The sequence below is a fragment of the Bacteroides togonis genome (assembly GCF_900130135.1).
Lineage (GTDB): Bacteria > Bacteroidota > Bacteroidia > Bacteroidales > Bacteroidaceae > Bacteroides > Bacteroides pullorum.
Map to the genome: position 1 here is coordinate 1385050 of NZ_LT670820.1, position 461373 is coordinate 1846422.

Sequence of the window (461373 nt, forward strand, 5' to 3'; positions counted from 1 at the left end):
TACCGAACAAAACGGCATGCACTTCTGGGAAGATTGTTATCTCGTCGAAATCATCAATCCTGAGACAGGAGAACCCGTACCAGACGGTGAAATCGGTGAGCTGGTATTAACTACGCTCGACCGTGAAATGATGCCGTTAATACGCTATCGCACACGGGACCTCACACGCATCTTACCCGGAGAATGCCCTTGCGAACGAACTCACCTGCGAATAGACCGTATCAAAGGACGTAGCGACGATATGTTCATCATTAAAGGTGTCAATATCTTCCCCATGCAGGTTGAAAAAGTATTGGTTCAGTTCCCCCAACTTGGCAGCAACTACCTCATTACTTTGGATACGATAGACAATCAAGACGAGATGATTGTCGAAGTAGAACTCAGCGACCTCTCGACAGATAGTTACATCGAATTGGAGAAAGTACGAAAAGAGATAACCCGGCAACTCAAAGATGAGATATTGGTAACTCCCAAAGTAAAACTCGTAAAGAAAGGAACTCTTCCTCAAAGCGAAGGAAAAGCTGTCCGAGTAAAAGATTTGCGTAACAATAAATAAAAAGGAATAGATTCCCTCTTTTTTATCCGAACTTTTATTTTAGAATGCACGAATAACATGAATTAACACCCAAAGATCCCTTCCTTCATAGGTGAATTCTTGTTATTCGTGCCTAATAATATCTTTCACACTAAAATATTTAAAAACAACACTTTAGAGATTGGTGAAAGCATGAAAGCATATTTAAAGACGAAACAGTTATTAGAAATGTGTTCTCCCTAAACATCTACTTGAGAACGCTAAACATCTACTTGAGGAACGTAAAGTGGCACTTTAGAAACTCTAATTCCCCTTTACTACTTTTGAGAAAACAAGAAAAAGGAATGGCAACTAAATTACCATTCCTTTTTTTATAGAAAGCCGCACCGATGATGTGATGAAACTCCGATAGACATGATTTGAGTGCTCGTCCTCTTTGTAATCCACCGACTCAAAGGTTACCCCGAAGGGCGTGGCCCGCCATTGAGAATCGAAGCTTGTCTCGGTATTTCGTAAAATTTGATGAGTTTCCCGATCCAATCAATGCGGCTATTTTTTCTATAACAAAGGTAAGAAGTTTCTATGAAAGAAACAAGAAAAACATAAAAAAAGTGCTGGAAACTTCATAGGCTTCCAGCACTTCTATTAAGTTTTCAGTCTTTAATAGCTCATGCTGCCTTAACTTTAGCAACAATAGCCTTAAATGCTTCCGGATGATTAACAGCCAAATCGGCCAAAACCTTGCGGTTAATTTCGATTCCAGCTTTGTGCAAAGCACCCATCAGTTTAGAATAAGACATACCTTCCAAACGAGCTGCAGCATTGATTCGCTGAATCCACAAAGCACGGAAGTTTCTCTTCTTATTCTTGCGGTCACGGAACGCATAAGTTAAACCTTTCTCCCAAGTATTCTTGGCAACGGTCCAAACGTTCTTTCTTGCACCAAAGTAACCTCTGGTTAACTTCAAAATTTTCTTTCTTCTTGCTCTAGAAGCAACGTGATTTACTGATCTTGGCATAGTTTTTACTTGTTTTTGAATGTTAGCGCCATTGCTTCACGCAACAGTCTTCAAGCTAATGCATTCGGTTAATAACTTTAATTTCTTTAGCAGCTTTCTGATTACTTCATAGCCAAAAGCTCCTTAACCTGGCTTACGTTGGTGATATCAACCAATGCAGCGTGGCATAAGTTTCTTTTCTGCTTTTTCGTTTTCTTAGTCAAAATGTGACTGTGAAAAGCATGCTTTCTTTTGATTTTACCCGTTCCGGTAAGAGTAAATCTCTTTTTTGAACCGGAGTTAGTCTTGATCTTTGGCATCTTACTTATATTTAAATTATTAAAACTAGATGGCAACGCACTATACCGACGGCGTTACTCATTTTTTTCATTCTTCCGTTGTGTCAGAAGCAACCGACGGTTTAGGAGCAGCAGGCTTCTTTGCACCAGTCGCTTTCTTCGGCGAGAGCTGAATCGTCATACGCTTTCCTTCAAGAACAGGCATCTGATCTACTTTAGCATAGTCTTCCAAATCATTTGCAAAACGAAGCAATAAAACTTCACCTTGTTCTTTGAACAAAATGGAACGACCTTTGAAGAAAACATATGCCTTCACCTTATCACCATCTTCCAAAAAACCTTTGGCATGTTTCAACTTGAAGTTATAGTCATGGTCATCTGTCTGAGGACCAAAACGGATTTCCTTCACATTGACCTTAACCTGTTTGGCTTTCTGTTCCTTCTGACGTTTCTTCAGTTGGTAAAGGAATTTAGAGTAATCGATAATACGACAAACAGGGGGTTGTGCGTTGGGAGAAATCTCTACAAGGTCCGCTTCGTGTTCTTCGGCCAATTTCAAAGCCTGCGCTATCGGATACACTTTGCTTTCTACTTCATCGCCTACTATGCGGACTTCTTTGGCACGGATTTGCTCATTAATCCGATGTTGCCCTTTTAAGCTGTCATTCTTCATTAAATAACGTTTACTTCCTATTCGTTTTTTATTTGTTACTACTAAATTGGCCGCAAATTTACCACTTATTTATCATATTCTGAACTTCTTCACTGATTTTTTTAGCAAATTCTTCCACTTTCATCGTACCTTGGTCACCTTCACCTTGCTTACGTACAGAAACTTCGCCATTTTCAGCCTCTTTTTCGCCAACAACAAGCATATAAGGAATGCGTTTCATCTCGTTGTCACGAATCTTACGGCCGATCTTCTCGTTACGTTCATCCACAAGAGCACGGATATCATACTTCTTCAGTGCCAGACGCACTTCATTGGCGTAATCATTGAACTTCTCACTAATAGGCAGAATAGCAACCTGATCGGGAGTCAACCATAATGGGAATTTACCAGCTGTATGCTCAATAAGCACAGCGACGAAGCGTTCCATTGAACCAAAAGGTGCACGGTGAATCATCACAGGACGATGTTTCTGGTTGTCAGCACCCGTATATTCCAACTGGAAACGTTCAGGCAAGTTATAGTCTACCTGAATAGTACCCAACTGCCAACGGCGTCCAATGGCATCTTTTACCATAAAGTCAAGCTTCGGACCATAGAAAGCAGCTTCACCATATTCGATCTTCGCCTTCAAACCTTTTTCTTCACAGGCTTCGATAATAGCACGTTCTGCTTTCTCCCAGTTTTCATCGCTACCGATATATTTTTCACGATTTTCCTTGTCACGCAAAGAAATCTGTGCTTCGAAATTCTCAAAATTCATAGACTTGAACACAATGGAAATAATATCCATCACGCGCAAGAATTCATCCTTTACCTGATCAGGACGGCAGAACAAGTGCGCGTCATCCTGCGTAAAGCTACGTACACGAGTCAATCCATGCAGCTCACCACTTTGCTCATAACGACAAACCGTACCGAATTCAGCCAAACGCAAAGGCAGATCCTTGTACGAACGAGGTGAGTTCTTGTAAATCATACAGTGATGAGGACAGTTCATCGGCTTCAAGAAGTATTCTTCGCCTTCTTCAGGTGTATGGATAGGCTGGAAAGAGTCTTTTCCATACTTGGCATAGTGGCCAGAAGTAATATACAGAAGTTTGTTTCCGATAGGCGGACACATCACTTCCTGATAGTCATAACGAGCCTGGATACGACGCAAGAAATCCTGCAAACGGATACGCAAGGCTGTTCCTTTCGGCAACCACATCGGAAGACCTTTTCCTACAGTATCAGAGAACATGAACAAATCCATTTCTTTACCAATCTTACGATGGTCACGTTTCTTGGCTTCTTCCATCATCACCAAGTATTCGTCCAGCATCTTTTTCTTTGGGAAAGTGATACCATAAATACGTGTCATCATCTTACGATCTTCCTGCCCACGCCAATAAGCACCTGCTACAGAGGTCAGCTTGATGGCCTTAATAGGAGCCGTCGTCATCAAGTGCGGGCCACGACACAAATCTGTAAAGGAACCTTGTGTATAAGTTGTAATGTGACCATCTTCCAACTCAGAAATCAGTTCACACTTGTAGGTTTCACCACGATCACCAAATTTTTTCAAGGCATCTTCCTTCGAAATATCCTGGCGAACAACAGCCTCTTTCTTGGCGGCCAGTTCAGCCATTTTGCTTTCAATCGCAGGCAGATCAGCCTCTTTAATGGGTGTTTCACCCGGATCAACATCATAATAGAATCCGTTTTCGATTGCCGGACCTATACCAAACTGAATGCCGGGATAGAGTTCCTGCAAAGCTTCGGCCAGCAAGTGAGCACTGGTGTGCCAGAAGGCATGCTTACCTTGTTCATCTTCCCACTTATAGAGAACGAACTCGGCATCATTCTGAATGGGACGCCCCAAATCATAGATTTCACCGTTTACACCACAAGCCAAGACTTCTTGAGCTAGTCTTGAACTGATACTTTCTGCTATTTGCAAGCCGGTTACTCCTTCGTTGTATTCACGAACAGAGCCATCTGGGAATGTTATTTTTATCATAATGGTATGTATTTCAAATTCTGAACGCAAAAATAAAGATTTATTTTTTTAAAATCATCTATTTCACAAAAAATGTTATTCGCGGGTATTATCCGTAAAGCGTTTGATAATATTATAGGCAGAAACTACCCCCAGCTCACCAGCCTTACTCAAATCCAAAATACCCTGCTTGTTGTTGCCCAAAAAGATCTGAGTTAATCCACGATTGAAATAGGCCTCCGCGAATTCAGGATCCAGCTCAATAGCCTTATTATAATCTTCCAAAGCTGAACGATAATCCTTCAAGGCAGAAGAAACATTACCACGATTGTAGTATCCATAGACAAAGTCTGGAGCCAACTCTACGACCTTATCCAAGTCTTTCTTGACAACTTCATAATCAACAGCCGTTACCCCAGAATTCTGCTTGTCGGCAGTAGTCGACTGGATATTTCCTTCTGCCATAGCTTCAGCCTTCTTATAGTCAAGCTGTTTGTAGCGAACCAAAGCACGCATGAAATAAGCTGGAAAGAATTTTCCATCCAACAAAATGCTTTGCGTAAAATCGTCAATCGAGCTGTCAAAATCTTGTACCAGATAGAAATCGATACCACGTCCAAAACGTTTCATCGCATTCTGAGGCTCAGCTACAATATCGGATGTATGAGAATCGATCAACGCAAAATGATATTTAATCTGCTCCTCTGTCAACGGAGCTTCCATATTAGTGATGCGCAAAGGCTTCGGCAATTGCTTGGACAGATTCAACGCATCTATGAATTTATGGTAATGGACAGCTTTCTTTACTTCACTGATCTTTTCATAGTAGGTCAAAGCATACATTGGCTCCAACTTGACTACGACATTACGATCTTGTACACGTCCACGATAATCGCTTGTATATCGCTGAGTCATTTCAGAATCATCCGCAATCACTATCTTCCGATAGTTTTCCATATTCTTATCAGACTTTTTGCGCGTCTTTTCCTTGTCGGCATTATCAGCATCCGAAGTAGCATCGGCTACATCCTTTCCGTTATTCTTCTTTCCATTCAAACGATCCAGCTGAGCTTTCATAAGCTTGAATTCATCTTGCTCAGCTCCCTTGATATCGCCCACCTTACGACGTGCTTCAGCCCGATAATGATATCCAGTCAAGAAGTTTGGATACTCTTCAATCACTTTCGAATAGTCGCTGATAGCCCCCCGATAGTCGCCTGTCTGTGCACGCAACAAACCTCGGTTGAAAGCAGCCATCATGTTGTCTGGCTCCATTTCCAACACAAAATCGAAATCTTCAATGGCTCGGTTGTCGTCTCCGACTTGGGCACGTAGCAAACCTCGGTTGTAATGCCCGATAAAGTTATTGGGATCTATATCCAACGCCACATCATAATCCTGCATGGCTCCCCTCAAATTGTTCTGATGGAAACGAGCCAAAGCACGGTTGATGTAATTTCCTGCATTCTTGACACTCAGACGAATAGCCTGATCCAAATCGTTTTCAGCCTCTTTGTATTGTTTTTGCTGTAGTTTCACCAAAGCACGTGCACTCCAACCGTCAGCATCGTAACGATCCAGCTCTATGGCTTTGTCGAAATCCTTCAAGGCATTGATTGTATCATTTTGCCTCAGATTCACTTCACCACGCATCAGGTAAGCCCTCGTGTAACGAGGAGACACCGCCAACAATTTTTCCAAATCGTCCTTTGCTGAAGTATAATCTTCCTTCTGCATGTGACAAAGCGTCAAATTATGCCATAAGACGACATTTTCAGGCTCATATTTCAAAGCCATTCGATAATCTTCTATCGCTCCGTCAAAATTGTTCTGACGAATACGGGCAAGCCCTCTTATCTGATAAGCTCCCACGACAAAAGGATTTCGCCGAATTGCTTCATCACAATCGGCCTCAGCTCCCTGATAGTCTTCCAAATTTATCTTGGCCAAACCACGAAAGAAATACGGTTCGAACAAGTAGGGTTTGGCGCTGATTACCTGATTAAAATACTGAATAGAAAGTACATAATCCTCAAAATACAGCGCATTGCGAGCAATCATCATTACTCGCTCCGTATTAATTTGGGCATATAGCAATGCCGGGAAAAGCAAGATGGCTATCAGGAGTCGCTTCACCATTACAAAATTACAATTACAGTTATTTCACGGTCTTCACCTTATACGTGCAATGCGCCTTACCCTTAAGCAGGGAATTCAGCTTGCCTTTGATCATCTGCTTGCGCAAAGTAGACAAATGGTCAATGAACATCTTGCCTTCCAAGTGGTCGAACTCATGTTGCATGACACGGGCCAAATAGCCTTCAACGTCCTCTTCGTGTGCTTCCCAATTCTCGTCCATGTACTTCACACGAATCTTATCGCCTCGCTTCACGCTCTCATGAATGCCAGGCAAGCTCAGGCAACCTTCCTCCATCGAGACTTCTTCTCCCGACACTTCCAAAATATGAGGATTGATATAAGCCTTGCGGAAGCCTTTGAACTCTGGCAGATCATCGGACAAAACATCCAGATTGATGACAACCACACGAATAGGAAGTCCTACCTGAGGTGCAGCCAAACCAACCCCTTCGGCACGATCCATTGTCTCAAACATATTCGTAATAAGCTCCTTCAGATTGGGATAATCGGGAGTAATATCTTCAGCCACTTTTCTCAATACAGGCTGTCCATACGTATAAATAGGTAAAATCATGTTCTATTCTTTATTTAATAATCTGTCAAATGATGTTCTTCTGTTCTCCATATAACTCTGCAAAATGATGGTAGCACTGATTTCGTCGACCAGTGCCTTGTTCTGCCGGTCTTTCTTTTTCAAGCCGGCATCCAACATTGCCCGATGGGCCAAAACGGAAGTAAAACGCTCGTCCACGTACTCCACAGGTACATCAGGAAGTTTCTTTTGCAGAGAACGGACAAATGGCTCGATACGCTTCATGTTTTCCGAAGCCTCGTTGTTCATCTGTTTGGGAAGACCGACCAGAATACGTTCGACCGGTTCCTTGGACACATAGTCAAGGATGAAAGCAAGCAGTTCATGAGTCGGTACCGTTGTCAATCCGTTCGCTATCAGCTGCAGGGTATCAGTCACCGCTATCCCCGTACGCTTCTTTCCATAATCTATCGCAAGCAATCTTCCCATATCGGCCACAAAAATACAACTTTAATTGTTTCTGCCAAACAATCAATAGACGAGTTTAACATTGTCTATCCAAAGCGAATTGCCTGGCGAACCGATATAAGCACCGCCATGACTGGACGTGAACTGAAGTACCATATGGGTAGGTACGTCGTCTTCCGTCCCCCATGCCACCTCGTGGATAGGTACGCTCTCCCCCTTGCTATTCATGGCATAACGTTCTTCTACCTGCAGGCGCATCATGTGAGCCTTATAGTTAGGATTGCCTGTAATGTCGCCATACATGATGTCGTAAGTAACATTATTTTTCCAATCGGGTGTCGTCGTATAGTAGCGCACTACCATTGTACCTACACGCTTGGCGTAGATGTTGCCGTCCTTATCTTCCCAACGCTTCTGTAACAAAAGAATAGCAGCTGGAAAATCTTTTCCTTCGACATCGGTTATACGGCTAAAGCCTGTAGCGCGAATACGCTTCTCGCGGTCGGACATCTTGACTTTATAGTCAAATTGGATGGCTACTGGCTTTTTAGTGAAAGGAATGCCCGAATTCAACATTTTCTGTGGGTTTTGCGTTCCTTTGATCGGCTCGTGCACATCGCCCAAAAATATGGAGCCGGCGGCAAGCACCGTTATATTCACCAATCCGAAAACCTTGACGCTCTCCATACGTGTATCAAGACGGGCACAGTAGCCGTCGCCTCTCTTCTCAGGAAATACAGAAGTGTTGGTTTTGGTGATACCTGCCACCTTGGCCATGACATTGGAAGTAGCCCAAGGCGAACCTCCCATATTAGTGTATGGTTCGTCACCTACTATGGTCTTTGTAGGGCCGATGGCATAGACATGCTTGGTAGCCCCACCGATAATACCTGATTCCTTAATCTGACGGTCCACCCATTGATCCATGTCACCAAAAGAAATGGGTTCTACATGAGGTTGGGCTACAGCTCTCCCACTCCACAAGGAGGCAACGCAGATCACTATATACAACAAACATTTTCTACACATCATCTTTTTACCTTTTCCTATTTTATAACTCGTACTCCCACTGCTCCAATGCAAAGCCCCAGTTCTCCTGAACCAAATGCACCGTGCGGTCATCGTACTTGTATTTGTTCTTCTTGTACCCCTTCTTGCCTCCCACATATTTCTCGATGTCGGCGCGAGCTTCCGTAAAGCCAGGGATGGACAATGCCTGATAGATATGCTCCGTCATGCCCATAGCGTCGGCCTCGAAGTCCTCGAACTTCACCTCAATCAGGTTGCCGGCAGGGATGCAACCCTTGTCCGCCTCGTACTTGTGATACAACTTGGCATAGATGGAAAGGATGTTCTTTTCCAACTCTTCGTTGCTGATATCCTGAAGCTTCAAGGGTTGGATGGTATTGGTGAAGAAGCTGCGCGTACTCTCGAACACTGTATAGGGATTGCGCATCAGGTAGATGAACTTGGCGTTGGGGAACATCTTGACCAGCTCTTTCACGCGGCCCGTATGGGGAGGATTCTTGCTCAAGAACTGGGTGCCGTGCGTATTCCACAAGGATATCTTGATGAGTTTCACAAAGACTTCCTCGAACACCTTCAGCTCTTCATCCGTAATGTCGTCGAAGAGGAGGTACTTGTCGGCATACTCCTGCATGTGCTTGGGCAGGAACCAGAAGTTGTAATAGGTGTAGGGCATCATGTTGGCCAGCGCGAACTCCTCTTCCTGAGGCAGGTCGACGGCCAGTTCCATGTTGTCGGTCGGACGCTTGTCGGGCATCAGCCAACTCATGTTCTTCTTGAAGAAGGGCTGCCCCCACATCATCAGGTGTGGGAAAACGGTCTGATAGGTGGTGTTGTAGCCGAAGTGCTTGTCGCACGAAAAGACGTTGTGCACAAACGTCGTACCGCTCCGCCAATGCCCCAAGATGAACACAGGATCGTGCTCCAGCGGCTTGTCGGCCAATAGTTTTTGGTACTTTCGGTCCTGCAACGACACCAGCGTGGAAAGCAGGCGGCACACGGCCTTCGTCAGACGATACTTTCCTTTGTAGGAAGCGTCGATGGTACGGCCGGCGGTTATCTGGTTGAAGGTCTTCCAATCGGCTCCCACCAGCGTATTGATGGGAAGCTTGTTAAATTCTAATAAACCCATATCTTTTTCTCAAATATTCACTCATTATTTCACTTCCGATGCCATGCCTTGAAGAAAGCAATGTTTTCTCCACAAGAAAACAGCCTTTTCTCCAAGGGAAAGCATCCTTTTATTTTGTGCTACTCAGAGGAGCGTTTTCCTCATTTCACCACTTTCACGCCCAATCCCTGGCGTTCGAGTTCCTTCACGGCCTTCTCTATCGCCTCGTAATGTTCGGGAGCGATGCCCAGCTTCACAAGGTCGAGCACGGGCAGTTCTTCGCCCTGATGCATATCCTTGCTCTCCACGCGGTCGATAATCATGCCGACGGCGCTGGTATTGTTGGTGATAGGGTCAATCAGGATGAACGCCCCCGTCGCCTTGTTCTGCTTGTAAGGATCGAAGAACAGCTCCTTGGCCGTGGTGAATACTACGCGAGCTATCTGATTGAGCTGCATGGGGAGTGTTTCCCGCGTCAGCTTGCCATTCTCCAAAGAGAGGTGCTCCATGGTGTTGACGTCCACCTTGTACTTGATGGTGTCGATGTGCGTACGGCTCAGGTTGGTAGTTTGCTTGATGAAGAAGGACTTGTTGGCGTCCATCGGCTCCTCGTCCATCCACACGAGCATGGCCTCGAAGTTGCGGTCTTCCATCGGCAGGTTGTCCGGATGTACCAGCATCTCGCCTCTGGATACATCAATCTCGTCTTCCAAAGTCAGCGTCACCGACTGGGGCGGGAAGGCATAATCCAGCTCGCCGTCATAGGTCACGATGCTCTTGATGCGCGACTTCTTGCGCGAAGGCAATGCCATCACCTCGTCGCCCTTGCGGATGACACCCGAAGCTACCTTGCCACAGAAACCACGGAAGTCGAGGTTGGGGCGAAGTACGTATTGGACGGGGAAGCGGAAGTCGTTGAAATTGTGGTCGTTGTCGATGTGGACGGTCTCCAGAAAGTCGAGCAGCGACGTGCCTTTATACCAAGGCGTACGCTCCGACTTGGTCACCACGTTGTCGCCGTCGAGTGCAGACAAGGGGATGCAAGTCACATCGGGGATGCCCAACGGAGCGACAAACTCCTTGTAAACGGATACAATCTCGTTGAAACGCTCCTCGGAGAAATCTACCAAGTCCATCTTGTTCACGGCCAAAACGACGTGCTTAATGCCCAGCAGAGACACCAGGAAGGTGTGTCTACGCGTCTGGGTGATGACACCCGTACGTGCATCCACAAGGATAATGGCAAGATTGGCCGTCGAGCCGCCCGTAATCATGTTGCGCGTATATTGCTCGTGCCCCGGCGTGTCGGCAATGATGAACTTGCGGTTGTTGGTCGAGAAGTAGCGGTAGGCCACGTCGATGGTGATACCCTGTTCACGCTCGGCTTTCAATCCGTCCAGCAGAAGGGCGTAGTCGATGTGATCGCCAGCGTTACCCATACGCTTGCTGTCGCGCTCCAAGGCGTCCAGCTGGTCTTCGTACAATTTCTTGCTATCGAACAACAAGCGTCCTATCAGGGTGGACTTACCGTCGTCCACCGACCCTGCCGTCAGAAAGCGAAGCAAGTCTTTCTGTTCATCCTTGTCCAGAAAGGCCTTTATATCCAATTTATTGTTGTCCATTGTCTTCAAAATCCTTAATCATTCGTTTAAAAATATCCTTCACGCTTCTTCTGCTCCATGCTGGCTTCCTGGTCGAAGTCGATGACACGCGTGGTACGTTCGCTCTTGGTAGTGGTCATCATCTCCTCCACAATCTTTTCGATGGTGTCGGCTTCGCTCTCCACGGCGCCTGTCAACGGCCAGCAACCCAAGGTGCGGAAACGCACCATACGCATCTGTATCTTGTCACGATACTGCTCGGGCAGGCGGTCGTCGTCGGCCATAATCAGGTTACCGTCTATCTCTACGCAAGGTCTTTCCTTAGCAAAGTAGAGCGGCACAATGGGGATATTCTCCAGGCGGATGTATTGCCAGATGTCCAGCTCCGTCCAGTTGCTCAAAGGGAATACGCGGATGCTCTCGCCCTTGTGGACACGTGCGTTGTAGATGTCCCACAATTCAGGACGCTGGTTCTTGGGGTCCCACTGGTGGAAACGGTCGCGAAAAGAGAAGATACGTTCCTTGGCACGCGACTTTTCCTCATCACGACGGGCGCCACCAAAGGCGGCATCAAACTTATACTTATCGAGTGCGTGAAGCAGAGCCTGCGTCTTCATCAGGTCAGTATGCACCTTGCTACCATGCGTAAAGGGGCCTACCCCCGCCTTGAAGGCTTCCATATTGCTCTCTACAATCAGGTTCCATCCGTATTTCTTGGCATATTCGTCGCGGAACTGAATCATTTCCTTGAACTTCCACTTGGAGTCGATGTGCATCAAGGGGAAGGGCACCTTGCCCGGATAGAAGGCCTTCTCGGCCAGACGCACCATCACGGACGAATCCTTGCCGATGCTATAGAGCATCACAGGATTCTCGAACTCGGCCGCCACCTCACGAATGATATGAATGGACTCGGCTTCGAGTTCCTTCAAATGACTAAGTTTGTACTCTTCTTTCATCTTTCTATCTTATTTCTTCTGAATTCTGGGTAATATGAGTTCTAACAGTTTGTGAACGGATTCTTCCAAGGAAAGCACCGACGTGTCGAGCGTCAACGCAGGATGTTCAGGCGCTTCGAAAGGAGCGGAAATACCCGTAAAGTTCTTGATTTCGCCCCGACGCGCCTTGGCATAAAGGCCTTTCACGTCGCGACGTTCGCATTCCTCAATGGGAGTGCTGACATATACTTCCACAAAATCGTCCCTGCCGATGATATCGGCCGCCATCTCGCGGATGTCGTTGCTGGGGCTGATGAAGGCGGCAATGGTGATAATGCCTGTATCAACAAAGAGTTTGGACACTTCGGCTATGCGACGGATATTCTCCACACGGTCGGCTTCGGAAAAACCCAAGTTGTTATTGATGCCGCTACGGATGTTGTCTCCGTCCAAGATGCGGCACAGAAGTCCACGCTGATGCAGCTCGCGCTCCAAAGCAATGGCAATGGTACTCTTGCCCGAACCGCTCAGGCCGGTGAACCAGATCATCAGGCCCCGCTGGCCCAGCAGTTTCTCCTTGTCTGCCCGCGCCAGCATCTTATCAAATATCGGATAAATATGTTCCATATATTATATAATAGGTGTAAACGGCCAAATCAACGGAATCAGTCCCACGGAAATAATCATCACTATCAAATCCATCGGAAGGCCCACTTTCACAAAGTCCGTAAACTTATAGTTGCCCGCGCCCTGCACAATCAGGTTCGTCTGATAGCCAATGGGCGTGGCAAATCCGGCAGAAGCGGCAATACAGATAGCTATGAAGAACGGCATGGGGTCTACCCCAAACTTAGCTGCCGTCTCCAGCGCCAACGGGAAGGCCAAGGCGGCCGCGGCATTGTTCGTTATCAGTTCCGTAATGAGCAGCGTCACCAGGTACAGCAGTCCCAAAGCGCCCCAAGCCCCCAAAGAGCCGGACACACTCTTGATGAAGTCGGCAATCAGCGCTGCCAGCCCGGATTCTTCCATCGCCGCACTGATGGCAAAGGCACAGGCAATGGTAATCAGGATGTCCCAACTGATATATTTGGTATATTTCTTGGGCGGAAACATCTTCAGCCAAGCCATCACCACGGCCGTGACGGCAGCAAAGAAGAACATGTCCATCTTTACATTAGGAAAATGTTCCTGGAAATAAGGCAGTTCTCCAATGGTTGCCCCCACAATCATGATAATAAGCAGGGCAAACGCTGTCCACTTCTTCCACGACGGCACCGGATTGGTTGGAATCTCCTGCCCGTTGGTCATCATCAGGAAGACGGACGAATCGCCCCAAGTCTTCGTAAAGGCATCGTCAGCCAGAAGTACCAGCGTATCCCCTTCCTGCAAGCGCACCTCGCCCAGATTGTCGGTAATCACCTGTCCGTTCTGGCGGATTTCCTTCACCTCCGCACCATAGCGGCGCTTGAAGTCAAACGTCTTCAGCTTGCGTTTCAAGCCCGGGAAGCGGGAAGCCAAGACTACTTCCACCACATGACGCCCCGTGTCTTCTGCCGTCTCGCTCTCTTCCTCCTCAAAATTGTCCGGACGCTCGGCCGGAAGCAGTTTCTTGGAAGTCAAAATGATAAAGGCCAAGCCCGCCACCGTGATGGGGATGCCGATATAGGCCAGATCAAACATCTTCAACCCCTCCATCCCCTTGTCAATCATCATGCCGTGCACCACGAGGTTGGTAGACGTGCCTATCAGCGTGCACAGGCCACCCAGTATCGTGGCGTAGGACAGCGGTATCAGGAACTTTGTGCAGGACAAGCCTACCCGCTTCGACCAGTTCTTCAAGATGGGAGCAAAGATGACCACCACCGGCGTATTGTTGAGGAAGGCAGAAAAAGCACTTACGATGGGCAGAATGCGCAACTGCGCTTTGGTGACGGAAGTGCCCTTCTCCGGCAAGAGCTTTTTGACCACGGCACTCAATGCCCCGCTCTGCCGGATGCCCTCGCTGACCAGGAACAACAAAGCCACGGTGATCATGCCCCGGTTGCTGAATCCGGCCACCATCTGCTTGGGCGTGATGATGCCCGCCACCATGAACAACACTACCAAGCTCAGCAACACGATGCCCGGACGCATCTTGTCGAGTATCAAGGCGGCTACCATGCCTACCAATCCTAATAATACAAGTACAATCTCAAAAGTCATCATCCAGTCTTCATTTATGTCCGACATGCTTCGGCTCTACAATGAACCATGGATTCAGCAAGTCTTCCTTATTATAACTCAATGGTATATCCATTCCTGCCCGATAGACCTCCATACCAGCTGCACGCGCAATGGCATGTCCTGCAGCCGTGTCCCACTCCATTGTTGGGGCAAAACGCGGATAAACATCTGCTACACCTTCGGCCACCAGGCATATCTTGATGGAACTTCCACTCGAAATCAGTTCTATATTCGGATGAATAGCTCTAGCTTCTTCAACAAACTTTTCCGTTTCGGGCGTAGAATGCGAACGTGAAGCGACAATCACATATTTATCATGTTCCGCTTCAATCGGCAAACGAACAGCCTTTGCAATCAATTCCTTCAATGAAGCATCTCCACGCGATGTCACATCCGTCAATTTATAAGCGCCCAATCCTTCCATGGCAAAATAAAGAATATGCTTCACCGGCAAGTAAATAACTCCCATGCGAGGAATGGAATCCTGAACAAAAGCGATATTAACAGTAAATTCACCATTACGTTTAATAAATTCCTTTGTACCGTCCAACGGATCAACAATCCATAACTCTTTCCACGACTTACGTTCCTCATAGGACTTCGATTTACCCTCTTCGCTCAAGACAGGGAACGGAGTATCGGCCAACAACCGACAAATGACCTCATGAGCCGCGCGGTCGGCAATAGTCAACGGCGAATTATCCGCTTTCTTTTCTACCTGAAAATCAGAATTCGGATCATTATAAATGGAAAGAATTTTCTCACCTGCCGCCAAAGCAGCATCAATAGCCTTTAATATATATTGTTGATCCATACCATTTTTATTAAAGATACAATATAAGGTTACAAAGGTAGAAACTTTTCTACTCGAAAAAGTTTTCCATTCTACTTTATAACTTCTTTTAAACCAAATTTACGTTCACAAGAATAAAAAAGGCAGCCGCCCTATAGCGTGCCGCCTTTATATTCACATGAAACAAAACAATCGTTCATTTCTAATCCAGCCATCAATTGATGCGATAAAGCAACCAAGCACCTTGAAAATCGTTACGATTAGGATACTTTGCTTTGAAGGCATCACGAGCGGCAGCTGCAGAATCTCTGTCGTGATATGTAGCCACAATCACACGATACATAGAATTATCTGCATTGAAAGCAACAGAAGCACTATATCCTTCTTTATCCAAGAAAGCTTTCAAATTTTCTGCATTGGCTTTCACTGAAAAACTACCTGCTACGACATTGTAATCTTTCAAGCCTGTACCAGACACAACCGTCACCTTTTCCTGACGTACACCAACTTGAGTACTTTCAACTACCTTTGGAGCTTCAACAGGTGCACTAACGACAGGACTCTCTTCAACTGTAGCTGTTTCTGTCGGTTGCGGAGCTTCTGCCAACTCTTGTTTCTTCGCATTTTCATATGCCTTTTTGTAAGCACTTTCGTTCGACTTACAAGAAGAGAATGCCAGTGCTACACAGACACCCATTCCTAATACTGCTAATTTTTTCATTTTCTTTATCATTTAAGTTTTTAAATAAGTTCGTTCAATAATTACGAAAAACGTATATCGTATCGTTATAGTTCAAACGTATCTTCTTGGAGGTCAATTCATCCACTTTAAATGTACGGACACCGCCTTCCCATCCAAACCATTTCTTGTAGGTAGGATCGTCAACAGCAGGTTCCCATAAAGTAATAGTAATCTTATCATCCTCCTCCTTATAATAACCATACATAGAACGATAATTACCATCTTCGCCCATATAATAACTCAGGAAAGAGCCTTTCTGAAAGCCATAAAAGACACTGTCAACCTTTTCAACACTTCCATCAGGATACTGATATTCACGCAATTGCCATTTCCCTACCCAAGGAGAATCTCCACCATTCATGCAAGAAAGGCAACAGACCATCATGACAATCAATAGCAAGACGTTCATGCCTCTAACCAAAGCTCTCATATCTACACCTTAAAATTTAGGAGACAAAAGTACACCTAAGCAATTATCTGACGCCACACAAGACCGTTAAATTTCCCTAAATCGGAGAATATAAGTAGAAATCCTGAAAAAAACATCACCGAAAGAGATGGATATTAGAAGATATTGGCTAGTTTTGCAAGTAAACCATAAAAAATAAATATTATGAAAGGATTAAATGTATTAGCCGCTTTTTTAGGTGGAGCCGCTGTCGGCGCAACCTTAGGTATTCTTTTTGCCCCTGAAAAAGGAGAAGATACTCGTGCAAAAATCGCAGACATCCTGCGCAAGAAAGGCATTCGACTCAGCCGAAACGAAATGGAAAATTTGGTAGACGAAATCGCTGCAGAAATCAAAAATGAAGCAGACGAATAAACAGCCAAAGTAAAAACCGTATAAAACAGAGCTACCATGTTCCCCAATGATAAAAGCATAGAAACATTACAACAGCTTTTCATTGAAGTCAAAAAATATCTAGCACTTCAGAAAAGATATACCCAACTAGAGATAGCAGAAAAACTAACAATTCTGCTATCTACTTTAATTTTGGTGCTGATTATCATTATCCTTAGCATGGTAGCCCTGTTTTATCTATCTTTCACACTAGCCTATCTGCTAGCCCATCTAGTTGGAAGTATCGTAACAAGTTTTGCTCTAATTACATGCGTCATCCTCATTCTGATAGCAGCTGTTTACCTTTTGCGCAAAAAACTCATCATCAACCCAATGGCCAAATTTATCGCAAACTTGTTTATTGAAGGCCCTGTAAAAAAAGACGAGCAATATGGACAATAACAAACTACAAATAACCACATTGGATGACATCCGGGTCCTGAGGAAACAAGCTTTAGTAGATGTACAGCAACAAAAGAAAGCCCTTGGTACCACTGCCCGAAAACTGATTGCCCCTCTTGCACCTACAGTAAACAAAGGGAACTCTATCATGAAAGCTTTCAATACAGGAATGGCCCTATTCGATGGCTTCATGTTGGGCATAAAATTAATTCGAAAATTTCACAGAGCCATTAGAAAATAAAAAAACAGCGCTACATTCATTGAAATGCAGCGCTATCTTCATCACAAAACAGTGTTTTATCAAACGTAAGCTTCTAATAGCTTCACCTTTCCTTCAGGAATGATATTGACCGATTGGGTTGTAGCAGGGAACAATACCGTTTCACCCGCACGTAAAGTGATCTCATTTTGAGCATCGTCCACCATACGGCACTCTCCTTCAATGCAGACAAATATTACAAAAGAATCCAACTCTGAATAGTCACATGTAATATCCTCCGTCATATCGTATAAAGAAACAGAGAAATAGGGGGTAGTCAATATTTCTACAGGTTCATTAGGCACAGCCTCATACTCCGTTCTAAAATCATCTTGTACATCTGAGAAATTGATGGCATCCATCGCTTGGCCGATATGCAACTCACGAAGCTTTCCATCCTTATCTCTACGATTATAATCGTAAATACGATATGTCACATCAGACGACTGCTGCACTTCTACCACAAAGGCACCTGCCCCAATACCATGTACACGGCCAGCAGGTACATAGAACACATCACCCGGCCGAATAACACATGTCTGAAGTACCTCGTCAAATGTACCATTATGTACACGTTCTTTATATTCTTTTGGAGTGATCTGCTTGGAGAAACCCGATATCAAAGTGGCTCCTTCATCGGCAGAAACCACATACCACATTTCATTTTTACCAAAACTGTTATGACGTTTTTTGGCCAACTCATCGCCTGGATGAACTTGAATAGACAATTTTTGCCGCGCATCAATAAACTTAACCAGCAGAGGGAATTGATTGCCAAAACGTGCATAATTCGACTCACCAACCAATTCTTCCCGATACTTACGTACCATTTCGGGCAACGTTAGCCCTTTGTCTGCGCCATTAGCCACAACAGATTCGCTGCCTTCTACAGCTGATACTTCCCAACTTTCACCCACATTGGGCAAGTTTTCATTCAAATGTTTAAAAGGGATAATCTTATCGCCTCCCCAAAGCGTCTGCTTCAAGACAGGCTCAAATTTCAGAGGGTACATCAAATGTTCTATTAAATATTTTTCAAAATAGTATAAATTGTTTTTCTTCTTTAGTATCAATTTCCCTGCCAAGCCAGCAAGTTCTTCTACATCTTCTTCAAGACTTCAACTCACAAATTGTCTTGACCAAAGCTTGAATATGGCGACAAACATACAAAAAATTATTTGTTATTGCTTGGGAGAACAAAAGAAAATCTGTTTATTTGCAAGAAATTTAATGAATACCATGATATGACAGCATCTAATATTTATGAAAGTAACCGTTCCTGTTTGGACAGGAAAAACTTTCAAAAAGAAATAGGCGGCAAAAAGACCGACCTTTACATTCTGAGAAACAGCCAAGGAATGGAAGTAACAGTGACGAACTACGGATGTGCAATCCTTTCCATTATGGTGCCCGACAAGGCTGGAGAGTATGCCAACGTAATCCTAGGGCATGATAGCATAGACCACGTCATTAACAGCCCCGAACCATTTCTTAATACGACAATCGGACGATATGGCAATCGAATAGCCAAAGGACATTTCACCCTCTACGGTGAAGAGCATCAGCTTGCTATCAACAACGGCCCTAATTCTTTGCACGGCGGACCGACTGGTTTCCATACCAAAGTATGGGATGCCGTACAACCCAATCCGACAACCGTGATTTTCAACTACACATCAGCCGATGGAGAAGAAGGTTTCCCCGGCAATTTGGAGGTTGAAATGACCTATCGCCTTGAAGAAGACATTAACGCGCTGGTGATCGAATATCGCGCAACAACCGATAAAGCGACTGTTGTCAACCTGACGAACCATGGTTTTTTCAACCTGTCAGGAATTGCTTCACCAACTCCTACCGTGCTAAATCATTCTATCAGTATCAATGCAAATTTCTACGTTCCTATTGATGAAGTCTCTATCCCAACTGGAGAAATACTGAAAGTGGAAGGCACTCCTATGGATTTCCGTACGCCACACACCATTGGTGAACGAATAGATGAACCATTCCAACAACTGATCAACGGAGCCGGATACGACCATTGCTATGTACTGAATAAGACAGAAGCAGGAGAATTGAGCCAAGCTGCTACATACACCGACCCAGCCAGTGGACGCATGATGGAAGTATTTACTACAGAAAACGGCATCCAACTATACACTGGTAACTGGCTTAACGGATTTACAGGAGCACATGGCGCTACCTATCCAGCCAGAAGTGCTGTATGCTTCGAAGCCCAATGTTTTCCTGACACTCCTAACAAACCTCACTTTCCGTCGGCAGTCCTACTTCCAGGCGATGAGTACCAGCAAGTAACTATCTACAAATTTAGCGTTACAGAACAATAATTAACACAATTAATAATCTCTTTTATAAAAAGAAAAAACCATGACACAACAAAAGAATGGTAACATTATCGCCATCATAACCATGATTTTCCTTTTTGGTATGATTGCATTCGTTACGAATCTCGCTGCCCCAATGGGGATTGTATTGAAAAATCAATTTTCAGTTTCCAACGCACTTGGTATGTTAGGGAACTTGGGAAACTTCATTGCTTATGCCGTAATGGGTATTCCCAGTGGTATTTTATTAACCAAAGTCGGATACAAAAAGACAGCCCTTATCGCTGTAGCCATTGGATTCATTGGTGTAGGAGTACAGTATCTTTCAGGCCACGCCAGTCCTTCATCAGCTTTTGCTGTATATCTGTGCGGTGCTTTTATCTCAGGTTTTTCCATGTGTCTGCTCAATACTGTGGTCAACCCAATGTTGAACAAGCTAGGTGGTGAAGGCAACAAAGGTAACCAGCTGATCCAAGTAGGTGGTTCGTTTAACTCCGTAATGGCTACCATTACCCCGATGTTTGTAGGTATCCTTATTGCAGGCTCTGTTGAGAAAGCTACCATTTCACAAATTTTCCCTGTGATGTATACTGCCATGGCCGTATTTGCCTTTGCTTTTTTCGTGCTTTTGTTTGTCAACATCCCCGAACCCAGCCAAACCAAATCATCAGAATCTATCGGTACATTAATGAAGGGTGCATTGAAATTCCGCCACTTTGTATTGGGTGCCATTGCAATCTTTGTTTATGTAGGTGTTGAAGTAGGCGTACCAGGAACATTGAACCTCTTCCTGACCGACCCTATCGAGAAGGGTGGTGCAGGAATTTCGTCCACGATTTCTGGTTTTGTAGTAGGAACATATTGGTTGCTGATGCTGGTAGGCCGTCTGGCTGGTGCATCATTAGGAGCCAGAATCTCAAGCCGTACAATGATGATTTTCACCTCCGGTTTAGGCCTAATTCTAGTATTACTGGCCATTTTCTCTTCGACCAGCACATTGGTCAATCTGCCCGTATTGCAACAGAGTGCTACAGGAGGCTTGTCTTTCGGAATGGCTGAAGTGCCCGTCAACGCCATGTATCTGGTATTAGTAGGTATCTGTACTTCTATCATGTGGGGTGGCATCTTCAATTTGGCCGTTGAAGGCTTAGGCAAATACTTGGCAGCGGCCTCTGGCTTATTTATGGTATTGGTATGCGGCGGTGGCATTCTTCCTGTTATTCAGGGATGGTTGGCCGACGTTGCCGGATTTATGAACAGCTACTGGGTCATCATTATCGCACTGGCCTATCTGCTCTATTATGGTCTTGTAGGTTGCAAAAACGTCAACAAGGATATCCCTGTTGATTAAGCAGACATTAAAAAGGAAAAGATTACAGGTAATTTTTATTATTCACCTAATAAATTATAAGTATCATGGATATAGAACACGTAAGAAGTCGTTTCATCAAACATTTTGACGGAACAACAGGAGCTGTATATGCATCTCCGGGTCGTATCAACCTTATTGGTGAACACACCGACTATAACGGTGGATTTGTATTCCCCGGAGCCATTGACAAAGGCATGATAGCCGAAATCAAACCAAACGGAACCAACATTGTAAAGGCCTATTCCATCGACCTGAAGGACTATGTAGAATTCGGCCTTAATGAAGAAGATGCTCCTCGCGCCAGCTGGGCTCGTTATATCTTCGGTGTATGCCGCGAAATGATCAAACGTGGTGTAGAAGTAAAGGGATTCAATACAGCTTTCGCAGGCGATGTTCCCCTTGGTGCCGGAATGTCTTCTTCTGCAGCTTTAGAAAGTACGTATGCATATGCACTGAACGATCTTTTCGGCGATAACAAGATTGATAAATTCGAACTCGCTAAGGTTGGCCAAGCTACTGAACATAATTATTGCGGCGTAAACTGCGGCATCATGGACCAGTTTGCTTCCGTATTCGGCAAGAAAGGAAGCCTCATCCGTTTGGATTGCCGTTCGCTGGAATACCAGTATTTCCCATTCGACCCGAAAGGATATCGCCTCGTATTGGTTGACTCCGTTGTAAAACACGAATTGGCATCCTCGGCTTACAACAAACGCCGCCAAAGCTGCGAAGCTGTTGTAGCAGCTGTACAGAAGAATCATCCACACGTAGAGTACCTGCGCGACTGCAACATGGAAATGCTGAACGAAGTGAAAGCTGACGTAACAGAAGAAGACTACAAACGTGCAGAATATGTCATCGAAGAAATCCAACGCGTACTTGATGTTTGCGATGCTTTGGAGAAAGGCGACTATGAAACTGTAGGTCAGAAGATGTACGAAACGCATCACGGCATGAGCAAGCTGTACGAAGTGAGCTGCGAAGAATTGGACTTCCTAAACGATCTTGCTTTCGATTGCGGTGTGACAGGTTCACGCGTAATGGGCGGCGGTTTCGGTGGATGTACTATCAATCTGGTGAAGGACGAACTGTACAGCACTTTTATTGAAAAAGCAAAAGAAGAATTTAAGAACAAGTTCGGCAGAAGCCCCAAGATCTATGATGTAGTCATCAGCGACGGCGCACGCCGATTGGAATAACCAGATTTCATCACGCATAAGTATCTGATCCCCTTCCCCACGCTAATGTCTGGAGAAGGGGATTTTCCATATTTACATCCCACATAGTAAAAAAGACAGGCAGGAACGATGGATATTCACACATAAAAGCCTATCTTTGTCCGTACGAAAAAGATAATCCTTTAAACTGTTTAAACATGAACGACAACAAGCTAATGAACCGCGCGGCAGACAATATCCGCATCCTTGCCGCCTCGATGGTTGAGAAAGCCAAGTCCGGACATCCCGGCGGCGCAATGGGCGGTGCCGACTTTGTGAACGTATTGTTTTCCGAATTTCTGATATACGATCCCGAAAAACCCGCATGGGAAGGACGCGACCGCTTCTTCCTCGATCCAGGGCATATGTCGCCCATGCTCTACTCGCAACTGGCCTTGACGGGCAAGTTTACAATCGACGAACTGAAAGAATTCCGCCAATGGGGAAGCCCTACACCGGGACACCCTGAACGCGACGTTATGCGCGGCATCGAAAACACATCAGGCCCGCTGGGACAGGGACACACGTTTGCCGTAGGAGCTGCCATCGCAGCCAAATTCCTGAAAGCACGCTTCGGCGAGGTAATGAATCAGACAATTTATGCCTACATCTCCGACGGTGGTGTACAGGAAGAAATCTCGCAGGGTAGCGGACGCATCGCCGGAACGCTGGGACTGGACAACCTCATTATGTTCTACGACGCCAATGACATCCAGCTGTCTACCACAACTAAAGAAGTAACCACGGAAGATACTGCCAAAAAATACGAAGCCTGGGGATGGAAAGTCATCTGCATTGACGGAAACAACCCTGACGAAATCCGCAAGGCACTAATTGAAGCAAAAGCTGAGAACGAACGCCCCACCCTCATCATCGGGCACACCGTCATGGGCAAAGGAGCCCGCAAGGCCGACGGAAGCAGCTACGAAGCTAACTGTGCTACCCACGGCGCTCCCCTCGGCGGCGATGCTTACGTAAACACCATCAAGAACCTGGGCGGTGATCCTGAAAATCCATTTGTCATCTTTCCCGAAGTAGCCGAGCTCTATGCACGCCGCACCGAAGAGCTACGTAAGATCGTAGCCGAGCGCCACGCAGCCCAAGCCGAATGGGCCAAAGCTAATCCCGAGCTGGCCGCCAAACTGGAGCAATTCTTCGCAGGCAAAGCGCCGCAAGTAGACTGGGCCGCCATCACCCAAAAGCCTGACGCTGCCACGCGCGCTGCATCGGCTACCGTGCTGAGTGCACTGGCCACACAGGTAGAAAACATGGTTGTAGCTTCCGCCGACCTCTCCAACTCCGACAAGACCGACGGCTTCCTGAAGAAAACCCACGCCTTCCAAAAAGGCGACTTCAGCGGCGCCTTCTTCCAAGCAGGTGTATCCGAACTGACGATGGCCTGCTGCTGCATCGGCATGGCCCTGCACGGCGGCGTCATCCCCGCATGCGGTACGTTCTTCGTCTTCTCCGACTATATGAAACCTGCCGTGCGCATGGCTGCCCTGATGGAAGTGCCCATCAAATTCATTTGGACACACGACGCCTTCCGCGTAGGTGAAGACGGGCCGACGCACGAACCCGTAGAACAGGAAGCTCAGATCCGCCTGATGGAAAAACTGAAAAACCACAAGGGACACAACTCCATGCTGGTGCTCCGTCCCGCTGATGTCGAAGAGACCACCGAGGCCTGGCGACTGGCCATGGAGAATACCGCCACGCCGACGGCACTCATCCTCTCGCGCCAGAACATCGCGAACCTGCCCGCCGGAAACGACTACACGCAGACGGCACGCGGCGCCTACATCGTGGCCGGCTCCGACGCCGACGCCGACGTGGTGCTCGTAGCCTCCGGTTCCGAAGTCTCCACCCTCGTGGCCGGTGCCGAGCTGCTCCGCCGCGACGGCGTGAAGGTGCGCATCGTCTCCGCACCCTCCGAAGGTCTCTTCCGCAGCCAGGACAAAGAATATCAGGAGAACATCATCCCCGCCGGAGCCAAAGTCTTCGGTCTGACAGCCGGCCTGCCCGTCACCCTAGAAGGCCTCGTGGGAGCCAACGGAAAAGTCTGGGGCCTGCCCTCGTTCGGCTACTCCGCCCCCTACAAAGTGCTCGACGAGAAACTGGGCTTCACCGCCGACAACGTTTACAAACAAGTGAAAGAAATGATCTGAAACGACATGAAGACAATAGGTTTAGCATCCGACCACGCAGGCTTCGAGCTGAAGCAGTACGTCAAGCAATGGCTCGACGCACGCGGCTGGTCCTACAAGGACTTCGGCACCTACACCGCCGAAAGCTGCGACTATCCCGACTTTGCCCACCCCCTGGCCCTGGCCGTCGAGGCGGGCGAATGCTACCCCGGCATCGCCATCTGCGGCAGCGGCGAAGGCATCGGCATCACCCTGAACAAGCATCAGGGCATCCGGGCCGCCCTTTGCTGGATACCCGAGATTGCCCATCTGGCACGCCAGCACAACGACGCCAACGTGCTCGTCATGCCCGGCCGCTTCATCACCTGCGAGGAAGCCGACCGTATCATGACCGAGTTCTTCGCCACCGACTTCGAAGGCGGACGCCATCAGCGGCGGATTGACAAAATCCCGGTAAAAGGCTGACGGAAGATTTCCGAATTCAGATTTCTGATTTCAAACAAGACCTGCGCGGACCGACGCACGGAGAAAACCGATGTTCCCCACCGGTGCTCCCGCGTCCGTCCGCGCTTCTTTTTCGTCCGACGGAAACGCCCCGCCGCAAAACGGGAAAACGCCCTGCACGCTGCAGGAAGCTTTCGCTGTTCGCGATTCCGTCCTGCACGCTGCGGGAAGCTTTCGCAGTTCGCGATTCCGCCCTGCACGCTGCGGGAAGCTTTCGCAGTTCGCGATTCCGTCCTGCACGCTGCAGGAAGCTTTCGCAGTTCGCGATTCCGTCCTGCACGCTGCAGGAAGCTTTCGCAGTTCGCGATTCCGCCCTGCACGCTGCAGGAAGCTTTCGCAGTTCGCGATTCCGCCCTGCACGCTGCGGGAAGCTTTCCAGCTCCGGGAAAAGCACCGCGGCAAACGGTTTGTCAAAAACTGCACCCTTTCCGTCAAAAAATCGCCCTGCGCATCGGCCGCGGATGCCTATCTTTGCACAGAAACAAACCGTAACATCCGAAAGACCATGAAAAGAAACCTACTCTGCGCCGGCCTGCTGCTCTGCTCCGCCCTTGCAGCCGCCGGACCGGTCGACTTCGACAAAGCCTTCGAAGCCTGCACCGAAATCGAGAAACAAATCGAACGTCCCACCTTCGCCGACCGAAGCTACCTCATCACCGACTTCGGCGCTCGTCCCGGCACGCCCGATGCCCCTTGCCACGAAGCCATCAACCGTGCCATCACGACGTGCAGCCTGGAAGGCGGCGGCACGGTGGTCGTCCCCGCCGACACATTCTACACCGGCCCGCTGACGCTGAAGAGCAACGTCCGCCTGCACGTGTCCGAGGGTGCCGTTCTGCGCTTCTCCACCGACCAAAGCCTCTACTTCCCCGCCGTCCTGACACGCTGGGAAGGCATCGACTGCTACAACGCCCATCCCCTCATCTACGCCTACGGCGAGACGAACATCGCCATCACCGGCAAGGGCGTCATCGACGGCCAGGGATCGATGGACGCGTGGTGGCCCATGTGCGGCGCAGCCAAGTACGGCTGGCAGGAAGCCCATGTGCGGCGCAGCCAAGTACGGCTGGCAGGAAGGCATGACGGCCCAGCGCAACGGCGGCCGCGACCGCCTGCTGATGTACGGCGAGACGTCGGCCCCTGTCTACCGGCGCGTCATGACGCCCGACGACGGTCTGCGCCCGCAGCTCATCAATCTCTACGCCTGCCGCCGGGTGCTCATCGAAGACGTCACGCTGCTCAACTCTCCCTTTTGGGTCATCCATCCCCTGTTCTGCGAAAGCCTGACGGTGAAAGGCGTCCACGTCTACAACCGCGGTCCCAATGGCGACGGCTGCGACCCCGAGTCGTGCAAGAATGTGCTCATCGAAGACTGCACCTTCGACACGGGCGACGACTGCATCGCCATCAAGTCCGGCCGCAATCAGGACGGACGTCGCTGGAACATCCCCAGCGAGAACATCATCGTGCGCAACTGCCTGATGAAGAACGGCCACGGAGGCGTGGTGATAGGCAGCGAAATCTCCGGCGGCTACCGCAACCTCTACGTCGAGAACTGCCGCATGGACAGCCCTGATCTGGATCGCGTCATCCGCATCAAGACCAGCACCTGCCGCGGCGGGGTGATTGAAAACATCTTCGTGCGCAACATCACCGTCGGCCAGTGCCGCGAAGCCGTGCTGCGCATCAACCTGCAATACGAAAACCGCGAACGTTGCCAGCGAGGCTACGACCCCGTCGTACGCAACGTCCACCTGAAAAACGTCACCTGCCAAAAAAGCGAACTGGGCGTACTCATCATCGGCTTGGACGACGACAGCCACGTCAGCAACGTCAGCGTGGAAGACTGCCGCTTCGACAACGTCAGCCGCGGCGGTAACGATATCCGCGGCGCCCATGACGTAACGTTCCGAAATCTCTACATCAACGGACAACTTGTCAAGTAAACATCACCGTTATAGACAGGCTACGCCCGAAGCTCCGACAGAATGACAACATCGTCGGACTTCGGGCGTCTTTTTTTCCATCAGTTTTTTACATTTTTATGTCCGAAGATGCAACATGTCCGAGATAAAAAGCTATCTTTGTACGTCCAAAAGCGATTGAATATGGAGAAACTAGATACCATAAAAGAACTCATCAGCCGGGGAGAAACGGAACTAGCCATCAAAGAACTGGACCTCTTCCTTCAGACCTCTGCTGAACACCGGGACCAAGCCTACTACCTCTGCGGAAATGCCTGGCGCAAACAGGGAAACTGGCAGCAGGCGCTGAACAACTACCGTCGCGCGATGGACATCAATCCCGACAGTCCCGCCAAAAACGCCTACGCGATGGTGATGGACATCCTGAACTTCTACAACAAAGACATGTATAATCAATAATAAAACCAAGAGGAACGTATATTATGGCAAAAATCAAAGGAGCAATCGTAGTGGACACCGAGCGCTGCAAAGGATGCAACCTCTGTGTCGTGGCCTGTCCCCTCCACGTGATAGCCCTCACCAAGGAGGTGAATATCAAAGGATATAATTACGCACACCAGATACTGGAGGATACCTGCAACGGCTGCGCATCCTGCGCCACCGTCTGCCCCGACGGCTGTATCTCGGTCTATAAAGTCAAAGTCGAATAAGAAAACAAGTAAGCAATATGGCAGAAGAAGTAGTATTAATGAAAGGTAACGAAGCCATCGCCCACGCCGCCATCCGCTGCGGAGCCGACGGATACTTCGGTTACCCGATTACTCCCCAATCGGAAGTATTGGAAACTCTGGCCGAGCTGAAGCCTTGGGAAACCACCGGCATGGTGGTGCTGCAGGCCGAAAGCGAAGTGGCCGCAATCAATATGGTGTACGGCGGTGCCGGAAGCGGAAAGATGGTGATGACCTCTTCGTCCAGCCCCGGTGTCAGCCTGAAACAGGAAGGCATCTCCTATCTGGCCGGTGCTGAACTGCCCTGCCTCATCGTGAACGTCATGCGCGGAGGTCCCGGCTTGGGAACCATCCAACCCAGCCAGGCCGACTATTTCCAAACCGTAAAAGGTGGCGGACACGGTGACTACCGCCTCATCGCCTTGGCTCCGGCCTCTGTACAGGAAATGGCCGACTTCGTTGGCCTTGCCTTCGAACTGGCCTTCAAATACCGCAATCCGGCCATCATCCTGGCCGACGGCGTCATCGGACAGATGATGGAGAAAGTGGTGCTCCCGCCCGCCAAACCGCGCCGCACCGACGCAGAAGTCATCGCCCAATGCCCTTGGGCCACTACCGGCAAGGCAAAAGGACGCAAGCCCAACATCATCACCTCGCTCGAACTGAAGCCCGAAGAAATGGAGAAGAACAACATCCGCTTCCAAGCAAAATACCGCCAGATAGAGGAGAACGAAGTTCGTTTCGAAGAAATCAACTGCAAAGACGCCGACTATCTCATCGTAGCCTTCGGCTCCATGGCCCGTATCGGACAGAAAGCAATGGAACTGGCCCGCGAAGAAGGCATCAAGGTCGGCATCCTGCGTCCTATCACCCTTTGGCCCTTCCCAACCAAAGCTATTGCTGCATACGCAGAAAAAGTGAAAGGTATGCTGGTGACTGAATTGAACGCTGGACAGATGATCGAAGATGTCCGTCTGGCCGTCAACGGCAAGGTACGTGTCGAACACTTCGGCCGTCTAGGAGGTATCGTCCCCGATCCCGACGAAATCGTGGCTGCCCTGAAAGAAAAGATTATCATCAATGAATAATGTATTCGACTGATGGAAACGGATAAAATAAGAAACGTACTGAACATCATCTTCCTCGTGCTGGCCGTAGCCGCCGTCGCCACCTATTTTCTAGTGGACGACTTCATGACCTTTGTCTACGTCTGTGCGGCCGCCATCTTCTTCAAGGTGATGGAGTTCTTCATACGATTTAGCAACAGATAAGGAGGAGCAATTATGACAAAAGAAGATATCATCAAACCCGAAAACCTGGTTTACAAAAAACCGACGCTGATGAACGACAACCCGATGCACTACTGTCCGGGATGCAGCCACGGCGTGGTACACAAGCTCATTGCCGAAGTCATCGAAGAAATGGGCATGGAAGACAAAGCTATCGGCATCTCGCCCGTAGGCTGCGCCGTCTTCATCTACAACTATCTGGACATCGATTGGCAGGAAGCCGCCCACGGACGTGCACCCGCTTTGGCTACCGCCATCAAGCGCCTTTGGCCGGACCGCCTTGTCTTCACCTATCAGGGCGACGGTGACTTGGCCTGCATCGGTACGGCGGAAACCATCCATGCTTTGAACCGTGGTGAAAATATCACTATTATTTTCATCAACAATGCCATTTATGGAATGACCGGCGGACAAATGGCCCCCACCACACTGGTAGGCATGAAGACCGCCACTTGTCCTTACGGCCGCGATGTACATTTGCATGGTTACCCATTAAAGATGGCCGACATTGCTGCACAACTAGAAGGTACTGCCTATGTCACCCGGCAAAGCGTACAATCTGTTCCTGCCATCCGCAAGGCCAAGAAAGCCATCCGTAAAGCCTTCGAGAACTCTATGGCAGGCAAAGGCAGCAATCTGGTAGAAATTGTTTCCACTTGTAATTCAGGCTGGAAAATGACACCCGCTGCAGCCAACAAATGGATGGAAGAAAACATGTTCCCCTTCTATCCCCTTGGCGATTTAAAAGATAAATAACCTCTAAGCACATTTATTCTTATGAAAGAAGAAATCATTATAGCAGGCTTCGGCGGACAAGGCGTACTGTCCATGGGAAAGATTCTGGCCTATTCCGGACTGATGGAGGGCAAGGAAGTCACTTGGATGCCCGCCTATGGTCCCGAACAACGAGGCGGTACGGCCAATGTGACTGTCATCGTCAGCGATGAAAAAATATCATCTCCTATCCTCAGTAAGTACGATGCTGCCATCATTCTCAACCAGCCTTCGCTGGAGAAATTTGAAAGCAAAGTAAAACCTGGTGGCGTACTCATCTATGACGGTTATGGTATCATCAATCCACCCACACGTAAAGACATTCACGTCTATCGTATCGATGCCATGGATGCAGCTAACGAGATGAACAATGCTAAGGCATTCAACATGATCGTATTGGGCGGCCTCCTCAAAATCAAACCCATGGTTACATTGGAGAATGTTATCAAAGGACTGAAAAAAACACTGCCAGAACGCCATCATCACTTGATTCCGATGAATGAGGAAGCTATCAAGAGGGGAATGGAACTGATTAAAGAAGTCTAAGATTACCAAGCACGGACGGTACAGAATTGAAAGACATCCCAATTCTGTCACCGTCCGTACCTGTTTATCCACCAGCTATGCCTATTCTCTCCTACTCTATTTCCGAAACAACTCCCTATATCAACTGGATCTACTTTTTTCATGCCTGGGGATTCCAACCAAAGTTCGCCACGATTGCAGATATACATGGTTGCGATTCCTGCCGTGCTCTGTGGCTGGCCCGTTTTCCTGAAACAGATCGAGCCAAAGCTGCTGAAGCCATGCAACTTTTTAAAGAGGCGCAACGCATGCTCGTCCGGCTGGAAAACGAACTTACTTGCAAATGTATCTATCGCCTATGCTGTGCCAACGCCGATGGAGACAATCTGCTTCTAGATGGAATGCTCTTCCCTTTACTACGGCAACAATCCACAACAGCCAATAAAGAATTCTATCTCTGTCTAAGTGACTTCGTACGCCCTCTTTCATCAGGAAAGACCGATACAGTAGGCGTATTTGCAGCCACAGTAACAGGAAACACAGACTCTCTCTACACCGACGATCCTTATCAACACTTGCTAGTACAGACACTTGCCGACCGCCTGGCCGAAGCCGCAACAGAAAAAATGCACGAATATATACGCAAAAACGTCTGGGGCTATGCTCCTAACGAAACTCTGTCCATAGCCGAACTCCTACAAGAAAAGTTTCAAGGTATACGCCCCGCCGTTGGTTATCCCTCGCTGCCTGACCAGTCTGTCAACTTCCTCATCGACCAGTTGCTCAACCTAGAACAAATCGGCATCACGCTCACCACAAATGGTGCCATGCATCCCCATGCTTCTGTCAGCGGACTGATGCTGGCTCATCCAGCAGCCCGCTACTTCTCCGTAGGCCATATCGACCAAGAGCAGCTAGAAGATTATGCACGTCGACGAGGAATGCCAATAGAACAGATGAGAAAATTTTTATCGTCCAATCTGGAATGATGTGATTTTCTATCCCAGCAGACGACCAATATCATAAAAAGCCACCCCACAAGAGTTATGGATAAAACAGAACAAGAGTTTGTTGCTCTGATCAAAGAATATGAACGCGTCATCTATAAAGTGTGCTATTTATATGCCACTCCCAACGCGCCACTCAACGATCTGTATCAAGAGGTGGTACTGAACTTATGGAAAGCTTTTCCTAAGTTCCGTCGTGAATGCAAACTATCCACATGGATCTACCGTATCTCGCTAAACACGTGCATCAGCTTTATGCGAAAAGAGAAAAACATTCCCGAAATCGTGTCGCTGACACCTGCCGAAGCAGACCGCAGTGAAGAATGGGACGAGACGCAGGCTATGTTGCGACAACTGTATCGCATGATCAATCGGCTGGGACAATTGGAGAAATCCATTATCCTACTTTATCTTGAAGAAAAGAGTTACGAAGAAATCAGTGAGATTACCGGACTGACCGTAACGAACGTAGCTACAAAACTGAATCGCATCAAGGAGAAACTGAGAAAAATGAAGAAGGAGGAATGATATGGAACTGGAGGAATTGAAGAAATCATGGCAGACGTTGGACAAGCATCTGCAAAACCAGGATATTACCACTGAAGAACGAGTGACAGAACTCATTGCCTGCTACAAACATAAAGCAGAACGAAAGCTGGGCAATCTCATGAGTCTGCAACGAATTTCGCTCTGTATCGGTCTGTTCATCCTGATAGCTATTGGAACCATCTGCCTGCTGCTTCCTTCGTTAATTGACAATACAGACACACGTACCAAACTACAAGTCGTGCTTATTTTTCTAGCTGTGACACTAATAGCAGGTGGTAGCTGGGACTGGCGCACCTACCGCTATATGCAACAGACGCGTGTCGATCTGCTGCCTATTGCTGAAGTGAGCCGACGTATCGTCAAGTTGCGTCTGTGGACACGCCAGGAAGTAGCTGCCATCAGCCTTTGGGTACTGCTCTTCGGAGGTATCTATTATTGGGCCATGGAGTTCTATCACCTGCCGACCCTCATACAAGCAGTCATCATCGGCGTCTTCATACTGTTTGAAGCCACTGTCATTTGGCTGCTCTACCAGCACCTCATCTACAAGAACTTGAACCAAATCAAAAAAGACATTGAAGACTTGAAAGACATATGCATCGAATCACATTAATCTTACTTCTTGCTTTACTTCTACCGGATCTATACATCTATCTAGTGTACATTGTACGGCGAACGAAAAACTTCGCACGGCGTGCTGCCTATTGGTTACCCTCCGCCATCCTGGTTCTGCTATACCTGTATCTTATCTACCTGACAGGCGACAATGCTCTGGCTCATCATCCACAAGCCATCGGCCGCCTGGCTATTGCCGTCATGGCCCTGGCCGTACCCAAAATACTGTTCATGCTTTGCTCACTGCTCGGCATACTATGTCGCGGTGTGGGACGCTGTTTTTCAGCTGTCGTACTACACACAACGTTTCGCAGTCCTCGGGCTCCCTTTATTGTTCACCGTGCACCGTTCACCATTCTAGGCTTGGTACTTGGCATTGTAAGTTTCGTCAATGTGATTTATGGTGCCACAGCAGGCATCACGCGTTTCGAAGTAAAGGAAGTAACCTATGAATCGGACCGCCTGCCCGAAGGCTTCGACGGCTATCGCATCGCCCAGTTGTCGGACATCCATATCGGCAGTTGGCAGGGTCACCCCACAGCCATAGAGAAACTGGTGGAATTAACCAACAGCCAGCAAGCCGACCTCATTGTCTTTACAGGAGACTTGGTGAATCAACAGAGCCACGAGCTGGACGCTTTCCGTCCAATCCTATCGCGCCTGAAAGCCTCTGACGGTGTTTACTCTGTTCTGGGCAATCACGACTACGGCACCTACTACCACTGGAAGAACAGCCGCGAGGAGGCCGACAACCTGCAATACCTGCGGAATGAGCAGCAGGCTATGGGCTGGCAACTGCTGGACAATAGCCACGTCATCCTGCACCACCGCGGTGACAGCATCGCCCTCGTCGGCGTGGAGAACGACGGCGAACCGCCCTTCCCCCAACATGCCGACCTAGCGCAGGCCACCCGCGGCACGAAAGACATGTTCAGCATCCTACTGAGTCATAATCCCACACATTGGCGACGCGAAGTACTGCCAGAATCGGACATCGACCTGATGCTGGCCGGGCATACACACGCCATGCAGATGACCTTCTTCGGTCGTTCGCTTTCGTCACTGAAATACCCGGAATGGTCGGGCATGTACTACGAAGGGGCACGAGCACTCTACGTTAACGTGGGTATCGGCTACGTCGGACTCCCATTCCGCTTCGGTGCCTGGCCTGAGATTACCGTCATCACGCTGAAGAAGAAAAAAGGGTAAAGAGAAACGGGAAAGCTGTAAAAATTATTATCTTTGTCCCGAAAAATAGCCAGTATTATGAAGTTTCTCTACTACATCTATCAGATTTGCATTGCAGTCCCCCTATTCCTAGTATTGACCATCCTGACAGCTTTGGTTACCATCATCGGTTCACTACTGGGTGGAGCACACATCTGGGGTTACTATCCCGGTAAGATATGGTCACAGCTAACATGTTACCTCTTACTGATTCCTGTTCATGTAGTGGGACGCGAGAAGCTACATAAGCATACTTCCTATGTCTTCGTCCCCAACCACCAGGGGGCTTTCGACATCTTCCTCATCTACGGTTTCCTGGGCCGCAACTTCAAGTGGATGATGAAGAAAAGCCTGCGTAAAATTCCCTTTGTGGGCAAAGCCTGCGAAAGTGCAGGCCACATCTTCGTGGAGCGAGGCAATCCGAAGAAGATGGTCGCCATGATGCGCAAGGCAGAAGCATCTCTGACGGACGGTGTGTCACTCGTCGTTTTCCCCGAAGGGGCACGTACGTTCACAGGACACATGGGCTACTTCAAACGCGGTGCTTTCCAGCTGGCCGACGACCTACAACTAGCCGTAGTGCCTGTCACGATCGACGGTTCCTTTGAAATCCTGCCCCGCACAGGCAAGTGGATACACCGCCACAGCCTCACACTGACCATCCACGAACCCATTCCACCCAAGTGTAAGGGACCGGAAAACGTGAAAGCAACCATGACCGAAGCCTATGCTGCCGTAGAAAGCGCCCTACCCGAAAAGTACAAAGGCATGGTGCAAAACGACGATCAGGACCGATAGTCTATTAATCGAAGCCAACACGAAAATTTCCTACCATTTCAACACAGTGCTTTATAACCTTATAACACAGTGCTTCATCAGGGTCTCATGCAGTGCTTCGTCAACCTCTCATACAGTGCTTCGTCAGAGGGTCATAAAGCACTGTATTAAAGTGAGAGGCCACAACAGATTAAGAAGACATAGATATACAGAAAGAGAGTGAATTCTAACTCGTCTGAGCCTTAGAATTCACTCTCTTTCTTAAGTATACGGACTTGCTGCGCTCAAGGCTGCGTGGAGGCAACGTTCTGACGCAAACGTTTTTGCTCTTCAAGCAGTTTCATGTTCTCTTTGGCCTTGGATATGAAATCCTTCACCAACACATGCTCCTTGAACGAAAGAGGAGCCTCCTTCATAATCTCTTCAACAGCTGGAGTCATCACCGGATAGGGTAAAGTACTGCACATCATCATAAAGACACTGGGACCCAGAACATTCTCGAAATTATCCACAATAAAACCTTTCACGTAAGTATCCATCACGCGTATCAGCGAATCGGCTTCTTGCTCCAACTGTCCATGTATGTCGTCCAGAGCCACACCGTCAAGAACCATACGTGCTTCTTTACGCTCTACTTCCTCGACAGCCAACTCCATTGAATTACGCTTATCAATAAATTCATAAAGCCTGTCATTCAAAGGAGTACCACTCGCCTCCATCTGCGTATTTGCAATGCTAACGCGAATATGTCCATTTTCAAGAACCAGCGGCATCAAACCTTCATCACCCATATAGAGAGTTACCATCCTGACACTGTCGGCAGGCCCCTTCATCTTAAACAGACCATGGATTACTTCTGCCGAATCAACTGTCACCCAATCACCCTCCTGCAAAGACTTCAAATATAGCATTTTGCCATCCAAACTCGTTACAGAAGATTTTCCTTCTATCTTATAGCGCTTGCTACAAGAAGTAAAAAGCACAAGCAACAGCATCAAAGGGATAGTGCAATTAACACACATCTTGTTCATGTCCATGTAAGAAATGTATTTAGGATTTTCACGCCGCAAAGGTATTAATAATCCTTATAAAGGAAGAGGCAAAAAACGTATTTTCATTTGCTTTACGTATTTTTGCACATAAATTAATCAAAAGCTACAAGATACAGACATGTCTACCTACGCACCCTTTGCCAAACCGCTCTACGTGATGCTAAAGCCTGTAGGAGCCGTATGCAACCTTGCATGCGACTATTGCTACTACCTGGAGAAGGCCAAGCTGTACAAAGAAAATCCCAAGCACGTGATGAGCGAGGAATTGCTGGAGAAGTTCATCGAAGAATACATCAACTCACAGACCATGCCGCAGGTGCTCTTCACCTGGCACGGTGGAGAAACGTTGATGCGCCCTCTGTCTTTTTATAAACGGGCCATGGAGCTTCAGAAAAAATATGCCAACGGACGTACCATCGACAATTGCATACAGACCAACGGTACACTACTCACCGACGAGTGGTGCCAGTTTTTCAAGGAGAACAACTGGCTGGTGGGGGTTTCCATCGACGGCCCGCAGGAATTCCACGACGAATACCGCAAGAACAAGCAGGGACGCCCCTCATTCCACAAAGTGATGCAAGGCATCAATCTGCTGAAGAAGCACGGCGTGGAATGGAACGGCATGGCAGTGGTGAACGAATACAACGCCGACTATCCCGAGGAGTTTTACCGCTTCTTCAAGGATCTGGGATGCCATTACATCCAGTTCGCTCCCATTGTAGAACGTATCCTGCCCCACGGTGACGGACGCCACCTGGCTTCGCTGGCCGATGGCGATAACGCGCCACTGGCCGACTTCTCTGTCAGCCCCGAACAATGGGGTAACTTCCTCTGCCGCCTGTTCGATCTGTGGGTCAAAGAAGATGTGGGCACGTACTACATCCAGATCTTCGACTCCACACTGGCCAATTGGGTAGGCGAACAGCCCGGCGTATGCTCCATGGCACGGACATGTGGCCATGCCGGCGTAATGGAATTCAACGGCGACGTCTATGCATGCGACCATTTTGTCTTCCCCGAATACAAGCTGGGCAACATCTACCAGCAGACACTGGTGGAGATGATGTACAGTGAACGCCAACAACGATTTGGACAAAACAAATACGACTCCCTGCCCCGCCAGTGCAAAGAGTGTGAATGGCTCTTCACCTGCAACGGCGACTGTCCCAAGAACCGTTTTGCCCGCACGACTGACGGCGAACCAGGCCTCAACTACCTCTGTGCCGGCTACCGACAGTTCTTCAATCATGTGGCTCCCTACATGGACTTCATGAAAAAGGAGTACCTGGCCCAGCGCGCGCCTGCCAACGTGATGGATGCCATCCGCGAAGGCAAGTTGCCCATGCCTCAGTAAAGACTTTATAAAGAAACAACAACAAATAAATCATTACTAATTTAAGTGACATACATGAAAATCAAGAAGTACCTTGTTGCGGCTCTCGCCGCAGCATTCACCTTCTCGGCGCAGGCCGACGAAGGCATGTGGCTGCTTCAGCTGATGAAGCAGCAGAATTCCATCGATATGATGAAGAAACAGGGTCTGAAGCTGGAAGCCGACGACCTCTATAACCCCAATGGCGTGTCGCTGAAGGATGCCGTCGGCATCTTCGGCGGAGGATGTACCGGTGAAATCATCTCTCCCGAAGGCCTCATCCTGACCAACCACCACTGCGGATATGCCTCCATCCAGCAGCACTCCAGCGTGGAGCACGACTACCTGACCGACGGCTTCTGGGCCAAAAGCCGTGCCGAAGAACTGCCCACACCGGGACTGAAGTTCCGCTTTGTGCATCGTATCGTAGACATCACCGACCTGGTGAACGCCAAAGTAAAGGCCGGTGAAGTGGACGAATACGAAGCCATGACCAACAAGTTCCTCGGCAAGCTGGCCAAGGAAGAACTGGAGAAGAGCGACCTCAAGGGCAAACCCGGCATCGAAGTACGCGCTCTGCCTTTCTACGCCGGAAACAAGTATTACCTTTTCTATTATAAGGTCTATAGCGACGTGCGCATGGTGGCTGCTCCGCCCTCGAGCGTAGGCAAATTCGGCGGCGAGACGGACAACTGGATGTGGCCCCGTCATACAGGCGATTTCTCTATGTTCCGCATCTATGCTGACAAGAACGGAGAGCCTGCCGAATACAGCGCTGACAATGTACCCTTGAAGACCCCGAAGTACCTTTCTATCTCGCTGAAGGGACTCAACGAAGGTGACTATGCCATGATCATGGGCTTCCCCGGTTCTACCGAACGTTACCTCACACAAAGCGAAGTACGCCAACGTATGACCGCCGTCAACCAGGCCATGATCGACATGCGTACCGTTTACCTCGACGTACTGAAGAAGTACATGCGCCAGAGTGACAAGACCCGTATCCAGTATGCCAACAAGTTCGCTGGTAGCAGCAACTACTGGAAAAACTCCATTGGCATGAACAAGGCTATCGTGGACAACGACGTGCTCACCACCAAGGCTGAACAAGAGAAGCGCTTCGCCTCCTTCGCCCAAGGCAAGCCCGAATACGAAGGCGTGGTAGAAAAGATAGACGCCCTCGTGGAGAAGATGTCTCCCTCACTGCGCCGCCTGGAGTACACTAGTGAGGCTCTGAGCGGAGCCATCGAGTTCGGCTGCCCGCCTGCGCTGATGGACAAGATGAAGGAAGCCATCGAGACAAAGAACGACTCCCTGCTCCAAGCCACCAAGAAGCAGCTGGAAGAAGTGTACGAAAGAATCCACAACAAGGATTACGACCAGCAGGTGGATCGCGCCGTTGCCAAAGCCATTTTGCCCGCACTTGCCAAGGCTCTGACACCCGAAGAACTACCCGCCTTCTACCAGACCATTGAGAAGGAATATAAGGGCGACTATAACGCCTACGTAGACGACCTCTTCGATACCTCTATCATGGGCAGCCGCGCCAACTTGGACAAGTTCCTGAAGAAGCCTAGCGTAAAGGCCATCGACCGTGACCTGGCCACCAACTTCAGCCGCACCAAGCTGGACAAGCTGAAAGAAGCCGCTGCCGAATACAACCAGTACGCACAAGAAATCGAGCTGCTACATAAGGCTTACATCCGCGGACTGGGCGAGATGAAACAGCCCGTGCCTTCCTATCCCGACGCTAACTTCACCATCCGCCTGACTTATGGCAACGTGAAGTCCTACAATCCGAAAGACGGCGTACACTACAAGTATTTTACCACTACCGACGGTATCCTCGAGAAAGAAGATCCCGAGAACCCCGAGTTCGTGGTTCCGGCCAAGCTGAAGGAACTCATCCAGAAGAAGGACTTCGGACGCTATGCCATGGCCGACGGCACCATGCCCGTATGCTTCCTGACGACAAACGACATAACCGGCGGTAACTCCGGCTCGCCCGTCATCGACGGTGAAGGACGCCTCATCGGCTGTGCTTTCGACGGCAACTGGGAATCGCTGAGCGGTGACATCAACTTCGACAACAACCTGCAGCGTTGTATCGCACTCGACATCCGCTACATGCTCTTCATCCTCGACAAGCTGGGCGGCTGCGGGCACCTCATTGACGAGATGACCATCGTGGAATAATAAAATAACAAAGCACGGATTACACGGATTATCACGGAGAGAAATCAAAACGGCCGTGAAACTTCCGCGAAATCCGTGCCTATTTTTTCACTTTAACCCCCATCTATATATATGAAAAGACTGTTATTTGCGGCAGCTCTGACTGCCCTGACACTCCCCGCCCCGGCCGACGAAGGCATGTGGATGCTGACCGACTTGAAACGGCAAAACGAGGCAGCCATGCAGGAACTGGGCCTGCTGCTGCCAGCCGACTCCATTTACAACCCCGAAGGTATTGCCCTGAAGGACGCCGTCGTTCACTTCGGCGGAGGCTGCACGGGCGAGGTCATCTCGGCCGAAGGCCTGGTGCTGACCAACCACCACTGTGGCTACAGCGCTATCCAGCAGCACTCCAGCGTAGAGCACGACTACCTGACGGACGGCTTCTGGGCCATGAGCCGGCAGGAGGAGCTACCCTGCAAGGGACTCACCGTGACCTTCATCGACCGCATCCTCGACGTGACGGACTACGTACGGCAGCAGCTGGCCAAGGACGCCGACCCGCAGGGCACCAACTACCTCTCGCCCAAATACCTTGCCCAGGTGTGCGAACGCTTCCTGAAAGAACAAAACATCGCCCTCGGCACAGGCGGCAAAGCCGAACTGAAAGCCTTCTACGGCGGCAACCGCTACTACCTCTTCGTGAAGACCGAGTACAGCGACATCCGCATGGTGGGCGCGCCGCCGTCGAGCATCGGCAAGTTCGGTGCCGACACGGACAACTGGATGTGGCCCCGCCACACGGGCGACTTCTCCCTGTTCCGCATCTACGCCGACAAGGACGGACGCCCCGCCGCCTACAGCCCGGACAACGTCCCCCTGCGCGTGAAGAAGCACCTCAACATCAGCCTCCGCGGCTACAAGGAGGGCGACTTTGCCTTCGTCATGGGCTTCCCCGGCCGCAACTGGCGCTACATGATAGCCGACGAGGTGGAGGAGCGGATGCAGACCACCAACTTCATGCGCCACCACGTGCGCGACGCCCGCCAGCGCGTCCTCATGGAACAGATGCTGCGGGATGATGCCGTGCGCATCCACTACGCCAGCAAGTACGCCTCCAGCGCCAACTACTGGAAGAACGCCATCGGCATGAACGAAGGCCTCGTGCGCCTCCACGTGCTCGACACCAAGCGTGCCCAGCAGGAAGCCCTGCTGCAACGCGGACGCGAGCTGGGCGACACGACCTATCAGGCCGCCTTCGACCGTATCCGCGCCATCGTGCAGAAGCGCCGCCCCGCCCTCTACCACCAGCAGGCCATCCAGGAGGCACTGGTCACGGCACTCGACTTCATGCGCATCCCCAGCACCACCGCCCTCGTCACCGCCCTCAAGAGCAAGGACAAGGCAGCCATCCAGGCGGCCACGGACAGTCTGCGCCAGGCAGCCGACAAGTATTTCGCCTCCGTCCCCTATCCCGAAGTGGAGAAACTCGTGGGCAAGGAGATGCTGCGCACGTATGCCCAGTACATCCCCGCCGACCAGCGCATCGGCATCTTCCAGGTCATCGACAAGCGCTTCAAGGGTGATACGGACGCCTTCATCGACGCCTGCTTCGGGTACTCCATCTTCGGTAGCCGCGAGAACTTCGACAAGTTCATCCGCAAGCCCAAGCTCTACAAAGTGACCAGCGACTGGATGGTGCTCTTCAAGTACTCCATCACCGACGGCCTGCTGCAGACGGCCATCGCCATGATGGACGCCAACCGCGACTACAACGCCGCCCACAAGACGTGGGTCAAGGGCATGATGGACCTGCGCCAGGCCAACGGACAGCCCATCTATCCCGACGCCAACTCCACCCTGCGCCTCACCTACGGCAAGGTGGGCTCCTACGAACCCGCCGACGGAGCCGTCTACGACTACCAGACGACACTGGACGGCGTGATGCAGAAGGAAGACCCGACGAACTGGGAGTTCGTGGTGCCCGACAAGCTGAAGCAGCTCTGGAAGACGAAAGACTTCGGCCGCTATGCCCTCGAGGATGGACGGATGCCCGTGTGCTTCATCGTGGACACGGATAACACCGGCGGAAACTCGGGCAGCCCCGTGTTCAACGCCAAGGGAGAACTCATCGGCACCGCCTTCGACCGCAACTACGAAGGCCTGACGGGCGACATCGCCTTCCGCCCCTCGTCGCAGCGCGCCGCCTGCGTGGACATCCGCTACACGCTCTTCATCATCGAGAAGTATGCCGGTGCCTCGCACCTCATCGACGAACTGAGCATCGTGGATTGAACCAAATCGACACAAAGTTTGTTTGTACATAACATTATCAACCCACTAACAAAATACGATTATGGAAAAATTTGAAGAACTGATCAACAATACCGCAGAGCCCGTGCTGGTGGACTTCTACGCCACGTGGTGCGGCCCCTGCAAGATGATGCACCCCATACTGGAGAACGTCAAGGCCCGCGTGGGCAACAAGGCGCGCATCGTCAAGATAGACGTGGACGAACAGCAGGCACTGGCCATGAAATACCAGATTCAGGCCGTCCCCACGCTGATGCTCTTCAAGGGCGGACAGCAGGTGTGGCGGCAGTCGGGCGTGGTGCAGAGCAATCAGCTGGTCGAACTCATCGAAAGCCAGGCATGAGGTATTAATTATCCATTATCAATTTTCAATTCTCCATTAACATGAGGAAGTTATTGCTTACCCTGGCCCTCGCGGCCACCGCCCTCCTCGGCCACGCTCAGGAGGTGATTGTGATGGACAAGGCCATGTTCATCGACAAGGTGTTCGACTATGAGAACAGCAAGGAATGGAAATACAAGGGAGACAAACCCGCCATCATCGACCTCTACGCCGACTGGTGCGGCCCCTGCCGCAAGGTGGCTCCCATCATGAAGGAACTGGCCAAGGAATATGCCGGAAAAATCACCATCTACAAGGTGAACGTGGACAAGGAGCAGGAGCTCGCCGCCCTGTTCAACGCCACCAGCATTCCCCTCTTTGTACTCATCCCCCTGAAGGAGCAGCCGCAGCTGATGCGCGGCGCCGCCGACAAGGCCACGTACAAGAAGGCTATCGACGAGTTCCTCTTGAAGAAATGATTGATGCCTGGCACTGAAAATGCCACGACATAGCAGCATCGGGCCGACAAGCTGCAATCATCCATCCGTTCCCCTGCCGAGGAAGCATCCGTTTCCTCGCAGGGGAACGGTTGTTTCCTGCCTATGGGAACGAGCGTTTCCGCCTATGGGAACTCCAGTTTCCTAGTAGGGGAACTCCAGTTTCCTAGTAGGGGAACTGGTGTTTCCGCGCAGGGAAACTCCAGTTACTGTGCGGAGAAACAAACGGCACTGCCTGTCTAAAAGGGAATCTCAGTCCACTGCCCGCCCCGAAGCCGCATGACGGACGTGAAGCCTGCACGGCGCAGGGCCCGGTAAGCCTCGGCCATACCGCTGGCGATGCGCTCGGGATAGTGGGCGTCGCTGTTCACCTGTACACGGATACCCAGCTCACGGAGTAACGGAAAGTAGCGTTCGTCGGGATAGAAGGTGCCCAGCTCCGACCAGGCCTTCGTATTGATTTCCACCTGATAGCCACGGCGGGCAATCTCGGCGAAATAGTCGCGCACCAGGCGATCGTACCACGGCTCTTCCAGAATGCCGGGACGGCAATAGGCGGCGTTGTAATGAATCTTGTCGGCATGGCCCACGATGTCGAAGCCGCCCAGCTCCACCATGCGCCGCGAGCGCTCGTAGTAGAGGCGCACCACCCGCTCCACATCGCCCTGAAAATGCTTATCGACCATCTGTCGGAACTTCTCGGCGGAGAGGTCGGCGTCTACCACGCGGCCTTCGTCGTCGTAGAGCAGGTGGACGGAGCCGATGCGGTAGTCCAGCGGCAGGCGGCGGAAACGTTCGATGGCGGGATGGCTCTTCTCGTTCAGGTAATCAATCTCCAGCCCGAGGTATAGTTCGATGCGTCCGGCATACTTCTCCTTGAGACGGCGGAACTCGGCCACATAGTCGTCCATGCGGTCCCACTCCATGGTCCAAGCCGTGGGGAAAGGCAGCGGAGCATGCGAGGAGAAGCCATAAGAAGTGAAGCCGCTACTCAGGGCAAAGCGGACAAAGTCCTCCATGCCGGCACGGCCGTCGCAATAGAGGGAGTGGCTGTGGTAGTTGCTTCTTCCTTCCATACTTATTCCAGCTCGCTCAATTCCAACCATCGCATTGTCTTTTCATCAATCAGGTCCGTCAGCTGCGGCAGGCGCTTCGACTTCTCTGTCAGTTCGTCCACCGAAAGCGTGCCGCTGCACAAGGCTTCCTCGACGGCCTTCTTCTCGGCTTCGAGCTCGGCAATTTCCTTCTCGAGCTGTTCGAACTCGCGGCGTTCCTTGAAACTCATGCGGCGCTTCTCGTCCTGACGGGTGCGCGCGGGCTTGGCGGCAGCTTGCGGTTTGGCGACCGCCTGCTGTTCCTTGTCGTGGCGTGCCTTGACCTCCTTCCATTCGCGGTACTGCGTGTAGTTGCCTGGGAAGTCGCGGATGTCGCCCCCGCCGTTGAACACCAGCAGGTGGTCCACCACCTTGTCCATGAAGTAGCGGTCGTGGCTGACAACGATGACGCATCCCTTGAAGCCTTGCAGATATTCTTCGAGCACCTGCAGAGTAACGATGTCGAGGTCGTTGGTGGGCTCGTCCAGCACGAGGAAGTTGGGGTTGCGCATCAGCACCGTACAGAGGTAGAGGCGGCGGCGTTCGCCTCCGCTCAGCTTGTAGACATAGCTGTGCTGCGTCTCGGGCGTGAAGAGGAAGTGCTGGAGGAACTGCGAGGCGGTGAGCCGACGGCCGTTACCCAGTTCGATAACCTCGGCAATGTCCTGCACCACGTCGATGACCTTCATCTGCTCGTTGAACTGAAGCCCGTCCTGCGAGTAGTAGCCGAAACGGACGGTCTCGCCGATGTCCAGCGTGCCGCTGTCGGGCTTCACCAGCCCCATCAGTATCTTGATGAAGGTTGACTTGCCCGTTCCGTTGTTGCCCACGATGCCCATCTTCTCGTAGCGAGCGAAGATGTAGGAGAAATCGTCCAATATCTTTAGGTCGCCGAAAGCCTTGCACAGGTGGTCGGCCTCGAATATCTTGTTGCCGATGTAGGAAGCCTTGACGTCGAGCTTCACGTTGGCGTCGTGGAAGCGCTGCTTGGCCACCTTCTCCAGTTCGTAGAAGGCCTCCTCGCGGTAGCGGGCCTTATGGCCGCGGGCCTGGGGCATGCGGCGCATCCACTCCAGCTCGGTACGGTACAGGTTGTTGGCACGCTCCACCTCCACCGTCCTGGCGTCGATGCGCTCCTGCCGCTTCTCCAGGTAGTAGCTGTAGTTTCCCTTGTAGGAATAAATCGTGCGGTTGTCTATCTCGATGATTTCGGAGCAGACACGGTCGAGGAAGTAGCGGTCGTGCGTCACCATGAGCAGGGTAAGGTTGGTGCGGCGCAGGTATTCTTCCAGCCACTCGGTCATGTCGAGGTCGAGGTGGTTGGTGGGCTCGTCGAGTATGAGGAGGTCGGGCTCGGTAATGAGGGTGTTGGCCAGCGCCACACGCTTCAGCTGCCCGCCGGAGAGGTGCTTCACCTGTTGGTTGAAGTCACGTATCTTCAGTTGGGAAAGTATCTGCTTGGCCTTCTGCTCGTAGTCCCACGCCTTCTCGTGGTCCATGCGCACGAGCAGCTCGTCCAGGCCGGGATGGCCTTCGGTCTCCATGCAGTGCTCGTAGTCCTTGATGAGGTCCACGGTCGTGTTGCCATGATGGAAACAGGCTTCGAGTACGGTCAGTTCTTCGGGATACGAGGGACTTTGTTCAAGATAGCCCACACGAAGGTCTCGGCGAAAGGATATCTTTCCCTCGTCGTACCCCTCCTTTCCCGAGAGGATGTTGAGCAGGGTGGACTTGCCGCTTCCGTTCTTGGCAATCAGTCCGACACGTTGGCCTTCGGCCAGGCCGAAGGATATGTTTTCAAACAGAACCAGGTCGCCGAACGACTTGGTGAGGTTTTCTACTTGCAGTATGGGAGACATTAATTTAAATGAAGAATGAAGAATTAATAATGAAGAATTAATCAAGCATTGCAATAGGCTTCCGCCAGGTCGACCTTCTCGCCGGCCTTCACCTTGCTCCACGCCAGTTTCATGGGATCTGTCCATTGGCCGGTCGCGGTGTTGAGCAATACGGGGACCTCGCGGTTGCCGTCTATCAGCGTACGCCACTCCAGCCCGTCCACTTCGTTGGCCATGATGACGCAGAGGGTGATGCCCAGTGCCAGCCACTGGTCTTTCTTCTTGGGGCCTATCACGCCGCGGTCCACCACCTGCTGCATGCTTTCCACGTCTTCTTCCACACCCTGGAAGTCCTTCTTCAGCAGGTCTTTCACCGTCTTCTCCACCCATTCGTAGGCTTCGTCTATCTGATAGATTTCGGAGAGACGGACGGGGATGAGCTCGGCAGGATACTTCACGCCCGGCTTACGCACCTGCAGGGAAGCAATCACCCGCTCGGCCTCGGCCACGGATTCACCCTTGCGCACGGTGAACGAGCACTCAAAGGCCACATCGTCCACACCCGCAATCCAGATGTGCGACGTATAGTATTCGCCGCCTTCCTCGAACATTTCCTTACTATAGGCACAATCCAGTGCACCCACACGTACCCGTGCAGCCGAAGCGTTCTCCTCCAGCTCCTGCCGTACGGACTCGCGTCCGTAATCGGCAGTATTGCCCCGATAGGCCGAAATGCGGAAATTACCCGTCCACTCGTCGGGATTGTAGAACAAGAACGAGCCTTCGCAGTCTTCGAATTCGCTCCACACGGCCGGGTATTCCATGGAAAACCACGCACCCGGAGAAATATACTTCTTGAATGATTCCATATCGTTGACTCTGACTTAACTTCGCAAAGGTAATACTCCCGGCGATGATTTGCAAGCGGCAGGTACAAAAACAAGCCTTATTTGCCGATGGGCTGTATCTTCCTGCGCACTTCCTTCGATATTTCCAGAAACATGTAGTTCAGCTTACCCGAGTGGATGCCCTCCTCGTGCTGGCGGTACTTCTTGTTGGCATACTCCTTCGACTTGTCGAACGTGATGCGCGACATCTGGTTCTGCGACTTGCCCACCATCGTGGAGTCCAGCTGCTCGTCGGGGAAGAAATCGTCCAGGTCGACATCGCCTATCATCGTCATCTCGAGAAAGTTCATGTCCTTGTGCTGGCTGTCGGTGTAGTAGCCCACAAACATGTGGCCGGGTATGCGCACCAGTATCGGCTCGATGTTGATGGCACGCAACAGGGAAGCGAACAAGACGCTGCCGTCCACGCAATTAATCTGAGACGACTCCAACGCATCGTCGAAAGTACGTACCCGCTGGGAAAAGACAATGTTGCTCGAAAGACTGGTATTCGATACCGAGCTGTAGCGGAAGTTACGCTTCTGCAATACGTTCCACAAGGCATACACCTGCTTGTCTACCGCCTCCGCCTTCCCGCCCTGATAGCCCAGGAAGCGGTTGACGATGCGCGTGTTGAGCGCCTCGCGGAGCAGACGATCTATCATCGGATTTTCCTCGTTGACGTAGGCGGCAAAGAAAATGCCCGTATCGTGGAACTTGGTCCCGTTGGTAGCGTACCCCAACAGACACTCATTGATGCTTCTCACGGAGAAGGTACGCACCTTCTGCCCCAACGCCTTGCCGTTCACCTCCACCGTAACGGCCACACTGATTGGCTCGGCCTGCTCGTTAGCCTTCAAGGCCTCGTAGTTCCAGATGATATCAGGATAGATAATGTACTCGGTACGCGGACGGGGCAACACAAATTCGGACACCGAACGGGAGAAGAACGGCGTCTCGGCCACCTCGATACGGACACGCGTGTAGCTGCGCCCCGAACGCAGGCGGACCGCAATGCACGACTTTGGGTTTCCCACATACATGGAGTCGGAAGGCACAATGACCTGTGCATCGGTAGTAGCTACCGACAAAATACTCGAAGGGAAAACATTTCCTCCCAAATCATCAACTATTTCAAACCCCGCACGGAAAGGGATACCATTCAACCAAAAAGTTACTACTGCCACCACAATCACGACCCCGAAACATATTCCAAAACGCCAACGGCTCGTAAACAAGCGATGCCAATCTATATAAATAAATTTCTTCATACATTATCTCAACTTAAGAACAAACAAAGATAAAGCTTTCCATGCAAACAAAAGAACACAGATAGCGACAAATTGTTCCTTACGGATCATCGTTTAAGAATTAAAAATTCACTATCAATCTCCAAGAAGGCTTGTAACAACATTGTAACATCTGTTTCATGCTTCCGTAATAAAAATGCCTCAACTTTGCCGCATCAAAAGAATAAAAACATATTTTTGCAAAACCATACCTTACTAAAATTGAAGAAGAGATGAACAACTATCGGATATTGGTCGTCGATGACGAAGAAGACTTGTGCGAGATTTTGAAGTTCAACCTCGAAAACGAAGGTTACGAAGTGGATACGGCAAACTCCGCAGAAGAAGCCCTACAAATGGACATCAGTCACTACAACTTACTCTTGTTGGATGTAATGATGGGTGAAATATCCGGCTTCAAAATGGCACGTATGCTAAAACAAGACAAAAAGACTGCCCAAATCCCCATCATCTTCATCACAGCTAAAGATACGGAAAACGATACAGTCACAGGATTCAATTTAGGAGCCGATGACTACATATCAAAACCCTTCTCACTACGTGAAGTAACAGCACGTGTCAAAGCCGTGTTACGCCGTACTAGTTCACAAGAAACGGAACGTATACCTGAACAGCTAGTATACAAATCACTGGTACTTGACATCGTCAAAAAGAAAGTATGTATTAACGGAGAAGAAGCTCCGTTAACTAAAAAGGAATTTGAAATCTTGCTCTTATTATTACAGAACAAAGGACGCGTATTCTCGCGTGAGGACATACTGAACAAGGTATGGAGCGACGAAGTATACGTGCTGGACCGTACCATCGACGTAAATATCACACGCCTGCGCAAGAAAATAGGTGATTATGGTAAATGTATTGTAACACGCCTGGGATATGGATACTGCTTCGAAGCCGAATAAAAATCGGCATTTTCTGTCATTCAGTCGGAAACTGTTCTTATCCGTCTTCCTGCTGTTCCTGCTATTTGCAGGAAGTGTTACCCTTTACCAATACCAGCGGGAAAAAGAATACAAAATAGAACTGCTCGACCTGCAATTGCAGGATTTCAATGAAGACCTTTACTTTCGACTGACAGAAACCCCTGACAGCCTATGGAATTCTGTGCTTAATAGCTACATACGTCAAAGCACAACCAAAGAATTGCGTGTCACCGTCATTAATCCACAAGGTGTTGTTTTGTATGACAGTTACGAACACAACATCAGTCCCAAAAATCATCAAGATAGGCCAGAAGTACAACAAGCACTGAAGCATAGAAAAGGCCATGACGTGCGACGCACTTCGGAAACTACAGGTGTACCTTATTTTTATTCAGCCACAGATTTCGGATCCTACATCATCCGTTCGGCACTGCCTTACGATATTGACCTAGTCAATCACCTGGCGGCTGATCGCCACTACCTGTGGTTCACATTGGCTGTCACTCTTGTGCTAATATTCATCTACTACCATTTTACCTCACGCTTGGGAACAGCCATCACCAAACTACGCCAGTTTGCCAAACGTGCCGATAAGAACGAGCCAATTGAAACAGACCTCCAATCAGCTTTTCCACATAACGAATTAGGTGAAATATCACAACATATCATTCAGATCTACCGCCGATTGCGTGAAACAAAGGAAGCACTCTACATTGAACGCGAAAAACTTATCACACACCTTCAGACATCCCGCGAAGGTTTAGGTGTATTTACCAAAGACAAAAAAGAAATATTGGTCAACAACTTGTTTATCCAATACAGCAACTTGATATCAGACTCCAACTTGGAAACAACTGAAAAGATCTTCTCTGTATGTGAATTTCAGAAAATTACCGACTTCATAGGTAAAGCTCACCGCAGTCCACTTGGGAAAGAAGAAAAAAGAATATCTCTCACCATTAATAAAAACGGACGCATTTTTATTGTAGAGTGTATCATATTCCAAGACCTAAGTTTCGAGATTTCCATTAATGATATCACACAAGAAGAGGAACAAATACGCTTAAAACGACAACTTACTCAAAACATTGCTCACGAACTAAAAACCCCTGTCAGCAGTATACAAGGCTATTTAGAAACCATCCTTAGCACCCAAGATCTTCCGCAAGAAAAAATGCAGACTTTTTTAGAACGATGCTACACCCAAAGCAACCGACTAACTCGCCTTCTACGAGACATTTCTGTACTGACACGCATGGACGAGGCAGCTAACCTCATCGACATGGAGAAAGTGGATGTCAGTCTACTAGTGGGAAACATCGTCAACGAAGTAGCGCTCGAATTGGAAGAAAAGGATATTACTGTTGTCAACTCTCTGAAGCCACACATCCTGCTCCGCGGCAACTATTCGCTGCTCTACTCCATCTTCCGTAATCTGATGGACAATGCCATCGCATACGCAGGTTCGCATATCCATGTTCACATCAGCTGTTTCCGCGAAGACGAAAACTTCTACTACTTCAGCTTTGCCGACACAGGAGTTGGAGTATCCCCCGAACATCTTAATCGGCTTTTCGAACGGTTCTACCGTGTAGACAAAGGACGTTCACGCAAATTGGGAGGTACTGGCCTTGGACTTGCCATCGTAAAAAATGCCGTACTGATTCATGGAGGAACTATCTCTGCAAAAAACAGTCAAGGTGGAGGCCTGGAATTTGTATTTACTCTAGCCAAAGAAAGATAATTGTAAACTATTCAAATTATTTCTTTAAACGACTATTTGATTCAAAAAAAACTCCTATCTTTGTATTGCATTGGTTCGCCTATTTCCCACTACAAGCAGAAAAGGTGATTAAAAGGGAATCGGGTGCAAATCCCGAACAGTCCCGCTGCTGTGAGTTTCACACAATTGTTATCAGCACGTACCATTTGCCACTGGAATCTTTTCCGGGAAGGCCGCTGATAATAGAAACAAGTCAGAAGACCTGCCATGCATATCTTTTTATCATTGCTTTCGAGGAAAAAGCGGTGAGTCTAATGAACACGGACTTTTCTGTCCTTTCATTTTATTCATCCAAACTGCTTCAAAGAAAGTAAACAAGTAAACTTCTGCCAAAGTTTATGAAATAATGTCCGGGCGAAGCGATTTCGAACGGACATTTGTTTTATATCTGCCAACTACTATCCAAAAACTAACAAATATAAGTTAGAACAAAATCTGCGAACAAACGATAATGTACCGAGAAATGACAACATTCAGCTGTTCGATATTCAACGAGTCCAAATGTCCCTTCAGAACAAACAGTAAACGGACATATATATAAATGCTCACGAAAATCCACACTATCAATATTCAGACATTTATAAACCGCTTCTTTGGCCGACCAATGTAAAAGCATCCCCCAAGTATCAGTACCTTCATAAGCTCCTGGCAACTCATCATCACGAACAAACTTATGAGCCACTTTACGCACACGTTCCCCATATTGTTCTATATCAATACCTACTTCTTTATTTATATCACCTAAAATAACAGCCACATACCCTTTAGTATGAGAAATACTTAAAGAAAACGATTTATCAGCCAAATAAGGTTTCCCACTATCTTGATATCGAATTTCTTTTTCCACTCCAAGTATTGTATAGAGCAAAACACGTACAGCGCACCATTCCAAACGCCGATGGGCAGAAGAAAACTTTTCGACTTCTTGTCTGTATTTTCTACTATCAGGAAGCAAAGAAAGCAATTCTTCCAATGTTTCTTCCAACTTCCATACCGCCCAATGGCAATCCTCCCCCTGATGTTGCAGAAATAATGCCACTACATATCCCCCTTAATTTCTATAGCCACCGGCTCCTTCACAGTAAATTTTACTTTCAGAATACGACGGGTATCTATCTCAAGTACTTCAAATTCATAGTTCTTATAAGAAACATGCTCATGTAAAACAGGGAACTCTCCTTTTAACTCAAGCAATAATCCTGCAACGGTATCAGCATCGCCCGCTACTTCTTCAAACTCAGCTTCGTCAATCTTCGTTATTCTATAAAAATCAGCCAATAAGGTCTTGGCCTCAAATATCCAAGTATGATCATTGAGCACGGTATATGTCCGTTCCTCATCATCATATTCATCATGTATCTCACCCACAATCTCTTCTATGATATCTTCCATCGTCACAATACCTGATGTTCCACCAAATTCATCTACGACAATAGCAATATGTATCTTATTGGCCTGGAAATCACGAAGCAAATCATCAATCATCTTTGTCTCAGGAACAAAATAAGCAGGACGAATAAGGGATTGCCAACGGAAATTATCACCTTTGTTCAGATGGGGTAACAAATCTTTTATGTATAAAATTCCCTTAATGTTGTCACGCGACTCTGCATAAACAGGTATGCGCGAATAAGCATTTTCTATAATGCATTTCAGCACATCCTTAAAAGGGGTCCGGATATCCAAATCTACGACATCCAATCTTGAGGTCATCACTTCTTTAGCAGTTTCTCCTCCAAAGCGAATAATCCCTTCCAAAATGTTACTTTCTTCTGATATTTCAGTTTTATCCGTTAATTCCAACGCATGAGACAATTCATCGACTGATATATTATGATTTTTATGCGAAACATGTTTGTTCAGAAAAGAGGAAGAACGCATCAACAACGATTCCATCGGATAGAACACTGAACGAAACATAGATATACCCGATGCCGCAAACCGACAAAAAGACAATGTCTTCTGAGCCGAATAAATTTTGGGCATGATTTCACCAAAAAGTAAAAGCAAGAAAGTTAATATGACGGTCAAAATCAAGAACTCTGCAATAGGCGAATGAAACTCGAAGACATTCATGAAAAAGAAATTGCAAAGCATGATTATTGTCACGTTCACAAAATTGTTCGTAATTAATATCGTAGCGAGCAGACGTTCGCTATCCGACAATAAATCACTGATTTTAGAATCAGATGGATGTTTGTGTTCAGCAATCGTATTCAAATCGGCTGGAGAGAGCGAAAAGAAAGCAATCTCAGAAGCCGAAGCAAATCCTGATACAAGTAAAAGAAGGCCAGCCAAAACAATGGCTACAATGGATGGCACGGTAGGTGCATGTACTGTTATTCCATTAAAAACATCTGCCAACTGGCATAAATAAGCGTCCGGGTCCAAAGAAGTAATTTTTAGTTAAACACTTAGAACGGCAAATCATCCGCTCCATTATCTTGCGCAGGCGCCACCTGCGATTGTATACTTTGCTGTTGTACATTCGGCTGAACTGTTGCTTGAGGAGCTACCCCAGCAGCCTTAGGAGAAAGCATCTCCATACTGTCCACAAAAATCTCGGTCACATAACGTTTCACGCCAGCCTGATCATCATACGAACGTGTACGGATTTTTCCTTCCAAGTAAAGTTTGTCGCCTTTGTGCACGTATTTCTCAGCCGTTTCAGCCAATCCTCGCCATAAAACGATGTTATGCCATTCTGTCCGTTCAGGAACTTGAGTTCCATTGGCCAAGGTATACGCCCTGTCAGACGTAGCTAAAGGAAAAGTAGCCACAGCTACCCCACTATCCAAGTATCTCACTTCTGGATCTTTCCCTACATTTCCAATCAGAATAACTTTATTGACTGACATAACTTTTTTCTTTTAAATTTGCTTGCCAAAAATAAACAGAATAATGTAACCGTGCAAATATCTGCAAAACTTTTACGCATATTTTTCCAAAAACTGATGGATGAGCTGCGGCACAGCATAGCGTTCCCATTCTCCTTGTTCAATGCGTATATAATCCGAAAAACCTTGAATATCAGCAGGAAAAATCATCTCATAAAAATCTGCATGAATAATCTGATGGGAAAGAACATGCTTAACCCCTATCTGCAACGGACGTACAACAGGTTTCACATTAGCGCCAAGCCCTTCCAGCTCTGGAGCAAGCAACAACTCATCTACAGATAGCTGATGATCAGCTTCTATCAATGGCAGCTCATATAAATTGCGCCAGATATCGTTACCCGTTCTCTTACGAAGAAGCATCTGTCCACCTATACATATATATATATAAGTAAAATAACGGTCGGTTGTTTTTGTCTTATGTTGCTTTACCGGCAAAAGATTGACTTTACCAGTAGCCAATGCTGAGCAACTATCTGCCAACGGACAAAACATGCAGGAAGGCGATTGAGGAGTACACTGTATGGCTCCAAAATCCATAATGGCTTGGTTATAAAGCGCCGCATGTTTTTCATCCAGCATTTCCTGCGCCAATGAAGCAAACAGCGTCTTCCCCTGAGTAGAATCAATCGGAGTTTCCACTCCAAAATAGCGGGAAAGCACCCTGTATACGTTACCATCCACCACCGCATAAGGCATATCGTAAGCAATGGAGCAAATGGCCGCAGCCGTATAGTCTCCTACCCCTTTAAGTGCACGGACACCTTCGTAAGTACGAGGAAAAACTCCATTCATACTACGGGCAGCAGCATGCAAATTTCGCGCACGCGAATAATATCCCAATCCTTGCCAGTATTTCATAACTTCATCTTCATCAGCCTCAGCCAAAGCGACCAGATCAGGGAAACGCTCTACGAATCGCTGAAAGTATTCATAACCTTGAGCTACCCGTGTCTGTTGCAGGATAATCTCTGAAATCCAGATGCGATAGGGATCTTTGGTTTCACGCCAAGGAAGTTCACGCTTGTGCTCAGCATACCAATCTAACAATATCCTTGAAAAAGCATTCATTCTTTCCTCTTAAAACAGTGTTTTCTCCACCGAAAAGCATCCTTTTATGACAACGAAGCCACAGGAAGCAGAAAAGGCGGCCGACAAATGTAGCGCTTTTCCGCCTAACAAAACTTAATCCCAAGACTTTTTTAGAAAAATGTCCGAAATATATTTTTCAGAGACGCGGAAAAGCTATATATTTGCAGTCCAAAAAATTAAGGAAACATTAGTAATAATATTTTTTTTAAGAAAAAAATGACTAAAGCTGATATTGTAAACGAAATCACCAAGAACACCGGGATTGATAAGACGACTGTACTTACAACCGTTGAGGCCTTCATGGATGCTGTCAAAGTATCTTTGGCCAAGGATGAGAATGTCTACCTTCGCGGATTCGGAAGTTTTATAGTGAAGAAAAGAGCACAGAAGACTGCTCGTAACATCTCTAAAAACACCACGATCATCATCCCCGAACACAATATTCCGGCATTTAAGCCTGCCAAGACATTCACACTAGCAGTGAAGAAATAATAAACAATAGTATTAACCCATAAAAATTTGAAGCTATGCCAAGCGGAAAGAAGAAAAAAAGACATAAAATGTCTACGCACAAGCGTAAAAAAAGACTAAGAAAGAACAGACATAAAAGCAAAAAGTAATTTTTAGTCTGAACGACAAAATAAAGAACAAACTTGCGAAACAAATGTCTCGCGAGTTTGTTCTTTGTTTAAATAAACATGAGATCTTACAAAGCACAGGTCAGAATGAGAAACAGCAAACCTTTCCTGCATCCTACCTGAAGTTTTGTATATTGTAAACTTTAAAAGCATTATTATTGTGACAAGCGAACTCGTTGTAGATGTACAGCCCAAAGAAGTGTCTATCGCCCTGCTTGAAGACAAGCAACTGGTAGAACTTCAAAGCGAAGGACGCAACATTTCCTTCTCCGTGGGCAACATGTATTTGGGCCGTGTCAGGAAATTGATGCCTGGCCTGAATGCCTGCTTCGTGGACGTAGGTTACGAGAAAGACGCTTTCCTTCATTATCAGGACCTGGGTCCTCAATTCAATTCTTTAGAGAAATACGTAAAGCAAACTTTAAGCGACCGAAAAAAACTCAACCCCATCACCAAAGCAACCCTACTTCCCGACCTTGAAAAAGAAGGCACCATTGCCAATACACTCAAGGTAGGACAAGAAGTCGTGGTGCAAATCGTCAAGGAGCCCATATCAACCAAAGGTCCGCGACTAACCTCCGAGCTATCCTTTGCCGGACGTTACCTCGTACTGATACCCTTTAACGACAAGGTCTCCGTATCCCAAAAAATAAAGTCAAGCGAAGAACGCGCACGCCTCAAGCAGTTGCTGATGAGCATTAAGCCCAAAAACTTCGGCGTCATCGTACGTACCGTAGCCGAAGGCAAACGCGTTGCCGAGCTGGACGGAGAGCTTAAAGTATTACTGAAACATTGGGAAGAAGCCATCATCAAAGTACAGAAGGCCACCAAATTTCCGACACTGATTTACGAAGAAACCAGTCGTGCCGTAGGCCTGTTGCGCGACTTGTTCAATCCTTCCTTCGAGAGCATCCACGTGAACAACGAGGCTGTCTATCATGAAATCAAGGATTACGTAACCCTTATAGCCCCTGAACGGGCAGGAATCGTGAAACTGTACAAAGGGCAACTCCCCATCTACGACAACTTTGCCATTACAAAACAGATTAAGGCATCCTTTGGTAAAACTGTATCTTATAAAAGCGGTGCATATCTCATCATTGAACATACAGAAGCCCTTCACGTGGTAGATGTAAACAGTGGCAACCGCACCAAAAATGCCAATGGACAAGAAGCTAATGCACTGGAAGTTAACTTAGGTGCAGCCGACGAACTTGCCCGCCAATTACGATTACGAGACATGGGAGGCATTATTGTTGTTGATTTCATAGACATGAACGAAGCCGAGAACCGGCAAAAGCTTTACGAACGCATGTGCCAAAACATGCAAAAGGACCGTGCACGCCACAACATTCTTCCACTCAGCAAATTCGGACTGATGCAGATTACCCGCCAGCGCGTGCGTCCTGCCATGGACGTTGATACGACAGAAACCTGCCCAACTTGTTTCGGCAAAGGCAAAATAAAATCGTCCATCCTATTCACAGATACTCTAGAGAACAAGATTGATTACTTAGCCAACAAATTGAAGGTAAAGAAATTCTCGTTGCACATCCACCCGTATGTAGCCGCTTACGTCAATCAAGGACTTGTATCCATGAAGCGTAAATGGCAAATGAAATACGGATTAGGCATCAAAGTGATCCCCGATCAAAAACTAGCATTTTTACAATATGTTTTCTACGACCCCCATGGTGAGGAGATAGACATGAAGGAAGAATTTGAAATCAAATAAATAGAAAAGGCGGCTGTCTCAATTTGGAGACAGCCGCCTTTTCTTAAAAACATTTTGTCCATAAAAAATGTCATCAATCGATCTGATCCTGTGAAACCAAGCCATCATTACAGCTCCCAAAAGTTCATAGTTATGAAACTCAAGTTAATGTTTAGACGGCTAAAGTTGATAGTTGCAGAGCTTATGTAGACCATGGCGAAAGTAGATTATAACAACTCTTCGTCTATATACTCACGACTAAGGAGTAGGACCTTCCTGTATAATGAATTTGCCATCTTTCTATGCGTTTCTCGGAGATTTATAAATCATGTCAAAAGACATATAATGCTTTTGAAAGCCTTAAGTCGGAATTAAGGAAAGCTAAAAAACGATTGATTTCAAATAATTACAAGAAAACAATGCATAAAACACCTTTTTTTTATTTTTTCTTAGAAAAAACTTGGTGCATCAAAAATAATTTCCGATATTGCAGCACATTAGTTAACCATATAAAAAAAAGTCCTAAGCATGAGAAAAATAACGCCTTAAAAACCCCCTTTACTAGGGAAGTATCTCTTTTTATATTACAAAGAGATTCACATTCAAAATCAATCACTAAAGTTTAACATTAAAATCAACAATGTGCAAATGAATCCATTTTTTTGCAGAAAAGAGCAATGCATAAAATGTATTGCCCTATCATTGCTATTATCTCCAAGTACACTTTTCGCACTTCCGGAAAATGGAATAGGCAGAAGCGAAACAGTCACAACAATTCTGCAACAGCAAAAACAAACAATTACAGGTACCATTCTTACCGGTGACACCAATGAACCCGCCATTGGTGCTACTGTTTATTTAAGAAACAGTACAACAGGAACAGTGACTGACGTCAACGGTAAATACTCTATTACCGTGGAAGGTATAGGTGGAGTATTGGAGTTCTCTTACATCGGCTATAAAAAACAAGAAGTAGCTGTAACAGGACAAAAAACGATTGATATTGTACTACAACCGGACACTGAAGTTCTTGAAGAAGTTGTTGTAGTAGGTTATGGAAGCCAAAAGAAAGAAAGCGTAGTCGGCGCCATCTCGACATTGGACGTTACCAAACTAACCGTTCCTGGTTCGTCCATTTCAAATGCATTAGCCGGTCAGCTATCAGGTATTGTTGCCATGAGCCGTTCTGGTGAACCAGGTAAAAACAGCGCGGCAGATTTCTACATCCGAGGCGTATCCTCCTTCAAAGGTACATCAACTCCTCTAGTACTGGTCGATGGTATCGAACGCGATTTGGATTTGGTAGATACAGACGACATCGCCTCTTTCTCCATTCTGAAAGACGCATCCGCCTCTGCAGTATATGGTGTACGAGGTGCCAACGGTGTAATCCTTATTACGACCAAAAAGGGTTCTGTTGGAAAGCCACAAGTCAATGTACGTACAGAGTTCGGTTTTACTCAGCCAACCAAACGACCACAAATGTTAGGTTCAGCAGAATGGGCCGAATTATACAACGAAGCATATGGTAGCCAATTCTATTCACCTGAAGACATCGAAAAATACAGGACAAACGCAGACCCAGACCTCTATCCTAACGTCGATTGGTTTGATGCCCTATTTGATGATATGGCAGCTAATCAACGTGTCAATTTGAATATCACAGGCGGTAGTGACATTGTCAAGTATTACGTATCCGGTGCTTTTTATAATGAAAGCTCCATTTATAAGAATGCAGGCAACATTTATGGCTACAATCCGTCCATCCGCTACAACAAATTCAATTTTAGAGCCAATGTCGATTTGAACCTTACCAAAAGTACGGTCGTAAACTTCAATTTGGCCAACATTTATGAAAAATCATTTGGCCCTGGATTTGGTGATACAGACGCTGACATCTGGTCCTATACATTCATGGCTTCTCCGAACGCTTTCCCTGTACAATATTCCGATGGAACATTGTCCGGTCCTTCCACAGACTCCGGTTATAATCCATGGAACATGCTGGCACATTCAGGGTATCGTGAACAATTTTGGAACTCCGCCCAATCACTGATTGGTGTAACTCAAGATATCGGAGCACTTTGGGAACCGTTAAAAGGTCTGAGTGCCAACATTAAATTCTCTTGGGACGCATGGAACACGACATTGCAACGCCGTGACAAAATTGAAAGTTTCTATCATGCACGCAGTCGTGCCGAAGATGGAAGTTTGATCTATGATGACAATAATGGTGACGGTATTTGGGATCCAGTACATACAGGAAGTAGTTCTTTAGGATTCCGTATCGGACGTAGTGGTACTATGACCCGTTATCTGGAAGGATCTTTAACCTACAATCGGGTTTTCAATGATATCCACCGTGTTGGAGCCTTATTGTTGTACAACCAAAAAATTCACACCAATACCCAAGCCGGCAGTGGAGATGATGCATTACCCTACAAAAACCAAGGTTTGGCAGGACGTGCAACTTATGCCTTCAAAGACACTTATTTTGCAGAAGTGAACTTGGGATACAATGGTTCTGAGAACTTTGCACGTGGACACCGTTTTGGTTTCTTCCCTGCTGTAGCTATCGGCTGGATGATGTCCAATGAAAAATGGTTCCAGCCAGCAACCAAAGTCATTGACATGCTGAAATTAAAAGCATCCTACGGTAAAGTAGGTAACGATGATATCGGTGGACAAAGAAGATGGGTATATGAATCAACTATCGTAAACAGTGGTAATTGGTATTATGGTAGTACTGGAAATCAAGGTGGAACCGGCATTCGTATTGGAGAAGTCGAGAATCTTAATGCATCATGGGAAGAAGCTCTAAAAATAAATGCAGGTATCGAATTTTCGTTATTCAACAAAATACGAGTACAAGCTGATTATTTCCGTGAAGAACGTAGCGGTATCTTCCTACAACGTGCTGGACTTCCTGCCATTGTCGGTGTTTCTACCATTCCGTACGTAAATATCGGTGAAACTCTAAATCAGGGTTTTGATGCTACGGTAGAATATACCCATCAAGTAAACAAAGACTTAATGTTGACCGCACGAGGCAATTTCACTTTCAATAGAAACGAATTACTAAACAATGATGAACCCGACTGGGAATATAAATATCAAAACAAGATTGGAAAACCCTTCGGTAGCGGTGGCTCTTTGCAACCATTCGGTCTAGTTGCAATTGGTTTATTTGAAAGCCAGGAAGAAATTGATAACAGTCCTGTACAAAATTTTGGCAAATATCGCGTAGGTGACATCAAATATCAAGATATCAACGGTGATGGTCAAATTGACTCACAAGACCAGATAGCAATCGGTTACACCAATCTGCCAGAAATCACCTATGGTTTTGGCGGCACGGCACAATACAAAAATTGGGACTTCAACATCTTCTTCCAAGGAGTAGCACGTACAAGCTTCTTCTTGAACGGCTCATCCATCCGTACACCTTTCTCATCTGGAAATATGGAGCGTGCAGCCATTAACGAAGATATATATGGTAACGTATGGATGTCCACCAACACTCCCGAACAAAATGCCAATGTTACCTATCCACGTCTGAGCATGGGTAGTGGTGGAGCAGGTGCTTCCAACAATAGCCAAGCATCCACATGGTGGCTACGAGACGGTTCATTCCTTCGCTTGAAGAGCGTAGAGATCGGATACTCATTGCCAAAATCTCTGTTGCAAAAGAGCTTTATCAAGAGTCTAAGATTCTATGCTGCTGGCAATAACCTCTTACAATTCAGTCCATTCAAATTATGGGATCCAGAGAAAGGCTCAACAGACGGCTCTGGTTATCCGCTCAATCGAATGTTCTCTATTGGATTTAACGCTAATTTCTAAACCTTGTTAACAAAAAAACTTATGAAGATTAAATTTAAATCATTCTATATGCTATGCTTCGCAGCAAGTACCTTAACATTTACTTCATGCGAAGACTTTCTGGACAGACAAGAAGATGAGAAACTCACCTTCGAAAAAATCTGGGAAAACCGAAATACGACCAAACAGTATTGGTTAAATGCCATGTCATTTCTACCCAATTATAATGGTGGATTTATCGGAGACAATGAACCCTACCTCGGAGCATCAGATGAATGTACCATCGCTTACGACCGACAATACCGATATATCAATTTTGGCTCATGGAACGCATCAACGGTCCCCTATTATGTTATGGACAAATATTATAAGGGAATCCGCGAATGTAATATTTTAATGCAGAATGTTTATACTTGTAGTGACCCGCTGGTTACACAAAGAGACCTTGACCTATATTATTGGCAAGCCCGCTTTGCGCGCGCCTATTACTATTTTCTGATGATGTGCGATTATGGTCCGGTATTCCTGTTAGGAGATGAATTACTTGACTTTTCAGCCTCTACAGAGTCCCTTTACCGTCCACGCAACACATGGGAACAATGTGTAGACTACGTTGTCAGCGAAATGACAGAATGTGCCAATAGCAACGCAATCCAATCTTCCTACGAGGAATTGGAATATGGATTAGCAACCAAAGGAACTTGCCAAGCCGTTATTTCAAGACTGCTATTATACTCAGCACGTGACTTATTCAACGGCAACACACTTTATCGCAACATAAAAAACCCTACAACCAGTGAATTTCCCGACCTGTCTGATGCAGAATTGTTTCCCCAGCAATACGACGCCAGCAAATGGCTGAAAGCTGCAGAAGCTGCCAAAGTATTGTTGGATAATTCACAATACAAGTTGTATCGTGCGGGCAACGGCAATCCTTATGAAGATTACGTCGGCATCACCAATGTAAACTGGAACAGCGAACTCATCTGGACAGATCGCTACAATAACCGCTACAGTTGGGGAGTAGGTACTGTACCAACAGGTGTAGCAGGTACTGCCTATGGTGCAGTAGGCCCGACACAACAACTGGTCGATGCCTATGCCATGAGCAGCGGCCGTTACCCGATTACAGGATACGAAGCCGATGGAACCCCCATCGTGGACGCCCAGTCCGGGTATGACGCCGATACAGAACTGCAACTTAGCACCTGGGAATATCCGGCTGAAGGTTGGAGCAAATTCAAGAACTACGATCTGGAAGCGCCCAACATGTATAAAGACCGGGAGCCGCGCTTCTATGTCACGGTATTCTTTAGCGGTAACTACTGGCTTCATAACACACAATCAACCATGATTTCTTTTGCCAAAGGAGCCAACAGCAACAAGAGCCACGACTATCCGAAATCCGGCTACCTGCTCAACCGTTTCTACGACCATCGTTTGAGTTCGGCCGCAGGCAATTGGGGTAACATTACTTTCCCCGTGTTCCGTTTGGGCGAAATATACTTGAACTTCATCGAATCTGTTTTGGAATGTAAAAAACGAGGTGTTGCCCTTCCTGGAGGATATGAAGAACTTGCAATGGAAAAGTGGGCAGACTTGCGTAACCGTGCCGGCCTGGAACCTATCACGGACGTATACTCCAACGCGACCACAGAAGAGCTGATCGAACTCTGCCGCAAGGAACGCCGCGTCGAACTGGCCTTTGAGCGCCATCGCTACTATGACACTCGTACTTGGATGATTGCCAAAGAAACCGATGGCGGTCCTATGTATGGCATGAATACAGAGTGCCCCATTGGTAGCAATGCGGCGAATGTTACCCCCGCCGATTTCTGGCAACGTACTGTTTTCGAAACACGCGTATTTGAAGACAACCATTATCTGTATCCATTCTCTCAACGCGAAATAGACCGTAACCGACTGTTAAGACAAAACTACGGTTGGTAATATTGATACTAACAATCAAACAACGAATTCATATGAAAAAAAACATATTATTTGCGATTCTTGCCACCAGCTGTTTATTGACACATACTGCATGCGAAGATGGCAAAGACGAATACTTATCGGATTTCAGCACTATTCTTTATTTCAGAAATAGTGGAGAATTACCGTTAACAGTTTATAAAACTGGAGAAAATACAGACTACCAGCTTATTGTTAACAAGTCTGGTTCCACTTTAGGAGCAACAGCATCTATTGATGTCGGAATCATGAGTGATGCAAGCCTTGCTGCATATAATGCTGCAGAAGGCGTAAACTATAAAGCATTACCAGGAACATGTTACACTTTCAGCAATGAAACTATAGAATTTGGAGCAGCAGATTTATATAAAACAGTAAATGTTTCATTGATAGCCGAACAAATTGAACAAAATAGTGGAACAGATGCAACAACCTACGTCATTCCATTTGAACTGTATAATGGCTCTGACTCCATTAATGCAGAAAAACGTTATGCATTTATTATACCCAGCGTTCAAACCCTCACTGTAGGTTTCGAGAACAGTGGCTTCATCTCCACAGACGACATTACAGGCAGTGAAGGGACAACAACGATCACACAATCCATCCTAATGCCCATTGTAAGTCAATGGGATTTGGATTGTCAGGTTACAGTAGATGAAGGAATTCTGGACGAATATAACACTGCAAACAAGAAAAACTTAAAAATGGCTGCAGAAGATTCATATACAATAGAAATAACGCCCTTCCAAAATGGTTCTAACCATGCAACTGTAACGATAACTTTAGATAAGTCCAAATTAATATGGGGACAACAAGCCATACCATTGAAGATTTCTGGAACATCTAATCCCAATTTTGCAGTCGACGAGGCCAAATCGAGTTGCATCGTAGGTATTAACTATACAATTCCAAGAAGTGAATTGACCCAAATACCACTTTCCCTCGATATGCTATCTTCGAATGCTACAGTAAACGGAGATGGAACCGGGTTAGCTGGATTGTTCGATGGTAGAGGAAGCGGTCTCCATTGGCATTCTAACTATAGTGGCTCAGCGATTGATGCCGTATATGGACATTACATTGATTTCAAATTGTCCAACCCAATCAATCATTTTGCATATAATTTCTGGACACGATTTGAGAATGCGAATGGTGCACCCACCAAAACAATAATCTATGCAGGAAATGATGGTAATACTTGGAAAGAAATAGGAGAGGTTGCAAACTCATTTACAACCGGTAATGAGGAATATGATTCAAATGTGTTCTCTTCAAGTGAATCTTTTACTTATATACGTTTTTCTGTAACTGAAAGTAATGCAGGAAATGTATGCACAGGACAATTCTGGAACTGTGGCGAAATGCAGATTTTTGGTAAATAATAATCTTCTAACCTTTGAGGGACAGAAATTGGGACTGTCCCTCACATTTACTCTATATATTTGATTTACTAAAAATGGATGAAGGAGGGAAATTTCATTATCTATTTTTCTCTCCTTCTTTCTGTATAAAAATAGAATATCCCACTTTTTTTATATCTTTGCCACACATCTCAAACATAAGCAACTGCATTTTTATTATCAACCCTTAACCCCATAAAAAAAACTATGAGAGTCCTATCCTTTTTGACCATATGTCTATGTACAGTTTTATGGTTCATTTCATGCAGTGATGAAAAAAACGATTCCCCAAGTACTCCACAATTTTCTATTGAGGAACAGTATCTACAACAAGATTTTGAACAGAGTGCAACCTCTGTAGTCATTCCTGTCAAAACTAATTTAGAAACATCCCAATGGAGTGTCAAATCAGACCAATCATGGTGTCTAGTTGATCAAGAACACTCCTCCTCACAAGCTTCCGGAATTCTGATTAGCATACAAGCCAGTGAAGAACCCGACATTCGAACAGCTACCATAACAGTAAACTCCAGCGTCGAAAATTACAATATTCAAGTACGACAATTAGGTTATGGCCCTGCAATATTATTAAAACAAGAAGCAAAAAATATATCTGCAGAAGGAGGTCCATTAACTATTACCGTCACATCCAACATCGAATATACAACAACCCTTTCCGAAAAATGCGACTGGATACATGATGCGCCGGGAACTCGTGCATTAACAGATAAAGATTACAATTACACAGTGGACGCCAACTCTTTATATGAAGAACGCAGCGCCACTTTCACCTATACAGGGATAAAATATACAGATATAGTAACTACTTGCACTATAACCCAAGAGGCTAAAAGTGCCGGTGTAGATGACGTTGTCGTAGAAGGCGACATTAAAATAATACCTACCAGCGGTAAAGCCAGTGAAAATCAGCCGGGACAAGATATTGAAAACAGTTTCGACGGGAAGTTCAGCCCCCAAGGAGAACCCTACCATTCCATTTGGAACCAACAGGCAGCCTTTCCCGTTACTCTGGAATATTTCTTTGACCAAAAGCCAGACCTTGATTACCTCATCTATTACACAAGAAGCGGAAACGGTAATTTTGGAGAAGTTGATATTTATACGGCTACCGAAAGCGAACCCGAATATAAATTGATGGGAAGTTATGACTTCAAAATGCAAAATGCAGCAAGCCGAGTTGATTTCAAGAATACACTTTCCAAAGTAACTAAAATCAAATTCAGTGTCAAATCCGGTTTAGGAGGATTTGTCAGCTGTGATGAAATGGAATTCTACCAGAAGAACACAGATAAGACTCTCGACAAACAACTGTTGACCGTATTTACCGACATCACCTGTACTGAACTGAAGTCCGATGTAACAGATGAACAAATCAATGCTCTACCTGGATACTTCATCAAACTTGCCACCATGCTGCGCAGCAATACGTATGATCCGTGGGAAAAAGAATTCCGCATCCAGTCTTACCAGCCCTATAGCAATGTAGAGGAATGGGCTAAGACACTGATGACCAAACGCTACAGCAATTTGGACAATCCAACCGGTATTTATGTAGAACCTGGTGACTCATTAATAATTCTTGTTGGCGACACATACGGTAACTCGTTGTCCATCCAAAATATTGGCGAAGAACAAGCCAGCGACGGGACCAATACCTACGTACAAACAGCTGCCAGCGGTGAGACACGTTTCTTACAAGAAGGCGTAAACAAGGTAGGGTTTACTAAGAAAGGCATGCTTTTCCTGATGTATACAGCTAATCTGCTTGACCCCAATGCTAAACCTATCACCGTCCACATCACTCCTGGCAGCGGTAAGGTAAGTGGTTTCTTCGATTTGAAAACTCACAAAACGAATGAAAAATATCAGGAACTGATTGGAAAAGCCAATTACAAATACTTCTGCGTTCGTGGCGAACGTATCATGTTCTACTTCCACCGCGAGCAGATGAAACAGGCTGTGCCGAGTGATATTTTGTCAGCCATCAATTTATGGGACGACATTATTAGTTGGCAACAGGAGCTGATGGGCATCGAGGATGTACGCCCTTCACAGGTCAACAATCATCTGTTTGCTATTTCGCCTGAAGGTAGCTATATGTGGGCTTCAGACTACCGCATCGGTTTTGTCTACACATATCTGAACAACATTTTGCTGAAAGAAAACGTCATGGCAGCCAAGGACAATGCTTGGGGACCAGCACATGAAATCGGCCATATCCACCAAGCTGCCATCAACTGGCCCGGCAGCACCGAGTCGTCCAACAACCTGTTCTCCAACTACATCCTCTACAAGCTGGGTAAATATTGCTCTCGCGGTAGCGAACTGAGCGACCTAGCCGACTCACGCTTCGAGCGTAAACAAGCATGGCACAACATGGGTGACGCTACTCATCAGGGTGAAGATACCGAAATACACATGCGTATGAACTGGCAATTGTGGAACTACTACCACCGTTGCGGCTATAAACCAGATTTCTGGCAAACTCTGTTCAAACTGTTGCGCGAGAACCGTATCGTAGAAAATAACCCGGGCGAAGGACAGCTGAAGTTTGCCATGATGGCCAGCAAAGCGGCTAACGAAAACCTGACCGAATTCTTCGATTTATGGGGATTCTTTGAACCGGTAAATGAAACAATTGAACAGTATGGCACTTGGAACTACGTAGTGACCGAGCAGATGATTCAGGAAGCCAAGGCTTTCATGGCACAATTCCCAGCTCCCAAACACGCTTTCCAATATCTGGAGGATCGCAAACAGGGAGATGAAGGACTGGATATCGTTGCTCCAGACACTGGCTACTATACTCAGTTCCAGGACAACGTAAAGATTACCAAGACTATCAGCTACAGTCGCTCAGGACAGCAAATCAGCATCACCGACGGAGATGAAGCTGTAGCCTTTGAAGTAAGGAAAGACAATAAGCTACTCTACTTCTCTAATGCCTTCCACTTTACTGTACCTTCATCCATATCGTTAGAAGGAGCAGGTATCTATGCGGTACAAGCCGATGGAAAACGAATAGAATGCAAGGCTCAATAAGTCTTCCACAATAACAAAAAAAGTCTGCCAACCTGTCACGATAAGTAAAAGACTATCAGATAGACAGATTGGCAGACTTCTTTTATAAGATATATTCAAGAAGATATTTTATAAACTCCCGATTTTTCTCTGACTGGAGAAAAAATTTTTCCCAGTCAGAGAAAAATAATGCTCCAACTATACTTCATCCGGCCAGGGGCAAGGCTTGCCCGTGCTCTTGAACGTAGGACGCTGGGCATCGACCTTGCGCAGATACTGCCCCAGTTCCTTGGACAAGCGGCGTACGATGTCGGGATGCTCGGCTGCCACGTCGTGCTTCTCGCCGATGTCTTCGGGAATGTTGAACAACTCCTTCTTGCCGGTCTCGTAGTAATATACCAGCTTCCACTCGTCCTTGCGGATGGCACAGTCGAGGTTGATGCCCGGTCCGTCATTGCCCCAGATGTTGGGGAAGTTCCACACCAGCGCACGGCCTTTCGAGGGGTCGCCCGTACCTTTTAGCAGCGGCATGAAGCTGACGCCGTCCAGCGGAGCTACCGTCTTGTAATCTTTCACACCGGCCATCTCGAGCAGCGTCGGATAGAAATCCTCAATCATCAGATACTTGTCGCAACGCGTGTCGGGGTTCACTACACCCGGCCAGCTCACAATCATCGGCTCGCGGATGCCGCCCTCGTAGAGCGAACCCTTGCCGCTGCGCAGAGGCGCATTCTGCGTATGCACTTCGCCGTCGCGCCACTCGGGCTCGGCAGCCAATCCGCCGTTGTCGCTCATGAAGATGACGATGGTGTTGTCGGCCTCACCGTTCTTTTCCAACCAGTCCATCAAGTCACCCAGACTCTTGTCCATACCCTCGATAAGCGAAGCATAGGCAGCCTCCTTATCGCTCATCCCCTTGCGCACATACTTCGGGAAAAAGCGCATGTCCTTGTCGATAGGCACATGGATGGCATAATGAGCCATATACAAGTAGAAAGGCTGGTTGTACTTCTTGGCCTTGTCCAGCGCCTTGATAGCCTCGCGCGTCAAGGCTTCGGTAGCAAAGACACCTGTCCCCCAATAATTCTCCAGTCCGGGAATGGACATTAGCGAGTAAGCCTTACCGTCGCGCGTGTGACCGTAGTTCCGCTCACTCAGATAGGTAGCCAGACCACCGGCCGCATGGCCAGCAATATTCACTTCAAAGCCCCAGTGAGTAGGATTCTCTCCCGGCGTATCGAGAGAGCCCCAATGGGCCTTGCCGCAATGGATGGTGTGATACCCGCTCTGGCGGAGCAGTTCGACGAACGAAGTGCCCACATAGGTATTGTTCGTACCCTCTACCTGACTGACACCATTATAGTTCCAGTCGGGCAGCTCTACCGTCGCGCTCTGGCGGTCGGTCTGCTTGTCGCGCTCCAGCGTCCAGTTGGTCACCCGATGGCGGGCGTTGTTGGCTCCCGTAATGAGGCTGCACCGGGTGGCCGAACTGATGTTGCAGGCATACGCCTGGGTGAACATCATGCCCTGCTTGGCCAGCCGTTCCATATTGGGTGTCTCGTAGGCCTCATTATAAGGAGTCTTCTGTGTCCAAAAAGGCAGCGAGGTATCCTGCCATCCCATGTCGTCCACCATGAACAGGATGATGTTCGGGCGTTTCTGCTCCTCGGCAGACGGTTGCTTCTTCGTCGCTCCCCATCCGTCAGTCATGGGTACCAACGGCGTCAGAGACAATGCGGTAAACAAATATTTATTCATAAATCAGAGAGTTTAGATAATGGGGTTAGTAGAATATGAAAGTTAAAGTCAGAGCAGCTATTCCACATAATAAACACTGAAGTTTCGTATCTGCGGAGTGTCTGTGCATTGCTCCACAACTACACGGAAAGCTGTTGCCTCTACGGGGTCGAAGCGTTCGATGCGCTTGTGTCCCACCGAAGTTCCCTTGGCCACAGTGACCCACTTCCCGCCTGTGCGGGCTTCCACCCGATAGGCACGGATGCGTTCGCCCAGCGTGATATCTTCCTGCAGGATGTAATAGTTGGCTTTCTGTTTGCCTTTCAGGTCCATCGACAGTTTCTTCGCCTTGCCGGAGGTCTGGGCAAGCGGCGTACCGAAACGACGGGCAATCTCGTCACCCCATTCCTTCAGGCGCTTCACGTCACCCTCAGGTATCACTCCGTCCGGGTTGGGCGTCAGGCCTACAATCAGCGTAGCATTGCGTCCCACCGACTTCTCGTACATGTCCATCAGGTTCTCCAGCGGATAGACGGCCTTGTCGTCGTCGCCCGGTTCCCAGAACCATTCGTGGCGGCCGTTGTATCCGCGCAGAGGCGTGTCGGCCATAGCGGGCACCCAGTAGCGGCCGTCAGCATCGCCGTGGGCCAGCAGTTCGTTGTGGTTCCTCACTCCCTCGTTCGCATTGCTGTGACTGTAGGGATAAGGGAAGCTTGACCAGCAGGGATAGCCTACCGTACCGCTCTCCGACCCTCCCCAGCGGAAGTCCGCACGGTTCACGTTGTGATAGAACAGACATTCCGGCTGATATTTGGTCACGATGGGTTCCACATCGGGTCCCAGTCCCTTCGGGTCATCGGCACCACCGTCAAACCAGATCATGAACAGGTCACCGTAGCGGGTACAAAGTTCCGTCACCATCTTCTCGCACAGACGTTTGTACCAGGCTTGGCGGTTGCGTGCAAACTCACCGTCGCCCTCAGCCTTGAAGTTATGAATGCCAAACAAAGAGTTCCAGCGGATACCGATATAGATACCCGGCTGAATACCATACTTGCGGCAGGAATTTACAAAGTCGCGCACCACGTCGCCCTTGCCGTCACGCCATTTCACCGCTTTCAGGCAATAGGGATTCACGTCGCTCTGCCACAAGCCGAAGCCCGTTTCGTGCGTAGCGGTAAGTACGGCAAACTTCGCTCCGGCCGCCTTGGCCGCCTGTATCCACTGGTCCGTGTCGAGCTGCGTGGGGTTGAAGATATTATAATCCTCCACCGGATTGATGCGGTTGTTTCCCTGTCCATATATCTGGCCATCAAACACATGCAGGTCATAGTGGAATACAACACCCATCTCTGCCTTGTGCCACTTCAGCTGATGGGGGGCAGGCACAGGATGACTCTCCTGTGAACATACAGAAAGTGTACTAGTCAAACACAACAATCCGAATAAAAATCTTTTCATCATACTCTGTTCAATTTAATATCATAAAATAAAGAAAGTGTGCCAAAGATACAAAACCCACTTAACCTTTGGCACACTTGGTTCATAATAGCATTAAAAAAGATCTACTATTCCTGAATAGCAAAGCCACCCGGCTCAATGGGCCAACCCGGATTCTGGTAAACTACCGAAGTAGAAACATCGCCACCTTCTTCAGGAGTGGACATACGGAATACATCGTATGACAGCGGAGAAAGATAATTGGCAGTTTCAAAACAGTAGCCATTGTGTTTGTTTACCAGTTCATTCTTACCTTGCGGACGCAGATACTTGCTGACAGAAGCTTCATTGGGAGCCGTATAAGTCAGTTTGCAGACCGTACATGCATTCTCGAATTCAGTATGGAATTCATCCCAATAGTTCATGCCTTCCACCCAATAGTTTTGCATCATGTCCAACGCACGCCAACGATACAGGTCGTCCTTACGCATGCCGTCAGCAATGAACTCGCTACGACGTTCACGACGAATATTATAAAGTGTAGCATCTATTAGATTCGTGCCTGAATAACGAGCCAAATCAATTTCTTTTGTCAGGTCTGTGGCCGCAATAGTCTTTGTATAATCCTCGTCCACACCCGCACGACGGCGCAATTCCCGCCAATACTTATCGCACGTGTCGTCCAGATTGCCATGACGCAGGTAGTAGGCTTCAATATAGTTCAGATAGGCTTCCGCTGCACGGAAGATGGGCAATGCCAGCGGAGAACCCGTATTGAAAACAACGTCGTTGTCCTGCCAACCCTTGCGAGGGATATAACCGGTACTGGTTACATAAATACCGCCGCCGGCAGCCACCAGACCCGGATATTGGAAATAAACGTTACCCATAATCTTGTCACCGGGCTTGGCTACAGACGAAGTCAGACGATTGTCACGATCGGTCATGGCATCTGTGATACTCTTGTCGCCTGCGTAGCCACTACCCTGTGCATAAATGGGCAAGCCGTTATCCATCAGATAACTGTCCACCAAAGAGCGGGTAAAGCCAACTGTACCACCGTGCGAAAACACATAAGTCCCCTTTTCACTTTCTGCGGCAGCATAACCATGCGTAGCTCCCACTACTGGATTCTGCACCTTGGCCTCTGCACTGTACATACGCCACAACAGCACTTCGTTCCTTGCTCCCGAAAGATCATCCGAACTGAACAGGCTGGCGTAGTCCTCTACCAATGAAGAAGCGTCTCCCACTTCTTTGGCGGCGGCAATGGCCTGGTCCAGGAAGAAATTAATTTCGGTCTGTGCATCCGATGTCAACACCGCAGCGTCGCCTGGCCATCCCGGTCCAAAGGGAACACGGGGCGTATCCCCATGATACTTTTCCCACGTAGCTTCATAGAGAGCCACGCGCGACTTGAACAACAACGCCGACTCACGGTTCAGACGATGGTCCGTAAAGCTATTGCTTTTCGGGTACAGCCGTTCGAGGGCACGGTCCAGATCCTCCAGAATGAAACGGGCCACTTCGTTACGCGGCTTTCTACGGTTAGCCTCCACATTGGCCGTATAGTCGCCGTCGGTCAGCACCTCCGTCACGATGGGGAGGTCACCGTATGCCTTCATCATGTTGAAATAAATGGTAGCGCGGAAAAAATACATCTCACCGATATAATGCTTGACGTTATCCGTCTCATCCAGCGTTCCGTTCTCTATGTTCTCCGCCGTGCGCGTCAGGAACAGGTTGCACGAGCGTATGTCGGCAAAGCTGGCATAACTGCCGCTCGCCCCCACCTGGATGCGCTGGGGCAGGAAATTGTCATTCTGCCCTGTGCCTGACATGTCGTCGCTGTTGACGTCCGTATCGAAATAGCCGAAGTCATTCGTACCGGCTCCGTGATCGGGCAAGAGTCCGTACATGGTGTTGCAATAGGGTTCCAAATGGTTCTCGGCTGTAAAGAAGCCCTCGTCCACGTTATCCGAAATAGGCGCTTTATCCAAAAAGTCTGAACAGGCAGTACCCATCAATAAGGTTGCCGAAAATAAGAATATATATTTCAGTTTCATAATCATAGATACTTTATTAAAATTACAATGTTACGTTAATGCCACAAGAAAGTGTACGGCTCAAGGGATAAGTCATACCATTCTGATACAAGGCTTCGGGATCGAAGTTTTTGCTGATAGATGTACCTGTCCACAGATTGTCACCCGAGAAGAATACTCTGACGCGTTCCAATCCAGCCTTGTTGACCCAGGCCTTGGGCAATGTATAACCAATCTGCAGGTTCTTCAGACGGATATAGGCTGCATTTTGCAGATAACGGGTCTGAGTATAGTGGTTTTGGTTATTCGAACGGATAGGACGCGGGAAGTAAGCATTCGTATTAGCGCCCAACGGGTCACCTTCCGGACGGAAGAAATCCCAATGTTCTACATAACCGGTAGAACTCCATTCGTCACCGTTGATACCCCAGAAAATCATACCGTCCAACCAATAATCTCTCTTGGCCACACCTTGAAAGAAGAGGCTAAGGTCAAATCCCTTGAACTCTGCACCCAGGTTCAGGCCGAAGCGGAAACGCGGAGTACTGTTACCAATAACCTTCAAATCTTTGGGATCGTCCACAGAAGTACCCGACAGGATTTCACCGTCGCCGTCCAAATCGGCATACATGATATCACCGGCTTTCCAGCCTGCACTACCACCACCAATCTTACTTTGATCCACTTCTGCAAGATGGGCTGCCATTTCTTCATCGGTCTTGGCCATGCCTTTTGTCACATATCCCCATATTTCACCCAGTTCCTTACCAACCCAATAAGAACCGGAGAAACTCTTGCTGGCATTGGGATATTCAGTAACATGTGTACGTGAGTCGGAAAGGTTGAACGCTACGTTATAGTTGAACTCACCGATACGGTCCTGCCAGTTCAGCCGAAGTTCCCAACCCTTGGTACGCAAAGCGGTATTGTTGCGGCTCGGTGCCGACGCACCAACAATCGGAGAAATTTCCTGTGCCGGTCCTACCATATCCTTGGTATCACGGATGAAGTAGTTGAAGTAACCGCTCAATCGGTTATTGAAGGCTCCAAAGTCAACACCATAGTTATAGCTGTACACGCGTTCCCATGTCAACAATGAGCTGACCAAACCCGGGGCACTTGCGATATTCGATTTACCGTCAGTGGTAATCAGCCAGCGACCGCCTTGGTCCGGCGTACCCACCGTAATGTTCTGGATGGCATACGTAGGATAATAAGAATTGGTATTCTGATTGCCGAGACTGCCGTAGGAAAAGCGTGGTTTCAGAGTATTCACCCAGTTGGTCAATGGTTCCCAAAAAGCTTCACGAGCAATATTCCAACCTACTGAAACAGAAGGGAAAGTAGCCCAGCGCTGGTCGGCACGGAAACGGGACGAACCGTCGCGACGGATGTTGAACTCGAACAGATAGCGTCCGTCAAAATCGTAATTCAGACGGCCGAAGTAACCCAATGACGACCATTCGCCACGGTAACCGCCATTACTCTGTGTTCCTGTAGAAGTATTGATGTCGGGCTTGTTATCATTCATCACATCCGCACGCTTGGCCCATACATTATTATAGCGATAACTTTCGCTATTCATACCCACCATTACCTTCAGATTATGTTTTTCCAAAAAATTAAGGCTATAGTCAGCGTAAGCCGATGAAGTAATCATTGTTTCGCGCTGCTGTTCGCTATAAGCCCAAGTCTTACCGGCTGCCAAGTCGGGATCACCGCCCAGCCACTGTTCGGGTACGGGCTGGTTGTCTCTGTTGTACAAATACACTTTAGCCACGTTGTAGATGTGCTCGTAACTGCCCGTGCGCAAAGCCAGGTCACCATGAATGGTCAGACCTTTCACCGGAGTCAAAATCAAGCTACCTTGTGTAAAGTAAGTGTCATCCTGTGTATTGGAACGGCCACCTGATGTCAGCTGCATCAGTTTCGGGTTACGGGTATAGTGTCCGTTGTTGTCGTAGAGCGGCATGTTGGGATGCAGTTTGGTCGTCTCGGCAAAGAAACGGTCGCCATACAGTTTCAGGAAGGTAGGCATGCCGATGTCTTCACGGATGAAACGGCTGTTGAATTCCAGACGCATCCACTTCGTAATTTCGGCACTGATACGGGCGCTGGCATTGTAACGTTTCTTGTTATCATCTGCATAGTTCATCTGACCGTCCTGGTCGAGGAAAGCACCCGATACATAATATTGCACTTTCTCGTTACCGCCCGACAGGCTCAGATTATGTTCCTGTCCGAAAGCAGTCTTGTCAATAAAGTTACGCGGCCAATTCTGGTTGTCATTCGATCTTTGATTGAACACGAAACAATCGGAAGCCTGGCTCAACGAGGGGTCGGCTGTTGTTGTAATTTCACCGCGCATATATTGTTGGATACGGTCAATCGTTGCGTCATCAAAGAAATGGGCAGCACCTGTCCCCGAATTGTCCATACCACGATTGAAATACTGGGCAAAGGTGTAAGCGTCCATCATGTCGGGGATGTTGGTCGGACGCGACCAGCGCAGGTTGTTAGAATACGAGATACTGGTCTTGCCCTGCTTACCCTTCTTGGTTGTAACCAAAATCACACCAAACGGAGCACGCGAACCGTAGATAGCAGCCGAAGCGGCATCCATCAATACAGAAATGTTGTCAATATCCTGCGGATTCAATTGGTTGATATCACCAGCAACACCGTCAATTAAGACAAGAGGTGAAGCACTAGAACCTGTACCCAAGTTACCTGTACCACGAATGTTAAAAGAAGGATTAGCATCCAGTTTACCACCAGCATCGGGCATACTGATATTAAGACCCGGTACTACACCCTGTAAAGCCTGTCCGACAGAAGTAACAGGGCGGGATTCCAGTTTCTTGTTATCCACTGAAGCAACAGCACCAGTTAGATTCACTTTTTTCTGCGTACCGAAACCTACCACCACCACTTCGTCAAGCATCTGATTGTCTTCTTCCAACGTTACGGAATAAGATTTTTGCGAAGCATTGACCTTTACTTCTACATCTTTATAACCAATGTAAGAAACTGACAAAGTTCCGTCAGACGGAACATCTTTAAGATTGAATACACCGTCCAAATCTGTAATTACACCGTTGGACGTACCTTTGACAAGCACGCTGGCACCAATAATCGGTTCACCCTGTTTGTCTGTGACTTTACCAGTAATGCTGAGATGCTGGGCATACATGAATATACTGCTCCAAAGCATCAAAAAGAAAATAAGGCTTTTTTTCATGTTTTTCCTTTTTAGGGTTAGACAATGAGGTTTTTTTGATGTTGCAAACATAATGTTTCCATATCAAAACGAATATACATGAATATTTCATTCAACATACACGTTTAATACAAGCTGCTGTTTTTCCGCATTTTCTACAAAATTCCAAGCCACAAAAGGAAATCGGGAGAGAAGCAAGATAGCCTTAGCAATGCAAATGCCAAACAATACTGAGAAGGGGGATGACACAGTGCTGCATGACGATGCGACACAGTGCTTTGTTGGGGTGTAACACAGCACTGTGTGAGGTACTGACACAGTGCTGCGTCAGAGGGTCAGGAAGCACTGCGTCATCCCTTGTTTCTACAGACAATGGTCCAACAAAAAACAAATACGTTCCAAACAAGGCTATTAAAGAAACATAGCCCAATATTTTTTCTCATTCCATTTCGATAAATAACATATTTTTCATTTCTTTGTGCTACGATAATTCTATACCAGACATGAACCTTAAAGTCTTTTATATAGCAACTATTTGCCTAAGTTTGTTTACGCAGTTGCCCTGCCAAGCTTTTTTTGAAAAAGATCTTCATCTGCTAACTATGAAAAACGGCCTGGCCGACAACACAATCCACTCCATTTGTAAAGATCGTAACGGATTTATCTGGCTAAGTACGCGCGACGCCCTAAACCGTTACGACGGAAAACAAGTGAAATCTTTCCCTTTCGACAGTACCAGTACCAATATCTCGGTTTTGAAAGAAATAGCTGATGGACTCCTATGCTTCGAAAGTAGAGGTATTCTCTATGGATTCGATTTGCGGAACGAACGTTTTCTCCCTATACAAACAGAAGACGGAAAACCTTTCAGAGCCATTGCTACCGAATCAATAAACGACTCTACCCTGTGGATACTGAACAACGAAGAACTAATATTGGCCCGAAAGACAAACCAGCCACAAGACAAAGCTGTTGTTCTACACATACTGAAACGATATTCGCAATGGAATGAAAAAGGGCATATACTAGCCAAAATGTCACTGACGCCAGACAAACGCCACATCTGTGTAGCAGACACACAAGGGAAAGTAATGATTGCCGAAACAGACCGAATGGAAAACTGCAAAACAATAGATTTAGGATTCGGCTACCCTATACAAATCAACCACATTTTGTACGATGAAGACGACAACATCTGGCTTTCGACTCTCACGTATGGCATCATACGCTACAATGTAAAGACCGGCCAAACCAGCCGCATGACTTACCACAACAAATATACAGCTAACCAGCTATCACATACCGATGCATTCAGCGTGATACGCTTGGAAAAGAATCGTTATTTAGCTGCCACATGGAACGGATACACACTCATCAATCTGAATAAAAAGAATCCAGACGAGATGACCGGACAGGTTTTCAACAACACCACCTCTTATATATTTCGCGACATCGAGACACGAATGATCACAGCCTACTACGACCCTCAAGGTATCCTATGGATAGGGACAGATGGTGGTGGAGCCATCTGGTCAGACCTACGAGAGCAGTTTTACAAACGTTATTATCAAGACAGACATAATGAAATCTGTTCCATCGTAGGAAATGACGAAGGTTACGTATGGCTCACAACCTTCCATCGAAGCATCCTTCGCAGCCGTACCCCCTACCATGCTGATGAAGAATTGGACTTCATACCGATAGGAACCCCTGAAACTCAAAAACGAAACACCGTACTGAGTAGTACCAAAGACAAAGAAGGAAACCTATGGTTTGGCAATGCAGACGGCACATTAACCCGATATGATACACGAAAGAAAACTTTTCAAATCATAGAATTGGCTGACAGTTCAAATTTGCCAAACCAAGCCTCTGTCTGGAGCCTACTGACCGACAGCAATGGGCAAATATGGATTGGAACGCAAAGTGGCTTATTTGTGATCGATCCTATTTCTATTTCAAGCAGAAAAATTACTTTCATTAATAATAAAGGTGAAAAGATTCCTCCTCTCTACATTCGTGCACTAGCTGAGACTCTCGATCATAGTCTATGGTTAGGCACTACTTCCGGACTCTACCGATACAAAGGAGAAGGAAACATTCTTGACGCCGGATATGAAAGCAAAACCGACATGACAGACTATTCAATCCGTTCATTACTGGCTGCCCAAGATAGCATGCTGTACATTGGCTATATGAATAGATTTGCAGTCCTGTCACCATATGAAAATCGCATTATACAAACTTTCACTACTCAAGACGGTCTTTGTAACGACTTCGTGGGTTGTATTACCGAAGACGGGAATGGAAATATTTGGATAGGCTCCAACTCGGGCATCTCACGATATAATAGCCACCAACGATTGTTTCATAACTATTATGCATCGGTAAGTAGCTGATTATCAACAATATTACAATACATTAGTAACTGTCTGAAAGCCACCGTTTTGGTGGCTTTTTTCATTTTAACACTTTCCATTTGAAACTTGTTACAACCAGTTTTTAAGGGTAAATTTGGCTCAAATATCGTTCCTATCCCTAAATTTTGCGACCAAATGGCAATCGGAAAATGACATATATGGCACCTTATGCAAAAACTGCAAAAGTGATAAATGTGCGCCCGTTGACATGTTGGACACCTCGTGAAAATTCCTGCAAATACCTGAAAATTGCTGCAAAGGAAATGGACGATTTTAACATGCCAAAAAGATGAAGATATTAAAGAAATGTTTAACATGTGGAGCAGAGTTTATTGCATCCAAGATGTCAAATAAATACTGCTGTAGAGAGTGCGAACGTGACGCATCTCGCAAACGTGAAGCAAAACGTAAAAAAAGTGTCCGGGAAAGTGAAAAAGAAGCAGCTCTTGATAAAGAAAGAGACGCAGTTGCTTCACGACCATTTTTGACACCCTCAGATGTTGCCTTATTACTTGATATGAGTGTTAGCACTGTTTATAGATGTTTCTATTCCGGAATCATCAAGGCAGTGAGAATACGTAGAAAAACACTTGTCCGTCGTGAGGATCTTGACAAATACTTTGAGGATGCAGGACCTTATAGAAAAAGAAGTTACAAGCGTAAGCAAGAACAAGAATACTATACCCTACAAGAGATTATGGATAAGTATAAAATTGGACGTAAAGCTGTATGGGGGCGTTGTGACAGATTAGGCATCCCTAAAGTTTACGAAGGGCGTAATACTTTCTACAGTAAAAAGCTTATTGATGCAAACTTCTCAGAGCTTCTTGATGCTATTGACATTGACAACTATTACACATTAAATCAAATCATGGAAATGTACAATATGACTCAGGGTGCGGCACTTTGTTTTGTAAAATACCATGCGGTTCCCAGGGTAAAGAGAAATGGCAGGTCTTATTATTCTAAGGTTCATATAGATTGTATAAAACACAAGACCGATGAAATTGATCCTGACTGGTACTCTTATGAAGAAGCTATGCAAAAGTATGGCATAACTAAAGATCAGGTAAGTTATACTCTAAAGACCTATAGCATTAAGACTGAAAAGCGTGGAAAATTCACCATGATTTATCGGACGGATTTTGATAATATCATGCATCAACGTCTTCAAAATTCAACTCCACTAATAAAGTCAAATGGTGAAGAAAAGGTTGTTTTCACGGCAAAGCAACAGGAAAAAATCTGTCCAGCAACTCCTGAAGGATACTATTCTACTGATGAGGTAGCAGAGATGTTTAAAATATCAATAAAGCATGCTGGAGTTATAACAAGAGAGAACAACATACCTAAGATAGCACTGAAAGGATTTAATTTCTATGAGAAGGGATCCATTGACCTGTTATACAACAAAAAGAATAAGTATGCAGAAATCACAGACTGGATAACGCCAGAGGAAATGCGTACAACATTTAAAATGACAGCAGATGGTGTACGCTCTTTTATTCATAGACATAAGATTCCAGCAAAGGTTGAGTATGGTAGTACCTATTATTCCAAACAACACATAGAGGAAATAAAGAATGGATATTTTGTTGGTAGAGACAGGTATTATTCCGTAGAAGAAGCTACAAAGAAATATAATCTTACAAATTCACTTGTCTTCTATTACGTCAATCACTATAAGCTCACCAGAGTAAAGAAGCAGAAATTCATCTTTTTTAGAAAAGAAGAATTTGACCGGTTAATGGAAAAACGGTTCTCAGAAGATGATTTTATAGCAAATATTGATATATAGTGATATTTACTTTCAATTTACCGATGTCAGCAATATATCATTCGAGAATTTTGAGACATAAAACTATAAAAACAAATAATATGCAGTATTGTAAATCAGTAACTCTCCGTATGCGAGATAGACGAAATGGTACTAAATCATTATTTCTGGACTTTTGGCCAGGCTATAGAAATCCTGAAACAATGGAACTGATTCGTCGTCGTTCGCTTGGCATGTATATATATGCCAACCCCATTTCTACACAACAGAAAAAGTATAATGAAGCTATTCTGGCAAAAGCTGAAGCTATTCGGTGTAAGGTATTCATAGAGGTAATTAATGAGAAATATGACTTCTTTAACCAGGACCGTCTAAAGGAGGACTTTCTTGCATACTTCAAGAATATTGTCAACAGAAACTTTGCGAAGTGTGATGCAGCCTATAAACATTTCTGCAGGTTCTGCCACAACAAATGTACATTTGAAATGCTTGATACCGTATTCTGTAACAAGTATAAAGAATATCTCTTAGACACGAAAGTATCAGCAAGAGGCAAAGTCATGGTTAACAAGCCTATATCACGAAATACAGCTTCAGCATATTGGAATATCTTCAAACAAGTTATAACTAAAGCCTATAGGGAAAGAAGACTTGTAGATAACATAGCATCTCTTTTGGATAATATTCCTTGCACAATACCTGTCAAGCAAAGCCTTTCACTGGAGGAAGTCAGAAAACTATATAACTCGGAATGTTCAGTTCCAGTGGTGAGAAAAGCAGCCATATTCTCCTGTTTGAGTGGATTACGTATAAGTGATATACTCAATTTAAAATGGGAAAATATCCAAACATATGCAGATGGCGGACATTATCTTGATTTTAAATGTGTAAAGACTCAGCGTCAGACACAGGTTCCAATCGGTGATGATGCTTATGAACTAATTCAGCCACAAACAACAGATAAATATATTTTTTCAGGATTTAATCGTACTATGACATATAGAGTCATGCAAGATTGGATTAAGGAATGTGGAATAAATAAACATATTACCTTTCACTGTTTCAGGCATACTTACGCATCCTTACAGCTTGAACTTGGAACTGATATTTACACAGTACAACATCTCCTTAACCACAAGAATGTAAGTACCACTCAAATCTATGCTTCACATGCTGATCCGAAAACACGAGAAGCAGCTGATAGAATTAGGTTAACAAATGTAAAAATGGAAATGCAAGAAAATGAAAACATAAAAGTTAATGAAGAAACCAAGAGAAAGAAAGAGAAAGGTAAATCAAAAAAGTGACAATAAATAGCAGCGTAAATCATTGAAACACTGAAATATAAATAATGTTTTCTGGAGATATTTTATTAGTAACAACTAGTATCAATTAGTAAGTTTATCTATAAATTTGCAATAAAGTAATACGATAAATACCAATTGCAATGACAAAAAAGATAAGAGAGATTTTACTGATACTTCTCATTTCAAACATTATTACCATTATTCTGTTTGTGACCGCTCCATATATTATCAGGGTGGTCACAAGCACTAATGCAACAGAAAATAATAACCTAATGTTATCCCCATTGCCGATTTTGTTATACCTCATTTTATTATCTTTATTAGTTTGTATAATAACTGTCCTGTACAGGTTACATACTGAGAAGCGCATAATCATTAATAATAGCATCACTTCCCTACAACCTGCTACTTCAGAAAAGAATAAAGCAGAGATTATGCGTGAGATTTATAAAAATAAACAGGACCATTTGGAGGTTAACAGATATGAGGCAATCAAGGAGTATACATATACTGTTTTTTCACCATACATGACAGATGATTGTCTGGAAACCCTATGCCAGAACATTAAACTTTACGAGATTCCAGAATCGTGTATCAATTCTGTATTAACAAATGGTCAGTTAAACACACTCGACATCAGACATTATGCCTGGAATATAGGAGAACGGCTTGGTTGGAGTGGACAAACCAGAGCTACCTTCATCAAGCTCTGTTTTCCTAAAGAACTTAATGACGTTGAAATTGAAAGCATCAGGCGTACACTCAGACAAAAAGGGAAATGTAAAATAGAAATTGACATTCCTGATAAAGATAGTTACGAGTTTCATTATTAAAAGAATTATATATGCAAGAATACGTAGAAGATAATCCGATAACCTTTAATGACATACCAAGAGTTATGTCAGATATACTTAAAAAATGTGATCTACTTGAACAGTCCATAGAAATACTTCATGAAGAGATTCGTCAATCTAATCAAAAGTCTCCATCTGAACACATTCCAATGGATGTAAAAGAAGCCTGTGAATTTCTCAAAATAAAAAAATCGACAATGTACTGTTATATACAGAACGGACAAATTCCAGTCAACAAGAAAGGTAAGAAATACACATTTTTCAGGGATGATCTCATCAAATGGGTTGAGTCTGGTTGTAAAACTGAAAAGCCAATCAGTACAGCAGAAATCAATCAAATACTCAGCAAAAGATCAAGTCGAAGGAAATAGTAGAGAAATGCGAATTCATAAATAGCCCGCATTAAGGATTATCTAATGTAGGCTATTTTTTTTGCATATATCACTTAAAAGCACTTAGCAAAGTGATCAGTGATAATTACAATATAGTATATAAACAAATGATCATAGAAATAGAATTAAATATTTATACACAAAAAAAATTAATTTATGAGTAAAAAGAATCAACACTCTTTGCTCTCTCTTTTTGTATTTACAATGTAACAATCATTTCACAAACCAAGAGATTGAGCTGTCCAAAGATGAGCTTTGGGACTTATTTAAAGTCAGTTACAAGCATTATCAAACTGAAGTAATTAATGATAGAAAAATTTACAATCGCTATGTAAATGACTTAATCAGTTATCATCTTCCTGTTTTCACATCTGATGAGGAAGCAATACGAAAACATTTCCAAAATCTTTTCTGTGTTTATGAATTACTGACCGACAGAAAAGATCTTGTTGAGAAGTACTTCACTAAATCTACATTCGAAAAGACAGACTTCTCTAAAATGCTTAATGAGTTTAACCATGTGGAAGTTATATTAAAGGACTCCAATGGACTTGCATCCTTTAACAGAAAGCAAATTAAACTTATCACAGATTTTGCCAATAGAAAGAATTTCTTCACTACCCCTGTTGACGAGAATACTATTGAAAAGTTCTTTAACTGTACATTAAAAAAGACTCTTATAGCCACAAACTTGCGCTATATACTTCAGCTGTTATATTCTCTTTCCCAACAAAAAATGATTCCATATAATTGGGTATCACTTGTAGTAAGAAATAAAATGTTAGCCCCACAGAAAAGTATGATACCATCAACTCGTGGAGCAATCAGTTCACGTCTTACAGAACTAAAGAATACTACTGCTACATTTCCTGAAGAAGAATATGTGAATATAGTAAAACAACTGAAAGAAATGTATTGAACCTTAATTCCGCAACACTATTATAAATATAACTTTTTAAGTACCTGAGCAACAAAAAGTTGCCCAGGATTTTGCCGTGTCAGATTTTTCACTTATCTTAGTGTTGCAATTAGAAAACAAGCGAAAATCGTAACAAGGCATGGCAAAGGTACAAATAAAATCTGAGAAACTCACACCTTTTGGAGGAATTTTTTCAATCATGGAGAAATTTGACTCCATGCTTTCACCCGTTATCGACTCAACACTGGGTCAGAGATGCCGCAGTATCATCGGATATCAGTTCAGCGAGATAGTCCGTTCGCTGATGAGCGTTTATTTCTGTGGCGGCTCATGCGTGGAAGACGTAACGTCACAACTGATGCGCCATCTCTCGTATCATCCTACCCTTCGTACATGCAGCTCTGATACCATCCTCAGAGCCATCAAGGAACTGACACAGGAAAACATCTCCTATACTTCCGACCAAGGCAAGACCTATGATTTCAATACTGCAGACAAACTCAACACATTGCTTATAAACGCTTTGGTTTCTACAGGCGAGTTGAAGGAAATTGAGGAATACGATGTTGACTTTGACCATCAGTTTCTTGAAACGGAGAAGTATGATGCAAAACCGACCTACAAAAAGTTCCTCGGCTACAGGCCTGGCGTATATGTTATCGGTGACAAGATAGTCTATATCGAGAACAGCGATGGCAACACGAATGTGCGTTTTCATCAGGCAGACACCCATAAGAGATTCTTCGCTCTTCTGGAATCCCAGAACATCCGTGTAAATCGCTTCAGGGCAGACTGCGGTTCCTGCTCGAAGGAAATCGTCAGTGAGATAGAGAAGCATTGCAAACATTTCTACATCCGTGCCAACCGATGCAGTTCGCTCTACAATGACATCTTTGCTCTGAGAGGATGGAAGACGGAGGAGATTAACGGCATCCAGTTCGAACTCAATTCCATTCTCGTTGAGAAATGGGAAGGCAAGTGCTATCGTCTTGTCATCCAGAGACAAAGACGCAACAGTGGCGACCTTGACCTATGGGAAGGCGAATACACTTACCGTTGTATTCTGACCAACGATTACAAGTCATCGACAAGGGACATTGTTGAATTCTACAATCTGCGTGGCGGCAAGGAACGTATCTTTGACGACATGAACAACGGATTCGGTTGGAGCAGGCTCCCCAAGTCATTCATGGCGGAGAATACTGTCTTTCTTCTGCTTACTGCATTGATACACAATTTCTACAAGACCATCATGAGCAGGCTTGACACCAAGGCTTTTGGGCTCAAGAAAACGAGTCGCATAAAGGCTTTTGTCTTCAGATTCATCTCCGTACCTGCCAAGTGGATCATGACTGCAAGGCAATACGTGCTGAATATCTACACAGAGAACCGCGCTTATGCAAAACCCTTCAAAACAGAATTCGGATAAGAATCCTTTCTTTCCGGTTAGAATCTGCGTATTTCCTCAAGTCGCATCGTGGGGTAAGGGGATGTTGGCTACATATTGATGTTGTGCTGTTGCTTTTTACTGAAAGCTACTACTAACGACTCATAAATCTACCCTTAATCGTGTATTGGATGATAGTTGCGGATTTTAGGTTGAAGTGAAACAATGTAAAGCAATTGAAAGAAAAATCCCTGACACTCTCCCTGACATTTTAAACTGACAGGAGACATTCAAATTGCGAAAATAACAATAGGAGTATATTTAGCCCAGAATCGATTCAGCTTTTGGGGTACTCCCTATTGTATAACATTAAATCATTAGAAAATGGGAACCAGTAACATTGAAATCAGCATCTTAAAAAAGAGATTAGAACTTTTGGAAATGAAAATTGGAGAACTTAATAGTATTAATCCAGAAATACTCAATGAACGTCTTGCTAAGATTGAGGAAAGATTATATGTGGTTAAAGAAATGTTGACCACTGAAGAAGCTTCAAAGTATTTGGGAATATCACAATCCCAGATATATAAACTCACTATGAATATGCAGATTCCACATTTTAAGCCCAAAGGGAAAACCATCTATTTCAATAGACAAGAACTCCTGAGATGGATGCGTAAGAATCATGTAGTGCCAGCAAAACAAAAAAATGATAAATAGAATATTACAATGAAAAGGAAGAAACATAATAAAACGGAGGTTTATACAGATGCTCAACTGACTGCTTTACTAAAAAAGTCAGAAGTTGTCATAAGTTCCTCAAAAAATGATAATAAAAAAGAACTATGTCATGATAAGAAGGAAAAACAGTAATGATAAGGAATGTTCAGTTGAAAGCTCTCTTGAAGTCGGAATGCTCAGCAAGAGTACATTCAACGACCAGGAACTTGACAACTACCTGAGACAAGGAGAAATAAAGGCATGTGAAAAGCCTCCTGTTCCACCACAGATTTTATGGGTTGGAGATTGTACCATAGCAACCTTTGGTAATTTCAGTGCATCTACCGGTAAAGCAAAAAGCAAGAAAACCTTTAATATAACAGCAATGGTTGCAGCAGCTGTAAATAATTCTACAGTACTCAAATACAGGGCCAGTCTTCCTGACGGGAAACGCAAAATTCTTTATTTCGATACAGAACAAAGCAGGTTTCATTGCCACAATGTGATAGAACGCATCTACCGTCTTGCTGGATTAAGCCTGACAAAGGAAGATAAGCGCATCAAGTTCTATGGGTTAAGGGAGTTCACTCCTACTCTACGTATTGCCCTCATAGATTATGCCCTCAGGACATTTGAGGATGTAGGACTGGTCATTATAGACGGCTTGCGAGATCTTATGTATGACATCAACAATGCCAAGGAATCAACAGATGTAATGACTATGCTCATGGCTTGGACAAGTAAGTACAATCTTCACATCCACTGCGTGCTACACCTTAACAAGAATGACAATAACACCAGAGGTCATATTGGTACCGAACTTGAAAACAAGGCTGAAACAGTTCTGATAATCAGCAAAAACAAACAGGATTCCAACATCAGTGAAGTCAGGCCTATGCACATGCGAGACAAGGAGTTTTCTTCATGGGCATTTCACATTGACGACAACTCTCTTCCCGTCTTAGATGATGGTTACCATATTACAGTAGTCAAGCCCAAAGATAAGCCCTTGACATCTTTGCCGGATGACTTACATGCCAAGGTACTTCGCACTGTTTTTGATGGTGATAGTCCGCAGAGGTATCTTGAACTGGTAAAAGCAATCAGTCAAGCTTACGCACAAGAAGGCTACAAGCGTGGAGACAATGCAGTTAAGGATATGCTCAAAATCTTCTGTGAGCGTAAACTGATTACCAAGGACAAAGAAGGTTATCATTATCATCCTGCACTCCTGCCGCTAAAGTAAGTTTATAAGTTTAAGTTTAACAGGGTATATATATATATTAAACTAATATGAATCCCATAATATATTATTGATACGCCATGACTATAGAGGAAATCAAATCAGTCAGTATTGTGCAGTTCCTAGAAACCGAAGGTTATCAGTATGCCTATATCCACCGAGGTAATTACTGGTATCTATCTCCCTTTAGAGCTGAATCATCTCCTTCTTTCAATGTCAGTCCTACAAAAAATCTTTGGAATGACTTTGGAGCCAACTCAGGAGGAAACATTATAAATCTTGTTCAGAAGATGCACCCTTCATGGAATAATCATCAAGTCCTGATTTATCTTGAACAACAGATTAAGAACCATAACCTCAAATATGCTGAAGATTATGAAGCTATTACCAAAGAACAACAAAGAAGAAAAGAATGGAAACAGAGTCAGGTAACAGAAAGAACAAAGGAGAGAAACTGCATTACTTTCGTTGATCGTATTTGCAAACTCTGTCATCCCAATCTGAAAAGTTATATTTTACAAAGACGTGTTGATTTCGAAATTGCTCAGGAATACTGCAAGGAAATACATTATCATATCTATGATAAACATTACTACGCCATCGCCTTTGAGAATATTGAAGGTGGTATGGAGATCAGAAACAAGTATTCCAAGCGGAGTATTGGTAAGAAAACCATATCCATCATAAGAACAAATGGCGAGTCACATCCTGAGTGTTGTATATTTGAAGGGCTATTTGACATGCTCACTTATGCAAGTCTAAAAAAATGGATGATGGACATACAGCTTTACGTTGAGTGTGAGTGCGATTATATTGTTCTTAATTCTATCAGCAATATCAAAACAGCACTTCCATATCTTCAGAATTATAATGTAATCCACTGCTATCTTGATAATGATGCTGCCGGTGCAGCGACCATAAAGAAAATCAAGGATGAATATCAAGACAAAGTAGTAATTGATGAATCCATAAGATACCCAAACTTCAAAGATCTAAACGATGTCATCAATGGAATAGTAAAGGAGTAACAAAAATAATCAGTCTGTTCTATTAGTTTAAGGAGGTTTCCAACAGGAGAGCCTCCTTTTTTTGTCATGTTTTTATTCCAATAGTATGATTTTTATCAGAATATCATACTTCCAAACAAATGTATGTTAATACTGAAGTCTAAATCGGCATATTTTTATCGGAATACCATAAAACTCTTTTTCTTTGTCATATCACAGGAGCAGATTGGTTTCCAATTTTATCTTCTGAGTATGAATCATATTTATAATAACAAATTAAAATCAGATTGAGAAATGCCAGGATTTGTAATATTCGTATTCGTCCTCACCTTTGCGTATGTAGTTTACTTTTCAGTAATGATTACCCTTGATCTTCATAGTAAGAAAGACGAAAAGAAAACGGATGAAGAGACCATTGATGTAAGCAGCATGAGTAATGAAGAAGTACCAGTTTCCGTAGAAGAGCATATTGATGGTCCTGAAGGTGGTGACATAACATATACAGAACAAGTAACAGATGACGGCCTTCGCGTAGTCATTCCTACAGGCAATAAGCAGACCAACAATCCACCTCCTGAAGAGGAAGAATCTAAATCCACAAAACAGACTACTACAAGTGTAGAACTCAATAAGGAAAACGAAGAGAACATGGAAGAGATAGAGCCAGTTTCCCAATACAGTTTCTATCCAGATGAATTCATGCAAAATCTCAACGATAAACACAACAAAAGAAAAATAGAGAAAAGGAATGCTATCGATAAACTGTAAAATCAATCAATTGTTTTTTATTGCCAGCTTCGGCTTCATGCTCCTCCAGCCTCAGTCGGTTTTAGCTAAATGCGGTGGTGTTGACTACAGCTGGGGAGCTGACGCATTGAGCAATGCCCATGATTTTACAGTCACAATGATGCTCTATGTCGTATATCTTCTTTATGCTATTGCATCCATAGTAGCAATTATAGGAGCTTTACAAATCTATATCAAAATGAATACCGGTGAAGGAGATGTGACCAAATCAATAATGATGCTGGTTGGAGCTTGCCTGTTTATGATTGGAGCAACTATCATTTTCCCTGCATTCTTTGGCTATAATATTGTATAAAAGTAAAAAATAAATAACCAAGCAAGTAAGGATAACGTGTCTAATTTTTTAACTGTAAAACAACAAAAAAATGAAGAAAATCAAGAATTTAACCAAAAGGATTTTCAATGCTAAACGTATTGGAACACTGGCCATGTTGCTCTTTTGCGGAGTAGCAGCCACTTATGCTCAGAATGCTGCCGGAGACTACACAGCCGGAACAAATGCTTTGACTACAGTTACGGAAGAAATAGCAAAGTACGTTCCATACGTGGTGAAGCTTTGTTATGCCATAGCCGGTGTTGTTGCCGTTGTCGGTGCCATCAGCGTTTACATTGCAATGAACAATGAAGAGCAGGACGTCAAAAAAAAGATCATGATGGTTGTTGGTGCATGTATCTTCCTTGTAGCTGCTGCACAGGCTTTGCCTTTGTTCTTTGGTATCTAACTATTATCCAAGCGATATGGATTCATCATGACAAAGGAATCGAGCAATCATCAATACGTCAGCTATCCCATGTTTAAGGGACTTCAGAAACCCCTTGAATTTATGGGATTCCAAGGCAGGTATATCACCTGGGCTGCGGCAACTGTAGGTGGAGGTATTCTCAGCTTTATCATAGTATATTGCATCCTCGGATTTATTGCCGGACTCATCGTCCTTGCTGCAACTCTATGCACCGGTGCTGCACTTATCTTTTTCAAACAAAGGAAAGGATTACACACCAAGAAAGAGGAACATGGCGTATTCATCTATGCCAATGCACATAAGATGTAATCGGACAACATGATAAATGAGCAAGAGAGTTGGATTTTGAACAGTGTGTGGTTAGGCTCACCCTCCCGTTAGGATGAGCCTAACATAGTTTATACGACAACTCTCAGATTGTGAACGTAACTGATAAGTAATCGAATAATAAATTCAAAGAACAATGATTCTATACGTCATCTTAACATTTGTGGCAATCCTTATTGGTATGGCTATCTCAGTCATGGCTTTCGGTACTGGAGGGAAACGCAAGAAAATCTTCCAGAATATCTACTTCTCTTTGGAAGAGGTCAACGGTATCGGGGTGCTTTACACCAAGACCGGTGAATACTCGGCCATTCTGAAGATGGAAAACCCGGTACAGAAATATTCGGCAGACATTGACAGTTACTACGAGTTCAATCATCTCTTCACTGCCCTTGCACAGACTTTAGGTGATGGATATGCCATCCACAAACAAGATATATTCATCCGCAAGAAGTTTCATGACGATAGTAATGATAATCATGAATTTCTGTCGGAATCATATTTCAACTATTTCACAGGTCGTACCTATACCGACTGTCAGAGCTACATGATTATTACTCAGGAAAACAAGAAGAGCAATCTTTTTTCATTTGACAGCAAGAAATGGCGTGATTTCATGGTAAAGATACGCAAGGTCAAAGACCAGTTGAGAGACTCCGGTGTGGATGCCCAATTTCTTGATGGCAATAAAGCCCGTGATTACGTAGACCGCTATTTCTCTATGAACTTCACGGACAAAAATTTGTCGATGAACAATTTCAAGGTAGATGACGAAGCTATTACCATGGGTGATAGAAGATGCAAGATATATAGTCTCGTGGATGTGGACTGCATCAACATCCCCTCTCTGGTACGTCCGTTTACGAACATTGAGGTGAACAATGTTTCCATGCCAGTAGACATGGTATCATTGTTAGACAGCATACCGTCAGCTGAGGTGGTCGTGTATAACCAGATGCTCTTCATTCCCAACCAGAAAAAAGAGCTTTCTCAGCTTGAAAAGAAAAAAAACCGCCATGCAAGTATGCCCAATCCAAGCAACCAGATTGCCGTGGAGGACATTAAAAATGTACAGGATGTTATCGCAAGAGAAAACAAACAGTTGGTGTATACCCATTTCAATCTTATCGTTGGAGTACCCATCGATACGGATATTCAGCGATGTACCAATCATCTGGAGAATCTATTCAGCAAGTTGGGAATCCACATCAGTAAACAGTCGTACAATCAGTTGGAGCTTTTTGTCAATTCATTCCCTGGAAATTGTTATTCCACCAATCCTGAATACGACCGTTTTCTGACCCTTAGTGATGCAGCAGCATGTCTTATGTATAAGGAAAGGATTCAGCATAGCGAAGAAACACCGCTGAAAATATACTACACCGACAGACAGGGAGTCCCTGTTGCAATAGACATCAGTGGTAAGGAAGGCAAGAACAAGATTACAGATAACTCGAATTTTTTCTGTCTGGGTCCTTCTGGCAGTGGTAAAAGCTTCCACATGCATGTCATATGGACTAAAACGCATCGAAAAGAACTCCAAACAAAACTTAGAAAAGCGTCATAAAACGCTCATTTTCAATACATATTCATTAACATAACGCTCCAACCGCCTATTGCGAGTTTCATCCGTTTATAGTAATTTTGTACCACGGTTGTACCATGGGCAGAGGGACACACGGTTCTTAATGAGGGTTCTTATTTCCTCTTATTTCCCCTTGTTTCCTCTTAAAAGTTTCCGTCAAGGACCATCCCCCATGAGTCACTTCAAAATTCAAAAATAACGGTAAAAATGAATACTACAACTCGCATTCCGATCGTGCTGATGTCAGTAGAGGAAACAGCACAGGCAGTAAGCATCAGCGTCAAGACAGTACGCAGTCTTATTCGTCAAGGCAGGCTCAGAGCCGTAAATTTAGGTACGCGCATGACAAGGATCTATTTGCAAGACCTTCTTGAAATAGCCAAGGAACAAGGTTTTCAGGTGGTTCTCCCTTCTTCCCTATCGTTAGAAGGGACAACTTCCAAGAATGCACAAAGGTTGAAAGATGCCGAGACAGGGGCAGTCAACAAGTTGGCAAAGTGTCGCAAGACTCCCAGAGCTGGTGAAAGAGCACCTGATGGAGTAACTCACGACACCCATTACACAATGGCAGAGGTGTTGAGCAACTATAATATCAAGTATGGCAGATTCTATGAAGTCCGCAACCGCTACCAACTCCAATCAGTCCATGCATGGGGTACGACATGCTTCAAGAAAGAAGATGTAGAGAGGGTCATCGGGCTTTACAATGAAGAACAGGGAAAGAACATTTCCGATGACTGGTACACCTGCTTCGACATCATGAAGCTTTACGGATTGGGCAAGACACAGGTACGCAGATTTGCAGAAACTCATGGAGTGAGAATCCGAAAGTTCAAAGGCGGAAGAGCCAACTACTATCTGAAAGCAGATTGGGAGGCAGCACGCAAGAAGGCAGAGAAAAGCAGTACTTCGACCAAGGCAAAGCGGAAGTGAGAAACAAACTCATATACGACCCATGCCGTTGCAAATGGTCTAAAACTGCTATCATTGACGGGCGAAACAAACCCCAAACGCAGAGAAACGGATATAAGATAAAATGTGCTACTGAAACCCCATTTAAGTCCGATTTTTAGCGTAAAATCATACTCAAAAGCAAATTCAGGTTAAATTCAGACAGTATTTGAAGCCATCATTACTTTTCTCTTTTCACGGCAATCTAACTTTGCATCGGATTTGAGAGTTAAGACGTTGCAACAAAGGCTATTCGCATCCACAGATACATATCATAAACAATAATAAAATAGTAACAATATGACAAACATTTGTACAAAGGTCACCGTGCGGAGACGACCTATTAAGAACGGACAGACTTCCCTCTATTTGGATTTCTATCCTCCAGTCCGCAACCCGAAGACAGGCAAGCTCTCACGCAGGGAGTACCTTGGTCTTTACATCTACACCAACCCTGTTGAACGCTTCCAGCAGGAGTATAACAAGAGTATGATTCAGAAAGCGGAAATAATCAAGTGCCGCAGGACTGAGTCCATCATCAATGAGGAATATGGCTTCCTCGACCGCAACAAGGGCAAGGAGTGTTTTTTGGAATACTTCAAGAACCTCATGATTGAACGTGGCAGCAGCCAGAACTGGGCAACCGCCTACATGCACTTCCACAACTACACCCATGGTGAGTGTCGTTTCTGTGACCTTACAGTTCCGTACTGCCAGGGGTTTCTTGACTACCTGCTGTCGGATGCCTGTATGCACAATGGCAAACGCATGATGGGTACGACTGCCAACAACAACCTTACCAAGTTGAAGTGCATCCTTGCCATTGCTTACGAAGACGGACTGCTCAAAGAGAACATTGCCAAGAAACTTGTGCGTGCCAAGGCTCATGGCAACAAGCGGCAGTTCCTCACCAAGGAAGAACTGTTGCAGTTGTCTCAGACTCCATGCAAGAGTGATGTCCTTCGCCGTGCTGGTCTCTTCTCCTGCCTCACTGGTCTTCGCCTCTCTGATTGCATCAGACTCCAGTGGGAGAACATCGTCAAGTTGGCTGATGGCGGCTGGGGAATGGACATTATCACAAAGAAGACTTCCACCGCTGCAATCCTGCCTATCAGCGAAGAGGCTCTGCAACTATGTGGTGAGCGAGGCACTGGGCAGGTATTCAAGAACCTCACGAACAGTACAGTGACATTGTACCTCAAACCGTGGATAAAGGCTTCCGGCATCGAGAAGCACATCACATTCCACTGCTTCCGACATACCTTCGCCACTTTACAACTGGCAGAGGGAACAGACATCTACACCGTGAGCAAGCTGCTTACCCATAGCAATCTTGCCACTACTCAGGTGTATGCCGATGTGGTGGACGAACTCAAACGTGATGCGGCAGAACGTATCTCGCTCAAAATACCAACCAAAGCAGAGAGTGACCAGACATAAGTGAATAACATAATCAGGATAACAAATGGAAGATAACAAATCACTATCGTTCGACCAACTGCCCAGCGCAGTTGGCGAACTTCTGACGAAGGTCAATACAATGATGACTCGTCTTGATGACATTGGTCAGAGAATAGGCAATGCTCCGAACGAGGATAACCATGTTCTTATGGACATCAGAGAGGCAAGTGCCTTTGTACGAAAGAAGGTCTCTTCGCTCTATGCTTACACATCCGAGAGGCGCATCCCTTTCTACAAGAGAGGCAACACGCTTTACTTCTTCAAAGACCAGCTGATAAAATGGATTGAGTCAGGTGGCTCTTGGGATAAGCCCTACGAACCGACCCAGGAGGAACAGGCAGACTTCGAGGCTCATCTGGCATTGTTGCAGAAGAGCAAGAAGAACAAGCCTGCCTCCATGAAGAAGGACAAGGAAGCGAGATTACCCAATGGAGAAGAATGACATGATGGATAATAGACTTATGGTATCTACTTTTTTTACGAAAGGGAAAAGAATAACCATTCATTCTCTCTTTGCTGAGTAATCCGTTTCACTTATAACCAGTTTTTCAAGATGAGTAACCAAAGCATAAAATACGGAATCCTGCTGACCAAGGAGCAGCTCGATTTCTTGAAGGATGACAGGCAGGGCTTCCACCGCATGACCGCCTTCGACACTTTTGTATCAATGGCTTCCATCAAGCCGAGTGTTTATCGGAAGACAGGCTTCTCCGCTTCACTCTCCATAGGGCAGTTTGCAATCTCCACGGTTGAATTGTCTGCCCTCTGGAAGTGTGACCGCAAGACAGTGGCAAAGGTGGTGGAACTGTTCAATCAGGTGGGTATTCTCTCAACCGAGAGGAACAACCGCACCTCCATTCATACGATACTCTGCATCGCCTTTTGGTACGTTGACGGCATCAAGGAAGCCGTCAAGAACCCCTTCTATAACCGTCAAGTCGTGACTTCCGCCACCCAAGAGAAACCGGTGTCCGATGTCCCATCCGATACCGCTTACTCTTCGGGAAGCAATCTTTCCAATGGCACAGGGCAGCAGAAAGACAGCAGCGTCAATCCTGCCACTGCTGACATTCAGCAGCCCCATGTTCCAGCCTCTTATAATACTGCTTCCCCTTCCGTTAATTCTCATGTCATCGGGGACGAACTTTCAGATCCTTCTCCGATACCACAAGACTTCAAACGAAGGGAAGAGAAAGGTGATACCTGTTTTGAGTATGAGGTTGGACAGCCGTCAGAAGATGATTACAACCAAGGCGAAGATACTCCATCTGTTGAACTGCTGCCGTCTCCTGTCTATGATGACGAGGGCTGTCTCTTGCAGCCTCCAGCCGATGAAAGTCTCAACGAGGAGAACACGGAGTGGCAAGACGCACACAACACCCCAAGGCACTCATGATGCCATTTCTCCTTTTCCCTTATTTCAACTATTGACAGTCATAACAGACACGCTATCCAGGAGCCGCCACCTCTATTAGCCGTAGTTTTTTCGGAGGTCTAAACAAGAAGTACCAGTGTCAGACGGTTTCGCTTCGCCCACCGCTTCCTACTGGCATTCTTGAATGTTCGCAGGCTCACATTGGCTGTCCTGTTATATCAGAGTATAAACTTTACAAACCCCATTTACAATGGCAAAAGTCAAGAATAACAACACGGAGAAGACCTCAATGAAGAGACCTCCGAAGACCAGACACATTGACGTTCGTTTCACAGAAGAAGAATACGATGAGGTGGTGCATAATGCCCGATTGTCAGGCAGGAGCAAGAGCACCTATCTCCATGACTTAGGCATCGGTCACAAGCCGTCCCTACCCATGACCGAAGGGCAGGAGGAAGCCTTGAAGGGCTTAATCGGGGCAAGGTCTGAACTGGTTTATGTGCGCAATGCGCTTCATGCCCTGCCACAGACCGAGAGATTGAAACTCTTCAAGAGAGCCGACTTCATGGAGCGTTGGCTACAAGGCATCAACACCCTGATAGAGGAACTGAGCCGCATTAGGGACAAATTCCTAAATATGTTATGATAGCTAAAGCATCAGCAATTCAGCATGGTCAGGCAATGACCAATTACGCAACCAAAAACAACCGTGCTGACATCATCAAGACCAACCATCTTAGCGAAGGTCTGCCCCCTATGGGCATGTGGGACGAAATGGTTCTGCATCAGTCCATGTTCAAGCAGAGGTACGCCAAGAAGCCCATTGAACTGACGTCCATCCGCTTTGAGCTTTCACCATCTGAGGAAGAGGCACGGAACTGGTCGATGGAAGACTGGAGGAGATTCCTTGACGAGTTCATCCGTGAGATGGATGGCATCTCCAAGGTGAACCACATAGGGAAGAAGAAGGGCAAGGCTGCAACTTCGGTCAAGCCGACCAACATCGCCAACTCGCAGTATTTTGCCGCCCTTCACCGTGACTCCAGGAGTGGCATTCCCCACCTGCATCTGGTGGTGAACCGCATCGACATGGATGGCAATCTCAATGATGTGAGGTTCATCGGTGAGCGTGCCGTGATGGCTGCGAAAGCCGTCAATCAGCGTCATGGCTGGAAGGATGCCATGGAGATTCGTCAGGAGCGTATTGCAGAGGTGACCAAAGCGTGTATGGATGTGCTGCGCTCAATGCCGTTCTTTGACTGGGATGAATATGCCGACCGATTGAAGGCAAAGGGATATGACATCGAACTAATCCGTGACAAGACTGGTCAAGGCAGGGTGCATGGCTATCGCTTCAAGTTCGGCAGAACGACCATCAAGGCATCAGAACTTGGTGTAGGCAGGAATCTCACCGCATCGAAAATCGGGAATACTTTCCGTAAGCTGCACCCACAGACAACCCCTGTTGCAGTTGGTCAAAGACCTGCTTCTTCTGTTCCAAGCGCTACTACATTGGACAGCCGAAATACGGCATTTTCAAGTGGTCAGTCTCGGACAGTCGTTGATGGCAGACTTGTCCTTCCTGCCAAATTGAGAAAGATTATTGAGGTTGATGGCGAGCGTTTCAACATAGTCATGCAAAGAACCGCATACGATACGATGAACAGTTGTATCGAAGTCCCTGAGAATGGATCTGCAAGCCACACTGACATTCTGAATGTGGCTATGTTGCTCTTCATGAACTATCTCGATGCTGCCACATCAATGTCTGAGTCCTGTGGTGGCGGTGGCAGTCCTGGCAGTGGTTGGGGACGTGATAAGGACGATGATGACCGTGATTGGGCAAGACGCTGCGTAATACAAGCAAACAGACTCTGTAAGCCGATAAAGAGAGGCATGAGACGATAACTTTTCAAACAAGAACGGTATGGGAAGAAACAAGAAGGATGCCACACAGGATGTGCTTAACCTGTATAATCAGATGCAGGAGGACGAGAACACCGAGAGTGGCAAGGAAGAAATCAAAGTGACCCTGGAAGAGATTGAATCAGCCAAGAAAGCACTCTATGAGGCAAAGGAGGAACTGGGCAATGTCTATAGGAGGTTGGAATCAACGAGAATGGCACTTGTGGCTGCCCACAGGAGTACGGACAACATCGTGGATGGAATATGCCATGCCATAGTAAGGGCTGAGCAAAGCAACCTCAAAGTAGGCATCAACGATGAAGGACTTGCCCAATTGGACGAGCGGAACAACACCGCCATTTCAGCTTTCAAGCAAGCCCTTGACGAGCATGAGAAGCGGATAAAGGAGTTGTTCGCTCACCAGCAGAAGGAACTCAAACGAATCCGCAATATCGAGGAGGGTGCATACTTCAACGGTCGCACCTATGCCTGGATGTTCGGCTTGGCTTTTGTAAGTTGGGCAATCATCTTGGTTGAAATAACCATTTGGATATGTATCAAACTTTTTTAGCAAACTCAAAACATCAGAATCATGACAGACAACGAATACAGCAAAACAAGAAAAGCCGCTGCCGATGCCCTTATCTACTGGGCAAAGACAGGCATGAGACAGTTCACCATGCGGGACGCAGTAAACGACTATCTGGAGGCGAGCGGTGCTAACCGCCCCTCCATCGGTGGCGAAGAGACCATCCTCGCACATCGTAAAATTGCCACCAGTCGTCTGACTATCGACTGCATCTATGCGTTGACAAGGTCAGAACTTACAAAAATAGATAGGGAACTTGAAGCAATTGCCAATGATATTCCAAAGGAGAGAAATGGGCTAAAACGCTAAAAGAACGACAACCGACTTATTATAGGATGTCATTTATAATAAGTCGGTTACAGATGAATAACATACCATTATTTCACTATTTATGGTCGCATTTCATATCCTCGTTTAAAACATTAAATTGTACATTTTTCACAAGGTTTGCCCAATCTCTAAATTTCATTTGTGGTAAATCACCATAAAACTGTTGCGTCACCTTTATTGCCTCTAATGTATGAGGTGTATCTGTATTGAGAAGCGGTTTAAGTTTCTGTAGCAACGTCTTATCGGTGATATTGTTTATTTTACCATCAACGATGATGTCTTTTTCATCTTCACTTCCTGTAGGTTTTCCAAAGAATGAATCAATAGACCGGAAGAAGGTTATTATATCTTTCCTTTTGAACAATACAGGTGTATCTCCATTTTTAAGTTCTTTTCTTAAAAATTCGCCAGAAACGACTTCTTCTTGAAAATAACTTCTGGAATAGAAAGACACACTCTTCCTTTCGTTTAATCTTTGTTTGGCTGTGTGGTAATTCCAACAGACAATTACATCATTGACACTGTCATATCCAAGAAAGACAAAAGGAATCGCAGAATGTTTGATTTCTTCAAAATCTTCCCTAACAGGCAACTGAGCTCTTGTAGTATCTGGTCTTGTCTTGAAATATGCAGACGAAAGATTTTTAACATAGATATAGAATTCCCTTCCCCCTATCTCCATTAAAAAAGGCTGGATGCCATTCTTATATACAAAATCTGGGGCAGCCTCAAACACATTGAGCAGGAGTTGAAGCAATGTCTCTGGTAAAATCTTCTCTGTTTTCATTTCACAAGGCTTTAAATAATTCACTTTTGGGATATGCTACAGATGGTACTTCGACAGACTTCACAGAGGATAAATTACAATCATAATGGATGTTATCTATCTCTTCAGGAATACTACAACTATCTATACACGGGATATCGTTTATATCGAAGAGTCGGTAGGAATCACACGCCAACGCATAATCAAAACAACATTCATGCGCTTTGTCAAAATCAGCACCTAACGTTTTTGTTATGACATCTATTAGTTTAAATCGTAAGTCTGGTTCATTCAGCTTAGATTCGATAGATTCCCTCAAATCATGAATGCTTTTCCCCATTCCGGATTGAACTATTTGGATTGAGGCGATAACAACATTTGACCCTTTGTTTGGTGTAAGTTGGTTATGAGAAAAATGATGAATTCTATTGTTTCGAGAAGTACTCTTAACTTCTATTTTGTCAGTTCCATCATTGAAATCAAATGTATCTATGGCTGATGTGTGCCATGATTTAACCAAATATTTAGGGTTGTTTGCTCTTTCAATCACAAACAATTCCGCCCATAATCCTTGAATTGTTTTCAAAGGAGGTGCTGAAAAACGCCTAAATAAGTCTATTATCTTCTGTATTTCTGTCAATAACACCTGCTGTGATGGAGTCTCACCAATCTTTTCCAATACGATACATACTATATCAAGAAAATATCTAACATAGTCAGGCAAGTCGGTCTTTAAGGTTATTACTGTATAATAACTCTCAATGATGTTTTTGGGGGCATTGTTTTTCTTTAGCCTACACAATTCGTTGAATTGTACAGACATCATTTCCAAGTTGATGTTTGGAACTTTATCGGTTATTGTACTTTGTATGAAGAACATAGGTCTTCCCTCCCTATCAATACCAAGTTTATGTGCCTTTATGGGTGGAATGTTAGCTACTGTGTAACAATTCTCAGTTAAAGAATCGTTACACAATAACTTTTTGAATATTTGATGAATCGTATTCTTCATTTTATTCCTCCGTTTCAACATAGTTTATTGCAAAGTCTTCAGGATAGTATATAGCAATCGTATAGGCTTCTCTGCCAGACCAAATCAGAGAATCACATTTTAATTTAACTTTATGTATCTGAATTGTTAGTGAGTCCTCAAACTTAATTGCAGCATCTCCAGGATAAACCGAACTTTCTGTTGTTGAACGTCCAGAGTGCAGGTTAACGAGTCGTTGCGTCTCAACATTGAAAGCACGTAAACGCGCATCACCTTTATAGGCCATGTGTATAATGTAGGCATGACTGAGCGGGGATGAGGTTTTAGTCGTCAGGTACTTTATATAGCGCAAAGTTGCTTGTTTACGAGCAGCATCTGGCATATTTTGGAATTTGAATTCTGTCAAGAACTCAATTAATTCTTGTATCGGAATTTTTACATAAGCATGATTTCTATCAGTCGTTTTATAGTCCTCATACAATTTCCACTCATGTTTTGAAAGGAAATTCTCTATGAATGAAGTGTTTTCTGAAATGGCTTGGAATGCGTTCATTTTACGCCATCCAGACAACTTCGTCGTCACAGTATTTTTTGACAGGATATTTTTTCTTGTCGCATTTAATCTGTTGGAAATCAGGAGAAGACGTTCAACATCTTCAAGGCTCTTATTCTCTAATAGCCAATTTCTCATTTCCTCCTCATGCTCCACATATTCTCTGTATTCAAGAATAGCCTCGAAAGGAAGAAATACTCGACAAGACCATAAATAATTCTTTTTATAGCCAAAGAATCTGCATCTCTGTTGAATAGTGTCGGCAGTCGATTTGCCAACACTATATCGGGGCATATATGTCACAGCAAGGTGTTCCACTGTAAATCCTCTGTTCAGCATATCAGCTCCTACCAATATGTGAGAGCAACTACTAGACCAATCAATTTCTTTATTTTCGCCTTGCCGTTTATTTCGACTAATCACAAGTTCTATGTTAGTATCGAGAATAATATCATGAACATATTCCCATATTTCTTCAAAAGAAGGATAGTCTTCTTCGTGGCTCTTATACAAACGGATAGCTTCTTCATAGTTCGATTGAAACGACAGTTTTAGTTCTTGATAACCTGGATCAAGTTCTCCGTTTGCCAACATATTAGCCCATGCATCTATCAAATTTTTAATCCAACCATAAAATTTCTCACTCGCATCCTGCTCTCTATCTGCATGAACCATCATGGACAAAAAAGATTCTTTCTCCTTAATGTTCACTATAATTGCCACTCCCATTATATGGAGTTGCAGAGCATTAACTAAAGAATCTGGACAGTTAGTCAAATCATTATGTTTGGTATGATAGACTTGTTCTGGTTGTATTGTGATTACAAGTCCAGGATGGTCACAAAAGAAAGTTTTTCCACCCGTGTAACCTTTGCCAGGGGTCAACACTGTATGATGCTTTGGGGAAAGCAAATCCATAATACTTATAAGCAGTGGTCCTTGCGGCGTTGCAGTATATTGTACATATGAATGGTTGTCTAATGCGCCACGCAACTTCAATATGCTACTATATGTTGTGGTATATTCATCGTCTTCCCATTCTTGAGACTTGCTGTTTTTATATGCGTAGCCATTCAAACTTGCCTGGTCTGCCTCGTCATCAATAATGAGCACTCCCGATTTAGCTACGGTATTCTTTATTTGCACATTATCGAACATAGCAGCCAGCTCTGAGATATACTTATGATGTTTTAATACAGTAATTAAAATGGTTGGTTTGGAACTCAGAGAAAGTGCATTACGGATTCTTTGTGAATCGTTCTTTGTGGGATTTTCAAACAATTTGTAATGCTTGGAGTTAACATTCCCATTAATCAAGTCCTTTCTCAATCGTTTAGTCGTTTGAGATAGAAGATTATTCTTCGTACCAGCAAAATATATAATTACCCGAAAACCATTGTCATGTGCAAGTGCAGATAATGTTGTAAAAGACATGGTTTTACCGCTCTGAACGTATCCGACTACAAGATTCGTTACCGACTGGCATTCTCTTTTATTTGGATCAGTACACTTTGAAAGTATATCGACTGTCTCTTTTTTTAGTACGTCAATACCTTCACTATCAACTTTCTCACTTAATCGAGAAAGTAATTCATGTGTCATATCTCCAATTTCGGGAGAAAAGCCTATGTTGCTTTTTTTTACAATTTCTATTTCCATTACAATTGAATAATACTTTGATTAAACAAAATTCTGACATTAGATGCGAATTTAGTTCCTTTGTCTGGAGCCATTATTTCAGCCAAAGTCAGTGCTTTAAATATTGCTATGATTGGCGTGTAATCTTGCCCTTTTTTGAATTGGTCAAACCGAGTGAAGAAAGGATGTGCTAGATTTACCTTGCATACTATTGGAGTCGCCTCAGAAACTGTTACATCTTCACTATTATCCTTCACTACAGAATACAAAGAGTCTGTCTCGGCCTCTGTAACTAATTCCATTTTAAGTATATAACTTTTACCGTTATACTTAAACGTCTCACTACAACTATCCAAGACTTCTGCCTTAATTATTTTTTCTTCATTTTTCTGGAGGTATTGTGAGTTGTTGATTTTGTTTTCAACTTCACTTACCTGTCTGGAAAGTTGCTTGGGCTTTGACTTCTTTTCCAAGTCTTTCTTTATGGCCTTGGAAATCTTCTCAAATTGTTCTTTCCCTCGCTGTCTGTAATTATCTGTTTGGCTGAGAAGACTCGGTTCGTCAGCTTTTAGCTCATCACGGATGCCTTCCATGAGCAGATACAAATCCTCCTCTTCTCTAAATCCATTTTTATTAAAGGACACTTCAAATCCTTCAAGTTCTAATTCACCGAACAATCGTCTATATCTAAAACTACCAGACTGACCGAAAAGAACAGGTGGAAAATATCGTTCATCACCTCCACCCACGATAACTCTGCCACGTCTCATTAGCACCAATCCATTTGCATTGTTTTGGATTTTATCTAAGATGGCAATAAAACCTTTTGCTTTATAGTGGTCAATCTCAAAGTCTATTTCTTTTTTCCATAAAATTTCTTCACCTTCTGGAGTCTTATAAAACGGAGCTTTTAATATGTTATAGTTTGGAGCTTCAAGTATAGTTCCATTCACGGATATTTCGACTTGACCACTACGTAAAAAATGTCTATAAATACTTGACAAATGCCTTTTTATCTTGTCCATTTGCATCACTTTCGGCGCATTAAAAGACAGGTCAGTCAAGACAATCTCTGTGTAATGCTCATAGGCCGGTTTAGGATTTTCCGTTACAACAAGATCTTCTTTCTCTTCTGATGTTACTTTTTCTAAATCAAAAGTCGTGAATCTCTCCACTTCTTCGTCAAGGGCTTTCGTCCGTACACTCCATTTATTGGCCAACCATACAGAGGCTGTCTTCATACCCATGCCGAACTCATTAAGCCCTGTATCATCCAATGGTATATGTGCTGGTTCAAATGCCCTTTCATAGTTTTGAGCATCTATTCCAGCTGCATTATCACGAATATAAATAGCTCTGGTTTCCCAGTCAATAACAATAGAAACACTTAGTTTGTAATCTGGTCCATCTACCTGTAATAGTCTTTCTCTATGATCAAGATAGCTTTGGACAGCATTATCAACATACTCCCCCAACGTGTTTGAGACAGTATTATTGAGATTCCTAAATGTGCTGTACACGTTAGGTTTCAATGCTATTGAGACTCTTTCTATTTGCTTCATGTCAATTTAATCAAATTTTCTGCTATAAGTTTCACGACTTCTACGTTTACTGCATTACCAAATGCCTTGAATGCACTGGCAATCGTATCAGGGTATTCTTTCAGATCCTGCATACACTGTAGTTTTGCACCTTCTTTCCTTGTCATATACCTGCCTTTTTCTCCATTAGGCGTGATAACCCAAGGAATAATAGGAATCTGAGTTGTTGTAAGTACAAGAGCAGGAGAATATGTCGGTTGCTTGACTCTTATACCCGATGGTCGGAACTGTATAATTTTTGTGTAGAGATTAGGATGTTCCTCCATTCCACAGTTCCATTCGAATTTCTGATGACTATTCTCAAATCCGGGTTGACGGATTTCTTCGATCCATGTATCAATCCAAATTTTATTTTTCTGATAGAACTCTCTGTTTTGTTTAATAAAGAGTTTCTTCCAATCTGGGAATTGTCTGTTCCCGCCTTTGGGCTTTCCCTGCGCATACACAGGTAGCTGCTGTAGATAATCGTCTTTTGAGTTTCCTATAATATCTTCGCCAAATTTACCTTTTTTCCCTTGTAATTGAGTTCTTTTTTGAAAATATGGGGCGGCTCCATCATAACTATATGTCGCGCCAAATTCCATTGCCCATATAGGGAAAGTGGGCAGAGAACAATGATTCTCGAATAACAAATCCAAGAATTTTTGCCATGCTGCCATGTGTTTGCGTGTAATAGGTCTTAAAGACATATAATCCGTGTCATCTGGAACAAGAATGTCATTGATGTTGCATTCTGGGCGTTCTATATGTTCTGGGAACCTGAAATCTTTAAGTCCACCTTTTGACTTCAATCTACCAACTATATATATTCTTGTTCTATGTTGGGGAATTCCAAAATAGTGAGGAGAGATTATGTCGTCTTGTATATCATACAACCTTGAAAGTGTCTCATGTATTACTCTATAAGTATTCCCTTCATCGTGAGATTTTAGATTAGGTACGTTTTCAAGAAAAACGAATTCTGGTTTCTTGCATTGCAGTATATCCCAAATTTTATAGAATAGATTTCCTCTATTCTCGTCACCGAACCCCTTTTGTTTGCCTGCTTGAGAAAATGGCTGGCATGGAAATCCCCCACACAAAATATCGTGTTCAGGGATGTCTTTTTCAATATCCACTTCATTTATATCTCCATGGCATATAATCCCATGATTCCTCTCATAAAGGGTTCGTAGTTCTGTTTGAATCTCACTGGCAAAAACGCATTCACAGCCTAACTTTTCTAAAGCCAGGTGAAAGCCGCCTAATCCAGCGAACAAATCTATGAATTTAAGTTTTGCCATTATTGTTTTATACTATTTACGTTAATATTCTGAACAGGTTCTCTAAGTAAATCTTGAATGCCGACATTAAGACATTGGGCTATTTGAATTAGTGTCTTCAAGTCGGGCTGGCTTGTATTGGTTACCCATTTCGACACTGTACCTTGATCTTTGTTGAGTTTCTCAGCAAGCCATTTATTTGTGAGGTTCTTTTCTGCCAGCACCACTTTTATTCTATTTATTAGTTCTCTGTCCATGATGAATCAATATTTTGCTGCAAAAATACACAAAAAAATCCAGAAACATTTGGAATTTCAGCAAAATATACTATTCAAACTCTATTTTTTAGCGTTTATTTCAATTTTTCACTCCGAATCACCATACTAATGTAACGTTTCAACCCAGAAAATAGAATTTGATTGCCGCCGAATTATTAACCTGCATTGTATATCAGCCATATATGCCGACTGAAATACAACCAAGGTACAAGACACCCACTTTTGACCCTTTTTGCAGTCCTCCTGCAAGGCACTCATACCCCTCTTTTTCTTTTTCGACTGTCTCACTCTTTATGGATAATGAGAATGGTACTTTTTACCAAAAATGCGCTCTTTGGATAGCAATCAGTCAAAATCGTCCAAAATATTTTCATAAATAATCTTAAATCTACTTTTTGCCCCTGTCATAGTTTTTTCTCTTTGGTGAGTGCTTTGAATGACTATTTTTCCCTTGTTCAATATTTGTACCGTTTAGATTTTATTGTTTTTATGAAAGTGTTGTGGCTCAGTATGTTATGCTATATATAAAGGCTTCCACATGAACAGCGTTGTACGTCAGATGTGGGAACAGAATACTGATGTGGTTCTGGTTGATACAGGTAATTCATACGAGGGACTTTGCGAGTATGTAGGTGGCAAGTATATCAGCTATACCGAGGAGCATCCTATCACGATGAACCCTTTTGCTATCAAACATGAAGAGCTGAACATCGAGAAAATCGGTTTCTTGAAGAATCTGATTATGCTTATCTGGAAAGGCACCCAGGGAATAGTTACCAAGACGGAAGACCGGCTTATTGAGCAAGTCATCAAAGAATACTTTGACGAGTATTTTGTGAACCGTCGTATTGAGAATCTCTCGTTCAACACCTTCTATGAATACAGTATTGTCCGCATTCCACAAATCATTGAAGAAAATAAACTTTCCGGCATTGACTTGGCGGCCTACAACTATCTGTTAAAGGACTTCTATAAAGGAGGCAGTCATGAGGTGACGCTGAATGAGAATCTGGACACCAAACTGTTTGATGAAACCTTCATCGTGTTTGAAATCGACTCCATTAAGGATGACCCTCTTCTATTCCCTCTTGTTACGCTTATCATCATGGATGTGTTCATCCAGAAGATGAGAATCAAGAAGAACCGTAAGGTACTGGTTATCGAAGAGGCATGGAAGGCTATCGCCTCTCCCATGATGGCCGAATATATCAAGTATCTCTACAAGACTGCCCGAAAGTTCTGGGCTTCTGTCGGTGTTGTAACGCAGGAAATACAGGATATTGTAGGAAGTCCTATTGTCAAGGAAGCTATCATCAATAACTCAGACGTGGTAATGCTGCTCGACCAGAGCAAATTCCGTGAGCGATTTGATGAGATTAAAGCCACGCTCGGTTTGACGGACGTTGATTGTAAGAAGATTTTCACTATCAACCGTCTGGAGAATAAGGAAGGACGAAGTTTCTTCCGTGAGGTCTTTATCCGACGTGGAAGTGTCGGGGCCGTATTTGGAGTTGAAGAGCCACGTGAATGCTACATGACTTACACTACAGAGCGAGCTGAAAAGGAAGCCTTGAAACTCTATAAAAGAGAGTTGAAGTGTGACCATCAGCATGCCATAGAAGCCTATTGCCGGGATTGGAGTCTTTCAGGAATAAGCAAGTCTTTGGCCTTTGCACAAAAGGTGAACCAGGCTCAACATGTTCTTAATCTCAAAACAAAAACAGAAATGTAAGATTTGAAAATGAAACGCTATCTGATAATACAACTTCTATTTCTCTGTGCTATAGTGCCTGCTATGGCACAGTATTACAGTGTAAATTATGATACTCGCACTGTAGCGGAAATGTCGGCGGCTTTCGGTACAGAAGCTGCTACTGAGGCGTATTATGCTCAACAGATAGCCAAGATCAGGGAACATTATCAGGCAGCGGAAGTGGCTGCTGCAGGAATCTTCAGTTCCAAGTTCCTCGATCGCAGAGCTCTCACAAATCTGGGACTTTGGACCAGTGCAACAGAGAACTACTATTACCGCCGTATATACAACATGGTGTCTGCCAAAATTATGCCCAAAATATGGACTGTTGCCGGCATGATGCTTAAAAGTCCTCATAACGCCCTCTATTGGGGTAGCTATCTCTATAAGATCTGTGATGAGGTAAAGACTTTGTGTTATCAGTTTGAGTCTATTGTTACCAATAGTACTTTGTCATTCAAGGACATCGTATTTCTTGAAATCAACCAGGAACTTGCAGCAATTCTGAAATTGTCAGAACTGGGCAATGTGGATTGGAATGTTCTGCTTGAAAGCTTCTCAAATATCGGGACAAACTTCACAAAGGAAAACCTGAAGCAAGACATAGATAACCTCTATGCGATGGGCGTTAGCCTTGCTTCAGCTGGAGCCGGCAATGCTGTAAGTTCCATTCTTGGGAACAGTTCCTTTAACGGTACCATCATGGAGAAGACAAGCAGTGTCATTGAGATAGCCGAGAATGTGTACGACTTATACGGCAATCTTTCCAAGAATGCCGGAAATACCTTATTACAGTTTATCGGTGGTGAGGAAGGCATCGCCAATCTCTTCTCTTTGTCGAATTACAACACAACGGCATGGATTACAGACTATGCCAATGAAGTATTCGGCCAGTACTACACACAAAGGTGGTATATCTACCGTGTAGATGCTGGCACCATTAAACTTTGCGACTATTATCCTCCCGAAGACAATAACTCAATTATCAATGGTGATCACTGGTACAGAATCAGCACTACAGATGAAAACTTTTATCCATCATCTACCCAACGAGAAGCTGCACTGCAGAACTCCGAGAATCATGCAGGATACAGCCGTTCACAGATAGCCAATCTGAACAAAGCCAATGATGGTTATACCTACAGCATCTCATACTACATGCTCGCATATAAGATTACTTCTTCAAAAAAAGGATTATATGCAAAAGCATACGCTTACGAGATTTATGCTACCAAAAGCTGGAATCGTAAGGAAGTAGCCTATGAAGACATATTTGATTCATACACTATGGACCTGAATACCTTTAAGGCCGGGATGAACGCACGTCTGTCTGAACTTAACGATAATGAAGAAGGCTATACCTATTATCTGGGAAGTGACCCAAAGAAATACTACCAGACTACCAATGCCCAGAAAATTTCAGGATGTGAGACAGCAACCATCAGCGTAACCTGTCATGGTGGCGCCAAATTAGGAGAAGGTTCAACACAATACAAATGTTCTGATTGTGGAAGCAGTGTAAACAACCATACCAAGCAATGTTCTATGGCAACAAGTGTTTCCGAAGGAAGTATCAATATATCTGAAATAGACTCCAAAATAACGGAGTTGAAACGAAATATTGTCTCAGTACAATCAGAAATAACAGCACTGGAGGCAGAAAACGCAGAGCTCCTGAAAAAAATCCAGACAGCAAGCGTTGAGGATGCTGCAATATACAGACAGTCCTACAATGAGAACAAGGACAGAATATCAAGCCTAAAAGCTGAGATGAGCTCGTATGAGACAGAACTGTCACAGTATGAACAGGCAAAGCAGGAAGCTATCGACGGTGAGAATGCTGCCACGGATGACTACTACCGCATACCGGCTATCATGCAGGATTGTAAAACAGCCTATAATCTGTCGTGGAACGGTTCAGGTGCATGGGAAGGCAATACATTCGTTCGTACAGCCTCCATGCCCAACATCAACGGTACCATAACCTTTAAGGCAACCATATCCATAGCCCGGAAACCAAAGTATTTCCTTTGGATTAAGATACACCGTGCTATCGTACAAATTTCATGGACGCTTACTACTGAGTACAGTGACACACAGGTTGTTGAAGTTATCAATCTCGATCCGTCCAAATCGGATGCGGAAAAAGCCAACGAGGTCAATTCAAAATTATCAGAAGTGGCCAGAGAATTTCCGGATTGCACTCCTTCTGTGGAATATGCCAAAAGCAGTCCTATAGAAACAGATGATACCGGTGATACCTATCATCTGCTCTGGTCAAGTGACAGACTTGAAATAGCCCGTCAGATTGACACGAGACTAACCAATATCTATGCCGACCTTGTGTCATTGGAAAAGATGATGCACTACAAACATTCCATCATAGATATGCTGAAAAGCGTAGTCCCGTATATCAACGATGACAGTGGCAGAAGATTGACACTCATTGAACAATGTAGAAAACGATGGTTGCGTCAGGCAGCCTCCAGTGCCCACTCAGATACATATAATGGTAAATACGATGAAGATGAAAGCGACCAGGAATAAAATATTGCCGATTATTGTTTGCCTTTTGGTATTGTTCCCGTTCACTGCCAAGGCTCAATATGGTTTTGATGTAGCTTCCATAGAAGCCTATATCAACGACCATAAACAACAACGAAGTCTGCTGCTTGTTCGATCCACACTGGAAGCGAGCAACAAACTTCTGCATGAGTACAGCAGTGATGCCAATATCGGCTTCAGGGACATCAATAAGGAACTTGACAGATACACACGTGCGTTTGACGTTATTGACATTCTGTATCAGTCTCTTAGAACTAGTCTCAATATCTACAACACCTACGAAAACATCAGTGACCGTGTGGGTGATTATAAAAACATGCTTGAAGACTTCAGAAAGAAGTGTCTGGACAGAGGAAACATTGTAAGCACAGATACCTTGATAATCACAGTCAATGCCGGGGCCTTGGCAAAGATTGCCGAAGAAGGAGACAATCTGTATCGTTCGGTCAGTGATTTAATCCTGTATGCTACCGGTGCGGCAGCCTGTTCTACAGCGGATCTCTATCTCATTCTGATGAACATAAACAACTCACTTGACAATATCAGGACGCATCTGAACAGGGCATACTTTGAGACCTGGAGATACATTCAGGTACGCATCGGATATTGGAAAAGACAGGTTTATCGTGCAAAGACCAAGGAAGAGATTATTAATGATGCTTTTGGCCGGTGGAAAGTTGCGGGCTATTTAGGCTATTAAATAACAATTTAAAACTCAACAGATATGGTACATTCTATCAGTTATCGGACAACATTATGTTTATGTGCAATGCTGCTTTGTTTCAAAGCAGTTGCCCAGTCTTATGTGACATACAACCACGATGCTACAAAGATGAATCAGATTACAGTTCAGGAAATAGGTGTTGGCGGACTAACCCCTGCTTTCTACTACACCCTCTTTCATAACAGCTACCAGAAATCGGCAGCAAGTAAAAACAAGCTGAGCTTTAGGACACTGGCTGGTGTAGAATCATACCAACAGGTAGATTTAGCTGACAGCATTCAAGCGTCACTGACTCAGCGGGCAGAAATTGAAGCTCTCAATATTGCCGATAGACAGATTGATATTGCCTGGCTTGCAGAAGGCAGCAAAGTGAATAACAAGCTATCAGACTTTGAAAAGAATATCAACCGCATCATCAGTTCTGGAGGTACGGTAAATGATAAAACGCGATGGAACGAATACTACAATATGTTCAGGACAGTCATTAAAGAAACCCAGGACGCTTATATGCCAAACGCCCAAAGGAAAAGACAATACCTTGCGATATATGCTGATATAGAGCATCAGAATGAAATTCTCATAGCGTATCTGATTCAGTTAAGCAACAGGAACAAGACAGCTTCCTTGTTGGCCGCCCGCTTGAACAGACGAACTGATGTTGCTTCTCATGCAACCGAAGCATTTAGCCGTTGGCGAGAAGCCGGGCAACTAAATTCAGAAGGGCACAATTAACAGAGAATTATAACATAAAAGGAAACTAAAATCATGGCAGATTCAAATATACTCTCAGATTTCGGTATCAATATTCTTGAAGAAGAGATTGATGACGTGATTTTCCAGACGAACGAGTTCCTTACAGATGCCACATTCACAGGTTCACAAGGACCGTTCTGGTGGATTCTCCAAATGTGCATGGCTCTCGCTGCTCTGTTCTCTATTGTAGTGGCAGGAAATATAGCTTATAAGATGATGGTGAAGCACGAGCCTCTGGACGTGATGAAACTGTTCCGGCCATTGGCAATATCCGTTATTCTGTGTTGGTGGTATCCACCTGCAGATACGGGAATAACCAACAGTGGAAGTAGCTGGTGTTTCCTTGACTTTCTTTCTTACATTCCTAACTGTATCGGTTCATATACTCATGACCTTTATCAGGCAGAATCCTTACAGATAGAAGATAAGTTTGAGGAAGTCCAGGAACTCATTTATGTCAGGGACACTCTCTATACATCCTTGCAAGCTCAGGCTGACGTAGCACATTCAGGAACGTCCGATCCAAATCTTATTGAGTCCACGATGGAACAGACCGGTGTTGAAGAAGTGACTAACATGGAAAAGGACGCATCCAGACTATGGTTTACCTCACTCACAGCAGGTGCAGTGGTCGGACTGGATAAAATCATTATGCTCATCGCTCTGATAGTTTATCGCATCGGTTGGTGGGCAACTATCTACTGCCAGCAAATCCTGTTGGGAATGCTGACCATCTTCGGACCGATACAGTGGGCATTCAGTCTTCTGCCCAAATGGGAAGGCGCCTGGGCAAAGTGGCTCATACGTTATCTGACCGTACACTTCTACGGAGCTATGCTGTACTTCGTTGGATTTTATGTTCTACTCCTATTTGATATTGTCCTGTGCATACAGGTGGAGAATCTGACTGCCATTACCGAAAGTGAACAGACTATGGCGGCCTATCTGCAGAACTCGTTCTTCTCAGCCGGTTATCTCATGGCCGCAAGTATTGTGGCACTGAAATGTCTCAACCTTGTACCTGATTTGGCCGCATGGATGATACCGGAAGGTGATACAGCATTCTCAACTCGAAACTTTGGTGAAGGAGTCGCACAGCAAGCCAAAGTATCAACCCAAGGCATGATTAGCAAAGTAATGTAAGCAATAAATCAATATGGAATATTATGGTAATTAAGAATCTTGAAAACAAAATCAAACTGGTGCTGATTATATGTTCCCTTTTCCTTGCAGGCTGCATCATCATCTGCATATCCAGCATTTGGACAGCCAGGACAATGGTCTCGGATGCCCATAAGAAAGTCTATGTTTTGGACGGCAATGTGCCTATTCTTGTTCATCGGAGCACAATGGACGAAACGCTTGACGTAGAAGCTAAGTCTCACATAGAGATGTTCCACCATCTGTTTTTCACCCTGGCTCCAGACGACAAATATATCAAGTACACAATGGACAAAGCCATGTATTTAGTGGACGAAACGGGTCTTGCCCAGTATAATACATTGAAGGAAAAAGGATTCTACTCGAATATTATGGGTACGAGTGCTGTGTTCAGCATATTCTGCGACAGTATAAAATTCGATAAGGAAAAGATGGAGTTCATGTATTATGGCAAACAGCGTATTGAACGACGGACAAGCATTCTTACCAGAGAACTGGTCACTGCAGGTCAGCTGAAACGTGTACCAAGAACTGACAATAACCCTCACGGATTGCTTATCACAAACTGGAGGACACTTATGAATAAGGATATTGAACAAAAGAACAAAATGAACTACTAATATGGGATGGAAAAAGTTATTTGTTGGAGAGAAGATGCCAGATAAGGATGATCCGAAATATAAGCAAAGATACGAAAATGAAGTCAATGCTGGTCGCAAGTTCGCACGTATGATGAAACTTGATGTGCTTGCCGGAACGGTTCAGAATTTTGCCAACAACCACAGGAAGCTGTTTCTTGTCATTGTTTTCGGACTTATCATAATCTGTCTATGTCTGAATATCTACAGAATGGCATTTGTGTTTAACAGGCAACAATCCGTCCAAAGTGCCACAGAAAGGCAAGAGCTGATATTGCGCAAATATTACAACAAGGGCAATCAAAAATCCAACCGTCTTCACGAAGGACTTTCTACCGTCAATGACGAATCTAATAATAACAACGTAAACATAAAGAACGATGGACGCACTGAAGAAAATTAACTGGAAGCAGCCAAAGTACATGATTCCAATAATCATCTACTTTCCCCTGTTGTTTGTCGGTTACTTTGTCATAGATCTGTTTCATACGGAGAAGGCAGAGACTCCTAACGGACTCACTACGACTGATTATCTGAATCCGGAATTGCCTGATGCCAACATGAAAGGCGATGGTATTGGCAATAAGTATGACAATATGCTTAAATCATATGGGAAAATAGATGACTATACTGCTTTAGGAAACATTGACCGTAATGAAGAAGACAACAAAGAAGAGTATGATTCAAAATATTCAGAAGAAGAGCTTAAACAATTGGAATCTCAGAAACAGGAAGCCGAGAAACTCGCTGAGATGCAAAGACAACTACAGGAGAGCGCACAGAGAGGTCAGGAAGTCGCACAAGGCGACGGTACTTCTGAAGAAGACCGCTTAGCCATCAGTAAACAACGTGAGCAAGAAGCCATGGAGGAGCTGAACCGAGCTATTGCCCAAGCCAGATTGCAAGGTCTGCAAGCTACAAATTTGCCGACTGATACGGATACACTTACAAAGATGAATGAAAAGAATCTGGAAGTGTCCGATGAAAAAGAAAAAAACGATGAACCCCAGGAAGTGGTCAAGAAAGTCAGAGTAACGTCCGATTATTTCAATACTATCTGTGAGAATGAAAAAGAACAGAAATTGATTAAAGCCATCATAGATGAAAACATCAAGGCAGTTGACGGCTCAAGAGTTCGTCTCCGATTAATAGATGATGTGGAAATCAATGAAGTTGTTGTACCCAAAGGTTCATACCTATATGCAACTATGAGCGGTTTTGGCTCACAACGTGTTAAAGGCAATGTTACAAGCATCATGGTAGATGGTGAGATTATCAAAGTAAACCTTGCCCTCTATGATACAGACGGATTAGAAGGACTGTATGTTCCAAGCAGCCAGTTCCGTGAAACTACAAAAGACGTGGGTAGCGGTGCGCTAAGCAATACATCAACACTCACCAATACAACCACATCTGGAAACAGTCTGGCATCATGGGGAGCGCAAGCTATTTCCAATGCAGTCCAGAAAAGCAGTAATGCCGTCAGCAAGGCAATCAAAAAAAATAAAGCCAAGCTCAAATATGGCACTTTTGTTTACCTCATTAATTCTCGTTCAAACAACAAAGGAAAATAATTTAAACACATAGATATTATGAAACTGAAGACTTTTAAAAGAATCGGCGCATTGGCGGTATGTGTTTTGGCAACCCTCCCCTCTATGGCTCAGCAGACGTATCAGGAAATCGAACAGCTCACCGTTAATGAGAATGTGACAACTGTTATCACAGCCACAGAACCAGTACGCTTTGTCGACATCTCCACTGATGCCGTTGTTGGAGACCAGCCCATCAACAATACCATCCGTCTTAAACCTAAAGAAGGAGCTAACATACATGCCGATGGAGATATTCTTGCCATTGTGACGATTGTAACAGAACGCTATCGTACACAATATGCACTCATCTATACTACACGTATGCAGGAGGCAGTGTCTGACAAACAAATCCAGCCGGCAGAGAAAATTCCATACCACAACCCGGCAGTCTCAATGAGTACAGAAGAGATGACTAGATATGCCAGAACGATATGGAACTCCCCTGCGAGAATACGTAATGTGAGTACCAGACAGCATCGTATGACTATGCGGTTGAATAACATCTACTCAGTTGGTGAATATTTCTTTCTGGATTTCAGCATAGAGAACCGCACCAACATACGGTTTGACATCGATGAGTTGCGCATCAAGCTAAACGACAAGAAAATATCCAAGGCAACCAACGCACAGATGATAGAGTTGACTCCGGTCTTGGCACTCGAAACGGCCCAAAGTTTCAAGCATGGATACAGAAATGTCATAGTTCTGAAGAAGATGACCTTCCCCAATGACAAAGTCCTGACTATTGAACTTTCTGAGAAACAAATCAGTGGCCGAACCATCAGCCTTGACATCGATTATGAAGATGTGCTGTATGCGGACTCTTTCAACTCATGTCTAATGATGGAGGAATAAGCCATGAAGAAAATCATCTTATCATTGATAATGGTACTCAGTTGTACCATTTCTTCATTTGCACAAAGTCACAGTGACCGTTTATCCTTGGGAGTTGGTGCACTTTATGAACGTGGGCTGGATGCTACCATCGCATGGGAACATGAAACACGTCACCATAACGCTTGGGAGTATTTCATCAACGGCTACATTAAATGGGACGAATGTGCTTCATGTGGTCATATCTGTCCTAATTCATTTTGGAACAACTATCGGACATGGGGAATTGGAATCGCATACAAACCTTGTTTAGTCAGAGGACGTAACCATTACGGGAATCTGCGCATAGGAGCTTCTGGAGGCAGTGACACAGATAAATTCATTGCCGGTATTCATGCCGGTTACGAGCATAATTTATCACTCCGTCATGGCTGGGGACTGTATATTCAGGCCAAATGCGACCTTATCGTCCCTGACCGTAAGGATTTGTTCCGAACTGGTATAGTAATAGGATTTAAAATACCCACATCAAAAAGATAAAGAAGATGAAGATATTTCACACCATTTGTGCCGCTTTCATGGCGGCAACCATAGCATCATGTGATGCACATCAGGACTCTCCGGATACCTCAATGAAGATTGGAGACATCCTGTGTACCGATGGAAAGGTCGTCAGATATGAGGAAATGAAAGCACAGGAAAAGACACCCATAGCCGTGGTTTTCTATGTCAATCAAAAAGAGGATATTGAAGGTACTGGATATGCAGTCTATCTGAAAGATATAGAGCCTTGCGCCTACTCTGATAGTATTGGAATAAAGCATGATACTTCCGCAGACCTGGCAGCCTTCGATGGGAACAGCAATACCCATGCCATGTATTCTACCTATACTTCGCCTGCAGCCGAAGCTGTTTTTGACATGTGGCAATATGGACAGAGCGCCTACATCCCTTCCGTTGCTCAGCTATACCTGTTGTATGAAGTAAGAAATAAGATTAATGAATATATCCGTAAATGTGGTGGAGATGAGATACAGGACAATCCTGATGAATGCTGGTACTGGACATCAACAGAAGTAAAGGAGCAGGAAACCGATAAAGCATGGTTGTTCTCACTTGCCTCTGGAGCCATTCAGGAAACGCCGAAAACACAAGCACATAAAATCAGACCAATCATCACATTATACAATTGATTAAAGAACCGCTTGAATGGAAGAAACTAAAGAACTACAGACCACGTATAAAATATTCCGCTACTTGATTTATCTGTCACTGATAGTGGAATTTTTCGAGTATGCCATTAATCCTGAGCTACTGGATTATTGGGGTGGCATCCTGTGCGATATTCATGACCGTATAAAACGGTGGTATATCTATCAGGACGGCAACCTTATATGGAGTAAAATAGCCACCTTTATACTTATCTGCATCACCTGTATAGGAACACGTAATAAGAAGCATCTGGAATTTGATGCTCGTCATCAGGTATTCTACCCATTATTTGGTGGACTCGTTGTATTGATATTGTCTATTTGGCTTTACGGCCAGAGTATGGGTATGAAATTCTATACGATCAGTTTGAACTACTGGTTGTATATGGTTGCGTCAATCATTGGCACCATATGTATACATGTAGCCCTTGATAATATATCCAAGTTCTTAAAGGAAGGGCTTCTTAAAGACCGTTTTAATTTCGAGAATGAGTCTTTTGAACAATGCCAGGAGTTGCAGGAAAACAAGTACAGTGTCAACATCCCTATGCGCTATTATTATAAGGGAAAATTCCGTAAAGGATGGGTGAACATTGTCAATCCCTTCCGTGGTACGTGGGTTGTCGGTACGCCGGGGTCAGGTAAGACGTTCTCAATTATCGAGCCATTCATACGGCAGCATAGTGCAAAAGGTTTTGCCATGGTTGTGTACGATTATAAGTTTCCGACACTCGCTCAGAAATTATACTATCATTATAAGATAAACCAAAAAGCTGGGAAAGTTCCCAAGGACTGTAAGTTCAATATCATCAACTTTGTGGATGTAGGGTATTCCAGACGTGTCAATCCTATCCAACAGAAGTATATCGGAAACCTTGCTGCTGCCAGCGAAACCGCTGAAACCCTGTTGGAATCACTGCAGAAAGGAAAGAAAGAAGGTGGTGGAGGTAGCGACCAGTTCTTCCAGACTTCTGCCGTGAACTTCCTCGCTGCGTGCATCTATTTCTTTGTCAATTATAAGAAAGTACCTTACGACAAGGACGGCCATCCCCTCGTTGCAGAGATGACCACAGAGCCGAAGACGCACCGCCCCAAGCCTACAGGCCGAGTATTTGACAAGACAGGCAAGGAAGTGGAACCTGAATATTGGTTAGGGAAATACAGCGACATGCCTCATATCCTATCCTTCCTGAACCAAGACTATCAGACCATCTTTGAGGTATTGGAGACTGACCCTGAAGTAGCTCCCCTATTGGGGCCGTTCCAGACAGCCATGAAGAACAAGGCGATGGAACAGTTGGAAGGTATGATTGGTACGCTGCGTGTCTATACATCCCGGCTGGCCACCAAGGAATCCTATTGGATATTTCATAAGGATGGAGATGACTTTGACTTGAAGGTGTCTGATCCGAAGAATCCTAGCTATCTGTTAATAGCCAATGACCCGGAGATGGAAAGCATTATCGGTGCATTGAATGCGCTGATTCTGAACCGTCTCGTAACCCGTGTGAATACCGGTCAAGGTAAGAATATTCCTGTGAGCATCATCGTGGATGAGTTGCCTACACTCTATTTTCACAAAATAGACAGACTGATTGGTACCGCCCGAAGTAACAAGGTCAGTGTTACACTGGGTTTTCAGGAATTGCCGCAGCTCGAATCCGATTATGGGAAAGTGGGTATGCAGAAAGTTATCACAACAGTGGGTAACGTAGTCAGTGGCTCAGCAAGAGCAAAAGAGACTTTGGAGTGGCTTTCTAACGACATCTTCGGTAAGATTGTCCAGCTAAAAAAAGGTGTGACTATTGACCGTGACAAGACCTCCATCAATCTCAATGAGAATATGGACAGCCTTGTTCCGGCAAGTAAAATTTCAGATATGCCCACCGGATGGATTTGTGGCCAGTCTGCCCGTGATTTTATCAAGACCAAGACAGGACGTGGCGATAGCATGAACATTCAGGAGTCTGCCGAATTTCAAACATCCAAGTTTTATTGCAAGACTGATTTCGACATGAAGAAGATTGCCGAAGAGGAAGCTAACTACAAGAATTATCAGATACCAAAGTTCTACACCTTCCCTTCAAAGGATGCCAAGGAACGTATTCTGTACCAGAACTTCGTGAGTGTCAATCTTGATGTCAAGAACATGATTGATGAGATAACAAAATTTAAAGTAAAATGAGTTTCAGGATAATAGCAGCTTTTGTCATATTCATATTTGGTATGAGAGTTAATGGCCAGACGGTAACGCCGTCTGAGCCACTCTCTAAAACCCTAACAATTTTCGACCTTCCACCTTTTGAAAGAGCAGTCTGTTGCATCAGGTTCTATGAGGGACTACATCGAAAAAAAGATTATCCTTACGTTGGATATGGACATCGGCTACGACCCGGAGAAAGGTATTCATCCGAGATGACTGCCTCTGAAGCAGAAGCTCTTCTCCGTAAAGACCTCAAAGAGCTATGTTCCTTGTTTCGTCCCTATGGTAAAGATTCACTTTTGCTCGCAGCGTTAGCTTATAATATTGGAGTTTTCAAGCTTTTAGGATTAGACGGTAAATACCCAAAGAGTATAATCCTTAAAAAACTTGATTCAGGAGACAGAAATATAAAAAATGACTATGTGCAGTATTGCCACTGGCGTGGAAAGAAGATTGCTTCCATAGAGCGACGGCGATATGCTGAATTTTTATTGTTATTCGATTCATGAATATATAATACCACTGGAAAATGCCTCAGTATCTTTCCAGTGGAATTTATATTTAGTACACATGACAGTTAGGTTTATTTCCCATTACTATATTCATGTATAACAGCTTTCTGAGCCTCATTCAAGGCATCCCATTGTGTTCCCCCAGGAGTTAACACCATTCCTATTATCGCCTTTCTGGTTTCTTTCGGCAAAGACTTCCATTGTTCTTTTTCCTTATCAGAGAATGCTCCTGGCACTAACATATTCAAAACATCCAAAGCTGTAAGTTCATTATCAGTTGCTTCTGACAACGACTTCTTCACCTCTCTTTTCGTCGCACAGGTATCAACGGATAAAGCCAAACCGGTAGTGTCATTTGATACTGACACTCCACAAAATCCAAACATCTTAGCAAGCAAGTCTTTGGAGATAGTAAATTGAGCATTTCCCCTTTTGCTTTTGTTTGCCCTGCTTTTGGATAGAGAATTGTGAACCATCGTCTGCGTCTTAGGCAAAGCCATACGAACCTGTGACTGAGCACAAATTCGAGGGATGGCCACAAACATTGCCAATACTGATATGATTAAATACCTACTCATATAAATTCTTTAATTTAATCTACAAATTTACAAAGAATTAGCTTAAATGAATTATATCAGTCACAATAATTCAAGCATTTTCAAACCTTAGTTATGCTCTAAATTGATAAAAAAGCCATTTTCTTGTCTCAAAAGCGATATTTTTTCTAAATCAGAAATGTATTTGCGAGAAAAACATTAGTTTTGTATATTATAATCATAGCATTATGGAGAATAAAGATCTGAATCGTTTAAAAGTGGTGCTTGCGGAGAAGAAACGAACGAATAAGTGGCTTGCAGAACAACTCGGGAAAGACCCTGCTACTGTTTCAAAATGGTGTACAAACTCAGCACAGCCCAACTTGGAGAATCTCATAGAGATTGCAAAATGTTTAGAAGTAGATGTTAATGAACTTCTAAGAATGGACCAACATGGATGAGAAATAATTCATACGAATTCAAAAGAACATAGTACTTTTACTAATTTGAAAAGAAATAACCAATATGGCGGAGGAGATAAAAGATGAGATCGTTCTGAACGATGATGAACTGATCTGTGTCCTAACCGGGAACAAGAAAAAAGCAAGTGCTAAGGAACTGATGCTTCAATCAGTAATCCTTCAAATGAATGAAGAATATGGATTTGAAATGTCTGACATGAAACGTGATTTTACGTTTTCTTTCCAAGACGAAGAAGATAAGCGTAAACGTGTCACTGTTGATCTTGCCATATTTCGTGCAGGTGCTACCAAAGAACCTGAAAATCTTGAACGCATTTGTATTGTTTGCGATACCAAAGTGAAAGCTGCCGATTCCAAGAAAGGTGTTGAAAGCACATTGAATTATGCCCTACGTGCATCTTCCTGTGATTTCGGATTATGGACAAATGGTGATGAGCTTCATTTTAGCCAAAGAACAGAAGATGCGGTCGGCAATGAAAAGATTGTCGATATTACAGACTTTCCTGGTGTTGATGAGTCCATTGAAGACATGGAACGTAGAGGGGATCGTTCCCAACCTCGTAAGCCAGCAAACGATTCATTAATTAGGACATTCAAGCGATGCCATGATTATCTATATGGAAATGAAGGACGAAAGAAGGACGCTTTTTGGGAACTACTAAATCTCATTTTTTGTAAAATCTATGACGAAAAGCGCAGATATCTATGTGCAGAACGCAATGAGTCTTATCATCGTCAATTCTGGGTCGGTGTAAAGGAAAGAAATACCCCAGAAGGTCAAAAAGCAGTAGCAAAGCGTATAAAATCTATCTTTGAGCAGTTGAAAACTGATGCTATATTCAAGGAAGTCTTTGCTGGGAATGAACAAATTTCATTATCAGACAATGGAATAGCATATGTAGCGTCCGAAATTTCAAAATACTCTTTCCTTGATGCAACTGTTGATGTAAAGGGTACTGCATATGAGACTATTGTCAGTAACACGCTAAAACAAGAGGCCGGTCAGTTCTTTACTCCTCGAAACGTAATAAAGTGTATGGTGGAGATTATTAATCCTACCATTAATTCTCGTGTTCTTGATCCAGCATGTGGATCTGGAGGCTTCATCGTTATGGTACTTGATCATGTACGTAAGCAGATAACCAAGAATATGTATCCTGAATTGGAAGGGGTATTACTCGAAACTAAGTCAAATTCTGATGCTGTTAATGAAAAGGTAAGACAGTATGCAGAAAATATGATTTTTGGATTTGATTTCGACCCTGATTTAAAGAAAGCCGCTAAAATGAATATGGTTATGGCTGGAGATGGTCATTCAAACATATACAATATCAACTCTTTGGAATACCCCAATGGTACTTTACCTGATGTAAATAAAGTCAGTGAATCTGTCGCCAATAGCGTAAAACATAAAGGTGATATCGAAGATTGTGACAATTCATATTCTTTGGAAAATGCTTTGGGTAAATTTGACTGTATCTTCACCAATCCTCCTTTCGGCTCAAAAGTAGAGGTCGCTTCTACTATTGCAGAAAACTACGAACTGAAAGCTTTTACTGCACCTGAAGTTCTATTTATTGAGCAATGTTATAATTTTTTGAAGCCAGGAGGGAAAATGGGAATAGTATTACCAGATGGAATACTCGGTAATCCTAATATGGAGTCCGTTCGCAAATGGATATTAGAACACTTCAAACTATTAGCAAGTATAGACCTGCCAGTGGAAACCTTCCTTCCACAAGTTGGAGTACAAGCCTCTTTGCTATTCCTTCAAAAAAAGACTGCAATAGAACGTTTAGTTGACCCTGATAGCGAAATTTATAATGTATTTATGGCTATTGCCGAAAAAGTTGGCAAAGATCGAAGGGGCAATGTAATTTATGAACGAGATGATGACGGAGCAGAAATCCTTTTTGTTGAAAATAAAGAATGGGTAAGTTATAACCATAATGGAGAACTGATCGCACGTCACCGCACTGAACGTGTTAAGCATGTAGATGATGACTTACCAAAAATAAGTGCAGCATATAAAAAATATTTGGAGGGACTATTATGAAATGTGGTACTATTACTTTGCACAAAAATATAGCAGTATCTAATAGGATTGACCCTTCATATCATTTAAGTGACGCTATAAGATTTAGAGGTATACAAGACAAACTTCCTTATGGAAATGTCCTCATTAAAAATGTTGTTGAAAAAGTTTTTATAGGCAATATTTTTTCTCGAATCTTTGTTAAAGATAAAGAACATGGAGTTCCATATCTTTCAGCGTCAGATACAGTTCTTGCTGATTTAGATACAAATCGTTTTTTATCAAACAAACAATCAGAAGAATTGAATTACTTGAAACTTCATAAGAATTGGATATTGATTACTTGTTCTGGAACTATAGGAAATGTAATATTCACAAATTCAGCATTTGAAGGTAGAATAGCGACTCATGATTTGATTCGTATCATTCCTGATGATAGTAAAATGTTGAAAGGGATTGTATTTGCCTATTTATCATCAAAATATGGTTATTGCCAATTAACACAATCAAAATTTGGTGGTGTGGTAAAACATATTAATATAGATCATGTATATAATATAGCTATACCGTCTTTTCCTACACCTTTTCAAGAAGAAGTGAGTAATTTGGTTGAAGAAGCCTCAAAATTAAGAGAAGATGCAACAGTAATGTTAAAAACAGCAAGAAAGTATCTAAAAAACAAGGCTGAGCTAAGAGACTTATCAACTGAGGATTATGATTATTTTGGGCCACAATCTAATGACCGTGAAGTATCATGTTTTATCAGAAGTATTAAAGACATAAATACAACTACAATAAATGCATTTAATCACTCAGAAAGAATAAGGACAAAAGTTCTACCGAGACTCAAAAAGTGTAAAACAATAAGTTTATATGAAGCTCTTGATGCTAACAAGTTGCAATCACCCATAGGTGTATCCGTTAAGGAACTAAAAGAAGGTCACGGAATCATGTTGATTAACCAATCAGATATATTTAATCAACATATTCAAGGTAAATGGGTTGTTAATAGGCCTCAATATAAAAAATATCTACTTCGTAAAGGTGAAATTTTGATAGCAAAAATCGGCACCTTGGGTGAGAATGAAACATTTTGCAGATGTATGTATGTCGGAGATGAACTAAATGGACAACTTGTTTCAAGCGCCTTTTATAGAATGTCTCCTGCAGAAGGCATTCCATCAGGATATTTATATGCATGGCTTAGTAGTGATTATGGATTTCGTCTAATTCGTTCTACACAATATGGGACAAAACAATGTTATCCTAATCCGAAGTTATTATATACATTACCTGTTCCAATTCTTGAAAAAGAAGATATGGATGCTATCCACACTATGGTCTGCGAGGCTTATTCAAAACAATATGAAGCCAATTCTAAAGAAAAAAAAGCGATAAAATTAGTCGAAAATGAAATAGATAGTTGGAGTAAGAATTAAAAGAAAACGTGCGAGACTGATATATGATAAAGTATGATAGTAGTCATATATTAAATGAATGAATTATGTCAGAAGTTAAAAAAGAAACAATAATCTGTCCACATTGCCAAGCTAAAGGCAAAATGGATATTTGGAACTCAGTGAATGTTGATCTTGACCCGAAACTTAGGGAAAAGATCTTCAACGAAGAGCTGTTCCTATACCATTGTCCTAATTGCGGAGAGACAACAGGAGTTCCATATGGCACTCTATATCATGACATGACTCATCATTTCATGTTATTCTTTGATTTTTTCATACCAGATGACTATGAACCTATTGTCATTCATCCTCTTGCGGAAGATTCTGACATTGAGTTCAAGACCGAAGTGGATGATAATTTCCCATGGAAAGGAATAGAAGGAAGGGTATGTGATGGGTGTATCTTCGCTAATACGATCATAGGAAAAGGAGACGGCTGCGAAAAACTGGCGAAAGATGAATTTCGTGAAAATTATATCAAAGGATACTGTCTCCATTATAGAGGTCCGGAAGATAACGAGTCCGAATTTGAACGTAGAGAAAGGGAAAAAGCCGAAGCGGTAAAAGAGAAAGAAGAAAAATCTTCAAACGTATATGCCTTACAGCTCATAAAAGAATTTATAAGCGAAAAACTTAATGGAGACATTGACAAATTGCGAGAATATAATTTGTCAAACTTACGAGATGACAGCAAATACGGTGGCTGTGATATTCCAAGATCCAATATAGTAAAAGCTATTATGTCTGTAGTCTTCTCTGATGTATGGCCAGACCTGAATGTAGAGACCATGGAGCATTATAAGTATTGGTGCAATACGATGAATCAAACTTTGAATCTGTTTGGCTCAAACATTATGGATGAATATTTCAAAGGTATGGAAAAGTTTAATCCTTCAGCTGAACAGACACAAAGGGCTATACACGTTGCACATATTGCATATTCCATTGGAAATATATGGGTACTTCCCAACAAGGCTACGTTTGATGAGCTTAGATCAGGTCCCAAGTACCGTGGATATATGGATAAGTTTCTGCAAGGAATCTACAATGTACTTACCGGTCAAAAGGAACTTGACAAAGCCCTTCAGGGCATACTTTATAGAAACAGGAAGTTAATGGTTGATTACGAAGGAGAAGAGGGATTTAAGAAATTGATAACGAATCTGATGCTAGAGGATTATGTCAACAGCGAAAGTAAACCTAAAGACCTATTCATGTTTATATGGAGTTCAATGAAAGGACTTGAACGCGATGAATATTTCAAAGCTTTTGATATGTTTTGCTCTTTCTGCGAAGAAGCAATCCCCAAAAGGGCAAACCGAATAATAGAGAAACTTAAAGTGTTGATAAATAGATAATAAGTATATATGGCTAAAATTTGTGTACCCAAATTTTCTGGAGGCCCTGTTAATGCAGGAGAAGAAAGACTCCTTAAGTTTTTGGAACTAAAGCTACCTGATAGCTTTTATCTTGTTCCGAATGGAGAATACCCAAGTATGAATGCACAGGGTGCAGTTCAATATTGGGAGTATGATTGCATTGTAATTGCCCCTCATGCTATCTATGCTATAGAGAACAAAGACTATAAGGGACGAATAGAAGCAAATGACACTTCTTGGTTTATAAATGATACAGAGAAGCCAAATCCAATAAAGTCAGCGACTTTTAAGAGTAAATTATTGGCGAGCTATTTGAAGAAGAAGGATCATCGCTTTGGCTTGGCATGGGTTGATGCAATAGTCACTCTTAGCTCTCTTGGGCAAAACAAGTCAGGCTTTGAGAAAGGAGCATATTGCGATAATAAAACATTTCTTTTGAATGACGAACTTGTGAACTATTTGATGGATTATGACCGTCTTCACAAGTCAGCAAACGCAATCAGCCATCTTCAATTGCCAATTATGGAATATCTTGTAGGCAGTAGTGAATCTCAAAAGAAGAAGAAAACAGAGGTCTGTAATTATATTATAGAAGAAATTCTAGAGGCAAACGATGACTATGTAGAATACATGTGTCATAGCAAGTTCTTGCAAGATAAGAAACACAAGGTTCGCGATTATGCTCTCGATAAAGAAGGACTGTCTCCTATACAGCTCGACAGGCACAACAAGTTGGTACATAACGCAGAGATGAGTGAAGAGCTATTACCAGCCTCTCCTCTTATTATCAAAAGCCGTTGCCAGACCAGTGAGGATGGGAATCATTACTATGTTATTACCGATTATCTGGAAGAACATTCATTGCGCAGTGCCATGCAAAGGAATACCTTTACAGATAAAGATAAAATTATGATTATCCTCGACTTGGGTAAGGCTCTTGCGCTGGCTCATGAAAATGGTATTATTCATAGAAATGTGTGTCCGGAGAATGTATATATTCAGGTTGACAGACATGCTGCTTTAGCCAACTTTGGCCTATCATATAATGTGCTGCATGAGCCTGACAAGCAAAATATATCTTTAAGTCTGGATGCGTTCGATCGTGATCCATATACATCAGAGGATGTAATAATTGGAGATTATTCGCCATCTTCAGATGTTTACTCTTTTGGAGTTATTGTCTATGAGCTTATGGTTGGCGAATTACCATTCTCAAATTACTTGCAACTTAAAGCAAAGGGAGGCTCATTGACTGAAGACATGATGCCGAGCAAACGGAACCCGAATGTTGATCCTTGGGTTGACATTGTATGTAGTAGAATTATAGTAGAAGATGCAAGCCATCGATGGTCTAATATTGAGGAAATCTGTGACTATATTTTTGAAGAGGCTATTGAGAAAAAATACGGTCAACAGGAAAAACATCCTGAAGCCAAAGACTGGAGTGAATTAAAAAATGGAGATATGATAACTCCTGAGATATCACTATACAAGGAGTTGGGTGAAGGTGGATTCTCAAAGGTCTTTCAAGCTATTCATACTCTTCAGCCCGGGGCAATGTTTGCTGTCAAAATATTCAAGGAAGGAGTTAGTCCACAATCTACAATAGATGAATTTAACGCACTAAAGGATGTTAGTCATCCGAATATTGTCCGTTTTAAATTTAATGGTATAACCTACGGTGGATTATTCTACACCTTAATGGAGTTTATCAACGGTAAGGATATAAGAGAATACTGCCTTGGAGATAAGTATTTTACTCTTCCAATAATATATAAGTTCATTCATGAGATGGCTTCAGCTCTCGTATATCTTCATGCCAGGAAACTCAGACATCGTGATATCAAACCTGAGAACATTATCTTTGAGAAAAGTGGAAAGTTTGTTCTGATAGACTTCAACATCGCTACAAGTAATGTTCATGATCTTGACAAAGTTGGAACATGGCCGTATTTAGCACCTGATTTAATGAATGGGCAGACCATGCAATGGGAAGATAGTGCAGATACATTTGCGTTGGGTATAACATTATATGAGTTATTGACACACAGCTATCCTTGGCCCGGCAAAAGAATACCTGTCTTAGATAAGATACCAACAGATATTGTGTCGTTAAATTCTTTAATAAGCCCAGACTTTGGAGCATTCGTCATGAAGGCTATCAATACACGACATGAAAATCGTTTCAAGACAGCAAAAGAGATGTTGGAATCTTTAGAGGCCATTGGAGAATCTGGAATAGCTAAGAAAACAGAAGTCGCTGTCCTTGACTATAACGGACAAGAGCTGCAAATAGTTGATTATATCAATAGCCTTTATAGCCAAAGCCAAGGAGGAAATGCTGGAACACGTGCAGGATGGAAAGGCAATAACATATTGGATAAAGAGACATATACAAAGACAAAGTTAGATACCGACCTACTTTCTGCAATTAAGGAAGGAAAATATCGTCTTCTGATTATTACAGGAAATGCCGGTGACGGTAAAACGGCATTCATACGTCAGGTAGAACAATGTAGCGATGAGATTGAGTATTTTGACGATACTCATAATGGAGCCCGTATTCTCTTGAATGGAATTGTATATCAGACTAATTATGATGGTTCTCAGGATGAAAAAAATATGAAGAACAGCGATGTTCTAACTGATTTTTTCAAACCATTTGAAGGATTATATGACAATTTCAATCAAGCATCAGAAGGCCGCATTATTGCTATCAATGAAGGTAGATTAATGGACTTCCTTGAAGGATCTCCCGAACATAAATTCCTCTATGATGCTATTGATGAATACTTTTATAAAGGTGGAATCGCCAAACTTCCTGATGGCGTAATGATTATCAATTTGAATCTACGTTCAGTAACAGCAAAGGACAATAATGGCAACTCATTACTACGTAAACAAATCAAGGCTTTGACGTCTCCTCATCTGTGGAGCAAATGTAGAACTTGTCCATTAGCGAGTAAATGTTTTATTAACTTTAACGTTAGCTCTTTTAATGATTCTGCTGTAGGAAACGAAATTATCACTCGTCTCGAGTGGATTGTAAGAACCATAGTGTATAAACGAGAAGTTCACATTACTATGCGAGACTTGCGCTCCATGATAGCATGGATGCTGACTCGCGATTATACTTGTGACCAAATACCAGCCCTCATTCAAAGAGAAGAAGACATAAAATCCAAACTTGAAGAAGTTTCAGACGCTTCTGCAAAGGCTGTATTACAGCAAGAATACGAACAGATACGCCTTGAAGAGTGGCTTAGGTTATATTTTAATGTTACGGCGCCTGAAAGTGCTTATTTCCATCATTTACGATCTGAGGATAGAATCATTAAATTGTTGCGAGAAACAGATATTGCAAATGTTGCCATTCCAGATAAGGATAGAGATTTGTATTATCGTGACAAAAATGAACTTGATTATTTGGCTTTTGCCTCTCGTTCTACGACATCATTGTTAGATGAATTCAATTCATTGCTAACAATAAAGCCAAGTTATGACATGTCTCCTAAGGAGATAGAGTTCTTAAAGATACGTCATCAAACTTTTATCAGACACCAATACTTTGAGGGGAAAGTCGATTACATGCAACGGATGCCGTATCAATCCATTAAAGATTTTTATACTATTCTAAATAGTAACGATACTAATTGGTTAGCTGAGAAAAAGCGTTTAGCTTATGCAATCTCTTGCAGTGAAGGATGTTGGAATCCGGGAATTTCAACTCAGCACCTGCTCCTATCTTCTTCAAGAGTAAATGATCCAAGTGGAAAGAGCTATCGAAGATTCTCGCTTGAAGACTTTGACTTGATGGTAGATACAAATGAACGCCTTACAGAGTTTCTTGAACATGAACATGATAATTTTATATTCAGGTACAAAAAGAACCATTCTGTTCAACTTACAGTGTCACTTGATTTGTATGAGATGTTGTACTATATCAAGAACGGATTTAGTCCGTCAATAAGCGATCTCAGAGGACGCTTTATTGAGTTACAGGTCTTTAAGAACCTACTTGCAAGCGAAACCTACACTGAGGTCATTGTGACGAACAATGAAAAATCTTATTACAAGATTTCTTTAGATAGAAAAACTATGCAACTGATAGTTGAACCATTAAAAAAAGAGGAGGAATAAGCCATGCAAATGCCTATTATTGACAAAGAAGAAAAAGCCTTCCGCGATCCATATATATTTGCTTCAGATGTAAAAGCTATTACAATTGACAATGTTTTAGTAAATCTATTCATGCTCATGCGTAATAATGGAGCACGTATCAAGCTAATGTTAAAATCTGGAAAATTTCATGACATTAGATCGCTAAAGGAATATTTCATGATTTTAGAAAAGGAGCATTGTGTATCTGGCTATTCTGATAATCAAGAAGCTATTGAAAGTTGGCTTAGAAGTAGCCTTGTGAACATGGTGTATCGTGGCAAGGCGAAAGAAAATGTCGCATCTATGCGCCCACTACATTTGGAAAGCTACAGAATAAGGAACATTAAACACACAAAAGATTATAATTCTGCAGATCAGTTATTTATCATGTTAAGTCAGCGTCCAGAAGTTATGAAAGCTCTCAAAGATTATCTTTCAATCGGTTGGGACAATTCCAGCCGAAAATTGGTGGATAATTCGACTTTAGATGTTGATACTGCTGGTATTCTTCATTTAATTAAACTTATTGATATTGATACAAAAGCATCATCGTCTCAAATAGTTATTAAACCACTATTAGAAAAGCAGTCCAATCTTTTCTGTGATGACATAATGCGTCTTTTGGCATATCAACATAGTATTCCACGTTCAGTATTTATTGACTACCTGCGGATACTGGTTGGATTTCATCTGTCTCTGTATTTCCAAAAGCTCATATACCTGTTGCCTAAAATGGTTAAGGAAGGAATAGTTGATGTTGTGGATGATTGGAGTCAGGTGGTAGATTTGACGGATAAGCTTGAAAGCGGCGTTGCTCCTATAGCATGTGCAGATATGGATAAAACATTTAATGGGTTAATTGATTATATCAAAGCCTCATACTCCATAAAAGTTATGCGACGAATAGTGACTCCTCACGCTTCTGTAGCAACAGCTCTTTCAATGATAAAGAATCCAGCTCTTGAAATCAACGCTGATATAAATGCCAATCTACGTAATATATTCAATAAATATTATGCTAATGTAAAAACGGCAGAAGAACAGCAGGAAGCAGAACAAAATGTAAAGGAACTGCAAGAATATCTTCAATTTGAAGAGACTCCTCTTGATAAATATGTACAATGTTTAATGAAAGTTGGTGCTGCGTATCAATTAAGGTATTCACGAGATTTCATTGATAAAGCTTCTATGAAAAATGAAGCGTCAGCATTCATCATAGATGGAAGAAGCCGTAAACATAGAAGACGTGGAGCTATTGGATCAAAATTATTAGAAGTATTGGTACAATTGCTAGTCATCGACCAAACTCCTTCAGGAGGCTTAGAATCAAGACCACTAAGTATTCGCCAACTTGCAAAAGAAATACGGGACAGATATGGTTTAATAATTGATGGCACAGATGAACCTCGATTTAAGGACGCCGACATTAAGACACATCTGGCATTCAAAGAAAACATGAACGCACTCAAGAACAAATTGCGGCAAATTGGTTTCTACACGGATTTAAGTGATGCTTCTTCTTTACAGAAGATTCGTCCGAGGTATAAGTTCAACCATTAATAAAAGAAACAATGAATATAATAAAAGCATACTACGATCATATCCTTGACATATTCATGGAGGTATATGGCAAAAGCATAGAATCTGCGCAACCAGGTAATTGCATGAAAGTCACAAGTCTGTCTTTAGACATATTACGTGACTTGTATACCCGTTTGTCTCTGCTTAACACCGAAACTCTATTCTATATACTTACAGAAGATCCCGGTATGACGGGAGCAGAGTATATAACGCCTACTAAGTTGATTGAGCTCCGGAATGATTTAACAAAATCCATTTTAGTGCTCATACCTGTTAATAGCTCAACATCGGCTGAGGACTCTTATGGTAATGCTACGTTTAGGGAGCTAAGCATTTCAGACTTTGATGAAATACTATATAAGAAACTTCAAACACAATTATCTGGCAAACAAGCTATAAAAGAGGCATTAAATTACGCAGGAAAAGATCTTGACTGTACACTGCAGGATAAGATTAAATACCTGCTGTATGTTATCTTAAATGGGGGAACAGATGAAGCAATTGGAAACGGGTTATATTTACTAAACCTGCTTCCTGACTCCTCTTTAGTTTCAAAAAAAGAGTATATTCCTCAGTTTCTTGTCAAAAACGATGAGTGTATATCTGTAATGGCTGATTATTCAATGGCTATTGCAGATAGAATTAGTGCAATTCCTGTAAAACCAGGAACAATTCAACAAGAGGCAGCAAAATTTTTGCGTGAGAATAACTCACTAATTAACAGAAAGGACTTATGCGCACAAGTTTTGGAGAACTATCCTCAGTTAAATTTTTCTAATTGGTATAGCTATCTAAAGAACATTACTGAATTAGGTGTACTACATGTAACAAAAGTTGAATTAGGTGGTAAAGTCTTTCACCTTGACGGCGAAGACATAAAACTTAAAATGGAACCGAGTAAAGGAGCCAAAGTCAAGCTACGAATCTACTTCTCCCCCAAGCCCAGTGCTTATACCGAACTAAAGAAAGTAAAGATTGCCATCATGAATGGCGATGGCTTCTATAAAGAGACTGATGTTGTAACAAAAAAAATATCAGAAAACAACAAGGATTATCGTGACATAACTTTTTCACTGAATAACGCCTTTGAGAACGGAACATATTTTTTCCATGTATATGCAGAAAACAATGACGGTACTGAACTGAATGTATCAGACGTGTTCAGGGATGAAGCTATTCAACAAGAATGGGAAAAGGTTAAAACAAGCGGTAATATAAGTAAGGAAGAGTTTCAACAACAGACCAGACGACTGCTGACCTCTGACAGTGACACGTTCTTCTTGCAAGTCGTAAACGCTACGGATGAGCCGGAGGAAACAGGTACTCGTATGAAAATAAACAATGTCCTTCAAGCTTATTTCCGCTATCGTATAGAACTCAATCGAAAAGGACAGGAACTTACTACTCCTCAAAGACAAGCAATAAATGACAAATCAGGGAAAACATCTGACGATGAATATAAAAGTTGGCAGTTTGCAACGCATATAAAAACATTTCAATTACGATATGATACAAACAACAACTATCAGATTCCACTTTCAATCAAGCTTCTTGAATTGGAAGAGACGATTCTAAAAAACAGCAAAAAGCTGGGTTATATAGATGCTATAATATCAGATAACTATACAGATGAGACTCTCAAATCAATAATTCTGAGAGAAATAGATGATTTGCAAATACCTGAATCTCTTATTGAGAAAAGAGTGTCTTTATTTGAAAGTATTCTTAATTCAGCACCAGACAGGACTGGAGTAATTGAGACTTACGAAGTATTTAACCACATCGGCGACATAAAGGAGTATATTCATGAATATCATGCATGGCTAAAATCTCTTGAAGAAAAGAATATAAGTCAGTCATTAGCTGTTCTCATACAAAGTATTGATACGGTTTCTCTTCAAATAGAGATGCCAGATGACAGAATTGCTCATACAAAACTGCTGACACCTCTACATCCTATCAGACTGGGATGGTTAGTCAATATATATGAGCAATATGAAGAATGGGAAACCAAAACTGCAGAAGATTCTCGCTACAGAAAGCCTGATGTTTGGTATAAGAAGTTGGATAACTTGTTCTATGGAGATTTACTTCAGGATGTTGCTCCATTAGTTATGCGCGACATTCATAATGAGGACTATCTCCAATATGTTGGTGAACTATGTTTTGGTTGGGGATTCTATGTTAATCCTCAGCAGTCAGGTGATGATACCTTCTCTACAGGATTTCGCCAGCTAAAAGCATATGTGTCCCAATTACTTAATATTGGTGTTCAGTATCGTATAGATTCTGATGTAAACAAGCAGATGGTTTATCGTCTGATTTGGAAGTATATAACACAGCATCCTTACACAAACAAGCTTATTATCAATATATTCAATGCCGGCGATGCAGCTGTTTTCGCTGACAACCTTGTTATGCTTGAACGTGATACCGCAAATACGCCTTTTGATATTCATTACGAAATCAGAATGTTTTGCGATGATAAGCGCTTTCCACAAGGAGAAGCATTAAGAGACTTATTGAATCCGGATACACAAGTTTCAGAAGAAGCAGAGAATTTTTCTCAGGCAGATGATAACAGGCTATTCCCGAAATTGCGTTTCTCGGTCAATAGCGTGGATGAATTTACCAATGACCCTAATAAATATCCTGCTCATCTTTCTTTCTTGGTAAATCCATTCCCGACAAAAGCATCGCTTAAACGCTCAAACACACGGCAACAGTCATTTTTCTTAAATGGCGTTATCACCCGTCCGATAATTCAAGTAGAAAAAGCGGAAAAGGGTTACATGTGGCATAGATATATCTCTGAAGCACCATTAGCAAATCCTGTGTCAAATTTTTCTAATGAAACTCAGGAACTTTTTTCAACTCTTCAGTGGATAGTTGCAAACTCTATGACTACAGATCATGAAGCATCTGTACCATCACTTACGCTTAGCATCAAAGATAAAAACTCCATCCTACTGTCATATGTGCATGATATTAGTGACTGGGTAATAACTTTTGATAAAAACATGGGACCGGAATTCTATGATATTCCATGCAGAGAAGGTGAAACTCCGTATCTTTTAGATTACCTTCCAAGTGTGGAGTTAAATGGTATTTCATCATTCCTGACTTGCAGACCGACATCAGAAATAGAAGGATTATTAGTGCCTCATTTTAAAAACTTTGGTATAAACTTGAGTGATAAAGAGTCATTTTTTGAACTTTTAGCTGATATTCGTTCTGTTTCAAGTAGTATGATAATGCAACTTGGGAGCACCAGGAACAAGGCTTTTGAAGTGTTGGGTACAACCTTGATGAAACGAATGTTACGAAAAAAAGATCTTCTTTCTGATTCATTTATAATTCCTATAGATCTTCACCAGGAGTTATTCCGAGATATGGATGCAGAATCACACGAGCGTGCAGATAACCTATTAGTTGATTTCCATACAAATAAAAGAGAGATTGTTTTCACAGTAATTGAAATCAAATGTCGTCAAATCTTATCTGATGATGAGCTTTCAGCATTACAGGAAAAAATGCGTCACCAAATAGACAACACTATTTTAGCTCTAAGAAAACGTTTTGACATTGATTTTCAAACTCCAGATCGACTGGACCGGGAGCTGATGACACTTGAATTGCAGTCTCTGCTCATGTTTTATTCAAAACGTGCAGCAAGGTATCAATATCTCAATGAAGAAACAGCAGATGAATATGAGAAGTTTATCCTTTCTTTGATTCAAGGAAATTACACAATCAGATTCAAGAGGCTCGGATTAATATATCAATTCGGTAGTACGGAATATCAACGGAAAGATGACATGAATGAGATATTATACTATATCATGGGGAAGCCTATGATTGAGCGTATTCTCGATAAAGACATGTCCGTCAAGACAATTGATCTGGAAATGATGAATGCTGATTACGATTTCCGCACTGCCTTTGAGACATCAGATCGATTGATGCGCGAAGAATCTTTTAAAATAAGTCATAACGATGAAGAATTACCACCCATAGAGACAGAAAATGTAGAGTCTTCTAAAGAATCACAAGAAGATATTATTGATCCTTCTGAACATGAGGAAGTAAAAGATGAACCTGATTCCGAAGAAGATCCAGTTAATGAAAATTCTTCTGATTCGGAAGAAATAGACTCTGACAGTAACGAAAAAGGACAAGGAAACAATGTAAAGACAACTTCAAAAGAAGGAGAGAAAACTGATTATAAGGCACCAAGCTACGATATTCTTATCGGTAAGACTAGCGGAAGTGAACAATATGGTATTCTTGGTGAAAGTATTAATGGTCACAAGAAAATTGCCATTGATCTGAGTGAGACGAATACGATAAGTCTTTTTGGTGTTCAAGGTGGAGGTAAAAGCTATACAATCGGAACTATCACTGAGATGACCCTAAAGCAGTTCCCCAATATAAACCTCTTGCCGGCACCTATGGCCAGTGTCATCTTCCACTACAGCGAAAGCATGGATTATGCGCCTGAATTTACCTCGATGATTTATCCAAATGACGAAGCTGGTCAGTTGAAGAAGCTTAAGGATATTTATGGAGCAGAGCCTGATAATATTAATGATGTCATTATGCTTTGTCCTATTGACAAATTAGAGGAAAGGCAGGAAGAGTATCCTTCAATAGAAATTCATCCTATTGCATTCCATTCTACAGACTTAAATGTTCAAGATTGGATGTTCCTACTGAAAGCTGTTGGAAATGAGTCCACTTATATAAATCAGCTTCGTGCTATAATGAGAGCTAACCGAAAAAATCTCAACCTTAATAGCTTAAAGCAGAGTGTTGATGCGTCTCCATTACTTTCTGCTTCACAAAAAGCATTAGCACAACAACGTTTATCTTTTGCTGAAGAATATATTGATGATAGTCGAAAACTTGGTTCTTTACTCCGTCCAGGTCGCTTGATTATTGTGGATTTGAGAGATGAGTTTATTGACAAAGATGATGCCCTTGGCCTTTTCGTAATAATGTTGAATATATTCGCTGGTGTTAAGGAATATCAAGGAATAAGATTCAATAAATTCATTGTTTTTGATGAAGCTCATAAATACATGGACAACAAGGACTTGACAAGTACTATTGTCACTGCTATACGAGAAATGAGACATAAAGGAGTGTCAATGATGATAGCAAGTCAGGATCCAATGAGCCTACCAACAGAGATAATTGAACTTTCGTCGATAATGCTGATGCACAAGTTCAATAGCCCTCAATGGGTTAAACATGTACAAAAATCTATAACCCAACTACAAACATTATCATCTTCAGATATGGCTACATTAATGCCTGGAGAAGCTTATTTATGGGCAACTAAATCTACTGACAAAGGAGTAACGAGCCGTCCTATGAAAATAAGTACAAGGCCAAGAGTGACCAAACATGGAGGTGATACAATTAAAGCCGTATAATGAAAGTAATTAAATATAGTAATATAGGATGTCGTGAAATAAATCAAGACTGTCTCGCATCATTGTCGTTCGATCATGATAAAAGTATTCATATTGTAGCAGATGGTATAGGTGGATATGACTGTGGAGAGATAGCTTCAAAGATAGTATGTGAAAGTTATATTCATGGATTAGTCAATAATCTGTCTATAGATGAAGTGACTAAGGAGGTTTCAAGAGATATTCAAACAGAATGCAGGAACTTAGGTGTCTCCAAGATGGGAAGCACTGTTGCTGCTGTATTCCTGAACGGCTTACAAGCTTCAATTTTTTGGGCTGGAGATTCAAGAGTTTATGTCTATAGGGATAAAAATCTTTTATATAAAACAGAAGATCACTCATTATTGAATGATTTAAGCCGTGTAAGAGAACTCACTTTTGACGAAAAAAAACGGTACAAGCATATAATAACACGCTCTATCATGGGTAATGATGATGACAAGGTTGATCATGACAAACTCGATTTATGCTTAGGGGACGAAATTCTAATATGTACGGATGGCATGTATAATGAATGTCCTATTGATTATTTAATGGAATCAATCCGCATGGATAAACTTGACATAGAGAAACAAAATGATAGTTTTACTGATAATCACTCATTTATATACATATTGTTATGAGAATTGAATGTGACAAAGTCATAACCATAGATAATTTTGAGGAAAAGTATTCTATGTGGCAAGGACGAACACTGACCGTCATGGGAGAATACATAAAAGTTAGTCAGCCAGGTATACATTCTCGCTATTTTGACACAATATATTTGTTCGAAAGCACCGGAATTATGACTGGTTTTAAGTATGATGGAGTCTTACCAGAATGTTATATCTCAACCCAAGACGGTTTTGAGTCAGATTGTTATGTCGATGCAGCACCATACTTATTTCAAGATAAAGATAGGATATTCGCAGTCGTAAAACGTAGCTATAGAAATGTCGATCTTCGCAAACAAGTTATTGGATTGACAATAATCGACACAAGCAATTTGATGCCTCTTGATGAACGATACACATGGCCAATGTGGGAAAGTATTGAATCTATACATAATGGTGCAGTGCTTATCAAAAAAGGTGACTACTCTTATGGACTATCAAGCATTGATAAATTCCCCGCATGTAATCTTGTAAGAAACGCCTATTTAATCAAACAAGATATCAATGAAGAAAACGTTTATCTTGTTTATGGTTCAAGTATGGCAGCAGATATGAAACGGATAGATTTTACAAAGAAACTAATTAAAATCAAGTAGATATTATGATTCTAAACAGTCTGATAATTGATGCAATAAAGAAAAAGTCAGGACTATGTTTTGACAAGGCAAAGGACTATGATATCTTATGTGATAAAATATTTTCATCAACAAATAGAACAATAGGCGTTAATACTATTAAGCGGCTAATGGGATATATAGTAGATGACCGAAAAACGAATGAATATACATTGAATACTGTAGCAATGTATATGGGGTTTCAGTGTTGGAATGACATGTATGGAGCTTTTCGTTTAGATAGTGAGTGGAATTATTCTGATGATACATTATATGTTCAAGATTTACATTTAGGCTCTACTATCAAGATTAAGTACTTGAATCGCACGATTATATTTCAAGTTATCACATTTAAAGGGATTCAGGCTCTTAAAGTAATTGAAGCAACCAATAGTAGTTTGAAAGTAGATGACATTCTATTTGTAGAACATTTAAGAAGAGGAGAAATTCTCGAATCAAAAGTTGTCTACAGAGGAGACAAAATAGGTAACTATCGTACTAATGGTGAAATTTTGGAGATGGAAGTTATTAATGAGTAGGTATTATTTCTTGTCAAGTGAGGAAAAGAAAAAAATAACGAGTTATGACAGATGCGTTTAAAAAAACAAGTAGTGGACAAATATAAAGGAAGCATCATCTTTTGCTGTTTCTTAAAGGAAGATGCAAAAATTATGAAAGACTTATAAAATGTTTCATCTTTCACACTTAAAATTATGGTTAAAATCAATTTAGATAATTTTAAAAACTCTGACGGAAGTGTATTCGTTTATCGGCCTAAAGTGTTCTTTGATAATTTGTGTTTTGAATATACCGAAAAGACTGTAGATGAGAAATTAGAAATTCTATCAGAATTAGTTATTAATGGTCTGGATCTTGTTTCTGAAATTGAAAAATATATGGAAAATCGTTCACCTGTCACCATAACATCCTTAAAGGATACATTAGCATACTATTTCTTGTACCTTAGAGGTGAAGATCCATATTCTACTGGATTCCATGGATTAGACGAATTTTCAGAACCCCAATTAGCTGCCATGCTCCAAGAATCATTAGAAGCGCATTACAATGATATATGCTTCAAAAATAGCATTAATATATTGTAAACCAATTACATGTATAATATGATACAAGATAAAGATACTAATTTCGTTTACATATCGAACAAGTTGAGTCTTTGGAAAAACTATAGTACGTTTTGCAATGAATTGATGTCAGTCATGGATGAATTGAAAATTCCTTATGGAAAAATCTATGATGCAAAAGATATTTGGGCAAGAGATTTCATGCCTATTCAGATAGAAGAAAATGTTTTCTTAAAATACCAATATGCACCGGATTACCTAGTCAAAATTGAAAAGAGAAAGTCATACATAACAGATTGTACGGAAGCGTGTCGAAAATTAGGCATACAATATCGAGAGACTGACATAGTAATTGATGGAGGTAATGTTGTACTATGTGGTGATAATGTTATTATGACCGATAAAGTTTTTGCAGAAAACAACAGGGATAAAAATGATGTAGACTTTCTCAAACAATTAGAAAACACTTTCGGGCATAAGGTAATTATTATACCATGGCACGCTACTGGAGCATTAGATGATGAAGAAGCTGATGTTTATGGACATGCAGATGGTTTTATAAAATACTGTGGAGGGAATCGTATTCTCATGGGCAATCATCGTGATTCTGATGAAGAAGAAGCTATTATGATTCGCCAAGTACTTGAAGAAAACGGTTATGTAGTAACTGAGATGTTATTTACAGTACAAGAGCCCAGATACGACTTAAATTGGGCATATATCAATTTCCTTCAAGTCGGTAACAACATTATATTACCGAAGTTTGGCATCAATGAAGATGAACAGGCAAAACGTTTTATACAAACAGCGTTTCCCTATTGTCGAGTACGACAAATAGACTGTAATGCAATTGCGAAAGATGGAGGAGCATTACATTGCATAACATGGAATATCTTCAACCCTGATTCTACTCCTATGAAGTAACAAAATTATATGGTAATGGCTACCGGGCGGGAGAACTATCCCTGCGGCAGCCATTTTATCATTTTGCTTCATTTGTTAGTTCATCAATATTGAATGTAAATGTATAATCATTCTGTACATTCTCAATCATAATCGGCATCATGATTGTCAGTTTCTTGCCAACTAATGCAGGCGCCTCAGAATTAAATGCTTCAGGCGTTTTATAGACACAAGGAACCAGATAACTTTCTCTCCATCCTCCATATTGACCCGAGATATAATATACATTATCTGTAGGTAATAGAATATCACTTATACTTGCTCCTTTAGGTATTGTAGTGGAAGGCTGAGAAGAATTTCTATCAATATACTTTACTCCAGAATGCATTACTCGTCCAACCTGCCCTTTTACATCAACATAGCTGACATCATCCCAATTAATTTTTAAAGTATGTCCGGATTTGTTCTTTAACGTGAAATTAAATTTTTTCAAACCGACGTACCAAATTATATCAATATAATCGTCTTCGTAACGATATTTATTGACGCCCTCTTCATTGAAACTTACTACTTTTGTTTCACCGAATTGCTGCTTTGAATCTGCCGGACTTTCAACTTCAGATAGTCCAATTGAGTAACTGGCCACATAACTCTTAAATGTGCCGCAAGAAGTGAACGGTAATACACCTGCGAGTAGAAATAGCATTCTTAAATTTCTCATGTTCATGATTGTATTATATTATGTTTTGCTGCAATATTGCGACCACAAAAGTATATTGTTTTATTGGAGATGACGAAGAAATTAAAAACATGGACAAAGATGGACGAAACTGACATGATTTACGATTCTGTTGCTAACATAAGAACACAAGACCATCGAATAGACGTTATATAATCCAATAAGAATTGTGGGTCTATATATTCACCATTTTTTTTAAGTGTTATATGAAGATGTTCTCCTGTACTGCGACCAGTACTTCCTGTAATCCCAACAGTATCCCCTGCCTTGACTGTCTGGCCTTGATAAGCAAAAGTGCGTGAAAGGTGGCAGTAGCTTACTGTAAAACTACCGTGCTTGAGTGTTACATATTTACCTGAGACCCTATCCTGTCCGACCTTCACCACTTCACCGGCCAACATTGCAAAAACTCTTGAACTCCTTGCATGAAGATCCAAGCCATTATGGAATTTACGTTTCCCAGAAAAAGGGTCTTTCCGGTAGCCGTATGATGAATTGATTTTTATGTTAGACAACGGATAGCTAACGCTCATAAAACGTGCTTTCAGTTCTATTATAGAATCATTCTTCAAAGAATCATTCAATATCAAACTGTCCACAAGAGAAGGATTTATCTCTTGCGGATTTTTTGTTTTGTTTGCTGGGTGATTATACAAACGTCCAACCGTATTAAACTGAGCTTTTATTGTAGTACCTGACATCAACGACAGAAGCACCATCATGAGTATATTTCTAATATTCATGAGGCAAAATTACATATCTCCATTACCATGAATTAAAACTCATATACTTCAAGTGATTTTTCTAACTTTATTTATGCTAATAGTATGATTTTAATCGATAAATCATACTTCTTTCATAATGATATATAAAACATAAGGTATGATATACCCATTCTTCTGATTCTCTAATCACACCTTTTATTTTTGTTTCTGAATTAACTATTAATAAAGTACTTCATAAGAAAATGAAATACTGTTATAGCAGAAATAATAACGCATTAAAAAAGGTAACAAATGATTTACAACTTTGATGAGAAAGAAATGCCCTACGGCACTCTCGAACGTTTTGGACTGACACAGGAGATGATTGAGGATCTGCCAACGGATATTCTACAGAATATTTTCAATGGCCGACTTTCTCCAGTATTACCAGTCCATATCACTGCAGATGATGGTGAAGAAGTTAAAGCAAGAACACGATTCTGCCTTGTGAGAATGCCAGAAGGCAATGTAGATGTTCTCTTCTTTCCGAAGCTTGACGAGTATGATTTCAAAGTATTCAATGAGCAGCAGAAGCAAAACCTTCTTGCAGGCAAACCCATCATCGGACATTTGGAGAGCAACGAGTCTGGCAACGAACTCGGTACCAAATGTTTCTTTCAGCTTGACCAGGAAAGCAAACAAGTGCTGAGCGTACCAACCCCTGTCATAGGCAGGAACATTCAATATCTTACAGACCGTTATCATCTTACAGGTACTGAGATGCAGAAACTGCAGAACGGAGAAATCCTTTCTATCATTGAAGACGATGATGAGATTTCCATCGGTATCGATCTGAATTCAAATACAGGTATCCGTCTCGCTGCAGGTAATGAACAAATTTGGCACAGAGAAGCCAAACGGGAATGGGACAAATACAACTTCGGTATTTTCGGTTGTTGGACCATGGACGAAAATGGTAATCTTGACTATATCCATGAGGAGGACTACTCTGAAGAAATCTGGAATGAGCAGAAGAAACAAGGTATGCGTATGATGCAGCGATAAACCAAAGTAACAACCATAAATAACAAATTCAATATGGCAAATATCAAATACTATCCAGAAGACGAGCTTGTGCAGAAAGTACAGAGTGGAGAATACGGTTGGCTCGATTACATCAATCACCACTCACCGGAATGGCAAGAAGAGTACACCGAATTCTGTAATGAAAGGAACCTTGTAGTCAATGAAGAATCAGCCGAAGATTTTATCGAATGGAAAGGCGAATTGATTGAAACAGGCGAATAATCAACATTTAAAATCAATCACAATATGTCAATCAGATCCAATGCACTACCAGTAGGTAGAGATTTGTCACCTGAGCTGCGGGATATTCTCCGTCGCAACGGTATGCAAGCACATATCATCCGACAAGGAGAAAACTATCTTCTGGCTGTTCAAGGGCATGACTCACCTCTCCTAACCTATAATATCAGTGCCCTGCAGATGAGGGACTTGGCAGATTGGGGTACAAACTCGGCTAACAAAAAAGCCTATAACACCTTTGCTGATTTAGTGAAGAAAGACTTCTATATGCCGAGAGACTTTGTCCATGCCCGTAATGCCAATGGTCGTGTGGCCATGGGACTTCACGGCTACCGGATTGGTGTTAGTGAATACGGCAGACTACCGTGGGACAGACAACGTGCCTTTATGATGATGGACCCGTTTCATGGACGATTTTTGGGATGGACACCGCGTAATCAGGAAGGCTTCCACATGCGCCGTGTCGGTGGTGCCATGTTCGTCCAGGGAGCCCCTATGGTTCCGGAACGTCCTGATGGCAGAATCAAACCAGGTGAATTACTCAATGGAGGCTATGGCTTCTATTACAAAGGAGAACAGCAAAATATGGCACAGCAGCCCTCACAGGATGTACTCGCAGATTTGGAAGCTGTAATTCCACCTGTTGAAATACCTACACGTCCACAGGAACCGGCAAAACCATACAAGGAACTTATCACCTCAGACGTATACTTCAGTAACGAAAAATGGCAGGAATGCCTGTATTCTCATGGAGTCATTATTGATGCCAACAGTAAGACACTGACCATTCAGTCGGCTACCACCCAGCATGATCTTGTTTACGACCTGACGGATGAAGAACTTACCCAGCTTACGGACAACTCCATCAAGAATGTACCTGTACAGAACCGTCTGGACATCATCAACAATGTCATCAAAAATGACTTCTCAGATAGATTGACGATGGACATGCTCAATTCAAGAGAACAGATAGCCCTGAATCTTACTCCCGAAGTGGAAGCAGAACTGAATGCCAGACAAGAAGTAGTGGCAGAACATGCGTTTCCTCTTACTCAGGGAAATGAATATGTCATTGCGGAGCAGGAAGACCGAAGCGTAGCCCATGTGGATGGCAACAGCCTTTATGACATAAACCAAGATAAAGGTTGGTTTCGGGAAGGAAGAAACGGACGTGAGGTACAGGTGGACGACATCAGAGTTGAGCCTGTACGAAACGAGCAAGGAGAAATCCAGCAAGACGAAAAAGGCAATGCTATGTTCCGTATGACCGCTGTTATCAATGGCGAAAGCATCAGTCACGAGATAAGCCAAAAGCAATATGAAAAGTTCATGGCCGTAGATGACTATCATCGCATGAAACTCTTCTCTAAAATCTTTGACGAAGTAGACATGAAGAATGCGCCGGGACATGGAAGGAATATAGGTGCCATGATTGGAGGTGCTCTACTTGCAGGTCTTACTGTTATGCGAGAACTCGGAAGAGACCATTATCCTCCAGCCGTGTTTGTTGAACATCATCATGCACCAGGGCCACATGTCTATTTCAAAGGAGGTGTGGACTCACCGCAGGATCTTGCTTCAAGAGCATTTGATGCCGGACTCAATGCAGCTGAGCATGGAGTCGGCTTAGGACATGGCAGATAATACTTAATCATCATAGAACACAATGAACGAAGAGCAGAAATTTGAAGACTATCGCAACCGTCTTAATATCAGAGACGTGTTGACGGATGCAGGTTATACGCTTCACAAGCGGGACGGCTTGCGCTATCCTGCCTATGTACGTCTGGATAATGATGGACGCAGAATCAGGGGTGACAAATTTATTGTCATGCCCAATAAGAACTGTTGTTTCCAACCTCCAACGATAAAACTGTATTCTGTCACATCCTTCATTTGGGAACATCCGAACCTCTTTCCTGAATACAATCAAGGAATGAAAGAGTCTGCTCTTGTTCACAAAGTCTGTCAACGGCTATTGAATATTCCTGTGGAGCAACGTAACCAGAATGTGCTTGCTCCTACCCGTGATGCAAAGCCTTTCAATATCAAAGATTATAAGATTGAGCGTTTTCATCCTGATGAAGCTGACTCTCAGAAACCTTTTTACGCTTTCTTCAAGTCAAGAGGAATCGATTTTGCTACACGTTGTGCTTTTCACCGTAACTTCTTTCTTGCTTCCAAGGCCGCAGACAATGGAGCAAGTTATAAGAACCTCTCTTTTCCCATGTATATACCGGGGCATCCGGAGAAATGTGTCGGTTTGGAAGAAAGAGGCTATCCACGTAAGGATGGCTCTGCACGAAAAGGTATGGCAGCCGGTACAAATGCAAGTGAAGGTCTGTGGATGGCAAGTCCGAAAGACATGGAACTGAAAGATGCGAAAGATGTATATGTGTTTGAGAGTGCATACGATGCCATGGCATTCTACCAGTTGAGAATGAAGAAAGACTCCGGACTGGACTACAAAGCAAGACAGGAGCTGAAGTCAGCCGTATTTATCTCCACCGGAGGAAATCCCAGTTACGGGCAGATACAGGGAGTGGTCAAGGCTGCTCCCTGTGCTACTTTCCATCTTGGCTTTGACAATGACCTGGCGGGAAAACAGTTCGTCTTCAACTTTGAATCCATCGTACAAAAGATGAATCCGTTGCACCCTGAATCAGTCTCATCGGACATGAAAGGCTTCATTGAAAGTTTCAAGGAAGGTATCACATCTACCAAAGAACTGCTTGATATTGACGATGACAGATATGCAGAACTCCCTGAAGGACTACAGAAGCTTTACCTCGCTTATGACACAGCAAGAAATGAGGCATGGGAATACCATTATTCTCCCTTTCTGTGCAAGGAAGACAAGCAGGAAGCAGCTGACAGAATGAACAAAACCTATCAGGAGTTTAAAGAGGCCCTGTTTCAAAAGCTCCATGTTCAGGACGGACAAGACCTGAATCCAATAGGAATAGTACGTGAACTGCCGTCTGAAGGCTATAAGGATTTTAATGATGAACTGTTGGAAAAGAAACAATACTCAATGACCGATGTCGTTGAGACAGCCTTTGACGAAAATGGTGTTTCTCTCACTGAAGAGAGAGAAGAAGAAAATGAAGAAACCAAAAAGAGCGGACTAAAACGATAAATGATATGACAGACTCAAACAGACGGTTCAGCATAATCACATTGCACCCTCACTGGGCGCAATACATTATCTCACAAGGCATGGCATTTCTTATCAGTTGTGCCCTGTTCTTGGCAGCCGGTCACGAAAGCATCACCTATAAGATGCCTTTTGTGGTACTCGGGGCAATCATGACGTGCATCATGCTCTACGGTTGTCTTTATCTACACAAACTGAGCTATATCATCACATCCGAACAACTGATTATCCAACATGGTGTACTTATCAGGAAGAGTGACTACATTGAACTCTACAGGGTGGTTGACTTCAGTGAAAACCGTGGTATCGTGGAACAGCTGTTCGGATTGAAGACTGTCTCGATTTTCAGCGGAGACCGTTCCAATCCCAAACTGGACATATTTGGAATCAAGGAGCGCATTGATGTTGTAGGAATTATCCGTGAACGGGTTGAGTATAACAAACAAAGGAAAGGTATCTATGAAATCACGAACAGATAATATATCGTCAGAAACCAAGACTTCCAAAGGCATTGCTTACGACAGCAGATGGATGATTATCTCGGCCATTGCTTTGGCCTTGTTCCTATTCCGTCTTGAAAGTCGTGCCCAATTGGTTTCCAGCAATCCGATGGAATATGTGGCATTAGCTGAAGGTAATGAGCTTATCAACGGTCAAATCAAGAATCAGATTGAAGACCAGCAGAAGACGGCACTACTACAAAATACCATTGCGGCAGAGTTCACTCAGATAAAGCAATGGGAGAGAAAGTACAACAGCTACCTGAAAACCGTGTCTGGCTATGCCTCCACACTTAAAGCATGCAGTCATCTCTATGACGACGGTGTAAGGATATTCATCAGTCTTTGTGATTTGAAGAAAGCCATATCACAAAACCCGCAAGGGATAATGGCCACAATGAGTATGAATAACCTTTATATCGAAACAGCGATTGAACTCATCACTGTATACAGCATCCTGAAAGATGCCGTAGCCAAAGGTGGAGCAAGCAATATGCTTACGGGTGCGGAACGCAGTAAGATTCTTTGGGAGTTGAATGACCGTCTGGCACAATTCAACAAAAGACTTTCACAGCTCTCCATCAGCATCCGTTATTACACAATGGCCGATGTATGGAACAGAGCCACTGCAGGAATGATAGACAGGAACACCGCTGAGATTGCCGGTCAAGCTTTGGACAGGTGGCATAGATGCGCACGAATAGTAACACCATAAAAGATTATCAGGATAACACAATGAAACGCTTATTGCTGTTTTTTGCCATGCTTATTTCTCTCACCCTCCCTTTTGAAGGGCTGGGTGGGAGTTTTCTCCGGGCTCAGGGCAACGACCCTGTTTTGGCCGGAATGATTCTGGCATACACAAATAAGGCAGAAAAAGAACTGAAGCAGCAGGAACAAATGATGCTTCTGGAATCTACAGGTCATCTGTGGATAAAGGAAGAAGTACAAGGAGTGACTGACCTGCAAAAGGAGTTCAACTCTTATTTGGATAACTTTCATAGCATCATCAGTTATGCGGCACAGATATATGGATTCTATCATGAAATAGACCGACTCGTGAAACACCTGGGAACTTTTAATGACCAGCTCCAGCACCAGACAGGAAATACCCTGGCAGTAGCATTGTCTTCAAACAGGAATAAAATCTATAGAGAACTTATCATGAATAGTGTCGATATAGTCAATGACATCCGGCAACTGTGCCTCTCCGATACCAAGATGACAGAGAAGGAACGACTGGAAGTTCTCTTTTCCATCCGTCCGAAACTTAAACTCATGAATCAAAAGCTCAAAAGGCTTACGAGAGCTGTTAAATATACTTCGCTCTCTGACATATGGGCGGAGATAGACTACAATGGCAGAAGTGAGGTGGACAAGCCCAATATTGTACAGAAATGCAAGGAAAGATGGAAGAGGAACGCAAAGCCAAAGTAAGTATTCAGGTATAAAGATAATTCAGGATAACAATTTAACAATCAAACTTTAAGTATGGGTTGGGGAGCATTATTGAAAGCAGCAGTCAGCTTAGGAGGAAGAGCTATAAAAGCTATAGCTAAATCGGCAGGGGGTGCAGTAGTACATCCTCAGCAAACGCTAAAAGGATTAGGAAGCGCCACAAAGTCTGCTGCCATAGGTGGAAGCCTGGGCTACATTGGTTGGGAGAAACTGACTACAGACAAAAGCGTAGTGGGTATTGTCAGCGATGCTGTCATTGGCAAAGAAACGACACAAAAGATTGGAGATACAGTTTCGAATATAGGTGAAGGTATGAAAGAGGTGAAAGACTCTGTAACTGGTCTCACTGAAAATGTCAATGATGCCATCACCAGTGCAGACAGCAAATGGAGCGGTATGAGCAAGTTCCTACAAGGTATTTTCTCTGGGAACGGTGGAAACATGATGGGGAACTTTTTCAGCAATGTAGGCAAAGGGAATGTTTCCGGTCTGAGTCTCATCGGACTTGTAGTGGCCGCACTACTTGTTTTCGGAAGATTCGGATGGATGGGCAAGATAGCTGGAGCTGTGCTTGCCATGATGATGATAGGAAACAATGTAAATATGAACGAGGCACTTGCCAGTGAGAAGAAACGACCTGCTACACAAAGTCAAGACGAAAGTCAACAGTCGGAGGTTGCGCAAGGCACTGGTGGCGGCAGACGAAGATGATAGTAAAATTTATAAACAGATATAATATGCAATATACACAAGAAATGATTCTTCGTTCAGACAGTGGATACTGTATGCCCTACGAAGAAAAAGGCCGTGACGTACAGATGAGTCTTGGCTACGGTAAACAGAAACATCCGCATACAGGGGAACCTTTTTTTCATCATGGTGTGGATTTCAAGGCCAACCATTATCTTCTTTCAGCAGTTGCAACAGGAAAGATCACTGGACTTGGGAATGATGCCGTACATGGTATTTATCAGGTGACACGCTATGGAGACTACGAGGTAAAATACGCACACCTCTCGAACGTTTTTAGCAACTACGGAAGTGAAGTCAAGGCCGGTCAGGTTATTGCCGTAAGTGGGGAAATACTCCACATGGAGGTCAAGTATAAAGGAGAAGAGCTCAATCCTCTGGAGTTCCTGACCATGATATACAGTAACTTGAAAGTCATGGAACAAAATGGGCAACCTGGTGCGGTACCACAATTTGTGACACTGGATATGGATGTCAGAACCATGTATGACAAAGACAGCAAGGAGATAGAGAATCTGATGATGCGTTTTTTTCCGGACTACATGAAAGACATCAGTCTTGGAGCCTACACGTTGCCGGAACATACACAGTTCACTTTGAGAAATATTCTCTCACTGTCGGCTACAAAAAATTACTTCTATGAAACCATCCCCAGTATGGCCAATCCATTAGGTATGGGCGCACGAAGTATACCGATTGCAGAACGGGTACAGAATCTGCTTATCGGTGATTTCCTGAACTATCTTGCCCTGCGTCATCAGATATTCCTTTCCAGTTTAAGTGATCACGAAAAAAAAAAGCACAAGAACTGGCCATAGCAACCAGTGGACTTATTGATCCATTGGCAGAGCTCGATATTGATGTTCAAAGCTTCGATATTCCCCGTATGGTGAGCGTGTATCCGGATAAGTCCGGTATCAGATGGTGGACAAAAGCATGGTTCAATGGTAGTGAGAAAGGAGAAGCTGCGATAGAGATTGAACGTGAGCTGGCTATCAAGTTTATCAATGAAAACATTGAAAAGGATGAATGGCTGGAAGAATATTTCCCGAAACAGATGGAAGTATATCACAATGCCATAGAACAGACACGCGAGCAATTACTCAACCAGATAAATCTATAAAGGGCATATAAATTATCAATCATATAAAACAGCAACTCATGGCAGAGTCAGAACAAGATAGAATATTCAGGAAAAAGGTCATTCCAATCATGAACAAGGTCCGGAATGAACTGCAAGATAAGATGGCAGCAGAGCTTAAAGAGCACACCTCATCATTTGCAGGATTGATGGCCAGTGCCATTGGTCCTGATGGTGGAATGTCTGCCAGACTGACACAGATGCAGTCTTTGCGTTACACAGGTGAATGGAACTCGAAAACGGCTGAAGATTATATTGAAATGGTCAAGAAAGAACTTCAACGCCAGCACATCACCGTTGATTCCGCCATGGAGAAAAAGATGATAGACAAGATGATTCAGGATAAGATTCCACGCTCATCCATTGAATACATCTTAAAGAAGGCAGCAACTAACACCATCTTTTATCTCCCCCAGGAAGTTGCAAAATCACCATTAGAACATCATATGGATACAGAAGCCGAAAAGAGATACAACCCATCTGCGTGGGAAAAGAACACAGGTATAATTCTCGGATCCGTAACTGATCTCGCATGTATGGGTGGAGCCGGTGGCGGTTGGAAAACAGCGGCCACATGGGTCGGCGGTGACTTCCTGTTATCTAAATTCTCTGACAAACAGGAAGACCGTTCAGACATACCTTCAATAGTGCGCCCGGGATGCGAGGAACAATATAGACAAGACCAGGAGAAAATGAAAAAGCAGTCAGAAGAAAAGCCACAGACTAAGACTTCATCAGCAGAGACTGCACCGGAACAAGAAGAAGCGGTCGAAGAGGAACAACCAACAGAAGAACAGACCTCCCCGAAGCCGGAACAGACCAATATGGACGGATGGCAAGGGTTGCTGACCTCTTTCGGACTCAATGGCATTAGCGACATTGGACACAATATCGGATATGTACTGGCCATGCTACCTGACATGCTTGTAGGACTCTTCACGGGAAAAACAAAGTCAATCAATCTGAAGGACAATATGATGCCTATTGCCAGTATCGTTACAGGCATGTTTGTCAAGAATCCAATCCTGAAAATGATACTTATCGGTATGGGAGGACTCAATCTGCTGAACAAGGCCGGGCATGAGACTTTGGATGATTTCAAAGCACATCAGCACCCTGAAGCAGGAAACAGCCCAGTGAATTATCGGGTTTATCCTGATGAACCGCTCAATCCCCGGATTGTCAATCCTCAGATTAGGTCCAACTGTCTGATTGCTACAATAGACAAGGTTCCTTGCAGCATCACTTTGCCGGATAAAGTTGTGGATGCTTATCAGCAGGGAGCTTTACCTCTCAACACACTTGCAAATGCAATACTGGCCAAGAATGACCAGATGCGTAAGATTGTTTCTGAAAACTACGAAGCAAGCGAACGGCAAACAGTAGCAAGACCACTTGCACAAAGATAAAAGGATAACAATATAATAATCAGACTTATGGAAGAGAAGAACCAACAAGAGAAAATGGCAATAGTACGTCAGGTTGAGCTGTTTGAGAATGCTTTCAATAAAGCCAAAGAAAATGGAGGAATGTGGCTTGACAACGATGGTCGCAAAGCACCGAAACTATATCTGAAGCCTTTGCAGATTTCTGCTTTCAATGCTATCATATTGGGAATGCACAGCGACCAGAATGGATACAAAACAAATCAATATACGCTTTTTTCTGAAGCAAAGAAACGCGGTGAATCTGTCCAGACCAAAGAAAAGGGAGTACCTTTTCTCTGGTATAATTGGAATGAGTATGTAAACAAACATAATCCTGAAGAGAAAATCAGTCGCTCAGACTATCAAGCACTGCCAGCTGACAAGCAAGAGGATTATAAAGGAATCAGAAACCGTGAAGTCCGCTCACTTTTCAATATCGAGCAGACCACACTCCCTATGGTTGATAAAACAACATTTGATACAGTAGTAAAAAAGACCGGTCCTCTGAAAGACCGTACAGATATAGAGTCAGCTTCGAATGAAATCCGTCAGGGTGTCGAAAATCTTCTGGAACAGTCACGAAAAAATTTGGTTGATATACGCACTGATACTACAGGTGTAGCGCATTACGACAGCAAGAAGGATATTGTCTTCCTGCCACCTGCTTCATCTTATGAATATTATGAAGACTATGCCCGAGATGCAGTATCCATGCTTATATCTGCAACAGGACACCAACAGAGGCTCGCCCGTGAAGGAATGGTAGTCAAGAACGACAAGATTTCAGAGGATGCCGTGAAGCAGGAAAGGCTGGTTGTGGAAGTAGCTTCAGCTGTTAAGCTGCAGGAGTTGGGTATCTCAGCTAAACTCTCTCCGGACAGCATGAAGATGACCGATTATTGGATCAGAGAGCTGAAAGAAGACCCGCATCTGCCAGATATTCTGGAGAGAGACGTAAACAACGCTATAGATATGGTTCATAAGGCTGAACGTGGTGAGAAAGTAGAACTCAACAACAGAGTCCTACAGAAACAGATAGCAGATATTAAGCACATTCTTCCAAAACACTATTATGTAGCCGATGAAATCAAGACGTTGCCCAATATTGATACTAAAGAGTTCGTGGTTATAAAAGAACCTGAACAGAAAATGGCTGATGTGGTTCTCCCATCTGGAGCTTCATTAGGAGTCGAGAATGAGATTCCTGGAATGAACAAAGGCCGTATCGAACATGCACTTCAAAAAGAGGGATATGAAACGGTTACATTCTACAACGTAGATGGTTCTATGGGGTATCGTCCCGATGACAGTTTCTTTGACGGCAAGGAAGTTTCCGTGAACCGCATGAACAAGTGGAATCTGGAGACCCTTACATTACTTGATGTGTCCGATGCCGTCAAACGCTCCGGTGCCATAGACTTTGAAAAGATACTCATGTTGCGTAATGACGAAGGGAAATGGGCACTTTATCTGAAGCCCGAAAATGAAAAGAGCTTCAGCGTTTACCCCGAGAAGGCAGATCTTAACCTTTTCTTTACCACTGTAAAGCAAGGTGACGAAGAAACTTCAGAAAAAGTACGTCAGGATATGGCCCAAAAATACTATATGGCCGCCCAGAACAGTCCGGACATTAAAGTTGACCTCTTCAAAAGTAATGCGACTACAGAAGAACTCGCAAGGATAGACCGTGTGAACATATTCAAGACCAAAGGTAATGAGAGTACTCCCAGTGTGATATTATGTATGCCCACAGTCAACGGTGAGAAATTGACAGCCCGTGAAGTAAGTCCACAGCAATGGCAACGTATGTGGCTGGCAGAAGATATGCAAGATTACAAGAAACATCTTGCAGCAAGTCTTTTTGCAGATGTGCTCCGTAAGGACCGTACAGATGCTGTTGCAGTAGGTACGGATAAATCAGAACAGGAGGCTCAGTCAAAGAATCCAAATCAGCAAACGGAAGTATATGAGGAACAGACCGAAGAGAAGAGCAGACAGAGTGAATCTCATGGGCCATCCGAATCTAAGGGCAATAAGAGCAAGGATGAAAGTCCTAAGACTGAAACAAAAGTAACCACTGAGCTCTCTCCGATGCTGAAGCAATTCTATGAATTAAAATCGAAGCATCCTGATGCAATTTTGCTCTTCAGATGTGGAGACTTCTATGAAACTTACAGCAACGATGCAGAGAAAGCAGCCAAAATACTTGGAATCACGCTCAGCAAAAGCAATCACACAAAAGATGCTGAAGGAAAACCTCTTATGATAGCAGGGTTTCCTCACCATGCGCTCGATGTTTACCTTCCTAAACTGATCCGTGCCGGTGAGCGAATTGCCATCTGTGACCAATTGGAAACTCCCAGGCAAGAAAAAGACGTTACTGAAAAACAGAAAAATGAACCCGACAATCAGGAAGAGAGCAAGGTTTCAAGAATGCACAGATAACATTTAACCGCAATGTCAAAGAATCAAGAATATATCCAACAATATGCAGAGTATGCCATGGAACAGATGCGCAGATATGGCATACCTGCCTCTGTCACGCTTGCACAGGGTATCTGCGAAAGTGCCAGTGGCCAGAGTGAACTGTCCCGTAAGGGAAACAACCATTTTGGGATCAAAGCCACCTCCAGCTGGATTGAGAATGGAGGCAAATATCTTGTATATACCGATGACCGTCCAAACGAAAAGTTTTGCCAGTATGCGAATGTTGGAGATTCCTATGAGCATCATTCTCAGTTCCTGAAAAGGAACGGAAGATACGCCGAGCTGTTCCAACTCTCTCCTGATGACTACAAAGGATGGACAAACGGATTACAGGATGCAGGATATGCGTCAAGCAAACAATACGCAGCAACCCTTCAGAATATTATCGAGAAGAACGGATTGCAAAAATATGACCAGATGGTAATGCAGGAGATGAAAGCAGAGGGTAAATCCTTTGGAACAACTGATAATCCCCGTCAAGCCACATCAGATGATGTTTCCGTGCAGGATACTGAAGAAAAGAAATATTCCTTCCCGTTAAAAAGAGATGAATTTATACTGGTTACTTCTCCCTTTGGTACAAGAAAGGATCCTTTGGACGCAAGTAAGTCCCAGTTGCATAAAGGGATTGACATTCAGACAAATCATGAGGCAGTCCTTGCAACAGAAGATAAAGGAAAAGTTGTCAACGTGAACAGCAATGCTAATACAAACGGAGGACGGTCTGTTACAGTTGAGTACAACAGAAACGATGGCAGCATATATCAATGTACCTACATGCATCTGGACAGTATATCCGTCAAGGTCGGTGATGAAGTTGCTGCCGGACAGAAGCTTGGCATTTCAGGAAACACTGGGTATCGGACTACTGGTGAACATCTTCATTTTGGAGTTAAATCCATATCCACAGATGGAACAAAAAGAGATATTGACCCGGCTGCATATCTTGCTGAGATTTCACAAAAAGGGAACATCTCACTACAGGTTCTCAGTAACGGAAAAGATCTGACTGCGCAATACAAGAGTGCGAGTAAATCCGATGCCAATGTGCAGCCAGATACAGCCATGAGTCCGGATGAGTGGATGAAGAAAATTCTGTCCTCTGAAGACAGTGGGGTAAATATGCCTATAGCAGATCCTGTAATAGAGATAGCCATGACTATGTTCACCTCACTCATGGCTCTTGCCCTCCAGATAGACAAGTCAAGTGAGGAGGAAAAGATGCAGAAGGCCACTGATGCAGCTGTCAGTAAAAGCATAGACCTTACTCCTATCCTCCCATCCTATAAGACCTGCACCATAAGCCTGCATGATGGTAAACCCAATCTGTATGCAGACAATGGAGTTGTACAACTCAACAGAGAACTGAGTAATGCAGAAATAAACAAGATCCAACAGACACTTGGCAGTACCATGATGAACGATGATGAGAAACGACGTAGCATCGCCTCTGTTATTAACTCTGCCGTGGTCACGCTGCAGATGTCACAAAACTATCAGAACAATCTGGAGAACCAACAAGGCAGACAGGAGTCTGTACAGTTGAAATAATTTGCTTTTTAAGTATAACAATCAATTCGTTTTATTATGATTAAATGTAATGTAACCGTGTGTGGCACCGTTTCCCGCCAGGCACAAATGCGTGCTAACAAAGAAGGTACGCAGTTCGCATCATTCGGTATCAATATAGTTATTCCGGCAAAATCAGGAATTAACAAGACAGTTGAAATCAGTGTGGCCAAGACCTGCAACAGCCTATCTGAGTTACCAACAATTCAAGTTGGGACTCGCATTGAAGTAGCCGGTATTCTAATGTTTCACAAAAAGGGAGAAGCATTATACCTTAACCTGTCTGCAACTGGCATTAACACATTCAATGCAAGCAATAACGACGGCATTAACGGTACAATGGAGTTCAGAGGTACTTTAGGCAAACAAATTGAGGACAAGACAACTAAAAGTGGTAAGTCCTTTACGGTGTTTTCCGCTTATAGTAGCGAAAAGGATGGAGATAATTACACCTATACTTGGGTACGCTTTATGCAATTCGACAAAAGAAAAGAAGCATGGATGCAACCCAAAGCCGGAATCAATGCTAAGGGGGATTTGGAATTAGGTGTGTACAATAACAGACTTGACCTTACATGCCGCATAAGCGAATGCTCTCTTTGGGAGAAAAGCTCTAACTCTTACCAACACTAATGATTATGACAGGTAAAAAGATTTATAATTCAGATGGCCGTAGCAGTGAAGATAAGGCCTTGGATAAATTCGCAGAGATGATGATCGAGAAAATCAAGACCTTGCAGAACGACTGGAAGAAGCCTTGGTTTACAGATAAATCCATCTCCTGGCCAAGAAATCTTTCTGGCCGCGAATACAATGGAATGAACGCACTCTTACTCATGATGCACTGTGAGAAAAAGGGATATAAACTGCCTGTATTCTGTACTTTTGACCGTGTGGCCGGTCTGAACTACACCAAAGACAAACAGGGAGTCCGTCAGCAGATAAAGGATAACAATGGGCAAGAATTGCCAAAGGTCTCCATCCTGAAAGGAGAAAAGAGTTTCCCGGTGTTCATCACGACATTCACTGTTGTCAATAAAGAGACAAAAGAGAAAATTAAATACGATGAGTATAAACAGCTAAGTGAGGAGGAAAAGAAAGGCTACAACGTCTATCCAAAGCTTCAAGTATATAACGTATTTAATGTGCACCAGACCAATCTTCAGGAAGCTCGTCCTGATTTATATAAGAAACTTGCCGATGAAGGAAAACAGATACGTCCACAGTCTGAAGGTGAAGAATTTTCCTTTGCTCCTATCGACAGGATAATAAAGGATAACGAATGGATCTGCCCTATTAAGCCTACTTACGGAGACAGTGCCTACTACAGCATTTCGAAGAATGAGATTGTCGTTCCTGAGAAAAAGCAGTTCAAGGATGGTGAGTCATTCTATACCAACCTGGGGCATGAGATGACCCATTCCACAGGAGCAGAGAATCAGTTGGGAAGACTACAGCCAACGTCCTTTGGTAGTAAGGAGTATGCCCGGGAAGAGCTTGTGGCCGAGCTAAGTGCAGCCCTCGTTGCACAACGCTATGGTATGACCAAGCATCTGAAAGAAGACAGTGCCAGTTACCTCAAAAGCTGGCTTGACAGCTTGAATGAATCTCCGGAATTCATCAAAACTACACTGACAGATGTGAAAAAGGCATCAAGTATGATTACAAAATGTATTGATGCCATGCAACAGAAAATTGACCAGGAACAAAACATAGAAGTAGTCCAAAGTAATAGCCAAGAGCCTGTGTACTATGCTTCTGTAGCCTACCTTCAAATGGGTGAAGACACAGACAGACTTGACAAGCTACAAGAAAAGGGCGATTATGAGGCACTATTGAAGGAAGCCATTGAGTACGATGCCGGTGATGCCATAGACCTGTCCAACACTTACCTGTCTCCTACAAAATACCGTGGAGATGACCTGTTGGTGGAGAACGAACACTATGCCGTGGTATATAACCCGTCTGTTGGAGGAACCTATGATGTGATGCGTAAAGTCACTGCTGAAGAAGTCAGACAGAACATCACCCGTTACGGATTGCCTGATAACGCCACTGCTGATGTCAAGTCCATTGCTGAAAAACAGGAACAGAAAATGGAAACTGTCGCACAAGAAGAGACTCACTTTCATCGAGGAAGATAATGGAATATTCTCTTATCTTTCCCTCTCGTATTTTCAAAAAATCCACTTGTATTAGGCTTCGTTATTCGAAGTTCTAAAACAAGTGGATAAATTTGTATATAGGTGATTTCACCAGCACGTATTCTCTATGGAAACAGGTAGTTCTTTTACTAAATATCACCTTATATGGTAAGAGTTTTTACTTATCCATAATTTCTACAATCGGAACAGTTTTCTCCATTTCACTACGCGAGATGTATTTGTAAGTACCTACTTGCATTACACGTTTGTCTGATGGAACATCTATTTTTTGATTATCATAATATGAAATTTCTTTATCAGCAAGGAATAAAACAATCATTCCTATATTAGAAATATCTTCTACCGTTGCCAATGCACTCCCATCTGGAAGTACTTGCATAATCTCAAAGGAATGGACATTAATTTCTTGCTGTGGCTTTTCAAACATCACGATATTATTGTCAGATGATGTTCCGTTTGTATTTCCTAATGCTACGAAGAAAAAGAATGCAAAAGTAAGAATGATACCCGTTATGATACCACCTAAATAGATTAAAATTGATTTTTTACGTGAGTTCATAAATATTTTAGATTTTAGTTGTTTTGGTTCTTTTTAATTTACCGGAAAATAGGAACAATAAAAGGATTTTCTTTTGGTCATTCATATCAAGATAAGCAAAACGTCGTTGTATTTCGGATACGTGCATCAACTAATTTGCCTTTCTCACGTTTGACAAACCATTTAATGAGTTTAGCTATAGGACGATTGTGCATACAATTACAGCTTACTATTTAACGAATGAAATGCAAAGCAGCAATAATAATGATACCAGCAATAATAATCCAACGATTGATGTTAATTGCTTTCGTCGTAGCTTCAGAAGAAGTCGCTAATTCATTTTGCAAATTCTTAGTCTCGTTAATTATATTATCAGTTGAACTTTTAATGGTATTGCATGAAGTCTGTATACAATTAATTATATTGGTAATTGCATCAACTTTTGTTTCAATAGATTTTATCTTTGGAGAAATATCATCTATTAACTTTTTCAGCTCCTGATTCCATTGATTCAACTTCGTAGTAATGCTATCAGCATGTTCCTTAATATTTGAGGGAAGGTCATCAACATTTTGACTGATTGATGCAATGGCATTATCTTGCCCCTTTTGAGATTCTTTCAAATCTTTGGAAATGTCAAAAAGAAACTTTTTAATGGTTTGAATCTCTTTTGTGGTTGATTTTATCTCTTCACGAAGAGCGCTAAGTTCTTCGACCCTTTCAGATAGCAAGTTATTCTGCTCGGTAAATTCTTGCAAAGAAGCATCGACTGAAGATGTGAAACTAGACGTAATATTCTCGCAAGCAGAGGTCATTTTACCCACTGACTTCTGCACTTCTTCTGAAATTCCAACCTGTGCTCCTTCTAATTGTTTCTCCCACTCTTTGATTTCTTTAACAAGAGAATTGATTGAAGCGACATAACCAGCAACGGCATTTTGCAGTCCTTCACTTGCTTGAACAGTGTTTTCAACTTGTTTTCTTGCAGAATCAAGTTGCTTTAGGTTCTGTTCTAACCTTTCCAAAGTAGCGTTAATATCGTATGTCATTTTGATATAATTATTTTAGGTATTTCTTTGTTATTTCATTTAACTTATCCTCATGGACAAACAGTGTTATCGTTTTCTTACCATCGTCAACCAAGTTCTGCTTGATAAACTTATCATCTTTACGAACTTTGGCTTTTAGATAAGATGTAAAAGTGTCAATGTCACTCCAAACCTGCTTATTATCCCTATTATACAAAGTCATAAAGCCTTCGATATAATTGTTGTAAGCATTATTTTTCAGTGTCTGGTTATTCCCTGCGCCTAAAAAAGTAATGCAATAAGCGAGCAAAAGCTGCAAAGCAGCATTATCAGGATGTGCTCTCAGACAAAGTAAGGTCGCGCCATACAGATGTTTGACATTATCCACTTCACTGCCAGAGTTATCATTAACAGGGTCAATTATTTCAATATACTTCTTAACGACATCGAATCCATCTTTTCCTTCTATATCTGTATCATCCTTCAGGGAATAAGGCTTTCCATTAACTTCATAGCCGGTTCGCGCATACTTAGAGTTGAAGTACAGATGAATAAACTCCTTCAGCCATTCATCGTTACCATTTGCTTGACGTTCTATGATACTGTCCTCACATGCTATACACATGTCCTCGATGGCACGATAACGCTTCTTTTCAAGGTTTTCATACACAAAGGCTGTTAAATAGCCCAGGCAACGGTCTAAATAATTACGCCCTGGCTGTTTGTCAATTTCATCCACCTTCTTCTGAGCTTGCTCCAAAGAATAATACTTACGGAAGAAATCCAACATATACTGTTTGAACTCTTCATCAGTTCGTTTGTGGATTTTAAGTTCGTATGTTTGTGACAGATAATCAATAGTCACATCATCTACAAGCCCTATGCAGCACATTCTGTATATTGCTTTATCTGTATCATCTTTATCTCTTTTCTTACAAAAGCCATTCGTAGCCTTTTATAGATGCTTTTATTTGCATGATTGCGAAGCCATCTAGTATCACCTGAGCATTTGGCTATCTTAGCTATCAACTCATTAAAATCACCAATTTTTTTCAAATCCAACTTTCCGTATCTGTCCTCATTGATATTTTGCCATCCCTGTTCCTCAGATATAGCAAGAATTTCCTTTTTGATTGAAGCTTCAAAACCTTCAGGATCTTGTTGAACATTATTCTCCCAAGAAACAACAACACTTGCATTGCCGTCTTCGTCAGCATGTGCCATTGCCTGATATATACCCTCTGTGATATTGTCTTCTCCCTCCAAAGGGCGCATAAGTGTCTTAGGAGAATAATCTTCATATGATTGGAGTATCTGGATCAAACAATTAGATATATACGAGCATAATGAATATTCAAAACCTAGATAATTATAAGTCGGGCGTAGGCTGTCGAGGAAGATATAACCATATTGTTTGTTATTATCTTCTTCCGAAACGATTTTAACTGCATTTTTTCTTGTATCTATCTTTAAGCACACATCCTCGTTTCCTGCTTCGTCTCTCAACTTTGCCTGAATCTCTGTTAGAAGTGTAGGCTTAGCATTGATTATTCTATCAGTGAGTTCAACAAGAATGACCTTCTCCTTGAATAGACCACGGAACGAGTTATTATGGAACCACAAGTTAATGTCCTTGTCTATGTTCTCCAGAAATCCTTGCTTTCTGATAATATCAAGAATCTTATCTGTCTGTTCTTTGGTACAGTTATTATATTTGCACAATGCAGGAATATCATCTGCAAGAACAAACTTATTTATATATCGTTCAAGCCATGTTGGGTCTTCATCCCCCATCAAATATCGAATATCATTTATTTTATCTATAGTAAATTCAATGAATTCTGTCGGATCATATAAAACATAAGATATGGCATGCTTCTTATCACGACCACAACGACCTGCCTCTTGAACATAACTTTCAATGGATGAAGGGTGATTTATATGAATTGTATATCTGATATTTGGCTTATCTATACCCATACCGAACGCTTTAGTGGCCACCATCAGATTTTGGTCATTTTCATTAAATGACTTCATATCACCAGAAGGCTTGTCACCGCCAACAAACGTACCCATCGACAATTCTGGCTCATGCTCTCGCAATTCAGTGGAGATACCAGTCCTGGTACCCCAAACATTATCTTCTACACCGAAAGTTCCATGTGCATGTGGACAGAATACTATTCCAGCATTTTTATAGTGTTGTTCACTATCTGCCGAATAGAAATCCTCTGCTGAAAAATCCTCTATATGAGCAATCCTTGATTTCTCAGTCTCATGCTGATTGACTTGCACTATATCTGAAGGTATTTCATGCAGTAGCTCATACATCTTATTCTTTTTTGCTGTTGCTACAACATCTTTAAGTTCCCAATCTGATTTTGCTTTAAGCAAGAACTGCTCATTAGGTTCTCTCAATTCATCAAAATTAGAAAAGACCTCAATAATACGATATGTTAGTTCAGGACGTGAATCAGACTCAGGACGTACAATTGTTTCACTGTCAATAGTAAGGTTTCCACCAAGAGTCAATTCACGCTCAACGTCTGCAAGAACATCAAACGATGCTGTAGCCGTCAAACCTATAATAGACAATGGACGACCTGATTTCGTATTCATGAAATTTATCATGTTTCGTCCAAGGTGGAGATAAGAAGTACGGAAATCATGTCCCCATTCAGATACGCAATGAACCTCATCAATAATGCCATAAGAGAAATACACATGATTCTTCTCTGTCATTGTAAGCAAACTTGAACGAAAATTCTCCATCATAAATCTTTCCGGAGAAAGGAGCATGAACAAGACAGAACCATTTTGAAGAAGATTCAGTTTTTTAGCCTTCTCTTTGGCATTCATTCCACTATTAACACATTCACAAGCATCAATTCGTGCTTCGCGCAACCCTCGAACCTGGTCAACCATAAGTGAAACGAGAGGGTCAACAATTATAGAAACGCCAGGTTGTAAAATGCATGATAACTGATATGTCAAAGACTTACCGCCACCAGTAGGAAGTAATCCTATTGTAGTTTTATCAGCTAAAGCATGGCTAAGAATAGGCAACTGCCCAGGACGGAAAGATGGCTTGCGGAAAATATCACGCAAGAAATATGTAAGGACATCTTCCCTTTCCTTTATATTTACATAAGACCCTGTGCCATCTTTTGTAACCAATGGAGGATATTGTATATTGTCTGCAGCGCAGATTGTTCGCTCACGTTTCTTGTAATGAGAAGAACGGATAAGATAGACAGTATCTGCATCGACATTCAAAGGAAGGGCATCAATGTTGTCTCTAAGTAACATTGATATATCCAAGCATAGGTCAAAATGTCCTTCTGGCATTTGAGTAGCGACACGGTTTCCCAAATGCAATGGAGATTTTTTGAATTCTTCTGTTGATATGATCTGAAGCTTTATCTCCGGCAGTCTATCTGATGAAGCTGCTAATTCACAAATATACCTATATTTTTCAGCAAGGTCCTTTATAGCCAATGCAGAACATGGGATATCACGTTCTACAATGGCAATATTCCATACATCGCTATCAAGACTAAGAGCACCGGACATCATTGCCTCCACCAACATTCGTTCTACTCGTGCAATTGCCATTGGTGCAAGAACTATTTGCAAAGTGTCCAACCAATTTCCAGACAGAGCCTTTTTGTAATTAGCCTTTATAATCTGTAAGTAGTCAACTGAAGCAGCGTCACTTTCCCAATTTTGCATGAACGCCATATTATTCAGTTGTTCAATACGATATGTATCCCAGCCTCCATTGAGAGCCATTCGGTCACGTCGCTCATCGCTAATTCTACTGAATATATTAGAATGATAACGCAGACCGTCCATCTCAAGAATGAAGCCGGTTCTTGCATCACCATAAGGAATTTCCAACGCAAAATCTACTCGTTGATCTTTGCTGAATCTTCTATCAGGAATATCTACAATTGATGAAAGATTACGTTGTGGCTCAAAAACTTGAATCAGATATTCACTTTGAGAACCTTCCAAGTATTTTTCAATAAAATCTTTCTCAAAGGAACTGTCAAGCATATCTCCATTATAGAAATCTACATTAAAACGAGGATCTATAATATGCAGGGCTTCATAAATTTCCTGCACCGAAACTTTATGAGTAGATTTATAATCAAGTATCGCTTCTTCTTTTGGCTTGGTTGAAATATGGAATAAATCAGAAAAAGTATTCTCTAATAACAACGGAGCCTTTGTTGGCAAACCTCTTGATATGATATTTGCCAAGACTGCAAGTTTGGAGTCTGTATTTGAATTATAAGCAAGAGGTATATTTGATTTGACATCGAAAGCAGAAAGAGAACGATAAAGTTCTTCAGCATTATCTGCCTTATCAGATTTGCTATATTCCTCTGCGACAGCATCAAGAACAAATCCTGCAAAGAACTGTTCTTTCTTATGCGAATCTTCAATACGTTTACGAATATTCTCAACGGTCTCAATGCGGTCGAAATGTTTGAAGAATATACGCATTGAGATTGTCCAGTCACCCTGCCATGTCCCACGTTCCTTATTCATCGTGGCATACATAATATCAGGTGCTGTGGCAGCTACGAATTCATCAACACGTCTGTTGTTGCTGTAATAAGGACCGATGCACACAAAATAGTTATCACTTCCGAATAGCTGTTGGAACAAGTGAATGAATCGTGCAAGGTCAAAAGCTTCTACATCGAGAATATTACTGAAAAGATGTACTTTCCTAATATTCGATTTCTTGAAATCTTCCGGACTCAAAGAGTCAAAATCCTTAGTAATGGACTTTACGAAATATGCAGAACTAAAACTTTCAATAACCTGTGTTGCTCTTTCGACAGCAGCAGAAGAAGGCTCTACCAAGCAAAAATGCTTGATATTAGGTGATATATTCTTTGAATGTAGAAAATCCAATAAGCATACTGAGGCTGTTCCTTGACCGCAACCCCAATCGTAAATCTCCACTTCTTCTGAGAAGATTTCAGAAATATCAGGAATGCAACCAAAAGCAGCATCAAGCTTCGCTTTATGCATTTTACCGAAGCTATGTAAATACATATTTAGATGGTCTTCGTCATCTAATATGCCTTTACCTCGTTCTAAATCCTGATACAGCTTATTACGACTCGTTCGATCAGCAGGAAGAAGAGTCAATGCTGCATCTCTCATACCGACAAACGAGATATTTCTGTTTCTTCTGAATATATCTATAAAATTTGACATAATTATTTCCCTGTTATTGTATCAGCATTTTTATTCTGCTGATGACGTTTCCAATTCTCTAAAGCTAAATGCTTAGTTGTATTTGCATAGCAGTATTCACACAGATGTGGACAAGTGTTATATTCACCAATATCTTTAGCTGCCATACATCCACACAGGGCTCTTTGTCCTGGATCTTTCTTGTGAGCACTTAGGAAGAATTGATTGTGTGGCAGAATAATTGCACCATCAGGTAATGATGGTGAATCTTCAAACAATGACGGTGCTGGCATCTGCTGAATTTTAACCTTCATAAAATCCATAAGAACCTTATCGTCCCACGCCAAGCGAGTTATTAGATCTCCATCAATACACCTATTATGAGCTATTCCATATCTATCAATATCTATCTGCTCTCCGCAAGTAGCAAGCTGGAAATTCCAGTTTCTTTCGCTATTCATTTTTGATAATTTCATAGCGAACTTCTCCATTTGCGCAGTTTCCCACTCATGATATGGAATGCCATTCTTTTCAAGATTCAATTTAACCTTTTTATAAAGCTTGATGTCAGCATACGAAAACACCAATTTCTTCGTATATCCTTTGAGCTGGTCACCAATCTTCTCAACTTTACTAATAAGGTCATCTATAGTAATATCATCTGTAAGAATCATCGGATCGAAACGCCAAACAACAGCGTCCGCTCCAAGTTTATCAGATAACATTTTGAATGTCTCAATGCGATTTAAAAGTGAAGGTACTTTCTCCAATCCCTCCTTCTCATAATCATTCAATGTGTATTGTATATAGCACCTTATATTTCTTTCTTTGAGATAATCAAGATATGGAAGAAGCGGATGAGGATTCTTTGACCAAAAAACTATAAAGCGAGTTTTATCATACGATACATAAGACTTCACGCCATTAAATGGGTTGGTCCATGCTGAGTAACCTTTCTTTAAGCGGTCAAAAAACCAATCGGCATAGAATGCAGGAATATCCGTACTTCTACTTGCCGACACGATGATAGGAGCCTGCGCTTTCACAGGCTGCCCATCAACGATTATGTCTGTATGTTCCCAAGATGCCATACTTTATTCACTAAACATTATCAAGTAATAGAAATCATCTTCATTAGGAAGATTATTGATTATAAATGCAACAATCTTACCTTTCTGTTGAGTTATTTGAAATAATGAAACATATTCTTTACCACTTGAAGCAGATTCCCAAGAATTTCCGACTTCAGCAGAAGCTGCCTCGAAATCGTTACCTTGTGATTGGTAATCAAATTGTGGAACAAATGTAGGATTCTGCTGAAGTATTCTTTTTGAACGAAGTTCTGCTATATTGCTAATATCAAAAGTAACAGTTCCGTTTGTCTCTTTTCTCACAATTCTAGCATAAGCGGATGAGTCCGTCTCGATAATTTGTGCGTCACCATGATAAGGTTGTTTGACAACCTTAACCTTTGGTAACTTCAAATTAAATGTAAAACCATTGGCTACTGCACTAATTGAGATGTTGTTATTGAAAGGTTTGTCATCTTCTTTCGGCTCTTCCTTTTTAATGATTGACGAATGCAAATACTCCAGGCGTATATTGCGGTCATACATATGAAGCACACACTTTTCCACTTGCCCATTTTTGTAATAAACTACAAAACCATAGTCGCTGTAATCTACTTCTTGCCAACCGAAAGGAGATCGTGCCTCGATAGGGAAACCACGCAATTCTACCATGTCTGCCGTTTTTTTCACAACCTTCATAGGTTTGTCTGACATGTTCGGCTTACCCAGGTCATCATTGTATATCTTTACGATGTAACCAACGCCGGGGGCTAACTTGTAACCAGGGCAACCATCAGTGTTCTTTACCATACTGACAGTACGAATACACTCCTGTAAACCCATAACAGGAGTGTCGTTTTCATAACGCTGATGACAATTGGAACGAAATGTAAAAGGCTGTATTGACTCTTTCTGTTCACGTTCTGCTTTCAGTTTGGCTTGACGTTCAAGTTCTTTACGACGGTTCTCTTCCAACCTACGTTCTCTTTCACGTGCAATACGCTCTTCCTCCAACTTTTGTTGGCTAGCTTGCTCTTCAGCGCGACGGCGTTCTTGTTCTTCCTTTTCACGCTTCTTTTTGAAATAATTAAAAGGCCACATATCGATAATATTTTAATTAATATAGTATTCCACATTGATGTTCAAATAAAGTCTTTCGTTATATTCCATGAAATGAAGCCTTGCCATTCGATAAGGAACACATTACTCTACTGATTATTCTCCCACACAAAGGCACTCAGCAGTTTATCCATTTGCGACATGGCATAGAGTGGGCAGATTTGTACGTGACGTACTGCATTATTATCCTTGACATCTTGATACTCAAAGCTCCCAAAGTTCTCCATTGAGCATCTAAGGGCATTGTGCAAATGCTTTTCGTTCATAAACAGCCAAAGGCTCTTCATTCCGCCTTGCATTCCCGCCTTCACCTCGATGGGAACAACTTGCTGGTTATATGTCACAAGATAATCAATCTCTGCAGAGGAATTTTTTGCCCTTCTAAGCCAGTAAAACAAGTCATGGCGGATGTTCGGAGTTTTGTAGTGCAGCATTTCCAGTCCTGCAACCATTTCTGCCATTGGTCCTTTGTTTGCCAATTCTGAAACATCGGATGTTAGGATTTGGGTTGTCAGCTCACTTACATCACCGGTCGTCATATTCAACAGACGCAACATCAAACCAGTGTCGAGCAAAAGCATCTTACGATAGGAATAATCAGCCTCACTTCCTAAAGGTACGCCATTGGCTGACGTATGCGTGACAGGAATCAGTATGCCTGCAAGAATAAGCATTTCAAGGGCTTTCTTCACTTCTGAAGTACTATAACTGCCGCCGACCTGAGAATAGACAAACTTTTTAGTGGCTTGAACGGCTGCACTACGCATGGTCAGGCGCAAAAGCATAGGATCAACACGTTTCTTATATTTCGGAAAATCGTCTTCATAGGTAACGACAATATCATCCTGCACCTCCTGACAAGCCAGATAGTCGTGGGTCTCCACCCATTTGCTCACGGCTTCAGGCATTCCGCCAACAAGCATGAAAGTACGGAGTAGCCCCACCAACTTTTCATATAGAGGAGCTGGCAGTGGTGCTGATGACGTAGCTTGATTCCGCGCCTCAATAAGCAAATTCTCGCCATTAGCAAGCAGGAACTCATCGAACGTCATCGGAAACATAAACATCGAGTGAATCCTGCCGACACCAAATGTTGGCAGTTCTTCAAGTGCGAACTCTAACAAAGAGCCTGCAGCTATCACATGAAGTTCGGGCATGTCCTCTTTGAAAAATCGGAGTGACATGATGGCTTCGGGACAAGCCTGAATCTCATCAAGAAACAGAAGTGTGCTTCCTGGTTCTATCGGCTTACCGGCAATAGCCGCCATTTGTGGAACAATTCGTTTCACATCAATATCGCCTTGAAATAGCTGCTTATATGAAGGTTGCCGTTCAAAGTTCACCTCCACAAAGCTCTTGAACTTCTGACTCAGATGACGAACTGCTGTTGACTTTCCTACTTGACGCGCACCTCTTAACAGCAAAGGTTTATGTGAAGACCTTTGTGACCATTCCAGCAAATATCCGTCTATCATTCTTGAATAATACATAACTCTAAGATACTTTATAATTTGTCTGTAAAGGTATAAAATTAAAATTATCCAAGGAAATATTTCTCAATAAATTCAAAAACACAAGGTATTATTTAAGTATCATTGAATATTTTCCCATCTAATAAAATCGTCAAAAATCAACTTTTCCAATCATTTTCGATATTCATCTGATTTTGTCTTGAGACATCAATTCCCAACATTTAAGTTGTAGTATGAAAAACATTTCCATGTTAGCCCACATAAAAAAGGTATGCAAGGAAAATCCAAGCATACCTTCTCGACAAATTTTTAAATATGAGATTTAAATTTTAATGAAAGTCTCAAGACTTTTTAGCTTATACAAAAAACAACTTCTATCATTCAGTAAGCATGACTACCGCAAAGCGGTTTGAGTCATTGACCTTATATTTATCTATTCCACCAAAGCTATGTAGATGAATAAGACTTTCGGATACCCCTTTATCCACAAGCATTTGAGCAATATATCTGGCACGACGCTGGGCAAGTTCCTGATTGATGGTCTGTGTACCAGTGGCGCTGTCGGCTGCTCCGAATATGGTCACTTTTAAATTATGCACCTTGGATATTTTTGCAATGTCATCGAGGTTCACGATCTGGGATTCATCTACAAGCCTGTCTGACTTTAGCTGGAAGAAGAAGTACACTGGGATACCCACTGTTATCTTTGAATTACCTGAATTTTCTATTGAGTCTAATTCATTATTATTTGCAGACATAAGATTATCAGATATTTTCTGACCGGCAGACAAAAGCGAATCCAAGTGGCAGTCTCCAATCTGTGCATGCGCATCCACAAGACCGATTTCAGCATCATCAGCCAGCTTTCTGGCTATACTGTCATTCCCAGATTTGCTTTCAGAAGCATCTGACTTCTTCTCCGACAATCGCGCTCTTAGCGAATTAAGCCCACTATAGTTATTCTTGGGATAGACAGCATGTACATCTTTCTCACCTGACAATTTTTTCTGCAATCGTATATTCTCATCCTTCATATAGGAAATGTAATCCTTGAGATAAGCATTCTGCTCGATATAAGGTGTAGCATCAACTACACGCTTCCATCCAGCCTTTCCTAATGTTATGGAAAGACCAGCTGAGACTGTAAGCATATTATCCTTGAATTTTATAGAGCTACCAATGTTGTCAAAGTTCTGGGCTGTTGTCAGTCCGCTTACACCTGCAACAAGTTTTACCCTGTTGCCAATTCTGTAACCTATCTCCAGACCATAGGTAAATGCGAACGGACGGCTGCCATCGGAACCACTGGCACATGAACAAGGATCAGACCAGTCCGCATTATGAACCATACCCACTCCCACATAAGGAACAATATCCCAAAGAGAGAGTCCGTACTCATTCTGACGAAGTCCGGAAGTCAGATTGTACATCAAGTCTGCGTGATAAAACTGATACTTCATAGATTTGAACTCAGCGTTCTTGAACGTCAGTCCCTGAAAACCTACACGTCCACCGATTGCGGGTGTGAACCACTTCCCAACGCCGACCTGCAAGGCTGGTGTTATTCGATCGAACACATCACCGCAACCAATGGGTGATCCGAGAAAAGCTGAAGCCCCGCCCTTAATTTCTATAAACCAATTTCTACCCCAGTTGGCTGCTTCGCTTACATTCTTCAGATATGTAGGATTCATAGGCAAGAGCATCTGCTCCTGACTGAAAGTATTCTGCTTATAAATGCTGTCAGCATTATGATGGGTGTTACTTGCAGAGATTGTCATCGTAGCAAGACATCCCGTTAAAAACATAAGAATATTCTTTCTCATATAGTTTGTACTTTAATTGTTGATACTGTCATAAGCCAAAAGGCTTACCATTACATTCTCTTCTTCCGGTTGACAGATGGCGCACACATCTTGCGTGCCATTACCAGACACCTACGCGCCCACTCACGGTCATCATCTTCGGGACGTCTTCCCCAACCAGTAGAGGGACCACCGCCACCTCCGTGAGTCTGGGCAATAGTCGTAGCATCGTCCACATAACCGCACACAAGGTTCAAGGCAACCATGACAACATGATTCCCCTGTTCTGCCAGTTGACTGAGCAGTGTATCGTCAAACAAGGATTTTGTTTCCTCCGGCAGATGGTGATAGCGGGATGTGAACTCCTGTGACATTGTGTCAAGCATTGTACCGTTCAAGTGATAGCTCATGTTGTGAGCCCATGAAAGTTCAGACTGATTGGCCTTGTCTTCCAGTTCCCTGGCCTGCTGCTCGATGTTAGCCTTATCCTCACGAAGAGCTTCAAGCAACCGGTTAGTCTCATCAAGTTTCTTTTCCTTGTCTGCCAGTTTAGCTTCGACCTGAGCCTTCTGGTATTCGAGATTTTGAATCTTACGTGCTATCTCTGCACTGATACTCTCGCTGTTGGCCTGCATTGCCCGAAGAGGACGAAGTTCATCTTCAAGACGGTCTTTCTCCGTCTTCAGATTATCAATCATGGTCGTAAATGACTTCTGTTTCTTCTGGGCTATTGCCAGTTCCTCGTTCAGTGACTTCAGCAACTTGCTGTTGTTCTCCAACTGGGCTTCAAGTGTCACACAGGCGTTAGCCAGCCATCGTCGGTATTCCTCTGTAGAGCGATGCCTCGCACCAGATTCCACAACCGACACCCCTCTTGTAAGCCCCCATTTCTCATTAACCTTTGCAAGCTCGTCGTGAAGGGCAAGCATATAATTCTTAAACTCCAGACGATTCTGTCCATGGAAAATCTGCTTGAACGCAAACTTGCCGTTCTGGTCTATCGGCAGTAGAGCACAGTGAACATGCGGATTTTTCTCATCACAGTGAACTATAAAGGAAATGATGTTTTCCTCTCCATATTTATCTGCCACGAAGCGATAAATGTCACGAGCCCATTCTTCTATTTCCGGCATACGCCGTACATGTTCGTTACCTCCTTTGCTCTCAAAGTCAACTTTCTGGTTGCCGAAGGCCAGCTCACGCATACGGTCGGTTGAGCCTCCGAATATGAAGTTGACCACAGTCCGGAAACGTGGCTCGGCTAGTCCTTCGTTCGGATCCTTGATGCCACGTGACGCAAGGTTTTCTGCCATGCGTTTTGTCAGCGGACGCTTCTTGTCTATCGGTGTAACAATGCCACCTTTCTGGACCTCAAAATTGAGATGCTCACGGCTGCGGTCATAGTTACCCTCACGCATAGCCTGCTCCCATCCCTTATCCGTCCAGGCACGTAACTCCTCATTGCTCGTCTGTGAGAGCCCTTTGGAAGTCTTTATATCCATGACTTGTTTTGATGTAGTACCCATATTGACAATTCTATTTTTTTGTTATTATGAGCCTTTTATCAGTCTCCTTTGCGGTCATACGCATACTTAGAAAACTGACCCAGCTTGCTGTTTATCTGGTCAGCCCTCCCGACGCTTCATAGCGGTCGGGGTATTAGGCTTCCCGAGACTGTAAAAAAGTGGCACGTGCAAGCACGCTGCCTGTCGTTACCTCCATCCGTTTGCGGGACAAAGACAAAGTGTACAAAAGCGTATGACATGCCGTGCATCGTTAATAAGGCATTTAATCCGCTCCGTGTTCAACAGAGGAAGTGCCCCCAGGTTTATAATTCGTTTTGTTCTCCACGGGGCTTAAATCAGGCCGAGGATGGTCATTGTAATAAAATGATCCCTGGTCAGATACATAGTATTCAAAGATGCTGTCAAGGAGAATAATCTCTGCCTTCGTATAACAGGACACGGTTTCTGCCATATAACTGGGCTTCCTGTTTTCACGTATCGCAACAACCAGAATGCCAAGGATGTCTATTACTTTCTGCCAGTCCCAGACATGGTCTTTACCAAAGAGAAGACCGGTTGAATCCGTCATTTCTTCAGGCATTTCCTTCTCCATTTTCAATATCTGAAATATGGACTTTACCAATGAATCGAATACCAGACTCTGCTGTTTCAGAACATGGCAATCAGGTCTGCCTCCGTCATTTTCCGTTACCGCCAATTCCATTACCTTATTGAAATAACTATTATAGGATTGGGCTACCTGACTGGAAGTATTGCGTCCTTTAAGGAACCGCACAAACTGAAGTGCGTTAAAGTCCAATATATCAGACGGAGTCTCAACAAAGAGAGAAAGACGTTGTTTCTGGCTTACAGAAAACACGTAGCTTTTTGAATACTGCTCCATGTTAAGATAGCCCAGATTGACAAGACCGGTCAGGAACTGACGGACTGTTGCACGTTGCCACTGCCATTTCCGCGCAAGCTCAGATATGGTGGCAACAAACTGGCCGGGGAGTATTTTCAGATTTCCTACCACAACAGATGTGGAGTATGTTCCTGATGTCGCTCTTGTGAGCAGATCACAATAGGCTTCCAATTTACTGTATCGGTCTTCTGATTTAGGCTTCAGATACTCCAACAAAGAGCGGTCTATGCCTTGTGGGTCATTCAATTCAGAAGCATAATTGTTTTTATTGTTAGTCATTTGCGTCATTTTTAGATTACATTAAAAAAGTGGAAAACAAGCAAGCAAAGAATATATATTCCACATGTAAGTGGCATTAATAGTAGTTCTTCATTATCCATTCAACCTGGCTTTTAAAACTGTCGCAGTCTTCAAGTACGCTTTTCTGCTGAAGGACTCTTTCAGACGGATAAAAGACAGCTGCCACACTTAGCAGGAAAAAAAGCTGGAACACGCTGTTCATATAAGGAGTGGCATAACATACCACTGCTATCAGGAGTGTGATAAGCCAAAACCGTTTCCTTTCATGCAGAATATGAAGGGTACTATCGGCAATCCTTCTGTTTAAAAGTGCCAGCGTCAGGATGCTTGACAGTCCAACTGCCAGATTCGGATCTGTCATACAACAGCACCAGTTAATGAAGATGAGTGCAAGCATCATAATACTTACATAAAACTTTCTTGCACTGTCAAATACAACCATCCTCCACATGAAGCTTTTCATGCAGCGGTACTGTTTCTTGTATAAACAGAAGAATGCCAGGAGAAGCAAAAACGGGAACAAAAAACGGATGATGGTTAATGTATGTATCATAGTGAATCCATTTAGTTATTTGTATTCTCAACGTGTTCCTGCTCTTTTCTCTGGATTGACTCCAACCGTTCAGCGATGCGCCTGTTCAACTGGACATTATAGCTGAACGATTTCTGGTCAATAGTGGGGTCTTTTGAAAGTTCCTCATCCGTTTCGATGAGAAGATTCAGATAAGAATCCAAATTGGAATCGTGATTCCTTTTCTCATCTCCTATAGCATAATCATCAGTCAATGAAGTCACCTTTTCCAACGTATCAGGGTCAATATCATCGGCCAGGTCATAGGCCCTTTTAATGCTTCTCATAACCATCAGGCAAGAGAATATGAGGAAACACAGTATTGCCTTGATTATTATATTCAGGTCAAATACCATCATCGCCAGTACAGCCAGCAGGATGACTGTAAAATAAAAAACATAAATTTTCCTGTTAGTATTCATAATCGTCAAGTTCAAGTTTTATTATACCGAAAGAAGCTTTCTCTATAATGTATTCAACATCACGCAAAGTGAGCGCATCATGCTTTATCCGTTCAGAGGCTGAAGGATCTTTTTTACAAAGAGCCAACAATCCCATTCTCAAATCGTATTCATTGATGTTCCAGGTACAGGACCTCTTGAAACAGTAATGTTCCCTATAGCTTTTCAAAGTGATTGCTTTAAACAGTAGCGGCTTCAACATTCCATCCTGAAGTATTCGCATCTCCACCAGTTTCTCTGTGCCGATAACCTTTATCCATGTCCTGTTTTTATGTATGATGTCTGCAATGAGGTAATACGTCTGCCTGTTCATTCAAAGTCCGCAGTTGAAGTCATTCATTATCTGGACATGCTCTCGCTTTTCTATAAATTTTCCACGACGTTCATGTAGTCGCAAATCCTCAAAAATGTCAGCAGACATAACCTCAATGGAATTGTAGATAGTAACATACAACTCATGGATAAGACCATCCGTATGTGTCTTGCAGTTTATCTTGAACATACGTTCCGTCACCGGATAACAGTAGGCGCAGCATTCATGTCCGTATGCGGTAGCGGATGATGGCACTATGTGGTAAAGAATGGCAAGATCCGCATTCATCTCAAACATGTCCAGAACCTTTTCGAGAGGCTGAGGTTCGTGTACTTCATAAGGGAGTACAGCATAATCTTCGTAAGTTTTGATTTCCCCAAGCCAATAATTATCAATAATGGCTGGCAATAATATGGGACCAGATGATCTGAATTTTAAAATAGCTTCCTGTAACATGATATTTATTTGATTAGATGGTTGATATGTATAATCGAATTAGCTGATTCGGAATTTTTGTGGACACATCCCGGTCAATTAAGTGTTTGCTGTCCAATCTGGAAATAATAGCCGGATAATCCTTTGCCATATCAGTCATAAGCCGAATTTGTTCCGGTGTCAGCATTGTTATGGCAAGGGCATCTATCGAGAGATAAGGTTGTAGCATCATCCACAAATAAGCATTGGCATATTGCGAATCCTTTACTATACCACATTTCAGTTTCTCATGACAGACTTTGGCATTCAGAAGCAGACGGCGACCTGTCCTCATGGACATATAGGTAATAGTTTCATCTGCCTTGATTTTACCATTTGATGCTTCCTTATAAATGCTGTCACAAATATTGGCCGTCATATCAGTAATATCCGCCATACCCAAAGCTGAACACTCGTCAATGGAAGCAAGAAAGCTTCGGAAGAAGAAGTCTTCCATACGGATAAATCGAAGAAGCGCATCTTCTGAGTGTACCCCATGTAATTTATATGAAAGCAGAAACTTTGAGTAATCGGCAAGCAAGTCTCTAATATTCCCGGTATATACAGGAATGCTGTCCAATGAGGAAAAGAATACTGTTGCCTGTCGCTTTAATGAGTCAAGTTCCTTATCCTGACCATAGATAGAAGTATGAAGTTTGACGTATGTCACATCACTTAGCGTAAAGTTGTCCGCAAGCTCCATCAGCCTCGTGCGAATGGAATCCGTTATACTGTCAAACCTCATGGTCAGATCGGCATGAGCCGTAAACGAAGGGTCTTTCTGAATGAATTTGTATACTGTGTCTGAACATTCATACCACAGATTGATAAATGAGGCAAGCTGCTCGGCATTACATGTTCCCTGTGCTCTGACAGTCTTATAAAGATTATCGTATTCATTCAAAGCTTCATCAGAGGACTCAAAATCATATTTCTCATGATTATTGCATGAGTAAAACAAGAGTATAGAGCATAAAAAAATCAAGTGAAAGATTAAACTCATTTGAGTATTTTTTCTTTCACTTGATTTACTTTCTTTCACTTGTTTTCCTGAACATGCGTCAGACATACCAATCAAACCGCTATTACAGTGATTCTGACCGATTAAATTTCTACCTTAATTCCGCAACACTATTATAAATATAACTTTTTAAGTACCTGAGCAACAAAAAGTTGCCCAGGATTTTGCCGTGTCAGATTTTTCACTTATCTTAGTGTTGCAATTAGAAAACAAGCGAAAATCGTAACAAGGCATGGCAAAGGTACAAATAAAATCTGAGAAACTCACACCTTTTGGAGGAATTTTTTCAATCATGGAGAAATTTGACTCCATGCTTTCACCCGTTATCGACTCAACACTGGGTCAGAGATGCCGCAGTATCATCGGATATCAGTTCAGCGAGATAGTCCGTTCGCTGATGAGCGTTTATTTCTGTGGCGGCTCATGCGTGGAAGACGTAACGTCACAACTGATGCGCCATCTCTCGTATCATCCTACCCTTCGTACATGCAGCTCTGATACCATCCTCAGAGCCATCAAGGAACTGACACAGGAAAACATCTCCTATACTTCCGACCAAGGCAAGACCTATGATTTCAATACTGCAGACAAACTCAACACATTGCTTATAAACGCTTTGGTTTCTACAGGCGAGTTGAAGGAAATTGAGGAATACGATGTTGACTTTGACCATCAGTTTCTTGAAACGGAGAAGTATGATGCAAAACCGACCTACAAAAAGTTCCTCGGCTACAGGCCTGGCGTATATGTTATCGGTGACAAGATAGTCTATATCGAGAACAGCGATGGCAACACGAATGTGCGTTTTCATCAGGCAGACACCCATAAGAGATTCTTCGCTCTTCTGGAATCCCAGAACATCCGTGTAAATCGCTTCAGGGCAGACTGCGGTTCCTGCTCGAAGGAAATCGTCAGTGAGATAGAGAAGCATTGCAAACATTTCTACATCCGTGCCAACCGATGCAGTTCGCTCTACAATGACATCTTTGCTCTGAGAGGATGGAAGACGGAGGAGATTAACGGCATCCAGTTCGAACTCAATTCCATTCTCGTTGAGAAATGGGAAGGCAAGTGCTATCGTCTTGTCATCCAGAGACAAAGACGCAACAGTGGCGACCTTGACCTATGGGAAGGCGAATACACTTACCGTTGTATTCTGACCAACGATTACAAGTCATCGACAAGGGACATTGTTGAATTCTACAATCTGCGTGGCGGCAAGGAACGTATCTTTGACGACATGAACAACGGATTCGGTTGGAGCAGGCTCCCCAAGTCATTCATGGCGGAGAATACTGTCTTTCTTCTGCTTACTGCATTGATACACAATTTCTACAAGACCATCATGAGCAGGCTTGACACCAAGGCTTTTGGGCTCAAGAAAACGAGTCGCATAAAGGCTTTTGTCTTCAGATTCATCTCCGTACCTGCCAAGTGGATCATGACTGCAAGGCAATACGTGCTGAATATCTACACAGAGAACCGCGCTTATGCAAAACCCTTCAAAACAGAATTCGGATAAGAATCCTTTCTTTCCGGTTAGAATCTGCGTATTTCCTCAAGTCGCATCGTGGGGTAAGGGGATGTTGGCTACATATTGATGTTGTGCTGTTGCTTTTTACTGAAAGCTACTACTAACGACTCATAAATCTACCCTTAATCGTGTATTGGATGATAGTTGCGGATTTTAGGTTCTATATATCATTGGCATATTTTTGTTTATTATGTGGCAAATGTACAGATAAAATTCCACATTGTCGGTATAAAATATCCAGTTTAGACTAATTTATATTTCATACTCATAATAGTATGATTTATAATGTATATCCATTAGTAATAGGAATTTGGGAAAAGAAAAGCCAATCATAAAACTGCCATATCAGTATGATTACTAATATGAATATAATTTATACCTTTGCATCAGAGTAGTGTTCATTATACTCTTGGAGAATTATTATACTATATATTTTTCAAGACAAGATAAGAAAACTGTTTGATTATCAGTCAAAACCTTTATAATATGGCAAAGATAGGTTACATCATGGCAATATCCCAGTATGACAAACTGGAAGAAGACAGGGAGTGGATGAATAACTTCGGATGTATACGCATTATTGAGGAGTGCGATGAGAACGAACGCAACAGACCGCTTTGGAAGCAACTCATGGTTGCCCTGCAAAGGGGAGATGAACTTGTTATCCCCAAATTTTCAAATGCCATCCGTGGCAGTCGAGAACTGGCTACATTCCTGGAATTTTGCCGGGTAAAAGCTATTCGCGTCATAAGCATACACGACCGGATTGATTCCAAGAACCAGCTTTTTCCTGAAACCAAGCCATCGGATGTGCTGGAAATGATGGGTGCCTTACCTGAAGAAGTACTTGCTTTGAGAAAGACTGCCGAGCATGTGGTAAACCTGCAGGCGAAGATGATTGCATCATTACCGAAGGTTTCTTCCACAAAATTACAAAAGCTCGACAGAGAAAAGACAGTCATCAATCTGTATGCAGCCGGTCATCCTATAGATGAGATATGGAGAGCAAGCGGCTTCAAAAGCAGAAGTTCTGTGTTCCGTATTCTGAACAAGCATGGCATCAAACTCAATAGAGGAAACCATTCCGGACCTATCAAAAAGAAAAATGAAGAGGATACATCGAAAGATGTGAATAAAAGCTGACTATAATGAAAAAGATACTTTTCCTTCACGGATTCTTTGCCACAGGAAGTTGTCCGATGGCAGTTGCTCTGAAAGAAGCATTTGAAAATCATGCCTTCGTCTTAACACCCGACCTTCCGCTTCATCCCAAGGAGGCATTAAAACAGGTACGCTCCATCATTGAACAGGAATCGCCCGACCTGCTGCTGGGTAACAGCTGCGGATCTTTTCTTGCGCAGATTCTCGCCCCGATAGTCGGCATCCCGGCATTGCTTGGCAATCCGCACTTTGAGATGACGAAATTCTTAAAAGAAAGAATCGGTGAGCATCAGTACAAAGCTCCACGCAAGGACGGCAATCAGACACTAGTCATTGATGAAGCTTTAATCGAGGAGTTTGCCGAACTCGAAAAGATTCAGTTTGACTGCTGTAATCCGTATTACAGAGACCGTGTCTGGGGACTATTCGGCGAACAGGACGGACTGGCTCACTATGAGCCCATGTTCATGGGACATTACAACAATTCCCATCATTTCCCGGGTGCGCATACTCCTACAGAACAGGAAGTGAAGACCTGGTATGCACCCTTGGCCATGAAGATGCTGATGGAGTTTCCTAAGAAAGAAGAAAGATATTTCCGTCATTTCAAGGGTGGTACCTATAAATATATCCATTCCGCTTTTGACAGTGAAACTCAGGAGCGGATGGTTGTATATCAGGCTCTCTATGGAGAAAAATCCTATTGGGTCAGACCGGAAAAGATGTTTTTTGAGACTATAGAAAGGGATGGAAGAAGCTTTTCAAGGTTTACGGAAATAGACATCTGAGTGTTTAAGGTTTATCCGCATAGCAGCTATAACTACAAGACTGCAACGAGTAAAGGAACAGAAGACCATCCCTGTGGCTCCTGTTCCTTTGTTCTTATCACTCAATTTCCGACGTAATGAAATCAATGTGGCCAGCAAATATATCATCGGCATCAATCTCATGTTCATTGCCCCGGTCGTTTTTCTCATCACCTATGATGGTTATTCTTCCATCATTGTTAATCCTCACTGCAAGGATTACCACATCACAAGGCTCATCATAGTCATACGCTGCTACTATTGGACAATCACCCTCAAAGTGCCATTCATAGCCATCGGCAACTTTCTCACCAAATTGGCGGACTGCAGAAACAAGTTCTTTCTGTTCGCGATACTTTACCTCCTGTACGCTATCATAGATTGAAAAGTTCTTCAACCTGGCATCCCTTTGTTCATGTACCTCCTTGCCATTCTCTTCATCTATGCCATATTCATGAAACTGCACCGGAACATAATCTGCAGGAACTGCCATCCATGAAATGTTATTCAAGGAGTAGTCGTGCTCTACAAGGAAAAGTTCAACGTCCTCTCCAACCATATTCTCCGGAACGTTCAAAACATCTATACGGGCATTTGCGCAATCCATAACAATAATCTTCATAGTTGTTCAAATTTTAAGTTATACATTAGTTTTCATCGTAAAGTCTTGACAAGAAAGACTGCAGTTCTTCGTCCTTTATCCCTTTGAGGGCACAAGGTCTGAAAGTCCTGTCCTGTTCAATCTTCAATAAGCCAAGTCCGTACTTACTCGCATCGTAAGTGACATCGGCCATCTCTGCTGCTGACATATAGCCGTACTCTGTTTCCTGCAAGCCCACCACAATACCATATAGGGTGAAATCATCTCCTTCGGGCTGTCCTTCCATAATATACCAACGGATATTGCCAAGGTGAAACACTGCGATGCAAAGCGCATCCTTTCCTTTTGCGTCCTGTGAATACAGGGGATAATCACTCAGAGCCTCTCTCAGTTCTGCGGTCATCAGACGATTGTTGAATTTTGTTGCTGTCATAATATGTGAATTATTTATTTCCCTTTTGTTACAGCCTTTCAGCTGTGTGTCGGGAAGATTTTTCTGCATCAGAAGTTTGGAGAAGGCAAATAAGGCAAGAATGGCGTGAAGAATACTCTTTAAGTGCCTGTCGCTTAAAGGAAGATTGTTCACCAGACACGTCTTGCAGTTTGACAGATCCAAGATAACTTCGCTGAAAAATTTTCCTCTGACACGACAGCGGATGTGCTTAAAGGCAGACATATAACAGGTGAAAATCAGTCCGGAACTGCATGTAAGAGTGAGATATGGGCTGTATATAACTGATAAGCAATAACAATATTCAAGAATTTTAGAGGATTCTCGTTATCTTTGTATCGTTTTCCGGAAATATAATGAGTACAGAGCCATTACGACAATATATAGCCATAGATCTGAAATCATTCTATGCTTCAGTAGAATGTGTTGAACGGGGATTGGATCCGCTCGACACATGCCTTGTTGTGGCTGATGCTTCACGAACGGAAAAGACCATCTGCCTGGCTGTTTCGCCGGCATTAAAAAAGTATGGTACCGGAGGCCGTCCTCGCTTATTCGAGGTGATTGAGAAAGTACGTGTAGCAAACAGGCAGCGAGGTAACAGTGGAAAATCCTACTCGAAGAAGGAGCTGGACAGCAATAAAAGCCTTGCCATTGACTATGTGGTGGCACCTCCCCGTATGGCTCACTACATAGAATACAGTACAAGAATCTACGACATCTACCTGAAATATATCAGTCCGGATGACATCCACGTCTATTCCATCGACGAGGTCTTCATCGATGCGACCACCTATCTTGCAACATACAGGATGACTGCTCATGAGCTGGCGATGAAGATGATCCGTCATGTCCTTTCGGAAACAGGCATTACAGCTACGGCAGGAATAGGTACCAACATGTATCTGTGCAAGGTAGCCATGGACATTGTGGCCAAGAAGATGCCGCCCGACGAGAACGGTGTACGCATTGCCGAGCTGGATGAAATGTCTTACCGCAGGATGCTTTGGGAGCACACGCCTCTCACTGACTTCTGGCGAGTAGGCAAAGGCATTGCCAACCGCCTGGCTCAGTACAATATCCTGACGATGGGTGATGTGGCAAGATGCTCTATAGAACACGAAGGCTTCCTATACCAGATGTTTGGAGTCAATGCTGAACTGCTTATTGACCATGCCTGGGGATGGGAACCTGTCACCATGGAGTATGTGAAAGCCTATCGTCCTGAAAGCAAATCATTGAGTTCCGGTCAGGTACTCCAGTCGGCTTACACGACGGATAAGGCCCGTAATGTGATACTCGAAATGGTCGACAGTGTGTCGCTCGATCTTGTGGACAAGAGGCTGCTCACCGACCAATTAGTGCTTACCGTGGGGTACGACATTGAATCATTGACCAACCCTTCAATAAGGGAGAAGTACCATGGTAAGATTACAACAGACCATTATGGCAGACAGGTGCCGGTCCATGCTCATGGTACTATAAATATCGAGGAGCCAACTTCGTCAGGCAGTGTCATCTCCGAAAAAGTGGCCGAGCTGTACGACCGCATAGTGAATCCTGTCCTACTCGTGCGCCGTCTTAACCTGTCGGTGAATCACCTCATCCATGAAGAGCTGTATAAGAAGCAACCTAAAATCGTCCAGCTCGATCTTTTTACTGACCCAGAGGAGTCTGAAAAACAGCGGAAGGCTGACGAGGAAAAGGCTGAGAAGGAACGCAGACGTCAGGAAGCTATCCTGAGTATAAAGAAGAAGTTTGGTAAGAATGCCATCCTGAAAGGCATCAACTATGCAGATGGAGCTACCCAGAAAGAACGTAACCAACAGATTGGAGGACACCATGAGTAAATATGACGACATAATCAACCTGCCACACCACGTATCGAAGAACAGGACACCCATGTCCATGGAGAACCGTGCCGCCCAGTTTGCCCCGTTTGCAGCTCTCACCGGTCATGACGAAGCGATAGCAGAAACAGCAAGGCTGACTACCCCCAAGAAACTCCTTTCTGATGATGAGATGGCAAGTCTTACAAGAAAACTCACCTGCGTCATTGAACAGGTGCCGGGACAGGAAGAATACACTTTCGTGCATTACGTACCTGATGCTCAAAAAGAGGGAGGCAAATACGTGTCAATAACAGGTACAGTCAAGAAATACGACGAGATGACAAGAACAATCACGTTATCGGACGAGAAAGTGCTTCTGATTGATAATATTCTGTCTATCAGAAGACATGGTACTCCGGAGTTATAACGAGTTATACCGAAGTTTCGTTCACCAAAATACGCAAAGACCCAGCAAGGATAAAAACTTATCCCTGCAATGAAAGCGTGATTGTCCTGTAGAAGCTGATGGCAAGACCACTCCTACTCACCTGTACTTGACTTATATATCAAGATTGCTATCTGTCTCTTCTGAAATCGTTCCGTTCATCTCCATTCCACCATACTTCCACGATGTAGAAGAAAAGACGGAAGACGAAAAAGACAATAACAGTATCAAAAATTTCATTCATACTCGTTCCATTTAAAATCAATACACATTAATAATCGGGATGCCCCTCGCCCGTGCCTTTTTAACGGTGTAGTATGTTCCACCTTTCTCACGGCCATCATAATAGGCAATGAGATATGAAGCATTCTCAACCATAAACTCGTCTCGGTCAAGGAAGCACCTCGGATAATAGCAGTCACTGAGCACAATTACCTTATCAGCCAGTTCAAGCAACCGTCTATAAACTCTTTTATCATAGATATTATATCTCTCTGCCTGGCCTTCAAATGGTATGGCTGCAGTCAGAGATATTCCGGGCAAATTACATTTCAGCGATTGTACCAACTGTGCTGCCATCAGGTCTATTCCCAAAGCAAATCCGGAAATGAAATTCCTGATGCCATGGTCATAGGCTTCGGATATTGCCGAAGTAAGGCGTTCCTGAATAAATTCCCTTTGGGAAAAGTCATAGAACCGATGTCCTGTAAAAGCAGCTGAGACTGTCCTGTCAAATTTCAAATCATTCATAATTGTCATTTTAGTACGTATTTATAGCTTGTTTTGGCAAGGAAGATGCCGTTGGTCACATGAGCTCCGGCCTGTTCTAATTGGGAGACATAGGCATTAAAGGATGCACCCGTTGTGACTACATCATCCCAAATGCAGACCTCCTTGTTCTTGAAGAAATCAGCATCAATCTCAATGTTGTTCTGCTCATTTATCCGTTTGGCACGCTCTTCCTTTTTTATCTTTGTTCCATGGACTGCAGTACGTTCACCGATGACACTCACATGAGAGAACCCGTCAATGGCTCCGGAAAACTTGCATACAAGCTCGGAAAAATGTCTGTTTCTCATTTCGTTACGTTCCGGACTACTTGCAGGGATGCACGAGAATACCACATTGCATATCTTACGGCCAAACTTCTTTACAAGGAACTTTGCCACGCATTTGGCCACCTCCAGGTGGTTGCGGCCATCCTTGTAGTCATAGACAATCTGACGGTCAAAAACTGCGTCCATTCCTATGTTCTTGATGCGTGAAGGAAAATATCGCAAGAAACTAATCAGTTCCTTGTCTTCCTGACCTTTGATGTAAACATTCACTGTGTTCATACTGCACTCTGATTTTGTTTCCCTTTTGTTAAGTCCTTTCGGACTGTGATCGGGAAGTTTTTTCTGTTTTACAAAGTGCAGACAAACCAATACAGCAAGTCTTCAGTGGACAATACTCTTTTCAAGGAAAAGGAAGATTGTTTACTAAGAACGACTTGCCAATTTGGTGATGGATGCAACAACTTTGCAGAAAAAAGTTCGCTGAATCACAAGTAGGAATGAAGACACAATGGTTAAAATACTAGTATATAGGAACTTTATAACTGAATACAATCATTATAACTGTCGGGTGGGAAATGTCCTGCACCGCCAACAGCAAGTACGGCATCAAGGAGCTCGAGGGTGTGTCGTAATACGCGATTCACCCTCTTTTCTTTATCAACGATAAGAGCGTTGTTAACTTTTTCAAGCAGCGATATTCTGAAGATAATCTCGATATTTTGTTCCCAATAGCTTAAATGAGTGGGTAATAAGGCCGTAAAGGTGTTTAATTGGCCAATTTATCCCCTCTTTATTCATCTTGGTACACATCTTTTTTATATTGAAGGCGATGGCCAGGAAGGAAAAGTCCATAAGGACCTTGTCCTTTCCAAAATGACGGAAGCGCTTGTAGTTCATGTTGAATTTTATCTGTCCAAATACAGCTTCCGGTTCTATACACCTTTGCCCTCTGTGTTTCAGTCCTTCTTCGGAACAGAGAAGTTCCCGGGCTTTCTGTTTGTATATCCTGAGTCGGTGATTCAGTTCTATCGTCCTGTTTCCTTTAGCTTTAAAACACAGACATCTTAACGGACACCCTTCGCATCTGACAGCCCTATACCTGGCATATTCGACTACATATCCGGATTCGGTTTTCGTATGCCTGGTACCTGCCCTCTGCATCTTTTGTCCCATTGGACAGACGCAGTAGTCCTGTTCTTCATTGTAGAAAAAGTTTTCGGCTTTAAAAGGATTCGGTTTAAATCTTGGCCGCTGCTCCATGTGGAAACAATTGTATTTGACGTATGCTTCCATCCCGTTTTCCGACATAAAGTGGTAATTCTCTTCTGATCCGTAACCGGAATCAGCAACCACCGTATGAGCCAAACGGCCGTATCTGTCGGCAAAGGACTTCAGAAAGGGAATCATCGTCAAGGTGTCAGTCGGATTCGGAAAAAGAGAATAATCGATAATGAATTGATTTTCCGTAGCAATCTGAAGATTATATCCTGGTTTTGTCTGACCGTTGTGCATGGCATCCTCCTTCATTCTCATAAAAGTGGCCTCTTTGTCTGTCTTGGAATAAGAGTTGCGGTCCTGAAGATTGTCCAGATGGTTATTGTATTCCTGAAGCTTATCTCTATGTGCTTCCAGTTCTTTCAGCTGCTTGCGTTTCTTTCCCAGCGCAGATTTCTGCTCTTTCGTGGATGGTTCTGAAGTCTGTTCAAGAGCAGTGCGTAATTCTCCCGCCATTTCTGTCAGCATGGAAGGAGTAAACTCAATTTCCTCGTTGTTTTCCGAAGCTTTTTCCTGAGCGATGACGTCATCTATTTGGCTTAACAAAACACTGATTTTCTTCATCAGTCGTTCACGGTTTCGCTCAACGCTCTTCCGCCATACAAAAGTATATTTGTTGGCCTTGGACTCAATCTTTGTTCCGTCAATATATTCCACATTCAGACTGATGAAACCTTTGGATGAAAGCAGAAGTACGGTTTGGGTAAACACTTCGTTGATCTCCTTCTTCACCCGATTACGGAAACGGTTGATAGTAATAAAGTCCGGTTTCTCATAACCGGCTAACCAAATGTAATGGATATCACGACGAAGGAGCTTTTCTATTTTCCGGCAGGAGTATATATTGTTCATATAGGCATACAAGATAACCTTTAGCATCATCTTGGGATGGTAAGGACTACGGCCGCATTCTTTGTATAACTTCCTGAAACCTTCAAGATTCAGGCTTTCAACCAAAGCGTCAACCATGCGTATAGGATCGTTTTCTGCAATATCTTCATCGATTCTTTGCGGAAATAGTACCGTTTGGTTGGGAGTGTAGGGACGAAAATGTATCTTTGCCATATGTATAAATCTTTAGGCTTAAAGATACAAAATCTTTAGGTAATAACAAAGCCCCAGCTTGTGAAAGTCGGGGCTTTGTGCTAAACAAAGAAGGTGTGCTTTTTGACACACCTTCATGCTCCTGACGTACCTTTGACAGAGGGGTGTTCTGGATATAGTCGATTCACTCGACCATGGACAGAATACTTCTATGGCAAACTGTTAGAGGATGCGGACATTGGTGTGGGCGAAGATTACAGAAATGAAAACTCTATGATTACAAAAACCAATGGAAGCGTCAGCTGATAAAGAAGTAAGAGTATAGCATTATAACTGTCGGGTGGGAAATGTCTCGCATCGCCAACAGCAAGTACGGCATCAAGGAGCTCTCCACTATCTTTGATAGCGGAATGCTCTTACCGTACCTTTGACAGAGGGGTGTTCTGGATATAGTCGATTCACTCGACCATGGACAGAATACCTCTATGGCAAACTGTTAGCGAATGCGGACATTGGTGTGGGCGAAGATTACAAGAAAAAGAAAACTCTAAGATTATAAAAGTCAAGGGAAGCGTCAGCTTATAAAGAAGTAAGAGCATAGCATTACAACTGTCGGGTGGGAAATGTCCTGCAACGCCAACAGCAAGTACGGCATGAGAGAGCTCTCCACTATCTTTGATAGCGGAATGCTCCTGCTGTACCTTTGACAGAGGGATGTTCTGGATATAGTCGATCCACTCGACCATGGACAGAATATCTCTATGGCAAACTGTTAGCGGATGCGGACATTGGTGTGGGCGAAGATTAAAGGAAAAAGAAAACTCTAAGATTATAAAGTTTAAGGCAAGCGTTAGCTGGTGGAGTGGTAAGAGCATAGCATTACAACTGTCGGGTGGGAAATGTCCTGCAACGCCAACAGCAAGTACGGCATTAAGGAGCTCTCCACTATCTTTGATAGCGGAATGCTCCTGCCGTACTTTTGACAGAGGGATGTTCTGGCTATAGTCGATCCACTCGACCATGGACAGAATATCTCTATGGCAAACTGTTTGCGAATGCGGACATTGGCGTGGGCGAAGAGTAAAAAAAGTTCTACAAATAACGTTACAGATTCAAACATATATCAGAACTGACTACGTCTTATAAACAGGAATTTTGGCTATGGAATAACAACCAACGACTTTTCAAGGAATATATTCACTACTTTCCAACCTGGAATGTAAGTATTAAAAGAGGTAATCAACCGTCAGCATACTCGATCTTCAAACAGTCCACATCGGGGCTTCCCGATATGGTCTGTTTGAATTATAACTATATCAGTCTATGTCATAACCTATCACACAATCATCATTGATAAGCAGATAATAATAACCGTTACCACAATTTCGGTATTCCTTGCTGAATCCGGCTATCATATCACCATTCTCTTTCGGTTCACACCAAAGTGTCCCGTCATAACCGCAAAAGTCAAACCTATAGCTTGAATACTTCTCTTTCTTTTTGAAGGCTTCCCTGAAGCATGCCATCACCATGTAGCCGCAATACTTCTCGATGGTGCTCAATCTGATACATTTTCCGTCAATACCTGTTCCTGTGGTTATATGGTTCTCGTAAAGGGATTTTGTCAAATCCGCACCTGCAATCCTGCGCAACCAATCATTTGTATGTGTGGCAAGTCTGGCAAGTTTCTGGTATTTGAGAATCATCTTCTTTTCTGCCTCTTCTTCATTTTCAGTGGTCGGATAATAGACTTTCTCAATGCTTGACCAGGCATTGAAAACATAACCTCGTTTGCGTTTACCTTTTGCAATAATGCCAATCACTCCCTCTCCGTCACTGCGGTTAATGAACAACTTTCTACGTTCTCCACTAATTCTGACATACAATGATGTGGGGTTCTTTTCGTTGCGAAGATACTCTTCTGCCGGATGAATCTTTTGTACTTCCATATCTATAAGTATTAAAATTAATCATTTCCCTTTTGTGAAATCATGACAATTTCAAAGGGCTTCAAATTTTCACGCTCCCGATACTGTGAGACATGGAAGATAAGACAAGTAAATGGCTGTAGATTTGTATGGAATACCCAAATCTCTGATTTGCGGAAGGTTGCCATACCAATCTGAGACACATTAGAGAATCGGTACTTGGCGTTCGGACATTCACAGTAATTTTGCGGTGAAAATCTGACAAGCCGTGAATTGTCAGCATACAAAAAGCTTATGAAATATGCTTTAATCAATTACAAGAAGGCGAATTTAGATTCAACTATAAAGGGTTTATTTCATTTGTCTATCAATGATTTAGAGAATTATCTTTCATTCATCCAATGTCCACATGTATTCATGTCCACACGTTTACATGTATACACCTATACAAGTGAAGGTGTGTCAAAAAGCACACCTTCTTTGTTTAGCACAAAGCCCCGACTTTCACAAGCTGGGGCTTTGTTATTACCTAAAGATTTTGTATCTTTAAGCCTAAAGATTTATACATATGGCAAAGATACATTTTCGTCCCTACACTCCCAACCAAACGGTACTATTTCCGCAAAGAATCGATGAAGATATTGCAGAAAACGATCCTATACGCATGGTTGACGCTTTGGTTGAAAGCCTGAATCTTGAAGGTTTCAGGAAGTTATACAAAGAATGCGGCCGTAGTCCTTACCATCCCAAGATGATGCTAAAGGTTATCTTGTATGCCTATATGAACAATATATACTCCTGCCGGAAAATAGAAAAGCTCCTTCGTCGTGATATCCATTACATTTGGTTAGCCGGTTATGAGAAACCGGACTTTATTACTATCAACCGTTTCCGTAATCGGGTGAAGAAGGAGATCAACGAAGTGTTTACCCAAACCGTACTTCTGCTTTCATCCAAAGGTTTCATCAGTCTGAATGTGGAATATATTGACGGAACAAAGATTGAGTCCAAGGCCAACAAATATACTTTTGTATGGCGGAAGAGCGTTGAGCGAAACCGTGAACGACTGATGAAGAAAATCAGTGTTTTGTTAAGCCAAATAGATGACGTCATCGCTCAGGAAAAAGCTTCGGAAAACAACGAGGAAATTGAGTTTACTCCTTCCATGCTGACAGAAATGGCGGGAGAATTACGCACTGCTCTTGAACAGACTTCAGAACCATCCACGAAAGAGCAGAAATCTGCGCTGGGAAAGAAACGCAAGCAGCTGAAAGAACTGGAAGCACATAGAGATAAGCTTCAGGAATACAATAACCATCTGGACAATCTTCAGGACCGCAACTCTTATTCCAAGACAGACAAAGAGGCCACTTTTATGAGAATGAAGGAGGATGCCATGCACAACGGTCAGACAAAACCAGGATATAATCTTCAGATTGCTACGGAAAATCAATTCATTATCGATTATTCTCTTTTTCCGAATCCGACTGACACCTTGACGATGATTCCCTTTCTGAAGTCCTTTGACGACAGATACGGCCGTTTGGCTCATACGGTGGTTGCTGATTCCGGTTACGGATCAGAAGAGAATTACCACTTTATGTCGGAAAACGGGATGGAAGCATACGTCAAATACAATTGTTTCCACATGGAGCAGCGGCCAAGATTTAAACCGAATCCTTTTAAAGCCGAAAACTTTTTCTACAATGAAGAACAGGACTACTGCGTCTGTCCAATGGGACAAAAGATGCAGAGGGCAGGTACCAGGCATACGAAAACCGAATCCGGATATGTAGTCGAATATGCCAGGTATAGGGCTGTCAGATGCGAAGGGTGTCCGTTAAGATGTCTGTGTTTTAAAGCTAAAGGAAACAGGACGATAGAACTGAATCACCGACTCAGGATATACAAACAGAAAGCCCGGGAACTTCTCTGTTCCGAAGAAGGACTGAAACACAGAGGGCAAAGGTGTATAGAACCGGAAGCTGTATTTGGACAGATAAAATTCAACATGAACTACAAGCGCTTCCGTCATTTTGGAAAGGACAAGGTCCTTATGGACTTTTCCTTCCTGGCCATCGCCTTCAATATAAAAAAGATGTGTACCAAGATGAATAAAGAGGGGATAAATTGGCCAATTAAACACCTTTACGGCCTTATTACCACTCATTTAAGCTATTGGGAACAAAATATCGAGATTATCTTCAGAATATCGCTGCTTGAAAAAGTTAACAACGCTCTTATCGTTGATAAAGAAAAGAGGGTGAATCGCGTATTACGACACACCCTCATATGAATACATGTATACAAAAAGCCACCACCAAATCATAAGACTTGATGATGGCTCAAAGCTATATAAGACAATATCAATTGACGTAGGCGTAATTTACGTTGAAATAGGTGTCAGAAACCTTTGCAGTCGTAATGACCATTGACCTGTCTGAGTTCGTGAAACAGTATTCAAGTGTTGCCTCGTTCGCCGGAACAATCAGAGAATAATGTTCCTTCAAATAGTCGATAACCAGACGGCTATTAGCTATCAGCTCTGTATCTATTACCGAATACAATTCCCCATTTGAAGCATAAAAGCTATATAGGATACCCTCATTACCGTTGCCGGTTTTGTAAGTGAGTTGAATAGAACCAGCTATTGTTGCCTCCGATACAAGACCATATCGCTTCATTGAAAACTCCATATAGTTCTTGACCTCGTCTATGGTTGAACTTTCAACATGATAAGGCTCCGTCCATACTTTCAACTCCGGCTGAAGCTCTTCAACATCATCCAAAATGTTGTCTTTGCCACAAGAAGTTAATACCAATGGTACTGCCATTAGGAATACTACAATGGCAAATGAGAAGTATTTATTCATATTCATAATATTTTGATTGTTATTGACTTGAATATATCTGTGTATTCACGTGTACGTGTAAACATGTATATATTGCTACACGTACACATACCTATACGTACACATGGCTACGTGTATACACGTTTACATTACATCATTGATGCTTTTGGACTTGACTTTCCGAGCCTTGCCATGCTTCGCCTCGTATGCCTCGATGCCCTGTTTCATCACATACTCCATAAAGGCACGTATAGTGAAACCCTCCTTGTAAGCTATTGCCTGTACCTTATCTACAAGTTCCCTGGAGCAGATAAAGGAGAAATGCCGCCAGGAATTGTCCAGTTGCTCTTTACGTTCTGCCTTGACTGACCGTTTTTCCTGTTTCGGAATTGGCTTGGTCTCGGGTGTTTGTTCTACTGTTTTATTGTCAGGGCTGATAGCAGCACTGCCCAAAATATTGCCAAGCAGAATGTCCATATTGTTTTTTGTCATAGTTGTTATTGGTTACGTGAAAGAATTTCCTCCGTAAGTGCAAGATAATCCTTTGCACCGTTGGAATTTAAATCATACTCGAATATACTTTTGCCACTACCGGCTGATTCAGCCAAGGCGATATTCTCACGGATGCGGGTATTCATGGTGATACTTTCGTAACGCTCCTTTACAGCCTGTTCCACTACCTTGTTCAGTTTACGATGATTGAATCTGGCGATGAACACACCGCCCAGGCGAAGCGACGGTTTGACACGTTGCAAGGTGGTGACAAATGCGTCAAGCATCCTCATGCCTTTCAAAGGAAGCAGCTCCGGTGTCATCGGTACGATGATCTCATCAGCCGCGATAAAGGCATTGGTAGTGACAATACCAAGAGAAGGCGGACAGTCAATCAGGATATAGTCATAGTCTTTCCTGAGCGGTTCAAGCAGACGGCTGAGCAGTTGCTCTCTTGCCAACAGATTGGTCAGAGCTATTTCCGCACTTGCCATTTCAAGGGAAGAAGGGACAAGGTCAAGATTCTCCCGGATATGTTTTACAGGCAAAGGAACACCGTTTACCAATGAATCAAAAATGCTCGTCTCAATTTCATCCTCATTAGGTATGAAATACAGTGTCAGGTTTGCCTGTCCGTCAAGGTCTATAAGCAGGACTTTCTTGCCTTTCATTGCCATACAAGCCCCGATAGAGGCGGTTGAAGTTGTCTTTGATACGCCACCTTTATGGTTGGCGAAAGTGATGATTTTCTGTGCCATACTATTTGTTTTTATGTTTATATGTTTCAATGTGTTCTTGTATTCCTGTTTACACGTGTACTTGTCCACATGTATCAATGTATACAAAGGTAAATGTATGATATACAAACACCTACCAATGTCTCCTAACAGTTGAAAACAGTCAGGGAAAGTATCAGGGTCATAATAATATGACTTCATCTTTGCTCACTAATCGTTGTGCTCCGCTGATTAACCGTACAAGAAGTTGTTCGTTATACACTGCCACAATTATTCCATGGCTACAGCCCCTGCATGGGGTTATAAGTTCGCAAGATGCTCCAATCAGTTCTGCGCTGTACCTGTCCATATTATCTTGTTTTTATGCAAGGACACGAGACTTGCCTCATGTCCTTGCGGGTATGTTATTCGAATGTAAAAGGGTGGATGTAGAAATAGGTCTCTTCGCTTTCGCATTCATAGCTATTGATAAAATCCACCATTTCTTTTTCACTGCGGTCTCCCTGTCCAATACCGGTCTTTGATGTCCATTCAGCTATGGCATCCTCAATGGTGTCAAAAACATCCTCACATGCATCCTCGAAAGGTTCGCCGTATGAACTCACACAACATTCTTCGGGAAAGAAATCCCCCTCGTCATGGGTATAGAACAAATCACATCCACTTTCGCAACATCTGTATGAAATACTCAGTTCATCATTCAATATCCGGTTTATTTCAAAGAAGAGTTCGTTACAGGCATCCCATGCGGTTTCTGTCTCAAATGAAAGAAGGAAATAATCATTCTCTTCGTCTTCTTCATATTCAGCCCAATAGATATGTCCTCTAACACTGATTTGCTTTTTCTCATAGTCAATGCCGTAATGCTCGGCAAGCTTGAACAGCCTTATATCCTTACTATCCACTTCCATGTCCTGAAAGGTAGTCCACAGGTTATTTACTGCTTCACGTGTCCCAGTGACCTTATAGGTCGTTGTTGCTAAATTTGCCATATCATTGAATTTTAAAAGATTACCACTCCGTATAATAACTCTGGTCGTTGTTCTCGCATTCCTCAGCCCATTCTTCATCGGTGAAGTCACTGTGCAGACATTCATCACTGCAATAGTAGGCTACTCCCATGTCAGCACAATACCCGGCACGCATCAGTCTGCCACACTCTGAACATCTTCTGCAAGCCCTGTCTGTGTCCCACCAGAAGTCAGTGAAAGACTCGGCTATGACATCCTCACTGGTGTTCTCGTCCCACTTGTCAAGGTAGAACTCTGCAAACTTGTTCAACTCCGGCTCTGTGTAGAGCATCTTTTCAGTACCGCCAACAGCCTTGGTCAGTCGGCTCAGGATTGATTGGATTGTCGTCATAATATCATCTGTTTTTTTTCTTCCCTCTCGTAGATCAACTACTTCGGGAACACATATAAATTTTGTTGCACCAAGAAGGTGTCGGGGCTGTCTCTGCAAGGTTTTGCTCCAAAATACTACCCGCAGGTGTGGAGATTTTGCGGCAAAGCGAAGCCCTGACCTTGCTGATGACAAGACCGGACAATTACCTTCGCAACGGAATTTATGCCAGTTCCCCGAAGTCGGTGTATAAGGAACGAATCTCGGCAAAGAGAAGTATAAGCATAAAAAAAGCGACCCGAAGGCCGCTCTATTGGAGAGAAGAAAGGATTTACTTGCCCTTCTTGGAGTTCTTCTCCTGAGCTGCTGGAGTTTCCTCCTTTTCAACAGCTTCATAGAACCTGGTGGCTACAAATGCCACTCTGTTGCGCTTGACACCGTCGGCATCCTGCCACTCCTCCGGCTTGAAATAGCCTTCAACCGTGAGGAGTGCTCCTTTGACAAGGCGGTCAAAGGATGTAGTATTCTCATTCTTGCGCCATGTCTCGACGTTTATGAAAGCGGAAGTGCGGGTTGTTTCCTCGCCTGATTTCTCAGTGCGGCTGATTGCCAAAGGGAAACGTGCAACGCTTGCGGTTGAGAACTGATGGATGCTTGCATCCTTACCTACAAAACCAGAAACTACGAAAGAATTTTCCATTTTCTTCATAACATTGAAATTTTAGAAGTGAAACATTTATTTTTTACGTTGCCATCAAAGTTGGCAAGGATAGCAATCAGGCAAGTAATTACCGAATTATTTCACCGTCAGGCAGGAAAAGTTTTCCGAAAAGCTGCAGCTGGAAAAGTTTTTGAAAAAATTCAGGGAATAAGGTTCTGGTACTTGCAGTATGCGGCTTGCACTAACTTCGCAACAGGAAAAAGTAAGTGTCACGGCTTCGTCCAAAATGAGATGTGAAGGGAATGGCCTGATATTCTTGTGTCTGGTCATGGTAAAGAATGCTGTTCTCATAGTCAGACTCGACAGGTTTCACAGATCCATGGCAAGCAATCCGGACATAGTGAAAGCGATAACTCCCAAACTTCACCATGAACCCGGCATAGCATAGCAAGAGAAATACGAAACTCCGCACTCTGCATAAAAAGGTCTGAACACGGAAGCTATTCAAGAGGATGGAAGCCAGAGGTGAAGCACAACAAGGCTGATGCCACTCATGTGAGTGATGAAAAGGTGCAAAATCAGCAAGGAGAAAAAGAAAGGCAATGCCTATCAGTCAAAGAGCGGACTTCTGTCCTACTCTGGCTTACTGCAAGTTTAAAGTTTAGATTTACCCATGTATATATACATGTATTTTAAACTTTGGTTACAAACCTGAACAGGTTTATAAAAAGACTGACGAACAATTCATTGCGAATAGAAATATCATATGAGAAAGAAAATGGGAACTACATTTTCTCCTTACTGAAGCACCGACAGACAATGCACAACCATGTAAATATTCTCATAAAGTAGTTAACAGCCCGGATAAAAGAATTTGATAATATAAAGTCGGCAATAAATCGGTTTTATTGCCGACTTTATATTATCCTAGCAGAACAATGGAATCATTTTACAAAGAGTAAACGTAAATGGTAAGACAATGTTTTATGGTGTGATTTCAGATTGTTGATCGAGAAATATTTACCTCTTCATATTAGGAAACAGTCAAGCAGATAGGTGTAGTTTCGTTAATAAGAGATTCTACTTAATTTCTTAGTCATTTGCGGGATACTTTTAATACTATGCTTTTACAACACAAGAAAAATACCTCATATATTCCATAATATGATGAATTCATAATGGTGTTACTTAATATAGAAAAACACACTAAAGAATGATTAATTGCTCAGAACTTATATATAAAGTCGGCAATAAAGTTGGTTTGTTGCCGACTTTATATTATATTTGCACTGCAATGAGTATTGACGAGAAATATAGTATTAAACAGAGCATATTGAATTATGCTCGTACTTACGGACGGATTGAAGTGCCTCAATTAGTATCAGTATTGGGGATAAAGACCAATACCGCCCGCCAGTATCTCTGTACCTTAACCAAAGAGAACAAGATAGCCCGTACAGGAAATGGTGAATACATGCTTACAGATAAACAGGTGTTCTCATTTGCTCCAACAGAAACACTGAGAAAACTATATGTCGGATTGAAAGAGAAATTGCCATTCACCGATTTCTGCATCTACGATGGCAGCATCTTCACCACACTACAACATCACGTCTCTGTGAACCATGCTATTTATGTCGAGACCAACCGGGATGCTGTAGATTCTGTTTTTTCTCTGTTGAAGGATTCAGACATGCCCGTTTATAAGCAACCGACAGCAAAGTTCATGTACGACTACGTAAACATGCATGAACCATGCATCATTGTAAAGATATTTGTCACTGAATCTCCAGTAAATAAGGTTGATGGGATGGTTACTCCTACCATCGAAAAGCTACTCGTAGATATACAGAAAGACGAAGACTTTGATTATATGCAGGGCACGGAAATCACTTATATGTATCAGACCGCCTTTGATTTGTACACAGTCAATACTCCCAAAATGCTCCGATATGCAAAACGTAGAGGAGCATACGATAGTACTTATTCATTAATAGAACAATCACAAAAATATGATAAATAAAGAATGCTTTACAGCAAGATGGATTGAAGAAAAATCCAAGGAGCTAAACTATCCGGACAAAAATATCATTGAAAAGGTCATCCATGCCTTTTCATTGCTGGACATGTTGGCGGCTTCAGGTTGCCCATTTCATTTCAAAGGTGGAAGCAGTCTGATGCTTCTTTTAAAAGAACAAAGACACAGGCTGTCTATAGATATTGATATAATATGTCCTCCAGGTACTGAAATAGAAGAGTATCTGCAATCATACAAAGACTATGGCTTTATTGACTATAAGCCGATAGAAAGAATTCAGCGTGGAACAGACATACCAAAATCGCATTCCAAATTCTTTTATCAAGTGGCTTTCCTTGATGGCATAGACCGAAAAGAAACCATCCTACTGGACGTTCTAAATGAAGACTGTCACTACAACGAAGTCGTGACTTTACCTGTAGAAAGCCGTTTTATAAAGACAGAAGGTGAACTGAATTATGTAAAAGTACCATCCATTGGAGATATTCTCGGAGACAAGCTTACGGCGTATGCACCCAATACAACAGGTATTCCATATATCAAAAATGGTAAGGATGCCAGCATGGAGATCATCAAACAGCTATATGATATAGCCAGACTGTTCGAGAAGACAGAGGTCCTTGAAACAACGACAAAATCGTTTGTACAAATTGCAGAAGTTGAACTCTCATACAGGCATTTGCCAAACAATCCAAAACTCATTTTCGATGATATCAGACAGACTTCGCTGTGTCTGGCAACAAGGGGAAGTGAAGGAAACGGACAATTTGATGCACTACAACGTGGTATACAAAGGATCAAATCCTTCATGTTCAATGGCGGTTATTTCATTGACGATGCGATTAGAGACGCAGCACGCGCAGCCTATATCGCCACAATGATAGAGACGGGCAACACAATAATAGAAAAATACGACGGTAATCCTGCCACCATAGGCTCCCTGGATATAGCACCCACACTTCCTTCGCGACTGAATAAGCTGAAAAGGACTTCTCCTGAAGCCTATTACTATTGGGCAAAGACCAGCCATCTATTACAACAGTTGTAACTATAAACAGAAATACAATTTCAGCAAGGAGAAAAAGACCAATATAGCCCTCCATCAACCAGAACAGCATTCTGACTGATGGAGGGCTTTCTACAAGTTTAAAGTTTAGATTTACCCATGTATATATACATGTATCTTAAACTAAACTTACTTGACTGATTCAGCCATACAACAGGATAAGCCATTGAGTTTACAAGTTTAATAGAACTCATATATGTATATATGAATTGATAAACTTATTTATAAACTTCATCCCTAAGCAGAAAGTAAGTTCTTTATTCCTTTGCTGAAAAATCATGTAGCATAAATTTCTACCATATGCAGGATCAACATAACGTACATCTTTCTGAGAATCTGAAAACCTGTATATATGTGAATACCTTTTTCTCCTTGCTGAAATAATTGGCGACTAAATAAACACAGATGAGATATTGAGAAATATTTTCGATACATATTATGCGAAATAATTGATAATTACCTAATTTTGCAAAATATAGATGCATATTAGAGATAAATTCATTCGCATCTGTGTTATTAAATATTAAACTCTAATAAAATCACATCTAAATCAGGAAAGTGATGAAAAAATTGAAACTTATAAGAAAATCAGAACCGTTCATATTTCCAAATGGATAGAAACGTAAAATTTAATGGCTCAAATATGATTCAATTAGCTGTATCAAATTGAGCATCAGACTGTTTATATAACTGTGTGGGTAAGTAGCTGAATAAAGAAGATTCAACCAGCGATTACGCACTCAGATTGTAGGTCTACAATATAAAATACTGATAATCAATTATATAAGTTATTTTAGCTAGTAAGTGGAAGTAATGGCTCAAATACGAGCCAAATAGCCATTAATTATCTGACAATCAACTATATAACAAATGTGTATTGGTAAGTAACTTGTGAAAACAAAAGAAAGCAACATTTATATAGTACATAATAAGCTGATTTACAACTACTTAAACTCCTATTTCCAACAATAAAATCATGGCTCAAATACCATTCCAATACAACCCAACTAACTGACATACAGATTACTAACATCTTTGTATCGGGAAGTAACCGTTCGGCCTTATATTGGAAGAAAACTTTATTTTGGGGTAACAATAAAAACCTGACTTATTTCAAACCAGAGAATAGCGATCGTTTCGAACAATCCAAACGTGTACTGATAACCGGACTGGAAGTCAATAACCAACTAATAAGAATCGACCAAGTTGTCAATGGACAACATATCCTGCCATACGACATCACCTATTTATCAAATATCCGTCTCAATTATAAGAACCGGGACTTCTCCCTTACCTTCAGTAACCTTTCCTATTCTGACGAACGGGAAACATACGCCTATCGACTGTATCCCTACCAACAAGAATGGATCTATACCACAGGAGAAGAAAAGGTGTCCTATACTAACCTGAAACACGGTAACTACACCTTTGAAATCAAAAACTTACATCCGGACAACACAGCGGACCAAACAACTGCCCTGCATATCACCATTGAACCTCACTGGAGTAGCAGTGCCTGGTTTCGTCTCTGTATCTTCATAGCAATAGCACTATGCATACTATTCGTCTTCAGACGAATCCGATTGAGGGCAAAACGGATGGAACACGAAATGCAACTGGAGCACGAAGTATTTACTGCCAAAGTAGAACGTGACAAAGAAAAACAACTGCGCATGGAACGCGAACGGTTCTTCACAGAAATTGCCCATGAACTACGGACACCACTTACCTTAATTCTGGCCCCACTGCAAGAACTACAGCATATCGAAGGACTATCCCCAAAAATACAAAGACAATTGAAAACGGCCTTTGACAATAGTAAGTCGTTACATGCCCTTATGGACCAACTGCTTTTCGTACAAAAAGTAGAAGCCGACATGGTAAAGCTCAAAGTAACAAAAACAGACATCAATCAACTAGTGGACAACCTATGCGAACCATTTAAGTCAATGGCTGAAAAAGGACACTATCAATTTCATATCCATCTTCTGCCCGAACCACTTATGTTATGGATCGATGCAGAAAAAATGGCATCCGCATTACGTAATCTGCTTTCCAATGCCTTTAAATATACCTTACCAGAAGGAACTGTAGAACTGGTTATAGGAAGAACTGTTATAGACGGACATCCTTTCTGCAACGTCACCATCAGCGATACAGGAGCAGGCATACCTCAAGAAGTAAAAGAACACTTATTCGAACCTTTTACGACAGGAGTAAATACCCCCATACACTCTACACAAACTGGAATCGGTATGCGTATTGTGAAAAACATTGTCGATTTACACCACGGATATATCCGAACTGCCGATCGTCCTGGCCACGGCACCATCATCAGCCTTTACATCCCCGAAGGAAACACTCACTTCGACACAACCAACGAGAAAGTAAGCCTCTATAAACCGGCTAAACAACCACAACCTGCCACCACAGGTAGCATATCGGATACAGCCGACCACAATCACGAAACAGGAAAAAGGCTGCTTATCATCGAAGACAATGCTGATATCCGCCAATACATCGGCAGTCTGTTCGAAGGAGAGTTTGCCATTGAAGAAGCAGGCAACGGTGAAGAAGGCATCCGCGCTGCCCACGAACAAACACCAGACCTCATTATCTGCGATATCATGATGCCTGTCAAAGACGGTTTGGATTGCTGTCGCGAACTAAAAGAATCACCACAAACCGCCTCTATCCCCATCTTGATGCTCACCGCCAAGTCTGAGGACTCGGACGTAATACAAGCATTGGGCATCGGAGCAGATGACTATATGATGAAGCCCTTCAATCCAGAGATGCTGAAGTCAAGAGTACGCAACTTGATACGCCAACGTGAAAGGCTAAAACGGTTGTACGCAGGTACTCTGAGACTGAAAACAGAAGAAAAAAAAGATGAAAAAGAAGAAGCAGAAGACTACTTTATCCAGCAGGTAATACAGATAATAGAAGCCAACCTAGCAGACGAGAACTTCAACGTGAAAATGCTGGCTGACCAGCTTCACATGAGTCAACCGACCCTCTATCGAAAAATCAAGCAACGGAGCGAACTGGCGGCCATCGACATGATCCGTAGTGTACGAATGAGCAAAGCGGCTTCGCTCATCTTGGAGAACCGATATAGCATGCAGGAGATAGCTGAGATGGTGGGCTATAATGACACACGCACTTTACGAAAACATTTTGCAGCACAATTCGGCGTATCTCCCTCCAAATACAGCGAACAGAATGCCGAAGAATAAGGAGGGAGTCAGCCGGATCAGCCAATGTAATTGCTATAACGTTGGAAGAAACGACGGAAGGCATTCCATCGCATCAGCCCCTGCTCAAAGACAAAGATACCCAGCAGAGCACAACCGATGCCCAGCGATACGTCGATGATGTAATGATGACCCGAATAGACAGCTGTCCACCAAATACCGACCATAATGAAGGCAAAGAGAGCAATGAGCCAACGACGGCAACGAGCCATGACGGCATAGGCTAGGGCCACAACCATGTAAGCAGCATGGAGCGAAGGAACGGCTGCGAAAACATTGGCATTACGTCCATAGATACCTTCGAAAACGGTAATACCCAAAAGTTCGTCAAATCGGCCAAGGCCAGCGACATTGCCTGGCGTGGAAAGTACTGGTTCAAAACCATAGTTCATGGCATACCAGGGCGGAGCAGCCGGGTGAATATAGTATCCGACAAAACCTATCAGATTGACCAGCAGGAAAACCATTGAGAAACGCAAGTACATGCTGCGCTGCCCCTTGAAATAGAGCCACAGGCCGAAAGCAATAGGGACGGGCACCCAACAGAGATAGAAAATGCCGGCCATAAAATCAGCCACACTACAATGGTGTTGAGCAAAGAACTCACAAGGAATCAGCGTCTGTCCACCCACTGTAATGCCAAAGAGGCTTTTCTCAGCCTCATAAAGTCCCTGCACATCGATGGGGTTTACCTCGTAGTTGGGCCATACTCGCATCCAGTCGTAGGAAACGCCAAACACAATGAAAGGAAGCAAAGCTACCGCCAGCTTGCGGGTATAGCTTCCTGAAAAGAACAGCAACAGAAAAAGCCCCACCATCAGGAAATGTTCAGGACGGATGCCCACAAACATCCCTGTCAACAATAAGAAAAGGGAGGTTATCACAAGAACCGACAAGGTTTCCCTTGCCGGAGGCAGAATTAATGACTTCATCCGATTACTTCTTCAAAAGTTTGCGACAATGGTTGATGCGGACAAATGCCGTCCAGTTGGCCAACACGGCAATAATGGCCAGTGGAGCAATCAGGATGTACACGCTATCGAAAGCGGTGCAATCTTGGAAAACGCCACAGAAGATGGCACCCAAAGCTGTCAGCACCACACGCTCAGGACGTTGCATCAGCCCCACCTTACACTCCAAGTCCAAGCCTTCGGCACGGGCACGTACATAGCTCACCATGAGCGAACCGATGATGGCCACCCCCGTAATGATGCTTCCCCAGAAATAGCCCTGAAGGAGTAGGAAGTAGAGGATGCCGAAAAGGGTGAATAGCTCGCTATAACGGTCGAGCACAGAGTCGTAGAGCGCGCCGAACGTGGAAGACATATTTCCCACACGTGCCACACGCCCGTCCATCATGTCGAACAACCCGGCAAACAATACGATACCACCTGCCCATCCAGCACAGGTCAACGCCTTATCACCACCGGCAAAACTTGCATACACAAATACGACAGCTGCCACGATATTCAACACCAGCCCCGTAGTAGTAATGAAATTGGGGGTAATTCCCACCTTAATCATGCCATGCACAACAGGATTGATAATCTTGTAAATCAACTGTTGCAAATAGTCTCTATAGTTCATATACAGAATAAATAATTAATAATATCCCAAGCATTGCGACGTTCACTTCCCTTTCCGGAAGATACGCCTGAAGTTAAGGTTGCGGTAAACAAATGTCCGCTGCATGCTGTAGTTCCAAAAGAAAGCTACGGTTACAGCAACAAGCATCTTCGACACAATGAACATGTTGTCCGCATAATAAGCAGGCAGTCGCTCCATCCAGCCCATTCCTGTGACCCACTCGGTCAGAGCAAAGGTTCCCCAGGTGTTGAGCATGATGCTCATTCCCCAGACAAACAGGTATTTCACGGCCACGTGGACTTTCTTGCATCCGTCGGCATGAAACACCCAGCCATAATTGATGACGCAGTTCGTGACACCTCCCACCACAGAGCCGATGAAAGTGGCATACAGGTAGAAAAGGCTTCCAAACTTTACCAGCGAGATGGTCACCAAGAAATCGACGACACTTGCCAGCCAAGCCGACAACTGCGCCTTGCAGAACATCCACACTTCTCTGCGCCGATGCCTGCGTCCTCCTCCGTCTACCATCAACCGATTATCCATCTGGCCACAATCAATACGATAAAACCATAGACGCCCGAAAGGATGTCGTCCATCATCACTCCCCACCCTCCTGGCAGCTTCTCCATCCTGCGGATGCCCAAAGGCTTGAGGATATCAAAAAAGCGGAAGAGCATAAAGGCAGCCAAGCCATACCACACGTGCCCGGCAGGAGCGGCCAGCAGGCTGATCCATACGCCCACCATCTCATCGACCACCACCCGCGAAGGGTCTTCGCCCCAAGCAGGTTCCAGGCGGTCGGCTGCCCAAACGCCGGCCAAGGTAAAGACCAGTATCAAGGCCACCGTAAACCACAACAACGCCACTCCTGACAGAAGGAACGACAGAAGGTACCACACCAAAGCAGCCAGTAACGCACCGGCCGTGCCAGGCGCCACGGGCGAAAAGCCTGAGCCGAACCCCGTGCCTATCAGCATCGGAAGGAAAGGAGGTCTGTCCATAGTCTTATCTTCGATTCGTTTCACACAAGAGAGGATGTACTCCTTTGAATTGCCTGTAATCTTCGGCGTACACCCTCTCTCCCTTTTATTATGTTATACAATCATTCTTTACATTGATCCATCTTTTAGTCAAGATAGTCAGGTTCTTTCTCGCCCACCATGCCACGAATGGTCTGCTTCACCATGCGCCATTGCTGGAAGAGGTCGTGCACAGGCTGGTGTTCGAAGTCGTGCATCGGACTCTTGCAGAAGAACGAAAGCCACGTCTGGATGCCACACATGCCTGCACGCAGAGCCAGGTCACTGAAGAGCACCAGGTCGAGCGCGATAGGTGCGGCCAAAATGGAATCGCGGCACAAGAAGTTGACCTTGATTTCCATCGGATAACCCATCCAGCCAAAGATGTCGATGTTGTCCCAAGCCTCCTTGTTATCCTTGCGGGGCGGATAGTAATTGATACGCACCTTGTGATAGACATTGCCATAGAGGTCGGGGAACTTCTCAGGCTCGAAGATGTTGTCGATAACCGACAACTTGCTCACCTCCTTCGTCTTGAAGTTCTCGGGCTGGTCGAGCACCTCGCCATCGCGGTTGCCCAAAATGTTGGTAGAGAACCATCCGCTCACACCCAGCATACGCGTCTTGAACATCGGCGCCAGCACGGTCTTCATCAGCGTCTGTCCGCTCTTGAAGTCCTTGCCTGCGATGGGCACATTCATCTTCTTGGAGAACTCCCACATGGCAGGTGTGTCCACGCAGAGGTTGGGAGCACCCATCACGAAAGGAGCACCCTCGGCAATGGCCGCATAAGCATAGCACATGCTAGGCGAGATCACTTCCGTATTGTTCTCCTTCATAGCCTTCTCCAGCGCCTCCAGCGACATGTGTTCGTCAGAGAGGGGCACGAAGATTTCCGTACTTGCCGCCCACAATACCACGATGCGCTCGCAACCATTGACGGCCTTGAACTCGCGGATGTCCTGACGGAGCTGCTCCACCATGTCCCAGCGAGTGGCTGCCGACTTGATGTGCGTACCGTTCAGGCGTTTAGCAAAGTTATGGTCGAAAGCAGCCGTCATCGGACGGATAGCCTTCAGTTCGTCTTTTACCAAATTCAAGTCTTTTTCCTTCAACACTTCGGCGTACATGGCTGCCTCGTAAGCATCGTCGGCAAAGATGTCCCAACCGCCGAAAACAATGTCATTCAGATCGGTCAGAGGCACGATATCTTTAATCAGATGCTCCTTGCCGTCCTTCATTTTCATTGTGGCCATCTGGGTTATCGAACCGATCGCCTTTGCCAGTCCCTTACGGGCTGCCAATACACCTGTAATCATAGTGGTGGCCACAGCGCCTCCCACTCCAACAACCAGTACGCCAAGACGTCCTGTTGCTGGTTTAATCATTTCTCTCATGCCATTATTTTATTTAGAGTTTAAAAAATTGCTCAAAGTTAGGAGATTTTACTGATTTATAACTATCCAAAATCTCTCTTTTAATGTTCTATTAGCAAGATTTAAGCAAAAAACTGACATAAAGTAAGCTTTTTCGTGTTCTCAAGAAGCTTTTTTCGGTTCATACCTCCTCCATAATCAATCCATAGGAAAGCAATGCTTTAACCAAAGGAAAACGGTGCTTTAACCTGACGAAAGCAATGCTTTACCGATCCCATCAAAATGACTTTCAAGACCCGTTATCGTTTTTGTTCTTCTTTGGAAGAGACCGGCTGCTTCGGCTCAATGCGAGTAGAGTCGGCATACATGCGGAGAACCTCCAATGTACGCGCCCGCCGCTTGCGGGCACGAATGTTCCAAGCCCCCTTGTCGGGCATCAGGCTATAGCCCGAAGGACGGCTGATGGCCTGCCAGCCGAGGACTGACTGATTGGCCATACGCCCCATCACGACATAGCGAAGGCCGGTAGCTTCTATCTGCTCGACCGTCTCGCGAGGGCCGGCATCGAGTGGCGATTTGGCCCAATTGGAGTAAATGGTTCTCGTCTTCAGTTCGTAGAAGGGATCGTTGCGCCAGGTATTCTTGTCGACTTTTATCTTGCGTTGCCTCACAGGGTCCCAGTTGTAGGGCGTGTTGGCTGTATAGGGGAAGAGGGTCAACTTCACCTTGCGTGGACGGATGCCCTGCACGGCAGGCAAGGTTTCGTCCACCTCGAGCCAGGGCTTCGACTCGACGGTCTTAGGACTTCCCCAAGGGGTTTCGTCCACCTCCTTCAGGATGTCCAGATTGAGGATGATCTCCCCGTCGGATTGGAGCAGCTGCTGGAGGCGAAGAGAGTCGGCTTTCGTCCAGTCTTGCGCATAGAGGGGGAGAGCTGCCAGCCAAAGCAGCCCATATAGGTACCAAAAACGTTTCACAATGCAATCGGATAGTTAGTACGTAAATGAGTTTACCACCACATGTAGCCACTACCGCAGAGGGGCTCGTCGTAGCAGGGATCTACCGTCCACATGGTACGCGGATACTTGCGGCTCTCCCACCAGCGACGATATCGGGCGGCGGCGTCGAGCACTTCTTCGTCGGAGAGGAAGTAGATGCCTTCGTAGTTGTCCGCATCGATATGCACCATCTTGCACCCCATCGAGGCGTTATGCCCCAGGCGGATGGTTTCTACCGTCCAAAGGATGCATTCGCCCAACCGAAGCCTGCCAGCTGCTGAATAAGAAGCCGTGGCCAAAGGGAAGGAAGGGATGAGCGTCAGGTCGTCGGCATACTTCAGGAGGCGACCGATGTCCTCGCGTGTAAATTTGGGCACCTTGCCCAAGGCATCATCTCCATCGGGGTGGTATTTGCCCGACCGAAGCTGGTCGACAAAAAGGTCGACATCGGGATTTTCAGCATCGAAAGTTTCAGCATGGCACGCAGTGAATGTCAGTGCCAACGTCAACAGGCAGCCTGCAAGGAGGCTGTATAACAGGGATTTTAAAGTGGTAGTCATAGTCGTTGAGCTTTATCGGTTAATAAGTCATGCGAACGCCGCACAAAAGATTGAAGTTGGCAGGTCGCTCTGTCCGCAGGGTGCGGGTGGAAGAATCCGTATCGAAATGACAGGTCAGCATCGGCTCGGCAAAAAGGGCGAAACGGTCGTTCAATTTATAGCGTACGCCTACCCCTGCCAAAGCAGCCAGTTGCAAGGGCTCGGCTCCGAAGCTGTTGTTTTCGGCCCCAGCCACACATTTTTCTACGCTTCCGCCAGCCATGGCATAAAGGTCGACTTTGTCATTGCCTGCCAGGTTTACGTTCAATCGCACAGGGATGGAGAGCGTATGATAAGTGTGACTGCCTTCTGGCAACGCCACGTCGTGCAGACGATTGTATTGCAACCCTGCTTCCAGCGAAAGACGCTTGCCTAACTGGCGCTCTACGCTGACGCCTGTCGTCAAAGGCATTCTGAAATCGCCATCGGGCAAAGAACTGCCCACGTAAGCCTTCAAAGCCCAGTTGCGCGACTTCAAGACAGACTTGGCTACAGATTTTTCTTCTACCTGGGGTGACGAAGTGCTCTCTTTTGCCGGCATGTCTTCGGCCGACGAGGCAGCATGATAGCCATTACCTCCCATACCTGCATGGTAGCTGCCCGACTTGTTCCGCCCTGCATGGCCATACACCTGCTGGGTGACGCGAATGGAAACACGTACAGACATCGTCTGTTCGCCCTCCTCTTCGGCACCTGAAGCAGCCAACACAGGTTGCATCTGTCCTGCAGAAGGAGTTGTAGGAGTCGCCTCTTTCACACTAGGCAAGATTTCTTCCAAACGGTCGCCGTCCAGACTTGCGCCAGGCACGAGTGCCGCCACTTGCGTAAAGGCTTCTTCCATCTCCTCCTTTGGAGAGAAGAACCAGAAAGCAGCCGACGCCATGCCCAGTACCAACACGACCGACGCGGCGGCGGCTATCCTATAAAAAGAGGGGGACAAGATCCGACGCTTGCTTTCGGCAATGCCTGAAGCGGGCAAATCGCGCTCCAATGCTTCCCAAAAGCCATCGTTGACAGGCATCTCTGACCTGCCCAACTTCTGACGGAACAATCCGACTATTTCTTCATTATTTCCTTTCATGTTCTGTATACTCTTTTATTCTCTTTGCTAACAAACTCTTGGCCCTGTGAAGTTGCGAGGTGGAAGAGTGTTCCTTGATGTGAAGCAGGCGGGCTATCTCCTTATGCGACTTTTCCTCGAACACATACAAGTTGAAGACCGTTCGGCATCCGTCGGGCAATTCGGCCACAAACTGCATCAATATCTCTTCAGACAACTGGCTTCCACTTTCCGCCGCCTCCGCTTCATCCACTACGTCAGGCAAATGATCATCACTAACTATCAACTGATTGAAGCGTTGCTTGCGACGCAAATAGTCGATGGATTGTGTCATCATCACGCGCGTCATCCACGTAGCCAGCGAACATTCGCCACGAAAGGTGAAATTGGAAAAGATCTTGATGAAAGCGTCGTGCAACACATCGTGGGCTTCATCGATATCGCCCACATAACGATAGCACACGGCCAGCATCTGGCGGGAATAAAGGGTGTACAACTCTTTCCGAGCAGCATTATCACCTGCCCGACACCCTTCAACCAGCTCTATTTCACAATCCAATACCAATACCTTACGTTACGGACGCTTCCTCGCGTCTTTTGTCTGTTAGACGCAGCATCTATCCAAATGCTGCAATCCGAAATTTAAAAAGAAGTTAAAAAGAGGAAGATTTACCTCTCTATACACATGAACAGAAAAGAAAAGCCTTTCATAAACCGCCCTGCAATCAGACAATCTATGAAAGGCAAATCCTGTTATCTAAACAATATGGAAAATCAACAAGCCTTGAAACTCATGTCGAGTCCCTTCACAGAGTGAGTCAGGGCACCGACAGAGATGAAGTCCACGCCACACTCGGCATAGTCGCGCAGGGTGTCGAACGTGATGCCACCCGACGATTCCGTCTCGTAGCGACCACCCACCATCTCGACGGCCTTGCGGGTCATCTCAGGCGTAAAGTTGTCGAACATGATACGATCCACGCCGCCCAAGTCGAGCACCTGCTGGAGTTCGTCGAAGTTGCGCACTTCGATTTCTATCTTCAGGTCCTTGCCCTTGGCCTTGCAATATTCCTTGGCACGGGTGATGGCTTTGTCGATGCCGCCTGCAAAATCCACATGATTATCCTTGAGCAGAATCATGTCGAAAAGACCGATGCGATGGTTCACACCTCCACCTATCTTGACGGCCATCTTCTCGAGGATGCGCATACCAGGAGTAGTCTTGCGAGTATCGAGCACGCGGGTGTGCGTACCCTTGAGGCGTTCCTGATACTTGTGGGTCATGGTGGCGATGCCGCTCATGCGTTGCATGATGTTCAGCATCAAGCGCTCCGTCTGGAGGAGCGACTGTACCTTGCCTTCCACAATCATGGCCACGTCGCCAGGTTTCACCTCAGCGCCATCGTTGATGTAGACGGTCACCTTCATCGTAGGGTCGAAGCGGTGGAACACTTCCTTGGCCACTTCGATGCCAGCCAAGATGCCTGCTTCCTTGATCAGCAACTTCGACTTACCCATCGCCGTCTCGGGGATGCACGAAAGGGTGGTATGGTCGCCATCGCCTATGTCTTCTGCAAAAGCCAGGTCGATGAGCCTGTCTATCAGTTCTTGTTCCTTATTCATTTGTCTTATCAATTCTTATTTGGTGTATAATGTAATTGCTATTCACTTTTCTGAGGAAACAGTTCACGCGATACGTTCCTCTGCCCGTCTGCATTGTGCCGACAAGGAAACCTGACTCATTTCGCTTGCCTTGATGCCTGACATCAAAGCGACTTACCTTGTTCTTGGCAAAAAAATCCGTCAGGATATCTGAGGCCATTTCTTTATCGGCATGGGTTGTCTTGTTCAAGATAACCAACTCTACCTTATCGCCCATATAGCGGGTCAGGCCCTTGGGACTTCCTTTTTGAAAGGCTGTCAACACTTCGGCAGGGATTTCCTGCGCCATCAGTGCAGCCACCCCTGTCCATAAGCAGAACAACCAAAAGAGTACCTGTTTCTTCATATCACAAGTGTTTACCCACGCAAAGGTAGAAATTTATTGTAAAAAAACGCAAGAAAAGTCGTACTTTTGTGCACAAAACCAACCCCAAAGACGTATGAAAACCATTCTGCTTGTTGTAGGAAAAACCGTTGAGCCCCATTTCATTACGGCCATTGCCGACTACGTGCAACGCACGAAACGCTACCTGTCGTTCGACATGGAAGTGATTCCTGAGCTGAAGAATACCAAAAGTCTGAGCGAAGAAGTGCAAAAGGAAAAGGAAGGCGAACTGATCTTGAAAGCACTCCAGCCGGGCGATGTCGTAGTGCTCCTTGACGAGGGAGGAAAAGAAATGCGCTCCATGGAGTTTGCCGACTACATGAAGCGCAAGATGAATACGGTAAACAAGCGGCTGGTCTTCATCATCGGAGGGCCGTATGGCTTCGCGCCGAAAGTCTACGAGGCAGCACACGAGAAAATGTCGCTCTCACGCATGACTTTTTCCCATCAGATGGTGCGCCTCATCTTCGTAGAGCAGCTCTATCGCGCCATGTCCATCCTGAACGGAAGCCCTTACCATCATGAATAATTGAGAATTGAAAATTGATAATGGAGAATTATTTCCCAACTGGGTCATTTTCCATTCTCAATTCTCCATTTTCAATTAACTTACGATCTCGATACCTGGAACCCTTTGTCCGACAGAGACATCTCGACGAAGCGGGCGCGCGGATTAGGCGCCTCGCGGGTCAATGTCTCGCGGATACGAAGGGCGGCCTGCGGGTCTTTGGCCACCATGTAGAGGTAGCCTCCCCCACCCGCACCAGGTAACTTACAGCCCAGCGTATAGTCCTTGATCTTATTGATAATCTCTTCTACGGCGGGCGGATTGGTACCACTGTCCAAAGCCTTGTTTTGCGTCCATGTCTTGCCCACCAGCTTGCCGAAGGCCTCGAAGTCGTTGCGCTGGATGGCTTCGGCCATATCGAGCGCATGAACTTTCATCTCGGCCAGCAGGGAAAGATGAGGTCCTGAATTGAGGAACATCGAACGGACAATCTCTGCCAGAATGCCTTTGGCCGTGCGAGTGATACCTGTATAGTAGAGCAGGTGGCAGGCGCGATATTCGGGTTGTACAAACAAGTGGTCGGGCAACCAGCGCACGAGGGGTTGCTGAACGAAGCCAGGCTCCGTCTGCAAGAGCTTGATACCTTGAAGCACACCTCCATACTGATCTTGCCAACCGCCGCCCGTGGTGAGCAGCTGCTCTAGGGCGAGGGTGCGACGGCACACTTCGTTCTTGTCCCACGACAGGCCGCAGAAATCGCTCAGCGACCCCAAGACGGTGGACGCCAAGATGGAGCTAGTGCCCAACCCTGACCCCGCAGGGATGGCCGAGAGCAGGGTGATTTCAATGCCCGTCCCAAAGGCCTGAAGCTGTTCGGCCAATGTCTCGTAAGCTACTTCGGAGAACTTGGGCGAAAAACCAGCCAGCACCAACGCCGCCTTGGGAATGGAAAAGGGTGAACCTATCTTGCAATAGTCATGCAATTCCTCGTACGTGCGGATGACCTCCATTTCACCCATGTCGATGGAGCGGAGGATGATGTGGAAGTCCTTGCAGGGCTTGACATAGACCTGCAGGGGCGGCTGGCCGTTGAGCTCGACGGCAATGTTCACCACATGCCCACCCGCCAGGAGCGAATAGGGAGGCGTGTCGGTCCATCCGCCCGCCATGTCGATGCGCACAGGGCTTCGTCCCCACACAATCTGGTCGCTATAGACGTTGAGCATGGGGCGGCTCTTGTGTTCGTAGAGGTCGGCCAGCAGGCCTTCGTGGAGCAGGCCGAAGGCAGCCTGTTCGTCGGCCTTGTAGTCGGCGCCGCCCAGTTTGTCTACCTGCGCACGAAGCATGCGGTTGTGGATGCGTTGCATCAGCGGGGCATCGTCGGGCAGCGGAGCTGGCTTCGGCAGGTCGAGGCGATGGTATTCGCGCGCGGCGTCGGCCAGGTCGAGCTGGTAGAAGACGCTTTTCTCATAGTTCGTGGCCAGCAGTTCCCAGTTCTTCTTGGCAAAGGCTTCGCGTTGGGTATAGAGGCGGCGCAGGTCGGCACGGGCGGAAATCTCGTCGGCCGAGAGGCGTTCAGACGCCAGCCACTTCTGACGAACCTCCCACGAGGTAGGGTTAGTGGTCATCCAGGCAACCATCTGCCCCATCGTCTCCACATCGTACACCACAGGGAAGAGGGCAGCCGCCTGAAGGTCGTCGTGACGGCCTGGAAAGTCGTCCAAAGTAAGTTCGCGGCACTCCATCCAAAAGTTGAAGGAATTGTTCAGGTAACGGGTATTCTCATCGTCCAAAGCCCCCTTGAAAGCATTGTCGAAGCCATAGGGGCGAACCGCCCATCCTCCACCCTGCAAGGGCACGATGTCAACGCAATAGCCATCGAACAACACCAGCTCCCACTGGTTGCGGGGCACACCCGTGATGATATGTCGCGCGCCAAGCTCCCACGAAGCGGGCACACAACTGTTTTCTATCCACACGTTTTCGTTGGCCTCGGAGAACTTGATGCCCACTTCTGCGTTTTGGGTGAAGATGGAGGCATTGGGTTTCACCTTGCGGTGCATGATCTGACGCTGGTCGGACACCTTGCTTTGCAGGGCAAGGGTGCTCGAAAGCAGCTCGCGGCTGGTGCCGTAGTGATAGAACTCGCCACCAGGCAGGGGCAGGATGGCCACCGACAGGGCGTTCAGCTCGTCGTCGGCAATGCGCGGATGGGCACCCAGCGCCCGACCGAAGTCGGAGTAGAGGTCGTAGTAGCGCAGGTCGGACCAGGGAACGGCAGGATCTGTCGGTCCTTCGGCCTTGAGCGAACGCTTCTTGAGCAACTCGACGGCACGGTCACTCAAGAGCCAGATGCCGATGTCCATCAGGAAGAGATGGGTTTGCGCCAGGTCTTCGAGCTCGGCCAGCGAAGGTTTCTGAAGCATGAAGTCGAGCACTTCGGGCTCCTTGCGGCTGGAGACGAACACGCCGTGATGGGTGGCCAGCACAGGATCTACCCACAGGCCGTAGCACACGACGTCGGCCTCAGGAATGTCCTGCAAGGGCTTCTCGGCACGGATGTAGACGTCGCCGCTGGCTATAAGGGTGCGAAGCGACTCGGGAGCACGCTCCATGATCTTTTCGTACAAGGGCAGCTGTAGGGAGAGCAGGTTCTGCCCCAACCGCTGGCCGCGCGCCCAGCGGAACACGGGCAGGGGCGTCAGTATCTTGCCCGAAGGGGCATAGGACGGCAGGCGTCGGCTTTGTCCGCCGGCATGGAGAAGGATGCGCTTCTCGGCTCGTGCCTCGGCGGAGCGATTCTGCTCCCACTGACGCAGGAGCCAGGTGGTACCACCACCCGAACCCAGCTTCATGCCGACAGGGTCGGACGTACAAAACCATTCGTTCGTGTCTACACGTTCCAGTTCGGAGAAGGCCTCCACCAGGTTGGGGGGCAATGACAACAGCTTTTGCATATCGTTCTTTTTTGTTGTGTCCAATCATTATTGGCTACAAAAATAAACAATTCTGAAGAAAAAACCTTCCCAAAAGGCAAGTTCTTCCTTCAAAACTCATCGCGGGTAACGAAGATGAAGTTGTCTCAGCACCCCTCGCCCACGGCCTCGGCCAGCAAGGGCGGCAAGTCGAAGTGGGCCGCCTTGATGCACCCGATCAGTTCCTTGCCCGCAGGGGTCGGCACGAAGTACATCTGACGCTTGTCTTCGCGCCCCACTTGGCGCACAATCAGTTCCTTGCCCTCGACGGAGCGGATGACTTTCGACGCGTTGGAGGCCGACAAGCCCAAAGTCTCGGCCACCTCGCTGGAGCTCAGCTTGCCCCGCGACAGGAGCGTACAGAGCAGCATGCCTTCGTTGAGCGACAGGCCATAGGCCTGCTCAAACTGGGCCTCGAACTCGGCGATGGCCCGATAAATATCGCGTATCTTACACAAAGTTTCCATATATAAATGAAGAATGAGGAATGAAGAATAAGGAACGAGGAATGAAGAATAAGGGGCAAACTGGCCACACGGAAATTCTTCATTCTTCGTTCTTCATTCTTCATTCCAATTAGATGAACAAGTTCACATTCGCCTGGTCGGCACGATCCATGTAGGTGGCCACGCCGCCCACGGTCACTTCGTCCAGCAGCTCCTCGCGGGCGATGCCCATCATGTCCATCGACATCTGGCAGGCGATGAACTCCACGCCCTGTGCCAGTGCCTGCGCACGGAGGCTCTCCAGCGAATCCACACCCTTGCGCTTCATCAGGTAGCGCATCATGCGGCTGCCCATGCCCAGCATGTTCATCTGCGAGAGCTTCAGCTTCAGCGAACTGGAGGGCAGCATCCAGCCGAACATGCGGCCGAAGATGTCTTTCTGCACGGCGGGTTTATTCACTTTTTTCAACACATTCAAACCCCAGAAGGTAAAGAATATGGACACCTTCTGACCCGTGGCGGCCGCTCCGTTGGCCAAAACAAAAGTCGCAAGCGCCTTGTCCAGGTCGTCACTGAAGAGGATCAGCGTCTTTCCGCGACCGCCATTTCCGCCATTTTCGGCCTCACAAACGCCGTTTCCCTTCTCCAAAAGCACGGTATAGCGGCCTTTCGACTCCGATTTTTCAATCAGTCGGTTGCCCGTCGTGTGGCACCAGGCCGAGGCGTCGCGGGCAAAACCGGCATCGGTAGCCACCACTTCCACGCGCTGGCCGGGCACGGCGGCGTCCATTGCCTCCTTGACCTTCATGATGGGGCCGGGGCATTGCAGGCCGCAGGCATTGATGCGCACCACGGGGCGGTCGCACACGCACGACGCATTTTCAGCCTCTCTGTGCGACGCGGACGGCTCGCAGGTACAGAAACATGCCTCGGTGGGCAAAACGGGCGCTACGGCCGCGGAATAGGTCTTGTAGCCGCCAATCAGGTTGCGCACGTTGGTATAGCCGCGACCCAGCAGGATGCGTTGCGCCAGATAGCCGCGCAAACCCACGGCGCAGAACACCACGACGGGACGGTCCGCCGGCACTTCGGACAGGCGCTGGCGCAGGTTGTCGAGGGGGATATTCACAGCGCCAGGGATGGTGCCGAAGGCAAATTCCTCGGGCGTGCGGGTGTCGATGAGCACGAGGCCGTCTTTCTGCGCCGCCAGCTCGCGCCAGGTGATGGCGGGCATGGCTCCGCTCAGCAGGTTGGAGGCCACATAGCCGGCGATGGCGACGGGGTCCTTGGCCGACGAGAAGGGCGGCGCGTAGGCGTGTTCGGTTTCCACGAGGTCGTACACCGTTCCGCCGTGCTTGATGAGCTGGGCTATCTGGTCGATGCGCTTGTCCACGCCCTCGTAGCCCACGCACTGGGCGCCATAGAGGCGGCCCGTCTTGGGGTCGAAGGTCAGTTTCAGCGTCAGGGGCAGGGCGTCGGGATAGTAGCCGGCGTGCGAGCCGGAGTGGGTCACGGAGCTCAGGTAGTCCATGCCCAGCTGTTTCAGGCGCTTGGCGGCCAGACCGGTGGAGGCCACGGTGAGGTCGAACACCTTGGCGATGGAGGTGCCGATGGCGCCCTCGTAGGCGGTGACGTTGCCCAGGGCCATATTGTCGGCCACGATGCGTCCCTGACGGTTGGCGGGGCCGGCCAGGTAGTTCAGCCAGGGTTTACCCGTCAACGGGTGCGGGAACTCGATGGCGTCGCCCACGGCATAGATGTCGGGGGCAGAGGTTTGCAGGTACTCGTCCACCCAGATGCCGCCCGTCTCGCCCAGCTTCAATCCGGCCTCCTTGGCCAAGGCCGTAGCGGGACGCACGCCGATGGAGAGCAGCACGAGGTCGGCCTGCAGGGGCTTGCCGCTCTTCAGGAAGACGGTGAGGCCCTCGTCAGTGCGGCGGAAGCTGGTGACACCCTCCTCCAGGTAGAGGCCCACGCCCTTCTCCACAAGGTGCTGGTGCACGGGGGCGGCCATGGAGTAGTCGATGGGAGCCATCACCTGATTGCCCATCTCGACCACCGAGACGGCCACACCGGCGTGGTGCAGGTTTTCGGCCATCTCCAGCCCGATGAAGCCCGCGCCCACCACGACGGCACGACGCACGCGCTTCTCCGTGAGATAGGCTTTGATGCGGTCGGTGTCGTCCACATTGCGCAGGGTGAAGATGCCCTCCTCGCCGATGCCCTCGAGGGGCGGACGCACGGGCGTGGCGCCGGGCGAGAGGAGCAGCTTGTCGTAGGTCTCCTCGTAGGTGGTGCCGTCGGCACGGCGCACGGTCACGGCCTTGCGGGCGGGGTCGATGGCCACAGCCTCGTTCTCCACACGCACGTCGATGCGGAAGCGCTGCCCGAACGACTGGGGCGTCTGCACCAGCAGCTTGGCGCGGTCTTCGATGACGCCGCCGATGTAGTACGGCAAGCCGCAGTTGGCGTACGAGATGTATTTTCCCTTCTCCAGCAGGATGATGTCTGCCGCTTCGTCCACTCTTCTCAGTCGGGCGGCGGCGGTTGCTCCGCCTGCCACGCCCCCAATAATCAGGTATTTCATAACGTTTCTTGTTGTTGGGTTTTCGTTGTTGTTTTCGGTTTCACGCCGCAAAGAAAAGCATAATTTCCGAGAAAACATAATTTCCAATGGAAAATTTATCGTAAAAGATATTATTTCTTGAGGAAAGCATTGTTTTGCGGGGAGGAAAGCATTGTTTTGCGGGCTGGGAAGCGATATTTTGCTGAGAGGGGAGCCATATCCCCGCCGGTGCGCGGTGGGCGGCGGCGACGTATCTACCTGCCCAAGGATGTGGCTGTCGGTGCAGGGAAGATGGCTGCATGAAGTCGATGCGAGAGAACCCTGCCTGTCGCCAATTTCAAGGGAACTGTCCAATTACAAATTACGAATTACAGATTACAGTTAGCAAATTTCAATTTTAAAAAGTGCGTACAAAATTTTATATTATATATATAATATATATATTATATATATAATATAACTATATAACTCTCTCTCCCAAATATTCAGTTTCGCTAACTGTAATCTGTAATTCGTAATAGCGATTTCTTAAGCAAGGGCAGGCAATAACAATAAAATAATATTACACAATAACAGAGCCGTTACGCATAAATCATTACAAACAAGAGGAGTCTGTCCATCGTTACCACCCCAGCTTCTCCAGCCCTGCGTCCTGATACCATTTCATAGAATGGTAGGCCGCATCGCGCTGAGTGCTGCTGCCGGGGATGTAGTGGGTGATGCCGTTGGCACCCTCCATGGAGAACATGCCGACAAACTGGGAATAGTTCTTGGGCGTGGTGCTCCAGTAGGCAATGGCGGCGTCGAAGGCCTGCGTCCACGTGGCATACGAGGCATCGTCGAGCACCTGCTCCATGAGTTGCTTCAGGTCGAAGTAACCCACGTAGTCGCGCCCCCAACCGTCGTGGTCGTAGTCGAAGACAGCGGCTTTGAGTGCAGCGATATTCACCACCTCTTCGGGTAGGAGCTGGGCGGTGAGCGCAGCCAGCTGCTCGAGGGCGTCGGTGCGCATCACGCAGATGGACGTACCGCCCGTCCAGTTGGAATTGGAAATGCCGATACCGCCGTTATAGATTTCCTCGTAGGCAGCAAAATAGGCCTTGGACATCTCGACCGCTGCCTGGTCGGCAGCCATCAGGGGAACCAGGCGTTCGTAGGGAGCGCCGGGACCGGGGTTCTCGGTAGGCGAACCGATGTAGTAGTCGGTAAAGCCGCGCAGCTCGTAGGCCACCTCGACAGAGGCCATGAAGCAGGCATCGAACATAAGGAAATCGAGATGGGGCGCCCCTTCAAGGACAGAAACCAACTCGGAGATGTTCATGCGATGGTCGCCGTCGGTCTTGTCCTGCCCCACCCAACGGGTCGAAGCCTGACCGTAGGGGATCCACCCGTCGGCATGCGACCAGTAAATCAAGCCGTAGCCTTCGGCCAGAAAATCGGGATTGGAAAATACGTCGGCAAAGACTTCGCGCGTCTCGTCCACGCCCACGGAGTTGCGGTCGTCGTAGGTGCGCACCACGTCTTCCACCACCTGTCCGTTCTGTTTCTTCAGTTCCACAAGGCGGGGCGAGCTGCCCGTATCGATGTAGACGAGCAAATGGAGCATGCCGTCGGACACCTGAGCCATACCTTCTTTCATTTCCGCCAAATCTTCTTGGGCATAAGAAGCAAGACCATTATTGTCTGCAACAATATAAACTAAAACCGTCCGCCTGTAGGGCGTCGTTTGGGGCTCATCGTCTTTGTGACAGGACGTCAGCAGAAGGGAAAGCAAAAGAAGGGGGAACAGGAACCAATGTTTCATCGCAGGATACTCCATTAATTTATTTCAGAAAATCACATCCGTATACACACGCTCACACTTATTCTTCGGGCTTCTTGAACTGAAACTCCGAAGCCTCGATCGGCCGCAAGGTCTGCTTGCTCTTCAGGTAGCCCGACTTCACTTTCGAAGCCTCTTTCTCGAGCTTCTTCTTGTTGTCGGAGAAATAGATGACGCACGTATAGTTGAGCTTGTTCATGTTATACTCCAGATGGTTCTTCAGCTGGTAGGAATACAAGTCGCGCTGGGGCAGGAAGCCATGCTCGTTAAGGTGAACGCTGTCCAGCAACTGGATGTCGGTGTAATAGACCAGCGTGTCGGTGAACGAAGCTGCCACACCAAAAACATACACGGGTTTCTCCTTGTCTTTTTTCATCGTAAAGGCGGAACATACCAGGAAGGTCAGAGCCACCGCCATAATCAGTCGAATGTATTTCATACGTCTTTCTGTTTTCAAAAATTCCAAATTATCACTTTATAGGGGACAAAGGTAACAAAAAAAACGGCAGAGCTGCACGCCACTGCCGTTTTTTGAATTCTTTTTGTTTGTCGGAAACCGATATTCCCACTCATCCCAAGTAGGACTTGAGCAATTTGCTACGATTACTTTGTCTTAATCTTCTGATAGCTTTTTCCTTGATCTGGCGCACACGTTCACGGGTCAGTCCGAATTTGTCGCCGATTTCTTCCAGGGTCATTTCCTGTTGTCCGATGCCAAAGAACATCTGTATGATCTCCTTTTCGCGCTCGGTCAGCGTAGAAAGCGCTCTATCAATTTCCCTCGCAAGAGACTCGTTCACCAACGAGCGGTCAGCCATAGGCGAATCGTCATTCACCAAAACATCCAGCAGGCTGTTGTCCTCTCCCTCGACAAAAGGCGCGTCGACCGATATGTGGCGGCCGGATACCTTCAGCGTGTCGGAGATTTTGTCAACAGGGATTTCCAGCTCATCGGCCAGCTCTTCGGGCGACGGACGGCGCTCGTTCTCCTGCTCGAACTTGGAGAAGGCTTTGCTGATCTTGTTCAGCGAGCCCACCTGGTTGAGCGGCAGACGCACGATACGCGACTGTTCGGCCAGGGCTTGCAGAATGGACTGGCGTATCCACCACACCGCATAGCTGATGAACTTGAAACCACGTGTCTCATCGAACTTTTCGGCTGCTTTGATCAGACCCAGGTTGCCTTCGTTGATCAAGTCGGGCAAACTCAAGCCTTGGTTCTGATACTGTTTTGCGACAGATACGACGAAACGCAGATTGGCACGTGTCAGTTTCTCCAGTGCAACACGGTCACCCTTGCGGATGCGCTGAGCGAGTTCCACTTCTTCTTCAACAGTAATGAGGTCCTCACGCCCGATTTCCTGCAAGTACTTGTCCAGAGAAGCGCTCTCTCGGTTAGTGATACTTTTGGTAATTTTTAGTTGTCTCATTCTTCTATACACATATTGGGTTGACAAAGTTACGACAAAAAATCGGATTAGCACCAATCTTTTGCCATCTTTTTGTCAGGTTCAACAAAAAAAGTCAGAGGAACGCCTTTCGGGCTCCTTACAAAAGGTAACAAAAAGAGTGCCGACAAGTTCTTTGCCGGCACCACTTACAAGATAAATTAAACATACTTCAACCTTCTTACCTTATCAACTGTCTAACCTATCCTATATCTATATCTAATACCTAATACCTAAATCTTATTCCTGACTCAAGTCTACTGCATAGCTGGCACGCTTGCCCGAGGGGAACATACCCGTGATAAAGAGCACTTGTTCGGGTGTCTGCGTAGCAGCCTTCAGTACGTCCTCCAGATCCTCGACGGTCTTCATCGGCTGGCCGTTGGCCTTCAAGATGATGAAGCCCTTGCGGATACCTGCATCGCCCATCTTGCCACCGCTTACGCCCGTCACTTCAAGACCATAACCCAAGTTGAGCTGGCGGCGCAGGTCGGTGTCGATCGGCTTGAAGGCAGCACCCAAGATTTCCATACCGGCATTCTTGACTACCTTCGTATTGCCCTGAGCATTCTTCAGCGTGATGGTCACTTCCTTTTCCTTCTTGTCGCGAACGATGGTCAGTTGTACCTTGTCGCCCGGACGGTGCTTGGACAGAGCCTCTTGCAAGTCGGTGAACTTGTGCAGCTTCTTGCCGTCCAGCTTGATAATGACATCGTTTTCCTTCAGGATACCGGCAGCCGAACCGCCTTCTATGACTTGAGCCACAAGGATACCTTCCTTCACGCCCAGCTCTTCCATGCGTTTCTCCATCTCCTTCACCACTTCGTCGTTCATCTGCAGGTCGGTCGTAAAGTCACCACCCTTGATGCCCAGCAAAGCACGCTGAACGGTACCATACTGCTTCAGGTCGGAAATGACCTTCGTCATCAGGTTGGTAGGGATGGCAAAGCCATAGCCCGAATAGGCACCCGTAGGCGAATAAAGCATGGCGTTGATACCTACCAGCTCGCCGGCGGCATTCACCAAGGCACCACCACTGTTACCCGAGTTGATGGCAGCATCGGTCTGAATGAACGACTGGATGCTGGCAGCCTGTCCGTTGGCAGCCGTCGTACCGATGGAACGAGCCTTGGCGCTCACGATACCTGCCGTAACGGTAGAATTCAGGTTGAAGGGGTTACCCACGGCCAAAACCCATTCGCCCACCTTCAGGTTGTCCGAATTGCCCACAGGGATGGTGGGGAAATCGTCGCCTTCGATCTTCAGCAGAGCCAGGTCGGTGTCGGGGTCGGTACCGATGACACGTCCTTTCAATTCGCGCTCGTCATTGAGCTTGACAGTGATTTCGTCAGCACCCTCGACTACGTGGTTGTTCGTCACGATATATCCGTCCTTCGAAATGATGACACCCGAGCCGAAGCCCACACGCGGCTGTGTCTGGATCTGACGCTGCTGGCCACGGCCATCGCCAAAGAAGAAGTCAAAAATATCGGGTTGTGTCTGAATGGTACGCGTCTTGCTCAGCTCGGTAGCGCGGATGTGCACTACGGCATGTACTGAACTTTCGGCGGCTTGGGTCAGGTCGACGGGTTGCGCATTGATTGCGCTCAGACCTGCCAACCTTACATTATTTGGATTTTGCTGGAAAAGCTCGCTGAACGTGGCGTTTTCCATCTGCTGCTTGGCCATTAACTTGTAGGCAGTAAATCCACCTATCGCGGAACTCAGAAGTACACCAGCGGTGACTCCCATTACCATTTTTGCTGTCCGTTTCATAAATCTTATCTCTTTAAAATGTTAATATTCGACTTTGTTTTAACTTTATGACGTTAAAATAACGACAAAAACTATTCAGTTATTCACCCTGTCAGTCTTTTTTGTCCTCTTTTAACAAAGCCGTTTTTGAGCTTAACAGCGGTTAACGACAGAGGCTGCCAAATTAGCATTTATGCACGTTTCCTGCCACTTTAACACTTTGAGGCTTAGAGCGTAAAAATATGTTTCCGCTTCTAAAGAGATGCTTCACAGGTCGGAAAAAGGAAACGTCGAACGGAATACGAGGTCAATAGTTCAGGTACTCGATATCCATGTGATAGTCCCACTCAGTGAAGTACAGGTTACCACCTGCCCACTCCACTTCGCCACGCTGGAAGTCCACCGTCTCGCTCCGCGGATATTTCTTTTCGGGCACGAGCGGCATGCCATAGTCTTGGTTCACCACCATGCGCCACGAGTCGATGCCACCCAGATAGAAATAGGGCTTCCCAGCCTTCTCCGCATAGGGAGCCAGGCCGAACGACTGGTCGACAGGCACCCAGCCGATGCCCTCGAAGTAGACTTCTGCCCAGTCGTGCAGGTTCCATGCGCGGGGTTGCATCATGAAGCCGCTCTGGAAGTGGGCAGGGATGCCCGCAATGCGACACAGGGTAACGAAGAGCAACGTCACCTGGCCGCAATCGCCATGGCGGTTGTCGAGCACATATTCAGGGATGTTGTCGATGGTAGAATACTCGCGCGCAGAGGCCCAAGGGAAGTGATCGTTCACCCAGCGGAAGATGCGACAGGCCTTCAAGTAGGGATTGTCCTCGCCTTCTGTCAAATTGTCAGCCAACTGGCGCAGGCGGGGCGAGAAGACAATGTGGCGGTCGCGCTCGGACGTGTAGCGTCGGTAGAGCTCCGTCGTGGTGTCGTAGGGCAGGACGTCGGAGGGACGAATGTCGTGCCACTCGCCATAAGAGGTGTATTCGAACGTTTCCGAGAAGACAGTGGGCTCTCCGCTCACCGCCCGCTTCTCCATGTAGAGGGTGCTGTGCGTCGTGCCTTCAGAGGTCAGCGTGTACGAAGGCTCGCTGGTGGCTATCAGCTTCACATCCCGCTGGCGGGGAATGTCCGTGCGCGGATAGGGCAGCCAACAACGCACTACTTCGCCCGCTGGGACGGCATTGGTGTCGACGGTCAGCGTATAGGTGACGCGCATGCGCTTGGGAGCCGCCAGGCACGAGTCGCCCCGTCCGTCGGTAGCGGCCAAAATTTCGGGCAGGTTCTCAGCATTCGAGCGGTCGCTGGTGCTCACCTGTTCGCCTTCCTTGGCCAGCTTCACCTCACGACACAGGGAGTCGATGCGGAAAAGGTTGGGACCCGCATTGCGGAAGTAGCGCTTCTCGCCATCGAGCATCATGCACTCCAACGCGCCCGACTCCTCCCATTGGCGCATCTGCTCGTCGGTCACGTCGGGCAGGTAACGGCGGATGTAATCTTTCACTTGCGCCTCCGTCAGGCAGAAATCAGTCAAGAGGCGTTGGTGCAGGTCGGCCTCCCACGAGTAGGAAGCATCGGACGCCTTGCGGTTGCAAGCCGAAAAGGCCAGCAGAAACAGGACAAGATAAAGCAGGTTCTTCATACATTTAATGGAAAATGGAGAATTGAAAATGGAAAATGAACACACGCACACGGCTATTCTTCATTTTCAATTCTCAATTATCAATTATCAATTATTAATTATTAATCACTACCCCAATGCCAGGCAGGTCGGGCAAGGTAATCTTCCCCTTGACCACCTCCATGCCTCGGAAGCGGTCGTTGGCTATGAGCAGGTTGCCGTCGAGGTCGGCAAAATCGACCGCGGGCGAGAGTTGGGCAGCCGCCGAGCAGGCACACGAAGTCTCCGTCATGCACCCCACCATCACCTTCATGTCGAGCGCACGCGCCAGGTTGAGCATCTTCCACGCCTCGCGCATGCCCGTACACTTCATCAGCTTGATGTTGATGCCCGTATAGGCTCCCTTCAGCGCAGGTACATCCTTCAGGCGCTGGACGCCCTCGTCGGCAAAGATAGGCAGAGGGCTCTGCTGGGTAATCCAGGCGATGTCGTCTATCCGCGCCTTGGGCATGGGCTGCTCCACCATGACGATGCCCTGCTCCTTGAGCCAGTGTATCTCGTCGAGGGCATGCTGGCGGTCGGTCCATCCCTGGTTGGCGTCCACGGCAATGGGCAGGGACGTGACCGAACGGATGGTCTCGATCATCTCCTTGTCGTTATCGCCTCCGAGCTTCACCTTGAGGATGTTGAAACGGTCGGCACACTCCTTTGTCTTTTCGCGCACCACGTCGGGCGTATCGATGCCGATGGTGAAGGTGGTCGACGGGGCCTTATCCTTGTCCAGCCCCCATATTTTGTACCAGGGCGCCTGCAAGAGTTTGCCCACAAGGTCGTGCAGGGCTATGTCTACGGCCGCCTTAGCCGCCGCGTCGCTCTCCGAAAGGCCGTCGATGTAAGTCAGGATATCCTCCATCTGGAAGGGGTCGGAGAACCGACCGATCGTGTCCTGCACTTTCTTCAGGAAGGCCATCACGCTATCCAGCGTGCCCAACTCCTTCTGCAGGTAGGGCGGCATGGAGGCCTCGCCATAGCCGATGACGCCGTCGTACTCCAACTCCACCTGCACGTCGGGCGTCGTGCTGCGCGAGTAGGTGGCCACGGTAAAGACGTGGCGGAGCTTCAACTCGTAGGGGAAGAAGCGCAACTTCATCTGCGTCCCTGCGCCACTCTTTCTGTTCAGATTGAACCATGCGCCCCGCTTCTTTTCAGCGGCCAGCGCCTCGTTTATCACCATGCCTGAACCCAATGCGGCAAAGGCCGCCGTCTTCAGGAAATCTCTTCTATTTTGCATCGTAATATCTTCTTATTTTATATCGTTTTTAGTCTATTTTCAATACAGCACCGACGTCCTCGAGAAAGCAATGCTTTGCGGAGGAGAAAACGGTGCTTTACGGAGGGGAAAGCAATGCTTTCCTGCTCACCACCGATAGTAGGGGTTCTCGTCCGTCGTGTTCAGCCCCTTCTCCTTATTAATAGATGGAAGCACGCGCGCGGCGAAAAGCAGGCGCCCCAAGTTGTATTCGTCGAACCGTTCGTCCTGCGGGTCGAAGCTGCTGATGCGCACATCGCCCTGCGAGTGGATGAAGCGGCGGTCGCCGATGTAGATACCCACATGCACCACCCGCTCCTTGCGTTCGGCCGTGGCCTTGCGTCCAAAGAACACGAGGTCGCCCGGCTGGAGGTTGGAGAAGTCGGGGGCGATGTCGATATGCTGCCCCACGTAGGCCTGCTGGGAGGCGTCGCGGGGGATGATGATGTCGTGCATGAAGAGCACTGTGCGCACGAAGCCGCTACAATCCACGCCTTTCGACGAGGTGCCTGCCCAAAGATAGGGCACACCCATCAGCGTGTGGGCCGTGCGGATGATGCTGGCGGCATCCTGCTTCAGGCTCTTGCGCCATTCCTTTTCGGGCAGGGCGGCGGACTTCTCCACATAGCCCTGTCGGCCGTCGGGATAGGACACGCGATAGAAGCCTCCCTTCGTGCCTTCCAGCTTCAGGCGGTTGCCAGCCACGATGTCGGACACCGTTTGTGAGCGACGGTCGGGCTGGGAGTAGACGAAGGCGTAGTGCGACGTGACCACGACCTTTTCTGCCCGATTCCAAGCCGTCAGTTCCTCGCGGGTGACGGGCAGGACGCTGACACGATGCGTCCAGGCGATATAGTCGTCGGGCGTCTGAATGCGATACCATCCGTCGCGCTCGAGCACACGCACGGGCATGCCTAGCAGGGCTTGCGTCATCATCTCCGACGAATAGTCGGGCTGTACGCGCAAGCTGGCCACGGAGAGGTTGATAATGCCATAAGTCTTTCCCTCGAGCGCCGCCTCGTCGGGCAGCACCTTCAGGCAGTCCATCACCTCGTAGCCGGCCTTCGACAGGGCTGCCACCAGTTCGGCCTTGGCAGAAGGCGAAGTAGTCTCGCCACGAAGCATCACGCGCTTGCCGTCGAACGTATAGTCTGTCTTGAAAAGGGCTACACGCCCGTCGGGGGCATACTTCTGTTTGAGGCTGTCGGTCAGGGCAACAACCTCGGACGGAATGTCTCCGCTTGCGGCATAGGCCCTTGCGGATGGCAAGGAGCAGAAGAGCAAAAGAGCAAGAATAAGATAGTTTTTGTTCATGAAATGTCTGTTTGTGGGTGATTAATACGAGCAAATCTACGAATTATTTCCATAAATCCTGTGTTTTTGATGCGAAAATCGTACCTTTGCCTCCATAAAGCAGTTGGCCGGTCTGCCGCCTGCACCTTGGGTGTGCATGAGGAAAGTCCGGGCAACACAGAGCGTCCCACTTCCTAACAGAAAGCTGTCCGCGAGGGTAGAGTAACGCAGAAGAAAACAACCGCCCTCCTTCTCTCGGAAGGAGGGTAAGGGTGAGAAGGCGGGGTAAGAGCCCACCAGTCTTGTGGCGACACAAGGGCTGTGCGTCTTGGGAGTTGTAAGGTCATGTAAACCGGCGCAAGGAGAGTTGCTCGCTCGATGCCGGAGGGTGGACCGCTAAAGCGCGTATGGTGACATACGGCTCAGATAAATGGCAGACACCTTGTCCCCCTCGGACAAGGCACAGAACCCGGCTTACAGGCCAACTGCTTTTCTTTTTATTATATATATATCTTTGCCATGAACCAAAAAATCGCAAGACTCTGGAAGTTCCTCACCGATGACATCTGGCGCATCACGGAGGACGAGGTGAACAAGACCACCTTCTCCGTCTATACCGTCATCAAGACTATCTACCTCTGTGTCAACCGATTTACCAAGGACCGACTGGCCAACAAGGCCGCTGCCCTGACCTATAGCACGCTGTTTGCCCTCATTCCCATCTTGGCCGTGGTCTTCGCCATCGCGCGCGGGTTCGGCTTCGACAACGTGATAGAGCACGAAATCGCCACAGGCTTCGGCGGCCTGAACGAGACGAGCAGCGCCATCCTGAACATCGTCAACGCCTACCTGTCGCAAACGAAGAACGGCATCTTCATCGGCGTGGGTCTCATCATGTTGCTCTGGTCGGTGCTCAACCTGATCAACAACATGGAAATCACCTTCAACCGCATCTGGCAGGTGCAGAAGGCACGAAGCGTCTATCGGCGCATCACGGACTATTTCTCCATGCTGCTCCTGATACCTATCCTATTGGTGCTCTCGGGCGGTCTTTCCATCTTCATGAGCACCATGCTGAAGAACATGGAAGACTTCACACTGCTGGCCCCTCTAGGCAAGTTCCTGGTGCGCCTCATCCCCTATGTACTGACGTGGTGCATGTTCACAGGGCTCTACATCTTCATGCCCAACACGAAGGTGAAGTTCAAGCACGCGCTCATATCGGGCATCCTGGCAGGTACCGCCTATCAGGCCTTTCAGTTCCTCTACATCAGCAGCCAGTTGTGGGTGTCGCGCTACAATGCTATCTATGGTAGTTTCGCCGCCCTGCCGTTGCTCCTCCTCTGGCTTCAGATCTCGTGGACCATCTGCCTCTTTGGCGTCCAGCTGACCTATGCAGGGCAGAACATCAACAGCTTCAGCTTCGACAAGGATACGCGCAACATCAGCCGACGCTACCACGACTTCGTGGCCGTGCTGATGATGTCGCTCATCGCCAAGCGCTTTGCCCGCGGCGAAAAGCCCTATACGGCCGAAGAGATTTCGGAGGAATGTCAGATCCCCATCCGCCTGACCCGACGCATCTTTGAAGAGCTTCAGGACGTGAAGCTGGTGCACGAAGTGGCTACCGACGAGAAGAGCGAATCGCTCTCCTACCAGCCCTCGATGGACATCAACCGCCTGAACGTAGCCGTCCTGCTCGACCGCCTCGACTCGCATGGCTCCGAGGACTTCAAGATAGACAAGGAACACGCCTACAACGACCAGTGGACGACACTGATGAAAACACGTGAAGAATATTACAGGAATGCGGGCGAAGTGTTGCTGAAAGATTTATAATCCCGACACGAGAGGTATGGACATAAAAAAAGGGCTCCGCTGAGCCCAACCTTTGTTAACCTTAAATCTAATACTCCTTAATTCCGCAACACTTTGATTTAACTTTATTTATAAGTTCCTGAGCAACAATAAGTTGCCTAGGATTTTGCCGTGTCAGATTTTTCACTTATCTTAGTGTTGCAATTAGAAAACAAGCGAAAATCGTAACAAGGCGCTGCATAGGTACAAATAAAATTCGAAAAACTCACACCTTTTGGAGGAATTTTTTCAATCATGGAGAAATTTGACTCCATGCTTTCACCCGTTATCGACTCAACACTGGGTCAGAGATGCCGCAGTATCATCGGATATCAGTTCAGCGAGATAGTCCGTTCGCTGATGAGCGTTTATTTCTGTGGCGGCTCATGCGTGGAAGATGTAACGTCACAACTGATGCGCCATCTCTCGTATCATCCTACCCTTCGTACATGCAGCTCTGATACCATCCTCAGAGCCATCAAGGAACTGACACAGGAAAACATCTCCTATACTTCCGACCAAGGCAAGACCTATGATTTCAATACTGCAGACAAACTCAACACATTGCTTATAAACGCTTTGGTTTCTACAGGCGAGTTGAAGGAAATTGAGGAATACGATGTTGACTTTGACCATCAGTTTCTTGAAACGGAGAAGTATGATGCAAAACCGACCTACAAAAAGTTCCTCGGCTACAGGCCTGGCGTATATGTTATCGGTGACAAGATAGTCTATATCGAGAACAGCGATGGCAACACGAATGTGCGTTTTCATCAGGCAGACACCCATAAGAGATTCTTCGCTCTTCTGGAATCCCAGAACATCCGTGTAAATCGCTTCAGGGCAGACTGCGGTTCCTGCTCGAAGGAAATCGTCAGTGAGATAGAGAAGCATTGCAAACTTTTCTACATCCGTGCCAACCGATGCAGTTCGCTCTACAATGACATCTTTGCTCTGAGAGGATGGAAGACGGAGGAGATTAACGGCATCCAGTTCGAACTCAATTCCATTCTCGTTGAGAAATGGGAAGGCAAGTGCTATCGTCTTGTCATCCAGAGACAAAGACGCAACAGCGGCGACCTTGACCTGTGGGAAGGCGAATACACTTACCGTTGTATTCTGACCAACGATTACAAGTCATCGACAAGGGACATTGTTGAATTCTACAATCTGCGTGGCGGCAAGGAACGTATCTTTGACGACATGAACAACGGATTCGGTTGGAGCAGGCTCCCCAAGTCATTCATGGCGGAGAATACTGTCTTTCTTCTGCTTACTGCATTGATACACAATTTCTACAAAACCATCATGAGCAGGCTTGACACCAAGGCTTTTGGGCTCAAGAAAACGAGTCGCATAAAGGCTTTTGTCTTCAGATTCATCTCCGTACCTGCCAAGTGGATCATGACTGCAAGGCAATACGTGCTGAATATCTACACAGAGAACCGCGCTTATGCAAAACCCTTCAAAACAGAATTCGGATAAGAATCCTTTCTTTCCGGTTAGAATATGCGTATTGCCTCAAGTCGCATTGTGGGGTAAGGGGAAGGTATGCACAAATCGGACAAAATTCACGCTCATACTATCATGATGCATAGTGTTCAAGCTCTTTACTGCAATTGAGATTGCCATTGAGATTGCTTGCGGATTTTAGGATATATAGGGGCATGTTCTTCAACTCCCGGACAATCCTCTCTACGGTTGCATCATCCACAGTACCACGCATCTGTCCCACGCAGAGGGCAAGCAGCATCAGCACCGTTACCTGTCCTGTAAAAGCCTTGGTAGAAGCCACACCTATCTCAGGTCCTACATGGATGTATGTCCCGGAATCCGTATTTCTTGGGATAGAGGCACCCACGACGTTGCAGATGCCATACACAAAAGCCCCCTTGCTCCGTGCCAACTGTATGGCGGCAACGGTTCCGAGCGGTCATACTTCCTTTGTAACTCCATACACTTCTCAAAGGAGAAGTCGGATGCCTCAAAAAGAGGCTGGATAAGGTGGGCGCATTCGTTCAGCAGTCCCTTGACGATGTGGATGTTCATCTCGTGGCAGTTTCGGCAAATTGCACTGTTGCAGTTGATATACCGATGACTGTTGATGAAGTCATCCACATAGCGGTCATACCGCTTGCCATTCAAAATCACATCCTGAAGATAGAGTTCTCTCGCTTCTAAGAGTAACTCAAACAATTCTTCTGCTACATCCTGTTCGGTAGCGAAGTGGGTCAGGTGTTGCTTCTCTTCAAAAAAAGAGAAGACTTTTTAATTTGTTTTTGCATACTAAATTACTTATTTATAAGTTTATGACGACTGAAATATAAAAATTACACAACATGGTTCAGTATTAGGTTATAATTCTTGTAAAGTTACATTCCTCCTCCCAACGCATGGTAAAGTTTAATTATACTTTGTATGCGTTCAAAACGAGTTTGTAACTGTTGCACTTCCGCTTCGAGAAGAGACTGTTTGGCGGTCAGCACTTCCAGATAGGTGGTATTGGAATAACGCATCAGCGATTCTGTCTTTCGCACAGCGTCGCATAATGTTTCAACCTGCCGAGCATTGATTTCAATTTGCGATTTTGCCGTCTGCCATGCGGTCAGAGCATCGTTCACTTCCTTTCCTGCGTTCAGTAATGATTGCCGGAACAACAGTTTGGCTTCTTCCTGACGGCTTTTGGCTATCTTCAAGTTGGCGATGTTTACGCCCCGGTTGAATAACGGCTGTGTCAGGGAACCGATGGCATTAAGTAACCATTGTCCGGGATTTACGATTACGCCACCGCCGTTATTAGTCCATCCAAGAATTCCCGAGAGGGTAATATTGGGATAGAAGGCGGCACGGGCCGCATTGGTGGCGTAGAATGCTTGCGCCAGTTCCATTTCAGCCTGACGCACGTCGGGACGGTTGGAAAGCAGTTGCAAAGGGACTCCGATCGAGACAGTATCGGGGAAAGCAGCCTCGGCCAGATCACTTCGTCCAATCGAGTGTGACGGCATGGCAAGTATCGCAGACAGGGCGTTTTCTGTTTCGGAAATACTCTTGCGTATGGATAACAGGGATGCTTCGAGTCGCATCACGTTCGCCTTTGCCTGCAATACGCCAGCCTCGTTTGATTTCCCCACTTTTTTCAACGCTTCAAGAGTGCGTACGGTAGTCCGCCAGTTCTCCAAAGTCCGGTTACTTATTGTCATTTGTGCGTCAAGCATGGCAAGGGTGTAGTAACTGTCTGCAATAGTGGCGACAAGCTGTGTCTGTACGGCCTGCCGGTAGGCACGGCTTCCTTGTAATGCGGCGGCTGCGCCACGCTTTGCCGCCGTAAGTTTGCCGAAGATGTCCAGTTCCCAGCTTGCCGACGCTCCCACATTATATGTCTTTGCCGTTGCTCCGTCATGTTTATTGGCATTACCTTCGGCAGTCAGTCCCAGTGATGGAAGATATGATAGTCTGGCAGTCATCAGGACGGCTTCTGCCGCTTCCACGCGTAACCGTGCCACATTGAGGTCTGCGTTCCGTTCAAGTCCGGTTTCAATCAAGGACTGGAGTTTCGGGTCGGTAAACATTTCCCGCCACGACAGGGACGCGATGGTCATTGTATCAATGTCCGCCGGCATGTCCCGATACAGATTCTCCGTTGAGAGGTCAGGGCGATGATACCGGCTGTATGTGCCACAGCCGGCAAGCATCCATCCCGACAATATGATATATATTACTGTCTTCTTCATTTAATTATGCTTAACACGTTCTTGGATATATTGGAATACAATAAACAATGACGGCACAAGGAACAACAGAGCCAAAGTACCTACAATCATTCCACCGATTACACCTGTGGCAAGCGAACGGCTGCCGTTGGCACCCACTCCGTGCGCCATCATCAGCGGGACAAGACCGAACACCATGGACAACACAGTCATCAATATGGGGCGCAGGCGGACTTTTGCCGCACTGTATGCCGCCTGTGCCAGCGTCATGCCTTCCGACCGCCGTTTACCGGCGTATTCGGTAAGCAGGATCGCTGTCTTGGCAAGCAGGCCTATAATCATGATAAGTCCGGTCTGCATGTAGATGTTGTTCTCCAGACCGAAGAGCCACGCAAACAGGAAACTGCCCATCAGTCCGCAAGGCACCGACAACAGAACCGCGAAGGGTATGAACACGCTCTCATACAAGGCGCACAGAATCAGATAGACCAGAACCATGCAGAGCAGGAATATAAGCGTGGCATTGTTGGTCGTCTTGCTTTCCTCACGCGAAATGCCGCCAAACTCGTATGTGTAATTTGACGGAAGCACTTCACGTGCCGTCTCGCCGATGGCTTCGAGCACCTGCCCCGAACTGTAGCCCTGAGCCGGAGACCCGCTAATCGAGATGGCGTTGAACAGGTTGAAACGGGTGAGGTCTGACGGGCCGTTGGTCTTGGTCAGGCGCACGAACCGGCTCAAAGGCGACATGCCGCCATCGGTGGCACGCACATACATGTGGTGCAGGGATTCCGCATTCACACGATATTCCGCCGGAGCCTGCATGGTCACATGGTAGAGCTTGGAGAACCGGTTGAAGTCGGAAACATATTGTCCGGTATAATAGCCCGACAATGTGGAAAGCACATCTGCGGGCGACACACCCGACTGTTCGCATTTGGCGGCATCGATATCCACCCAGTATTGCGGATAATCCGTGGCAAAGGAGGAATAGACTTCGCCGATTTCGGGTCGCTGCGACAAGGCTTCGACAAACTTGTCTGCCTCTTCCTTGAAGGCGGCGATGTTTCCGCCCGCCTTGTCCTGCAAATAAAGCTCGAAACCGTTTCCCATGCCGTACCCGGCAATCATCGGAGGCGACATGGCGAACACCGTGGCATCGGGAATATCCGAAGTGGCGGCATAAATCTTTCCGATGACATCATTGACCGACTGCCCCTCTCCCTTACGCTGCTCCCAGTCTTTGAGTGTCACGAAATACATCGCCTGCGAGGGACCGGAACCGCTGAAAGAGAAACCGGCGACCGCACCGCTGTATTCAATCTCGCCGATGCTGTCGAGACGGCTGTTGATACGCTCCATCACCTTACTTGTCTGAGCCATGGATGTGCCGGGCTTCGTGTTCATGCTCACCATGACCGTCCCGGTGTCCTCTTCGGGAATAAGTCCCGTCTTTGTGACATTGACCAGCAGCACCAGCAACCCGAAAGAAATGCCTATGATGCTCCACAACAGCCATCGGCGATGGATAATGAACATCACTCCACGTACATAGCGTCGGCTCAGACGGTCGAAGACGGCATTGAACGCTTTACGGAAACGGGCTGCAAAATTGTTCTTGGTGTTGCCCTGCTCATCGATATAGGGTTTCAGCAGCAGCGCGCAAAGTGCCGGTGAGAGTGTGAAGGCATTGACTGCCGAGATTCCCACGGCAACAGCCATCGTGATACCGAACTGCGTGTAGAACGCTCCCGAAGTCCCGCCCATCATGGCAACGGGGAAAAACACTGCCATAAAGATGATGGTAGAGGTCAGGATAGCCGACGAAACGCCTTTCATGGCATCATCAGCCGCGAGAACCGCAGACTGATAGCCCTCGTCGAACTTCGCCTGCACCGCTTCCACCACCACAATGGCATCATCGACCACAGTTCCGATGGCAAGCACAAGCGCGAACAGGGTGAGCAGGTTGACGGAGAAGCCGATCATGGACATCACGGCGAACGTACCGATAATGGAGACGAAAATGGATATCGTAGGAATAAGCGTGGACTTAATATCTTGCAAAAATACATATACCACCACGATAACCAGAAGTATCGCTTCAATAAGTGTCCGGATAACAGAATTGATGGAAGCATACAGGAACTTGTTGGTATCGGTAAGCACCACGAATTCCGTCCCTTCGGGCAAGTCCCGGCTGAGGTCGTCAAGCACTTCGTGAATCTCCTTGATGGTGCTTGAAGCATTGGACCCGGCTTTCTGGTTGATGAGCATCATGGCTGCCGGATGCCCGTTCACTTCGGAGGAATAGTTGTAGTATTCATCGCCCAGTTCCACATCGGCAACCTCCTTCAGCCGAAGCACATTGCCGCCCGGCAGTGACTTGATGACCAACTCACCGAACTCTTCCGCGCCGGACAAGCGTCCGCGGTATTTCATCGTGTATTCATTGGCGGTAGGATGATTGGCACCGAAGGAGCCGGTGGCGGCCTCGATGTTCTGTCGTGCGAGTACGGTGGATATGTCATCGGGGATAAGCCCGTATTGCGCCATCTTGTCGGGACGCAGCCAAAGTCGCATGCTGTAGTTGGAACCGAACATCTGTGCCTTTCCCACGCCGCTGATACGTTTCAGCCTCGGCTCGACATTGATTTTCACGTAATTGTTCAGGAAGGTCTGGTCGAAGCGGTCATCGGGCGAATAGAGCGCGAAAGTCATCAGTTCGGCATTCTGCTGCTTTTCAGTGGTGACACCGGTCTTGGTGGCTTCCGCCGGAAGCTGGCTCAGCGCGCCGTTCACGCGGTTCTGCACGTTTACCGCCGCCATGTCCGCGTTGGTTCCCTGCTTGAAATAGATGTCGATGGAAGCATCGCCCGTATTCGATGCCGTGGAAGTCATATAGGTCATGTCTTCCACGCCGTTGATGGCTTCTTCCAGAGGGGTTATCACTGCCTTCTGCACAGTTTCAGCGTTTGCTCCAGGATAAGTTGCGAATACGTTGATGGTCGGAGGTGCGATGTCGGGGTATTGTTCCACCGGCAAGGAAAACATGGAAATCATGCCCAACAGTACAATCACCACCGAGATAACGCCCGAAAACACCGGGCGGTCTATAAAAAATCGCAGGTTCATTTCGTTTCGTTTTTAGGGGTTATGCTCATGCCTTCTCTCACCAGTCCCACGCCTTCGGCGACAATGGTGTCACCGACCGAAAGACCTTCTTTTACGATAAACCGGTTGCCGTCGTTCAGGCGGTCCACCGTGAGATAGGCGGCTTCCGCCTGTCCGTTTTTCAGACGGTAAGCGATAATCTTGTCCTGCAGTTCCACGGTGGCGGTCATGGGAATGGTTACGGCCTCCGTTTTCGGGTTTTGAAGGATGACATTGCCGATGCTGCCACTCAACAGTTCGCGGTCGGGATTGGGGAACAGGGCTTTGATTTGTACCGTTCCGGTAACAGGATCCACCACGCCGCTTACGGTTTCAATACGTCCTTTCGCCTTGTACAGGCTGCCGTCGTTGAGTTGCAGGCCCACTTCCGGCATCCCGGCTATCATGCTGTCAATCGAGCCATAGCGAGCCAAATATCGCCGTAGCATATTCTCCGAAATGGAGAAATAGGCATACATCTCCGCATTGTCGGACACGACCGTGAAAGGCTGTGCCATATTGGGACCGACAAGCGCACCGATGCGATAGGGCAATGTGCCTACTACTCCGTTGCTCGGGCTTTTGATTTCCGTATAGGAGAGATTGTTGCGTGCATCCGATTCTTGTGCCTTTGCCTGTTCGAGTTCAGCACACGCCACTGCCAGTTGGTTCCGGGCGAGAGAAAGCTCGTAGTCGGATATGACCTTCTCGTCAAACAATGCCTGCTTGCCCCGCAGCTCGATTCTTGCCGTTTCCACTTTTGCCTGTGCCGCGCTGACATTGGCCTGCGCCGTGCGTAATGCCGCCCGATAGGGCACTTGGTCAATTACAGCCAATACTTGACCGGTCTTCACCCGTTCACCCTCTTTCACTTTCAGACGGATAATGCGCCCGGATATTTGCGGCAGGATGTCCACATCCTGCCGTCCGCGTATGGCGGCGGAATAGGACTCGGAGATTTCCACCGGACTTGCCGCGACCTTTATGACCCGATAACTCTGCACCGCATCCTGCTTGCCGTCCGCCTGCCTGCATCCGGTCGGCAGGAACAGCATGAGAGCAAATGCGGCGAAATTCGTGATAATGAATTGCTTGTTCATATTTTCTTCTTGTTTTGTATTAATTCATAATAGGTTTGGTGTGTCACCACTGACGGATGGTATTCCACTCTTTTTCGAGAATGGCATAAACACAGGTATCTTCATATTTTGGGGAGCCGTCAGGATTGTTTACGAATGTCACAAACTCTTTGAAACATCCTTCGCGGCGCATACCAAGACGTTCGCATAAGCGTTTGGAGCGGATATTGTCATCTTCCACAAATCCATAGATACGCCGTGCGCCCGCCTCTCGGAAAAGATAATCCAACAATCCGGCTGCCGCTTCACAAGCGAATCCTTTGCCTTCAAAACGTTTGTTGAAATGCCACCCCACATTATAAGTGTCTTCATTCTCACGCAAAGCGAACACGTCACCGATAATAAAGTCATCTTTTTTCAGACTCACCGCATAGCGCAGCATGTCTTTCGGGGAATACTGCATATATGCCCATGCCGCCTCTCTGGAACAAAGGCGGTCTCCGGCAAAGCAATTCACACGCGGATGGGAAAGATACTCCAACAACCCTTCGGCATCCTTCTGTTTGAAATTTCGAATGATAATTCGTTCGGTTTCGATATATATTTCCTTGTAATCCTTGAAACGGCAGAGCATACTGTCCATTGCCATACGCCGTGCATGGTAATGCTCGATATCTTTATCGTTCCATTCCAGTATTGTTTCACCCAATAGAGAAAATTTTATCATTTGAATATTGATATTGTTTATTTCTTTTCGGAGCTCGTCTATTTTTTTATTGCCAAGTTCTAATGCTTCTATCTCCTGCCATTCATAGAGGCTATTATATGCCATACATCCGATAAGAATGGAGATAAGTATATATCCCAACTGTATTGCCTTATAGAAATTTCCTGACCGCTCCATTATTTTGATGACATTGATTTTTGGAACATGAATAAAAGTTTATCTTTTTCGTTCATGCGGATATTATCAGAATAATCGCCTTTTGTTATTTGATACCCGCATGGCTTGACCATAAAAACGCCTAAGCCCTTAGTGTATGAACTTACTTCTGAGGCGTAGTCTTTACTTGTATTTAATGGAACTTTCCCTTTAATATGACACCACTCATTATTGCAACTGATGTCTTCAATCTCAGACATCATTTTTTGCAAATCTGTAATAGCTTTGGAACTTGCCGCTTGGGGTATCTGCAACTCAAAATAGAGCATCGGTTCGAGAATGTCCACACCTGACTGTTGCAAGGCCAGCCTGAAGACATAAGGGGTCAGCTGTCTGAAATCAGCAGGTGTACTTACCGGGCTATAATACTCGGCTTGAGTAAAAGTTACTTTCAGATCAGTCACTTCCCATCCATGTAAACCAGATTGGCAAGACATACGAATCCCTTCAAAAACGGCATTTTGAAAAGAATGGTTCAGATAACCATAGGAGATGTCACTTTCGATTTGCAACCCTGTCCCTAACGGCAAGGGTTCAAGCGTCAGCCCTATTGTGGCCCAGTAAGGGTTGGGTGGCACTTCGATCTGAATAATCTTATTGACCTTTTTTACAGGTCGTTCTTTGTAGATAGTCTTGATCTCATCAAAATGGACCTTTACGGAAAATCGTTCTTCCAGCAATGTCTGTATGATTTCCTTTTGTGTCAAACCATATAACGAGATTTCCAATTCATCACTATATGAGTTTATGGAAAAGGACAAAGACGGGTCTTCAATCCACAATGTATTCAGAGCGGATATCACCTTGCTTCTCTCTTCGGACCTGTCTGGCCGGACGGAGGATTTGAGAGCGGGATGCTGATGAGATAACCCTTGAATCAAACAAGGTTTAGTACCTAAATAATCTCCGATTCGAAAATCTTCCATATCTTCTACAATCGCGATATCATTGGCCCCCACTTCATCAACATTTATCTCTCTGCCCTGATAAATAGTCTTTAGATTTTTAATCTTGATGAATTTTTCCGAATCGTTGATTCTTACAATGTCTCGAAGTCTCAGACTTCCGTCAATTATTTTTAGAAAACTTCTTTTATGTCCTTTGGGGTCATGCTCTATCTTATAGAGATAAGCTGAAAGTCTGTTTGAGACTGATTCTGGAGGAAGTATAAAAGAAGAGATGGCGTCCAACAACTCATTGATACCGATATTGAACATTGCTGATCCATGTAGTACCGGATAGACTTTGGCTTTTGCCACAAGATCGATTATCGTATTCCAATAATCAGCCGGTGAAATTTCGCTATCCGCCAAATATCGTTCTAATATATTGTCGTCATGGTTGCATACAAATTCTTTGTATTCTTCCTTTATATATGTTTGGGAGCAAATCGGATAAACCAATCCATCGACAACAGTTTGCATAAACAGGACATCTTGAGACAGATTTGTTTTTATATCCAGATACAAACGCTCTAAATTCACACCGTCACGGTCAATTTTATTGATAAATATAATTGTCGGGATTTGCAGTTTTTGTAAAGTATTGAACAGCAACTTTGTTTGCGCTTGTATGCCTTCCTTTGCGGATAAGATGAGGACTGCTCCATCAAGCATTTTGAATGTCCGCTCCACTTCCGCAATAAAATCCATGTGTCCCGGAGTGTCAATGATATTGCATTTCACTCCATTCCAGATAATAGATGTCGTAGAAGCCCGAACAGTAATTCCTCTACGTTTCTCTATATCCATAGAGTCTGTTATGGTGTCACCATTATCCACACGGCCGCACTTTTCCGTTGCTCCACTGGCAAACAGCAGATTCTCGGTTACGGAAGTTTTTCCTGCATCAATGTGAGCAAGAATTCCTAAATTTATAATATTCATTTGGATTAAGCAATAATATACTACAATAGATGCATTGTCGAAACGCACCTTTTAATACCTCCTCGTAGCATGTAGAAAACTACAGGATTCTTAACTCGTATTAATATGTATATTATTACTGCCGCATAATTGAACGCAAATTTACGAAAAAAAAGTTCCCTGACAAAAGCACAAAGAACTTTTTTAATCTACCTTAATTCCGCAACACTATAGTTTAACATTATTTATAAGTGCCTGAGCAACAAAAAGTTGCCCAGGATTTTGCCATGTCAGAATTTTCACTTACCTTAGTGTTGCGAAAAGAAGACAAGCAAAACTCTAATATGACATGGCAAAGATACAAATAAAATCTGAGAAACTCACTCCTTTTGGAGGAATTTTTTCTATTATGGAGCAATTTGATGCTCTTTTAGCTCAAACCATAGATTCCACCTTGGGATTGAGATGCACTATGTTTGGTTATCAATATAGCGAAATTCTACGCTCTCTGATGTGCGTATATCTTTGTGGCGGCTCATGTATTGAGGATGTTACAACTCACTTGATGAAACATTTGTCTCTTCATCCAACTCTTCGCACTTGCAGCGCAGACACCATATTGCGTGCTATCGAAGAACTGACTTGTAAGAACATCACCTATAAATCTGCTTCTGGCAACTCCTATGATTTCAATACTGCAGACAAGATGAACTGCTTATTGATCAAAGCCCTGCTTGCTACTGGTCAATTGAAATCCGGTCAAGAGTATGATTTTGACTTTGACCATCAGTTCATTGAAACAGAGAAGCATGATGCAAAACCAACCTACAAGAAGTTCCTGGGCTATAGTCCAGGTGTGGCAGTCATTAACGACATGATTGTCGGTATTGAAAATAGAGACGGCAACACAAACGTGCGCTTCAACCAAAGAGAGACTTTGGAAAGAATCTTCAAGCGACTGGAGGCATCAGAAGTATATATATCCCGTGCCCGCATGGATTGCGGCTCATGCTCGGAGGAAATCGTAGATATGGTAGAGGCTCATTGCAGGCATTTTTATATTCGTGCCAACAGATGCTCTTCCTTCTACGATTCCATGTTTGCCTTGACTGGATGGAAAACTGTTGAAATCAACGGTATTGAATTTGAGCTGAATTCCATCCTTGTTGAGAAATGGAAAGGAAAACCGTATCGTCTTGTCATACAGAGACAAAGGCGAATAGATGGAGACCTTGACATTTGGGAAGGCGAATATACCTACAGATGTATACTGACTAACGATTACAAGTCGAGTGCAAGAGACATCGTGGAATTCTACAATCTTCGTGGTGGCAAGGAACGCATCTTCGATGACATGAACAATGGCTTTGGCTGGAATCGATTGCCAAAATCGTTCATGGCACAGAATACTGTATTCCTGCTTATGACAGCTCTCATCAGAAACTTCTACAAAGCTATTATGCAGAGATTGAAAACCCATGAATTTGGATTGCGTGCCACCAGCAGAATCAAGACCTTTGTTTTCAAGTTCATCTCTGTTCCTGCGAAATGGATTAAGACATCACGTAGGCATGTATTGAATATTTACTCAGACAACAATGCTTATGCCAACCTGTTCAAGACAGACTTTGGTTAAAGACCATGCTTTTCTGGTTAAACCAGCGTATTACCTCAAGTCGCTTTATGGGGTAAGGGGATTTTGTGTCTGCGACATTTCTGTTGTGCAAGAAATATGTACAATAAAATGAATTTTGTCGCTTTGCAAGCAAAATCCCACTAAACCCTATAGGTTGCGGATTTGAGGATACTATGAAAAACACACTGCAAAGGTACGCATTTTTCAGCAACTTGCAAATAATCCAACTAAAAAAGCATGTTTAATAACATGTTTTAGCAAATCTGCGGACTTATTAAACAAAAAAGGGCGTCGCAGGGGTACATTCCACCAGCAGACGTCCTCACACAGTGCTTCATGAAGGCGTGACACAGTGCTTCCTCACCTCCTCACAAAGCACTGCATGAGACCCTCAGGAAGCACTTCCTGAAAGGCTGACGCAGTGCTTCGTCAGAAAGGGTGCAAGTATAGCCTCACACACCACGATTCTTAATAGTGATTATACGATACGACTTTCTCCAGATCCTTGCGCGACTTCTTGCGCTTGGGCTTGGCTGCATAGCCTACGACCACATCGAGCAACAGGCGCTTGCCCGCAGGAATGCCCACCAGCTGCTTCATCTCCTTCTCGTCGAACCAACCCACGATGCACGAGCCAAGGCCTTCGCTCTCGGCGGCAAGCGTGATGTGGGCAGCGGCGATGCCAATGTCTATCAGGGGAAAATACTTGTCCTTGATCTTCGCGCCAAGGAAGGAAGTGAAGTTCATCGACTCCTCGACAATGAGGATATGAACAGGCGCCTCCTTGGCAAACTGGTTCATGCCCAACCCTGCGGCAGCCTTCCCCACCCTTCGCGCGAGTTCGGGGTCGTCCACCACCACAAACTTCCACGGCTGGGCGTTGCAGGCCGAAGGAGCCAAGCAGGCCGCCCGGAGGATGCGCTCCAACTTTTCGCGCTCCACAGGCCGGTGCTCGTAAGCGCGATCACTCTGGCGGCTGGCCGCCAATTGCAGAAAATCCATTGCTATCTCTCCATCTATAAGTTTATGACAATATGTTGAAGACTTAAGAAGGCTGTTTCAAATACGGGCCTCACTTCAGCAATCCGTCCAGATAGGTATAGAATTCAGGATCCTCACCTACAACTACTTTCAGGATAATACCTTCGGGACTGATGACTATCTTCGTCGGATAGCCGCGGACAGCATACAGGACAGAAACATCGGGATCGCCCTCGTTGCGGACATGCAACCAAGGCATGTCATGCTCTTCTACCGCCTTGCGCCATTTCTCCTCTGTATCACGACAGTCGATGCCCACAAACTCGACCTTGGCCTTGTGCTTGGCATAGGCCTTCTTCATATCGGGCACACCCTTGATACACCAGCCACACCAACTGCCCCAAAAATCAAGTACTACATACTTGCCTCGAAGCGACGAAAGAGTAAAGTCATTACCCTTGAGATCCTTCAGCGTAAAATCGGGAGCCGCATTGCCTTCTTTCACCCGTTCGGCAGCAGCACGACGGGCCATTTCCTTGTCATACCCATCCTTTACCTGACGATACAACGGTGCCATCACACCCGTACGTACAGGCTCGGCCACCACATCAAGCATCTCGCCAATCTTCTCAACAGACAAGTCGCGTGACAGAGCATAGACGGCCACAGCCTGGTCGGCATGGCTGCGGATGAAGTCACAACGCAGGTCCTGCATACGGTTCAGAAATTCTCGTGAAGGGGCATAAGCCCGTCGGATGCTGTCGGCAGGAATGCCATCAACCTCCATCTGCATACATACTTTGCTAAGCGAATCGAGCTTCGTGATGCAAGGGCGGAGCTGTTCATTCAGTTCATTGCAGGCTTCGTAAAAAGCATCACCACTCAGACGATAATCATCCAGCGTACCGCTTACCGTAACAGGACGGCCGGGCAAAAGTACCAGTCCCAAAGCTTTCATACTAACAGCACCATTACCCGAGGGCTTGGCATAGATATAGACTTGCTTCAGCACGCTGTCGCCCACATTAAAGGCAAACTGCCCATTCAGCATAGGCACTGTGTCTAGCCGTGCCTCGCCACCGTCTACCGACCGATGGTTGACCAACAACGTATCACTCTCAATGCCATTCAGCGTACCGCTGATTTCCATTTTAGCCGCAGGGCTGCAGGCTGTCAACAGACTTGCTCCTAAGAGCATCCAGCACAGATTCTTCATTTTTTATATGATATGATTTATGACTGATACTGAATCATACGGCTGATGTACTTGCCGATGATGTCAAACTCCAAGTTCACTACCGAGCCCACCTGAATGGCGTGGAAGTTGGTATGCTCAAAGGTATAGGGAATGATGGCTACCTGGAAGGTATCGTCCGTGGGATTGCACACCGTCAGGCTGACTCCGTTGACTGTAACCGAACCCTTGTCCACAGTGATGTAGCCGCGTCGGGCCATTTCCTTGTCGAACGCATAGCGGAAGGTGAAATAATAGCTGCCTTCGGCATCCTTCACGTCGATGCAAGTAGCCGTCTGATCGACATGCCCCTGCACGATGTGTCCGTCCAGACGTCCGTTCATCATCATGCTGCGCTCCACATTCACCTCATCGCCCACCTTCAGCAAGCCCAGGTTGGAGCGGTCGAGCGTCTCCTTCATGGCAGTGACGGTATAAGTATCGTCGGTCAGTGCCACGACGGTCAGGCAGACGCCGTTGTGGGCCACACTTTGGTCAATCTTCAGTTCGCCCACGAAGGAGCAACGGAAAGTAAAATGCACATTCTCCTGTTCTTTTACCACGTTTACCAGCGTGGCACACTCTTCTACAATTCCAGAAAACATAAATCTCTTTCTTTTTAAGGGTTACGACATGGCATCTTTTGACAGAAAGAGGAACCAACAACCGCCCTCTCCGCAGATGCTTCTGCAAAAATAATGAAAGGTGAGCGCAGTACCAAACTAAAAGCCTGCTTTTAAGTGAAGACGCTGTCGAAGTGCATCCTATTTTATCTAAAAACAAAGAGAATTTACAAGAAAAAGGTAAGACTTGGAAGCATAATCTAATCCAGAAGGCTTATCTTTGCCCCTGCTAAATAAAAAACGACATGAAACAAAAAGAAATTCCCATACTGCTGCTCACGGGATACCTGGGCAGTGGCAAAACCACCTTGGTGAACCGCATCCTGGCCAACAAGCGGGGCATCCGCTTCGCTGTCATCGTGAACGACATCGGCGAGGTGAACATCGATGCCGACCTCATCCAGAAAGGCGGCGTAGTGGCCCAGAAAGACGACAGCCTCGTAGCCCTGCAAAACGGCTGCATCTGTTGCACACTGAAGGCCGACCTCATCGAACAAGTCTATGAACTGATGTGTACCGAACGCTTCGACTATATCGTCATCGAAGCCAGCGGTATCTGCGAGCCCGAACCCATCGCACAGACACTCTGTTCCATCCCCCGCCTGGGCGATGCCTATACCCGCCACGGCATTTGCCGCCTGGATTGCCTGGTCAGCGTAGTCGACGCCCTGCGCCTGCAAAGCGAATTTGCCTGCGGCGACAGCCTGACACGCAAGAGACTGGACGAGGAAGACATCGAAAACCTCATCATCCAGCAGATAGAGTTCTGCAACATCATCCTGTTAAACAAAGCAGCCGAAGTGAAGCCCGAAGAGTTGGGACGCATCAAGAAAATCATCCGCACCCTGCAACCTTCAGCCGAAATCATCGAATGCAACTATGCTGACGTGCCATTGGAGAAGCTGCTCGACACACATCTGTTCGACTTCGAACGTGCCGCCACCTCAGCCGGCTGGATCCGCGAAATAGAACGTGCCGCCACGGAGGAAGAGGAGCGCGAAGCACATGCCCACGGCAGCCATCACCACGAGCATGAAGAAGAGCACCACCACGAGGAACACGAGCACGAAGAAGAAGGACATCATCACCACCATCACCACCACGACCACGAAGGCGGAGAGGTGGAAGAATACGGCATCGGCACGTTTGTATACTACCGCCGACCGGCCTTCGACATCCACAAGCTCGACCACTTCATCTCCACCCGCTGGCCCAAGAACATCATCCGCGCCAAAGGCGTGTGCTACTTCAGCCACAACCGCGACATGTCCTACCTCTTCGAGCAGGCTGGCGTACAGAAGCAGCTCACCGAGGCAGGACAGTGGTATGCCACCGCGCCCGAAGAAGACCTCATCGAGCTGATGAAACAAGAGCCTGGCTTGCTTCGCGACTGGGACGAAAAGTACGGCGACCGCATGCAAAAGATTGTCTTCATCGGCCAACACCTTGACAAGGAACAGTTGGCACATGATTTGGATGAGTGTTTGGAGTAAACAACTACAACGGTTGTATGGAAAATAAAGATGCCCTCAACTGCCGGGTAAAGCAGGTTGAGGGCATCTTTCTTGTTAGGAAGGGGTTTATGGTTGGTTAGCAGGCGGATTACAGATATAGTCTGATATGATGGCAGGACTGCCCGAAGCGGTCAAGTCCCATATCTTGGCTGCCTCCCAAACAGACTTGTCGTCTGCTATAAGATTGGGCACATTGGTTATTAATGTTGTGTAGTCTGTATTGCCGGCTTCTACACAATGCTCTGGGGCGGTGTATAAAGTGTATTTGCCAACTAAACTGATGTCTTTTACGTTGTCAGGTAAGATGGCGTAGCATGAAATAATGTGTCCACTGTTATAGCCCGCTATGCTTCCCACGCCCGATTCGCTGCCTTGGGTAGTGCCCATGAGTGACACATGTGTGGAGTAGCATCCATACACTGAGGCTGCTCCGTTGTAGTTATATCCTACTATGCCTCCCATCGCCTCTGATGTCAGATCCTGCCTGCCAATGGTAGAGTAGGCTGCATAGCTGGCCACTACGTCGCCACGCGTGTTATAGCCTACTACACCTCCCAGGCGAGTACTTGCTTCTGATGAATTGTGGGTTACTGTTACTCTGTTGGCTATGCATTGAGCTACGATGCCGAAGCTATTTTCGCCGGCTATGCCTCCAGCCATAGTGCCCGAGATGGTGGCACCATCTACAGCACACTTCAGCAGTCGACCGCTGGTGCTGACGCCGCCTTCTTGGGAAGAGGTTCCTATGATGCCTCCGGCACGAGTGCTTGATCCTGTTGTTGTTATGTGGCTGTTGCCCGATACACTGCAATATTCTGTTTTTCCATAGCTGGCACCTGCGATGCCTCCGGCGGCATGAGTGGCACTGACCTCAACATCAAGTGCATTGCATCCGTTCACCTGCACACTGTTGTTTCCCACGATGGCTCCGGCATAGTGTCCCGCCACTTGGGAGCTACGCACGTTGCAGCTTTCTATCTTACCCATGCTGGATCCGGCTATCACTCCTGCATAGGCAGCTCCGCTGGTGGCAGTTACTTGGGCGTTAGCAAACTTCACATTATGCACCTTGGCTTTTTCAGCCAGTCCACCGAAGAAGCCCACATTGCTTGCGTTGCTTTCTACCACGAGGTTGTAGATAAATTTTCCATTGCCGTCGAAGTCTCCGGCGTAGCCTGTGCCGGTGTTCATGTCGCGACCTACAGGTGTCCAGTCCACGCCTGTCAGGTCTATGTCTTTTTCCAATATGACGTCCTTGTTAAGTACATTTGCATTCGCAATGATTTCTTGTGCCCAAGCCTGCAAGCCTTTAGCGTTGTAGATGTGGTATATACCGTCTATCATTTCATATCCTTGTGTCGGTTCGAACTTGCCGGGGATTATGGGTCCTAAGTTTAGAATATGGCTCGCTTTCAAAGTGGCATTTGTTGTGCTCTGTTTCTTCCATACGTTCCCTTTATCATCATATAGGCTGAGGATCAGTCCTTTGTTTAGTGTGGCTGGTGCGGTTACGAAATAGTAGGTTTTTCCTGCAATTAAGTTTCCTTTTAAGGCAATTTCTATTCCAGCCCATTCGGGGTCAACATTCGCTATCGGATTCTCTTGTGAAGCATCGATAGTCAGTGTCCCTGCCAACGCCTCACCGTTGTTTCCGCACAGTGTTGCCTTGGTTATGGTAGTGGTGATACTTCCGTCAAGCGTAAATTTCACCAAAGCACATACATTTTTGAAATAGAGGTTGTTCGTGGCGTCGGCCGTGGCTACGGACGGATTCAGGCCTTGTGCGAAGCTGCCTGCTCGTGCCATCTGTTCGGCTGGCAGAGTGGTGGTGATGGTGGTGCCTTTTATTTGTGCATTCGCATCATACGGGTAGAGAGCATAATAGGTACCCTCGACAGGAGCTGCCTTGCCGGTAAAGGTGACGCTCGGACCACTTTCGGTAGTATAGAAGCGATTGTTGTCGCCTATGGGATCGAACAGAGAGATGGCGTCGTTCGCTTCCCAATATACGGCATTTCCGGTAGTGAGTTCGGTGCGTGTGGAGGCGTCGGTGTTGGCGTAGAACTCCATTGGCACTTTGCCTGAGGGTTGTGTGTTGTCTGCCAGTTCGTCCTCGGAGCAGGCGGATACCATGGCGGTCAAGACCGCCAGATAGAGTATAGCTTTGATTTGTTTCATGACTGATAAGTTGATTGGTTGGATTTCTGTATGTCAATTACCATCCGTAAGGATAATCATCTTCTTTAAAACCTTGGTGTGTGCCACTAGTGCAGATTACTTCTTGTGCGTCTACCTCGATGACTGTACAAAGGGGGGCTTCATAGATTTCTTTTGTCGTTTCCATACTTAATTCTATTAAAAAATATTTTCCATAGTTCCAGCCATTACAAACCTTGAAGAATAGCCGATAGCTAAGGTGACAATAATAACAATACAAAGAACATTTTTCTCGTTCAAAAACCTATTATTTTTTCACTTTGCTCAAAAAAAGGAAATACATTCCTCAATCAGACAGAAAAATCCTGCTCTTGTGATTTGCCTCTGCTCCCGTCTTTCCGTATCTTTGCCGCTAAAATTCAATAAAGAAACCACAAGATGACACAAAAATACCATCTGCTTGTCCTCGACCTGGACGGCACCCTGACCAACTCGAAGAAAGAGATTTCTCCACGCAACCTGCAAACCCTGCTCCGCCTCCAGCAGAGCGGCGTCCGCCTGGTACTGGCCTCAGGCCGCCCCACGTATGGCATCGCTCCCCTGGCCGACACTCTACGCATGAAAGAATACGGTGGTTTCATCCTCTCCTACAACGGAGGCGAAATTATCGAATGGGGCACAGGCCGTCTGCTCTACAAGAACCTCTTGCCCGACGATGTGCTGCCCATACTCTATACAGCCTCTGTGCGTAACGAACAGGCCATCCTGACCTACGACAACGAATACATCCTGACCGAAAGTCCCGACGACGAATATGTCCGCAAGGAAGCCTTTCTGAACAAAATGCAGATACGTGCCGTAGACGATTTTCTGGCAGCAGCTCCCCTCCCCCTGCCCAAATGCCTCATCGTGGGCGACCCCGACCGACTGATACGAACCGAAGCCGAGCTCTCCCTCCGCCTGCAAGGACAAATCAGCGTCTACCGTTCAGAGCCTTACTTTCTGGAGCTGGTGCCAATGGGCATCGACAAAGCTCAATCCTTGTCCGTGCTATTGGACAAACTGGGCCTCACGCGTGAAGCGATGGTAGCCATGGGCGACGGTTACAATGACCTTAGCATGATTAAATTCGCAGGCATGGGGGTTGCCATGGCCAATGCTCAGGAGCCAGTGAAGCAGGCTGCTGACTACATTACCCTGAGTAATGATGAAGATGGAGTAGCCATGGCGGTAGAGAGACTGTTCGACCTATAACAGCCCCTTCCTAAAATGCCAACCTATTCCGTTTTATAAAACATTGCTTTCTGCATGGTAAAGCATTGCTTTTCGCTCGACAAAACAATGCTTTCCATTCAGCAAAAACATTACTTATTTTTGGGGAGCATAATTAAGGCTAGTAAACGAAGCCGAAAGCTTACTTCTGCATCAGCCGTTCGTACACGCGAGGATGAAGGAAATAGCGTACATCCTTCCCTGCCTCGATAGACTCTCGGATAAAGGTAGAGCTGATTTCGAGTACAGGCGAATCGACCAGACGCACGCGAGGAGGCAGAGAAGACACGTCGACGGGATAGCCTGAACGGGGATAAATCAAAATGGGATTCTCGGCCAGCAGGCGTTCGGACTGATACCAGCGGGAGAAGGAATGCCAGTTGTCCGATCCGATAATCAGGTGAAATGTGTGTTGCGGATAGACTTCCTTCAGGCGGTCGAACGTATGGATGGTATAAGAAGGTTGAGACAAATGGAATTCGAAATCGGAAGCACGAAACTTGGGATATCCCTCTACGGCCAGTTGCACCAACTCCAACCGCAAGGCATCGGGCAGCAGGTCCTGCCCCACCTTGAAAGGATTGCGGGGAGTCACCAGAAACCACAATTCATCCAGCCCGCCAAACTCGCAAAGGTAATTGGCCAGAGCCAGATGGCCGACGTGGATGGGGTTGAACGAACCGCTGAAGATACCAATATCCATAAGCGCATCAGATTTTCTTTCCCTTCAGACGAAGGAAAGCAAGGGTGCCGTTCGCGATGGACACTATGCCAACAAGCCCCATGCCTATAGCTACAGTGTATTCTTCGTGCTGTATATTGGCAATTAGCAACCATACGGCACATACCAGCAAGATGACGTTGACAATCAATAATCCCTTGTTCATCTTGCGCGAGAAGTTCTTGCCGCTATAATCTTTCGTCATGCCTTCAAGAATTGGGTGATTATCTCCAACGCCTCGGCCTTGGCCGTCTCCAAGTCGTCGTTCACAATAATCTTGTCGAACTTCGGGGCAAAAGACATTTCGTAAGTAGCCTTGGCCACACGATCCTCGATGACTTCGGGCGTATCAGTCCCTCGCCCCACCAGGCGCTTGCGCAACTCTTCGACCGAAGGCGGCTGGATAAAAACAGACAGGGCACGGTCGCCATAAAACTTCTTGATATTGCATCCGCCTACGACATCGACGTCGAACACCACATTTTGCCCAGCAGCCAACTGCTTTTCGACCTGCGACTTCAATGTACCATAGAAGCGGTCGTGGTAGACTTCTTCGTACTCCAGAAACTCACCCTCAGCAATACGACGGCGGAATTCTTCGGGCGAAAGGAAGAAATACTCTACGCCATCGCGCTCCGTGCCACGCGGCGGACGGCTGGTGGCCGAAATGGAAAAAGCCAAGTTCAGGTTCTGCGTCAGCAGATAGTTGATGATAGTCGATTTGCCCGAACCTGAAGGGGCGGAAAAGATAATCAGTTTACCCATACTTAAAAATCGATTACATTACATTCAGTACCTGTTCCTTGATCTGCTCCAGCTCATCCTTCATCTGAACCACGATCTTCTGCATCTCCGCATGGTTGGACTTGCTGCCCAAGGTATTGATTTCACGCCCCATCTCCTGTGCGATGAAGCCCAACTTCTTACCCTGTCCGCTACCTGTCTCCAGCGTGCTGATGAAATATTTCAAGTGATTGCTGAGGCGTTGTTTCTCTTCGTTGATATCCAGCTTCTCGATGTAATAGATGAGTTCCTGCTCCAGACGGTTCTTGTCGTAATCCACGCTGATCGTCTTCTCGAGCGCATCGACAATGCGATCCTTTATTTTTCCGACACGTTCCTTTTCGTAAGGCTCCACTGTTTCGAGCAGATGGGCGATGTTGGCTATTTTCTCACGGAACTTTTTCTCAAGTGCAGCACCTTCCTGCTTGCGGAAGTCCACCAGATGGTTCAGTGCCTCTTCGACGGCCGCATGAGCCACCTGCCACTCCTCTTCGCTCAGTTCCTGTGTCTCGGTCTTGGTCATCACATCAGGCAGACGAAGCAGAGTACCAAACCAGTCTTCAGGCTCAGGAATACCTGTAGCAGAAGAGATTTCCTTGATACGATGATAGTAGGCAGCCACCAGTTCCTGATTGATAGGAGTAGCCAGTTGCTCGGCATCCTTTTTCTCCACCCAAAGGCTGAAATCTACCTTGCCACGCTCCAGCACGCGGGCTATTTCGTTGCGGATTTCCATCTCCTTCTCTCTGTAAGCGGGAGCAATTCGTGCCGACAGATCCATCGCCTTGCTGTTAAGCGATTTTATCTCAACATTTATCTTTTTATCGGGCAATTCGACAATAGCCTTGCCATATCCCGTCATCGACTGTATCATAATGCTTCTTAAGTTTTGTGCAAAATTACACGATTATTTTTAATTACTGAAAATAATCACGTAAATTTGTCAGCTGATTAAAAAGATGAATAGTAACTATGTCATGTATCCTGCATATTGAAACATCCACTTCCGCCTGTTCGGTAGCCGTGAGCGAAGACGGGCAGGTAGTGTTCAAAAAGGAAGACTTGAACGGCCCTTCACATGCCGTATCATTGGGAGTTTTTGTAGACGAAGCATTGTCTTTCGCCGATAGCCATGCCATGCCGTTGGATGCGGTGGCCGTGAGTTGCGGGCCGGGGTCCTACACAGGCCTGCGTATCGGAGTATCCATGGCAAAAGGCATCTGCTACGGACGTAATCTGAAACTCATCGGCCTGCCTACGCTGAAAGTACAGTGCGTGCCGGTATTGCTCTATCACGACGAGCTTCCCGACGATGCCCTGCTGTGCCCCATGATAGATGCCCGCCGCATGGAAGTCTATGCTGCCGTCTACGACCGCGCCTTGAAACCCGTACGCGACATTGCTGCCGACATTGTGGACGAAAACTCATACCGCGAATTCCTCGACCAGCACCCTGTCTATTTCTTCGGAGACGGAGCAGCCAAGTGCAAGGAAAAAATTACGCACCCCAACGCTCACTTTATCGACGGCATCCGCCCGCTGGCCAGTATGATGTTTCCCCTGGCCGAGAAAGCCATCGCTGAAGAGAATTTCGAAGACGTAGCCTACTTCGAACCCTTCTACCTGAAGGAATTCGTAGCAGGCAAACCCAAAAATCTGCTGAACGGATAATTAGCCGTTCACTATAAACCGATAATTTACTGAATATATGCAATATAACACCCAACAGAAACGGATGCCCCTGCCTGAATATGGTCGCAGCATCCAGAACATGGTAGACCACGCACTGACCATCGAAGACCGTGCCGAACGCCAACGTTGCGCCAATACCATCATCAACATCATGGGAGGAATGTTTCCTCACCTGCGCGACGTGCCCGACTTTAAACACAAGTTATGGGATCACTTGGCTATCATGTCCGACTTCAAGCTGGACATCGACTATCCGTTTGAGGTAATCCCCAAAAACAACCTCGATGCCAAACCTGAGCCTGTGCCTTATCCCTGCACAAAAATCCGTTACCGCCATTACGGCCGCACACTGGAAGTGCTGATCCAAAAGGCATGCGAATTTCCTGAAGGGGATGAAAAGCAAAATCTGGTAGCCCTCATCTGCAACCACATGAAGAAGGACTACATGACGTGGAACAAAGACACGGTAGACGACCGCAAAATAGCAGACGATTTGTATGAACTGTCGGGCGGGAAATTACAGATGACAGATGAAATTCTGAAGCTGATGGCCGAACGAATTGACTTATACTATCGTCCGACCAAGGCCAATACCCCCAATAACAATAACAACCGAAATAACAAGAAAAAGAAATATTGAATTCTGCCCCATTAGCGGACTTCACAAACAGATCCAACAAACCGACTATCATGGCATCATTCATCATCGAAGGAGGACACAGGCTGGCAGGTGACATCCATCCGCAAGGAGCCAAGAATGAAGTATTGCAAATCATCTGCGCCACCCTGCTCACAGCAGAGAAGGTGACCGTGCACAATGTACCCAACATTCTGGACGTAAACAACCTGATTCAGCTGATGCGCGACATGGGGGTAGAAGTGTCTAAAACAGGAATTGACACCTATACCTTCCAAGCGGCACGGATAGATACTGCCTACCTGGAAAGCGAAGAGTTCCTGAAGAAATGCTCCAGCCTGCGTGGTTCGGTAATGTTGGTAGGCCCCATGGTGGCACGCTTCGGCAAGGCTATCATCTCCAAACCAGGAGGTGACAAGATAGGGCGTCGAAGACTTGACACTCACTTCATCGGCATTCAGAATTTGGGAGCCGACTTCAGATATAATGAAGAGGCCGGCACGTTCGAAATAACTGCTGACCGCCTGAAAGGCACCTACATGCTACTGGACGAAGCATCTGTTACAGGTACGGCCAATATCGTCATGACCGCCGTGCTGGCCGAAGGCAAGACAACCATTTACAACGCGGCCTGCGAACCTTACGTACAACAACTCTGCCGTATGCTGAACCGCATGGGTGCTAAAATAACAGGTATCGCCTCTAACCTGCTTACGATTGAAGGGGTAAAGGAATTGCACGGTACAGAGCACACCATCCTGCCTGACATGATCGAAGTGGGTAGTTTCATCGGCATGGCCGCAATGACAGCCAGCGAACTGACCATCAAGAACGTCTCCTACGAAAACCTGGGTATTATTCCCCAGTGCTTCCGCCGCCTGGGCATCCACTTAGAGCAGCAAGGAGACGACATCTACGTCCCTGCACAAGAGACGTACGAGATAGAGTCGTTCATCGACGGCTCCATCATGACCATTGCCGACGCCCCCTGGCCAGGACTAACCCCCGACCTGCTGAGTGTGATGCTCGTAGTAGCTACTCAAGCTAAGGGAAGTGTACTCATCCACCAGAAGATGTTCGAGAGCCGCCTGTTCTTCGTAGACAAGCTGATAGACATGGGAGCACAGATCATCCTCTGCGACCCGCACCGTGCCGTGGTCATCGGCCATAACCGTGGTTTCCGCCTACACGGCGGCAACATGACCTCACCCGACATTCGTGCCGGTATCGCCCTGCTCATTGCAGCCATGAGCGCCGACGGTATCAGCCGCATCCACAACATCGAACAAATAGACCGCGGTTATCAGGACATTGAAGGGCGTCTGAATGCTATCGGAGCAAGAATCACGAGAATCTGACCATATGATTAAACGAGAAGAAGTATATAAGATAGGTATATTCAACAAGCCACATGGTATCCATGGCGAACTGCAGTTCACTTTCACCGACGACATTTTCGATCGGGTGGAGGCAGAATACATCATTTGTCTGCTGGACGGCATCTTCGTACCTTTCTTTATCGAAGAATACCGCTTCCGCTCAGATTCCACCGCCTTGATGAAACTCGAAGGAGTGGACACTGCAGAGCGTGCCCGTATGTTTACCAACGTCGAAGTCTGGTTTCCTGTAAAACATGCAGAAAGTGCTGACAACGGTGAACTGACATGGAATTATTTCATCGGGTTTCGTATGGAAGAAATCCACCACGGTAACATAGGGGAAGTGACAGATGTAGATACTTCTACCATCAACACCCTGTTTGTCGTTGACCATAACAGCGAAGAACTATTGATTCCTGCTCAAGAAGAATTCATTACCGATATCGACCGAAAGCATAAAGTGATTACTGTCGACCTTCCCGTCGGCCTAATAGACCTTGATAAAGCAGAAGAGGAATAACCTATACACATAAAGAAGACATGCCGACCCCTAAGAAAAGAAGAAAAAGTAAAGCTTTCTGGAACAACATCAAGTTCAAGTACAAACTGACCATCGTCAACGAGAATACGTTGGAAGAGGTGGTAGGCTTGCATGTGTCCAAGCTGAACGGCATCTCTGTACTCCTGTCCGTATTGACTGTTCTATTTCTGATAGCCTCACTGATCGTAGCTTTCACTCCACTGCGTAATTATCTGCCCGGCTATATGAACAGTGAAATCCGCGCACAAGTAGTAGACAATGCTTTGCGTGTAGACTCGCTCCAACAATTGGTAGAACGGCAGAACCTGTACATCATGAATATACAGGACATCTTCCGCGGCGACGTTAAGGCAGATACCATTCAGTCCATCGACTCATTGACAACCCTGCGTCAGGATTCACTCATGGAACGAACCAAACGGGAAGAAGAGTTTCGCAAACAATACGAAGAGAAAGAAAAATACAATCTGACAACCATAACTGCCATGTCGGCAGATGGACTAAATTTCCATTGTCCCACCAGAGGAATCGTATCATCCTCCTTTAATGCTGAACAGAAGCACTACGGTACAGATATCGCCGCTAATCCGGGCGAAAGCGTATTGGCCACTCTGGATGGCACCGTTATTCTGAGTACCTATACCGCTGAAACGGGATATGTGATACAGGTACAACACAGACAAGATTTCGTATCCACCTACAAACACTGCGGATCGCTGCTCAAAAAAGAGGGCGACACGGTAAAAGGTGGAGAAGCGATCGCATTGGTTGGCAATACAGGACAGCTGAGTACTGGCCCACATCTGCATTTTGAGTTGTGGCATCGGGGCCGTGCCATCAACCCTGAAATTTATATTGTATTCTAAATAAACGATATATCATGAAAAAACTGATAGCCATACTTGGTTCCACTGGTTCAATCGGGACACAGGCGTTGCAAGTGATTGAGGAGCATCCCGACAAGTACGAAGCTTATGTACTGACAGCCAACAACCGAGTGGAAGAACTCATCGCTCAGGCACGTAAATTCAAGCCCGAAGCAGTAGTAATAGCCAATGAAGCAAAATACCAACAACTGAAGGATGCCTTGGCCGACCTGCCAGTTAAAGTATATGCCGGCGAGGAAGCACTTTGCCAAATAGTACAGGAGAAACCGATAGACATCGTACTGACAGCAATGGTAGGATATGCAGGACTGCGCCCCACGATAAATGCCATCCGTGCACGCAAGGCTATTGCCTTGGCTAATAAGGAAACGTTAGTGGTAGCAGGAGAACTCATCAATCAACTGGCACGCGTAAACCGCACCCCCATCCTGCCAGTCGACTCGGAACATTCTGCCATCTTCCAATGCCTGGCCGGAGAAGCGGGCAACGCTATTGAAAAAGTAATACTTACGGCTTCCGGAGGTCCTTTCCGCACGTTTAGTCACGAACAACTGAAGACGGTAACCAAAGAACAGGCACTGCGCCACCCCAATTGGGACATGGGAGCCAAAATCACGATCGACTCGGCTTCGATGATGAACAAAGGATTTGAAGTAATAGAGGCCAAGTGGCTTTTCGGCGTACGGCCGGACCAAATAGAAGTAGTAGTCCATCCGCAATCGGTCATACACAGCATGGTACAGTTCGAAGACGGTGCAGTGAAGGCACAGCTTGGCATGCCGGACATGCGCCTGCCCATCCAGTATGCCTTCTCCTACCCCGACCGCTTGCATGCCTCGTTTCCTAGGCTGGACTTCACGAAATGTACAGAGCTCACTTTCGAACAGCCAGATACTATGCGTTTCCGCAACCTAGCACTGGCCTACGAAGCCCTGCACCGTGGAGGAAATATACCCTGCATCGTCAATGCAGCCAACGAAGTCTGTGTGGCTGCTTTCCTACACGACCGCATCTCGTTCCTCGGTATGAGCGACGTAATTGAAAAGACCATGGAGCGCGTAGCTTTCATCCAGCAACCTACCTACGAAGATTATGTTGCAACAGACACCGAAGCGCGCTGTGTAGCAGAAAGCTTGATAAACAAATAATTGAATTTTAATAATCGATAATTTATAGTTAAATAAATAATGGAAACATTTTTAATTCGTACCCTACAGCTTGTCATGAGCCTTTCGTTGCTCGTCGTCATCCACGAAATGGGGCACTTCCTTTTTGCCCGCCTCTTCAAGACACGGGTCGAAAAGTTCTGCCTCTTCTTCGATCCCTGGTTCACACTGTTCAAGTTCAAACCCAAGAACAGCGAAACGGAATATGGAATCGGCTGGCTACCGCTGGGCGGATACGTTAAGATTGCTGGCATGATAGACGAGTCGATGGATACCGAACAGATGAAACAACCCATGCAGCCATGGGAGTTTCGCGCCAAGCCCGCATGGCAACGACTGCTCATCATGGTGGGCGGCGTACTGTTCAATTTCCTGCTCGCCCTGTTCATCTACTCCATGATTCTCTTCGCTTGGGGCGACTCTTACATCCCCGTGCAGAAGGCACCACTTGGCATGGATTTCAATGAAACCATGCATCAGGCAGGATTCCGCGACGGCGACGTGCTGATTTCAGCCGATGGCGTACCTTTCGAGCGCATGGGCAGCGACTTGCTGACGGCCATTGTCGATGCCCGCCAAGTGACGGTGCTGCGCAACGGCCAAGAGGCTTCAGTTTACATTCCCGATAACTTGATGGACCGCCTGCTGGCAGACAGTACTCGCTTTGCCGATTTCCGCTACCCGTTTGTCATCGACAGCATCGTGGATGGACGTCCTGCTGCCTTGGCCGGACTGCAACCGGGCGACAGCATCACGCAGCTGGACGGACGCAACATCGCCTACTTCGACTTCAAGGAAGAGATGCTGAAACGTAAGGCTGACGGACAGGCCTCGCACGACATCTGCCTGACCTACGTGCGAAGCGGCGTGACCGATACCCTGACGCTAACCACCGACTCGCTCTACGAAATAGGCATCACGGCCGACATGCGTACCGCCCACCTGCTACCCGTGGTGAAGAAGGAATACACCTTCTTCTCCTCCTTCCCCGCCGGCGTCATGCTGGGTGTGAACACACTGAAGGGCTACGTGGGACAAATGAAATACCTCTTCTCCAAGGAGGGCGCCAAGCAGCTGGGTGGCTTCGGCACCATCGGCAGCATCTTCCCCGCTACGTGGGACTGGCACCAGTTCTGGTACATGACAGCTTTCCTCTCCATCATTTTGGCCTTCATGAACATTCTGCCTATTCCTGCCCTGGACGGCGGCCACGTGCTGTTCCTCATCTACGAGATTGTGGCACGCCGCAAACCCAGCGACAAGTTCATGGAACGTGCGCAGATGGTGGGCATGTTCCTACTTTTCGCCCTACTTCTTTGGGCGAACCTGAACGATGTACTGAGGTTCATTTTCTGACCTGTTAATAAACAGGCGGATTCCCCCTCCCCCATACGCGGGCGACCCGGACCTGCACGGACTGACTGCATCAGCGTTTCGTGCCTGTCCGAGCCGCCCGTGCTTTTTTTCGCGTTCCAGTTTCAAGAAAACGCCATCTTAGTGAGATAAGGTTATCCAGTTTTGGGAAAGTACTATCTCAGCGAGATGAAGCTTTCCAGCTTCGGGAAAGTGCTATCTCAGTGAGATAAAGCTTTCCAGCTTCGGGAAAGTGCTATCTTGGCAAGATGAAGCTTTCCAGCTTTGGGAAAGTGCTATCTCAGCGAGATGAAGCTTTCCAGCTTTGGGAAAGTGCTATCTCAGCGAGATAAAGTTTTCCAGCATCTGAAAAATATCATCGCAGCGTCAGCAAGCTTTCGCAAACCGCGAAAGCTTGCTTTTTCGAACGGAAAATCTTACCTTAGCACGCCGATACAGCGACAACGAAAAAAAGACAAGCCTGTACCAAACTAAAATCAAACGATATGAGAAAAACAACTGCTACCCTGGCCGCCGCCCTGCTGTGCGGAGCGACGGCTCTCCAGGCTCAGTCGTGGAAGGCCTATGAACGGACGACCTTGCAGGACGAAGCCTACGCCCGACACGATTGTGTCAACCTGCTGGACAGCACCAGTGTCACCGTGCAACCCAGCGGACAAGGTTCGTTCGCCGTGTGCCGCACCGTCAAGGTGCAGACACCTGCCGGCGCCCTGCGCCAGCGCGTACTGAAGTACGACTACGACCCGCTGACGGCTGCCGCCCGCTTCCGTCGGGTCACCGTCCACCATGCCGACGGTACGAAGACCGAAGTGGATGTATCGAAAACCCTGGACTATGCCGCACCCGCCCGAGCCATCTACTGGGGTGCCCGTCAGATTATGATCGAGCTGGGGCAGCTGAAGCCCGGCGACGTCATTGACTACGAAATAGACAAGAAGGGATTCACCTATGCCCTGCTGGCCGACATGCCTCAGGACGGAGACGACTCACGCTTCATCCCGCCCATGCGCGGCCAGTTCTACGACATCGTGCCCTTCTGGAGCAGTGACCCGACGGTGCGCAAAGTCTACCGTGTCAGTCTGCCTGCCGAGAAGGACATGCAGTTTCAGTTCTACCAAGGCAGCTGCGCCTCGTCTCTGCGCTACGAGGACGGACGCAAAGTCTACACCTTTGCCTCGGACGGCCTGATGCCCTTCCGGCGCGAGCCCAACATGGTAGACTTCTACGACGCTGCCCCCAAACTGATGATGTCCACCACTGCCGACTGGCGTGAGAAGTCGCGCTGGTTCCATGGCGTCAACGAAGACTACGGCAGCTTCACCGCCATCCCCGAAGCCCAGCGCAAGGTGGACGAACTGATACGCGGCAAGAAGACCGACCTGGAGAAGATAGCCGTGCTGACCCACTGGGTGGCCGACAACATCCGCTACGCCGGCATCACCATGGGCAAGGGCGAAGGCTTCACCCTGCACAACCTGAAGATGAACTACACCGACCGCTGCGGCGTGTGCAAAGACATTGCCGGTACGCTTATTGCCTTCCTGCGCATGGCGGGCTTCGAAGCCTATCCGGCCATGACGATGGCAGGCAGCCGCGTGGAGACCATCCCTGCCGACCACTTCAACCACTGCGTGGCCGTGGTACGCCTGAAGGACGGCACGCTGATGCCCCTCGACCCCACGTGGGTGCCCTTCTGCCGCGAGCTGTGGAGCAGTGCCGAACAGCAACAGAACTACCTGCCCGGCACGCCCGAAGGCACCGACCTCTGCCTGACACCCGTCTCCGCTCCCGAGAACCACTACGTCCGCATCCACGCCGACAACCGCCTCTCGGCCGACGGTACTCTGCGAGGCAGCTTCACCATTGAAGCAGAAGGACAGAGCGACAGCAACATACGCCGCATCTTCACCACCGGCTTCCAGAGCGAGTGGCAGAACACGATGGAGCGCCAGCTGCTGAACGTTTCGCCCAAGGCACGCCTCCTCAGCGTGGACTACGGACGCAACCCGAAGGACTATCAGAAGGCTCCCATCCGCATCACCTTCCGCTACGAAATACCCGACTATGCCCTGGCGGGCGACGACGGCGGGATGGTCTTCAAGCCTTTCGTGCTGAACAACCTCTATACGCAAGTGATGTCCTACCTGCGCATCGACACCAGTCTGGAGACACGTCAGTATGGTTTCAAAGACGGCTGTTCGCGTCTGGTGGAACTGGACGAAACACTCCGTCTGCCCTCGGGCTACCAACTGGCAGGAGAACCACGTCAGGATAGCCTCAGCGGACAGGCAGCCGACTTCGAAGGTTCCATTGCCCAGGAGGGCAACCGACTGACGGTGAAGACCCGCCTCGCCCTGAAGAAGCGCGTCTATGAGGCAGCCGACTGGAACAGCTTCCGCCAGGCCGTCAACACCGCCAAGAGCTATGGCCAGTATCTCGTCGTAAAGAAATGAACCGATTCGTCGAACACTCAAAACTGAATTGAAGAAAAATGAAAACAATCCATCTATACATAGGTGTGCTTGCCCTGCTCCTGTCCATGACCCTCACCGCACAGGCCGCACCCGAGGCACGTTTTGGCAAACTGTCGAAGACCTACACCCTGCATGCCGACGGCAGTCAGGAACTCCGCGTACAGAAAGAACTGACCCTCTACACCCACGCCGCCATGAACAGCCTCTACGGCGAAACGTTCATCGTCTACGATCCGCAATACCAGCAGCTCGAAATACACGATTCTTATACGCGGCAGAAGGACGGTACCATCGTCCGTACTCCCAACAACGCCTTTGTCGAAGTGTTGCCCTCCGCAGCCGCCAATGCACCTGCCTATAACGGACTGAAGGAAATGGTCGTAGTACACACCGGTCTGGAACTGGGCGCCACCATCTGCCTGGACTACTCCATCAAGATTCGTGCCGGCTACCTGCCCGAACTGGACATCTGTTGTCCTATAAAAGAGCTGTCGCCCATCGACGAATTCACTTTACGCATCGAAGTACCTGAAGGAAAGACGCTGCACTACGAACTGCTGAATGCTTCCGCCCGTCCGGCTGAAACGAACAAGGACGGCATGAAATCCATCACCTGGAAGTTGAAGAACGTGGAACCGCGCCCCTATTCCTATCCCTCGTTACGCAGCAGTCTGGGGCTGGTGCAGCAAGCAGCCTCCGGCATGATGCCCGTCCTTGTGGCCTCTACCTGGGCCAGCTATGCCGACGCACTGAAGTCGCTCGCCCAGCAGTTCGTCCCCGGCGACCGCACTGTCATCGAAGCCAAGTTGACCGAACTAAAGCAAGCCGCCCAAAAAGACAGCAGCGACCTGCGCAGCGCCATCGCCACCTACATGGACGGCCTCTACCGTTCCGCCCAATGCAAAGTGTCGCTCGGAGAAGCGGGCTACCGCCTACGTCCGGCTTCGGAAATCATCCGTAGTGCCTACGGTACACAGGCCGAACTGGTTAATCTGGACGTCGCCCTGCAACAGGCTGCCAGTCTCAAAGCCGAAGTAACCATCTGTGCCCTTCACCCGGCGGAAGTGGACAACCTCGGTTTGGGAAGCATCATATCCCTCGTCGCAAAATCGGATGCCACCCCGAAAGGTGTAGTGCTACAAGGTACGGACGAAGCCAGGTTGCAAGGCTACATGACAGTGACCGACCTACAGGCACAACCTTTGGAATTGAAAGCACCCGAAGTTCAAGACACTCAGAAAGCCGTATTGGAAGTCAAAGCCGACAACTCGCAAACACTGCCCGAAGGATGGCAAGTTGTCAACTTGAAGCCGATATCGGCTGCTCTTCCGCTCTATGCCTATGCTGCCAATACCACCATCCGCGAGAACATCCTGCTTCCGCAGACCGTGGACGTGACCAGCGAAACGCTGATCAAACTGCCCGAAGGTACTACTTGGAGTCCGAAGGCCAATAAGGTAGTGGCCAACAAGTGTGGCAAAGTATCGTTCACTTACCACCCCAGTACAGATGGAATAACCGTCACCCGCAGCCTCAGCATCACGCAACAGTTGCTCACACCTGAAGTCTACCGTGACTTCTACGCCCTGATGGCTGAATGGCGTGATACCAACAACCATACATTGCTGTTAAAACCGGCGAAGTAAGATGAAAATAAAACGAGAAGGTGTGTCAAAAAGCACACCTTCTTTGTTTAGCACAAAGCCCCGACTTTCACAAGCTGGGGCTTTGTTATTACCTAAAGATTTTGTATCTTTAAGCCTAAAGATTTATACATATGGCAAAGATACATTTTCGTCCCTACACTCCCAACCAAACGGTACTATTTCCGCAAAGAATCGATGAAGATATTGCAGAAAACGATCCTATACGCATGGTTGACGCTTTGGTTGAAAGCCTGAATCTTGAAGGTTTCAGGAAGTTATACAAAGAATGCGGCCGTAGTCCTTACCATCCCAAGATGATGCTAAAGGTTATCTTGTATGCCTATATGAACAATATATACTCCTGCCGGAAAATAGAAAAGCTCCTTCGTCGTGATATCCATTACATTTGGTTAGCCGGTTATGAGAAACCGGACTTTATTACTATCAACCGTTTCCGTAATCGGGTGAAGAAGGAGATCAACGAAGTGTTTACCCAAACCGTACTTCTGCTTTCATCCAAAGGTTTCATCAGTCTGAATGTGGAATATATTGACGGAACAAAGATTGAGTCCAAGGCCAACAAATATACTTTTGTATGGCGGAAGAGCGTTGAGCGAAACCGTGAACGACTGATGAAGAAAATCAGTGTTTTGTTAAGCCAAATAGATGACGTCATCGCTCAGGAAAAAGCTTCGGAAAACAACGAGGAAATTGAGTTTACTCCTTCCATGCTGACAGAAATGGCGGGAGAATTACGCACTGCTCTTGAACAGACTTCAGAACCATCCACGAAAGAGCAGAAATCTGCGCTGGGAAAGAAACGCAAGCAGCTGAAAGAACTGGAAGCACATAGAGATAAGCTTCAGGAATACAATAACCATCTGGACAATCTTCAGGACCGCAACTCTTATTCCAAGACAGACAAAGAGGCCACTTTTATGAGAATGAAGGAGGATGCCATGCACAACGGTCAGACAAAACCAGGATATAATCTTCAGATTGCTACGGAAAATCAATTCATTATCGATTATTCTCTTTTTCCGAATCCGACTGACACCTTGACGATGATTCCCTTTCTGAAGTCCTTTGCCGACAGATACGGCCGTTTGGCTCATACGGTGGTTGCTGATTCCGGTTACGGATCAGAAGAGAATTACCACTTTATGTCGGAAAACGGGATGGAAGCATACGTCAAATACAATTGTTTCCACATGGAGCAGCGGCCAAGATTTAAACCGAATCCTTTTAAAGCCGAAAACTTTTTCTACAATGAAGAACAGGACTACTGCGTCTGTCCAATGGGACAAAAGATGCAGAGGGCAGGTACCAGGCATACGAAAACCGAATCCGGATATGTAGTCGAATATGCCAGGTATAGGGCTGTCAGATGCGAAGGGTGTCCGTTAAGATGTCTGTGTTTTAAAGCTAAAGGAAACAGGACGATAGAACTGAATCACCGACTCAGGATATACAAACAGAAAGCCCGGGAACTTCTCTGTTCCGAAGAAGGACTGAAACACAGAGGGCAAAGGTGTATAGAACCGGAAGCTGTATTTGGACAGATAAAATTCAACATGAACTACAAGCGCTTCCGTCATTTTGGAAAGGACAAGGTCCTTATTGACTTTTCCTTCCTGGCCATCGCCTTCAATATAAAAAAGATGTGTACCAAGATGAATAAAGAGGGGATAAATTGGCCAATTAAACACCTTTACGGCCTTATTACCACTCATTTAAGCTATTGGGAACAAAATATCGAGATTATCTTCAGAATATCGCTGCTTGAAAAAGTTAACAACGCTCTTATCGTTGATAAAGAAAAGAGGGTGAATCGCGTATTACGACACACCCTCTCGCCGTTTATTATATATAGGTCAGGGATTATACCAAATGAGAGATCCATTCCTCGCGCTCGCCCGGTAACAGGTCGATAACGGGAATTTCGATCATTGTATAACAGCCCGGCTGCTGACGCATGGCCGCACGTGCCACACAAACCAATACCTGAGCTGTCAGAGCCGGATTGTTAATGCGCATGTTGAACTCAAACAACTGGTTCTGCGTCTTGCCTGAAACACCCTTGCGAGTCAGATTCACACCGTGTCCCATATCAAGCAGTGCATCCACACTGGGCACCAGCTTCACGTGTGTTTCGTCGTTCACGAAGTAAGGATCGGCCTTGATGGCAGCAGCCACCTTGTCGAAGTCATAACCCTCGTTCAGTTCGATGTACACCATACGACGATGAATGCCCGTACCGGTAGGAATCGTCATAGACAAAGCAGCCTTCACACCTTCGATGGCTTTCACGGCTACCGTGTGTCCCATGCTCATGCCCGGACCGAAATTGGTGTACGTGATGCCCTTCGGGGCGATAGCCTCCAGCAGTGTACGCACTACAGAGTCACTTCCCGGATCCCAACCGGCCGAAATGATAGAAACAGTGTTGTGAGCCTTGGCCTCGGCATCCAGCGTACGGCGCAGGTCGGCAATACCCGTATGGATATCGAAGCTGTCCACGGTATGGATGCCCAGTGCCAGAATCTCCTTGGCATACTTCTCCACGCTGCGGGTCGGCGTACAGAGGATGGCTACATCCACACTTTCCAGTTCCTTGATATCTTTTACCACAGGATAGTCATTCAGTTCGGCCGGACGGTTCTCGGCACCTGCACGACGTACTACACCGGCAATTTCAAAATCAGGCGCAGCCTGCAAAGCTTGAAGCACATAGTGCCCGATATTGCCATAACCAACGATGGCAGCTCTTACTTTTTTCATACTTTTATCGAATTTAATTATCAGTTTTCTGTTTTGCGGGTACAAAAGTAGTCATTATTCTTTAAACTTGAACATAAAACAGTTCATTCTTCCATTTCCTTTTTTCTTTATTAAGACTATTTTATAGCCAAGAGATATTTTGTACATTTGCACCAGACATAAAACAAGACAAGTAAAGCATTTGTTCGAGCAGACCACAAAACACTGTTCTGGAACAGCTACAACGAAACTTTTTGATATGATAGAATACATCCGAGGCGAACTGGCCGAACTCACTCCGGCAGCCGCCATCATCGACTGCAATGGTGTGGGCTACCTGGCCAGTATCTCACTCAACACTTATTCGGCCATTCAGGGCAAGAAGTCCTGCAAGCTCTACGTCTACGAAGCCATCCGCGAAGACGCCTACCAGCTTTACGGCTTTGCCGACAAACAGGAGCGCGAACTTTTCCTACTGCTCATCTCAGTGTCGGGCATCGGCGGAAACACCGCCCGCATGATACTCTCGGCTTTGTCACCTGCCGAGCTCATCAACATCATCAGTACGGAGAACGCCAACCTGCTGAAGACGGTGAAAGGCATCGGCCTGAAGACCGCCCAGCGCATCATCGTGGACCTGAAGGACAAGATGAAGACCGGTTCTGTAGCCGCGGCAATGGGTGTCGAGCCGGGACTTCCGCTCGCCACTACTGCCAGCAACGAGGTGATGGACGAAGCCGTAGCCGCCCTTACCATGCTGGGCTTTGCACAGGCTGCTTCGCAGAAGGTGGTACTGGGTATCCTGAAGGAAACGCCTGATGCTCCGGTGGAACAAGTGATCAAACTGGCTTTAAAAAGACTTTAAAACGCTATTTCATCCATGAAAACCACTTCTACTATCTATATGAAACGCTGGTTGGAGGCCAACGGACGTACCCGAACGCTACCCGGAGACTCATGGTATCTGAATTTCACCAACGAAATGCTCCCCCTAATTGCAGCCTCCCCCTTGTTTGCCAACAAGACTGCTGACAAGATAACTAAAACGGTTTTGGACATAACCCTTTACTTTCAGGATGCCATTGCTCAAACCGGAGGCTGGAAAGCATTCACCACCCGTTACGGCACGTTGTACGGACAACCGTTACCGTTCTACCCCTGTACAAGCTATATTGATGACGAAATCAATTGGGATGATGTCTGTTTCCTCCTGTGGAAAAACCTGTCTGATGTTCATCCTTCTTTCTATTTCCAGAATCCTTCCGAAGAGTCATTGCTAACTCTGGCTCGACAACTCTATGACCGGATGGACTCCCTTTTCGAAGAAGCCCCCATCAACGAAATTCCCTCTCCGGAAACATGGGTCATGGACCTCAACCTGCTGGAAATACCTTTCGTTCCCCTGCCCGAAGTCACTCCCGACAGTCGGTTGACCAAGGATGTGGAACGCTGCCTGCAATACAGCCAAGGAAATCCCCTGCTCTATTTTGCAACTTACGAAGAACTACGCGTCTTCCTCATCGGTACACTGGAGTGGGAAGATCATCCCGATGGCATACTGGCTGACCTGAAAGCTGAAAAGGACTTTGTAGTCTATGCCAACACCAAAGGCATGCTACTGGCTCCCGGCGTAGCTGCCTGTTTCCGTGATTCCCACAATCCAGCCTATGATGCACAGACTGCCACAGCCGAAGGTTACGAGTTGTTCTGCCTGCCCGGCCGTTGTCCATTCGATCTGTTGAAGTATGGTATGCAGAACAACCTCTTGTGTGATGTCGCCCTCCCTTTCGACAGAGGTCGGGAAATACTACAGCAGAACTGGGATTTCATTGCCCGTTACTTTCTGGGAGAATATTATGAAGGAAACTAAGAATTATAGAATCCACCACAAATAACTCGAATTAACACAGAAAATAACATTATCACACATGAAAAACATTTCTTCCGCCGCTTTTAACGACACCAAACCCCATTATGAGCTACTCGATGGGCTGAGAGGAGTAGCCGCCCTGCTGGTTGTGTTCTACCACATATTCGAGGGTCTGTCCTTTGCCGCCGGAGGTACCCTCATTACCGTCATCAACCACGGTTATTTGGCCGTAGACTTCTTCTTCATCCTGTCCGGTTTCGTCATCGGCTATGCCTACGACGACCGGTTGGGCAAAAGCATGAGTCTGGGCAACTTCTTCAAGCGTCGACTGATTCGACTCCACCCGATGATTGTAATGGGAGCTGTGCTGGGTGTGGTATTCTATCTGTTGCAAGGCTCGGTGCAATGGGACGGCACCCACATCAGTCTTTCACTGGTAATGCTTGCCCTGCTCTGTGCCATGTTCTTCATTCCCGCCGCCCCGGGAGCCAGCTACGACATACGCGGCAACGGCGAGATGTTTCCGCTGAACGGTCCGAGCTGGTCGCTCTTCTTCGAATACATCGGTAATATCCTCTATGCGCTCTTCATCCATCGCCTGAGCAACAAGATGCTGGCCCTGCTGACCGTCCTGTCGGGAGTAGGTTTGGCTTGGTTCGCTCTGTTCGACGTGGTGGGATACGGCATGATCGGTGTAGGATGGACACTGGACGGTGCCAACTTCCTGGGTGGCCTGCTGCGCATGCTCTTCCCCTTCACACTGGGTATGCTGCTTTCGCGCCACTTCAAGCCCGTCAAAATCAAGGGGGCCTTCTGGATTTGTACAGCCGTGTTGCTCGTACTGTTCTGCGTTCCTTATATAGAAGGAAAAGAGGGCATCTGCCTGAACGGTCTGTACGAAGTGTTCTGCATCTTCCTCGTGTTCCCGCTGCTGGTGTGGCTGGCCGCTTCCGGAAAGACTACAGACAAACATTCCACCCGGATATGCCGGTTTGCAGGCGACATCTCCTATCCGCTCTATGCCGTCCACTACCCCGTGATGTACCTGTTCTACTCCTGGCTGATCGAACACAAATACTATACGTTCGGCGAAGTGTGGCCCACGGCTCTCGCCGTCTATGCAGGCAGCATCCTGCTGGCCTGGCTCTGCCTGAAACTTTATGATAAGCCTGTGCGCCGGTGGTTGAGCAAAAAGTGAGCTTCCACCAACCACTCATCTACCTACTTACCTGATTATGTTCATTTTAGGTAGATGCGTGGCAGGCTATTGGTAAACATTACGCGGACAATTAAATAAATGTACAGAAAGTTTATACAAGCACTTATCACGCATCTACCTAAAACACTCAAAATCAACAGAGTAAGTAAATAGGACATAAATACAAAACTTCGATACCTACAAACCACTCTGACGCAGTACTTTCTCAGAGTGTCATGCAGTGCTTCCTCAGAGTGTAAGGAAGCACTGTATGAGAGGGTAACGAAGCACTGCATCAGCAGCTCACGAAGCACTGCATGACACCCCCAAACAACTGCCCGTCAAAGCTCGATGATTTCTTCGGGAGCGGTAGTCAGCTTCTCCAAGCCTTCGGCCGTCACTACCCAAGAGTTCTCGATACCCAGCGGGCCGATTCCCGGCAATACGATTTTCGGCTCCAACGCAAAGACCATGCCTGGCTCCAATTCCTGCCGGATACGGGGAGCTATCACAGGAGCTTCATTGATTTCCAGTCCTATACCATGCCCGATAAACTTTGCCTTCTGTCCTACTCCCATGAAATAGTCAGCAAAACCAGCTTTTGTCACCATCTCAATGGCCTTGTTGTACAAGTCCTCGCAGATGACTCCCGGCTTGGCCATGGACGATACGGCTTCCTGTATCTCCAGACAGGTCTGATGGGCAGCATAGGCCTGTTCGCTCAATTTGCCGATGGAATATACACGGCTCATGTCACACATATAGCCATAGAAGTTGCCGCCCATATCCACCATGAAACTCTGTCCGGGCTGTATCAGTGTACCGTTGGGGCCACCGGGAAGCGAAGGATCCAGTCCGGCCCCTCCCAATGCAAAATCATAAGGAGAAGGAGTAGCGGCATTGTCGCCCGCCAGCAGGCTGCCCATGAATATCTCCATACTCTGACCGAACACACGGAAAATGCCGAGACAACCTTCCAGACGCATCAGCCGTTCGATCTCTATGGAAAGCTGGAGGTCGGTCATACCAGGCCGGTAGACCGACGGAATCTGTTCGTAGGCTTTGGCATGAGCTACGCCCGAGCGACGGAAAAATTCAATCTCCATCTCGGTCTTTGTAGCACGTGCCTGACGTATCAGCGAAGAGCCGCAAGAAACGACCTCAGTTTCAGGAAAGCAGGCTGCCAAGCGGTTGTATTCCCTGAAAGACAGTTCGTCCCCTTCCAGCATCAATTTCTGAGGTAACGGCAAGCCACACTCCTTAATCAGGTCAGGCAACTGTTCGGGTTTACGGATAGACATCACGTGTTCTCCCTCTATGGTATTGGGACGCTTCACGAACAAACGCGCAAAATCGTTCAACGGCAAGTACAAATAACCGCTGACCACGCGACCATATGTATAAATCAAATTGACATTGCAAGCAATAAGGGCAGCATCGATCCCCTGTTGAGCCATCAAAATGCGTATTTTATCACGTCTTTGTTTCAATTCTGGAAATAACATTTTCTTAGCTGTTTATGGTTTCTGCTTGCAAAGATAGTAATTTTAAGGAATAAGCATCACGCATCAAAAAGTAAGTTAACCTTTCATACGGACAGATAATCCGAAAATACCTACGAATAGGTATATTTCACTTCCTGACTAAAAACACTCTGCCCCGTACCTTCACAGGCACGGGGCAGCATAAACCACAAATACAAATACAACTAAACAAAGTTTCTCTCTTATATTATACCTTGACCCATCATGGCATGAGCAACTTTCATGAAGCCGGCGATATTCGCGCCCTTCACATAGTTGATGTAACCATCAGGTTCTGTTCCGTATTTCACACACTGTTCATGGATGCCGTGCATGATGGCATGCAACTTCTCGTCCACTTCAGCAGCGCTCCAGCTTAAGTGCATGGCATTCTGTGACATTTCCAGTCCGCTGGTAGCCACACCACCTGCATTGACAGCCTTACCCGGTGCATACATCATCTTGTGTTCGATGAAGAGGTCGATAGCCTCAGGCGTACATCCCATATTTGAGATTTCACCTACACAGAGCACATTGTTGTCTATCAGATGACGGGCATCGTCACCGTTCAATTCATTCTGGGTAGCACACGGCAGTGCGATGTCTACCTTCACTTCCCAAGGACGTTTGCCAGCCACGAACGTTGCACCCGGGAACTGTTCAGCATACGGTGCTACGATATCATTGCCCGATGCACGGAGCTCCAACATATAGTCGATCTTTTCACCGCTAATACCGTCGGGATCGTAGATGTAACCGTCCGGACCGGAGATAGTCACCACTTTGGCACCTAATTCAGTAGCTTTGGTAGCGGCACCCCATGCCACGTTTCCGAAGCCAGAAATAGCCACTGTCTTACCCTTGATGTCGATACCCTTGGTTTGCAGCATCTGGTTCACGAAATACAAGCCTCCGAAGCCTGTAGCCTCAGGACGAATCAGCGAACCGCCGAATTCCAATCCTTTACCGGTAAAGGTACCTGTAAATTCACGGGTCAATTTCTTATACATACCGAACATGTAGCCTACCTCACGGCCGCCTACACCGATATCACCGGCAGGCACATCCATATCGGGACCTACATGACGCCATAACTCCAACATAAAGGCCTGGCAGAAACGCATGATTTCAGCGTCGCTCTTGCCACGGGGAGAGAAGTCCGAACCACCCTTACCACCACCCATAGGCAGCGTCGTCAGGGCATTCTTGAACGTTTGCTCAAATCCCAGGAACTTCAGGATAGACAAGTTGACCGAAGCATGGAAACGGATACCGCCTTTGTATGGGCCAATGGCATTGTTAAACTGCACACGATAGCCCAAGTTGGTCTGTACTTCACCTTTGTCGTCTACCCAAGTGACACGGAACGTGAAGATACGATCGGGTTCCACCAGACGTTCAATGATCTTTGCCTTCTCAAATTCAGGATGCTGATTGTAGATATCTTCGATAGAAAGAAGTACTTCCTTTACGGCTTGAAGATACTCAGATTCACCGGGATGCTTTGCCTCCAAAGAGGCCATAATACGTTCAATATTCATAATATTACGTTTTAAAAAGGTTCTATCAATGGTTCACTCGCTGCCAGCTGAGCAAATTGTCAACCAACAACACTGCAAATATAGCTATTCTTTTCAAACATCCTAAATTTTAAGACGAAAAAATAAGCAAATAATAATAAAATGTCATTTAACATCTAATATATAATACGTTTTTCCTCGCACGCTGTTCTTCAGCCCTCCGAAATACCTTTTCGCTTTTTTGCATATCCCAAGAAAAAGCCCGATTTTTGTCCTACTAATTTTGGAAAAACATGCTCAGCAAACTGAAACTCAATCTGCTTTATCTGAAGGATACGCAGTTCGCCAACCTGATGACCCGCCGTATCTTCAACGTACTTCTGATAGCCAACCCCTACGATGCCTTCATGCTCGAAGACGACGGCCGCATCGACGAAAAGATATTCAACGAGTATACCTCGCTGTCTCTGCGCTACCCGCCGCGCTTCACGCAAGTCAGTACCTGCGACGAGGCATTGGCGCAGCTGAAAAACATGACCTACGATCTCATCATCTGCATGCCGGGTACGGGCGACAATGAGGGCTTCGACGTGGCACGCACCATCAAAGCGGCCTGGCCAAGCATTCCGATGGTCATCCTGACCCCTTTCAGCCACGGTATTACCAAGCGCATCGCCAACGAAGACCTCAGCGCTTTCGAATATGTATTCTGCTGGCTGGGCAATACCGACCTGCTCGTGTCCATCATCAAGCTGATCGAAGACAAGATGAACCTCGACCATGATGTCAAGGAGGTAGGCGTACAAGCCATCCTATTGGTAGAAGACAGCATCCGGTTCTATTCCTCCCTGCTGCCCAACCTTTACAAGTTTGTGCTGAAGCAAAGCCAGGAGTTCAGTACCGAAGCATTGAACGCCCACCAACGTACCCTGCGTATGCGTGGACGTCCCAAGATCGTACTGGCCCGAAATTACGAAGAAGCCATTTCCATCTATAATAAATATAAGAATAACATTCTCGGCGTGGTGACTGACGTCCGCTTTCCGCGTACCGAACGTGGCGAAAAAGACGGCATGGCCGGCATACGCCTCTGCGCCGCCATACGCGAGCAGGACCCGTTTGTGCCACTCATCATCCAGTCGTCCGAAACGGAAAACATGACCTACGCCTCCAAGTACGGTGCCGCCTTCATCGACAAGAATTCCAAAAAAATGGACGTCGACCTGCGCCGCATCGTATCCGACAACTTCGGCTTCGGCGACTTCATCTTCCGTAACCCCGATACCATGGAAGAGATCGCCCGTGTAAAGAACCTGAAGGAACTGCAAAACATCCTGTTCGCCGTGCCCTCAGAATCGTTCTTCTATCACATCAGCCGCAACCACATCAGCCGCTGGCTTTACTCGCGTGCCATGTTCCCCATCGCCGAATTCCTGAAACCCATCACCTGGAATACCTTGCAGGACGTGGATGCCCACCGCCAGATCATCTTCGAAGCCATCGTCAAGTACCGCAAGATGAAGAACCAAGGCGTGGTGGCTGTCTTCAAGCGCGACCGCTTCGACCGCTACTCCAACTTTGCCCGTATCGGTGAAGGCTCGCTGGGAGGCAAGGGCCGCGGCCTGGCTTTCATCGACAATCTGGTAAAGCGCCATCCCGAGTTCGAGGAATTCGACAACGCCCGTGTAGCCATTCCCAAGACCGTCGTGCTCTGTACCGACGTGTTCGACGAGTTCATGGAGACCAATAACCTCTACCAAGTAGCCCTGTCGGATGCGGACGACAACACCATCCTGCGCTATTTCCTCAAGGCCAAGCTGCCCGACCGCCTGGTCGAGGACTTCTTCACCTTCTTCGACGTGGTGAAGTCGCCCATCGCCATCCGTTCATCGTCGCTGCTCGAAGACTCGCACTACCAGCCCTTTGCCGGCATTTACAATACGTACATGATTCCCTACCTGGACGACAAGTACGAGATGCTCCGCATGCTGAGCGATGCGATCAAGGGGGTTTACGCCTCGGTCTACTTCCGCGATTCCAAAGCCTACATGCAGGCCACGAGTAACGTCATCGACCAGGAAAAAATGGCCGTCATCCTCCAGGAAGTAGTCGGCAACCAATACGGTCCCCGCTTCTATCCCAGCATGTCGGGCGTGGCACGCTCGCTCAACTACTACCCCCTGGGCGACGAGAAGGCCGAAGAAGGTATCGTCAACCTGGCACTCGGATTGGGTAAGTATATCGTGGACGGCGGCCTGACACTCCGTTTCTCGCCTTATCACCCCACCAAGGTATTGCAGACCAGCGAGATGGAGATAGCTCTTCGCGAGACACAGACCCGCTTCTATGCCCTCGACCTGAGCAACTGTGGCCACGACTTCTCCATCGACGACGGTTTCAACCTGCTGAAGCTTCACGTCAAGGAAGCCGAGAAAGACGGTGCACTCAACTACATCGCCTCGACCTACGACCCCTACGATCAGATTATCCGCGACGGTCTGTATCCGGGCGGACGCAAGGTCATCACTTTTGCCAACATCCTGCAGCACGACGTCTTCCCCCTGCCGCGCCTCCTGCAACTGGCCCTGAAATATGGGCAGGAAGAGATGCGCCGCCCCGTGGAAATCGAGTTTGCCGCCACACTGAGCCGCGAAAAAGACAAGACTGGCACCTTCTACCTGCTTCAGATACGTCCCATCGTGGACAACAACGCCGTGCTCGACGAAGACCTCACCGCTATCCCCGACGGCCGTCTGCTGCTTCGCTCCTACAACTCGCTGGGCCATGGCATCATGAACGACCTCTATGACATCGTCTATGTGAAAACCGACCACTACAGTGCCTCGAACAATCAGAAGATAGCTTGGGAAATCGAGAAACTCAACCAGCAGTTCCTCGACGAAGGACGCAACTACGTACTGGTAGGTCCCGGCCGCTGGGGAAGCAGCGACACGTGGCTGGGCATCCCCGTGAAGTGGCCCCACATCAGTGCAGCCCGCGTCATCGTGGAAGCCGGCCTGACCAACTATCGCGTAGATCCCAGCCAGGGTACACACTTCTTCCAGAACCTGACATCGTTCGGCGTGGGCTATTTCACCATCAATGCCTACATGAACGACGGAATCTACAACCAGGACTTCCTCAACGCCCAGCCCGCCCTGCACGAAACAGAATTCCTGCGTCACGTCCGCTTCGAACGGCCCATGACCGTCAAAATGGACGGCAAGAAGAAACAAGGTGTCGTGCTGATGCCGGAAATCTGAGGCATCTTTCCGGTGAAGTTTCACCGTAAAATCCTAAGAAGCAGCATCTTATTGTGAAATCAAATCCTCGTGAAAGAATATATCTTTCACGAGGGTGAAATTTCCGATTTCACCGGAAGTTCTACATCTACAGCCGATTGTATGCCGTGTGAAGGATTGAAAGCATATTCAGCATCATCGGTTAATTCCAATATCACGCTCTACCGGCAAGCCATTACGAGCAACACACAAACCGTGTTTAACATGACGGAAACAAACATCCACTTAACGGACATAACTATGAACTTGGCGAGCGTAACTATGAACTTGACGGACGTAACTATGGACTTGGCAGTCGCCACTTTCCAAGTACAATCTTAAAAAAGCAACACTAAAAGTCGTTTATACCTTTTTTTTTGTTCCATAATTCTTAAAAAAAGGACCTTTCTTCCTTAAAAATGACCTTGTGAGCCTCACAGATTATCTGTTACTTTGCACCCGAAAAATTGTGAGATTACGAGAGCGAATGCAGCGACATTCCATTTCAGACTCGTATCCTTTTAATATCAATGATACATAAAACAAAGTTAGTATATAAAAACATGAATGCAATGAAAAAATTATTGGGAGGCCTCCTGTCATGCATCCTCGGAGGATGGCTGCTGACGGCCTGTACCTCGGATGACGACCTCCAGCAAATTCCTGAAGGAAAAGGATATGTAAAACTGGCGCTGAACACGAATACCGGGTTCCAGACCAAGGCGGTGGACGAAGAAGAATACAAAGACCTCAACAACTACACAGTACAAATTCTAAAAGGAGGGAAAGTAGTAGAGGGAATGGAATGGAAATACCCCGAAATGCCAACCGAACAAATAGAGCTTACAAACGGAGCATACGAGCTAAAGGCTTTTTACGGTAAAGATGAAGCTGCGTCAAGACAATCCATGTATGTTGAAGGAAAAAAGACTTTCAATATTAACAGTGATAAAGTAACTGCTGAAGTTACTTGTAAACCGGTTTGTGGAAAAGTAACCGTAAAATTCGACAGTAAAATGGCCGATTATTTCAACGACTACTCCATCACCTTTCAAACAAAGGCACTTGGAGATATGAATATTTCGTGGACCAAGAATGATACAGAGCCTATTTACATGAAAGTGGAGGATAAGGAAATGATTTCTGCAACATATAATTTGATAGATAAACAAGGGAAACAAGCCAAGATTGGCAACAAAACCTATGAATTGAGTCCATTAAAACATTTGATTGTAAATGTTGTACCAGCTGTAAGTAATGGTCAGATAGGAATTTCCATTGAAGTAGACGAGTCAACAAATGACCATGAAGTAGATATTACGATCCCCTCAGATTGGATATAATCAACAAAATCAACAAAAGAGTATTAGAATATGAAAATTCAACATACAATAACATTCTTCCTGCTGGTAGCAGCCAGTTTGACTTCATGTGAGATGAAAGATGAAATCTTCGACAAAAATAAGATTTCAGGTGATACAGGCTATCTAAATTTAGCGGTATCAGTCCAAGATAAAGCGACTAGAGCAGCAACTGATGAAGGAACAAATAACAATTCACCAGTTAGTGCAGACAATTTCGAAGTAGAAATAAACAACAGTGAAGGTACCTACGAAAAAAAATTCGATTCCTACGCAGAGCTGCAAGCTGCTGGAAAAATAGAACTACCGGTAGGAAAGTATACCATCAAAGCACATACTCCCGGAACTATTGCTCCTAAAATGGACTATCCTTTTTACAACGGAGAAGAGACTTTGGAAATCACCAAAGATACAGAGAAAGAAACGACTGTTACATGCACTATGCAAAACACGAAAATTCAATTGATTTATGGTGAAACATTTGCCACAATTTTTAAAGAATGGGATATCACCATCTCAGACGGATCAAGCAATATACTAACCTATGATGAGAGCGACCTGAATCCTACAGCCAAATATTGGCTGATTGCAGATAATGTTTCTGAAATTACAGTGCATATTGTAGCATACCTGCAAGACGGAACCAAGATTACCGAAGACCGTTCCATCACCAAACCCGAAGATGCAGACAGTGATTTCTGGGCAGGTAGTGATGCTTTGACCATTACGATGGAACCGGGTGAACCAAGTACTCCAGACAACCCGAATGGAGCCACTATTAATGTTAAAGTGGAAATATCTTTCACTGATGATGAAGTTACTCAAGAGATTCCGGTAGAAGGAGAAGGCAGCGATGAAGGAGAAGGTGGAGATACGACTGATCCGGATGAAGGAGAGGATGGAGGAGAAGAGCCCGTCATTCCTGCAGCTCCAACTATCACAAGCCAATATCTAACTTCGGGCATTAGCTATACTATTACTGCTAACCCGGATGCTAATGAGTCAGATCCTACATCAATCTATATTATGTCGGGTAACCCAGAAAAAGCAGATGTTGCTATCAATGCAGAAGCAGGATTTAAGGAGATATCTGTAAAAATCACCACAAGCAACTCTGGATTTGGAGCTGCAATTAGCACCTTAGGCTTAAATCAATCCGTCAACATTCTTGATGAGAACCTAAATAAAATGCTAGTGCAAGTACTTAACCCACCATCTGTCGGTGAAACAAAATATACACTAAACATAGCCTCTTTCTTTGGTATGATGAACATGTATGGACCAGGAACACATACTTTTGACATCAGTGTTTTAGATGCCAACGATGAAAGGGCATCAGCTTCATTAACTGTAACTATCACACTAAATGAATAACAAAGATAGAAGATGAAAACTATATACAACCTATTATTACTATTTGGGATAATATCCATAATTTCCTGTCAGTCAAACGAAGATATATTTAACAATATGGGGTATTTACGGTTGTCTGTAGGTACGAATAGTTCTGCCAATACCAAAACCGTTCCTAAAGACTATGAGCCAAAACAAATAGCAGTTCAGATAGTTAATGCTCAAGGTGAGGTAGTAGAGGAAACTAATGATAGTGGAACATGGATAGATAAACCAATCGCTCTAGGAACGGGGACCTATACTATTAAAGCTTCCTCAAACGGTTTTGATGGTCAGGATTCTGGTTTTGATATACCTTATTATGTAGGATCAAAAGAAATTACGATTCAAGCCAATAAGGAATTACAGGAGACCATAACCTGCACGTTGGCCAATGTCAAAGTTTCCGTCAAATTCGATCCTGCTTTCCTAGAGAAATTTGAAGGAAGAACCATCAATGTTCAAGTAGGTGATCAAACCAATACCAATAGATTTGCACCATTGAACTTTACCACAACGGAGACTCGTTCAGCCTATTTTCCTGTAGGCAACCTATATGCAACCATTACGATTAATAATCCGGAAAAGCCATTGGAACCTTACACACTAAGACAGGAATTTACGAATGTGCAAGCTAAGGATCATTATATTTTAAACTATAAGGTACAAGAAACTGGAAGTACTAATATTACAGTTACTGTAGATCCAACAACACACGAGTACAGCTATACTTTCACAGTTGCTACCGAAGCCACGAATAAAGCCGAGTTGACTATAGGTACTTGGGGGAATGTTGCTTATTTAAAAGCTGAAAATGTAACAACAAGTTCAGGTGTAAATACTGAAGGGATAACGTTCCAGTATCGCATCAAAACAAATGAACAAACTAAATCCAACGAAGCTGATTGGATTGACATCGAAACAACAGTTGATGAAAATACATATACCGCTATATTGACGGGATTAAGTGCATCTACTTCTTACGAATACCGTTTGGCTACTGCCGAAGGAGAAACAATCGGAAATATAAGTGAATTTACAACTTCAGAAGCTGATAGTAGAGAAACGCTATATAATGGGAACTTTGACCAATGGAATCAAGTTGATAAAACATGGTATCCCAATGAAGCAGGAAAAAGCTTTTGGGATTCAAGTAATCCTGGAACGACACAAGGTGCTGCATCAATTGTAAACAAAAACCCGACAACTGGAGTTAGTTCTCCAGTTCATACAGAAGGAGGACAAGCAGCATGCCTGAAATCAGAATTTATAAGTGTAAATATATGGATTACCAAGATTGAAAAGTTTGCAGCGGCCAGTCTCTATACTGGTGCTTTTGGTGGGCTTGAAGGAACTAATGGTGCAAGAATAAATTTCGGCCAACCTTTCACATCTAGACCAATCGCATTAAAAGGGTATTTCCAATATGCTCCAGTCTCTATAGATCACGTAGGAAATGGGCAACCTGCCAATACTGTAAGCAAAGGAGACATGGATATGTGTTCCATATTTATAATATTATCCAAAGGAACATATGAGGTTAACAATACGGATACAAGCACTCTTTTGACTGAAGAGAAAGTTAAAAACACAGATCAGTTTATTGCATATGGTGAGTTACCGGCAAGTGAATGTGTAAGTACAAATGGCCAGTGGAAAGAGTTTAATATACCCCTGAAATACAAGGAAGAAGCGTTTGGTGAAAAGCCTACCCACTTGATTATCGTATGTACCTCTAGCAAGTATGGCGATTATTTCACTGGAGGTGCCGGTAGCACGATGTACCTCGACGACTTCGAGTTGATTTACGACGGCGAGCCAACAATATGGAAGTAATGGATTAAAATTCCTATCTTTGCAAACTTACCTGAAGGGGTTAGAAGCCCGTTCCACAACAGGAAATGGTTTCTAACCCCTTCAGTGGGAAATAATCAGACTCAAATATTATAGAAGTAATTCTTATAGAAGAATAGATGAAGAAAAAAACAATTCTGCTGGTGTTATTGATGGTTGTGACAGCCACCAGTACATGGGCCCAGCGAGGAAAACGGGCCATCGAACGAATAGACCGTGACGTACAGACACGCGTATTCATCCCCAAAGGTACATGGATGGCAGGAGGAACTGTCTCCTACTCCGAGCACGAACAGGACAACCTGAACTTCCTTGTCATCAAGGACGTCGAAGGAAACGGCTACGACTTCAGCATCAGTCCCTACATTGGCTACTTCTTCCGCAACAACATGGCGGCCGGTATCCGTTTTGCCTACAACCGCGACTACCTCGACCTGGGCAACCTGGACATCGACCTGGGCGACCTGACACTCTCCTTCAACGACCTCTACTACCTGGAGCACAAATACGAAGTGTCCGGGTTCTTCCGTTCCTATATTCCCATTGGACGTAGCAAGGTGTTCGGTCTCTTCAACGAAATGCGACTCACTTACGGCTACGGCGAGGGAAAGAACTCTACCGGTTCGGGCACCGAGTATGACGGAACTTATCAGACGGTACAGAACTTCCAGATCGGCTTTGCGCCGGGACTGACGGCCTTCATCACCAACTGGGCAGCAGCCGAAGTATCGGTCGGCGTGATGGGTTTCGACTTCAAGTGGACCGACCAGAAGACCAACCAGGTGGAAACGGGCAAACGCCGCGTCTCCTCCGGTAACTTCAAGATAAACCTTTTCTCCATCAATCTCGGAATGACTTTCTACCTCTGACGATATGAAACGAATGATTCAACAATACCTGGCCCGCATACTTGGCATGCTGGCACTGACGGCCGGCATCCTCACATCCTGCGCTATCGAAAATGACATTCCCTACCCCATCATAGAGGCCTCCATCGAATCGATGACCGTAGAAGGCCAACGGGGAGCGGATCAGAACACCTTTACTGCCGCCACCATCAACAAGTCGGCACGCACGGTAACCCTCTACGTGAACGACGGTGTGGACCTCTCCCGCCTGCAAATCCTCAGCCTGAAAACGACTACAGGAGCAGAACTTGTGGTGGATGATCCCAATGTATGTGAAGACTACTCGAAATTCCCCACGTCCGGATTTGCTTCGCTGGACAGCATCCCGTTGTCATCCAACACGCGTGTGAACTTCTCACAACCGGTCACCTTCACCCTGCGTACGTACCAAGACTATCAGTGGAAGGTAACGGTAAACCAAATCATCCAACGGGATATCGACGTGGAGAACATGAGAAGCTATGTCATCGATGCCGATACGCGTACCGTCATCATCTACGTAGATCCGACCACAGACCTCACCAATCTGACCGTGAAGAAGCTGAATCTGGGCGGAGAATATGGACGTGTGACACCTGACCCAACCCTTCAGAAAGACTATTCAAAGCCTTCGACCTTCAACGTCAGCTGCTCGTGGGAAGAATATTCTTATGAATGGACTGTCTATGTCTACCCGGACAGCAACGAAAGCGGTAGCGGTTCGGCTGAAGCCTTCGCAATGACCACCCGCGCCACGGTAACAGGCAATGTGCAAAGCGGTAAAACCCCAACGGTGGAATATCGTAAAGAGAGTGAGACATCGTGGAGCACTGTTCCCCCGGCTAATGTCAGCACATCGGGAAACACCTTCAGCGCCACACTGACAGGACTGAGTGCCTCGACTACCTATAAATACCGTATCAGTGTAGACGGCTCGGCTGGCAGCGAACAGACGTTCACCACCGCAGCGGCTACCCCGCTGGAGAACGGTGCAATGGAGGAATGGTCGCAGGACGGCAAACAGTGGAATCCCTGGGCAGCAGGTAATGATGCTTTTTGGGGTACAGGGAATCCCGGAGCAGCTGCCTTCATCGGCAACCTGACCACTCCGACAGACGAAAGCGTGAAGGGACAGGCAGCCCTGTTGGAAACCAAAAACGCCATCATCAAGCTAGGAGCAGGTAATATCTTCACAGGAGACTTCGCCCTGGACGGTCTGAATGGTCTGCTACACTTCGGACGTCCGTTCAGTGCCTTTCCCTCTTCCCTGCGCCTGAACTACAAATACACCTCGGCCACTATCAACATGATAGGCGACAACGTGGGCGACCTGGCCTCCCTGAAAGGACAACCGGATATGTTCCAGATCTATATTGCCCTGTCTGACAGGTCGGAACCCTATGAAATACGCAATGATCCGAAGAACCGCCAACTGTTCGATCCCGAAGACGACGGCATCATCGCTTACGGTGAATATACTTCCAGTGAAACAGTCTCTACTTACAAGCAGCTGGAAATTCCTCTGGAATACCGCGCGACAAACCGCACTCCGAAGTATATCATCGTCGTAGCTTCCTCAAGCAAATACGGCGACTACTACATCGGCGGTGTGGGCAGCAAGCTCTGGCTGGACGAAATGGAACTGGTTTATGAATAATGGAAAGATAAGATACATATGAAAAAGATACTACGACAAATCATGGCATTGGCCACCCTCTGCTGGGTCATGGCAAGCTGCTCCGATGATACTTTTAATCAAGAATACGGAGAGGGCATGGGCTATTTGCACCTGACGTTAGGAAAGGTGGATGTGGAGCTTACCTCGACCACTAAGGCCGATGCAGGTTCGCTCCCCGATGATCTTATACCGACAACCGCGGATTTCATGATCGATATTAAACAAGGCAGCATTTCCGCCGAGGGCTTCCCCAAGAAATACAGCGAACTGCCGGAGGAAGGAATCGAATTGATGGCTGGAGGATATACGGTAACCGCTTATTGCGGAGAGAACAACCCCGTGCAGAATACTCCATATTTTTCCGGTTCTGCTACTGTGCAGATCCGTCCCAATGAGCCTGTTAAAGCGCCGATAAATGCTGCCTTGGCCAATGCGATGCTGACCCCTGCTGTCAGCGAGAGCCTGCAAAACCATTATTCAGCCTGGACTTTGACTGTTAAGTCGGGAGAGTCCTCGATGAAGCTGGCAGATAACGAAAATGCAGACGGTTGCTTGTTTGTACAGGCCGGACAGCCGGTAAATGCCGTATTCGGGGGAACGAATATATTGGGACATGAGAATTCGCATGAGTGGACAATTATCTCCTCGGTTGCTGCAAAGACGAAATATGTGATCCAATGTGATCCGGATATACCTGTGTTTTCTTTTGGACTAAATGCCGTAGCTGAACATACGACTGATGAATCAGGTTATTTAAATGGAACGAAGGTTTCACTTTCCTTTGGCGATTTATCCAATGTCCCTCTCTCTTTGATTTCAAACTGGAAGGCAACATTGGTCAATGCAACAGGCGAAATCGTACGTAGTTATACCACCAATAATTTCACTAGTACGGGAGATATGGCTGTAGAAAACGATTGGTCTTATTTGCCGCAAGGAAATTATACATTGAGATATAGTTATACAATTGACGGAAATGAGGTAAGTGAGGAGGTAACTGCGATTGAAGCAAAAACAGTTACGATGCCTTTGCCTACTTTTGATGCAGCAGTTTCTGCTCAAACCAGTTATTCGGTTTATACATCGCAAGGAGCAACGGCTGCTAATGAAACAGATGGATCCGGCATCTTTGATATAGCCACCACAACAACTATATCTCCAGATATTTTGAACAATGAGAAATACAGGGATTTATTAAGTATCACTTATTCTTTGGACAGTGGTGAAAGTTCAACAGAGGAATCACCAGTATTTCAAAATCTTCAATGGGGTACACGTAAGTTAACTGCTTTTGCCTTGTTTGATGGAGGTAATGCTACTGCGTCGATGGAGTGTGAGGTTACTGGAATACCGTATAAAGGGGATTATACATCAAAATCTCCATTTGATGATTCTGTAAATCCTTGGATTAGTGTTGGCTCTGGAGAATATTGGGGAGATGTTGGATATATTTTGTTTCAGTATAGTGGTGTTATTAGTACAAGTATAAAATATAATTCTTATGTTTTTTCTCCAACCTTTCAAGTGCCTACTATGGTTGATGTGAGTTATTCAACTAAGGTTATATATTTCACAACTGGAGCAACAGGTAATTCAATAGATATCTATACTGGTGTGAGCAAAGAAACAGACAACAATGTTAAAGATAAAACAACATCTATAAGTAGAATTTTTGTTGCTGCTGGACAAAAACCCAAGGATGATCAATTCACAATAATATCAGACAATACACAAATAGGGAATAACTATAGAGTTTGCATATCTCATAATAGTAACGCGAATAGAAATTGGGTAGATAATTGGGTGATATTTAAATCATTAGAAGTTTTATATAGATAATTGAATGATATTTATGCATAAACAAATCCTATACATTCTCTCCCTGATGGGACTGTTCTCGTTTGCTGCTTGTACGAATGAGGAAAGTCCGTTGCTTTCCGAGGGGACGGGTGAGATCCGATTCTCTGTGGTGGATACAACGGAAATAGAGATTGCTACCAGGGCATCGTACTATTTTGATGTGAATAAGTTTAACGTTAGTTTAAGCCGAGGAAGTGAACAGATTTTCTCTAATAAGAAATATGGCGACCTCGTAGGAAAAACATTTACGTATTCTGCGAGTCCGGATTACGTGCTGACAGCAGAAAGCTGTACAGAGGTCGAAGCGGAAAGTGCGAATCAAGGTTGGGGACAAGCACGTGCAAGTGGAAAAGAGTCTTTTGCTATCGTCAAAGATGAGTCAAAGACTGTAACGGTCAATTGTGGTGTGGTGAATTCGTCTGTAAGAGTTAAGTTCAGCGACTACATAACCAGTATGTTCACTACCTATTCTATCGAACTCCATGCGACTGATGCAACTAGCCGCACTTTTACGTTCGATAAGAGTAACTATACTTTTAAGACGGCTTATTTCAATGTTGGTGAATCGGGAAGAAAGGTGGCCTATACGGTAAGCTTACCTTCCTTCAAGAATCCTTATACGGGGACATTGACTTTGGAGCCTTCCAAGAGTTACAACCTTTCGGTAAAAGTAGAAGGAGAAGGTACCAATACAACAGTTACACTTGGTATTACCGTAGATGGTAAGCTGCTTAAGGAAGAAATCCAGACGGAAGGGATCAATCCCTATCAGTAACCCGCTCTCAATATATCCAGACTGTTCATTCAACTTAAAACAACCGTAAATCCATAACAGCCTTATGCGCCCCAACTCCCCCAAAGCCTGGCTTCTGGCCGCACGCCCCAAGACGCTGACGGCCGCCCTCATCCCCGTGATATTGGGCAGTGCACTGGCCTTTGCCGACCGGCAATTCCAGACAGGGGAAGCGGTGCTATGCCTGCTGTTCGCCTGCCTGATGCAGGTGGCAGCCAACTTTATCAACGACCTGTTCGACTTTCGGAAAGGCAGCGACCGCAGTGACCGTCTTGGCCCACAACGGGCTTGTGCTGAGGGATGGATTACACCGCATGCCATGACAATTGGCATCGGTATCGTGTTGGCACTGGCTTGTGTATGCGGACTCGGCGTATTGTACTTCGCCTGGGGAAACCTGCCGCACGGCGGATGGGAACTGGTACTGCTGGGCGTACTGTGCCTGCTGTTTGCGTTTCTCTACACCACGGTGCTCTCCTACAAAGGCTGGGGCGACGTGCTGGTACTGGTGTTCTTCGGCTTCGTGCCCGTAGGCGGAACCTACTACGTACAGGCAGGGCAGGTGAACTGGGACGTATGCCTGCTGTCGCTCGTATCGGGACTGGTCATCGACACATTGCTGATGGTGAACAACTACCGCGACCGCGAACAAGACCGGATCAGCGGGAAACAGACATTGGTCGTGAGGTACGGAGAACGGTTCGGAGCAGGCATGTATCTGGGACTGGGACTGGCAGCTGTCGCCATCTGTGCCGGCCTGGTCTTCACCGGACGGCTCACGTGGCTGGAATTTATCTGGGCACCATGCATCTACCTCTACCTGCACACCCTGACGTGGCGTAAGATGATAGAAATTAAGGAAGGCAAAGAACTGAACCGCATATTGGGCGAAACTTCACGCAACATGCTGTTCATGGGACTGCTGCTCTGCGCGGCACTGGCCTCCTGACTATTCAGCCTAATTTTCCCTCGTCAAATTGTTAATGAAGTCCGCAAAAATGATAAAGCATGTTATAAAACACGTCTTTTTTCTTGCATTATTTGTAGATTTCCAGAAAACCCGTACATTTGCAATGTGTTTTTCATAGTATTAGATTTAAGGTTAACAAAGGTTGGGCTCAGCGGAGCCCTTTTTTTATGCCCATAAGCGGCCACCCCGACAGCCTTAGCCTCTTCCTGAGAAACCGGGAAAGCAGGCAGAGAATTCCCCAGTTGGCAAAACATTTTTCTCCAGTCAGCAAAAAATTTTTTCCCAACTGAAGAAAAATTATCCGGCCAGTTCCACAACTTCCAGATCCTTGAAAACACCGTCCTCGATAACAAAGCGCACCAACGTACGCACTTTGTGGAAACCATACTTGCCTGCCGCACCGGGATTGATGTGGAGCAGATCGAGCGTTTTGTCATACTTCACCTTCAGGATGTGCGAATGTCCGCTGATAAACAGCTTTGGGGGACGCGTCAGAATGCTACCGGCAATCGAAGGATCGTACTTGCCGGGATAGCCGCCAATGTGTTTCATCAGCACTTCGGCTCCTTCTATCCGAAAACGGAGAGTCTGCGGATAGAGCCGGCGGATATCCTGACCGTCAATGTTGCCATACACCGCCCGAAAGGGACGGAAAGCAGCCAAACGTTCGGCCACTTCGAGTGAACCGATGTCGCCCGCATGCCAGATTTCATCGCACGGTTCGAAATATTGCAGGTATTTCTCGTCCCAATAGCCGTGTGTATCGGATAACAAACCTATTTTTATCATCTTTTCATTTGTTTTTGTCTGCAAAGTAAGTACATTTGTGATACATTCGCAAAAGAAGAAAACGTTATTCGACACCGTGCCGACGTTTCTTCCGCGCCCTAAATCTACAAATTATGGAATACCAATTCTTCAAACGAGATATCAGTTGGCTATCCTTCAACTACCGCGTCCTGCTCGAGGCGGACGACGACTCACTGCCGCTGTACGAACGCATTAACTTTATCTCCATCTATTCGTCGAACCTTGAAGAATTCTACAAGATACGTGTAGCCGACCACAAGGCCATCGCTACCGGCAAAACACCCGAAGACGACGAAAGCGTACAATCTGCCATCGAACTGGTGGATGAAATCAACCGGGAAGTGAACCGACAACTGGAAGACCGTATCCGCATCTACGAGACCAAAATACTGCCTGCCCTGCGCAAACATCACATCATCTTCTATCAAAGCCGACAGGTAGAAGATTTTCATCAGGAGTTTGTCAGCCGCTTCTTCCGCGAAGAGATTTTCCCTTATCTGGCTCCCGTACCGGTGACCAAAGACCGGATTATCTCCTTCCTGCGCGACAACCGCCTCTACCTGGCAGTGCGCCTCTACCGAAAAGAAGTGCCGGATGCAAAGCCGGAGTACTTCGTAATGAAGCTGCCCTACAGCAAGGTACCCCGCTTCATCGAACTGCCGAAAAAGGGGAAAGACTACTACCTGATGTTCATCGAAGACATCATCAAAGCCAATCTGACGACTATCTTCCCAGGTTATCGGGTGGACAGCAGCTATTGCATCAAGATTTCGCGCGACGCGGATATCCTGATAGACGATGCCGCAAGCAGCAACGAAATCATCGAACAACTGAAGACGAAAGTCAAAAAACGAAAGACTGGCGCTGTGTGCCGCTTCGTCTACGATCGCGCCATGCCAGCCGATTTCCTGGAATTTCTGGTAGACGCTTACCGGATAGACCGTAACGAACTGGTGCCGGGCGACAAACATCTCAACCTGGAGGACCTCCGCCACTTGCCCAACCCGAACCCGAATCTGAAGCCTATCCAGAAGCCGCAACCCATGAAACTGAATTGCCTGAACGAACGGGAATCGGTATTCGATTACGTCGAACAACGGGACTTATTGCTGCACTACCCCTATCATTCGTTTGAACACTTCATCCACTTCCTCTACGAAGCTGTCCATGAACCTACAGTAAAGGAGATTATGGTGACACAATACCGTGTAGCTGAAAATTCGGCCGTCATCAATACCCTGATTGCAGCGGCGCAAAACGGAAAGAAAGTCACTGTTTTCGTAGAACTGAAAGCCCGTTTTGATGAAGAGAACAATCTGGCTACGGCAGCCATGATGGAAAAGGCGGGTATCCGCATCATCTACAGCATACCTAAACTGAAGGTGCATGCCAAAGTGGCACTCATACTACGCAAAGATCCGGCAGGCCATAAACTCACCAGCTACGCCTATATCAGTACCGGAAACTTCAACGAAAAGACCGCCACACTCTATGCCGACTGCGGGCTATTCACCTGCAATGCGGTCATCGTGAACGACTTGTACAATCTTTTCCGTACCCTGCAAGGCAAGCAGAAAGCCCCAGTCTTCCATCGTCTGCTCGTGGCACGCTTCAACCTCATCCCCGAACTGAACCGACTGATTGACCGGGAAATAGCCTTGGCCAAAGCCGGAAAGGGAGGACGTATTATCCTGAAGATGAATGCCCTACAGGATCCGGTGATGATAAGCCGCCTGTACGAAGCATCGGAAGCCGGCGTAGAGATAGACCTCATCGTGAGAGGCATCTGCTGCCTCATTCCCGGACAAGCATACAGCCGGCACATCCGCGTGACGCGCATTGTAGATACGTTTCTGGAACATGCACGCGTCTGGTACTTCGGTAACGGCAGAAAGCCACAGCTCTTCCTCGGTTCGCCCGACTGGATGCGCCGCAACCTCTACCGACGGATTGAAGCGGTGACACCTGTGCTCGACAAAAGACTGAGACAGGAATTGACCGATATGCTTCATATCCAACTGGCTGATAAGCGCAAAGCATGTTTTGTGGACGAGGAGTTAAAAAACCGATGGAAATCACCTCATCCACAGACCGAAAAGGTACGAGCGCAATATGCTTTTTATGAATACTTGAAATCTCGTTTGTAACACGATTGTAACATATATGACAAGTATGTGTAACAGAAAAAACCGTCCTTTGCATCCGAATAAAAATTCACTATAATTTATATGGAAACTATCTATCTAGGAATTGTAATTTTCCTGTTCGTCCTCGCAATTTTCGATCTTGTGGTGGGCGTAAGCAACGATGCCGTCAACTTCTTGAACTCTGCTATCGGAGCCAAGGCGGCATCTTTCAAGACTATCATCTTCATTGCAGGCGTAGGAGTCTTCATCGGTGCGGCACTCAGCAACGGTATGATGGACATAGCCCGACACGGCATCTATCAACCGCAACACTTCTACTTCGCGGAGATCATGTGTATTCTACTGGCCGTCATGTTGACGGACGTCGTCCTATTAGACGTATTCAACACGATGGGTATGCCAACCTCGACTACCGTTTCAATGGTATTCGAGCTGCTGGGAGGTACTTTTGCATTATCACTTATCAAGGTTTACAGCAGCGAAGGAACTTTGGGATTAGGCGATCTGATCAATACAGATAAAGCCCTTTCCGTCATCATGGCTATCTTCGTCTCTGTAGCCATTGCATTCTTCTTCGGTATGCTGGTACAATGGTTGGCGCGTATCGTATTCTCATTCAACTACCAAAAGAGAATGAAATACAGCATCGGTATCTTCGGAGGTATCGCTGCCACCAGTATCATCTATTTCATGCTGATAAAGGGTCTGAAGGACAGCTCCTTCATGACTGCAGAATACAAAACCTGGATCCATGACAACACCCTGATGCTGGTAGGCGCATTTTTCGTGTTCTTCACCATCCTAATGCAGATACTCCATATCTGTAAAGTCAATGTTTTCAAAGTAATCGTATTGCTGGGTACCTTTGCTCTCGCTCTGGCCTTTGCAGGAAACGACCTTGTAAACTTTATCGGTGTACCTTTGGCAGGATATTCTTCCTTCATGGACTATACAGCCAACGGACAGGCAGCCGGAGCAGACGGTTACCTGATGACATCCCTCCTGGGACCGGCCAAAACGCCGTGGTATTTCCTTTTTGGTTCGGGTGCAGTCATGGTATACGCCTTAGCAACTTCTAAAAAAGCACACAACGTCATCAAAACATCCGTCGACCTGTCCCGCCAGGACGAAGGTGAAGAAAACTTCGGAAGTACACCTATTGCCCGTACCTTGGTACGCTTCAGCCTGACACTGGCTAACGGGATTTCCAAAATTGTACCCGAAAGCACCAAACAATGGATAGACAGCCGTTTCCGTAAGGATGAAGCCATTATAGCCGACGGTGCCGCCTTCGACTTGGTACGTGCTTCGGTCAATCTGGTACTGGCCGGTCTGCTCATTGCACTGGGTACTTCACTGAAACTGCCCCTATCTACTACCTACGTAACCTTTATGGTAGCTATGGGTACTTCACTGGCCGACCGGGCCTGGGGACGTGACTCCGCAGTATTCCGTATCACTGGTGTACTGAGCGTCATCGGCGGTTGGTTCATCACAGCAGGTGCAGCATTTACTCTATGCTTTTTCGTAGCCCTTATCATCTATTATGGAGGTACAACAGCTATCATTCTGCTCATTGCCCTGGCTGTATTCTCGCTTATCAGAAGCCAAGTAATGTACAAGAAACGCAAGGAGAAAGAAAAAGGCAACGAAACACTGAAGCAACTGCTAAGTAGTACAGACAATAACGAAGTATTGAGACTGTTGCAAACGCATACCCGTGAAGAATTAGGTAAAGTATTGGCCTTCACACAAGAGAACTTTGAACGTACCTCAACTTCATTCCTGCATGAAAATCTGCGCGGACTGCGCCGTTCGATGGGCGCCGTCAAATTTGAAAAGCAGCTCATCAAACAGATGAAACGTACTGGTACACTGGCCATGAGCCATCTGGACAACAATACCATCCTGGAAAAAGGACTTTACTACTACCAGGGCAATGATTTTGCCAGCGAACTGGTATACAGCGTAGGCCGCCTCTGCGAACCTTGCTTGGAGCATGTAGACAATAACTTCGTACCACTCGATGCCATTCAGAAGGGCGAATTTGCAGATGTTACAGAAGACATCACTTACCTGCTTCAGGTATGCCGCAACCGCATCGTCAACAACGATTATGATGGTATGGAAACGGATATCCGTAAAGCCAACGACTTGAACGGCCAACTGGCACACCTGAAACGAGAAGAGTTGCAACGCATACAGAGCCATACAGGCAGTATCAAAGTAAGCATGGTTTACCTGACCATGGTACAAGAAGCCCAAAACGTTGTAACTTATGCCAGCAACTTGCTGAAGGTAAGCCGGAAGTTCCAGGCAGAAGAATAAAGGAAACAGTTTCCTTTCCTTAACGAGAGGAAATCTCTAAACAGAGCGGAGGATCCGAATACGCATTGACGTTTCGAGATCCTTCGCTCTGTTTTTATATCCTGGAGAGTTCAGTATTTACCCTGATCATATTCAGACTGTAAAAACATATCAAAGTAAGAGTTAAGCCCTTGCAAGCATAAACTAAGCGAACAAAACAGAAAGACGGAACAAGCTCTAATACCACAACCGTAAACACCTACATTAGCGACGTAAAGTGGCACTTGAGCCGCGTAAAGAGGGACTTTAGCAGTCTAAAGAGCAACTTTAGAAATACAACAAAAACTACCCTAAATATATGATACAAAAAAAGAGCGCACATCAAAGATGTACGCTCTCGCAATTTTTATAGAAAGTTTTATCAAGCTTCTTCTGCAACTACTTCGAAAGGAATTTCTACAGAAACTTCTTTGTGCAGTTTAACAACTGCTTTGTAGTGACCAACTTCCTTCACAGCGTCTTTTACAACGATGATCTTACGATCAATATTGTGACCCAATTTTGCCAACTCATCAGCAATCTGAATGCTTCCTACAGAACCGAAAATAGTACCTGTGGAGCTTACCTTTGTGGCAATAGTCAGAGAAACGCCTTCCAGCTTTGCAGCCAATTCTTCGGCATCTTTTTTAATTTTCTCCAACTTGTGAGCACGCTGCTTCAGTTCTTCCGCCAACATCTTTTTTGCAGACGGAGAAGCGATAACGGCCTTACCGGTAGGGATGAGGTAGTTGCGACCATAACCAGACTTTACAGTCACGATGTCGTTTTTATAACCCAAGTTTATTACGTCTTCTTTCAATATAATTTCCATACTATCTCCTCCTTATTATTTCATCATGTCAGTTACATAAGGCAGCAATGCCAAGTGACGGGCTCTCTTAACAGCTTGAGCCACACGACGCTGATACTTCAAAGAAGTACCTGTAATGCGGCGGGGAAGAATTTTACCCTGTTCGTTCAGGAATTTCTTCAGGAACTCAGGATCTTTGTAATCGATATACTTGATACCGCTCTTTTTGAAACGGCAGTATTTTTTCTTCTTAACGTCTACTGAGGGCGGAGTTAAATATCTGATCTCTGATTGAACTTGTTGTGCCATGATTAATCCTCCTTTTTAGTTGATTTTACACTTCTTCTTTTTACAGCGTATTCGGCAGCATACTTGTCTTGTTTGAAAGTCAAGAAGCGGATTACACGCTCGTCACGACGGAAGTTAACTTCCAGTTTCTCGATTACAGAAGGTTCTGCATCGAACTCAATCAGCTGATAGAAACCTGTAGACTTCTTCTGGATAGGATAAGCCAGTTTCTTCAGTCCCCAGTTCTCTTCATTTACAATCGCAGCACCTTCAGCAGTAAGGATGCCTTTGAATTTCTCTACCGCTTCCTTCATCTGAACGTCAGACAAAACGGGAGTTAAAATGAAAACGGTTTCGTAATGATTCATACTCGTTTGATTAAATAAATTTAGTTGATTTAAAAATTGCGGTGCAAAGGTAGGCATTTTATTTTGAACTACAAACATTTAATATTTTTTTATTCGTCAATGTAGGATTTATCAGGCAAGAAAACTACCTTTGCAAGGTTGTTTAAACAATATTTCATGATAGAACAGTTCAATTTTGACATGAGGCTGATTTTTGCCATCCTGAACGGAAAGGTATCGGCAGCCATCAACCGGAAACTCTCACGTAACTTCCGACAAAACGGAATGGAAATCACACCCGAACAATGGACCGTACTCATCTTTTTGTGGGAAAAAGACGGAGTGACGCAACAGGAACTGTGCAACGCCACCTTTAAGGACAAGCCTAGTATGACCCGACTGATAGACAACATGGAACGACAGCATCTGGTAGTGCGCATATCGGACAAGAAAGATCGCCGCACCAATCAGATACATTTAACCAAAGACGGAAGAGAACTGGAAACCAAAGCGCGTCGCGTAGCCAATCAAACCTTGAAAGAAGCCCTGAAAGGAGTAAAGCTGGAAGAACTGAGCGTAGGACAAGAATTATTAAAAAAGATCTTCTTCAATATCAAAGACTGAAAGGGGCGGTTCACAGCCCTTCAAACATCACAGAAAAGGGGAAAAAACAAATGAAATTGGACCATTAACAGTTTTTTTGCACAAATAATTTCGCTTGTTAAAGAATTATGCTTTTCTTTGTGACTGAATTGCATGAATATAATAATCTATTAAAAATACACACAAATGAAAGGCTTATTGAAAAACTTGGGATTGATATTAATCCTGGTGGGAGCAATCATTCTGGTAGCATGCTCCTTCACTGGTAATGTTAACAACAATTCTATCTTGGGAGGTGCAGCAGCCGTTATCGTTATCGGCTTGATTACCTACATCGCCATCAACAAGAGAATTGCCGATTAATTCAAAATTCAGACAAAAAATATAAAAGGACGATTGCTAAGCAATCGTCCTTTTATATTTTATATCTATTCTGTCGCTTACTCCAAAGGACAAGCGACAGAATAGCAACTCTAAAATAGAGAAGTCAATTTTCCGGTTCAGGAGTAATCAGTTTGTAGCCCTTGCCATGAATATTTATGATTTCAATAGAATCATCTTCTTTCAGATGCTTGCGCAGCTTCGTTATGTACACGTCCATACTGCGGGCATTGAAATAATTGTCATCAATCCAAATCGTCTTCAAAGCAAAGTCGCGCTGAAGGATCTCATTAGCATGTGCACAGAGCAAGCCTAACAGTTCAGACTCCTTCGTCGTCAACTTCGTCTGCTTTTCAGCCGTAGAAAGGATTTGTTTCTGAGTATCGAATGTAAACTTACCGATCTTATAAATGTTACTTTCTTTGTTCTTCTTACCACGTACACGACGCAAAATTGCCTCGATTCTGAAAGTAAGCTCTTCCATACTGAAAGGTTTGGTGATATAGTCGTCGGCACCAATCTTGAAACCTTCCAGAATATCATCCTTCAATGTCTTTGCCGTTAAGAATATAATGGGGATTTCAGCATTGGCCGCACGCACTTCTTGCGCCAATGTAAAACCATCCTTCTTCGGCATCATAACATCGAATACACATAAGTCATATTTATTTTTCAAAAAGGCTTTATACCCGGCCTCTCCATCGGGAAACAGGTCGGCAGCATAGCCCTTGGCCTGCAAGTATTCTCTCAGCAACATACCGAGATTTTCATCATCCTCGCACAATAAAATTCGCAATTTCTCGTCCATATCAATCAGTTTTTAATAAAGGTAATGCAATAATAAATTTAGTTCCTACGTTAAGTTCGCTTTCAGCCCGAATGGTTCCCTTATGGTCCATAATTATTTTTTTCACATAAGCCAACCCCAATCCAAAGCCCTTTACATCGTGCAGATTACCCGTATGCACGCGATAGAACTTCTCGAATATTTTCTTCAAATTCTCCTTCTTGATACCGATACCATTGTCTTGTACCGAAATCATCAGTTTACCGGATTCATTCCATGTCCTTACCATCAAATGCAAGTCTACATCAGGACGTTTGTACTTCACTGCATTATCCATCAAGTTGAAAATCACATTCGTAATATGCATCTCGTCCACAAAGACATGCGCTTCTGCAGCTTCCAGTTCCGTATCAATCTTTCCATTATAACGCTCCACTTTCAGAGCAAAGGTATGAACAACCCCCTTGATCAGCTCGTTAGCATCTACATCTTTAGGCTTCAGCGTTGCCTTTTGTCTGTCGAACATCGACATCTGCAACACCTTTTCTACCTGAAACCTCAACCGCTTCGTCTCATCATTAATCACTCCCGAGATATGCTGGAACATGGCAGGAGACTTACCTACAGCCGGATCGTTCAACATCTGGGCAGCCAACGAAATTGTAGAAATCGGTGTTTTGAACTCATGGGTCATATTATTGATAAAATCGTTCTTCATTTCTGTCAGTTTCTTCTGACGGAATACGATATAAATCGTAAATATGAATGTAATGAGTAGTACAAAAGTAAAAATCATCGAAGGTATCATAAAGCTGACCGAATCGAAGATATAGTCCTTCTTTCCAGGAAAATGAACCTTCACAATACTCATCCGTGCCGGCGGATCGTTCAAGAACAGCGGCTGTGCATAAGAACTCTCACTTCCCTCATCGCTGTAGTCCGAACAACGATACACTTCCCGACCGTCACGATCAATCACTTTAAAATGATAGTCAAAATCTCCAATGCCATTATCAATCAATCCAGACTTAATGTATTGATCCAGATTTTTGAAATTGACTCTTTCCTCTATAGGCTTATCGCTGGCGTGATAAAGCATATTGAAAACCACATCATCTACCAAAGCACGCTGATACAAATAACGGTTCTTAATCATATCAGCCAACGAACGAGACGTCTGAGGAATAGTCTTTGCACCATGTTTGCGCGAAATCATAGCTCGCGGTAACTCGGATGGTTGGTTGGAGAACGTCTTCAACTCGACCGAAGAACGTATTGTTCCGTCAGGAGAAGTCATCATAAACCGATGAGTCTGCACCATTCCATTTCCGTTCGTACCCTGCGCCTGTTCCCAAGCTTTCTTTTCTGCTTCCGAAATGTCCTCCCGTAGCCAACGAGCCACCTCGGCAGATTCAACATCCTTGGAAGCTGCCATCAAAGCACGTTTCACAGATTCGTCAAACTGCTCATTACGCATCTTTACCATTTCCTCAATATAACTGATCTGCAGATACAACAGACTGAGGAAGGAAAGACCCATTACAACACCTAATATCCAAATCGTAGACTTTTTCATAGCCACAAAATTAACAGTCCCTAATTAACACTCCTAACCCATTAACCAGTTTTAACCCGTACGAAATAACAAATTAACCGATTGAAGCTATTTAGGTTCCATTATCGGAACTATAACAAAACAAGGTCCTGCCTTGTTTGCAAAATTAATAAAAAATTAATAATGACAGTCATTTCCATCAAACTTATTAATGAGAAAACAATAAAAAACCGCCTTTCTTTCGTTAAAAAGATTGGCGGTTTTAACAATTATAAAAAACAGATGAAATGAAGTTGCGTTATTCTTCAGCCTGTTTGGCTTCAAATTCCTTAATCAACTTATCCTGAACATCACCCGGAACAAGTTCATAACTTGCAAATTTCATAATAAACGATGCACGGCCTCCCGTCAAAGAACTCAATGCCGTCGAATAAGAAGACATTTCTTTCAAAGGAACCTTGGCAATCAGTTTCTCGTAACCGGCTTCACTGCTCATACCCATAATCATAGCACGGCGTCCTTGCAGGTCACTCATCACATCACCCATCTTATCAGAAGGAACAAAAACTTCTACATCATAAATAGGTTCCAAAATCTTCGGCCCTGCATTCTTAAATGCTTCGCTAAAGGCATTTCGTCCGGCAAGCATAAAGGAAATTTCATTAGAATCTACGGGGTGCATCTTACCGTCATAAACAATAACACGTACATCACGGGCATACGAACCGGTAAGAGGTCCCTGTTCCATACGAGACATTACACCTTTCAAGATAGCAGGCATGAAACGAGCATCAATGGCTCCACCAACCACACAGTTGACAAACACCAGCTTACCGCCCCATTCCAAAGGAATCTCTTCCGTACCCTTTACATTCATTTTAAATTCCTGTCCATTGAATTTATAGGTATCAGGAGCCGGCATCCCTTCGTAATAAGGCTCCACAATCAGATGAACCTCACCAAACTGTCCTGCACCACCCGACTGTTTCTTATGGCGGTAGTCTGCACGGGCAGCCTTGGTAATAGTTTCACGATAAGGAATACGAGGCTCTTCAAACTTAATCTGAAGTTTTTCGTTGTTCTCTAAACGCCATTTCAATGTACGCAAATGGAATTCACCCTGTCCATGAACAATAGTTTGACGCAATTCTTTTGACTGATCGATGATCCATGTTGGATCTTCTTCGTGCATGCGATTCAAGATGGCCATCATCTTTTCCGTATCGGCTTCGTTTACAGGTTTGATGGCACGCGAATATTTTGAATTCGGATATTTTATAAAATTGAAGCGGTTTTCAGCTCCCTTACCATTCAACGTATTACCGGTATGAACATCTTTCAACTTCACAGTACAGCCAATATCACCAGCCACCATTTCTTCTACCTTGATACGGTTGGCTCCCGCACAAGCATAAATCTGAGCAATGCGTTCCTTGGAACCACGATCGGCATTCGCAAAATCATCACCTTCGTGCACTTTGCCACTCATCACCTTAAAGTACTGCACATCACCAATGTGCGGTTCAACAGCAGTCTTAAAGAAATAAAGAGAAGCAGGACCATCTGCATCTGGCTTAACCACTTCACCACGTGTATTATGTACAGGAGGCATTTCATCAACAAAAGGCACAACATTACCTAAAAATTCCATCAGACGACGAACACCCATATCCTTACCTGCACACACACAAAATACCGGGAACATACCACGACACGCCAAACCTTTACGGATACCTTCACGCATTTCGTCTTCGGTCAATGACTCTTGTTCAAAGAATTTCTCCATCAGCCCTTCATCGTGTTCAGCAGCAGCCTCAACCAAAGCCTTATGCCATTCGGTTGCTTTTTCCATCTCTTCAGCAGGAATATCTTCAATAGTAGGCGCACCTCCCTCGGGTCCCCATGAATATTTCTTCATCAGCAGCACATCGATCAATGAATTGAAGTTTGGACCTGTAGCCAACGGATATTGTACCGGAACAACTTTTGAGCCATAAATCGCCTTCAACTGCTCAAGTATCATATCGTAATCGCACTTCTCATTATCAAGCTGATTCACCAGGAAGATAACCGGTTTACCCAATTTTTCAGTATAACGGAAATGATTTTGGGTACCTACTTCAGGACCATATTGCCCATTCAACAACAAGACAGCAGTATCTGTTACATTGAGCGCCGTCATAGCTGCACCTACGAAGTCGTCACTTCCCGGACAGTCGATAATATTCAATTTCTTGCCATTCCACTCTACATGGAAAACGGTGGAAAACACAGAATAGCCATATTCCTGCTCCACCGGAAAGTAATCGCTGACTGTATTCTTGGCGGTAATTCTTCCGCGACGTTTTATAATACCACTCTCATAGAGCAGCGCTTCTGTGAGAGTGGTTTTACCCGAGCCGTCATTGCCAAGAAGAGCAATGTTTTTGATTTCATTCGTCTGATATACTTTCATGATATATAAGATTTAATGTGAATACTCAGCATGCATGTGCACGCCCTTATTTTTTGTGAGGCGCAAATTAGAAATTAATTACAGAAAAAACAACGAAGTTTAGAATGTTACTAAACTATGTTGTGCAGCATACACACTAAAAAAGCCGGATATCAAGTATAAATATCCGGCTTTTTAGTTCTATCAGTAAGTTAAAAAATCATCATTTCATAGAGACGCTGTGGCATATTGGAGTCAGAATGAATGAGAATTCATAATTACCATAAGGTATCTGATACTGTGGCAAAGGCCACGCTCCCCAACTGTTTACACAGCCAAGTCCCATCTGTACCTTGTCAATACACAGATTGGTCAAATCAGCCTTCTCCACTTCAGGTGAATGACGCTGGTCTTTATCCCAACCATCATCCAAAGAGTCAATAGTGTAGTGCAGAGCCGAAGCTGAGAAAGGAGCCTCAGCAACAATCTTCAAGCCACAATTAGCTGCATTCAGCTGTTTCCACCAACGAATGTCGGTTTTTGTACCAGTTTCCTGCGGACGAATATAGGAATAGAACTGATCATCCACGCTCTGACGATACAATCCCAAATCAGTAGAATGGTTACGGTCTATGTAGTTTTCTATCGGACCACGGCCATAATATTCAATCGTTTCAAATGACTTGGGCATCTGCAACTGCATACCGAAACGGAACATCGGAGCCACTTTGGCCTGCGCATCGGCAGTCATTTTCTGAGTAACCTTCACAGCTCCCTTATTATTGATAACATAGGTCAGATTCAGCTTGGCAGAAACATTCTTCATTTCATACTCTGCATTTACAACAACCTGTCCATCATTCATATTCCACTCAAAAGACGTAAGGTTCAGACCTGGATCCTTCCAAACGGCAAACTTCCGCTGTAGACCTGCACCCATATCATTATCGGTCGGTGCACGCCAGAAATTGGGTGTCAGCTGTGTTCCTTCTTTCATCATCTCCGTACCTGCAACCTCGTATCGTGAAAGATAACCTGTATGCTTATTGAACTCCAGACTGAAATTCTCGCCCTCTACAACCAAGTAGTTCCAATCGTTTTCTTTCACTTGGGGAACAACTACGGCGACATTAGCTTCTTCTACATTCTTCAAATTCATATCGGGAACTTTATATGGATTCAGCACCAATTGATCTTTTGCTACCACGTGACCAGCTGGCAACAATCCTTCACGGTTCTTCAAACGATATGAAACATTGAGTACCCATTCCTTACATTCACAAACACGCCCCAGATCCAATTTAACCTTCGCAGTTTGCTGGGGAGCTACATTCAGATTTTCGACTCTTCCACTACGAATAGCTTCGCCATTGGCAAGCACAGTCCATTCCATATAATAAGCAGATAAATCGCGGAAGAAGTTTTCATTGTACACATTCAGTTCGCCTTGAGCTAAATTAGCTGGAGTTGTCCAAATGTTCTGATAGAAATAACCAACTTCGTACATGTGAGGATTGGGAACACGATCCGGACTGATCAGACCGTTATCACAGAAGTTGTTGTCAGAAGCATCATAACGGTTGAAATCACCGCCATAAGCGTAGATGCTAACACCATCCTTACCCGTCCAACGTACAGACTGATCTACAAAATCCCAAATAAAACCGCCCTGTAAAGCTGGATACTTACGAATCAAATCCCAATATTCTTTAAAACCTCCTTGAGAGTTACCCATCGCATGGGCATATTCGCACTGAATCAGCGGTTTCTTGATATCTTTAGTGCGAGCGTATTTCTCCATGTGGTTATAATCGGCATACATAGGACAATATACATCTGTAAACTCATTACCATGAGCTTGCTCATACTGGACAGGACGGCTCGAATCTTCAGCTTTCACCCAATTGTAAGCAGCCTCAAAGTTCGGTCCAAAACCAGCCTCATTACCCAATGACCAGAATATGATACTGGGGTGATTGAATCCACGCTGCACGTTACGCTGGTTACGTTCCAGATGTGCCTTCTTATAATCGGCACGTTTAGCCAAGGTTTCATCACCATAACCCATACCGTGGGATTCTACATTTGCCTCAGCAATAACATAAATACCATACTTATCACACAAATCATACCACAGATTGGCATCTGGATAGTGGCAAGTACGTACAGCATTAATATTAAACTTCTTCATAATCTGGATATCCTGCAACATGCGTTCGGAAGATACAACGTAACCACCGTCCGGATCCAGTTCATGACGGTTAGCTCCCTTAAAGAGTACAGCCTTGCCGTTCACCAATATCTGTCCGTTCTTTTGTTCTATTTTACGGAAACCTACCTTAACAGGTATCACTTCTGTACTGCCCTGCATAGAAGCACGTAAGGTATACAGATAAGGAGATTCCGCACTCCACTTGAACGGATTCTCGACATTCATCACTACAGAACCATTACCTTTAGCCGTAGCTGTAGCCACTTGCTTACCAGCCGCATCCAACAATTCCAGATTAACAGTACCTACACCTTTCAAGGTCAAAGCAATGTTCAATGAGCCATTCTTATAATCAGCATCCAAATCAGGCGTTACGCGGATATCCTCAATACGCTTCTTATCGCGTGCATAAAAGTAACAATCACGACCAACCCCACTGAAACGGAAAAAGTCCTGGTCTTCTAAATAAGTTCCATCACACCAACGGAACACCTGAAAAGCAATAAGATTCTTCTGCCCTGGCTTCAAAAAAGAAGTCAGATTGAACTCAGCTTCCAGCTTACTATCCTCACTGTAACCTACATATTTCCCATTTACCCACAAATACATGTTCGATGTCACCGAACCAAAATGAGCAATGATATCTTTTCCTTTCCACGAAGCCGGAATAACAAACTCCCGACGATAAGAACCAACATGATTATTCTCCGTTGGTACCTGAGGAGGATTATTTTTGAACTGATTACGCCATGCATAACCTGTATTTACATAGATAGGATCACCATATCCATTCAATTCCCATACAGCCGGCACTTGTATATTGTCCCAACCCAAGTCGTTATAACCTACTTTCCAAAAATCAGTAGGACGAGAATCAGCATCCTTCACCCAGAAAAATTTCCAGGAGCCATTCATGGACATGTAATTAGAAGACTGTTCTTTTTTACCCACCGTAGCAGCATCGCCCGACTCATAGGCAAAATAATTAGTGTGCATGGGAGCACGATTAACGGCATTCACTTCCGGATCTTGCCATTCCTTGAAAGACTGTGCGCTCCCACCTATAGCCAAAGCAGCAAACAGCCCTGTAATAAGTTGTTTCTTCATGATACAAATAGTTTTATAAATATAGCGGCATGAAGAGTAACTTTTCCAACATGCCGCTACAAAGATAGGAGAAATGAAAATATAATCAGATGAAATATATTTCAAATATGATACAAAATTAATTCAATTGCAGGCGATATACCCCAAATGAACGTGCAGGAAGTTGTATATTCATCGATTGGCCTTTCACTTGAACTGGACGAACACGAGGAACCAAAATTTCCTGTTCCAGCGAATTTACAGTTTTCCAATCATCATTTTGCAAGTAAATGCAACTGCCCGATACAAGTTGACGTTTTTTCAATCCATTAAAATCAATCTTCACATCAGAAGGTTTTGCACCAACGTTCACCAGTTTCAAAATAATTTCTCCTGTAGGTGCATCTAAGGCAGCCGTTGCATACAAGCTATCCTGTCCGGCTACCGGTTCTCCATCCATCTGCAGGCGAAGCACATCTGTTCCGGCATTCATACCATACATCTGCTGAACATAATAATTAGGAGTACGCATCATACGCAAATTATCATACCAAATCAGATCTGGATTCCATTGCCAAGCATCTACGTGAGCAAACAAAGGAGCATAGGTTGCCAAATGTACGACATCGGCATTACGTTCTAATCCTGTCATGAAAGCAGCCTCAGACAAAGCTGCAAACAAGTTGTTAGCTTTTCCGGTCGGGTGATCATGTGCAGCATATTCACCGGCAAATACTTTTGGTCCTTTACGGTCGTAACTGTCGTAGCGTTTAGCATTCTCCAAAAACCATTTGGGTTCCATGTAATAATGTTCATCCACTAAATCCACTCCTACCCGCTTCATTTCAGGCCATAAATAGTCAAACTTATCCCCTGAAGCGCTAGGTCCGGACGATCCGATCACCTTGATATTCGGATATTTCTCACGAATAGCCTTGGTAAACACTTCCAGACGTTCCACATACACTTTATCCCACTGCTCGTTACCCACAGCAATCATTTTTAAATTAAACGGTTCGGGATGTCCCATTTCTGAACGTACCTTACCCCAAGTCGTATTCACATCACCATTGGCAAATTCTATCAGATCGAGAGCGTCCTGTACATAAGGATCTAGCTCGTCCAAAGGAACGATCTCATTGCTTTCGTACTGGCATGAAAGTCCACAGCTAATCACCGGCAAAGGTTCTGCACCGATATCTTCGCTTAACAAGAAATATTCATAAAAACCTAAACCTAAACTCTGGAAATAGTCAGGAAAGGCTTTATGCTTAAAAGTATAGTTCCAACGATTTTCATTCAAAGGACGATTTTCTACTGGACCAACTGAATTTTTCCACTGATAACGTGTAGCCAAGCTGTTCCCTTCGATAATACAACCTCCTGGGAAACGGAAAACACCGGGATTCAAATCATACAAGGCTTGTGCAAGATCGGCACGCAATCCGTTTTCCCGTCCTTTCCATGTTTTAACAGGGAACAAAGAAATATGATCCATATCCACCGTTCCTTTTGTCAGCAACACGATGCGTAACCGTGCATGGGCATCTGTAAACGGAGACTTCAAAATAACCGTCTGCTTCTTCCATTCATTACCTTTTATCTCGATTTCTTTCTTCAAAGGATTGGAACCGTCTGCACGAACCAACTCGATTGAAAGCTTCATGGAACCAGCATCAAGCGTACGGGTATACACAGAAAAACGATATTCTTCTCCTTGTTTCAAACCAATACCTGTAAATCCTTCATTATCGAGACCCGCACGTAACAAACGTCCGTCATTCACAACACGCACATAATGTGGATTACGATCAAAGCAGGGATTCTCACTTTGGATTGTCACATTACCAAAAGGAACCCATCCTACAAAAGGTTGAGGAAACTCAAACGAACGATTTTTCACCAATTCAGCATATAAGCCACCATCCGCACCAAAATTGATATCTTCAAAGAAAATGCCATACATCGTAGGCTGTATCTTGGCTGTCGGCTTTGCAACATCGACAGTCATCACATGTTGTTGTGCTTGCAGGCCCATCGCAAGAGACAAGGCCAAAATTGTCGTTATTTTCTTCATATATAAATATATTTAATGATTAAAAAATCCATTATCTTCCTGTTCTACCACCTTCTGTAGCTGCGCCGACGAAGCGCCAACTTCAATAGGAAGCCATACTTCCATATCTCCTTCTCCCCGATGTGCCCATGCATAATAAGGAATCAGAGTCAATTTGACATCTTTCACAATCAACCTACCTGCTGCATCATAACTGAGAGCTTGCGCATCGGTGGTAATCTCACAAATACCATACAACAGATCCGGATTGTTTACCACTTGAAAAGAAGGATGCTGATTTAGCAGGATATTATGCACATTAAAATCATTGTCTGGCCATTCTGCACAATACACAATAGGACCACGTTCTACAGCTACTCGTCCACGGTCAGCTGCAACTTTTTCATTGGCTCTAACAACACGAGATTGCATATCAAAATGTACTTCTACCACATCTCCTTTTTTCCATTTGCGTTCAATCTGCAAATAGCCTTTCTGAAGTTCTCCTTCTACAGCTTCTCCATTGACCGTTACCGTATAGCCAAGCTTTTGTTCGTCATCATAACGATATAAATCTCCCGGAAGCACTTCATTGCGTACCCAACCGGGTATACGAAGATTCATCGTAAACGGTAGCGTTCCCTTCACCACCCGGATACGGATATCACCGTTCCAAGGATAAGATGTTTCCTGCTCAAGCACAATCTTCTTGTTATTAACCTTCAATTCACCACGATTGCCCATATAAAGATTAACGTACACGTGATCATCCTTTACGGCATAGACATATCCAGGTAAGGATGGTATGAAACGACTGATATTACTAGGGCAGCAAGCGCATCCAAACCAAGGTTTACGGCTATAACCACCTGCCGAAGCCAACGGATTAGGATAGAAGAACGAACCGCCATCCAAAGAGACCCCAGAAATTAAACCATTGTATAATGTACGCTCCAATACATCGAGATATTTGGCATCACCGTGTAATAAAAACAGGCGGTAATTGACATACACATTACCAATGGCTGCACATGTTTCATTATAGGCCGAAAGATTTGGGAGTTCATAATTATCACCAAAGGCTTCACCGGCATGACGTGAACCAATTCCTCCTGTAATGTAAATTTTCTTATTAACAATGTTTTCCCAAATCTTATCCACAGCTTTAATGTAAGAGGAATCGCCTATAATGGCAGCTACATCCGCCATGCCTGCATACATGTAAGTAGCACGTACTGCATGACCTACAGCCTCATCCTGTTCCAATACAGGCTTATGAGCCTGGCTATAGGCATCCTTACGACTCGTATAGCCACGTGCATCCAAGAAAAACTTTGCTTGGTCAAGATATTTACGGTCGCCAGTCACAAGGTAAAGGCGTACTAAGGCCATTTCGGCTATCTGATGCCCCGGGACTAATTTCTTCTGATCCGGCCCGTTGCCAATAGCCTTACAGACACAGTCGGCATACTTAATGGCAATATCCAAGAAATTACGTTTGCCGGTAGCCTGATAATGAGCTACAGCACCTTCCACCATATGTCCCAAGTTATAGAACTCATGGCTGAGTTCCTCTACCTTTGTCCAACGTTCCGGGCCAGCCCAGTCATGGGGATGTTTCGGATTCATGGTACGGGCAGTATATAGATACCCGTCGGGCTCCTGAGCAGCAGCTACAATCTGTAGAACACTGTCAATATATTTCTCCAGTTTCTTGTCCGGATAGGTTTGCAAGAGGTAGCTAGCACCTTCAATCGTCTTATAAACATCCGTATCATCAAACGAGAAACCTTCTACTTTATATTCATCACTGGGATGGGCCGCTCTTACAAAATTCTCATAACGTCCTGTTTCCTCACATTTACTGAAAGCCAGCGGAATAGTCACTTCGCGACTGGCTTTGAGGCGCTGTCCCCAAAAGCTATCGGTCACTTTAACCGAAGTAAAGGGAACCGGATCAATGGGGTAGCCGGAATGTAAAGTTTCTTTCTGTGCGGCCAGACTGCCCACTAGTAGGACAGCTACAGCCAATAAACATGTTCTTTTCATGGTTAACTATTAATCAGTCGTACAAACATAAAAAATTATCTCATTTATCCATTTTTTGTCCGATACGGATTACAGTAAAAGAATAAGAAGGTAGTGTATAATCAAAACCATGTTCCTGCACTTCAAAATCCTCTGTTATCGGAGTTACATCTTCATCTTTCGGATTTCCAGCCAGAACAATCTTCTGTGCCGTAGGATTCACGAGCGTGACACCTTCCAATTCTATCTTGGAAGAAACCTCAACCGGTAGCATATTCACCAGCTTTACAATGTAGTCACCAGTCATCGGGTCCTTTACGACCGACACACCAACCCGTTTCTTTACCGCATCCAATCCATTATCCAACGTAATCGTAGAAGCAAAATATTCATTGCCAGCATTCTGACCATACATTTGCTGCGTGTAATAGTCGACCGTCGGTTTCACTTCCTTATTATTGAAATAAATCAAGTCAGGACGCCACTGAGTATACCCTTCCTTAGCTAATAACGGTGCGTAAGAAGTCATGGCCACCACATCGGCATTACGTTCCACTGCCGTCAGATATAACGCTTCAGCAAGAGCCGTTTCCAGATTACTGGGACGCCCCGGTAAGTGAGCCGCATATTCGCCCAAATAAACCTTCGATTTACTACGGTCATAGCGGTCGTAATAGTCTTGATTGTGTATAAACCAACCCGGAGCCACATAATAATGCTCGTCCACCATCGGTACATCCAAGCGTGTAGCCAGTTTCCATCCTTCGTCATAATCGGTTCCTTCATAGAAAGGTCCAACCGTACCAATGACCGTCACCTCAGGATATTTTTCGCGAACGGCTTTATAAATCATTGTAAAACGTTCTTCAAATACCTCTGTTATCAAGTCTTCATTGCCGATGCCAATGTATTTCAGATTGAAAGGTTTGGGATGCCCAGCTTCTGCACGTTTCCTGCCCCACTCCGTCTTGCGGGCATCTCCGTTGGCATATTCTATCAAATCGAGCACATCCTGAATATAAGCAGGCATTTCTTCCATCGGAATGCCTCCCTGCTGCCCCTTACAACCAAGCTCATCCTTGGAATGATGGCTACATGTGCTCGAATTCTGGCAAGGCACCCCCGCCGCCAATACTGGTACAGGCTCCGCACCTATATCCTCACAGAACTGGAAATACTCAAAGTAACCCAAGCCCCGTGTCTGGTGATAACCCCACAAATTACGCAACGGTTTTCGGGCTTCCAAAGGACCGATTGATCCTTTCCAGTCATAGATGTTGTCTATGCCATCGCCATGAGCCACACACCCACCAGGGAAACGTACGAAACGCGGATGAAGGTCGGCTAACGTCTGAGCCAAGTCGGCACGCAATCCGTTCTTACGGCCTTTGAATGTGCTTTGCGGAAAGAGCGAAACCAAGTCGAAATGATATGTGCCGGTTCCTGCCGGTTGGAGAGAAAGTTTGGCAGCCTGTACGTCTTCCTGTGCGGTCAGCACTGCTTTGAGTTGCTTCCAATCTTTTGAAGAAACCTTTACCGATGCCTTTGCCACTTCGTTTCCTTCCTGATCGAGCAGACTGATTATGACTTTTCCTCCTTTACTTTCACTGGCAATGCGAGCAAAACAGGCGAAATCATACTTTTCACCTTTCTTCAACGTTATTCCATCATAACCATCGTTCTGCAAGGCCGCCCCTACCTGCCGTACATCCAGTACGGCATAATGGGGATTGTTTTCATGAATCGGACGTTCGGTTGCAATCGTTAAAGTGCCTTGCCCACCTTTCACACTCCAAGCATAGTTGCTGTCCCAACCTTGACGCGAACCGTCTTTCGATGAATATTCAAAATCACGGTTCTGCACCAATTCGGCATACATCCCACCATCGGCCGCATAGTTGATATCCTCAAAAAAGATGCCTATCAGGTGGTCACTGATACTTTTTCCTTGAGAAACATCCACCTGAATGGTCGCCTTCAACGGTTTCAATCCTGCAAAACGTATAGGATCCTCTTCTGTACGTTCGTCATACAATCGCTGGCGATATTTTTTATGATCAGCATAACGAATCAACTGCTCTATCGTTTTATAAGAAACTCGCTGTATCCAACCACTTTCCTGTTGCCCATCCAAAAGGACACTTGTTTCCTCAGTGGGATAAGCTGATTTCAATTCATACTTACTCAGTTCTTCTTCCGTAAAATAACTTTGCGCCCCCCACTTCAGCAAATCAGGCGAAGCAGCATGGGCTAAGACCTTCCCACTACGAGTGGCCGTCCAAATACAATGCCATAAACCATCGGAAGTATTCTGCATCAAGTGAGGAAAGAACATTTTCTTTTCACTTCCCCAAGGGCCAAAATCACATTTTACATAGTCGTAACCGTCTGCCACAGAAAGCCAACGCCTTCCATCGGGACTCCAGGCAAATCTTAATCCACTCTGTCCATCGACACGCGCATATGAGAACAAATAAACAGAATCAGGTTCGTTTGCCACCTTGTTGATTCCGGCCTGTATGGGGAAAACGGCAGCCAACAGCAAGCCGACCGTAATCCCCAATTTCAAAAGTGTTTTCATGATACCTATATATAATATGTTTGTGTGTCAAAAGTTAGTTAGGCTCTCATTTTACCCACACAGCTCCCCCCAAAGGCTGTACGGTCAACTGAAATTCTCCTTTTTCCTTTATCTTTTGTGTTTTCAATTGTGGTTGCATCTTTTTATCGTCCGTATAGGCAGATACCGTAGAACCACTCAGTTCAGGAAACGAGAATTTCAACTTCAAAGGTTCTTCCATTGCGTTGATAGCAGCCAAATACCACTTATCGCCATGACGTCGTGCCAATACGATATACTTACCTGGATAACCTTCTATAAAACGAGTTTCATCCCACGTAGTAGGTATCTGTTTCATGAAGTCCAGACAAATCTGAGGAGCATCCGTCAGATTGTTGGGAGCCAACGCAAAATTCTGAATGGGATTTTGGAAAAGTACTGCCGTAGCCAATTGGAAGACATCCGATGTCTTTCGGATACTGCCACCATCATTTCCTCTGTTCAAACGCTTATTCAGGAAAGTTCCTCCAAACTCCATGCATCCCACCGTATTGCGGATGAACGGATGCAGACAGGCATTGAAGGCCTCGTTGTCACAGAAATGTTGTTGAAAGATCAAGTTTTCAGAAGCCAAGACAGCCTCGCTACCTACATAATTGGGATACATCCGCTCCCAACCACGTGGCAAGGTACAGCCGTGGAAGATAACCATCAGACCATGGTCATCAGCATCGCTCAACACATCTTCGTAAAGACGCATCGTTTCCTGCTTATCGCCTCCCCAGAAATCAACCTTGATACCCTTCACGCCCAACTTCTGCATCCAGCGCATCTCTTGCTTGCGAATGATCGCATTATCCATCTTGTTTGTCGGGCTCTGAGTTATGTCGTTCCAGTAGCCACTGGAACTATACCACAGGAAAACATCTACTTTTTTGCTTTGTGCATAGGCAATGAGCTGTTCCATACGCTCGTAGCCAATATTTTTGTCCCACCAGGCGTCAATCAATACATATTCATAGCCCATTTCAGCAGCCAAATCAATGAAACGTACCTGATCGTCATAGTTGATACTATTGTCCTGCCACAAAATCCAACTCCATGTACTACGACCGAAGCGATAGTCATGTTTCGTTTCATAACGCGGTGTCACAACATCCCAAGCTACAGTTGTCTCCACAATGGGTTTCAACGTAGCGCCTACCGTCAGTGTCCGCCAGGGCGTACTGCCTGGCAGGGAAAAAGCCGGTTCTACCGTTCCGTTGCCATTGTTCTCTTCGGGCATGGGGAAGGCAATCCGATAAAGACCGTTGTCGGCATCACTCAAGTGCGAGCCGCAATAACGGCTGTCCACTCCCGTCTCACTGACCAACACCCAGCCGTCATCGCCCACGCGGAAAAGACAGGGGAATGTATAGCCATGTCCATACTGCGAACGTTCATTCATTGGAGCGTCTGCCTTGTATTCTTCTTCATAACTGGGTTTGGTCCGTTTCCAACCAATCATGGCATCGCTCTGCGGACAAAGGAAAGTTGTAGTCTGCTGGGGGAAGTGAAAACCAGTCGATTCTTCCATTACCCGCACACTACCCGTCTCGCCCTGTCGGGGCAAAGTATAACGAAAAGCAATATCATTGCGACTGATACGGAAAGTAACCGACAGAGACTGTCCTTGCGCGTTTGACAGATGACATACCAATTCATTGGCCTGATAATGTACCTGCGAAGTCTTGATACGTGTCAGTTGATAAGTCGTATCTATCTGCGCCGTTTCGTGTTTCACCAGCTTCAAGCCACTTGAGAAGTCACCGACATTCGTCTTCATGCCCAAGGGGGAAGCGTCGACCATCTGCTTGCCATCGTAAGTTACCGAATAGGACACACCCGTCTCTCCTTCGTTAACCACCTTCAACCGCAATCGTCCGTCAGGACCAGTCATTTCTACATTTTGTGCCATCGAAGCCATTGCCATAACCAACAAGGCTAAAGTCGTTTTCAGTTTCTTTTTCATGGTTCTTTTTTTATATTTAATTCATAAGGTTATCAGAGCTACTGCACAGCAGTTTTCTTCATGTATCTTCCATACAATCTTTGTCATACGACTTATTAAGTGTCAAAAATACACATTTAAAAGTTTACATACAAACATATCCCCTCAAAAAAGACAAATTCCTCACAAAAAAGCAGAACTTCCATCTAATTACCCCCAATATTTCAGCTAGACAAAGAAGAAATGCCAAAACAGTTTCTTACTTTTGCAGCATTGAAAAAGAAAACATACATGGCAGGCATCTATATACACATCCCTTTTTGTAAGACACGATGCATCTATTGTGACTTCTACTCCACCACGCGCAGCGACCTGAAACGGCGCTACATCAATGCCTTGTGCGAGGAACTCACCATGCGTCGCGACTACCTGAAAAACGAAGCTGTCCGTACCATCTATTTTGGCGGCGGCACACCCTCGCAACTCGAAGAAGAAGATTTCCGCCAAGTCTTCGATGCCCTGTCCGCCCTCTACGATCTCAACGCCTGTGAAGAAATTACCCTCGAAGCCAACCCTGACGACCTGACCGAAGACTACGTGGCCATGCTCCGCCGTCTGCCTTTCAACCGCATCAGTATGGGCATCCAGACCTTCGACGACGCCACTCTCCTCCTGCTGAACCGACGGCACAATGCACTCCAAGCCATTGAAGCCGTCGACCGCTGCCGTCGACATGATTTCCACAACATCAGCATCGACCTTATCTACGGCCTGCCTGGCGAGACGGATGAACGTTGGGAACGCGACCTCCGCCAAGCCATTACTCTCAACGTAGAGCATATTTCAGCCTACCACCTGACGTACGAAGAGGGTACCCCCCTCCACCAGATGCTCCAAGCCCATCGGGTCAACGAGGTGGACGAAGATAGCAGCGTACGTTTCTTCACCACGCTGATGGATACCCTCTCGGCCGCAGGGTACGAACACTACGAGATTTCCAATTTCTGCAAGCCCGGCTTTCACTCACGCCATAATACATCCTACTGGCAAGGTATCCCTTACCTGGGCTGTGGTCCGTCTGCCCATTCGTTTGACATGCACAGTAGGGAATGGAATATTCCCTCACTGGAGAAATATATTTCCGCAATTGAAGAAAAAAACAGGCTCTATGAAAAAGAGGAACTTAGCCTGACGACCCGCTACAACGAATACATCATGACCTCCCTGCGTACCCGTCGTGGCATTGACCTGCCGACACTCAAAAAACGTTTCGGCCAGGAGCTTTCCGACTATTGCACCTCCATGGCCGTCCCTTACCTGAAGAGCAACAAGCTAGAGCAGCAGGACAACCATCTACGGCTCACCCGCGAAGGAATCTTTGTATCCGACGGCATTATCAGTGACCTGATGTTTGTGGAAGAGTAAGCGCCATATTAACAGCTAGCAACAAAGCATTGCTTTAAGCTGAATAAAGCAATGCTTTGTCCTGTCTAAAACAATACTTTATCCAGCTCAAACGAATGGCTCAAGAAAAAAGTCAAAGAATTACAAAATGAAATTGAACAGATAGCCGGACAAAATAATAAAGAAGGCCACGGTACCGAAGAAGATACCTATCAGCCGCCAAGTCATCACTTTCTTGAGCAGGGTAGCTTCGGGCAAGGATAACCCCACCACGGCCATCATGAAGGCGATGGCGGTACCCAAAGGAATACCTTTGGCCACAAATACCTCGATGACAGGCACAATACCAGCCGCATTGGCATACATAGGCACGGCAAGAAGAACTGAAAGGGGCACGGCAAACCAATTGTCTTTCGACATGTACTGTTCAAAGAAGCCTTCGGGCACAAAGCCGTGCATGAAGGCACCGATACCGATACCTATCAGAATATAGACAAGCACACCGCTGACTATCCGCCAGGCGTCGCGGATGATGGCAGGAAGCCGTTTGATAAAAGGAATGTGATCTTTCTCCCATGCTTCTGTCTGTGCAGATGACTGGGCCTGAATCTGTTTCACCCAATCGCTAAGATAAGATGCAAGACGCATCCGTCCAAGCACAATGCCTCCAATCACTCCCAGCAGGATGCCGCTGACGACATAAACCACCGTCACTTTCAATCCGAAAGAACCGAGGAACATGGCAACAGCCACTTCGTTGACCAGCGGCGACGTAATCAGAAAAGCAAAGGTCACTCCCAACGGAATGCCTCCCTTCACAAAACCGATAAACAACGGGATGGAAGAACACGAACAGAACGGAGTGATGGCTCCGAAGACAGAAGCCAACAGGTACTGCAGGCCATACATCTTATGGGTAGCCAGATAGGTGCGTAACCGCTCTATTGGAAAATAGGCATTGACAATCCCCATCAGCACACTGATGAAAAACAATAGAATAAGAATCTTGATGGTGTCGTAAAAGAAAAAGTTTACGGCCACTCCCAACGATGTGTCAGCACTCAGGCCGAACAGTCCGTAAACAAGCCAGTCTGCAAAATCTTGTATCATTCTTTTTTAGATTAATTCGTTTAAATACGAACAAACATACTACCATAAAGGCGGCAGGAGCCTTCACACGGTCGTTTCTGCCGCCTATCATCAAATAGCTTCGTGTATCAGATGCCCAAAAGCTGCTTTACGTCGCTTTCGGTAGGAACCTTCCCTTTCATCTTCACCACTTCGTCCACCACTACGGCAGGAGTAGTCATGATGTTATAGTTCATCATTTCCATGATGTCATCCACTTTGGTCAACTTCACATCCAGATCATTCTCCTTGATCACTTTCTCAATAACATTGTAGGTTGTCTTACATTTGGCACAGCCCGGGCCTAATACTTTAATTTCCATATCCGTAATATTTTAAATGTGTTACATATACATCATCCAACTATAATAAATGCCTATACCAATGAACAGCACCCCGACAAACAGGTTCATCCATCGCTGTACTGTGCGCATCCTGCCATAGAAACAGCCCATCTGTTGTACACTGAATGCCAGTATCCAGGCCACTACAAGTACCGGCAGGGCCGTGGCTATGGCGAACACGGCAGGCAGCAGATAACCGGCTGTAGTGGTAGCCGACAGGGGTATCAGCATACCGAAATAGAACACACCGCTCGTGGGGCAGAAAGCCAACGCAAAGAGTACGCCTATCAGCAGGGCTCCCCACCCTCCTTTCCTTGCAAGGCCCTCGGCGTTTCCCTTGAACCCGAATTGGGGAAGGTTCAGCCTGTCACCGAAAAACATAAAGAGGCCGATGACAAATAAAGCAGGCCCCAATACCCGTTCGCCCCACGTACCGATAGTTTTCTGTATGCCGAACATGCTCGAACCTTCCTTCAATATCAGAATCAATACAAATCCGAGCAAGGTATAGGCAAGGATACGCCCCAAGGTATAAAGCAGGCCGTTTCGAAAAACACGTTTTCTATCCTCCATCTCTTTTCCAATAAAACTGATGGCTGCAATATTGGTAGCCAGCGGGCAAGGCGAAAGGGCCGTCAGCAATCCGAGGAGAAAAGCCGTCAGTACGGGTGTGGAACTATTGTCCAGCAATGTCTGCAATCCATCCATAGCCACCGTTGTTTATTCCAGCATTTCACGAACGGTCTTCATCACTCCGGCTTTGAACACTTCCGGCGACTTGCGGGCATTGCCGAAAGCAAATTCCGTCAGGTTCTCTACGGTCTCCACCCCGTCTTTGTGTTTCACGACAAACAGAGACGACCATGTCACTTCATATTTCTCGGCCACGGCTTCGTTCTCTTCACGACTGATGTCTATCGTGCGAAACTTCACTTCTCCTTTCCGGACGGCATCGGCCAAATCTTTCTCCATCACTTCTTGCGTGCCTTTCTCGATGGCTATACAAGTAGCACAACGCTGCTTGCCGTGAAAATAGAGCACTTCCACTCCGTCGCTCACTGCTACTTCCTCCTGCGCATCAGCAACAGAACTCTCTTTCCTGGTATTCCCTCCACAAGCTACCAGCAACAAGCCCAAACACAAACACAAAAAACAAATCCTTTTCATCTTCATTATTTCATTTATTAGTATTTCGTCAAACTACGAACATTCAAGGTAAAAAAAGAGCTTACCCGCAGCAGCTCCCCTTTTTGCAAACAGTCTGACCGAAGAAGTCGGCAAACATTCTCCGGGCCAGTTCCCAGTTTTCCTTATTGATGCAATACCTCACCTTTGGCGCCTCTATTTCTCCCTGAATCAATCCGGCATCCTTCAGTTCCTTCAAGTGCTGGGAGACCGTAGCCTTGGCTATAGGCAACTCTTCATGGATATCGCCAAAATAACAGGACTCCTGTGCCAGCAGGAATTGTAATATGGCCATCCGGGCCGGATGTCCCATGGCTTTGGCAAAGCGGGCCATCCTTTCCTGTTCTTCCGAATATTTCTTGTTCATCGTTTACCTTTTCTATTTGTTATTCGCAAAATAACAAACAATATTCCAAATAAACAAAGAAATCATTTCTTTTTTCAGATTTCTTAATAATATTAGGGCACGAAGTATGCAAGATTTCACAGAAGTTCTCTTTCTGTAATATCTGTATAATCCGTGCCTCAAAGCTCATCAATCTTTTACTCCGAAAAGAATGATCATTCGCAAACAATTCGGAATCCTACTGCAGTCTTTAAATCAACGGAGTCGGGATAGACAATCTCCAATCCATCTGCATTCTGCTTCCAGTCCACCGACTGCTCCGTCCCCATCAGCTCCACAGAACGAATCTTTTTATCGAACAACCCTTTGTTTGTGCCTAACGATGCAATCGTCAGCTTGTCGCCCGCCTTGGGAACCGTCATACACCAAGCATAAAGTGTACCGTCTTTACCCACTGTAAAACGGAAATCGGTATTGTAAAACACGTGGTCAGCCTGCCATTGACCTATACGACCTCCTGGTAAAGTATTCAACTTGCCATCTTTGCCCTCTCCCAACACTTTCCACGCCGAACTGCCATAAATACCGTCTCCATTAACGCGCATCCATTCACCCACTTCATGAAGCATTTCATGGCAGGCCTCATCCATCGAACCGTCGGGACGTAACGGAATACTCAATCCGAACGAACCATCACGGGCCACAATTTCAAGCAGATAGCGTATAACAGCGTCCGAGCTATATACAAAATCCGGCCCGTAGAACCAATCGCCCACAGGTGTCTCGGCAATCCAGGCCTGATCATCCTTGATACCTTCGGGAATATCCGTTTCACAGGTGTTGACCGTACCGTTGGTCGTCTTTCTGAACTTGACGATGCTGAATACATCCACTTCTCCTCTATCAGCCAATGTCCGATTGTAGAAATCGGCTATCACGCGCTGCATGGCATCGCACTTGTATCCGGTACCTGTACCCGATCCACTGAAAGGCTGCTGGTCGGTACCATCGGTATAGATAAAGTCCGGCCGATACTTGTCCACCGCATCCATCATACGCAAGGCCCACCACTTGGCATACCACTTGGCAAATTCCAGATGGCCGCTGAAGATACCCGGCTTCGGAGTAGACCATCGGGAATTAGCGGCCTCAGCCACCGACTCATATTCCCTCAAGTTGATACCATACAGATAGCGCGGATCAAGTCCTTCCCACCATTTGCCTTTTCCGTCCTCCAGTGTCAGATTTCCATCGTAAGGAACGCCGGCCTTATCGCCTTGGGTGTCACTCTGAAAAGCCGTTTGCCACCACCACCAGGAATACTCATGATGGAACGTAATACCGAAACGAATACCGGCTGCCCGCAAAGCTTTTTCCCATTCACCGAGGAAATCGCGTTTAGGGCCGAGACGGGTCGAATTCCATGCCTGATATTTAGAGTCCCACATATCGAACTGATCATGATGTACTCCTTGTATAATCAAGAAACGTGCTCCGGCGTCCTTATAGATATCCACCAAAGCTTTTGGACTGAATTTCGCAGGATTCCAGTCGCGCAACACTTCCTTATAACCAACCTCCGACGGATGACCGTACTTCTTCAAATGGTTTTCATATGCAGAGGTCCCTTCTACATAAAGCTTGCGGGCATACCAGTCGCCACTCTCGCCAGCCGCTTGCGGTCCAAAGTGCACCCAAATACCAAACTTCGAATCACGCAACCAAGCTGGAGTACCCGGATAATTGGCCTCTATCGAATTCCAAGTCGGTTCATACGGTCCCGAAGCGATGGGCAGATCCAACTTCACTTCTTCAAATGTGTCCCCATCCCCCATCGGTACCGAATTTTCGGGTAAAGGGGCATGAACCGACGGCATCGGCTCCAGTTCATAATCAACGCCGAAAACACCGGATTGTTTCTGGGTGCAAGAACAGAAGCATACACTCAGTATAACAGTAGTCATTAATAAATTTCTATTCATGGTTTTATTCTATATAAAAACTGTCTATTCAAACTCATACAAACTTTCAGCCGTAACAAATCTATTTAACAAAACAAAAATAGCCAATAAAACAATATCGACATGTTAAAATGACATAATGATGTAGCAGCTTTAAAGCCGAAGACAATGAACACTGCCGTGAAACTTTATCTTTCAACCTACGTCCCTTTCTTGCAACAGATTACACTACCAATGAAGGATTGGAGGCTGATTTGGACAATCCATTACTCACCACCTATATTGCATTCCTAAACACCTACTTTAGCTCACTAAACATGAACTTGACGGACGTAACTACGGACTTAGGAAATGCAAAGAGAGACTTGAAGGTAATTTTGTCATTCTCCAGATTTGTTCTATCTTTGAGTCCGAAAAAAGGAAACACTTCCACTAACAAACCATTAACAAAGACTTTTATTCAGATGACAAAATTCTCTCGCGCGTTCTGGACAGCCAATGCTTCCGAACTGTTTGAACGTATGGCCTATTATGCCATCTTTATCGTGATCACCCTCTACCTGTCGAACACACTTGGTTTCAACGATTTGGAAGCCAGCCTGATTTCAGGATTATTTTCGGGCGGGCTCTACTTCCTGCCGATGTTTACCGGCGCCTTTGCCGACAAGATAGGTTATCGGAAAGCTATCCTGATTGCTTTCACATTGCTGACCATCGGTTATCTGGGGCTGGGCATGCTTCCCCTGATGCTCGAATCGTCGGGGTTGGTCGTATATGGTGAAAAGACACAATTCACAGGTATTGAGCACAGCAACCTGCGTATGCTCATTGTACCTATCATGATAATCCTCGTTATCGGCGGCTCGTTCATCAAGTCCATCATTTCGGCCTCGGTAGCCCGTGAGACGACATCGGAAACCCGAGCCCGCGGATACTCCATCTTCTACATGATGGTCAACATCGGTGCCTTTACAGGCAAATGTTTCGTCGATCCGCTCCGCTCGGTGGTGGGTGACGAAGCCTATATCTATATCAATTTTCTATCGGCCACACTGTGTTTTGTAGCGCTCATCACGATCTTCCTGTTCTTTCATTCGACCAATACCAGCGGACAAGGGAAAAGCATGGCCGAGGTGTTCAAAGGGTTGGGTAAAGTATTTACCAACGGACGCCTGCTGCTCCTGATTCTGATTGTCACCGGTTTTTGGATGATCCAGCACCAAATGTATGCCACAATGCCCAAATATGTAATCCGCATGGCTGGCGAAACGGCCCGTCCGGGTTGGATTGCCAACGTCAATCCGTTTGTCGTGGTGCTGCTGGTGAACCTCGTCACCCGACTGATGGCTCGCCGAAAAGCATTGACTTCCATGACCGTCGGCATGTTCCTCATTCCCCTCTCGGCACTGATTATGGCCGCAGGCAACCTGTTCAGCGGTGATATTCTGGGCATGCACCCCATCACCGTCATGATGATTGCCGGTATTGCCGTACAGGCTTTAGCCGAATGTTTCATCTCGCCACGCTACATGGAATTCTTCTCCCTACAGGCACCCAAAGGAGAGGAAGGATTGTATCTGGGCTTCAGCCATCTACATTCCTTTCTGGCTTCTATCCTTGGATTCGGTCTGTCGGGCATATTGCTCACGGCCTACTGCCCCGACCCCGCTCTATTCTCCAGTACGGCTGAATGGGAAGCCGCTTCGGCCAACGCACACTACATTTGGTACTGGTTCACTGGTATCGGAGCCATTTCGGCCATTGCGCTTATCTTCTATGCGAAGCTGACACGTAAAGAATGACACGATAGAAGAGTACAGCGTTAAAGAAGGTTGAAAAAAACGAAGGAATTGCTCGTTTCGCCATCAAAATCTATCTTTGCAGCCACATATACATGAAAAAAGCTGCGCAACATGACCGAACAGGAAGTTCGAAGATACCTGCGACAAATGAAGGAAGAAAGCTCCGAAAGGGCTTTCAAGGGCTTCTATGACCTGACCTACGACCGCCTGTTCCGCATCGCCTACTACTACCTGAAGCACGAGGAATGGGCGCAGGAGGTAGTGCTCGACGTGTTCCTCACCCTCTGGAAGCAGCGCGACACGCTAGCCGCCGTGCAGAACATCGAGGACTATTGCTTTATCCTTACCCGCAACGCCTCGCTCAACTACCTGGAAAAAGAAACGCGTCAAAACGATTCCCTTTCCGCCGACCTGACCGAAAGCGACGCTTCCGACCCTTCGCCCGAGGAAAACCTTATCAGCGAAGAGCTCTTTGCCCGCTACGTCAAGGCGCTGGACCGCCTGCCCGAACGCTGCCGAGAAGTCTTCATCCGCATCCGCGAAGAGAAGCAGAGCTATGCCCAAGTGGCCGAAGAACTGGGCATCAGTGTCAAGACCGTAGATGCCCAGCTGCAGAAAGCCGTCTCCCGCCTGAAAGAAATGCTGAAATAATCCAGCCTTCCTCCACCTGTCACAGCCCGTAAAGCCCGTTACCTTACAAGGAAACACCAGTTACCATCGGAGGAAACACTCGTTTCCACATACAGGAAACGCTCGTTTCCTACACGGGGAACAACCGTTTCCAACCCTTGGTAACAGGCGTTTCCAGTACTGGGAACGACCTTCATCGGCTGCGACATGTCTCAAGCTGCCCGTTTTCATGGCCAGAACAACGATTGGAACTTTACACAAAAACGCCACCCACAGAAAAAAATCGTTTCCTGCGTAGGGAGTTTTCCACTTTCCGCTGTCTTAATGGTAAAAGGAACTCCATAAAAATTGATTAAACATGAAAAAAGCTATCCTTACCACAACCAGCCTTATGCTGGTATTGCTGGCTGTAATGAGCCTGACCGCATGCGACAACCACAACGACAAGTATCCTAAAGACTACCTGGGATTTGAAAAGTTTCTGGAAAACTACACCTTTGAGCGAGGAGTGGAAAGTCGTGAAATAACACTGAAGATAATTGCTGCCGAAAAAACAGACACCGAACGTAAAGCCACCATCAGCATCAAGAACCTACCAGGACGACAACCAGCCTACACATTACTGGATAAAGAGGTGACCATTGCTCCGAAAAAGAAGACCGCCCATGTACGCATACGGATATATCCAGCCAAAATCCAGAAATCGGACGAAATCAGACTAACCTGCACGCCAAAAGACAAAAAAGTAAAAGCAACGACCATCACGCTGAAACTGGCAGTAAAATAATAAAACGCTTATGACAGAGAAAGACCCTTTTGAAACCCTGCTCGACCGACTTGTGGCCTCGACCCGCTCGCCTCGCGGCCGGTTCAGCGCCGCCCGTTCCTGGCCGTTGCTTCAGTCGCGGCTGAAAAGAACCAGCTTGCGACGCACCCTCTGGATGCGGGTGGCCGGAGTGGCGGCTGTCGTGCTGCTCTGCGTGGCCGGATGGCAGGCTTACGAACAGTTCCGCCCCGTGGAAATGACGACGGTAACGGCACAGGCGGAGACGCGCACCGTCGTCCTGCCCGACCGCACGGAAGTCATCCTGAACCGCTACTCCACGCTAACCTACCCGAAAGACTTCCGGCGGGAGGCACGACGCGAAGTCTCCCTACAGGGAGGCGCCTACTTCGAAGTGGCAAAGGACCCGTCGCATCCGTTCGTGGTAGAAGCGGGTGAGGTACAGGTAGAGGTACTGGGTACGCATTTCAACGTCGAAGCCTATCCGCGTGACCGCGAGGTACGCACCACGCTGCTCGAAGGTTCCGTAGCCGTCAGCCTCCCCAGCCGGTCGCAACGGCTGGTACTGGTTCCCAACGAACGGGCCGTCTACCACAAAAGCAGCGGTAGCCTGACGCAAGAATCCCTGCCCGATGCCGCCGACGACATCAGCTGGAGCCACGGCCAGTTGAGCTTCCAGAGCCAGCCCTTGCGTGAAATCGTCCGCCAGCTGGCCAACACCTATCAGACGGACATCCGCATCGCCGACCCGACGCTGGCCGAATACCGCCTCACGGCCACCTTCGACATCGGAGAGGGCCTGACACATATCCTCGACCTGCTGCAGGCCGCGGCCGGATTCACCTACCGACAAGACAAGAACCAAAACATCATCCTACAAACTAAACTTAACCACCCATGAACTATTCTGAACCAAGCTGTTCCCACCGCCCCCCCAGGCTCCTGCTCCTGATGGGCGCGGTACTGCTTGGAGTCTGCCTCCAAGCCCAAAACCCGCAGGCCCCCATCACAATGGACATCCGTAACGCCACTCTCCGCGCATTGGTGTCGCGACTGGAGAATGCCACAGGTTACACCTTTGTCTATGGCGACGAAGTCAGACTCATCCGCCGCATCGACCTGAAAGTACAGAAGCTCACCATCGGCCAAGTGCTGGAACAGGCCTTCAGCGACCAGCCGGTAGAGTTCGAAATCTCAGGCAAGCACATCGTGCTGCGCAAGCGCGAGATGCCCCGCAAGCGCGAACGCCGCCGCTTCACCGTGAGCGGGTACGTCACCGACGCCGCCTCGGCCGAAACGCTGATAGGCGCCAACATCCTGGACAGCCGCTATGCCGTGGGGACGGCCTCGAACGCCTACGGCTTCTATACCCTGACCCTGCCCGAGGGTGAGGTGAGCCTCTCGTCCTCCTACCTGGGCTACGCCACACGGACCGATCGCTTCCGCCTGACAGCAGATACCACACTGAACATCGCCCTCAACACACACAATGAGCTGCAGGAAGTAATCGTCACGTCGGAAAAGCGGGAGGCGAGCATCAATGCCACTAACATGGGTGCACACGACATCCCCATGACACAGATACGCCACACTCCCTCCATCCTCGGCGAGGCTGACGTACTGAAAACCATCCAGCTGATGCCGGGCGTACAGGCAGGCATGGAGGGCTTTGCAGGCATGTACGTTCGTGGCGGCACGCCCGACCAGAACCTGGTGATGCTGGACGGCATCCCCGTCTACAACGCCGACCACCTGTTGGGCATCTTCTCGGTGTTCACGCCCGAAGCGGTGAAGAACGTCACCCTCTTTAAGAGCAGTTTTCCCGCCCGCTACGGCGGCCGCTTGTCGTCTGTGGTCGATGTGCGTACCAACGACGGTAACATGAACGGCTATCATGGTACCCTCAGTATCGGCTTGCTTACTGACAAATTTCACATTGAAGGCCCCATTCGAAAGGAACGCACGTCGTTTTCGCTCAGCATGCGCGTCACACCCAGCATCCTGCTGCCTAAAGGTATCAAAACCACAGAGAATGGAAGCAATGGCAAAGACATCGACCGATATAACTATTATTTCTATGATATCAATGCCAAGGTGAACCATAAGTTCGGCGACAGCGACCGCCTGTTCCTAGGCTTCTATCGGGGCAAAGACCACTACCGGTACGACAACGAATTCAGCAGTACGCCCACCCTATCCGACATCACTTATCAGAAAGACATCAGCCAGACCCGCCTGAACTGGGGAAACCTCATCGGTTACACTCGCTGGAATCACATATTTAGCAATCAGCTGTTCAGTAACTTCACTGTTTCCTACAACCAGTACCGCATGAGTCTGAACGAAACGTCGGAAGATCGTACCGATTATCAGGGAAAACTATACGACTACCACCGATATCGCTCGGAGTTCCGTTCGGGCATTCGCGACTGGAGCCTGCGTGCCGACTTCGACTTCACACCTTCCACCCGTCATCACATCCGCTTCGGTAGCGAGTTCATCCATCACCTGTTCACGCCGGGTGTATCAACCTCACACATCGGCAACATAAACGATGGCTCTGCCCGGCAGGACACCACCTATGCCACCAGCAGCAACCTTCCGCAACGGGGCATGGAACTGTCGCTCTACGGAGAAGACAACTGGGAAGCTACCGGCCGGTTCAGCCTGAACCTCGGTATACGAGCCTCGTTGTTCCACACACAAGGCAAGAACTATCTGTCGGTACAACCCCGCATCTCCGCCCGTTACGACTGGGGAAAGGGCATCGCTACCAAAGCCTCCTACTCGTGCATGGCCCAATACGTCCATCTGCTCACCGCCACTCCCTTCTCCATGCCTACCGACCTGTGGGTACCCATCACCCGAAACATACGCCCCATGTATGCCAACCAATACTCCGTCGGCACATACTATACCGACCTGCCCGGCTGGGAATTCTCACTGGAAGGTTACTACAAACAAATGCGACATATTCTGGAGTACCAGGACGGAGTCTCCTTCTTTGGTACCTCCACCTATTGGGAAGAGAAGGTAGAAATGGGCCAAGGCCGCAGCTACGGGCTGGAACTGATGGCTCAGCGCACCATAGGAAACACGACAGGCTGGCTTTCGTACACACTGGCCAAGAGCGAACGCCGCTTCCCGAACGGCAGTATCAACCACGGCCGATGGTTTCCCCACAAATACGACCGGCGGCACAGCCTCAACCTTTGCGTCAACCATCGCTTCAGCGACCGCATCGACGTAGGTGCCTCATGGATCTTCTACACGGGAGGCTGCCTCACCATCCCCGAACGACGGACAGCCATCGTCAAGCCCGACGGTAGCACCGAAGAAACCGACTACATATCGGGACGTAACAACTACCGTCTGCCTGCTACCCATCGCCTGAACCTAGGCGTAAACTTCAACAAGAAGACCAAGCACGGAATGCGTACCTGGAACATCAGCCTCTACAATGCCTACAACGCCATGAACCCCAACCTGGTATATACCCAACGGAAGCAGTTGACCAACAGTTGGGTCAATAACGGTCAAGGAGGCGCCATACAAATAGATTCAAAGTCAAGAACCGTCATCAAAAAAATGACCATCCTGCCATGTATTCCCTCTGTGACCTATACATACAGATTTTAAGAACTACATTTCCTACAAACGAATATGAAACGGAAACATTTATTCTTTATTATATATACAGTAACTCTTTGCGGATTATTGTCATGTGAAAACGAAATTCCCTATAACCCTGAAATGAAACAACCCTGCCTCGTCATGAACGCTCTACTCGAAGCAGGAGAAAGTAAAACAAACGAAGTATATCTATACCTAAGTACAGGCGACAATTTGGACAAAGTAAATGACGATGCCATACTCACCCTTTACGTCAACGGACGACTCACCGAAACTCCCCAAGCTTTCAAACCGGAAGACATCTATCCTTATCCAGGAGAATGGCTCTCTCCGGAAGATTACGAAACGCTATTAAAAAACATACATTACAGAAAATATCGCCTATCAACTCCCCTGCAACCCGGCGACCTCATCCGTCTGGAAGCAACAGCCCAAGGTGGAACCCTTCGGGCTGCGGCAGAAGTACAGGTTCCCCAACCTCCCCAGGATTTCCGTGTGGACACCTGTACCGTCCCGATCAACATAAGCAGCGGCATCGTCACTCCCCATCGTCGTTACCTCTTGACAATGAATGACATAGCCAACGAAAGCAACCATTACCGGCTGGACATCCGTAACCAGTTCCTGGTACGTTACCACATCTACGAATACCTCAGGGACGAACAGGGAAACTTCATCGAAGACGAAAACCATAATCTGATATACACCGAACGCGACAGCCTGACCACCCAAATATACAGCGACCTTGTCAACCGCGAAGACATCATCCTGACCGACGGCAACATAAGTCATTCACAGGAAGATGAAGACAACCTGATGTTTCCCCGCATCGAGAACAAGTACAACATCTTCATCGACAACCGTTTCCGCAACAGTTCGGCCACGCTCAAGGTATACACTCGCCTCTACGATGACTTTACAGCCAATGCTCTCCACGGCATTACCTACGGCAAGACATATTGTACCCAATCCATCCACATCCGCCTGCTCAACCTGACAGCCGACTATTACCGCTACCTGAAGGCCCTGAACTGTCTGGATGATGATGACTACGACACCACCCTGATGGAACCCGTTTCCTTACCCTGCAACGTCAGTGGAGGAATCGGATTTGTAGGAATTGCTACGCCACGCGAGGTGGTGATCACTTTCCCCGAACGGCCATGCAGAAATACTAGTTCCTCATCCCTCTGACACCTTTAATCCCATCTTCTCTGCCCGTTGGAGCATAAACTGACGGGCAGCCTCATATTCGTTAGGAATAACACCGTCAAGAATGGCATCTTTGATGGCACTTTTCAAAGCTCCCACCTGCTGACAGGGAGAAAGGCCGAAGGTACGCATAATCTCGTCACCACTGACAGGAGGCTGAAAGTTGCGGATGCGGTCGCGTTCCTCCAAATCTTTCAATTTCTGACGTACCAACTGGAAATTATCCAAGAAACGCTTCTTACGCTCAGAGTTCTTTGACGTAATATCCGCCTCACACAAAGTCATCAGGTCATCGATGTCGTCACCTGCCTCAAAAAGTAGTCGGCGAACAGCAGAATCCGTAACCTCTTCATCAGCTATCACGATCGGACGCATGTGCAATCCCACAAGTTTCTGTACATATTTCATTTTCTCATTCATAGGCAGCTTCATCTTGCGGAAAATATTGGGTATCATTTTCTCGCCTATAAAATTATGGTTATGAAAGGTCCAACCCGCACGCGGATCCCACCGCTTCGTAGCAGGTTTGGCAATGTCATGCAACAAAGCCGCCCAACGCAACCATAAGTTATCAGTCTTACGACTGATATTGTCAAGCACTTCCAATGTATGATAGAAATTATCCTTATGCGCCCGCCCATTGCGAGTCTCTATTCCTTGCAGAGCCACCAATTCTGGAAAGATCAGTTCAAGAAGTCCACTTCTGTCCAAATCAATAAAACCTTTTGAAGGGATAGGCGACAACATAATCTTATTCAATTCGTCTGCGATACGCTCTTTGGAAATAATTCCGATGCGTTCCCTATTACGACAAAGCGACTCAAATGTCTCATCATCAATATAGAAATTGAGTTGCGTGGCGAAACGGATACAACGCATCATGCGCAACGGATCGTCACTGAACGTAATGTCAGGGTCGAGTGGCGTGCGAATGGTGCGTTCCTTCAGATCATCCATTCCACCGAAAGGATCCACCAATTCACCATAACGCGCACTGTTCAAACAAACAGCCAGGGCATTGATTGTAAAATCGCGCCGGTTCTGGTCATCTTCCAATGTGCCGTCTTCGACGATAGGTTTCCGTGAATCGTGTGTATAAGATTCCTTGCGGGCACCGACAAACTCCACCTCCGTTCCCCGATATTTCAACTGTGCTGTACCGAAGTTCTTGAACACGGATACATAAGCTCCACGTCCCAACCGACGTCCTAATGCTTCAGCCATGGCTATTCCACTACCTACCACAACGACATCAATATCCTTTGACGGACGTTGCAGGAATATGTCACGCACGTATCCACCAACGACGTAACATTCCAATCCAAGTTCATCGGCCGTTTCAGAGATTTGTTTGAATATCTTAGCATCGAAGCGCTGCTTCAGTTCATCAGCTGTCAGTTCAATCATAATTCAGTCTGTTTGCATTTTAATGGTTTCGCGGCGGCAAAGATAGCGATATTATTTCTATTTTTGTCGCGACAAGGACAACCACATTGTAACATCCATAGAAATTCAGATTATATATATGAAAAAAATTATCATTCTGGCATGTCTTTGCAGCACATTGGTTGCATGCGAAAACGTAGAAAAGAAAGCCGCTCTAAAACTGGCCGAAGCACGTACCGCCTTCGAAGCCGGCAACTACAACGAAGCGAAGATGCAAATAGACAGCATCAAAATACTTTATCCAAAAGCCTTCGACACCCGCCGTCAGGGTATCTACCTGATGCAGGAAGTCGAACTGAAAGAGCAACAAAAGACACTTGAATATTTGGACAGCATGCTAGCTGTAAAACAACAAGAATTCGAAGCCATCAAAAGCAAATTTGTCCTGGAGAAAGACACAGCCTATCAACGCATCGGACATTACCTGGTGCCCGCACAAGTCATTGAACGAAATTTACACCGCTCCTTTCTGAGATTTCAAACAGACGAGACAGGTGTAGTTAGCCTGACATCCATTTATTGTGGCAGTTATAACATCCACCACACAGCCGTAAAGGTAACCGCACCCGATGGCAACTTCACGGAAACTTCCGTTTCACGTGACAGTTACGAAACCACCGACTTGGGAGAGCATATCGAAAAAGCAGATTATAAATTAGGAGAAGACGGAGGTGTCATAGCTTTTGTGGCAGCCAACAAAGACAAAAACCTTCGCGTTGACTATAAAGGTGAGCGTTCCTATACAACCCACATGCTACCAGCCGACCGCCAAGCAGCATCCGATATCTACGAACTTGGCAAAACGCTTTCTGCCATCACCGAAATCAAGAAAAATATAGAAGAAGCCAACCTAAAGATACAATTCATACAAAAGAAAATGAGAGAACGAAAAACAGAAACGGAATAAATACTGTTTCTGTTTTCAAAATGAGGATGTATCAAAATGAAGTGAAGCTATTTTGATACATCCTCATTTTTTATAACGACTTTCCTCCCACCAGCCTACCATCTGTTACGAACCGTACGATAGCCATACCATGATATGACGATAAAACAGATAAAGGGAAGAAGGAAAGACAGATTAACTGCCGGAAAACCACCGACAGTCTTCATATCAATTACAAGTGCCTGCAACGGAGGCAACACAGAGCCTCCCAATATAGCCATGATCAGACCAGCCGCACCAAACTTGGCATCTTCGCCAAGCCCTTTCAACGCAATACCATAAATGGTAGGAAACATCAGAGACATACAAGCCGAAATGGCAACCAACGAATACAAGCCATAAATATTCTGCAAGAAGACGGCCCCCAACGTAAACACGCCTCCCAATACAGCCAAAATCATCAGCAAGCGGCCTGCATTCAGATAACGAAGAATAAAGGTACAAACAAAACGACTGATACAGAAGATGACCATCGCCACAATATTATATTTCTGCGAAAGGACTTCTGCCGCCTTTTCTTCCATACCTTGCGACATGAAAAGATGCGTACCATACTGGATAATGAACGTCCAGCACATGATCTGCGCACCTACATAAAAGAATTGCGCAATAACACCTTCCCGATAGCGGGATTGTGTAAAGATACGCTTCAAGGTCGGAACAAAATTTATATCGTGGTTTTCCTCCCCATTTTTAGGCATCTTGACCAAACGGATCAGTATCAGCATCAGCAAGATAACCAGACCAATGGCCAGATAAGGAGCAATCAGCACACTGAGATCACTATCTTTGATCGCCTCAAACTCCTGCTCGCCCAAGAGAGCACGATCGGCCGTATCGAGTGGATGAAGACGCGCCTGAATAAAGTTCATAGCCACATACATTCCTGCCAGCGATCCAATCGGATTGAAAGACTGGGCCAGATTCAGCCTTCGAGTAGCAGTTTCCTCGGTACCCATGGAAAGGATATAGGGATTGCAACTGGTTTCCAAGAAAGAGAGTCCACAGGTCAGAATAAAATATGCAATCAAGAAAGGATAATACTCTCCTGTCATCTTGGCAGGGAAGAAAAGAAAAGCTCCGAAAGCATACATGCCGAGCCCCAACAAGACTCCAGCCTTGTACGAATACCTGCGGATGAACATGGCAGCAGGAAAGGCCATGGCGAAATATCCACCATAAAACGCCACCTGTACCAATGCACCATCGGTAGCACTCATACGGAAAATTTTGGAGAAAGCCTTCACCATCGGATTGGTAATGTCGTTGGCAAATCCCCACAAGGCAAAACAAGAAGTTATCAACACAAAAGGAATCAGGTAACTTACGCCGTCCTTTGAAAGAATGGAAGCTTTATCGGTTTTCATGGTTTCTTATCGGATCTATTATTACTCATACAAATGGAACATCCGTTCCATCAGTTTCCATTTTCCAGCAGAGCTGGCTTGAGGATCAGCCTGCTGAAAGACTGACATATAGGCCTCCCATTCACGTTGTCTGGGCAGTGTGTCCAGCCGGGCCATCGCCGTATCCCAATCGAAATCGAGCGGCGTCTCTACGATCATAAAAAGACGTGTGCCCACTATATATATTTCCATTTCCAGAATACCCACTTCACGAATGCCCGCCAATATTTCCGGCCACACTTCCGCACGGCTATGGCGCTTCCGATATTCGGCTATCAGTTCAGGATTGTCACGCAAGTCAAGTGTCTGGCAATATCTTTTTACAGGTACATGATAGGTCTGTACACGATAACCCTCTTGAGGAGTGTCCATGATGTTCTCGTTTTTTTTAATTTCGATTCATTAATATGATAGAAACAAAGCATTGCTTTCGTACGGACAAAGCATCGTTTTCTACTCAAGAAAGCAATGCTTTCATCCGACAAAAGCAAGACTTCACCCTAACGTGTTATTTTTATTTATACAAAGGTCCATATACATTGCATGCACGATAGTCGGCGCCTTCCTTATCCATGCCGAAAGCATTCCATGCGGCAGGACGGAAGATCTTATCGTCTTCCACATTGTGCATGCAGACGGGAATACGCAACATAGAAGCCAGCGTAATCAGGTCCTGACCAATGTGGCCGTAGCTGATGGCACCATGGTTGGCTCCCCAGTTGTTCATAACCGAATAGACATCCTTGAAGGCAGGTTTGTCACACAGACGAGGAACGAACCAAGTCGTAGGCCAAGTCGGGTCGGTACGCATGTTCAGCTTCTCATGGATTTCGGGATCGATGTCCACCGTCCATCCTTCTGCTATCTGAAGCACAGGGCCAAGGCCTTTGATCAGGTTCAGGCGCATCATCGTGACAGGCATGCCGCCTTTGGACAGGAAGTTGGACGAGAAGCCACCGCCACGGAAGTAGTCACGGTCGGCAGGATACCAGGTCGTAGCCTTCAGGCAGTTGTCCACATCGGCCTGAGTCATGTTCCAAGGCTCCTTCATCACAGGATTGCCTGCTTCGTCCACCGACTGGCCGGAACCGTCCAACGTCGTAGCACCAGAATTGATCAGATGGATGATACCGTTGGATGCCAACCCTGTGAGTTCCTTACCCGTCACACGCTTCACAGCCTCAGGGCTCCAATACGTACGCACGTCGGAGAAGATCTGTGCACGATTGGTCAGCAGATGGCCGAAGAGCATGGCTACGCCGTTGCAGGCATCGTTCTCTGTAGCCACCACAAAGGCTTCGCGGATGCCATTCCAATCGAAGGAAGTGTTGAGCAGTGCCTCTGGATAGTCGCCGTTGGGATAGAAGTCGGTCCACTGGCGCTGGCCTTGGAAACCTGCGGCGATGGCGTTGTGTCCCAATGCCTCTTCCTTGAAGCCCATTTCTTTCAGTTTCGGATTGCCCGTCATCAGGTCGCGCATGATGATCATCATCTTTACGATGAATTCCCAGTCAGCATCTTTCTGCTCACGCGTCTTGCGTTTCTCAGGACGGTTCTTGAAGTCTTCACCTTCGTTCACCTTGCAATATTTCTCTGTCCATGCCATCGCCTTGGCATACTCTTCCTTGTCATAAATGCCTTCCGTCATGCGGCGGATGATTTCGGTCAGGTCAACCGACTCGTTGCGCATGCCCAGATACTCCTGGAAGAAATCTGGATTGACGATAGAGCCTGCGATACCCATAGACACGCTACCCATAGAAAGGTAAGACTTGCCACGCATCGTAGCCACGGCTTGGGCTGCACGTGCAAAACGGAGTATCTTCTCGGCCACATCGGCAGGGATCGTGTTGTCATCCAAATCCTGTACATCATGGCCATAAATGCCGAAGGCAGGAAGACCCTTCTGAGCATGACCAGCCAATACGGCAGCCAGATAAACGGCACCCGGACGCTCCGTTCCGTTGAAGCCCCACACGGCTTTCGGATAATAAGGATTCATGTCCATCGTCTCGGCACCATAGCACCAGCAGGAAGTGACGGTAATGGTAGAGCCTACGCCTTCGCGTTCGAATTTTTCAGCACAAGCGGCACTTTCGGCCACACGACCGATGGTACCGTCGGCAATCACACACTCTACGGGGCTGCCGTCGCCATTCTTCAGGTTACTGCTGATCAACTCGGCCACTGCTTTTGCCAAGCTCATGGTCTTTTCTTCCAAACTCTCGCGAACACCACCCTGACGACCGTCGATGGTCGGGCGGATACCAATTTTAGGATACTTTTTCATAAACTGTTCTATTTAATTCTTACAATATCATCTATATTTATTCATCCATTTTCCTACACTGAACTGTACTGAAAACACTTCAAAAGATCAAAGTGAATTCCGAAGCCGGACTTCCGTAGGCAGATATTTCTGCACCACCGCATTGTCCAGCACAAAGCGAACCACTTCATTCCCCATCTGTTCCCAGTCGATCGTCAAAGCCGTAATTCCCTCGTCGATCACTTCATAAGAAGGAATGTCATTATAAGCCAGCAGACCGAAATCCTTTCCACACTTCAACCCGGCCAGCCTTCCTTGCTTCACCACTTTCACTACGTCCTGTTGCTTAATTGCCAAATAGGCCGTATCTTTCTCCACTTTCAAGTTTTCGACATCTTCCTCTACACTTCCGGAAAGGTTATAATCCTGACAGAAACGAAAGAAATAGTCCTTACTGCTCTGAGGATGCTTCAAAGAAGAAGGAAAAAGAAATACAAACTTCCGATACGAAGAAAAGCGGTCGTCCAAACGTTGCAAGGCACCATAAAAAGATTCATCAAAGTCCTGACAAACATAAGAATACCGTTCTTTTTCAAACTTCCCAAAATCGAGCAACAAAAGACGGGCAGGACTGATTTTATTTAAAGAGGCGCTGAATCTTTCATTATCAAAATTCATCACAACATATTTGTTGTACTTTCCGACAGACTCCCGAACGATTGTACTGAAAAGACGTTCATTATACTGATGGAAAAGCAAATCCACCTTATAATTGACTGGAAGGTGTTTTGCAAAACTATTGTATAACGTTTCCTTGAAAGGAGTATATTGGTCAAGCAACAACAGCACATTGGTGACTTGGCCTGTCACAAAATAACCCTTGCGAGGAGTCGAGTCGATGATACCTCTTTCCCTCAAATCACTGAAAGCTTTGAAAACCGTATCACGCGACACTCCGTACCGCCGGCTCAGTTCGTTGATGGACGGCAAAGAATCCCCTTCAAGAAATTCCCGCATGGAAATTGCCTGGCTGATCAGGTCCGCCAACTGGGTAACCTTACTCGATTGCTGTCCGAACAATTTAGCGTCCATCGCACCTGTTTACTTGAATCCTTTTCTGTACTGAACTATGCTGATACAAAGGAAACAAATATTTCGGAAAGGAACAACCTAAAGGCTATGTTATGCAACATAAGAGTTTTTGTTATTACACCTCGGAAATACAAAAGATGAAAACTGTGTTTCCCTCTTTTGTACTTCACTCGGTTTGCACTATCTTTTCAGAACATAGGCTACACCTCGGAAATACAAAAGATGAAAACTGTGTTTTCCTCTTTTGTACTTCACTCGGTTTGCACTATCTTTGCACCCTCAAACAATGACATTATATATATGATAAGCATAGACGGACTGGCCGTAGAGTTTGGCGGCACCACCCTGTTCAGTGACATATCCTTCGTAATCAACGAAAAAGACCGCATCGCCCTCATGGGCAAGAACGGAGCGGGAAAGAGTACCCTGCTGAAGATTCTGGCCGGCGTACGCCAGCCCACCCGCGGCAAGGTGTCGGCTCCCAAGGACTGTGTCATCGCCTACCTGCCCCAGCACCTGATGACCGAGGACGGACGTACCGTGTTCGAAGAAACGGCACAGGCCTTTGCCCATCTGCACGAAATGGAGGCTGAAATTGACCGCCTGAACAAAGAGCTGGAAACGCGCACCGACTACGAGAGCGACAGCTACATGGAGCTCATCGAACAGGTGTCGGCCCTGAGCGAGAAATACTATGCTATCGACGCCACCAACTACGAGGAGGATGTAGAGAAGACCCTGCTGGGCCTTGGCTTCGAACGGACGGACTTCAACCGCCCCACGAGCGACTTCAGCGGCGGATGGCGCATGCGCATCGAGCTAGCCAAGCTGCTCCTTCAGAAGCCCGACGTGCTGCTCCTCGACGAGCCCACCAACCACCTCGACCTGAAGACCAAGGACATCCTGAAGCAAGCACTGATGGACTTCGACGGTACCCTGATTGTCGTGAGCCATGACCGCGACTTCCTCGACGGCCTGGTAAGCAAAGTCTATGAGTTCGGCCACCAGCGAGTCCGCGAACACCTCTGCGGCGTTTACGAATTCCTGGAAAAGAAAAAAATGGAGTCACTCAACGAGCTGGAAAAGAAATAATCCTTATCTTTGCGCAACTTCACATTGAACGCTATGATGATACGGAAGCCCTACATTACCGCACTGCTGCTCCTGCTCAGCATCCTGATGCTGGCAGTGCCCGTCGTGCCCCATCATCATCATGGCAGTGAGGCCATCTGCCTGAAGAACGACCTGCATACGGGTTGCGGCGAAACGAATCATCACCACCATCCGGCAGGCCATCCCAACTGCTGCCACGACAAGGGCTGCCTCACCCACCAGTTCGTCCAGCGCACGCCGCGGGTGGAGCGCCAGGCTCCCCAGCCGCGCCCTGTCCTGCAACCGGCCGACCTCAGTCTGCTTGTCAGCCTGTTGTCACCCTACACCGTTTTTTATTCAACTACTTTATATTCTCCCTATATCGAATCGCTGCACGGTGTCTACATCACCCGTGCCTCGGGATTAAGGGCTCCTCCCAGCCTTCTTGCATAAGCATTGCCGTGTGCATCTGCACATTGCAACCCGGTTGCAGCTTCTGTACATGTACCTTTGCAACCGGAAACCACATTTATTAATAGCAAGAACTTAATCCACATCTATCAATGAAGAAACTGATATTTCTGGGAGTCCTCGTCGCATGGTCGCTGGGCTCCTGCAACAGCCAGTCCGACCACGGACACGAAGGGCACGACCATGCTACCGAAGCCCACAACCACGAACATGACCATGACCACGAACAGCATGCCCACGAGGAAGCAGGCCACAGCCACGACCATGAAGGAGACGCACATGCTGAAGAAGAGGGACACGCCGAAGGCGCCTCGGACGAAATCGTCATGCCGCCCGCCAAGGCACAGGCCGCAGGCGTAGAGACAGGTACCGTAGAACCGGGCAACTTCACCCAGGTCATCAAGACCAGCGGGCAGGTGTTGGCCGCGCAGGGTGACGAACGGGTAGCCGTAGCCACCGTGGCAGGCGTCGTGTCGTTCAAGGGGAAAGTAACCGAAGGCATGAGCGTGCGCGAAGGCATGCCGCTCGTCCTGCTTTCGTCGGGCAACATCGCCGAGGGCGACCCCGTGCAGAAAGCCCGTGTTGCCTACGAAGTGTCGAAGAAGGAATACGAACGTATGCAGGCACTCGTGGAAAGCCGCATCGTCTCGGAGAAGGACTTCGCGCAGGCCAAGCAAGCGTACGAGAACGCCCGCATCAGCTACGAGGCCGTGGCCAAGAACCACACCGACCGCGGGCAGGCCGTCACCGCCCCCATAGGCGGCTATGTGAAGAGCCTGCTGGTGAAAGAAGGCGACTACGTCACCGTGGGCCAGCCGCTGGTGAGCATCACCCAGAACCGCCGCCTCTTCCTCCGCGCCGACGTGTCGGAGAAGTACTATGCCTCGCTGCCCGCCATCACCTCGGCCAACTTCTGCACGCCCTATAACAGTAAGGTATATGCTCTGCAGGACCTGAACGGCCGTCTGCTGTCCTACGGCAAGGCCTCGGGCGAAGGCAGTTACTACATCCCCGTGACTTTCGAGTTCGACAACCGCGGCGACGTGGTGCCCGGCTCCTTCGTCGAGATTTACCTGCTGGCACGCCCGATGGAGGGTGTCATCAGCGTGCCCCGCTCGGCCTTGACCGAAGAACAGGGCAGCTTCTACGTCTACCTGCAGCTGGACGAGGAGTGCTACCGCAAGCAGCTCGTCACCCTGGGTGCCGACAACGGCCAGCGCGTGCAGGTACTCAGCGGGCTGAAGGCAGGCGACCGCCTCGTGACCCGCGGTGCCTATCAGGTGAAACTGGCCGGAGCGGCGAACGCACTTCCGGCGCATAGTCATGAACACTAATTCAATGGAAAATGAAAAATGGAAGCTGCGCTTCCTAATGAAGAATTTCCATACACAGGAATTCTTCGTTCTTCATTCTTAATTCTTCATTTAACAAGTTATGCTCAACAAAATCATACACTTCTCCCTACAGAACCGCATCCTGGTGCTCGTCGCCTCGGTGCTGTTGCTCGTGGGCGGTACCTACACCGCCATGCACACGGAAGTGGACGTGTTCCCCGACCTCACCGCGCCGACCGTCGTCGTCATGACCGAAGCCAACGGCATGGCAGCCGAGGAGGTGGAACAGCTCGTCACCTTCCCCATCGAAACCGCCGTCAACGGCGCCACACACGTGCGCCGCGTACGCTCTTCGTCCACCCACAGCTTCTCCGTGGTCTGGGTGGAATTCGACTGGGATACGGACATCTACCTGGCCCGACAGATTGTCAGCGAAAAGCTCTCGCTCGTGGCCGAAGAACTGCCTGAAAGCGTGGGCAAGCCGACGCTGGGACCGCAGTCGTCCATCCTGGGCGAGATGATGATCGTGGGCCTCACGGCCGACTCCACCTCCATGCTCGACCTGCGCACGCTGGCCGACTGGACCATCCGCCCGCGCCTGCTCTCCACCGGAGGCGTGGCGCAGGTGGCCGTGCTGGGAGGCGACATCAAGGAATACCAGATACAGCTCGACCCCGAGCGCATGCGCCACTACGGCGTGACGCTGGGCCAGGTGCTCGGTGCCACCCGCGGCATGAACCTCAACGCCAACGGAGGCGTCATCTACGAATACGGCAACGAATACATCGTGCGCGGACTGACAGCTACGACCAACACCGAACTGCTGGGCAAGACCGTGGTGAAGTCAGCTACGGACAGCAACGGCTCGCCCTCCGCTCCCATCTTACTGGAAGACGTGGCCGACGTGCGCATCGGCGCACAGACACCCAAACTGGGACTGGCCTCGGAACGGGGCAAACCCGCCGTGCTGCTCACCGTGACGAAGCAGCCTGCCACCAGCACGCTGGAGCTGACCGGCAAGCTGGAAGCCGCCCTCCAGGACCTGCAGAAGAACCTGCCCCCCGACGTGAAGGTATCGACCGACATCTTCCGCCAGAGTCGCTTCATCGAAAGCTCCATCGGCAACGTGCGCAAGTCGCTCGTCGAAGGCGGCATCTTCGTGGTCATCGTGCTGTTCCTCTTCCTGGCCAACGTGCGGACGACCCTCATCTCGCTCGTCACCCTGCCCCTGTCGCTCGTCGTGTCCGTGCTGGTGCTCCACTACATGGGGCTCACCATCAACACCATGAGTCTGGGCGGTATGGCCATCGCCATCGGTTCGCTGGTCGATGACGCCATCGTCGATGTGGAGAACGTCTGGCGCCGCCTGCACGAAAACCGCCTCCTGCCGCCCGAGCGCCGTCTGCCCGTGCTGCAGGTAGTGTTCAACGCCTCGCGCGAGGTGCGCATGCCCATCCTCAACTCCACGCTCATCATCGTCGTCAGCTTCGTGCCCCTGTTCTTCCTGAGCGGCATGGAGGGGCGCATGCTCGTCCCGCTGGGCATCGCCTTCATCACCGCCCTGGCTGCCTCTACGGTGGTGGCGCTGACGTTGACGCCCGTGCTCTGCTCCTACCTGCTGCGCAGCAAAGAAAATAGCAATGAGGCCAATTCGGGCGACTCCGCCGTGGCCCGCACGCTGAAGAAGGCCTATGGCGCCGTGCTCGAAAAAGCCTTACAACACAAACGTGCCGTGCTGGGCTGCACCGTCGCGCTCTTCGCCGTCGCCCTGGGCCTGTTCTTCACCCTGGGCCGCTCGTTCCTGCCGCCCTTCAACGAAGGGTCGTTCACCATCAACCTCTCCTCGCTGCCGGGTATCTCGCTCGAAGAGAGCGACGCCATCGGCCGACGCGCCGAGGAGCTGCTGCTCACCGTGCCCGAAATCCAGACCGTGGCCCGCAAGACCGGTCGCGCCGAGCTGGACGAACATTCGCGCGGCGTGAACGGGTCGGAAATCGAGGCCCCCTTCGAGCTGACGGACCGTTCGCGTAGCGAGGTGGTGGCCGAAGTGCGCGAGAAGCTCGCCACCCTGTCCGGCGTCAACGTCGAGATAGGCCAGCCCATCAGCCACCGCATCGACGCCATGCTCAGCGGCACAAAGGCCAACATCGCCATCAAGCTCTTCGGCGACGACCTGAACCGCATGTTCAGCCTCGCCAGCCAGATAAGGGACAAGATACAGGACGTCGAGGGCGTGGCTGACCTCACCGTCGAGCAACAGATTGAGCGCCCGCAACTGACGCTAACGCCCCGCCGCGAGATGCTGGCCCGCTACGGCATCACCCTGCCCCAGTTTGCCGAGTACGTCAACGCCTGCCTGGCGGGCGAGGCCGTGTCGCAGGTCTACGAGCAGGGCAAGTCGTTCAACCTCACCGTCCGCCTGCGCGACGACCTGCGCGACCAGGCCTCGAAAATAGGCGACCTGATGATTGATACGGGCGACGGCCGTCAGGTGCCGCTCAGCTATGTGGCCGACATCCGCTCGTCCATGGGTCCCAACAGCATCAGCCGCGAGAACGTGAAGCGCAAGATAGTCATCTCGGCCAACGTGGCCGACCGCGACCTGCGCTCCGTGGTGACCGACATCCAGGCCCGCATCGACGCCGACATCAAGCTGCCCGAAGGCTACCACGTGGAATACGGCGGCCAGTTCGAGAGCGAGCAGGCGGCCAGCCGCACGCTGCTGCTGACATCGCTCATGTCCATCGTCGTCATCTTCCTGCTGCTCTACCATGAGTTCCGCAGCGTCAGGGAGAGCGCCGTCATCCTCATCAACCTGCCGCTGGCCCTCATCGGAGGTGTCTTCGCCCTGCTGCTGACCACCGGCGAGGTGAGCATCCCGGCCATCATCGGCTTCATCTCGCTGTTCGGCATCGCCACGCGCAACGGTATGCTGCTCATCAGCCACTACAACCACCTGCAGCGCGTGGAAGGCTACTCGCTGCACGACAGCATCATCCGCGGCTCGCTCGACCGACTGAACCCCATCCTGATGACGGCCCTCAGCAGTGCGCTGGCCCTCATCCCGCTGGCCCTGGGCGGCGACCTGCCCGGCAACGAGATACAGAGCCCCATGGCGAAGGTCATCCTCGGCGGTCTGCTGACGTCGACCTTCCTCAACGGGTTCATCATCCCCATCGTTTATCTGCTCATACACACCAAGAAGAAATGAAGAAGACAATAATCATCTGTGCATGCCTTGCCCTGGCGGCAGGGGTGCACGCCCAAAGCGGCATCGAAGCCATCCTCCAGCAGGTGGAGGCCAACAACAAGGAACTGCAGGCCAACGCCCGCACCACGGAGGCACAGAAGCTGGAGAACCGCGCCTCGAACAACCTGGCCGACCCCACCCTGTCGTATGCCCACCTGTGGGATTCGCAGGACAAAAACATCACCGTGGGCGAGCTGGTCATTGCCCAGAGCTTCGACTTCCCCTCGCTCTACGTCAGCCGTGCCCGCCTGAACCGCCTCAAGGCCAGCTCACTGGACGCGCAGGCCAACGCCCAACGGCAAGCCATCCTGCTCCAGGCACAGGAAGCCTGCCTCGACATCATCCACCTCAGCCGCCAGCAGCAGCTGCTGGACGAGCGGCTGAAGAATGCCGAGGAGCTGGCCGCCTACTACCGCCGCCGTCTGGAGACGGGCGATGCCAGCACGCTGGAAACCAATAAAATCAACCTCGAACTGCTGAACGTACGCACCGAAGCCCGCATGAACCGCACGGCCCTGGACAGCAAGCTGAAGGAGCTCACGGCCCTGAACGGCAACCTGTCGCTCGTCCCCGGCCGCCCCATGCCCGACGGTCCTGCCGCCGCCACGGCGCAGAACCTGGGTCTGACGGACTATCCCTCCGTCCCCCTGCCTGCCGACTTCGGCCCGCTGTGCGAAGAGTTGCTGGCCTCCGACCCTGCCCTGCTCTCGCTCCGGCAGGAGAGCCAGGCGGCACAGAAGCAGCTGTCCGTCAGCCGTCAGGGCTGGCTGCCCGGACTGGAACTGGGCTACCGCCGCAACACCGAGAGCCGCCATCCGCTGAACGGACTGGTGGTGGGCTTCTCGTTCCCCATCTTCCAGAACCACGGCAAGGTGAAGGCCGCCCGTTCGCAGGCCCTCAGTGCCGACTTCCGCGAAGAGAACGCCCGCCTCAGCGCCAGCACCGCCCTGTGGCAGCTCTACGATGAGGCCTGCAACCTCCATGCCTCCATGCAGGAGTATGCCGAGACCTTCGGCCGCCAGCAGGACCTGAAGCTGCTGCGTCAGGCACTGGACGGCGGCCAAATCAGCATGATCGAGTACTTCGTCGAAGTCTCCGTCATCTACCAGAGCCAGGCCAATCTGCTGCAGCTGGAGAACCAGTATCAGAAAGTGATGGCTAGAATCTATAAGAGCCGGCTATAAGATTCTTATTTCTTCCGGCAGGTAGCCGCTACGGATGCGCCACTCCTGCGGATAGAGGTTGTTGGCCCGGTTGCCGACATTCTTTACAAAGCCAAGAGGAAAATCCCGATAAGTAAGCAATACAAAACCGCGAGGGGCCGCACCTGAAAGGGTGACGGCCTCTTTACGTAGATAAGCAATGGCCGTCGGATAGTCCACCTCTTCGCAGGCGAAAGCTTCACGGCTAAGCAGGCTGCTCATGGCCAGTGCATGGGCAGGAACGCAATCCTTCCCTTTCGTCTCGGCCAGCGTCACGCCGGCCTGCAGCACACGGACATGCTGCTTCAAGGCCGACAACACTGGGAGCCACGACGTAGCGAAAGCAATCAGCGTCTGTCCCTCGGGCATCAGGCTGTATCCTTCCGCCCCGCGCAGCCAGCCTTGTACCGCTGCCAGCTGCTCCTTGCCGAAAGCCGACGAAGAGGCAGCTTTGCCGCCATTCCCTTTCTTCCCCTTCTGTTGTTTACCCGAGGCCAGCTTATCCGCATTCGGCCGCCCCATCTGCGCCGTCCATATGCCATCCGCCTCTTCTTCATCGCCCGCCTTGCGCAGCACGGCCAGGAAGAATCCTTCACCCTGCGTCTTGTGTGGCAGGAAGCGATACACGGGAAAATCTTCCCCCGCCAGCAGATTACCTGTAATGTTCCATTCGGCAGGCACATCGAGCGGCAACACCTCCGCTCCCAGCTCGTCGCGAATCCAGCGTACGTTCTCCTCGTTCTCCTTCGTGTTATAGGTACACGTGCTGTACACCAACAGTCCGCCCGGCTTCAGGCAGGGCCAGATGTCCGTCAGAATGCGCCGCTGGCGTTGCCAGCAGATTTCCACATTCTCCGGGCTCCATTCCTCGATGGCCGCCTCGTCCTTGCGGAACATGCCTTCGCCCGAGCAGGGCACATCGGTCAGGATGCAGTCGAACAGATGTTCCAACGGGGTAAACTCCGCCGGATCGCTGTTTGTCACTACGACATCGGGATGTCCCCACTTCGTCAGGTTTTCCGCCAGCACCTGCACCCGGTTGCGCATCACCTCGTTGGCCACCAGCAGGCTGCCCGCAGGCAACAGGCTGCACAGGTGGGTCGACTTGCCGCCCGGAGCCGCACAGAGATCAAGCACCGCCAGTGCCCGCTCCGTCAGATACCGCTTCATCGCCTGCTCCACAAACATGGACGACGCCTCCTGCACGTAGTAGCCCCCGGCGTGGAACAGGGGGTCGAAGGTAAACGTCAGACGCTGGTCCAGGTAGCAGGCACCGGTAGCCCAGGGGACCTCTTTTAATGAAGAATGAAGAATGAAGAATGAAGAATTATCCCACTTCTGAGGGTTCAGGCGGATGCTGACGGGTTGTTCGTCCTCCAGCAGGGCGGCGGAAAAACGATTGTATTCTGCTTCGCCCAGCAGGGCACGGGTATAGTCTACAAAAGGAACGGGTAGTTGCATGGCATATCTCTTGAAATGTTCGGCTACAAAAGTAAAGAATTTGAAGGGAAGTTCCTCTCCTTAAATCACAGATATTTTTCCCTGACTGGAAAAAAAGATTTCCTTAACTGGAGAAAAAAGATTGTCTGACTGGGAAAAAACAAGCCATACCGCTTTTGACGATATGGCTTGACAAACAAAACAAACAATTGCTTATTGCGATTAATAAGCTATTCCTGTCCCGCTTCTCCAAGCCCGGACAGGCAGACTCGCCTCACGACGATTTCTTTTTGCGATGGCTTCAGCGTTCCTGCAACGCCGCACGTATTTTTTCGTAGGCCGCGTCTTTCAGCAGCACCGTTTTCTTTCCGTCCAGCAGGTAGAGCGACGGCATTGCCTTCAGGTCGTACAGTGCCCCGGTCTTCACCGCCTCGCGGTCGGTACCCACCGTCCAGCCTTCGGGCATGTCAGGCAGGGCTTTTCGCCACGCCTCGTCGTTGCCTTCGGTATAGACGGCCAGCACACTCAGCTTGCCGGTCCGTACGGCTTCAGCCAGTGCCGTATCGGCAGCCATTTGTAGCAATACCTCATGACACGACTCGCACTCCGGGTCGTAGAACATCAGCAGCAGACGGTCGTTCTTCACCGGTGTGGTGGCCAGTGTGCAGCGCATACCGTCGGACTGGTAATAGGTAAAGTCCGTCGCCTTATCCCCCACATTGTTGCGCTTCACTAGCTCCAGCTTGAAGCGGTAAGCGGAGCGCATTGCGTCCGTCTGTGGCAACTTGCTGAGCAACGCCTCCAGATACATTCCGTAGAGCCCCTCGTTGTAGAAAGGCGAGTTGGGATTGAAGAGATACTCGTCCGCCGTCTTAGTCAATACTTTGCGAGCATGTTCTTTCCCTACAAAGCCCGCACACCAGTTCTCCAGGCTTTCGCGTGTCAGTTCCTCCGGCGTAGTGCCGTCCGCCAGCAGGGCAATGAAGTTCACGAAGCCCTGCTCGGTGATGTCGCGGTTGTTCACCAGAGTAGTATCGGCAAAATCAAAACTCTCCCAATAGTGAGTGAGCAGATAGGCTTTGCGGGCTTCCGGTTCCGTTAGGGCGGAGGGAATGATGGGAAAGGGGAATTCCTTTCCTTGCTCTGGCATTTGCAGGAAAGTAGCGTTCGCTTCTAAAGTATGTGCACTGCCTGCCGTCAAGCAGACAGTGCAAAAATAGGCTACCAAGGATAAGAATGTTTTGCACATGCAGTTCATTGATTATTTCTTATGCGCAAAATCATCTTTGTGATAAACCAGACGGGTTCTATGTTTCACGGTTCTATCATCAAGTGTTTTTTCGCCTGTAATCGGATTATAAGAATAGGACTTCGTTCCTTCCATGGTAGATGTCCAATAAGGTACATTACTAATTCCGAATCTGACATCAACTACACCATATTGCATAATCTTTTCCCATTCATTGACTGTTGGCAGACCAATACGCGACATATTGCTAAATTCATAAGAAATGCTACCCCCAGACGAAGTGACAGCATTACCAGCACGGAATATAGCCGTACCCACTGCATTACTTGGACGACCATAGTCCTTTTGGAAAGTAAAAGCATTAGGATTTGTTCCATACAATGCAACCATCACGTCAAAACCATAATCAGGATTATAATTACGCGTAGATCCCCAATACCCTTTGTAATACTGCCATTTGTTCGTTACCAATTGGGAGGCATTCCAATTATTATTAAAATAATCCGGTCCCCATGGAATTTCACGTCCTTCATACACGTCAATACGACTGTAATAGAAAGAGGCATCATTCAGATTATTTGATGATATCGGGGTTCCATTATCATCAACCATCACCGGCATCGGCAACCACTGGCGTACTGTTATGACACTAACATCTTCACTTATAGTAAAATCATACAAATGCAATTCAAGTTGTCTATACCCATTATTTATCCAATTGGTAATCGTACTTATATCTCCTATTGCATCATTTTTCCAACCATCATATTCATCAATCCACGCCTGAGCATATAATTTGAAGTAAAATGCACCAGGTTCTCCACCACATTCTTCTCCAGGGAATTCTGTAACCTTGTTATTTCTATCTGGTCTAGTAGGTATTGAAGACAAATCTGTACCATTAGTATTACCTGCCCAAAGCCAATTTTTATTATTAGTAGCGTATAATCCATATTCATGTCCTTCTTCCTTTACAAACCCTACATACGACAAGAACCCGTTACTTGACATGTTCAATCCATCCGACAAGAACGAACCACCACCGGATATACCAATACTCTCAACTCTCCAGCTGGCACCATCTCCATCACCTATATATGAACCGTCAGGATTTGTTCTACCATCCTCAACCAATCCACCCATACCTTTCAGAGAAAGGGTTACCTGGTAGTGTTTGTTACGGTAAACGTTAAAGTCGTTCAAAATATCTTCTCCGAGATAGAGTCTGTATTTGATAGGACCGGAGATATATTTCTGATTTTCTCCTGTGGCCTGAGGAGTATATAGATAGTCTGCTATCACCTCAATATAGCTGCAGTATTTTGCTTTGTCTGCATCTGGTGCTTTATCAATTTCATTCTCATTAGAAGTATTCATCTTCCCCTGCAAGTTCTCAAACATGAAAAGAGGAACGATGTTCGCATCTGTGCCGTGTCCGCCTACAGTCATACCGTCATTGGCAGAAGTCAGGGGTTCCCATCCTACCTGCTGCACCAAGCCTTCTTCCCAAATTCTATCGTCAGTATTTACACTATTGTCAATGCCGATGTTGCAATTCACCGGTACATTATGCAAACAAATAGAACGCGGAGTAATCTTAACACCGTCTTTCAGCTTTTCACCATTGCTGCCGGAGGTGATAGCAACGGTAATCATTGCCGTAGTACGTTTCAGTTCGCAAGTATAGTTCTGGCCACCGTGGGTATCTGTGCCTGTAGCTTGTACAGCCTCCCCAAACAGTGTAGAAGTCATGATACCCGGCTTGAAAGGAGTACCCTGCTGCAAGGCTTTCAGGTCATCAATCGTTGATTTTCCAACAGTCAGGCAGTTGTTCAGGTCGTTCTTGTCGGGTAGTATTTCTCCTGTATTCCTATCTATCTGCCAATAATTACAAACCACAAATATCTTGCTCTTTCCTGCCCATGACGTGCTACCTACGTGATAGACCAATGTTCCATTATCTATAGGCAGATTGCCTTCTATCAAACCATTATCCTCCATATCTACATCTTGCGAAGTTTCAGTAGGATTCTTCAAATAGATAATCTCTTGAATCACCCCGCTTGCATCCGCCAGCACAATATTCATATCCTCAATGCGACTGCGGTCGGTACGATCTGAAGTGGCACGTGTCAGTTGCTGATTGCCCATTCCGGCTACGGAGATAATCAGATTCACTCCCTCCTTGTCGTTACCCGGCATGACTGCCTCGTCGCGGATGCAACTAGCCAACATTCCTCCCACCAGAAGCAGAGCTGTCATAATTTTCAATCCATATCTGTTCATAACTGTCCTCCGTTTTTAGAATTCCGGTTTAATGTCTTCTATTATCCATTCGGGCACTTCCACCGTTACGCCGATGGAACTGAATCGTATAGAGATAGGCAGCAGGGCTTCCTGTTTGGTCACGTCTATTTTTTCTGCGTTACGCTGAAGGTAATTGTAGACGCTACCACGCACCAGCTCCTCACTCGTGCGTTTGTCCTTCAGCACCAGTATGTGCTCGCAACAGTCTTGTGTCAGTTCGCCTTCATGGTCCATACGGAAGAGGGCGCAGTCATTCGTGCGATAGCATCTCCGCTCTTCGTCGTATACCAGGTCGGGATAGCAGGTTCCCTTTTCTGCCTCGTTGATTTCGTTATTGAAAGAAGTCTGTGCGTTCGAGTTTTCAAAACTCAGTTCGTAGGGGATTTCGTCCGCCCGTGTACCAGCTGGCCTTTCCAGACCGAAAATCTCGACTGCCACATCAATGTGTGCGCTGACCAGGGTCACCGTGTCGCGCAAATGTTGGTTGTTTCCCGGTACATCAATGACTTTCTGTGTCATGTAATTGTCATCGTGTCCGTTCACCTTTTCCGAGGTTCCCCAGTTGGGGTGCTGGATAAATATCTCTCCAAAATCCTGCGATTCGATATTCACCACTTCTGTACGTTCTTTGGCATTGCCCAGTGCCACAATCTTGTAATGTCCGGCCGGTAACCTGAACGAAGGAGTAGCCGAGAAACTGGCCAGCTGTTCGTGGTTGTAGTGCCGCACATCCATGATGCGATTGTTCTCATCGAAAACATACAGATCCACCTGATCCATATATTGATATAACACGTCCTTATCCCCATCTGCCAGATACTGGAAGTAGATAATGACATTGTCGCAATCCGACAAATCGTCTTTTATACAGCCTGTGGGCAATAACAGACCTATAATAGACAAGAATACTAATGTATAATGTTTCATGTTCAAACTGTATGTTTAAGAAGCAAGATCTCCCAACAAGTGGGAGGTCTTGCCTGAAAAAAATAATTATTTATCGTACAACATTAATAAGACCGTATCTTATTATTACATTTGTATTATTTCGCTCCTTTACTACTTGGTATTTGTTGTTTAAATATTCCATCGCTTCAGCGCATAAAGTGTTATGGTCGTTACTTTCTTGGAGTTCAACCAGTTCTTTTACCTCATGATTTCCATCATTTTCAAATAACCAATATAAAACCCAATATTTTCTCATTCCCATAATATAATTAGATTATTCAAATACCGGAGTCAGGGCAACAACTTCCCAGCTTGCAACAGTTACGTTGATTTGAACACACTTCACGTCATCTGGATTCCACGGGCCAACGTTTTCACCTTTGAATTGGTAATCAACCTTGTAGATTTTACCAGCTTCGAATGCTGTTAAGTCCTGTCCGTCTTTCTGGAATTTAGCGGTAACTACGGAATTGAACGGGTTGTTTGTGCCATCAGTCCATACCACATTGTCAAGAACCAACTTAACCTGTGCCATGCTGCCATCAGCAAGTTTATTGGGGATAAACTGGTAAACGAACTTTTTGTTTGTTTCAGGATTCCATGGTGTGGTATCTATGATATTTGTAGCACCTACGATTTTATCCCAAGCCCAACCAGCTTCAGCATCTGCTTCACCAAAGATTACTTTACCTTCTTCTTCTTCTGACCCCGGCTCCAATACATTATCCAGTGTATATTCACCACTTGCTGTGCCAGTCAAAGTAACAGCTGAATTGAAGTCCATCAGACCTATAACAGACAAATCGAACTGCTTAACAGGACCTTCACCTATGTCTGTACATGCGATATTGCCAATTTCAAAACGGGCTACAAGAGGTGCAAGATTAACAGCTGCGGTATATAAAACATTTCCGTGTTCTGTTTCATTAGTTGGTCCCTCTAAACTTATATCTTCACCAAACAAAGTTACATTCGTAAAAGTCTGTTCACCGGCAGCTTTCAATATAGAACTCTTCAAAGCAGTAACGCTAGTTTCTGTAATCGTTTTACCAGTAGAGTTTCCTACAATCTGTACTTGAGTTACTGTAGAAGGCAATTGATGGAAAACATGGCCTGTAGTTGTTAGTTCTCCCCACTCAGTGGTATTAGTGGATAAAGATTCCTTTGCTAAAATATTTGTTCCATCCGTAAAATAAACGGTTAAATTAGACAAGGCGATCTGTCCTGCACTTTGTGCATCTCCCACAGCTCTTGTAGTAGAAGTAGCCAAGCCGTCCAAACGAAGCGCTACACTCTTTGTTCCGTCATTGTTCATTCCCGGAATCTCGTCGTTGTTGCTGCAAGCAGCCATGCTTAAAGCTGCCAGAGCCACTAAAAACATTTTTGCTGTTTTCATACTCATAAAAATTTAAGTTGTTAGCATTATGTTAATTAACTCTATTTTGTTTCTTCCTTTTATTCTTCGGTCAGTTTTTCCGCTTCCCGTATCATTTTCAGGTTGTCTGCGGCGACAGCATAGCCTGTGTCCGTCGCTTTTCGTAAAGCTGTTTTAGCTTCGCCGGGCTGGTTGGTTTTCCAGTAGGCCACGCCCAGTAGGTTGAGGGAAGCTCCGTCCGTTGCATCCTTCAGCAAGGCGATGGCTTCGTCGTAGTGTCCTGTTTCGACAGCAGCCAAGACGGCGTTGTTGCGGGCTGCAAAGTTGTCGGGATAGGTACGCACCGCCACATCCAAGGTCTTACGATAGCCATCGGAGTTGCGTCCGTAGCTGTCGGCCACGCGCTGTATCTCTGCCACACTGAGCAGGTCGGGACGGGTCTTCAGCACTTCTTTGGCTTCTTCGAGCGTGAAGTTGCGCACGTTGTATTCGATGCGGTATTCGTTGCGACGCAACGGGGCATAAAGCTCGTCGATCAGGTAGCGGTAGTCGTCGGACGAAAGCTGCTGGCGGATTTTCCATTCGCAGCCGTCGAGATTGTCATCACACTGGTCGATGGCTTCCTGTACCTTTGCACGGGCCGGCCACCCTTCGGCTTGCTTCACCTGAGCCACAAAGCCGTCCCAATCCTCGCCCTTCCAGGACACGTGCCACAGTTCCTTTTTCAGTTCGGGATTCTGTTTCTGCACGTAAGCGGCAAATGTCTCTGCACGCTGCTGGGAAAGACGCAGGTTGTAGGGCATCGCACCTTCGGGAGACGCATAACCGGTGACGTAGATGCCTGTCACGGTCAGGTTCAGATTCCGCTTCACCGTTTCGAGCGAATGCTGTACACTATCCAGCTCGGCACGGTTCTTACGGAAGTTCGGCAACACGTTGTAACCGTTTACAGGGTATTCCAGACGGGCCATCTTTACCTCTGAACGCCGTTTCACTTCTTCCTCTTCAGGCTGTACAAACGGAGAAACCACGAGCACCGGATCCTGATAGGGCAAGATGCTACCTGCGGCCAGCACCTCATCGCCTTCGGAGCACTCGGCACAGCCCGTGACATAGCCGCGCAGCTCCAGGCGTCCGTTTACCATCCACCGGTTGAAAGGCACCTCGGTAGTATAATCTACCGTCTGCGGCTTTCCATTCTGACGCTTTATACGCACAAGGCCCTCTTCTTCTGAAATAGTGCCTAAAGCGATCTTACGTTCAGTCACCTTATTGCGAACTTTGCCTTCCAGCACCACCGGCTTCAACTCCATCTGCTGACTACCATCGGCCGATACCAAAACCGGCACCAGCCGCAAGGTCTGCTGACGGTTCAGTTCCACAGCGTCCAACCGGATGTCGGCACTCACCCGAACACTACGCCCGACCTTCTCCACCTTACTATTTTCCAGTGTCAGGCTTTCCAGGTAATGCGTCTGCCCCAGAACAGCCATCGGACATGCCGCCAACATCCATGCAAAGAATATCATCATTTTTTTCATATTCTTCCTCCTTCCCTTATTTAATAATGTATATCAGAGAAACGGCAGCCTTGGTGACACCCAAGTAGTTCTTTTTGCCGCTATCTTTCCATTCACCGCATTCAGGGCACTCGTACTTGTCGTAATGAGCGCGTATATAGCCGACGCCGATAGCAGCCTCGATGCTCCAACGTTTACCCAACAGCCACTGGTAACCATAGACCAGACCGGCGCCAGCATACCAACCTTCGTAGCGGTAGTTTTCCAGATTCTTCCAGAGTCCGAACGGCATCTTGATACCGCCCCAGTTGTACTGTCCGCCCAACAGATGAGCACCGACAAAGTGGCCGTTAAAGCGTTCGCACAACCAGTAACGGGCTTCGGGCTGAGCCAGCCAATGCTTCCACTTCTTGTTGTCGTTGAAAGTCCAGCCGTTGTAGTTGGCGGACAGATCCAGCGTCCACTTGGGGGCAAGACCAATTTCCGCACCCAGGTTGACCGTTGCTGTCGCGTCGTAAAGCAGGTTGGTCTTGACAGCCCAGTCCTGAGCCGACAAAGAAATGCTGACAAACAGCATCCATAAGAACAAGATTCGTTTCATATTTTTCATTTTTATAGCACGATTTCTTTCAATATCAACATAAAAGAGACTTTTCTGTTACTTTGTAGGTAACATTGATTTAAATCAATGGTACAAATTTAAAAATGTTGTTTACAAACAAACAAACTGAAACAAGATTTTAACATTTAAAAATTACAATTCAATTATGCAATTCATACTTTTTCTTTCGCTTGCCCGAAAGAAAAAGATATCAAAAAGAAAGGGCCCCGTCTGCACTTCCGGGACTACTCCAGACGACTTCCAGGCTAAAGGACAGGAACTCGCTACGCTCAGACAGCCTGTCCTTCTATACGCCTGAAAACCGCCCTCCGCTTCACGCCCCTACTGTGAGGCCGGACCTGCCTGCGGAAAGGAACCGCCCTCCACAAATATAGATGTTGGCTTGGCTAAAGTGCCTGTTTACGCGGCTAAAGTAGATGTTTATGACGCTAAAGTAGATGTTTACAAGTTCTCTTCCAGATTCTGCCTTCAAGGCTTCACACGAAGCATAAAACACTGAACAGCAACCGAATGAAGTGAAACGAGATGTATTTCACACTGCTTTCACAGTTACAGGAGGGAAAATTACTGGTTTCACTACAAGCTATTGACACACAGCTTCTTGTAGTGAAGTTTCATTGAAAGAACTTTTTCATTCCGTGTGAAAGGAAGAAGAGTCTTGAAAAACGTCTTTCACCGTTACCTACAAAGTAACCGTATCTGCACATCTTTCCCGAAACGTAAAATAATCTCCTTTCACCAAATTACAACCTGATTATACGGTTGTCACCTAATTGGGGGACACTTCCACCCAAAGGCATAAGAAAAGTCCCAAGAGATCAGGCACAAAATACTTGTGAAAGAATCTCCCGGTTCATCTGTCCGATACGTTCGTCTGTATGCCGTTTGAAATAGGTTTCAGTAACCTTTACAGATGAATGGCCCATGGCAAACCTGTTTTGCAGGTAGTTCTGGAAACTTTTCAACCAAAGAGGGGTCACCTCACAAAAAGAAAGAGGGACACCCCCGGTGAAGTCGAGCACACGACGCAGCGTACTGCGATAGACGTGTGCCGTGCCGGGACGTCCCTCTTTCTCCAATTGGAGGATCAGGGCGGCCATACAGGCCGTCAAAGATTCTTTTCCTTTAACCATAACCATATGTGTTTAAAATGTAAAGGCAAAATAAGAAAAAGAACGGGAAATATCTTATTTTTGCAAAAACTATCAAACACCACAGTCATGAAATACCCCATCGGAATCCAGAGCTTTGACCGTATCATTGAAGACGGTTACGTCTATGTAGACAAGACAGAGCTAATCTACAATCTGACACACGAAAGCAGCATCTATTTCCTGAGCCGCCCCCGCCGCTTCGGCAAGAGCCTGCTCGTGTCCACGCTGAAGAACTATTACCTGGGCCGCAGGGAGCTGTTCCGCGGGCTGGCCATGGAGCGACTGGAAACGGAATGGGCCGTGCATCCCGTATTTCATGTGGACTTCAACAGCACGAACTTCACCAATCCCGGTGAACTGGAACAGAAACTGGATTTCTATGTCTCCCGTTGGATGAATCAATACGGTCTTCCGCCTGAAATCAAAGCATTGGGTATCGGCGACCGCTTCGTGGAGGTGCTCCGTGCCGCCCACGAGCGGACGGGACGCCGGGCCGTGGTGCTTATTGACGAATACGACAAACCGATGCTGGACGTGCTCGACGTGGACGCCTCGCTCGAGGACCGGCACCGCAACGTGCTCAAGGCCTTCTACTCCGTGTTCAAGGCAGCGGACGAGCACCTGCAGTTTGTGCTGCTGACGGGCGTGACGAAGTTCTCGCAGGTGAGCGTGTTCAGCGGTTTCAACCAGCCGAAGGACATCAGCATGGACGGGCGTTACGAGACGCTGTGCGGCATCACGCAGGACGAGATAGACCGTTATTTCCCCGAACCCATTGCCGACATGGCCGCGGACTACCGCTGTACGCCGGAGGAAATGAAGCAGCGGCTGAAGCTGCAGTACGACGGCTACCACTTCAGCGACCGGCTGACGGACGTGTACAATCCCTTCAGCCTGCTCAACGCGCTGGACAGCCGGCGGATATACGACTACTGGTTCCGTTCGGGCACACCCACGTACCTCATCCGCCTGCTCGCCCACTTCAACGAGAACATCAACGAGCTGACGGGCAAGTACTACCGCCCCGAAGAGTTCGTGGACTACAAGGCCGACGTGGAGCGTCCGCTGCCCATGATCTTCCAGAGCGGGTACCTGACTATCAAGAACTATAATTTTCAATTCAATACCTTCCTGCTGGACTTCCCCAACAACGAGGTGAAGAACGGCTTCCTGACGATGCTGGCCACGTCGTATCTGAAACCCCAAGAAGAAATGGGCACGTGGATACGCGACATGGTCATGACCCTTCAGGCGGGCGACACCGACCGCCTCCGCACCCTGTTCACCTCCTTCCTGGCCAGCATTCCCTACACCATGCGGCGCAAGGAAAACGAAACCGAACGCGAACGCTACTTCCAGTACACGTTCTACCTCATCATGCGCCTGGTGAGTGTCTACACCGTCTACGTGGAGAAGGCGCAGAGTCAGGGACGCGTGGACTGTGTGGTAGAGACGCCACAGTACGTCTACATATTCGAGTTCAAACTGGACGGCACCGCCGCCGAGGCCCTGCAGCAGATCGAGGACCGCGGCTATGCCCGCGAGTATGCCACCGACACACGTAAGGTATATAGGATTGGCGCAACTTTCTCGTCGGAAACAGGAACCATCGGCGAATGGGAATGCCAATAATCAGTAACTGATCTTCACTCCCGCAAAATAGGAACGGGGCAGGCCGGGACCGTAAATGTAGCCGGAGTCGCGCAGCTTGCCCTGGTCGAAGTCTTTCTGATAGGCATTGAAGAGATTCTGTACGCCGGCATTCACCTGAAGGGTGATATCCTTATAGAGAGTGAAGTCGTAAGCGGCCTTGAGGTTCATTTCCCAGAAACTGGGCGTAGTCTCGGCACGGTCTTTCTCGATGTAGCCGGCACGGTGTTCCACCAGCATACTGCCCGTATAGGTGCCGGACAGGGCAATGCTCAGAGGTTTCACGGGACTGTAGGTCAGGGTCATGTAGCCATAGGTGTCGGGCGTGCGGAAGATGCGCTTCTCCATGGGAACGGTTTCGTCGTCGCTCCACTGGCGGGCCTCCTTATATTCGGCCTTCTGCAGGGTGACGCCCGCCTGAAGCTGGAGCGTGGTGAGCCAGGCCAGCTTGCCTTCGAGCGTCACGCCATAGACACGGGCTCCTTTCTCGTTGTAGCGTTCGTTCTTCAGGATGCCATCTTCGGTGCCGATCTGGCGCAAGGCAAAGGCGTCGGACAGATTGGTGTAGAAACCTTCGACCAACAGATTGCCCTGCAAGGCGCCCCAACGGTGGTACAGGTCGGCCGAAAGACTGACGCTGCGCGACTTCTCTTCACGCAGGTCCTTGGCCAGCTGGATCATGGATACGTTGCCACCCACGTTCTCGACATGCAGGTCCTCGTCGAAGGCCTGCGGGGCACGGAAGCCCACGGAGTAGGCGGCACGCAGGTTGATGTCCTTCGTGGGATTGTAGCGCAAGTTGACACGCGGACTGAAGATGACGTGGTCTATCAGATTGTGCTTGTCCAAACGTCCGCCTACAAGGAAACTCCAGTGGTCGTTCTTCCACTCGTTCTGCAGGAAAGCGCCGGCGATGCGCACCGTCTGGTCGATGTAACGGTTGTAGCCCCACATCTTGTCGTGCATGGCGTCCTGGTTGTACTCCACACCACCCGTCAGATCGGCAGGCAGGAAGAGGCAGCGGTCGAAGTGGTAGACGTACTGCGAACCGACTACCCACGTCAAGTCCGTAGTGGCACCGTAGGCATTGAGCGAATGGTCGCCACCGTAGTAGCTGTCGCGGTCGATGTGCTGCATGGAGGCGTAGACATTGACTTTATGTTTTTCGTTGGGCGAAAAGTAGTCGAACTTTACGCTACCGCTATTAATGCTGTGTTCGGTCTGTTCGGTGATGTCGGTCTCGTGGGGCGGACGGTCGAGCAGGTTACCGCCACGGCGGAACTCCTGCAGATGGTGGTACTCGAAGGTCAGCTTGGAGTAGGTACTGGTCTTGAGGAAGGAACGGAAGCCTACGGTCTGGTTGCGCAGCTTGGGCAGCTCGGTGAAGCCGTCGCCGTCGTAGTCGAAGCCGCTGCGCTGGCGGTTCTGCCCGAAGACATAGATGCCCGCCTTGTGGTTGTCGGTCACCAGCGAGGCGTTCATCGTCGTATTGTTGTCGAACGCAGAGAAGCCTCCTACGCCCATAATCGTATGTCCCAGTTGGGCGGAGTTGCGCAGGGGTTCCTTGGTGATGATGTTGATGGTACCCGCAATGGCCGACGCGCCGAAGAGGGCCGAACCGCCTCCACGCATCACTTCCACACGTTCGATCATGTTGGCCGGTATCTGCTCCAACCCGTACACACCTGCCAAAGCACTGAATACGGGGCGCGAGTCTATAAGAATCTGGGTATAGGGACCGTCGAGGCCGTTGATGCGCACCTGCTGGAAACCGCAGTTCTGGCAGTTGTTCTCCACACGCACGCCGGGCTGAAAGTTCAGTCCCTGAGCCAATGTGGTAGAGTTGGTCTGTTCGAAGAGCTTGAAGTCCATGACGTTGACCAGCGTGGGGGCCAGGCGTCGGGTCGTCTCACTGCGGTTGGCGGTGACCACCACGCCGTCCAGCGCCACGAGGTCTTCCTCCAGTTCGAAATTCTCTTCCAGCGTGACGCCCTTCTTCAGAACGACTTCGCGTGTCAGTGTCTTGTAACCTACGGAGCTGACTTGCAACGTAAAGCGGCCTTCGGGCAGATTCTTCAGAAAATAGTGTCCGGTGGCATCGGTCAGGGTACCGATGGTGGTTCCTTTCAGGGAAACGGTAATATAAGAGAGGTGTTCTTTGGAATGTTTTTCCAATACATGTCCTACGATGTTGGCATCCGAACTCTTCAGTTCTTCGGCCATAAGAGTGGCGGGCAGCAATGCGCACAGCAGAGCCACCACAAGAAAGATATATTTTTTCATGTGTCTTCTATTTTAATAATTTGAATAAAGGAAATGATAGATGCATCTAAACAGATGCTCACCACAGATTACATCAACAAGAGAAGACACAAGCGGGAGGGGCGCGCAGACGGATGCCGTCGTCCGGCCGACGCAGGCAGAGGCACGACGTACGCGCCACAACCAGCAAGCCCAACAGGGCACAGAAGCAGGGAACGGCAACCAACAGCACAGGAACGGAGGAAGCCACATAGTGGTCGAGGAAGAAAATGGTCTCGGCCTGGCTCTCGGTGTGCTGATGACCGGCTTTGAAGGGATGCGAATGCACAATGATAACTCCATTCACCACATGTGAGTGGGTGAACAGCGTAACTCCTCCCCAATACGCTAGGAACAACAGGGGAAGAAAATACTTCATAATGCGGCGCAGTTTCTCCAAAAGCGTTTGTTTATGATTGATTGTGGCGGCAAAGATAATGGAAAAAACAGAAGCTATTCGAAGAAATCTGAAAAAAAAGTCGTCTCTTTGCAACCTGGCGGGATAGATGTTCCGTCTAACAGACAAAGAAAACAAAAATAAGCAACGAATAAAAGACTGACGAATATGAAACGTATCCTTATCCTACTCGGCCTGATGGCCGCCACAAGCCTGGGCATGCAGGCCGAAAACAGAACCGTGACCGACACCGTAGACGGCAAGAAACGCGTCATCGAACTGCAAGACACCGTGATAAACGGGCAACAGACTACCGACACCCTGAGCATCACTACCTACGAAGGCACCGCCTCCAGCGAAGCCGACAGTGACGGCCCCTCCCGCCACCGCCACGACAGTAGCGGCCTGCAATGGGTGGGCTTCAACTTCGGCGACGACGCACCGGAAACAATTGTTGCCCTGACAGCCATCATCTTCGTATTCGGCTTGCCCGCGCTGCTCCTCTTCATCATCTTCTATTTCCGTTACAAGAACCGAAAGGCCAAATATCGCCTGGCCGAACAGGCACTGGCTGCCGGACAGCAGCTTCCACCCGAATTCTTCAAAGAAACCAAGGAAGGAGAAAGCAAAGACCTGCGCAGCCGGGGTATCAAGAATATCTTCCTGGGCATCGGGCTTTTCATCTTTCTCTGGGCTCTTACAGGTGAATTCAGTCTGGGATGCATCGGGCTGCTCATCATGTTCACGGGCTTCGGACAGGTAACCATCTACTATACCCAGCCGGGACAAGGCGACGGCAAGCCCTTCATCCGCATGGAACGCGATGAAAAGACCGGCTACCGCTACATGAAAGTGGGCGGCATCGAACTCCGCGACCAGACAGAAAAGAAAGACACGCCCGACGCTGAAGACACAAACAAACCGAAAGAATGAGCCAACTCAACGACATATCGCTGATTGCACAAGTCGTGATGTTCCACAACAACCGCGCCTTCGACCAGCTGGTCAGGAAATACCAGTCGCCCGTGAGGCGCTTCTTCCTGAACCTGACCTGCGGCGACAGCGAACTGAGCGACGACCTGGCGCAGGACACCTTTATCCGTGCCTACACCAGCCTGGCTTCCTTCAAGAACCTGTCCAGCTTCTCCACCTGGCTCTACCGCATTGCGTACAATCAATATTATGACTATCTTCGCAGCCGGAAGGAGACAGACGACCTGGACACGACACGGGTAGACGCCCAATGCAGCGTGCGCCAGCCGGACACGGGCCTGCAGTCGGACCTGCACCGCGCACTGGCCACGCTGAGAGACATCGAGCGAACCTGCATCACCCTCTTCTACCTGGAGGACCAGAGCATAGACAAGATAGCAAGCATTACCGGATGCCCTACGGGAACCGTAAAAAGCCACCTTTCGAGGGCCAAGGAAAAGATGGCGACGTACTTAAAACAGAATGGATATGACGGAAAATAATGACAAGTTACTGGAAAGCTTCTTCGCCGGACAGCGACAAGAAGTGGCTGACAACGGCTTCACACGCCGCGTAATGCGCAGCCTGCCCTACCGTAGCAACCGCCTGGCACGCTTGTGGACAGCCGGAGGATTTACGCTGGCCACCGTACTGTTTGTTCTGCTGGACGGAGTGCAACTGGTGTGGGACACGCTACGCGAGACATTCACCACCACTCTGGAAAACGGCATGGCGCAGACAGACCCCAAATCGCTGGCACTGGCCGTCGTGGTACTGTTGTTACTTATGTACAAAAAAATAGCTTCTTTGGCTTAAAAACAGCTTTTTTTCCTATACTCAGAACAATATTGTCCATGAGATGTTATATCTTTGCCCCTGCAAAAAACTAAAATGGCAAAGAGAGTTTTTATATATCACTTATTACTGACAACGGCATTATTATTCCTGACTGGACATACCGCTGCCCAGACTCCCCCAAGCGACAGCATCGTTATGCACCGCCTGAAAGACATGGGCGCTCCGCTGACCTACAATAACCGGGTAGAACTGCTGATGAGCGGTGATGAAAAATTCACCGACCTGTTCGAAGCGATCCGTGGCGCACGCCACCATGTCCATCTGGAATACTTCAACTTCCGTAACGACTCCATCGCCGGTGTCCTGTTCCGACTATTGGCCCAAAAGGTAAAGGAAGGCGTAGAAGTGCGTGCCCTGTTTGACGCTTTCGGCAATCTGTCGAACAACAAACCGCTGACCAAGAAACACCTGAAAGCCATCCGCGAGCAGGGCATCGAAATCGTGAAATTCGATCCCTTCACATTCCCTTGGTTCAACCACGCCGCCCATCGCGACCACCGCAAGATCGTGGTCATCGACGGAAAGATTGGCTACACAGGAGGGATGAACGTAGCCGACTACTACATCAAGGGTCTGCCCAAGATCGGCGAATGGCACGACATCCACGCCCGTATCGAGGGTGATGCGGTCCGCTACCTGCAAGGTATCTTCATGACCATGTGGAACCGCGAAACAGGACAACACATCGGCGGACCGGAATACTTTCCCGACACGCCCCAGCTGCCGGACAGCATCGCGGAGGAGATCATGATCGTAGACCGTACACCCCGCGAGACGCCGCGCTCCATCAGCCGTGCGTACACGACTTCCATCCGTGAAGCCGACAGCCTGATACGCATCGTCAACCCCTACTTCGTGCCTACCAAGTCCATCAAGGAAGCCATCAAACATGCATTGAAGAAAGGAACAGAAGTGGAAATCATGGTTCCTTCGGTATCCGACGTACCCTTCACGCCTGAAGCCGCCTTCTACATCCTGCACAAACTGATGAAGAAAGGTGCCAAGGTGTATCTGTTCAACGGCGGCTTCCATCACTCTAAAGTAATGATGGTAGACGGTAGCTTCTGTACCGTGGGGACAGCTAACCTGAACAGCCGCAGCCTGCGCTACGACTATGAAACCAATGCTTTCATCTTCGATCCCGAAACAACGGCCGAACTGACTGAGATGTTCAACAGAGACAAACAGAACAGTACGCTGATGACGCCCGAATATTGGAAAGAACGATCGGCGTGGAAGAAGTTTGTAGGATGGTTTGCCCATCTGTTCACACCGTTCCTCTGAAAAAATCCATCCCGCAGGTTCTTCTTTCTTTGCCTAAAAAGGTTACCTTTGCATCCAAATAAAGAAGTTACGCCATGAAACAATATTTAGACCTGCTCAACCGCATATTGACCGAAGGCGTCGAGAAGAGCGACCGAACCGGCACGGGCACCATCAGTGTGTTCGGCCATCAGATGCGCTTCAATCTGGACGACGGCTTCCCCTGCCTCACTACCAAGAAGCTGCACTTGAAATCCATCATCTACGAACTGCTCTGGTTCCTCAAAGGCGACACCAACGTGAAGTACCTGCAGGAACACGGCGTGCGCATCTGGAACGAATGGGCCGACGCGGACGGTGACTTGGGACATATCTACGGCTACCAGTGGCGCTCGTGGCCCGACTATCAGGGCGGCTTCATCGACCAGATCAGCGAAGCGGTGGAAACCATCAAGCACAACCCCGACTCACGCCGTATCATCGTGAGTGCCTGGAACGTGGGCGACCTGAACAACATGAACCTGCCGCCCTGCCACGCCTTCTTCCAGTTCTACGTGGCCGACGGGCGCCTGAGCCTGCAACTGTACCAACGCAGTGCGGACACTTTTCTGGGCGTACCGTTCAACATCGCCTCGTATGCCCTGCTGCTACAGATGATGGCGCAGGTGACGGGCCTGAAAGCAGGTGATTTCATTCATACGCTGGGCGATGCACACATCTACCTGAACCACCTGGAGCAGGTGAAACTGCAGCTGACGCGCGAACCGCGTCCCCTGCCGCAGATGAAAATCAATCCGGACGTGAAGAGTATCTTCGATTTCCAGTATGAGGACTTCGAGCTGGTGAACTATAATCCGCATCCACATATTGCAGGCAAGGTTTCTGTCTAACCCAAAACAAAAAGAAAACATGATCAGTATCATCGCCGCCGTAGACCGCCACATGGCCATCGGTTACCAAAACAAACTGCTCTTCTGGTTGCCCAACGACCTGAAACGCTTCAAGGCACTGACCACAGGCCATACCATTATCATGGGCCGCAAGACCTTCGAATCGCTACCCAAAGGCGCCCTACCCAACCGACGCAACATCGTACTTTCGTCCAACGCTGCTACCTGCTGCCCGGGCGCGGAAGTTTTCACCAGCCTGGAGGAAGCCCTAAGCCACTGCAATACCGACGAAGAGGTCTATATCCTCGGCGGCGAAAGCGTCTACCGGCAAGCCCTGCCGCTGGCCGACCGGCTCTGTCTGACAGAGATAGACGCGGAAGCTCCGCAAGCGGATGCTTACTTCCCGCAGGTACAGCCTGAGATATGGCACGAAAAAAACAGGGATGTTCATCCTGCCGATGAAAAACATCCCTGTCCGTATGCCTTTGTAGACTATGTCAGGAGCTAATACCTGACATAGTCACTGATTCCACTTCGCTCAATCTTCTTCCTGATCTTCGTCTTCGATCAGAATCGGCATCTGACGCTTAATCACTTCGTGGAAGGAAATCAACGTTTCCGTCCGCGCCATACCCAGCGGCTGCAGTTTTTCCTGAATAATATTCTGCAAGTGACGGTTGTTGCGTGCATAAAGCTTGATGAACATGTCGTACTTGCCGGTAGTGATGTGGCACTCCACAATCTCGGGAATATTCTCCAAAGCCTTGATAACTGCATCTGACGATGAAGGATCTTTCAAATAGATACCGATGTACGCACACGTTTCATAACCGATCTTTTCGGGATCAATAATGTATTCCGATCCTTTCAGTATTCCCAAATTGGTAAGTTTCTGAATGCGTTGATGAATGGCAGCGCCAGATACATTGCAGGCACGAGCCACTTCCAAGAAAGGGATACGGGCATTGTCAGCTATCAGTTTCAAGATCTGCTCGTCCAAAGTATCCAATTGATGATGTCCCATTTTTTTAATTCTTATAATTATAATAATCCAAATTATCAGGCTGCAAAGTTAGCATTTTTTTCAGCAAAAAAGAGCGAGATTGTTACTTTTCTTGTATATATATGATAAAAGCTGTATCTTTGTGTTTCCCATAAAAAGAATAAGTGATGAAAAAATATGCATGCATGCTCATCCTGCTACTAACAGTCGGCACACTGGTTGCGCAGGACTTTTCGCAGTATTTTACGGACAAGACGCTCCGTGTGGATTACTTCTTTACCGGCAATGCCGAACGCCAGGAAATCTGGGTAGACGAGTTGTCGGTACTGCCCGGCTGGAGCGGGCGCAAGCACAATCTGGCCCAGCTGCCACTCACCGGCTATGGACAGATAACGGTTCGTGACCAGGAAAAAGGGACCGTCATCTACCGCACATCTTTCTCTACTCTCTTTCAGGAATGGTTGGAGACAGACGAAGCCCGCAAGATACAAAAAGGCTTCGAAAACACGTTTTTACTGCCCTATCCCAAGCAACCGGTCGAAGTGGAAGTAACCCTCCTCGACAAACGCCTGAAACCGAAAGCCAGCATGAAGCATACGGTAGATCCTGCTGACATCCTGATCCATCCGAAAGGATTCAGCGACGTGACACCCCATAAATATCTGATGCAAAGCGGAAGCGCTGAGCAGTGCATCGACGTAGCCATCCTGGCAGAGGGCTATACGGAAGCCGAAATGGAGACATTCTACCGCGATGCAGCCACAGCTTGTGAAAGTTTGTTCGGACATGAACCGTTCAAGTCGCTGAAAAACCGCTTCAACGTAGTGGCCGTAGCCAGCCCATCGAAAGACAGTGGCGTCAGCATCCCACGCCTGAATGATTGGAAACAAACCGCTTTCAGTTCACATTTCAGCACGTTCTACTCTGATCGCTACCTGACAACATCGCGCGTGAAGTCTATACACGACGCACTGGCCGGCATACCTTACGAACATATCATCATCCTGGCCAACACAGACGAATATGGCGGTGGAGGCATCTACAACGCCTATACACTAACCACTGCCCACCATCCGATGTTCCGCCCCGTAGTGGTACACGAATTCGGACACAGCTTTGCCGGACTGGCCGATGAATACTTTTATGACGACGACGTTATGACGGATACCTACCCGTTGGACGTAGAACCGTGGGAGCCCAACATCAGCACCCGCGTTGACTTTACATCGAAATGGGAGAATATGCTCGGTAAGGAAACACCGATCCCCACCCCGACAGCCGAAAGCGAACGTTATCCGGTAGGCGTCTACGAAGGGGGAGGATATTCAGCGAAAGGTATCTATCGCCCGGCTGACAACTGCCGGATGCGCACCAACGAATATCCAACGTTCTGCCCCGTCTGCCAACGGGCCATCCAACGGCTGGTTGAATTTTATACAGAATAAAGAAAATCATCTTACATCCATAAACAAACCATACATGATTACACTGCAACGCATTACTACCTCTGACCGGGAGCTGTATGCTTTTCTGGAAGAACTGATGACACGTTCGTTCCCAGCAGACGAATATAGAGACCTGAACGAACTGAGAGATTTTACGGATCACCGCACGCACTTCTACAACAATATCGTGCTGAACGACGGATGCCCCATCGGCCTTATCAGCTACTGGGACTTCGACGACTTCTATTATGCCGAACATTTCGCCATAGATCCGGCCCAAAGAAACGGTGGATACGGAAAGGCAGTGCTACAGCACTTGTGTACGATTCTGGGCAAACCGATCGTACTGGAAGTGGAGATGCCCCAAGAGGAAATGGCACAACGACGAATAGGATTCTACCAACGGAACGGCTTCACGCTGTGGGAAAACGAGTACTACCAGCCTCCCTATAAAGCGGGTGACAGTTTCCTGCCCATGCGCCTGATGGTACATGGAGCACTGGACAGCCAGAAAGACTACGAGAAAGTAAAGCAAAGAATCTATCGGGACGTGTACAACGCCCACTGACACAGCGCTTCGTGAGGACTTAACACAGTACTTCATGACAGGGTAACACAGTGCTTCGTGAGCCCCTCATGAAGTGCTGAGTGAGAGCCTCATGCAGTGCTTCGTCAAAGGCACAGGTTATACATTATAAACAAGCTACACGTAACTTGCAGAACAAATATTCCAATAGTTTGGGAAACAAAAAAGGGCATATCCCCAAAAGGATATGCCCTTTTTCAATATCTATCTCAACTATTACTGACGCGGCTGCGCTGAATAGTTAATCTTCAATGCATAAGCTTGACGGAGAGCTTCCTTGATTTCAGTAACAATACCCATCTTGGTGTCTTGGTCAATCTTCAGAGAAACAGTCATGTTCGGCTGATCCTCTTCCTTCATACTGGCACGTTCACCGTTGACATAGTCATATACTTCAGAAACTTCAGCAAAGCTGTCGTTCAATTGGATACGGCTCTCATCACCCAGCTTCTTACGAAACTCGGCAGTCGGTTTACCAACATAGATAAACGTTACCAAAGATTTCTTCTCAAGCTTTTCCAACTCTGTAGCTTGCGGAACCTTAAACTCAACCTTCAATGTTACCTCACGCATTGTTGTTACAATCATAAAGAAGAACAACAAAGAGAAGATAAGGTCAGGCAGAGAAGAAGTGTTCAACGCCGGCATTCCGCGTTTACCTGTTTTACTAAATTTTCCCATTACTTCTTTTCTCCGTACTTTTTAGGTTCTGCCTCAGAGATTACCTGAGGATAAATCTGACGTATAGCCTCCTGCTGCTCTTCATTCAAGTCAGCGTAATTCTTCTGCCACTTGGACTGTGCCAGTTCATTACGCAACTCGTTATAGGCAGCTACCAGTTCATTCTGTACAGCAATATATGCTTTGTAGGACGTACCACGGTCACAACGCAAAGAGATAACGTGGAATTTTGTCACCATCTGGGTTCCAAAGAAAGGAACTTCGACAGCCACTTTTTCCGGCAACTTTTCGTCGTTGTACGGATTGGCAATGAATTCCTTTGCCTTGTCGCGCAGCTGTTCTACGCTGACATAGTCGCTTCCACACATCAACTGGTCGTTAAAGTTCACGAAGACCTGCAAAATGTTGCGCTCCTTAATATCCTTATCTTCCTTCTTCTGGTTTTCCTGCGGAGGTTCGGGCAAACGTCTTGCCAAACCACGGTCGGTATCCATAGAAGTGGTAATCAAGAAGAAAATCAGCAACAAGAAAGCCATGTCCGCCGTTGAACTGGAGTTGATTTCCGGGCAGCCTCTTTTCTTTCTAGCCATGTGTTACTAATTTATTTAAATTTCTTTGTAATTCCAAATCCGAGGATCAACAATACTGTTATACCCATCAGAATATAGATCGTATACAAGAACATATCGCTCAGTTTCAGCCAGAAAGGAACATTTTCAGTTCCATCATAACCCGGCATTACCAAAGCCTGATCGCTACCGATTGCCCATGAGAAAATCATAACAACAATCAGGAATACTACTCCAAGAAGAGACTTGATTGTAGCCTTCGGAGAGTCGATAAAATTGGTAATCAACTGATAGATTGCAGCAACCAAAGTAACTGCTACAGTGATACCGAACAATATGTACATCCAATAGATAAGGAGATCTGTTTGCGCAGGCTCAGACAAAGAGGTATCTGCGACCAAACGTTGCTCCACCGGAGTCTCACCACCCAAGAAGAACATGGCTACCACAACAACTGTGAGGAGCAGCATGATCAACAAGGCAGAGCCCGAAACGTTTTGAATTCTAAATTTCTTCATAATATCGCAGACAGTAGATTATTTCTTATATTTCAAGTCGTATTTGATGATCATATCCAACAGCGTGATAGAAGAATCTTCCATTTCGCTAGTCAGAGCTTCAATCTTAGACAGAATGTAGTTGTAGAATACCTGAAGGATCAAGGCTACGATCAAACCAAAGATAGTAGTAATCAAGGCCACCTTCATACCACCTGCAACGACCGTCGGAGAGATATCACCTACCTGCTGGATCTTATCGAATGCCTGCACCATACCGATTACAGTACCCAAGAATCCCAGAGACGGAGCCATCGCGATGAACAGCGTGATCCAAGAGCAACCTTTTTCCATGTAACCAGCTTGAACGCCACCGTAAGAAACTACAGACTTTTCAACTACATCTACACCCTGATCAAGTCTCATCAGACCCTGATAGTAGATAGAAGCGATAGGACCTCTTGTGTTACGGGCAATGTCTTTGGCACCTTCTACGTCGCCTTTTTCCAAAGCAGCTTCAACAGCACCAACGAACTTCTTTGTGTTAATCTCAGCCAAGCTCAAGTAAATGATACGCTCGATGCAGAATGCAAGACCGATAACCAATGCAATAGCAGGGAAACTCATGAAGAATGCAGAACCTTCGATAAATTTGGTCTTCAATTCTTTGTGAATACCACCTTCTTCTGCTACTACAGGAGCAGCAGCCTCGTCAGCAGCAGCTTCTACGGCAGGAGCAGCCTGTTCTGTTTGTTCCGCTGCAGGAGCATCCTGAGCTTTAGCAAGTTGAGTTGAGCCAAATGTTAAGACTCCCATCACAGCAACAATTGCAAATAACTTTTTCATTGTGTGTCTAATTTTTAAGATTAATTAATTAAATTACTTGTTATTATGTTTATTTATTATTCGCTTTTTATCGTCTGTTGCGGAGAGAGGGGGATTCGAACCCCCGATACCCTTTAGGGGTATACACGCTTTCCAGGCGTGCCTCTTCAACCACTCGAGCATCTCTCCTTATCTATAATTTCCTCAAATCGGCTGCAAATTACAAAAAATTTGCGAACCACCAGCATTTTCAGCTACAAATGTATTCTTTTTTTTGTTCTCGCATCGCATTCTCCGCCTATAATCTTTAATAAAATCCCAAAATTAATAAACTTTAAAATCTTTGCGTCCTTATTTGAGCATTCCAAACACTTTTAACGCGCTTTCAGATGTCTGCTTCGCTACCTCGTCAGGCGTACATCGGCAAGCCTCGGCGACCTTCAGCAAAACGTACTGTACATAGGCACTTTCATTTCGGCGTCCCCGATAGGGAACTGGAGTCAAATAAGGAGAGTCTGTCTCCAACAAAATACGATCCAAAGGAACGGACGACAACAACTCGGGCAGATGGGACTTCTTAAAAGTCACCACGCCATTCACACCTAAATAGAAGCCAGGAAACTCCAAGATACGCTGTGCTTCGTCAGCTGTACCCGTAAAGCTATGAAAGACTCCACGGAAATGGGTAGAGCGGTAATCTTCCATTATCTTATATATAGGCGCAAACGCTTCGCGGCAATGGATCACAACTGGCAAATCATAATCCAAAGCCCAATCCAACTGACGGCGAAGCGCGTCCTCCTGCTCTTTCTGAAAAGTCTGATCCCAATATAAATCCATACCGATCTCGCCAATGGCTACATACTTCCGGCCGGAAGCCAATTCACGAGCAACTACAGCCAGTTCATCTTCATAATCTTCGGCACGGACAGACGTCGGGTGAAGCCCAATCATCGGAAAGCAATACCCTTCATAGCGACGACACACATCCAACATAGGCTGGAGAGTCGTACTGTCAATATTAGGCATAAAAATATGACTGACACCAGCCTGGCGTGCCCGTTCCATCACTTCAGGCAAGTCGTCAGCAAATTCTTCCAAAAAAAGATGGGAATGTGTATCAATCATTGTCATCAGCATCCTCCTTCTATTTTCATTTTCTCACTGGTTCGATAATAATAAATCAATCCATACGAACGGCAGAGTTCGAGACGTTTTTCATTGGGAAGTATCTGTTCAAACTTCGCTTCCACCTGATTCCAGATATCCAAGATCAGTGCATCGGCTTCCTGACGCATGGCCGCCAATGCTTCCAAGGCACGAGCTGTAGCCAACTGGAAGCTTTTCTGCCTTTCGTAGCCCTCCAGAAAGATATCATAATGGACTTTCACCTTGGCAATGGTAGGGTTATAAATAGGAATGCCTCCTTGGGAAATACGACGGTTCTCTCCTTCGATAACCTTGCGTCCCCACTCCACCAAAGCCTGTTCGCTGGACAAATCGGGAAGGGAGTTTTGGGCATCCAAGCCATAATATTCCTTATGGGAGAGACGTATCTCCGAGCGTATCACAGCTAAATTAAGCACCTGTATGAAATGAGAAAGATACAGGCGGGCCATTTTCACATGCGCCTGATGCTTTCTTCCGGCAGCGGCCTGCCTTTCAAAGCATTCCATATAGAAGATGTGAGCCGCCTCAAAGCGAGGCAGAAAATTTCTTGCAGCTCCAAGCACCTTGAAACTGAAAGGAATTCCGTACGGATTGTCATAGGCATCGGCTTTTTCGATCGCAGCTTTCAAAGCTCGAATACGTGCCTGATCCGTATTGGGTAATCTTCTATAGGGCATTCTGTCTTATCAATTTAGACGATTAAATTGCACCAAACTCACGACTCACGATGCGCCAGGCCTTCCAGCAACGCCTGCAACTCATGCTTGCGTTCTTCTGCCACTCCTACCTGCAAAAGGCTTTCTTCTGCCAGGCGGGTGTATTCGCGGATTTTCTGTTCGCACAAATCCTTGATACCAATCTCGTCATAAAGGCGCGTCACAGCTGCTATTTTCTCAGCCGATACAAAATCATCGGCAGCCAACCACCGCTCCAACTCTTTCCGCTGATCGTCAGATGCACGCTCGAGAGCTTGTATCAACATATAGGTTTTCTTATTGCACAAGATGTCGCCACCGATATTTTTGCCAAAGACTTTCGGATCACCATAGACATCCAGCAAATCGTCCTTCAACTGAAAAGCCAAGCCCATATTGACGCCATAGTCATACAGACGGTCAGCATCCTCCTGCAAAGCGCCACCCAACAGGGCACCCAGCTTCAAACTGGCCGCAAGCAGAACAGAAGTCTTGAGCCGGATCATCTCCAAATACTCTACTTCCGACACATCGTTGCGACTCTCAAATTCCATGTCGAACTGCTGTCCTTCACAGATCTCGAGCGCCGTCTGTCCGAACAAATCCATGACCGGTTTCAAGAGGTCGGCAGGACATCCTTCGGCCATATACCGATAAGCCAACACCAACATGGCATCACCCGAAAGAATGGCCGTATTTTCATTCCAAACCTTATGCACCGTCGGCTTGCCACGACGACGGTCCGCCTTGTCCATCAGGTCGTCGTGCAACAAGGTGTAATTGTGATACACCTCGATTCCCGTTGCCTGATTGAAGATTGTTTCTACATCTTCTTTATACAAATTGTAAGCCAACAGCATCAGCACGGGGCGTATGCGTTTTCCACCCAATGAAAGGACATAAGTCACTGGTTCATAAAGTCCTTCAGGACGACGAGTAAACTGAAGGCCGGCAATATGAGCATTGATTTTCTCAAGTAGTTCGGATGATTTAAACATAGCTAATCTCGGAAAGAAAAGAAATGGACAGGAACGAAAAGAGGCTGCACATACGGCAACCTCTTTCCTTATTATCAAACTATAAAATTACTGCAATCTGAACATTACAGGCACTGTGTATTTCACACGTACAGCCTTACCACGCTGCATACCAGGTTTCCACTTCGGCATGGAGTTGATCACGCGGAGAGCTTCCTTATCCAAGTAAGGGTCAACACCACGGATTACCTTGGCATCCACGATACTACCGTCGGCATTTACCACGAACTGCACTGTCACACGACCCTGCGTACCGTTTTCCTGTGCGATAGTCGGATACTTGATGTTCTTGCTCAGGAACTGCATCAAACCAGCCATACCACCATTGGGGAATTCAGGCATTTGTTCAACGGCTTCGAAGATTTCCTGTTCCTCAACCTCTTCTTCTTCTACCGTAGGAGGCACGTAAGCGATTTCTACAGCCTGACCGGTTTCCTCAGAAGAAGCGATCTCAGTCGACTCGATATCCATATCGTCATCCACAATTGTCAAAGTCTCAACAATGGCGGGTGCTTCAGGAGGAGGCGGAGGAGTAGCCATTTCCGGTTGTTCCGTAATAGGAATTTCAATTTCCTCTTCAAACACAAGGTCGGCTACAACCTGGCTCATGTCAATCTTCACATCACGTTTCGTCCATTCGAAAGAAACGAACATGAAAGCGAGCACAATCACATAGCCGATGAGCAGCCAAGTCGATTTCTTGTTCTCCAAGTCTGCTTTAGGCGATTTTTTAACTTCCATAATTTATTATTAATTTTAGTGTTTCTCATTTTGGGCAAATATAGCACTTTTCCCCCGAAACGTCACACACGGATGCCTTTTTTTACACATTCCATGCTGCATTTTCGTTTTTTTAATTGTTCAAAACGCTACTTTCGCTTTTATGCCACAAATGTAACGAGATATTTTAAAAATACCCTTATCTTTGGCATGTTTTTTTGAACAAAAAATGAAATGTTTTCGTTTTATGACGAAGGCCATTCCATTTGAACAGACAACCACCTTATTATATATAGGAAAAATGAGAAAGATAACTATCGCCATTGACGGATTTTCCTCCTGTGGCAAAAGTACCATGGCCAAAGATCTGGCCCGCGAGATCGGCTATATCTACATCGACAGCGGAGCCATGTATCGTGCCGTCACCCTGTACTGCATCGAAAACGGACTCCTGCACGACGGACAGATCGACGTAGAAAAACTTCGGAACGAAATAGACAACCTCCACATCACTTTCCGCCCCAATACGGAAACCAACCGTCCTGACACTTACCTGAACGGCATGAACGTAGAAAGCAAGATACGCACCATGGAAGTATCCTCCCATGTCAGTCCTGTGGCTGCCCTCGATTTCGTACGAGAAGCCATGGTCAAGCAACAGCAGAAAAGGGGACGGCAAAAAGGCATCGTGATGGAGGGCCGCGACATAGGTACTCCCGTCTCCCCCGACGCCGAGCTGAAGATATCCGCCCCCGCCTCGCCCGAGATACGCGCCCAGCGCCGCTACGACGAGCTGAAGGCCAAAGGACAAGCCGTAAACTTCGACGAGATACTGGAGAACGTGAAGCAGCGCGACTACATCGACCAGCATCGCGAAGTGAGTCCCCTGCGCAAGGCCGACGACGCCCTGCTGCTGGACAACAGCCATCTGACCATCGAACAGCAAAAGGAATGGCTGGCCGAACAATTCGCACGCGTGGCCGGCAACTGACCACGCATTTTCCTCTAATCAGGAAAACACCGTTTTCCGAATAGGAAAGCAATGTTTTCCAACTCGTAAAACACCGTTTTATCGTATGGCAAAAGTAGAAATAGACGAAGGATCGGGCTTCTGCTTCGGAGTGGTCAACGCCATCAGCAAAGCCGAAGAAGAGCTGGCCAAAGGCGGCACGCTGTACTGCCTGGGCGACATTGTGCACAACAGCCGTGAAGTGGAGCGTCTGAAGGAAATGGGACTCGTCACGATCAACCACGACGAATTCAACCGCCTGCACGACGCCAAGGTACTGCTTCGTGCCCATGGCGAACCACCCGAGACCTACGAGACGGCCCGCCGAAACCACATCGAAATCATCGACGCCACCTGCCCCGTTGTCCTCCGCCTGCAGAAACGCATCAAGCAGGAATATACCCAAAACACGGAAGAAGACAAGCAAATAGTGATCTATGGCAAGAACGGTCATGCCGAGGTACTGGGGCTCGTCGGGCAGACGGAAGGGAAGGCCATCGTCATCGAAAAACTGGAAGAAGCCAAGTCGCTCGACCTGAGCCGCAGCATTCGCCTCTACTCGCAGACAACCAAGTCGCTCGACGAATTCCAACGCATCGTAGAGTATATCAAAGAGCACATCTCGCCCGACGCAACCTTCGAATACTACGACACCATCTGCCGTCAGGTAGCCAACCGCATTCCTAACATCCGCAAGTTTGCCGCCTCGCACGACCTGATATTCTTCGTCAGCGGCAAGAAGAGCTCCAACGGCAAGATGCTGTTCAGCGAATGCCAGAAGGTGAACTCCAACTCTCACCTGATAGACAGCCCTGAAGAAATAGACACTTCCCTGCTGGCAAAAGCCTCCTCTATCGGCATTTGTGGAGCTACCTCCACCCCTAAATGGCTGATGGAAAAAATCTCTGCAACGATTGAAGAGAAACTTCAAACTTCGGCAAATTAACGAAAATTATTACAGCTACCCTAAGCTTTTTCGTATCTTTGCAACGTCATTTATTAACTAAAAAAGATTGTTATGGGAATAGTTAAGTGCATCGGCATCCTGACCTCCGGAGGAGACGCTCCGGGTATGAACGCTGCCATCCGTGCGGTGACACGCGCAGCCATCTACAACGGACTTCAAGTGAAAGGTATATATAGAGGATACAAAGGTCTGGTGACCGGCGAAATTAAAGAATTCAAGAGCCAGAATGTAAGCAACATCATCCAGCTGGGAGGAACCATCCTGAAAACAGCACGTTGCAAGGAATTCACCACTCCTGAAGGCCGTCAGCAAGCCTACGACAACATGAAAAAGGAAGGCATCGACGCCCTCGTAGTCATCGGCGGTGACGGCTCGCTGACAGGCGCCCGCATCTTCGCACAAGAGTTCGACGTACCCTGCATCGGCCTGCCTGGCACCATTGACAACGACCTCTATGGTACGGATACCACCATCGGATACGATACGGCTCTGAACACCATCCTTGACGCCGTCGACAAGATCCGCGACACGGCCACATCACACGAGCGCCTGTTCTTCGTCGAAGTTATGGGACGCGACGCAGGTTTCCTGGCCTTGAACGGTGCCATTGCATCGGGTGCCGAAGCAGCCATCATCCCCGAATTCAGTACGGAAGTCGACCAGTTGGAAGAGTTCATCAAGAACGGTTTCCGCAAGTCAAAGAACAGCAGTATCGTCCTCGTTGCCGAAAGCGAACTGACGGGAGGTGCCATGCACTATGCTGAACGTGTAAAGAATGAATATCCACAATACGATGTACGCGTTACCATCCTCGGCCACCTGCAACGTGGCGGAAGCCCCACGGCTCACGACCGTATCCTGGCCAGCCGACTGGGTGCCGCTGCTATTGACGCCATTATGGAAGGACAACGCAATGTAATGATCGGTATCGAACATGACGAAGTCGTTTATGTTCCCTTCACCAAGGCTATCAAAAATGACAAGCCCATCAAGAAAGAGCTTGTCAATGTATTGCGGGCACTGTCTATCTAAGAAAAAACAATAGAAAATTTTAAGTGTTTCCAACTAAAAAGCCAGACATTTCAATATGAAATGTCTGGCTTTTTAGTTGATGCGATCTGCATTCTTTTTCCAAAACTAAAGCCATTTCTTTACAAGCAGTTCCGTCCGTTCCCACAACTCTTTAGCCTGCTTGTGATGAGTGAATCGTTCTGAAAGTTGTTTAGGATGACAGCTGACATTCAATGTTCCTGTACGTTCCCCAGCATCCTTATCCAACAAAAGACTGACCGCCGTAGCTGCTCCTTTGCGTGGCGTACGAATAAAAGGACGGAAAAGAATATCCGTCAACGGATCGAACCACATATGCATAGTAATGATATCCGTTGAAACAATACCTGGATCAGCCGCATTAACCACAATCCCCTTGTCCTTCACACGTTCAGCAAGCTCAAGTGTAAACAAGGTCAACGCCAGTTTAGTATTACTATAAATAGGAATACGCCAAAAACTGCCTTTCTTGCCTTTCAAGAAAAATTCTGGAAAATCCAGCCGTCCAATGGCATAAGTACATGAAACCATATTGACCACGCGGGTTCCCTCTCCCATCAGCGGAAGTAATTTCCGCGTCAACAAATAAGGTCCGACATAATTGACACTGACCGTACGCTCCAATCCGTCTACCGTTATGCGGCGTTCCGTTTCCATTGTGCCGGCATTGTTCATCAACAGCGATACACGTTCGCCACGTCCCAACAGATAATCGGCAAAAGCAGCTACCGTGTCCAACGAAGCAAGATCAATTCTTCGCACCTCAATGTCTGTATTACCTGTTTCTTTAATCAGCTTTTGTCTTTTCTCTTCTGCCTTCTGCGGATCGTAGCATGCCATCAGTATACGATAGCCAGCCAAGGCGACAGCACGGGTTATTTCCGTTCCCATACCGCCATCGGCACCTGTTATTATAGCCAATTTCTTTTCCATCGCTATCCTCGACTTTCTATTCGTTCGATTTCTTTTTTCAAACAAAGTGGAAGCTCTTCCTTCAGACGCTGATGACAAGCCATATCGATAGAATACATACGAGCAATGCAATAATTACTATGTTTACAAGAACAGCGTGCATGCTCTTCCTCACGCATGCGATTGACAAAGCCAGGTTCATTGAGCAGAGCGCGTCCCATCTGTACAGCCTCGAAACCATGATCCAACACTTCGTCAATCTTTTGTCGGGCCACCAATCCGCCGACATAGACCAAAGGCATATCGAGCGCAGCCCTGAATTTCAAAGCATCTTCCAGAAAATAAGCTTCTTTGAAAGGAACAGTAGGTATCATCCACTTACCCACCATGCGTACTCCGTACTTCAACCACCAGCAGGTCATGTAGTGAGTCATGGTACGGATAGGCATCTCGCCGCGCATCACATACATCGGTGCCTTGCTGACAAATCCTCCACTCAGCACCAAGGCATGTGCTCCCGATTGTTGTAACCTGTGAGCCACCTGCAAAGATTCATCAATCTCCATTCCTCCACGAAAGCCGTCGCGCATGTTCATCTTCACCAATACAGCCATGTCGTTGCCAGCCGCCTTCATCACTTCGTCCATCACCATATCCATAAAGCGCATACGATTTTCCAACGAACCTCCGAACTCGTCCTTTCGATGATTGGTAGAAGGAGAAAGGAACTGACTGATAAGATAGCCATGCCCCGCATGAATTTCTACCGCATCAAATCCTGCTTCACGAGCCAGATTAACCGAACGACCATAGGCACGCGCCATCTCGGGTAATTCATCTGCCCGAAGACCGCGAACAAATGTAGGAGAATACAAATTGAATCCTGTACTGGCCCCCACGGGCAAGCAACCGCAGATACTCTTATGGGACATGTTGCCACAGTGACCCAACTGGATACTGGCGGCAGCTCCCTCAGCATGGATAGCATCTGTCAAGCGACGAAGTCCAGGGATAATCTCCGGCCGCATCCACAACTGGCGATCGAATGAAAGGCCGCTACGAGTCACAGCCGCATAGGCAACGGTCGTCATGCCTACCCCGCCGGCTGCAACTGAACGATGATAATCGAGCAACTGCTCTGAAGGTTTATTGCCAGGGCACATGCTCTCAAAGGCCGCTGAACGGATCGTACGATTACGTAGCGTCAGCGGTCCCAAGGTTACTGGAGTAAATAATTTCGAACTCATAATCTATCTAATTTTAGAAAAGGATGTTTTAAGAAGACGATCACAGCCTTTTAAGATCAAGAAAAGCATCCTTTTTCTTTTTTTCTAGCCATCAATATATATAAGGTATAATCCGTTTTCTACGCCCCACGGCTTCGTTGCCAAACTCTTCGCGATAATGCTTGTGTATGGCGTCAGCTCGAGGCACTAGATTGGCCGCTGTCCACCAAACAAATACCCACGCTGCAGGTGAAGCGGTCAACAAGGCGAACCCCGTCCACTCTACTAGCTCTCCAAAGTAATTGGCAGACGTGACATAACGGTACATTCCCTTGCCTGGCAGGTAATGCCGATTGTCACCCGGCTTGCGCAGATGACGAATGACATGATCGGAATGCAGATTGATACCCATACCAACGAAGAACAGCACCAAACCTATAATAGAAAGCGGACGCATCAACCAAGTCCATCCTTCGGCATATCCTTCGGGCGCATACCAAAATATTCCACCAGCCTGCATCAATCCGTTCAACACATTGAATACAATGCCCATTGCCATGATAGCTACCGGCATACGGCTACGCCCCTTCATCAAGAGTGGAAAGACAAACGAACGTTGCAAATAATGCAATTCAAACAGAAGCAAAAACAAAAATTGTGGCGCAGAGAATCCAACCCCACTTATCATCCACAATCCCAACATCACGAAAAAGACAGGTGCCTCCATCAGCACCCAAGCCACTTTGTTGGATATAGACCATCCCCACGAAGCGGTACGAAACATGCCGTAACCAGCTTTTACAAAATAGAGGGCTATGAAAACGAGCAAAGCCACACTGCTCATCACCCATAAGAAGAGATGAAATTGATGCAAAGACATAAGTATTCTATATTTAAGACGCACAAATATAGCGAAAAAAATATTGTGACGCCCTCCTTTTATTTTATCTTTGCACTATTAAAACAGCAACTGTTCAATAAACAATTTTATTGATAAAAAACTGTTCCATTTTTAATATTTTCTTATTGAAACAGGCAGACATGACAAGTTATATCCTTCTCGAAAACATCCGCTTTTTTGCTTACCATGGCGTAGCTCCCCAAGAAACGACTGTAGGCAATGAGTTCGTCGTATCGCTACGACTGAAAACAGACATTGCACGTGCAATGGAAAGTGACGACGTGGCCGATACCGTCAACTATGCTGAAATCCACCAAGCCGTAAAAGAAGAAATGGATATTCCTTCCAAACTACTTGAACATGTCGCAGGACGCATTGTCCGCCGTCTGTTCAACGATTTTCCAACGATCGAACGCATTGACCTGAAACTATCCAAACGCAATCCACCCATGGGAGCCGATATTGAAACAGCAGGAGTGGAGGTACATATAGAAAGACAGACTTTACAGGCCTGAAAAACGTTTTTTCCCCTTCAGATAATAACGTATCAGAATACTGTAACGTGTACGCTCGGGTATCACCGATGTGCAGGCCTTCTTTTCGTTCTCCTCGCGCGACAGACGGAACGAGGGACGAAGCCGACAATACTCCCGACGAGCCCGCCAAACGGCACAAGCATTGTCCCACTGACCTTTCAGCAGGAATACAAAAGCTGCCACCTGGTCGAGCAACCAACGAACACGCATCACTTTGCCTAATTCTTCGGCAGGCAGGTTCTTGTAAAGCATCAACAAATTGTTACGGAAATTCAGAAATGTCTTGCGGGGATTTTCTTTCTTCAACGTAGCACCACCCACGTGATAAACCACACTTTGGGGGATACATACCAACTGCCGACCGCGGGCACGAAGACGCCAACATAAATCAATCTCCTCCATGTGAGCGAAGAAGCGACCATCCAATCCACCCGCTTCCCAATAATCCTTCCGACGAATGAACAAAGCAGCCCCTGTAGCCCAAAAGACAGGAACAACCGTATCATATTGTCCCTCGTCCTTTTCAACAACACCCATAATGCGTCCACGACAGAAAGGATAACCATAGCAATCGATGAAACCGCCGGCAGCACCTGCATACTCGAAAGCGCTCTTGTCGTGCCAGCTCAGCAATTTGGGTTGGCAAGCGGCTACTTCCGAGTGAGTATCCATATAGGCCAAAAGCGGCTGCAACCAATGAGCTGTCACCTCCACATCCGAATTGAGCAGCACTACATATTCCGCCGCTACCTGCTTCAAGGCTTCATTATAGCCGTCGGCAAATCCCCAGTTCTTTTCCAGCTGAATAAGACGCACTGAAGGAAATTCTTTCCGAACAAGCTGAACCGAAGCATCTGTAGAACCATTGTCTGCGACATATACGACGGCCCCATCCGCTTCGGAATGGGCCACGACCGAAGGCAAGAAAGAACGAAGCATCTCGCATCCGTTCCAGTTTAATATGACGACTGCTACCTTTTCCATATCTTCTACCGTTCTCTTCTATAGCTTATTCCAAGGGCAAGCCCTTCAAAGCGGTCCCTTCCTCGTTCCATTCGTCCAATCGAAGAGTCACCACACAATTGTCGAGTGCATCGTCATGGGGCACTTCCACCCGTATATAGTTAGGCGTAAAGCCATGCATAGGTGTACCAGGCTTGGATTTTTCCAACAACACAGGCAAAGTCTGTCCGATATGTTTCTCGTAGAAAGCCTTGGTTTTCAGATCAGACAGTTCCAGCAATCGCTGACTGCGACGATGCTTTTCTTCTGGCGACACTACGTGATCTATCTTCAACGCCTGCGTACCCGGCCGTTCGGAATAGCTGAACACATGCAACTGTGTGACATCCAATCCTTCTATAAAGCGATATGCCTCCTCGAAATATTCTTCCGTTTCGCCACGCGTTCCCACAATGACGTCCACACCGATAAAGGCATCGGGCATTACCTCCTTGATTTTATGCACTTTGGAAGCAAACAGAGCTGTATCATACCGACGACGCATCAGCTTCAACACCTCATCCGAACCCGATTGCAACGGGATATGGAAATGAGGCATAAACCGCTTGGAATGTGATACGAAGTCGATAATATCATCGGTCAGCAGATTGGGCTCGATAGACGAAATGCGGTAACGTTCAATACCTTCTACCTCGTCCAGCGCCTTCACCAGGTCGAAGAAAGTTTCACCTGTCGATTTGCCGAAGTCGCCTATATTAACTCCCGTCAATACGATTTCTTTTCCACCTTCGACCGCTGCCTGCCGGGCCTGTTCAACCAACGAAGCAATACTACCGTTACGACTACGACCACGAGCGAAGGGAATGGTACAATAGGAACAGTAGTAATCGCAACCGTCCTGCACTTTCAGGAAGAAGCGCGTGCGGTCGCCACGCGAACACGACGGGGCAAACGAACGGATGTCTTTCAAAGCCGACGTGAAAGCTTCACCTGTTTCATGCTTCTGAAGGTAGCCCAAGTATTGCAGCAAATCTTTTTTCTGCTCAGCACCCAAAACCACATCTACGCCTTCGATATGGGCCACAGTATCCGGCTTCAGCTGTGCATAACATCCCGTCACTACCACAAAGGCACCCGGATGTTGCTTCACCAGCCGATGAATGGCCTGACGGCACTTTTTGTCAGCCACTTCGGTCACCGAACAGGTATTTACCACGCAAATATCAGCCTTTTCTCCCCGTCTGGCCGTACGTACTCCGGCTTCCTTCAACATCTTGCCGATAGTGGACGTTTCCGAAAAGTTCAGCTTGCAGCCCAACGTATAATAGACAGCTGTCTTATTCTGAAATATATTGGTATCAATCATAATTTGCTTACATAACTTTTAATGCGGATGCAAAGTTACACATTATTATTCTATATTCCATTATTTCCTCACAGACATAGGGCATTCAGAGACAGGCTTCGAAAAAAAATATAAAAAAAGTTGGGGTTTCGAGAACAACATATCCAAAAAGTCCCTACCTTTGCGGCGTTTTAATAAAGCAATTGATTGTATTACGTTTTTTAAAGTAAAAAGAAAATGAAAAAATTAGTTTTGATGGCAGCAGCTATCGTAGCAGTATCTTTCGCATCTTGTGGTAACAAAGCAGCTAACGCTGAACAAGCAGCAGCTGATTCTATCCGTATCGCTGACTCTATCGCAGCTGTTGAAGCAGCCGCAGCTGAGGCAGCAGCTCAGGCAGCTGATACTGTAGTAGCTGACAGCGCTGTTGTAGCTGAATAATTTCAGTACAACACACAGAGAGAATTGAAAGTCTGACGTGCGAAAGCACACCAGACTTTTTTTATGCCTTTACAGTTCGTATCCTCCTCTTTATATCAACGCAGATTTCCACACCATACGACATGGGGCCTCCATGAAGTGCAGGATGAGGGTCTAACGAAGTGCTTCCTCATCCTCTCACGAAGCACTGCATGAGAAGGTGAGGAAGCACTGTGTCAGAACCCAACGAAGCACTGTGTCAGGAAGAGCGTTTACAGGCCCTTCACTGTCTGCATCAGCTGTTCGCCCAAGCCGATGGTATAGCCTTGCGAAACGAACACCACGCGGTTGAATGTGTCGGCTATCACAAATACCGGCAGCGTGTCTTTATGCTTTAGCTTCATATTCTCTATAATCTGGGCAGCAATGCCGTGGCTGTCGATACCGTAGACAATGGTAGACGGCAGACCCGGGAAATCTTGCGGACGGAACTTGCCATACTTCTCGGTATCGGGGAAGAGCAGCACCATCTTGCGCCCCCACTTCTCCAATTCTTTGTTCAGTTTGGCAATGTCCTTCAGAGCATGATTGGTAGGCTCCTGCCCTACACCCAAGACGCCAACCACGAAATAACCGCGACCACATGCCGTCAATACGCTAATGGGATCATCGGCCACGACACCGTCAGCGATAGGCGTAAAGAGCGATTCGGAATTGAAGTTACCTATCACCTGTATCTGGTCCTTACTTTCACGCATTGTCAAGGCTGTATTCACCGTTTTGTCCGCCTCTACATTCAAGCCGCTCATGTGCACCAGCACGCCACCGCTGGCCAGACGCGTACCGCTCACCATCACATAGTAGCCGGCCGGCATCTGCAAGGGGGTACGCAGCAAGGTGTTCCATGAAGCACCGCTTTCATCATAGCTTTGCAGGCGAAGTACACCGTTCTCGCAACGTGACAGGGTGAAATGGCTGTAGTATTTAGGATCGTTAATGAACTTAGTGGGTTGGAACGTTGCCACCAGGCTACCCGAAGGCGATACCGTCTGTGTGCCGCCCATATTGAAGTCCACATGATAAAGTTTTCCGTTCTTCAGATTCGGATGATTGGCCAAGTCCAAATAACATACAGCTCCGGTCACTTCGTCAATCCAAGCAGGAATGCCCAAGCTGCGGGCCACGGCCACAAAGAAGATGTCGCGCGAATAGGTGTCGGCCATGCGGGCGTTCCATACGCCTTCGGGCGACATGGGAATACGTTGTGAATTCAAGGTATCGTTCAGAGCGATATTCTCGCGGCACCAGTCCACCAGCTTCTGCGGATGATACAGATAGTCTTCGGCTGTCTGCTCGTCAATGACTTGCTGGAAGAAAGACTTATAGGCTGTCAGTTCTTCTGTCGCAATGCGCGGGTTCAGCAACGCCGACACGCTCTGCTCGCAAGGCACAACCGCCGTATGCAGCAAATGGTCTTTCAGAATGGGTAAACGGGCATCACGCAAGTCTTTGGCAGACACAGCGCCCAGCAGCTCGACAGCCCGGCCGCCCTGTCCCTGCTCCAAAGCAAAGGCAACAAAGGCCTTGATGACAGCATGATTACCACGCGAAGCCACCAGAAAATCGGCCACACGCTGCTGCTCTGCTTCGTTCAGTCCCTTCTGGGAAGAAGCCCAGGCATGCGCTGCCTCGGGCGTCATCATTGTAGCCACATAGGCGTTGCGGATGGAGTCTTCTGCGGCCATGCGACGGTCGTTCTCTGCTCGCTGTTCAGGCGTAACGGCGGGCAGATTGGCCGACTCAACGGGCGGAACGATGTCCAAATCCAATTCGAACGGGTCACCATCGCGACGGTCGAGTTTCACGGTCAGGGCGTCCTGCTTACCAAACGAAAGCTTCTGGAAACCGAAGCGTCCGTTTTTCGACGCCCACACCAGCATGTCGCCCTTGCCGGCCGTGAGCGAGGCCTGCCCCGATACATCGGTCTGCTTGCGAGCCACGGTATAGAACTCGGCGTAGTTATAGAGCTTGAACTCCACCAACGCTCCGCTGACGGGCTGTCCGGCCTCGTCGGTCACGGTCACCGTGGCCTGGGCGGTGGGAGCATAGTTGTCGATAACGTTGATTTCGGTATAGTTGGGTGTGACGGACATCACTTCTTCCGGTCCTTCGTAACGGCCGAAGACCTTGGTGTGCATCAGCATGCCGCGGCTGGCAGGCGCGTTGAACCAGCCCAAGTTAAGCACCGGCTCAGGCTCACAGGCACCGAGGAAGTACCATTTGCCGTCAGCCCAGGCTTCCACCCAGGCATGATTGTCGTCGGTATGTGCCCAACGGGGAGTATAGACCTGGCGCGCGGGAATGCCCACTGAGCGCAGGGCAGCCACCAGGAAGGTAGACTCCTCGCCGCAGCGTCCGTAAGCGGTACGAACTGTGGCCAGCGGCGAACTGGTGCGTGCGTCGCTGGGCTGGTAGACGGCCTTCTCGTGGCACCAATGGTTCACCTCCAGAATGGCATTACGCATGGAGAGGTGTTGCACGCGCGGCTTCAGTTCTTCGTAGAACACCACGCGGGCACTGTCCAGAGGCTCGTTGTTCACCCGCACAGGGAGAACAAAGTGGCGGAACAGTTCTTCGGAAACCATCCGCCCCCAAGGCATCTCTTCGGAAGCACGGTGAGCCGCCTGTACATTCATCAGGTGGAAACCGCCGGAGTAGTCCGTGATGTCGGCTAGCGGCATGTAGGCGTAGAGAAACTCCAGCGCCTCGCGCTCGTAGAGCGTCAGGTCAGTATCGAAGATGGCGAACAGGTTGCCCTTGGACATGACGACCTGCTTCTGCTGGAAGTCCTGCTCCACACGGGCACGATAGGTTGAATCACTGATAAAATGGGCATGTTTGCTACTGCACGAGGCAAACAAGCATGTCAGCCAGACCAGGCTGAAGATGTAGACGATATATTTCATAAATGAGAGGTTGTTATGCTGACAAATGTACAATAAGTTTTCCATTCTACCAACTCGCAATTCCCGAATGTACTGACAAAACGAATCAAAAAATTGCCGATATTCATCAGCTATTTACCGTCTACTTTCACCAGCTTCTGGCGACCTTCTCCTCTCTACCCCTACCCCGTACCGCGCGGGCTTACCGCAGCCGAACAACCATAGTCGTATCATTCTGAAAGCAGAAGCGACACTTTTCGTAGGCCGGAGGACCCATCACCCCTTCGGCATCGTTGCTGAAGGCGTATTTCTCTGTCGGAATGCCGAAAGCCGCCGTATCCAGCTGTCCGTTACCATTCGTGTCCAGGAAGAGTGAAAAGGCGTACTCGCCCGCCGGAAGCCCGCGGCAAGGGATGACGAGCATGGTGTCGGTCACCGCCACGCGGAAGCCCGTCAAGGGTTTCTTCAAGAAATCGGCCTCGGAGGCATAGAAGGCGACGTAGAGTTGCCCCTCCGGCTTCGGGATATCGTTCACACGGAGGGTCAGCGTTTGCGCATGGAGCGCACTGGCAAGGCCTTGGAGGGCCAGCAATACAAGTAAAATCAAGTTTTTCATACGTTTTGTATTTTTAAATTCGTAAATAAAGACAAGTTTCGATCTCTGGCGCCACCTCCGGTAGCGAAGGTCTCGGAAAGGCTGCTGAGGTACCTCAGCGGACTAAAAGTTAGAAACGTCGTAGGCCGCATGGCGCCCCAGCGTCACGAAGACGCCGATATAGAAGAAGCGGTCGGCGGCAGCCAGCACAGGCCGCCCGTCCACGCGCCCGAACTCGTTGCGACGCCCCAGTACGTTGGTGGCCGAGGCGTGGACGATGACCTTCTTCGAGGGCAGGAAGGTCAAGCCCACGTCGAGGCTGTTGTAGGGCTTCACCTCGTCGTTCATCAGACCGGGCCGTTCGGGGTTGTGCCACGGACGCCCGCTACTGAAACGGTCAGTCAAGCTCAGGACAGTGCGCAGGCGGGGAAGCGACCACTTGACAACGACGGAGGCATTGTGGCGCGTGGCATATTTGGGGACGGTCAGCTCAGAATCGCGACCTGTCCGACGGCGAGGCAGGTTGTAGGTATAGGACAGACGGTATTCCAGATTCCTGAACGACGCGCGGTCGGACAGGAAGAAGTCGATGCCCTTGCTGTAGCCGTAGCCACCGGAAGTCAGCAACAACGGCGCCTCTCCACCGCCCGTCCACAGGGGCAGGCGACTGTATTTCTTATAATAGACCTCCACCTTGGCCAGTCGACCACCCCGACCGTACTGTGCGCCCGCGTTATACTGCCAGCATACTTCGGGCTTCAGTCCCGTCTGCTTCAGCAGCAGGCTGTCTGCCGCCGGCTGAGTGTATCGCCCTGCCACGGCTGTCAGCACGACGTCGCCCTGAAACCAGTTCAGTGCCAGTCGTGGCGACACTTCCGTCGCTCCGTTCAGCCCGTGATACTCGGCCCGCACGGAGCCCTCCACCTTAAGCCGCTCCAGCGGGAAACAGGTTGCAGACAGGAAGACAGCACCCAGCGAAGATGACACGCACCCCTCCGCCTCACCGACGGAAGCCGGAAAACGGTAGCGCATGGCATAACTGCGGACAAACGCCTCCACTCCGCCATCCAGACGGAAGAGCGGGGACAGACGCCGTCCCAACTTGGCCTTCAGATGAAGTTCTTGCTGGAGTTGCAGCCAAGCGTCACCTTCGGCGGCAGCATTGTCTACCATCTGGCGGTTGTACGACCAGGCCGCACCCGCAAACCATTCCCAACCGGCACCGGACACGCGGCGCAGCGTGGCGTTCAGGTAGACGTTGTCCTCGCCCAAGCCGAACAGGCGGCGGTCATCACCCTCGTAGGTGGCAAAGTCCGTCCGATCGTACTGGGCATACAACTTGGCCACGGTCAATGCATCGGGTGTAAAGCGCAGCTGCGTGGCTCCCGACAGCAGCTGATAGGGACGGCCGAAGTCCTTCCGACCGGGGTAAATCCGATTGTGCAACGCCATGTTCTGATAGTTCAGATCTACGGAAGCCGATCCTTTGCCGAACGTGCGCGTTCCTCCCCCGCCCGCCCCTACAATGGAAGCATTCAGCCCAAGCTTATCCACCGTGCTATAATCCTTCGTCTCCAACGGCAGAACGGCCGAGAGTGCCCCACCATACTCCAGTGGTGCGCCGCCCGAAGCCAAGTTTACCCCGCTGAACAGGAAGGTGGAGTAACGGCTACGGGCCGAGGCACCGATGCCCACCGAAGTGTAGGGCACCAGTACGTGCATGCCGTCGATGTAGGTCTGCGTCTCTCGGTCGTCGCCTCCGCGCACCAGCAGACGGCCCGTCTCACCCTGCACCTGGGTGCCCGGCAGGGTCTGGAGTGCTCGGTAGAGGTCACCATTCGCTCCGCCTACCGTAACCAGTTCCACGGGATGCAGGTCGCTCCACCGGCTATTGGCCGCCGGCGTGCGCCGACGCTTCACCACCACTTCATCCAGCCCCACGCTGTCCGTCATCGTCACGCCGTCCAAGGTCAGGCAGATGGTGTCGGTCACGGCAATCTGCGCGTCGGCATCCGGGGCGACTGCTCCAGTCAATACCATCAGAATAAGGAATAACCGTTTCATTGTTTTGCTTTTCTTTTCGTTTAGCAAAAGCGAAATTACAAGCAAGTAGACAGACAAAAAAATATCCGGGACAGATAACCCGGATATGTGACCAACTGCATCCACAAGGGATGAATAACAAAGGTCTGGGACAAACGGCAAGCTTACTCGCTGCCCTCCAAAGCTCTTTTTACACGGACGGCATAGCTCCGCGAAACGGGTACTTCCGTCCCACACCCCTCCAGATGGAGCCGATAGCCCTGCGCATTACCTGACACCTGCGCCACTCGATGCAGGTTAACGAGATAGGCGCGGTGACACCTTATTATATACGAGTAATCCAAAAACGCATCCTCCGCCTGCTTCAGCGTCAGGCGCAGCAGCTTCACCGCGGGCTTGCCGTTATCGGCATCCAAGTAGTGCAGCCGTACATAGTTACCTTCCGACTCCGCATAGAGCAGCCGGACGGGGTCGAGCGCCAGACTCTCTCTCGTCCCTCCTTCCAACAAGACTTCTTCACGGGCTTCCGCCGACCGAGGTTCCGATACTGCTTCCGCCTGTACCCTTTCTGCCAGACGGGCGTTCATCGCCACCGCCTCCTGCAAGTTGTGGCTCAGTTGCAGGTTACGGTTCCACATCACGAACAGCACAATGGGAAAGGGCCCGATCACCATCATCCACAACAGGCAGACGGCCAGCAGACGCAAGTTCAGCTCCAAGCCGAATACCCCTGCCGTATAGCACCAGTTGCCCAACGTAATCAGCACGCACAGCAGCAGCGTGGAAAGTATCTCCTTGCCCACCGTCCACCGTTCTTCCCGATACCACGCAGGAAACAGGGCCGGAAACACGTAAACCGCCACCGCCAGCATGGCCGACGACACTACCGCATAGCCCGCCAATACAAACAGCTTATTCCCTTCCATCCGCGAGATGCCGAAAGGCTGGAGAACATAAAGAATGAAGAACACCAGCAGCGAAGGCAACACCACCGTTTTCCAACGCGCCCTCAACTCAGGATAGGGACTGCACAGCAACACCACCAGCTTATCGAATAGAGTTTTCATATCACTTTTCAAAAGGATTTCCACGCAAAGATAGTCATATTTTTGTAATATCCAGATGGCAAAACCGGGCGTTTTGACACAAATTCAGGAAGGAACAACAAGATTTTTATGTTATAGAACATATTTTTTGTGAACAATTCGTATCTTTGCAGTGTTATTAGAAGAGAAAACAAGAAAAGATGTACAAACCGCTTTCCGAAACGCGGAAGGCACAAAACCAAGACGATTATGAAAAAAAACGTAAATGAAATCATGATGTTACAGTACCGTATCAAACGCTATCAAGCAATGGGAAACGGTGCCATGTGCCAAGCCTTGAATGGCAAACTTCAGAAACTGCTTGCACAGCAAGCTTGACTTAGTAAACAACCCTTTAAACAATATGAAAAGAAAGAGAGCGCATCCTCAGTGGATGCACTCTCTTTTGTCTTTTTAATACTTCCTATCCCTTCAAGCCTCCACAATATCTTTGCCAAAAGGCATCAACGCCACGGCTGCCAGCTTGAAGTGCTGCAGGCCGAAAGGTATACCTATAATGGTAATACAAAGGATGGCTCCGAAAATCAGATGTGAGAGGCAGATCCAGATACCGCCCAGCAAAATCCACACCACATTCATCAGTATGTACAGACAACCGTCCGAACGGCTACCACTACGCACTTCCTTGCCGAAAGGCCACAAGGCCAACGAAGCCATCTTCAGCGTCTGTATGCCGAAAGGAATACCCACAATGGTCACCATCAACAGCAGACTGGCTACCACATATTCGATTGCCGTCAGAATTCCTCCGAACAGCAACCACAAAACGTTCATCAAACAACCCATATCTTTTTATTTTTCCAATATAACAATGATCATTCTGTCTCAAACTTATCTTTCACTGCTTGCGAAACGTGACTTCTTTAACCGCCCGCAAGCGATAAGTACGTGAAGAACCAGCCTTAGAAATAGTACCATCACCCCAGACATACGTTTTCTCACCATCTTCACAAAGATAACGGACAGGTGTATCCTTTGTACCCGGTTCATAGCCTGTCTCTAAAATATCCAATCCTTTATCAGACAGCAACTTGTTAGTCTGCGACAAGTGAGTTCCACCGATGACATTTCGCATAGCCTTCGCCTCATCGGCCGTCGGAAAGCGCCATCCGCTAAGACCACCTTCCGTATAGGCGTTAACAAGGCCGGCTGCCTCGCTTGGATTTTCCGTATTCAAGGCAGAAGGAACATCCGTCCATTCTTTCGTACTCAACAAAAGCAAAGTAGCGCCGCCATTGTCGTCGGGAGTAGAAAGCGCTACCAAGTGACCTTCCCACAATGTACCGGCGGCAGGAACATCCGTCCCACTGATTTCAGTATCATCCTCACCGCCACCCTCATTACCGCCGCCTGTCGTGCTGCCGAAGTCAAAATGAATGTTACGCACATCCTTCCAATCTTCAGCCGTAATCTCGCCCGACAGATTGAAGCCTGCAGAGAAAGTCCCTTCCAGTTCATAAGGAATATTGGCAACCAGCGGTTCGGACAAGGTATAACCATAGGTAGAAACAGCCCCTTTGCTATCGGTCAAGGCAATGGAAAGCGACACCCTGGCACGATCGGCCGAAGGAAAAACATACAAGACAGGAGATGTCCACACCCCTCTACCCGCATCGCTACAAGCAGTCGTCAACGAGGTGCTCCCACCGTAAGTGCCGTCCATGGCAAGCGAAGCATACACAGGCCCGACAGTGACATGCACCGCTTTTGTATCATCGGGAATGGCATGCAGTTCGATTTCCAAACGGCTCACGGCTGCCGTCAGCGTGATGCTGGTCGAAGCATCTCCGTCTACACGTACCTTGGCCATGCCGCACATCAGGGCTTCTTCAGCCATCTGCTGACCTGAAAATGTCACAACATCCTCCATATCCGGCCGATCAGAAAACGAATAGCCATCCACGCCACACAAAGCCACTATCGTATAATTTCCCGCTGCAAGGCAAAGCTCCATCGCACTGCCCTCTTCAGAATGCATCTCTGTAGAAGCCGCATACGCACCGTCGTCCGAAAAAGCATAAATATAAACAGGATAAGTAAGAGAAGAAGTTCCTCCCGCACGTGTCTGTACCCTCAATGTAGCCTCCGAAAAGTTTTCGTTCTCCTCATCCAATTCTGCTTGAATGCTATTCTGACACGCAGCCAGCAAAGACAGGAGTGTAAGTAGCAAGAAGATAGTGTTTTTCATGGTAATTCGTTTTACAGGTTTCAATAATTGTCCATCCCTGTCGGGATTTCACCTTATGCCCACAAAAATAATACTATTTATCATATATAGCCCAACATTCATACATTTTTTCTGTCATTTGTTACAAAATCAGGCTAACGTCCTTATTCCCAGTCGCTGAACTCAAAGCTGAGCTGTTCCCACACTCCGTGACGATCGGCTTCCGCATCGCGCGGATTGGACACAGACAAGCCTATGAGCCGGATGGGATGTTCCTCATAATCCACCTCACGAAGCAACTGCTTGGCGAGAGGCAAAATGACGGACAACTCCGTCAGTTCCTTTCCCTGCGTGATGCTGCGGGTGATCTGGCGGAAGTCGTGAAACTTAATCTTCAACGTCAGCGTATTGCCACGAAAATCCTTCCGCTGGAGACGCTCCACCAGCTCTACTGCCACATGATACAGCTCGATGATGACCGACGAGGTGCGGTTGATATCCTTCTCCAGCGTATGCTCACACCCGATGGACTTACGTACACGCACCGCCTCGACAGGCCGCAAGTCGATGCCGCGTGCAAAGTCATAATACACCGCCCCTACCTTGCCAAACTCTCTAGTCAGCATCTCCAACGAACGGGCGCGCAACTGGGCACCGTTGTGTATACCCAGCAGATGCATCCGTTTGGCCGTAACAGGTCCCACCCCCCAAAAGCTCTCGATAGGCAGACAGGCAATGAAGTCGAGTGCCTGGTCGGGATGGATGGTACAAAGCCCGTCCGGCTTGCGATAATCCGAAGCAATCTTCGCCAGAAACTTGTTGTAGGACACGCCCGCCGAAGCCACGAGGTTCAGTTCGCTGCGTATCTTCCGCTTGATTTCACGGGCAATGTCCACCGCCAACGGGATGCCGGGCTTATTGTCAGTAACATCGAGAAAAGCCTCATCGAGCGAGATCGGCTCGATGACATCCGTATATTCATGGAAAATCTCATGTATCTGGCGTGACACCTCCTTGTACACCTCCATACGGCCGGGAATAAAGATAAGTGACGGACAGAGCCGTTTGGCTTTTTGCGACGACATGGCCGAACGTACTCCATAGCGACGCGCCTCATAACTGGCAGCAGCCACCACACCCCGCTCCTCGGCATGCCCCACCGCAATGGGCTTACCGCGTAGTTCAGGATGATCGCGCTGCTCCACGGATGCATAGAAAGCATCCATGTCGATATGTATGATTTTACGTTCAGTCATTGATTGCTTTCCTTCTCTATTATCAAACAGTAACAAAGATAGCGAAAGTAGAAAGTAGAAAAAACAAGCTCGCTCGATTTTTTCACAAAGTCACACCTTGTTTTATAAATAGAATAGTCATCTCCATTCATCCCATTTTCACGCGTTAATTTATATAAAAATAAAATATCGTAAACATTTATTTTCTATTTTTGTGAAAAATCAAATCAAAAGTTCGGATAGATATCAAGTTATAATATCAAAACCAATAATACAGAAAGCTAATTAATAAGACTCATACCTAGTTAATCATTTTTATTTTATCAAGTAAATCGATTACTTTCTAATATTAATCATAAATTAGTTACAAATGAAGAAGTTCTTACTTTTAGGCGCAATGGGCTTGATAGCCTTCAGCGTACACGCACAGGACGCCTTTGACAAAGGCGACAGAAAAATGGATTTAGCCATTGGAGTGGGTACAGTAGCTTATGCCGATAAATCACGAGGCACATTCGACCAACATTTCGGAATGGAATGGGGCATCGGGCGTATTGCCGACAAAGTGACAATAGGCTTCGGATTTGCTGTAAATAACACCTACGGAGGAAAGTATCAAAACAAGGTAATAGGAGAGTATGACTACAAATATACTCGCACCACTTTTGGTAAAGTCTACAACTTCAGCACCAAGAAATGGGACAGGATAAATGAAACCAAGAAAGTATCCCGTGAAGGAATAGGTACAGCCGATGCCGATATTACCAGAGAAGATGTGAATGCTCTGGTGACCATCTCTTTCCACTACAGCCCCATACCGCAGCTTGACACATATTTGAAAATCGGAACCGGCGTTGGTTACATGACCTATCTCGTCGGCAACTATCAAAATACAGATGGTTTTCAGAGCGCAAGCGTCAACGATCATAGAGAAACACAATATACAGACATAACCACCCGATACAATTACAACGACCTCGATCATGTCAAATGGTCTTCTGTTGGAGGCTCTAAAATAGTACCGGCAATGGCAACATACGTTGGAGCCACTTACTTCCTGACCGAAAGTTGGGGTATCGGAACCCAATTTGGCTTAATCAGTGCGAACATCAAAGACAAAGACAAAGGATATCCAAATTCATACGGCATCTTTGCTGTAGATGCTACCTATAAATTCTAACCATTCAACGCAAACGGGGAAGATTAAAAGACTCAATCTTCCCCGTTTGTTATATACACTCCAAATCACAATCAGCAACTCCAGCCGCGTAAAGTGCCACTTTAGGGAGCTAAAGAGGGACTTTACGAAGCTAAAGAAGGACTTGGTGCGAATACCTTTCTCCCACTTCAAACCAGTAAAAACTTCCCTTCCCCCTCTTTATTCTAAGTTTCCAGAAAAATCCTTCACGCTTTCACATCGTCTTAATCTATTCTATTACATTGATTTACGGTGAAAGCAAAGAAATCACCCACAGGAAGCATCTTTCACGACAAATTACTGTTGTTCAACAGATTGTAGTGAAACTTCACCGTAAAAAGTTCTGTTTCTCACGAAACAGTTTTGTGAAAGCGAAGCATGATACCCCAATTTCATCCCTATAACCCTTTTTTCTCCAGTTAGGAAAAAAGTTTTTCCCTATTGGGAAAAAATAATTGCCTAACTGGGAAATAAAAGCTGCTTACTCCAGTTTCGCAAGTGCGAAAGTTACAAGAGTAAAACGGCATCATTCTCCTTTGCGATTTTTAGGACAATAAATATCTTTCCACACCGGCGTTTTACACTTTTCGGAACGAAAAGTAGCAATGCAGCAGACTTGTTACATGGCAGTTACATAAAAAAGAGATAAATACTATATTAGCACTTACCTCTTTTCACAAATTCTGACTTATAAGTATATTAGTGTAAAATAGTTTTAGTTTGTCTTAATTGTGCAGATTTAGTTTCGGAATACTCAATTGAAGTATTGTTTTTCATTTTTGAATAGTTTGCTAATAAATCAATCAATGTCTGAGCACATTCATCAGGTAACCGGACCTCTTCGTAAGTCGTTTTATATCTCCCATTTTGAAGTTTGTTAACTGATCTGACAATAATTCCACAATATTCTTTACCTTTTCCTAAATCATGGTAAACTAATTCTTCTACCCATGGTAATAATACACCACTTTTATTTGGAAAACCTTCTGGGAATACTGAAACTTTATCAACATAGTCAGGGGTGCGAATACTACTATATACGATATAATGCTTTTTACCATCCTTCATAAATATATCATAGTGATATATCTTTTGCCCAAGAAGACTCGTAACACCAAAAGGCGCTTTAGTTTGTGCATTTTGTGGATTAGAAAAATCTGGTGCAATTGTTGTCATCTCATCAAGTTCTTCTGAATCAATCGGAATCGGTGCTACCATTTCTGTTTTTACTTCTTCCATTTCTGACAAATTAGTAAACGGTATTTTTGCATCCATCATTGCCGGCGACATCGCCATCAGCATAACAACCGGAACTTTTGCCAAATTGTTTGAACTTTTATTATATTCAACAGGTTCACCTTCAGTATTACCATTATTTTTTTTGCTATTTTGTCCTGCAAAATTCACATAATGATTCACATTCAAACCGATACCTAATCCTGAAACAGCCATTCGTATCATATGCATCTTCCTTTTCATCTCCTTGATTTTCTTTTATTTCTAATAAAAACGAGTTTTATCTAATTTAATCATCCTCCCATTTCAAACAGCAGAATTCATTATCTGTCCACAATGAGACCTTTTATTATTCAAAAATAGTAAAATTTCTTTCACCTTCCACTCTGCTTTTACAATAATTAACTCGCCAATCAATGTATTATGGGAAGTATAGTCACTATTCACCCTCACAATACCAATCTTTACACCTTCATCTTTTTCATCAAGCAAACATTCAAATCCTTTGGAATGGACAGCTCATACAAGAAGCAAAAAACAAGGCACGAATAATGCCAATCGCATCATCCGTGCCTTATTCTATATCTTGAAAAACAGGTTATTTCTTCAAGCGGGCAATGATTTCATCAGCCACCTTCTTACCGGACATCAACATGCCGCCGAAGATGGGACCCATACGAGGAGTACCCGATACAGCTGATGCAGCCATACCGCAAACGTAAAGACCGGGATAGATTTCTTTCGTGCCGTTCACCACTTCTTCCTCACCTGACACAACATCCAGCGAACGCTCACCGATGACTGCGCCTGTCTCTGTAGCCAGACGGATACCGTTCTTGCGGGCAACGGTAGCAGCGATTTCACTGTCGTGGCCAGTACCGTCGATAACAACCTTTGCCAGGATATTCAGCGGGTCGACATGCAGGCCTTCGCGAAGGACAGGGGTCCAGTTGACTACCACACCACTCACCTGATTGTTCTTGAAGATGACATCTTCCACCGAGTAGCAGTTGAAGATAGTGGCACCTGCATGTACGGCGTGATAGAGCAACGACGAAGTGCTCTCCACGGAATCCATCACATAGAGTCCGTCGGCAAAAGGTGCATGGTTGATTTCGAATTCGCGCACGATGTCCATAGCTTCTTCCTGGATGACAATTTGGTTGAACATCATGGCACCGCCCCACATGCCACCGCCGGGAGCCAGCTTGCGATCGAACTGAGCTACCTTCAGGCCGGCCTTGGCCAGATAGTAAGCAGCCACAATACCCGAAGGGCCACCGCCTACGATAGCAACATCGAGGTCGAGGTTCTTCTCCAACTTCTCAAAATAGGTACTGATAATACCCTGTGATACTTTTGTTTCAATCATTTTGTTCTTAAAATTAGAATGTTATAATCATTTTATCTTGTTTACTTATCCTTCACCGTTTCCTGTTCGGTATAGTCACAATCGGTCAGGCGCTGACTGATACGCATGGCACAGAAGTGAGGACCACACATGGTGCAATACTTGCCATTCAGGTGATTGGCCTCCTTATAATATTGCAACGCCCGCTCAGGGTCGAGGCTCAAGTTGAACTGGTCTTTCCAACGGAACTCATAACGGGCTTTGCTAAGCGCATTGTCACGTACCTCGGCACCCGGATGTCCTTTGGCCAAGTCGGCAGCATGGGCTGCAATCTTATAAGTAACCACACCTACACGAACGTCTTCCTTCTGCGGCAAAGCCAGGTGTTCTTTCGGCGTAACGTAACAAAGCATGGCCGTACCATACCAACCAATCTGAGCAGCTCCGATAGCGCTCGTAATATGGTCATAGCCAGGAGCTATGTCGGTAACAATAGGACCCAACGTATAGAACGGCGCCTCGTGACACTTCTCAATCTGGCGATCCATGTTCTCACGAATCTTGTGCATGGGCACGTGGCCGGGACCTTCGATAAACGCCTGCACATTCTTAGCCCAGGCACGCTCCACAAGTTCGCCCATCGTATCGAGTTCGGCAAACTGAGCGCGGTCGTTGGCATCGTAGATGGCACCCGGGCGGAGGCCGTCGCCCAACGAAAGGGCTACGTCGTATTGTGCACAGATGTCGCAGATGTCATCAAAGTGCTCATAGAGGAAACTTTCCTTCTGATGCACCTTGCACCATTGCGAAATGATACTTCCACCACGACTCACCATGCCGCAAAGACGCTCGTTGGCATAATGGATGTTCTTCAGGCGGATGCCACAATGGATGGTAAAATAGTCTACGCCCTGCTCGCACTGTTCAATGAGCGTATCGCGGAAAAGTTCCCACGTCAGATCTTCTGCTTTACCTTTTACTTTCTCCATTGCCTGATACATAGGCACAGTACCCACAGGAACAGGGCAGTTACGGATAATCCATTCGCGCGTTTCATGGATGTTCTCTCCTGTAGAAAGATCCATCAGCGTGTCCCCTCCCCACTTGCAACTCCAGATAGCCTTTTCCACTTCTTCTTCAATAGTCGAAGTGGTAGCAGAGTTACCAATATTGGTATTGATCTTCACCAGGAAGCGTGTACCAATAATCATCGGCTCGGCCTCAGGATGATTGATATTGGCAGGCAGGACAGCACGTCCGGCTGCAATCTCCTGACGCACAAACTCGGGAGTAATATATGATTCAATGCCCAATTCACGATTGTTCATATTCTCACGGATAGCTACATATTCCATTTCAGGGGTAATGATACCCTGCTTGGCATAGTACATCTGCGACACCTGACAACCTTTTTTCGCTCTATAGGGCAGGCAAATATGTTCGAAACGCAAATGATCAAGACTCTTGTCTGCCAGACGTTCACGACCATATTCCGAGGAGATTTCGGGCAGCACTTCTACATCACGACTACGTATCCAGGCTTCGCGCAGGCGCGGCAAACCTTTACGCAAATCCACTTCTACAGAAGGATCGCTGTAGACACCACTCGTATCGTAGACATAAACGGGAGCATTCTCACGCGTCACCCGACGGCCGTCTTCGATGGTGACAGTCGGAGTCAGATTGACACGACGCATAGCTACCCGCACGTCGGGATGGATTTCGCCCTTCAAATAGACTTTCTCCGAGTCGGGATAGGTTATTTTAATGTTGTCTTCCATAAGTTTATACTGTTATTTTTGGGTTAATTCTATGATTCGTTTCATTTCTTCCACTGGATCTGAAGCACGCAGGATGCTACCGCTCAAGGCGATGCCATTCAGACCTGTAGCTTTCAGATCGGCTATATCGTCTGCCCCGATACCGCCAATACCTACGATGGGCAGGTTGATTTCATGTTCCTCCATCTGCGACAGGAGCCTGCGATACCCTTCCAAACCAAGGATAGGCGCCAGATTCTTTTTAGTTGTCGTATAGCGAAAAGGACCACATCCGATATAGTCGGCCCCTGCACGATGAAGACGCTGTATGTCATCGAAGGTATTTGCTGTGCCGCCAATGATAAACTCAGGTCCCAGATAGGCTCGTGCCTCGTCGACGGGCATATCAAGTTTACCTAAATGGACACCATCCGTATGAAGACGCTTCACCAGCTCTACACGATCGTCCAGCACAAAATAAGCTCCAAAATCATGGCACATAGCCTGAACTTGTCGCGCCACGGTCTCTACCTCCTCGTCCGAGGCATCCTTCATACGCAACTGAATCCAACGGCATCCACCTTCAAGGGCAATGCGGGCTGACTCGGCATAGCCAATGGTATCGGTAAAATGAGTAATGAATTGTACTTGAAACATAAGCTCCTTTCATATTAAACTATATCATAAACAACAGAAAAGGAGCATCCGCACAGACGCTGTGATGAAAAAAACAGAAATAAACACTCAAAAAAATCCCTCCGCCGGCATGATCCGTATCAGGTTCATTGGGTATAATCTCAGCCATTGCGTTCGCACAAGGCACCCCCTTTTCTGAAATCTGCAGCAAATAACGGAATAAAAAACGGAATATCAAAGGAGATAACCCCTTTTTAGGATTATTATTACCCACAAAAAAAGAGAGCACTTCCAGCGGAACGCTCTCTTCTCCTATCATAACAGAATATTTTTATCAGAAATAGAATCCGAAACCGACTTTCAATCCAAACTCAGAACGATCTTTATTAATATCCCAATAAACGGCAGGTTCAATAGTCACTGTCTTTGAAAGGAAAAAGGCATAACCTGCCTCAGTTCCAAAACCTACCAACGTGCGCTTGTCATGTTCCCCAACATGATGGTTCAAGTTGACATTAGCACCCAAGAACACACCTATCGCATCAAAGTAGTAACGTCCGCCTACACCCAGAATATAATCATCAGAGCCTCCACCTTGCCATTGGGCACCAGCACGCAACAACAAAGCCAGATTGTCTACCAGGAAAGCACCTCCATTGGCTTCAATGCCAAAATGAGCTTTTTCCGTTTGGGTATTATAAGACAGATTCAGCCCTGTCACAGACGGATTAACAAACCATTTTCCTTTCTCGAATTGTGCCTGAGCCACAACTGTGACCAACAAGAGGCTGAAAATGAACATCAGTTTTTTCATATACCTATCACTTTAGTTTAAATAATGTCTTTAATGCAAATATAAACCAAAAAAGTGAGACTTTTGATGACTGATAAAAGAAAAAGTTATCCGTTTCTTTCTTTTCTATGTTCTTTATGACGCAACACAAGCCATAGCAACAGCACAATGACATAAGAAGCAAACACAGTTACATATTTTTCGGCCACACTAATCTCTGAATTGCGAGGCAAAAAATATGCAGCGGTTGCCGATATATAAATCAGCAATGCCAAACTCAAGGCAGACGATTTCTTCATCTTTTTCATGCTCTCCCCTCCCTTCTCAGCTTTTCACATTTAGCCTTCCAGATATTGAACCATACAAAAGCTACAATTGCAACTCCCATTGCAATCAGACCCGCATTCTGAAGCCCCAAATTCAAACCTTCAGGAGCTACACAGATGTAGGAAGTACAGACTGCCGTCATAAACAGAGCCGGCAACAGGGTGATACAGAAACGAAAACGAGCACGTTCACGCACCAGCCAAACAGTAACGGCCCACAAAGTAAAGACAGATAAGGTCTGATTGGCCCACGCGAAATAACGCCAGATGATCTGGAAACCATCAGCATCGCGCAAACTATAGATCAGCAAAGCGGTGGCAACAACGAACATGGGAATACATATGTACAAACGACTCCGTATGGATTTCTGCTCTAACTTCAGAAAATCAGCTACAATAAGGCGAGCTGAGCGGAAAGCCGTATCACCACTGGTAATGGGAGCAGCAACAACACCCAAAATAGCCAACACACCACCGATTTCGCCCAACCAATCTTTGCTGATATCGAATACAACGATGGAGGCATCACTGATACCCATACCATTCTCATGGAAAAAATAAGTGGCAACCGTTGCCCATACCAAAGCGACAATACCCTCGGTAATCATAGCTCCATAGAAGATGGGGCGCCCATGACGCTCGCTCGTCATACAGCGTGCCATCAAGGGACTTTGTGTAGCATGGAAACCCGAAATGGCTCCACAGGCAATGGTAATGAACATCATCGGGAAAATTGGAGTCGTTTCAGCCTTGGGGTGCGTGTTTTGCATTCCATCCCAGACCTCAGGCAAGGCTGGAAAATGTACATAAAGCATCACCAAAATCCCCACTGCCATGAAAATAAGAGCCACAGCAAAAACAGGGTAAATCTTGCCGATTATCTTATCTACCGGCAACATGGTAGCAAGGACATAATAAATGAATATAACTACAATCCAGAAAGTCATATCGAGGGATTCAGGCGTCAACTTAGCCAAGAGTCCTGCAGGAGAAGCCACAAAGACAGCCCCGACCAACATCATCAGCAACACAGTAAACGCACGCATGACTTGCTTGGTAGTCAAACCCAAATAACGACCAATGAGTTCGGGCAAGCTTTCGCCTCCGTTACGTAACGAAAGCATACCAGCCAGGTAATCATGAACGGCTCCTGCAAAAATACTGCCCAGCACAATCCACAAATAGGAAGCTGTGCCAAACATTGCTCCCATAATAGCACCAAAAATAGGCCCTACACCAGCAATGTTGAGAAACTGTATCATAAAGACTTTCCAAGTTGGCAAAGGTATATAATCAACTCCGTCTGCTTGTGTCAGCGCAGGAGTTGGACGATCGTCCGGACCGAAGATGCGTTCCGCCAAGCGTCCGTAAAGGAAATAGCCGGCAACCAATGCCAACAAAGCAATTGTAAAAGTAATCATAGTAGTTTCTTTTATTATTTTTTTGGAAGCAAAAGTAATTGTTTTCTATTTATCTTACACTATTTAGCAACAGTTTTTGTAATTTCGCCGACAAAAAATAAGAATAAGCAATTTCCGCATGATAAATATAAACCGCATATACCTGCTGATTGTTTTCAGTTTCCTGATACTGTTCAATTTATCCGCACAACCTGCTCCCAAGTACGAAGTACGCGCAGCATGGATAACTGCAGTATATGGCCTCGACTGGCCACGCACCAAGGCGACAACCCCAGCCGGCATACAAAAGCAGAAGGAAGAGCTGGTAGAGATCTTGGACAAGCTGAAAGAAGCCAACTTCAATACCGTGTTGTTTCAGGCACGTACACGTGGCGATGTCCTCTACAAATCGGACATAGAACCCTATAATTCCATTCTGACAGGCAAAAGTGGCAAAGACCCAGGTTACGACCCACTGGCTTTTGCCGTAGAAGAGTGCCACAAGAGGGGCATGGAATGTCATGCCTGGATGGTGACCATTCCACTGGGAGGACGCAAACATGTAGCCTCACTGGGCAAGCAATCTGTTACCCGCCGACAGCCAAAAATCTGCGTACCCTATAAACGCGAGTATTTTCTCAACCCAGGCAATCCTAAAACGAAAGAATACCTGATGAGCCTGGTCAAAGAAGTCGTGGAAAGATATGACGTGGATGGCGTACATTTCGACTACTTGCGCTATCCCGAACGTGCTTTCCGCTTCCCCGACAGCTATGATTATCGGAAGTACGGCAACGGACGTAGCCTCGACCAATGGCGCAGGGACAACATCACGGAAATTTTGCGCTATATATATAAAGGTGTAAAACAGCTGAAACCTTGGGTCAAAGTCAGTACCTGCCCTGTAGGAAAGTATCGTGATACCAGCCGCTACTCATCCAAAGGATGGAATGCTTTCCATGTTGTCTACCAGGATGTACAAGGATGGCTGGGCGAAGGCATTCAGGATCAGATCTACCCCATGATGTACTTCCGCGGCAACGCTTTCTATCCGTTCGCCCTCGACTGGCAGGAGCAAAGCAACGGCCGACACGTAGTGCCCGGCCTTGGCGTCTACTTCCTCCACCCCAGCGAAGGCGACTGGAGCCTGGACGAAATACAACGGCAAATCAACTTCATACGTAACCATCACCTGGCAGGCGAAGCGCACTATCGGGTGAAATTCGTGACAGACAATACCCAAAACTTGTATGACATACTTCAAAACGATTTCTACGCCTACCCTGCCCTGCAACCTCCTATGACATGGGCAGACAGCATCGCCCCTTCAGCTCCATCCGAGCTGAAAGCCGAACAAATCTCTGAAGGATACACGCGCCTGCGTTGGAAAGCGTCAACCGACAACGACAAGCAAAACGCACCTACTTATGTTGTTTATGCCTCAGACGAACTGCCTGTCGACACACAAAACCCTGCAAACATCGTAGCTACAGGCATACGTGAAACGGAATATATCTATGCTCCGATCCTGCCTTGGACAACGCGTCGCCATTTTGTCGTAACGGTCATAGACAGATATGGCAACGAAAGTGAGCCTTCGGCTCCTGCCAGTCGATATTAATCCACCTCGAGCAGTGCCAGGCAACGGCTTTCAGACGTAACGGGCACCAAAGGAAGGCAGCCGTGTACCAGTCGCCCTCCCTCTACAACAGGAGTCGATTTCCTCATTCGTTCAGCATAAGCTTCGTGCAAGGCGCCAGGTGTAGGGTAATGTTCGATATGAAACAAACCGCTCAAGCCAGGAGCCAGTACACGCTCTGCCAGACGAAGTGCCACAATCCCCATATTCATACGCAGGTTGACTTCCACCATCGGATGAAGACGAAAGCCGTCCTCCTCTTTACACACCATCATGTCTACTCCCAAAGGGCCTCGATAGCCTGCTTCAGCATATTCCTCTAACAGCAGAGCTACACGTGTGCACAAACTATCCAATACCCCAACAGAAACATAGCGTGACATATATTTTTCAAAAAGGGCAGATGAAAGGACCCGATTCCCCAAGTAACGACCTCGTCTATCGGTCATGAACAAAGAATAGCCTTCAAAAACAACTTTTCCACAAGCGTCAATCACAAACTCCATCGCAAAATCATTCACCTTATTATATATGGGAGAAGCTATTAACACCCCTTGTTCCTTCAAGACACGTCCGCACCATCCCTCCACGGCAGAAAATCCATTTCTGCACCAACACAACCCCTTTCCGCTACTGGACCATGGAGCCTTGAACACCACTCCACCCTGATGCGCCTCGACATACGTCCGACAAGCGTCCAGCGTCTTGAGGACCTCCGCCTCACCACAATACGCCCCATCGGCAGGCAACTTACCCAACAAAGCCGCGGAAGTTTGTCTGGACGCCAACGTCCGATAGGTTTCTATCTCATCAGCAGAAGGCAAACGGCCGGCAGCAACACCATTCTTCAGAAAGAAATGACGAATAGCAGGATTCCATCCCCAAGGCGACATTTCCACCTCTTCCATCCGCATCACATCGGCACCCGTCACAACCTCTACCTGCAGATTGAGCAAAAGGCACATTTGCGATGCGTAAAGCATTGCTTTCCCATCGGGAATCCATACCTTTTCTCCCGCCCTCGCATACCATAAAGGAAGCAACGCCAGATCGCGTGTCATCCCACGTACCTGTTCGGGTGCCAGATAATGCTTTCCATTGCAGGCCAAAGCCAAATCCGTATCTGGATTAAAAACATGCAGCTTCATACTTTTTTCATTTTCGGGTACAAACTTACGCAATTTTTGCAATGTCTACTTTGCAATTCTATAAAAAAGCTATATCTTTGTGGCCGATAAGAGTTTAATGATATGGAAGCATTCTACCGCACACACGCCTATCTTGTGGAGCACACAAACGCTCCGGTTCGTCGCGACCTCATGGACGAGATTGACTGGAACGACCGTCTCATAGGCATTAAAGGAACGCGTGGTGTAGGTAAAACGACTTTTCTGCTTCAATATGCCAAGGAAAAATTCGGGACCGACCGCTCCTGCCTCTTTATCAACATGAACAATTTCTACTTTTCCGGCCACGGCATCGTAGAATTTGCTTACGAATTCCAACGCCGCGGCGGCAAAGTGCTCCTGATTGACCAGGTATTCAAGTTTCCTAACTGGAGTAAGGAGTTGCGCATGTGCTACGACCGTTTCCCCAACCTGAAGATTGTCTTCACTGGTTCGTCGGTCATGCGCCTGAAAGAAGAAAACCTCGAACTGCGCGACATCGTAAAAAGTTACAACCTGCGTGGCTTCTCTTTCCGCGAATTCCTGAACCTTCAGACAGGCATGAAATTCCACTCCTACACGCTGGACGAAATCCTGAACAACCACGAACAGATAGCCAAGGGCATACTGGCCAAAGTACATCCGTTGGACTATTTTCAGGATTACATGCACCATGGATTCTACCCCTTCTTCCTCGAAAAGCGTAATTTTTCCGAAAATCTGCTCAAGACCATGAACATGATGGTAGAAGTGGACATCCTGCTCATCAAGCAAATCGAACTGAAGTACTTGTCGAAAATAAAAAAGCTGTTGTATCTTTTGGCAGTAGACGGGCCTAAAGCACCCAACGTAAGCCAACTGGCCAACGATATAGAGACTTCGCGCGCCACGGTAATGAACTACATCAAATACCTGGCTGACGCCCGCCTCATCAACATGGTCTATCCTGTAGGAGAAGAATTCCCCAAGAAGCCGGCCAAAATCATGATGCACAATTCAAATCTGATGTATTCCATCTACCCGGTCAAGGTTGAAGAGCAGGATGTGCTTGACACGTTCTTTGTCAACACCCTGTGGAAAGACCACAAGGTGAATCGAGGAGATAAAAACGTCTCATTCATGGTAGATAAGGACAAAGCTTTCAAGATTTGTCCGGAAGGGATCAAAATAAAAAATAATCCTAACATGGTGTATGCTATGCACAAGATGGAAATCGGACGTGACAACCAGATCCCGTTGTGGTTGTTCGGTTTCTTGTACTAAACACACACGGTAAAAACGCAGAAAAACGAAACTAAAATAAAAAAGAGATTTTTCACTTAATAAATTCATTTAGTTATGACTAAACAGAAAAAATTCATCACTTGTGATGGTAACGAAGCCGCTGCTCACATCTCGTACATGTTCTCCGAGGTAGCAGCTATCTACCCCATCACCCCGTCATCTACGATGGCTGAACACGTAGACGAATGGGCTGCCGCAGGTCGTAAGAACATCTTCGGCGAAACAGTATTGGTACAGGAAATGCAGTCGGAAGCTGGTGCTGCCGGCGCTGTACACGGCTCATTGCAGGCAGGTGCACTGACTACCACCTACACTGCTTCTCAGGGTCTGTTGCTGATGATCCCCAATATGTACAAGATTGCCGGTGAAAACCTGCCTTGCGTATTCCACGTATCTGCACGTACACTGGCCAGCCACGCGCTGTGTATCTTCGGCGACCATCAGGACGTTATGTCTTGCCGCCAGACAGGCTTCGCCATGTTGGCTGAAGGATCTGTACAGGAAGTGATGGACCTCGCCGGTGTTGCTCACCTGTCTACACTGAAGGCACGCGTTCCGTTCATCAACTTCTTCGACGGTTTCCGTACTTCTCATGAAATCCAAAAGATCGAGAAGCTGGATAACGAAGACCTCGCTCCGCTGATCGACCAGGAAGCTTTAGCTGAATTCCGCAGCCGCGCCATGAACCCCATGACTCCGGTAGCACGTGGTATGGCCGAAAACCCCGACCACTTCTTCCAGCATCGTGAATCTTGCAACAGCTTCTATGATGCAGTTCCTGCCATCGTGGAAGACTACATGAAGAAGATCAGCGAAATCACTGGCCGCAACTATGGTCTGTTCGATTACTATGGTGATCCCGAAGCTGATCGCGTCATCATCGCCATGGGTTCTGTAACAGAGGCTATCCGCGAAGTTATCGACTACCTGCGTGCTAAGGGCGAAAAAGTAGGTTTGGTAGCTGTTCACCTCTACCGTCCGTTCTCGGCTAAGCACTTCCTGGCAGCTGTACCTAAGACTGCTAAGCGCATTGCCGTACTCGATCGTACGAAGGAACCGGGTGCTAACGGCGAACCTCTTTACATGGATGTTAAAGACTGCTTCTACGGACAGGAGAATGCCCCGCTCATCGTTGGCGGACGCTATGGTTTGGGTTCGAAAGATACCACTCCGGCACAAATCTTTGCCGTTTACGACAACCTGTCATTGCCGACTCCGAAGAACCACTTCACGATCGGTATCGTAGACGACGTAACCTTCACTTCTCTGCCTCAGGAAGCTGAAATCGCCGTAGGTGGCGAAGGCATGTTCGAAGCCAAGTTCTACGGTCTGGGTGCTGACGGTACAGTAGGTGCCAACAAGAACTCAGTGAAGATTATTGGTGACAATACCGACAAGCACTGTCAGGCATACTTCTCTTACGACTCTAAGAAGTCAGGCGGTTTCACTTGCTCTCACCTGCGTTTCGGTGACACGCCTATCCGCTCTACTTACTTGGTTAATACACCTAACTTCGTAGCTTGCCACGTACAGGCTTATCTGCACATGTACGACGTAACCCGCGGTCTGCGTAAGAACGGTTCGTTCCTGCTCAACACTATCTGGGAAGGCGAAGAGCTGGCAAAGAACCTGCCGAACAAGGTGAAGAAATATTTCGCACAGAACAACATCACCGTTTACTACATCAACGCTACTCAGATTGCACAGGAAATCGGATTGGGCAACCGTACCAACACTATCCTGCAGTCTGCATTCTTCCGCATCACAGGCGTTATCCCCGTTGATCTGGCTGTAGAGCAGATGAAGAAGTTCATCGTGAAGTCTTATGGCAAGAAGGGTGAAGATGTTGTAAACAAGAACTATGCTGCCGTTGACCGTGGTGGCGAATACAAACAGCTGACTATCGATCCGGCATGGGCTAACCTGCCTGATGACGAAAAGGCTGCCAACAACGATCCTGCATTCATCAACGAAGTAGTTCGTCCTATCAACGCTCAGGACGGCGACTTGCTGCCGGTATCTGCCTTCAAAGGTATCGAAGACGGTACTTGGGAACAAGGTACTGCCAAGTACGAAAAACGCGGTGTTGCTGCATTCGTACCCGAATGGAATGCCGAAAACTGTATCCAGTGTAACAAGTGTGCTTACGTATGTCCTCACGCTGCTATCCGTCCGTTCATCCTCGATGCTGAAGAGCAGAAGGGTGCTAACTTTACTCAGCTGAAAGCTGTTGGTAAGGTATTCGATGGCATGACATTCCGCATGCAGGTTGACGTACTCGACTGTCTGGGTTGCGGCAACTGTGTTGACGTATGTCCGGGTAATCCGAAGAAAGGTGGCAAAGCCTTGTCAATGGTTCACCTGGAAAGCCAGATGGCCGAAGCAGCCAACTGGACTTACTGCGTAGAGAACGTGAAGAGCAAACAGCACTTGGTAGACATCAAGGCCAACGTGAAGAACTCTCAGTTCGCTACTCCGCTGTTCGAGTTCTCTGGAGCTTGCTCTGGTTGCGGCGAAACTCCGTATGTGAAGCTGATTTCTCAGCTCTTCGGTGACCGTGAAATGGTAGCCAACGCTACAGGATGTTCTTCTATCTACTCAGGTTCTGTTCCTTCTACTCCTTACACCAAGAACGAGAAGGGTCACGGTCCTGCATGGGCTAACTCATTGTTCGAAGACTTCTGCGAATTCGGTCTGGGTATGGAACTGGCTAACGAAAAGATGCGTGCCCGTATCGCCAAACTGATGGAAGAAGGCATTGCAAACGAAGCTACTCCGGCTGAATACAAAGCTATCTTCACTGAATGGTTGGAAAACAGCCTGGATGCAGACAAGACCAAAGACATCTACGAACGTATCGTTCCGATGCTGGAAGCTGCCAAAGACAAATGTCCGGTTTGCGCAGGTATCTACAACCTGAAACAGTACATCGTAAAACGCAGCCAGTGGATTATCGGTGGTGACGGTGCTTCTTACGATATAGGTTACGGTGGTCTTGACCACGTTATCGCCAGCGGTAAAGACGTAAACATCCTCGTACTCGATACAGAGGTTTACTCTAATACTGGTGGTCAGTCTTCTAAGGCTACTCCGGTAGGTGCTATCGCCAAGTTTGCTGCTGCCGGCAAGCGCGTACGTAAGAAAGACCTCGGTCTGATGGCTACTACTTACGGTTACGTTTACGTAGCACAGATTGCTATGGGTGCCGATCAGGCTCAGACTCTGAAGGCTCTGCGCGAAGCTGAAGCTTATCCCGGTCCGTCACTCATCATTGCTTACGCTCCGTGTATCAACCACGGTCTGAAAGCTGGTATGGGTAAGAGCCAGGCTGAGGAAGAAAAAGCTGTTAAGTGTGGTTACTGGCACTTGTGGCGTTACAACCCGGCATTGGAAGCTGAAGGCAAGAATCCGTTCACACTGGATAGCAAAGAGCCCGAATGGGAAGGATTCAAAGACTTCTTGAAGGGTGAAGTTCGTTACGCATCTGTAATGAAGCAATATCCTGCAGAAGCCGAACAACTCTTCCAGGCTGCCGAGGACAACGCTAAGTGGCGTTACAACAGCTACAAGCGTCTGGCCCGTGAAAACTGGGGAGCTGAAGTTGCCGAATAATCCAGCTAAATCATAAGGAAAGCATAGGCGGACATCCGCCTGCTTTCCATTACCCCTCATACAGAATCCCCTACAGAATGTTTTCACAGAAAGAAAACATATCTGTAGGGGATTTTGTTATTATCTGCAATCAAAGAGCACAAGCATTACCCTCACAATAATCCGAGCTGGGCTCTCCGCCGTATTCTGGATGACGTTGCAACCAACGAACTGCATAAGAACAAGTAGCCACTAATTTATAGCCCTGCTGACGCGCATAATCATAAGCCTCTTTAACAAGTGCTGAAGCAATTCCTTGGCCTTCCAGAGGAGTCGGAACAACAGTATGGCGAATATCGAACGTCTTATTTTCAATACGATAGGCTACATAAGCCATTTCACCATTTTGTAATAAAGTAAAACGATGTTTTTCTGGGTCGTGAAGAATATCCATCATAATGCTCTAATTTTAAGATTCTACTTATCCGAGACAAAGATACAATTTTCCACGCGACCGCCCACCCAAGGATGCCATTTTTCGCAATCCTCCACCCTGCTGCCCGTCCGCCGGCTCCGTAGGGCGGAAAACGGCTGGCGGCGGGGTGGGAAAAGCGATTTTCAATCACTTGCACCCCTGCAAACTAACAAAAATCACGATTTTCAATCACTTGTACCCCTACAAACAAACAAAAATCGCAATTTTTAACCATTTGTACCCCTAAAAACAAACAAAAATCGAGATTTTTAATCATTTGCACCCCTGCAAATAAACAAAAATCCACTATCTTAGCCGCATGAAAACATAAACGAACCGAAATATGGACAAAAATCACCCCAAGTTCGACCAATTTCCCGTATCACAGCTGCCCGCCGCCACGCACTACGGCTTCCACAACGATTTTGCCGACATCGTTGCCCCGCTGGAGGCGTCCTTCCCCAACCTGACGCCCCTGCTCCAGGCCTACCGCGCCGCCCTACAGGTGGAGAGCCGCATCTACGTGCGCCCGCGCGGCCTGAACAGCACGCGCAAGCTGCTCGAAGCCGACCTCCGCCGCGACCGCCTGTTGGGCGTCATCCTGCAAACCGTGAATGCCCACCGCGCCAATCCGCTGGAGCCCCGCCGCCGTGCGGCGCAACACCTCATCGACCTACTCGCCCCCTACCGCGGGACGGGACGCCGCAAGTACGGCGAGTCGTCGTCGGCCTACAGCCGCCTGACCGAGCTCCTGCAAGCCGAACCCACTGCCTCGGAAATCGCCCTGCTGGGCCTCGCCGCCGAGGTGCAGGCGCTGGACGAGGCGCAACGTGCGTTCGAGTCCGTCTACCGCGGCGAAGCGGCCGACGACGCCCTGCTACGCAGCGAGCTGCACGCCATCGACACGCAGCAGACGCGCCGACAGGTAGACCGTGCCTATCGCGCCCTAACGCAATACATCGGTGCCCTGGCCATCACCCAACCAACGGACGAAGTGCTGACCGTCGTGGCTTGGCACAACGGTGCCGCCTATCGCCTCCGTCAGGAGCTGGCCAACCAGGGGCGGCGCCGCAAGCGCGGGGAGGCCGACAACGGAACGCCTCCGACACAAGGGGCAGAGGACTGACGCCATCCCTCAGAAAAAACGGAAAGAGGATGCCCCCACAGCGGGGACATCCTCTTTTTCGTTTATAGTGCGTCGCCCGAAGGCGGACACGTATCACTTGCGGTAGCTTTCCAACTCTTCGGCCTTGAACTTGCGGATGAAGTTGAAGTGCTTCTCTACTTCGGCCTCAGCGTAGTTGACATAAACTTGTGCTGACTGGGCGAAAAGTTCGGGAGCCTTTGTAGCGTCCTGGATGATGAGCTGTGACATCACGCAATCGGCAGCCATCTCGTAAAGGCGGCGTGCGGTGAAGTCGAGCAGTTCCTGGTTCTGGGCTTCCTTCACGGCGTTGGTGCAGGCTTCCAGCTTGTTGGTCATCTCCTTCACACGATCCATCAGCGGCTGCATAGCCTCACTACATGGGATTTGCTCGTACTCGCGCAGGATGGAAGCGTATGTGCCGTTCGTCACGTAGCGGATGGCGGCCACCGTCTGCAGCTGGGTAGTACCTTCGTAGATGCTCGTGATACGTGCGTCGCGGTAGATGCGCTGGCAGGCATATTCCATCATGAAGCCGCTTCCGCCGTGAATCTGGATACAGTCGTAGGCGTTCTGGTTGGCGTATTCGGAGTTCATACCCTTGGCCAGCGGTGTGAAGGCGTCGGCCATCTTGGCATACTTCTTCTGCTCCTGACGTTCTTCGGGCGTCAGCTTGCGCTCGCGGGCGATGTCGTCCAGCGCCTTATAGATGTCGACGTAGCGTGAAGTCTGGTAGAGCAGCGAGCGGCCGGCGTCGAGCTTGGCCTTCATCGTAGCCAGCATGTCGTAAACGGCGGGGAACTCGATGATGGCCTTGCCGAACTGCTTGCGGTCTTTGGCATAGGCCAGACCTTCGTTGTAGGCTGCCTGGCTGAGGCCGACAGACTGTGCGGCAATACCCAGACGGGCACCGTTCATCAGCGCCATCACATATTTGATCAGACCCAGCTTGCGGTCGCCGCAAAGTTCGGCCTTGGCGTTCTTGTAAACCAGTTCGCAAGTGGGTGAGCCATGGATACCAAGTTTGTTCTCGATGCGACGTACGTCTACACCGCCGTCGCGCTTGTCGTAAATGAACATGGAGAGGCCGCGGCCGTCGTGTGTACCTTCTTCGGAGCGGGCCAGTACGAGGTGCAGGTCGGCATCGCCGTTGGTGATGAATCGCTTCACACCGTTCAGGCGCCAGCACTGGTTAGCCTCGTCGTAGGTAGCTTTCAGCATGACGCTCTGCAGGTCGGAACCGGCATCGGGCTCGGTCAGGTCCATAGACATGGTTTCGCCGGCGCAGATGCGGGGGATGAAACGGCTGTGCTGGTCTTCGTTACCGAATTCATACAGCGTCTCGATACAATCCTGCAACGACCAGATGTTGCCGAAGCCGGCATCAGCCTGGGCCACGATCTCCGCACACATGGTGTAGGGAGTTATGGGGAAGTTGAGGCCACCGTAGCGGCGCGGCATGGTCATGCCGTTCAGGCCGGCCTTCACCATGGCGTCGAGGTTCTGTTTCGTACCGCTGGCATATTCCACACGGCCGTTGGCGCAGTGGGGACCTTCCTCGTCCACGCCTTCTGCGTTGGCAGCAATCACTTCGCCGGTAATCTCGCCGGTGATTTCCAATACTTTGTCGTATGAGTCCATAGCGTCGGCATAGTCCTGCGGTGCGTAGTCGTACTCATCCTTGTCTTTATAGTTGCGTTCCTTGAGTTCGCAGATGCGTTCCATCAGCGGGTTGTTCAGATGGAAGCGCAATTCCGGGTGTTCAGTATAAAAGTTTGCCATTACTTACTGTTCTTTTTGTAGTACTTAATCATTTTAGGAATTACCTCTTCCACCGTTCCATTGATGACATAGTCGGCAATGGCGTTGATGGGAGCGTTCTCGTCGTTGTTGATGGAGATGATGATACCCGCATCCTGCATGCCGGCGATGTGCTGGATCTGGCCGGAGATACCGCAGGCGATGTACAGTTTGGGATGAACCGTAACACCGGTCTGGCCAATCTGACGGTCGTGGTCGGCAAAGCCGGCGTCGACGGCGGCACGGCTGGCACCTACTTCGGCGTGGAGTTCCTTGGCCAGTTCGAACAGCATGTCGAAGCCTTCCTTCGAGCCCATACCGTAACCTCCGGCCACTACGATGGGAGCACCCTTTAGGTTGTGTTTGGCCTTCTCCACATGGCGGTCGATGACCTTGACTACGTAGTCCGTTTCGGGCACGTACTTGGCCACATCGTGACGGATTACTTCCCCCTGATAGTTTTCGTCGAGAATCTCTTTCTTCATCACGCCTTCGCGGACAGTAGCCATCTGCGGACGGTGTTCGGGGTTGACGATGGTGGCTACGATGTTACCACCGAAAGCAGGACGGATCTGGTAGAGCAGGTTTTCGTAAGTCTTGCCAAGCTTCTTGTCCTCGTGGCTACCGATTTCCAGTTGGGTACAGTCGGCGGTCAGTCCGCTGGTCAGGGCCGAAGATACACGCGGGCCGAGGTCGCGGCCGATGACGGTGGCACCCATCAGGCAGATCTGAGGCTTCTCTTCCTTAAACAGGTTGACAAGGATGGAAGTGTGGGGCAGGGAAGTATAAGGGAAGAGACCCGGAGCGTCGAACACGTGTACGCGGTCTACGCCGAAAGGCATCACTTGTTTTTCTACACCTTCGAGGCCGGTGCCGGCGCAAATGGCTTCCAGCTGGCAGCCCAATTCATTGGCTAACTTACGGCCTTTGGTCAAAAGTTCGAGACTGACGTCGGCAACATGGCAGCCGTCCATCTCACAATATACAAATACGTTGTTCATAATTCTTTATCCGATAGTGTGGTTAGCCAAAAGTTCAACAATCAGGTTCTCTACATCTGCATCGCTGCCTGTCAGGGTCTTGCTTTCCTTGGCCTGGAAGACGATATTCTCGATTTTCTTCACCTTGGTGGGCGAACCGCTGAGACCGCATTGCTTAGTGTCGCCGTTGACGTCAGCCACGCTCCACTCCGTGATGTTCAGATAGGGGCGCTGTTCGTAGAGCGAAGCATAGGGCAGTTCAGCACCGTCTTTAGTCAGAGCAGCTTTCTCCTGTCCGCCCATGGCACGTTTGTACTTCTGCACCAACTTGGCGTTGCGCGGACGGCAAGGAGCGGCACTACCGTTCACGGTGAGCACGATGGGAAGCGGACCTTCTACGGTCTCCACACCACCATCGATATGGCGCTTCACGCGAATACGACCGTCCTTCACTTCCTGGATTTCCTCTACGTAAGTAATCTGCGGCAAACCCAGTTTCTCAGCTACCTGCGGGCCGACCTGTGCCGTATCGCCGTCGATAGCCTGGCGACCACCGACAATAATGTCATACTCGCCAATCTTACGGATGGCTGTAGCCAGTGCATACGAAGTAGCCAGTGTGTCGGCACCAGCAAAGGCGCGGTCGGTCAGCAGATAACCGCCGTCAGCACCACGATAAAGTCCTTCGCGAATGATTTCGGCTGCACGTCCTGGTCCCATGGTGAGCATGGTGACGGTCGATCCCGGGTGTGCGTCTTTCAGACGTAGCGCCTGCTCCAGCGCATTGAGGTCTTCCGGATTGAAAATGGCCGGAAGGGCCGCACGGTTGATGGTACCGTCGGCGTTCATGGCATCCTTGCCCACACAGCGGGTGTCGGGCACTTGTTTTGCCAATACTACGATTTTCAAACTCATGATATTAAATAATTAGTATAAGTATTTCTCTTTTTTATTTCTGTCAACTGCCAATATATAGTTGGCTATCAGCCTGCAAATTTACGGAAAGTGTCGGGTTTGGCAAGAAATAGGGACAGAAAATGCACAATACAGACGGGAATGAGCAATTACACCCTGTTCCCCTACCCGTTTTCCTCCTATTATTCACAAGAAAAACCCGCAGGTTTGCCAAAGATTATGACAAGCCTACGGGCTCTTCAAATAAATAACAAAATATAAAAAGGACGGTCTGTCCTCGTTCAGAACAAGACACCCAGGCGGAACCCGACGTTGTTCTGTCCCTCAATATCGACAGTCAATGTCTCTGCCCGGTTCGTCGCATAACTATAGTAACCGGCGATGTGGAAGCCCCAATTCTTCTGTAAGTTCGGATAGATTTTGAGGCCAACTTCAGGCGAGGCATAAAATCCCCAGCTGGTATCATAAAGACCACCTGTACCAAAGTAAGTAGTATAACGGCCAAACATGGCTCCCAGCTTGACGCCGACATAAGGGCGGACGTGCGAATTCGTACAGAAGGTATAAGCCGTCGTGGCTCCGAAAGGTAATTGGAAAGCCGAGCGTTGCTGGTCCGTAGTCAGGCTTTCGGTTGGCGAAAGACTGATGGTCTGGCGCCCTACGTAGCTATGATTGGTATGAAACGAGAGGAACGCACCAGCCGAAAAATGGGACGTCACGTCGTAAACGCCTTCAAAATTCATACCCCAGCCACTGATTTTGTCAGTGAAATCGGTAGCCAGAGGAGCATTCATCTGCCAATCTACGGCGAAGTGTACTTTTCGCTGCGAAGCATATTGAGCCTGTGCTTGTGGAAGGAAGGCTAGCAGCATGCAAGCTGCCAACACCAGAGTCTTCAGTATGTTTTGGTTATATATTGTTTTCATTGTAAACCTCCGTTTCTTATTTGTTAGACTGAATATAGGGTGACTGCTCAAAAGCCTGTCCAATGGCCTCGGTCATCAGGCGGATATCGTAATTCGAATTATATTGGTAACCCGATGCGTCAGCATACCATACCACAGGCAATTTGGCATTCTCTTCTCCCCCATCCGAGAGGTCTACCATTTCCATAACCAGCGTATTGGTATCATAGCTATAGTTGACAGTGTAAGGATAGTACCAGCCGCCCCACCAGGGACCCCAATAGCCGTAATCCCACCAGCCACCCCACCAACCGCTGGAGATATTTACTCGCTGGGCGATATAGGAAAGCTGTACACCAAGGTCAGCCTCCGACTTCAGTTCAGGGTCAGTGATCCGTTGATAACCACGACTATTCATTTCAGCCACTACAGCATCAATAAGTTTTTGCGCATTCTCGTCTTTCCAGTATGTAGCGTGGTGACTTCCTGCCTCCAGAATACTGTCCGGCAGGAAATAAGTCTGGAATTTACTGAAATCCGTCTCGCTGTCATAATCGGTGTAAACCACCATATCCGAATCCAGTTGTCCCAGATCGGGATCTTTTTCACATGCCACAATCGTCAGCGCCATGCAAGCCAATAATAAAATCTTTTTCATAAATTTCTATAGTTAAGTTTATTGCACATCATTTGTCCTGTCCTTCTCATAGAGAACGTCCTTTGAATACGCTACTTTTTTCGATCGGCACGATCACACCGTTAAGCGTCATGCGATTCGAATTGAAGTTAGGCGTAATGCTGACCGTAGCCTTGTTACTTCCCTCATAGAGCGTGATGTCCACACGAGCCGAAATACCTGTACCCATCACGTTAATAGAAAGCGAAATATTTCCTTTCTTGTCCTTTTTCAGCTCATAGTCCGAAAATATCCCTTCTACAGTCACACCACCCAGTCCATTCGGACCACTGACAGGAATATTGAAAGCAGTCTGCACAACAGCATGGTCATCCTTCACCGAAACAAAGTTGGTATTAGCCGTCACATGTGCCGTTTGTCCATACTTGAATATCACCTGATCAGCCTCCAGTGTGAAAGCGCGGTTGTTAAGAGCCTCTTCTGCCTCATCGTGCAGATACTTGTCAATACGTTCCTGCAAGGCTTTCTTTTCAGCCTTTGTCAATTCCTTTTCTTCTTGTGCTGCGGCGCTCCCTGCCAGCATGAGCAGGAACATCGCCATCATCCATGTCAAATTCTTCATCGTTCACATTTTTTCTGCCGGGCAACATTACCCAAGCTTTATTATTAAAACAAAATCCATGCCTTTTTACTGCTTGTGTTTTGACTAATAATGCTTAAGCAGAAGCATTTTTATCCTTTATTCAAGCATCTCAAGATTTCTTTATTTTTGCGGAAGTAAAAGTAATGGTTATCACTGTTGCAATCATGAAAAAACTACCGAAGTGTAAAAAAGCCCTGCCGAAATGACAGTAGAAATAAGACGATATAAAAAGAGCCAGCTCTCGCATTTTCATGCAGAAGCTGGCTCTTTCATTTTAGAAACTCCTTCGTTATTCCTTTTCTTCCTTGAAGTTCGATTCATCAATCATCTTTCCTTTTTCTATAGGCTGAAGATCTCCATCCGTTGCGATATCCGAACGATAGTAGAAACTATCAGCCAGCCGAATGTCCTCGTATGAGCTGCCCACCAACACTTTGAACTCGCCAGGTTCTACTACCCGTTCCTTCTGTTCGTTAATAAGTATCAAATCATCGGGAACGATGTTGAAAGTGATTTCCTTACTTTCACCTGGCAGCAAATGGATACGTTCAAATCCCCTAAGATTCTTCTCATAGGTGGTGGTAGAACTTACTACATCGTTGACATATAGCTGTACCACTTCGTCTCCAGCCACAGTTCCCGTATTAGTCACTCGGCACGATACTTTGACATGAGCGGTCTGGGTGTGAATACTGTCTATCTTCAAATCGTCATAACGGAAAGTTGTATAGGATAACCCATGTCCGAAGCAGTACAACAATCCCTTGTTTGCAGCAGAACGGTATTTCATCGGTTCCCAGTTGGCATTGGGCTTGGTCGGTATATTCATCGGAAGTTGTCCGACGGTTTTGGGCCAAGTACCGGTAAGTTTGCCTCCAGGATTATAGTCTCCCTTCAATGCTTCTGCAATGGCCAGTCCGCCTTGTGCACCTGGATATCCAGCAGCCAAAATTCCTTTGCAATAACGGTCAGCAAAATTAATGGTTGTGGGGCGTCCCCAGATGAGAACCAACACAACAGGCTTTCCTGTCTTTACGACTGCTTCGAGCAACTGTTCCTGATGTCCGGGCAAATCGAGGCTGCTACGTGTACGGCTTTCGCCGGAGGTGCGTTGGTTATCTCCCAATACCAGTACGGCCACGTCACTGCGGCGTGCCAGTTCTACGGCTTCCTGTATGGATTGTTGTTCGCCGGTCGTCAGGGTGTCGCACATCAGTTCGTTTTCGGGCCAACCCGGGTTTACGATATCGATACCTTTGACGTAATTGATTTCTACATCATCATGTTGATAGACACTTTTGAGTCCGTCGACTACACTATAAAAACGTTCGAAGCCCATCGGACCATAATGTGCTGGAATGTAATCTTTCGAGTCGGCATTGGGACCGATGACGGCAATCTTGCGGTATCGGGTCTGGAGGGGAAGCATGTTATCAGCATTCTTCAACAGTACGAGGCATTCACGCGAAGCCCGCAATGCGGTATTCAAGTGATCTTCGCATGAAACGATATCGGAAGCCTCCTTGGTAGAACCGGTATAGGGATTGTCGAACAAGCCCAACCAGAACTTAACATACAAGACATCTCTTACCAATTCATCTACCCTCTCCATAGATAGCTTGCCTTCCAGTACCAATTCGCGAATATTTGTGATGTATTCAGTAGGATCATTGAACTCGGTGCGTACATTCAGTCCTGCCTCTATAGCCTTACGCCCAGATTCCTTATAATTGGGGGTAACCTTGTGTACACCATTCAAACGGCCAATAGCATAGCTGTCTGATACTACATAACCCTTGAATCCCATTTCTTTACGCAGAACTTCTGTCAGATAATGATAATTACCGGCCATAGGTACCCCGTCGTAGTCATTGTAGGCACACATCACGCCCAAAGCGCCTGCTTCCTGAAAGACTTTCCGGAAGGGGTATTCATGAATATAATACATTTCCGAAGGAGTAATATGAGGATCAGTACGCGAATCCCATTGACGGGCCGCCTTACAGTCACCGTAACCGACATAGTGTTTGGGAGTGGATACAACCCGCTGGCTCTGTATACCTTTGCTCATGGCTACTCCGATACGTGCTACTAAATAGGGATCTTCACCGATAGACCCTTCCCACCGCCCCCAGCGTTGGTCTCTCGCTACATCCAGAATAGGGGCATAGATGTTGGTGTAGCCCATGGCACGGGCTTCCCGGCCTTCAATGACACCTTGCATATAAGCCAGTTCCTTGTCCCATGTACATCCCAGTCCATTCATCGACGGAAAACTGGTTGCACTACGCGCGCATAGACCTCTAATTCCCTCATTTGTAAAATCCACAGGAATACCCAATCGAGTATATTCCACAAAGAAACGTTGAGTTTCGGCCAGCGCCGTGGCCAATGTATTCGGATCTCCAATTTCCTTGTTCAGGTGTTCGTCTACGTTGGCTATTCCGTCTTTCAGTATATTTGTTTTCCATGCGGCGGTAGGTACGCTGTCTTCCAGAGCTTTCTTGTAACCGTAATAGGTAGCCAGTTGGCAAGTCTTTTCATCCAGGTTCATTTGTGAAAGCAGGTCGTCGATTCGTTTCTCGATATTCTGTGTCGGGTCTTCATAGATGTCCTTCTTTCCGTTTTTGTTAAAGTCGATCCAGCCCTTTTTATAGATTTCCTTTTTGTGGGGAAATGGATCTTGAATTTTTCTAGCTAAAGCCGGAAAGCACATTCCGACGCATAATAACATGACTGTCAATCTTTTCATTTTCATCTCATTTACTATTGTTGTTGAAATACTTTCAAATTGGTTACCCGACTTTTAAAGTTTCCCGATTTTTCCAATGGAAACACCAGTGTGCGTACATATTTCATGGAGTCTTTCCCCCCGTTGAAATATTGGCGACCTATTTGCATGTCTTCTATCAGTTTGTTGTTGATATAAAGACGTGTTGAACGGTTGTCACCTTCCACGCGGACTTTTACCTGTTCGTCTTTTACCCGATAGGGGAAGGTATTCAGATAACCGTCGCGAGCAAATCCCATCATGCCTTTGATGGGGTCGGACAGATAGAATACGGCTGTAGGCGAGCGGAACAGTTCTGTACCGTAGGCTTCAGGTTGTCCTTGCAGGTCGAATTCGATTCGATAGCCGTATCCGGCTTCCCGATAAGGCAGAGTCGAATTGGGGTGTATTTGGGATTGTTCATAAACCAGTCCTTGTCCTTTTCCTATCTTTCCCCTTTGATTAACTCCTGGTGCTTCACTTAGTTGCTTGCGTTCTTGATCGAAAGCTTCAAAGGGTAATACCGGGTGTGCTCCAGTCCACATCTTTACAGCCAATGTCTGTACGGCAGGGAATACACGGTCGTGAATGTCTTTAGTTGAAATGCCATTGCCAGCATGATCGTTCCAGACGGCAAACATGCCTCCCAGAATGGAGGGATGTTTTTCTTCGAAAACAGCCTTCCCGATACGGGCAGGCGTCCATTCCTTGTAAAGCCGTTCGGTGTTCAGATAGTCATAATAATATCCGGCTGCGGGTACGATGTATAACCATCCGTCGGGGATACTTATCAGCTTGTAGCCTTGTCTGATCATTTCTGCCGGGTCGGCATATCCGTTGTACCAGGCGTTCATAATGACATTTTCCGACTTGACCGGTGTTTTTCCGGCGGCATGCGTCAGTGCGCCCCAAATACATGCCTGCTTGCCGAACTTCTCAACATATTTGATGTAGTGGTCGGTGAAGTACCTGAACTTTTCGACTACAGCCGTGTCCTTGTTGGAGTATTCGTCCGTACCGATGTGTACCTGTTTCCCTCTGAAAACCGGATTCTCCCCTTCCAGATATTCCTTGAAGAGATTGTCTACAAACTTATAGGTCTCCGGATTGAACAGGTCCAGATGGTCCATTCCGTATTTCTGACTCCCTATTTCGGGTTTGTATTGGGTAAAGGCCAGTGAATGGGCAGGGACATCGATTTCGGGGATGATGTTGACGAACTTGCTTTCGGCCAATATCTGCAGGTCGATGAACTCTTGTTTCGTATAGGAGCCGTCTTGTGCCGTCAATCCCGGATAGGTGTCACACTCCAGTCGGAAAGCAGAGTAGGTTTTCATCAGATCCCAGTGATAAAACCGTGGAAAGGCATTGTCATTCAGGTGTATCTGGAAAGTGTTCATCTTGTAGTAGGACATGATCCGGACGTAATCCTGAAGAAACTCTAAGGGGATAAACTTTCGACCACAGTCCAGCATGAAACCACGCACTGCGTAATCAGGCCAGTCGGTAATGGTACCACAGGGCAATGCGTGTGCTTCGTTCTGTTCCATGATTTGTAGCAGTGAGCGTGTTCCCCAATAGATGCCAACGGCTTGCGGAGCGGTTATGCGGACTTTCTTGCCGATACTGACTTCGTATTCTTCCGGTGAATGTTTGGGACGTTTGGTGTGGAGTGTCAGTTCGATGTCGCCCGGACGAGCTTTGTCGGTACTGACAGTCCATATGCTGCCGAACATAAGGTGAAGATCTTCGGCAAAGGTGATTGCAGTAGCTTTCAGTTCCGGCTGACGGGCGCTATAAACAACACGTCCTCCATCGGTGGGCGTGAATGTACCTTCAGCACTTTTCCATTCTTTCAGTTCGGGGATGACGAAAGGCTTGTTTTCTTGTGCGTCAACTAGGATATGGACACACAAAAACAAAAGAGTAACGAATATTTTAAACATAATTCTCTACAACTTAAAATTAAGTACTAAATTGAGTATGATTTATTTGCGGTTACGAAACAAAAAGAATTGAGGACGTCCATATAACTGAAAGTCTTTAATACAACCGGCAGCCTGTGAATTACGTAACTTTATACGTATTCCTCCGATCACTTGTATTTCTCCTAAATCTATAATCAACTGATGAGGAAAATGAGAAGCTGTGCTTTGCCATTGAGAATGCCAATAAGAATGTACGTCACCATCTATCAACTGGTCAGCATACCCTTCGCCATTCTGTTCCGTGCTGGCATATAATATTTTCCAATAATCTTTCGAAAGGCTCTTTCCTTCTCCGTCCAGCAATTCTATTTCGCTAATACAAGAATGTTTTCCATCGTAAGACGACAAGACTTCTAAACATAAATGCCGCAACGTTTTTTTTCCATTAAACATAAATGTCTGCCAGTCTGCATTTTTCTCCATCTGTCCTTCATAAATTTGGTCTCCTCTGTCCAATATGGGTTCTTGCTCATCATATTTTGTTTCGCGCTCTGGTGCATTTTTATCTTTTCTAACATCGTTTAATATTGGCTTGTCCAATCCGCATACAGTACGACATCCTTGATCTTCCATTTCGAATATTACGATTTCATTTTCACCTTCTTTAAGCCAAGGTCCCGGCACATATAAGGTCTGTTGAGGTCCTATATACCAAAATTTACCCAAAGAATGTCCATTAATCCATGCCGCTCCTTTTCCCCATCCACGTACGTCCAGGAAGGTATCGCCAATCTTATCCAAATGGAACGTACCTTTAAAGAAGGCTGGAGATCCTTTGACCGAAGCGTCATTCCAGTTGAATTTTCTCACATCAGCCTGATAAAGCGGAAGGGGACTGACTATCCACCCTTCTACTTCTTTACCATTCAACAATACTTTATCCGTAATACCTTTTAAGTTATTCTGAATATCTTCCCCATAATTCACACGTCCAACATTCTCTACAAGAATTTCAAGCTGTGCCGGAATTTCATCAACAGAAATCCGCAATTTATTCTGCCGATGTCTTCTATCCAAACTTCCTACATATTTGCCGTTCAACAAAACAACAGCATAGTCGCGCAAATCTTTTAGTACCAGAATACCGTCTTTAATCTGTTCGGTCAACTCTGTTTCATAATGGATGTATCCAAAATCCTGATGGACAGCTTCCATTGTTAAAGGAACACGAGTTTTGATTCGTTTCGTAAATGCGGCAGACAATGGAGCGGACTGTGCCAATTTCACAGTCGGAAAGGATATGATTGGATTTTCTTCTGGTACGTCAGGAAGCTTTTCTCCTTCAGGTAGATATTTCTGAATAACTTCACGAAAAGCATAATACTTCGGAGTAGCATTTCCATACTCTCCTAAAGGCGCATCATAATCATAACTGGTAGGTTGAGGAGCATACCCATAAGCTGTATTGGCTCCATTAGTATAATCAAAATTGGTACCTCCATGGAACATATACATACTGACCGATATACCATGTTGCAACATCCAATCCAGCTGCTTGGCCGGTTTTTCATAATTACGAACAGAATGAGGTTGTCCCCAAACATCAAACCAAGCTGGATAAAATTCTGCCACGAAATAAGGACCACCGGGAACATAATTATCCAAAGTCTGTATAATATCCTCGCCTGTAGAACCATTGATTGTAGGCCAAACGCCTTCTACAGAACCAGCTGCTATCTGTCCACCACCATCACAAGTTATGAGCGGGACATTAAATCCAGCATTCCGCAACATATCCCGCAATTTACTTAAATACTCCTTATCATTACCATAAGATCCATATTCATTTTCCACCTGCACCATCAATATAGGGCCTCCATTAGAAATAGTAAGATCACCTACTTCTTTTCCCAATCTGTTAATATACCGTTCGCAAGCATTCAGAAACTTTGGATCCCGGCTTCTATATACCATGTCTTCATTCTGTTGAAGCCATGCCGGATAACCGCCAAAGTCCCATTCAGCACAAACATAGGGTCCCGGACGTAATATAACATACAGACCTTCTTCTTGGGCAATTTTTACAAATTTACCCAAATCAGCTTGTCCCTCGAAATCGAATACTCCAGGCTGACGTTCATGTATATTCCAAAACACATAAGTAGAAATTGTATTTATACCCATCGCTTTGGCACGCCTAATACGGTCACGCCAATATTCTCGCGGAATACGCGGGTAATGCATTTCGCCACAAATGAGTTGCACCGATTTTCCGTTCAGATAAAAAGCATAGTCTCTGATTTGGAAAATTCCTTTTTCTTTATCACATGCTCCCCCCAAAAGAGCAATGATAGCCAAAAGCAGATATTTGTATGTTATTTTTTTCATGTAATTTATTGTTCCTATTTCTTTTTTGTTTATAAATAGAAATTCAGTCATGCGCTTGTTAAAGGCCAAAATGTTCATTCGGATTTTCATAAACATCCGCTTTCCGGTCACTTTCTCCGGCATAGTTCCATTCTATATGGTCGCGGTACACTTGTCCATCGGGAGCTGTTACGATGGTTTCCACCACATTCCTTCCCATGTCCAACGTAGCATCAAACACGTAATGTATTTGAGTGTATCCCTGATGCATGGTGGTCAGTTCCTTACCATTCAAATAGACTTTGGGAATTCCTACGTTGGAATATACAGTCACATGTGTATTTTTTCGTTCGCGGTTTATATAACGACGTTCAGTCAGATAGACCACAGGATCTCGACTCCAGTTAGCTTTGTAAAAATAATAAGCATCTTTCTTTATTTTTCGATCGAAAGTCACTAAACCTTTCATATTACGCGCAGGGATACATCCACCGACTCTTGTAGGAACAGCAAAATCGAACATATTCCAAAAATAGGAAGCGATGATGTAGGGATGCTCAGCTATTACACTCCACTGGTATTCATGTAGCTTTGTTTCAAAAGTTTCAGGATAAAACTGTCCCCAAGGATTTCCAGACTCGGCCAATTGCTCGGTTTGATGTGTCACAACCCCACCAGCCCCATATTCAGTCAGCATCAGTATCTGCTCAGGATATTTCTTTTCCAGTTCCTCCACCCAAGGTTTGATATCTTGTATTTTCTTTTCATACCAACCGAAATAACGATTCATCCCCTGAATATCGGAATTAAAGTTCACAGGATGTTCCGCATGGCCATAACCGTTGACAGCAGCAGTATAACGGTCGGGATCTTCTGTCTTGGCCAGTTCGTGCAGTTCCCTCGTCAACATTGCCGTATATTCATGCGGTTCATACACTTCGTTGTGCAGTCCCCATGTATAGATAGATGGATGATTGAAGCTCTGACGAATCAGTTCACGCAACTGAGAATGCGCATTTTCCCTTTCTTGCCCAGTCACACGATTTACAAAAGGAATTTCAGCCCAAATAATAAGTCCTAAGCTGTCACATTTCGAGTAGATATAATCCGACTGCTGATAATGGGCAAAACGCACGGTAGTAGCACCAATGTCCATAATCATGGCAAGATCGGTGTCATGCTCCTTATTACTGAGAGCACTACCCAACCCCCACCAATCTTGATGACGAGTCACACCATACATGGGATATTTTTCACCGTTCAGGAAAAAGCCTTTTCCAGCCACGATTTCATAGTGCCGCAAACCGAGTGGTTGTACCATTTCGTCGACGACCCTGTCATCCTGTATCAAACGAGTCACTACCTTGTAAAGATAGGGATCTTTACGTCCTTGCCACAGATGAGGTTTCTTCACAGTAAACTCTGACACGTAGTCTTTGATACCTTGAGGCGAAAGACGAATGTCCTGTACATCCGAACAAACTTTTTTCCCCTCCCGAGTATAAATAGCGTTCTCAAGTTTCACTTGTGAGGGTTGCCAAGTACCATTGTCCAGTTTCACTTTTATCTTCACATCTGCACTTTTAGAAGAAACATTATTTTGAGTGATATAGACGCCAGACGAAGCATAGTCAGACAAAGTAATACTACAAGGTTCAGTAACAATCAACCAAACAGGACGATAAATACCTCCATAAACACCGAATAAGCTATGATTGACGGGGATAACATCCGGACGGGATGCATTGCTCACCTTGACCACAATCTGGTTATTTTCACCATATTTCAAGGCATTGCCCATTTCACAAACGAAAGCCCCATAAGCACCTTTGTGGCTACCTACCAACTTACCATTCACGTAAACTTCAGCACAACTTCCTACACCTTCAAATTTCAAATAGAGACGTTTTCCTTTCAGTTCGGCAGGACAGAAGTATTCTTTTCGATAGTAGGCTTCGCCTTCGTAGAAGTTCCGTTCGATTTCCTGCATGTCACGAGCATTCCAAGTGTGAGGCAGGGTAACAGGATTCCATTTCCGCTTCCATTGGTTTTGGGCGGACACGATGTTGTTTGCAAAGGGGCCTTTAATAAACTGCCATCCTTCGTTGAAACAGGTAATTTTACGTGCCTGCGCTACAGGACAAAATAGCACTGCGACGAGAAGTAAAATAAACAGGTATCTTTTTTTCATAGAAATTTATTTGTCGGATTAGTTGAATACAGGTTTGTCAGTCAGCTTCATGGTACGCTTTCCGTTATTCTTCAAATCAAATACTATTAGCGTATTTTCACCATTTTTCAGCATCGAAGCGGGAACGGGCAATGACTGTTGGGCATTCTGTTCCCAGTATGTGCCCAAATATTCGCCATTGAGCCATACTTCACCCATGCCCCACCCTCTGATGTCCAAATGCCATTCTCCACCAGTCGGGGCAGTGAATGTTCCTCGGTAGAAGCAAGGACGATGAGGTCCCTCCATCGGTCCAAAGTTCAGCTGGTCCACCCCGTCACAGGCATGAATAGCCAACGGAGTGACTATCCAACCTGTCAACGGTTCAGCATCCAGCGTGGCTGTGCCGAACAAGCCTTTCGAATTGTCCAATATTTCGGGGCCGTAAGTGATACGGCCGATGTTTTCAGCATAGAGTTGCAACGTATGCGTTCCGTCTGTTGCCTGGAATGTCAGGCTACGGGAATCATTATCCAGTTCACCCACAGTTTCCCCATCCAGGCAAACTACCGCATAGTCGCGCACATTTTCTATTTCCAGCGTGGCCTTACCTCCGCTGACGGTCACTTGAGTTTCATAGAGAGCATATCCACCTGCATCCATGCCCAAGTCGTTCATAGAAGGCAGTTCCTCCCATTCCTGGCTTTCCTCGCTCATTTGTTCCAGCGAAGCAGCCTCTTTGAAAAGAATTTCCTGTGCTTCCATCTTGCTTGTCGGGCAGAGTCCGACAAGCATCAAAATGACTATCAATAATCGTTTCTTCATCATTTCTTAAAAGTTTGTTTAGTGATAAGGAATGAATCTATGAAAGCGGTGTCCAATTCCACCTGCGGATTGAACTTCTCACTTTTCACATAACGGTCAATGCTTTCCAGCAACTGACAGGTAGCAGGACGTTTGTTCATGTCTTTTTGCGTGTCCAGCGCCAGCACTAACAGCTTACCTCCGCCTACCCGTGCCTCAAAACCGATACCCAATTTGCGGTTGCTATCATAGGAGTCGATAGTTTGGATAAAAGGACGCAAAGCTTGCGGAGTCTCTTGCAGTTCGATAACCTTGGCATAGTTCAGTATGTCCCACCACTGCCAATCGGGATGATTCTCGGTGACAAAATGGTCGAACACGGGACTGTCATCATGGATAAGCCACCCTAACGTCATGGGTGCCCACTTGAACATAATAGGGTTCCAGAAGTGATTGTGGAACGAAGAACGACGCCCTTTCACTTGTTTCGGATTAGGCAATAAGACAACTTTCTTCCCAGCCTGTAGCTGCTGCTTGGCCACAGCATCGAAAGTTGTGGTGTAGAGTACATCAGCGGTGGATTGCATCAGCTGCCCAGTTTTGGGATAAACCCAAATGTCCCAACTGTTAACATAATCCTTACCTACGAGCAATTGTACAGTCAGCTTCTGCGGTTCTGATCCTTCAGGTAGTATACAGCTGAACGAACCTGCTCGTATTACAGTATCACACAAAAAGGTTTGCGTCTTCAGCTTGCCTTGCCGCAGTGTCTTACCCTGTTCATCCAGCAGTTGCCAAGACACTTTGGAGTTCTTCAAAGAGCGATCGCTAAAGTTATAGACTTCTGCTACGGCTTCAAAAGTCTCTCCACCATTCCAAACACGTTTCTCAAAACGAAGTAGAGGTACGGTGGGCGAACAAAAGTGGCGGAACTCTTCAGGGGTAATCAATCCTTTTGAATCCCAAAAGGGATCAAGAATGCCCACCGGCGCATAACCTTGTTCAGGCAAGTCGTTGATAGAGAGCAACTGAAAGCCGGCTGAAGTAGAAGTGCGAAGCTGTGCTTCAATGACATCCTTGTACTCGAAGACAGTCTGCGCACCCGAAGCACGAAAGAAATCATCAGCCTGATCACCCATACCATTAGCTTCCAACTGACTACGGAACTTTTCCAAGTTGCGCGCTTCAACGGGGCCATCAAACTTAGCGATGATGCTGTAGTCCGGATAAACACAACGCTGGCCGGTTTCATGCGAAATGACAGGTACGTCAATGTTTGTTCCCTTGCAGATGTCCCAGTCGGTATAGGGACGGCCTTCATAGACGGTAGCGCCACCACTTGTAGTCTGATGAGTGGTATAGAACTGGTCGGAAGCCACACGCTTGCGAGCAGTGGATCCGCTGAAGAGATGACGACTGTCATGCTCCCGACCGTAGCGGGTCAACTCTTCGATAAAGTCAAAATCACCACTTATCTCATTACCATTACAATAGAGTATGAAAGAAGGATGATTGCCATATTCTTTCAGGATAGCCTTCTGTTCACGACGGAAGAAGTCCCAACGGGCAGGTTCGCCCGGTTCTCCGTCTTTCCCCCACATGGGCAGTTCCACCTGTAGGTATACACCCAGCTTGTCCGCCATGCGGAAGGCGGCCGCAGGAGGACACCAGGAGTGGAAACGCATGTGATTCATACCATAATCTTTGAGGATACGGAAAATACGTTCCCACGACGCGTCGTCCACCGGAGCATAGCCAGTCTTAGGAAAGACTGCATTCTCCACCGTACCACGTAAGTGTATGGGATGGCCATTGACAAGAACATGGTTCTTGCCCTGTGCCACTTCACGCATACCGAAGGTAACCTCCTTCTCATGCTCATAATTGGTTTCTCCAACACTGGTCAGGAGTTTACACTCCACACGGTATAGATTGGGATGAAACTCGTCCCACAACTGAATGTCCTTACCCAAGGCAATTTTACCTTCAAAGCTGACAAGACTGTCCTTGCCGTTCACGGGCAGTTCGCGGGTCAGATTGTATCCGTCATCACCCGTTATATGGAAACGCGCGGTACCTTCAAAAGGCTTACCGGTGTAGTTGCGTATTTGCAAGCGAGCAGTGACAGTCTTTTCCGTCACATCAGGATAGAGTTGCATATCATCGACATAAACGGGATCAACGGCAATAAGCTTCATTTCACCCAAGATACCGTTCCAGTTGATTTGGGTGAACTCTGTGTGTGCGTGATTCCACTTGTGCGTATCATACTGATACCGATTGTCAATACACAAAGTGATGAGATGCGTTTTTCCGGGCTTCACGAAGTCTGTCAACTCATGGCAATGAGGGACACTTATGTAATCCAACTTACTCACCTCCTTCGTATCCACGAAGATAGAGCTAAGCCAGTGAGTACGCTCGAAGTACATGAAAATACGCTTGCCCGCCCATTCTTTTGGGAAAGCAATTTCACGCTGGTACCAAGCCGGTCCCATGTATTCATACTTACGCGTTAAGCGGTCAATGTGACAGTAAGGTGATTTCCATCCTATCTGGTAATCATCCGTAATGGCAGGTAGGACGATAGTATCTTGCAGGCGATGCATGTAGCGTACATCGAGCGAGCCGCGACGGAAATCCATGAAATCGGTCTGGAAGCCCCATGTGCCGGAAAGATCCACTTCCTGCGTCTGGGCATTAAGTCCACTTGCTGTCATCCATAAAGCCGCGGACAATAAGGGGTATAATAATCCTTTTTTCATAAGTTTGGTTGTTTAAAATTTGGTTTCCATAATGTGCTTAATCAAGGGTTGTATGACTGCCGTTCCCAAGCTTGCCGCCCCAGCTGCTGTAGACCGGTCGTTTTGCTCAATCAACCGCTGCAAGACATGCATTCGTTTTAATATCCGGACAGATTGTTCATGCTCTTGTGCCTTTGCAACTTCTGCAAGTGCCAGAGCTTCTTGTCCCATCTGCGCCCAGAGACCAAAGGCTGTTATCCAGGGAGCTATTTCGCGGGTGAGGGCCGGATTGCTCTTTGCCAGCTTCAGTTCGCCGGCAGCCAATACCATCCGGTCGAATTCGTCTTTCAGCGTCTGCATGTCTTCGGCCTGCCAATTGCCTGACTGGGTATACTGCTTCACAAAACGGTCGGCTGCCGGGCGGATGCATTCGGATTCGGCCTTGGGGAAATGTGCCTCACCGGTAGCTGACGAATGGCGGCAGAAGCAGGCAAAGGCTTCGGCCGCATCGGGCAGCAGGCTGCGGATGCCTTCCTGCCAAGAGGCTTCCGCATCATAGGCATTGATGTTCCACGTATAATTCGCCACGCTAAAAAGGGCCAACTTCGAGGCTTCGGCATATTCCATCGGGTTGGAAACGAAGGCCGACGCGTCGGTACGGATGGCGGGGGTGATGCCGATGACTTTGCCCATCAGGATGCGGTCGTTTGAGAAGTCGGTCACGGGGAAGTTCCACCAGATGTAGGGACGGCGCTTGAGGATGGTCTGTACCCACGTCAGGTTGTCGGCTGTGATGTCCGACAGAGCCCGGTCTCCGGTCCACATGATGTGGATGTTGGCATCCAACTTGTCTCCCAATGTTTCGAGGTAAGCAGTTTCCGGATGCCAGCGGCTACGGTTGTAGTCCGAGGGGCACATGATGAGCGGTCGTACGTCCCCTTTGGCTTGGATGAAATTCCGGTTGATGTAGTTCAGCAGGTCAGCCTGCTCCGTGGCGTTTTTCCCCTTGCCGATGTCGTCGAAGAAGACAGCAAAGGCACGGATACCCAGCTGGTACATACTTTCAAGCTTTGCCACCAGCTTGTCCCGGTCTTCTTCATTCCACTTGATGTCATCTCCCGGATGAACGGCCCATACGAAGTCCACTTCCTTCTCGCGGGCACGGGCTACGAGGCTCTGCAGCTGCCGGGCTTCGGCTTCGGGATAGAGCTGACGCCAGCGTGCGCGGTGGTAGCGGTCGTTCTTGGGACCGTAGATGTAGGTGTTTAGTTTGTGGTCGCTGCAGAAGTCAATGAGGCTCATGCGTGCTTCGTGGCTCCAAGGTGTGCCGTAGAAACCCTCCACAACGCCACGCACAGCTACGTCGGGCCAGTCGGTGATTTCCACTTCAGGCAGAGAATCGTTCTTGCCGGCCTGTACGAAAAGCTGCTCCAGTGTGCGGAGACCGTAGTACAGGCCCCGGCGATCATTCCCGGCCACTACAATTTCGCTAGCGTTAACAGCCAAGTAGTAGCCTTCGCACCGCTCCGGTATCATTTTTTTGTATTTTCGAACACTCTCGTCGCCGCGGATGCCGACGCGCAGGGGAAATCCATTACGATCGGTATGGTCATCTGCGCAGCGCAACAGGAGCCTCAGAGTATTTGGGGGGAGTTCGTCGGTTCCGATAGGATGAAAGGAAGAAGGCACGGGAAAGGCTTTTCCGTTTTCCTTCACTTTCTGGGGATGGGGAGACAATTGAGGGATGGCAGCCTCCGACAGGCCGAAACCGATGCAGAGACTGAATATAAAGAGTAGTAGTCTATTCATGATTAAAATGTTGGAAATGTCTATCTGGAAAATGTTATCCTGAGAATCAATCTTTACCCCAAAGCAATACCTCGATTGAAAACAAGCTTCTTAATCTTGTCTATTTTATGAAGAGTTTATCTACTTCCGGATAAAGAGTTTATCCACCGGTAGATAAGGAGCTTATCTGCTCCCGGATAAAGAGTTTATCCACCGGTAGATAAAGGGTTTATCTGCTCCCGGATTAGAGGCTTATCCACCGGCAGATAAAGCCCCTATCATTCGGTAGAGTTACAGCGGGCTTCCACCTTCTTCTTCATCTCCGCCACCGGGTTCTCCGCCTCCAGCTGGCGCCTGACCGATGTAGAGCGTTTTGGTGACGCTCCGCGGTGTCTTCAGCAGCTGTCCGCTGCTGTACTGTGTGGTTACGGTCAGCTTATATTCGCCATCTGCCAGTCCGGCAGGAATAAGGAAGATGAGTTTCGAAGGCTGGTTCAGGGCTATCATGTCATCGGTGATGCGGGTCACTTCGCCCTCGGCGTCGGTCAAGGTAATGCCTACCGAAGGATCGTCGCCCGCCAGCTTGATGCGCTGCCCCGTCAGCGTAAAGTTACGTCCGGCTGTAGCGGTGAAGCCCGACAGACTGGTAGCCGTATCGATGCCGCCTGCCACATACATGGCACTTCCCTTTTCGCCCACGATATTCACCGTAGTGGCTTCGATGGCTTCACGCAACTCCTTGCCCTGCGTCATAGCGATACGGATACTGTTGCGGGCTGGGTCGAAGACGTTGTTTTCCACCGTTCCGGTGAACTGTGCCACGGCGCTGAACAGGCCCGTGTTCACGCGATAGCCCGTCAGGAGCAGTTTCTTCAGAACACGCTGTTCCAGATTGATGACCGCCTCGACGGTTTCACGCTCCAATCCAGGATTGATTTCCATGATTTCGCTGATAAGGCGTTGCTTGTCTGCCGTTCCGGCACTGACGAGGGTCAGAATCTTGTCGTCTTTGTCGTCTACGGTCAAAGTATTATCTGCCAGTTGTGCATTCAGGGTATATTTGATGTCGGTTGTTGCCATGGTATAATTCGTTTTTCTTGGTTTTCAGATTAGGGTTAGATAAAGAATTGAGGAAGGAACAAGGCTTTACACCTTGTTCCTATTAAAAACAAGCATAATTATTGTTCCCAACCCGGATTCTGCGGGAATTCGGCTCCTGTATTGGAGTCGATAACACTCTGCGGAATGGGCCACAAGAGGAACTTGTCGTCCCAGCGAGGCGCAACCCGGTCATTGTACTTCACGGAACGTTCCTTCAGAATACCCAGACGCAAGAGAGTGAAGCGGCGCAGCTCCTCACCGGCCAACTCACGGATACGCTCGTCTGCCAGGAAGTCTTTTGTCACATCGGCTGCAGTGATTTCGCTGGCTCCGGCACGGCGGCGCACTTCGTTGATGGCGTCGGCAGCCCCCTGCGTATCACCCTGGTTCATTCGGGCTTCGGCCAGCAGCAGGTAGGTCTCGGCCAGACGGAACTTCATGCGGTCTTTCGTATTGCCGCCATAACCTTCGTCGCCACCACGTCCGATGACGCCATAGAAGAACTTCGTAATGGCCGGACAAAGTTTACCGGCTTGCCAAAGGTCATCGGTCATTTCACAGGGCTTGCCGTAAGTATCCGATACATCAGGGTTATTGTAATACCAATGACGCTTGATGTTGTATTCAGAGTTACGGATATCTGTATCCTCAAAGAAATGGCTGTCGTTGCCAATCCACCAGGGCAGTCCCATGAGCTGGGCCAATCCGCGTCCGCCTAAAGAATCAGCAATCTGGAAGCCGGCGATATCCCAGTATTTGGGCACCCAGGCACGCTTGGTCCAGTCTTCACTCTCATCACCGCCGCCAATGACATTGTATTCGAGCTGCATCACCCAGATGGACTCCATGTTGTCCGACGTACGATTCTGATTGTTTTCCTTAAAAAGATCAGAGAACACATCGCCCGGTTCTTTGGTCTGTGTACCGAAACGCTCCTTCATCAGGTGGAAGTAGCCGGAATTGATGACCTGTTCGGCTGCATCTTCGGCTTCGGCATTCATGCCGGCCATCAGATAGACTTCACTCAACAGATGCAGGGCTGCCCATTTGGTCAGGCGTCCCGGCAGTACGGCATCCGGATCTTTAGGAAGGTTTTCTGCGGCAAATTTCAGGTCATCAATCATGTGACCCAATACCTCATCCTTTGGCGTACGGGTGAAGTCGATGCGGAAATCGCGTTCCACCTTGTCCACATACGGCACGTCGCCATACAGATAAACCAAATAACGGTAGGCATATGCACGGAAGAAACGGGCTTCGGCCTGGAAACCTATTTTGTCTGTTGGTTTGTCCCATGCCACATCAGGATGTTCTGAATATTCCAATATCAGGTTGGCATTGGAGGCCAATCCGTAGCCAAACTCCCACCATGACTTGATAAAAGAAGTCTGTGGTGTGTACGACAGATTATCGAACACTTGCAACGTACCGTCATTGTGCCCGGTGTTGGCCAGGTCGGTACCTATCTGGAGTACTTCGTAAGGCGTGGCACCTCCGTGGCTGTAAGAATTACCTTCACCGCCCCAGCAGTTCCATTCCGAACGGCAATATTCATACAGGCCGGTGACACCCACTTCAAAACCATGGGTACTGGTATACGTGTTGCTTGGAGCGAGCGAACCCTTCAGGTTTTCGTCCAGAAAATCTGAACAACTGCTCAATGCGAGCAGGGAAGCAATGGCTATATATCCTATCTTTTTCATTTTCATATCTTGTTAAGTTTTGTTTAGAATGTTACGTTAAGTCCGAACATGTAAGAGCGGTTAGTAGGGTAGCCGTAGTACATGTTGTCGGCATCAAGGTTGGTCGTATTGTCCATGTTGCTGAACGAACAAAGGTTGTTGACACTCACGTTGATGTTCACTCCTTGGACACCCATGGCTTTCACCCATTTCTTCTCCAGGTCATAACCAAAGGTGATGTTCTTCACCGTCACATAGCTCACTTTGGAGTAGAACGAGTGTTTATCATAAGGCGTATAAATCAGCGAAGTCACCTTGTTGCTGTGGTTTTCCGGTGTCCAGTATTCCATACCGCTGATATAATTGAAACGCATATCCCAACGTTCCAGATTCAGGTCATGACGTTCTTTCCATTGACCGAATACACCGTTCAGCAAGAACGACAGGGAGAAGTTCTTGTAATGGAACTGGTTGCCCATGGACATCAGGAAGCTTGGAGTCTTGGAACCGATGATCTTCTTGTCAGCAGCAGTAATACGGCCGTCTCCATTCACATCTTCCAGCTTGGCCGAACCAGGCTTCGCACCGGCTTGTATCTCTTTACCTTCCTCATTGTAGAAACCTTCTTTAATGGTCACCTTACCATCACTTCCTACAATTTTCTCCGCTTTATATCCGGGATCGTCATATTGCCAAACTCCCACTACATTATAGTCATAGAAAACTCTTAGCGGCTCACCGATGAACCATTTGTTATCGATGTCATCCTTGCCGTCTCCACGTAAATCAACAATTTTATCTCGATTCAAGAAGAAGTTCAAGTTAGTATTCCAAGTGAAATCCGGAGTCTGGATGTTTACAGAGTTCAAGTTGATTTCCACACCCTTGTTACGTGTTTGGCCGATGTTGTCCATGATGCTGCTGAAACCATTCATCACCGGCACCTTACGGCTCATCAATAGGTCTTTGGTATTGGCTACGTAGGTTTCGATGCTACCACTCAGGCGTTCACCAAAGAAACTGAAGTCGATACCGAGATTGAAGCTATGGGTAGTCTCCCATTTCAAATTGGGGTTACCTACGCTGCCAAATCCCATATAACTACCATTTACACCGGTAGTTCCGTCACCCCAAATATATTTGGAAGTACTCAAGCGGTCCAACGTTTGGTAAGCGCTGATGGCTTGGTTACCATTACTACCGTATGATAAACGTAGCTTCAACATATCTACTCCCTTGTCGCGTGCCTTTTCCATAAAATCTTCCGAACTGATGTTCCAGGCTACAGCAGCCGATGGGAAGAAGGCGTACTTGTTGTTAGCACCGAAAGCCGAGTAGCCGTCTGCACGTCCTGTCAAGGTCAACATGTAGCGGTTGTCGAAGTTGTAGTTGGCACGAAGCATGTAAGACAAGGTGGCGGTTTCCGTCAGGCCTGAAGTTATTTTGATATTTTTCTCACCGGCGTTCATGTTGTGATATTCAGAATCATCGTTCACGAAACAGTCGGCACTCTGATTAGCATTCTGATCTGAAGTTTGTTGCATACTGAACAGTCCCGTCAAATCCAGTTTATGCTTACCGAACTGGTTGCTGTAATTCACCAGGTTTTCCCAAGTATAATCGACGTATTGCCTGTTGTAGATAGAAGCGCTACCTTCCGAATTCTTTCCGCTCAGCGTGTTACGGCCGTAGTAAGATCCTTCGAAAGAATTACGATAGTTATAACCGAAATTCGTACGATAACTTAATCCCTTGACCGGCAACTTGATTTCCGCAAATGCCGACAGAAACAGGTTGCGGTAGTTATTATCGGTCGTAGCATTGATGTTGGCCAGCGGATTGGAGAACAGCGTTTCCTGCATCGGATAATCGACATAGTTGCCGGACTCGTCCAAGAATTTTCCATAGGGGCTCATTTTCAGAGCAGCTTCCAGATTGGGTTGGTTCTTGTCCACGTCTTTGCTGACAAACTGCGTACCGATACCTATTTTTAACCAAGCATTGAAATTCTGCACCACATTCAACGACAGATTGGTACGACGAATACCTGTATTCTTCATTACGCCCTCTTGCTTCAGATTGGAAATGGTGGCTGAATATTGGGTAGCCTCTGTTCCACCGGTTACACTCACTGTGTGGCGATTGGTCAAAGCATTGCGGAACACTAAGTCCTGCCAGTCCGTACTAATACCTGCATTATAAGCTTCGAGTTCTATAGGGTGCAAAATGTTCTCAGGAGCCAGTTGGTCACCTTCCCACCCCAATTTCTCGCGATTGTATTCCTGTCGCATTTGCAGATATTCGGGTCCGTCCATCAAGTTCAACCGACTTTGAGTCTGCTCCAGACCTATCTGTCCTTTATACGTCACTTGCGGCTTACCTTGTTTACCTTTCTTTGTCTGAATCAGGATAACGCCATTCGAACCACGCGAACCATAAATAGCAGCTGAAGAAGCATCCTTCAATACTGAGAGGCTTTCGATGATTTCGGGGTCGATATCACCTAACGAACCGTTGTAGGGGATGCCGTCCAACACAATCAACGGAGTATTGCTGGCTGTCAAGGAGTTAATACCACGTATACGCAATGATTGTTCTTCTCCCGGACGAGCATTAGTTGTGGTAATACTTAAACCCGGTACTTGTCCCGCCAGTTTGTCCAACAGGTTGTTGCTGGTTACCATCTCCAACTGTTCGGCATTAACAGAAGCAATACCACCCGTCAAGTCGGACTTACGCTGGGAACCATAACCTACGACTACCACCTCGTCCAGCATCTCAGCGTCTTCTACCATCGTAATGTTCATCGGTTGCTGAGAGGCTTTTACTTCAAGAGTCTTATAACCTATATAGGAGATTTCAAGAGTTGCATTGGCACCTACTTCCAGAGCAAAGTTGCCATCGATATCTGACACAACTCCGTTGCTGGTACCTTTTTCCTTGACAGCGGCGCCAATGACCGGCATACCTGTCGCATCGGTAATAGTACCTTTTACTTTACCAGCCTGAGCTGGAGCTGCATTGGATACGGCTTTGCGCACAATAATCTTTTTGTCGCGTATTTCATACGTCAAATCAGTCTGTCCCTTCAATATTTGATTGACAACTTCTTCGATAGAGGCTTTATTAGCGGATATGGAAATTCTCTTTCCCGTGTTCACATCTTTTGACGAAAAGACAAACGAATATCCAGACGTCTTTTTCAATTCTTCCATCGCCTCTTTGACGGTTATATTCTTGTTTTTCAATGTAATATCTTGAGCAGACATCGTCAGATTAAAGCAAAAGGCTGCTCCGGCTATTAAAATAGCCTTTTGGATATAATTCATAATTTCTCTTTGATTTAATGATTATTACTAGATTCAGGTCGCTAGATTTGAAGAGTTTTGTGTATTTTTGCATGCTCTCCAAACGCGAATGAGGCATTGCTGTGGCTTGGCAGAGTATTCAAGGGGGGGATGTGGCCGCATCCTCCTTTTTTATGCAAGCCTTTCTGTCACTCGGATTTATCCGGAAAGGGAATGTTTCATGGTGTTATTCTTTTTAAGGTTCTACATTAAGTTAGTATAGAATATATATTCCTTTTTCTTGCTTATATTTCATACGGTTGGTCGAAGAAATGGTCTCCAATACCTGTTCAATGGTGCTTCCCGACATCTTGAAACTACCATAAAAACGAGTATTTTTGAGTGAATCGGCCACCTCTATCTTTACATCGTAATTGCGCATCAGCTTTTTAGCGATGTCCTCCAACAACTCTTCATCGAAAAACAGCTCATCATGGGTCCATATCTTGGAGTTCTGCACCTGAGTACGAGTAGTCTTCATTTCTCCAGTCAATTTGTTCAATGTCACCTTTTCATTGGGTTGCAGATATAACGTTTCCTCTTGTCTGAGGTGATTACTCAACTTTACCTTACCCGACAAAAGCGAAACACTGGCTTCCGAATCGTCTGCATAGTTCTTGAAGTTGAATTGAGTTCCCAACACGGTCACATCAACTTCCTGCGTATGAATAATGAAAGGAAGCTGTTCGTTGTGCGATACCTCAAAATAGCCTTCACCCTCCAATTTCAAATTACGATCGTTGATTCCGAATCCCTGGGAATAGGTCAAACGCGAACAAGCGTTCAACCATACTTGGGTACCATCGGGCAAGTACATACAGGTACGGGCTCCGACAGGAGCTTCGATCACGATATCGGCAAAGGCATTCTCCATGTTTTGCTTCCCTCCCCAATAACCGGCCAAAGGCAACACCAACACCAATACAGCAGCAGCAATACGCCAAAAATATCGAGCAAACGATTGTTGTTTGTGAGGATGAATCTCTGCTGTCTGTTTTTTGATTCGATTCTTGAATCTTAAAAAAGCAAGTTCTGCATCGGGTTGGTTTTGCCCATACAAAGTGGATGTAGTATACCATAATTCGATCCGGTCACGTATATAAATACGGTGTGCATCCGATTCGAGACTCCATTGTTTCAGTTGTTCAATGCAATCTCTGTCAGCATGTCCTGATATGTACTGATCTATCAGGCGATCCATTTCGATATATGACTCTTTGTTTGGCATCTTTTTCGACGGTTATATAGTAAAGACAAAATTCAAGGCATCAAGGGTAGTGTAAAATGCTGTTTTTTTCAGATTTTAATGAAAAAATAGAGGAAAAGCACTTCCAAATAGGGAGCCATCTTTTTTTGAAGGAAATCTAAAGCATTCTTTATGTGATACTTGACTGTATTTATCGAGATATTAAGTTCGGAAGCTATTTCTTCATATTTTTTCTCTTCAAACCGACTTTTTTTGAAAACTGTCCGGCAAGCATCCGGCAGCTCCTCTATGCTCTGACGCAACAAGTCCTCCAATTCCTGAGTGAGCATATTTTCCAACGGATGATCTTCGGAAGGAAACAAGTTTTCTATCAGTTGAACATTCTCAGGAAGCAGATAGGAAGAACAGTTTTGCTCCATCCGATAGTTCTGTGAGTTCAATTCGTTCAAGCAACGGTTGCGAACGGCACGAAGCAGATAATTGCGTAGTGAGCCTGAAATTTCAATCTCCGTATGGTGTTCCCACAAATAGAAGATCACATCGTCTACCATCTCTTCGGCAAGGGAAATATCATTGGTCAGCTGAGCAGCAAAACGGCAAAGAAGTGCATAATGTTGCTCGTAAAGGTATTTGAATGCCTTTTCATCCCCTTGTTTCAGATGCTTTTTAATGAGTGCTTCTTCCATAAATACATTTTGTAGCAGACAAATGTAGTGAAAAACATCGAAAAAAATAAAGGGCATCCAAAAAACATTGGATACCCTTCACATTAGGATTTGTTTCTATTCTCTTATTTAATACCCAGCTTGGCCTTGATCTCAGCAGGTACGGCATCTTTATGTACCAGGATGTTCATCGTCTTATAAGCAACGAAAGCTTTGGATGCATACCAAATACCTTTGTATTTACCGCTCAATCCCCAAGAGTTCTTAACCATGAAATATTCTTTACCGGTCTGATCTTTAGCAATACCATAGATAACCATACCATGATCATCAGTCGTTTCCCAGTTATCGAAAGCAACTTGACGCATTTCCTGCGTTACTTCTACTTCAGGCAAAGGACGAGAAGTCAATTCCTTACGCTTGTCCGTAGCAGTCATACCAGTCCAGCGAGCCATGTCAGAGCCAGTCAGTTCGGCACCACGAGCTGCATCGGGCATAACAGCGATACCATCACGGGTAAATCCCTGTTCGCTCACATCGCTACCCCATGCAAAAGTATAACCTGTGCGAATGGCATTGTCCATTACGGCCATCAGCTCGTCAATAGGCAGGTTGTAGGACAAGCCGTTGCGCCAGTTGTCCTGAATTTCAATGGCAAACTGGGTGTAGAAAGGATGGTGAGTATACGAAGTCAGTGACACGTAGTCATCAGGATTGATACCCAGACTGGCGGCAAAGCTCTTCGGTGTGTACTCCGTACCCATATAAGTGAACTTCTCGGGACATTTGCCCAGATAAGTGTCGTAGATAGCACTGATACCGTTCTTCCATACGGGGGTCAGCTTGCTGAAGTTGCCCTTGCCGATGGCTTTTACATAGGCGCCGGCAACGGCATCCAGTTCGTTGTGTACAGGCAGTGAATCGCCGTACATGATACCCGGCATGGCTTCCTGCGGCACAAGGCCATAATTCTTCATACAATACATGATGTCATAGAAGCTTCCGCCCGGCGAGAAGGGAGCATCACCGTGATAGCGCACGTAGTTAACGGCACGGTCTACCATGGTGTGATGTACAACGAACATTTCGGACAGGTCGTAAGTACCTTTACCCAAGCGCAGCAATTCACTCTCCAAGAAGCCGAGGCTGGAGAAGCTCCAGCACGTGCTCGAACGATTTTGGTTCTTGATGCTGGTGATGGGGTTTTCCTTTACGGTAGTGAAAACGAAGCCTTCTTCTTTGGGCTCAGTCTTCTTCTTGGCCGACATGTCGAAGGCCAGCAATGCCAATGCGGCAACGAGGATTGTTTTTTTCATCATGATTACATTATTTAGAAGTTTTCATTATTGGCTACAAAGATAGTCAAATTTATCGATAAGCCAAACAATCTTTTCCGCTTCGTTCAGGCCATTGCGGGAAACCTCAAAACACATCTCCATACATCCGCAAACGGGTACGCAGGTCGCGTATCTCGCGTTGCATCTCGTCCATACGCTCCAGCAGGTGATGGATGGCATCGATCCCTTCCATATTGATAGAGAGGTCATAGTACATACGGCTGTAACGCTCCACGTCGGGCAACTGGGAGAAAGTGAGGCACGGACGGCCTTCATCGAACAAGATGTCGACCAGTCCATTTTCCTGCAGGAGGTCGATGAACGACGGCTCTATATGACATTTGTCGCAATAATCGCTGACAACAATCAATTCATTCTGCATAACGGTTCATTTTTTTTAGTTAGTTCATACGCTGAATTTTACGGAACATGTCTTTCTGTTCCTCCGTCAGGTTGGTGGGCAACTGGACGTGATAGGTCACAATCAGGTCGCCCTGCACGCCTTCCTGCTTGTAAACAGGGAATCCCTTGCCCTTAAGACGTACTTTGGTACCGCTCTGCGTACCTGGCTTTACTTTCAGTTTCACTTGTCCGTCCAAAGTATTCACCAACTGTTCGCCACCCAGCAGGGCCGTGTAGAGGTCGGTATTGACATCGACATACAGATCGTCGCCCAACCGCTTAAAGACAGGATCGTCGGCAATGACAAACGTGATGTAGAGATCGCCCGCAGGACCTCCGTTCACGCCCGGAGCTCCATAGCCTTTCAGCTTGATGACTTGGCCATTAGCCACACCGGCAGGAATGGTGATACGCACCTGCTTGTCGCCCACGCTGAGCACCTGTTTATGAGTTTGCGCAGCCTCACGAAGCGTCAGGTTCAGTTCAGCCTGATAGTCCTGGCCGCGAAAACCTCCCTGAGCACTCCGCCCGCTCCGTCCGCGATGGCCGAAGAGTTCCTCGAAGAAGTCGGAAAATCCGCCTGCATTGCTGCCCGTAAACTCCTGTCCGTCGGACGAATACCAGTAGGTGCCGTTACCGTCCGTGTGGAAACCCTGCGCTCCGGCGCCGAAACCTCCGAAGCCCCCTGCCTGCTGACGGGCCTGCTTCTGTGCCTCGAACTCGTCGGCATGCTTCCAGTGTTCGCCATACTCGTCGTACTTCTTACGCTTCTCCGGGTCGCTCAGCACCTCGTTTGCCTCGTTGATGGCCTGAAACTTCTCCTTGGCCGTAGGGTCATTGGGGTTCAGGTCGGGATGGAACTTGCGCGCCAGCTTGCGGTAGGCCTTCTTGATGTCATCCTGCGAGGCGCTTTTGTCCACACCCAATACTTGGTAATAATCGATAAAAGCCATAGTTAATGATTGATGGTTAAAATGGTTAATGGTTCATATAATGAAAGCCGCGGTATCTCTCTGACAAGACACCGCGGCTGCTTATATGTTTAATGTATCAGGGGAAATCGGCCGATTACATCATGCCGCCCATGCCACCCATACCGGGGTTCATCGGCATTTCGGGCTTGTCTTCCTTCTTCTCGACGATGACACATTCCGTTGTCAGGAACATGCCTGCGATAGAAGCGGCGTTCTCCAGCGCTACACGAGTAACCTTGGCGGGGTCTACCACGCCTGCTGCATGCAGGTTCTCGTACACGTCGGTACGTGCGTTGTAGCCGAAGTCGCCCTTGCCTTCGCGAACCTTCTGAACAACCACAGCGCCTTCCTTGCCTGCATTGGCGCAGATCTGACGGAGCGGCTCTTCGATGGCACGCTTGATGATGTGGATACCGGTTGTTTCGTCGGCATTGTCGCCTTCCAGACCTTCGAGTGACTCGAGGGCACGGATGTAAGCCACGCCACCACCCGGAACGATACCTTCTTCGATAGCGGCACGCGTTGCACGCAAAGCGTCGTCTACACGGTCTTTCTTTTCCTTCATTTCAACTTCGGAAGCAGCACCTACGTAGAGCACAGCTACACCACCTGACAACTTGGCCAGACGTTCCTGAAGCTTCTCACGGTCGTAATCGCTCTTTGTAGCGGCAATCTGAGCCTTGATCTGCTCGCAACGCTCTTTGATGTTCTCCTTGTCGCCGGCACCGTTTACGATGGTCGTATTGTCCTTCGTGATAGTAACCTTCTCGGCAGTACCCAGCATTTCGATCGTAGCCTGTTCCAGTTTCAAGCCCTTCTCTTCGCTGATCACTACACCACCAGTCAATACGGCGATATCTTCCAGCATTTCCTTACGACGGTCGCCAAAGCCCGGAGCCTTCACAGCACAGATCTTCAGCTGGCTGCGCAGACGGTTCACTACCAAGGTAGTCAATGCTTCGCTATCTACATCTTCTGCGATGACCAACAGAGGACGGCCTGTCTGTACGGCGGGTTCGAGGATAGGCAAGAAATCTTTCAGGTTGGAAATCTTCTTGTCGTAGATCAGGATGTAAGGTTTCTCCATCTCACATTCCATCTTCTCGGTATTGGTTACGAAGTAAGCCGACAGATAACCGCGGTCGAACTGCATACCTTCTACCACGCCGATGGTCGTATCCGTACCCTTAGCTTCCTCGATGGTGATGACACCGTCCTTGGAAACCTTACGCATGGCGTCGGCAATGAGCTTACCGATAACCGGATCGTTGTTGGCAGATACGGTACCTACCTGTTCGATCTTGTCGTAGTTGTCGCCTACCATCTCTGACTGAGACTTGATGGATTCAACCACCTTGGCAACGGCCTTGTCGATACCACGCTTGATGTCCATAGGGCTGGCACCAGCCGTTACGTTCTTCAAGCCTTCGGCTACGATAGCCTGAGCCAGTACGGTAGCAGTTGTTGTACCGTCACCTGCATCGTCACCAGTCTTCGAAGCGACTTCCTTAACCAGCTGTGCGCCGGTGTTCTGATAAGCGTCGGCCAGCTCCACTTCCTTGGCAACGGTCACACCGTCCTTCGTGATGTGGGGAGCACCGAACTTCTTCTCGATGATAACGTTACGGCCTTTCGGGCCCAGAGTTACTTTTACGGCGTTAGCCAGTGTGTCGATACCCTTCTTCAGTTGGTCGCGGGCATCTATATTGAACAAAATTTCTTTAGCCATGATTTCGTCTAATTAAAAGTTGAAAATTGAAAATTGAAAGTTTTTATCCCAGTACGGCGAGTACATCGCTCTGACGCATGATCAGATATTTGGTACCGTCGAGTTCGATTTCCGTGCCGGCATACTTGCCATAGAGTACGTGGTCGCCTGCTTTCAGCACCATTTCTTCGTCCTTCGTACCGTTTCCGGCTGCAATCACTTCACCTTTCAGAGGTTTTTCCTTTGCTGTATCAGGGATGATGATACCGCCGATTGTCTTTTCTTCTGCGGGTGCAGGGAGTATCAGAACTCTGTCTGCCAATGGTTTGATGTTCATAGTCACTTTTCGTTTTATATGTTATACTTTATTTTCTTTTTTCTGCCTGCTTGGCGCAAGCGAAAAAGAATATACGAAAAGCGTGCCAAACTTATTTTGGCAGAAAGAAACTGCCAAAATGTCGCAACACATCCAATTTGTCCGAAAACAAAAAACGCCTGCCCTTATTCGAGCAGACGTTCTATGTTACCTTCTTCCCAAAAAGCCTTGGTGGACCTCACCATCGAGCTGCCCATATATAATAGGAATAGGACAGCCAAAATAACCATAATTACACCGATCAACAAATTGTGTCTGTTTTCGTTCAACTGGATGGAAACCATACTAACCTCCTTCTTCATTATGTAATGCAACGGTGCAAAAGTAGCGTCACGACGTTACATTTTCATTTCATGCCTGATACAAATATACGAAAAAAGGAGCGAAATCCGCTCCTTTTTAATAGTATTTTTGTTTTTTACCGCTCATTTGCGTATGGCTGCCACCAGTTCGGCAGGGGTGAGCAGACATTGCTCGCCGCTTTCCATGTTTTTCAGTGTCACCTTACCCTCGTTCATCTCGTTCTCGCCCACCAGTGCCACGAATGGAATGCCCTTGGCATTGGCATAACTCATCTGTTTCTTCATCTTGCTGGCATCAGGGAAGATTTCGGCCCGTATGCCTGCCGCACGGACTTGTGCCAGCACTTGCATGGAGAAGGCAGCCTCGCGTTCGCCGAAGTTGATGAAGAGCAGCTGCGTGCCGTTCACGGCTTCCTTCGGATAGAGGTCGAGCTGGTTGAGCACATCGAAGATGCGGTCGGCACCGAACGAGATGCCCACACCGCTGACACCTGCCATGCCAAAGACACCTGTCAAGTTGTCATAACGTCCGCCGCCGGTGATGCTGCCTATCTGTACGTCGAGCGCCTTCACTTCGAAGATGGCGCCCGTGTAGTAGTTCAGGCCACGGGCCAACGTCAGGTCCAGTTCGATTTCGTTCTTCAGGCCCAGCGCCTTCAGGGTCGTCAGGATGAATTCCGTTTCGGCCACGCCCTTCAGGCCCGTTTCGCTGGTGGCCAGCACCTCTTTCAGCGTAGCCAGCTTCTCTTCGTTCGTACCGCTGAGCAGGATGATGGGTTGCAACTTGGCGATGGCCTCATCGCCGATGCCCTTTTCGCGCAGTTCGGCATTCACGTTGTCCAGGCCTATCTTGTCCAGCTTGTCGATGGCCACGGTAATGTCCACTATCTTGTCGGCCTCACCGATAATCTCGGCAATGCCGGTCAGTATCTTGCGGTTGTTGATCTTGATGCACACACGGATGCCGAAGCGACTGAAGACGGTGTCCACAATCTGCATCAGCTCCACCTCGTTGAGCAGGGAGTCGCTGCCCACCACGTCGGCGTCGCACTGGTAGAACTCGCGGTAGCGTCCCTTCTGCGGACGGTCGGCACGCCACACGGGCTGTATCTGGTAGCGCTTGAAGGGGAACGTCAGCTCGTCGCGATGCATCACCACGTAGCGCGCAAAGGGCACGGTCAAGTCGTAGCGCAAGCCCTTCTCGCAGAACTTGCAAGCCAGCTTGGAAGCATTGCGACTCAGCAACTCCTCGTCGGTCAGGCCGGAGAAGTAGTCGCCGGAGTTCTGTATCTTGAACAGGAGCTTGTCGCCCTCTTCGCCATACTTGCCCATCAGCGTGGAGAGCATCTCCATGGCGGGTGTCTCTATCTGCTGGAAACCGTAGAGGTGGTAAACGTCGCGGATGGTGTTGAATATATAGTTGCGCTTCGCCATCTCTATAGGCGAAAAGTCGCGGGTTCCTTTCGGAATACAAGGTTTTGCTGCCATATTCGTATCAGTTAGATTTCAAAATCGGGCTACAAAGTTACGGTATTTTATCAGAAGTTTCCAGCAAATCGGAAGCAAATTCGCATCGGGAACGTCATTTTCCCCCGTCTTTGAAATCGATTTATCCTCTCAACCTACAGAAAACAAACACCGCATCACCAATCAGAAAGCATCGCTTTGCCTGCACGAAAGCACCGTTTTTCACCCCGCCAAACAACGTGTTAGTTTTATTAACACGAAACATCCGTTTTGTTAACAGATTTTTAAACCTTAACAGAGACTCTTTTTTGGCGTTCGGCCGAATGTGGCTTATCTTTGCAAAAAAAACAAAAAGAGACATGAAGCAAATCAGCATTACCCTACTCTGCTGCCTCCTGACGCTGGCAGCCTACGCTCAAGGCGGAAAGCCGCTCACGCTGAAGGATGTCGTGACGGGCACGTTCCGCGTGGAAAACATCTACGGAGTCATCCCCATCCCCGGCGACGGCGAACACTACTCGCAAATGAACGCCGAAGGTACACAAATCATCAAATACTCCTTCAAGACCGGCAAGCAGGTGGAAGTGCTGTTCGACGCCGCCACTGCCCGCGAGTGCCCCTTCAAGCGCTTCGACAGCTACAGCTTCTCGCCCGACGGCTCGATGCTGCTCATCGCCACCGAGACGACCCCCATCTACCGCCGCTCGTACACGGCCGTGCACTATCTGTACAGCCTGAAGCGCAACCTCGAGGGGAAAATCAACAACGTGGTGGAGAAACTTTCTGACGGCGGACCGCAACAGGTGCCCGTCTTCTCGCCGGACGGCTCGATGGTGGCCTTCGTACGCGACAACAACATCTTCCTCGTGAAACGTTACTACGGCAACAGCGAAAGTCAGGTGACCAAGGACGGCGAACGCAACAAGATCATCTACGGCACGCCCGACTGGGTGTACGAAGAGGAGTTCTCATACAACCGCGCCCTGGAGTTCAGCGCCGACAGCAAGATGCTGGCCTTTGTGCGCTGGGACGAGAGCGAAGTAAAATCTTACTCCTTCCCCGTCTTTGCCGGCGACAAGCCCCACATCGAGGCCTACGAGAAGTATCCCGGCGCCTATGAATACAAGTACCCCAAGACGGGCGAAGCCAATTCGAAGGTCAGCGTTCACACGTTTGACATCAAGAGCCGCGTCATCCGCAAGATCGACGTTCCGATGGACGAAGACGGCTACATTCCCCGCATCCGCTTCACCAAAGACCCCGAAAAGCTGGCCATCATGACACTGAACCGCCATCAGAACCGCCTCGACCTGTACATGGCCAACCCGCGCAGCACCGTCTGCAAGCTGGTGCTCCGCGACGAGAGCGACAAGTACATCAAGGAGAACGTCTTCGACCAGATACGCTTCTACGACGACCACTTCAGCTTCGTCAGCGAGCGCAGCGGCTACAACCACCTGTACTGGTACAGCCTGTCGGGAAGCCTGGTGAAGCAGGTCACTTCGGGTCCGTTCGAGGTGAAGGAATTCCTGGGCTATGACCCGCAGGAAGGCTCCTTCTACTACACCAGCAACGAGGAGAGCCCCATGCGTACCGCCGTCTACAAGACCGACCGCAAAGGCAAGAAACTGAAACTCTCCACGCAACAGGGCACCAATTCGGCCCAGTTCAGCACGGACATGAAGTACTACCTAAACCGCTACACCAGCCTCGACACGCCGATGGTCATCACGCTGAACAACAACCGCGGACAGGTGCTCACCACCCTGGTGGACAACCAGAAACTCCGTGCCCAGCTGGCTGAATACAACCTGCCGAAGAAGGAATTCTTCAGCTTCACCACTACCGACGGTACCCAGCTGAACGGCTGGATGATGAAGCCTACCGACTTCTCTCCCTCCAAAAAATATCCCGCCCTGCAATACCAGTATAGCGGCCCCGGCTCGCAACAGGTGCTCGACGCCTTCGGCATCAGCTGGGAGACGTTCATGGCTTCGCAAGGCTACGTTGTAGTTTGCGTGGACGGACGAGGCACAGGCGGACGCGGTGCCGACTTCGAGAAATGCACCTACCTGAACCTGGGCGTCAAGGAAGCCCGCGACCAGGTGGAGACGGCCCTCTACCTGGGCAGCCTGCCCTACGTGGACAAGAACCGCATCGGTATCTGGGGCTGGAGCTTCGGTGGCTACATGACTATCATGAGTATGAGCGAGGGTACTTCCGTATTCAAGGCAGGTGTGGCCGTAGCAGCTGTGACTGACTGGAACTACTACGACACCGTCTATGGCGAACGCTTCATGCGCACGCCACAGGAGAACGCCGAGGGCTACAAGGCATCGTCGGCCTTCACCCGTGCCGACAAACTGAACGGACGCCTCCTGCTGGTACACGGCATGGCCGACGACAACGTACACTACCAGAACTGTGCCGAGTATGCCGAACACCTGGTTCAGCTGGGCAAGCAGTTCGACATGCAGGTCTATACCAACCGCAACCACAGCATCTTCGGCGGCAACACGCGCATGCACCTGTACACGCGCTTGACGGAATTCTTTAATCAATGGTTAATGGGGAATTAATTCTCCATTATCCATTCTCAATTTTCAATTTTTGAAATGGAACGAGTACGCAAGCCTGAATGGCTCAAGATAAGCATCGGCGCCAACGAACGCTACACCGAGACGAAACGCATCGTCGAGTCGCACTGCCTGCACACCATCTGTAGCAGCGGCCGATGCCCCAACATGGGCGAATGCTGGGGACGGGGCACAGCCACCTTCATGATAGGCGGCAACATCTGTACCCGTAGTTGTAAATTCTGCAACACACAAACAGGACGCCCCCTGCCTCTCGACCCGCAGGAACCTACGCACGTGGCCGAATCAGTACGGCTGATGAAGCTCTCGCACGCCGTGGTGACCTCTGTCGACCGCGACGACCTGCCCGACCTGGGCGCCGCCCACTGGGCACAGACCATCCGCGAGATACGCCGTCTGAACCCAGAAACCACCATCGAGGTGCTGATCCCCGACTTCCAGGGGCGCAAAGAATTGGTGGAGCAGGTCATCGAAGCACGGCCCGACATCATCAGCCACAACATGGAGACCGTGCGCCGCATCAGCCCCCTGGTGCGCAGCGCCGCCCGCTACGACACGAGCCTCGAGGTGATCCGCCAGATAGCCGCCAGTGGCACCACGGCCAAGTCGGGCATCATGGTAGGCCTGGGCGAAACACCCGCCGAGGTAGAGGAACTGATGGACGACCTTCGCGCCGCCGGTTGCCAGATCATGACCATCGGCCAGTACCTGCAACCCTCACACTGTCATTACCCTGTGGCCGAATACGTTACCCCCGAGCAGTTCAAACGCTACGAAGAAACGGGGCTGGCGAAAGGCTTCACGCAGGTAGAGAGCGGCCCGCTGGTACGATCATCCTACCACGCGGAAAAGTCACTCCGTTACCTGAAGAAATAAAGAAAAGAGGCTGAACAACTCAGCCTCTTTTTTGTTTAAAAGGAAAAAGCGATACACCCATGAGCCGACAAAGTATTCTTTCTTTCAAGTATAACATGGCATGGGGGTTTATTCCCGTCCTGGTGTCCATGATACTGTCCGAACTAGCCACGCTAGGTACGGCCATCTATGCGGGCGCCCTGCTGGGTATCGTCCTCTCCGCCTATACATTCTTGCGAAAAGGAAGCCACTTGCCGCAAATTCTGCTATATGGCATTACCGCTATGCTAGTTCTGCTTGCCTTCACCTATTATTTCTACGCCGCCAGCTGCCAGCCTCAATGGTACTCCTTCACCCTCGAAGTAGGCACCCTGCTATTAATTCTGCTCTTCTACCTGAACCGTAAATCGCTGAAAGCTTACTACGGTTCTTCTAAAAGGAAGCATCAGTCGTCGGCTCAAAGCGTTGAAGCCACCATCGTATCAGCCCGTGTCGTATTGCTTTTCGGCGCTGTTCATTTGCTCGCCCTACTGTTGGCAGGCGCTTCCTTTTTCCAAGGCGAATCAAGTTTCATTCTACATCACATAGCACCGCCTGCGGTATTCATCCTAAGTATTCTATTCAACCAGATAGGCATCAGCTATTTCAACCGCCTGATGAAACGGACGATCTTCATCCCTATAGTCAATGCCGAAGGCAACGTAGTGGGCAAAGCATTGGCTTCCGATGCCTTGAGCAAGAAACAGAAATATATGATACCCTTTGTACGCGTAGCTGTCACGCTGAACGGTATGCTTTACCTCTGCCCACGGCTTCAATGCTCTTCTTTTGAAAAAGGCAAAGTCGACCTGCCGGTCGAAGGCTATCTGCTCTATGGCGAAACACTGAAGCAAGGTATCCACCGACTGGTGCGTCAAGTCCTGCCCGAAATATCCATGCAAGACCTCAAATTCAATTTCAAATATAAATTGGAAAACGAAATGACCAACCGCCTGGTATATGTCTTCACAATAACCGTCGACCACGAAAGCCAACTGAAACGTGACAAAGGACAAGCCGGCAAACTATGGACCATCCAGCAGATTGAACAAAACATCGGGCAGAACTACTTCTACCATTGCTTCGAAGACGAATACAATCGTGTTTTTTCAATGATTGATGAATGTGGCGGAAACTTTTCCACACACAATGCTCACTGATAGAGCAGGAAGATGCAGGGGATTTTAGTCAGATCGGGTGTATGCCCCTTCCAGTCCTTTACGCTCCGTGTTTTGATGAACTCTCCTTCGCACGTAATGTTGGCGGCAATGCAAAGTTTCGTTTGAGGACGGCAATTCTGAAGAATATCGTCCAGCATCTTATTGTTACGATAAGGTGTCTCAATGAACAATTGTGTCTGATGCTCGGTGTAGACACGCTGTTCGAGTTGCTTCAGCTTCTTGGCACGTTCGACTGGTTCAATAGGCAAGTATCCATTGAAGGCAAAGCTTTGCCCGTTGAAACCCGAACCCATGACTGACAGGATGATGGACGAAGGACCTACAAGTGGCACTACCTTCAAGCCCTTGCGCTGTGCAATGGCCACCACATCTGCACCCGGATCGGCCACGGCAGGACAACCTGCTTCGGAAATAACTCCCATAGACAAACCGCCCTCAAGCGGTTTCAGATAGCCCGAAATATCCGCAGGAGACGTATGTTTGTTGAGCGGATAAAAAGTCAGGGCATCAATATCAATGTCCTTGTCTACTTTCTTCAGAAAACGACGGGCCGAACGGACGTCTTCCACAATGAAGTGGCGGATACCCACTATGATTTCCTTGTTATATCCAGGCAAGACCTTCTCCCAGGGAGTGTCGCCCAAGGTAACGGGCAGCAGATAGAGTGCAGTTTCCATTAAATGAATTGAAAATGGAGAATTGAAAATTGAAAATGAAAAATTCATCCTCCATTTAATTCTCCATTCTCAATTTTCAATTCTCAATTATAAAATTTTATCCGTAGATAATATTTCCGTTAGCATCCTTGTACTCGTCGAGACCTTTCTCGTAAGTAGCCATGGCACGGAGGCTCATACCCACGCTGGAGAAACCACCGTCGTGGTAGAGGTTCTGCATAGTAACCTTGCGGGTGAGGTCAGAGAACATCACGATGCAATAGTCGGCACATTCGTCAGCCGAAGCGTTGCCCAGCGGAGACATGCGGTTGGCGAAGTCAAACAATTTGTCCATACCCTTCACACCTGAACCAGCCGTAGTCATTGTAGGTGACTGAGAGATGGTGTTCACACGCACGTGGTGTTCACGTCCGTAGATGTAACCGAAGCTGCGTGCGATGGACTCAAGCAGAGCTTTAGCGTCGGCCATATCATTGTAACCATAGAAGGTACGCTGGGCAGCCACGTAACTCAAAGCCAGGATAGAACCATAGTCGGCAATAGCACCCAGTTTCTTGGCAGCCTGTATCATCTTGTGGAAAGACACGGCAGAAATATCCAGTGTCTTGCTCAACATATCGTAATCCAAATCGTCATACGTACGTTTCTTACGCACGTTGGGAGACATTCCAATGGAGTGAAGTACAAAGTCAACCGGTCCGCCCAGCACTTCCATGGAGCGCTTGAACACGTTCTCCAGATCTTCTACGCTAGTGGCGTCGGCAGGGATTACCTCACAATGCAACTTCTCGGCCAGGGCAGATACTTCGCCCATGCGGACAGCTACAGGAGTGTTAGACAACGTAATGGTTGCACCCTCTTCAACAGCTTTTTCTGCAACCTTCCAGGCAATGGACTGCTCGTTCAGAGCACCGAAAATAATGCCTTTTTTTCCTTTCAATAAATTGTAACTCATACCTATTTTTATAAAGTTCACGCCGCAAAGATAGGAAGTTTCCACGTAAGTTTCTTGAAAAACAAGGAAAGAAAGTGGCTGAATGACAAAAAATACACCTAAACCAACAAATAATACACACGAGACAGAGAACATTACGGTACTTTTGCAATGGTAAAAATTAAAAAGATATCACGAATGAACACATTTGTCAAGAAGTTATTGGTGCTTGCCAGCGCAATTGTCCCTGTGGCCTGCGCACAACAGGCGGAAACCACGCAATGCAAAAGCAGCATTGACAACAGCATCTACGAGAACCTTCCCTTCAGTATGCCCCAAGTCATCCAACCGTCTTTCCCCGACTATACGGTCAATATCAAAGACTTTGGAGTCCAAGCCGATGGCAAGACGCTGAACACCCAAGCCATCAACAACGCCATCAAAGCCGTCCACGAAAAGGGAGGAGGCAAAGTGGTCATCCCTGAAGGTTTATGGCTGACGGGGCCCATCGAACTGCTGAGCAACGTCAATCTTTATACAGAAAAGAACGCACTGGTATTGTTTACAGACGATTTTCAAGCTTATCCCATCATAAAAACCTCGTTCGAAGGACTGGAAACACGCCGTTGCCAGTCGCCCATTTCGGCACGAAACGCTGAAAACATCGCCATCACAGGCCATGGCGTTTTCGACGGCTCAGGCGACAGCTGGCGCCCTGTCAAGAAAGGCAAAATGACATCTTCGCAATGGAAGACGCTTATTGCCTCGGGCGGTGTAGTGGAGGATGATATCTGGTATCCCACTGAAGGTTCACTCAAGGGCGCCAAAGCCTGCAAGGAATTCAACAACCCCGTCGGCATCGAAACCGATGAAGAATGGGACGAAATCCGCCCCTGGCTTCGCCCCGTCCTGCTCAACATTGTAAAAAGCAAGAACGTCCTGCTCGAAGGCGTGACCTTCAAGAACTCACCCAGCTGGTGCCTGCACCCCCTGTCGTGCGAACATATCACGATCAACAACGTCAAGGTATTCAACCCCTGGTATTCACAAAACGGCGATGCGCTCGATTTGGAATCGTGCAACAACGCTCTGATTATCAACAACGTGTTCGATGCAGGCGACGACGCCATCTGCATCAAGTCCGGCAAAGACGAGGACGGCCGCAAACGCGGCGAGCCCTGCCAGAATGTCATTGTGAAGAACAACGTTGTCTTGCATGGACATGGTGGCTTCGTGGTAGGTAGCGAGATGTCGGGCGGCGTGAAGAACATCTACGTGGCCGACTGCACTTTCCTGGGCACCGACGTAGGCCTGCGTTTCAAGAGCACCCGCGGACGTGGTGGCGTGGTAGAAAACATCTACATCGACCGCATCAACATGATAGATATCCCTCATGAAGCTCTGCTGTTCGACCTTTTCTATGGCGGCAAGGGAGCGGGTGAAGAGACCGAAGAGGAGCTGGCTGGACGTATGAAGGCCGCTATCCCGCCTGTGACAGAGGAAACACCCGCTTTCCGCGATATCCATATCTCGAACATCACGGCCAGCAACATAGGTCGGGCCATGTTCTTCAACGGCCTGCCTGAAATGCCGATACGCAACGTCAACATCAAGGACGTAGTCATCAACGACGCCAAGCAGGGTATTGTCATCAGTCAGGCAGAAAACGTAACGATTGACAACACGCAAGTAAATACACAAGAAGAAGTGTTGCAGGTAAAAGACTCCAAGAATGTGAAAGTTAACGGAAAAACCTACCATAACGAATAACATTAACCCATCGGCATAAATCAACACAACTAAAGGTATAGAGGTTTCATTAAGATCGCCCCCTGTGGTCTGTCACATCAGGCCACAGGGGCGAAATTCTTTATGATTGAATTGGAGAAATCATCGCAAACTTTCATTTTTTTGATTACTTTTGTAACAAAGTAATTTAAAAAGCCACATACACATCATGAAAAAAGAACTATTTGCCCTGCTGGGCATTCTTTGCGGTAGTTGCATGCTGATGACCGCACAAGAAACGACACAACTGAAAATCAAACTCGAGAACACAGGCGACCGCACACAAAAGGATGCGCCCGTAGTCATCCGCCTCGACCAAACGGGAGCCAACTTCCAGGTACGTTCGGCCGTGGTCATGGACAACAAGCAGGAAATCCCCTCCCAGCTGGACGACCTCAACGGCGACCTGAAGGCAGACGAACTGGCCTTCGTCATCGACATGCCTGCCCACACGAATAAAGAATTGACCCTCACCCTTTCCTCAGCCAAACCAACCAAACAATACCCCGCCCGCGTATTCGCTCAAATGCTGGCACGCGACGCCAAGAACAACCGCCACGCACCCGTACAATCCATCACCGTGCCTGGCACGACAGATTTCTATAGCATGGTACACGGCCACGGCCCCATGTTCGAATCCGAGCTCGTAGGCTATCGCGTCTACTTCAATGAAAAACAGACTCTTGACCCCTACGGCAAGTTCAACAAAGGCATGGAGCTGAAGGAAAGCCAGTTCTATCCCAACGATGAACAGCTGGCACGCGGCTTTGGCGACGACGTGTTGCTTGTGGGAAATAGTTGCGGCATCGGCGCCCTCAAGGGCTGGGACGGACAGAAGGCCACCCACGTAGCACCTGTCGCTTTCCGCACGGAGCGCATCCTGGCCTATGGTCCTATCCGCACCGTTGCGGAGGTGGAAGCCAAAGGATGGGAATACCAGGGGAAAGAACTGACCATGACCCACCGCTACATCCTCTATGCCGGCCATCGCGACCTGCGCATCGAGACCACCTTTGCAGAGCCGCTGGAGGAAGAAACCTTCTGTACAGGCGTGCAAAACATCATGGGCAACGAAACCGTCTCCTACTCTGACCACAAAGGACTGGTAGGTAGCTGGGGCAGACACTGGCCCGTCAACGACACGGTGAAATATGCCAAGGAAACCATCGGCATCGCCACCTACATTCCACAAAAATATGTCCGCAAGGAAGTGAAGGACAAGGACAATTTCCTCTACACCGTCTCCGCCCCCGATAGCAACAACTTCTACTACTACACCATGTTCACCTCGCGCAAGGAAACCTTCGGCTATCCCACCTCGGAAGCCTGGTTCGAGTACATGCAGGAATGGAAGGAAGAGTTGGAGAATCCAATAAAAGTCACCATCATCCGTTGAGTGTAGAACAGCCTTCGTGCGTATAAATACCCAAACGATAAACCTGTCTATCATGAATTTGTCAAAAGCACTATTAGGACTCAGCTTGTTGGTCGGCCTGCCACTGGCCGCCCAACAGACGGAAAACTACGTATCGAAGGTATGGGTGGCCGATCAGGGAGACGGCACCTACAAGAACCCCGTCCTCTATGCCGACTACTCCGACCCCGATGCCTGCCGCGTGGGCGACGACTTCTACATGACCTCGTCGAGCTTCAACTGCCTGCCGGGCCTCCAGATCCTCCACTCCAAGGACCTGGTGAATTGGACCCTCATCGGCGCGGCCATCCCCTATAAACTGACTCCTGAAAGTACGCCCGAACGGCCTGAACATGGCAACCGCGTATGGGCCCCCTCCATCCGCCACCACAACGGCGAATTCTACATCTTCTGGGGCGACCCCGACCAGGGCGCCTTCATGGTGAAAGCCAAAGACCCCAAGGGGCCTTGGACAGAGCCTGTACTCGTAAAGGCCGGCAAAGGCATCATCGACACCTGCCCCTTGTGGGATGACGACGGCAAAGTCTATCTGGTACATGCCTATGCGGGCAGCCGTGCCGAGCTGAAGAGCGTCATCGCCATCTGCGAACTGAACGCCGAAGCCACGCAGGCCATCACCCCCTCGCGCATCGTCTTCGACGGCCATGAGGCTCACGAGACATGCGAAGGCCCCAAGTTCTACAAGAAGGGCGACTATTACTACATCTTCCACCCTGCCGGCGGCGTACCCACGGGCTGGCAGGTCGTACTCCGTTCGAAGGACGTCTACGGCCCCTATGAATGGAGAACCGTGCTGGCACAAGGCGACACGCCCGTCAACGGCCCCCATCAAGGCGCGTGGGTGGACACGCCGACGGGTGAAGACTGGTTCCTCCATTTCCAAGACGTAGGCGCCTATGGCCGCCTCGTTCACCTCCAACCCATGAAGTGGGTGGACGGATGGCCCGTCATCGGAGAAGACAAGGACGGCGACGGATGCGGCCAACCCGTATTGACACACAAGAAGCCCAACGTAGGCAAGACCTACCCCGTCTGCACCCCGCAGGAGAGTGACGAGTTCGACGGCTACACCCTCTCGCCCCAATGGCAATGGCACGCCAACATCAACGAGAAGTGGGCCTACTATGCCGGCGACCAAAGCCTCGTCCGCCTCTACTCCTACCCTGTCGTAAAGGACTACAAAAACCTGTGGGACGTAGCCAACTTGCTCCTTCAGAAGACGCCTGCCAAGAACTTCACCGCCACGATGAAGCTCACGTTCAAGCCCATCAGCAAGTACAAGGGCGAACGCACAGGCCTCGTCGTAATGGGCCTCGATTACGCCGGCCTCATCCTTGAGAATACGGACAAAGGACTGATGCTCTCGCAAGTAGAGTGCCCCAAAGCCGAAAAAGGCACGCCCGAACAGGTCAACACCTCCATCCCCCTGACCGACCCGACCATCTATCTGCGCGTCAAGTTCAGTTGCGACGGCCAAAAGATAGCCGAAAGCGAGGGCGGTCACGACCTCGTGGTGATGTGTGACTTCAGCTATAGCCTCAACGGAAAGAGCTTCAAGAAGCTGGGCAACCCCTTCCAAGCCAAGGAAGGCAAATGGATAGGCGCCAAGATAGGCACCTTCTGCACCCGCCCCGCCATCAAGACAAACGACGGCGGATGGGCAGACATCGACTGGTTCCGCATCACTCCCTGACAGGCGGGGTTTCCTAACCACCACACAAGGAAATCGGCCTTTTCACGCAAAACTATGTTTTACGGACAGGAAAAGGCCGTTTTCTTCCTCGTAAAACAGTGCTTTTTCCACACGCTCCCGACCGCCCTATCGAAATAAATACTACTTTTGCGCAGAAAAAGACGAAACTGAAGGAGGAAACAAGATGAAAAAACTGGTTATATTCGACCTCGACGGCACCCTGCTGAACACCATCGCCGACCTGGCACAAAGCACCAACCACGCCCTTGAGGCCCTGGGCTACCCCACCCATGAGGAAGCCGCCTACAAGTTCATGGTAGGCAACGGCATCAACAAGCTCTTCGAACGTGCCTTGCCCGAAGGAGAAAAGACGGAAGAAAACGTCCTGAAAGTCCGTAGCCATTTCGTTCCCTACTACGACCAGCACAATGCGGACAAGAGCCGCCCTTACCCAGGCATCCCCGAACTGTTGGCCCGTCTCCAATCCCGCCAAGTCCAGTTGGCCGTAGCCTCCAACAAATACCAGTCGGCCACGGAAAAGCTCGTCGCCCACTATTTTCCCACCATACGCTTCGCCGCCGTCTATGGCCAGCGTGAAGGAATAGCTACCAAGCCCGACCCCACCATCGTCTTCGACATCCTGAAGCAGACCTCCATCGCTCCCGACGATACCCTCTACGTAGGCGATTCGGGTGTCGACATGCAGACGGCCCTCAATGCCCATGTCACCGCCTGTGGTGTCACGTGGGGGTTCCGTCCGCGCACCGAATTGGAGGCCTTCTGTCCGAAACATATTGTCGACACGACAGAAGCCATCGAAAACATCGTTTTAGCCTGAGCCAAAGCTATAACACCCCTCTCACTTCCAGAAATATGTTGTCCAACATATTTTCTGGGAGAATATTCTTAAAGTCCACACACATAACAAAAATTCCCACCCTAAAAACAAATATTCCACATACCCTCGTTTACAATCTTATACATTTGCAGCGATGTATTAACAGTGTGTTCGACCACACTAAATAGAAACTAACTCTTTTATTTAATAACATGCTAAGAATGTCTAACAAGATGAAAACCACGCGCACCGCGCTACTAACCCTATTAGTAGCCCTGATATCGCTCAGCGTATCGGCGCAAAACGTAACCGTAAAGGGTACCGTGAAAGACAAAACGGGAGAAACCGTCATCGGCGCTTCCGTAGTTGAAAAAGGGAATACCGGCAACGGTACCATCACCGACATCGACGGGAACTACACCCTGAGTGTTCCCGCTCATGCCACCATCGTCTTCTCGTACGTAGGTATGGCAACCCAGGAAGTGGCCGTCAAAGGGAAAACCAGAATTGACATCACCATGGAAGACGATGCGCAGGCATTGGAAGAAGTCGTAGTCATCGGCTATGGCTCCGTGAAGAAAAAAGACCTGACGGGATCGGTCGCTACGGTCAACTCGGACGTACTGGTCGCCGTGCCGGTAGCCAACGCCACAGAGGCCCTGACGGGTAAGATGGCCGGTGTGCAGATTACCACCACCGAAGGTTCGCCCGACGCAGAAATGTCCATCCGCGTACGTGGTGGCGGCTCCATCACGCAGAGCAACGAACCTCTGTACATCGTGGACGGCTTCCCCGTTGAATCCATCTCCGACATCCCCGCCTCCGAAATCGAAGACATCACCGTCTTGAAAGACGCCTCCTCCACCGCCATCTACGGTTCGCGTGGTGCCAACGGCGTTATCCTCGTCACCACCAAGTCGGGTAAGGAAGGCAAGGTGAACGTCAGCTACAACGCCTACTACAGCTGGAAGAAAGTGGCCAAGACGCTGGACGTGCTCAGCGCACGCAACTATGCCGAATGGCAGTACGAACTGGCCAACATCCTGGGTGATGTAACCACCTATGAAGAACACTTCGGCAGCTACAACGACATCGACCTGTACGACAATGTAGCCACGAACGACTGGCAGGACCTCACCTTCGGCCGCACTGGACACACGTTCAACCACAACGTCAGCATCAACGGCGGTAGCGACCGAGTAAAATATGCCTTCAACTACGCCCACATGGACGACAAGGCCATCATGCAGATGTCCAACTTCAAGCGCGACAACCTGAGCCTGAAGCTGAACGGCAAAATCAACAAGCGCATCTCGGTAGACCTGCAGGCCCGCTGGTCGAAGACCAAAATCAACGGTGCCGGCGCCAACGAGACAAGCAGTACACTCAACACCGACAAGCGTCTGCGTTATGCCGTACAGTACACTCCGTTCCCTGTAGAAGGTGTATCCGACGCGGGCGACGATGACGGAACCAACTCTTCCTTCTACAATCCGCTGACCGCCCTGCGCGACAACGACGAACGCCGCTTCCGCACCCAGCTGAACATGGCAGGCGCCGTTACCTGGGAAATCATCGACAACCTGAAGTTCAAGACCGAACTGGGCTACGACACCTATAAATATGACAGAGACCGCTTCTACGGAACTACCACCTACTACGTACGCAACAACGTACCGGCAGACGCCCAAGGCAAGCCCGCCATCGAACTGACCAAACAGTATCGTACCAAGATCCGCAATACCAATACCTTGAACTACGACTTCGAAAAGTTGTTCGCGAAAGGCAGCCTGCATCACCTCAATGCCCTGGTAGGTCACGAATACGTATTGGAGAAGAACGAAGTGCTGACCAACGTAGTTGTAGGTTTCCCCGACTGGGTTACTTCCAGCGACGCTTGGAAACTGACCAACATGGCAGGTACCTCCCCGCAAGAGATTGAAAACTTCTACGATCCGGACGACATCCTTCTTTCTTATTTCGGCCGTGTCAACTATGACTATGACAGCAAATATCTGGTGAGCGCTACCTTCCGCGCCGATGGTTCTTCCAAGTTCGCCGACGGCAACCGCTGGGGCTTCTTCCCCTCGGCAGCCTTAGCATGGCGTATTTCTTCCGAACCGTTCATGGAAGGGACACGCAGCTGGCTGGACGACTTGAAATTGCGTTTCAGCTACGGTACCGCCGGTAACAACAATATTCCCGCCGACGTAATCAACCAGAGCTACCAGTTCAAGACAACCGCCTGGATCAATGGCTACGACAACATCCTGGCCGCTACGGCTACAATGGCCAATCCCGACCTGAAGTGGGAAACCACCTATACACGCAACCTCGGTTTGGACTACAGCTTCATGGGTGGCCGCATCAATGGTACCATCGAAGGCTACTGGAACAATACCAAGAACCTCTTGATCGAATATCCTGTATCAGGAACCGGATACACCTACCAGTATCGCAACATGGGTGAAACCCAAAACCGCGGTTTCGAGTTCACCGTCAACTATACAGCCGTCAACAAGAAGAACTTTGGCCTGAGTCTGGGTGCCAACATCTCCATCAACAAGAACAAGGTAGTATCGTTGGGCGACCTCCAGTCCATCGACAACATCGCTACCCAATGGGCTTCTACAGAAATCGACCAGGACTTCGTCATCAAGACCGGCGAACCCATCGGACAGATTTGGGGATACGTCAGCGACGGACGCTATGAAGTATCCGACTTCGACATCGCCGCTTCCCAAGCAGCCGGTACCTGGGTACTGAAAGAAGGAGTGGCAGACGCCAGCGGTATCATCGGTGCCGTTCGTCCCGGCTCCATGAAGCTGAAAGAGACCAAAGCCGAAAAGACCGGTTCCATCACGACGGCTGACCGTCAGATTATCGGCGACACCAACCCCGACGCCATCGGCGGTTTCAACATCAACGCACGCCTGTACGGTTTCGACCTGAGCGCCAACTTCAACTTCAGCATCGGCAACGACGTGTACAATGCCAACGCCATCGAATATACCCAGACGTCCAAATACCAGTACCGTAACCTGATTTCCACCATGGCCTCCGGCTCACGTTGGACTAACGTCGACGCCAACGGCAACTTCCTAGATTGGAACAATGCAGAGGCACTGGCCGCTCTGAACGCCAACACCACCATGTGGTCTCCTTATACCAGCAAGTACGTCCTGACCGACTACTACGTAGAAGACGGCTCGTTCCTGCGCCTCAACACCTTGACCTTGGGTTACACCCTGCCCCAAAGCCTGTTGAAGAAGATACACATCAGCAACCTGCGCTTCTACGCCACTGCCTATAACCTGTTCTGCCTCACAAACTATTCAGGCTTCGATCCGGAAGTATCGACCATGCGCCGCACGAACCTGACTCCGGGTGTAGACTATTCGGCTTATCCCAAGAGCCGCCAGTGGGTCATCGGAGTAAACATCAATTTCTAATAACCATTCAATTCACATCTGATAATGAAAAAATTAGCATATATTCTCAGCTTGTTTGCCGGCGGCATGCTCACCGTTACATCCTGCGACTTGGAGGCGCCGGCCAAGTCAACCTTGAGTACCGACTTGATCTTCTCAACAGAAGGTTTGGCAGACGCAGCAGTCATGGCCATCCACGAATCATTTGGCCAGACCAACTCCTACCGCGGTCGTTTTATCCCCTATTTCGGCATCAACACCGATTGTGAAATATACAACAATTACGCGGATGACTCCAAGGACCCGTACACAGACAAGGAAATATCCCTGGCCGTTTATTCCGCCAGTGCGGACAACACCTATATGAACACCACCAACAATGCGTGGAACTATATGTATGAAGGCATTGAACGCGCCAACAAGGCTCTTGAAGGCATGAAAGAAAACGCCGACCTGACCAATGCCAATCTGGCCCAACTCTACGGCGAGCTGCTGACACTCCGTAGCTTCATCTACTTCGATCTGGTAAAAGCCTGGGGAGACGTACCTTACCGCTTTGAGTCCAATACGTCAGAGACCATCTACCTGCCCCGTACAGACCGTGTGACCGTATTGAAGAAGGTGTTGGACGACCTGCTGGAAGCAGAAAATTATTTGGGATGGCCGAACGAGAACAGCTATACCACTTCTGTAGAGCGTTGCAGCAAGGCCTTTGCCAAAGGTCTGCGTGCCCGTGTAGCCCTCTTCCTGGCAGGCTACTCCCAATGGCCCAACGAGGGTTTACGCTACAACATCCAAGACGAAACAGAACGCCGCGAAATGTACAAGATCGCACTGGACGAATGTGCAAGCGTCATCAACCAGGGCTGCAACCAGTTAGGTTCGTTCGAGCAGAACTTCCGCAACCTGTGTGAGGAAAATGTTTCTGCCGGACAGGAATCCATTTACGAAATTCCTTTCGCCAGCGGCCGTGGCCGTGTGCTCTACACCTGGGGTGGCAAGCACGCCGAGGTAGACCAATGGACCAAGCTGGCCAAAGGTGGTGTCAACGGCCCGACTCCCACGCTGTGGTATGACTACGACAAGGACGATGTACGCCGCGACATCACTTGCCTGCCTTATACTTGGGACGGCGACAAGACAACCTCCAACAAAACCATCAGCGGAACTTCCGGTGGCGGTTGGAACTTTGGCAAGCTCCGTTTCGAATGGATGAAGCGCATCGTGACTTCAACGAACGACGACGGCATCAACTTCCAAGTAATGCGTTATGCAGACATCTACCTGATGGCTGCTGAAGCCGAAAACATGCTGAACGGTCCCAGCAACGCAGGCCAATACATGCAACCAGTCTTGAACCGTGCTTATCCTTCCGACAAAGTTTCAGCCATCCTCAGCAACGCTACAGCCAGCCAGGACGCTTTCCAACAAGAGATTATGGACCAGCGCAAATTCGAATTTGCTGGAGAAGCTGTCCGCAAAGTAGACCTGATGCGCTGGGGTCAGTTAAGCAATGCTCTGGCAGAAACGAAAGCCAAAATAGAACGTCTGGCCAAACGTACTGGAGAATATTCCAGCTACCCCGCCAAGATTTACTATAATGAAGGATTGGATGCCGCTCCTACAGATGCAGACGGATATACAGTCTATGGTTTAGAAGCCGGCGATACAGATGACTATGGAAAAGAGAATTTTGCCGAAAGTTCCTACTGGTTCGTCTTCCGTGAAGAAGGAAGTGGCAGCGATGACGAAGCAAACAAGAACATCTTAGAAAACAATACGCGTATCCAACGTTATATTGACTACCTTTACGTCAATGACCCCAATGAAAAGATGTTCTGGCCTATCTGGAAAGTATTTATCGATGGTAGCAACGGTCAGTTAACGAACTACTACGGTTATTAATCATTCACTCTATTTTAATAACGAAACATTATGAATAAGATATTAAAACAAATCAGTTATACATTGGGCATGTGCGCCTTAGCATTCACTGCCGTCTCCTGCGATGACGAAGCAGAAGAACTGACGAGCGTTGAGTACGACCGTCTGTTTGCACCGACAGAATTGGAAATACGCATTCAGGACCGTACCAACATCCGTGCCAGCTGGGAATGTCTTTCAGATGCCGACGCCCAGTCCTACACCATTGAATTATTTGCCAACGATCCCAGCATGACTTGCGAGGGTACGGCTACAGAGACCTATACGGACATCAAGGAAAATCCATATATCATAACTGGACTGGCTGGCGAGACCACCTATTCTTTCCGCATCAAAGCGATAGGTGAAACTAAAGAGTCCAACTGGACTACCACCGTATTCACAACTGAATCGGAACAGATATTCCAAGCTGTCAGTGATGCTGACATTACAGCTACATCGGTCATCTTACGTTGGATTGCCGGTGAAGAAGCCAGCACCATTACTGTAACACCGACCCAAGCAGGTAGTACAGCGGCTTCCGTCACTTATTCGGTTACGGCTGAAGACATAGCCAACGGATATGCCACGATTGAAGGATTAACCCCTGAAACAAAATACAAGGCCGTCCTGACATTGGACAATCGTACACGTGGTACGATTGAATTTACAACATCCATTGATACCGGTGGTATGACACTGGTAGGAGAAGGCGACGACCTGATTGCGGCCATTGAAGCAGATAACGGCGAAGGACTCTTCTTAACAGGAAGTACTTATGAACTGGGAGACTATACCCTATCGAAAGCGATTGCCATTGCTTCTACTCCAACCAACAAACCCACCATCCATGGTCGCTTCATTATCGGATCGGCTATCAGTTCATTAACATTGACCAACCTCATTTTTGATGGACAGGGTGATATCGATAACATCCTGGAGCTGAAAAGTGAACAAGCCAATGTAGGAACACTAACGATCGAAGGATGTGAAATACGGAACATGGGCAAGCATATCATGTATAACAATGCCAAGGGTACATTTGGGAATATCCTCATCAACAATTGTATTATTGACGGTATAGACGATGGAGGAGGTGACGGATTTGACCTCCGTGGAGGAGCATTACAAACACTTACAGTCAGCAATACGACCATCAGCAACGGAATCAGAACATTGCTCCGTTGCCAGGTGGCAAACACCATGAACATCACCTTCCAGAACTGTACTTTCTACAATATCTGTACGTTGGACAATTCGAACAACAGTGGTCTTTTCCAAATGGACAAGACCGACGAAAGCAGTCTGCTTACCGTTAAAAACTGTCTGTTCTATGGAATAGGAACTGCCAACCCAAGTGCTACAGAGTCTGGTACGTGGGGCAGAACTTCCAAATTCAAGGCAAGTGCACAATACAGTAACAACTATTATTACAATTGTCCGAACCTGTGGGCTAGTTTATATAAAGATGATCATTCTGCAGTAGCCACTGAATCTGACCCAGGTTTTGCAGATGCAGCAAACGGTGATTTCACCATCAGCAATGAAGACATGATATATTATCAAGTTGGTGACCCACGCTGGTATTGATAATCTGATATCTACATAAAACAAAGTCCTGATAACTTCAATTAGTTATCAGGACTTTTGTTTTAATAGTAGGGGTATATCAAACCACATGAATTCGAAACAAAACCCAAAAAATAGCAAGTTACCCGTCATGGGTATACCTGCATAGCCTGTAAAGCCCAACTATCGTCGTACTTTTCCTCAAGTCCATAGTTACGCCGCTAAAGTGGGTGTTTAGCGCGCTAAAGTAGATAGTTACGGAACTCATCTGAACTATAACAGAGACCGCCAAGTGTATGATAATTTTAAGCTCAACGCTCACGTTTATCCCTTGGACGCCCTGTCGAGCCAAACAATCTCTCAAGCCGTTTTAGGCTATTTCCACTGTCTATTCAGCAAGAATCGGATGCAAGATTTTTCAATAAAAATTCGATACACAAATAGGAATCTGTTAGAAACAAGCTATTTATAAGCTTTTCTCAAAGAGTGAGGTAATGACTTGGCAACGGTTGCTAATTCTGTGATATGCGGTGTATTTCCACCTAAAAACTCTCGCCGACTGCAAAAATACAAAAAAAGAGGATAGGAGTGCAAGTCTTATAAAGTTTTTTCTTGCTTTTCATTCGTATATTCCATTTTGGTAGTCCGTGATATATTGCGTAAATGTCTTTCCCGTCTGTTGCTTGAAGAAGCGCATCAGATGGCTGGGGTCGGAAAAGTGGAACTCGTCCGCCAACTGGCTCACGTTGCGGTCGGAGAACAACAGCTCGTTTTTCAATTCCTCCAACAAGCGTTGTTTGAGCAGATGGGTGGCGGACACGCCGAACTGCGCCATTACAGAATTGTTCAGAGTGATACGGCTCACGCGGAGTATATCGGCATATTCCTGAATACGCTGCACGGTGTGGATATGCTTTTCGAGCAAGTCCTTGAACTGGAAGGCATAATTGTTCTTCGGCACTTCGACCGGCAGACGGTAAGTTTTGGCGTATGCCCGGTTGATAACCACCAACAGATAGTAAAGCACAGATACGATAAGGTTGTAAGTGTCTGCCACAGGATGCAGCAGCTCCTGTTTTATCTTCCCCAAGAGGCGCATATATTCCGCCAGTTCTTCCGGCGCGGCAAGCAGGTACGGTGGCGTGTCGGTCTGATAATAATACAGCAGGCGATAGACGAAGAACTTGTCGGCGATGAACGTGCGCATAAAGTCCTCGCGGAAGATAAGGAAAGTGTAGTCCAGTTCCGCTTCGTCCACATGCCATTCCTGTTGCTGGTGCGGCGACAGGAGGAGCACCATATCGTCCCGTAACTCTATTTTGCGGAAGTTTAACAGCACATAGCCATTGGCGCGGCGAAAGAAATAGAAACTGAAAAAATCCGTCTTGAACGTCCGGTGCTCGGTCAAGACACCACAGATGTCCTTGCTCTCGCCTGTGTTAATGTAGAAGTCCACGCCGCAACGTGTCTTGCTGAACGGGACGCTGACCAGTCTTTCGGGGTTGGTTATCGTTTTCATCGCTCTTGTTCTTTGCTTTCTGCAAATATACATCATTCTTTTATCAAAATGGCATATATTTCTCTTTTTAAGGCATAAAGGCATCAGGGGAATCTTCCGAACTTTGCACCCGACAAATCATAAAAGCGTAACATTATGAACGAGAAAGCTATTATCCGGTTGGTGCGCAGCGCCACCTTGAAAATCAATTATGCAGGACACACCATCCTTGTTGACCCCGTATTTGCCGACAAAGGAACCCTGCAATCCGCTCTCGGCGTGTATAAAAGTCCGAGGGTGCATCTGGTAATGCCCATCAGCGAAAGCATCGACAGCGGTGGTGAAATCGTTAACCTTTGCCTCCAACACGGGATTCGTAGCGGACAGCAGGCTTATCTCGCTTGGGGTTCCTGTCTCCTCGCCGATAGGTAGGTTCGCCGTTTCCGCCACGACCTGTTTCTGATAGCCGAACGACTCCTCGGTGCGAAGTTGCTTGATGTTTAATGTGAGAATCTTTTTCATATTCCGTGATATTTTAGAATTTCTGTAACGAATGTAGCTAAATCTTTCCGGCGAGCCAAGTTCAGAGCGGGGAAAGTTCCAATCCGTCCCGATTTTGCCTTTCCCCAGCGGGGAAAGTGCTTATCCTGCAGGATTGGCATCGTCCCCGCCGGGGAAAGCGGTTATCCTGACGGATTAGGGCTGTCCCCGCAGGGAAAAGTGGTTATCCGGCAGGATTTGTGTTGTCCCCGCTGGGGAGGGCGGTTGTCGGCGCGGATTGCAGAAATTTTGACGTGGGCAGGCGGTCCTGGAGATTGGATGATTAATTTATATAAGGCAGATATTCGTTTGGAACGGGGATGTGGAAACGGTAGCACAGGGCAAGCACGTCTTTGACATCGTTTTCATCGAAAACGTATCCTGTATGGAAAGCGACCTGCGCCTGCGGAGGAATGCACGACACTTTCTTTTCGCCGATACAACCTTCTCCGCTGAAGGTGTCTGCCGGATAGGTTTCTCCTTCAAAAACAATCTCCCCGTCTGAAGTATATGTAAACAAATGCAAGTCCACCGTCCGCCCGTCCGCATCTGCGAAAACGATGTGTTGCGGAGTGGAATACGCCTCCGTCCGTTCCTTAAATCCCTGTTGGTGTAAAGCACGAATGAAACGTGCCGCCTGCGTTTCCTCCACAAACAAGTCAATGTCTTGATGTTCCCTTGTTTGTCTGCCTAACAAGGCATCTACTCCCCAGCCGCCGTCAAGGAACACGGTTATTCCTAAGCTCTCGGCGAGATTAATCAAATCAATGGCATCTTTTTCGGTAATCATATCGTAATGTTTTTGTTGATGTTTGCGAAGGTAGGGAAATTCGGGGAGCGGGGCAAAGAAAATCGCCGAGAAGATACACGCAAGGAGCAAACGGTACAGACCCATAGGCGGCAACAAGGAAAAGACTGCTGACGTGCGCATCATTGCCGCTACCAACGAGGATATGCAGTCAGCAGTAGCCGAAAAGCGTTTCCGTCAGGACTTGTTCCATCGGATTAAGGAATATACGTTGAACATACTTCCATTGCGTGAGTGCCGTGAGGACATCATGCCGCTCGCGGACTTCTTCCGTGAACTTGCAAACAAGGAGTTCGGCAAACAGGTGAAAGGCTTTGACGCGGAGGCAAGGAAGAGGATGCTCGCCCATCCGTGGGCTGGCAACGTAAGGGAGCTGAAAGGTACGGTGCGCTCGGCGGTGCTGTTCACCGACGGGGATTGGGTTACGACTGACAAACTGGAGTTCGAGGAAAGTCAGTTATCTGGTGAAGCGTCATTATCCCTGAAAAACGTGGAAATGGAAAAGAGGCAGATAATCCGTGCTCTGAAACAGGCGGACGGCAACCGCTCGCTGGCTGCTGAACTGCTCGGCATCGGGCGCACCACACTATACGGCAAGATGAAACAATACGGCATCAAGCACAAGGAATAAGACACGATTACCGCAGGTCAGAAACAGGTTGCCCGACTTCGGAGAGGCAACTCGGCGGCAAGGCTTGCGAGAGTAACTCGCATATATCCACACGGACGATTGCGCCAGCCCGACCTCGTTTCGCAGGTACAGGCAGTAGTCACGGATGAAGTCCTCCGTCAGTTCGTTCATCGCCATGTCCGTCCGCTTGTAGTGCCTCTTGATGAACTCCGCCACGTATTTGCGGACGGTCAGGTACTTTTGGTACGTGCGCTTGGAGCGGTCTTTGCCCACCCGTTTGGCGAACGCCTCGTTCTCCTTGTCAAAGGCACGCAACAATGTTTCGTACTCCGTGCCGATGCCTTGGTAGGCGTTACGTACCATTTCAGCCGTGACAAATGCCTCACGGTCGGAAAGCCGCTGGTAGTGCTTCGTTATCTGCGCCTTGATGTTGTCAAGCGCATAGTTCACCGTCACCGCCTCGCGGCTCTTGCCTTTCGCCCTGTTGCCTTTAGCATCCCACAAATCCTTGGAGATACGCTGCTTGCAACTGAACTGTGCGATAGTCCCGTTGATTGTAACCCGTCCCATGATGGGGACAATTCCATTCTTTTCCTTGCTTCCGTTTACATAGAAGACGGTCTTGAAAGTACTTCTCATAATCCTTGCTTTTTGTTTGGCTTTTCCAAGTGCATCTATTGCTGTAATCCGCCCAAATCCGTTTTTCCGCCCTTATGTCATTCCGTGCCACCCGAAGCCAAACCCTCTGACCGTCAGTGAGAATGCTCAAATTCGCTTTATTCTGCGTTTTATCCTATTATTTTCATACAAAACAACGTAGCGTGAATACAGCCGAGATATGATAATCTCACCTTTCCTTGTATATCTGTGGAACATTTACAAGCCCCAATACAGTTATTATATTTTACATTTTAACTTTTTATAAATTTTTTCTCTCTCGACAAGGGGTCCATAGTGGCGGTCGTGAGCGTTGAGCTTAAAAAATCTCACCAAAGGACCCTGTATTATCATTGATATACAGCATATTATCAGAAATAAGATAGAAAATTACATTATTCACAGAATGACAAAATTCTTAAATCGAAGCATTTACCATCTTGATGCGCTCTTGAATCAAATAGTAATTTTTTCTTATATTATAATAAAAACACAAACCGAACCATTGAGCACATGCTCCCTGCAAAAGTGCGGTTCAAGAAATCAATTCTGTTTTTTTCTTCTTGCTTCCTTATATTCTGTCGGCGTCATCCCCATCTTCTGCTTGAAACACTTGCTGAAGTAACGGGGATCATTGATGCCAACCATGTACGCAATCTGAGTCATGGAAAACTCACCTGTTTCTATGAGCTGAACAGCACGATTAATACGCACTTCCTTGATAAATTCTACAGGAGCCAGACCTGTAAGCGTTTTCAGTTTCTTGAAGAAAACCGAACGGCTCACTGCCATGTGCTGTACCAAGTCGTCGACGATCAAGTCACCGTTATCCATGTTCTTCTCCATCAGTTCCATCAGCTTATCCATAAACTTACGATCGTTGGGCGACATATCAGGAACCTTCTCCTCTTCGTGCACTTCTTCCACCGACATCATGCTTCCGGCATTCATCAACTGTTCGCGATACAGCTCCTGAAGTTTCTGCCGGCGAAGCAGGATATTCTTCACACGAGCTTTCAGATAAGTGGCACTGAAAGGTTTCGTAATATAATCATCGGCACCATACTCCAAGCCCTCCAATTTACTTTCTATAGCCGTCTTAGCTGTAAGCAGGATCATTGGAATATGGCTGGTAGTCATTTCACTACGCAATTCCTTCATCATCTCAAGACCGTCTTTCTCGGGCATCATGACATCGCTAATGATAATATCCGGCACCAGATTCAAAGCCTTGTCAAAGCCCTCTACCCCATTCGCAGCTTCCACAACCCGATAATCGGATGCAAAAATGCTGCGAAGGAACAAACGCAATTCCGCATTGTCTTCAACCAGCAGCATCAGACTCTTTACCGACGACAGATCTCCCTCTTCAGGATGTACATCTTCATGTTCATGCGAAGCTTGGGATTCTGACATTGTAACCGATGGAGAATCTACTCCAGATACGTTCAGATCACTCTGCAAGATCTCTACCGTTTCGTCATAATGCTCCCTTCCTTTCAGGAAATCAACTCGGAAACAACTGCCTTCGCCCAGCTTACTATCTACAGAAATGCTTGCTTTGTGCATCTCCACCAGCTCGCGTACCAAGGACAAGCCGATACCCGAACTGGATTGGTTAAACAGATTGGTATCCACCAGATTTTCAAAACGGACAAACAAAGATTTCTTTTTGTTTTCTGCAATTCCTATACCCTGATCCTGAACGCCAACAGACACTGTCTGTTCATTCTCACGCACAAACACCGTAATCATTTTCCCCTCAGGAGTATATTTAAAGGCATTCGACAAAAGATTATAGACAATCTTTTCATACTTATCGATATCCACCCACAGATAGATCGCTTCCTTTTCTGTTTCGAACAAGAAATCGATGTGGTGTTCCTCGGCCAGCGCCTCGAAATTTTCCATGATCTTACGAGTATAACCTACAACTTCTACATGTTGGACGCGCATCTTCATCTTCTTATTCTGAATCTTACGGAAGTCTAATATTTGATTTATCAGACGCAACATACGATTGGAGTTCCGCTCGACTACCATCAATTGTTCTCTGGCATCAGCAGGCAAAGCGGTATTTTCCAATACATATTCCAGCGGTCCGGATATCAACGTCAGGGGAGTGCGCAACTCGTGCGAAATATCAGTGAAGAAACGCAGCTTCATATTAGTCAGCTGTTGCTCCATCACCACCTTGTGTTTCAGTCGATAGATGGTAAACAGGATATATACCGCCGTCACCATAATCAACAGGAGGAAAAACACGTACAGGAAATAGGCAAAGGGAGTCTCCCAAAAAGAAGGAAGTACCTCGATATCCAACGTACGTATATTGTCGGACCACACACCATCTGCGTTGGTCGAACGAACCTTAAACACATAGTGCCCTTTGGGCAAGTTGGTATAAGTAGCCGTCCGTTGCTTTCCCACGTAATTCCACGTTTTCTCGAAACCATCCAGCATGTAAGCATATTGGATATCTGAAGGGGCTGTAAAGTCCAAGGCTGCATATTGGATCGTAAAGATATTCTCTCTATGAGATAACTGCAATTCGTCCACAGCATCGAGCGTACGTTTCAACAACGAATGTTCCCCTGGAGAAACCCGTTCATTGGCCAGCAGCAATTGTGACAGGACAATGGGAGGCACGTAAATACTCTTCTGGATGGAATCGGGGTTGAAATAAAAAATGCCATGATTGGTTCCAAACAGCATATCTCCATCGGATGCATACGCCGAAGCAGCCTCACTGAAACGAATACTGGAGTTGCTATACTTGTTCTGAAAGTTTTCAAAACGCTCCAGATCGGGAGTAAATTTACTCAAACCGTTCTCCGTGCTGATCCACAACTGTCCTTTCTTGTCTTCTTGGATGGAAAGCAGAATGTCCGAAGGAAGTCCATCACGTACAGTATATGCCTTAAAACGAGCCTGACCGCCATCGTTCAAATCGACCAATTGGTTTAATCCGCCTCCGAAGGTAGCTACATACAGTTCTCCCTTCCGTGTAGGTTTAATCCAATGGATATCATTATTGCTCAACGCATTAGCTTTCTCAGGCGCACGCAGATAATGATAAAATCGCGCATCTTCAGGACGCTCAAAACCATCGTTTA

General features: G+C 46.7%; 378 protein-coding genes, 1 tRNA gene, 1 other RNA gene, 9 pseudogenes and 2 riboswitches (2 of these 391 cut by a window edge). Of the genes and pseudogenes, 184 read left to right on the forward strand and 205 right to left on the reverse strand.

Annotation, left to right across the window (positions count from 1 at the left end):
* Positions 1 to 556, forward strand: the final stretch of a protein-coding gene (locus BQ8005_RS06060) for a phenylacetate--CoA ligase (protein WP_075317435.1). 752 nt of this gene lie to the left of the window's left edge; the window shows 556 of its 1308 coding nt (coding positions 753–1308); the start codon falls outside the window, past its left edge; it ends in the stop codon at positions 554 to 556.
* A gap of 647 nt (positions 557 to 1203) precedes the next feature.
* Here BQ8005_RS06060 and rplT read toward each other — a convergent pair.
* From rplT to BQ8005_RS06140, 16 genes are all read right to left on the reverse strand, one after another.
* Positions 1204 to 1554: a 50S ribosomal protein L20 gene (rplT, locus tag BQ8005_RS06065; protein ID WP_021847603.1), complete on the reverse strand. Its 351-nt coding sequence runs from the start codon at positions 1552 to 1554 to the stop codon at positions 1204 to 1206.
* Between the two features lie 101 nt (positions 1555 to 1655).
* Complete coding sequence (rpmI, locus tag BQ8005_RS06070; protein WP_021847604.1) at positions 1656 to 1853, reverse strand: 50S ribosomal protein L35; 198 nt, start codon at positions 1851 to 1853, stop codon at positions 1656 to 1658.
* Between the two features lie 67 nt (positions 1854 to 1920).
* A complete protein-coding gene (gene infC / locus BQ8005_RS06075) occupies positions 1921 to 2505 on the reverse strand; it encodes a translation initiation factor IF-3 (RefSeq protein WP_075317436.1) in 585 nt (194 codons plus the stop codon).
* 58 nt (positions 2506 to 2563) lie between these two features.
* Entirely contained in the window at positions 2564 to 4504 is a 1941-nt protein-coding gene (thrS, locus tag BQ8005_RS06080; protein WP_075317437.1) for a threonine--tRNA ligase, read from the reverse strand.
* Positions 4505 to 4579: 75 nt separating this feature from the next.
* Positions 4580 to 6622, reverse strand: a complete 2043-nt coding sequence (locus BQ8005_RS06085; RefSeq protein ID WP_075317438.1) for a tetratricopeptide repeat protein — start codon at positions 6620 to 6622, stop codon at positions 4580 to 4582.
* A gap of 19 nt (positions 6623 to 6641) precedes the next feature.
* Entirely contained in the window at positions 6642 to 7196 is a 555-nt protein-coding gene (gene def, locus BQ8005_RS06090) for a peptide deformylase (RefSeq protein WP_021847608.1), read from the reverse strand.
* A 3-nt stretch (positions 7197 to 7199) separates the two neighbouring features.
* Positions 7200 to 7643, reverse strand: a complete 444-nt coding sequence (ruvX, locus tag BQ8005_RS06095; RefSeq protein WP_075317439.1) for a Holliday junction resolvase RuvX — start codon at positions 7641 to 7643, stop codon at positions 7200 to 7202.
* Positions 7644 to 7685: 42 nt separating this feature from the next.
* A complete protein-coding gene (locus BQ8005_RS06100) occupies positions 7686 to 8651 on the reverse strand; it encodes a PCMD domain-containing protein (RefSeq protein WP_021847610.1) in 966 nt (321 codons plus the stop codon).
* Positions 8652 to 8673: 22 nt separating this feature from the next.
* Entirely contained in the window at positions 8674 to 9780 is a 1107-nt protein-coding gene (locus BQ8005_RS06105) for a sulfotransferase family protein (protein WP_075317441.1), read from the reverse strand.
* A 140-nt stretch (positions 9781 to 9920) separates the two neighbouring features.
* Positions 9921 to 11381, reverse strand: a complete 1461-nt coding sequence (cysN, locus tag BQ8005_RS06110; protein ID WP_075317442.1) for a sulfate adenylyltransferase subunit CysN — start codon at positions 11379 to 11381, stop codon at positions 9921 to 9923.
* Positions 11382 to 11407: 26 nt separating this feature from the next.
* The gene (gene cysD / locus BQ8005_RS06115) at positions 11408 to 12319 is read right to left on the reverse strand and encodes a sulfate adenylyltransferase subunit CysD (protein ID WP_021847613.1); all 912 of its coding nucleotides are present in this window, start codon (positions 12317 to 12319) and stop codon (positions 11408 to 11410) included.
* 9 nt (positions 12320 to 12328) lie between these two features.
* Entirely contained in the window at positions 12329 to 12925 is a 597-nt protein-coding gene (gene cysC, locus BQ8005_RS06120; RefSeq protein ID WP_075317443.1) for an adenylyl-sulfate kinase, read from the reverse strand.
* A gap of 3 nt (positions 12926 to 12928) precedes the next feature.
* Positions 12929 to 14500 carry an SLC13 family permease gene (locus tag BQ8005_RS06125; RefSeq protein ID WP_075318988.1) on the reverse strand — a complete coding sequence of 524 codons (1572 nt, stop codon included), beginning with the start codon at positions 14498 to 14500 and terminating at the stop codon, positions 12929 to 12931.
* A gap of 10 nt (positions 14501 to 14510) precedes the next feature.
* Positions 14511 to 15335: a 3'(2'),5'-bisphosphate nucleotidase CysQ gene (gene cysQ, locus BQ8005_RS06130; protein ID WP_075317444.1), complete on the reverse strand. Its 825-nt coding sequence runs from the start codon at positions 15333 to 15335 to the stop codon at positions 14511 to 14513.
* A 193-nt stretch (positions 15336 to 15528) separates the two neighbouring features.
* Positions 15529 to 16035, reverse strand: coding sequence for an SPOR domain-containing protein (locus tag BQ8005_RS06135; RefSeq protein ID WP_021847617.1), 507 nt, complete (start codon positions 16033 to 16035; stop codon positions 15529 to 15531).
* Positions 16036 to 16069: 34 nt separating this feature from the next.
* Positions 16070 to 16486, reverse strand: coding sequence for a lipocalin-like domain-containing protein (locus BQ8005_RS06140; RefSeq protein WP_021847618.1), 417 nt, complete (start codon positions 16484 to 16486; stop codon positions 16070 to 16072).
* Positions 16487 to 16669: 183 nt separating this feature from the next.
* Here BQ8005_RS06140 and BQ8005_RS06145 point away from each other — a divergent pair, with 183 nt between their 5' ends.
* The 3 genes from BQ8005_RS06145 to BQ8005_RS06155 are packed head-to-tail and all read left to right on the forward strand — an operon-like array spanning position 16670 to position 17540.
* Positions 16670 to 16879 (forward strand): YtxH domain-containing protein, encoded by a 210-nt coding sequence (locus BQ8005_RS06145; protein WP_021847619.1) that lies wholly within the window; start codon positions 16670 to 16672, stop codon positions 16877 to 16879.
* Between the two features lie 36 nt (positions 16880 to 16915).
* Positions 16916 to 17299, forward strand: coding sequence for a hypothetical protein (locus BQ8005_RS06150; protein ID WP_075317445.1), 384 nt, complete (start codon positions 16916 to 16918; stop codon positions 17297 to 17299).
* Positions 17289 to 17540, forward strand: coding sequence for a hypothetical protein (locus BQ8005_RS06155; RefSeq protein WP_075317446.1), 252 nt, complete (start codon positions 17289 to 17291; stop codon positions 17538 to 17540). Before BQ8005_RS06150 ends, BQ8005_RS06155 begins: the two co-directional genes overlap by 11 nt.
* 59 nt (positions 17541 to 17599) lie before the next feature.
* Here BQ8005_RS06155 and BQ8005_RS06160 read toward each other — a convergent pair whose 3' ends face one another.
* Positions 17600 to 18571, reverse strand: coding sequence for a type I phosphomannose isomerase catalytic subunit (locus BQ8005_RS06160; RefSeq protein WP_021847622.1), 972 nt, complete (start codon positions 18569 to 18571; stop codon positions 17600 to 17602).
* 231 nt (positions 18572 to 18802) lie between these two features.
* Here BQ8005_RS06160 and BQ8005_RS06165 point away from each other — a divergent pair, with 231 nt between their 5' ends.
* The 17 genes and pseudogenes from BQ8005_RS06165 (at position 18803) to BQ8005_RS06240 (ending at position 34577) form a co-directional block, all read left to right on the forward strand.
* Positions 18803 to 19903 carry an aldose epimerase family protein gene (locus BQ8005_RS06165; RefSeq protein WP_075317447.1) on the forward strand — a complete coding sequence of 367 codons (1101 nt, stop codon included), beginning with the start codon at positions 18803 to 18805 and terminating at the stop codon, positions 19901 to 19903.
* Between the two features lie 40 nt (positions 19904 to 19943).
* A complete protein-coding gene (locus tag BQ8005_RS06170; protein WP_021847624.1) occupies positions 19944 to 21251 on the forward strand; it encodes an MFS transporter in 1308 nt (435 codons plus the stop codon).
* Between the two features lie 65 nt (positions 21252 to 21316).
* On the forward strand, positions 21317 to 22471 hold the full coding sequence (galK, locus tag BQ8005_RS06175) for a galactokinase (protein ID WP_075317448.1): 1155 nt from the start codon (positions 21317 to 21319) through the stop codon (positions 22469 to 22471).
* A gap of 176 nt (positions 22472 to 22647) precedes the next feature.
* Positions 22648 to 24657, forward strand: coding sequence for a transketolase family protein (locus BQ8005_RS06180; RefSeq protein WP_075317449.1), 2010 nt, complete (start codon positions 22648 to 22650; stop codon positions 24655 to 24657).
* A gap of 6 nt (positions 24658 to 24663) precedes the next feature.
* Positions 24664 to 25101 (forward strand): ribose 5-phosphate isomerase B, encoded by a 438-nt coding sequence (gene rpiB, locus BQ8005_RS06185; protein ID WP_021847627.1) that lies wholly within the window; start codon positions 24664 to 24666, stop codon positions 25099 to 25101.
* Positions 25102 to 25645: 544 nt separating this feature from the next.
* Positions 25646 to 27086 (forward strand): annotated as a pseudogene (locus tag BQ8005_RS06190) (glycoside hydrolase family 28 protein).
* Between the two features lie 162 nt (positions 27087 to 27248).
* Positions 27249 to 27524 carry a tetratricopeptide repeat protein gene (locus BQ8005_RS06195; protein ID WP_021847869.1) on the forward strand — a complete coding sequence of 92 codons (276 nt, stop codon included), beginning with the start codon at positions 27249 to 27251 and terminating at the stop codon, positions 27522 to 27524.
* Between the two features lie 23 nt (positions 27525 to 27547).
* Complete coding sequence (locus BQ8005_RS06200; RefSeq protein WP_021847870.1) at positions 27548 to 27775, forward strand: 4Fe-4S dicluster domain-containing protein; 228 nt, start codon at positions 27548 to 27550, stop codon at positions 27773 to 27775.
* Positions 27776 to 27792: 17 nt separating this feature from the next.
* The gene (locus tag BQ8005_RS06205) at positions 27793 to 28881 is read left to right on the forward strand and encodes a 3-methyl-2-oxobutanoate dehydrogenase subunit VorB (protein ID WP_075317450.1); all 1089 of its coding nucleotides are present in this window, start codon (positions 27793 to 27795) and stop codon (positions 28879 to 28881) included.
* 12 nt (positions 28882 to 28893) lie between these two features.
* Positions 28894 to 29064 carry a hypothetical protein gene (locus BQ8005_RS17510; protein ID WP_021847872.1) on the forward strand — a complete coding sequence of 57 codons (171 nt, stop codon included), beginning with the start codon at positions 28894 to 28896 and terminating at the stop codon, positions 29062 to 29064.
* A gap of 12 nt (positions 29065 to 29076) precedes the next feature.
* The gene (locus tag BQ8005_RS06210; protein ID WP_075317451.1) at positions 29077 to 29838 is read left to right on the forward strand and encodes a thiamine pyrophosphate-dependent enzyme; all 762 of its coding nucleotides are present in this window, start codon (positions 29077 to 29079) and stop codon (positions 29836 to 29838) included.
* A gap of 21 nt (positions 29839 to 29859) precedes the next feature.
* Complete coding sequence (locus BQ8005_RS06215) at positions 29860 to 30402, forward strand: 2-oxoacid:acceptor oxidoreductase family protein (RefSeq protein ID WP_021847874.1); 543 nt, start codon at positions 29860 to 29862, stop codon at positions 30400 to 30402.
* Between the two features lie 77 nt (positions 30403 to 30479).
* Positions 30480 to 31370, forward strand: coding sequence for a vitamin B12 dependent-methionine synthase activation domain-containing protein (locus BQ8005_RS06220; RefSeq protein WP_075317452.1), 891 nt, complete (start codon positions 30480 to 30482; stop codon positions 31368 to 31370).
* Between the two features lie 57 nt (positions 31371 to 31427).
* Entirely contained in the window at positions 31428 to 31916 is a 489-nt protein-coding gene (locus BQ8005_RS06225; RefSeq protein WP_021847876.1) for an RNA polymerase sigma factor, read from the forward strand.
* A gap of 1 nt (position 31917) precedes the next feature.
* Complete coding sequence (locus BQ8005_RS06230; RefSeq protein WP_075317453.1) at positions 31918 to 32550, forward strand: hypothetical protein; 633 nt, start codon at positions 31918 to 31920, stop codon at positions 32548 to 32550.
* Positions 32532 to 33761, forward strand: coding sequence for a metallophosphoesterase (locus BQ8005_RS06235; RefSeq protein ID WP_075317454.1), 1230 nt, complete (start codon positions 32532 to 32534; stop codon positions 33759 to 33761). Before BQ8005_RS06230 ends, BQ8005_RS06235 begins: the two co-directional genes overlap by 19 nt.
* A gap of 57 nt (positions 33762 to 33818) precedes the next feature.
* Positions 33819 to 34577 carry a lysophospholipid acyltransferase family protein gene (locus BQ8005_RS06240; protein ID WP_075317455.1) on the forward strand — a complete coding sequence of 253 codons (759 nt, stop codon included), beginning with the start codon at positions 33819 to 33821 and terminating at the stop codon, positions 34575 to 34577.
* Between the two features lie 263 nt (positions 34578 to 34840).
* Here the strand turns inward: BQ8005_RS06240 and BQ8005_RS06245 are convergent, their stop codons facing one another.
* The gene (locus tag BQ8005_RS06245; protein ID WP_075318995.1) at positions 34841 to 35587 is read right to left on the reverse strand and encodes a DUF4369 domain-containing protein; all 747 of its coding nucleotides are present in this window, start codon (positions 35585 to 35587) and stop codon (positions 34841 to 34843) included.
* A gap of 139 nt (positions 35588 to 35726) precedes the next feature.
* On the opposite strand from BQ8005_RS06245, the gene BQ8005_RS06250 reads away from it, so the two are divergent.
* From BQ8005_RS06250 to BQ8005_RS06270, 5 genes are all read left to right on the forward strand, one after another.
* Positions 35727 to 36965: an anaerobic sulfatase-maturation protein gene (locus BQ8005_RS06250; protein ID WP_075317456.1), complete on the forward strand. Its 1239-nt coding sequence runs from the start codon at positions 35727 to 35729 to the stop codon at positions 36963 to 36965.
* A gap of 54 nt (positions 36966 to 37019) precedes the next feature.
* Positions 37020 to 39179, forward strand: a complete 2160-nt coding sequence (locus tag BQ8005_RS06255) for a S46 family peptidase (protein ID WP_075317457.1) — start codon at positions 37020 to 37022, stop codon at positions 39177 to 39179.
* A 111-nt stretch (positions 39180 to 39290) separates the two neighbouring features.
* Positions 39291 to 41453: a S46 family peptidase gene (locus tag BQ8005_RS06260; protein ID WP_075317458.1), complete on the forward strand. Its 2163-nt coding sequence runs from the start codon at positions 39291 to 39293 to the stop codon at positions 41451 to 41453.
* Positions 41454 to 41514: 61 nt separating this feature from the next.
* A complete protein-coding gene (gene trxA / locus BQ8005_RS06265; protein ID WP_021847884.1) occupies positions 41515 to 41814 on the forward strand; it encodes a thioredoxin in 300 nt (99 codons plus the stop codon).
* Between the two features lie 41 nt (positions 41815 to 41855).
* On the forward strand, positions 41856 to 42272 hold the full coding sequence (locus BQ8005_RS06270) for a thioredoxin family protein (RefSeq protein WP_075317459.1): 417 nt from the start codon (positions 41856 to 41858) through the stop codon (positions 42270 to 42272).
* 257 nt (positions 42273 to 42529) lie between these two features.
* Here the strand turns inward: BQ8005_RS06270 and BQ8005_RS06275 are convergent, their stop codons facing one another.
* The 4 genes from BQ8005_RS06275 to BQ8005_RS06290 form a co-directional block, all read right to left on the reverse strand.
* On the reverse strand, positions 42530 to 43366 hold the full coding sequence (locus BQ8005_RS06275; RefSeq protein ID WP_075317460.1) for a histidinol-phosphatase: 837 nt from the start codon (positions 43364 to 43366) through the stop codon (positions 42530 to 42532).
* A gap of 2 nt (positions 43367 to 43368) precedes the next feature.
* On the reverse strand, positions 43369 to 45243 hold the full coding sequence (locus tag BQ8005_RS06280; protein WP_075317461.1) for an ABC-F family ATP-binding cassette domain-containing protein: 1875 nt from the start codon (positions 45241 to 45243) through the stop codon (positions 43369 to 43371).
* A 41-nt stretch (positions 45244 to 45284) separates the two neighbouring features.
* A complete protein-coding gene (locus BQ8005_RS06285; protein WP_075317462.1) occupies positions 45285 to 46091 on the reverse strand; it encodes a DUF3805 domain-containing protein in 807 nt (268 codons plus the stop codon).
* A gap of 77 nt (positions 46092 to 46168) precedes the next feature.
* Positions 46169 to 47380, reverse strand: coding sequence for a hypothetical protein (locus BQ8005_RS06290; protein ID WP_075317463.1), 1212 nt, complete (start codon positions 47378 to 47380; stop codon positions 46169 to 46171).
* A 251-nt stretch (positions 47381 to 47631) separates the two neighbouring features.
* Here BQ8005_RS06290 and BQ8005_RS06295 point away from each other — a divergent pair, with 251 nt between their 5' ends.
* Positions 47632 to 48321 carry a response regulator transcription factor gene (locus tag BQ8005_RS06295; protein ID WP_021847890.1) on the forward strand — a complete coding sequence of 230 codons (690 nt, stop codon included), beginning with the start codon at positions 47632 to 47634 and terminating at the stop codon, positions 48319 to 48321.
* Entirely contained in the window at positions 48296 to 50086 is a 1791-nt protein-coding gene (locus tag BQ8005_RS06300) for a sensor histidine kinase (RefSeq protein WP_075317464.1), read from the forward strand. Before BQ8005_RS06295 ends, BQ8005_RS06300 begins: the two co-directional genes overlap by 26 nt.
* A gap of 53 nt (positions 50087 to 50139) precedes the next feature.
* A riboswitch (cobalamin riboswitch) is annotated at positions 50140 to 50349 on the forward strand.
* A 185-nt stretch (positions 50350 to 50534) separates the two neighbouring features.
* Here the strand turns inward: BQ8005_RS06300 and BQ8005_RS06305 are convergent.
* The 4 genes from BQ8005_RS06305 to mutY all read right to left on the reverse strand — a co-directional run bounded on the left by BQ8005_RS06305 (position 50535) and on the right by mutY (position 54093).
* Positions 50535 to 51164, reverse strand: a complete 630-nt coding sequence (locus BQ8005_RS06305) for a 4'-phosphopantetheinyl transferase superfamily protein (protein ID WP_075317465.1) — start codon at positions 51162 to 51164, stop codon at positions 50535 to 50537.
* Complete coding sequence (locus BQ8005_RS06310; protein ID WP_075317466.1) at positions 51164 to 52516, reverse strand: gliding motility-associated protein GldE; 1353 nt, start codon at positions 52514 to 52516, stop codon at positions 51164 to 51166. The genes BQ8005_RS06305 and BQ8005_RS06310 overlap by 1 nt, the downstream gene beginning before the upstream one ends.
* A gap of 23 nt (positions 52517 to 52539) precedes the next feature.
* A complete protein-coding gene (locus tag BQ8005_RS06315; protein WP_075317467.1) occupies positions 52540 to 52983 on the reverse strand; it encodes a single-stranded DNA-binding protein in 444 nt (147 codons plus the stop codon).
* Positions 52984 to 53055: 72 nt separating this feature from the next.
* Positions 53056 to 54093: an A/G-specific adenine glycosylase gene (gene mutY, locus BQ8005_RS06320; RefSeq protein WP_075317468.1), complete on the reverse strand. Its 1038-nt coding sequence runs from the start codon at positions 54091 to 54093 to the stop codon at positions 53056 to 53058.
* A gap of 219 nt (positions 54094 to 54312) precedes the next feature.
* Between mutY and BQ8005_RS06325 the strand changes: the two genes are divergently transcribed.
* The 6 genes from BQ8005_RS06325 to BQ8005_RS06350 all read left to right on the forward strand — a co-directional run bounded on the left by BQ8005_RS06325 (position 54313) and on the right by BQ8005_RS06350 (position 66722).
* Positions 54313 to 54606 carry an HU family DNA-binding protein gene (locus BQ8005_RS06325; RefSeq protein ID WP_262484403.1) on the forward strand — a complete coding sequence of 98 codons (294 nt, stop codon included), beginning with the start codon at positions 54313 to 54315 and terminating at the stop codon, positions 54604 to 54606.
* Between the two features lie 306 nt (positions 54607 to 54912).
* Positions 54913 to 56487, forward strand: coding sequence for an Rne/Rng family ribonuclease (locus BQ8005_RS06330; protein WP_075318997.1), 1575 nt, complete (start codon positions 54913 to 54915; stop codon positions 56485 to 56487).
* Positions 56488 to 57114: 627 nt separating this feature from the next.
* Entirely contained in the window at positions 57115 to 60309 is a 3195-nt protein-coding gene (locus BQ8005_RS06335; RefSeq protein WP_234984008.1) for a SusC/RagA family TonB-linked outer membrane protein, read from the forward strand.
* A gap of 21 nt (positions 60310 to 60330) precedes the next feature.
* A complete protein-coding gene (locus BQ8005_RS06340) occupies positions 60331 to 62238 on the forward strand; it encodes a RagB/SusD family nutrient uptake outer membrane protein (protein ID WP_075317470.1) in 1908 nt (635 codons plus the stop codon).
* Positions 62239 to 62270: 32 nt separating this feature from the next.
* Positions 62271 to 63641 (forward strand): BT_3987 domain-containing protein, encoded by a 1371-nt coding sequence (locus BQ8005_RS06345; RefSeq protein ID WP_075317471.1) that lies wholly within the window; start codon positions 62271 to 62273, stop codon positions 63639 to 63641.
* Positions 63642 to 63866: 225 nt separating this feature from the next.
* Positions 63867 to 66722: a M60 family metallopeptidase gene (locus tag BQ8005_RS06350; RefSeq protein ID WP_075317472.1), complete on the forward strand. Its 2856-nt coding sequence runs from the start codon at positions 63867 to 63869 to the stop codon at positions 66720 to 66722.
* 177 nt (positions 66723 to 66899) lie between these two features.
* On the opposite strand, the gene BQ8005_RS06355 is transcribed toward BQ8005_RS06350, so the two are convergent.
* The 4 genes from BQ8005_RS06355 to BQ8005_RS06370 all read right to left on the reverse strand — a co-directional run bounded on the left by BQ8005_RS06355 (position 66900) and on the right by BQ8005_RS06370 (position 75164).
* Positions 66900 to 68459, reverse strand: coding sequence for a sulfatase (locus BQ8005_RS06355; protein ID WP_075317473.1), 1560 nt, complete (start codon positions 68457 to 68459; stop codon positions 66900 to 66902).
* 57 nt (positions 68460 to 68516) lie between these two features.
* A complete protein-coding gene (locus BQ8005_RS06360; RefSeq protein WP_394334095.1) occupies positions 68517 to 69902 on the reverse strand; it encodes an alpha-L-fucosidase in 1386 nt (461 codons plus the stop codon).
* Positions 69903 to 70006: 104 nt separating this feature from the next.
* Positions 70007 to 71944: a RagB/SusD family nutrient uptake outer membrane protein gene (locus tag BQ8005_RS06365; RefSeq protein ID WP_075319000.1), complete on the reverse strand. Its 1938-nt coding sequence runs from the start codon at positions 71942 to 71944 to the stop codon at positions 70007 to 70009.
* Positions 71945 to 71966: 22 nt separating this feature from the next.
* Positions 71967 to 75164 carry a SusC/RagA family TonB-linked outer membrane protein gene (locus BQ8005_RS06370; protein ID WP_075317474.1) on the reverse strand — a complete coding sequence of 1066 codons (3198 nt, stop codon included), beginning with the start codon at positions 75162 to 75164 and terminating at the stop codon, positions 71967 to 71969.
* A 581-nt stretch (positions 75165 to 75745) separates the two neighbouring features.
* Here BQ8005_RS06370 and BQ8005_RS06375 point away from each other — a divergent pair.
* The 23 genes and pseudogenes from BQ8005_RS06375 (at position 75746) to BQ8005_RS06485 (ending at position 97221) form a co-directional block, all read left to right on the forward strand.
* Positions 75746 to 77542 carry a ligand-binding sensor domain-containing protein gene (locus tag BQ8005_RS06375; RefSeq protein ID WP_159436219.1) on the forward strand — a complete coding sequence of 599 codons (1797 nt, stop codon included), beginning with the start codon at positions 75746 to 75748 and terminating at the stop codon, positions 77540 to 77542.
* Between the two features lie 310 nt (positions 77543 to 77852).
* Positions 77853 to 79361, forward strand: coding sequence for a helix-turn-helix domain-containing protein (locus tag BQ8005_RS06380; protein ID WP_075317476.1), 1509 nt, complete (start codon positions 77853 to 77855; stop codon positions 79359 to 79361).
* Positions 79362 to 79441: 80 nt separating this feature from the next.
* A complete protein-coding gene (locus tag BQ8005_RS06385) occupies positions 79442 to 80647 on the forward strand; it encodes a site-specific integrase (protein WP_075317477.1) in 1206 nt (401 codons plus the stop codon).
* Between the two features lie 140 nt (positions 80648 to 80787).
* Positions 80788 to 81480, forward strand: a complete 693-nt coding sequence (locus BQ8005_RS06390) for a hypothetical protein (protein ID WP_075317478.1) — start codon at positions 80788 to 80790, stop codon at positions 81478 to 81480.
* Positions 81481 to 81491: 11 nt separating this feature from the next.
* Positions 81492 to 81872, forward strand: a complete 381-nt coding sequence (locus BQ8005_RS06395) for a helix-turn-helix domain-containing protein (protein WP_008781816.1) — start codon at positions 81492 to 81494, stop codon at positions 81870 to 81872.
* Between the two features lie 214 nt (positions 81873 to 82086).
* Positions 82087 to 82812 carry a hypothetical protein gene (locus BQ8005_RS06400; RefSeq protein ID WP_004309761.1) on the forward strand — a complete coding sequence of 242 codons (726 nt, stop codon included), beginning with the start codon at positions 82087 to 82089 and terminating at the stop codon, positions 82810 to 82812.
* Positions 82813 to 82951: 139 nt separating this feature from the next.
* Complete coding sequence (locus BQ8005_RS06405; RefSeq protein ID WP_005815306.1) at positions 82952 to 84241, forward strand: IS1380-like element IS612 family transposase; 1290 nt, start codon at positions 82952 to 82954, stop codon at positions 84239 to 84241.
* Positions 84242 to 84583: 342 nt separating this feature from the next.
* Complete coding sequence (locus tag BQ8005_RS06410) at positions 84584 to 84919, forward strand: helix-turn-helix domain-containing protein (protein ID WP_004309760.1); 336 nt, start codon at positions 84584 to 84586, stop codon at positions 84917 to 84919.
* Positions 84920 to 85049: 130 nt separating this feature from the next.
* Positions 85050 to 86165, forward strand: coding sequence for an AAA family ATPase (locus BQ8005_RS06415; protein WP_075317479.1), 1116 nt, complete (start codon positions 85050 to 85052; stop codon positions 86163 to 86165).
* A gap of 77 nt (positions 86166 to 86242) precedes the next feature.
* The gene (locus BQ8005_RS06420) at positions 86243 to 87190 is read left to right on the forward strand and encodes a toprim domain-containing protein (protein ID WP_075317480.1); all 948 of its coding nucleotides are present in this window, start codon (positions 86243 to 86245) and stop codon (positions 87188 to 87190) included.
* A gap of 273 nt (positions 87191 to 87463) precedes the next feature.
* On the forward strand, positions 87464 to 87937 hold the full coding sequence (locus tag BQ8005_RS06425; protein WP_075317481.1) for a hypothetical protein: 474 nt from the start codon (positions 87464 to 87466) through the stop codon (positions 87935 to 87937).
* On the forward strand, positions 87918 to 88271 hold the full coding sequence (locus BQ8005_RS06430) for a DUF4134 domain-containing protein (RefSeq protein ID WP_083610511.1): 354 nt from the start codon (positions 87918 to 87920) through the stop codon (positions 88269 to 88271). Before BQ8005_RS06425 ends, BQ8005_RS06430 begins: the two co-directional genes overlap by 20 nt.
* Before the next feature lie 70 nt (positions 88272 to 88341).
* Complete coding sequence (locus BQ8005_RS06435; RefSeq protein ID WP_018667712.1) at positions 88342 to 88698, forward strand: DUF4134 domain-containing protein; 357 nt, start codon at positions 88342 to 88344, stop codon at positions 88696 to 88698.
* Positions 88699 to 88725: 27 nt separating this feature from the next.
* Positions 88726 to 89028, forward strand: a complete 303-nt coding sequence (locus tag BQ8005_RS06440; protein WP_075317483.1) for a DUF4133 domain-containing protein — start codon at positions 88726 to 88728, stop codon at positions 89026 to 89028.
* Positions 89029 to 89182: 154 nt separating this feature from the next.
* Positions 89183 to 90580, forward strand: a pseudogene (locus BQ8005_RS06445) (TraG/VirB4 family ATPase); the annotation flags it as partial.
* A 258-nt stretch (positions 90581 to 90838) separates the two neighbouring features.
* On the forward strand, positions 90839 to 91564 hold the full coding sequence (locus tag BQ8005_RS06450) for a helix-turn-helix domain-containing protein (protein WP_075317485.1): 726 nt from the start codon (positions 90839 to 90841) through the stop codon (positions 91562 to 91564).
* Positions 91565 to 91882: 318 nt separating this feature from the next.
* Positions 91883 to 93022, forward strand: coding sequence for a site-specific integrase (locus BQ8005_RS06455; protein ID WP_075317486.1), 1140 nt, complete (start codon positions 91883 to 91885; stop codon positions 93020 to 93022).
* A 25-nt stretch (positions 93023 to 93047) separates the two neighbouring features.
* Positions 93048 to 93485, forward strand: a complete 438-nt coding sequence (locus BQ8005_RS06460) for a helix-turn-helix domain-containing protein (protein ID WP_075317487.1) — start codon at positions 93048 to 93050, stop codon at positions 93483 to 93485.
* 111 nt (positions 93486 to 93596) lie between these two features.
* The gene (locus tag BQ8005_RS06465; protein ID WP_075317488.1) at positions 93597 to 94439 is read left to right on the forward strand and encodes a hypothetical protein; all 843 of its coding nucleotides are present in this window, start codon (positions 93597 to 93599) and stop codon (positions 94437 to 94439) included.
* 229 nt (positions 94440 to 94668) lie between these two features.
* Positions 94669 to 95064 carry a plasmid mobilization protein gene (locus tag BQ8005_RS06470; RefSeq protein WP_075317489.1) on the forward strand — a complete coding sequence of 132 codons (396 nt, stop codon included), beginning with the start codon at positions 94669 to 94671 and terminating at the stop codon, positions 95062 to 95064.
* Positions 95065 to 95099: 35 nt separating this feature from the next.
* Complete coding sequence (locus tag BQ8005_RS06475) at positions 95100 to 96326, forward strand: relaxase/mobilization nuclease domain-containing protein (RefSeq protein WP_234984009.1); 1227 nt, start codon at positions 95100 to 95102, stop codon at positions 96324 to 96326.
* 19 nt (positions 96327 to 96345) lie between these two features.
* A complete protein-coding gene (locus tag BQ8005_RS06480; protein ID WP_075317491.1) occupies positions 96346 to 96894 on the forward strand; it encodes a hypothetical protein in 549 nt (182 codons plus the stop codon).
* Between the two features lie 21 nt (positions 96895 to 96915).
* Positions 96916 to 97221, forward strand: a complete 306-nt coding sequence (locus BQ8005_RS06485; RefSeq protein ID WP_008665449.1) for a hypothetical protein — start codon at positions 96916 to 96918, stop codon at positions 97219 to 97221.
* Positions 97222 to 97297: 76 nt separating this feature from the next.
* Here BQ8005_RS06485 and BQ8005_RS06490 read toward each other — a convergent pair whose 3' ends face one another.
* Genes BQ8005_RS06490 through BQ8005_RS06515 form a run of 6 tightly spaced genes read right to left on the reverse strand, consistent with a single transcriptional unit; the run spans position 97298 to position 104310 of the window.
* Positions 97298 to 98029 carry a hypothetical protein gene (locus BQ8005_RS06490; RefSeq protein WP_008665451.1) on the reverse strand — a complete coding sequence of 244 codons (732 nt, stop codon included), beginning with the start codon at positions 98027 to 98029 and terminating at the stop codon, positions 97298 to 97300.
* 1 nt (position 98030) lies between these two features.
* Complete coding sequence (locus BQ8005_RS06495; RefSeq protein WP_008665453.1) at positions 98031 to 99020, reverse strand: PD-(D/E)XK motif protein; 990 nt, start codon at positions 99018 to 99020, stop codon at positions 98031 to 98033.
* A gap of 1 nt (position 99021) precedes the next feature.
* A complete protein-coding gene (locus BQ8005_RS06500; RefSeq protein ID WP_008665456.1) occupies positions 99022 to 101211 on the reverse strand; it encodes a Z1 domain-containing protein in 2190 nt (729 codons plus the stop codon).
* The gene (locus tag BQ8005_RS06505; RefSeq protein ID WP_008665458.1) at positions 101211 to 102752 is read right to left on the reverse strand and encodes an ATP-binding protein; all 1542 of its coding nucleotides are present in this window, start codon (positions 102750 to 102752) and stop codon (positions 101211 to 101213) included. The genes BQ8005_RS06500 and BQ8005_RS06505 overlap by 1 nt, the downstream gene beginning before the upstream one ends.
* Positions 102749 to 104074: a DNA cytosine methyltransferase gene (locus BQ8005_RS06510; protein ID WP_008665460.1), complete on the reverse strand. Its 1326-nt coding sequence runs from the start codon at positions 104072 to 104074 to the stop codon at positions 102749 to 102751. The genes BQ8005_RS06505 and BQ8005_RS06510 overlap by 4 nt, the downstream gene beginning before the upstream one ends.
* A complete protein-coding gene (locus tag BQ8005_RS06515) occupies positions 104074 to 104310 on the reverse strand; it encodes a helix-turn-helix transcriptional regulator (RefSeq protein ID WP_008665462.1) in 237 nt (78 codons plus the stop codon). The genes BQ8005_RS06510 and BQ8005_RS06515 overlap by 1 nt, the downstream gene beginning before the upstream one ends.
* Positions 104311 to 104857: 547 nt before the next feature.
* Here BQ8005_RS06515 and BQ8005_RS06520 point away from each other — a divergent pair.
* From BQ8005_RS06520 to BQ8005_RS06580, 13 genes and pseudogenes are all read left to right on the forward strand, one after another.
* A pseudogene (locus BQ8005_RS06520) lies at positions 104858 to 106063 on the forward strand (TraG family conjugative transposon ATPase); the annotation flags it as partial.
* Positions 106064 to 106072: 9 nt separating this feature from the next.
* The gene (locus BQ8005_RS06525; protein WP_075317493.1) at positions 106073 to 108631 is read left to right on the forward strand and encodes a hypothetical protein; all 2559 of its coding nucleotides are present in this window, start codon (positions 106073 to 106075) and stop codon (positions 108629 to 108631) included.
* Positions 108606 to 109349 (forward strand): hypothetical protein, encoded by a 744-nt coding sequence (locus tag BQ8005_RS06530; RefSeq protein WP_075317494.1) that lies wholly within the window; start codon positions 108606 to 108608, stop codon positions 109347 to 109349. Before BQ8005_RS06525 ends, BQ8005_RS06530 begins: the two co-directional genes overlap by 26 nt.
* Positions 109350 to 109373: 24 nt before the next feature.
* Positions 109374 to 110105 carry a DUF5045 domain-containing protein gene (locus BQ8005_RS06535; RefSeq protein ID WP_075317495.1) on the forward strand — a complete coding sequence of 244 codons (732 nt, stop codon included), beginning with the start codon at positions 109374 to 109376 and terminating at the stop codon, positions 110103 to 110105.
* Positions 110106 to 110138: 33 nt separating this feature from the next.
* On the forward strand, positions 110139 to 111269 hold the full coding sequence (locus BQ8005_RS06540) for a membrane protein (RefSeq protein ID WP_009275709.1): 1131 nt from the start codon (positions 110139 to 110141) through the stop codon (positions 111267 to 111269).
* Positions 111270 to 111292: 23 nt separating this feature from the next.
* Positions 111293 to 111907, forward strand: a complete 615-nt coding sequence (traK, locus tag BQ8005_RS06545) for a conjugative transposon protein TraK (protein WP_008781805.1) — start codon at positions 111293 to 111295, stop codon at positions 111905 to 111907.
* A 1-nt stretch (position 111908) separates the two neighbouring features.
* Positions 111909 to 112328 (forward strand): hypothetical protein, encoded by a 420-nt coding sequence (locus tag BQ8005_RS06550; RefSeq protein ID WP_007571452.1) that lies wholly within the window; start codon positions 111909 to 111911, stop codon positions 112326 to 112328.
* Positions 112306 to 113499, forward strand: a complete 1194-nt coding sequence (traM, locus tag BQ8005_RS06555) for a conjugative transposon protein TraM (RefSeq protein WP_075317496.1) — start codon at positions 112306 to 112308, stop codon at positions 113497 to 113499. Before BQ8005_RS06550 ends, traM begins: the two co-directional genes overlap by 23 nt.
* An 18-nt stretch (positions 113500 to 113517) precedes the next feature.
* Positions 113518 to 114375, forward strand: a complete 858-nt coding sequence (traN, locus tag BQ8005_RS06560) for a conjugative transposon protein TraN (RefSeq protein WP_075317497.1) — start codon at positions 113518 to 113520, stop codon at positions 114373 to 114375.
* 3 nt (positions 114376 to 114378) lie between these two features.
* Positions 114379 to 114894 (forward strand): hypothetical protein, encoded by a 516-nt coding sequence (locus BQ8005_RS06565; RefSeq protein WP_075317498.1) that lies wholly within the window; start codon positions 114379 to 114381, stop codon positions 114892 to 114894.
* Positions 114895 to 114899: 5 nt separating this feature from the next.
* Positions 114900 to 115547 (forward strand): Lcl C-terminal domain-containing protein, encoded by a 648-nt coding sequence (locus BQ8005_RS06570; protein WP_018667732.1) that lies wholly within the window; start codon positions 114900 to 114902, stop codon positions 115545 to 115547.
* 16 nt (positions 115548 to 115563) lie between these two features.
* Positions 115564 to 117750: a type IV secretory system conjugative DNA transfer family protein gene (locus tag BQ8005_RS06575; RefSeq protein ID WP_075317499.1), complete on the forward strand. Its 2187-nt coding sequence runs from the start codon at positions 115564 to 115566 to the stop codon at positions 117748 to 117750.
* Complete coding sequence (locus BQ8005_RS06580) at positions 117747 to 118277, forward strand: glycoside hydrolase family protein (protein ID WP_075317500.1); 531 nt, start codon at positions 117747 to 117749, stop codon at positions 118275 to 118277. The genes BQ8005_RS06575 and BQ8005_RS06580 overlap by 4 nt, the downstream gene beginning before the upstream one ends.
* Positions 118278 to 118351: 74 nt before the next feature.
* Here BQ8005_RS06580 and BQ8005_RS06585 read toward each other — a convergent pair whose 3' ends face one another.
* Positions 118352 to 118858: a hypothetical protein gene (locus BQ8005_RS06585; RefSeq protein ID WP_075317501.1), complete on the reverse strand. Its 507-nt coding sequence runs from the start codon at positions 118856 to 118858 to the stop codon at positions 118352 to 118354.
* Between the two features lie 206 nt (positions 118859 to 119064).
* Here BQ8005_RS06585 and BQ8005_RS06590 point away from each other — a divergent pair, with 206 nt between their 5' ends.
* The 12 genes from BQ8005_RS06590 (at position 119065) to BQ8005_RS06645 (ending at position 138667) form a co-directional block, all read left to right on the forward strand.
* Positions 119065 to 119277: a helix-turn-helix transcriptional regulator gene (locus BQ8005_RS06590; RefSeq protein ID WP_075317502.1), complete on the forward strand. Its 213-nt coding sequence runs from the start codon at positions 119065 to 119067 to the stop codon at positions 119275 to 119277.
* Between the two features lie 64 nt (positions 119278 to 119341).
* Entirely contained in the window at positions 119342 to 121354 is a 2013-nt protein-coding gene (gene mads2, locus BQ8005_RS06595; protein WP_075317503.1) for a methylation-associated defense system DNA methyltransferase MAD2, read from the forward strand.
* The gene (gene mads5, locus BQ8005_RS06600; protein ID WP_075317504.1) at positions 121351 to 122772 is read left to right on the forward strand and encodes a methylation-associated defense system restriction endonuclease subunit S MAD5; all 1422 of its coding nucleotides are present in this window, start codon (positions 121351 to 121353) and stop codon (positions 122770 to 122772) included. Before mads2 ends, mads5 begins: the two co-directional genes overlap by 4 nt.
* Positions 122773 to 122837: 65 nt before the next feature.
* Positions 122838 to 124151 (forward strand): CpXC domain-containing protein, encoded by a 1314-nt coding sequence (locus tag BQ8005_RS17030; protein ID WP_083610512.1) that lies wholly within the window; start codon positions 122838 to 122840, stop codon positions 124149 to 124151.
* A 9-nt stretch (positions 124152 to 124160) separates the two neighbouring features.
* Positions 124161 to 128312 carry a methylation-associated defense system protein kinase MAD6 gene (gene mads6 / locus BQ8005_RS06610; protein WP_075317505.1) on the forward strand — a complete coding sequence of 1384 codons (4152 nt, stop codon included), beginning with the start codon at positions 124161 to 124163 and terminating at the stop codon, positions 128310 to 128312.
* 9 nt (positions 128313 to 128321) lie between these two features.
* Positions 128322 to 129893, forward strand: coding sequence for a methylation-associated defense system protein MAD7 (gene mads7 / locus BQ8005_RS06615; protein WP_075319001.1), 1572 nt, complete (start codon positions 128322 to 128324; stop codon positions 129891 to 129893).
* Between the two features lie 11 nt (positions 129894 to 129904).
* Positions 129905 to 135352 (forward strand): methylation-associated defense system ATP-binding protein MAD8, encoded by a 5448-nt coding sequence (gene mads8, locus BQ8005_RS17515; protein WP_075317506.1) that lies wholly within the window; start codon positions 129905 to 129907, stop codon positions 135350 to 135352.
* A complete protein-coding gene (locus BQ8005_RS06625; protein WP_075317507.1) occupies positions 135352 to 136014 on the forward strand; it encodes a PP2C family protein-serine/threonine phosphatase in 663 nt (220 codons plus the stop codon). Before mads8 ends, BQ8005_RS06625 begins: the two co-directional genes overlap by 1 nt.
* Positions 136011 to 136643 carry a hypothetical protein gene (locus tag BQ8005_RS06630; protein WP_075317508.1) on the forward strand — a complete coding sequence of 211 codons (633 nt, stop codon included), beginning with the start codon at positions 136011 to 136013 and terminating at the stop codon, positions 136641 to 136643. The genes BQ8005_RS06625 and BQ8005_RS06630 overlap by 4 nt, the downstream gene beginning before the upstream one ends.
* Before the next feature lie 5 nt (positions 136644 to 136648).
* The gene (locus tag BQ8005_RS17035) at positions 136649 to 137200 is read left to right on the forward strand and encodes a hypothetical protein (protein ID WP_083610514.1); all 552 of its coding nucleotides are present in this window, start codon (positions 136649 to 136651) and stop codon (positions 137198 to 137200) included.
* A gap of 174 nt (positions 137201 to 137374) precedes the next feature.
* Positions 137375 to 137764: a hypothetical protein gene (locus BQ8005_RS06640; protein WP_075317509.1), complete on the forward strand. Its 390-nt coding sequence runs from the start codon at positions 137375 to 137377 to the stop codon at positions 137762 to 137764.
* Positions 137765 to 137878: 114 nt separating this feature from the next.
* Positions 137879 to 138667, forward strand: a complete 789-nt coding sequence (locus BQ8005_RS06645) for an agmatine deiminase family protein (protein WP_159436220.1) — start codon at positions 137879 to 137881, stop codon at positions 138665 to 138667.
* 58 nt (positions 138668 to 138725) lie between these two features.
* Here the strand turns inward: BQ8005_RS06645 and BQ8005_RS06650 are convergent, their stop codons facing one another.
* Both BQ8005_RS06650 and BQ8005_RS06655 read right to left on the reverse strand, forming a co-directional pair.
* The gene (locus BQ8005_RS06650; protein WP_159436221.1) at positions 138726 to 139367 is read right to left on the reverse strand and encodes a hypothetical protein; all 642 of its coding nucleotides are present in this window, start codon (positions 139365 to 139367) and stop codon (positions 138726 to 138728) included.
* 119 nt (positions 139368 to 139486) lie between these two features.
* Positions 139487 to 140128, reverse strand: coding sequence for a M23 family metallopeptidase (locus BQ8005_RS06655; RefSeq protein ID WP_075317512.1), 642 nt, complete (start codon positions 140126 to 140128; stop codon positions 139487 to 139489).
* Between the two features lie 273 nt (positions 140129 to 140401).
* On the opposite strand from BQ8005_RS06655, the gene BQ8005_RS06660 reads away from it, so the two are divergent.
* The 15 genes from BQ8005_RS06660 to BQ8005_RS06730 are packed head-to-tail and all read left to right on the forward strand — an operon-like array spanning position 140402 to position 156048.
* On the forward strand, positions 140402 to 141154 hold the full coding sequence (locus BQ8005_RS06660; protein ID WP_075317513.1) for a DUF4099 domain-containing protein: 753 nt from the start codon (positions 140402 to 140404) through the stop codon (positions 141152 to 141154).
* A 33-nt stretch (positions 141155 to 141187) separates the two neighbouring features.
* A complete protein-coding gene (locus BQ8005_RS06665) occupies positions 141188 to 141397 on the forward strand; it encodes a hypothetical protein (protein WP_018667751.1) in 210 nt (69 codons plus the stop codon).
* A 24-nt stretch (positions 141398 to 141421) separates the two neighbouring features.
* On the forward strand, positions 141422 to 143059 hold the full coding sequence (locus BQ8005_RS06670; protein WP_075317514.1) for a hypothetical protein: 1638 nt from the start codon (positions 141422 to 141424) through the stop codon (positions 143057 to 143059).
* Between the two features lie 22 nt (positions 143060 to 143081).
* Positions 143082 to 144554, forward strand: a complete 1473-nt coding sequence (locus BQ8005_RS06675; protein ID WP_075317515.1) for a toprim domain-containing protein — start codon at positions 143082 to 143084, stop codon at positions 144552 to 144554.
* A 5-nt stretch (positions 144555 to 144559) separates the two neighbouring features.
* Entirely contained in the window at positions 144560 to 145051 is a 492-nt protein-coding gene (locus BQ8005_RS06680) for a PH domain-containing protein (RefSeq protein ID WP_005939442.1), read from the forward strand.
* Positions 145032 to 145787 (forward strand): hypothetical protein, encoded by a 756-nt coding sequence (locus BQ8005_RS06685; protein WP_083610516.1) that lies wholly within the window; start codon positions 145032 to 145034, stop codon positions 145785 to 145787. Before BQ8005_RS06680 ends, BQ8005_RS06685 begins: the two co-directional genes overlap by 20 nt.
* 20 nt (positions 145788 to 145807) lie before the next feature.
* Entirely contained in the window at positions 145808 to 146509 is a 702-nt protein-coding gene (locus BQ8005_RS06690) for a hypothetical protein (RefSeq protein WP_005939447.1), read from the forward strand.
* Between the two features lie 54 nt (positions 146510 to 146563).
* Entirely contained in the window at positions 146564 to 147241 is a 678-nt protein-coding gene (locus BQ8005_RS06695; RefSeq protein ID WP_005939450.1) for a hypothetical protein, read from the forward strand.
* Positions 147242 to 147267: 26 nt separating this feature from the next.
* Positions 147268 to 148098 carry a M23 family metallopeptidase gene (locus BQ8005_RS06700; protein ID WP_075317517.1) on the forward strand — a complete coding sequence of 277 codons (831 nt, stop codon included), beginning with the start codon at positions 147268 to 147270 and terminating at the stop codon, positions 148096 to 148098.
* A 23-nt stretch (positions 148099 to 148121) separates the two neighbouring features.
* A complete protein-coding gene (locus tag BQ8005_RS06705) occupies positions 148122 to 148403 on the forward strand; it encodes a hypothetical protein (protein WP_018452583.1) in 282 nt (93 codons plus the stop codon).
* A gap of 38 nt (positions 148404 to 148441) precedes the next feature.
* Positions 148442 to 149830 carry a hypothetical protein gene (locus BQ8005_RS06710; protein ID WP_075317518.1) on the forward strand — a complete coding sequence of 463 codons (1389 nt, stop codon included), beginning with the start codon at positions 148442 to 148444 and terminating at the stop codon, positions 149828 to 149830.
* A gap of 27 nt (positions 149831 to 149857) precedes the next feature.
* On the forward strand, positions 149858 to 152293 hold the full coding sequence (locus BQ8005_RS06715) for a MutS N-terminal domain-containing protein (RefSeq protein ID WP_075317519.1): 2436 nt from the start codon (positions 149858 to 149860) through the stop codon (positions 152291 to 152293).
* Positions 152294 to 152305: 12 nt separating this feature from the next.
* A complete protein-coding gene (locus BQ8005_RS06720; protein ID WP_075317520.1) occupies positions 152306 to 153886 on the forward strand; it encodes a glucosaminidase domain-containing protein in 1581 nt (526 codons plus the stop codon).
* Between the two features lie 36 nt (positions 153887 to 153922).
* Positions 153923 to 154537 (forward strand): hypothetical protein, encoded by a 615-nt coding sequence (locus BQ8005_RS06725; protein ID WP_075317521.1) that lies wholly within the window; start codon positions 153923 to 153925, stop codon positions 154535 to 154537.
* 5 nt (positions 154538 to 154542) lie between these two features.
* Positions 154543 to 156048 carry an ArdC family protein gene (locus BQ8005_RS06730; protein WP_394334096.1) on the forward strand — a complete coding sequence of 502 codons (1506 nt, stop codon included), beginning with the start codon at positions 154543 to 154545 and terminating at the stop codon, positions 156046 to 156048.
* A gap of 178 nt (positions 156049 to 156226) precedes the next feature.
* On the opposite strand, the gene BQ8005_RS06735 is transcribed toward BQ8005_RS06730, so the two are convergent.
* The 15 genes from BQ8005_RS06735 to BQ8005_RS06800 form a co-directional block, all read right to left on the reverse strand.
* Positions 156227 to 156628 carry a hypothetical protein gene (locus tag BQ8005_RS06735; protein WP_005939468.1) on the reverse strand — a complete coding sequence of 134 codons (402 nt, stop codon included), beginning with the start codon at positions 156626 to 156628 and terminating at the stop codon, positions 156227 to 156229.
* Positions 156629 to 156840: 212 nt separating this feature from the next.
* On the reverse strand, positions 156841 to 157656 hold the full coding sequence (locus BQ8005_RS06740) for a coiled-coil domain-containing protein (protein ID WP_005939472.1): 816 nt from the start codon (positions 157654 to 157656) through the stop codon (positions 156841 to 156843).
* 10 nt (positions 157657 to 157666) lie between these two features.
* The gene (locus BQ8005_RS17640) at positions 157667 to 158500 is read right to left on the reverse strand and encodes a hypothetical protein (protein WP_234984010.1); all 834 of its coding nucleotides are present in this window, start codon (positions 158498 to 158500) and stop codon (positions 157667 to 157669) included.
* 14 nt (positions 158501 to 158514) lie between these two features.
* A complete protein-coding gene (locus tag BQ8005_RS06745) occupies positions 158515 to 162873 on the reverse strand; it encodes a DEAD/DEAH box helicase (protein WP_234984011.1) in 4359 nt (1452 codons plus the stop codon).
* Positions 162874 to 162875: 2 nt separating this feature from the next.
* Entirely contained in the window at positions 162876 to 163943 is a 1068-nt protein-coding gene (locus BQ8005_RS06750) for a DUF1848 domain-containing protein (protein WP_075317523.1), read from the reverse strand.
* Positions 163944 to 163946: 3 nt separating this feature from the next.
* Positions 163947 to 165023, reverse strand: coding sequence for a hypothetical protein (locus BQ8005_RS06755; protein WP_075317524.1), 1077 nt, complete (start codon positions 165021 to 165023; stop codon positions 163947 to 163949).
* 107 nt (positions 165024 to 165130) lie between these two features.
* Positions 165131 to 166531, reverse strand: a complete 1401-nt coding sequence (locus BQ8005_RS06760; protein ID WP_075317525.1) for an ATP-binding protein — start codon at positions 166529 to 166531, stop codon at positions 165131 to 165133.
* 359 nt (positions 166532 to 166890) lie between these two features.
* Positions 166891 to 168339: an OmpA family protein gene (locus BQ8005_RS06765; RefSeq protein ID WP_075317526.1), complete on the reverse strand. Its 1449-nt coding sequence runs from the start codon at positions 168337 to 168339 to the stop codon at positions 166891 to 166893.
* A 50-nt stretch (positions 168340 to 168389) separates the two neighbouring features.
* Positions 168390 to 169844 carry a MobV family relaxase gene (gene mobV / locus BQ8005_RS06770; protein ID WP_075317527.1) on the reverse strand — a complete coding sequence of 485 codons (1455 nt, stop codon included), beginning with the start codon at positions 169842 to 169844 and terminating at the stop codon, positions 168390 to 168392.
* Positions 169845 to 170106: 262 nt separating this feature from the next.
* On the reverse strand, positions 170107 to 171027 hold the full coding sequence (locus BQ8005_RS06775; RefSeq protein ID WP_075319004.1) for a hypothetical protein: 921 nt from the start codon (positions 171025 to 171027) through the stop codon (positions 170107 to 170109).
* Positions 171028 to 171103: 76 nt separating this feature from the next.
* A complete protein-coding gene (locus BQ8005_RS06780; protein WP_075317528.1) occupies positions 171104 to 171601 on the reverse strand; it encodes a hypothetical protein in 498 nt (165 codons plus the stop codon).
* A gap of 11 nt (positions 171602 to 171612) precedes the next feature.
* Positions 171613 to 171906, reverse strand: a complete 294-nt coding sequence (locus BQ8005_RS06785) for a hypothetical protein (RefSeq protein WP_234984012.1) — start codon at positions 171904 to 171906, stop codon at positions 171613 to 171615.
* Positions 171907 to 172030: 124 nt separating this feature from the next.
* Positions 172031 to 172393 carry a hypothetical protein gene (locus tag BQ8005_RS06790; RefSeq protein ID WP_075317529.1) on the reverse strand — a complete coding sequence of 121 codons (363 nt, stop codon included), beginning with the start codon at positions 172391 to 172393 and terminating at the stop codon, positions 172031 to 172033.
* Positions 172394 to 172849 (reverse strand): hypothetical protein, encoded by a 456-nt coding sequence (locus BQ8005_RS06795; RefSeq protein WP_004312132.1) that lies wholly within the window; start codon positions 172847 to 172849, stop codon positions 172394 to 172396.
* Positions 172850 to 172862: 13 nt separating this feature from the next.
* Entirely contained in the window at positions 172863 to 173909 is a 1047-nt protein-coding gene (locus BQ8005_RS06800) for a hypothetical protein (protein ID WP_234984013.1), read from the reverse strand.
* Positions 173910 to 174120: 211 nt separating this feature from the next.
* Here BQ8005_RS06800 and BQ8005_RS06805 point away from each other — a divergent pair, with 211 nt between their 5' ends.
* The 3 genes from BQ8005_RS06805 (at position 174121) to BQ8005_RS06815 (ending at position 177371) form a co-directional block, all read left to right on the forward strand.
* The gene (locus BQ8005_RS06805) at positions 174121 to 175410 is read left to right on the forward strand and encodes an IS1380-like element IS612 family transposase (protein ID WP_005815306.1); all 1290 of its coding nucleotides are present in this window, start codon (positions 174121 to 174123) and stop codon (positions 175408 to 175410) included.
* Between the two features lie 498 nt (positions 175411 to 175908).
* Positions 175909 to 176565 carry a recombinase family protein gene (locus tag BQ8005_RS06810; RefSeq protein ID WP_036631322.1) on the forward strand — a complete coding sequence of 219 codons (657 nt, stop codon included), beginning with the start codon at positions 175909 to 175911 and terminating at the stop codon, positions 176563 to 176565.
* A 5-nt stretch (positions 176566 to 176570) separates the two neighbouring features.
* Positions 176571 to 177371 carry a YqiA/YcfP family alpha/beta fold hydrolase gene (locus tag BQ8005_RS06815; protein ID WP_075317531.1) on the forward strand — a complete coding sequence of 267 codons (801 nt, stop codon included), beginning with the start codon at positions 176571 to 176573 and terminating at the stop codon, positions 177369 to 177371.
* A 97-nt stretch (positions 177372 to 177468) separates the two neighbouring features.
* Here the strand turns inward: BQ8005_RS06815 and BQ8005_RS06820 are convergent, their stop codons facing one another.
* Both BQ8005_RS06820 and BQ8005_RS06825 read right to left on the reverse strand, forming a co-directional pair.
* Positions 177469 to 178011, reverse strand: a complete 543-nt coding sequence (locus BQ8005_RS06820; RefSeq protein WP_075317532.1) for a hypothetical protein — start codon at positions 178009 to 178011, stop codon at positions 177469 to 177471.
* Between the two features lie 25 nt (positions 178012 to 178036).
* Positions 178037 to 178423 (reverse strand): DUF2958 domain-containing protein, encoded by a 387-nt coding sequence (locus tag BQ8005_RS06825; RefSeq protein ID WP_083610603.1) that lies wholly within the window; start codon positions 178421 to 178423, stop codon positions 178037 to 178039.
* Between the two features lie 374 nt (positions 178424 to 178797).
* Between BQ8005_RS06825 and BQ8005_RS06830 the strand changes: the two genes are divergently transcribed.
* Both BQ8005_RS06830 and BQ8005_RS06835 read left to right on the forward strand, forming a co-directional pair.
* A complete protein-coding gene (locus BQ8005_RS06830) occupies positions 178798 to 180291 on the forward strand; it encodes a Y-family DNA polymerase (protein ID WP_075317533.1) in 1494 nt (497 codons plus the stop codon).
* Positions 180284 to 180700: a YolD-like family protein gene (locus tag BQ8005_RS06835; protein WP_075317534.1), complete on the forward strand. Its 417-nt coding sequence runs from the start codon at positions 180284 to 180286 to the stop codon at positions 180698 to 180700. The genes BQ8005_RS06830 and BQ8005_RS06835 overlap by 8 nt, the downstream gene beginning before the upstream one ends.
* 279 nt (positions 180701 to 180979) lie before the next feature.
* Here the strand turns inward: BQ8005_RS06835 and BQ8005_RS06840 are convergent, their stop codons facing one another.
* From BQ8005_RS06840 to BQ8005_RS06865, 4 genes are all read right to left on the reverse strand, one after another.
* A complete protein-coding gene (locus BQ8005_RS06840) occupies positions 180980 to 181468 on the reverse strand; it encodes an SLOG family protein (RefSeq protein WP_227194018.1) in 489 nt (162 codons plus the stop codon).
* 5 nt (positions 181469 to 181473) lie between these two features.
* Complete coding sequence (locus BQ8005_RS06845; RefSeq protein ID WP_004312124.1) at positions 181474 to 182055, reverse strand: hypothetical protein; 582 nt, start codon at positions 182053 to 182055, stop codon at positions 181474 to 181476.
* Between the two features lie 405 nt (positions 182056 to 182460).
* Positions 182461 to 184116 (reverse strand): IS1182 family transposase, encoded by a 1656-nt coding sequence (locus BQ8005_RS06850; protein WP_075317536.1) that lies wholly within the window; start codon positions 184114 to 184116, stop codon positions 182461 to 182463.
* Between the two features lie 1295 nt (positions 184117 to 185411).
* Complete coding sequence (locus BQ8005_RS06865; RefSeq protein ID WP_004309326.1) at positions 185412 to 186044, reverse strand: hypothetical protein; 633 nt, start codon at positions 186042 to 186044, stop codon at positions 185412 to 185414.
* Positions 186045 to 186591: 547 nt separating this feature from the next.
* Between BQ8005_RS06865 and BQ8005_RS06870 the strand changes: the two genes are divergently transcribed.
* Entirely contained in the window at positions 186592 to 188319 is a 1728-nt protein-coding gene (locus tag BQ8005_RS06870; RefSeq protein WP_075317537.1) for an IS1182 family transposase, read from the forward strand.
* 70 nt (positions 188320 to 188389) lie between these two features.
* On the opposite strand, the gene BQ8005_RS06875 is transcribed toward BQ8005_RS06870, so the two are convergent.
* From BQ8005_RS06875 to BQ8005_RS06900, 6 genes are all read right to left on the reverse strand, one after another.
* Entirely contained in the window at positions 188390 to 188902 is a 513-nt protein-coding gene (locus tag BQ8005_RS06875; RefSeq protein WP_004309325.1) for a hypothetical protein, read from the reverse strand.
* Between the two features lie 117 nt (positions 188903 to 189019).
* Positions 189020 to 189367: a hypothetical protein gene (locus BQ8005_RS06880; protein ID WP_075317538.1), complete on the reverse strand. Its 348-nt coding sequence runs from the start codon at positions 189365 to 189367 to the stop codon at positions 189020 to 189022.
* A gap of 5 nt (positions 189368 to 189372) precedes the next feature.
* The gene (locus BQ8005_RS06885) at positions 189373 to 190125 is read right to left on the reverse strand and encodes a ParA family protein (RefSeq protein ID WP_004309323.1); all 753 of its coding nucleotides are present in this window, start codon (positions 190123 to 190125) and stop codon (positions 189373 to 189375) included.
* A gap of 383 nt (positions 190126 to 190508) precedes the next feature.
* Complete coding sequence (locus BQ8005_RS06890) at positions 190509 to 191096, reverse strand: hypothetical protein (protein WP_075317539.1); 588 nt, start codon at positions 191094 to 191096, stop codon at positions 190509 to 190511.
* Between the two features lie 19 nt (positions 191097 to 191115).
* Positions 191116 to 191466, reverse strand: a complete 351-nt coding sequence (locus BQ8005_RS06895; protein WP_075317540.1) for a hypothetical protein — start codon at positions 191464 to 191466, stop codon at positions 191116 to 191118.
* A 310-nt stretch (positions 191467 to 191776) separates the two neighbouring features.
* Positions 191777 to 192154: a single-stranded DNA-binding protein gene (locus BQ8005_RS06900; protein WP_004309321.1), complete on the reverse strand. Its 378-nt coding sequence runs from the start codon at positions 192152 to 192154 to the stop codon at positions 191777 to 191779.
* A 1246-nt stretch (positions 192155 to 193400) separates the two neighbouring features.
* On the opposite strand from BQ8005_RS06900, the gene BQ8005_RS06915 reads away from it, so the two are divergent.
* The 4 genes and pseudogenes from BQ8005_RS06915 to BQ8005_RS06925 all read left to right on the forward strand — a co-directional run bounded on the left by BQ8005_RS06915 (position 193401) and on the right by BQ8005_RS06925 (position 198449).
* Complete coding sequence (locus BQ8005_RS06915; RefSeq protein WP_008781782.1) at positions 193401 to 194129, forward strand: DUF6577 family protein; 729 nt, start codon at positions 193401 to 193403, stop codon at positions 194127 to 194129.
* A complete protein-coding gene (locus tag BQ8005_RS06920; protein WP_005826901.1) occupies positions 194119 to 195192 on the forward strand; it encodes a nucleotidyl transferase AbiEii/AbiGii toxin family protein in 1074 nt (357 codons plus the stop codon). Before BQ8005_RS06915 ends, BQ8005_RS06920 begins: the two co-directional genes overlap by 11 nt.
* 1274 nt (positions 195193 to 196466) lie before the next feature.
* Positions 196467 to 196691 (forward strand): annotated as a pseudogene (locus tag BQ8005_RS17905) (triple tyrosine motif-containing protein); the annotation flags it as partial.
* A gap of 117 nt (positions 196692 to 196808) precedes the next feature.
* Entirely contained in the window at positions 196809 to 198449 is a 1641-nt protein-coding gene (locus tag BQ8005_RS06925; RefSeq protein WP_159436222.1) for a hybrid sensor histidine kinase/response regulator transcription factor, read from the forward strand.
* 17 nt (positions 198450 to 198466) lie between these two features.
* Here BQ8005_RS06925 and BQ8005_RS06930 read toward each other — a convergent pair whose 3' ends face one another.
* From BQ8005_RS06930 to BQ8005_RS06980, 11 genes are all read right to left on the reverse strand, one after another.
* The gene (locus tag BQ8005_RS06930; protein WP_075317542.1) at positions 198467 to 199399 is read right to left on the reverse strand and encodes a phosphoinositol dihydroceramide synthase; all 933 of its coding nucleotides are present in this window, start codon (positions 199397 to 199399) and stop codon (positions 198467 to 198469) included.
* Positions 199400 to 199403: 4 nt separating this feature from the next.
* Positions 199404 to 200054, reverse strand: a complete 651-nt coding sequence (locus BQ8005_RS06935; RefSeq protein WP_021847909.1) for a CDP-alcohol phosphatidyltransferase family protein — start codon at positions 200052 to 200054, stop codon at positions 199404 to 199406.
* Positions 200055 to 200096: 42 nt separating this feature from the next.
* Positions 200097 to 200600: a GtrA family protein gene (locus tag BQ8005_RS06940; protein ID WP_075317543.1), complete on the reverse strand. Its 504-nt coding sequence runs from the start codon at positions 200598 to 200600 to the stop codon at positions 200097 to 200099.
* Positions 200585 to 201058 (reverse strand): phosphatidylglycerophosphatase A family protein, encoded by a 474-nt coding sequence (locus tag BQ8005_RS06945; protein ID WP_075317544.1) that lies wholly within the window; start codon positions 201056 to 201058, stop codon positions 200585 to 200587. The genes BQ8005_RS06940 and BQ8005_RS06945 overlap by 16 nt, the downstream gene beginning before the upstream one ends.
* Positions 201059 to 201183: 125 nt before the next feature.
* The gene (locus tag BQ8005_RS06950; RefSeq protein ID WP_075317545.1) at positions 201184 to 202473 is read right to left on the reverse strand and encodes an inositol-3-phosphate synthase; all 1290 of its coding nucleotides are present in this window, start codon (positions 202471 to 202473) and stop codon (positions 201184 to 201186) included.
* A 278-nt stretch (positions 202474 to 202751) separates the two neighbouring features.
* Complete coding sequence (locus BQ8005_RS06955; protein WP_075317546.1) at positions 202752 to 203429, reverse strand: DUF4858 domain-containing protein; 678 nt, start codon at positions 203427 to 203429, stop codon at positions 202752 to 202754.
* A gap of 32 nt (positions 203430 to 203461) precedes the next feature.
* Complete coding sequence (locus BQ8005_RS06960) at positions 203462 to 204010, reverse strand: DUF4943 family protein (protein ID WP_083610518.1); 549 nt, start codon at positions 204008 to 204010, stop codon at positions 203462 to 203464.
* 19 nt (positions 204011 to 204029) lie between these two features.
* Entirely contained in the window at positions 204030 to 205130 is a 1101-nt protein-coding gene (locus BQ8005_RS06965) for a porin family protein (protein WP_075317547.1), read from the reverse strand.
* On the reverse strand, positions 205117 to 205668 hold the full coding sequence (locus BQ8005_RS06970; RefSeq protein WP_021847916.1) for an RNA polymerase sigma factor: 552 nt from the start codon (positions 205666 to 205668) through the stop codon (positions 205117 to 205119). The genes BQ8005_RS06965 and BQ8005_RS06970 overlap by 14 nt, the downstream gene beginning before the upstream one ends.
* 215 nt (positions 205669 to 205883) lie before the next feature.
* A complete protein-coding gene (gene nadC / locus BQ8005_RS06975; protein ID WP_075317548.1) occupies positions 205884 to 206732 on the reverse strand; it encodes a carboxylating nicotinate-nucleotide diphosphorylase in 849 nt (282 codons plus the stop codon).
* Positions 206725 to 207117 (reverse strand): DUF4783 domain-containing protein, encoded by a 393-nt coding sequence (locus tag BQ8005_RS06980; protein WP_021847918.1) that lies wholly within the window; start codon positions 207115 to 207117, stop codon positions 206725 to 206727. The genes nadC and BQ8005_RS06980 overlap by 8 nt, the downstream gene beginning before the upstream one ends.
* A gap of 94 nt (positions 207118 to 207211) precedes the next feature.
* Here BQ8005_RS06980 and rlmH point away from each other — a divergent pair, with 94 nt between their 5' ends.
* The gene (rlmH, locus tag BQ8005_RS06985; RefSeq protein WP_021847919.1) at positions 207212 to 207685 is read left to right on the forward strand and encodes a 23S rRNA (pseudouridine(1915)-N(3))-methyltransferase RlmH; all 474 of its coding nucleotides are present in this window, start codon (positions 207212 to 207214) and stop codon (positions 207683 to 207685) included.
* Positions 207686 to 207765: 80 nt separating this feature from the next.
* Here rlmH and BQ8005_RS06990 read toward each other — a convergent pair whose 3' ends face one another.
* The 10 genes from BQ8005_RS06990 to BQ8005_RS07035 form a co-directional block, all read right to left on the reverse strand.
* Positions 207766 to 210621 carry a bifunctional fucokinase/fucose-1-phosphate guanylyltransferase gene (locus tag BQ8005_RS06990; RefSeq protein ID WP_075319009.1) on the reverse strand — a complete coding sequence of 952 codons (2856 nt, stop codon included), beginning with the start codon at positions 210619 to 210621 and terminating at the stop codon, positions 207766 to 207768.
* Between the two features lie 125 nt (positions 210622 to 210746).
* A complete protein-coding gene (locus tag BQ8005_RS06995) occupies positions 210747 to 211106 on the reverse strand; it encodes a MarR family winged helix-turn-helix transcriptional regulator (protein ID WP_075317549.1) in 360 nt (119 codons plus the stop codon).
* Positions 211107 to 211215: 109 nt separating this feature from the next.
* A complete protein-coding gene (locus BQ8005_RS07000; protein ID WP_075319011.1) occupies positions 211216 to 213672 on the reverse strand; it encodes an FAD-dependent oxidoreductase in 2457 nt (818 codons plus the stop codon).
* Positions 213673 to 214273: 601 nt separating this feature from the next.
* On the reverse strand, positions 214274 to 215455 hold the full coding sequence (locus BQ8005_RS07005) for a clostripain-related cysteine peptidase (protein ID WP_075317550.1): 1182 nt from the start codon (positions 215453 to 215455) through the stop codon (positions 214274 to 214276).
* A 58-nt stretch (positions 215456 to 215513) separates the two neighbouring features.
* On the reverse strand, positions 215514 to 215912 hold the full coding sequence (locus tag BQ8005_RS07010) for a hypothetical protein (protein ID WP_075319013.1): 399 nt from the start codon (positions 215910 to 215912) through the stop codon (positions 215514 to 215516).
* Between the two features lie 130 nt (positions 215913 to 216042).
* Entirely contained in the window at positions 216043 to 216903 is an 861-nt protein-coding gene (locus tag BQ8005_RS07015) for a sigma-70 family RNA polymerase sigma factor (RefSeq protein ID WP_008766632.1), read from the reverse strand.
* Positions 216904 to 217161: 258 nt separating this feature from the next.
* Positions 217162 to 218697 (reverse strand): Do family serine endopeptidase, encoded by a 1536-nt coding sequence (locus tag BQ8005_RS07020; RefSeq protein WP_075317551.1) that lies wholly within the window; start codon positions 218695 to 218697, stop codon positions 217162 to 217164.
* 286 nt (positions 218698 to 218983) lie between these two features.
* The gene (locus tag BQ8005_RS07025; RefSeq protein ID WP_075317552.1) at positions 218984 to 220321 is read right to left on the reverse strand and encodes a transglutaminase-like domain-containing protein; all 1338 of its coding nucleotides are present in this window, start codon (positions 220319 to 220321) and stop codon (positions 218984 to 218986) included.
* 94 nt (positions 220322 to 220415) lie between these two features.
* Positions 220416 to 221591: a dipeptide epimerase gene (locus tag BQ8005_RS07030; RefSeq protein ID WP_075317553.1), complete on the reverse strand. Its 1176-nt coding sequence runs from the start codon at positions 221589 to 221591 to the stop codon at positions 220416 to 220418.
* A 126-nt stretch (positions 221592 to 221717) separates the two neighbouring features.
* The gene (locus BQ8005_RS07035; RefSeq protein ID WP_075317554.1) at positions 221718 to 222923 is read right to left on the reverse strand and encodes a C40 family peptidase; all 1206 of its coding nucleotides are present in this window, start codon (positions 222921 to 222923) and stop codon (positions 221718 to 221720) included.
* 99 nt (positions 222924 to 223022) lie between these two features.
* On the opposite strand from BQ8005_RS07035, the gene rnpB reads away from it, so the two are divergent.
* From rnpB to BQ8005_RS07050, 3 genes are all read left to right on the forward strand, one after another.
* Positions 223023 to 223395: RNase P RNA component class A (rnpB, locus tag BQ8005_RS07040), an RNA gene on the forward strand.
* A gap of 26 nt (positions 223396 to 223421) precedes the next feature.
* Positions 223422 to 224741 (forward strand): YihY/virulence factor BrkB family protein, encoded by a 1320-nt coding sequence (locus BQ8005_RS07045; protein ID WP_075319015.1) that lies wholly within the window; start codon positions 223422 to 223424, stop codon positions 224739 to 224741.
* 228 nt (positions 224742 to 224969) lie between these two features.
* Positions 224970 to 226244 (forward strand): IS1380-like element IS612 family transposase, encoded by a 1275-nt coding sequence (locus tag BQ8005_RS07050; protein ID WP_115474383.1) that lies wholly within the window; start codon positions 224970 to 224972, stop codon positions 226242 to 226244.
* Between the two features lie 100 nt (positions 226245 to 226344).
* Here the strand turns inward: BQ8005_RS07050 and BQ8005_RS07055 are convergent.
* From BQ8005_RS07055 to tet(Q), 8 genes and pseudogenes are all read right to left on the reverse strand, one after another.
* A pseudogene (locus BQ8005_RS07055) lies at positions 226345 to 226683 on the reverse strand (SIS domain-containing protein); the annotation flags it as partial.
* Positions 226680 to 226994: pseudogene (locus BQ8005_RS17645) on the reverse strand (hypothetical protein); the annotation flags it as partial. The pseudogenes BQ8005_RS17645 and BQ8005_RS07055, both read right to left, overlap by 4 nt.
* A 137-nt stretch (positions 226995 to 227131) precedes the next feature.
* Positions 227132 to 228490, reverse strand: a complete 1359-nt coding sequence (locus BQ8005_RS07065) for an efflux transporter outer membrane subunit (RefSeq protein ID WP_075317555.1) — start codon at positions 228488 to 228490, stop codon at positions 227132 to 227134.
* Complete coding sequence (locus BQ8005_RS07070) at positions 228491 to 231604, reverse strand: efflux RND transporter permease subunit (protein WP_005816215.1); 3114 nt, start codon at positions 231602 to 231604, stop codon at positions 228491 to 228493.
* Positions 231601 to 232722 carry an efflux RND transporter periplasmic adaptor subunit gene (locus BQ8005_RS07075; protein ID WP_005816213.1) on the reverse strand — a complete coding sequence of 374 codons (1122 nt, stop codon included), beginning with the start codon at positions 232720 to 232722 and terminating at the stop codon, positions 231601 to 231603. Before BQ8005_RS07075 ends, BQ8005_RS07070 begins: the two co-directional genes overlap by 4 nt.
* A 43-nt stretch (positions 232723 to 232765) precedes the next feature.
* A complete protein-coding gene (locus BQ8005_RS17910; protein WP_032939761.1) occupies positions 232766 to 233305 on the reverse strand; it encodes a GNAT family N-acetyltransferase in 540 nt (179 codons plus the stop codon).
* Between the two features lie 12 nt (positions 233306 to 233317).
* A pseudogene (locus BQ8005_RS17915) lies at positions 233318 to 233605 on the reverse strand (hypothetical protein); the annotation flags it as partial.
* A complete protein-coding gene (gene tet(Q), locus BQ8005_RS07085) occupies positions 233605 to 235530 on the reverse strand; it encodes a tetracycline resistance ribosomal protection protein Tet(Q) (protein WP_002560998.1) in 1926 nt (641 codons plus the stop codon). The pseudogene BQ8005_RS17915 and the gene tet(Q), both read right to left, overlap by 1 nt.
* A 328-nt stretch (positions 235531 to 235858) precedes the next feature.
* Between tet(Q) and BQ8005_RS07090 the strand changes: the two genes are divergently transcribed.
* Positions 235859 to 237145 carry an IS1380-like element IS942 family transposase gene (locus tag BQ8005_RS07090; RefSeq protein WP_055235773.1) on the forward strand — a complete coding sequence of 429 codons (1287 nt, stop codon included), beginning with the start codon at positions 235859 to 235861 and terminating at the stop codon, positions 237143 to 237145.
* 468 nt (positions 237146 to 237613) lie between these two features.
* Here the strand turns inward: BQ8005_RS07090 and BQ8005_RS07095 are convergent, their stop codons facing one another.
* The 3 genes from BQ8005_RS07095 to BQ8005_RS07105 form a co-directional block, all read right to left on the reverse strand.
* Positions 237614 to 238147 (reverse strand): nitroreductase family protein, encoded by a 534-nt coding sequence (locus BQ8005_RS07095; RefSeq protein WP_075317556.1) that lies wholly within the window; start codon positions 238145 to 238147, stop codon positions 237614 to 237616.
* Positions 238148 to 238217: 70 nt separating this feature from the next.
* Complete coding sequence (locus BQ8005_RS07100) at positions 238218 to 239342, reverse strand: TlpA disulfide reductase family protein (protein WP_075317557.1); 1125 nt, start codon at positions 239340 to 239342, stop codon at positions 238218 to 238220.
* A 17-nt stretch (positions 239343 to 239359) separates the two neighbouring features.
* A complete protein-coding gene (locus BQ8005_RS07105) occupies positions 239360 to 239965 on the reverse strand; it encodes a riboflavin synthase (RefSeq protein WP_075317558.1) in 606 nt (201 codons plus the stop codon).
* 263 nt (positions 239966 to 240228) lie between these two features.
* Here BQ8005_RS07105 and BQ8005_RS07110 point away from each other — a divergent pair, with 263 nt between their 5' ends.
* On the forward strand, positions 240229 to 241476 hold the full coding sequence (locus BQ8005_RS07110) for a GTP-binding protein (RefSeq protein ID WP_075317559.1): 1248 nt from the start codon (positions 240229 to 240231) through the stop codon (positions 241474 to 241476).
* A gap of 87 nt (positions 241477 to 241563) precedes the next feature.
* Here BQ8005_RS07110 and BQ8005_RS07115 read toward each other — a convergent pair whose 3' ends face one another.
* Both BQ8005_RS07115 and BQ8005_RS17800 read right to left on the reverse strand, forming a co-directional pair.
* A complete protein-coding gene (locus BQ8005_RS07115) occupies positions 241564 to 243675 on the reverse strand; it encodes a fimbrillin family protein (protein WP_075317560.1) in 2112 nt (703 codons plus the stop codon).
* 37 nt (positions 243676 to 243712) lie between these two features.
* Positions 243713 to 243841, reverse strand: coding sequence for a hypothetical protein (locus BQ8005_RS17800; RefSeq protein WP_262484388.1), 129 nt, complete (start codon positions 243839 to 243841; stop codon positions 243713 to 243715).
* Between the two features lie 251 nt (positions 243842 to 244092).
* Here BQ8005_RS17800 and BQ8005_RS07120 point away from each other — a divergent pair, with 251 nt between their 5' ends.
* Positions 244093 to 244908, forward strand: coding sequence for a Cof-type HAD-IIB family hydrolase (locus BQ8005_RS07120; RefSeq protein WP_075317561.1), 816 nt, complete (start codon positions 244093 to 244095; stop codon positions 244906 to 244908).
* A gap of 160 nt (positions 244909 to 245068) precedes the next feature.
* Here BQ8005_RS07120 and nadD read toward each other — a convergent pair whose 3' ends face one another.
* The 4 genes from nadD to BQ8005_RS07140 are packed head-to-tail and all read right to left on the reverse strand — an operon-like array spanning position 245069 to position 247304.
* Entirely contained in the window at positions 245069 to 245629 is a 561-nt protein-coding gene (nadD, locus tag BQ8005_RS07125; RefSeq protein WP_021848028.1) for a nicotinate (nicotinamide) nucleotide adenylyltransferase, read from the reverse strand.
* A gap of 7 nt (positions 245630 to 245636) precedes the next feature.
* Positions 245637 to 245852, reverse strand: coding sequence for a hypothetical protein (locus BQ8005_RS07130; RefSeq protein WP_075317562.1), 216 nt, complete (start codon positions 245850 to 245852; stop codon positions 245637 to 245639).
* Positions 245849 to 246412 (reverse strand): guanylate kinase, encoded by a 564-nt coding sequence (gene gmk / locus BQ8005_RS07135; protein ID WP_075317563.1) that lies wholly within the window; start codon positions 246410 to 246412, stop codon positions 245849 to 245851. The genes BQ8005_RS07130 and gmk overlap by 4 nt, the downstream gene beginning before the upstream one ends.
* Positions 246413 to 246425: 13 nt before the next feature.
* Positions 246426 to 247304, reverse strand: coding sequence for a YicC/YloC family endoribonuclease (locus BQ8005_RS07140; protein WP_021848025.1), 879 nt, complete (start codon positions 247302 to 247304; stop codon positions 246426 to 246428).
* A gap of 98 nt (positions 247305 to 247402) precedes the next feature.
* Between BQ8005_RS07140 and tsaB the strand changes: the two genes are divergently transcribed.
* From tsaB to BQ8005_RS07195, 10 genes are all read left to right on the forward strand, one after another.
* Positions 247403 to 248101, forward strand: coding sequence for a tRNA (adenosine(37)-N6)-threonylcarbamoyltransferase complex dimerization subunit type 1 TsaB (gene tsaB, locus BQ8005_RS07145; protein WP_021848024.1), 699 nt, complete (start codon positions 247403 to 247405; stop codon positions 248099 to 248101).
* 37 nt (positions 248102 to 248138) lie between these two features.
* Complete coding sequence (locus BQ8005_RS07150) at positions 248139 to 248762, forward strand: DUF4290 domain-containing protein (protein ID WP_021848023.1); 624 nt, start codon at positions 248139 to 248141, stop codon at positions 248760 to 248762.
* Between the two features lie 50 nt (positions 248763 to 248812).
* On the forward strand, positions 248813 to 250117 hold the full coding sequence (gene murA / locus BQ8005_RS07155) for a UDP-N-acetylglucosamine 1-carboxyvinyltransferase (RefSeq protein WP_021848022.1): 1305 nt from the start codon (positions 248813 to 248815) through the stop codon (positions 250115 to 250117).
* Positions 250118 to 250121: 4 nt separating this feature from the next.
* On the forward strand, positions 250122 to 250658 hold the full coding sequence (rimM, locus tag BQ8005_RS07160; RefSeq protein ID WP_075317564.1) for a ribosome maturation factor RimM: 537 nt from the start codon (positions 250122 to 250124) through the stop codon (positions 250656 to 250658).
* Between the two features lie 20 nt (positions 250659 to 250678).
* Complete coding sequence (locus tag BQ8005_RS07165) at positions 250679 to 251545, forward strand: M23 family metallopeptidase (RefSeq protein WP_021848020.1); 867 nt, start codon at positions 250679 to 250681, stop codon at positions 251543 to 251545.
* Positions 251546 to 251559: 14 nt separating this feature from the next.
* Positions 251560 to 252714 (forward strand): 1-deoxy-D-xylulose-5-phosphate reductoisomerase, encoded by a 1155-nt coding sequence (locus BQ8005_RS07170; RefSeq protein ID WP_075317565.1) that lies wholly within the window; start codon positions 251560 to 251562, stop codon positions 252712 to 252714.
* 39 nt (positions 252715 to 252753) lie between these two features.
* Entirely contained in the window at positions 252754 to 254088 is a 1335-nt protein-coding gene (gene rseP, locus BQ8005_RS07175) for an RIP metalloprotease RseP (protein WP_075317566.1), read from the forward strand.
* A gap of 503 nt (positions 254089 to 254591) precedes the next feature.
* A complete protein-coding gene (locus BQ8005_RS07185; RefSeq protein WP_075317568.1) occupies positions 254592 to 256559 on the forward strand; it encodes a DUF3857 domain-containing protein in 1968 nt (655 codons plus the stop codon).
* A 38-nt stretch (positions 256560 to 256597) separates the two neighbouring features.
* Positions 256598 to 258226: a DUF3857 domain-containing protein gene (locus tag BQ8005_RS07190; RefSeq protein WP_075317569.1), complete on the forward strand. Its 1629-nt coding sequence runs from the start codon at positions 256598 to 256600 to the stop codon at positions 258224 to 258226.
* Between the two features lie 131 nt (positions 258227 to 258357).
* Positions 258358 to 260160 carry an IS1182 family transposase gene (locus BQ8005_RS07195; protein ID WP_234984014.1) on the forward strand — a complete coding sequence of 601 codons (1803 nt, stop codon included), beginning with the start codon at positions 258358 to 258360 and terminating at the stop codon, positions 260158 to 260160.
* On the opposite strand, the gene BQ8005_RS07200 is transcribed toward BQ8005_RS07195, so the two are convergent.
* Positions 260108 to 261007, reverse strand: a complete 900-nt coding sequence (locus tag BQ8005_RS07200) for a diaminopimelate dehydrogenase (RefSeq protein ID WP_021848014.1) — start codon at positions 261005 to 261007, stop codon at positions 260108 to 260110. The two genes, BQ8005_RS07195 and BQ8005_RS07200, sit on opposite strands and share 53 nt — an antisense overlap.
* Positions 261008 to 261245: 238 nt before the next feature.
* On the opposite strand from BQ8005_RS07200, the gene ruvA reads away from it, so the two are divergent.
* The 3 genes from ruvA to BQ8005_RS07215 are packed head-to-tail and all read left to right on the forward strand — an operon-like array spanning position 261246 to position 264054.
* Entirely contained in the window at positions 261246 to 261851 is a 606-nt protein-coding gene (gene ruvA, locus BQ8005_RS07205; protein ID WP_075317570.1) for a Holliday junction branch migration protein RuvA, read from the forward strand.
* A gap of 15 nt (positions 261852 to 261866) precedes the next feature.
* Positions 261867 to 262856, forward strand: coding sequence for a DUF3843 family protein (locus BQ8005_RS07210; RefSeq protein WP_075317571.1), 990 nt, complete (start codon positions 261867 to 261869; stop codon positions 262854 to 262856).
* Between the two features lie 58 nt (positions 262857 to 262914).
* Positions 262915 to 264054: an acyltransferase family protein gene (locus tag BQ8005_RS07215; protein WP_075317572.1), complete on the forward strand. Its 1140-nt coding sequence runs from the start codon at positions 262915 to 262917 to the stop codon at positions 264052 to 264054.
* A 341-nt stretch (positions 264055 to 264395) separates the two neighbouring features.
* Here BQ8005_RS07215 and BQ8005_RS07220 read toward each other — a convergent pair whose 3' ends face one another.
* Positions 264396 to 265559, reverse strand: coding sequence for a M24 family metallopeptidase (locus BQ8005_RS07220; RefSeq protein WP_021848010.1), 1164 nt, complete (start codon positions 265557 to 265559; stop codon positions 264396 to 264398).
* Between the two features lie 221 nt (positions 265560 to 265780).
* Positions 265781 to 267118 carry an NADP-specific glutamate dehydrogenase gene (gene gdhA, locus BQ8005_RS07225; RefSeq protein WP_021848009.1) on the reverse strand — a complete coding sequence of 446 codons (1338 nt, stop codon included), beginning with the start codon at positions 267116 to 267118 and terminating at the stop codon, positions 265781 to 265783.
* A gap of 272 nt (positions 267119 to 267390) precedes the next feature.
* Between gdhA and BQ8005_RS07230 the strand changes: the two genes are divergently transcribed.
* The 9 genes from BQ8005_RS07230 (at position 267391) to menA (ending at position 281152) form a co-directional block, all read left to right on the forward strand.
* On the forward strand, positions 267391 to 270360 hold the full coding sequence (locus BQ8005_RS07230; protein WP_075317573.1) for a PEP/pyruvate-binding domain-containing protein: 2970 nt from the start codon (positions 267391 to 267393) through the stop codon (positions 270358 to 270360).
* A gap of 590 nt (positions 270361 to 270950) precedes the next feature.
* Positions 270951 to 271721, forward strand: a complete 771-nt coding sequence (locus BQ8005_RS07235) for a DUF4493 domain-containing protein (protein ID WP_159436223.1) — start codon at positions 270951 to 270953, stop codon at positions 271719 to 271721.
* A gap of 30 nt (positions 271722 to 271751) precedes the next feature.
* The gene (locus BQ8005_RS07240; RefSeq protein WP_083610520.1) at positions 271752 to 273113 is read left to right on the forward strand and encodes a DUF4493 domain-containing protein; all 1362 of its coding nucleotides are present in this window, start codon (positions 271752 to 271754) and stop codon (positions 273111 to 273113) included.
* Positions 273114 to 273125: 12 nt separating this feature from the next.
* Positions 273126 to 274967, forward strand: coding sequence for a DUF4493 domain-containing protein (locus tag BQ8005_RS07245; RefSeq protein ID WP_075317575.1), 1842 nt, complete (start codon positions 273126 to 273128; stop codon positions 274965 to 274967).
* 137 nt (positions 274968 to 275104) lie between these two features.
* A complete protein-coding gene (locus BQ8005_RS07250; RefSeq protein ID WP_075317576.1) occupies positions 275105 to 275854 on the forward strand; it encodes a hypothetical protein in 750 nt (249 codons plus the stop codon).
* 4 nt (positions 275855 to 275858) lie between these two features.
* Positions 275859 to 277529 (forward strand): PCMD domain-containing protein, encoded by a 1671-nt coding sequence (locus BQ8005_RS07255; protein ID WP_234984015.1) that lies wholly within the window; start codon positions 275859 to 275861, stop codon positions 277527 to 277529.
* A gap of 18 nt (positions 277530 to 277547) precedes the next feature.
* Positions 277548 to 279389: a DUF4493 domain-containing protein gene (locus BQ8005_RS07260; protein ID WP_075317577.1), complete on the forward strand. Its 1842-nt coding sequence runs from the start codon at positions 277548 to 277550 to the stop codon at positions 279387 to 279389.
* Between the two features lie 13 nt (positions 279390 to 279402).
* Positions 279403 to 280185 (forward strand): DUF4493 domain-containing protein, encoded by a 783-nt coding sequence (locus tag BQ8005_RS07265; protein ID WP_075319021.1) that lies wholly within the window; start codon positions 279403 to 279405, stop codon positions 280183 to 280185.
* 64 nt (positions 280186 to 280249) lie between these two features.
* Entirely contained in the window at positions 280250 to 281152 is a 903-nt protein-coding gene (gene menA, locus BQ8005_RS07270; protein WP_075317578.1) for a 1,4-dihydroxy-2-naphthoate octaprenyltransferase, read from the forward strand.
* A gap of 62 nt (positions 281153 to 281214) precedes the next feature.
* Here menA and BQ8005_RS17375 read toward each other — a convergent pair whose 3' ends face one another.
* Together BQ8005_RS17375 and BQ8005_RS07280 are read right to left on the reverse strand one after the other, a co-directional pair.
* Positions 281215 to 281490 (reverse strand): hypothetical protein, encoded by a 276-nt coding sequence (locus BQ8005_RS17375; protein WP_159436224.1) that lies wholly within the window; start codon positions 281488 to 281490, stop codon positions 281215 to 281217.
* The gene (locus BQ8005_RS07280; RefSeq protein WP_021847999.1) at positions 281471 to 281962 is read right to left on the reverse strand and encodes a metallophosphoesterase family protein; all 492 of its coding nucleotides are present in this window, start codon (positions 281960 to 281962) and stop codon (positions 281471 to 281473) included. The genes BQ8005_RS17375 and BQ8005_RS07280 overlap by 20 nt, the downstream gene beginning before the upstream one ends.
* A gap of 113 nt (positions 281963 to 282075) precedes the next feature.
* Here BQ8005_RS07280 and BQ8005_RS07285 point away from each other — a divergent pair, with 113 nt between their 5' ends.
* Together BQ8005_RS07285 and BQ8005_RS07290 are read left to right on the forward strand one after the other, a co-directional pair.
* Entirely contained in the window at positions 282076 to 284130 is a 2055-nt protein-coding gene (locus tag BQ8005_RS07285) for an RNA degradosome polyphosphate kinase (protein ID WP_075317579.1), read from the forward strand.
* An 81-nt stretch (positions 284131 to 284211) separates the two neighbouring features.
* Positions 284212 to 286458 carry an inorganic phosphate transporter gene (locus BQ8005_RS07290; protein ID WP_075317580.1) on the forward strand — a complete coding sequence of 749 codons (2247 nt, stop codon included), beginning with the start codon at positions 284212 to 284214 and terminating at the stop codon, positions 286456 to 286458.
* A gap of 400 nt (positions 286459 to 286858) precedes the next feature.
* Here BQ8005_RS07290 and rplI read toward each other — a convergent pair whose 3' ends face one another.
* The 3 genes from rplI to rpsF are packed head-to-tail and all read right to left on the reverse strand — an operon-like array spanning position 286859 to position 287943.
* Positions 286859 to 287308, reverse strand: coding sequence for a 50S ribosomal protein L9 (rplI, locus tag BQ8005_RS07295; protein WP_021847996.1), 450 nt, complete (start codon positions 287306 to 287308; stop codon positions 286859 to 286861).
* Between the two features lie 15 nt (positions 287309 to 287323).
* Positions 287324 to 287596: a 30S ribosomal protein S18 gene (rpsR, locus tag BQ8005_RS07300; RefSeq protein ID WP_022020414.1), complete on the reverse strand. Its 273-nt coding sequence runs from the start codon at positions 287594 to 287596 to the stop codon at positions 287324 to 287326.
* Between the two features lie 2 nt (positions 287597 to 287598).
* Positions 287599 to 287943, reverse strand: a complete 345-nt coding sequence (rpsF, locus tag BQ8005_RS07305; protein ID WP_075317581.1) for a 30S ribosomal protein S6 — start codon at positions 287941 to 287943, stop codon at positions 287599 to 287601.
* A 156-nt stretch (positions 287944 to 288099) separates the two neighbouring features.
* On the opposite strand from rpsF, the gene BQ8005_RS07310 reads away from it, so the two are divergent.
* Together BQ8005_RS07310 and BQ8005_RS17520 are read left to right on the forward strand one after the other, a co-directional pair.
* A complete protein-coding gene (locus BQ8005_RS07310) occupies positions 288100 to 288546 on the forward strand; it encodes a MarR family winged helix-turn-helix transcriptional regulator (protein WP_021847994.1) in 447 nt (148 codons plus the stop codon).
* A 165-nt stretch (positions 288547 to 288711) separates the two neighbouring features.
* A complete protein-coding gene (locus BQ8005_RS17520) occupies positions 288712 to 288888 on the forward strand; it encodes a hypothetical protein (protein WP_021847993.1) in 177 nt (58 codons plus the stop codon).
* A gap of 124 nt (positions 288889 to 289012) precedes the next feature.
* Here the strand turns inward: BQ8005_RS17520 and rprY are convergent, their stop codons facing one another.
* From rprY to BQ8005_RS07350, 8 genes are all read right to left on the reverse strand, one after another.
* Positions 289013 to 289714, reverse strand: coding sequence for a response regulator transcription factor RprY (gene rprY / locus BQ8005_RS07315; RefSeq protein ID WP_021847992.1), 702 nt, complete (start codon positions 289712 to 289714; stop codon positions 289013 to 289015).
* 1 nt (position 289715) lies between these two features.
* Complete coding sequence (locus BQ8005_RS07320; protein ID WP_021847991.1) at positions 289716 to 291269, reverse strand: sensor histidine kinase; 1554 nt, start codon at positions 291267 to 291269, stop codon at positions 289716 to 289718.
* Between the two features lie 277 nt (positions 291270 to 291546).
* Positions 291547 to 293703 carry an elongation factor G gene (locus tag BQ8005_RS07325; RefSeq protein WP_075317582.1) on the reverse strand — a complete coding sequence of 719 codons (2157 nt, stop codon included), beginning with the start codon at positions 293701 to 293703 and terminating at the stop codon, positions 291547 to 291549.
* A gap of 202 nt (positions 293704 to 293905) precedes the next feature.
* On the reverse strand, positions 293906 to 297001 hold the full coding sequence (locus BQ8005_RS07330; protein WP_075317583.1) for a beta-galactosidase, LacZ type: 3096 nt from the start codon (positions 296999 to 297001) through the stop codon (positions 293906 to 293908).
* 118 nt (positions 297002 to 297119) lie between these two features.
* On the reverse strand, positions 297120 to 299057 hold the full coding sequence (locus tag BQ8005_RS07335; protein ID WP_075317584.1) for an alpha-L-arabinofuranosidase C-terminal domain-containing protein: 1938 nt from the start codon (positions 299055 to 299057) through the stop codon (positions 297120 to 297122).
* A gap of 12 nt (positions 299058 to 299069) precedes the next feature.
* Positions 299070 to 301085 carry a glycoside hydrolase family 127 protein gene (locus BQ8005_RS07340; protein ID WP_075317585.1) on the reverse strand — a complete coding sequence of 672 codons (2016 nt, stop codon included), beginning with the start codon at positions 301083 to 301085 and terminating at the stop codon, positions 299070 to 299072.
* Positions 301086 to 301125: 40 nt separating this feature from the next.
* On the reverse strand, positions 301126 to 303645 hold the full coding sequence (locus BQ8005_RS07345) for an alpha-L-arabinofuranosidase C-terminal domain-containing protein (protein WP_075317586.1): 2520 nt from the start codon (positions 303643 to 303645) through the stop codon (positions 301126 to 301128).
* A gap of 46 nt (positions 303646 to 303691) precedes the next feature.
* Positions 303692 to 305635, reverse strand: coding sequence for a glycoside hydrolase family 97 protein (locus BQ8005_RS07350; RefSeq protein ID WP_075317587.1), 1944 nt, complete (start codon positions 305633 to 305635; stop codon positions 303692 to 303694).
* A gap of 270 nt (positions 305636 to 305905) precedes the next feature.
* On the opposite strand from BQ8005_RS07350, the gene hemW reads away from it, so the two are divergent.
* The gene (gene hemW / locus BQ8005_RS07355) at positions 305906 to 307039 is read left to right on the forward strand and encodes a radical SAM family heme chaperone HemW (protein ID WP_075317588.1); all 1134 of its coding nucleotides are present in this window, start codon (positions 305906 to 305908) and stop codon (positions 307037 to 307039) included.
* Between the two features lie 120 nt (positions 307040 to 307159).
* On the opposite strand, the gene BQ8005_RS07360 is transcribed toward hemW, so the two are convergent.
* From BQ8005_RS07360 to BQ8005_RS07385, 6 genes are all read right to left on the reverse strand, one after another.
* Positions 307160 to 308128, reverse strand: coding sequence for a permease (locus BQ8005_RS07360; protein ID WP_075317589.1), 969 nt, complete (start codon positions 308126 to 308128; stop codon positions 307160 to 307162).
* A 107-nt stretch (positions 308129 to 308235) separates the two neighbouring features.
* Entirely contained in the window at positions 308236 to 308469 is a 234-nt protein-coding gene (locus tag BQ8005_RS07365) for a thioredoxin family protein (protein WP_075317590.1), read from the reverse strand.
* 21 nt (positions 308470 to 308490) lie between these two features.
* On the reverse strand, positions 308491 to 309198 hold the full coding sequence (locus tag BQ8005_RS07370; protein WP_075317591.1) for an aromatic aminobenezylarsenical efflux permease ArsG family transporter: 708 nt from the start codon (positions 309196 to 309198) through the stop codon (positions 308491 to 308493).
* 12 nt (positions 309199 to 309210) lie between these two features.
* Complete coding sequence (locus BQ8005_RS07375) at positions 309211 to 309657, reverse strand: nitrophenyl compound nitroreductase subunit ArsF family protein (RefSeq protein WP_075319023.1); 447 nt, start codon at positions 309655 to 309657, stop codon at positions 309211 to 309213.
* A gap of 61 nt (positions 309658 to 309718) precedes the next feature.
* Positions 309719 to 310042 (reverse strand): ArsR/SmtB family transcription factor, encoded by a 324-nt coding sequence (locus BQ8005_RS07380; RefSeq protein WP_021847976.1) that lies wholly within the window; start codon positions 310040 to 310042, stop codon positions 309719 to 309721.
* Between the two features lie 194 nt (positions 310043 to 310236).
* A complete protein-coding gene (locus BQ8005_RS07385) occupies positions 310237 to 311985 on the reverse strand; it encodes an alpha-L-fucosidase (protein WP_111936061.1) in 1749 nt (582 codons plus the stop codon).
* 461 nt (positions 311986 to 312446) lie between these two features.
* On the opposite strand from BQ8005_RS07385, the gene BQ8005_RS07390 reads away from it, so the two are divergent.
* The 6 genes from BQ8005_RS07390 (at position 312447) to BQ8005_RS07415 (ending at position 320025) form a co-directional block, all read left to right on the forward strand.
* Positions 312447 to 313784 (forward strand): MFS transporter, encoded by a 1338-nt coding sequence (locus tag BQ8005_RS07390; protein WP_075317593.1) that lies wholly within the window; start codon positions 312447 to 312449, stop codon positions 313782 to 313784.
* Positions 313785 to 313895: 111 nt separating this feature from the next.
* The gene (locus tag BQ8005_RS07395) at positions 313896 to 314435 is read left to right on the forward strand and encodes an RNA polymerase sigma-70 factor (RefSeq protein ID WP_075317594.1); all 540 of its coding nucleotides are present in this window, start codon (positions 313896 to 313898) and stop codon (positions 314433 to 314435) included.
* A gap of 337 nt (positions 314436 to 314772) precedes the next feature.
* Positions 314773 to 315201 (forward strand): hypothetical protein, encoded by a 429-nt coding sequence (locus tag BQ8005_RS07400; RefSeq protein WP_075317595.1) that lies wholly within the window; start codon positions 314773 to 314775, stop codon positions 315199 to 315201.
* Positions 315202 to 315211: 10 nt separating this feature from the next.
* Positions 315212 to 316099 carry a FecR family protein gene (locus tag BQ8005_RS07405; RefSeq protein ID WP_075317596.1) on the forward strand — a complete coding sequence of 296 codons (888 nt, stop codon included), beginning with the start codon at positions 315212 to 315214 and terminating at the stop codon, positions 316097 to 316099.
* On the forward strand, positions 316096 to 318837 hold the full coding sequence (locus BQ8005_RS07410) for a TonB-dependent receptor domain-containing protein (protein ID WP_394334097.1): 2742 nt from the start codon (positions 316096 to 316098) through the stop codon (positions 318835 to 318837). The genes BQ8005_RS07405 and BQ8005_RS07410 overlap by 4 nt, the downstream gene beginning before the upstream one ends.
* Before the next feature lie 24 nt (positions 318838 to 318861).
* On the forward strand, positions 318862 to 320025 hold the full coding sequence (locus BQ8005_RS07415) for a DUF4249 domain-containing protein (RefSeq protein WP_075317597.1): 1164 nt from the start codon (positions 318862 to 318864) through the stop codon (positions 320023 to 320025).
* Here BQ8005_RS07415 and BQ8005_RS07420 read toward each other — a convergent pair.
* Positions 320014 to 321450 (reverse strand): CCA tRNA nucleotidyltransferase, encoded by a 1437-nt coding sequence (locus BQ8005_RS07420; RefSeq protein ID WP_021847965.1) that lies wholly within the window; start codon positions 321448 to 321450, stop codon positions 320014 to 320016. The two genes, BQ8005_RS07415 and BQ8005_RS07420, sit on opposite strands and share 12 nt — an antisense overlap.
* Positions 321451 to 321568: 118 nt before the next feature.
* Between BQ8005_RS07420 and BQ8005_RS07425 the strand changes: the two genes are divergently transcribed.
* Entirely contained in the window at positions 321569 to 322396 is an 828-nt protein-coding gene (locus BQ8005_RS07425) for a hypothetical protein (RefSeq protein WP_075317598.1), read from the forward strand.
* A gap of 95 nt (positions 322397 to 322491) precedes the next feature.
* Here BQ8005_RS07425 and fucP read toward each other — a convergent pair whose 3' ends face one another.
* The 4 genes from fucP to BQ8005_RS07445 all read right to left on the reverse strand — a co-directional run bounded on the left by fucP (position 322492) and on the right by BQ8005_RS07445 (position 327202).
* Positions 322492 to 323802 (reverse strand): L-fucose:H+ symporter permease, encoded by a 1311-nt coding sequence (gene fucP / locus BQ8005_RS07430; RefSeq protein ID WP_075317599.1) that lies wholly within the window; start codon positions 323800 to 323802, stop codon positions 322492 to 322494.
* Between the two features lie 21 nt (positions 323803 to 323823).
* On the reverse strand, positions 323824 to 324213 hold the full coding sequence (locus BQ8005_RS07435; protein ID WP_075317600.1) for an L-rhamnose mutarotase: 390 nt from the start codon (positions 324211 to 324213) through the stop codon (positions 323824 to 323826).
* Positions 324214 to 324355: 142 nt separating this feature from the next.
* Positions 324356 to 326131 (reverse strand): L-fucose isomerase, encoded by a 1776-nt coding sequence (gene fucI, locus BQ8005_RS07440; RefSeq protein ID WP_021847961.1) that lies wholly within the window; start codon positions 326129 to 326131, stop codon positions 324356 to 324358.
* 87 nt (positions 326132 to 326218) lie between these two features.
* Positions 326219 to 327202 carry a GntR family transcriptional regulator gene (locus BQ8005_RS07445; RefSeq protein ID WP_075317601.1) on the reverse strand — a complete coding sequence of 328 codons (984 nt, stop codon included), beginning with the start codon at positions 327200 to 327202 and terminating at the stop codon, positions 326219 to 326221.
* A gap of 300 nt (positions 327203 to 327502) precedes the next feature.
* Here BQ8005_RS07445 and BQ8005_RS07450 point away from each other — a divergent pair.
* The 5 genes and pseudogenes from BQ8005_RS07450 to BQ8005_RS07470 all read left to right on the forward strand — a co-directional run.
* Positions 327503 to 328175: pseudogene (locus BQ8005_RS07450) on the forward strand (ATP-binding cassette domain-containing protein); the annotation flags it as partial.
* 152 nt (positions 328176 to 328327) lie between these two features.
* Positions 328328 to 328747, forward strand: a complete 420-nt coding sequence (locus BQ8005_RS07455) for a DUF6769 family protein (RefSeq protein WP_234984016.1) — start codon at positions 328328 to 328330, stop codon at positions 328745 to 328747.
* Between the two features lie 110 nt (positions 328748 to 328857).
* Positions 328858 to 330099: an efflux RND transporter periplasmic adaptor subunit gene (locus BQ8005_RS07460; protein WP_075317603.1), complete on the forward strand. Its 1242-nt coding sequence runs from the start codon at positions 328858 to 328860 to the stop codon at positions 330097 to 330099.
* 100 nt (positions 330100 to 330199) lie between these two features.
* Complete coding sequence (locus BQ8005_RS07465) at positions 330200 to 333310, forward strand: efflux RND transporter permease subunit (protein ID WP_075317604.1); 3111 nt, start codon at positions 330200 to 330202, stop codon at positions 333308 to 333310.
* Positions 333307 to 334533: a TolC family protein gene (locus BQ8005_RS07470; protein WP_075317605.1), complete on the forward strand. Its 1227-nt coding sequence runs from the start codon at positions 333307 to 333309 to the stop codon at positions 334531 to 334533. Before BQ8005_RS07465 ends, BQ8005_RS07470 begins: the two co-directional genes overlap by 4 nt.
* Here the strand turns inward: BQ8005_RS07470 and BQ8005_RS07475 are convergent.
* From BQ8005_RS07475 to BQ8005_RS07520, 9 genes are all read right to left on the reverse strand, one after another.
* The gene (locus BQ8005_RS07475) at positions 334528 to 336012 is read right to left on the reverse strand and encodes a methyltransferase RsmF C-terminal domain-like protein (RefSeq protein ID WP_075317606.1); all 1485 of its coding nucleotides are present in this window, start codon (positions 336010 to 336012) and stop codon (positions 334528 to 334530) included. The two genes, BQ8005_RS07470 and BQ8005_RS07475, sit on opposite strands and share 6 nt — an antisense overlap.
* A 280-nt stretch (positions 336013 to 336292) precedes the next feature.
* Positions 336293 to 337219: a DUF5106 domain-containing protein gene (locus BQ8005_RS07480; RefSeq protein WP_234984017.1), complete on the reverse strand. Its 927-nt coding sequence runs from the start codon at positions 337217 to 337219 to the stop codon at positions 336293 to 336295.
* Between the two features lie 33 nt (positions 337220 to 337252).
* Positions 337253 to 339526 (reverse strand): DUF4906 domain-containing protein, encoded by a 2274-nt coding sequence (locus tag BQ8005_RS07485; protein ID WP_075317607.1) that lies wholly within the window; start codon positions 339524 to 339526, stop codon positions 337253 to 337255.
* A gap of 15 nt (positions 339527 to 339541) precedes the next feature.
* Positions 339542 to 340474, reverse strand: coding sequence for a FimB/Mfa2 family fimbrial subunit (locus BQ8005_RS07490; RefSeq protein ID WP_075317608.1), 933 nt, complete (start codon positions 340472 to 340474; stop codon positions 339542 to 339544).
* A gap of 70 nt (positions 340475 to 340544) precedes the next feature.
* Complete coding sequence (locus tag BQ8005_RS07495) at positions 340545 to 340757, reverse strand: hypothetical protein (protein WP_075317609.1); 213 nt, start codon at positions 340755 to 340757, stop codon at positions 340545 to 340547.
* A gap of 12 nt (positions 340758 to 340769) precedes the next feature.
* Positions 340770 to 341891, reverse strand: a complete 1122-nt coding sequence (locus tag BQ8005_RS07500; protein ID WP_075317610.1) for a hypothetical protein — start codon at positions 341889 to 341891, stop codon at positions 340770 to 340772.
* 59 nt (positions 341892 to 341950) lie between these two features.
* Positions 341951 to 343411, reverse strand: a complete 1461-nt coding sequence (locus tag BQ8005_RS07505; protein WP_075317611.1) for a DUF3868 domain-containing protein — start codon at positions 343409 to 343411, stop codon at positions 341951 to 341953.
* 16 nt (positions 343412 to 343427) lie between these two features.
* Positions 343428 to 344000 carry a DUF3575 domain-containing protein gene (locus BQ8005_RS07510; protein ID WP_075317612.1) on the reverse strand — a complete coding sequence of 191 codons (573 nt, stop codon included), beginning with the start codon at positions 343998 to 344000 and terminating at the stop codon, positions 343428 to 343430.
* 830 nt (positions 344001 to 344830) lie between these two features.
* Entirely contained in the window at positions 344831 to 345145 is a 315-nt protein-coding gene (locus tag BQ8005_RS07520; protein WP_075317614.1) for a phage integrase SAM-like domain-containing protein, read from the reverse strand.
* Between the two features lie 87 nt (positions 345146 to 345232).
* Here BQ8005_RS07520 and BQ8005_RS07525 point away from each other — a divergent pair, with 87 nt between their 5' ends.
* Positions 345233 to 346798, forward strand: a complete 1566-nt coding sequence (locus BQ8005_RS07525) for an ATP-binding protein (protein ID WP_075317615.1) — start codon at positions 345233 to 345235, stop codon at positions 346796 to 346798.
* On the opposite strand, the gene BQ8005_RS07530 is transcribed toward BQ8005_RS07525, so the two are convergent.
* Both BQ8005_RS07530 and BQ8005_RS07535 read right to left on the reverse strand, forming a co-directional pair.
* Positions 346799 to 349099, reverse strand: coding sequence for a TonB-dependent receptor (locus BQ8005_RS07530; protein WP_075317616.1), 2301 nt, complete (start codon positions 349097 to 349099; stop codon positions 346799 to 346801).
* Between the two features lie 73 nt (positions 349100 to 349172).
* Entirely contained in the window at positions 349173 to 349496 is a 324-nt protein-coding gene (locus BQ8005_RS07535; protein ID WP_111936098.1) for a hypothetical protein, read from the reverse strand.
* Between the two features lie 186 nt (positions 349497 to 349682).
* On the opposite strand from BQ8005_RS07535, the gene BQ8005_RS07540 reads away from it, so the two are divergent.
* From BQ8005_RS07540 to BQ8005_RS07565, 6 genes are all read left to right on the forward strand, one after another.
* Positions 349683 to 350447, forward strand: a complete 765-nt coding sequence (locus tag BQ8005_RS07540) for a DUF6249 domain-containing protein (protein ID WP_075317618.1) — start codon at positions 349683 to 349685, stop codon at positions 350445 to 350447.
* On the forward strand, positions 350444 to 350989 hold the full coding sequence (locus BQ8005_RS07545) for an RNA polymerase sigma factor (RefSeq protein ID WP_021847941.1): 546 nt from the start codon (positions 350444 to 350446) through the stop codon (positions 350987 to 350989). Before BQ8005_RS07540 ends, BQ8005_RS07545 begins: the two co-directional genes overlap by 4 nt.
* Positions 350976 to 351302 (forward strand): DUF5056 domain-containing protein, encoded by a 327-nt coding sequence (locus BQ8005_RS07550; protein ID WP_075317619.1) that lies wholly within the window; start codon positions 350976 to 350978, stop codon positions 351300 to 351302. Before BQ8005_RS07545 ends, BQ8005_RS07550 begins: the two co-directional genes overlap by 14 nt.
* 75 nt (positions 351303 to 351377) lie before the next feature.
* Positions 351378 to 352628, forward strand: coding sequence for a cardiolipin synthase (gene cls / locus BQ8005_RS07555; protein ID WP_200806327.1), 1251 nt, complete (start codon positions 351378 to 351380; stop codon positions 352626 to 352628).
* A 74-nt stretch (positions 352629 to 352702) separates the two neighbouring features.
* The gene (locus tag BQ8005_RS07560) at positions 352703 to 353497 is read left to right on the forward strand and encodes a thymidylate synthase (protein ID WP_075317621.1); all 795 of its coding nucleotides are present in this window, start codon (positions 352703 to 352705) and stop codon (positions 353495 to 353497) included.
* A 19-nt stretch (positions 353498 to 353516) separates the two neighbouring features.
* A complete protein-coding gene (locus BQ8005_RS07565; protein ID WP_075317622.1) occupies positions 353517 to 354005 on the forward strand; it encodes a dihydrofolate reductase in 489 nt (162 codons plus the stop codon).
* 30 nt (positions 354006 to 354035) lie between these two features.
* Here BQ8005_RS07565 and BQ8005_RS07570 read toward each other — a convergent pair whose 3' ends face one another.
* Complete coding sequence (locus BQ8005_RS07570; protein ID WP_021847936.1) at positions 354036 to 354521, reverse strand: Lrp/AsnC family transcriptional regulator; 486 nt, start codon at positions 354519 to 354521, stop codon at positions 354036 to 354038.
* Positions 354522 to 354667: 146 nt separating this feature from the next.
* On the opposite strand from BQ8005_RS07570, the gene BQ8005_RS07575 reads away from it, so the two are divergent.
* Positions 354668 to 355945, forward strand: coding sequence for an IgA Peptidase M64 (locus tag BQ8005_RS07575; RefSeq protein ID WP_075317623.1), 1278 nt, complete (start codon positions 354668 to 354670; stop codon positions 355943 to 355945).
* A 34-nt stretch (positions 355946 to 355979) separates the two neighbouring features.
* Positions 355980 to 356513 (forward strand): GNAT family N-acetyltransferase, encoded by a 534-nt coding sequence (locus tag BQ8005_RS07580; RefSeq protein ID WP_075317624.1) that lies wholly within the window; start codon positions 355980 to 355982, stop codon positions 356511 to 356513.
* A gap of 234 nt (positions 356514 to 356747) precedes the next feature.
* Here the strand turns inward: BQ8005_RS07580 and BQ8005_RS07585 are convergent, their stop codons facing one another.
* From BQ8005_RS07585 to BQ8005_RS07630, 9 genes are all read right to left on the reverse strand, one after another.
* Positions 356748 to 357212, reverse strand: coding sequence for an ExbD/TolR family protein (locus BQ8005_RS07585; RefSeq protein WP_075317625.1), 465 nt, complete (start codon positions 357210 to 357212; stop codon positions 356748 to 356750).
* Positions 357212 to 357802, reverse strand: a complete 591-nt coding sequence (locus tag BQ8005_RS07590) for an ExbD/TolR family protein (protein ID WP_075317626.1) — start codon at positions 357800 to 357802, stop codon at positions 357212 to 357214. The genes BQ8005_RS07585 and BQ8005_RS07590 overlap by 1 nt, the downstream gene beginning before the upstream one ends.
* An 11-nt stretch (positions 357803 to 357813) precedes the next feature.
* Positions 357814 to 358299: a hypothetical protein gene (locus BQ8005_RS07595; RefSeq protein ID WP_075317627.1), complete on the reverse strand. Its 486-nt coding sequence runs from the start codon at positions 358297 to 358299 to the stop codon at positions 357814 to 357816.
* Between the two features lie 18 nt (positions 358300 to 358317).
* Positions 358318 to 359124 (reverse strand): MotA/TolQ/ExbB proton channel family protein, encoded by an 807-nt coding sequence (locus tag BQ8005_RS07600; protein WP_075317628.1) that lies wholly within the window; start codon positions 359122 to 359124, stop codon positions 358318 to 358320.
* 80 nt (positions 359125 to 359204) lie between these two features.
* Positions 359205 to 359292, reverse strand: a tRNA-Ser gene (locus tag BQ8005_RS07605).
* A gap of 162 nt (positions 359293 to 359454) precedes the next feature.
* The gene (locus BQ8005_RS07615) at positions 359455 to 360237 is read right to left on the reverse strand and encodes a TatD family hydrolase (protein ID WP_075319029.1); all 783 of its coding nucleotides are present in this window, start codon (positions 360235 to 360237) and stop codon (positions 359455 to 359457) included.
* Positions 360237 to 360950 (reverse strand): hypothetical protein, encoded by a 714-nt coding sequence (locus tag BQ8005_RS07620; RefSeq protein WP_021847103.1) that lies wholly within the window; start codon positions 360948 to 360950, stop codon positions 360237 to 360239. The genes BQ8005_RS07615 and BQ8005_RS07620 overlap by 1 nt, the downstream gene beginning before the upstream one ends.
* A gap of 38 nt (positions 360951 to 360988) precedes the next feature.
* Positions 360989 to 361966, reverse strand: a complete 978-nt coding sequence (locus BQ8005_RS07625) for a polyprenyl synthetase family protein (RefSeq protein ID WP_075317630.1) — start codon at positions 361964 to 361966, stop codon at positions 360989 to 360991.
* Positions 361967 to 362053: 87 nt separating this feature from the next.
* Positions 362054 to 362746, reverse strand: coding sequence for an energy transducer TonB (locus BQ8005_RS07630; RefSeq protein ID WP_075317631.1), 693 nt, complete (start codon positions 362744 to 362746; stop codon positions 362054 to 362056).
* 280 nt (positions 362747 to 363026) lie between these two features.
* On the opposite strand from BQ8005_RS07630, the gene cmk reads away from it, so the two are divergent.
* The 3 genes from cmk (at position 363027) to pfkA (ending at position 365733) form a co-directional block, all read left to right on the forward strand.
* Positions 363027 to 363716 (forward strand): (d)CMP kinase, encoded by a 690-nt coding sequence (cmk, locus tag BQ8005_RS07640; protein WP_075317633.1) that lies wholly within the window; start codon positions 363027 to 363029, stop codon positions 363714 to 363716.
* An 85-nt stretch (positions 363717 to 363801) separates the two neighbouring features.
* Positions 363802 to 364680, forward strand: coding sequence for a 4-hydroxy-3-methylbut-2-enyl diphosphate reductase (locus tag BQ8005_RS07645; RefSeq protein ID WP_075317634.1), 879 nt, complete (start codon positions 363802 to 363804; stop codon positions 364678 to 364680).
* A 72-nt stretch (positions 364681 to 364752) separates the two neighbouring features.
* Positions 364753 to 365733, forward strand: a complete 981-nt coding sequence (pfkA, locus tag BQ8005_RS07650; protein ID WP_021847098.1) for a 6-phosphofructokinase — start codon at positions 364753 to 364755, stop codon at positions 365731 to 365733.
* A 105-nt stretch (positions 365734 to 365838) separates the two neighbouring features.
* Here pfkA and BQ8005_RS07655 read toward each other — a convergent pair whose 3' ends face one another.
* The 3 genes from BQ8005_RS07655 to BQ8005_RS07665 all read right to left on the reverse strand — a co-directional run bounded on the left by BQ8005_RS07655 (position 365839) and on the right by BQ8005_RS07665 (position 368769).
* On the reverse strand, positions 365839 to 366684 hold the full coding sequence (locus BQ8005_RS07655; protein WP_075317635.1) for an SDR family oxidoreductase: 846 nt from the start codon (positions 366682 to 366684) through the stop codon (positions 365839 to 365841).
* A gap of 2 nt (positions 366685 to 366686) precedes the next feature.
* Positions 366687 to 367910, reverse strand: coding sequence for an NADH:flavin oxidoreductase (locus BQ8005_RS07660; protein ID WP_075317636.1), 1224 nt, complete (start codon positions 367908 to 367910; stop codon positions 366687 to 366689).
* 91 nt (positions 367911 to 368001) lie between these two features.
* Entirely contained in the window at positions 368002 to 368769 is a 768-nt protein-coding gene (locus BQ8005_RS07665; protein ID WP_075317637.1) for a DUF1295 domain-containing protein, read from the reverse strand.
* Positions 368770 to 368930: 161 nt separating this feature from the next.
* Between BQ8005_RS07665 and folB the strand changes: the two genes are divergently transcribed.
* Positions 368931 to 369305, forward strand: coding sequence for a dihydroneopterin aldolase (gene folB, locus BQ8005_RS07670; protein WP_021847094.1), 375 nt, complete (start codon positions 368931 to 368933; stop codon positions 369303 to 369305).
* Here the strand turns inward: folB and BQ8005_RS07675 are convergent.
* Complete coding sequence (locus BQ8005_RS07675; RefSeq protein ID WP_075317638.1) at positions 369294 to 370310, reverse strand: glycosyltransferase family 2 protein; 1017 nt, start codon at positions 370308 to 370310, stop codon at positions 369294 to 369296. The genes folB and BQ8005_RS07675 overlap by 12 nt on opposite strands.
* Before the next feature lie 25 nt (positions 370311 to 370335).
* The gene (gene mtaB / locus BQ8005_RS07680; protein ID WP_075317639.1) at positions 370336 to 371655 is read right to left on the reverse strand and encodes a tRNA (N(6)-L-threonylcarbamoyladenosine(37)-C(2))-methylthiotransferase MtaB; all 1320 of its coding nucleotides are present in this window, start codon (positions 371653 to 371655) and stop codon (positions 370336 to 370338) included.
* Between the two features lie 216 nt (positions 371656 to 371871).
* Between mtaB and BQ8005_RS07690 the strand changes: the two genes are divergently transcribed.
* Positions 371872 to 372075, forward strand: coding sequence for a hypothetical protein (locus BQ8005_RS07690; protein ID WP_021847091.1), 204 nt, complete (start codon positions 371872 to 371874; stop codon positions 372073 to 372075).
* A 251-nt stretch (positions 372076 to 372326) separates the two neighbouring features.
* On the opposite strand, the gene BQ8005_RS07695 is transcribed toward BQ8005_RS07690, so the two are convergent.
* The 4 genes from BQ8005_RS07695 to BQ8005_RS07710 form a co-directional block, all read right to left on the reverse strand.
* Entirely contained in the window at positions 372327 to 375020 is a 2694-nt protein-coding gene (locus BQ8005_RS07695) for a transglutaminase domain-containing protein (RefSeq protein WP_075317640.1), read from the reverse strand.
* A gap of 181 nt (positions 375021 to 375201) precedes the next feature.
* Positions 375202 to 375615 carry a DUF2141 domain-containing protein gene (locus BQ8005_RS07700; protein WP_075317641.1) on the reverse strand — a complete coding sequence of 138 codons (414 nt, stop codon included), beginning with the start codon at positions 375613 to 375615 and terminating at the stop codon, positions 375202 to 375204.
* 102 nt (positions 375616 to 375717) lie between these two features.
* A complete protein-coding gene (locus BQ8005_RS07705) occupies positions 375718 to 377658 on the reverse strand; it encodes a TonB-dependent receptor plug domain-containing protein (RefSeq protein ID WP_075317642.1) in 1941 nt (646 codons plus the stop codon).
* 143 nt (positions 377659 to 377801) lie between these two features.
* Positions 377802 to 378704, reverse strand: coding sequence for a LytTR family DNA-binding domain-containing protein (locus BQ8005_RS07710; RefSeq protein WP_075317643.1), 903 nt, complete (start codon positions 378702 to 378704; stop codon positions 377802 to 377804).
* 228 nt (positions 378705 to 378932) lie between these two features.
* Here BQ8005_RS07710 and BQ8005_RS17805 point away from each other — a divergent pair, with 228 nt between their 5' ends.
* Positions 378933 to 379061, forward strand: a complete 129-nt coding sequence (locus BQ8005_RS17805) for a hypothetical protein (protein WP_021847087.1) — start codon at positions 378933 to 378935, stop codon at positions 379059 to 379061.
* Positions 379062 to 379154: 93 nt separating this feature from the next.
* Here the strand turns inward: BQ8005_RS17805 and BQ8005_RS07715 are convergent, their stop codons facing one another.
* The 3 genes from BQ8005_RS07715 to dinB all read right to left on the reverse strand — a co-directional run bounded on the left by BQ8005_RS07715 (position 379155) and on the right by dinB (position 382166).
* Positions 379155 to 379529, reverse strand: coding sequence for a YccF domain-containing protein (locus BQ8005_RS07715; protein WP_075317644.1), 375 nt, complete (start codon positions 379527 to 379529; stop codon positions 379155 to 379157).
* Between the two features lie 52 nt (positions 379530 to 379581).
* Positions 379582 to 380931, reverse strand: a complete 1350-nt coding sequence (locus BQ8005_RS07720; protein WP_075317645.1) for a FimB/Mfa2 family fimbrial subunit — start codon at positions 380929 to 380931, stop codon at positions 379582 to 379584.
* Between the two features lie 143 nt (positions 380932 to 381074).
* Positions 381075 to 382166: a DNA polymerase IV gene (dinB, locus tag BQ8005_RS07725; RefSeq protein ID WP_075317646.1), complete on the reverse strand. Its 1092-nt coding sequence runs from the start codon at positions 382164 to 382166 to the stop codon at positions 381075 to 381077.
* Positions 382167 to 382515: 349 nt separating this feature from the next.
* On the opposite strand from dinB, the gene BQ8005_RS07730 reads away from it, so the two are divergent.
* Positions 382516 to 383325 carry a hypothetical protein gene (locus BQ8005_RS07730; RefSeq protein ID WP_159436225.1) on the forward strand — a complete coding sequence of 270 codons (810 nt, stop codon included), beginning with the start codon at positions 382516 to 382518 and terminating at the stop codon, positions 383323 to 383325.
* 717 nt (positions 383326 to 384042) lie between these two features.
* Here BQ8005_RS07730 and BQ8005_RS07735 read toward each other — a convergent pair.
* From BQ8005_RS07735 to BQ8005_RS07770, 7 genes are all read right to left on the reverse strand, one after another.
* The gene (locus BQ8005_RS07735) at positions 384043 to 384804 is read right to left on the reverse strand and encodes a hypothetical protein (protein ID WP_159436226.1); all 762 of its coding nucleotides are present in this window, start codon (positions 384802 to 384804) and stop codon (positions 384043 to 384045) included.
* 373 nt (positions 384805 to 385177) lie between these two features.
* Positions 385178 to 385951 (reverse strand): sulfide-dependent adenosine diphosphate thiazole synthase, encoded by a 774-nt coding sequence (locus tag BQ8005_RS07745; RefSeq protein ID WP_075317650.1) that lies wholly within the window; start codon positions 385949 to 385951, stop codon positions 385178 to 385180.
* 41 nt (positions 385952 to 385992) lie between these two features.
* Positions 385993 to 387711 (reverse strand): phosphomethylpyrimidine synthase ThiC, encoded by a 1719-nt coding sequence (thiC, locus tag BQ8005_RS07750; protein ID WP_021847080.1) that lies wholly within the window; start codon positions 387709 to 387711, stop codon positions 385993 to 385995.
* 12 nt (positions 387712 to 387723) lie between these two features.
* Positions 387724 to 388347: a thiamine phosphate synthase gene (locus tag BQ8005_RS07755; protein ID WP_075317651.1), complete on the reverse strand. Its 624-nt coding sequence runs from the start codon at positions 388345 to 388347 to the stop codon at positions 387724 to 387726.
* 79 nt (positions 388348 to 388426) lie between these two features.
* Positions 388427 to 388527, reverse strand: a riboswitch (TPP riboswitch).
* A 133-nt stretch (positions 388528 to 388660) separates the two neighbouring features.
* Entirely contained in the window at positions 388661 to 389140 is a 480-nt protein-coding gene (locus BQ8005_RS07760) for a hypothetical protein (protein WP_075317652.1), read from the reverse strand.
* Between the two features lie 86 nt (positions 389141 to 389226).
* Positions 389227 to 389427: a hypothetical protein gene (locus tag BQ8005_RS07765; RefSeq protein ID WP_021847076.1), complete on the reverse strand. Its 201-nt coding sequence runs from the start codon at positions 389425 to 389427 to the stop codon at positions 389227 to 389229.
* Positions 389424 to 390866: a carbon starvation CstA family protein gene (locus BQ8005_RS07770; protein ID WP_075317653.1), complete on the reverse strand. Its 1443-nt coding sequence runs from the start codon at positions 390864 to 390866 to the stop codon at positions 389424 to 389426. Before BQ8005_RS07770 ends, BQ8005_RS07765 begins: the two co-directional genes overlap by 4 nt.
* A gap of 118 nt (positions 390867 to 390984) precedes the next feature.
* On the opposite strand from BQ8005_RS07770, the gene BQ8005_RS07775 reads away from it, so the two are divergent.
* Complete coding sequence (locus BQ8005_RS07775) at positions 390985 to 392466, forward strand: glycoside hydrolase family 10-like protein (RefSeq protein WP_075317654.1); 1482 nt, start codon at positions 390985 to 390987, stop codon at positions 392464 to 392466.
* Here the strand turns inward: BQ8005_RS07775 and BQ8005_RS07780 are convergent.
* Positions 392463 to 393632, reverse strand: coding sequence for a hypothetical protein (locus BQ8005_RS07780; protein ID WP_075319030.1), 1170 nt, complete (start codon positions 393630 to 393632; stop codon positions 392463 to 392465). The genes BQ8005_RS07775 and BQ8005_RS07780 overlap by 4 nt on opposite strands.
* 102 nt (positions 393633 to 393734) lie before the next feature.
* On the opposite strand from BQ8005_RS07780, the gene BQ8005_RS07785 reads away from it, so the two are divergent.
* Together BQ8005_RS07785 and nifJ are read left to right on the forward strand one after the other, a co-directional pair.
* Positions 393735 to 394913 (forward strand): ATP-binding protein, encoded by a 1179-nt coding sequence (locus BQ8005_RS07785; protein ID WP_075317655.1) that lies wholly within the window; start codon positions 393735 to 393737, stop codon positions 394911 to 394913.
* Positions 394914 to 394988: 75 nt separating this feature from the next.
* A complete protein-coding gene (nifJ, locus tag BQ8005_RS07790) occupies positions 394989 to 398546 on the forward strand; it encodes a pyruvate:ferredoxin (flavodoxin) oxidoreductase (protein WP_075317656.1) in 3558 nt (1185 codons plus the stop codon).
* A gap of 130 nt (positions 398547 to 398676) precedes the next feature.
* Here the strand turns inward: nifJ and BQ8005_RS07795 are convergent, their stop codons facing one another.
* Entirely contained in the window at positions 398677 to 398979 is a 303-nt protein-coding gene (locus tag BQ8005_RS07795; RefSeq protein ID WP_075319032.1) for a GNAT family N-acetyltransferase, read from the reverse strand.
* 364 nt (positions 398980 to 399343) lie between these two features.
* Between BQ8005_RS07795 and BQ8005_RS07800 the strand changes: the two genes are divergently transcribed.
* On the forward strand, positions 399344 to 400126 hold the full coding sequence (locus tag BQ8005_RS07800; protein WP_075317657.1) for a DUF6261 family protein: 783 nt from the start codon (positions 399344 to 399346) through the stop codon (positions 400124 to 400126).
* A gap of 93 nt (positions 400127 to 400219) precedes the next feature.
* Here the strand turns inward: BQ8005_RS07800 and BQ8005_RS07805 are convergent, their stop codons facing one another.
* The 25 genes from BQ8005_RS07805 to hisS form a co-directional block, all read right to left on the reverse strand.
* Complete coding sequence (locus BQ8005_RS07805; protein ID WP_075317658.1) at positions 400220 to 401926, reverse strand: acyl-CoA dehydrogenase family protein; 1707 nt, start codon at positions 401924 to 401926, stop codon at positions 400220 to 400222.
* Positions 401926 to 402945, reverse strand: a complete 1020-nt coding sequence (locus BQ8005_RS07810) for an electron transfer flavoprotein subunit alpha/FixB family protein (protein ID WP_075317659.1) — start codon at positions 402943 to 402945, stop codon at positions 401926 to 401928. Before BQ8005_RS07810 ends, BQ8005_RS07805 begins: the two co-directional genes overlap by 1 nt.
* 6 nt (positions 402946 to 402951) lie before the next feature.
* Positions 402952 to 403839, reverse strand: a complete 888-nt coding sequence (locus BQ8005_RS07815) for an electron transfer flavoprotein subunit beta/FixA family protein (RefSeq protein ID WP_075317660.1) — start codon at positions 403837 to 403839, stop codon at positions 402952 to 402954.
* A gap of 281 nt (positions 403840 to 404120) precedes the next feature.
* Positions 404121 to 404765 carry an outer membrane beta-barrel protein gene (locus tag BQ8005_RS07820; RefSeq protein ID WP_075317661.1) on the reverse strand — a complete coding sequence of 215 codons (645 nt, stop codon included), beginning with the start codon at positions 404763 to 404765 and terminating at the stop codon, positions 404121 to 404123.
* Between the two features lie 16 nt (positions 404766 to 404781).
* Positions 404782 to 405402, reverse strand: a complete 621-nt coding sequence (locus tag BQ8005_RS07825; protein WP_075317662.1) for a DUF4136 domain-containing protein — start codon at positions 405400 to 405402, stop codon at positions 404782 to 404784.
* A 46-nt stretch (positions 405403 to 405448) separates the two neighbouring features.
* On the reverse strand, positions 405449 to 406003 hold the full coding sequence (locus BQ8005_RS07830; protein WP_021847060.1) for a DUF4251 domain-containing protein: 555 nt from the start codon (positions 406001 to 406003) through the stop codon (positions 405449 to 405451).
* A gap of 310 nt (positions 406004 to 406313) precedes the next feature.
* Positions 406314 to 408776 carry a glycoside hydrolase family 3 N-terminal domain-containing protein gene (locus BQ8005_RS07835; RefSeq protein ID WP_159436227.1) on the reverse strand — a complete coding sequence of 821 codons (2463 nt, stop codon included), beginning with the start codon at positions 408774 to 408776 and terminating at the stop codon, positions 406314 to 406316.
* A 14-nt stretch (positions 408777 to 408790) separates the two neighbouring features.
* Positions 408791 to 410740 carry a family 20 glycosylhydrolase gene (locus tag BQ8005_RS07840; protein WP_075317664.1) on the reverse strand — a complete coding sequence of 650 codons (1950 nt, stop codon included), beginning with the start codon at positions 410738 to 410740 and terminating at the stop codon, positions 408791 to 408793.
* Positions 410741 to 410782: 42 nt separating this feature from the next.
* Positions 410783 to 413233 (reverse strand): beta-galactosidase, encoded by a 2451-nt coding sequence (locus BQ8005_RS07845; protein WP_234984018.1) that lies wholly within the window; start codon positions 413231 to 413233, stop codon positions 410783 to 410785.
* Positions 413169 to 415280, reverse strand: coding sequence for a glycoside hydrolase family 2 protein (locus BQ8005_RS07850; RefSeq protein WP_075317665.1), 2112 nt, complete (start codon positions 415278 to 415280; stop codon positions 413169 to 413171). The genes BQ8005_RS07845 and BQ8005_RS07850 overlap by 65 nt, the downstream gene beginning before the upstream one ends.
* A gap of 18 nt (positions 415281 to 415298) precedes the next feature.
* Positions 415299 to 416087 (reverse strand): beta galactosidase jelly roll domain-containing protein, encoded by a 789-nt coding sequence (locus BQ8005_RS07855; RefSeq protein WP_075317666.1) that lies wholly within the window; start codon positions 416085 to 416087, stop codon positions 415299 to 415301.
* Complete coding sequence (locus BQ8005_RS07860) at positions 416084 to 418828, reverse strand: glycoside hydrolase family 2 protein (protein ID WP_075317667.1); 2745 nt, start codon at positions 418826 to 418828, stop codon at positions 416084 to 416086. Before BQ8005_RS07860 ends, BQ8005_RS07855 begins: the two co-directional genes overlap by 4 nt.
* Before the next feature lie 12 nt (positions 418829 to 418840).
* On the reverse strand, positions 418841 to 420616 hold the full coding sequence (locus BQ8005_RS07865) for a glycoside hydrolase family 84 protein (protein ID WP_075317668.1): 1776 nt from the start codon (positions 420614 to 420616) through the stop codon (positions 418841 to 418843).
* 270 nt (positions 420617 to 420886) lie between these two features.
* Positions 420887 to 421675 carry a DUF4469 domain-containing protein gene (locus tag BQ8005_RS07870; RefSeq protein ID WP_075317669.1) on the reverse strand — a complete coding sequence of 263 codons (789 nt, stop codon included), beginning with the start codon at positions 421673 to 421675 and terminating at the stop codon, positions 420887 to 420889.
* Positions 421676 to 421773: 98 nt separating this feature from the next.
* A complete protein-coding gene (locus tag BQ8005_RS07875; protein WP_075319035.1) occupies positions 421774 to 423399 on the reverse strand; it encodes a RagB/SusD family nutrient uptake outer membrane protein in 1626 nt (541 codons plus the stop codon).
* 23 nt (positions 423400 to 423422) lie between these two features.
* Positions 423423 to 426707, reverse strand: coding sequence for a TonB-dependent receptor (locus tag BQ8005_RS07880; RefSeq protein ID WP_075317670.1), 3285 nt, complete (start codon positions 426705 to 426707; stop codon positions 423423 to 423425).
* A 232-nt stretch (positions 426708 to 426939) separates the two neighbouring features.
* Complete coding sequence (locus BQ8005_RS07885; protein WP_021847049.1) at positions 426940 to 427953, reverse strand: FecR family protein; 1014 nt, start codon at positions 427951 to 427953, stop codon at positions 426940 to 426942.
* A 68-nt stretch (positions 427954 to 428021) separates the two neighbouring features.
* Complete coding sequence (locus tag BQ8005_RS07890; protein WP_075317671.1) at positions 428022 to 428618, reverse strand: RNA polymerase sigma-70 factor; 597 nt, start codon at positions 428616 to 428618, stop codon at positions 428022 to 428024.
* Positions 428619 to 428722: 104 nt separating this feature from the next.
* Positions 428723 to 429913 (reverse strand): C1 family peptidase, encoded by a 1191-nt coding sequence (locus BQ8005_RS07895; RefSeq protein WP_075319037.1) that lies wholly within the window; start codon positions 429911 to 429913, stop codon positions 428723 to 428725.
* Between the two features lie 106 nt (positions 429914 to 430019).
* The gene (locus BQ8005_RS07900) at positions 430020 to 430316 is read right to left on the reverse strand and encodes a chaperone modulator CbpM (protein ID WP_021847046.1); all 297 of its coding nucleotides are present in this window, start codon (positions 430314 to 430316) and stop codon (positions 430020 to 430022) included.
* 19 nt (positions 430317 to 430335) lie between these two features.
* Positions 430336 to 431289: a DnaJ C-terminal domain-containing protein gene (locus tag BQ8005_RS07905; protein ID WP_075317672.1), complete on the reverse strand. Its 954-nt coding sequence runs from the start codon at positions 431287 to 431289 to the stop codon at positions 430336 to 430338.
* 115 nt (positions 431290 to 431404) lie between these two features.
* Entirely contained in the window at positions 431405 to 433039 is a 1635-nt protein-coding gene (gene groL / locus BQ8005_RS07910; RefSeq protein WP_021847044.1) for a chaperonin GroEL, read from the reverse strand.
* Between the two features lie 43 nt (positions 433040 to 433082).
* Positions 433083 to 433355: a co-chaperone GroES gene (locus BQ8005_RS07915; RefSeq protein WP_021847043.1), complete on the reverse strand. Its 273-nt coding sequence runs from the start codon at positions 433353 to 433355 to the stop codon at positions 433083 to 433085.
* Between the two features lie 164 nt (positions 433356 to 433519).
* Positions 433520 to 433696, reverse strand: a complete 177-nt coding sequence (locus BQ8005_RS17380) for a hypothetical protein (RefSeq protein ID WP_159436228.1) — start codon at positions 433694 to 433696, stop codon at positions 433520 to 433522.
* A 123-nt stretch (positions 433697 to 433819) separates the two neighbouring features.
* Positions 433820 to 435184 carry a histidine--tRNA ligase gene (gene hisS / locus BQ8005_RS07920; RefSeq protein ID WP_075317673.1) on the reverse strand — a complete coding sequence of 455 codons (1365 nt, stop codon included), beginning with the start codon at positions 435182 to 435184 and terminating at the stop codon, positions 433820 to 433822.
* A 338-nt stretch (positions 435185 to 435522) separates the two neighbouring features.
* Between hisS and BQ8005_RS07930 the strand changes: the two genes are divergently transcribed.
* From BQ8005_RS07930 to BQ8005_RS07940, 3 genes are read left to right on the forward strand one after another with little or no spacing between them, the layout of a single operon-like run.
* The gene (locus BQ8005_RS07930) at positions 435523 to 437742 is read left to right on the forward strand and encodes a S9 family peptidase (protein WP_075317675.1); all 2220 of its coding nucleotides are present in this window, start codon (positions 435523 to 435525) and stop codon (positions 437740 to 437742) included.
* Positions 437743 to 437778: 36 nt separating this feature from the next.
* A complete protein-coding gene (gene lipA / locus BQ8005_RS07935) occupies positions 437779 to 438636 on the forward strand; it encodes a lipoyl synthase (RefSeq protein ID WP_075317676.1) in 858 nt (285 codons plus the stop codon).
* 59 nt (positions 438637 to 438695) lie between these two features.
* The gene (locus BQ8005_RS07940; protein WP_075317677.1) at positions 438696 to 439814 is read left to right on the forward strand and encodes a hypothetical protein; all 1119 of its coding nucleotides are present in this window, start codon (positions 438696 to 438698) and stop codon (positions 439812 to 439814) included.
* Here the strand turns inward: BQ8005_RS07940 and BQ8005_RS07945 are convergent.
* Positions 439808 to 440512: an SAM-dependent methyltransferase gene (locus BQ8005_RS07945; RefSeq protein WP_075317678.1), complete on the reverse strand. Its 705-nt coding sequence runs from the start codon at positions 440510 to 440512 to the stop codon at positions 439808 to 439810. The genes BQ8005_RS07940 and BQ8005_RS07945 overlap by 7 nt on opposite strands.
* Before the next feature lie 97 nt (positions 440513 to 440609).
* The gene (locus tag BQ8005_RS07950; RefSeq protein WP_075317679.1) at positions 440610 to 441467 is read right to left on the reverse strand and encodes an enoyl-ACP reductase FabI; all 858 of its coding nucleotides are present in this window, start codon (positions 441465 to 441467) and stop codon (positions 440610 to 440612) included.
* A gap of 177 nt (positions 441468 to 441644) precedes the next feature.
* Between BQ8005_RS07950 and BQ8005_RS07955 the strand changes: the two genes are divergently transcribed.
* The 7 genes from BQ8005_RS07955 (at position 441645) to BQ8005_RS07985 (ending at position 454144) form a co-directional block, all read left to right on the forward strand.
* The gene (locus tag BQ8005_RS07955; RefSeq protein ID WP_075317680.1) at positions 441645 to 443216 is read left to right on the forward strand and encodes a glycoside hydrolase family 28 protein; all 1572 of its coding nucleotides are present in this window, start codon (positions 441645 to 441647) and stop codon (positions 443214 to 443216) included.
* A gap of 187 nt (positions 443217 to 443403) precedes the next feature.
* Positions 443404 to 444630: a DUF4861 domain-containing protein gene (locus tag BQ8005_RS07960; protein ID WP_075317681.1), complete on the forward strand. Its 1227-nt coding sequence runs from the start codon at positions 443404 to 443406 to the stop codon at positions 444628 to 444630.
* A 52-nt stretch (positions 444631 to 444682) separates the two neighbouring features.
* Positions 444683 to 446362 carry a glycoside hydrolase family 43 protein gene (locus BQ8005_RS07965; RefSeq protein ID WP_075317682.1) on the forward strand — a complete coding sequence of 560 codons (1680 nt, stop codon included), beginning with the start codon at positions 444683 to 444685 and terminating at the stop codon, positions 446360 to 446362.
* A 184-nt stretch (positions 446363 to 446546) separates the two neighbouring features.
* Positions 446547 to 447200, forward strand: a complete 654-nt coding sequence (locus BQ8005_RS07970; protein WP_021847030.1) for an HAD family hydrolase — start codon at positions 446547 to 446549, stop codon at positions 447198 to 447200.
* A gap of 221 nt (positions 447201 to 447421) precedes the next feature.
* Positions 447422 to 450652 carry a SusC/RagA family TonB-linked outer membrane protein gene (locus BQ8005_RS07975; protein ID WP_075317683.1) on the forward strand — a complete coding sequence of 1077 codons (3231 nt, stop codon included), beginning with the start codon at positions 447422 to 447424 and terminating at the stop codon, positions 450650 to 450652.
* Positions 450653 to 450676: 24 nt separating this feature from the next.
* Positions 450677 to 452536, forward strand: a complete 1860-nt coding sequence (locus tag BQ8005_RS07980) for a RagB/SusD family nutrient uptake outer membrane protein (RefSeq protein ID WP_075317684.1) — start codon at positions 450677 to 450679, stop codon at positions 452534 to 452536.
* A gap of 30 nt (positions 452537 to 452566) precedes the next feature.
* Entirely contained in the window at positions 452567 to 454144 is a 1578-nt protein-coding gene (locus BQ8005_RS07985) for a DUF4957 domain-containing protein (protein ID WP_075317685.1), read from the forward strand.
* Positions 454145 to 454742: 598 nt separating this feature from the next.
* Here BQ8005_RS07985 and BQ8005_RS07990 read toward each other — a convergent pair.
* From BQ8005_RS07990 to BQ8005_RS08000, 3 genes are all read right to left on the reverse strand, one after another.
* A complete protein-coding gene (locus BQ8005_RS07990) occupies positions 454743 to 455642 on the reverse strand; it encodes a helix-turn-helix domain-containing protein (protein ID WP_075317686.1) in 900 nt (299 codons plus the stop codon).
* Positions 455643 to 455759: 117 nt separating this feature from the next.
* Positions 455760 to 456143, reverse strand: a complete 384-nt coding sequence (locus BQ8005_RS17920) for a hypothetical protein (RefSeq protein ID WP_200806328.1) — start codon at positions 456141 to 456143, stop codon at positions 455760 to 455762.
* Positions 456144 to 456444: 301 nt separating this feature from the next.
* A complete protein-coding gene (locus tag BQ8005_RS08000) occupies positions 456445 to 456951 on the reverse strand; it encodes a nucleotidyltransferase domain-containing protein (RefSeq protein WP_075319039.1) in 507 nt (168 codons plus the stop codon).
* A gap of 133 nt (positions 456952 to 457084) precedes the next feature.
* Here BQ8005_RS08000 and BQ8005_RS08005 point away from each other — a divergent pair, with 133 nt between their 5' ends.
* Entirely contained in the window at positions 457085 to 457600 is a 516-nt protein-coding gene (locus BQ8005_RS08005) for an AAA-type ATPase lid domain-containing protein (RefSeq protein WP_075317687.1), read from the forward strand.
* An 87-nt stretch (positions 457601 to 457687) separates the two neighbouring features.
* On the opposite strand, the pseudogene BQ8005_RS08010 reads toward BQ8005_RS08005, so the two are convergent.
* Both BQ8005_RS08010 and BQ8005_RS08015 read right to left on the reverse strand, forming a co-directional pair.
* Positions 457688 to 458239, reverse strand: a pseudogene (locus BQ8005_RS08010) (phage integrase SAM-like domain-containing protein); the annotation flags it as partial.
* A 561-nt stretch (positions 458240 to 458800) separates the two neighbouring features.
* Positions 458801 to 461373: the 3' portion of a hybrid sensor histidine kinase/response regulator transcription factor gene (locus tag BQ8005_RS08015; RefSeq protein ID WP_075317688.1), read on the reverse strand. Its footprint extends 1873 nt past the window's final position; 2573 of the gene's 4446 nt are visible here — the last part of the coding sequence; the start codon falls outside the window, past its right edge — the gene reads right to left on this strand; the stop codon is at positions 458801 to 458803.

Coding starts and splice junctions, on each gene's coding strand:
- BQ8005_RS07230 (WP_075317573.1), top strand. CDS start 267,391: ATGCTCAGCAAACTGAAACTCAATCTGCTTTATCTGAAGGATACGCAG.
- BQ8005_RS06645 (WP_159436220.1), top strand. CDS start 137,879: ATGGATGAATTGAAAATTCCTTATGGAAAAATCTATGATGCAAAAGAT.
- rimM (WP_075317564.1), top strand. CDS start 250,122: ATGATTAAACGAGAAGAAGTATATAAGATAGGTATATTCAACAAGCCA.
- BQ8005_RS06295 (WP_021847890.1), top strand. CDS start 47,632: ATGAACAACTATCGGATATTGGTCGTCGATGACGAAGAAGACTTGTGC.
- BQ8005_RS06285 (WP_075317462.1), bottom strand. CDS start 46,091: ATGGAATCATTCAAGAAGTATATTTCTCCGGGTGCGTGGTTTTCCATG.
- BQ8005_RS17805 (WP_021847087.1), top strand. CDS start 378,933: ATGAAAAAAAACGTAAATGAAATCATGATGTTACAGTACCGTATCAAA.
- BQ8005_RS06420 (WP_075317480.1), top strand. CDS start 86,243: ATGACTATAGAGGAAATCAAATCAGTCAGTATTGTGCAGTTCCTAGAA.
- BQ8005_RS07420 (WP_021847965.1), bottom strand. CDS start 321,450: ATGATTGAACTGACAGCTGATGAACTGAAGCAGCGCTTCGATGCTAAG.
- BQ8005_RS06275 (WP_075317460.1), bottom strand. CDS start 43,366: ATGGAAGGAAGAAGCAACTACCACAGCCACTCCCTCTATTGCGACGGC.
- BQ8005_RS06180 (WP_075317449.1), top strand. CDS start 22,648: ATGAACGACAACAAGCTAATGAACCGCGCGGCAGACAATATCCGCATC.
- BQ8005_RS06630 (WP_075317508.1), top strand. CDS start 136,011: ATGAGAATTGAATGTGACAAAGTCATAACCATAGATAATTTTGAGGAA.
- BQ8005_RS07660 (WP_075317636.1), bottom strand. CDS start 367,910: ATGAGTTCGAAATTATTTACTCCAGTAACCTTGGGACCGCTGACGCTA.
- BQ8005_RS07975 (WP_075317683.1), top strand. CDS start 447,422: ATGTCTAACAAGATGAAAACCACGCGCACCGCGCTACTAACCCTATTA.
- BQ8005_RS06900 (WP_004309321.1), bottom strand. CDS start 192,154: ATGAAGAAAATGGAAAATTCTTTCGTAGTTTCTGGTTTTGTAGGTAAG.
- BQ8005_RS06475 (WP_234984009.1), top strand. CDS start 95,100: ATGACCAATTACGCAACCAAAAACAACCGTGCTGACATCATCAAGACC.
- BQ8005_RS07955 (WP_075317680.1), top strand. CDS start 441,645: ATGAACACATTTGTCAAGAAGTTATTGGTGCTTGCCAGCGCAATTGTC.
- BQ8005_RS07195 (WP_234984014.1), top strand. CDS start 258,358: ATGGCAAAGATACATTTTCGTCCCTACACTCCCAACCAAACGGTACTA.
- murA (WP_021848022.1), top strand. CDS start 248,813: ATGGCATCATTCATCATCGAAGGAGGACACAGGCTGGCAGGTGACATC.
- BQ8005_RS07005 (WP_075317550.1), bottom strand. CDS start 215,455: ATGAAACATTGGTTCCTGTTCCCCCTTCTTTTGCTTTCCCTTCTGCTG.
- BQ8005_RS06405 (WP_005815306.1), top strand. CDS start 82,952: ATGGCAAAGGTACAAATAAAATCTGAGAAACTCACACCTTTTGGAGGA.
- BQ8005_RS06535 (WP_075317495.1), top strand. CDS start 109,374: ATGGTACATTCTATCAGTTATCGGACAACATTATGTTTATGTGCAATG.
- hisS (WP_075317673.1), bottom strand. CDS start 435,184: ATGGCAGCAAAACCTTGTATTCCGAAAGGAACCCGCGACTTTTCGCCT.
- BQ8005_RS07895 (WP_075319037.1), bottom strand. CDS start 429,913: ATGAAAAAAACAATCCTCGTTGCCGCATTGGCATTGCTGGCCTTCGAC.
- BQ8005_RS07730 (WP_159436225.1), top strand. CDS start 382,516: ATGAAGAAGTTCTTACTTTTAGGCGCAATGGGCTTGATAGCCTTCAGC.
- BQ8005_RS07170 (WP_075317565.1), top strand. CDS start 251,560: ATGAAAAAACTGATAGCCATACTTGGTTCCACTGGTTCAATCGGGACA.
- BQ8005_RS06365 (WP_075319000.1), bottom strand. CDS start 71,944: ATGAAACTGAAATATATATTCTTATTTTCGGCAACCTTATTGATGGGT.
- BQ8005_RS07770 (WP_075317653.1), bottom strand. CDS start 390,866: ATGATTACTTTTACAATTGCTTTGTTGGCATTGGTTGCCGGCTATTTC.
- lipA (WP_075317676.1), top strand. CDS start 437,779: ATGGAACGAGTACGCAAGCCTGAATGGCTCAAGATAAGCATCGGCGCC.
- BQ8005_RS07200 (WP_021848014.1), bottom strand. CDS start 261,007: ATGAAAAAAGTAAGAGCTGCCATCGTTGGTTATGGCAATATCGGGCAC.
- BQ8005_RS06425 (WP_075317481.1), top strand. CDS start 87,464: ATGCCAGGATTTGTAATATTCGTATTCGTCCTCACCTTTGCGTATGTA.
- BQ8005_RS06360 (WP_394334095.1), bottom strand. CDS start 69,902: ATGATGAAAAGATTTTTATTCGGATTGTTGTGTTTGACTAGTACACTT.
- BQ8005_RS07280 (WP_021847999.1), bottom strand. CDS start 281,962: ATGATAAAAATAGGTTTGTTATCCGATACACACGGCTATTGGGACGAG.
- BQ8005_RS06355 (WP_075317473.1), bottom strand. CDS start 68,459: ATGAATAAATATTTGTTTACCGCATTGTCTCTGACGCCGTTGGTACCC.
- BQ8005_RS07410 (WP_394334097.1), top strand. CDS start 316,096: ATGAACTATTCTGAACCAAGCTGTTCCCACCGCCCCCCCAGGCTCCTG.
- BQ8005_RS07950 (WP_075317679.1), bottom strand. CDS start 441,467: ATGAGTTACAATTTATTGAAAGGAAAAAAAGGCATTATTTTCGGTGCT.
- BQ8005_RS07980 (WP_075317684.1), top strand. CDS start 450,677: ATGAAAAAATTAGCATATATTCTCAGCTTGTTTGCCGGCGGCATGCTC.
- rlmH (WP_021847919.1), top strand. CDS start 207,212: ATGAAAACCATTCTGCTTGTTGTAGGAAAAACCGTTGAGCCCCATTTC.
- BQ8005_RS06745 (WP_234984011.1), bottom strand. CDS start 162,873: ATGTCAAATTTTATAGATATATTCAGAAGAAACAGAAATATCTCGTTT.
- BQ8005_RS07695 (WP_075317640.1), bottom strand. CDS start 375,020: ATGAAATATATCGTCTACATCTTCAGCCTGGTCTGGCTGACATGCTTG.
- mads6 (WP_075317505.1), top strand. CDS start 124,161: ATGGCTAAAATTTGTGTACCCAAATTTTCTGGAGGCCCTGTTAATGCA.
- BQ8005_RS07655 (WP_075317635.1), bottom strand. CDS start 366,684: ATGGAAAAGAAATTGGCTATAATAACAGGTGCCGATGGCGGTATGGGA.
- BQ8005_RS06865 (WP_004309326.1), bottom strand. CDS start 186,044: ATGGAAGTACAAAAGATTCATCCGGCAGAAGAGTATCTTCGCAACGAA.
- pfkA (WP_021847098.1), top strand. CDS start 364,753: ATGGGAATAGTTAAGTGCATCGGCATCCTGACCTCCGGAGGAGACGCT.
- BQ8005_RS06260 (WP_075317458.1), top strand. CDS start 39,291: ATGAAAAGACTGTTATTTGCGGCAGCTCTGACTGCCCTGACACTCCCC.
- BQ8005_RS07865 (WP_075317668.1), bottom strand. CDS start 420,616: ATGAATAGACTACTACTCTTTATATTCAGTCTCTGCATCGGTTTCGGC.
- BQ8005_RS06395 (WP_008781816.1), top strand. CDS start 81,492: ATGCAAGAATACGTAGAAGATAATCCGATAACCTTTAATGACATACCA.
- BQ8005_RS07250 (WP_075317576.1), top strand. CDS start 275,105: ATGAAGAAAAAAACAATTCTGCTGGTGTTATTGATGGTTGTGACAGCC.
- BQ8005_RS06220 (WP_075317452.1), top strand. CDS start 30,480: ATGCCTATTCTCTCCTACTCTATTTCCGAAACAACTCCCTATATCAAC.
- BQ8005_RS07015 (WP_008766632.1), bottom strand. CDS start 216,903: ATGAGACAACTAAAAATTACCAAAAGTATCACTAACCGAGAGAGCGCT.
- BQ8005_RS06510 (WP_008665460.1), bottom strand. CDS start 104,074: ATGGCAAAACTTAAATTCATAGATTTGTTCGCTGGATTAGGCGGCTTT.
- BQ8005_RS07435 (WP_075317600.1), bottom strand. CDS start 324,213: ATGGACACTCCTCAAGAGGGTTATCGTGTACAGACCTATCATGTACCT.
- BQ8005_RS06805 (WP_005815306.1), top strand. CDS start 174,121: ATGGCAAAGGTACAAATAAAATCTGAGAAACTCACACCTTTTGGAGGA.
- BQ8005_RS06795 (WP_004312132.1), bottom strand. CDS start 172,849: ATGTTACAGGAAGCTATTTTAAAATTCAGATCATCTGGTCCCATATTA.
- BQ8005_RS06385 (WP_075317477.1), top strand. CDS start 79,442: ATGCAGTATTGTAAATCAGTAACTCTCCGTATGCGAGATAGACGAAAT.
- BQ8005_RS07330 (WP_075317583.1), bottom strand. CDS start 297,001: ATGAAGAAACAACTTATTACAGGGCTGTTTGCTGCTTTGGCTATAGGT.
- BQ8005_RS06665 (WP_018667751.1), top strand. CDS start 141,188: ATGGCAAATATCAAATACTATCCAGAAGACGAGCTTGTGCAGAAAGTA.
- BQ8005_RS06125 (WP_075318988.1), bottom strand. CDS start 14,500: ATGACTTTTGAGATTGTACTTGTATTATTAGGATTGGTAGGCATGGTA.
- BQ8005_RS06640 (WP_075317509.1), top strand. CDS start 137,375: ATGGTTAAAATCAATTTAGATAATTTTAAAAACTCTGACGGAAGTGTA.
- BQ8005_RS06215 (WP_021847874.1), top strand. CDS start 29,860: ATGAAAGAAGAAATCATTATAGCAGGCTTCGGCGGACAAGGCGTACTG.
- BQ8005_RS06240 (WP_075317455.1), top strand. CDS start 33,819: ATGAAGTTTCTCTACTACATCTATCAGATTTGCATTGCAGTCCCCCTA.
- BQ8005_RS06870 (WP_075317537.1), top strand. CDS start 186,592: ATGGCAAAGATACATTTTCGTCCCTACACTCCCAACCAAACGGTACTA.
- BQ8005_RS07900 (WP_021847046.1), bottom strand. CDS start 430,316: ATGCAGAATGAATTGATTGTTGTCAGCGATTATTGCGACAAATGTCAT.
- BQ8005_RS06435 (WP_018667712.1), top strand. CDS start 88,342: ATGAAGAAAATCAAGAATTTAACCAAAAGGATTTTCAATGCTAAACGT.
- BQ8005_RS06675 (WP_075317515.1), top strand. CDS start 143,082: ATGAACGAAGAGCAGAAATTTGAAGACTATCGCAACCGTCTTAATATC.
- BQ8005_RS17800 (WP_262484388.1), bottom strand. CDS start 243,841: ATGGAAACGACAAAAGAAATCTATGAAGCCCCCCTTTGTACAGTCATC.
- BQ8005_RS07890 (WP_075317671.1), bottom strand. CDS start 428,618: ATGGAAGAAGCACTCATTAAAAAGCATCTGAAACAAGGGGATGAAAAG.
- BQ8005_RS07510 (WP_075317612.1), bottom strand. CDS start 344,000: ATGAAAAATATGAAACGAATCTTGTTCTTATGGATGCTGTTTGTCAGC.
- BQ8005_RS06455 (WP_075317486.1), top strand. CDS start 91,883: ATGACAAACATTTGTACAAAGGTCACCGTGCGGAGACGACCTATTAAG.
- trxA (WP_021847884.1), top strand. CDS start 41,515: ATGGAAAAATTTGAAGAACTGATCAACAATACCGCAGAGCCCGTGCTG.
- traM (WP_075317496.1), top strand. CDS start 112,306: ATGGACGCACTGAAGAAAATTAACTGGAAGCAGCCAAAGTACATGATT.
- BQ8005_RS07885 (WP_021847049.1), bottom strand. CDS start 427,953: ATGCCAAACAAAGAGTCATATATCGAAATGGATCGCCTGATAGATCAG.
- BQ8005_RS06895 (WP_075317540.1), bottom strand. CDS start 191,466: ATGACGACAATCCAATCAATCCTGAGCCGACTGACCAAGGCTGTTGGC.
- BQ8005_RS06230 (WP_075317453.1), top strand. CDS start 31,918: ATGGAACTGGAGGAATTGAAGAAATCATGGCAGACGTTGGACAAGCAT.
- BQ8005_RS07255 (WP_234984015.1), top strand. CDS start 275,859: ATGAAACGAATGATTCAACAATACCTGGCCCGCATACTTGGCATGCTG.
- BQ8005_RS06845 (WP_004312124.1), bottom strand. CDS start 182,055: ATGAACACAGTGAATGTTTACATCAAAGGTCAGGAAGACAAGGAACTG.
- BQ8005_RS07800 (WP_075317657.1), top strand. CDS start 399,344: ATGGACAAAAATCACCCCAAGTTCGACCAATTTCCCGTATCACAGCTG.
- BQ8005_RS07285 (WP_075317579.1), top strand. CDS start 282,076: ATGGAATACCAATTCTTCAAACGAGATATCAGTTGGCTATCCTTCAAC.
- BQ8005_RS06160 (WP_021847622.1), bottom strand. CDS start 18,571: ATGTACCCTCTGAAATTTGAGCCTGTCTTGAAGCAGACGCTTTGGGGA.
- BQ8005_RS07710 (WP_075317643.1), bottom strand. CDS start 378,704: ATGAAAACTCTATTCGATAAGCTGGTGGTGTTGCTGTGCAGTCCCTAT.
- BQ8005_RS07025 (WP_075317552.1), bottom strand. CDS start 220,321: ATGAAGAACCTGCTTTATCTTGTCCTGTTTCTGCTGGCCTTTTCGGCT.
- BQ8005_RS06995 (WP_075317549.1), bottom strand. CDS start 211,106: ATGGAAACTTTGTGTAAGATACGCGATATTTATCGGGCCATCGCCGAG.
- BQ8005_RS07415 (WP_075317597.1), top strand. CDS start 318,862: ATGAAACGGAAACATTTATTCTTTATTATATATACAGTAACTCTTTGC.
- BQ8005_RS06250 (WP_075317456.1), top strand. CDS start 35,727: ATGTCTACCTACGCACCCTTTGCCAAACCGCTCTACGTGATGCTAAAG.
- ruvX (WP_075317439.1), bottom strand. CDS start 7,643: ATGGGAAGATTGCTTGCGATAGATTATGGAAAGAAGCGTACGGGGATA.
- rpmI (WP_021847604.1), bottom strand. CDS start 1,853: ATGCCAAAGATCAAGACTAACTCCGGTTCAAAAAAGAGATTTACTCTT.
- BQ8005_RS07030 (WP_075317553.1), bottom strand. CDS start 221,591: ATGCAAAATAGAAGAGATTTCCTGAAGACGGCGGCCTTTGCCGCATTG.
- BQ8005_RS07095 (WP_075317556.1), bottom strand. CDS start 238,147: ATGGATTTTCTGCAATTGGCGGCCAGCCGCCAGAGTGATCGCGCTTAC.
- BQ8005_RS07215 (WP_075317572.1), top strand. CDS start 262,915: ATGAAAAACATTTCTTCCGCCGCTTTTAACGACACCAAACCCCATTAT.
- BQ8005_RS06540 (WP_009275709.1), top strand. CDS start 110,139: ATGGCAGATTCAAATATACTCTCAGATTTCGGTATCAATATTCTTGAA.
- BQ8005_RS07100 (WP_075317557.1), bottom strand. CDS start 239,342: ATGAAGAATCTGTGCTGGATGCTCTTAGGAGCAAGTCTGTTGACAGCC.
- thiC (WP_021847080.1), bottom strand. CDS start 387,711: ATGGAAGACAACATTAAAATAACCTATCCCGACTCGGAGAAAGTCTAT.
- BQ8005_RS07405 (WP_075317596.1), top strand. CDS start 315,212: ATGACAGAGAAAGACCCTTTTGAAACCCTGCTCGACCGACTTGTGGCC.
- BQ8005_RS07385 (WP_111936061.1), bottom strand. CDS start 311,985: ATGACTACTGTTATACTGAGTGTATGCTTCTGTTCTTGCACCCAGAAA.
- BQ8005_RS06370 (WP_075317474.1), bottom strand. CDS start 75,164: ATGAAAAAAAGCCTTATTTTCTTTTTGATGCTTTGGAGCAGTATATTC.
- hemW (WP_075317588.1), top strand. CDS start 305,906: ATGGCAGGCATCTATATACACATCCCTTTTTGTAAGACACGATGCATC.
- BQ8005_RS07400 (WP_075317595.1), top strand. CDS start 314,773: ATGAAAAAAGCTATCCTTACCACAACCAGCCTTATGCTGGTATTGCTG.
- BQ8005_RS06100 (WP_021847610.1), bottom strand. CDS start 8,651: ATGTGTAGAAAATGTTTGTTGTATATAGTGATCTGCGTTGCCTCCTTG.
- BQ8005_RS07370 (WP_075317591.1), bottom strand. CDS start 309,198: ATGGATGGATTGCAGACATTGCTGGACAATAGTTCCACACCCGTACTG.
- BQ8005_RS06625 (WP_075317507.1), top strand. CDS start 135,352: ATGAAAGTAATTAAATATAGTAATATAGGATGTCGTGAAATAAATCAA.
- BQ8005_RS07985 (WP_075317685.1), top strand. CDS start 452,567: ATGAATAAGATATTAAAACAAATCAGTTATACATTGGGCATGTGCGCC.
- menA (WP_075317578.1), top strand. CDS start 280,250: ATGCGCCCCAACTCCCCCAAAGCCTGGCTTCTGGCCGCACGCCCCAAG.
- BQ8005_RS07595 (WP_075317627.1), bottom strand. CDS start 358,299: ATGAAGAAATTTAGAATTCAAAACGTTTCGGGCTCTGCCTTGTTGATC.
- BQ8005_RS06150 (WP_075317445.1), top strand. CDS start 16,916: ATGTTCCCCAATGATAAAAGCATAGAAACATTACAACAGCTTTTCATT.
- BQ8005_RS07550 (WP_075317619.1), top strand. CDS start 350,976: ATGACGGAAAATAATGACAAGTTACTGGAAAGCTTCTTCGCCGGACAG.
- thrS (WP_075317437.1), bottom strand. CDS start 4,504: ATGATAAAAATAACATTCCCAGATGGCTCTGTTCGTGAATACAACGAA.
- BQ8005_RS07835 (WP_159436227.1), bottom strand. CDS start 408,776: ATGAAAAGATTGACAGTCATGTTATTATGCGTCGGAATGTGCTTTCCG.
- BQ8005_RS06375 (WP_159436219.1), top strand. CDS start 75,746: ATGAAAAACGGCCTGGCCGACAACACAATCCACTCCATTTGTAAAGAT.
- BQ8005_RS06465 (WP_075317488.1), top strand. CDS start 93,597: ATGAGTAACCAAAGCATAAAATACGGAATCCTGCTGACCAAGGAGCAG.
- BQ8005_RS17380 (WP_159436228.1), bottom strand. CDS start 433,696: ATGAAGAAGGAGGTTAGTATGGTTTCCATCCAGTTGAACGAAAACAGA.
- BQ8005_RS07860 (WP_075317667.1), bottom strand. CDS start 418,828: ATGAAAAAAGGATTATTATACCCCTTATTGTCCGCGGCTTTATGGATG.
- BQ8005_RS06585 (WP_075317501.1), bottom strand. CDS start 118,858: ATGAGTAGGTATTTAATCATATCAGTATTGGCAATGTTTGTGGCCATC.
- BQ8005_RS06225 (WP_021847876.1), top strand. CDS start 31,428: ATGGATAAAACAGAACAAGAGTTTGTTGCTCTGATCAAAGAATATGAA.
- BQ8005_RS07245 (WP_075317575.1), top strand. CDS start 273,126: ATGAAAACTATATACAACCTATTATTACTATTTGGGATAATATCCATA.
- galK (WP_075317448.1), top strand. CDS start 21,317: ATGGATATAGAACACGTAAGAAGTCGTTTCATCAAACATTTTGACGGA.
- BQ8005_RS07020 (WP_075317551.1), bottom strand. CDS start 218,697: ATGAAACGGACAGCAAAAATGGTAATGGGAGTCACCGCTGGTGTACTT.
- BQ8005_RS06920 (WP_005826901.1), top strand. CDS start 194,119: ATGATAAATAAAGAATGCTTTACAGCAAGATGGATTGAAGAAAAATCC.
- BQ8005_RS06950 (WP_075317545.1), bottom strand. CDS start 202,473: ATGAGAGAAATGATTAAACCAGCAACAGGACGTCTTGGCGTACTGGTT.
- BQ8005_RS07625 (WP_075317630.1), bottom strand. CDS start 361,966: ATGTTTAAATCATCCGAACTACTTGAGAAAATCAATGCTCATATTGCC.
- BQ8005_RS06670 (WP_075317514.1), top strand. CDS start 141,422: ATGTCAATCAGATCCAATGCACTACCAGTAGGTAGAGATTTGTCACCT.
- BQ8005_RS07210 (WP_075317571.1), top strand. CDS start 261,867: ATGAAAACCACTTCTACTATCTATATGAAACGCTGGTTGGAGGCCAAC.
- BQ8005_RS07795 (WP_075319032.1), bottom strand. CDS start 398,979: ATGGATATTCTTCACGACCCAGAAAAACATCGTTTTACTTTATTACAA.
- BQ8005_RS06690 (WP_005939447.1), top strand. CDS start 145,808: ATGAAACGCTTATTGCTGTTTTTTGCCATGCTTATTTCTCTCACCCTC.
- BQ8005_RS07855 (WP_075317666.1), bottom strand. CDS start 416,087: ATGATGAAGAAACGATTATTGATAGTCATTTTGATGCTTGTCGGACTC.
- BQ8005_RS06765 (WP_075317526.1), bottom strand. CDS start 168,339: ATGAGAAAGAATATTCTTATGTTTTTAACGGGATGTCTTGCTACGATG.
- BQ8005_RS06155 (WP_075317446.1), top strand. CDS start 17,289: ATGGACAATAACAAACTACAAATAACCACATTGGATGACATCCGGGTC.
- BQ8005_RS06825 (WP_083610603.1), bottom strand. CDS start 178,423: ATGACAGCAACAAAATTCAACAATCGTCTGATGACCGCAGAACTGAGA.
- BQ8005_RS06940 (WP_075317543.1), bottom strand. CDS start 200,600: ATGGATAATCGGTTGATGGTAGACGGAGGAGGACGCAGGCATCGGCGC.
- BQ8005_RS06105 (WP_075317441.1), bottom strand. CDS start 9,780: ATGGGTTTATTAGAATTTAACAAGCTTCCCATCAATACGCTGGTGGGA.
- BQ8005_RS07715 (WP_075317644.1), bottom strand. CDS start 379,529: ATGGGTTGTTTGATGAACGTTTTGTGGTTGCTGTTCGGAGGAATTCTG.
- BQ8005_RS06810 (WP_036631322.1), top strand. CDS start 175,909: ATGGCAAAGATAGGTTACATCATGGCAATATCCCAGTATGACAAACTG.
- rpsF (WP_075317581.1), bottom strand. CDS start 287,943: ATGAATCATTACGAAACCGTTTTCATTTTAACTCCCGTTTTGTCTGAC.
- BQ8005_RS07130 (WP_075317562.1), bottom strand. CDS start 245,852: ATGACGAAAGATTATAGCGGCAAGAACTTCTCGCGCAAGATGAACAAG.
- BQ8005_RS07960 (WP_075317681.1), top strand. CDS start 443,404: ATGAAAAAAGAACTATTTGCCCTGCTGGGCATTCTTTGCGGTAGTTGC.
- BQ8005_RS07235 (WP_159436223.1), top strand. CDS start 270,951: ATGAAAAAATTATTGGGAGGCCTCCTGTCATGCATCCTCGGAGGATGG.
- BQ8005_RS07970 (WP_021847030.1), top strand. CDS start 446,547: ATGAAAAAACTGGTTATATTCGACCTCGACGGCACCCTGCTGAACACC.
- BQ8005_RS07570 (WP_021847936.1), bottom strand. CDS start 354,521: ATGGGACATCATCAATTGGATACTTTGGACGAGCAGATCTTGAAACTG.
- BQ8005_RS06990 (WP_075319009.1), bottom strand. CDS start 210,621: ATGCAAAAGCTGTTGTCATTGCCCCCCAACCTGGTGGAGGCCTTCTCC.
- BQ8005_RS06785 (WP_234984012.1), bottom strand. CDS start 171,906: ATGAGAAGCATTAAAAGGGCCTATGACCTGGCCGATGATATTGACCCT.
- BQ8005_RS07765 (WP_021847076.1), bottom strand. CDS start 389,427: ATGAAAAAGATGAAGAAATCGTCTGCCTTGAGTTTGGCATTGCTGATT.
- BQ8005_RS07070 (WP_005816215.1), bottom strand. CDS start 231,604: ATGAACCTGCGATTTTTTATAGACCGCCCGGTGTTTTCGGGCGTTATC.
- BQ8005_RS06655 (WP_075317512.1), bottom strand. CDS start 140,128: ATGAATATTAGAAATATACTCATGATGGTGCTTCTGTCGTTGATGTCA.
- BQ8005_RS07325 (WP_075317582.1), bottom strand. CDS start 293,703: ATGAAAGTATATCAGACGAATGAAATCAAAAACATTGCTCTTCTTGGC.
- BQ8005_RS06980 (WP_021847918.1), bottom strand. CDS start 207,117: ATGAAGAAACAGGTACTCTTTTGGTTGTTCTGCTTATGGACAGGGGTG.
- BQ8005_RS06165 (WP_075317447.1), top strand. CDS start 18,803: ATGACAGCATCTAATATTTATGAAAGTAACCGTTCCTGTTTGGACAGG.
- folB (WP_021847094.1), top strand. CDS start 368,931: ATGACAAGTTATATCCTTCTCGAAAACATCCGCTTTTTTGCTTACCAT.
- BQ8005_RS07150 (WP_021848023.1), top strand. CDS start 248,139: ATGCAATATAACACCCAACAGAAACGGATGCCCCTGCCTGAATATGGT.
- BQ8005_RS07010 (WP_075319013.1), bottom strand. CDS start 215,912: ATGAAATACATTCGACTGATTATGGCGGTGGCTCTGACCTTCCTGGTA.
- BQ8005_RS06505 (WP_008665458.1), bottom strand. CDS start 102,752: ATGAAGCAAATAGAAAGAGTCTCAATAGCATTGAAACCTAACGTGTAC.
- BQ8005_RS06965 (WP_075317547.1), bottom strand. CDS start 205,130: ATGAAAGGAAATAATGAAGAAATAGTCGGATTGTTCCGTCAGAAGTTG.
- BQ8005_RS06460 (WP_075317487.1), top strand. CDS start 93,048: ATGGAAGATAACAAATCACTATCGTTCGACCAACTGCCCAGCGCAGTT.
- BQ8005_RS06245 (WP_075318995.1), bottom strand. CDS start 35,587: ATGAACAAGATGTGTGTTAATTGCACTATCCCTTTGATGCTGTTGCTT.
- BQ8005_RS06380 (WP_075317476.1), top strand. CDS start 77,853: ATGAAGATATTAAAGAAATGTTTAACATGTGGAGCAGAGTTTATTGCA.
- BQ8005_RS06390 (WP_075317478.1), top strand. CDS start 80,788: ATGACAAAAAAGATAAGAGAGATTTTACTGATACTTCTCATTTCAAAC.
- BQ8005_RS06530 (WP_075317494.1), top strand. CDS start 108,606: ATGAAGATGAAAGCGACCAGGAATAAAATATTGCCGATTATTGTTTGC.
- infC (WP_075317436.1), bottom strand. CDS start 2,505: ATGAAGAATGACAGCTTAAAAGGGCAACATCGGATTAATGAGCAAATC.
- BQ8005_RS06875 (WP_004309325.1), bottom strand. CDS start 188,902: ATGAATATGAATAAATACTTCTCATTTGCCATTGTAGTATTCCTAATG.
- BQ8005_RS17920 (WP_200806328.1), bottom strand. CDS start 456,143: ATGAAAAAGATTCTCACATTAAACATCAAGCAACTTCGCACCGAGGAG.
- traN (WP_075317497.1), top strand. CDS start 113,518: ATGAAACTGAAGACTTTTAAAAGAATCGGCGCATTGGCGGTATGTGTT.
- BQ8005_RS07945 (WP_075317678.1), bottom strand. CDS start 440,512: ATGGAAACTGCACTCTATCTGCTGCCCGTTACCTTGGGCGACACTCCC.
- BQ8005_RS06550 (WP_007571452.1), top strand. CDS start 111,909: ATGGGATGGAAAAAGTTATTTGTTGGAGAGAAGATGCCAGATAAGGAT.
- BQ8005_RS07110 (WP_075317559.1), top strand. CDS start 240,229: ATGAAACAAAAAGAAATTCCCATACTGCTGCTCACGGGATACCTGGGC.
- BQ8005_RS07360 (WP_075317589.1), bottom strand. CDS start 308,128: ATGATACAAGATTTTGCAGACTGGCTTGTTTACGGACTGTTCGGCCTG.
- BQ8005_RS07495 (WP_075317609.1), bottom strand. CDS start 340,757: ATGGGAATGAGAAAATATTGGGTTTTATATTGGTTATTTGAAAATGAT.
- BQ8005_RS07580 (WP_075317624.1), top strand. CDS start 355,980: ATGATTACACTGCAACGCATTACTACCTCTGACCGGGAGCTGTATGCT.
- rseP (WP_075317566.1), top strand. CDS start 252,754: ATGGAAACATTTTTAATTCGTACCCTACAGCTTGTCATGAGCCTTTCG.
- cysN (WP_075317442.1), bottom strand. CDS start 11,381: ATGGACAACAATAAATTGGATATAAAGGCCTTTCTGGACAAGGATGAA.
- BQ8005_RS07785 (WP_075317655.1), top strand. CDS start 393,735: ATGGAAGCATTCTACCGCACACACGCCTATCTTGTGGAGCACACAAAC.
- BQ8005_RS07390 (WP_075317593.1), top strand. CDS start 312,447: ATGACAAAATTCTCTCGCGCGTTCTGGACAGCCAATGCTTCCGAACTG.
- BQ8005_RS06935 (WP_021847909.1), bottom strand. CDS start 200,054: ATGAACTATAGAGACTATTTGCAACAGTTGATTTACAAGATTATCAAT.
- BQ8005_RS06485 (WP_008665449.1), top strand. CDS start 96,916: ATGACAGACAACGAATACAGCAAAACAAGAAAAGCCGCTGCCGATGCC.
- BQ8005_RS06725 (WP_075317521.1), top strand. CDS start 153,923: ATGATTAAATGTAATGTAACCGTGTGTGGCACCGTTTCCCGCCAGGCA.
- BQ8005_RS07375 (WP_075319023.1), bottom strand. CDS start 309,657: ATGAAAAGGATTTGTTTTTTGTGTTTGTGTTTGGGCTTGTTGCTGGTA.
- BQ8005_RS06680 (WP_005939442.1), top strand. CDS start 144,560: ATGACAGACTCAAACAGACGGTTCAGCATAATCACATTGCACCCTCAC.
- BQ8005_RS06710 (WP_075317518.1), top strand. CDS start 148,442: ATGGCAGAGTCAGAACAAGATAGAATATTCAGGAAAAAGGTCATTCCA.
- BQ8005_RS07565 (WP_075317622.1), top strand. CDS start 353,517: ATGATCAGTATCATCGCCGCCGTAGACCGCCACATGGCCATCGGTTAC.
- BQ8005_RS07690 (WP_021847091.1), top strand. CDS start 371,872: ATGAAAAAATTAGTTTTGATGGCAGCAGCTATCGTAGCAGTATCTTTC.
- BQ8005_RS07460 (WP_075317603.1), top strand. CDS start 328,858: ATGAAGAAACTGATATTTCTGGGAGTCCTCGTCGCATGGTCGCTGGGC.
- BQ8005_RS07870 (WP_075317669.1), bottom strand. CDS start 421,675: ATGGCAACAACCGACATCAAATATACCCTGAATGCACAACTGGCAGAT.
- rplI (WP_021847996.1), bottom strand. CDS start 287,308: ATGGAAATTATATTGAAAGAAGACGTAATAAACTTGGGTTATAAAAAC.
- BQ8005_RS06415 (WP_075317479.1), top strand. CDS start 85,050: ATGATAAGAAGGAAAAACAGTAATGATAAGGAATGTTCAGTTGAAAGC.
- BQ8005_RS07875 (WP_075319035.1), bottom strand. CDS start 423,399: ATGAAAAAGATAGGATATATAGCCATTGCTTCCCTGCTCGCATTGAGC.
- BQ8005_RS06490 (WP_008665451.1), bottom strand. CDS start 98,029: ATGAAAACAGAGAAGATTTTACCAGAGACATTGCTTCAACTCCTGCTC.
- BQ8005_RS17030 (WP_083610512.1), top strand. CDS start 122,838: ATGTCAGAAGTTAAAAAAGAAACAATAATCTGTCCACATTGCCAAGCT.
- mads2 (WP_075317503.1), top strand. CDS start 119,342: ATGGCGGAGGAGATAAAAGATGAGATCGTTCTGAACGATGATGAACTG.
- BQ8005_RS07525 (WP_075317615.1), top strand. CDS start 345,233: ATGAAATACCCCATCGGAATCCAGAGCTTTGACCGTATCATTGAAGAC.
- fucP (WP_075317599.1), bottom strand. CDS start 323,802: ATGAAAACCGATAAAGCTTCCATTCTTTCAAAGGACGGCGTAAGTTAC.
- BQ8005_RS07345 (WP_075317586.1), bottom strand. CDS start 303,645: ATGAAAACACTTTTGAAATTGGGGATTACGGTCGGCTTGCTGTTGGCT.
- BQ8005_RS06730 (WP_394334096.1), top strand. CDS start 154,543: ATGACAGGTAAAAAGATTTATAATTCAGATGGCCGTAGCAGTGAAGAT.
- BQ8005_RS07310 (WP_021847994.1), top strand. CDS start 288,100: ATGATAGAACAGTTCAATTTTGACATGAGGCTGATTTTTGCCATCCTG.
- BQ8005_RS06345 (WP_075317471.1), top strand. CDS start 62,271: ATGAAAAAAAACATATTATTTGCGATTCTTGCCACCAGCTGTTTATTG.
- BQ8005_RS07140 (WP_021848025.1), bottom strand. CDS start 247,304: ATGATACAGTCGATGACGGGATATGGCAAGGCTATTGTCGAATTGCCC.
- BQ8005_RS06575 (WP_075317499.1), top strand. CDS start 115,564: ATGGAAGAAACTAAAGAACTACAGACCACGTATAAAATATTCCGCTAC.
- BQ8005_RS06430 (WP_083610511.1), top strand. CDS start 87,918: ATGCTATCGATAAACTGTAAAATCAATCAATTGTTTTTTATTGCCAGC.
- BQ8005_RS07335 (WP_075317584.1), bottom strand. CDS start 299,057: ATGAAGAAAATAACGACAATTTTGGCCTTGTCTCTTGCGATGGGCCTG.
- cysQ (WP_075317444.1), bottom strand. CDS start 15,335: ATGGATCAACAATATATATTAAAGGCTATTGATGCTGCTTTGGCGGCA.
- BQ8005_RS07350 (WP_075317587.1), bottom strand. CDS start 305,635: ATGAAAAAGAAACTGAAAACGACTTTAGCCTTGTTGGTTATGGCAATG.
- BQ8005_RS06450 (WP_075317485.1), top strand. CDS start 90,839: ATGAATACTACAACTCGCATTCCGATCGTGCTGATGTCAGTAGAGGAA.
- BQ8005_RS07185 (WP_075317568.1), top strand. CDS start 254,592: ATGAGAAAAACAACTGCTACCCTGGCCGCCGCCCTGCTGTGCGGAGCG.
- BQ8005_RS07820 (WP_075317661.1), bottom strand. CDS start 404,765: ATGAAAACAATATATAACCAAAACATACTGAAGACTCTGGTGTTGGCA.
- rprY (WP_021847992.1), bottom strand. CDS start 289,714: ATGGACGAGAAATTGCGAATTTTATTGTGCGAGGATGATGAAAATCTC.
- tsaB (WP_021848024.1), top strand. CDS start 247,403: ATGTCATGTATCCTGCATATTGAAACATCCACTTCCGCCTGTTCGGTA.
- BQ8005_RS07090 (WP_055235773.1), top strand. CDS start 235,859: ATGGCAAAGATACAAATAAAATCTGAGAAACTCACTCCTTTTGGAGGA.
- BQ8005_RS07830 (WP_021847060.1), bottom strand. CDS start 406,003: ATGAAGAATTTGACATGGATGATGGCGATGTTCCTGCTCATGCTGGCA.
- BQ8005_RS08000 (WP_075319039.1), bottom strand. CDS start 456,951: ATGATTACCGAAAAAGATGCCATTGATTTGATTAATCTCGCCGAGAGC.
- cysD (WP_021847613.1), bottom strand. CDS start 12,319: ATGAAAGAAGAGTACAAACTTAGTCATTTGAAGGAACTCGAAGCCGAG.
- BQ8005_RS07560 (WP_075317621.1), top strand. CDS start 352,703: ATGAAACAATATTTAGACCTGCTCAACCGCATATTGACCGAAGGCGTC.
- BQ8005_RS06960 (WP_083610518.1), bottom strand. CDS start 204,010: ATGACTACCACTTTAAAATCCCTGTTATACAGCCTCCTTGCAGGCTGC.
- BQ8005_RS07675 (WP_075317638.1), bottom strand. CDS start 370,310: ATGGAAAAGGTAGCAGTCGTCATATTAAACTGGAACGGATGCGAGATG.
- BQ8005_RS06925 (WP_159436222.1), top strand. CDS start 196,809: ATGGAACACGAAATGCAACTGGAGCACGAAGTATTTACTGCCAAAGTA.
- BQ8005_RS07425 (WP_075317598.1), top strand. CDS start 321,569: ATGAAAAAAATTATCATTCTGGCATGTCTTTGCAGCACATTGGTTGCA.
- BQ8005_RS07940 (WP_075317677.1), top strand. CDS start 438,696: ATGAGCCGACAAAGTATTCTTTCTTTCAAGTATAACATGGCATGGGGG.
- cysC (WP_075317443.1), bottom strand. CDS start 12,925: ATGGAACATATTTATCCGATATTTGATAAGATGCTGGCGCGGGCAGAC.
- BQ8005_RS07825 (WP_075317662.1), bottom strand. CDS start 405,402: ATGAAAAAGATTTTATTATTGGCTTGCATGGCGCTGACGATTGTGGCA.
- BQ8005_RS07290 (WP_075317580.1), top strand. CDS start 284,212: ATGGAAACTATCTATCTAGGAATTGTAATTTTCCTGTTCGTCCTCGCA.
- BQ8005_RS07845 (WP_234984018.1), bottom strand. CDS start 413,233: ATGCCGGAGAAAGTGACCGGAAAGCGGATGTTTATGAAAATCCGAATG.
- BQ8005_RS06195 (WP_021847869.1), top strand. CDS start 27,249: ATGGAGAAACTAGATACCATAAAAGAACTCATCAGCCGGGGAGAAACG.
- BQ8005_RS06270 (WP_075317459.1), top strand. CDS start 41,856: ATGAGGAAGTTATTGCTTACCCTGGCCCTCGCGGCCACCGCCCTCCTC.
- BQ8005_RS07500 (WP_075317610.1), bottom strand. CDS start 341,891: ATGAAAACAGCAAAAATGTTTTTAGTGGCTCTGGCAGCTTTAAGCATG.
- BQ8005_RS06255 (WP_075317457.1), top strand. CDS start 37,020: ATGAAAATCAAGAAGTACCTTGTTGCGGCTCTCGCCGCAGCATTCACC.
- BQ8005_RS06335 (WP_234984008.1), top strand. CDS start 57,115: ATGAATCCATTTTTTTGCAGAAAAGAGCAATGCATAAAATGTATTGCC.
- BQ8005_RS07035 (WP_075317554.1), bottom strand. CDS start 222,923: ATGAACAAAAACTATCTTATTCTTGCTCTTTTGCTCTTCTGCTCCTTG.
- BQ8005_RS17510 (WP_021847872.1), top strand. CDS start 28,894: ATGGAAACGGATAAAATAAGAAACGTACTGAACATCATCTTCCTCGTG.
- rpsR (WP_022020414.1), bottom strand. CDS start 287,596: ATGGCACAACAAGTTCAATCAGAGATCAGATATTTAACTCCGCCCTCA.
- BQ8005_RS07575 (WP_075317623.1), top strand. CDS start 354,668: ATGAAAAAATATGCATGCATGCTCATCCTGCTACTAACAGTCGGCACA.
- nadC (WP_075317548.1), bottom strand. CDS start 206,732: ATGAATAAGGAACAAGAACTGATAGACAGGCTCATCGACCTGGCTTTT.
- BQ8005_RS07880 (WP_075317670.1), bottom strand. CDS start 426,707: ATGAATTATATCCAAAAGGCTATTTTAATAGCCGGAGCAGCCTTTTGC.
- BQ8005_RS17035 (WP_083610514.1), top strand. CDS start 136,649: ATGATTCTAAACAGTCTGATAATTGATGCAATAAAGAAAAAGTCAGGA.
- BQ8005_RS06290 (WP_075317463.1), bottom strand. CDS start 47,380: ATGAAGAAATTTATTTATATAGATTGGCATCGCTTGTTTACGAGCCGT.
- BQ8005_RS06650 (WP_159436221.1), bottom strand. CDS start 139,367: ATGAGAAATTTAAGAATGCTATTTCTACTCGCAGGTGTATTACCGTTC.
- BQ8005_RS06350 (WP_075317472.1), top strand. CDS start 63,867: ATGAGAGTCCTATCCTTTTTGACCATATGTCTATGTACAGTTTTATGG.
- BQ8005_RS06495 (WP_008665453.1), bottom strand. CDS start 99,020: ATGAAGAATACGATTCATCAAATATTCAAAAAGTTATTGTGTAACGAT.
- BQ8005_RS07905 (WP_075317672.1), bottom strand. CDS start 431,289: ATGGCTTTTATCGATTATTACCAAGTATTGGGTGTGGACAAAAGCGCC.
- BQ8005_RS07470 (WP_075317605.1), top strand. CDS start 333,307: ATGAAGAAGACAATAATCATCTGTGCATGCCTTGCCCTGGCGGCAGGG.
- BQ8005_RS06580 (WP_075317500.1), top strand. CDS start 117,747: ATGAGTTTCAGGATAATAGCAGCTTTTGTCATATTCATATTTGGTATG.
- BQ8005_RS06890 (WP_075317539.1), bottom strand. CDS start 191,096: ATGGCAAATTTAGCAACAACGACCTATAAGGTCACTGGGACACGTGAA.
- BQ8005_RS06440 (WP_075317483.1), top strand. CDS start 88,726: ATGACAAAGGAATCGAGCAATCATCAATACGTCAGCTATCCCATGTTT.
- BQ8005_RS07590 (WP_075317626.1), bottom strand. CDS start 357,802: ATGGCTAGAAAGAAAAGAGGCTGCCCGGAAATCAACTCCAGTTCAACG.
- BQ8005_RS06085 (WP_075317438.1), bottom strand. CDS start 6,622: ATGGTGAAGCGACTCCTGATAGCCATCTTGCTTTTCCCGGCATTGCTA.
- BQ8005_RS06480 (WP_075317491.1), top strand. CDS start 96,346: ATGGGAAGAAACAAGAAGGATGCCACACAGGATGTGCTTAACCTGTAT.
- BQ8005_RS07520 (WP_075317614.1), bottom strand. CDS start 345,145: ATGGTTAAAGGAAAAGAATCTTTGACGGCCTGTATGGCCGCCCTGATC.
- BQ8005_RS07380 (WP_021847976.1), bottom strand. CDS start 310,042: ATGAACAAGAAATATTCGGAAGAACAGGAAAGGATGGCCCGCTTTGCC.
- BQ8005_RS07665 (WP_075317637.1), bottom strand. CDS start 368,769: ATGTCTTTGCATCAATTTCATCTCTTCTTATGGGTGATGAGCAGTGTG.
- BQ8005_RS06300 (WP_075317464.1), top strand. CDS start 48,296: ATGGATACTGCTTCGAAGCCGAATAAAAATCGGCATTTTCTGTCATTC.
- BQ8005_RS07190 (WP_075317569.1), top strand. CDS start 256,598: ATGAAAACAATCCATCTATACATAGGTGTGCTTGCCCTGCTCCTGTCC.
- mads5 (WP_075317504.1), top strand. CDS start 121,351: ATGAAATGTGGTACTATTACTTTGCACAAAAATATAGCAGTATCTAAT.
- BQ8005_RS07395 (WP_075317594.1), top strand. CDS start 313,896: ATGACCGAACAGGAAGTTCGAAGATACCTGCGACAAATGAAGGAAGAA.
- BQ8005_RS07620 (WP_021847103.1), bottom strand. CDS start 360,950: ATGCCCTATAGAAGATTACCCAATACGGATCAGGCACGTATTCGAGCT.
- BQ8005_RS06885 (WP_004309323.1), bottom strand. CDS start 190,125: ATGGCACAGAAAATCATCACTTTCGCCAACCATAAAGGTGGCGTATCA.
- gdhA (WP_021848009.1), bottom strand. CDS start 267,118: ATGAATATTGAACGTATTATGGCCTCTTTGGAGGCAAAGCATCCCGGT.
- BQ8005_RS06915 (WP_008781782.1), top strand. CDS start 193,401: ATGAGTATTGACGAGAAATATAGTATTAAACAGAGCATATTGAATTAT.
- BQ8005_RS06715 (WP_075317519.1), top strand. CDS start 149,858: ATGGAAGAGAAGAACCAACAAGAGAAAATGGCAATAGTACGTCAGGTT.
- BQ8005_RS07615 (WP_075319029.1), bottom strand. CDS start 360,237: ATGACAATGATTGATACACATTCCCATCTTTTTTTGGAAGAATTTGCT.
- BQ8005_RS06235 (WP_075317454.1), top strand. CDS start 32,532: ATGCATCGAATCACATTAATCTTACTTCTTGCTTTACTTCTACCGGAT.
- BQ8005_RS06205 (WP_075317450.1), top strand. CDS start 27,793: ATGGCAGAAGAAGTAGTATTAATGAAAGGTAACGAAGCCATCGCCCAC.
- BQ8005_RS06470 (WP_075317489.1), top strand. CDS start 94,669: ATGGCAAAAGTCAAGAATAACAACACGGAGAAGACCTCAATGAAGAGA.
- BQ8005_RS07265 (WP_075319021.1), top strand. CDS start 279,403: ATGCATAAACAAATCCTATACATTCTCTCCCTGATGGGACTGTTCTCG.
- BQ8005_RS07720 (WP_075317645.1), bottom strand. CDS start 380,931: ATGAAAAACACTATCTTCTTGCTACTTACACTCCTGTCTTTGCTGGCT.
- BQ8005_RS06170 (WP_021847624.1), top strand. CDS start 19,944: ATGACACAACAAAAGAATGGTAACATTATCGCCATCATAACCATGATT.
- BQ8005_RS07540 (WP_075317618.1), top strand. CDS start 349,683: ATGAAACGTATCCTTATCCTACTCGGCCTGATGGCCGCCACAAGCCTG.
- BQ8005_RS07915 (WP_021847043.1), bottom strand. CDS start 433,355: ATGAACATCAAACCATTGGCAGACAGAGTTCTGATACTCCCTGCACCC.
- BQ8005_RS07320 (WP_021847991.1), bottom strand. CDS start 291,269: ATGAAAAAGTCTACGATTTGGATATTAGGTGTTGTAATGGGTCTTTCC.
- BQ8005_RS07930 (WP_075317675.1), top strand. CDS start 435,523: ATGAAGCAAATCAGCATTACCCTACTCTGCTGCCTCCTGACGCTGGCA.
- BQ8005_RS07775 (WP_075317654.1), top strand. CDS start 390,985: ATGATAAATATAAACCGCATATACCTGCTGATTGTTTTCAGTTTCCTG.
- BQ8005_RS07490 (WP_075317608.1), bottom strand. CDS start 340,474: ATGAAACATTATACATTAGTATTCTTGTCTATTATAGGTCTGTTATTG.
- BQ8005_RS07000 (WP_075319011.1), bottom strand. CDS start 213,672: ATGAAATACCTGATTATTGGGGGCGTGGCAGGCGGAGCAACCGCCGCC.
- BQ8005_RS07850 (WP_075317665.1), bottom strand. CDS start 415,280: ATGAAAAAAAGATACCTGTTTATTTTACTTCTCGTCGCAGTGCTATTT.
- BQ8005_RS07965 (WP_075317682.1), top strand. CDS start 444,683: ATGAATTTGTCAAAAGCACTATTAGGACTCAGCTTGTTGGTCGGCCTG.
- BQ8005_RS06780 (WP_075317528.1), bottom strand. CDS start 171,601: ATGATACATACATTAACCATCATCCGTTTTTTGTTCCCGTTTTTGCTT.
- BQ8005_RS07505 (WP_075317611.1), bottom strand. CDS start 343,411: ATGAAAAAAATGATGATATTCTTTGCATGGATGTTGGCGGCATGTCCG.
- BQ8005_RS07445 (WP_075317601.1), bottom strand. CDS start 327,202: ATGGACGCTAAATTGTTCGGACAGCAATCGAGTAAGGTTACCCAGTTG.
- BQ8005_RS07700 (WP_075317641.1), bottom strand. CDS start 375,615: ATGAAAAACTTGATTTTACTTGTATTGCTGGCCCTCCAAGGCCTTGCC.
- BQ8005_RS06815 (WP_075317531.1), top strand. CDS start 176,571: ATGAAAAAGATACTTTTCCTTCACGGATTCTTTGCCACAGGAAGTTGT.
- BQ8005_RS06515 (WP_008665462.1), bottom strand. CDS start 104,310: ATGGACAGAGAACTAATAAATAGAATAAAAGTGGTGCTGGCAGAAAAG.
- BQ8005_RS06685 (WP_083610516.1), top strand. CDS start 145,032: ATGAAATCACGAACAGATAATATATCGTCAGAAACCAAGACTTCCAAA.
- BQ8005_RS06340 (WP_075317470.1), top strand. CDS start 60,331: ATGAAGATTAAATTTAAATCATTCTATATGCTATGCTTCGCAGCAAGT.
- BQ8005_RS07475 (WP_075317606.1), bottom strand. CDS start 336,012: ATGCAACTACCCGTTCCTTTTGTAGACTATACCCGTGCCCTGCTGGGC.
- BQ8005_RS06790 (WP_075317529.1), bottom strand. CDS start 172,393: ATGAACAGGCAGACGTATTACCTCATTGCAGACATCATACATAAAAAC.
- BQ8005_RS07455 (WP_234984016.1), top strand. CDS start 328,328: ATGATGATACGGAAGCCCTACATTACCGCACTGCTGCTCCTGCTCAGC.
- BQ8005_RS06145 (WP_021847619.1), top strand. CDS start 16,670: ATGAAAGGATTAAATGTATTAGCCGCTTTTTTAGGTGGAGCCGCTGTC.
- BQ8005_RS07065 (WP_075317555.1), bottom strand. CDS start 228,490: ATGAAGAAGACAGTAATATATATCATATTGTCGGGATGGATGCTTGCC.
- BQ8005_RS06720 (WP_075317520.1), top strand. CDS start 152,306: ATGTCAAAGAATCAAGAATATATCCAACAATATGCAGAGTATGCCATG.
- mutY (WP_075317468.1), bottom strand. CDS start 54,093: ATGAATGCTTTTTCAAGGATATTGTTAGATTGGTATGCTGAGCACAAG.
- BQ8005_RS06850 (WP_075317536.1), bottom strand. CDS start 184,116: ATGGCAAAGATACATTTTCGTCCCTACACTCCCAACCAAACGGTACTA.
- BQ8005_RS07815 (WP_075317660.1), bottom strand. CDS start 403,839: ATGAGTTTGAAAATCGTAGTATTGGCAAAACAAGTGCCCGACACCCGC.
- rpiB (WP_021847627.1), top strand. CDS start 24,664: ATGAAGACAATAGGTTTAGCATCCGACCACGCAGGCTTCGAGCTGAAG.
- BQ8005_RS06830 (WP_075317533.1), top strand. CDS start 178,798: ATGAGTACAGAGCCATTACGACAATATATAGCCATAGATCTGAAATCA.
- dinB (WP_075317646.1), bottom strand. CDS start 382,166: ATGACTGAACGTAAAATCATACATATCGACATGGATGCTTTCTATGCA.
- groL (WP_021847044.1), bottom strand. CDS start 433,039: ATGGCTAAAGAAATTTTGTTCAATATAGATGCCCGCGACCAACTGAAG.
- mtaB (WP_075317639.1), bottom strand. CDS start 371,655: ATGATTGATACCAATATATTTCAGAATAAGACAGCTGTCTATTATACG.
- BQ8005_RS07585 (WP_075317625.1), bottom strand. CDS start 357,212: ATGGGAAAATTTAGTAAAACAGGTAAACGCGGAATGCCGGCGTTGAAC.
- BQ8005_RS07705 (WP_075317642.1), bottom strand. CDS start 377,658: ATGAAACGGTTATTCCTTATTCTGATGGTATTGACTGGAGCAGTCGCC.
- BQ8005_RS07120 (WP_075317561.1), top strand. CDS start 244,093: ATGACACAAAAATACCATCTGCTTGTCCTCGACCTGGACGGCACCCTG.
- BQ8005_RS07535 (WP_111936098.1), bottom strand. CDS start 349,496: ATGAAGTATTTTCTTCCCCTGTTGTTCCTAGCGTATTGGGGAGGAGTT.
- BQ8005_RS07075 (WP_005816213.1), bottom strand. CDS start 232,722: ATGAACAAGCAATTCATTATCACGAATTTCGCCGCATTTGCTCTCATG.
- BQ8005_RS07045 (WP_075319015.1), top strand. CDS start 223,422: ATGAACCAAAAAATCGCAAGACTCTGGAAGTTCCTCACCGATGACATC.
- BQ8005_RS07485 (WP_075317607.1), bottom strand. CDS start 339,526: ATGAACAGATATGGATTGAAAATTATGACAGCTCTGCTTCTGGTGGGA.
- BQ8005_RS06760 (WP_075317525.1), bottom strand. CDS start 166,531: ATGTATTATTCAAGAATGATAGACGGATATTTGCTGGAATGGTCACAA.
- BQ8005_RS06500 (WP_008665456.1), bottom strand. CDS start 101,211: ATGGAAATAGAAATTGTAAAAAAAAGCAACATAGGCTTTTCTCCCGAA.
- BQ8005_RS07240 (WP_083610520.1), top strand. CDS start 271,752: ATGAAAATTCAACATACAATAACATTCTTCCTGCTGGTAGCAGCCAGT.
- BQ8005_RS17520 (WP_021847993.1), top strand. CDS start 288,712: ATGAAAGGCTTATTGAAAAACTTGGGATTGATATTAATCCTGGTGGGA.
- BQ8005_RS06570 (WP_018667732.1), top strand. CDS start 114,900: ATGAAGATATTTCACACCATTTGTGCCGCTTTCATGGCGGCAACCATA.
- BQ8005_RS07545 (WP_021847941.1), top strand. CDS start 350,444: ATGAGCCAACTCAACGACATATCGCTGATTGCACAAGTCGTGATGTTC.
- cls (WP_200806327.1), top strand. CDS start 351,378: ATGGCAAAGAGAGTTTTTATATATCACTTATTACTGACAACGGCATTA.
- BQ8005_RS07220 (WP_021848010.1), bottom strand. CDS start 265,559: ATGTTATTTCCAGAATTGAAACAAAGACGTGATAAAATACGCATTTTG.
- mobV (WP_075317527.1), bottom strand. CDS start 169,844: ATGGGTACTACATCAAAACAAGTCATGGATATAAAGACTTCCAAAGGG.
- traK (WP_008781805.1), top strand. CDS start 111,293: ATGGTAATTAAGAATCTTGAAAACAAAATCAAACTGGTGCTGATTATA.
- mads8 (WP_075317506.1), top strand. CDS start 129,905: ATGAATATAATAAAAGCATACTACGATCATATCCTTGACATATTCATG.
- BQ8005_RS06735 (WP_005939468.1), bottom strand. CDS start 156,628: ATGAACTCACGTAAAAAATCAATTTTAATCTATTTAGGTGGTATCATA.
- BQ8005_RS06840 (WP_227194018.1), bottom strand. CDS start 181,468: ATGAATGATTTGAAATTTGACAGGACAGTCTCAGCTGCTTTTACAGGA.
- BQ8005_RS07340 (WP_075317585.1), bottom strand. CDS start 301,085: ATGAAAAGAACATGTTTATTGGCTGTAGCTGTCCTACTAGTGGGCAGT.
- nadD (WP_021848028.1), bottom strand. CDS start 245,629: ATGGATATTGGTATCTTCAGCGGTTCGTTCAACCCCATCCACGTCGGC.
- BQ8005_RS06140 (WP_021847618.1), bottom strand. CDS start 16,486: ATGAGAGCTTTGGTTAGAGGCATGAACGTCTTGCTATTGATTGTCATG.
- BQ8005_RS07530 (WP_075317616.1), bottom strand. CDS start 349,099: ATGAAAAAATATATCTTTCTTGTGGTGGCTCTGCTGTGCGCATTGCTG.
- BQ8005_RS07365 (WP_075317590.1), bottom strand. CDS start 308,469: ATGGAAATTAAAGTATTAGGCCCGGGCTGTGCCAAATGTAAGACAACC.
- BQ8005_RS07645 (WP_075317634.1), top strand. CDS start 363,802: ATGGCAAAAGTAGAAATAGACGAAGGATCGGGCTTCTGCTTCGGAGTG.
- ruvA (WP_075317570.1), top strand. CDS start 261,246: ATGATAGAATACATCCGAGGCGAACTGGCCGAACTCACTCCGGCAGCC.
- BQ8005_RS06820 (WP_075317532.1), bottom strand. CDS start 178,011: ATGAAGATTATTGTTATGGATTGCGCAAATGCCCGTATAGATGTTTTG.
- BQ8005_RS06135 (WP_021847617.1), bottom strand. CDS start 16,035: ATGAAAAAATTAGCAGTATTAGGAATGGGTGTCTGTGTAGCACTGGCA.
- BQ8005_RS06695 (WP_005939450.1), top strand. CDS start 146,564: ATGGGTTGGGGAGCATTATTGAAAGCAGCAGTCAGCTTAGGAGGAAGA.
- BQ8005_RS06660 (WP_075317513.1), top strand. CDS start 140,402: ATGATTTACAACTTTGATGAGAAAGAAATGCCCTACGGCACTCTCGAA.
- BQ8005_RS07760 (WP_075317652.1), bottom strand. CDS start 389,140: ATGAAAAAACTGATGTTCATTTTCAGCCTCTTGTTGGTCACAGTTGTG.
- BQ8005_RS07600 (WP_075317628.1), bottom strand. CDS start 359,124: ATGAAAAAGTTATTTGCAATTGTTGCTGTGATGGGAGTCTTAACATTT.
- BQ8005_RS07780 (WP_075319030.1), bottom strand. CDS start 393,632: ATGAAGCTGCATGTTTTTAATCCAGATACGGATTTGGCTTTGGCCTGC.
- BQ8005_RS06280 (WP_075317461.1), bottom strand. CDS start 45,243: ATGTCTCCCATACTGCAAGTAGAAAACCTCACCAAGTCGTTCGGCGAC.
- BQ8005_RS07465 (WP_075317604.1), top strand. CDS start 330,200: ATGCTCAACAAAATCATACACTTCTCCCTACAGAACCGCATCCTGGTG.
- BQ8005_RS06315 (WP_075317467.1), bottom strand. CDS start 52,983: ATGTCAGTCAATAAAGTTATTCTGATTGGAAATGTAGGGAAAGATCCA.
- rplT (WP_021847603.1), bottom strand. CDS start 1,554: ATGCCAAGATCAGTAAATCACGTTGCTTCTAGAGCAAGAAGAAAGAAA.
- BQ8005_RS07260 (WP_075317577.1), top strand. CDS start 277,548: ATGAAAAAGATACTACGACAAATCATGGCATTGGCCACCCTCTGCTGG.
- BQ8005_RS07735 (WP_159436226.1), bottom strand. CDS start 384,804: ATGATACGAATGGCTGTTTCAGGATTAGGTATCGGTTTGAATGTGAAT.
- BQ8005_RS06700 (WP_075317517.1), top strand. CDS start 147,268: ATGCAATATACACAAGAAATGATTCTTCGTTCAGACAGTGGATACTGT.
- BQ8005_RS07805 (WP_075317658.1), bottom strand. CDS start 401,926: ATGGCAAACTTTTATACTGAACACCCGGAATTGCGCTTCCATCTGAAC.
- BQ8005_RS06210 (WP_075317451.1), top strand. CDS start 29,077: ATGACAAAAGAAGATATCATCAAACCCGAAAACCTGGTTTACAAAAAA.
- BQ8005_RS06945 (WP_075317544.1), bottom strand. CDS start 201,058: ATGGACAGACCTCCTTTCCTTCCGATGCTGATAGGCACGGGGTTCGGC.
- BQ8005_RS07990 (WP_075317686.1), bottom strand. CDS start 455,642: ATGAAAACGATAACCAACCCCGAAAGACTGGTCAGCGTCCCGTTCAGC.
- BQ8005_RS07115 (WP_075317560.1), bottom strand. CDS start 243,675: ATGAAACAAATCAAAGCTATACTCTATCTGGCGGTCTTGACCGCCATG.
- BQ8005_RS07630 (WP_075317631.1), bottom strand. CDS start 362,746: ATGGAAGTTAAAAAATCGCCTAAAGCAGACTTGGAGAACAAGAAATCG.
- nifJ (WP_075317656.1), top strand. CDS start 394,989: ATGACTAAACAGAAAAAATTCATCACTTGTGATGGTAACGAAGCCGCT.
- BQ8005_RS06740 (WP_005939472.1), bottom strand. CDS start 157,656: ATGACATACGATATTAACGCTACTTTGGAAAGGTTAGAACAGAACCTA.
- BQ8005_RS06880 (WP_075317538.1), bottom strand. CDS start 189,367: ATGACAAAAAACAATATGGACATTCTGCTTGGCAATATTTTGGGCAGT.
- BQ8005_RS07840 (WP_075317664.1), bottom strand. CDS start 410,740: ATGTTTAAAATATTCGTTACTCTTTTGTTTTTGTGTGTCCATATCCTA.
- BQ8005_RS07755 (WP_075317651.1), bottom strand. CDS start 388,347: ATGTTTCAAGTACAATTCATTACTCATTTTACCGATACCATTGGCTAT.
- BQ8005_RS07165 (WP_021848020.1), top strand. CDS start 250,679: ATGCCGACCCCTAAGAAAAGAAGAAAAAGTAAAGCTTTCTGGAACAAC.
- BQ8005_RS06835 (WP_075317534.1), top strand. CDS start 180,284: ATGAGTAAATATGACGACATAATCAACCTGCCACACCACGTATCGAAG.
- BQ8005_RS07745 (WP_075317650.1), bottom strand. CDS start 385,951: ATGATTGAAACAAAAGTATCACAGGGTATTATCAGTACCTATTTTGAG.
- BQ8005_RS06200 (WP_021847870.1), top strand. CDS start 27,548: ATGGCAAAAATCAAAGGAGCAATCGTAGTGGACACCGAGCGCTGCAAA.
- BQ8005_RS06525 (WP_075317493.1), top strand. CDS start 106,073: ATGAAACGCTATCTGATAATACAACTTCTATTTCTCTGTGCTATAGTG.
- BQ8005_RS06590 (WP_075317502.1), top strand. CDS start 119,065: ATGGAGAATAAAGATCTGAATCGTTTAAAAGTGGTGCTTGCGGAGAAG.
- BQ8005_RS06775 (WP_075319004.1), bottom strand. CDS start 171,027: ATGACTAACAATAAAAACAATTATGCTTCTGAATTGAATGACCCACAA.
- def (WP_021847608.1), bottom strand. CDS start 7,196: ATGATTTTACCTATTTATACGTATGGACAGCCTGTATTGAGAAAAGTG.
- gmk (WP_075317563.1), bottom strand. CDS start 246,412: ATGGGTAAACTGATTATCTTTTCCGCCCCTTCAGGTTCGGGCAAATCG.
- BQ8005_RS06930 (WP_075317542.1), bottom strand. CDS start 199,399: ATGAAGTCATTAATTCTGCCTCCGGCAAGGGAAACCTTGTCGGTTCTT.
- BQ8005_RS07105 (WP_075317558.1), bottom strand. CDS start 239,965: ATGTTTTCTGGAATTGTAGAAGAGTGTGCCACGCTGGTAAACGTGGTA.
- cmk (WP_075317633.1), top strand. CDS start 363,027: ATGAGAAAGATAACTATCGCCATTGACGGATTTTCCTCCTGTGGCAAA.
- fucI (WP_021847961.1), bottom strand. CDS start 326,131: ATGAAAAAGTATCCTAAAATTGGTATCCGCCCGACCATCGACGGTCGT.
- mads7 (WP_075319001.1), top strand. CDS start 128,322: ATGCCTATTATTGACAAAGAAGAAAAAGCCTTCCGCGATCCATATATA.
- BQ8005_RS07810 (WP_075317659.1), bottom strand. CDS start 402,945: ATGAACAACGTATTTGTATATTGTGAGATGGACGGCTGCCATGTTGCC.
- BQ8005_RS06565 (WP_075317498.1), top strand. CDS start 114,379: ATGAAGAAAATCATCTTATCATTGATAATGGTACTCAGTTGTACCATT.
- BQ8005_RS06750 (WP_075317523.1), bottom strand. CDS start 163,943: ATGGCATCTTGGGAACATACAGACATAATCGTTGATGGGCAGCCTGTG.
- BQ8005_RS06755 (WP_075317524.1), bottom strand. CDS start 165,023: ATGTGGCCTTTTAATTATTTCAAAAAGAAGCGTGAAAAGGAAGAACAA.
- BQ8005_RS06410 (WP_004309760.1), top strand. CDS start 84,584: ATGGGAACCAGTAACATTGAAATCAGCATCTTAAAAAAGAGATTAGAA.